419 protein-coding genes, 3 tRNA genes, 1 rRNA gene, 1 other RNA gene and 1 pseudogene (1 of these 425 only partly in view) are annotated in these 461,373 nt (G+C 33.0%); 208 read left to right on the plus strand and 217 right to left on the minus strand.

What is annotated here, in order from left to right; all coding sequences use genetic code 11:
• Nucleotides 1–81 (plus strand): 5S ribosomal RNA (gene rrf, locus LBV24_RS15370); the annotation flags it as partial.
• A gap of 106 nt (nucleotides 82–187) precedes the next feature.
• On the opposite strand, the gene LBV24_RS05845 is transcribed toward rrf, so the two are convergent.
• From LBV24_RS05845 to LBV24_RS05895, 11 genes are all read right to left on the minus strand, one after another.
• Nucleotides 188–427: a DUF6095 family protein gene (locus tag LBV24_RS05845; protein ID WP_224477666.1), complete on the minus strand. Its 240-nt coding sequence runs from the start codon at nucleotides 425–427 to the stop codon at nucleotides 188–190.
• The gene (gene murQ / locus LBV24_RS05850; protein ID WP_224477667.1) at nucleotides 414–1,226 is read right to left on the minus strand and encodes an N-acetylmuramic acid 6-phosphate etherase; all 813 of its coding nucleotides are present in this window, start codon (nucleotides 1,224–1,226) and stop codon (nucleotides 414–416) included. Before murQ ends, LBV24_RS05845 begins: the two co-directional genes overlap by 14 nt.
• Nucleotides 1,227–1,304: 78 nt before the next feature.
• Nucleotides 1,305–2,120 (minus strand): DUF4249 family protein, encoded by an 816-nt coding sequence (locus LBV24_RS05855; RefSeq protein ID WP_224477668.1) that lies wholly within the window; start codon nucleotides 2,118–2,120, stop codon nucleotides 1,305–1,307.
• Nucleotides 2,121–2,123: 3 nt separating this feature from the next.
• Complete coding sequence (locus LBV24_RS05860; RefSeq protein ID WP_224477669.1) at nucleotides 2,124–4,499, minus strand: TonB-dependent receptor; 2,376 nt, start codon at nucleotides 4,497–4,499, stop codon at nucleotides 2,124–2,126.
• A gap of 67 nt (nucleotides 4,500–4,566) precedes the next feature.
• A complete protein-coding gene (locus LBV24_RS05865; RefSeq protein ID WP_224477670.1) occupies nucleotides 4,567–6,786 on the minus strand; it encodes an NADP-dependent isocitrate dehydrogenase in 2,220 nt (739 codons plus the stop codon).
• Between the two features lie 363 nt (nucleotides 6,787–7,149).
• The gene (locus LBV24_RS05870; protein WP_224477671.1) at nucleotides 7,150–7,320 is read right to left on the minus strand and encodes a hypothetical protein; all 171 of its coding nucleotides are present in this window, start codon (nucleotides 7,318–7,320) and stop codon (nucleotides 7,150–7,152) included.
• Between the two features lie 285 nt (nucleotides 7,321–7,605).
• Nucleotides 7,606–7,956: a 50S ribosomal protein L19 gene (rplS, locus tag LBV24_RS05875; protein ID WP_224477672.1), complete on the minus strand. Its 351-nt coding sequence runs from the start codon at nucleotides 7,954–7,956 to the stop codon at nucleotides 7,606–7,608.
• Between the two features lie 140 nt (nucleotides 7,957–8,096).
• Nucleotides 8,097–8,789, minus strand: a complete 693-nt coding sequence (gene trmD / locus LBV24_RS05880) for a tRNA (guanosine(37)-N1)-methyltransferase TrmD (protein ID WP_224477673.1) — start codon at nucleotides 8,787–8,789, stop codon at nucleotides 8,097–8,099.
• 81 nt (nucleotides 8,790–8,870) lie between these two features.
• Nucleotides 8,871–9,500 carry a tRNA (guanine-N1)-methyltransferase gene (locus LBV24_RS05885; RefSeq protein WP_224477674.1) on the minus strand — a complete coding sequence of 210 codons (630 nt, stop codon included), beginning with the start codon at nucleotides 9,498–9,500 and terminating at the stop codon, nucleotides 8,871–8,873.
• Nucleotides 9,501–9,695: 195 nt separating this feature from the next.
• Complete coding sequence (locus LBV24_RS05890) at nucleotides 9,696–11,144, minus strand: glyceraldehyde-3-phosphate dehydrogenase (RefSeq protein ID WP_224477675.1); 1,449 nt, start codon at nucleotides 11,142–11,144, stop codon at nucleotides 9,696–9,698.
• A gap of 135 nt (nucleotides 11,145–11,279) precedes the next feature.
• Nucleotides 11,280–12,689 carry a trypsin-like peptidase domain-containing protein gene (locus LBV24_RS05895; RefSeq protein ID WP_224477676.1) on the minus strand — a complete coding sequence of 470 codons (1,410 nt, stop codon included), beginning with the start codon at nucleotides 12,687–12,689 and terminating at the stop codon, nucleotides 11,280–11,282.
• 149 nt (nucleotides 12,690–12,838) lie between these two features.
• Between LBV24_RS05895 and dapF the strand changes: the two genes are divergently transcribed.
• The 5 genes from dapF to LBV24_RS05920 all read left to right on the plus strand — a co-directional run bounded on the left by dapF (nucleotide 12,839) and on the right by LBV24_RS05920 (nucleotide 16,877).
• Entirely contained in the window at nucleotides 12,839–13,618 is a 780-nt protein-coding gene (dapF, locus tag LBV24_RS05900) for a diaminopimelate epimerase (RefSeq protein WP_224478218.1), read from the plus strand.
• Nucleotides 13,612–14,139, plus strand: a complete 528-nt coding sequence (locus LBV24_RS05905) for a GNAT family N-acetyltransferase (RefSeq protein WP_224477677.1) — start codon at nucleotides 13,612–13,614, stop codon at nucleotides 14,137–14,139. The genes dapF and LBV24_RS05905 overlap by 7 nt, the downstream gene beginning before the upstream one ends.
• Nucleotides 14,140–14,142: 3 nt before the next feature.
• Nucleotides 14,143–15,189 (plus strand): endolytic transglycosylase MltG, encoded by a 1,047-nt coding sequence (gene mltG / locus LBV24_RS05910; RefSeq protein ID WP_224477678.1) that lies wholly within the window; start codon nucleotides 14,143–14,145, stop codon nucleotides 15,187–15,189.
• A gap of 1 nt (nucleotide 15,190) precedes the next feature.
• Nucleotides 15,191–16,099: a DUF2279 domain-containing protein gene (locus LBV24_RS05915; protein ID WP_224477679.1), complete on the plus strand. Its 909-nt coding sequence runs from the start codon at nucleotides 15,191–15,193 to the stop codon at nucleotides 16,097–16,099.
• A 115-nt stretch (nucleotides 16,100–16,214) separates the two neighbouring features.
• Complete coding sequence (locus tag LBV24_RS05920) at nucleotides 16,215–16,877, plus strand: peptidoglycan-binding protein LysM (RefSeq protein ID WP_224477680.1); 663 nt, start codon at nucleotides 16,215–16,217, stop codon at nucleotides 16,875–16,877.
• A 1-nt stretch (nucleotide 16,878) separates the two neighbouring features.
• On the opposite strand, the gene LBV24_RS05925 is transcribed toward LBV24_RS05920, so the two are convergent.
• From LBV24_RS05925 to dnaA, 4 genes are all read right to left on the minus strand, one after another.
• Nucleotides 16,879–17,592, minus strand: coding sequence for an SAM-dependent methyltransferase (locus LBV24_RS05925; protein WP_224477681.1), 714 nt, complete (start codon nucleotides 17,590–17,592; stop codon nucleotides 16,879–16,881).
• A complete protein-coding gene (locus LBV24_RS05930) occupies nucleotides 17,593–18,990 on the minus strand; it encodes a PQQ-dependent sugar dehydrogenase (RefSeq protein WP_224477682.1) in 1,398 nt (465 codons plus the stop codon). It lies immediately after the preceding gene.
• 71 nt (nucleotides 18,991–19,061) lie between these two features.
• Nucleotides 19,062–19,511, minus strand: coding sequence for a low molecular weight protein-tyrosine-phosphatase (locus tag LBV24_RS05935; protein ID WP_224477683.1), 450 nt, complete (start codon nucleotides 19,509–19,511; stop codon nucleotides 19,062–19,064).
• A 12-nt stretch (nucleotides 19,512–19,523) separates the two neighbouring features.
• Nucleotides 19,524–20,951 carry a chromosomal replication initiator protein DnaA gene (gene dnaA, locus LBV24_RS05940; protein ID WP_114301727.1) on the minus strand — a complete coding sequence of 476 codons (1,428 nt, stop codon included), beginning with the start codon at nucleotides 20,949–20,951 and terminating at the stop codon, nucleotides 19,524–19,526.
• A 199-nt stretch (nucleotides 20,952–21,150) separates the two neighbouring features.
• On the opposite strand from dnaA, the gene LBV24_RS05945 reads away from it, so the two are divergent.
• Nucleotides 21,151–21,558, plus strand: coding sequence for an acyl-CoA thioesterase (locus LBV24_RS05945; RefSeq protein ID WP_224477684.1), 408 nt, complete (start codon nucleotides 21,151–21,153; stop codon nucleotides 21,556–21,558).
• Here the strand turns inward: LBV24_RS05945 and LBV24_RS05950 are convergent.
• The 5 genes from LBV24_RS05950 to LBV24_RS05970 are packed head-to-tail and all read right to left on the minus strand — an operon-like array spanning nucleotide 21,553 to nucleotide 25,076.
• Nucleotides 21,553–22,161, minus strand: a complete 609-nt coding sequence (locus LBV24_RS05950) for an IMPACT family protein (RefSeq protein ID WP_224477685.1) — start codon at nucleotides 22,159–22,161, stop codon at nucleotides 21,553–21,555. The genes LBV24_RS05945 and LBV24_RS05950 overlap by 6 nt on opposite strands.
• A complete protein-coding gene (locus tag LBV24_RS05955; protein WP_224477686.1) occupies nucleotides 22,161–23,012 on the minus strand; it encodes an EamA family transporter in 852 nt (283 codons plus the stop codon). The genes LBV24_RS05950 and LBV24_RS05955 overlap by 1 nt, the downstream gene beginning before the upstream one ends.
• Nucleotides 23,009–23,620: an HAD family hydrolase gene (locus LBV24_RS05960; RefSeq protein ID WP_224477687.1), complete on the minus strand. Its 612-nt coding sequence runs from the start codon at nucleotides 23,618–23,620 to the stop codon at nucleotides 23,009–23,011. Before LBV24_RS05960 ends, LBV24_RS05955 begins: the two co-directional genes overlap by 4 nt.
• Nucleotides 23,613–24,617 carry a bifunctional diaminohydroxyphosphoribosylaminopyrimidine deaminase/5-amino-6-(5-phosphoribosylamino)uracil reductase RibD gene (gene ribD, locus LBV24_RS05965; RefSeq protein ID WP_224477688.1) on the minus strand — a complete coding sequence of 335 codons (1,005 nt, stop codon included), beginning with the start codon at nucleotides 24,615–24,617 and terminating at the stop codon, nucleotides 23,613–23,615. The genes LBV24_RS05960 and ribD overlap by 8 nt, the downstream gene beginning before the upstream one ends.
• The gene (locus LBV24_RS05970; protein ID WP_224477689.1) at nucleotides 24,618–25,076 is read right to left on the minus strand and encodes an NDR1/HIN1-like protein; all 459 of its coding nucleotides are present in this window, start codon (nucleotides 25,074–25,076) and stop codon (nucleotides 24,618–24,620) included.
• 62 nt (nucleotides 25,077–25,138) lie between these two features.
• Here LBV24_RS05970 and LBV24_RS05975 point away from each other — a divergent pair, with 62 nt between their 5' ends.
• The 5 genes from LBV24_RS05975 to LBV24_RS05995 all read left to right on the plus strand — a co-directional run bounded on the left by LBV24_RS05975 (nucleotide 25,139) and on the right by LBV24_RS05995 (nucleotide 29,920).
• Nucleotides 25,139–25,630 (plus strand): GNAT family N-acetyltransferase, encoded by a 492-nt coding sequence (locus tag LBV24_RS05975; RefSeq protein WP_224477690.1) that lies wholly within the window; start codon nucleotides 25,139–25,141, stop codon nucleotides 25,628–25,630.
• Nucleotides 25,631–25,632: 2 nt separating this feature from the next.
• Nucleotides 25,633–26,502 (plus strand): peptide chain release factor N(5)-glutamine methyltransferase, encoded by an 870-nt coding sequence (gene prmC / locus LBV24_RS05980; RefSeq protein WP_224477691.1) that lies wholly within the window; start codon nucleotides 25,633–25,635, stop codon nucleotides 26,500–26,502.
• A 1-nt stretch (nucleotide 26,503) separates the two neighbouring features.
• Nucleotides 26,504–27,085: an LOG family protein gene (locus tag LBV24_RS05985; protein ID WP_224477692.1), complete on the plus strand. Its 582-nt coding sequence runs from the start codon at nucleotides 26,504–26,506 to the stop codon at nucleotides 27,083–27,085.
• A 2-nt stretch (nucleotides 27,086–27,087) separates the two neighbouring features.
• Nucleotides 27,088–29,082 (plus strand): NAD-dependent DNA ligase LigA, encoded by a 1,995-nt coding sequence (ligA, locus tag LBV24_RS05990; RefSeq protein ID WP_224477693.1) that lies wholly within the window; start codon nucleotides 27,088–27,090, stop codon nucleotides 29,080–29,082.
• A gap of 103 nt (nucleotides 29,083–29,185) precedes the next feature.
• The gene (locus LBV24_RS05995; protein WP_224477694.1) at nucleotides 29,186–29,920 is read left to right on the plus strand and encodes a hypothetical protein; all 735 of its coding nucleotides are present in this window, start codon (nucleotides 29,186–29,188) and stop codon (nucleotides 29,918–29,920) included.
• Here LBV24_RS05995 and LBV24_RS06000 read toward each other — a convergent pair.
• The 3 genes from LBV24_RS06000 to LBV24_RS06010 are packed head-to-tail and all read right to left on the minus strand — an operon-like array spanning nucleotide 29,917 to nucleotide 32,039.
• A complete protein-coding gene (locus tag LBV24_RS06000; RefSeq protein WP_224477695.1) occupies nucleotides 29,917–30,300 on the minus strand; it encodes a DoxX family membrane protein in 384 nt (127 codons plus the stop codon). The two genes, LBV24_RS05995 and LBV24_RS06000, sit on opposite strands and share 4 nt — an antisense overlap.
• A 59-nt stretch (nucleotides 30,301–30,359) precedes the next feature.
• The gene (locus tag LBV24_RS06005; RefSeq protein ID WP_224477696.1) at nucleotides 30,360–31,274 is read right to left on the minus strand and encodes a bifunctional metallophosphatase/5'-nucleotidase; all 915 of its coding nucleotides are present in this window, start codon (nucleotides 31,272–31,274) and stop codon (nucleotides 30,360–30,362) included.
• Nucleotides 31,275–31,277: 3 nt separating this feature from the next.
• Nucleotides 31,278–32,039 (minus strand): 5'-nucleotidase C-terminal domain-containing protein, encoded by a 762-nt coding sequence (locus tag LBV24_RS06010; RefSeq protein ID WP_224477697.1) that lies wholly within the window; start codon nucleotides 32,037–32,039, stop codon nucleotides 31,278–31,280.
• 70 nt (nucleotides 32,040–32,109) lie between these two features.
• Here LBV24_RS06010 and LBV24_RS06015 point away from each other — a divergent pair, with 70 nt between their 5' ends.
• From LBV24_RS06015 to LBV24_RS06095, 17 genes are all read left to right on the plus strand, one after another.
• Nucleotides 32,110–32,628: a DUF6913 domain-containing protein gene (locus LBV24_RS06015; protein ID WP_224477698.1), complete on the plus strand. Its 519-nt coding sequence runs from the start codon at nucleotides 32,110–32,112 to the stop codon at nucleotides 32,626–32,628.
• Nucleotides 32,628–33,512 carry a 4-hydroxy-tetrahydrodipicolinate synthase gene (gene dapA, locus LBV24_RS06020; protein ID WP_224477699.1) on the plus strand — a complete coding sequence of 295 codons (885 nt, stop codon included), beginning with the start codon at nucleotides 32,628–32,630 and terminating at the stop codon, nucleotides 33,510–33,512. Before LBV24_RS06015 ends, dapA begins: the two co-directional genes overlap by 1 nt.
• Before the next feature lie 108 nt (nucleotides 33,513–33,620).
• Nucleotides 33,621–34,421 carry an outer membrane protein assembly factor BamD gene (locus LBV24_RS06025; RefSeq protein WP_224477700.1) on the plus strand — a complete coding sequence of 267 codons (801 nt, stop codon included), beginning with the start codon at nucleotides 33,621–33,623 and terminating at the stop codon, nucleotides 34,419–34,421.
• Between the two features lie 12 nt (nucleotides 34,422–34,433).
• Complete coding sequence (locus LBV24_RS06030; protein WP_224477701.1) at nucleotides 34,434–34,760, plus strand: DNA-directed RNA polymerase subunit omega; 327 nt, start codon at nucleotides 34,434–34,436, stop codon at nucleotides 34,758–34,760.
• A 6-nt stretch (nucleotides 34,761–34,766) separates the two neighbouring features.
• Nucleotides 34,767–35,978, plus strand: coding sequence for a bifunctional phosphopantothenoylcysteine decarboxylase/phosphopantothenate--cysteine ligase CoaBC (coaBC, locus tag LBV24_RS06035; RefSeq protein ID WP_224477702.1), 1,212 nt, complete (start codon nucleotides 34,767–34,769; stop codon nucleotides 35,976–35,978).
• The gene (porD, locus tag LBV24_RS06040; RefSeq protein ID WP_224477703.1) at nucleotides 35,971–36,858 is read left to right on the plus strand and encodes a type IX secretion system protein PorD; all 888 of its coding nucleotides are present in this window, start codon (nucleotides 35,971–35,973) and stop codon (nucleotides 36,856–36,858) included. Before coaBC ends, porD begins: the two co-directional genes overlap by 8 nt.
• A 113-nt stretch (nucleotides 36,859–36,971) precedes the next feature.
• Nucleotides 36,972–38,624 carry a DNA repair protein RecN gene (recN, locus tag LBV24_RS06045; RefSeq protein ID WP_224477704.1) on the plus strand — a complete coding sequence of 551 codons (1,653 nt, stop codon included), beginning with the start codon at nucleotides 36,972–36,974 and terminating at the stop codon, nucleotides 38,622–38,624.
• A gap of 53 nt (nucleotides 38,625–38,677) precedes the next feature.
• On the plus strand, nucleotides 38,678–39,493 hold the full coding sequence (locus tag LBV24_RS06050) for an enoyl-ACP reductase FabI (protein WP_224477705.1): 816 nt from the start codon (nucleotides 38,678–38,680) through the stop codon (nucleotides 39,491–39,493).
• Nucleotides 39,494–39,683: 190 nt separating this feature from the next.
• A complete protein-coding gene (locus LBV24_RS06055) occupies nucleotides 39,684–41,057 on the plus strand; it encodes a T9SS type A sorting domain-containing protein (RefSeq protein ID WP_224477706.1) in 1,374 nt (457 codons plus the stop codon).
• Nucleotides 41,058–41,142: 85 nt separating this feature from the next.
• Nucleotides 41,143–42,846, plus strand: coding sequence for an FG-GAP-like repeat-containing protein (locus LBV24_RS06060; RefSeq protein ID WP_224477707.1), 1,704 nt, complete (start codon nucleotides 41,143–41,145; stop codon nucleotides 42,844–42,846).
• Nucleotides 42,847–42,900: 54 nt separating this feature from the next.
• Nucleotides 42,901–44,601 carry an FG-GAP-like repeat-containing protein gene (locus tag LBV24_RS06065; RefSeq protein WP_224477708.1) on the plus strand — a complete coding sequence of 567 codons (1,701 nt, stop codon included), beginning with the start codon at nucleotides 42,901–42,903 and terminating at the stop codon, nucleotides 44,599–44,601.
• A gap of 29 nt (nucleotides 44,602–44,630) precedes the next feature.
• Complete coding sequence (locus LBV24_RS06070) at nucleotides 44,631–46,331, plus strand: FG-GAP-like repeat-containing protein (protein ID WP_224477709.1); 1,701 nt, start codon at nucleotides 44,631–44,633, stop codon at nucleotides 46,329–46,331.
• A gap of 29 nt (nucleotides 46,332–46,360) precedes the next feature.
• Nucleotides 46,361–47,371 (plus strand): glycosyltransferase, encoded by a 1,011-nt coding sequence (locus LBV24_RS06075; protein ID WP_224477710.1) that lies wholly within the window; start codon nucleotides 46,361–46,363, stop codon nucleotides 47,369–47,371.
• A 9-nt stretch (nucleotides 47,372–47,380) separates the two neighbouring features.
• Nucleotides 47,381–48,331 (plus strand): CdaR family protein, encoded by a 951-nt coding sequence (locus LBV24_RS06080; RefSeq protein ID WP_224477711.1) that lies wholly within the window; start codon nucleotides 47,381–47,383, stop codon nucleotides 48,329–48,331.
• 1 nt (nucleotide 48,332) lies between these two features.
• Nucleotides 48,333–48,923 (plus strand): dephospho-CoA kinase, encoded by a 591-nt coding sequence (gene coaE, locus LBV24_RS06085; protein ID WP_224477712.1) that lies wholly within the window; start codon nucleotides 48,333–48,335, stop codon nucleotides 48,921–48,923.
• Between the two features lie 70 nt (nucleotides 48,924–48,993).
• Nucleotides 48,994–50,559 carry a sensor histidine kinase gene (locus tag LBV24_RS06090; protein WP_224477713.1) on the plus strand — a complete coding sequence of 522 codons (1,566 nt, stop codon included), beginning with the start codon at nucleotides 48,994–48,996 and terminating at the stop codon, nucleotides 50,557–50,559.
• Nucleotides 50,560–50,568: 9 nt separating this feature from the next.
• Complete coding sequence (locus tag LBV24_RS06095; RefSeq protein WP_114301699.1) at nucleotides 50,569–51,279, plus strand: response regulator transcription factor; 711 nt, start codon at nucleotides 50,569–50,571, stop codon at nucleotides 51,277–51,279.
• A gap of 18 nt (nucleotides 51,280–51,297) precedes the next feature.
• On the opposite strand, the gene miaA is transcribed toward LBV24_RS06095, so the two are convergent.
• Genes miaA through LBV24_RS06130 form a run of 7 tightly spaced genes read right to left on the minus strand, consistent with a single transcriptional unit; the run spans nucleotide 51,298 to nucleotide 58,238 of the window.
• A complete protein-coding gene (gene miaA, locus LBV24_RS06100) occupies nucleotides 51,298–52,212 on the minus strand; it encodes a tRNA (adenosine(37)-N6)-dimethylallyltransferase MiaA (RefSeq protein ID WP_224477714.1) in 915 nt (304 codons plus the stop codon).
• Entirely contained in the window at nucleotides 52,205–53,035 is an 831-nt protein-coding gene (locus LBV24_RS06105; RefSeq protein ID WP_224477715.1) for an ion transporter, read from the minus strand. Before LBV24_RS06105 ends, miaA begins: the two co-directional genes overlap by 8 nt.
• A gap of 23 nt (nucleotides 53,036–53,058) precedes the next feature.
• Nucleotides 53,059–54,426 (minus strand): 3'-5' exonuclease family protein, encoded by a 1,368-nt coding sequence (locus LBV24_RS06110; protein WP_224478219.1) that lies wholly within the window; start codon nucleotides 54,424–54,426, stop codon nucleotides 53,059–53,061.
• Nucleotides 54,427–54,455: 29 nt separating this feature from the next.
• Nucleotides 54,456–55,115, minus strand: a complete 660-nt coding sequence (locus tag LBV24_RS06115; protein WP_224477716.1) for a YggS family pyridoxal phosphate-dependent enzyme — start codon at nucleotides 55,113–55,115, stop codon at nucleotides 54,456–54,458.
• Complete coding sequence (locus LBV24_RS06120) at nucleotides 55,105–56,343, minus strand: DUF1015 domain-containing protein (RefSeq protein WP_224477717.1); 1,239 nt, start codon at nucleotides 56,341–56,343, stop codon at nucleotides 55,105–55,107. Before LBV24_RS06120 ends, LBV24_RS06115 begins: the two co-directional genes overlap by 11 nt.
• A 21-nt stretch (nucleotides 56,344–56,364) precedes the next feature.
• A complete protein-coding gene (locus LBV24_RS06125) occupies nucleotides 56,365–57,252 on the minus strand; it encodes a 3-hydroxybutyryl-CoA dehydrogenase (RefSeq protein WP_224477718.1) in 888 nt (295 codons plus the stop codon).
• Between the two features lie 26 nt (nucleotides 57,253–57,278).
• Nucleotides 57,279–58,238 carry a Gfo/Idh/MocA family protein gene (locus LBV24_RS06130; RefSeq protein ID WP_224478220.1) on the minus strand — a complete coding sequence of 320 codons (960 nt, stop codon included), beginning with the start codon at nucleotides 58,236–58,238 and terminating at the stop codon, nucleotides 57,279–57,281.
• A 151-nt stretch (nucleotides 58,239–58,389) separates the two neighbouring features.
• On the opposite strand from LBV24_RS06130, the gene LBV24_RS06135 reads away from it, so the two are divergent.
• Nucleotides 58,390–59,031: a protein-L-isoaspartate(D-aspartate) O-methyltransferase gene (locus LBV24_RS06135; protein WP_224477719.1), complete on the plus strand. Its 642-nt coding sequence runs from the start codon at nucleotides 58,390–58,392 to the stop codon at nucleotides 59,029–59,031.
• Here LBV24_RS06135 and LBV24_RS06140 read toward each other — a convergent pair.
• The 4 genes from LBV24_RS06140 to smpB form a co-directional block, all read right to left on the minus strand.
• Complete coding sequence (locus LBV24_RS06140) at nucleotides 59,028–60,869, minus strand: Xaa-Pro dipeptidyl-peptidase (RefSeq protein ID WP_224477720.1); 1,842 nt, start codon at nucleotides 60,867–60,869, stop codon at nucleotides 59,028–59,030. The two genes, LBV24_RS06135 and LBV24_RS06140, sit on opposite strands and share 4 nt — an antisense overlap.
• Nucleotides 60,870–60,959: 90 nt before the next feature.
• Entirely contained in the window at nucleotides 60,960–61,484 is a 525-nt protein-coding gene (locus tag LBV24_RS06145) for a hypothetical protein (RefSeq protein WP_224477721.1), read from the minus strand.
• Between the two features lie 9 nt (nucleotides 61,485–61,493).
• Nucleotides 61,494–63,956 (minus strand): DUF5686 and carboxypeptidase regulatory-like domain-containing protein, encoded by a 2,463-nt coding sequence (locus LBV24_RS06150; protein ID WP_224477722.1) that lies wholly within the window; start codon nucleotides 63,954–63,956, stop codon nucleotides 61,494–61,496.
• A 114-nt stretch (nucleotides 63,957–64,070) separates the two neighbouring features.
• A complete protein-coding gene (smpB, locus tag LBV24_RS06155; protein ID WP_224477723.1) occupies nucleotides 64,071–64,529 on the minus strand; it encodes an SsrA-binding protein SmpB in 459 nt (152 codons plus the stop codon).
• A 105-nt stretch (nucleotides 64,530–64,634) separates the two neighbouring features.
• On the opposite strand from smpB, the gene LBV24_RS06160 reads away from it, so the two are divergent.
• The gene (locus tag LBV24_RS06160) at nucleotides 64,635–65,384 is read left to right on the plus strand and encodes a DUF6503 family protein (RefSeq protein ID WP_224477724.1); all 750 of its coding nucleotides are present in this window, start codon (nucleotides 64,635–64,637) and stop codon (nucleotides 65,382–65,384) included.
• Nucleotides 65,385–65,391: 7 nt separating this feature from the next.
• Here LBV24_RS06160 and LBV24_RS06165 read toward each other — a convergent pair whose 3' ends face one another.
• From LBV24_RS06165 to clpB, 10 genes are all read right to left on the minus strand, one after another.
• On the minus strand, nucleotides 65,392–66,165 hold the full coding sequence (locus tag LBV24_RS06165) for an SDR family oxidoreductase (RefSeq protein WP_224477725.1): 774 nt from the start codon (nucleotides 66,163–66,165) through the stop codon (nucleotides 65,392–65,394).
• A gap of 96 nt (nucleotides 66,166–66,261) precedes the next feature.
• Nucleotides 66,262–67,548, minus strand: coding sequence for an ATP-grasp domain-containing protein (locus LBV24_RS06170; protein WP_224477726.1), 1,287 nt, complete (start codon nucleotides 67,546–67,548; stop codon nucleotides 66,262–66,264).
• 12 nt (nucleotides 67,549–67,560) lie between these two features.
• Nucleotides 67,561–68,808: a glycosyltransferase family 2 protein gene (locus LBV24_RS06175; protein WP_224477727.1), complete on the minus strand. Its 1,248-nt coding sequence runs from the start codon at nucleotides 68,806–68,808 to the stop codon at nucleotides 67,561–67,563.
• Complete coding sequence (locus LBV24_RS06180; protein ID WP_224477728.1) at nucleotides 68,805–69,644, minus strand: SMP-30/gluconolactonase/LRE family protein; 840 nt, start codon at nucleotides 69,642–69,644, stop codon at nucleotides 68,805–68,807. Before LBV24_RS06180 ends, LBV24_RS06175 begins: the two co-directional genes overlap by 4 nt.
• Before the next feature lies 1 nt (nucleotide 69,645).
• Nucleotides 69,646–70,392 (minus strand): SDR family NAD(P)-dependent oxidoreductase, encoded by a 747-nt coding sequence (locus LBV24_RS06185; RefSeq protein WP_224477729.1) that lies wholly within the window; start codon nucleotides 70,390–70,392, stop codon nucleotides 69,646–69,648.
• A gap of 154 nt (nucleotides 70,393–70,546) precedes the next feature.
• Nucleotides 70,547–71,431, minus strand: coding sequence for a histidine phosphatase family protein (locus LBV24_RS06190; protein WP_224477730.1), 885 nt, complete (start codon nucleotides 71,429–71,431; stop codon nucleotides 70,547–70,549).
• Nucleotides 71,432–71,508: 77 nt separating this feature from the next.
• The gene (deoD, locus tag LBV24_RS06195; protein WP_224477731.1) at nucleotides 71,509–72,207 is read right to left on the minus strand and encodes a purine-nucleoside phosphorylase; all 699 of its coding nucleotides are present in this window, start codon (nucleotides 72,205–72,207) and stop codon (nucleotides 71,509–71,511) included.
• Between the two features lie 29 nt (nucleotides 72,208–72,236).
• Nucleotides 72,237–72,899 (minus strand): deoxyribose-phosphate aldolase, encoded by a 663-nt coding sequence (gene deoC, locus LBV24_RS06200; protein WP_224477732.1) that lies wholly within the window; start codon nucleotides 72,897–72,899, stop codon nucleotides 72,237–72,239.
• A 293-nt stretch (nucleotides 72,900–73,192) separates the two neighbouring features.
• On the minus strand, nucleotides 73,193–74,062 hold the full coding sequence (locus LBV24_RS06205; protein ID WP_224477733.1) for a TraB/GumN family protein: 870 nt from the start codon (nucleotides 74,060–74,062) through the stop codon (nucleotides 73,193–73,195).
• Between the two features lie 162 nt (nucleotides 74,063–74,224).
• Entirely contained in the window at nucleotides 74,225–76,831 is a 2,607-nt protein-coding gene (clpB, locus tag LBV24_RS06210; RefSeq protein ID WP_224477734.1) for an ATP-dependent chaperone ClpB, read from the minus strand.
• Between the two features lie 179 nt (nucleotides 76,832–77,010).
• On the opposite strand from clpB, the gene ytxJ reads away from it, so the two are divergent.
• The 3 genes from ytxJ to LBV24_RS06225 all read left to right on the plus strand — a co-directional run bounded on the left by ytxJ (nucleotide 77,011) and on the right by LBV24_RS06225 (nucleotide 78,913).
• Nucleotides 77,011–77,379, plus strand: coding sequence for a bacillithiol system redox-active protein YtxJ (ytxJ, locus tag LBV24_RS06215; protein WP_224477735.1), 369 nt, complete (start codon nucleotides 77,011–77,013; stop codon nucleotides 77,377–77,379).
• A 31-nt stretch (nucleotides 77,380–77,410) separates the two neighbouring features.
• Nucleotides 77,411–77,935 (plus strand): hypothetical protein, encoded by a 525-nt coding sequence (locus LBV24_RS06220; protein ID WP_224477736.1) that lies wholly within the window; start codon nucleotides 77,411–77,413, stop codon nucleotides 77,933–77,935.
• 126 nt (nucleotides 77,936–78,061) lie between these two features.
• The gene (locus LBV24_RS06225) at nucleotides 78,062–78,913 is read left to right on the plus strand and encodes a C-GCAxxG-C-C family protein (protein WP_224477737.1); all 852 of its coding nucleotides are present in this window, start codon (nucleotides 78,062–78,064) and stop codon (nucleotides 78,911–78,913) included.
• A 38-nt stretch (nucleotides 78,914–78,951) separates the two neighbouring features.
• Here LBV24_RS06225 and LBV24_RS06230 read toward each other — a convergent pair whose 3' ends face one another.
• Nucleotides 78,952–80,133, minus strand: coding sequence for a hypothetical protein (locus tag LBV24_RS06230; protein WP_224477738.1), 1,182 nt, complete (start codon nucleotides 80,131–80,133; stop codon nucleotides 78,952–78,954).
• 103 nt (nucleotides 80,134–80,236) lie between these two features.
• Between LBV24_RS06230 and LBV24_RS06235 the strand changes: the two genes are divergently transcribed.
• Nucleotides 80,237–81,922 (plus strand): RluA family pseudouridine synthase, encoded by a 1,686-nt coding sequence (locus LBV24_RS06235; RefSeq protein ID WP_224477739.1) that lies wholly within the window; start codon nucleotides 80,237–80,239, stop codon nucleotides 81,920–81,922.
• A gap of 23 nt (nucleotides 81,923–81,945) precedes the next feature.
• Here the strand turns inward: LBV24_RS06235 and fahA are convergent, their stop codons facing one another.
• Complete coding sequence (gene fahA / locus LBV24_RS06240; protein ID WP_224477740.1) at nucleotides 81,946–83,226, minus strand: fumarylacetoacetase; 1,281 nt, start codon at nucleotides 83,224–83,226, stop codon at nucleotides 81,946–81,948.
• A gap of 112 nt (nucleotides 83,227–83,338) precedes the next feature.
• Here fahA and glyA point away from each other — a divergent pair, with 112 nt between their 5' ends.
• Nucleotides 83,339–84,613 (plus strand): serine hydroxymethyltransferase, encoded by a 1,275-nt coding sequence (gene glyA / locus LBV24_RS06245; protein ID WP_224477741.1) that lies wholly within the window; start codon nucleotides 83,339–83,341, stop codon nucleotides 84,611–84,613.
• A gap of 69 nt (nucleotides 84,614–84,682) precedes the next feature.
• On the opposite strand, the gene LBV24_RS06250 is transcribed toward glyA, so the two are convergent.
• The 5 genes from LBV24_RS06250 to LBV24_RS06270 form a co-directional block, all read right to left on the minus strand.
• Nucleotides 84,683–86,257: a hypothetical protein gene (locus LBV24_RS06250; RefSeq protein ID WP_224477742.1), complete on the minus strand. Its 1,575-nt coding sequence runs from the start codon at nucleotides 86,255–86,257 to the stop codon at nucleotides 84,683–84,685.
• Between the two features lie 85 nt (nucleotides 86,258–86,342).
• Nucleotides 86,343–87,110, minus strand: coding sequence for a carboxypeptidase-like regulatory domain-containing protein (locus LBV24_RS06255; RefSeq protein ID WP_224477743.1), 768 nt, complete (start codon nucleotides 87,108–87,110; stop codon nucleotides 86,343–86,345).
• 81 nt (nucleotides 87,111–87,191) lie between these two features.
• Nucleotides 87,192–87,581, minus strand: a complete 390-nt coding sequence (locus LBV24_RS06260; protein ID WP_224477744.1) for an acyl-CoA thioesterase — start codon at nucleotides 87,579–87,581, stop codon at nucleotides 87,192–87,194.
• A 5-nt stretch (nucleotides 87,582–87,586) separates the two neighbouring features.
• On the minus strand, nucleotides 87,587–88,273 hold the full coding sequence (locus tag LBV24_RS06265) for a TylF/MycF/NovP-related O-methyltransferase (RefSeq protein WP_224477745.1): 687 nt from the start codon (nucleotides 88,271–88,273) through the stop codon (nucleotides 87,587–87,589).
• 32 nt (nucleotides 88,274–88,305) lie between these two features.
• Complete coding sequence (locus LBV24_RS06270) at nucleotides 88,306–89,334, minus strand: glutaminyl-peptide cyclotransferase (RefSeq protein WP_224477746.1); 1,029 nt, start codon at nucleotides 89,332–89,334, stop codon at nucleotides 88,306–88,308.
• Between the two features lie 89 nt (nucleotides 89,335–89,423).
• On the opposite strand from LBV24_RS06270, the gene ffs reads away from it, so the two are divergent.
• From ffs to fsa, 4 genes are all read left to right on the plus strand, one after another.
• Nucleotides 89,424–89,522: signal recognition particle sRNA small type (ffs, locus tag LBV24_RS06275), an RNA gene on the plus strand.
• A gap of 59 nt (nucleotides 89,523–89,581) precedes the next feature.
• A complete protein-coding gene (locus LBV24_RS06280) occupies nucleotides 89,582–90,385 on the plus strand; it encodes an SDR family oxidoreductase (protein ID WP_224477747.1) in 804 nt (267 codons plus the stop codon).
• A 47-nt stretch (nucleotides 90,386–90,432) separates the two neighbouring features.
• On the plus strand, nucleotides 90,433–90,837 hold the full coding sequence (locus LBV24_RS06285; RefSeq protein ID WP_224477748.1) for a hypothetical protein: 405 nt from the start codon (nucleotides 90,433–90,435) through the stop codon (nucleotides 90,835–90,837).
• A 117-nt stretch (nucleotides 90,838–90,954) separates the two neighbouring features.
• Nucleotides 90,955–91,608: a fructose-6-phosphate aldolase gene (fsa, locus tag LBV24_RS06290; protein ID WP_114301665.1), complete on the plus strand. Its 654-nt coding sequence runs from the start codon at nucleotides 90,955–90,957 to the stop codon at nucleotides 91,606–91,608.
• Between the two features lie 31 nt (nucleotides 91,609–91,639).
• Here the strand turns inward: fsa and LBV24_RS06295 are convergent, their stop codons facing one another.
• Nucleotides 91,640–93,100: a TlpA family protein disulfide reductase gene (locus LBV24_RS06295; protein WP_224477749.1), complete on the minus strand. Its 1,461-nt coding sequence runs from the start codon at nucleotides 93,098–93,100 to the stop codon at nucleotides 91,640–91,642.
• A gap of 133 nt (nucleotides 93,101–93,233) precedes the next feature.
• On the opposite strand from LBV24_RS06295, the gene LBV24_RS06300 reads away from it, so the two are divergent.
• Nucleotides 93,234–94,859, plus strand: a complete 1,626-nt coding sequence (locus LBV24_RS06300; protein ID WP_224477750.1) for an ABC-F family ATP-binding cassette domain-containing protein — start codon at nucleotides 93,234–93,236, stop codon at nucleotides 94,857–94,859.
• Between the two features lie 18 nt (nucleotides 94,860–94,877).
• Here LBV24_RS06300 and LBV24_RS06305 read toward each other — a convergent pair whose 3' ends face one another.
• Both LBV24_RS06305 and LBV24_RS06310 read right to left on the minus strand, forming a co-directional pair.
• Complete coding sequence (locus tag LBV24_RS06305) at nucleotides 94,878–95,120, minus strand: putative signal transducing protein (protein ID WP_224477751.1); 243 nt, start codon at nucleotides 95,118–95,120, stop codon at nucleotides 94,878–94,880.
• 64 nt (nucleotides 95,121–95,184) lie between these two features.
• Nucleotides 95,185–95,904: a hypothetical protein gene (locus tag LBV24_RS06310; RefSeq protein WP_224477752.1), complete on the minus strand. Its 720-nt coding sequence runs from the start codon at nucleotides 95,902–95,904 to the stop codon at nucleotides 95,185–95,187.
• Nucleotides 95,905–96,170: 266 nt separating this feature from the next.
• Here LBV24_RS06310 and katG point away from each other — a divergent pair, with 266 nt between their 5' ends.
• Together katG and LBV24_RS06320 are read left to right on the plus strand one after the other, a co-directional pair.
• Nucleotides 96,171–98,384: a catalase/peroxidase HPI gene (gene katG, locus LBV24_RS06315; protein ID WP_224477753.1), complete on the plus strand. Its 2,214-nt coding sequence runs from the start codon at nucleotides 96,171–96,173 to the stop codon at nucleotides 98,382–98,384.
• A gap of 78 nt (nucleotides 98,385–98,462) precedes the next feature.
• A complete protein-coding gene (locus LBV24_RS06320) occupies nucleotides 98,463–98,936 on the plus strand; it encodes an ankyrin repeat domain-containing protein (protein WP_224477754.1) in 474 nt (157 codons plus the stop codon).
• 1 nt (nucleotide 98,937) lies between these two features.
• Here LBV24_RS06320 and nhaC read toward each other — a convergent pair whose 3' ends face one another.
• Nucleotides 98,938–100,428 carry a Na+/H+ antiporter NhaC gene (nhaC, locus tag LBV24_RS06325; protein WP_224477755.1) on the minus strand — a complete coding sequence of 497 codons (1,491 nt, stop codon included), beginning with the start codon at nucleotides 100,426–100,428 and terminating at the stop codon, nucleotides 98,938–98,940.
• Nucleotides 100,429–100,587: 159 nt separating this feature from the next.
• Between nhaC and LBV24_RS06330 the strand changes: the two genes are divergently transcribed.
• Nucleotides 100,588–100,983, plus strand: coding sequence for a hypothetical protein (locus tag LBV24_RS06330; protein WP_224477756.1), 396 nt, complete (start codon nucleotides 100,588–100,590; stop codon nucleotides 100,981–100,983).
• An 81-nt stretch (nucleotides 100,984–101,064) separates the two neighbouring features.
• On the opposite strand, the gene LBV24_RS06335 is transcribed toward LBV24_RS06330, so the two are convergent.
• Nucleotides 101,065–102,279, minus strand: coding sequence for an aminotransferase class I/II-fold pyridoxal phosphate-dependent enzyme (locus LBV24_RS06335; RefSeq protein WP_224477757.1), 1,215 nt, complete (start codon nucleotides 102,277–102,279; stop codon nucleotides 101,065–101,067).
• A 161-nt stretch (nucleotides 102,280–102,440) separates the two neighbouring features.
• Here LBV24_RS06335 and LBV24_RS06340 point away from each other — a divergent pair, with 161 nt between their 5' ends.
• From LBV24_RS06340 to LBV24_RS06360, 5 genes are all read left to right on the plus strand, one after another.
• Nucleotides 102,441–102,896 (plus strand): Lrp/AsnC family transcriptional regulator, encoded by a 456-nt coding sequence (locus tag LBV24_RS06340; RefSeq protein ID WP_224477758.1) that lies wholly within the window; start codon nucleotides 102,441–102,443, stop codon nucleotides 102,894–102,896.
• Nucleotides 102,897–102,898: 2 nt separating this feature from the next.
• Nucleotides 102,899–103,528 carry a CPBP family intramembrane glutamic endopeptidase gene (locus LBV24_RS06345; RefSeq protein ID WP_224477759.1) on the plus strand — a complete coding sequence of 210 codons (630 nt, stop codon included), beginning with the start codon at nucleotides 102,899–102,901 and terminating at the stop codon, nucleotides 103,526–103,528.
• A 34-nt stretch (nucleotides 103,529–103,562) separates the two neighbouring features.
• On the plus strand, nucleotides 103,563–104,333 hold the full coding sequence (locus LBV24_RS06350; protein WP_224477760.1) for a LuxR C-terminal-related transcriptional regulator: 771 nt from the start codon (nucleotides 103,563–103,565) through the stop codon (nucleotides 104,331–104,333).
• A gap of 234 nt (nucleotides 104,334–104,567) precedes the next feature.
• Nucleotides 104,568–105,968: a dihydrolipoyl dehydrogenase gene (gene lpdA, locus LBV24_RS06355; protein WP_224477761.1), complete on the plus strand. Its 1,401-nt coding sequence runs from the start codon at nucleotides 104,568–104,570 to the stop codon at nucleotides 105,966–105,968.
• Between the two features lie 65 nt (nucleotides 105,969–106,033).
• Entirely contained in the window at nucleotides 106,034–106,867 is an 834-nt protein-coding gene (locus tag LBV24_RS06360; protein ID WP_224477762.1) for a DUF922 domain-containing protein, read from the plus strand.
• On the opposite strand, the gene LBV24_RS06365 is transcribed toward LBV24_RS06360, so the two are convergent.
• Entirely contained in the window at nucleotides 106,868–107,467 is a 600-nt protein-coding gene (locus LBV24_RS06365; RefSeq protein ID WP_224477763.1) for a hypothetical protein, read from the minus strand.
• A 260-nt stretch (nucleotides 107,468–107,727) separates the two neighbouring features.
• On the opposite strand from LBV24_RS06365, the gene LBV24_RS06370 reads away from it, so the two are divergent.
• The 4 genes from LBV24_RS06370 to LBV24_RS06385 all read left to right on the plus strand — a co-directional run bounded on the left by LBV24_RS06370 (nucleotide 107,728) and on the right by LBV24_RS06385 (nucleotide 109,814).
• Nucleotides 107,728–108,132: a DUF2721 domain-containing protein gene (locus LBV24_RS06370; RefSeq protein ID WP_224477764.1), complete on the plus strand. Its 405-nt coding sequence runs from the start codon at nucleotides 107,728–107,730 to the stop codon at nucleotides 108,130–108,132.
• 75 nt (nucleotides 108,133–108,207) lie between these two features.
• Nucleotides 108,208–108,795: an RNA polymerase sigma factor gene (locus tag LBV24_RS06375; protein ID WP_224477765.1), complete on the plus strand. Its 588-nt coding sequence runs from the start codon at nucleotides 108,208–108,210 to the stop codon at nucleotides 108,793–108,795.
• Complete coding sequence (locus tag LBV24_RS06380; RefSeq protein ID WP_224477766.1) at nucleotides 108,779–108,952, plus strand: hypothetical protein; 174 nt, start codon at nucleotides 108,779–108,781, stop codon at nucleotides 108,950–108,952. The genes LBV24_RS06375 and LBV24_RS06380 overlap by 17 nt, the downstream gene beginning before the upstream one ends.
• Nucleotides 108,953–108,986: 34 nt before the next feature.
• Nucleotides 108,987–109,814, plus strand: a complete 828-nt coding sequence (locus LBV24_RS06385) for a mechanosensitive ion channel family protein (protein ID WP_224477767.1) — start codon at nucleotides 108,987–108,989, stop codon at nucleotides 109,812–109,814.
• 93 nt (nucleotides 109,815–109,907) lie between these two features.
• Here the strand turns inward: LBV24_RS06385 and LBV24_RS06390 are convergent, their stop codons facing one another.
• Nucleotides 109,908–111,263, minus strand: a complete 1,356-nt coding sequence (locus tag LBV24_RS06390) for a DEAD/DEAH box helicase (protein ID WP_224477768.1) — start codon at nucleotides 111,261–111,263, stop codon at nucleotides 109,908–109,910.
• A 127-nt stretch (nucleotides 111,264–111,390) separates the two neighbouring features.
• On the opposite strand from LBV24_RS06390, the gene LBV24_RS06395 reads away from it, so the two are divergent.
• On the plus strand, nucleotides 111,391–112,683 hold the full coding sequence (locus tag LBV24_RS06395; protein WP_224477769.1) for an anthranilate synthase component I family protein: 1,293 nt from the start codon (nucleotides 111,391–111,393) through the stop codon (nucleotides 112,681–112,683).
• A gap of 7 nt (nucleotides 112,684–112,690) precedes the next feature.
• Here the strand turns inward: LBV24_RS06395 and LBV24_RS06400 are convergent, their stop codons facing one another.
• On the minus strand, nucleotides 112,691–113,380 hold the full coding sequence (locus tag LBV24_RS06400) for a hypothetical protein (RefSeq protein ID WP_224477770.1): 690 nt from the start codon (nucleotides 113,378–113,380) through the stop codon (nucleotides 112,691–112,693).
• A gap of 102 nt (nucleotides 113,381–113,482) precedes the next feature.
• On the opposite strand from LBV24_RS06400, the gene tilS reads away from it, so the two are divergent.
• The 5 genes from tilS to LBV24_RS06425 all read left to right on the plus strand — a co-directional run bounded on the left by tilS (nucleotide 113,483) and on the right by LBV24_RS06425 (nucleotide 120,918).
• Nucleotides 113,483–114,814 carry a tRNA lysidine(34) synthetase TilS gene (tilS, locus tag LBV24_RS06405; RefSeq protein WP_317196174.1) on the plus strand — a complete coding sequence of 444 codons (1,332 nt, stop codon included), beginning with the start codon at nucleotides 113,483–113,485 and terminating at the stop codon, nucleotides 114,812–114,814.
• Nucleotides 114,811–116,433, plus strand: a complete 1,623-nt coding sequence (gene ade, locus LBV24_RS06410) for an adenine deaminase (protein WP_224477771.1) — start codon at nucleotides 114,811–114,813, stop codon at nucleotides 116,431–116,433. Before tilS ends, ade begins: the two co-directional genes overlap by 4 nt.
• A gap of 65 nt (nucleotides 116,434–116,498) precedes the next feature.
• A complete protein-coding gene (locus LBV24_RS06415) occupies nucleotides 116,499–118,382 on the plus strand; it encodes a CocE/NonD family hydrolase (RefSeq protein WP_224477772.1) in 1,884 nt (627 codons plus the stop codon).
• Between the two features lie 10 nt (nucleotides 118,383–118,392).
• Nucleotides 118,393–119,352 (plus strand): YheT family hydrolase, encoded by a 960-nt coding sequence (locus LBV24_RS06420; protein WP_224477773.1) that lies wholly within the window; start codon nucleotides 118,393–118,395, stop codon nucleotides 119,350–119,352.
• 27 nt (nucleotides 119,353–119,379) lie between these two features.
• Nucleotides 119,380–120,918 (plus strand): YifB family Mg chelatase-like AAA ATPase, encoded by a 1,539-nt coding sequence (locus tag LBV24_RS06425; RefSeq protein WP_224477774.1) that lies wholly within the window; start codon nucleotides 119,380–119,382, stop codon nucleotides 120,916–120,918.
• Here the strand turns inward: LBV24_RS06425 and LBV24_RS06430 are convergent.
• Nucleotides 120,915–123,089 carry a hypothetical protein gene (locus tag LBV24_RS06430; RefSeq protein WP_224477775.1) on the minus strand — a complete coding sequence of 725 codons (2,175 nt, stop codon included), beginning with the start codon at nucleotides 123,087–123,089 and terminating at the stop codon, nucleotides 120,915–120,917. The genes LBV24_RS06425 and LBV24_RS06430 overlap by 4 nt on opposite strands.
• A 155-nt stretch (nucleotides 123,090–123,244) precedes the next feature.
• On the opposite strand from LBV24_RS06430, the gene LBV24_RS06435 reads away from it, so the two are divergent.
• From LBV24_RS06435 to LBV24_RS06470, 8 genes are all read left to right on the plus strand, one after another.
• Nucleotides 123,245–124,357, plus strand: a complete 1,113-nt coding sequence (locus LBV24_RS06435) for a DUF2891 domain-containing protein (protein WP_224477776.1) — start codon at nucleotides 123,245–123,247, stop codon at nucleotides 124,355–124,357.
• Nucleotides 124,357–125,583, plus strand: a complete 1,227-nt coding sequence (locus tag LBV24_RS06440; protein WP_224477777.1) for an Nramp family divalent metal transporter — start codon at nucleotides 124,357–124,359, stop codon at nucleotides 125,581–125,583. Before LBV24_RS06435 ends, LBV24_RS06440 begins: the two co-directional genes overlap by 1 nt.
• Before the next feature lies 1 nt (nucleotide 125,584).
• Nucleotides 125,585–126,328, plus strand: coding sequence for a 5-oxoprolinase subunit PxpA (gene pxpA, locus LBV24_RS06445; RefSeq protein WP_224477778.1), 744 nt, complete (start codon nucleotides 125,585–125,587; stop codon nucleotides 126,326–126,328).
• A 6-nt stretch (nucleotides 126,329–126,334) separates the two neighbouring features.
• Nucleotides 126,335–127,066 (plus strand): 5-oxoprolinase subunit PxpB, encoded by a 732-nt coding sequence (gene pxpB, locus LBV24_RS06450; protein WP_224477779.1) that lies wholly within the window; start codon nucleotides 126,335–126,337, stop codon nucleotides 127,064–127,066.
• Complete coding sequence (locus tag LBV24_RS06455; RefSeq protein WP_224477780.1) at nucleotides 127,059–127,907, plus strand: 5-oxoprolinase subunit C family protein; 849 nt, start codon at nucleotides 127,059–127,061, stop codon at nucleotides 127,905–127,907. Before pxpB ends, LBV24_RS06455 begins: the two co-directional genes overlap by 8 nt.
• A gap of 86 nt (nucleotides 127,908–127,993) precedes the next feature.
• The gene (locus LBV24_RS06460; RefSeq protein ID WP_224477781.1) at nucleotides 127,994–128,512 is read left to right on the plus strand and encodes a hypothetical protein; all 519 of its coding nucleotides are present in this window, start codon (nucleotides 127,994–127,996) and stop codon (nucleotides 128,510–128,512) included.
• A 19-nt stretch (nucleotides 128,513–128,531) separates the two neighbouring features.
• A complete protein-coding gene (locus LBV24_RS06465) occupies nucleotides 128,532–129,236 on the plus strand; it encodes a hypothetical protein (protein ID WP_224477782.1) in 705 nt (234 codons plus the stop codon).
• Nucleotides 129,176–130,003, plus strand: a complete 828-nt coding sequence (locus LBV24_RS06470; RefSeq protein WP_224477783.1) for a sensor histidine kinase — start codon at nucleotides 129,176–129,178, stop codon at nucleotides 130,001–130,003. Before LBV24_RS06465 ends, LBV24_RS06470 begins: the two co-directional genes overlap by 61 nt.
• Here the strand turns inward: LBV24_RS06470 and LBV24_RS06475 are convergent.
• A complete protein-coding gene (locus LBV24_RS06475) occupies nucleotides 129,996–130,700 on the minus strand; it encodes an RluA family pseudouridine synthase (protein ID WP_224477784.1) in 705 nt (234 codons plus the stop codon). The two genes, LBV24_RS06470 and LBV24_RS06475, sit on opposite strands and share 8 nt — an antisense overlap.
• An 8-nt stretch (nucleotides 130,701–130,708) precedes the next feature.
• Complete coding sequence (panB, locus tag LBV24_RS06480) at nucleotides 130,709–131,527, minus strand: 3-methyl-2-oxobutanoate hydroxymethyltransferase (protein ID WP_224477785.1); 819 nt, start codon at nucleotides 131,525–131,527, stop codon at nucleotides 130,709–130,711.
• Nucleotides 131,528–131,632: 105 nt separating this feature from the next.
• On the opposite strand from panB, the gene LBV24_RS06485 reads away from it, so the two are divergent.
• On the plus strand, nucleotides 131,633–132,088 hold the full coding sequence (locus LBV24_RS06485) for a nuclear transport factor 2 family protein (protein WP_224477786.1): 456 nt from the start codon (nucleotides 131,633–131,635) through the stop codon (nucleotides 132,086–132,088).
• A gap of 58 nt (nucleotides 132,089–132,146) precedes the next feature.
• On the opposite strand, the gene LBV24_RS06490 is transcribed toward LBV24_RS06485, so the two are convergent.
• On the minus strand, nucleotides 132,147–132,650 hold the full coding sequence (locus LBV24_RS06490; RefSeq protein ID WP_224477787.1) for a hypothetical protein: 504 nt from the start codon (nucleotides 132,648–132,650) through the stop codon (nucleotides 132,147–132,149).
• Between the two features lie 173 nt (nucleotides 132,651–132,823).
• Between LBV24_RS06490 and dnaK the strand changes: the two genes are divergently transcribed.
• Both dnaK and LBV24_RS06500 read left to right on the plus strand, forming a co-directional pair.
• Nucleotides 132,824–134,728, plus strand: coding sequence for a molecular chaperone DnaK (dnaK, locus tag LBV24_RS06495; RefSeq protein ID WP_224477788.1), 1,905 nt, complete (start codon nucleotides 132,824–132,826; stop codon nucleotides 134,726–134,728).
• Nucleotides 134,729–134,813: 85 nt separating this feature from the next.
• Nucleotides 134,814–136,043: a class I SAM-dependent rRNA methyltransferase gene (locus tag LBV24_RS06500; protein WP_224477789.1), complete on the plus strand. Its 1,230-nt coding sequence runs from the start codon at nucleotides 134,814–134,816 to the stop codon at nucleotides 136,041–136,043.
• 43 nt (nucleotides 136,044–136,086) lie between these two features.
• Here the strand turns inward: LBV24_RS06500 and LBV24_RS06505 are convergent, their stop codons facing one another.
• The gene (locus tag LBV24_RS06505; RefSeq protein ID WP_224477790.1) at nucleotides 136,087–136,587 is read right to left on the minus strand and encodes a nicotinate-nucleotide adenylyltransferase; all 501 of its coding nucleotides are present in this window, start codon (nucleotides 136,585–136,587) and stop codon (nucleotides 136,087–136,089) included.
• Between the two features lie 174 nt (nucleotides 136,588–136,761).
• On the opposite strand from LBV24_RS06505, the gene LBV24_RS06510 reads away from it, so the two are divergent.
• Nucleotides 136,762–137,712: an NAD(P)H-dependent flavin oxidoreductase gene (locus tag LBV24_RS06510; protein ID WP_224477791.1), complete on the plus strand. Its 951-nt coding sequence runs from the start codon at nucleotides 136,762–136,764 to the stop codon at nucleotides 137,710–137,712.
• On the opposite strand, the gene LBV24_RS06515 is transcribed toward LBV24_RS06510, so the two are convergent.
• Nucleotides 137,698–138,057 (minus strand): hypothetical protein, encoded by a 360-nt coding sequence (locus LBV24_RS06515; RefSeq protein WP_224477792.1) that lies wholly within the window; start codon nucleotides 138,055–138,057, stop codon nucleotides 137,698–137,700. The two genes, LBV24_RS06510 and LBV24_RS06515, sit on opposite strands and share 15 nt — an antisense overlap.
• A gap of 205 nt (nucleotides 138,058–138,262) precedes the next feature.
• Here LBV24_RS06515 and LBV24_RS06520 point away from each other — a divergent pair, with 205 nt between their 5' ends.
• A complete protein-coding gene (locus LBV24_RS06520; protein ID WP_224477793.1) occupies nucleotides 138,263–138,586 on the plus strand; it encodes a YtxH domain-containing protein in 324 nt (107 codons plus the stop codon).
• Here LBV24_RS06520 and LBV24_RS06525 read toward each other — a convergent pair.
• Both LBV24_RS06525 and LBV24_RS06530 read right to left on the minus strand, forming a co-directional pair.
• Nucleotides 138,583–139,155: a GNAT family N-acetyltransferase gene (locus LBV24_RS06525; protein WP_224477794.1), complete on the minus strand. Its 573-nt coding sequence runs from the start codon at nucleotides 139,153–139,155 to the stop codon at nucleotides 138,583–138,585. The genes LBV24_RS06520 and LBV24_RS06525 overlap by 4 nt on opposite strands.
• The gene (locus LBV24_RS06530; protein WP_224477795.1) at nucleotides 139,152–139,790 is read right to left on the minus strand and encodes an alpha/beta hydrolase; all 639 of its coding nucleotides are present in this window, start codon (nucleotides 139,788–139,790) and stop codon (nucleotides 139,152–139,154) included. The genes LBV24_RS06525 and LBV24_RS06530 overlap by 4 nt, the downstream gene beginning before the upstream one ends.
• Nucleotides 139,791–139,835: 45 nt before the next feature.
• Here LBV24_RS06530 and LBV24_RS06535 point away from each other — a divergent pair, with 45 nt between their 5' ends.
• The 8 genes from LBV24_RS06535 to LBV24_RS06570 all read left to right on the plus strand — a co-directional run bounded on the left by LBV24_RS06535 (nucleotide 139,836) and on the right by LBV24_RS06570 (nucleotide 147,105).
• Nucleotides 139,836–140,261, plus strand: coding sequence for a PaaI family thioesterase (locus tag LBV24_RS06535; protein ID WP_224477796.1), 426 nt, complete (start codon nucleotides 139,836–139,838; stop codon nucleotides 140,259–140,261).
• A gap of 104 nt (nucleotides 140,262–140,365) precedes the next feature.
• Complete coding sequence (locus LBV24_RS06540) at nucleotides 140,366–141,388, plus strand: chorismate-binding protein (protein WP_224477797.1); 1,023 nt, start codon at nucleotides 140,366–140,368, stop codon at nucleotides 141,386–141,388.
• A gap of 30 nt (nucleotides 141,389–141,418) precedes the next feature.
• Nucleotides 141,419–143,179, plus strand: a complete 1,761-nt coding sequence (gene menD, locus LBV24_RS06545; protein WP_224477798.1) for a 2-succinyl-5-enolpyruvyl-6-hydroxy-3-cyclohexene-1-carboxylic-acid synthase — start codon at nucleotides 141,419–141,421, stop codon at nucleotides 143,177–143,179.
• Nucleotides 143,180–143,283: 104 nt separating this feature from the next.
• Complete coding sequence (locus LBV24_RS06550; RefSeq protein ID WP_224477799.1) at nucleotides 143,284–143,622, plus strand: DUF2853 family protein; 339 nt, start codon at nucleotides 143,284–143,286, stop codon at nucleotides 143,620–143,622.
• A gap of 80 nt (nucleotides 143,623–143,702) precedes the next feature.
• Nucleotides 143,703–144,539, plus strand: coding sequence for a CvfB family protein (locus LBV24_RS06555; RefSeq protein WP_224477800.1), 837 nt, complete (start codon nucleotides 143,703–143,705; stop codon nucleotides 144,537–144,539).
• A 94-nt stretch (nucleotides 144,540–144,633) separates the two neighbouring features.
• On the plus strand, nucleotides 144,634–145,473 hold the full coding sequence (locus tag LBV24_RS06560) for a 1,4-dihydroxy-2-naphthoyl-CoA synthase (RefSeq protein WP_224477801.1): 840 nt from the start codon (nucleotides 144,634–144,636) through the stop codon (nucleotides 145,471–145,473).
• A gap of 15 nt (nucleotides 145,474–145,488) precedes the next feature.
• Entirely contained in the window at nucleotides 145,489–146,394 is a 906-nt protein-coding gene (gene menA, locus LBV24_RS06565; protein WP_224477802.1) for a 1,4-dihydroxy-2-naphthoate octaprenyltransferase, read from the plus strand.
• 36 nt (nucleotides 146,395–146,430) lie between these two features.
• Nucleotides 146,431–147,105 (plus strand): metal-dependent hydrolase, encoded by a 675-nt coding sequence (locus tag LBV24_RS06570; protein ID WP_224477803.1) that lies wholly within the window; start codon nucleotides 146,431–146,433, stop codon nucleotides 147,103–147,105.
• A gap of 6 nt (nucleotides 147,106–147,111) precedes the next feature.
• On the opposite strand, the gene LBV24_RS06575 is transcribed toward LBV24_RS06570, so the two are convergent.
• Both LBV24_RS06575 and LBV24_RS06580 read right to left on the minus strand, forming a co-directional pair.
• Nucleotides 147,112–147,903 carry an SDR family oxidoreductase gene (locus LBV24_RS06575; protein WP_224477804.1) on the minus strand — a complete coding sequence of 264 codons (792 nt, stop codon included), beginning with the start codon at nucleotides 147,901–147,903 and terminating at the stop codon, nucleotides 147,112–147,114.
• Nucleotides 147,900–148,838: a sterol desaturase family protein gene (locus LBV24_RS06580; protein ID WP_224477805.1), complete on the minus strand. Its 939-nt coding sequence runs from the start codon at nucleotides 148,836–148,838 to the stop codon at nucleotides 147,900–147,902. Before LBV24_RS06580 ends, LBV24_RS06575 begins: the two co-directional genes overlap by 4 nt.
• A gap of 16 nt (nucleotides 148,839–148,854) precedes the next feature.
• Between LBV24_RS06580 and LBV24_RS06585 the strand changes: the two genes are divergently transcribed.
• The 5 genes from LBV24_RS06585 (at nucleotide 148,855) to LBV24_RS06605 (ending at nucleotide 153,340) form a co-directional block, all read left to right on the plus strand.
• Nucleotides 148,855–149,544 (plus strand): DUF2490 domain-containing protein, encoded by a 690-nt coding sequence (locus LBV24_RS06585; protein WP_224477806.1) that lies wholly within the window; start codon nucleotides 148,855–148,857, stop codon nucleotides 149,542–149,544.
• 4 nt (nucleotides 149,545–149,548) lie between these two features.
• Complete coding sequence (locus LBV24_RS06590; RefSeq protein ID WP_224477807.1) at nucleotides 149,549–150,583, plus strand: o-succinylbenzoate synthase; 1,035 nt, start codon at nucleotides 149,549–149,551, stop codon at nucleotides 150,581–150,583.
• Nucleotides 150,584–150,585: 2 nt separating this feature from the next.
• Nucleotides 150,586–151,545 carry a CPBP family intramembrane glutamic endopeptidase gene (locus LBV24_RS06595; protein ID WP_224477808.1) on the plus strand — a complete coding sequence of 320 codons (960 nt, stop codon included), beginning with the start codon at nucleotides 150,586–150,588 and terminating at the stop codon, nucleotides 151,543–151,545.
• 5 nt (nucleotides 151,546–151,550) lie between these two features.
• Nucleotides 151,551–152,636, plus strand: a complete 1,086-nt coding sequence (locus LBV24_RS06600; RefSeq protein ID WP_224477809.1) for an AMP-binding protein — start codon at nucleotides 151,551–151,553, stop codon at nucleotides 152,634–152,636.
• An 86-nt stretch (nucleotides 152,637–152,722) separates the two neighbouring features.
• Entirely contained in the window at nucleotides 152,723–153,340 is a 618-nt protein-coding gene (locus LBV24_RS06605) for a vWA domain-containing protein (protein WP_224477810.1), read from the plus strand.
• A 61-nt stretch (nucleotides 153,341–153,401) separates the two neighbouring features.
• Here LBV24_RS06605 and LBV24_RS06610 read toward each other — a convergent pair whose 3' ends face one another.
• The 3 genes from LBV24_RS06610 to LBV24_RS06620 form a co-directional block, all read right to left on the minus strand.
• Nucleotides 153,402–154,259, minus strand: coding sequence for an OmpA/MotB family protein (locus tag LBV24_RS06610; protein ID WP_224477811.1), 858 nt, complete (start codon nucleotides 154,257–154,259; stop codon nucleotides 153,402–153,404).
• Between the two features lie 104 nt (nucleotides 154,260–154,363).
• Nucleotides 154,364–155,359 carry a glycosyltransferase family 2 protein gene (locus tag LBV24_RS06615; RefSeq protein ID WP_224477812.1) on the minus strand — a complete coding sequence of 332 codons (996 nt, stop codon included), beginning with the start codon at nucleotides 155,357–155,359 and terminating at the stop codon, nucleotides 154,364–154,366.
• Nucleotides 155,359–155,805 (minus strand): type I restriction enzyme HsdR N-terminal domain-containing protein, encoded by a 447-nt coding sequence (locus LBV24_RS06620; protein WP_224477813.1) that lies wholly within the window; start codon nucleotides 155,803–155,805, stop codon nucleotides 155,359–155,361. The genes LBV24_RS06615 and LBV24_RS06620 overlap by 1 nt, the downstream gene beginning before the upstream one ends.
• An 81-nt stretch (nucleotides 155,806–155,886) precedes the next feature.
• Between LBV24_RS06620 and holA the strand changes: the two genes are divergently transcribed.
• Nucleotides 155,887–156,891 (plus strand): DNA polymerase III subunit delta, encoded by a 1,005-nt coding sequence (gene holA / locus LBV24_RS06625; protein WP_224477814.1) that lies wholly within the window; start codon nucleotides 155,887–155,889, stop codon nucleotides 156,889–156,891.
• Here holA and LBV24_RS06630 read toward each other — a convergent pair.
• The 10 genes from LBV24_RS06630 to thrA form a co-directional block, all read right to left on the minus strand.
• Complete coding sequence (locus tag LBV24_RS06630; protein ID WP_224477815.1) at nucleotides 156,888–157,973, minus strand: T9SS type A sorting domain-containing protein; 1,086 nt, start codon at nucleotides 157,971–157,973, stop codon at nucleotides 156,888–156,890. The genes holA and LBV24_RS06630 overlap by 4 nt on opposite strands.
• Before the next feature lie 95 nt (nucleotides 157,974–158,068).
• Complete coding sequence (locus tag LBV24_RS06635) at nucleotides 158,069–158,590, minus strand: GNAT family N-acetyltransferase (protein WP_224477816.1); 522 nt, start codon at nucleotides 158,588–158,590, stop codon at nucleotides 158,069–158,071.
• A gap of 165 nt (nucleotides 158,591–158,755) precedes the next feature.
• A complete protein-coding gene (locus LBV24_RS06640; RefSeq protein WP_224477817.1) occupies nucleotides 158,756–159,325 on the minus strand; it encodes a 2-oxoacid:acceptor oxidoreductase family protein in 570 nt (189 codons plus the stop codon).
• Complete coding sequence (locus LBV24_RS06645; RefSeq protein WP_224477818.1) at nucleotides 159,322–160,104, minus strand: thiamine pyrophosphate-dependent enzyme; 783 nt, start codon at nucleotides 160,102–160,104, stop codon at nucleotides 159,322–159,324. The genes LBV24_RS06640 and LBV24_RS06645 overlap by 4 nt, the downstream gene beginning before the upstream one ends.
• On the minus strand, nucleotides 160,091–161,182 hold the full coding sequence (locus tag LBV24_RS06650) for a 3-methyl-2-oxobutanoate dehydrogenase subunit VorB (protein WP_224477819.1): 1,092 nt from the start codon (nucleotides 161,180–161,182) through the stop codon (nucleotides 160,091–160,093). The genes LBV24_RS06645 and LBV24_RS06650 overlap by 14 nt, the downstream gene beginning before the upstream one ends.
• A 24-nt stretch (nucleotides 161,183–161,206) precedes the next feature.
• Nucleotides 161,207–161,431 (minus strand): 4Fe-4S dicluster domain-containing protein, encoded by a 225-nt coding sequence (locus tag LBV24_RS06655; protein ID WP_224477820.1) that lies wholly within the window; start codon nucleotides 161,429–161,431, stop codon nucleotides 161,207–161,209.
• Nucleotides 161,432–161,616: 185 nt separating this feature from the next.
• Entirely contained in the window at nucleotides 161,617–162,015 is a 399-nt protein-coding gene (locus LBV24_RS06660; RefSeq protein ID WP_224477821.1) for a CBS domain-containing protein, read from the minus strand.
• A 169-nt stretch (nucleotides 162,016–162,184) separates the two neighbouring features.
• Entirely contained in the window at nucleotides 162,185–163,477 is a 1,293-nt protein-coding gene (gene thrC / locus LBV24_RS06665) for a threonine synthase (RefSeq protein ID WP_224477822.1), read from the minus strand.
• Nucleotides 163,474–164,397, minus strand: a complete 924-nt coding sequence (locus LBV24_RS06670; protein ID WP_224477823.1) for a homoserine kinase — start codon at nucleotides 164,395–164,397, stop codon at nucleotides 163,474–163,476. The genes thrC and LBV24_RS06670 overlap by 4 nt, the downstream gene beginning before the upstream one ends.
• 2 nt (nucleotides 164,398–164,399) lie before the next feature.
• Entirely contained in the window at nucleotides 164,400–166,874 is a 2,475-nt protein-coding gene (thrA, locus tag LBV24_RS06675; RefSeq protein ID WP_224477824.1) for a bifunctional aspartate kinase/homoserine dehydrogenase I, read from the minus strand.
• Between the two features lie 336 nt (nucleotides 166,875–167,210).
• Here thrA and LBV24_RS06680 point away from each other — a divergent pair, with 336 nt between their 5' ends.
• Entirely contained in the window at nucleotides 167,211–168,761 is a 1,551-nt protein-coding gene (locus tag LBV24_RS06680) for an NAD(P)H-hydrate dehydratase (protein WP_224477825.1), read from the plus strand.
• Nucleotides 168,762–168,794: 33 nt separating this feature from the next.
• On the opposite strand, the gene LBV24_RS06685 is transcribed toward LBV24_RS06680, so the two are convergent.
• Nucleotides 168,795–169,832, minus strand: coding sequence for a TlpA family protein disulfide reductase (locus LBV24_RS06685; RefSeq protein WP_224477826.1), 1,038 nt, complete (start codon nucleotides 169,830–169,832; stop codon nucleotides 168,795–168,797).
• Nucleotides 169,833–169,958: 126 nt separating this feature from the next.
• Between LBV24_RS06685 and hutH the strand changes: the two genes are divergently transcribed.
• Nucleotides 169,959–171,491, plus strand: a complete 1,533-nt coding sequence (hutH, locus tag LBV24_RS06690; RefSeq protein ID WP_224477827.1) for a histidine ammonia-lyase — start codon at nucleotides 169,959–169,961, stop codon at nucleotides 171,489–171,491.
• 13 nt (nucleotides 171,492–171,504) lie between these two features.
• Here hutH and LBV24_RS06695 read toward each other — a convergent pair whose 3' ends face one another.
• Together LBV24_RS06695 and LBV24_RS06700 are read right to left on the minus strand one after the other, a co-directional pair.
• Nucleotides 171,505–171,873, minus strand: a complete 369-nt coding sequence (locus LBV24_RS06695; protein WP_224477828.1) for a hypothetical protein — start codon at nucleotides 171,871–171,873, stop codon at nucleotides 171,505–171,507.
• A gap of 78 nt (nucleotides 171,874–171,951) precedes the next feature.
• A complete protein-coding gene (locus LBV24_RS06700; protein ID WP_224477829.1) occupies nucleotides 171,952–174,504 on the minus strand; it encodes an ATP-dependent Clp protease ATP-binding subunit in 2,553 nt (850 codons plus the stop codon).
• Between the two features lie 259 nt (nucleotides 174,505–174,763).
• On the opposite strand from LBV24_RS06700, the gene gyrA reads away from it, so the two are divergent.
• On the plus strand, nucleotides 174,764–177,292 hold the full coding sequence (gene gyrA, locus LBV24_RS06705; RefSeq protein WP_224477830.1) for a DNA gyrase subunit A: 2,529 nt from the start codon (nucleotides 174,764–174,766) through the stop codon (nucleotides 177,290–177,292).
• A 29-nt stretch (nucleotides 177,293–177,321) separates the two neighbouring features.
• Nucleotides 177,322–178,611, plus strand: coding sequence for a tetratricopeptide repeat protein (locus LBV24_RS06710; RefSeq protein WP_224477831.1), 1,290 nt, complete (start codon nucleotides 177,322–177,324; stop codon nucleotides 178,609–178,611).
• Between the two features lie 50 nt (nucleotides 178,612–178,661).
• Here the strand turns inward: LBV24_RS06710 and LBV24_RS06715 are convergent, their stop codons facing one another.
• Nucleotides 178,662–179,411 carry a C40 family peptidase gene (locus LBV24_RS06715; RefSeq protein ID WP_224477832.1) on the minus strand — a complete coding sequence of 250 codons (750 nt, stop codon included), beginning with the start codon at nucleotides 179,409–179,411 and terminating at the stop codon, nucleotides 178,662–178,664.
• Between the two features lie 9 nt (nucleotides 179,412–179,420).
• Nucleotides 179,421–180,599 (minus strand): acetyl-CoA C-acyltransferase, encoded by a 1,179-nt coding sequence (locus LBV24_RS06720; protein WP_224477833.1) that lies wholly within the window; start codon nucleotides 180,597–180,599, stop codon nucleotides 179,421–179,423.
• A 114-nt stretch (nucleotides 180,600–180,713) separates the two neighbouring features.
• Between LBV24_RS06720 and LBV24_RS06725 the strand changes: the two genes are divergently transcribed.
• From LBV24_RS06725 to LBV24_RS06740, 4 genes are all read left to right on the plus strand, one after another.
• The gene (locus LBV24_RS06725; protein WP_224477834.1) at nucleotides 180,714–182,768 is read left to right on the plus strand and encodes an HD family phosphohydrolase; all 2,055 of its coding nucleotides are present in this window, start codon (nucleotides 180,714–180,716) and stop codon (nucleotides 182,766–182,768) included.
• A gap of 242 nt (nucleotides 182,769–183,010) precedes the next feature.
• Entirely contained in the window at nucleotides 183,011–183,742 is a 732-nt protein-coding gene (gene ppgK / locus LBV24_RS06730; RefSeq protein WP_224477835.1) for a polyphosphate--glucose phosphotransferase, read from the plus strand.
• 280 nt (nucleotides 183,743–184,022) lie between these two features.
• Nucleotides 184,023–184,697: a hypothetical protein gene (locus tag LBV24_RS06735; protein WP_224477836.1), complete on the plus strand. Its 675-nt coding sequence runs from the start codon at nucleotides 184,023–184,025 to the stop codon at nucleotides 184,695–184,697.
• Nucleotides 184,698–185,128: 431 nt separating this feature from the next.
• On the plus strand, nucleotides 185,129–185,437 hold the full coding sequence (locus tag LBV24_RS06740; RefSeq protein ID WP_224477837.1) for a hypothetical protein: 309 nt from the start codon (nucleotides 185,129–185,131) through the stop codon (nucleotides 185,435–185,437).
• A gap of 201 nt (nucleotides 185,438–185,638) precedes the next feature.
• On the opposite strand, the gene LBV24_RS06745 is transcribed toward LBV24_RS06740, so the two are convergent.
• The 5 genes from LBV24_RS06745 to LBV24_RS06765 are packed head-to-tail and all read right to left on the minus strand — an operon-like array spanning nucleotide 185,639 to nucleotide 193,017.
• Nucleotides 185,639–186,475 carry a hypothetical protein gene (locus LBV24_RS06745; RefSeq protein WP_224477838.1) on the minus strand — a complete coding sequence of 279 codons (837 nt, stop codon included), beginning with the start codon at nucleotides 186,473–186,475 and terminating at the stop codon, nucleotides 185,639–185,641.
• An 18-nt stretch (nucleotides 186,476–186,493) separates the two neighbouring features.
• Nucleotides 186,494–189,940, minus strand: a complete 3,447-nt coding sequence (locus LBV24_RS06750; protein WP_224477839.1) for a DEAD/DEAH box helicase family protein — start codon at nucleotides 189,938–189,940, stop codon at nucleotides 186,494–186,496.
• Nucleotides 189,937–190,323, minus strand: coding sequence for a hypothetical protein (locus tag LBV24_RS06755; protein WP_224477840.1), 387 nt, complete (start codon nucleotides 190,321–190,323; stop codon nucleotides 189,937–189,939). The genes LBV24_RS06750 and LBV24_RS06755 overlap by 4 nt, the downstream gene beginning before the upstream one ends.
• A gap of 1 nt (nucleotide 190,324) precedes the next feature.
• Nucleotides 190,325–191,545, minus strand: a complete 1,221-nt coding sequence (locus LBV24_RS06760; protein ID WP_224477841.1) for a restriction endonuclease subunit S — start codon at nucleotides 191,543–191,545, stop codon at nucleotides 190,325–190,327.
• Nucleotides 191,542–193,017 (minus strand): type I restriction-modification system subunit M, encoded by a 1,476-nt coding sequence (locus LBV24_RS06765; protein ID WP_224477842.1) that lies wholly within the window; start codon nucleotides 193,015–193,017, stop codon nucleotides 191,542–191,544. Before LBV24_RS06765 ends, LBV24_RS06760 begins: the two co-directional genes overlap by 4 nt.
• A gap of 594 nt (nucleotides 193,018–193,611) precedes the next feature.
• Here LBV24_RS06765 and LBV24_RS06770 point away from each other — a divergent pair.
• Nucleotides 193,612–194,160: a hypothetical protein gene (locus tag LBV24_RS06770; RefSeq protein ID WP_224477843.1), complete on the plus strand. Its 549-nt coding sequence runs from the start codon at nucleotides 193,612–193,614 to the stop codon at nucleotides 194,158–194,160.
• Here LBV24_RS06770 and LBV24_RS06775 read toward each other — a convergent pair.
• The 4 genes from LBV24_RS06775 to LBV24_RS06790 form a co-directional block, all read right to left on the minus strand.
• The gene (locus LBV24_RS06775) at nucleotides 194,155–195,372 is read right to left on the minus strand and encodes a site-specific integrase (RefSeq protein ID WP_224477844.1); all 1,218 of its coding nucleotides are present in this window, start codon (nucleotides 195,370–195,372) and stop codon (nucleotides 194,155–194,157) included. The two genes, LBV24_RS06770 and LBV24_RS06775, sit on opposite strands and share 6 nt — an antisense overlap.
• A 140-nt stretch (nucleotides 195,373–195,512) precedes the next feature.
• Nucleotides 195,513–195,586, minus strand: a tRNA-Arg gene (locus LBV24_RS06780).
• A 30-nt stretch (nucleotides 195,587–195,616) separates the two neighbouring features.
• Nucleotides 195,617–195,691 (minus strand) — tRNA-Pro (locus tag LBV24_RS06785).
• Between the two features lie 24 nt (nucleotides 195,692–195,715).
• Nucleotides 195,716–195,799 (minus strand) — tRNA-Ser (locus tag LBV24_RS06790).
• 194 nt (nucleotides 195,800–195,993) lie between these two features.
• On the opposite strand from LBV24_RS06790, the gene LBV24_RS06795 reads away from it, so the two are divergent.
• From LBV24_RS06795 to LBV24_RS06820, 6 genes are all read left to right on the plus strand, one after another.
• Nucleotides 195,994–197,031, plus strand: a complete 1,038-nt coding sequence (locus LBV24_RS06795; RefSeq protein WP_224477845.1) for a ligase-associated DNA damage response exonuclease — start codon at nucleotides 195,994–195,996, stop codon at nucleotides 197,029–197,031.
• On the plus strand, nucleotides 197,028–198,617 hold the full coding sequence (locus LBV24_RS06800; RefSeq protein ID WP_224477846.1) for an ATP-dependent DNA ligase: 1,590 nt from the start codon (nucleotides 197,028–197,030) through the stop codon (nucleotides 198,615–198,617). The genes LBV24_RS06795 and LBV24_RS06800 overlap by 4 nt, the downstream gene beginning before the upstream one ends.
• On the plus strand, nucleotides 198,614–201,067 hold the full coding sequence (locus LBV24_RS06805; protein WP_262902008.1) for a ligase-associated DNA damage response DEXH box helicase: 2,454 nt from the start codon (nucleotides 198,614–198,616) through the stop codon (nucleotides 201,065–201,067). The genes LBV24_RS06800 and LBV24_RS06805 overlap by 4 nt, the downstream gene beginning before the upstream one ends.
• 50 nt (nucleotides 201,068–201,117) lie before the next feature.
• On the plus strand, nucleotides 201,118–201,396 hold the full coding sequence (locus tag LBV24_RS06810) for a GIY-YIG nuclease family protein (protein WP_224477847.1): 279 nt from the start codon (nucleotides 201,118–201,120) through the stop codon (nucleotides 201,394–201,396).
• Between the two features lie 168 nt (nucleotides 201,397–201,564).
• Nucleotides 201,565–202,215, plus strand: a complete 651-nt coding sequence (gene pdeM / locus LBV24_RS06815) for a ligase-associated DNA damage response endonuclease PdeM (RefSeq protein ID WP_224477848.1) — start codon at nucleotides 201,565–201,567, stop codon at nucleotides 202,213–202,215.
• Between the two features lie 113 nt (nucleotides 202,216–202,328).
• The gene (locus LBV24_RS06820; RefSeq protein WP_224477849.1) at nucleotides 202,329–202,748 is read left to right on the plus strand and encodes a hypothetical protein; all 420 of its coding nucleotides are present in this window, start codon (nucleotides 202,329–202,331) and stop codon (nucleotides 202,746–202,748) included.
• On the opposite strand, the gene LBV24_RS06825 is transcribed toward LBV24_RS06820, so the two are convergent.
• The 7 genes from LBV24_RS06825 to tsaD form a co-directional block, all read right to left on the minus strand.
• On the minus strand, nucleotides 202,738–203,916 hold the full coding sequence (locus tag LBV24_RS06825) for a class I SAM-dependent methyltransferase (RefSeq protein ID WP_224477850.1): 1,179 nt from the start codon (nucleotides 203,914–203,916) through the stop codon (nucleotides 202,738–202,740). The genes LBV24_RS06820 and LBV24_RS06825 overlap by 11 nt on opposite strands.
• 7 nt (nucleotides 203,917–203,923) lie before the next feature.
• The gene (locus tag LBV24_RS06830; RefSeq protein WP_224477851.1) at nucleotides 203,924–205,012 is read right to left on the minus strand and encodes an AI-2E family transporter; all 1,089 of its coding nucleotides are present in this window, start codon (nucleotides 205,010–205,012) and stop codon (nucleotides 203,924–203,926) included.
• A 25-nt stretch (nucleotides 205,013–205,037) separates the two neighbouring features.
• Nucleotides 205,038–205,535 (minus strand): TrmH family RNA methyltransferase, encoded by a 498-nt coding sequence (locus LBV24_RS06835; RefSeq protein ID WP_224477852.1) that lies wholly within the window; start codon nucleotides 205,533–205,535, stop codon nucleotides 205,038–205,040.
• Nucleotides 205,536–205,545: 10 nt separating this feature from the next.
• On the minus strand, nucleotides 205,546–206,187 hold the full coding sequence (locus LBV24_RS06840) for a DUF4159 domain-containing protein (RefSeq protein ID WP_224477853.1): 642 nt from the start codon (nucleotides 206,185–206,187) through the stop codon (nucleotides 205,546–205,548).
• Between the two features lie 2 nt (nucleotides 206,188–206,189).
• Complete coding sequence (locus LBV24_RS06845) at nucleotides 206,190–206,894, minus strand: 16S rRNA (uracil(1498)-N(3))-methyltransferase (RefSeq protein WP_224477854.1); 705 nt, start codon at nucleotides 206,892–206,894, stop codon at nucleotides 206,190–206,192.
• Between the two features lie 2 nt (nucleotides 206,895–206,896).
• Nucleotides 206,897–207,520, minus strand: coding sequence for a peptidylprolyl isomerase (locus LBV24_RS06850; RefSeq protein WP_224477855.1), 624 nt, complete (start codon nucleotides 207,518–207,520; stop codon nucleotides 206,897–206,899).
• 94 nt (nucleotides 207,521–207,614) lie between these two features.
• Nucleotides 207,615–208,637 carry a tRNA (adenosine(37)-N6)-threonylcarbamoyltransferase complex transferase subunit TsaD gene (gene tsaD, locus LBV24_RS06855; protein WP_224477856.1) on the minus strand — a complete coding sequence of 341 codons (1,023 nt, stop codon included), beginning with the start codon at nucleotides 208,635–208,637 and terminating at the stop codon, nucleotides 207,615–207,617.
• A gap of 138 nt (nucleotides 208,638–208,775) precedes the next feature.
• On the opposite strand from tsaD, the gene LBV24_RS06860 reads away from it, so the two are divergent.
• The 6 genes from LBV24_RS06860 (at nucleotide 208,776) to LBV24_RS06885 (ending at nucleotide 218,015) form a co-directional block, all read left to right on the plus strand.
• A complete protein-coding gene (locus LBV24_RS06860; protein WP_224477857.1) occupies nucleotides 208,776–213,203 on the plus strand; it encodes a translocation/assembly module TamB domain-containing protein in 4,428 nt (1,475 codons plus the stop codon).
• Between the two features lie 142 nt (nucleotides 213,204–213,345).
• Nucleotides 213,346–214,332 (plus strand): 6-phosphofructokinase, encoded by a 987-nt coding sequence (pfkA, locus tag LBV24_RS06865; protein WP_224477858.1) that lies wholly within the window; start codon nucleotides 213,346–213,348, stop codon nucleotides 214,330–214,332.
• Between the two features lie 32 nt (nucleotides 214,333–214,364).
• Entirely contained in the window at nucleotides 214,365–215,366 is a 1,002-nt protein-coding gene (gene gap / locus LBV24_RS06870; RefSeq protein WP_224477859.1) for a type I glyceraldehyde-3-phosphate dehydrogenase, read from the plus strand.
• Nucleotides 215,367–215,441: 75 nt separating this feature from the next.
• Nucleotides 215,442–216,305: an N-acetylglucosamine kinase gene (locus LBV24_RS06875; RefSeq protein ID WP_224477860.1), complete on the plus strand. Its 864-nt coding sequence runs from the start codon at nucleotides 215,442–215,444 to the stop codon at nucleotides 216,303–216,305.
• A gap of 102 nt (nucleotides 216,306–216,407) precedes the next feature.
• Nucleotides 216,408–216,587 (plus strand): hypothetical protein, encoded by a 180-nt coding sequence (locus LBV24_RS06880; protein WP_224477861.1) that lies wholly within the window; start codon nucleotides 216,408–216,410, stop codon nucleotides 216,585–216,587.
• A 90-nt stretch (nucleotides 216,588–216,677) separates the two neighbouring features.
• On the plus strand, nucleotides 216,678–218,015 hold the full coding sequence (locus LBV24_RS06885; protein ID WP_224477862.1) for a M24 family metallopeptidase: 1,338 nt from the start codon (nucleotides 216,678–216,680) through the stop codon (nucleotides 218,013–218,015).
• On the opposite strand, the gene LBV24_RS06890 is transcribed toward LBV24_RS06885, so the two are convergent.
• On the minus strand, nucleotides 218,012–219,655 hold the full coding sequence (locus tag LBV24_RS06890) for an acyl-CoA carboxylase subunit beta (protein ID WP_224477863.1): 1,644 nt from the start codon (nucleotides 219,653–219,655) through the stop codon (nucleotides 218,012–218,014). The genes LBV24_RS06885 and LBV24_RS06890 overlap by 4 nt on opposite strands.
• Before the next feature lie 154 nt (nucleotides 219,656–219,809).
• Between LBV24_RS06890 and LBV24_RS06895 the strand changes: the two genes are divergently transcribed.
• From LBV24_RS06895 to ettA, 8 genes are all read left to right on the plus strand, one after another.
• Nucleotides 219,810–220,163, plus strand: coding sequence for a DoxX family protein (locus LBV24_RS06895; protein ID WP_224477864.1), 354 nt, complete (start codon nucleotides 219,810–219,812; stop codon nucleotides 220,161–220,163).
• Nucleotides 220,164–220,173: 10 nt separating this feature from the next.
• Nucleotides 220,174–220,704, plus strand: coding sequence for an NADPH-dependent FMN reductase (locus LBV24_RS06900; protein ID WP_224477865.1), 531 nt, complete (start codon nucleotides 220,174–220,176; stop codon nucleotides 220,702–220,704).
• A 2-nt stretch (nucleotides 220,705–220,706) separates the two neighbouring features.
• Nucleotides 220,707–220,988: a GNAT family N-acetyltransferase gene (locus LBV24_RS06905; RefSeq protein ID WP_224477866.1), complete on the plus strand. Its 282-nt coding sequence runs from the start codon at nucleotides 220,707–220,709 to the stop codon at nucleotides 220,986–220,988.
• A 1-nt stretch (nucleotide 220,989) separates the two neighbouring features.
• Nucleotides 220,990–221,427 (plus strand): MarR family winged helix-turn-helix transcriptional regulator, encoded by a 438-nt coding sequence (locus tag LBV24_RS06910; RefSeq protein WP_224477867.1) that lies wholly within the window; start codon nucleotides 220,990–220,992, stop codon nucleotides 221,425–221,427.
• A 26-nt stretch (nucleotides 221,428–221,453) separates the two neighbouring features.
• Nucleotides 221,454–222,356 carry a pirin family protein gene (locus tag LBV24_RS06915; RefSeq protein ID WP_224477868.1) on the plus strand — a complete coding sequence of 301 codons (903 nt, stop codon included), beginning with the start codon at nucleotides 221,454–221,456 and terminating at the stop codon, nucleotides 222,354–222,356.
• Nucleotides 222,357–222,380: 24 nt separating this feature from the next.
• Nucleotides 222,381–223,097 (plus strand): pirin family protein, encoded by a 717-nt coding sequence (locus tag LBV24_RS06920; protein WP_224477869.1) that lies wholly within the window; start codon nucleotides 222,381–222,383, stop codon nucleotides 223,095–223,097.
• Nucleotides 223,098–223,207: 110 nt separating this feature from the next.
• Nucleotides 223,208–223,390: a CAL67264 family membrane protein gene (locus LBV24_RS06925; RefSeq protein ID WP_019387444.1), complete on the plus strand. Its 183-nt coding sequence runs from the start codon at nucleotides 223,208–223,210 to the stop codon at nucleotides 223,388–223,390.
• 1 nt (nucleotide 223,391) lies between these two features.
• The gene (ettA, locus tag LBV24_RS06930; RefSeq protein ID WP_224477870.1) at nucleotides 223,392–225,083 is read left to right on the plus strand and encodes an energy-dependent translational throttle protein EttA; all 1,692 of its coding nucleotides are present in this window, start codon (nucleotides 223,392–223,394) and stop codon (nucleotides 225,081–225,083) included.
• A 54-nt stretch (nucleotides 225,084–225,137) separates the two neighbouring features.
• On the opposite strand, the gene LBV24_RS06935 is transcribed toward ettA, so the two are convergent.
• The gene (locus tag LBV24_RS06935) at nucleotides 225,138–225,362 is read right to left on the minus strand and encodes a hypothetical protein (RefSeq protein WP_224477871.1); all 225 of its coding nucleotides are present in this window, start codon (nucleotides 225,360–225,362) and stop codon (nucleotides 225,138–225,140) included.
• A 200-nt stretch (nucleotides 225,363–225,562) separates the two neighbouring features.
• Nucleotides 225,563–226,339: an MBL fold metallo-hydrolase gene (locus LBV24_RS06940; RefSeq protein WP_224477872.1), complete on the minus strand. Its 777-nt coding sequence runs from the start codon at nucleotides 226,337–226,339 to the stop codon at nucleotides 225,563–225,565.
• A gap of 166 nt (nucleotides 226,340–226,505) precedes the next feature.
• Between LBV24_RS06940 and LBV24_RS06945 the strand changes: the two genes are divergently transcribed.
• From LBV24_RS06945 to LBV24_RS06975, 7 genes are all read left to right on the plus strand, one after another.
• A complete protein-coding gene (locus LBV24_RS06945; RefSeq protein ID WP_224477873.1) occupies nucleotides 226,506–227,846 on the plus strand; it encodes a coiled-coil domain-containing protein in 1,341 nt (446 codons plus the stop codon).
• 64 nt (nucleotides 227,847–227,910) lie between these two features.
• Nucleotides 227,911–228,957 (plus strand): hypothetical protein, encoded by a 1,047-nt coding sequence (locus tag LBV24_RS06950; protein ID WP_224477874.1) that lies wholly within the window; start codon nucleotides 227,911–227,913, stop codon nucleotides 228,955–228,957.
• Between the two features lie 11 nt (nucleotides 228,958–228,968).
• The gene (locus tag LBV24_RS06955) at nucleotides 228,969–230,927 is read left to right on the plus strand and encodes an AAA family ATPase (protein WP_224477875.1); all 1,959 of its coding nucleotides are present in this window, start codon (nucleotides 228,969–228,971) and stop codon (nucleotides 230,925–230,927) included.
• Between the two features lie 7 nt (nucleotides 230,928–230,934).
• Entirely contained in the window at nucleotides 230,935–231,516 is a 582-nt protein-coding gene (locus LBV24_RS06960; protein WP_224477876.1) for an NUDIX domain-containing protein, read from the plus strand.
• A gap of 1 nt (nucleotide 231,517) precedes the next feature.
• On the plus strand, nucleotides 231,518–232,753 hold the full coding sequence (locus LBV24_RS06965) for a DUF6638 family protein (RefSeq protein WP_224477877.1): 1,236 nt from the start codon (nucleotides 231,518–231,520) through the stop codon (nucleotides 232,751–232,753).
• 41 nt (nucleotides 232,754–232,794) lie between these two features.
• Nucleotides 232,795–233,331: a stage II sporulation protein M gene (locus LBV24_RS06970; RefSeq protein WP_224477878.1), complete on the plus strand. Its 537-nt coding sequence runs from the start codon at nucleotides 232,795–232,797 to the stop codon at nucleotides 233,329–233,331.
• Nucleotides 233,332–233,371: 40 nt separating this feature from the next.
• Nucleotides 233,372–235,066: a hypothetical protein gene (locus LBV24_RS06975; protein ID WP_224477879.1), complete on the plus strand. Its 1,695-nt coding sequence runs from the start codon at nucleotides 233,372–233,374 to the stop codon at nucleotides 235,064–235,066.
• Here the strand turns inward: LBV24_RS06975 and LBV24_RS06980 are convergent.
• Both LBV24_RS06980 and LBV24_RS06985 read right to left on the minus strand, forming a co-directional pair.
• A complete protein-coding gene (locus tag LBV24_RS06980; protein WP_224477880.1) occupies nucleotides 235,063–235,530 on the minus strand; it encodes a GNAT family N-acetyltransferase in 468 nt (155 codons plus the stop codon). The genes LBV24_RS06975 and LBV24_RS06980 overlap by 4 nt on opposite strands.
• The gene (locus LBV24_RS06985; protein WP_224477881.1) at nucleotides 235,520–236,539 is read right to left on the minus strand and encodes a formimidoylglutamase; all 1,020 of its coding nucleotides are present in this window, start codon (nucleotides 236,537–236,539) and stop codon (nucleotides 235,520–235,522) included. Before LBV24_RS06985 ends, LBV24_RS06980 begins: the two co-directional genes overlap by 11 nt.
• A gap of 92 nt (nucleotides 236,540–236,631) precedes the next feature.
• Between LBV24_RS06985 and LBV24_RS06990 the strand changes: the two genes are divergently transcribed.
• Nucleotides 236,632–237,519, plus strand: a complete 888-nt coding sequence (locus LBV24_RS06990) for a chromosome partitioning protein ParA (protein ID WP_224477882.1) — start codon at nucleotides 236,632–236,634, stop codon at nucleotides 237,517–237,519.
• Between the two features lie 67 nt (nucleotides 237,520–237,586).
• Here LBV24_RS06990 and hutI read toward each other — a convergent pair whose 3' ends face one another.
• The 4 genes from hutI to LBV24_RS07010 all read right to left on the minus strand — a co-directional run bounded on the left by hutI (nucleotide 237,587) and on the right by LBV24_RS07010 (nucleotide 243,664).
• Nucleotides 237,587–238,822: an imidazolonepropionase gene (gene hutI / locus LBV24_RS06995; protein ID WP_224477883.1), complete on the minus strand. Its 1,236-nt coding sequence runs from the start codon at nucleotides 238,820–238,822 to the stop codon at nucleotides 237,587–237,589.
• A 96-nt stretch (nucleotides 238,823–238,918) separates the two neighbouring features.
• Nucleotides 238,919–240,316 carry a class II fumarate hydratase gene (gene fumC / locus LBV24_RS07000; protein ID WP_224477884.1) on the minus strand — a complete coding sequence of 466 codons (1,398 nt, stop codon included), beginning with the start codon at nucleotides 240,314–240,316 and terminating at the stop codon, nucleotides 238,919–238,921.
• Nucleotides 240,317–240,489: 173 nt separating this feature from the next.
• Nucleotides 240,490–241,164: an ABC transporter ATP-binding protein gene (locus LBV24_RS07005; RefSeq protein ID WP_224477885.1), complete on the minus strand. Its 675-nt coding sequence runs from the start codon at nucleotides 241,162–241,164 to the stop codon at nucleotides 240,490–240,492.
• A gap of 40 nt (nucleotides 241,165–241,204) precedes the next feature.
• Nucleotides 241,205–243,664, minus strand: coding sequence for a DUF5916 domain-containing protein (locus tag LBV24_RS07010; protein WP_224477886.1), 2,460 nt, complete (start codon nucleotides 243,662–243,664; stop codon nucleotides 241,205–241,207).
• 190 nt (nucleotides 243,665–243,854) lie between these two features.
• On the opposite strand from LBV24_RS07010, the gene LBV24_RS07015 reads away from it, so the two are divergent.
• Entirely contained in the window at nucleotides 243,855–244,121 is a 267-nt protein-coding gene (locus tag LBV24_RS07015; RefSeq protein WP_224477887.1) for a hypothetical protein, read from the plus strand.
• 45 nt (nucleotides 244,122–244,166) lie between these two features.
• Here LBV24_RS07015 and LBV24_RS07020 read toward each other — a convergent pair whose 3' ends face one another.
• The 9 genes from LBV24_RS07020 to LBV24_RS07060 all read right to left on the minus strand — a co-directional run bounded on the left by LBV24_RS07020 (nucleotide 244,167) and on the right by LBV24_RS07060 (nucleotide 252,619).
• On the minus strand, nucleotides 244,167–244,724 hold the full coding sequence (locus LBV24_RS07020; RefSeq protein ID WP_224477888.1) for a type 1 periplasmic binding fold superfamily protein: 558 nt from the start codon (nucleotides 244,722–244,724) through the stop codon (nucleotides 244,167–244,169).
• Between the two features lie 23 nt (nucleotides 244,725–244,747).
• Nucleotides 244,748–247,147 carry a TonB-dependent receptor gene (locus LBV24_RS07025; RefSeq protein WP_224477889.1) on the minus strand — a complete coding sequence of 800 codons (2,400 nt, stop codon included), beginning with the start codon at nucleotides 247,145–247,147 and terminating at the stop codon, nucleotides 244,748–244,750.
• A 76-nt stretch (nucleotides 247,148–247,223) separates the two neighbouring features.
• Nucleotides 247,224–247,565, minus strand: coding sequence for a hypothetical protein (locus tag LBV24_RS07030; RefSeq protein ID WP_224477890.1), 342 nt, complete (start codon nucleotides 247,563–247,565; stop codon nucleotides 247,224–247,226).
• Entirely contained in the window at nucleotides 247,562–248,056 is a 495-nt protein-coding gene (locus LBV24_RS07035) for a DUF6787 family protein (RefSeq protein WP_224477891.1), read from the minus strand. The genes LBV24_RS07030 and LBV24_RS07035 overlap by 4 nt, the downstream gene beginning before the upstream one ends.
• Before the next feature lie 27 nt (nucleotides 248,057–248,083).
• On the minus strand, nucleotides 248,084–248,521 hold the full coding sequence (locus LBV24_RS07040; RefSeq protein WP_224477892.1) for a DUF6146 family protein: 438 nt from the start codon (nucleotides 248,519–248,521) through the stop codon (nucleotides 248,084–248,086).
• Nucleotides 248,522–248,710: 189 nt separating this feature from the next.
• Nucleotides 248,711–249,346: a DUF937 domain-containing protein gene (locus tag LBV24_RS07045; RefSeq protein ID WP_224477893.1), complete on the minus strand. Its 636-nt coding sequence runs from the start codon at nucleotides 249,344–249,346 to the stop codon at nucleotides 248,711–248,713.
• 104 nt (nucleotides 249,347–249,450) lie between these two features.
• Complete coding sequence (locus LBV24_RS07050) at nucleotides 249,451–250,401, minus strand: D-2-hydroxyacid dehydrogenase (protein WP_224477894.1); 951 nt, start codon at nucleotides 250,399–250,401, stop codon at nucleotides 249,451–249,453.
• A 25-nt stretch (nucleotides 250,402–250,426) separates the two neighbouring features.
• Nucleotides 250,427–251,488 carry a 3-phosphoserine/phosphohydroxythreonine transaminase gene (gene serC, locus LBV24_RS07055; protein WP_224477895.1) on the minus strand — a complete coding sequence of 354 codons (1,062 nt, stop codon included), beginning with the start codon at nucleotides 251,486–251,488 and terminating at the stop codon, nucleotides 250,427–250,429.
• A 72-nt stretch (nucleotides 251,489–251,560) separates the two neighbouring features.
• On the minus strand, nucleotides 251,561–252,619 hold the full coding sequence (locus LBV24_RS07060) for an acyl-CoA reductase (protein WP_224477896.1): 1,059 nt from the start codon (nucleotides 252,617–252,619) through the stop codon (nucleotides 251,561–251,563).
• Nucleotides 252,620–252,689: 70 nt separating this feature from the next.
• On the opposite strand from LBV24_RS07060, the gene LBV24_RS07065 reads away from it, so the two are divergent.
• Nucleotides 252,690–253,043: a 4Fe-4S dicluster domain-containing protein gene (locus tag LBV24_RS07065; RefSeq protein WP_224477897.1), complete on the plus strand. Its 354-nt coding sequence runs from the start codon at nucleotides 252,690–252,692 to the stop codon at nucleotides 253,041–253,043.
• A 97-nt stretch (nucleotides 253,044–253,140) separates the two neighbouring features.
• The gene (locus tag LBV24_RS07070; protein ID WP_224477898.1) at nucleotides 253,141–253,314 is read left to right on the plus strand and encodes a hypothetical protein; all 174 of its coding nucleotides are present in this window, start codon (nucleotides 253,141–253,143) and stop codon (nucleotides 253,312–253,314) included.
• A 10-nt stretch (nucleotides 253,315–253,324) separates the two neighbouring features.
• Here LBV24_RS07070 and LBV24_RS07075 read toward each other — a convergent pair whose 3' ends face one another.
• Nucleotides 253,325–253,726 (minus strand): hypothetical protein, encoded by a 402-nt coding sequence (locus tag LBV24_RS07075; protein ID WP_224477899.1) that lies wholly within the window; start codon nucleotides 253,724–253,726, stop codon nucleotides 253,325–253,327.
• A 102-nt stretch (nucleotides 253,727–253,828) separates the two neighbouring features.
• Here LBV24_RS07075 and ychF point away from each other — a divergent pair, with 102 nt between their 5' ends.
• The 3 genes from ychF to LBV24_RS07090 all read left to right on the plus strand — a co-directional run bounded on the left by ychF (nucleotide 253,829) and on the right by LBV24_RS07090 (nucleotide 259,650).
• Complete coding sequence (gene ychF / locus LBV24_RS07080; RefSeq protein WP_224477900.1) at nucleotides 253,829–254,923, plus strand: redox-regulated ATPase YchF; 1,095 nt, start codon at nucleotides 253,829–253,831, stop codon at nucleotides 254,921–254,923.
• Nucleotides 254,924–255,070: 147 nt separating this feature from the next.
• A complete protein-coding gene (locus tag LBV24_RS07085) occupies nucleotides 255,071–256,924 on the plus strand; it encodes a DNA topoisomerase IV subunit B (protein WP_224477901.1) in 1,854 nt (617 codons plus the stop codon).
• Nucleotides 256,925–256,956: 32 nt separating this feature from the next.
• On the plus strand, nucleotides 256,957–259,650 hold the full coding sequence (locus LBV24_RS07090; RefSeq protein WP_224477902.1) for a DNA gyrase/topoisomerase IV subunit A: 2,694 nt from the start codon (nucleotides 256,957–256,959) through the stop codon (nucleotides 259,648–259,650).
• A gap of 8 nt (nucleotides 259,651–259,658) precedes the next feature.
• Here the strand turns inward: LBV24_RS07090 and LBV24_RS07095 are convergent, their stop codons facing one another.
• Genes LBV24_RS07095 through LBV24_RS07105 form a run of 3 tightly spaced genes read right to left on the minus strand, consistent with a single transcriptional unit; the run spans nucleotide 259,659 to nucleotide 261,238 of the window.
• Entirely contained in the window at nucleotides 259,659–260,444 is a 786-nt protein-coding gene (locus LBV24_RS07095) for a TerC family protein (protein WP_224477903.1), read from the minus strand.
• Between the two features lie 4 nt (nucleotides 260,445–260,448).
• Nucleotides 260,449–260,835, minus strand: a complete 387-nt coding sequence (locus tag LBV24_RS07100; protein ID WP_224477904.1) for a hypothetical protein — start codon at nucleotides 260,833–260,835, stop codon at nucleotides 260,449–260,451.
• Nucleotides 260,836–260,869: 34 nt separating this feature from the next.
• Entirely contained in the window at nucleotides 260,870–261,238 is a 369-nt protein-coding gene (locus tag LBV24_RS07105; RefSeq protein ID WP_224477905.1) for a helix-turn-helix domain-containing protein, read from the minus strand.
• Between the two features lie 303 nt (nucleotides 261,239–261,541).
• On the opposite strand from LBV24_RS07105, the gene LBV24_RS07110 reads away from it, so the two are divergent.
• From LBV24_RS07110 to LBV24_RS07120, 3 genes are all read left to right on the plus strand, one after another.
• On the plus strand, nucleotides 261,542–262,687 hold the full coding sequence (locus LBV24_RS07110) for a M14 family metallopeptidase (RefSeq protein WP_224477906.1): 1,146 nt from the start codon (nucleotides 261,542–261,544) through the stop codon (nucleotides 262,685–262,687).
• A 74-nt stretch (nucleotides 262,688–262,761) separates the two neighbouring features.
• On the plus strand, nucleotides 262,762–263,241 hold the full coding sequence (locus LBV24_RS07115) for an Lrp/AsnC family transcriptional regulator (protein WP_224477907.1): 480 nt from the start codon (nucleotides 262,762–262,764) through the stop codon (nucleotides 263,239–263,241).
• A gap of 63 nt (nucleotides 263,242–263,304) precedes the next feature.
• On the plus strand, nucleotides 263,305–263,820 hold the full coding sequence (locus LBV24_RS07120) for a DinB family protein (RefSeq protein WP_224477908.1): 516 nt from the start codon (nucleotides 263,305–263,307) through the stop codon (nucleotides 263,818–263,820).
• Here LBV24_RS07120 and aroB read toward each other — a convergent pair.
• A complete protein-coding gene (aroB, locus tag LBV24_RS07125; protein ID WP_224477909.1) occupies nucleotides 263,815–264,888 on the minus strand; it encodes a 3-dehydroquinate synthase in 1,074 nt (357 codons plus the stop codon). The genes LBV24_RS07120 and aroB overlap by 6 nt on opposite strands.
• 97 nt (nucleotides 264,889–264,985) lie before the next feature.
• Between aroB and LBV24_RS07130 the strand changes: the two genes are divergently transcribed.
• Nucleotides 264,986–266,158, plus strand: coding sequence for a proline dehydrogenase family protein (locus LBV24_RS07130; RefSeq protein ID WP_224477910.1), 1,173 nt, complete (start codon nucleotides 264,986–264,988; stop codon nucleotides 266,156–266,158).
• 5 nt (nucleotides 266,159–266,163) lie between these two features.
• Here LBV24_RS07130 and LBV24_RS07135 read toward each other — a convergent pair whose 3' ends face one another.
• The 18 genes from LBV24_RS07135 to LBV24_RS07220 form a co-directional block, all read right to left on the minus strand.
• Nucleotides 266,164–267,294, minus strand: a complete 1,131-nt coding sequence (locus LBV24_RS07135; RefSeq protein WP_224477911.1) for a polysaccharide deacetylase family protein — start codon at nucleotides 267,292–267,294, stop codon at nucleotides 266,164–266,166.
• A 23-nt stretch (nucleotides 267,295–267,317) separates the two neighbouring features.
• Entirely contained in the window at nucleotides 267,318–269,684 is a 2,367-nt protein-coding gene (locus LBV24_RS07140; RefSeq protein ID WP_224477912.1) for a GumC family protein, read from the minus strand.
• Between the two features lie 46 nt (nucleotides 269,685–269,730).
• The gene (locus LBV24_RS07145; protein ID WP_224477913.1) at nucleotides 269,731–270,510 is read right to left on the minus strand and encodes a polysaccharide biosynthesis/export family protein; all 780 of its coding nucleotides are present in this window, start codon (nucleotides 270,508–270,510) and stop codon (nucleotides 269,731–269,733) included.
• Between the two features lie 15 nt (nucleotides 270,511–270,525).
• A complete protein-coding gene (locus LBV24_RS07150) occupies nucleotides 270,526–272,427 on the minus strand; it encodes a polysaccharide biosynthesis protein (RefSeq protein ID WP_224477914.1) in 1,902 nt (633 codons plus the stop codon).
• The gene (locus LBV24_RS07155; RefSeq protein WP_224477915.1) at nucleotides 272,421–273,548 is read right to left on the minus strand and encodes a DegT/DnrJ/EryC1/StrS family aminotransferase; all 1,128 of its coding nucleotides are present in this window, start codon (nucleotides 273,546–273,548) and stop codon (nucleotides 272,421–272,423) included. The genes LBV24_RS07150 and LBV24_RS07155 overlap by 7 nt, the downstream gene beginning before the upstream one ends.
• Nucleotides 273,549–273,729: 181 nt before the next feature.
• Nucleotides 273,730–274,323, minus strand: coding sequence for a sugar transferase (locus LBV24_RS07160; RefSeq protein WP_317196175.1), 594 nt, complete (start codon nucleotides 274,321–274,323; stop codon nucleotides 273,730–273,732).
• Between the two features lie 186 nt (nucleotides 274,324–274,509).
• The gene (locus LBV24_RS07165) at nucleotides 274,510–275,280 is read right to left on the minus strand and encodes a formyl transferase (RefSeq protein ID WP_224477917.1); all 771 of its coding nucleotides are present in this window, start codon (nucleotides 275,278–275,280) and stop codon (nucleotides 274,510–274,512) included.
• Nucleotides 275,277–276,266, minus strand: coding sequence for a polysaccharide deacetylase family protein (locus tag LBV24_RS07170; protein WP_224477918.1), 990 nt, complete (start codon nucleotides 276,264–276,266; stop codon nucleotides 275,277–275,279). The genes LBV24_RS07165 and LBV24_RS07170 overlap by 4 nt, the downstream gene beginning before the upstream one ends.
• A gap of 39 nt (nucleotides 276,267–276,305) precedes the next feature.
• The gene (locus LBV24_RS07175) at nucleotides 276,306–277,463 is read right to left on the minus strand and encodes a glycosyltransferase family 4 protein (RefSeq protein ID WP_224477919.1); all 1,158 of its coding nucleotides are present in this window, start codon (nucleotides 277,461–277,463) and stop codon (nucleotides 276,306–276,308) included.
• Nucleotides 277,464–277,466: 3 nt separating this feature from the next.
• Nucleotides 277,467–279,368 (minus strand): asparagine synthase (glutamine-hydrolyzing), encoded by a 1,902-nt coding sequence (gene asnB, locus LBV24_RS07180; RefSeq protein WP_224477920.1) that lies wholly within the window; start codon nucleotides 279,366–279,368, stop codon nucleotides 277,467–277,469.
• A 14-nt stretch (nucleotides 279,369–279,382) separates the two neighbouring features.
• Nucleotides 279,383–280,531, minus strand: coding sequence for a glycosyltransferase (locus tag LBV24_RS07185; protein WP_224477921.1), 1,149 nt, complete (start codon nucleotides 280,529–280,531; stop codon nucleotides 279,383–279,385).
• A 148-nt stretch (nucleotides 280,532–280,679) separates the two neighbouring features.
• Complete coding sequence (locus tag LBV24_RS07190) at nucleotides 280,680–281,723, minus strand: sugar-transfer associated ATP-grasp domain-containing protein (RefSeq protein ID WP_224477922.1); 1,044 nt, start codon at nucleotides 281,721–281,723, stop codon at nucleotides 280,680–280,682.
• 53 nt (nucleotides 281,724–281,776) lie between these two features.
• Nucleotides 281,777–282,835 (minus strand): glycosyltransferase, encoded by a 1,059-nt coding sequence (locus LBV24_RS07195; RefSeq protein ID WP_224477923.1) that lies wholly within the window; start codon nucleotides 282,833–282,835, stop codon nucleotides 281,777–281,779.
• 10 nt (nucleotides 282,836–282,845) lie between these two features.
• Nucleotides 282,846–283,787: an ATP-grasp fold amidoligase family protein gene (locus LBV24_RS07200; protein ID WP_224477924.1), complete on the minus strand. Its 942-nt coding sequence runs from the start codon at nucleotides 283,785–283,787 to the stop codon at nucleotides 282,846–282,848.
• Complete coding sequence (locus LBV24_RS07205; RefSeq protein ID WP_224477925.1) at nucleotides 283,780–284,361, minus strand: serine O-acetyltransferase; 582 nt, start codon at nucleotides 284,359–284,361, stop codon at nucleotides 283,780–283,782. The genes LBV24_RS07200 and LBV24_RS07205 overlap by 8 nt, the downstream gene beginning before the upstream one ends.
• A gap of 7 nt (nucleotides 284,362–284,368) precedes the next feature.
• Complete coding sequence (locus LBV24_RS07210; RefSeq protein WP_224477926.1) at nucleotides 284,369–285,298, minus strand: hypothetical protein; 930 nt, start codon at nucleotides 285,296–285,298, stop codon at nucleotides 284,369–284,371.
• Nucleotides 285,299–285,300: 2 nt separating this feature from the next.
• Nucleotides 285,301–286,734 (minus strand): MBOAT family O-acyltransferase, encoded by a 1,434-nt coding sequence (locus LBV24_RS07215; RefSeq protein WP_224477927.1) that lies wholly within the window; start codon nucleotides 286,732–286,734, stop codon nucleotides 285,301–285,303.
• A 136-nt stretch (nucleotides 286,735–286,870) separates the two neighbouring features.
• Entirely contained in the window at nucleotides 286,871–288,415 is a 1,545-nt protein-coding gene (locus tag LBV24_RS07220) for a lipopolysaccharide biosynthesis protein (RefSeq protein WP_224477928.1), read from the minus strand.
• Nucleotides 288,416–288,906: 491 nt separating this feature from the next.
• Here LBV24_RS07220 and LBV24_RS07225 point away from each other — a divergent pair, with 491 nt between their 5' ends.
• Nucleotides 288,907–292,599 (plus strand): Ig-like domain-containing protein, encoded by a 3,693-nt coding sequence (locus LBV24_RS07225; RefSeq protein WP_224477929.1) that lies wholly within the window; start codon nucleotides 288,907–288,909, stop codon nucleotides 292,597–292,599.
• A gap of 70 nt (nucleotides 292,600–292,669) precedes the next feature.
• On the opposite strand, the gene LBV24_RS15270 is transcribed toward LBV24_RS07225, so the two are convergent.
• From LBV24_RS15270 to porX, 11 genes are all read right to left on the minus strand, one after another.
• Nucleotides 292,670–293,773: an O-antigen ligase family protein gene (locus LBV24_RS15270; protein ID WP_224477930.1), complete on the minus strand. Its 1,104-nt coding sequence runs from the start codon at nucleotides 293,771–293,773 to the stop codon at nucleotides 292,670–292,672.
• 38 nt (nucleotides 293,774–293,811) lie between these two features.
• Complete coding sequence (locus LBV24_RS07235; RefSeq protein ID WP_224477931.1) at nucleotides 293,812–295,245, minus strand: MBOAT family O-acyltransferase; 1,434 nt, start codon at nucleotides 295,243–295,245, stop codon at nucleotides 293,812–293,814.
• A gap of 12 nt (nucleotides 295,246–295,257) precedes the next feature.
• Complete coding sequence (locus LBV24_RS07240) at nucleotides 295,258–296,229, minus strand: DUF1574 domain-containing protein (protein WP_224477932.1); 972 nt, start codon at nucleotides 296,227–296,229, stop codon at nucleotides 295,258–295,260.
• The gene (locus tag LBV24_RS07245; protein WP_224477933.1) at nucleotides 296,230–297,333 is read right to left on the minus strand and encodes a glycosyltransferase family 4 protein; all 1,104 of its coding nucleotides are present in this window, start codon (nucleotides 297,331–297,333) and stop codon (nucleotides 296,230–296,232) included.
• Between the two features lie 397 nt (nucleotides 297,334–297,730).
• Complete coding sequence (locus tag LBV24_RS07250; RefSeq protein WP_224477934.1) at nucleotides 297,731–299,110, minus strand: nucleotide sugar dehydrogenase; 1,380 nt, start codon at nucleotides 299,108–299,110, stop codon at nucleotides 297,731–297,733.
• 115 nt (nucleotides 299,111–299,225) lie between these two features.
• Complete coding sequence (locus LBV24_RS07255) at nucleotides 299,226–300,245, minus strand: NAD-dependent epimerase (RefSeq protein ID WP_224477935.1); 1,020 nt, start codon at nucleotides 300,243–300,245, stop codon at nucleotides 299,226–299,228.
• Between the two features lie 81 nt (nucleotides 300,246–300,326).
• Nucleotides 300,327–300,704, minus strand: coding sequence for a hypothetical protein (locus LBV24_RS07260; protein WP_224477936.1), 378 nt, complete (start codon nucleotides 300,702–300,704; stop codon nucleotides 300,327–300,329).
• Between the two features lie 12 nt (nucleotides 300,705–300,716).
• On the minus strand, nucleotides 300,717–301,916 hold the full coding sequence (locus LBV24_RS07265) for an alanine dehydrogenase (RefSeq protein WP_224477937.1): 1,200 nt from the start codon (nucleotides 301,914–301,916) through the stop codon (nucleotides 300,717–300,719).
• Nucleotides 301,917–302,021: 105 nt separating this feature from the next.
• Nucleotides 302,022–302,576 carry a hypothetical protein gene (locus tag LBV24_RS07270; protein WP_224477938.1) on the minus strand — a complete coding sequence of 185 codons (555 nt, stop codon included), beginning with the start codon at nucleotides 302,574–302,576 and terminating at the stop codon, nucleotides 302,022–302,024.
• 243 nt (nucleotides 302,577–302,819) lie between these two features.
• Complete coding sequence (gene tsaE, locus LBV24_RS07275) at nucleotides 302,820–303,284, minus strand: tRNA (adenosine(37)-N6)-threonylcarbamoyltransferase complex ATPase subunit type 1 TsaE (RefSeq protein ID WP_262902011.1); 465 nt, start codon at nucleotides 303,282–303,284, stop codon at nucleotides 302,820–302,822.
• A gap of 97 nt (nucleotides 303,285–303,381) precedes the next feature.
• Nucleotides 303,382–304,929, minus strand: coding sequence for a T9SS response regulator signal transducer PorX (gene porX, locus LBV24_RS07280; protein ID WP_224477939.1), 1,548 nt, complete (start codon nucleotides 304,927–304,929; stop codon nucleotides 303,382–303,384).
• A gap of 26 nt (nucleotides 304,930–304,955) precedes the next feature.
• Between porX and LBV24_RS07285 the strand changes: the two genes are divergently transcribed.
• The 18 genes from LBV24_RS07285 (at nucleotide 304,956) to hisIE (ending at nucleotide 323,076) form a co-directional block, all read left to right on the plus strand.
• On the plus strand, nucleotides 304,956–306,200 hold the full coding sequence (locus tag LBV24_RS07285) for an HD domain-containing protein (protein WP_394371117.1): 1,245 nt from the start codon (nucleotides 304,956–304,958) through the stop codon (nucleotides 306,198–306,200).
• 47 nt (nucleotides 306,201–306,247) lie between these two features.
• Entirely contained in the window at nucleotides 306,248–307,276 is a 1,029-nt protein-coding gene (gene lpxD / locus LBV24_RS07290; RefSeq protein WP_224477940.1) for a UDP-3-O-(3-hydroxymyristoyl)glucosamine N-acyltransferase, read from the plus strand.
• Complete coding sequence (locus tag LBV24_RS07295) at nucleotides 307,263–308,669, plus strand: bifunctional UDP-3-O-[3-hydroxymyristoyl] N-acetylglucosamine deacetylase/3-hydroxyacyl-ACP dehydratase (protein ID WP_224477941.1); 1,407 nt, start codon at nucleotides 307,263–307,265, stop codon at nucleotides 308,667–308,669. Before lpxD ends, LBV24_RS07295 begins: the two co-directional genes overlap by 14 nt.
• 1 nt (nucleotide 308,670) lies before the next feature.
• Nucleotides 308,671–309,456 carry an acyl-ACP--UDP-N-acetylglucosamine O-acyltransferase gene (lpxA, locus tag LBV24_RS07300; RefSeq protein ID WP_224477942.1) on the plus strand — a complete coding sequence of 262 codons (786 nt, stop codon included), beginning with the start codon at nucleotides 308,671–308,673 and terminating at the stop codon, nucleotides 309,454–309,456.
• 20 nt (nucleotides 309,457–309,476) lie between these two features.
• Entirely contained in the window at nucleotides 309,477–310,043 is a 567-nt protein-coding gene (gene efp, locus LBV24_RS07305; protein ID WP_224477943.1) for an elongation factor P, read from the plus strand.
• A complete protein-coding gene (locus tag LBV24_RS07310; RefSeq protein ID WP_224477944.1) occupies nucleotides 310,044–310,985 on the plus strand; it encodes a UDP-3-O-(3-hydroxymyristoyl)glucosamine N-acyltransferase in 942 nt (313 codons plus the stop codon).
• 71 nt (nucleotides 310,986–311,056) lie between these two features.
• Nucleotides 311,057–311,926, plus strand: a complete 870-nt coding sequence (sucD, locus tag LBV24_RS07315) for a succinate--CoA ligase subunit alpha (protein ID WP_224477945.1) — start codon at nucleotides 311,057–311,059, stop codon at nucleotides 311,924–311,926.
• Between the two features lie 131 nt (nucleotides 311,927–312,057).
• A complete protein-coding gene (gene fabG / locus LBV24_RS07320) occupies nucleotides 312,058–312,804 on the plus strand; it encodes a 3-oxoacyl-[acyl-carrier-protein] reductase (protein ID WP_224477946.1) in 747 nt (248 codons plus the stop codon).
• A 37-nt stretch (nucleotides 312,805–312,841) separates the two neighbouring features.
• The gene (locus LBV24_RS07325; RefSeq protein WP_224477947.1) at nucleotides 312,842–314,875 is read left to right on the plus strand and encodes a VWA domain-containing protein; all 2,034 of its coding nucleotides are present in this window, start codon (nucleotides 312,842–312,844) and stop codon (nucleotides 314,873–314,875) included.
• Nucleotides 314,876–314,887: 12 nt separating this feature from the next.
• Nucleotides 314,888–315,703 carry a prohibitin family protein gene (locus LBV24_RS07330; protein WP_224477948.1) on the plus strand — a complete coding sequence of 272 codons (816 nt, stop codon included), beginning with the start codon at nucleotides 314,888–314,890 and terminating at the stop codon, nucleotides 315,701–315,703.
• A 225-nt stretch (nucleotides 315,704–315,928) separates the two neighbouring features.
• The gene (gene hisG, locus LBV24_RS07335; protein WP_224477949.1) at nucleotides 315,929–316,786 is read left to right on the plus strand and encodes an ATP phosphoribosyltransferase; all 858 of its coding nucleotides are present in this window, start codon (nucleotides 315,929–315,931) and stop codon (nucleotides 316,784–316,786) included.
• Nucleotide 316,787: 1 nt separating this feature from the next.
• Entirely contained in the window at nucleotides 316,788–318,074 is a 1,287-nt protein-coding gene (gene hisD / locus LBV24_RS07340) for a histidinol dehydrogenase (protein WP_224477950.1), read from the plus strand.
• The gene (gene hisC, locus LBV24_RS07345) at nucleotides 318,071–319,105 is read left to right on the plus strand and encodes a histidinol-phosphate transaminase (protein WP_224477951.1); all 1,035 of its coding nucleotides are present in this window, start codon (nucleotides 318,071–318,073) and stop codon (nucleotides 319,103–319,105) included. The genes hisD and hisC overlap by 4 nt, the downstream gene beginning before the upstream one ends.
• Nucleotides 319,106–319,217: 112 nt before the next feature.
• On the plus strand, nucleotides 319,218–320,354 hold the full coding sequence (gene hisB / locus LBV24_RS07350) for a bifunctional histidinol-phosphatase/imidazoleglycerol-phosphate dehydratase HisB (RefSeq protein ID WP_224477952.1): 1,137 nt from the start codon (nucleotides 319,218–319,220) through the stop codon (nucleotides 320,352–320,354).
• A complete protein-coding gene (gene hisH, locus LBV24_RS07355) occupies nucleotides 320,354–320,935 on the plus strand; it encodes an imidazole glycerol phosphate synthase subunit HisH (RefSeq protein ID WP_224477953.1) in 582 nt (193 codons plus the stop codon). The genes hisB and hisH overlap by 1 nt, the downstream gene beginning before the upstream one ends.
• 61 nt (nucleotides 320,936–320,996) lie before the next feature.
• Nucleotides 320,997–321,722 carry a 1-(5-phosphoribosyl)-5-[(5-phosphoribosylamino)methylideneamino]imidazole-4-carboxamide isomerase gene (hisA, locus tag LBV24_RS07360; RefSeq protein ID WP_224477954.1) on the plus strand — a complete coding sequence of 242 codons (726 nt, stop codon included), beginning with the start codon at nucleotides 320,997–320,999 and terminating at the stop codon, nucleotides 321,720–321,722.
• Nucleotides 321,723–321,724: 2 nt separating this feature from the next.
• A complete protein-coding gene (gene hisF / locus LBV24_RS07365) occupies nucleotides 321,725–322,480 on the plus strand; it encodes an imidazole glycerol phosphate synthase subunit HisF (RefSeq protein ID WP_224477955.1) in 756 nt (251 codons plus the stop codon).
• Complete coding sequence (hisIE, locus tag LBV24_RS07370; protein ID WP_224477956.1) at nucleotides 322,477–323,076, plus strand: bifunctional phosphoribosyl-AMP cyclohydrolase/phosphoribosyl-ATP diphosphatase HisIE; 600 nt, start codon at nucleotides 322,477–322,479, stop codon at nucleotides 323,074–323,076. Before hisF ends, hisIE begins: the two co-directional genes overlap by 4 nt.
• On the opposite strand, the gene LBV24_RS07375 is transcribed toward hisIE, so the two are convergent.
• The 9 genes from LBV24_RS07375 to LBV24_RS07415 all read right to left on the minus strand — a co-directional run bounded on the left by LBV24_RS07375 (nucleotide 323,077) and on the right by LBV24_RS07415 (nucleotide 341,176).
• A complete protein-coding gene (locus LBV24_RS07375) occupies nucleotides 323,077–323,517 on the minus strand; it encodes a toxin-antitoxin system YwqK family antitoxin (RefSeq protein WP_224477957.1) in 441 nt (146 codons plus the stop codon).
• Nucleotides 323,518–323,632: 115 nt separating this feature from the next.
• Nucleotides 323,633–324,832 carry a S41 family peptidase gene (locus LBV24_RS07380; RefSeq protein WP_224477958.1) on the minus strand — a complete coding sequence of 400 codons (1,200 nt, stop codon included), beginning with the start codon at nucleotides 324,830–324,832 and terminating at the stop codon, nucleotides 323,633–323,635.
• A 96-nt stretch (nucleotides 324,833–324,928) separates the two neighbouring features.
• Nucleotides 324,929–325,372 carry a LytTR family DNA-binding domain-containing protein gene (locus tag LBV24_RS07385; protein WP_224477959.1) on the minus strand — a complete coding sequence of 148 codons (444 nt, stop codon included), beginning with the start codon at nucleotides 325,370–325,372 and terminating at the stop codon, nucleotides 324,929–324,931.
• 420 nt (nucleotides 325,373–325,792) lie between these two features.
• Nucleotides 325,793–326,779 (minus strand): PorP/SprF family type IX secretion system membrane protein, encoded by a 987-nt coding sequence (locus LBV24_RS07390; RefSeq protein WP_114301756.1) that lies wholly within the window; start codon nucleotides 326,777–326,779, stop codon nucleotides 325,793–325,795.
• A gap of 27 nt (nucleotides 326,780–326,806) precedes the next feature.
• The gene (locus tag LBV24_RS07395; RefSeq protein WP_224477960.1) at nucleotides 326,807–335,020 is read right to left on the minus strand and encodes a T9SS type B sorting domain-containing protein; all 8,214 of its coding nucleotides are present in this window, start codon (nucleotides 335,018–335,020) and stop codon (nucleotides 326,807–326,809) included.
• Nucleotides 335,021–335,087: 67 nt separating this feature from the next.
• Nucleotides 335,088–337,601, minus strand: coding sequence for a PorP/SprF family type IX secretion system membrane protein (locus LBV24_RS07400; protein ID WP_224477961.1), 2,514 nt, complete (start codon nucleotides 337,599–337,601; stop codon nucleotides 335,088–335,090).
• Between the two features lie 7 nt (nucleotides 337,602–337,608).
• Entirely contained in the window at nucleotides 337,609–339,072 is a 1,464-nt protein-coding gene (locus LBV24_RS07405) for a T9SS type B sorting domain-containing protein (RefSeq protein WP_224477962.1), read from the minus strand.
• Between the two features lie 55 nt (nucleotides 339,073–339,127).
• Complete coding sequence (locus LBV24_RS07410; protein ID WP_224477963.1) at nucleotides 339,128–340,453, minus strand: hypothetical protein; 1,326 nt, start codon at nucleotides 340,451–340,453, stop codon at nucleotides 339,128–339,130.
• Nucleotides 340,454–340,720: 267 nt separating this feature from the next.
• Entirely contained in the window at nucleotides 340,721–341,176 is a 456-nt protein-coding gene (locus LBV24_RS07415; RefSeq protein WP_224477964.1) for a hypothetical protein, read from the minus strand.
• A gap of 404 nt (nucleotides 341,177–341,580) precedes the next feature.
• Between LBV24_RS07415 and LBV24_RS07420 the strand changes: the two genes are divergently transcribed.
• A complete protein-coding gene (locus LBV24_RS07420) occupies nucleotides 341,581–342,177 on the plus strand; it encodes a peptidase associated/transthyretin-like domain-containing protein (protein WP_224477965.1) in 597 nt (198 codons plus the stop codon).
• Between the two features lie 93 nt (nucleotides 342,178–342,270).
• Here LBV24_RS07420 and LBV24_RS07425 read toward each other — a convergent pair whose 3' ends face one another.
• Complete coding sequence (locus LBV24_RS07425; protein WP_224477966.1) at nucleotides 342,271–344,463, minus strand: amino acid permease; 2,193 nt, start codon at nucleotides 344,461–344,463, stop codon at nucleotides 342,271–342,273.
• Nucleotides 344,464–344,655: 192 nt separating this feature from the next.
• Here LBV24_RS07425 and LBV24_RS07430 point away from each other — a divergent pair, with 192 nt between their 5' ends.
• On the plus strand, nucleotides 344,656–345,708 hold the full coding sequence (locus tag LBV24_RS07430) for an NAD(P)-dependent alcohol dehydrogenase (RefSeq protein WP_224477967.1): 1,053 nt from the start codon (nucleotides 344,656–344,658) through the stop codon (nucleotides 345,706–345,708).
• Nucleotides 345,709–345,718: 10 nt separating this feature from the next.
• On the opposite strand, the gene LBV24_RS07435 is transcribed toward LBV24_RS07430, so the two are convergent.
• On the minus strand, nucleotides 345,719–346,462 hold the full coding sequence (locus LBV24_RS07435) for an arylesterase (protein ID WP_224477968.1): 744 nt from the start codon (nucleotides 346,460–346,462) through the stop codon (nucleotides 345,719–345,721).
• A 26-nt stretch (nucleotides 346,463–346,488) separates the two neighbouring features.
• On the opposite strand from LBV24_RS07435, the gene LBV24_RS07440 reads away from it, so the two are divergent.
• The 14 genes from LBV24_RS07440 to LBV24_RS07505 all read left to right on the plus strand — a co-directional run bounded on the left by LBV24_RS07440 (nucleotide 346,489) and on the right by LBV24_RS07505 (nucleotide 361,006).
• Nucleotides 346,489–347,178, plus strand: coding sequence for an ABC transporter ATP-binding protein (locus tag LBV24_RS07440; RefSeq protein WP_224477969.1), 690 nt, complete (start codon nucleotides 346,489–346,491; stop codon nucleotides 347,176–347,178).
• Between the two features lie 26 nt (nucleotides 347,179–347,204).
• Nucleotides 347,205–349,697: an ABC transporter permease gene (locus LBV24_RS07445; protein WP_224478225.1), complete on the plus strand. Its 2,493-nt coding sequence runs from the start codon at nucleotides 347,205–347,207 to the stop codon at nucleotides 349,695–349,697.
• 128 nt (nucleotides 349,698–349,825) lie between these two features.
• On the plus strand, nucleotides 349,826–350,248 hold the full coding sequence (locus LBV24_RS07450) for an ABA4-like family protein (RefSeq protein WP_224477972.1): 423 nt from the start codon (nucleotides 349,826–349,828) through the stop codon (nucleotides 350,246–350,248).
• Entirely contained in the window at nucleotides 350,245–351,045 is an 801-nt protein-coding gene (locus LBV24_RS07455; RefSeq protein WP_224477973.1) for a hypothetical protein, read from the plus strand. Before LBV24_RS07450 ends, LBV24_RS07455 begins: the two co-directional genes overlap by 4 nt.
• A gap of 63 nt (nucleotides 351,046–351,108) precedes the next feature.
• On the plus strand, nucleotides 351,109–351,795 hold the full coding sequence (locus LBV24_RS07460; protein WP_224477974.1) for a protein-L-isoaspartate(D-aspartate) O-methyltransferase: 687 nt from the start codon (nucleotides 351,109–351,111) through the stop codon (nucleotides 351,793–351,795).
• Between the two features lie 102 nt (nucleotides 351,796–351,897).
• A complete protein-coding gene (locus LBV24_RS07465; protein ID WP_224477975.1) occupies nucleotides 351,898–352,653 on the plus strand; it encodes a helix-turn-helix domain-containing protein in 756 nt (251 codons plus the stop codon).
• A gap of 91 nt (nucleotides 352,654–352,744) precedes the next feature.
• Complete coding sequence (locus tag LBV24_RS07470) at nucleotides 352,745–353,344, plus strand: DUF7486 family protein (RefSeq protein ID WP_224477977.1); 600 nt, start codon at nucleotides 352,745–352,747, stop codon at nucleotides 353,342–353,344.
• Nucleotides 353,345–353,438: 94 nt separating this feature from the next.
• On the plus strand, nucleotides 353,439–354,050 hold the full coding sequence (locus LBV24_RS07475; protein ID WP_224477978.1) for a hypothetical protein: 612 nt from the start codon (nucleotides 353,439–353,441) through the stop codon (nucleotides 354,048–354,050).
• A gap of 126 nt (nucleotides 354,051–354,176) precedes the next feature.
• Nucleotides 354,177–355,622, plus strand: a complete 1,446-nt coding sequence (locus LBV24_RS07480; RefSeq protein WP_224477979.1) for an MltF family protein — start codon at nucleotides 354,177–354,179, stop codon at nucleotides 355,620–355,622.
• A gap of 233 nt (nucleotides 355,623–355,855) precedes the next feature.
• Nucleotides 355,856–357,337, plus strand: a complete 1,482-nt coding sequence (locus LBV24_RS07485; protein WP_224477981.1) for a glycoside hydrolase family 30 protein — start codon at nucleotides 355,856–355,858, stop codon at nucleotides 357,335–357,337.
• 33 nt (nucleotides 357,338–357,370) lie between these two features.
• Nucleotides 357,371–358,126 (plus strand): GNAT family N-acetyltransferase, encoded by a 756-nt coding sequence (locus LBV24_RS07490; RefSeq protein WP_224477982.1) that lies wholly within the window; start codon nucleotides 357,371–357,373, stop codon nucleotides 358,124–358,126.
• Between the two features lie 138 nt (nucleotides 358,127–358,264).
• Nucleotides 358,265–359,320, plus strand: coding sequence for a serine hydrolase domain-containing protein (locus LBV24_RS07495; RefSeq protein ID WP_224477983.1), 1,056 nt, complete (start codon nucleotides 358,265–358,267; stop codon nucleotides 359,318–359,320).
• Between the two features lie 65 nt (nucleotides 359,321–359,385).
• Nucleotides 359,386–360,240: a CPBP family intramembrane glutamic endopeptidase gene (locus LBV24_RS07500; RefSeq protein WP_224477984.1), complete on the plus strand. Its 855-nt coding sequence runs from the start codon at nucleotides 359,386–359,388 to the stop codon at nucleotides 360,238–360,240.
• A 34-nt stretch (nucleotides 360,241–360,274) separates the two neighbouring features.
• A complete protein-coding gene (locus LBV24_RS07505; RefSeq protein ID WP_224477985.1) occupies nucleotides 360,275–361,006 on the plus strand; it encodes an NAD(P)-dependent oxidoreductase in 732 nt (243 codons plus the stop codon).
• A 185-nt stretch (nucleotides 361,007–361,191) separates the two neighbouring features.
• Here LBV24_RS07505 and LBV24_RS07510 read toward each other — a convergent pair whose 3' ends face one another.
• Nucleotides 361,192–363,378 (minus strand): amino acid permease, encoded by a 2,187-nt coding sequence (locus tag LBV24_RS07510; RefSeq protein WP_224477986.1) that lies wholly within the window; start codon nucleotides 363,376–363,378, stop codon nucleotides 361,192–361,194.
• A 640-nt stretch (nucleotides 363,379–364,018) separates the two neighbouring features.
• On the opposite strand from LBV24_RS07510, the gene LBV24_RS07515 reads away from it, so the two are divergent.
• Complete coding sequence (locus LBV24_RS07515; protein WP_224477987.1) at nucleotides 364,019–364,639, plus strand: YqaA family protein; 621 nt, start codon at nucleotides 364,019–364,021, stop codon at nucleotides 364,637–364,639.
• 15 nt (nucleotides 364,640–364,654) lie between these two features.
• Here the strand turns inward: LBV24_RS07515 and LBV24_RS07520 are convergent, their stop codons facing one another.
• Entirely contained in the window at nucleotides 364,655–366,322 is a 1,668-nt protein-coding gene (locus tag LBV24_RS07520) for a tetratricopeptide repeat protein (protein ID WP_224477988.1), read from the minus strand.
• A gap of 391 nt (nucleotides 366,323–366,713) precedes the next feature.
• On the opposite strand from LBV24_RS07520, the gene LBV24_RS07525 reads away from it, so the two are divergent.
• Complete coding sequence (locus LBV24_RS07525) at nucleotides 366,714–367,094, plus strand: ester cyclase (protein WP_224477990.1); 381 nt, start codon at nucleotides 366,714–366,716, stop codon at nucleotides 367,092–367,094.
• Nucleotides 367,095–367,205: 111 nt separating this feature from the next.
• On the opposite strand, the gene LBV24_RS07530 is transcribed toward LBV24_RS07525, so the two are convergent.
• The 3 genes from LBV24_RS07530 to LBV24_RS07540 are packed head-to-tail and all read right to left on the minus strand — an operon-like array spanning nucleotide 367,206 to nucleotide 376,578.
• The gene (locus tag LBV24_RS07530; RefSeq protein ID WP_224477991.1) at nucleotides 367,206–370,430 is read right to left on the minus strand and encodes a VPS10 domain-containing protein; all 3,225 of its coding nucleotides are present in this window, start codon (nucleotides 370,428–370,430) and stop codon (nucleotides 367,206–367,208) included.
• 36 nt (nucleotides 370,431–370,466) lie between these two features.
• Nucleotides 370,467–373,274, minus strand: coding sequence for a S9 family peptidase (locus LBV24_RS07535; RefSeq protein WP_224477992.1), 2,808 nt, complete (start codon nucleotides 373,272–373,274; stop codon nucleotides 370,467–370,469).
• 13 nt (nucleotides 373,275–373,287) lie between these two features.
• Complete coding sequence (locus tag LBV24_RS07540; protein WP_224477994.1) at nucleotides 373,288–376,578, minus strand: glycosyl hydrolase; 3,291 nt, start codon at nucleotides 376,576–376,578, stop codon at nucleotides 373,288–373,290.
• Between the two features lie 338 nt (nucleotides 376,579–376,916).
• Here LBV24_RS07540 and LBV24_RS07545 point away from each other — a divergent pair, with 338 nt between their 5' ends.
• Nucleotides 376,917–377,186: a hypothetical protein gene (locus LBV24_RS07545; RefSeq protein ID WP_224477995.1), complete on the plus strand. Its 270-nt coding sequence runs from the start codon at nucleotides 376,917–376,919 to the stop codon at nucleotides 377,184–377,186.
• A 78-nt stretch (nucleotides 377,187–377,264) separates the two neighbouring features.
• On the opposite strand, the gene LBV24_RS07550 is transcribed toward LBV24_RS07545, so the two are convergent.
• The 6 genes from LBV24_RS07550 to LBV24_RS07575 form a co-directional block, all read right to left on the minus strand.
• On the minus strand, nucleotides 377,265–377,771 hold the full coding sequence (locus tag LBV24_RS07550) for a Pycsar system effector family protein (protein WP_224477996.1): 507 nt from the start codon (nucleotides 377,769–377,771) through the stop codon (nucleotides 377,265–377,267).
• Nucleotides 377,772–377,780: 9 nt separating this feature from the next.
• The gene (locus LBV24_RS07555; RefSeq protein WP_224477998.1) at nucleotides 377,781–379,532 is read right to left on the minus strand and encodes an adenylate/guanylate cyclase domain-containing protein; all 1,752 of its coding nucleotides are present in this window, start codon (nucleotides 379,530–379,532) and stop codon (nucleotides 377,781–377,783) included.
• 65 nt (nucleotides 379,533–379,597) lie between these two features.
• Complete coding sequence (locus LBV24_RS07560) at nucleotides 379,598–380,050, minus strand: hypothetical protein (protein WP_224477999.1); 453 nt, start codon at nucleotides 380,048–380,050, stop codon at nucleotides 379,598–379,600.
• Nucleotides 380,051–380,408: 358 nt separating this feature from the next.
• On the minus strand, nucleotides 380,409–381,227 hold the full coding sequence (locus tag LBV24_RS07565; RefSeq protein WP_224478000.1) for a hypothetical protein: 819 nt from the start codon (nucleotides 381,225–381,227) through the stop codon (nucleotides 380,409–380,411).
• On the minus strand, nucleotides 381,224–382,204 hold the full coding sequence (locus LBV24_RS07570; protein WP_224478001.1) for a hypothetical protein: 981 nt from the start codon (nucleotides 382,202–382,204) through the stop codon (nucleotides 381,224–381,226). The genes LBV24_RS07565 and LBV24_RS07570 overlap by 4 nt, the downstream gene beginning before the upstream one ends.
• A 139-nt stretch (nucleotides 382,205–382,343) precedes the next feature.
• Nucleotides 382,344–383,897, minus strand: coding sequence for a DEAD/DEAH box helicase (locus tag LBV24_RS07575; RefSeq protein ID WP_224478002.1), 1,554 nt, complete (start codon nucleotides 383,895–383,897; stop codon nucleotides 382,344–382,346).
• A 121-nt stretch (nucleotides 383,898–384,018) separates the two neighbouring features.
• On the opposite strand from LBV24_RS07575, the gene LBV24_RS07580 reads away from it, so the two are divergent.
• Complete coding sequence (locus LBV24_RS07580) at nucleotides 384,019–384,957, plus strand: peptidoglycan DD-metalloendopeptidase family protein (RefSeq protein WP_224478003.1); 939 nt, start codon at nucleotides 384,019–384,021, stop codon at nucleotides 384,955–384,957.
• Here LBV24_RS07580 and LBV24_RS07585 read toward each other — a convergent pair.
• The 4 genes from LBV24_RS07585 to LBV24_RS07600 form a co-directional block, all read right to left on the minus strand.
• A complete protein-coding gene (locus LBV24_RS07585; protein WP_224478005.1) occupies nucleotides 384,946–385,413 on the minus strand; it encodes a GyrI-like domain-containing protein in 468 nt (155 codons plus the stop codon). The genes LBV24_RS07580 and LBV24_RS07585 overlap by 12 nt on opposite strands.
• A gap of 7 nt (nucleotides 385,414–385,420) precedes the next feature.
• Entirely contained in the window at nucleotides 385,421–385,879 is a 459-nt protein-coding gene (locus LBV24_RS07590) for a cold-shock protein (protein ID WP_224478006.1), read from the minus strand.
• 170 nt (nucleotides 385,880–386,049) lie between these two features.
• Nucleotides 386,050–387,330, minus strand: coding sequence for an NAD(P)/FAD-dependent oxidoreductase (locus LBV24_RS07595; protein ID WP_224478007.1), 1,281 nt, complete (start codon nucleotides 387,328–387,330; stop codon nucleotides 386,050–386,052).
• Between the two features lies 1 nt (nucleotide 387,331).
• Nucleotides 387,332–387,820: a DUF4251 domain-containing protein gene (locus LBV24_RS07600; protein ID WP_224478008.1), complete on the minus strand. Its 489-nt coding sequence runs from the start codon at nucleotides 387,818–387,820 to the stop codon at nucleotides 387,332–387,334.
• Nucleotides 387,821–387,971: 151 nt separating this feature from the next.
• On the opposite strand from LBV24_RS07600, the gene LBV24_RS07605 reads away from it, so the two are divergent.
• From LBV24_RS07605 to LBV24_RS07615, 3 genes are all read left to right on the plus strand, one after another.
• Nucleotides 387,972–388,265: a DUF3817 domain-containing protein gene (locus LBV24_RS07605; RefSeq protein ID WP_224478009.1), complete on the plus strand. Its 294-nt coding sequence runs from the start codon at nucleotides 387,972–387,974 to the stop codon at nucleotides 388,263–388,265.
• A complete protein-coding gene (locus tag LBV24_RS07610; protein WP_224478010.1) occupies nucleotides 388,252–389,496 on the plus strand; it encodes a mechanosensitive ion channel family protein in 1,245 nt (414 codons plus the stop codon). The genes LBV24_RS07605 and LBV24_RS07610 overlap by 14 nt, the downstream gene beginning before the upstream one ends.
• 115 nt (nucleotides 389,497–389,611) lie before the next feature.
• On the plus strand, nucleotides 389,612–390,028 hold the full coding sequence (locus tag LBV24_RS07615; RefSeq protein WP_224478012.1) for a glyoxalase: 417 nt from the start codon (nucleotides 389,612–389,614) through the stop codon (nucleotides 390,026–390,028).
• On the opposite strand, the gene LBV24_RS07620 is transcribed toward LBV24_RS07615, so the two are convergent.
• From LBV24_RS07620 to LBV24_RS07630, 3 genes are all read right to left on the minus strand, one after another.
• Complete coding sequence (locus LBV24_RS07620) at nucleotides 390,025–390,702, minus strand: DUF2461 domain-containing protein (RefSeq protein WP_224478013.1); 678 nt, start codon at nucleotides 390,700–390,702, stop codon at nucleotides 390,025–390,027. The genes LBV24_RS07615 and LBV24_RS07620 overlap by 4 nt on opposite strands.
• Before the next feature lie 135 nt (nucleotides 390,703–390,837).
• On the minus strand, nucleotides 390,838–391,740 hold the full coding sequence (locus tag LBV24_RS07625; protein WP_224478014.1) for a mechanosensitive ion channel family protein: 903 nt from the start codon (nucleotides 391,738–391,740) through the stop codon (nucleotides 390,838–390,840).
• A 47-nt stretch (nucleotides 391,741–391,787) separates the two neighbouring features.
• A complete protein-coding gene (locus LBV24_RS07630; protein WP_224478015.1) occupies nucleotides 391,788–392,285 on the minus strand; it encodes a Dps family protein in 498 nt (165 codons plus the stop codon).
• 257 nt (nucleotides 392,286–392,542) lie between these two features.
• On the opposite strand from LBV24_RS07630, the gene LBV24_RS07635 reads away from it, so the two are divergent.
• From LBV24_RS07635 to LBV24_RS07645, 3 genes are all read left to right on the plus strand, one after another.
• The gene (locus LBV24_RS07635) at nucleotides 392,543–392,764 is read left to right on the plus strand and encodes a hypothetical protein (RefSeq protein ID WP_114301470.1); all 222 of its coding nucleotides are present in this window, start codon (nucleotides 392,543–392,545) and stop codon (nucleotides 392,762–392,764) included.
• Nucleotides 392,765–392,900: 136 nt separating this feature from the next.
• Complete coding sequence (locus LBV24_RS07640) at nucleotides 392,901–393,320, plus strand: hypothetical protein (protein ID WP_224478017.1); 420 nt, start codon at nucleotides 392,901–392,903, stop codon at nucleotides 393,318–393,320.
• A gap of 90 nt (nucleotides 393,321–393,410) precedes the next feature.
• On the plus strand, nucleotides 393,411–395,138 hold the full coding sequence (locus LBV24_RS07645) for a sodium:solute symporter family protein (RefSeq protein ID WP_224478018.1): 1,728 nt from the start codon (nucleotides 393,411–393,413) through the stop codon (nucleotides 395,136–395,138).
• Here LBV24_RS07645 and LBV24_RS07650 read toward each other — a convergent pair.
• Together LBV24_RS07650 and LBV24_RS07655 are read right to left on the minus strand one after the other, a co-directional pair.
• On the minus strand, nucleotides 395,135–395,920 hold the full coding sequence (locus tag LBV24_RS07650; RefSeq protein ID WP_224478019.1) for a tRNA pseudouridine synthase A: 786 nt from the start codon (nucleotides 395,918–395,920) through the stop codon (nucleotides 395,135–395,137). The two genes, LBV24_RS07645 and LBV24_RS07650, sit on opposite strands and share 4 nt — an antisense overlap.
• A 40-nt stretch (nucleotides 395,921–395,960) precedes the next feature.
• Entirely contained in the window at nucleotides 395,961–396,524 is a 564-nt protein-coding gene (locus LBV24_RS07655) for a DUF4251 domain-containing protein (protein ID WP_224478020.1), read from the minus strand.
• 234 nt (nucleotides 396,525–396,758) lie between these two features.
• On the opposite strand from LBV24_RS07655, the gene LBV24_RS07660 reads away from it, so the two are divergent.
• Complete coding sequence (locus LBV24_RS07660; protein ID WP_224478021.1) at nucleotides 396,759–397,598, plus strand: T9SS type A sorting domain-containing protein; 840 nt, start codon at nucleotides 396,759–396,761, stop codon at nucleotides 397,596–397,598.
• A 72-nt stretch (nucleotides 397,599–397,670) separates the two neighbouring features.
• Here LBV24_RS07660 and LBV24_RS07665 read toward each other — a convergent pair whose 3' ends face one another.
• Nucleotides 397,671–398,051: a hypothetical protein gene (locus tag LBV24_RS07665; RefSeq protein WP_224478024.1), complete on the minus strand. Its 381-nt coding sequence runs from the start codon at nucleotides 398,049–398,051 to the stop codon at nucleotides 397,671–397,673.
• 11 nt (nucleotides 398,052–398,062) lie between these two features.
• A complete protein-coding gene (locus LBV24_RS07670) occupies nucleotides 398,063–400,183 on the minus strand; it encodes an elongation factor G (protein WP_224478025.1) in 2,121 nt (706 codons plus the stop codon).
• A 116-nt stretch (nucleotides 400,184–400,299) separates the two neighbouring features.
• On the opposite strand from LBV24_RS07670, the gene LBV24_RS07675 reads away from it, so the two are divergent.
• Together LBV24_RS07675 and LBV24_RS07680 are read left to right on the plus strand one after the other, a co-directional pair.
• Nucleotides 400,300–401,124 carry a DUF1853 family protein gene (locus tag LBV24_RS07675; protein WP_224478026.1) on the plus strand — a complete coding sequence of 275 codons (825 nt, stop codon included), beginning with the start codon at nucleotides 400,300–400,302 and terminating at the stop codon, nucleotides 401,122–401,124.
• Nucleotides 401,125–401,143: 19 nt separating this feature from the next.
• On the plus strand, nucleotides 401,144–401,701 hold the full coding sequence (locus LBV24_RS07680; protein WP_224478027.1) for a pseudouridine synthase: 558 nt from the start codon (nucleotides 401,144–401,146) through the stop codon (nucleotides 401,699–401,701).
• Here the strand turns inward: LBV24_RS07680 and LBV24_RS07685 are convergent.
• Together LBV24_RS07685 and LBV24_RS07690 are read right to left on the minus strand one after the other, a co-directional pair.
• Nucleotides 401,691–402,422: a hypothetical protein gene (locus tag LBV24_RS07685; protein ID WP_224478028.1), complete on the minus strand. Its 732-nt coding sequence runs from the start codon at nucleotides 402,420–402,422 to the stop codon at nucleotides 401,691–401,693. The genes LBV24_RS07680 and LBV24_RS07685 overlap by 11 nt on opposite strands.
• Before the next feature lie 96 nt (nucleotides 402,423–402,518).
• Nucleotides 402,519–404,027: a DEAD/DEAH box helicase gene (locus tag LBV24_RS07690; protein WP_224478030.1), complete on the minus strand. Its 1,509-nt coding sequence runs from the start codon at nucleotides 404,025–404,027 to the stop codon at nucleotides 402,519–402,521.
• 134 nt (nucleotides 404,028–404,161) lie between these two features.
• Here LBV24_RS07690 and LBV24_RS07695 point away from each other — a divergent pair, with 134 nt between their 5' ends.
• Nucleotides 404,162–404,554 carry an ExbD/TolR family protein gene (locus LBV24_RS07695; RefSeq protein WP_224478031.1) on the plus strand — a complete coding sequence of 131 codons (393 nt, stop codon included), beginning with the start codon at nucleotides 404,162–404,164 and terminating at the stop codon, nucleotides 404,552–404,554.
• On the opposite strand, the gene LBV24_RS07700 is transcribed toward LBV24_RS07695, so the two are convergent.
• Nucleotides 404,551–404,697, minus strand: a complete 147-nt coding sequence (locus LBV24_RS07700; protein WP_224478032.1) for a hypothetical protein — start codon at nucleotides 404,695–404,697, stop codon at nucleotides 404,551–404,553. The two genes, LBV24_RS07695 and LBV24_RS07700, sit on opposite strands and share 4 nt — an antisense overlap.
• A gap of 303 nt (nucleotides 404,698–405,000) precedes the next feature.
• Between LBV24_RS07700 and LBV24_RS07705 the strand changes: the two genes are divergently transcribed.
• Nucleotides 405,001–405,138 (plus strand): hypothetical protein, encoded by a 138-nt coding sequence (locus LBV24_RS07705; RefSeq protein WP_224478033.1) that lies wholly within the window; start codon nucleotides 405,001–405,003, stop codon nucleotides 405,136–405,138.
• An 84-nt stretch (nucleotides 405,139–405,222) separates the two neighbouring features.
• Here LBV24_RS07705 and LBV24_RS07710 read toward each other — a convergent pair whose 3' ends face one another.
• Together LBV24_RS07710 and LBV24_RS07715 are read right to left on the minus strand one after the other, a co-directional pair.
• Nucleotides 405,223–407,535 carry a T9SS type A sorting domain-containing protein gene (locus LBV24_RS07710; RefSeq protein ID WP_224478034.1) on the minus strand — a complete coding sequence of 771 codons (2,313 nt, stop codon included), beginning with the start codon at nucleotides 407,533–407,535 and terminating at the stop codon, nucleotides 405,223–405,225.
• Nucleotides 407,536–407,645: 110 nt separating this feature from the next.
• A complete protein-coding gene (locus LBV24_RS07715; protein ID WP_224478035.1) occupies nucleotides 407,646–409,646 on the minus strand; it encodes an alpha-ketoacid dehydrogenase subunit alpha/beta in 2,001 nt (666 codons plus the stop codon).
• 145 nt (nucleotides 409,647–409,791) lie between these two features.
• Between LBV24_RS07715 and LBV24_RS07720 the strand changes: the two genes are divergently transcribed.
• Genes LBV24_RS07720 through LBV24_RS07740 form a run of 5 tightly spaced genes read left to right on the plus strand, consistent with a single transcriptional unit; the run spans nucleotide 409,792 to nucleotide 413,738 of the window.
• Entirely contained in the window at nucleotides 409,792–410,742 is a 951-nt protein-coding gene (locus tag LBV24_RS07720) for an isopenicillin N synthase family dioxygenase (RefSeq protein WP_224478036.1), read from the plus strand.
• Between the two features lies 1 nt (nucleotide 410,743).
• Nucleotides 410,744–411,073 carry a translation initiation factor gene (locus LBV24_RS07725; RefSeq protein ID WP_224478037.1) on the plus strand — a complete coding sequence of 110 codons (330 nt, stop codon included), beginning with the start codon at nucleotides 410,744–410,746 and terminating at the stop codon, nucleotides 411,071–411,073.
• 5 nt (nucleotides 411,074–411,078) lie between these two features.
• Nucleotides 411,079–412,020: a DUF1835 domain-containing protein gene (locus LBV24_RS07730; protein ID WP_224478038.1), complete on the plus strand. Its 942-nt coding sequence runs from the start codon at nucleotides 411,079–411,081 to the stop codon at nucleotides 412,018–412,020.
• A complete protein-coding gene (locus tag LBV24_RS07735) occupies nucleotides 412,010–412,882 on the plus strand; it encodes a nucleoside phosphorylase (RefSeq protein WP_224478039.1) in 873 nt (290 codons plus the stop codon). Before LBV24_RS07730 ends, LBV24_RS07735 begins: the two co-directional genes overlap by 11 nt.
• 1 nt (nucleotide 412,883) lies before the next feature.
• A complete protein-coding gene (locus tag LBV24_RS07740; protein WP_224478040.1) occupies nucleotides 412,884–413,738 on the plus strand; it encodes a substrate-binding domain-containing protein in 855 nt (284 codons plus the stop codon).
• A 335-nt stretch (nucleotides 413,739–414,073) separates the two neighbouring features.
• On the opposite strand, the gene LBV24_RS07745 is transcribed toward LBV24_RS07740, so the two are convergent.
• A complete protein-coding gene (locus LBV24_RS07745) occupies nucleotides 414,074–414,748 on the minus strand; it encodes a uracil-DNA glycosylase (RefSeq protein ID WP_224478041.1) in 675 nt (224 codons plus the stop codon).
• A gap of 100 nt (nucleotides 414,749–414,848) precedes the next feature.
• On the opposite strand from LBV24_RS07745, the gene LBV24_RS07750 reads away from it, so the two are divergent.
• From LBV24_RS07750 to LBV24_RS07760, 3 genes are all read left to right on the plus strand, one after another.
• A complete protein-coding gene (locus LBV24_RS07750; protein ID WP_224478042.1) occupies nucleotides 414,849–417,017 on the plus strand; it encodes an endonuclease MutS2 in 2,169 nt (722 codons plus the stop codon).
• Nucleotides 417,018–417,075: 58 nt separating this feature from the next.
• Entirely contained in the window at nucleotides 417,076–417,498 is a 423-nt protein-coding gene (locus tag LBV24_RS07755; RefSeq protein WP_224478043.1) for a thiol-disulfide oxidoreductase DCC family protein, read from the plus strand.
• A gap of 364 nt (nucleotides 417,499–417,862) precedes the next feature.
• On the plus strand, nucleotides 417,863–419,974 hold the full coding sequence (locus LBV24_RS07760) for a DUF4139 domain-containing protein (RefSeq protein WP_224478044.1): 2,112 nt from the start codon (nucleotides 417,863–417,865) through the stop codon (nucleotides 419,972–419,974).
• 291 nt (nucleotides 419,975–420,265) lie between these two features.
• On the opposite strand, the gene LBV24_RS07765 is transcribed toward LBV24_RS07760, so the two are convergent.
• From LBV24_RS07765 to LBV24_RS07800, 8 genes are all read right to left on the minus strand, one after another.
• Nucleotides 420,266–421,426 (minus strand): flavohemoglobin expression-modulating QEGLA motif protein, encoded by a 1,161-nt coding sequence (locus LBV24_RS07765; protein WP_224478045.1) that lies wholly within the window; start codon nucleotides 421,424–421,426, stop codon nucleotides 420,266–420,268.
• On the minus strand, nucleotides 421,419–422,255 hold the full coding sequence (locus LBV24_RS07770; protein ID WP_224478047.1) for an N-formylglutamate amidohydrolase: 837 nt from the start codon (nucleotides 422,253–422,255) through the stop codon (nucleotides 421,419–421,421). The genes LBV24_RS07765 and LBV24_RS07770 overlap by 8 nt, the downstream gene beginning before the upstream one ends.
• Nucleotides 422,255–422,590 (minus strand): tellurite resistance TerB family protein, encoded by a 336-nt coding sequence (locus LBV24_RS07775; protein WP_224478048.1) that lies wholly within the window; start codon nucleotides 422,588–422,590, stop codon nucleotides 422,255–422,257. Before LBV24_RS07775 ends, LBV24_RS07770 begins: the two co-directional genes overlap by 1 nt.
• A complete protein-coding gene (locus LBV24_RS07780) occupies nucleotides 422,590–423,411 on the minus strand; it encodes a sulfurtransferase (protein ID WP_224478049.1) in 822 nt (273 codons plus the stop codon). The genes LBV24_RS07775 and LBV24_RS07780 overlap by 1 nt, the downstream gene beginning before the upstream one ends.
• Nucleotides 423,412–423,422: 11 nt before the next feature.
• The gene (gene gshB, locus LBV24_RS07785) at nucleotides 423,423–424,460 is read right to left on the minus strand and encodes a glutathione synthase (RefSeq protein ID WP_224478050.1); all 1,038 of its coding nucleotides are present in this window, start codon (nucleotides 424,458–424,460) and stop codon (nucleotides 423,423–423,425) included.
• Nucleotides 424,461–424,525: 65 nt separating this feature from the next.
• On the minus strand, nucleotides 424,526–425,851 hold the full coding sequence (locus LBV24_RS07790; protein ID WP_224478051.1) for a dicarboxylate/amino acid:cation symporter: 1,326 nt from the start codon (nucleotides 425,849–425,851) through the stop codon (nucleotides 424,526–424,528).
• A 49-nt stretch (nucleotides 425,852–425,900) separates the two neighbouring features.
• A complete protein-coding gene (aroC, locus tag LBV24_RS07795) occupies nucleotides 425,901–426,968 on the minus strand; it encodes a chorismate synthase (protein ID WP_224478053.1) in 1,068 nt (355 codons plus the stop codon).
• A 48-nt stretch (nucleotides 426,969–427,016) separates the two neighbouring features.
• Nucleotides 427,017–429,938, minus strand: coding sequence for an FAD-binding and (Fe-S)-binding domain-containing protein (locus LBV24_RS07800; RefSeq protein WP_224478054.1), 2,922 nt, complete (start codon nucleotides 429,936–429,938; stop codon nucleotides 427,017–427,019).
• A 107-nt stretch (nucleotides 429,939–430,045) separates the two neighbouring features.
• Between LBV24_RS07800 and LBV24_RS07805 the strand changes: the two genes are divergently transcribed.
• From LBV24_RS07805 to LBV24_RS07830, 6 genes are all read left to right on the plus strand, one after another.
• Entirely contained in the window at nucleotides 430,046–430,522 is a 477-nt protein-coding gene (locus LBV24_RS07805) for a hypothetical protein (RefSeq protein WP_224478055.1), read from the plus strand.
• Nucleotides 430,523–430,659: 137 nt separating this feature from the next.
• Nucleotides 430,660–431,742: a glycine cleavage system aminomethyltransferase GcvT gene (gene gcvT / locus LBV24_RS07810; RefSeq protein ID WP_224478056.1), complete on the plus strand. Its 1,083-nt coding sequence runs from the start codon at nucleotides 430,660–430,662 to the stop codon at nucleotides 431,740–431,742.
• A 25-nt stretch (nucleotides 431,743–431,767) separates the two neighbouring features.
• Entirely contained in the window at nucleotides 431,768–432,598 is an 831-nt protein-coding gene (locus LBV24_RS07815; protein WP_224478057.1) for a sugar nucleotide-binding protein, read from the plus strand.
• 50 nt (nucleotides 432,599–432,648) lie between these two features.
• On the plus strand, nucleotides 432,649–432,936 hold the full coding sequence (locus LBV24_RS07820) for a 4a-hydroxytetrahydrobiopterin dehydratase (protein ID WP_224478058.1): 288 nt from the start codon (nucleotides 432,649–432,651) through the stop codon (nucleotides 432,934–432,936).
• Between the two features lie 91 nt (nucleotides 432,937–433,027).
• Nucleotides 433,028–433,774 carry a YebC/PmpR family DNA-binding transcriptional regulator gene (locus LBV24_RS07825; protein WP_224478059.1) on the plus strand — a complete coding sequence of 249 codons (747 nt, stop codon included), beginning with the start codon at nucleotides 433,028–433,030 and terminating at the stop codon, nucleotides 433,772–433,774.
• Between the two features lie 178 nt (nucleotides 433,775–433,952).
• The gene (locus LBV24_RS07830) at nucleotides 433,953–436,721 is read left to right on the plus strand and encodes an adenylate/guanylate cyclase domain-containing protein (protein ID WP_224478060.1); all 2,769 of its coding nucleotides are present in this window, start codon (nucleotides 433,953–433,955) and stop codon (nucleotides 436,719–436,721) included.
• Nucleotides 436,722–436,795: 74 nt separating this feature from the next.
• Here the strand turns inward: LBV24_RS07830 and LBV24_RS07835 are convergent, their stop codons facing one another.
• Together LBV24_RS07835 and LBV24_RS07840 are read right to left on the minus strand one after the other, a co-directional pair.
• Nucleotides 436,796–437,272, minus strand: a complete 477-nt coding sequence (locus tag LBV24_RS07835) for an Hsp20/alpha crystallin family protein (protein WP_224478061.1) — start codon at nucleotides 437,270–437,272, stop codon at nucleotides 436,796–436,798.
• Nucleotides 437,273–437,468: 196 nt separating this feature from the next.
• A complete protein-coding gene (locus LBV24_RS07840; RefSeq protein WP_224478062.1) occupies nucleotides 437,469–437,861 on the minus strand; it encodes a hypothetical protein in 393 nt (130 codons plus the stop codon).
• Nucleotides 437,862–438,155: 294 nt separating this feature from the next.
• On the opposite strand from LBV24_RS07840, the gene LBV24_RS07845 reads away from it, so the two are divergent.
• The 8 genes and pseudogenes from LBV24_RS07845 (at nucleotide 438,156) to LBV24_RS07880 (ending at nucleotide 442,902) form a co-directional block, all read left to right on the plus strand.
• Nucleotides 438,156–438,950 (plus strand): DUF6090 family protein, encoded by a 795-nt coding sequence (locus LBV24_RS07845; RefSeq protein WP_224478064.1) that lies wholly within the window; start codon nucleotides 438,156–438,158, stop codon nucleotides 438,948–438,950.
• A gap of 51 nt (nucleotides 438,951–439,001) precedes the next feature.
• Nucleotides 439,002–439,508 carry a VOC family protein gene (locus LBV24_RS07850; protein WP_224478065.1) on the plus strand — a complete coding sequence of 169 codons (507 nt, stop codon included), beginning with the start codon at nucleotides 439,002–439,004 and terminating at the stop codon, nucleotides 439,506–439,508.
• 92 nt (nucleotides 439,509–439,600) lie between these two features.
• Nucleotides 439,601–440,104, plus strand: coding sequence for a hypothetical protein (locus LBV24_RS07855; RefSeq protein WP_224478066.1), 504 nt, complete (start codon nucleotides 439,601–439,603; stop codon nucleotides 440,102–440,104).
• Nucleotides 440,101–440,274 (plus strand): annotated as a pseudogene (locus LBV24_RS07860) (DUF6090 family protein); the annotation flags it as partial. The gene LBV24_RS07855 and the pseudogene LBV24_RS07860, both read left to right, overlap by 4 nt.
• 210 nt (nucleotides 440,275–440,484) lie before the next feature.
• A complete protein-coding gene (locus LBV24_RS07865; protein ID WP_224478067.1) occupies nucleotides 440,485–441,189 on the plus strand; it encodes a DUF6090 family protein in 705 nt (234 codons plus the stop codon).
• An 80-nt stretch (nucleotides 441,190–441,269) separates the two neighbouring features.
• Nucleotides 441,270–441,749 (plus strand): hypothetical protein, encoded by a 480-nt coding sequence (locus LBV24_RS07870; protein WP_224478069.1) that lies wholly within the window; start codon nucleotides 441,270–441,272, stop codon nucleotides 441,747–441,749.
• An 11-nt stretch (nucleotides 441,750–441,760) separates the two neighbouring features.
• Nucleotides 441,761–442,087 (plus strand): cupin domain-containing protein, encoded by a 327-nt coding sequence (locus LBV24_RS07875; protein ID WP_224478071.1) that lies wholly within the window; start codon nucleotides 441,761–441,763, stop codon nucleotides 442,085–442,087.
• Nucleotides 442,088–442,125: 38 nt separating this feature from the next.
• A complete protein-coding gene (locus LBV24_RS07880; RefSeq protein ID WP_224478072.1) occupies nucleotides 442,126–442,902 on the plus strand; it encodes a DUF1295 domain-containing protein in 777 nt (258 codons plus the stop codon).
• A 331-nt stretch (nucleotides 442,903–443,233) separates the two neighbouring features.
• Here the strand turns inward: LBV24_RS07880 and LBV24_RS07885 are convergent, their stop codons facing one another.
• Complete coding sequence (locus tag LBV24_RS07885) at nucleotides 443,234–444,592, minus strand: cyclic 2,3-diphosphoglycerate synthase (RefSeq protein WP_224478073.1); 1,359 nt, start codon at nucleotides 444,590–444,592, stop codon at nucleotides 443,234–443,236.
• Between the two features lie 215 nt (nucleotides 444,593–444,807).
• On the opposite strand from LBV24_RS07885, the gene LBV24_RS07890 reads away from it, so the two are divergent.
• Both LBV24_RS07890 and LBV24_RS07895 read left to right on the plus strand, forming a co-directional pair.
• Nucleotides 444,808–445,518: an SDR family NAD(P)-dependent oxidoreductase gene (locus LBV24_RS07890; RefSeq protein WP_224478074.1), complete on the plus strand. Its 711-nt coding sequence runs from the start codon at nucleotides 444,808–444,810 to the stop codon at nucleotides 445,516–445,518.
• Nucleotides 445,519–445,546: 28 nt separating this feature from the next.
• On the plus strand, nucleotides 445,547–446,275 hold the full coding sequence (locus LBV24_RS07895) for a hypothetical protein (protein WP_224478075.1): 729 nt from the start codon (nucleotides 445,547–445,549) through the stop codon (nucleotides 446,273–446,275).
• Between the two features lie 22 nt (nucleotides 446,276–446,297).
• Here the strand turns inward: LBV24_RS07895 and LBV24_RS07900 are convergent, their stop codons facing one another.
• The 12 genes from LBV24_RS07900 to LBV24_RS07955 all read right to left on the minus strand — a co-directional run bounded on the left by LBV24_RS07900 (nucleotide 446,298) and on the right by LBV24_RS07955 (nucleotide 459,938).
• Nucleotides 446,298–447,299, minus strand: coding sequence for an NAD(P)H-dependent glycerol-3-phosphate dehydrogenase (locus LBV24_RS07900; RefSeq protein WP_224478076.1), 1,002 nt, complete (start codon nucleotides 447,297–447,299; stop codon nucleotides 446,298–446,300).
• Between the two features lie 7 nt (nucleotides 447,300–447,306).
• Entirely contained in the window at nucleotides 447,307–450,537 is a 3,231-nt protein-coding gene (locus LBV24_RS07905) for an HAD-IB family hydrolase (protein WP_224478077.1), read from the minus strand.
• Nucleotides 450,538–450,540: 3 nt separating this feature from the next.
• Entirely contained in the window at nucleotides 450,541–451,725 is a 1,185-nt protein-coding gene (locus LBV24_RS07910; RefSeq protein WP_224478079.1) for an alpha/beta fold hydrolase, read from the minus strand.
• Nucleotides 451,726–451,739: 14 nt separating this feature from the next.
• Entirely contained in the window at nucleotides 451,740–452,669 is a 930-nt protein-coding gene (locus tag LBV24_RS07915; RefSeq protein ID WP_224478080.1) for an alpha/beta hydrolase, read from the minus strand.
• A 3-nt stretch (nucleotides 452,670–452,672) separates the two neighbouring features.
• Complete coding sequence (locus LBV24_RS07920) at nucleotides 452,673–454,520, minus strand: WS/DGAT/MGAT family O-acyltransferase (protein WP_224478082.1); 1,848 nt, start codon at nucleotides 454,518–454,520, stop codon at nucleotides 452,673–452,675.
• A 162-nt stretch (nucleotides 454,521–454,682) separates the two neighbouring features.
• The gene (locus tag LBV24_RS07925) at nucleotides 454,683–455,993 is read right to left on the minus strand and encodes an ABC1 kinase family protein (RefSeq protein ID WP_224478083.1); all 1,311 of its coding nucleotides are present in this window, start codon (nucleotides 455,991–455,993) and stop codon (nucleotides 454,683–454,685) included.
• A gap of 7 nt (nucleotides 455,994–456,000) precedes the next feature.
• A complete protein-coding gene (locus tag LBV24_RS07930) occupies nucleotides 456,001–456,651 on the minus strand; it encodes a TetR family transcriptional regulator C-terminal domain-containing protein (protein ID WP_224478084.1) in 651 nt (216 codons plus the stop codon).
• A 131-nt stretch (nucleotides 456,652–456,782) separates the two neighbouring features.
• Nucleotides 456,783–457,073 (minus strand): hypothetical protein, encoded by a 291-nt coding sequence (locus LBV24_RS07935; RefSeq protein ID WP_224478085.1) that lies wholly within the window; start codon nucleotides 457,071–457,073, stop codon nucleotides 456,783–456,785.
• A 36-nt stretch (nucleotides 457,074–457,109) separates the two neighbouring features.
• On the minus strand, nucleotides 457,110–458,018 hold the full coding sequence (locus LBV24_RS07940) for a hypothetical protein (RefSeq protein ID WP_224478087.1): 909 nt from the start codon (nucleotides 458,016–458,018) through the stop codon (nucleotides 457,110–457,112).
• 96 nt (nucleotides 458,019–458,114) lie between these two features.
• Nucleotides 458,115–458,378, minus strand: a complete 264-nt coding sequence (locus LBV24_RS07945) for a hypothetical protein (RefSeq protein WP_224478088.1) — start codon at nucleotides 458,376–458,378, stop codon at nucleotides 458,115–458,117.
• Between the two features lie 198 nt (nucleotides 458,379–458,576).
• Nucleotides 458,577–459,377, minus strand: a complete 801-nt coding sequence (locus LBV24_RS07950) for an AfsR/SARP family transcriptional regulator (RefSeq protein WP_224478089.1) — start codon at nucleotides 459,375–459,377, stop codon at nucleotides 458,577–458,579.
• 6 nt (nucleotides 459,378–459,383) lie between these two features.
• Nucleotides 459,384–459,938 (minus strand): hypothetical protein, encoded by a 555-nt coding sequence (locus LBV24_RS07955; RefSeq protein ID WP_224478091.1) that lies wholly within the window; start codon nucleotides 459,936–459,938, stop codon nucleotides 459,384–459,386.
• Nucleotides 459,939–460,332: 394 nt separating this feature from the next.
• Between LBV24_RS07955 and LBV24_RS07960 the strand changes: the two genes are divergently transcribed.
• Nucleotides 460,333–461,373 carry the 5' portion of a glycosyltransferase gene (locus LBV24_RS07960; RefSeq protein WP_224478093.1) on the plus strand. 183 nt of this gene lie beyond the right edge of the window, so the window shows 1,041 of its 1,224 coding nt (coding positions 1–1,041); the start codon lies at nucleotides 460,333–460,335; its stop codon lies beyond the right edge, outside the window.

Below are 461,373 nucleotides of genomic sequence, written 5' to 3' on the forward strand. Positions count from 1 at the left end.
TCTTACCATTCCGAACAGAGTAGTTAAGCCCGTTAGCGCCGATGGTACTGCTTTCTGTGGGAGAGTAGGTCGCCGCCTTTCTTGAAGGCCCTTTGATGTTTTGCAAAGGGCCTTTTTTTTATGCCTTTTTTTTAATCGTACGATCCTGCTCTTAAAACCAATTTGGTTTGTTCTTCTGAATTAAATCTTATTTTTTAGATTGAAACATACTATTGATTATGGTGTTAATCCCCGAAAAAAGAAAAAAAATTGCCATAATGCAAATAATTAATGATACTATAAGTAATGGGATGAAAAGTGGTTTATCATCATTGCTAAATGAAATATGTAAAAGTGTTGGGCCTGCAAACATCAGTAATAAACAAATTATTAATCGTTTTATTCCTTTAGTCAATATTTCCTTGTCAGTTCTATTATTTTCTTCCATGATCAATACTTTTTCTAACACTTTTATATTTATTTAATAGAGATTCTGCTTCGTTTTGGGAGATCATTAGTTCCTTCATAATCATTTTGACACCTCTGTCAACTAATTTATCATTGCTAAGTTGCATATCTACCATTTTATTACCTCTTACTTTGCCTAGTCTTATCATTGCTGCCGTAGTTATCATATTTAAAATAAGTTTTTGAGCTGTTCCAGCTTTCATTCTAGAACTTCCAGTAAGAAATTCTGGTCCTACAATAACCTCGATAGGATATTTGGCAACTTTAGAGAGTGGGCTACCAACATTACATGTAATACATCCAGTAGCTATATTATTATTATTACAATCGTTTAGTGCATGTACAACATATGGGGTAGTTCCTGAAGCCGCAATTCCTACTACAATATCATTTGCATTAATATTATAATCATTTAAATCCTTCCATCCTTGTGTTTGAGAATCTTCTGCAAATTCAACAGCCTTTCGAATGGCAGAATCTCCACCTGCTATTAATCCTATTACAAGTCCATGAGGAACTCCAAATGTTGGCGGGCATTCTGAGGCGTCTAAAATTCCTAATCGCCCACTAGTCCCAGCTCCTAAATAGAATAAGCGTCCACCTCTTTCTAACTTATTTATAACTTGTGTTATTAAGATCTCCACAGATGGTAGTACTTTTTCAACTGCAAGTGGAACAGATTTATCCTCGTTATTCATGTTTGTAATAATCTCATTTACAGTCATTTGTTCGAGATTATTGTAATAAGAATCTTGTTCTGTTGTTTTAGTAAAATCCATGTAATAAAGGTAATGAATTTTAGCAATGATGATTTAACTTCCTATTGGGTAACTTTTATAAAAAGTAATAATTATTTTTTATTGAACTGTGTAGACGAACTCATCAACCTCTGATAATCTAAAATAACCAAAAGGGAAATTATCTGGGTTTGATTGGTTTATGCAATTTCCTCGGACTGTGGCCGGTTGAGTCTCAAATGGGCCTCCATTTTCTTCTGTACCTTGCTGCAGTAAAATGAACATATATTCATAAAATCGCTCTGAAATACCATAGTTTCTGATGGTAACAATATCACCTGACTCTAAATCTTCCTCTGTGTAATAACCAAAAATTTGGTTTCCATCTGTGAAACGGTCTTCATAAACTTCTAAATTTGGCACTACTGAAATATCGCTTAAAAATTCAAAGAAATAAAAGTTTTCAATGCTAACTGGATCTGTGTAAAAAGCTTTAAGTTCTATATCTTCTCCTGAAAACCCACCATCATTTGTTTGCTCAACAAATTCAATAGGAACAACAGATTTGAAATTCTCTGTGGCAGTGTAAAGCTCATTATTATATAGCACATTAAGTGTGTAAACAGCATCTAGAACTGGAATAAAATTGTCGTTTCTATAAATGCCAGTATTGCCGTCTTCAATAAAATCAAAAGTATTATTGTTTAAATCGAAAACCTGTACTACGGCACCACTTGCAGGCGGGACATTTTCTTCAAAAAATGGAGCGGATAGAGAAAGTTTTATAGATTGCTCATTACCTTGAGTTCCTTTAAACCAATTAATAGAGGCCTCAATGACTAAGCGTGGTTCCGATTCGTTTAATTCAACATCAATTACATCTTCACAACTAAAAAAAGGACTTATAAATATTAGTAATAAAAAAATCTTTTTCATTATTTAGAAATTAAAATTGTATGATACTGAAGGTACAATTCCAAATAGAGATAGTCTGAGTGCTTCATTAACACCAGTCGTTCTATTTTCTCTGAATTGAATATTAACCGCGTTACGTCTATTATATATATTATAAATACCAAATACCCATTCTCCTTTGAATCTCTTTTGATTATTGGGATTTGGGTTATAATTTATTGAAAAATCCAAGCGATGGTATGCAGGTAATCGGCTTGAATTCCTAGCTTCAAATTTTGGAACAACAATTCCATTATATTCGTACTGCCCATTAGGAAATGTTACAGGTAAACCGGTTTGAAAAACAAAATTAGAATTTAGGCGCCACTTATCATTTAATTCATAGCTCGCTGTTAAGGAAATATCGTGTGTTTTATCATAAGGTGTATTGTACCATTCGCCATTATTAATTCCAGTTTCTATTGGTGTTCTACCAGGTGTTCTTTGTTCGGATTTAGAAAGAGTATAGGATAGCCAGCCCTTTAGTCTCCCTTCGTTTTTTCTTAGAAGTACTTCTAAACCATATGCTCTTGCTTCACCATTTAGAATTACTTGTTCAATAGCATTGTTTGCAATTAAGTTTGCCCCATCCGTATAATCTATTCGATTTTCAATAGTCTTGTAGAACGTTTCAACCTCTAATGAGAATTGATTATCCTTAAAGTTTCTAAAATATCCTATAGCTACCTGGTCTAATAATTGTGGCTTAATATACTTGCCACTAGGTGCCCAAACATCAAGTGGAGTAGGGGAATTAGTATTTGATAAAAGATGTAAATATTGAGACATTCTGTTATAACTTGCTTTAACAGATGAATTTTCGGTTAGTTGATAGGCCATTGCCATTCGCGGTTCAAAATTAGCAAATGACTCTATGACATCATTACGGTTATATGATTCTGTACCAATGGGCTCAGCTTTTTCATAAATCCCAAGTTCTTCATTAAAAATCACGGGATTATCATTTTCATAAATGTTTAATTCGTCTTGTCCAAGTCTGTGAAACGTACTTAAACGCGCTCCATAACTTAGTGAGAGTCTATTACTTAATTTATGTTCTGCATCAAGATAAACTGCATTTTCAAAAGCATATTTATCAATTAGTTTAAATGGATTTATACCTGAATCTGGTGTGTTCGGATTGATTTCACCAGGATTAAACTTGTAATAAATACTATTTAAACCATATTCTAGTTTGAATTTATTGGTTATATAATGCTTTAGGTCGTATTTAACATTGAAATTCCGTATGCCAGATTCCCATTCAAAGCCTACAAAGTTTAGATCTAAACCATAATAATAATCTGAATAGATTAATGATAAATTAGAAAAAAGTTTACTTGAAAATAGATGATTCCACCTAAAATTTAAAACTGAATTTCCATAAGTATTTTTAAAACTGTCTTGAATACTAAATACATCCCGTCCAAAATATCCTGAAAGGAATATACTATTGTTTTCATTTAATTTATAACTCAGTTTAGTGTTTAAATCATAAAAATAAGCTACGTTATCTAAGTCGAATAAGGGTAAAAATAAATGAACATAACTGCTTCTTCCGCCAAATAAAAATGAACCTTTTTCTTTTTTAAGTGGTCCTTCGGCTAATAGTCTACTAGAGACCAATCCGATTCCACCATTCATTTTAAACTGGTTACTATTTCCCTCTTTTTGATATATATCTAATACTGAGGATACTCTTCCTCCGTATTTTGCTGGTATCCCTCCTTTATAAAGTTTTAGATCTTTAATTGCATCTGGATTGAAAACTGAGAAAAAGCCGAATAAATGTGAAGAATTAAAAATAATGGCTTCATCTAACAAAATTAGATTCTGATCCGCCGCACCACCTCTTACATTGAATCCTGAAGATCCTTCACCTGCATTTGTAACACCAGGTAAGAGGGTTATAGATTTTATAACATCAACTTCCCCAAAAACTACAGGCATGTTTTTAATTGTAGAAATCGATAAGGCATTAACACTCATCTGAGGCTTTTTAATGTTTAATTTCTCAACGTTTTCTTTTATTACTATCTCATCTAAACTTTCGGCAGACTCAATTAATCTATAATTCTTGCTAATATTTTGATTTAAGTTTATTGTTTCGCTTATGGTTTCAAATCCTAAGTAACTTATTTGGATTTCATATGTGCCTTTAGGCAAGGTAATTGAATAGAATCCATACTCATTGGTCATTGTACCAGACTGAATTTCTGGAATTAGAATATTGACACCAATTAATGTTTCATTACTTGAAATGTCTGTAATAGTGCCACTTAAAGTATATTTTTCTTGTCCTAATATAGGCTGGCTAAATGACAGTAAAAGTAATATTAGACCAAGTAGTCTATTTCTCATGCAACAATTTTTGGCAAAAATAAAAAAGCTTCATTTTTAATGAAGCTCTTTTAACGTAAGTTTAATCTTATTTGAGTATTGAGTTTAATTTCTCGCTAGGTCGCATCGCCTTATCTGCTAGTGCTTCGTCAGGGTAATAATATCCATCTATATTGACAGGAACACCTTGACAATTTATAAGCTCTTCAACAATGTTAGACTCAAAGTTTAAGAGATCATTGTATAAAGATTTGAATTCAGATTTTAAATTCGCATCAGAATCTTGGTTTGCCAACGCTTCAGCCCAGTATAATGCCAAATAGAAGTGACTACCTCTGTTGTCTAATTCGTTGACTTTTCGAGATGGTCCTTTTTTATTCTCAAGTAATTTTTCTGTCGCATCATCAAGTGCTTCGCCTAAAACTCTTGCTTTTTCATTGTTATTAACATCAGCGAAGTGGTCTAACGAAACCGCTAGTGCTAAAAACTCACCTAGTGAGTCCCATCTCAAATGATTTTCAGTTACAAATTGTTGCACGTGCTTCGGTGCAGATCCTCCAGCTCCCGTTTCAAATAAGCCTCCACCATTCATTAAAGGAACTATTGAAAGCATCTTAGCACTAGTGCCCAATTCTAAAATTGGAAATAAATCAGTTAAGTAATCCCTCAATACATTTCCTGTAACAGATATTGTGTCCTCACCGTTTTTTACTCGTTCTAACGTAAAGTTTGTAGCTTCAATGGGTGATAATATTCTGATATCTAATTCTGAGGTATCATGGTCTGATAAATAATTATTTACCTTTTTAATTAACTCTGTATCATGTGCTCTGTTTTTATCTAACCAAAATACTGCCGGCGTATTGGTAGCTTTAGCTCTTGTTACAGCTAATTTTACCCAATCTTGTACAGGTGCATCTTTTACTTGGCACATTCTCCAAATATCTCCTGACTCAACATTGTGACTTGTTAGTACATTGCCATCCGAATCAACAACTTCGACCTTACCATTAGATTTAATTTCGAATGTTTTATCATGAGAACCATATTCTTCTGCCTTTTGAGCCATTAATCCAACGTTTGGAACGGTGCCCATTGTGGTTGGATCAAAAGCACCATGTTCCTTGCAAAAATCAATGGTTGCAATATATACACCAGAATAACTACTGTCCGGTATTATTGCTTTAGTATCTTGTTGTTGACCTTCAGCATTCCACATTTGACCTGACGTTCTTATCATAGCAGGCATTGACGCATCAATTATGACATCACTTGGTACATGAAGGTTGGTAATACCTTTATCAGAATTTACCATCGCCAAATCAGGTCCGTTGGCTAATGCTAGTTTAATATCGTTTTCAATTTCAATGCGTTTATCTGCAGGTAACTCTTCAACTTTTTCTAATAAATTCCCAAACCCATTATTTACATCAACACCTATACTTTCAAAAGTTGACCCATGCTTTTCGAACAATGTTTTAAAATAAGTTCTTACTGCATGACCAAAAATAATTGGGTCAGATACCTTCATCATAGTCGCTTTCATGTGAAGAGATAAAAGTACGTCCTTGTCTTTTGCATCATTGATTTCTCTTTCTAAGAATTCTAATAATGCTTTTTTATTCATTACAGTGGCATCGATTATTTCACCCTCTAGCAATATAATTGAGTTCTTTAAAATGGTTGTGTTGCCTTGAGTATCTGTATGAACAATATTTACAGCAGTTGACGTATCAATAGTTGCCGACTTTTCATTATGTGCAAAATCTCCATGTGACATAGTTGCAACATGTGTTTTTGAAGCAGAAGACCATTCACCCATACTATGTGGGTTCTTCTTCGCAAAATTCTTGACCGCTTTAGGTGCTCTTCTATCAGAGTTTCCTTCTCTTAATACTGGGTTAACGGCACTACCCTTAATTTTGTCGTAACGTTGTTTGATTTCCTTTTCTTTATCGTTTTCTGGTTCATCAGGATAATCAGGCAGATTATAACCTTTAGCTTGCAATTCTTCGATTGCATCTTTGAGCTGTGGAATAGAAGCACTAATGTTAGGTAGCTTAATAATATTTGCTTCAGGTTTTTTTGCGAGTTCACCTAGTTCAGTCAATGCATCAGATACTTTTTGATTGTCATTTAAATAATTTGGAAATACAGCTAAAATTCTTGACGCTAGTGAAATATCTTTTGTTTCTATTTCAATTCCCGAAGATTTGGTAAAATATTTTACAATTGGTAAAAATGAACGAGTTGCCAGTGCTGGTGCTTCATCCGTTTTTGTGTAAACAATCCTTGCTGATTTTGTCATAAGATTAGGTGAAATTTTTGATTTTATTTTAGCTCATTTTAAAGTTGGGCAAATATACAAAAATACCTCAGTTTTATTGGTGTAGGATTATTAACCAATAACATAAATTTTTGTAGAATTAATAAAAGGAAGGAGAAAAAATAATTATTTGTTATTAGGGATATTCTTAAAAACAAAAAGCCATATCACTACAGTAAACTGATCTGACATGGCTTTTCTTTGAAACAGTACTAACGTGACCTATTTAGCTTTCACTAACTCGGCTGACATGGTTTACACCACCATCCTTTTCAGTTCAAGTGTTTCCGTTTCAACGAAACGTTTCGCATCTTTCAAAATGTATTGACCTGATACTACTGCGTCTCATAAAATCGTTTTCCTTGATGTTTCTTTTTTCAACACCCACTTTCGTGCTTGCCAACGTCTAAAACATTGCTCTTCCTTTTCATGTTCACTTTCGATTCCATTACTTTTTCCAAGCTTTCCACTTAACTCCTGTAAACTGCAGAACATTCTACAACACTTAAGCTTCATGATTTGCTCATCCTTCTTGCCTACACAAGCGACTCACCAATCTCAAAAAACAATCTCATTAAATAAAGAACTTCTTTATCACAATTTAACACTTATTGAAATCACTTTCAAAACACAAACTAGGTTTGTTGTTAATTGTTTAGCTAAAGTATATTTCTATTGTGAAATTCCAAATATTTTAACGGTTTTTATATCAACATCTTATAAACCGAGATTATTAACAAATGTTAATAACGAAAAAAGCCTCCAATTTTGAAGGCTTTTTTATAAATGATTTTTGAAGTTTTATCTTCTAACTTCTTTGATTCTTGCTTTTTTACCAGTAAGACCTCTAAAGTAGAATATTCTCGCTCTTCGTACTTTACCTCGCTTATTCACTTCTATTTTCTGTAACGCTGGTAAATTAACTGGGAAGATACGCTCTACACCAATTGTCCCTGACATTTTACGAATTGTAAATGTCTCTGAAGTACCAGAACCTTTTCGTTGTAAAACAACACCTTTAAAGAACTGAGTACGTGTTTTGTTTCCTTCCTTAATTTCGTAGTATACTGTAATAGTATCACCAGCACTAAATTCTGGTAAATCTTTTTTTGTTACAAACTCGTCTTGTACAAATTTTACTAAAGAATTCATTTTCTTTTTTTTAATAGTTCTTTTAAATCAACATTCACGATTTTCGCCAGAGGTTAATCTAAAATTGGGTGCAAAGATAATTAAAAAGTTAGAAGTGAAAAGTGAAATGTAAAAAGATTTTGTGGCTTAAATAAACAAATCTAATTCTGTTGCTCATTGTCCTTAATAAGATCAGGTCTCCTTTCTTTTGTTCTTTGGAATGCTTGTTCTTCTCGCCATTTTTCTATTTTAGGAAAATTACCACTAAACAATACTTCAGGCACTTTCATACCTTTATATTCTCTAGGTCGCGTATATATTGGTGGTGCCAATAAGTTATCCTGAAAAGAATCAGTGAGGGCAGAGGTTTCATTGCCTAAAACTCCAGGAATAAGTCTTATTATCGCATCGCATAACACAGCGGCTCCAAGTTCTCCGCCGGACAGTACATAGTCACCAATTGAAATTTCTCTAGTGATAAAAGTATCCCTAACTCTTTGATCCACTCCTTTGTAATGACCACAAAGGATTATAATATTCTTTTTTAATGAAATTTGGTTTGCAATACTTTGACTTAGTCTTTCACCATCTGGTGTCATATAGATTATCTCATCATAGCCCCTCTGCTCTTTAAGTGCCGTGATGCATTTGTCTATAGGTTCTATCATCATAACCATACCTGCGCCACCTCCAAATTGATAATCATCAACAGATTTGTAATTATCTGTGGTATAATCCCTCAAATTGTGAAAATGAACCTCAACTAATTTGGCATCAATTGCACGCTTTAGTATTGAAGCTTCAAATGGACTTTTTAATAATTCAGGTAAAACTGTTATAATATCTATGCGCATAGTGCAAAGATGCAACTTATAAGGTTGAAAGAAAAACCCAAAAATTATTAATTTATGGATTAAAGACTTGCTATATAAAAATTAAGCCTTGTTTTTGTTTATTTCGTCTTGAAGTTGACGTCTAACTTTTTGTTCTCTTTCTAAAGCAATTCTTCTATGTTCTTCAAATTCAGCTTCCACTTCTTCAAGCTTTAATTTAGCAGCTCTTGTTAACGAATTACTTCCTTTGAATTTAAGAATGAAAAATATTAATAACGCAAATAGTGCAGCAACTATACTCCACATTAAAACATTATAGTTGGTTTTGCCTAACTGCATACCAAATAATGCCATACTGTTTTTTTCTGCTTCTGTTTCGCCTAATGTTGTTTGAGTATTTTGTAGCTGGCTCTTAAGACTTTCTATTTCCTGTTTTTGATTTTCAACAGTTTCCTCTGAAGTATTCAATTTGGCATAAGTGGTTTTGAGTGAATCTAATACATGTGCCTTAAGAGCAAGTAAAGATGTATACTTAACAGCCTCATACTTTTGACCATTTACACCTTTGAAATTTCCAGATTTTTTAAATATATATTCAAATTGACTGTCAATTGTACCACTGTTTAAAGATAGTTGCTCTTCTTGAGGTTGTGCTGTATTTGTTTGAGCGTAAATATTTTGGAAACTAAATGTAACAATCAGTAAAACAGCGACTTTGGTTAAGAATCTCATCTTAATGTATTTTGGTTTTGTTAGGTTTAATTATGTGCCAATATAGTAATTTTAATAGCATTTAATGAATATATTAAAAACAAAAATTCAACTATATTTTCAACTTTCGTTATATACGATACAATTATAAAATATGGATGTTTTGCAAAAAAAATGGCCTTACAAAGTAAGACCATTTTAAATTTTATCGTTATCCTAGTAATAAGCGTAGCGTCTTACTTTTGAAATATATTTTGCTAATCTAATAACTTGATGACTGTATCCGTATTCATTATCGTACCATACGTAAAGTATAATATTAGTTCCATCTTTTCTAACGATAGAGGCTTTACTATCATATATTGATGGTGCTGAGCTCCCTACAATATCAGTTGATACCAATTCATCGCTCATTTCATATTTAATCTGCTCTACCAAATCACCTTCAAGAGCATATTTTTTCATAATTGTGTTTAAACTTTCCAACGAAGTTTTCTTATCCAACTGTAAATTTAAAATTGCTAGAGAACCGTTTGGTACAGGAACTCTTATGGCATTAGATGTTAATTTGCCATCTAAAGATGGTAACGCTTTACTGACAGCTTGGCCTGCACCAGTCTCCGTAATAACCATGTTTAAACCAGCAGCTCTTCCTCTTCTATATTTTTTATGAAAATTGTCTACCAGATTTTGATCGTTAGTGTAAGCATGAATAGTCTCCAAATGCCCTGACTTAATTCCGAACGAGTCTTCAATTGCTTTTAGAACTGGTGTAATGGCATTGGTAGTACATGAAGCGGCCGAATAGATTTTAACTTTATCAGGATCGTGTTCTTTGTGGTTTACACCATGAACGATATTTGGAATACCTTTACCAGGTGCAGTTAGTAGCACTTTGTCTATACCCTTTGCTTTTAAGTGTCTGCCAAGTGCTTTTTTGTCTCTGAAAGCACCTGTATTATCTATAACAAGCGCATTTTTAATGCCGTATTTTGTATAATCTATTTCTATTGGTGCGTTTGCAGAAATAATATTTACGGTCGTACCATTGATGATTAGAGCATTATTATCAATATCAGTTGTTACTATACCAGAAAAGTCACCGTGTACAGAATCATTTCTTAGTAATGATGCTCTTTTTTCTAAAACAGTTTGAGTTATTTCACCGCGAGTAACAATTGCTCTTAATCGTAATTGACTACCAGATCCGGTTCTTGTCATTAATTCTCTTGCAACTAATCGTCCAATTCTTCCAAAACCATATAGAACAACATCTTTTGGTTCAATTGCATTGTTATTTTTTGATTCCTTGAGTTTTGCAGAAACAAAAGCGGTTGCATTGCCATACTTTTGATCTTCCATGTGATACTCGTATGTAAGTTTACCAATATCTAGTTTTGCTGGAGGAATATTTAATTTACTAATAGCCTGAGCTATCTCAACAGAATCAAAAATAGAAATTGGTTTTTGTACAAATTCACCAGCATATTCATGCAGGTTAAGAATCTCGCTAACATTTTTGTCTATAAGCTGATTTCTGAAAAGAACAATTTCTATGGATTTGTCGTACCATAAATCTGTAATGATTTTAATAAATTCTACCGTTGCTCTGCGACGATCTGCTTGAAAGGCCAACTCTTTTTCGTAAGTGTCGTTAAAACCCATTTTGTTTTGGTTTAGTGATTTAGATTTCGCGGCAAAAATACATATTTCAAACGTTTTCGTAACACATTTTGTCGAAAATAAAAACCCTTTAAAGAATTGCTCTTTAAAGGGTGATTTTAGTAATAAATTATGAATTTATCTGAAATTATATACCGTTTTCTCTCCTTCGTTATTAATAACTTCAATTTGAAGAGGTTCATTATATCCTCTGGTTTTCAATGCATTTTGGACATCATCAACCGAGTATAGTTTTTTACCATTGATTTTTGTCACGATACTACCTTCCTCAACACCATTTTTATTCCAATAATCTTTGTAGTTATCCTCATAAAATTCTGAAATCTTCACACCGTAATCAATATTATAGCGTTTAAGGTCTTCTTCTGATGCATTTTTTACATAACCAATTGTCTGTAATAATGTAATTGAAGGCTTCAATAAAGTAACCGGTAAAATTTCTTCGCCTCCATCTCTTATAAGTGTAACGTTTACTATGTCATTAGGACTTTTAGTTTTAAGATAGCCAGTTAAATCAGAGAACTTATTAATTTCAACATTGTCTACCTTTCTTATTATATCTCCTGATTGAATACCAGCTTTTTCAGCACCTGTTTCCTCTTGTACCTCACTAACATAAAACCCTTCAGTCATATCAACTCCTAATTGTTCTGCTGCTTTACTGTTTAATGCACCGCCAACAACACCTAGAATTCCATTTTGTACGTTTCCGTACTCCATAATATCATTAACAATTTTTCTAGCAATATTACTAGGTACGGCAAATGAATAGCCAATATAAGAGCCTGTTCTTGATGATATAGCGGTATTAATACCAATTAAATCACCATTTGTGTTTACTAATGCTCCTCCAGAATTACCTGGATTTACTGCGGCATCAGTTTGGATAAACGATTGTACGTTTTGTCCTGTTAGATCTCTGGACTTGGCACTAATAATTCCTGCTGTTACAGTTGAGTTAAGGTTAAATGGATTACCAACAGCCAAAACCCATTCTCCTATTTTTGCATTATCAGAATCACCGAATGCAAGGAATGGCAATTCTTCTTCAGTCTCAATCTTTATTAGCGCAATGTCAGTAGCTTCGTCAGAACCTACAAGTTCTGCAGTATATACTTTGTTATTATTTAGCGTAATACTAATGTCGTTAGCATTTTTAATCACATGATAATTTGTAACAATGTATCCTGAAGGTGATATGATTACTCCACTACCAGTTCCTACTTGAGCTCTTTCGCTATTTCTACCTGAGAATAAATCGTACATAGTCATAGGAGCGGAAACAATTGCAGTATTTTTAACATGTACCACTGCATCAAGAGATTTTTCGGCTGCTTCAACAAAACTTGGAGCAACCATACTTGCGACGTTTGTGGTGTTTGTATTTGTTGGTATGTAAATTGGAATTTCAGGTGATTCATTCACCACAACAGGTTTTATGTCATCTTCAATTAAAAGTTTATATCCACCAAGGGTTAATAGGCCACCTAAAACCGAAACACATACTAATGTTGCTATCTTCTTCATAATTTTTCAGATTAAAGTTTAACTATTCAACGATTAAAAATATTGATTTATTGAAATTCAAAATTAATTTTAACTACTATTTAACGTCATTTTTAAAGCTCAATCATCAAGACAGATTACTTCCTTTAATTCTTATATTTGCATGGTATATGACAACTACTTTTTACAAATATCAAGGCACGGGAAATGATTTTATTATCATTGATAACCGGCAAAATAAAGTTGACAAAAATAATACCAAACGGATTAAAGAATTTTGCGACCGACGTTTTGGCATTGGAGCTGATGGGTTTATTTTGTTAGAGAATGACGAAATTTCAGATTTTAAGATGGTATATTTCAATGCAGATGGCAATGAAAGTAGTATGTGTGGAAACGGTGGGAGATGTATAACTGCATTTGCTAAGTTTTTAGGCATTATTGATAATGAGACTGCATTTAATGCAATTGATGGGATACATCATGCCAAAATAAAAGATGATATTGTTCACCTTCAAATGAGGAAAGTTGAAGATGTTGAACTTCATCCAAATCATGTGTTTTTAAATACAGGTTCTCCACATCATGTTGAAGTTGTTAGAAATTTAAAAGACTATGACGTAAAACAAAATGGTGCAAAAATCAGATATGGTGAACCCTACTATACACCTGGCAGTAATGTTAATTTTGTAGAGCAAATAACAAATAATACGTTTTCTGTTAGAACTTATGAGAGAGGTGTTGAAGATGAAACTTTATCGTGTGGTACTGGTGTAACTGCAGTTGCCTTGGCTATGTATTCAAAAAAGCTTGCTAATGAAAATCAGCTTACTTTAAAAACACCAGGTGGTGACCTTAAAGTTAGTTTTCAATCAAATGCAAACGGTTACGATGATATTTGGCTTATAGGTCCGGCCAAGCAAGTATTTAAAGGAGAGTTAGTATGGTAAGTCTTAAAGGAAATAATATTTATTTAAGAGCTTTAGAACCAGAAGATTTGGAATTTGTTTATAGTATAGAAAACAATACAAGTTTCTGGGAATTAAGTGATACTAAGCAACCATATTCCCGTTACATTATAAAAGAATATCTACAAAATGCTAAACAAGATATTTTTGAAGCAAAACAACTTCGGTTGGCAATTTGCGAAAATTCAACCAATGAACTTCTAGGTTTAATTGATTTGTATGATTTTAATCCAATTCATAATAGAGCAGGATTGGGGATATTAATTAAGGACGAGTCTAATAGAGGTAAAGGTGTTGGTAAAGAGTCATTAAATTTGCTTATGAATTATTGTTTTAAAGCGTTGCATTTAAAGCAGGTTTATGCAAATATTTCAGAGAATAATTTGGCTAGTTTAAAATTATTTGAAACTAATGGTTTTGAAATTATTGGATTGAAGAAAGATTGGCGGTTTGATGGGGTGATATACACGAACGAATACATTTTACAACGAATAAATAATTAATTCATGTACATAAAGAAAATTCTTTGGGCAATTGCTTTAATAGGACTTTTTATATTCGGCATTATAGCGTATTATGTTTACGGAGCCATGTTTGAGCCAAATACAGCATTTAATAATGATGTAGCATATATATACATACCAACAGATGCTAACTATAATGACGTAAGATTACAGCTTGAACCTATTCTTAAGGATATAAATAGTTTTGATGCCCTTGCAAAACAAAAAAAATATACTTCAAATATTAAGTCTGGTAAATTTGCTATTAAAAATGGAATGAATAATAATGACATAATCAATTCCATTCGTATTGGTAAGGGTTTAGAAGTTGTCGCCTCATTTAATAATCAAAATAGCCTAGAGGCTTTAGCTGGAAGAATAAGTACTCAAATTGAAGCTGATAGTGCTTCATTACTTATGTCCATGAAAGATGAAACGTTTTTAGAGGTAAATGGATTCACTTTAGAAAATGCATTAGGAATGTATATGCCCAATAGTTATAAATTTTATTGGAATACTTCTGCTGATCAGTTTAGGGATAAAATGCTTTCTGAGTATAAGCGTTTTTGGAATGACTCTAAAATAGCAAAAGCAAAGGCTTTAAATTTATCACCTAATGATGTAATTACCCTTGCATCTATTGTGCATGAAGAATCTAAGAAAAAAGATGAACAACCAAGAGTTGCAGGTGTTTACTTAAATAGATTAAGAATAGGGATGCCCTTGCAAGCTGACCCTACACTAAAATTTGCTGCTTACAAACTGCCTAAATATAAGAATACAGTTATTAGAAGGGTATTAAATGTGCATAAGGAAATAGATTCACCATATAATACGTATAAGAATCGTGGTTTACCTCCTGGATTAATTGCAATGCCAGATTTATCTGCTGTTAATGCTGTGCTTAATGCTGAAAAGCATAGCTATCTTTATTTTGCGGCTGATGCGAAAAAGCTTGGTTATCATAAGTTTGCCAAGACGCTTGCGCAGCATAATAACAATGCCAGAGAATATCAAAGATACTTGTCATCTCAAGGTATTAACAAGTAATATGTTTAAACTCAATGTAATTCTAGTTTATCTTTTAACCTGTTTTACGTTTTGCAGTTATTCTCAGTCAGATAATGCCAATTTCTTAAAGCCTAGTGATTCACTTAATATTTCTAGAAGAAATTCAGTGATAATAACAGAAGCATCATTGGCGTCAATATCATTGATAGGTCTAAACGAATTGTGGTATGCTGATTACCCAAGATCTAATTTCAAAACAGTTAATGACAGTGAAGATTGGTTGCAGATGGATAAACTTGGCCATTTTTATTCTTCATATCAATTGGGTAGGTTGGGTGCAAATACCTTGAATTGGGCAGGAGTTAGTAATAATGATCAGTTAATTTATGGATCAACTCTTGGATTGGGTTTTTTAACTGCTGTTGAAATAATGGACGGTTTCTCTGATGAATGGGGATTTTCATGGTCTGATATGGCAGCAAATGTTGTAGGAACAGGGCTTTATGTAGGTCAGGAATTATTATGGAAGGATCAAAGAATTGTATTGAAATATTCATTCCATACTACCAATTATGCTAATCAAAGACCTGATGTTTTGGGCGATGGTATTTTTGAGGAAGTTTTAAAAGATTATAATGGACAGACCTATTGGTTAAGTGCGAATATCAATTCATTTTTAAAGACTGAAAAAATCCCAAATTGGCTCAATTTAGCATTTGGTTATGGTGCCGATGGTATGCTGACTGGAGATCCAATGGATCCATTATTTTCAAATCAAAATAGAGTTAGGCAGTATTACCTCAGTTTAGATATTGATTTAACTAGAATTAAAACAAATTCTCACCTCCTAAATACCATATTTGACGTTTTAAACATAATTAAGATACCTTTTCCAACAATAGAGCTTAATAGTGAAGGTCGTTTAAAGTTCCATTATATCTACTTTTAATGAACGTTAACAAACCTTAACACGTTGATTTTCAGAAAATAAAAAAAAGTCGTAAATTTGCAGCCGATTTAGTAAAAAGAATTGGGGAATAAATTTTACTAAGAAATTAGCTTATATGGTTAAGAATAAAGTTAAAAGTATTGTTTTACCATTTTCAATCTGTTTTGTAATAGCATTAGCTTTATACCCAGATTCTAAATTAAATCCTGATAAGTACTCTACTAAGGGATTAGAACTAGACTATAATATAAAAGAAGATATAGCTATGAATTCTCATTTTAATGATATTGAGAATGAGCAAACTATCTTTACACCATTTCTAGGAAAATCATTTGAAGGATTTAAAGAAGCCATAGCCTTTAAAGAGTCTAGGGGAGATTACTTCACGGTAAACACACTTGGATACTTAGGTAAATATCAGTTTGGTTCTGAAACTCTTAAGACCATTGGTATTTATAGGCCAAATAGCTTTTTGCACAACCCAGAACTTCAAGAAAAGGCTTTTGTTGCAAATGCAGAACGTAATAAGTGGATTCTAAGAAAAGACATTAAACGTTTTGAAGGTAAGCAAATTGCTGGAGTTGAAATCACAGAATCTGGTATTTTGGCTGCAGCACATTTAGCGGGTCCAGGCAGTGTTAAAAAGTTTTTAAGAAGCTATGGTGGACATAATTTTTCTGATGCCTACGGTTCTACCGTTAAGCATTATATGAAAAAGTTTTCTGGTTACGATACTTCAGTATTGAAACCAAACAAAAAGGCAAAGGCAAGAATTTAATCTAATCCTTTTTAAGTATAAAAATAGCAGGCCTTTTATGAAGGTCTTCTTTTTTGTTTTTCCATTCCTTAGCAGACATTGTTCTAATGTATTCAGTCGGTAATGTGATATCACAAGCAACACAGACCTTGGTGTTTGGTTGCAAAATGGCAATCATATCATCTAACAACTTATTGTTGCGGTAAGGTGTTTCAATGAAAATCTGAGTTTGGTTCTGTTCAGAAGAAATACGCTCAAGGGATTTTAGTTTTGACTTACGTTCTGCTTTATCGATTGGTAAGTATCCATTAAAAGCAAAATTTTGACCATTCATACCGGAAGCCATTAATGCCAAAGTTATGGAAGATGGTCCCACCAAAGGTACAACCCTAATATTCATCTGATGAGCGAGTCTAACTATATCCGCTCCTGGGTCGGCAATTGCAGGACATCCTGCCTCAGAGAGAAGGCCTACCGATATCCCTGTAAGACAGGGGTTTAAAAATGTGTTTCTTTCTTCAATACTTGTGTATTTATTCAACACTTTTATTTTAAGAGAAGGTTGTGATTTACTTGGTGTTACACGTTTTATGAATCTACGAGCTGTTTTTTCATTCTCTACTATGTAATTGTCAATATCTTCAATTGTTTTTTTAATAGAAATAGGTAATACTTCCAATGGTGGATTATCTCCTAATCGAGTGGGTATAAGATATAATTTACCGTAGGTGTCCATTTATTCGAGTATAAGTTTTTGAACAAATTCATTTCCTGTTTCTGTACTACACTTTATTAAATAAAGACCTGCACTTAAAGTTGAAACGTTAAGATCAAATACGGTTTCAGAGGTGCGTAATTCATTTAATATTTTCTTTCCCTGAACATCGAAAATCTCGATGTAAGTGTTTTCATTGCTATTAATTCTTGAGAAATCTATTTGTACTAGATTGGTTGCTGGGTTTGGATAAATAGTCATTTCTGAAAAACTAGATTCATCAACACTCAAGGAGGTATCGATAAGTTTATAGATGTTGCCAGAAGAAATATCAGAGATATAAAGTTCACCATTTATATCCTCGCCAAAAGCTACCCAATTTCCAGGAAAATCAACAAGTGTCATATCCCAGTTTGCTCCATTTTCAACCAAGTAACCAATTTCGCCACTACAATAGTCTGCAAAAAAGTAAAGTCCATTGAAATTTGCATACATATTTCCTCGATATCTATAACCTCCGGTTATAGAGCATTTAAATTGTCCGCTGTTGTGGTTGTAATCTGCAACTGGAAAGGTCAATGTAGATGGAGCAGGGCATCCACTAGTGTTGTATGTTGCGTTAGCTTCATAGCATCGCCAACCATAATTTAGACCAGCCTCAGTTGAGGTCGCTCTATTAATCTCTTCATATGCATTTTGGCCTACATCTGCAATCCAGATATCACCATTTAATTGATCAAACGAAAACTTCCAGGGATTCCTTAAGCCATAAGCCCAAATTTCTTCGCTACTAGTAGCGCTTTCATGAAAAGGATTGTCACTAGGAATTGCATAATTATTTCCGTTTTCAGTATTGTCTATGTCAATTCTGAGAATTTTCCCTAATAAGTTGGTTAGATTTTGAGAGTTGTTTTGTGGGTCACCACCGGAACCGCCATCTCCAGATGAAATATATAAATATCCATCTTGTCCAAATGCCATGTCACCACCATTATGATTAGAAAAAGGTTGAGAATAAGTTAGAATAATTAACTCCGAAGAAGCATCTGCAACTAAAGGATTTGTGCCACTTCTGTTATATCTAGAGATTACTGTATTTCCTGAGTTATTAATGTAATTAAGGTAAAAATAGCCATTACTTGCATAACTAGGGTGAAAAGCTAAACCCAAAAGACCTCTTTCATTCCCGAAGTTTATGACTTTAGAGTCAATATTTAAAAAAGGGGTTGCTTCGACAGAACCGTCGGAATTAACAACTCTAATATAACCATCTTGTTCAACAACATATAATTTGTCATCGCCTGCGTGTTTAATATTTACAGGTCTATCGAAGTTTTGAGCAAAGAGTTGTATATCTAATTCTTGAGCTGTCAGTGAAAAGCTAAAAAGTAGGCAAATTGTAGAGGCTAAAATTTTCATTATAACTAATTAGTGGATTAAGACTAAATTACAAAAAAGTAAATTATTTAAATAAAGGGTTAAAATAGCGATTATATACCTTCTACTATTAAGTCTGCTGTCTCATTGATTAAATCAAAAACATACTCAAAATCACTAATATCTCCGTAATAAGGGTCTGGCACATTTTTATCAAACCTAGATTTATTGGCTGCAAGAAATAATTTTACTTTTTTTGAATCGTTTTCATTACGAGATAGCCTTAAAATATCAGCGTAGTTAGATTCATCCATTGCATAGATGTAATCAAATTCATCAAAATCTTTAACCGTAAATGCCCTAGCACGTTGAGTACTAATGTCAATTCCAGCATTTAAAGCCACTTTTATAGACCTTCTATCTGGCTGACTACCTATATGATATGAAGCAGTACCAGCAGAATCCACATAATATTCTTGGATGTTTAACTTAGATTCTAGTATGCCATGAGCTAATGGTGATCGACAGATATTGCCTAAGCACACCATTAAAATCCTTGTCATTTTATTATGAAATTAAAGTGATAATTTTTTAGCAAGATCCTCAACATACTTTCTAAACTGCTTATCTGTTGAAGATAAATTATCTACTGTTTTACATGCATGCAATACAGTGGCATGATCTCTTTGACCAATCTGAGAACCTATACTTGCCAATGATGCCTTAGTATATTTCTTAGCGAAGAACATAGCAAGTTGACGCGCTTGTACAATATGACGCTTACGAGTTTTAGATTGTAAAGTGTTTACGTCCATCTGGAAATAATCTGAAACAACTTTTTGTATATAATCTATTGAAACCTCACGTTTTGTATTCTTAACAAATTTCTCAACTATATCTTTTGCAAGATTAATTGTGATTTCTTTTTTATTGAATGAAGATTGCGCAATTAAAGAGATAATAGCACCTTCTAATTCTCTTACATTAGACTTAATATGCTTTGCCACATATTCTACAATTTCATCTGGCATCTCCACACCATCTCTATACAACTTGTTTTTTAAGATAGAAACTCTTGTTTCGAAATCTGGAGATTGCAATTCAGCAGAAAGTCCCCATTTAAAGCGAGACAGCAGTCTTTGTTCAATATCCTGCATATCAACAGGTGCCTTGTCACTAGTTAAGACTACTTGCTTTCCATTTTGATGTAAATGGTTGAATATATGGAAGAAAACGTCCTGTGTGCCTGTCTTACCAGATAAGAACTGTACATCGTCAATTATTAAAACATCAATAATTTGATAAAAATGAATAAAATCATTTCTATTGTTCTTTTTAACAGAATCGATATACTGTTGCGTAAATTTTTCAGCAGAAATGTATAGAACTGTTTTTTCTGGGTATTTATCTTTAATGTCAACACCAATAGCATGTGCAAGATGGGTCTTTCCTAATCCAACACCGCCAAAAATCAATAATGGATTAAATGACGTACCACCAGGTTTATTAGCTACAGCAATACCAGCATTTCTGGCTAACCTATTAGAATCCCCTTCTAAAAAATTCTCAAAATTATAACTAGGATTAAGTTGAGACTCAATCTTTACATTTCTAATTCCAGGAATAATAAATGGGTTTTTTAACTCAGGACTTTTATTGTCAAAAGGAACATCTACATCTTGAGACTTAACTGCAGTTCTGTTTGAACTTGGAATTTTTTCCGTAAAAGGTTGCTTGTTACCATAGGTGTTTTCCATTTTGATAACATATACCAGTTTTGCATCTTCACCCAACTCTTTTGTAAGAGCTACTTTTAAGATTTTAACGTAGTGCTCTTCTAGCCACTCATAGAAAAATTTACTTGGTACTTGAATGCTTAATGCATTCCCAGATAGTTTAACCGCTTTAATGGGCTCAAACCAAGTTTTGTAAGCTTGAGGTTGAATATTATCTTTAATAAAATCAAGACAGTTATCCCATACAGATTGAGCGGTTATCTCCATGCTTTGAGTTAAATTATTTCGTTGTTAGTTAGATTAGCAAAAAAAAAGAGAATTAGGTTTCTCTCGTTAATTATATAGCGACAAATATGTGAACAAAATTCTTAAAAAAAAAATGAAATTTAATTGAATTTTAAGATTTTTTTTCTCATGTTTAATTCCACTGGAAAGTACAAATTTTTTATCAAAAAAACGCACGATTATGAATTTTAATGAAACTGAAATAAGAGTGCGATATGGTGAGACAGACCAGATGGGTGTTGTGTACCATGCAAATTACGCTGTATATTTTGAGGTAGGCAGAACGGAATGGCTTAGGCAGTTTGGCCTTAGCTACAGTAGGATGGAGGCTGAAGGCATTATGCTACCGGTAATTTCATTAAATATAAACTACAAAAATTCAGCACGTTATGACGATGTGCTTAAAGTAAAAACTACACTAAAAAAGTTGCCAACAGCATCGATAGAATTCGAATATGAATTAGTCAATCAGAAGGGTGATTTACTGGCTACAGGACAGACAACTTTAGCTTTTATTGACATGGAACGAAACAGGCCAACGCGTTGCCCAAAATATCTTTTAGATAAACTGCAAAAAAAATCGTTATAATTCACGGATTTCTACGCCATAAAAATTTTGAAATAGCTCAAATATTTTCAAACTGTTACTTTTTCTGACAGATATTTCCAACAAACAATTAATTTCTAATATCTGATTTGAAATTTCAACTTGATTTTCTTTTAGTATTCGCAATACTTTACTCAGGTTTTTATATTCAAATTTTAGACTAAAATTGTGGTTAATTGTTTTTTCTATAATAATTGCTTCCTTTAATGCTAATTGAGCGCTAGTTCTGTATGCATTAATCAATCCGCTAACACCTAGTTTCACACCGCCATAATATCTAATAACAATCACCAATATATTTGTGACTTCAAAGGATTGTATTTGACCATATATTGGCATTCCGGCCGAATTGTTTGGTTCGCCATCATCATTGGCTCTATAAATAACTTTGTCCGTACCTAATTGATAGGCATAGCACCAATGCCTAGCTGAATGATGTTCTTTCTTTGCACTTTCAAGACATTTCTTAATATCAGACTCACTGTTTACTGGATAGGCATAACCGTAAAACTTACTGTTTTTGTCTTTAAATAATTCACCGATGGATTTATTTGATATAGTTCTATAAGTGTCTTTTGTCTCCATTATTTCAATGTTACAATTATTATAGAAACTATGGCTATTATTATCCCTGTCCAGTTTTTAAGAGATATCTTTTCTTTAAATAAGATCAGGCCAATTAAGGTTGAAAATGCAACTATGGCAACATTGTTAATTGTAAAAACCGTTGAGGTTTCGTAACCATCTACTCGTAATGCTTTCAAAAGATAATATATTGATGCATAATTTATTGTACCTAAAGCTACTCCAAAAGGGATACTTTTAATCTTAAATCGATTCGTCGTACGTGCTGATTTGTATATGAGAACAAATAGACCAACGCAAAAGGCAATACCAAAAATAGTAGCAGAAAATAAGGGGATTTTATCGTCTGGAGCAAAATAGTTAACTAAGGTGTCAATAGTGCCGGAGCCAATAAAGAGTAAAATTGGCAGGTATATTGATTGCGTCAACACTACATTGTCCCTTTCCTTAATTGAGGTTAGATATACTGCAATTAATGCCAGAATAATTCCGAAAATCTTTATAAACCTTACGCTTTCATTAAATACGATTATGCCAAATATTATTGGGATTATTACGCTCATTTTACTAGCTACAGAAGCTACTGACAATCCGTTTTTCTGAGCGGTTAAAGCCATAACATTAAAAATGGCTATAAATAAAAAACCCAGAAAGATTGCCCCGTAAAACCAAGTTGAATTAGCTATTGCTATTGGGTCAATTTCTGCTTCATATAAATATGACCCAAGAATGCAAGCCGTAAAGTAATTTACCACTATAGCTTGTAGTGTATTTACGTTATATTTCTTAAATGACTTAAAGAGAATGAAGATTCCAGTTGAGGATAATATGCTAAGGAGTAAATAGATCAAAAGAGCTCTTTTTTAACTTCAAATAGATTTACGATATCTTCTGTGTTTTCATCAATATTCCAAATATGAAATCCCATAGCTTCGGCAGTATCAGTGTTTTCTTTAGTGTCATCAATAAACAAGCACTCATTTGGTTTTAAATAGTTCTTTTTCAAAACATACTCAAAAATTTCTCTATCTGGTTTTCTTAATTCAATTTCATGTGAAAGGTAAAACTCATTGAAACAGTCTTTGAAATCATGAAAAAAATCTAAATGTTGTTCAATGTGATTAATATGTAATTCATTGGTGTTGCTTAACAATATTAGGTTGTAATTACTATGAGATGATAGTTTATTTACAAAGTCAAATCTTTGTTTTGGGAAATCGTTTAAAATATAATTCCAGGCATCTATAATATCCTCCTTATTTAAAAACGGAAACTTTGAAAGATAGAAATTGATGAACTGAGGAGTGCTAATTTTACCTGTTTCATAATTAATATTGGTTTGGAGCATATCGTTTTCAAATGATTCAACTTTAAATAAATTCAGTGCATTTTTCATTGCACCTTCTTTATCTAAATTGATAAATACATCACCAAAATCAAATATTAAAGTGTTAATCATTAATGATAATTTTTAAGGTGTCATCTAATATTTTTGATTCTGAAATTTGCTTTCCCTTAATATCCGGAGCATTTATACCGTTACCAAAATTCTTATTACCTATAAACATCCTTGCTTCATCCCATAAATTCTCATTTATAAAAGCTTGTATGGTTTTTGTCCCACCTTCAATAATGACTGAGTTAATCTGTTGTTTATAAAGATTATCACATATTTGACACGCAATCGGTTCTTCAAAATTTATTTCTAAACCAGTTAGATTGATAGTTTTAGCTTCAGAATTGAAAATTGAATATTTATCGCCTAGGCTTTTACTTTTGTCGGTAACTATTCTAATAGGGTTATGACCTGTCCAATCCCTTACTGTTAAGCTTGGATTATCTTCTATTACTGTATTAGTTCCTACCAAAATAGCCTGTTCTTCGGCGCGCCATTTATGAACTAGTTGTCTTGAGTATTTATTGGTAATCCAAATAGGTTTTTTTTCATCCTTTTTTATAGGAGCAACAAATCCATCGGTCGTTTGTGCCCATTTTAAAATAATGTAAGGGCGTTTTTTATTGTGAAAAGTAAAAAATCTTTTATGGTGATTTTTGCATTCCTTTTCAAGTATGCCAACAATTACATTACATCCAGCGGCTTTTAATTTTGATATTCCACTTCCTGATACTTCAGGATTATCATCAACACAACCAATTACAACATTTTGTATTTTATGCTTTATTATCAAATCACTACAAGGAGGAGTTTTGCCATAATGACTGCACGGTTCTAATGTAACATATATAGTGCTTTGCGACAGTTTGTTTTTATCCTCAACTGAGTTAATAGCGTTTACCTCTGCATGTGGGCCGCCAAAAGGGCTTGTATAACCTTCACCTATAATAGCATTATCATGGACAATCACTGCTCCAACCATAGGGTTTGGTCTAGCTGTTCCTAAAGCATTCTTGGCAATTTTTAAACACCGTTTTATATAATGTTCGTGGTTCTTCAACTACAATTTTACTTTAATGGTTTGCACATCATCAATTTCATAAGAAGATGAATAACCAAACACTTTATAATTTATTTCACCTTTGTATCTAACCTTTAATTGCTGAGAAATTAAACTACTGATTAAACCACCTAAACTATTTTTGTCAACTAGGCTATCAGTTGCAACTGAAACAACAAGAGGTATTGTAAAATCATTTTTTGATGGCACATCAAATTCATCTGAAACTATGGTAGCTACTTCTGTTTCGTTTATATAGACTTTTAAGCCATCGGTTTTTAGTTTACCACCAACATCATTTGGGTTTTTAAACATTGCATCGGCACTTAATGTAATTGCTTTTCCATTTGCATCAATAATCTTAATTTTATTAAGTCCAATGAATTGTGGCTTTTCAGTGACCTTACAGTTGAAAAGTAGTGTAAAAAATAATAGAATCAGTAAACTTCTTTTTGTCATAAAATGAGAATTATGGCTATCTTCATACCGAAACAATTTTCAGTTATAAAATTTAAAATTAAGTGCATAAAGATACTATTGTTATTCGAGAAATAGAACCAGATGATGATCCAAAAATAGCAAAGGCAATTAGATCGGTTTTAATAGAAATGGGAGTTCCAAAAGTTGGTACAGCTTATGAAGATAAGGCGTTGGATTGCATGACAGAAACATACAATCAGCCAAGAAAAAAATATTTTGTGGTAGTCAAAGGGGAAAAAATTATTGGAGGTGCCGGAATCTCTCCTTTGGATAACTATGAAGGCAACGTATGCGAATTACAGAAAATGTATTTTATGCCAGAGGCCAGAGGTAAAGGATTAGGTAGTAAAATGATGGAAAAATGTCTAAATTTTGCAAAACAAGCCGGATTTGATCAATGTTATTTAGAAACTATGCCCTATATGGATGATGCGCGCAAATTATATAGGAAAGTTGGATTCCAAAGTATTGATAAACCTATGGGAGATACTGGTCATTATTCCTGTTCTGTTTGGATGCTTAAAGATTTGTAATATTGAAAGCGCTAGATCTTAAAGATGTTTTTCATCAAAAACTGGATGCTATTTATGGAAAGAATGAAGTTGAAAGTTTCTTCTTTTTAAGTTTGGAGCATTACCTCAACATTCCTAGGTTCCAATTAGCTCTAGACCCTGAATTCACATTAACTAAAGATGAAACAAACCTCTTTTTTAAAATTTTAGAAGCTTTAAAGCAACAGCAACCAATTCAATATATATTAGGTGAAACAGAGTTTTTTGGATTGAAATTTATAGTAAATGAACATGTATTGATACCAAGACAAGAGACCGAGGAGTTGGTTGATTGGATCATTAGGGATAATTCAAAAAATAATGAGATTACATTAAATATTTTAGATATAGGCACAGGTAGTGGTTGTATTGCAATTGCTTTGGCCAAGAACCTTCCAAATTCTAATGTGTATGCTTTAGATATTAGCAGTGAAGCGTTAAAGGTGGCAAGAGACAACGCCAAAATCAATGAGGTTGAAATTCAATTTATCCAGGCAGATGTTTTAAGTAATTCTAATGATAATCATAAATTGGAAAATTCAATGTTTGATATTATTGTATCAAATCCGCCTTATGTTAGGATTTCAGAAAAGGGTGAAATGAAACCAAATGTACTGGAAAACGAACCATATTTAGCATTATTTGTAGATGATGATGATCCATTAAAATTTTACAAAGCAATAACAAAATTCGCGAATCAAAAATTAAAAAATGGAGGTCAGTTATATTTTGAAATTAACCAGTATCTTGGTGAAGAAACTAAGCAACTTTTAATTGATGCGAATTATGATAAAATTGAGTTGTTAGAAGATCTAAATTCAAACTTAAGAATGTTAAAAGGATTAAAAAAATAGTATGAAAAGTATATCCGTTTTTTGTGGTAGCAGTGAAGGAAATGATAAAGGAATTATTGATACAGCATATAATTTAGGTGCAACCTTGGCGGTAAATGATATTACTTTAGTTTATGGTGCAGCAAGAATAGGGATAATGGGTAAGGTAGCACAAGGAGCGATTGATAAAAAGGGAAAGACCATAGGCGTTATTCCTAATTTTCTAAGAACCAAGGAGATTGTAAATAATGAGTTAACGGAACTTATTGTAACACAGAATATGCACGATAGAAAAGTTGTTATGTATGAAAAAAGTGATGGTTTTATGATAATTCCTGGTGGTTTTGGTACGATGGATGAGTTTTTTGAAATTACAACATGGGGACAATTGGGATTGCATAATAAGCCAATAGGTATTCTTAATATAAATGGATACTATGATTCTTTAATTGCACAATGTAAAATGATGGTTGAAAGAGGATTTTTGAAACAGGCTAATTTGGAGGCTGTTGTAATTGACCATTCTATTGAAGGGTTATTAGATAAAATGAATAATTACGTTCCACTACCAAAACCAAAATGGTTAAATAAAGAAGGGTTATAGAAATGAGCATAGAATCTACAATTAATCAATTAAGAGAGGAGCTTCGTCAGCATAATTATAATTATTATATACTTGATAATCCAACGATTAGTGATTTTGAGTTTGACATGAAGTTAAAGGAGCTTCAAGATCTTGAAGAAAAGCACCCAGAATTTTTCGATGCCAATTCACCTACCCAACGTGTGGGTGGTACAATAACCAAAAACTTTAATACAGTTGTTCATGATTTTAGAATGTACTCTTTGGACAACTCCTATTCAAAGGAGGATTTACTAGACTGGGAGACACGTATAAAAAAGCTGGTAGATGGCGATGTACAATATACCTGTGAGTTGAAGTATGATGGTGCTTCAATGAATTTAACATACCAAAACGGTAAATTGCTACGAGCAGTTACAAGAGGTGATGGTGTTCAGGGAGATGAGGTAACGGCCAATGTAAAAACAATTAATACCGTTCCGTTGCAATTAAAGGGTAATTTTCCGGATAGATTTGATATAAGAGGAGAAATTGTATTGCCAATTGCTGGGTTTCTAAAAATGAATGAAGAACGCATTTCAAATGATGAAGAACCATATAGAAACCCAAGAAATACTGCGTCGGGAAGTTTAAAATTACAAGATAGCGCTGAGGTTGCAAAACGACCATTGGAATGTCTATTATATAGTATAAAAGGAAACAGCCTAAATATAACTACACAATTTGAAGGATTAGAAAAAGCCCGAGAATGGGGATTTAAAGTGCCCAATGAAGCAAAATTGGTAAATTCAATAGACGAAGTTCTTGAATATGTGGCGTATTGGGATGAACACAGACATAATTTACCTTATGAAATAGATGGTGTAGTGGTAAAAGTAAATAGTTTGTATCAACAAGATGAACTAGGATTTACAGCTAAAGCACCAAGATGGGCAATGGCTTATAAATTTAAGGCAGAACAAGTTTCTACCACATTAAATGAAATAACCTATCAAGTAGGTAGAACTGGAGCTATTACACCTGTTGCTAATTTAAAACCAGTTCAATTGGCAGGTACCATTGTAAAACGCGCGTCTTTGCATAACGCTGACCAGATTGAAAAATTAGACATTAGAGAAGGAGATGAGGTTTATGTAGAAAAAGGAGGTGAAATTATTCCCAAAATAATCGCGGTAGATTTTACAAAACGGCCGTCTAACTCCAAACCAACAAAATATATAACTAGTTGTCCTGAGTGTAAAACAGAACTAGTTAGGTTAGAGGGTGAGGCCAAACACTATTGCCCAAATTACAATGGTTGCCCTCCGCAGGTTATTGGCCGTATACAGCATTTTATCTCAAGAAAAGCAATGGATATTGAAGGGTTAGGCGGTGAGACAGTAGCACTATTGGTTAATGAAGGATTAATTAAAAACTATTCTGACTTGTATGATTTAACAATCGAACAAGTAATACCATTAGAACGAATGGCTGAAAAAAGTGCTGAAAACCTAATTAATGGTATAGAGGCTTCAAAGCAAATACCTTTTGAACGGGTTTTATTTGCCTTGGGTATTAGATATGTTGGTGAAACTGTTGCTAAGAAATTAGCAAAACATTATAAGTCTATCGATGGTTTAATGTTTGCATCATCATTAGATTTAGTTACTGTTGACGAAATAGGTGAGAGGATTGCGGAAAGTGTAGTAGAGTTTTTCTCCTCTGATGAAAATAGAGAAATTATATACAGACTTCGAAATTTTGGAGTTCAATTAGAAATATCTGCAGAAAAATTAGCAAACCAAACTGATAAGTTAAATGGACAATCTTTTGTTGTTTCTGGTGTTTTTGAAACTGTATCGAGGAATGAACTTAAAAAACTTATAGAAGATAATGGAGGAAAGGTGTCTTCTTCTATATCATCTAAAACAAGTTTTGTGGTCGCAGGAGATAAAATGGGTCCAAGTAAACGAACTAAAGCAGAAAATTTAAATGTTCCTATCCTTACCGAGCAAGCATTTCTGGAGCTTTTGAAATAAATTCCTACAGAAAAATACACTTTTTATCGATAAAATACACTTTTTTATCGTTTAATTGTAAATAAATTTTATATTTGCTTCATTAACTAGGGATTAATTAATAATGTTTGCTAAAATTTTAAAAGTATTGTTGCTTTTACTCGGTGGTCTTTTCATCGTGCTACAAGGAATGACCTTTCAGATAGAAGGGGCTGCTGTTAGTGCTCTCATACTAGTACTATTAACAGTACTTTATTGTGGCTGGACAGCAAATAAAAGTAGATATTTTTTCTGGTTTTTAGTATTATATACTACAGGTCATGTTCTTAGTTATTCTGCTTGGTATGGACCAGATTTATACGAAGATGATATAGATTATTTTTATTATATAGCTAACATGCTTTTCATATTGGCATATATTTTCCTGATTCTTAAAATATTAATACAATTAGATTACAGAGCGGTATTTTCTAAGTTGTCAATACCTATATTCATATTAATTGTATTAGATGTTTTTTGTGTTTCTATTGTAACTGAAACCACGGAAGGTGTATTAGGCTTTTATGAGTATACCCTAGAGTACACATATAATGCGATTATAATGGCGTTATTGTCTGTAGCACTAATAAATTATATGTATAGAAATGACATTAAATCTATGATGTTCTTAATGGGCTCAATCTGTATTGTTTTTTCCGAAATAATTCAATTGGCATATTTCTATGTTATGGAAGATAAAATTTTAGGATTTATCTACTCCTTCTTTTTAGTTGTGGCGTTTATCTTTTTCTATAGACAATCCCAACTTGAATTTACAGGCCCGGAACCGGATTACTCTGATAATCAGTTGGAAGCTTAATTCTTATTTATTAAGGGAATATTCCTTTTCTCAGAAAATAATATTACTGCACTTAAAATAAAGGTTACTAAAGCAGTGTAGAATAAAATTCCACCATCACCTTTAACGTCAATCCCTAATTGTGTTAAATGCATAATTATTGCTCCTGCCATAATACCTAAAGCTAATGAGGCACCAAGCCATATTGTTTTTGGAATAAGTAACAAAATACCTGCTATTAACTCTGCTATACCAATACCAATTCTTCCAAAAGGTTCTAAGCCTACAGTTTCGAAAATATAAACACTATCAGGATGTGCTGTAAACTTAAATCTCAGGGTTTGAATTAAAATAATTGCGACTGCAATACGTAAAACCAAAAATATTTTGCTTGACTTCATAATGAATAATATATTGTATGAAGATTTAGACGAATAAGCAAATACATCTTACAATAGAACTAGACAATTATTGTAGTTCCTTCAGCCTTTATGTTTTTGCCCTCTTCAAAAAAGAAATCTACCTGCCCTAAATAAAGGCCATATGCACCAACTTGGTTAACCAGGACATTTTTACCGGCACTATTTTTTTCAATAGTTGGTTTTGGTAAGAATGTATGTGTATGGCCACCAATTATTAAGTCTATATCTTTTGTTGCCTTTGCCAAATTGAGATCTGACACTTTTTCTGGAAACTTTTTATAGAAATATCCAATGTGTGATAAACAGATCACCAAGTCACAATTCTGTTCCGTTTTGAGGATTCTTGACATGTCTTGGGCAATTTCTATAGGGTCATTATATACTGTTTCCTTATACATTCTTTTTTCAACTAATCCATCAAGTTTTATTCCCAGTCCAAAAACTCCAATTTTAATTCCATCCCTTAGAAATGTTTTGTAAGGCTTCACATGGGTATCCATTATTGTATTTGAAAAATCATAGTTTGCAGATACAAATTCAAAATCGGCATGAGGTAATTGCGCATAAAGCCCTTCAATTCCATTATCAAAGTCATGATTTCCAATGGTCGCTAAATCATATTTAAGCATACTCATTAGCTTAAATTCGAGCTCACCTCCATAATAATTGAAATAAGGTGTACCTTGAAAGATATCACCAGCATCAAACAAAAGAGTGTTTGGGTTTTCTTGTCTAATTGATTCGACTAGAGTAGCACGCCTTGCAACACCACCTTTATTTGCATTTCTGCCATCATTAGGACCAAAAGGATCTATGTGACTATGGACATCGTTTGTATGGAGAATGGTAATTTTCTTTTGTTTTTTATTATCGAAAGATGACAGACCTAATCCTCCAAGCCCAACCAATGCAGTAGCTGCAGAAGATTGTTGTATAAATTTCCTTCTATTCATCATTTAGTTATTAAGTTGTATAAAACGATTGTCAATTTTTGGGCTTATTGTATCTCTTTTCTTAAAATAATCTATCAATACATTCCTTATTTTATAGTCAAGTACATATAGGCTATCGTTAGGGTGAAAAAAGGACATTCTATCACCACCATTATATAGATAATCGTTTGTTGCGACGTAAAAGGTTCTATCAGCATCAATTGGTTGATTATTTATACTGGCAGTAGTAACTTGAAAATCTTTATCTAATGTAATTTGCACTTGTTTGGACAATGGATGTGCGCGTTTGGCCAAAGATAAATACTTTAGCATCTCATTAATTTGGGTACCCTTTAGGGCAACTACAACCGTCGAGTTTTCAAATGGCATTACTTTATAGGCAGTTCGTGTTGTAATATTTCCTTTTGGTATGATGGACCTTATACCGCCATGATTTAAAATCACAAAATCTATATTCTCTCCGGTTCGTTTATTAAACACAGGATTTGCTTCTTCAAATACAGCATCAGCCATTAAATTACCAATTGCGGTATTATATTCACCATCTGATTTAGAATAGGTTTCTGGAGCAAAAGAAATCACACTATCTAAATTGTTATTTACATTTTCCCTAAAGGGTTTAACGAATTCTTCAATGGATTCATCTCCATTAATTTCGTCGTTGATTTCAATTCTCTTACCTTCAATTTTAGTCAAATGATAATCTTCAACACATGACAGGACGGCAACAGTAGAAAATAAAAGAATTACATGTTTTATAGACATTTGATTTCTTATAAAGAGTTTATGAAAATATGTGCATGCTTTTGCTAAATTTGCACAAAGTCAAAAATAAATGATTTTAAAGGCATTTAAGACAAAATCAAATCAAAAATATGTTAATTCACTGTTGCAAGCGCGTAAGGCAGCGGTAAATAGCAAAAAGATTAAGACTGTTGCTGTTTTGTTTAATGAAGATGAATTTAATGATTTTGAATCGTTTAGGGCTTATTTTAAAGAACTCAATCTTACATCACCAAAACATAAAATTGTAGCATTTACAGATGATGATAAGTTTGAAGGAAGTCAGTGGGAATCTTATTTCAGTCCGAAAGATTTTGGATGGAAGGGAAAGATAAACAATGTTGATTTACAATCTTTTATTGATGAAGATTACGATGTACTTATTAGTTATTATAAATCGGATAATGTACTGCTCAATCTTATTACCGCCGCTTCAAAAGCAAATTTAAAGGTTGGATTGGCTCGTACAGATGAGCGCCTATATGATTTAATAATTGATGTTAATCCAAAGAATTTTGAAATATTCGCAATAGAGTTTAGAAAATATTTAAACATTTTAAAAAAATTATAATGACCCAATTTGTTGGTACAGGTGTTGCACTCATTACACCTTTTAAAGAAGATTTAAGCATTGATTTTGATGCTTTAGAACGCTTAGTTGAGTACAATATTAAAAATGGTGTAGAGTATTTAGTGATAAGCGGAACCACAGGAGAAAGTGTTACAATTACCTCTGATGAAAAGAAAAAGTTGATTGAATTTATTGCAAGTGTCAATAAGGGTCGTCTGCCTCTTGTATTAGGTATAGGAGGCAACAATACTGCTTCAATTGTTAGTGAGATACAAGGAACAGATCTATCTAATATAGATGCAATTTTATCTGTCTCGCCTTATTACAGTAAGCCTACTCAAGAAGGAATATATCAACACTTTAAGGCAATTTCTCAAGTATCTCCTTTGCCCATTATTTTGTATAATGTTCCTGGAAGAACATCAAAGAATATTGAGCCAGAGACAACTATTAGGCTGGCAAATGATTTTGAGAATATTATAGGTGTAAAAGAGGCGGGCAATAATGTTCACCAGTATTTGGAATTGCTAAGAACAAAGCCTGATGATTTTCTAGTAATATCTGGTGATGATGATTTAGCTCTAGGTGTGGCCTTGGCTGGCGGATCTGGTGTAATTTCGGTTATAGGGCAAGGTTTGCCTAAAGAGTTTTCAGAAATGATTCGATTAGGGATTGCTGGCAAAGCAAAACAGGCCTATGATATTCACTTTAGGCTAATGCCAATAACATCAATGATTTTTGCTGAAAACAATCCTGCAGGTATAAAGGCAGTATTAAATGGCCTCGGAATTTCCAAAATACACGTACGCTTACCACTTGTTGAGGCTACATTATCGTTGCAAAAACTCATTAATGGCGAGTTAAAGAAATTAGGTAAAAGTTAAACTTAATTTAAAATAAATTGCGCGCTCTCTGCATGCGCTATTTTAGCATATAATTTTTGTTTTCAAAATCCGTTATTTATGTGTACTTTTGCGACCTGTTTAAAATTTATGAAAAGAGCAATCTACATACTATTCATAGCTACTTTATTCACCTCTTGTAGTGATTATCAGAAGGTATTAAAGTCTGAAAGCACTGCCGAAAAATTTAAGTTCGCAACTGATCTTTACGAAGAAGGTAAATATGCAAAGGCTTTTAGATTGTTTGAACAAATACTTCCGGCATATAGAGGAAAGCCACAAGCAGAGAAACTTACCTTTATGCATGCTAACAGCTCTTATGAGCTGAAGGATTATTACATCTCAAGTTATCACTTTGATAAATTTGTAGACATTTATCCTAGTAGTGAGAAAGCAGAAGAAGCAGCATTTTTAGCAGCCAAGGGGTATTATCATAACTCTCCTGTTTACACTAAGGAACAAAAAGAAACCGTAGAAGCAATAGAGAAGCTTCAATTGTTTATTAACCTATATCCTAAATCTAGTTATGTAGCTGATGCAAATAAGTTAATTAATGAACTAGATTTCAAATTAGAAAAAAAGGCATACGAAATTGCAAAGCAATATAATCTGATTACGGATTATAAGGCTTCTATCAAGTCATTTAATAATTTTTTACTTGAGTTCCCAGGAACTTCCTTAAGAGAAGATGCTATGTTTTACAGATTTGATTCAGCATATAAGTTAGCGGCATTAAGTATTGATCGATTAAAAGAAGGACGCGTTAGTGACGCAGTCAGTTATTTTAATTCTCTCAATAAGGCTTATCCAGAATCAAAATATTTGGATGAAGCGTCTCGAATGAAAGAAGAATTATTAAGCGGAAATATTACAGAAATCACGAAAAGTTAATCATTTATAAAGATGGATTTAAAAAAGACAGATGCACCAGTAACCACAGTTACTTACAATAGAAACGTAGTAGATGCTCCAACAAACAATATCTACGAAGCTATATCGGTAATTGCAAAACGTGCAGAACAAATTAACACAGATATAAGACGTGAGTTAATTGATAAGTTGGAAGAGTTTGCAACTTATAACGACAGTCTTGAGGAAATTTTTGAAAACAAGGAGCAAATTGAAGTTTCTAAGTTTTACGAAAAGTTACCAAAGCCACATGCGTTAGCAGTAAAGGAGTGGTTAGATGATAAAATATACCACAGAAATACTGAGGATACTCAGCAATAATCTTCAATGTCTATTTTAAAGGACAAAAACATTTTATTAGGTATTACCGCTGGTATTGCCGCATATAAATCGGCTAGTTTAGTCCGATTATTCATAAAAGCAGGTGCTGACGTCAAAGTTGTTATGACACCTGCTTCTAAGGATTTTATCACACCTCTCACACTTTCTACTTTATCGAAAAACCCTGTGTATTCTTCATTTGTAGATGAAGAAGATGATAATCAGGTATGGAATAACCACGTTGATTTAGGCCTCTGGGCAGATTTATTTGTAATTGCTCCTGCAACAGCAAATACACTGGCAAAAATGGCAAATGGTGTTTGTGATAATATTCTATTAGCTACGTATCTTTCTGCAAAATGCCCAGTTTATTTTGCACCAGCAATGGATTTAGATATGTATAAGCATCAGTCCACTAGAAACTCTTTTGAAAAGCTTTCTTCATTTGGTAACAAAATGATTCCAGCAGGAACAGGAGAACTTGCAAGTGGTTTGGTAGGTGAAGGTAGAATGGCTGAGCCAGAAGATATAGTTGGTTTTATAACTAATGATATATTGGATCAGCTACCTTTAAATGGCAAGAGTGTTCTCATTACGGCCGGACCTACTTATGAAGCTTTGGATCCGGTTAGATTTATCGGAAATCACTCCAGTGGTAAAATGGGATTTGAAATAGCAAAGTCTGCAGCTAATCTAGGCGCCAAAGTTACGTTAGTTTCAGGTCCAACGCATCAGAATATTGACCATAATCATGTAACACTTAAGCCAGTGGTTAGTGCACAAGAAATGTATAACGAAGTCCATAAACATTTTAAGGATTCTGATATTGCGATACTTTCTGCTGCTGTTGCCGATTACAGACCAAAAAAAGTTGCCGATAAAAAAATAAAAAAGAAGGATTCTACGTTTACCATAGAGTTGGAAAAAACTAAGGATATTTTAAAATCTCTAGGTGAAGCTAAATCCGATCAGTTTTTGGTAGGCTTCGCGCTTGAAACTAATAATGAATTAGAAAACGCAAAGGGTAAATTAAGGTCTAAAAATCTTGATTTAATAGTTTTAAATTCATTACAAGACAAAGGTGCAGGTTTTGGAGTATCCACAAATAAAGTTACATTTATAACATCAACTGATGAGGTCATTGAACATGAGCTTAAATCTAAGACTGAGGTAGCCCATGATTTAATGCAACAAATACTGAAACAACTACATGCGTAAACTTGCATTCTTATTTACTCTATTATTTTCTTTAGGTGTCTTGGCACAAGAACTAAATTGTACCGTTACGGTTATTGCCCAACAAACTGGTAATGATAATAATGTGGTGTTTAGAAACCTTGAAAAGCAACTAAACGAATTTATTAGTAATACCCAATGGACTGATAAGAATTATAGCCTGCAAGAACGTATAGATTGCAATATGGTCATCAATGTACAGGAATACAATAACGATCTTTTTGCGGCTACGTTACAGGTGTCTTCGTCAAGACCAGTTTATAATTCAACATACAACACGCCAGTATATAATTATAACGACAAGAGTTTCAATTTCCAATATTTAGAATTTCAAAATTTGGTTTACAATCCAATACAATTTGAATCTAATTTAATATCTGTATTGGCTTTTCACGTGTATATGATATTGGGTATGGACGCTGATACATTTGAGTTAAATGGTGGTAGTGAATACTTTAAACAGGCTCAAACAATTGCTAACTATTCTCAACAATTAAACGGTCAAGGATGGAAGTTAGAGGACGGTTTACAATCAAGATTTGCATTGATTGATAACCTAATGTCACCAACATTTAAGGAATTTAGAACAACCATGTATGAGTATCATATCAATGGATTGGACCTAATGCATGAGGATACTAAGAAAGGAAAAACTAAGGTTACTTCTGTTTTAGAAGAATTACAGAAAATTCATAGGAGACGTCCAAATTCATTTTTAATGCGTGTATTCTTTGATGCTAAGTCAGACGAAATAATGGATATTTTATCTGGTGGACCTAGCGTAAACATTACCGACAGTATGGATATCTTAAATAGAATAGCACCTACATATTCTCAAAAATGGCGTAATATAAAATTCTAAATGCTCTTGGCGCTCAGAATAATTTTTCCCCTATAAATACTGCATAACTTTTTTAGCAATCCCCTTAATATAAAAATCGAAACTATTAATTTTGTTATTACAAATAGTAGAGTTTGTTATCATCATTACATATCCGAAATTTTGCGCTTATTGATGAGCTTAATGTAGACTTTAATAATGGCTTTACCATTATTACTGGTGAAACAGGAGCAGGTAAGTCTATATTGTTAGGTGGTTTAAGCCTAGTGCTTGGCAAACGTGCAGATTTAAGCCAGATAAAAAACAAGGATGAAAAGTGTGTAATTGAGGCAATTTTTGATATTGCAAAGTACAATCTGAAAGGCCTTTTTAACACCTTAGATTTAGACTTTGATGTTCAAACAATTATTAGGAGAGAGATTTTGCCTTCAGGTAAATCTAGGGCTTTTATAAATGACACGCCAGTAACATTAGACAGTTTAGTTGCACTTAGTGAGCATCTTATTGATATTCACTCGCAACATCAAACGCAGCAGTTAACAGAGGACTCCTATCAATTTCAAGTTATTGATGCATTGGCAGGAAACAAAAATGTATTGATTGAATATTCTTCAGAATTAAGGACGTATAAATTACTAGATAAGAAATTAGAAGAATTAAGATTGTCAAAATCAGAATTGATTAAAGAGTACGATTATAATTTATTCTTGTTGAAGGAGCTATCTGAAATAGATCTTGATAATTTGGATCTTGAAGATTTAGAATCTCAATTTGAAGTATTAAACAATGTTGAAGACATAAGTGAGAGATTAGGAAATGCACGTTCAATAATCAGTGCTGAAAATTTAGGGCTGACAGACCAATTAAATAGTGTAAAACAAGAGCTTTCAAGAATTTCTAGTTTTGGAAAAAATTATGGTGAACTTTTTGATAGAGTGACGAGCTTGGGTATAGAATTAGAAGACATACTATCTGAATTAGAAAATCTACATGAAAATCTATCCACTGATCCTCAAGAATTAGAGCAAATCAATTCTAAGCTTCAAATTGTTAATAATCTTTTTCAAAAGCACTCGGTATCTGAAATATCAGAATTAATTGAAATTAAAGATCAATTGCAATTAAAAGTTGATAATACCGAAAACTTGGATGACTCAATTGTAGAAAAAGAAGAAGAAATTTCAAGATTAAAAAACAATTTAGATAGCCTTGCTTTAAAAATTAATAAAGAACGTAATACTGCAATACCAGTTTTAGTATCGAAATTAGAAAAGATATTGACGGATTTAGGAATGCCAAATGCGAAATTCAAAGTAGAAGTTTCAACAACAGACAATTACTATGTTAACGGCAAAGATGACTTGCAATTTCTTTTTATGGCAAATAAAGGCTCAAATTTTAATACTCTAAAAAAGTCTGCTTCTGGAGGAGAGATGTCTAGAATAATGTTGGCGATTAAATCAATTCTTTCAGAATATATACAATTGCCATCTATTATGTTCGATGAAATTGACACTGGAGTATCTGGTGAAATTTCAAATAAAATGGGTAGTATTATGAAGCAAATGAGCAAAACTATGCAGGTTTATGCTATAACTCATTTGCCACAAATTGCGGCCAAAGGCGACACACACTTTAAGGTATATAAGAAGGATAAGGAAAATATAACCCATACCAACTTAAAACGTCTAAATGAAGAGGATAGGGTTGTTGAAATAGCACAAATGCTAGGTGGGTTAAATGTTTCTGAGTCGGCCATAGCACATGCAAAACAATTATTGAATTAATACTATATTTACAGCTTTAAATACAGATAACTAACTAATTAAAAAATAACCATATGTATAACTTACTTAAAGGAAAAAAGGGAATCATTTTTGGGGCATTAGATGAAAACTCAATAGCATGGAAAACTGCAGAACGTGTTCATGAAGAAGGCGGTGAATTTGTCTTAACAAACGCACCAGTTGCAATGCGAATGGGTCAGATAAATGCACTTGCTGAAAAGACAGGTTCACAAATAATTCCTGCAGATGCAACTTCAGAAGAAGATTTACAAAATTTGGTTGATAAATCTATGGAAATCTTAGGAGGGAAACTAGATTTTGTCTTGCACTCTATAGGTATGTCTATTAATGTAAGAAAGGGTAGGGCTTATACAGATCAAAAATACGATTGGACACAAAAGGGTACTGATGTTTCTGCAATGTCATTCCATAAGGTTATGCAAACATTATACAAAGCAGATGCCATGAATGAATGGGGAAGTATTGTTGCCTTAACATATATGGCAGCACAGCGAGTATTTCCAGACTATAATGATATGGCAGATAACAAAGCCTATTTAGAGAGTATAGCACGCAGTTTTGGTTATTTCTTTGGTAGAGATAAGAATGTAAGAGTAAATACAATCTCACAATCACCAACACCAACCACTGCTGGTAGTGGTGTAAAAGGATTTGATGGTTTCATTGCATATGCTGAGAAAATGTCTCCATTGGGTAACGCCACAGCTATGGATTGTGCAAATTATACTGTTACTTTATTTAGTGATCTTACAAAACGGGTAACACTTCAAAACTTATATAACGATGGAGGTTTTAGTAATATGGGAGTGAGTGATGCGGTTATGGATGAGTTTATGAATAAAGAATAATCCAAATAGACAAAATTGTATTAAAGCCACTGACTTCAGTGGCTTTTTTGTTAATAACATGTTGATTATAATTTATCTAATTGTTTTTTATCGGTTTTATGAGTTTTTCGTCGATTAGAGTGTCTTCAATAAAAATTCTTGTAGTTTTTAACATATTTTTAAGGTATTACTAACTTAAATACTAAAATATATGAAAAAAATTACTTTATTTTTCTTAATGGCCTTAATGTGTTCATTCACGGCAATGGCTCAATTTACTTTTCCGCTAGACACTGGTATGTACCAGACAACTGGTCCAACTCCAATTGTTGTTGTGGCAGTTAACGATGCAGGTAATGCTGCTGGTGTTCCAGGAGTTGTATATGATACATTTACCGTTACTTACGATTGGTCAGATCCAGGTACTAGTGACCCATGGTCTAGTGAAGAAGCACTTAACTTTACAACTACTGCGGGTACTACTTTAGTAGATCCTCCTACTTCAGGTGGTGCATCTTCAGGTGCTTCAACAACCTTGACTTTTTCAGGTGCTATTCCAGGAGGAGCTTATGATCCTTCCGTTGATGGATTTTTAGAATTAGGATTATTCAGGTCCTATTCTGCACCTGCGGATATTACTAATATATCAGTAACTATTTTTCCAGTACCTACTTGTACTTCACCTGCTGCCACAGCTGTAGCTGTTGACAATTGTGGAAGTGCACAGTTTAGTATCGATGTTGATGTAACATCTTTAGGGGACGCAACATCTGTTACTATTAGTAATAATGCTGGTGTTGCACCAACAACTGTGAGTGCAACCGGTATGGTAACTGTTGGGCCTTTTCCAGCAGGGCCGGGAGGTGTGGTTGATTTAACTTTAGAGCATGATCAAGATAACGTATGTAACGTCGATTTAGGTAGCTTTGATGATTCTTGTACAGGTTTACCACCAATTACCTCAGCAACATTCAATCTTGGTTGTGCACAGTCAGATACTACTACATTAACATTTAATCCTGGTAATATTTTTTGGGTTGAGATAAATTTAAGTGGTGGTTGTGCTGATTTGACAGTGGATACAAATACTAGTACAGGCATTGATTCTGAAGTAGGATTGTATGATGCTACAGGTGCCCTAATTGGTAATGATGATGATGGTGGTGACGGATTATTAAGTTTGTTCTCAGCAGGTGCTTTAGCTGATGGTACATATTACATGGTAGCGAGTGCTTTTAATACCACGTTTGGAGCAACAGATTTTGGGGTTACTACTTCTGATACTAGTACTTCTGGTAATTTGGTAATGACGGCAACTTCGGGTGCTGTTCTTTCCACATCAGATATAGAAGAGCAAGCATCATTTTCATACTATCCAAACCCTGTAAATAATACATTAACATTAAATGCTCAAAATAATATTGAGAATGTTAGAATGTATAATATGCTTGGTCAAGAGGTAATGAATGTTAAACCTCAAACATTAGATAGCGAATTGGATTTGTCTAGACTGGAAACTGGTACATACTTTGTTCAGGTAACTATAGTTAATGTTACTAAGACAGTAAGAGTGGTTAAGCAATAACTATTTACTATATTTTCAAAAAAGCCGTTTGAGAAAACGGCTTTTTATTTTTTAATTCAATTTATTCAAGTAGATTAACTCACAAATGAAAAGATATTTACTTTTATTTTTCATCTCATCTAACCTTATTTGCGCGCAAATTCAATTTAAGGAAGAAGCACAAGAATTGGGTATTAATGTTAATTGTGGTTATACCTATTTAGGTAATGGCATATCTTTTTTTGATTACGATAATGATGGTTGGGATGATATTACAGTAGCTACAGCAGATGGAGACCCAATGCGATTTCTCAAGAATATAAATGGAAATTATGTGAATCATTCAATAAATATTTCATCCAATAATCAGAATATTAGACAAATTAATTGGGTAGATATCGATAACGATGGTGACAATGATCTCTTTGTTACTAGTGATGTTTCTGGTAATCGTTTGTTTGAAAACACAGGAAATATGGTCATGTCTGAGATTACAACAACGTCAGGTATGCTTACAGATATATTTCCTTATTATGGTGCATCATGGGGAGATTACAATAATGATGGTTATTTAGATGCTTTTATATCCATTCGTGATCAAAATATTCCAAATATTCTCTATAAAAATAATGGAAACAAAACATTTACATTAGTAAATATCGAGGCGGGATTATTAACTACAGGATACATGTCCTTCTGTTCAGCTTTTTTGGATTATGATAATGATGGCGATCAAGATATATATGTGGCTAATGACAAGATAATATTTCCCAATTTAATGTATAGAAATAATGGAGATGGAACATTTACCGAAGTCGGTTTAAATACTGGCTCAGGTATTTATATGGATGGAATGTCAGCAACTGTTGAGGATGTTAATAACGACGGTTGGCTAGATATCTATGTGACAAATGATAATGATGATAGTGCTTTATTGATAAATAACACTGATGGTACATTTTCAGACTTAGCAAGTTCATATGGAGTTACTTTTAATAGTATTGGTTGGGGTGCTGTCTTCATGGATGCAGAGAATGATTCTGACTTAGATTTATATGTTAGTGGAGAAACAAATGGTTCTTTTCCGCAGTATTTGTCATCTGCTTTTTATGAAAATTCAGGAAGCGGAAATTTTAGTTTAAATAATGAATCCATTCCTAGTGATTTTGCAGAAAGTTACTCTAATGCAATTGGAGACATTGATAACGACGGCTATGCAGAAATTGTTGTAAATCATATAAATCATAGTAATATCTTTTTATGGAATAATATTACCCCTCAATTAAACAACTGGTTAAAGGTAAAACTTGAAGGAACGACTAGTAACAGAAATGGCGTAGGTTCATTTATAGAAATATCTATTAATGGAAACAAACAATACCGCTATACATGCTTAGGAGAAGGGTACCTATCCCAAAATTCTGCAACCGAGCAATTTGGTTTGGGTTCAGAAACAAATGTTGATTATGTAAAAGTTAAATGGCTTAGTGGTATAGAAGACATACTGTATAATGTAACAGTAAATCAAACATTAAACATTGTTGAAGGATCCTCATTATCTATACATGAGTTTGAAAACCCAATGGCATTTACTTACTATCCAAATCCTGTTAAGAACACATTAACACTAAACGCTCAAAATAATATTGAGAATGTAAGAGTGTTTAATATGCTTGGTCAAGAGATTATAAGTGTTAAGCCTAAAACTATAGATAGTGAATTAGATATGTCTAGATTAGAAACTGGAACTTATTTTATTCAAGTAACTATCGCTAATGTGACTAAAACAGTTAGGGTGGTAAAACAATAAGCTTTTTATCGTTTACTATAAATACATTATCTTGTTAAAAATTACTCTTAGACGATGCGGTATGTAATTTTAGTATTCTTTTCAATTAATTTATTAACTGCTCAAGTGACATTTGAAGAAAGTGCACTAGATTTGGGCATTTCAATAACTTGTGAATATACCTTTTTAGGTAATGGCGTTACTTTTTTTGATTACGATAATGACGGCCTGGATGATATAACGGTTGCCACCGCACTTGGCGATCCCATTTATTTCTATAAAAATATTAATGGCAATTTCGTTTCCCAAACTCTTAATATTTCCGATAACAATGCGAGGAATAAACAGATTAATTGGGTAGATATTGATAATGATGGAGACAATGATTTATTCATAACTAGTGATAATTCGGGTAACAGGTTGTTTGAAAATCTTGGTAGCATGATTATGTCAGAGATTACATCTACCTCTGGTATGCTGAATGATAACTTTCCATATTATGGTGCTTCTTGGGGAGACTATAATAATGATGGTTTTCTTGATGTTTTTATTAGCATTAGAGATCCATTTATCCCAAATATTCTATATAAAAATAATGGAGACAAAACATTTACATTGGCAAATGTTGAAGCAGGTTTGTTAACTGATGGGTATATGTCTTTTTGCTCTGCTTTCATAGACTATGATAATGATGGAGACCAAGACATATATGTAGCCAATGATAAATATGCCAATCCTAATTTAATGTATAGAAATAATGGAGATGGAACATTTACAGAAGTTGGCAATATTACTGGTACAAATGTTAGTATTGACGCAATGAGTGTTACCGTAGAGGACTTTAATTATGATGGTTGGTTAGATATATATATAACAAACGACCCTTCAAACAACGTTCTTTTTGTAAATAATGGTGATGGGACTTTTACAGATATGGCACAATCTTATCAAGTAACATTTAATAGTTCAAGTTGGGGAGCAGTTTTTTTAGATGCGGATAATGACAAGGACTTAGATCTATATGTAAGTGGCGAAGGAAATGGTACGGAATCACCGTTTTTGTCATCTGCATTTTATGAAAATATTAGTCCTTCCAATTTTCAACTGAATAATAGCGCAGTACCTGGGGATTTTGCCTATAATTATGGTAATGCGATAGGCGATACAGATAATGATGGTTACCCTGAAATCGTAGTTAACAATATAGATCACGAAAATATATTTCTTTGGAAAAACAATACCAATACAAGTAATAATTGGTTAAAAGTAAAACTTGAAGGGACAACGAGTAATAGAAATGGTGTAGGTTCATTTATTGAGATTTCTATAAATGGAAACAAACAATATCGCTATACATGCTTGGGAGAAGGCTATCTGTCTCAAAATTCAGCAACAGAACAATTTGGTATAGGCACTGAAACGATAATTGATTATGTTAAGGTAAAATGGTTAAGTGGTATTGAGGATATTTTCTATAATGTATCCTCTAATCAAACACTTAATATTGTTGAAGGATCCTCACTTTCTATTTCTGATTTTTCAGAGCAAATAGGATTATCATTTTATCCAAATCCAGTTGATGATATAATGAATTTAGATGCAAAAAAAGAAATTGAATCTATAAAAGTTTATAATCTGCTGGGTCAATTGGTGATGTCATCTTACCCTAAAGCAATCAATTGTCAAATTGATCTTACGAATATGCAAAAAGGCACCTATATTGTAGAAATTGAATTTATCGATACCTTAAGAAGCATTAGAATGATAAAACAATAGATTATTTTAATTATCAAGTAACCCTAATTGTGAAGTTTTACCAATTGATTTTATACCTTTTATCAATCAACTTAAGCGTTGCACAGATTGCGTTTGACAATGAAGCGGAAGCCTTAGGTGTTGAAATCATTTGTGGTAATACTCTATTTGGTAATGGAGTTTCGTTCTTTGATTATGATAATGATGGCTGGGATGATTTGACTGTGGCGACAGCAGATGGTGATCCAATAAGGTTTTATAAAAATATCAATGGAAACTTTGTAGAGCAAACTTTAAATATTACAAATAACAATTGGCGAAATAAACAAGTGAATTGGGTTGATATTGATAATGATGGCGATAATGATCTATTTGTCACAAGTGACACGAGTATTAATAGGTTATATGAAAACTTAGGTAATATGATACTTCAAGACATTACTACTTCTTCTGGAATGTTAAGCGAAGTGTTAGTCACCTATGGAGCATCTTGGGGAGATTATAATAATGATGGATTCTTAGATGTATTTTTATCTAATAGAGATACAACAATTCCAAATGTTCTTTACAAAAACAATGGAAATAATACGTTTTCACTAGTTAATACAGAAGCCGATCTTATTACAACAGGTACCTTATCTTTTTGCTCGGCGTTTATCGATTATAACAAAGACGGGTTTCAGGATATCTATGTTGCTAATGACAAAGTTGAGTATCCAAATTCCATGTACAAGAATAATGGTGATGGTACATTTACTGAAGTTGGATTTGAGACAGGTACTGACATTGCCATTGATGCAATGTCTGTTACCATAGGTGATTATAATTCAGATAGTTGGTTAGATATTTATGTGACTAATGATGTTGTTGGAAATGTTTTGTTAAAGAATAACGGCAATGGCACCTTTAGTGATGTAACACTGTCGTCAAATACTGTAATGAATAGTGTTGCTTGGGGCTCTGTATTTTTAGATGCCGAAAATGATGGAGATTTAGATATATATGTAAGCGCTGAACATGATGGTACGGTATCGGGATATTTATCATCTGCACTTTTCACAAATAACAATGACGAGTTTATACTGGAAAATGAAGCAATTCCTGATGATTATGCAATTAGCTATTCTAATGCTATTGGTGATATTGACAATGATGGTTACCCAGAAATTTTAGTGAATAACATTAACCATGATAATATTTTCCTTTGGAAGAATAACTCTAATAATACTAACAATTGGTTAAAAGTGAAATTAGAAGGGACAATAAGCAATAGAAATGGTATTGGTTCTATGATTGAAATTTCGGTTAATGGTGAAAAACAATATAGATATACATTAAATGGTGAAGGCTATCTCTCCCAGAATTCTGCCAGTGAGATATTTGGAATTGGAGACGCCACTGTAATTGACTATGTTAAAGTGAATTGGTTGAGTGGTACTGAGGATATTTTTTATAATGTATCTCCAAATCAGAATCTAAAAATAGTTGAGGGATCTTCATTATCAATAGAAGAGTCAAATACCAGTAAAATCAAATTATTTCCAATTCCAACTACTGAAATCCTTAATATTGAATCTTCTCTCCATATTGAAGAAGTTATGGTTTATAACTTACTTGGTGAGGTTAATATTTCAACACATGTGTATAAAAATGAAATTTCATTGGATGTTACTAGCTTAAAACCTGGGATATATTTTTTGAGACTATCTTCAAATTCTTCACAAGAAATAATGAAGTTTATTAAAAAATAAACTTAACGGTTTAATTACCTTTGTAGGGTATGAAGGACTTGTCATTTTCATTTGTCATACCTGTATTTAATAGGCCTCAAGAAGTAAAAGAATTACTAGATAGTTTTTTAAGTCTTAAGGGCAACTTCCAATATGAAATTGTAATTGTAGAAGATGGTTCCACTCAATCATCAGAACATATTGTAGAAGAATTTAAAACTGATTTAAACATTTCGTATTACTTTAAAGAAAATACGGGCCCAGGTAATTCCCGCAATTACGGAATGAATAGAGCCAAAGGAAATTACTTTATAATATTAGATTCAGATATATTGTTACCAAGTAACTACTTAATAGAAGTGACCACTTTTCTTAACAAGACTTATTACGACTGCTTTGGTGGGCCAGATGCTTCCCATACATTATTTTCTAATTTACAGAAGGCCATAAGTTTTGCCATGACATCGGTTATCACAACTGGCGGAATAAGAGGTGGAAAGAAGCAAGTCAATAAGTTTCAACCTCGAAGCTTTAATATGGGACTATCTAAGCGAGCGTTTGTAGATACACACGGATTTGGGAATATTCACCCAGGAGAAGATCCGGATTTGTCCTTGAGATTATTAAAATTAGGATATAAAACAGTTTTAATACCAAATGCTGTAGTTTTCCATAAAAGACGCATTTCATGGTCTAAATTTTATACACAAGTCAAAAAATTTGGTATGGTAAGGCCTATCCTCAATAAGTGGCATCCGGAATCAAGAAGTTTAGTATATTGGTTTCCGACACTTTTCAGCATAGGTTTGTTAACGTCAATATTATTGTTGGTATTTAAAGTTGTAACATGGCCTTTATATCTATATGTTGTTTATTTTACAGTGGCATTAATAATATCATTTATTGCAAATAAAAATATTATTGTAGCTATGCAATCTATATTGGCAATTCTTATACAGTTTTTCGGATATGGATATGGATTTTTAAAATCTAGTTTACTGGTTGGTTTATTAAAAAGGGAGCCAAATAAAGTGTTTCCTCAATTATTTTTTAAAGAATAGATTTTATTAATGAAGAAGAAAATTTCAAATTATTTAAGAAAGAAAGATGTAAAAAGGTTTAGTATATTTTTTGCATTGGCTTTTTTGTTTCTGATATTTTCTAAACTTTCCAATGACTATAAGCAAAATATTGCACTTAAAGTTGAACTGTTTAATTTAGATGAAGAGATTGTTATTGAGTATGACTCTTTAAATAAAATTACCGCTTTTGTAGAGGCAAAAGGATTTACCTTATTACCATATTTATTTCAAGATTCAAAAACAATCATGATTGATGCAAAGAAAGATGTAGTTATAAGAGACAATGAATTTGTTTTTGAGGTACAACGGCAAAAGTATAGAATTGAAGACGAGCTGGGCAGTCCTTATAAATTATTGACCCTGAAACCAGACTCTTTGATTTTGAGATATTCAGAGATGGCTACGAAATATGTAGATGTTGTAATAAATAAGGATTTTAAGTATGCCTTAGGTTTTGATCTACTTGGAGAATTAAACATGGATATTGATAGTGTAAAGTTAGTTGGGCCAATGTCTAGCATTGAAAACATTAATTCAATAAATACTGAATTACTTGCACTTGCTGATATTAAAATGGATATTAATGAGGTGTTAAATTTGGATATTTCACAACTAAAGGATGTACAAGTGGTTCCTGAATCAGTTACGGTTACTGGCGATGTTGAACGTTTTACAGAAGGTGCAATCGAAGTTCCTGTAGTAATTAAAAATGCTCCAAATGATATTAACATTAATTATTTCCCTAAAACCGTTACAGTATCCTATTACATAGATTTGAATCGTTTTAAATCTATAAATGAATCTAACTTTAAAGTTGAGTGCGATTTTAATGAAGTTAATGATGGCCAGCAATTTATGATCCCAAAGATTGTAGTAAAACCAGATTTTGTTAAAAGAGCTGGTATTAAACAAAAACGTGTAGATTTTATTAAATTATAATATGGTAGTAGTTGGTATTACTGGAGGTATAGGTAGTGGCAAAACTACAATAGCAAATTATATAAAATCATTTGGTATTCCTTTATATGTCGCAGATAAGGAAGCCAAAGCACTAATGAATAGATCAAAAGTTATTAAGCGAAAATTAATTCAACTTTTTGGTGATAAGGCTTATGTAGACGGTAAATTAAATAGACCCTTTTTAGCAAAAATGATTTTTAATGATAAGTCATTGCTAAATCAGATGAATGCAATTGTTCATCCAAAAGTAGCTTCACACTTTAAGCGATGGTTAAAAAAACAAGATGCACCATATATTTTAAAGGAAGCAGCAATCATCTTTGAAAATAATTTACAATCTAATTACGATTATATCATTACGGTTGTAGCTGACGAAAATTTGAGGATTGAAAGAATTTTAGATAGAGACGATACTACACAAGAAAAAATCAAAGCTATTATCAATAATCAATGGACTGATTCTCAAAAAAAGGAGCTTTCAGACTTCGTAATTTCAAATAACGATTTAGACCAAGCAAAGAAACAAGCGTTGCAGATTCACACTAAGCTTCTTAAAATCACAGCAGAATAGGTTACTTGCCTTTTGTTAATGTAAGGTTAAACCTAATTTGCGCTAAATGTTAAAATGTTAAATTTGACCGATGGGTAAGAAGCTATTCGTCTTTTTAGTGGTATTAATGAGTCTATCACTTATTGGTATCATTTTTGTGCAATCATTTTTTATAAACAATAGTTTACAGAATGAGGAGAAGAATTTTACACTTAGTGTAAAACGAGCTTTAAGTTTTGTTTCTAGAGACATTGAAGAGATGGAACTTAGAAACTCACTTATAAAACTTCAACCATTCTTAAGTAAAAATGAAAGACCCGATTCAACGGTTATTAAGCGTTTATTTATAACCACTGAAGACGACATTAACGACAAAACCATAGTTCACCGTAATACGGTTTTGGAGGAGCGTTTTAAAGTGCCCTCATTGTTCTTTGAAATTGATGCTGACAGTTTTGCGATTAGCAAACGTTCTAATGAGCGTGTTACTGAGATATATAATAATTCTCAGATTGATGGTAAAAATGTAATTGCACCTAGTGAACGTCTTATTCAATATTCTTCAATGCCTGCATTAGACAGGCAGATGTATGAAGATACATTTAAGGATATGCTTAAGGATATTCCAATTTATAAACGTGTAACAGCTTTACAAGTTGAAACCTTATTGAATAGAGAATTAAAGGATGAAGGCGTAAACCTGGATTTTGAGTTTGCAATCTATGATGATGACCTTGCTACAAAGGTTCAAACTGAGAATTTTGAAAAGGAAAATGCCTATGGTGTTTATATTTTTTTAGATAACAATAACGAAAGCAGTTATAAGCTATGGGTTGATTTCCCAGATAGGCGAAAGTATTTGTTGTCTTCAATAATGTGGATGATTGTTTTATCAGTAATATTTACAAGTGTGATTATACTAGCATATTCTAGTGCTATTTATCAATTAATTAGACAAAGGCAAATATCACAGATAAAGACAGATTTTATCAATAATATGACGCATGAGTTTAAAACTCCTATTGCAACTATTAATTTGGCGCTCGACTCAATAAAAAATCCTAAGATTATTAGTGATGAAGATAAAGTAAAACGTTATCTTAAGATGATTAGGGATGAAAATAAGCGTATGCATGCACAAGTTGAAAATGTATTGCGTATCTCTAAACTTGATAAGAATGAGTTAAATATAAGTAAGGATCGGTTGAAACTTCATGAATTGGTTGAAGATGCCATAACGCATGTTGAGTTAATTGTGGAAGACAGAAAAGGATATGTAAATACGCATTTTAAAGCTGTTAAGTCATCAATATTGGCGAATGAAACACATTTTACAAATGTTATCGTTAATATATTAGATAATGCAATAAAGTATTCAGATGATGCACCAAAAATAGATGTGTATACTGAAAATATTGGTAACAATATTGTACTCAAAATTGCAGATCAAGGTAACGGAATGTCAAAGCAAGTTGCCAAACGTGTTTTCGAAAAATTTTATAGAGAACATACAGGAAATGTGCATAATGTAAAAGGACACGGGTTAGGTTTAGCCTATGTTAAAAAAATAGTAGATGATCATCAAGGTCATATATCAGTTGAAAGCGAAAAAGGAAAAGGTAGTACCTTTATTATAAGACTACCATTAATATCATAAAAAAGAATCATGGAAGAACAAAACAAGAAAATTCTATTAGTAGAAGACGATCCAAATTTTGGAACTGTTTTAAAAGATTATTTAATGATGAACGATTACGACGTTGTCCATGCTAAAAATGGAATGGAAGGTTTTGAGAAGTTCAAAAAAGACGATTACGATCTTTGTATCCTGGACGTAATGATGCCATATAAAGACGGCTTTACGCTTGCTAAGGAAATCAGAGAAAAAAATACAGATGTGCCAATTATCTTCTTAACTGCTAAAGCAATGAAAGAAGATGTATTAAAAGGCTACAAGGTGGGTGCTGATGATTATTTAAATAAACCTTTTGACAGTGAAGTACTGTTAATGAAAATTAAGGCTATCATGCAACGTAAGGCTACAGATACAGTTGCAGATAGTAAGCAATTTGAATTTAAAATTGGAAGGTTTGATTTAAATTCAAAATTACGTTTCCTAAAGTTTGATGGAGGAGAGCCTGCAAAATTATCACCAAAAGAAAATGAATTATTGCGTTTGTTAGCATTGCATGAAAATGATCTAATGCCAAGAGAGCTTGCATTAACTAAGATATGGAGAGATGATAACTACTTTACATCAAGAAGTATGGATGTTTACATCGCAAAGTTGCGTAAATATTTAAAGCCAGATCCTAACGTAGAAATTCTCAATATTCATGGAGAAGGATTTAGACTTGTGATAAACAACAACGATTAGAAAATTAGAAACCAGCTTTTAGCTGGTTTTTTTTATTTCGTTTTCTAAAAAATCAATAATTTCATTTGTATTGGTTGTATAATCAAACCAATTGATTTCCTTATTTTTTCTAAACCACGTGAGTTGGCGTTTTGCGAATCTTCTTGTATTTTTCTTAATTTCTGATATTGCAATATCCAAGCTTATATTACCGTCAAAAAATTCAAATAATTCTTTGTAGCCTACTGTATTTAAAGCATTTAAATCTCTATATTGATATAATCCTTTAGCTTCGTTAATAAGCCCATTATCAATCATTATATCGACTCGTTGATTGATTCTATTATAGATTAGTTCCCTTTCTGCATCAAGGCCGATTATAATAGTCTTAAATTCTCGTACTTTACCTTTATTGGTAAGAAAGGAACTAAAAGGTTTCCCAGTACCAATACAAATTTCTAAAGCTCTTATTACTCGGTGAGGGTTATCTATAGTTATGTTATCATATGATCTTCCATCCAGTTCCTTTAATTGATTTTGTAAAGACTCTAGTCCTTTATTTTTTAACTGTTGATTTAAGTTTTCCCTAATTGAAGCATCAACATTTGGAAAGTCGTCTAATCCCTTTGTCGCTGCATCTATATATAAACCTGATCCACCAACCATAACTACAACCGGATTAGATTTATGGATGCGATTAATAGTTTCAATAGCATCCTTTTCAAAATCACCTACAGAATATTTCTCTTTTATTGATTTATGTTGAATAAAATGATGTGGTGCAGAGTTTAATTCGTCTTCAGAAGGCACGGCCGTTCCAATATTCATCTCTTTATAAAACTGTCTTGAATCGGCAGATATTATTTCAGTATTAAAATGTTTGGCGATTAAAACACTTAATGAAGTTTTGCCAATTGCTGTAGGACCTATAATGGAAATTAAAGTCTTAGTCATGATTTAATTCATGTCCACATTTATGGCAAAAATGCGAACCATCTTGATGACTGCTATCCAAACAATTAGGGCAAGATTGTGTGTTAGTGTGCACATCTTTTTTATTTATTCTAGTCATTTCTGAAGAAACAATACCAGTAGGTACTGCGATTATACCATAACCCATGATCATTATTATGGAGGCAATGAATTGACCTAATGGTGTAATTGGTGCGATGTCTCCATAACCAACAGTAGTCAATGTTACAATTGCCCAGTAAACACTTCTTGGTATACTAGTAAAACCACTTTCTTTGCTTTCTACCAAGTACATTACGGTACCAAGAATAATACATAGTATTAATACAAAAGATAAAAAAACCGCAATTTTAGCTCTGCTTGTTTTAAGGGCTCTAACAAAATTGGTTGATTCACCTATATAGCGTGTAAGCTTTAAAATTCTGAATACTCTCAACAGGCGTAGTGCTCTAAATGCTACTAGAGAGTGAGAACCTACTAATAATAAGGATAGGTATTTTGGAATTGTAGAAAGCAAGTCTATAATACCATAAAAACTTGTTATATACTTTATGGGTTTTTTTACAACAACTATTCTAGCTATATATTCTATTGAGAATAGAATGGTTATTATCCATTCTGAAATATCTAAAAGACCATGATATTTATTGTCAATAGATTCAACACTTTCTAGCATTACTAGGACAATACTGGCCAATATTGCAATTAATAAAATGACATCAAACAATTTACCTACAGGAGTATCTGCCTCATAAATTATCTCATGAAGTTTTGCTCGCCAGCTATGTTTTTTTGTTGGTTCCATTTATCAAATCTACGAAAACCAATTTATTTTGGTAATTCAACAATTTTCAACCTTTTATTTCTTCGCATATAACTCTGAATAATGTGTTGGGTATCACGATTATTTTGCATTGGTGTTATTAAAGAAGATAAAATTTCACGATTATTTATTTGATGATTCAAATTAAAGAATCCGATACCTCTAAATATACCATCTTCTATTAATACAACACTCTTTTCATCTATATATCTGCCACGATCTATTAACAACATGTCTTTATTATCATAACTATTCTGATCAATAACAGCATTAGCTCGTTTATTGTAAGCTTCTATATCTTCTTCATTTATGCATGCTCCAAAGCATTCCTTTATTTCATATCTAAAACAGCTTGTCTCAGATTTCTCTAATCCAGTAAGTTTTTCGCATAACTCAAACTTTTCAATCATCCTGTTCATAAATGATACACCACTTTGTCTATTAGTAAAGGTGGTAATTGGCTTTTCATTTTGCTTAATCTGGCCTATTCTTAAATTTACGTAGCCTTTATCGTCTATAAAACTGTATAATCCTTGAGAGAATTTGTTTCTCTTCAATGCTCTATTTAGAATGGGTTTATTAGTCTTAATTTCTTCACTCTCCTTTAGAAGTGCCACTAATTCGCTCCCTGTTCTCTCATATGAAACTGACGAAACTTGAAGCTGAATCTTTTTTGATTTGGTGTTCTTATTAGTAAAATGTTGAGTTATGCGTTTTTTAATATTGTTGCTTTTACCTATATAAATGATATTTCCTTCAGAATTATGAATATAGTATACACCAGTCTCTGTTGGCAATTCTTCTATAATGTCACGTAAATTGGATGCTAACTTAGACCTCTGTTCAACCTTAATATTGTCTTTAATAATTTTTTTACTTGAGTCTTTATTCAAGAGCATTTTGAACAACTTTAAAGTGGCCTGTGCATCACCACTTGCTCTATGCCTGTCACTCATAGGTATTCCGAGAGCTCTAGCTAATTTGCCAAGGCTATAAGATTCCATATCTGGAATTAACTGCTTAGACAACTCTACTGTACAAAGCGACTTTCGTTTGTATTTAAAACCGAGTCTATTAAATTCTGTTTTTAGAATTCGATAATCAAAATCTGAGTTATGTGCTACTAATACACAATTTTCGGTAATTTCAACAATACGTTTTGCAACTTCATAAAACTTTGGAGCATTTCTAAGCATTTTAGAATTAATGCCTGTGAGATTAACTACGAATGGTTGAATTTCTCTTTCAGGATTAACCAGAGAAATAAATTGGTCTACAATTTCATGACCGTCATATTTATACACAGCGATTTCAGTAATACCTTCTTCGTTGTATTTGCCACCAGTAGTCTCTATGTCTAGGATTGCGTAAATCTGAAAATATTAATGTGAGTTAATTACGTTTAATTGTAATTTCTAGAACCAAATATACTACTTCCAACCCTAATCATATTGCTACCACAGTCTATAGCAAGATTATAATCACCACTCATACCCATAGAAAGGGTATTAAAAATTGGATTAGTAGATTTTAATTCATCGTAACAGCTTTTCAAGTAGTCAAATTCAGATTTAATCTGGTCTTTATTATCTGTAAAAGTTGCCATGCCCATGAGACCAACGATGTTAACATTGGTACATTCTGCGTAAGATTTTGAATTAAGTAAAGATTGCGCATCGCTTTTACTCATTCCAAATTTTGAATCTTCCTTAGCAATTTTTATTTGTAGCAGACAATCTATTACACGATTATGTTTCATTGCTTGTTTATTGATCTCTTCCATTAATCTTATACTGTCCACTGCATGTATCATACTTACAAATGGAGCCATATATTTAACCTTATTTCTCTGAACATGACCTATCATATGCCATTTAATATCCTTAGGCATAACATCATGTTTTTCAACCATTTCCTGGATTTTATTTTCTCCGAAGATTCTCTGGCCAGCATCGTAAGCTTGCATTAATTCACTAACTGGTTTAGTTTTAGAAACTGCAACCAAGGTAACATCTTCAGGAAGCGTTGACTTGATACTTTGTAAGTTATTTTTAATACTCATAAATCGTAATACCGCTTCTTAGTTTTGGTAATATATAAGTACTTTTAGGAGGCATAGTAAGGCCTTCATCTGCAATTTGTTTCATCTGTTTTACTGTAGCAGGACACATTCCAAAACCAACTCTAAATTCTCCACTGTCAACACTAGATTTAATAGTTATCATTTCGTGTCTACCATGTTGATATTCAATTCTATTGTCATTTCTAAGGTCATCAATTCCTAATATGGGTTGAAGAATTGTTTTATATAATAACTGCGCATCCAGTCGATCTAACGCGGTTTTAAAATCGAAATTTGCTTTGCGTAAATAAAGCGAATAAAATTCACCATCTAAATACATGCTGAAATGATGAGGTCTAGAAGGTGCATATGGTATAGCACCTCTATTTTCAATCCTATACATCGCATCAAGTTTAATTAAAAACTCTTCTTTAGTGAGGCCATTTAAATCTTTAACTAGCCTATTAAATTCTTGAATCACCAAATCTGATTCTGGTATCAGGTATGACATAAAGAAGTTATATGATTCATCACCTTTATGTTTTGGATTGTTCTCTTTTTCATCTTTAAAGAGTAAATATGATGATGCTGATCTATGGTGTCCGTCTGCGATATAGATAGTATTAATTTTCTCAAACTCTTTTTTAAGAGTTTCTATTTGCTCTTCGTCATCAATTTTCCAGAGATAATGGGTGTCTCTATACGTCATGGTGAACTCAAATTCTGCATGTTTCTTTTGAGCATCCTTGATAATTTCTGCAATTATTTCATTATCAGGATATGTTAGCAAAACAGGTTCAGCATTAAAGCCAACAGTTTGCAGATAATTTTTAAAAATTTCCTCTCTTTTTGCAATGGTATCCTCGTGCTTTTTAATTACATCATTTTCGTAATCCTCGGCACTAGTAGCTGCTATTATTCCGTTAAATTCTTGCTTATGTCTATTTACAATTCTATAAGCGTAGTAGACAGGTTTTTCGTCCTTATTGAAAATTCCATCTTCCTTAAATTCGAGATACCTGTTTCTAACAAGTTGGTAACGTTCTGTACCAGTAATAACCTGATCGTATTTATAACCTGGATTTACGATATGTAAAAAACTATAAGGATTATAATCCATACGAGATTCACGCTCATTAATAGTATAACTTTGGTAAGGTCGCGAAGCAACTAGCCCAACAATTGCTCTTGTTGGTTTTACAGCTTTAAACGGAATTACTTTTGCCATTTTTTATTTTTGATTCCAGTATTATGCAAATTGACTAGCAACTTTTTCTGCCTTTCTAGTTTGAGAATAGTCATAAAATCCTTCTCCAGATTTCACACCTAATTTACCAGCTCTTACCATATTTACTAATAATGGACATGGTGCATACTTTGGATTTTTAAAACCATCGTACATTACATTTAAAATTGATAGACAAACATCTAATCCTATAAAATCTGCCAATTGCAAAGGACCCATTGGATGAGCCATTCCTAGTTTCATTACTGTGTCAATTTCACTCACACCTGCCACACCATTATACAAGGTCTCAATAGATTCGTTGATCATTGGCATCAATATACGGTTTGCAACAAAGCCTGGATAATCATTTACTTCCGTGGGTATTTTCCCTAAAGTTTTAGATAGTTCCATTATGGTATTGGTAGCCTCATCACTTGTGCTATAGCCTCTTATGATTTCTACCAGTTTCATAATTGGTACTGGGTTCATAAAATGCATACCAATTACCTTATCAGGCCTTGATGTCACAGCCGCTATTTGAGTAATTGAGATAGATGAGGTATTTGTTGCCAATATGGTTTCTTCCTGGCACAAGTCATCCAACTGATTGAAAATTTTAAGTTTAAGATCGACGTTTTCAGTTGCAGCTTCAACAACAAGTCCTACATTTTCGACTCCCTTTGAAATGTCTGTAAATGTTGTAATGTTGCCTAAAGTATCTGATTTATTAGCCTCACTAATTTTTTCCTTAACTACCATTCTATCTAAATTTTTAGAAATGGTTTCCATACCTTTTTTTAACGAGGCCTCATTAATATCTATTAATTGTACTTTAAATCCAGATTGTGCGAATGTATGGGCTATTCCATTACCCATTGTACCTGCACCAATAACTGCTACATTTTTCATTCTTTTCTAATTTTAAATAGTTTACTTTAAAACTGATTGATAATCATGGTTGCAACTCGCAACGCTTCTGTGCCATCATGTAAAGTTACGATTGGCTTGGTATTATTGTTAATAGCATCTGCGAAGGTTTCTAGCTCATCTAAAATGGCATTATTATTTTCAATAGATGGGTTATCAAAATAGATTTGTTTTTTAACACCTTCTGCATTTTGTAGTATCATATCAAAATCACCAGGATTTTCTGGTGCGTCTTTCATTTTAACCACCTCACATTTTTTTTCTAAAAAATCAACTGATATATAAGCATCTTTCTGGAAAAAACGTGACTTACGCATATTTTTTAATGAAATACGACTTGCCGTTAGATTGGCAACACATCCATTTTTAAACTCTATCCTTGCATTTGCAATATCTGGTGTTTCACTGACTACTGAAACACCACTAGCTGAGATATGTTTTACGGGTGAATTCACAACACTTAAAATAATATCTATGTCATGAATCATTAAATCTAAAACAACAGGTACGTCTGTACCACGTGGATTAAATTCAGCTAATCTATGCGTTTCAATAAACATTGGGTTTTGTATTTGATCTCTAACACCAATAAATGCTGGGTTAAAACGCTCTACATGGCCAACCTGTCCTTTAACACCATGTTCTCCTACCAAAGTTCTTATAGCTTCAGCTTCTTCAACTGTGTTTGTAATTGGTTTTTCAATAAAAATATGCTTGCCTTTTTTGATAGCTTGTTTTGCACAATCATAATGTGAAAGAGTAGGTGTAACGATATCTACGACATCAACAGCATCAATTAATGCTTCAATAGTATCAAAATATTTATACCCAAATTCGTCTGTAACTCTTTGCGCATTTTCAGGGTCAGCATCGTAAAAACCAACTAGCTCATATTTCTGAGATTCATTGAGAAGTCTAAGATGAATTTTACCAAGGTGACCAGCACCGAGAACACCAGCTTTTAGCATATTTTTAGTTTTTAACAAAAATAATCGTTTTGGATGAAAAATTTAAAAAAGAAAACCTAAAAAACTGAGATAATAGCAATAAAATAATCTTTTTAAACATGCTTTGAACTTGCTTTAGATTCTAGTAATTTTGGGATAAAATAATTTTGATTTGAAGGACACGTTTAAACATAAAGGAATGCGTCAACAATTAGTTGATACAATTAAAAAGAAAGGCATAAAAGACGAACGAGTTTTAGGTGCCATAGGCAAAATCCCCAGGCACCTATTTATGGATTCTGGATTTATTGACCACGCTTATGTAGACAAGGCATTCCCAATAGCTGCCGATCAAACGATTTCACAACCCTATACTGTGGCTTTTCAAACGGAATTAATGCAAGTTAAACCAGGTGATAAGGTATTGGAAATTGGTACAGGAAGTGGTTACCAATGTGCAGTACTGGTTGAACTTGGAGCTAAAGTTTTTAGTATTGAACGTCAACAAGAATTATTCAAGAAAACCTCTAAGTTTCTACCTAAAATAGGGTATAGAGCCAAAAAGCTGATTTTTGGCGACGGTTATAAAGGACTAGCAGATGAGGCACCATTTGACAGTATTATAGTTACTGCAGGTGCACCCTTTGTACCTAAACCACTTTTAAGTCAGCTTAAAGTAGGAGGTAGGCTGGTCATCCCTGTTGGAGACAGCGTGCAAACCATGACTTTATACTTAAGAAAAGGCGAAAAGGAATTTGAAAAACACGAATTTGGTGAATTCAGGTTTGTGCCACTACTAGAAGATAAAAACTAGTTTGTTGCCTTTATAAATGCATCTTTACCACCAACTATTGGTAAAGACAAAGTAGTTTCATCTAATTTCACTGATAATTCTGTACCAGGTTTTGGATGTAACGTAAATTCTGAATCACTTGAAAATATCATAAGTCCTATTTGTTGCCCTTTTCTTATCACCTGATCATCTGGCTGTAAATCAAAATTTACTGTATAAAATTTACCAGGTTCTAAGGCCTCTTCATTAGTAATGGACTTATAGTTTCTTGGGTCTGCCCAACCTCTTGTAATGATATTATCAGTTATTTTTACATCGTTGCCATTTTCCCAAGGTAAGGATACTAACCAAACCGATAAATTCGCCACAGATTTGTTGCTAGAAAGTGTTATACTAACTTTTGGAACTCCAGAAATATGTAAATCTTCAGTTAATGTTGCAGTTGTGTATAATAATCTATTATTTGATGATTCTGCGGTTGCTAAATCCTTGCCACTAAAATTATAATCGTCTATTATTTTTTCAACATTATTCGAGGGTTGGTCCATGTTTAAATTACCAGTCGTGTTGCCACCAGCAGTTAAATTTAATTTTACAAATTCGGCATCTGGATTTGGATAATCCTTATAAGGTGTTGGCTTTAATCTGTCATCATATTCACGAACTATGTATGCCTTGTAATCTTCTTTATCAACACCATTATCAATACCATGAAGATATTTTGTAAACCATTTATTCATCATTGAAATTGGTGGTGGTCCACCGTGACCAACTTGATGATAATAGATTTGTGATGGCAGGCCTTTTTCTCGTGCAGCCTTGTAGATTCTATAACTATGTTCAGGCATTACGTTCCAGTCATTAAATCCGTGAGACATTAATAAGGCAGCTTTCATTTTATCCATTTGGTTGAGGTAATCTCTACCAGACCAAAAATCATTTAAATCTCCTGTTTCTCGGTCCATTTCATTGCGCATTTCTGTATCCCTTATGGTTTTGTTATTATATGGTCTGCGATTTTCATCACCACTATGGACAAAATCATATAAAACATCAATGTCTTCTCCTAAATATCCGCCAGGAGATCTAACAAGTCCGTTAGAACGGTAATAGTGATAGTAAGATGTGTTTGGTGCAATAGGAATTATTACTTCTAAACCTTCAACTCCAGTAGTCGCAGCTGCTAAAGGTAATGTACCGTTATAAGAAGTTCCAGTCATGCCAACTTTTCCTGTTGACCAATAAGCTTTAACTTCTTCATTTCCATCTCTTTCTGAATATCCTTTTGCTCTTCCACATAACCAATCAATAACGGTTTTGGGAGCAAGTGATTCATTCTTTCCTCCAATTGTTGGTGCTCCATCTGAAAGACCTGTACCTGGAGAACTTGAGTGTACCACAATATAACCTCTTGGAACCCATTTTCTAATATGTGAATTTGAAATTATTGGTCTTTTCCCTCTCCGTTGAACCTCAGGATGGAATCGTTCTTCTCCAATTTCACCAAGTTCATGTTGAACATTCCACATTGTACCAGGAGCATCAGCTGCAACTCCAGCAAAATAAGGACTAGTCACGTAAATAATAGGAAGTTTAAGCCCTTCGGTATCTGTTTGTTCTGGCCTTGTTACCGAAACGTGCATTCTATCTGGGTCTCCATCGCCATCAGTATCAAATTCAGTTTCAACCCAAAGATCATGTCTCACCCAATACTCAGGATTGCTAAATGCCTCTACAATTTGGGCTTCACCATCTTTAAAAATAGGTACTGCCTTAGTTTCGGTTTGTTGTGCACAACTGAATATTGAAAAGGTTAATGCAAGAGTTAAAAATGATTTTGTTTTTATTGAAAGCTTCATTCGATAGAATTTTTTTGTTGGTTAAATATAGTACCCTCTGTTATGAATACATAAATTATAACAGATATTTAAGATGGTAGTAATTATGTATTATTGCTTAGGTAAATAACGCTCAGGAATTGGATTATCCTTAGATTCTTGCATCCAATAGATATTAATAATCCACCAACGTACTCCATCGTTCATTAATTGAATACTGTTGATGCCTCTCATAAATGGTTTTTCGTCATTCTTAGTCTTAAATGATTCATAGGTGCTAAATACGTGAGAAATATTTCCAAATGTTTCAACAATTCTATTTGTTTCAACTTCGTAAAAACCATTTTCAAACAACCATTTCCCAGATGTATTAATGTAATCGTCTGGAGACATAAATCTAGCGATATGCATTCCTTCATTGTTTTTGCCGGATGGAATAAGTTTGGCATTTTCATAAAACAAGTGCTTGAATAAATCCCAATCTCTTTCAACACCAGCATCACCTGAAATGACAGAGTATAAAGTTTCAATTGTATTGTCTAAGGATGAGACTTGTAAAGAATAGTCTTTCTTTTCTGTCTCTTGTGAATTTATTCCAAATGAAATAAATACAAAAAGTAAAAGGAATCGTTTCATGCAGTAAAGTTAAAAGAATTTTAGTCCAAATAAAATGGCATCACCTTTAAACCCACTTTGATAAGAGCGTACATAATCTACTCGCAGAAATCGCCATTTTCCCCAGCCTATATTGTCTATACCAATAGTATATTCTTGATAAGGTTTATTGTCTGGTGTTGCTAGGTTATGTGCACCTAATATTAGATTGAAATTTAGTTTATTGATCAGTGGCAATTTACCGAGTATAAAACCATTAAAGTCATGTTCGGCATGCATTTCTAAATAACTATCGTTGGTACTTAAATCATAATATCCGAGATTATTAAAAACATCTGTATAATTACCACGACTACTAACATTTATTTGATTACCATTAAAATGCTGATAATCCATAAAAGCAATATTCTCTGCATTAAAGAATTTTCCTAGCCTTAGATTATAATTGAACCTTCCTTTATCTGCTATATTGAAGGATTGGTAAAGCCTTGCTTTAATTTGATCAAAATTATAATCACTATTGGATGAGCCTAGTCCTTTTTCATAACTTAAAACTAGGGTTGGGTATTTGTCTGTTGAAACATTGAATTTACTATCAGGATAACTCAAATATTTTTGACCAAAGTTAAATCTTCCAGATATATTTAACTTTATAATATTGTGAACTTCAAATGGAGCAGAAGAATTGATGGGATCTAATGGATTGTTGCTTAAATATTCTTTATCGTCTTGCGGATAAAAGGTTTGATCAGTCGTATTAAACAAAGGGCTTCTATTTTCATAAGAAAGACTTGAAAAAAGCCTAAATCCATTAAATAATTCTTCTGAGTAATTTAATTGAACAAAACCGCGTTCGTACAGTTTCATATAATTTTCTTCAAAAAACAGAGTTGCTACTGAATTCCAGAATGGTCTTATGGGATTAGATCCATTATATTGTACCACCTGCACACCAGTAGTTAAAGTTAAAAAAGCTCTTGAAGTGTCATTAAACTTAAAGGACAAAGCACCTGTTCCTCTTAATTTTCTTTCTGAAAACCCATATTGAAAGCCAACATTTGCCCTGAAATATCGCTTAAAGTCATCGTAATTTTTTGTATAAAATATATTGGCATTAGCTGTATACCCTTGTACTGTATTGAATTGAACACCTCCAAGTGGAACATCAAAACCAAGGCTATAATCTTTAAAAGAATTTTGATAGGTATAGCCAAGTATATCATTAAGTTTAAATCTATTGTTTTCTCTGTCAAGAGAATCTAAATAGGGTCTTGATTCTTTTACTTCTTGAATACTATCTTTTCTGGTGTAATCTGTACTTTCTTCTAATGTTAGTGGTACTGGTCTTATTTGCTTCCAGAAGAGGGAGTCTTTTTTATTGGCCTTATCTTCAAAGGTAACTAATTCTGGACCAAAGTCTTTTGAGGTTAAACCACTATTGAACTTATAATTGCTATAAACTGCCGTGAATCTTCCATCACCTTTAATTCCGAAGAACTTATATTTAAAATCAATACTTTGGGAAATTAGTGCCCAGATATCTTCCTTTTCTGAATAAGAAAAACTTTGTTGAAGGGATATTATATCTACTGCAGGAATTCTTGCCTGTACTCCAGTAATATCCAATTCTAGTGCATAGATGGTCCATTGGTCTTCAACGATGTAAATAGAACCCGAAAAAATAGGATCGTTTTCTCGCTTAGGTATAACATTAATTTTATTTATAAGGTTACCTCTTTCGTCATAGAAAACGCCTTCTAATTTATAGCGATAATAACTGAAGGCATTATTTGCAATAGGAGAGATGATTTCATTGCCAAATTCTACTGTGTTGTTATAGAAATTGAAATCTACATCAATAGCATTGTTAAAGCTAAAACCACTATTATCGCCACTTACTTTAGATGCAGTTATTTTTTCTTTTAGTTTATCAGGTCTTAAAAATTGAATTTTAGATATTGTTTCAGAAAGGTAAATAATTCCGCTTCTCGTAGAATCCAAGCCACCTCCAAGATCACCAACTTCTTGACCTAATATTTTTTCTGGTGCGTCTTTTATTCGTATAAGTCCACGAGAATAAAAGTCTGCTTGATATGAATTGATTTTTTCTAAATTCTCCTTACGCTTAGCAATTGCTCTTCGCATTATTAAATTAGCCGGATTCTCCTGCGAATCAACAACCACCTCTCCAAGTGTTAAAGATCCTTCTTCTAAAATGATATCAATTGTAAATGGAAATGCCTCAATTGCAACTTTCTTTTTTACGGTTTTAAATCCTAAATAAGTAAAAACTATTGTATAGGTTTTAGCTTCCTTTACATTTAGTTCATAATAACCATCATCATTTGTGGTTGTTCCAGTATAGGTATTTTCAATTATTACATTGACGAAGGGTAATGGGTTGTTATTAGAATCTGTAATAGTTCCTTTTATTTGGGCAGACAATAAATAACTAAACAAAGTGAAAATTAGGCAGAGTACTGTTTTATTCATAGAAATTGATTGATTAGCTTTAAATAAGTTGATTTTAAAATAAATTATAAACCATCTATTCTATTTCAAACTTAGACTAATTCTCAACGCGTAAAAGTTATAGCCTTCTTAAAGTTATCGGAAACTTTTCTTAATGCGATCTAAGTTCCTTTTGTTGTCACGGTCTTTTATTGTTTCCCGTTTATCAAAAAGTTTTTTACCCTTGGCTAAAGCAATTTCTAGTTTAGCTAATCCTTTTTCGTTTATGAATAAGCGAAGCGGTATAATCGCCATACCCTTAACGTTAACTTCCTTTTCGAGTTTTTTTAGTTCTCTTTTATTTAACAGCAGTTTACGTTCTGCTTTTGGTTTGTGGTTATAGTAATTTCCAAATGCATACTCTTCAATCGTCATATTGATTACAAAAAGCTCACCTTTATCGTTAAATTCACAAAAGCTCTCAGCAATTGAGGCCTTACTTGCTCTTATAGACTTTATCTCAGTACCGGTTAATACAATTCCAGCAGTATATCTATCAACTATCTCATATTGAAATTTAGCCTTTTTATTCAGTATGTTAACCGTTTTTTGCATGGGTTGCAAAGGTAGTTGTTAATGTTAAAAGTTAAAAGTTTATTAGAACAAAGTCATCTTAGTAAGCATATGATTAGATTTACGACTTCATAACAAATTTTAGTAATGAAAAACCTTATAACATTTTGCCTATTCCTTTTATGCCTAGGCTGTCAGGAAGAGAACAAACAATCATCTTTAAGTGCAGATGAAATAGTTAATAAATCAATAGAAGTGTCTGGTGGTGAACGGTTTGGTAGTTCAGAGATAAAATTTGATTTTAGAGATAAATTCTATTTTGCACAACGAAAACAAGGTAACTTTTTATTAGCTAGAAGCTTTTTCAAGGATAACGATAGTATAACAGATTTTTTAACTAATGACGAATTTAAGCGTTTAGTAGGAGAGGATTTTATTGTGGTTGCTGATTCAATGATTACTAAATATAGAGCATCGGTTAATTCTGTACATTATTTTTCAGTTTTACCATATGGATTAAATGATGCTGCTGTTAATAAATTCTTTCTGGGAGAAGAGGAAATAAAAAACAAAACCTATTATAAAATTAAAGTTACATTCAATAAAGAAGGTGGCGGAGAGGATTTTGAAGATGTTTTTATCTATTGGATTGATAAAGAGACTTTTAAAGTGCAATACCTCGCATATTCATATAATGAAGATGATGGTGTTGGTATGCGTTTTAGAGAGGCCTTTAATGAACGTTTTATAGAAGGGATTAGATTTGTAGACTATAACAATTATAAGTCTTCAGATGGTTTAATGTCACTTATTGATTTAGGTAAGTTATTTGAAAAAAATAAGCTCAATTTACTATCTAAAATTGAGCTTAAGAATATTGTCGTTAATGACTTATAAATTTAGGTTATCTACCTAGATAGCCTCCATCTACAGGTATTATTGTACCAGTGATATAGTCACTTGCAGACGAAGATAAAAATACAGCAAGACCTTTAAGATCATCACCAGTTCCCCATCTTTTCATTGGTACTCTCATAAATACCTCTTCAGTTCTTTTTTTATCATTAATTAATGCAGTATTTAATTGTGTGTCCATATAACCTGGAGCTATTCCATTGACACATATTCCTCTTGAAGCCCAATCATTTGATAAGGCCTTGGTTAATTGACCTACACCGCCTTTTGATGCTGCATAAGCAGGAATTGTGATACCTCCTAGAAAGCTCATTAATGAAGCAATATTTATGATTTTACCACCACCTTGTTTCAACATAGTATTACCAGCAAGTTTGCAATAATGAAAAGTTGCATCTAGATTTATCGCAATAACTTTGGACCATTCATCATCTGGAAAATTTTCACTCGAATATCTCCTTTGAATACCAGCGGAATTAATTAAGATATCAACTCTACCGCCTAATATTTCTAATGCTTTTGCATAAGAGTCATCTATTTGAGATTTAATGCTTACATCGGCTTGTATAGCGTCAACGTCAAGTCCGTTTTTCTTAAATTTATTACTAAATTCAAATGCACGTTTATCATAATCGATAATTACAGTTTGGGCTCCGGCTTCAGAAATTGCTTCAACCATTGCAATGCCAAGATCTCCAGCACCACCAACTACGATGGCTTTTTTTCCTTTTAGGCTAAAAGTTTCTAATATGTTTTTTTTCATTTTAAAAGAATCTAATCATTTACATACCTCTCATTAATGGTATTTGTAAAAATTATTTTTTTGATTGGTTATTATTTATGAGTTTCCTTTAGTTTTTTAGTTGTGATAATCTTCTGGATTCCATAATGGAGTCCATTCTATTATCATATCTTCGCCATCTTCGCCCTTAACATCTAAAATTTCTTTTATGTCAAGAATGGTTTGATTAGTCTCTTCTATGGAATCACTAGCTGTATAAATTCTGTACAATATCTGTCTCTCTGTACCAACCCATTCAGGCATTACGGTATCACCTTGCTTAAATCTCTCTACGACAAAATTGACGTTTTTATGATTCTTAATTTCATCTAATCCTTTAATAGATTCTATTTTGCCGTCTTTTAATAATATCCAAATAGAACATGCACTTTTACCACGAAACATATAATCATTTTGTTCAGCAAAATTGTCTTCGCCAAATTTTCCGGTTAATGCAAAATTCAACAACGTTTTTCTATGGTCAAAACCATTGATATGAGCTAAATGTATGTGAGGTGCCTCACCCTGCAAACGGAACCCAGGATCATAACTATAGAATACTCCATCCTCTACAAAAAACTGAACATTTAATACTCCGTTTTGAACTTCTGTCGCTTTAAATAATTCACTTATTTTTGGATGAACTTCTTCTACAAAAGATTTGGTGTATTTCGAAGGGTAAACTGTTGATAATGCAATTGGGCTAGAATCTCCTTGAATTCTTGTTAAAATTCTGTCGTAGGTTGCTGACAAATATGGTACTCCGTCTTTAAAAGTATAATATACGGCCATATCATCACAATTGGAATCCATGTATTTTTCTACCATGACAATTCCTTTTTTGGAGAATTTTAAAGCATTTGTTACAGTCTGTCTATAATCTTCTTCGTTTCTACATATTTTCATTCCTACGCCACCGCCGCTGTCTACAGGTTTTACCATGAGGGGTAAATCTACGTTAGTTGGTTTTCTTATTTCCTCATCTTTATGAAGGTAAATACCAGGTATGTCTTGTACTCCATGTTCAGCACAATATCGTTTATATCCACTTTTACTGCAAAATGCCTCAATGGTACCATCTGTTGCATAACAAGGTAAATTTAGTTTTTCGCAAATTTCTCTATACGGTTTTACTAAAATATCTGCCACACCAACAAGTACTCCATCAACCTCATTATCTTGTGCTACTTTCACTATTCCGTCAATATCAAACCCATCAATATCATAGGTTTCTTTAGCAAATTTCTTGGCTGGTGCATTTGGGTTGGGATCAATTACAATTGTATGTAAACCCATGTTATTTGCTACTTCAACAAGGACACCTGTTTCCGGATTTCCGCCAAGGATTATTATTTTTTTAGACATATTTGTTTGGTATTAGTTTAGTTGTTCAATATTTTGTTGAAATAGAAAATTTTTATCAAATCCTATATTTTTAATTAGTTGGCTTATTATTTTTTCTTCAGTTTTAAAATGTGCAATATGATCATCATGAATTCCCATAAGCAATAATTCACTTGTAATTAATCGATGTGTAGAAGGATTAATTGTGGCAATAATTAAGTAGTCAAAATCCTCCTCATTCACTGAGCTAATAGGTTGAACTGAAGCATTTCCAATTTTTAGATCATGAAAATCCACATCTACCCATTTTACAATTTTGAAATAGTTGGTTTTAAGATTAGTTGATAATATGTGTTGTCCAAATGAACCTGAACTGTAAACAACAATTTTAGAGCCTATTGATACATCAGTAAATGGGTTAAAATATTCTGGAGTATCATTTATTTGAATCAATCCACCAGATCTCACCAACAGTTGAGAATAGAGATAATAATTTAATTGGGTATTCAATAAATTTTCATCCAGAACATCGGACAATTTAACTTTTAAATGATTCATTAATAATCCCAATCTATAATATTCCATATTTGGGTCTTCTATTGACTTGACAATAGAATCATGTCTTTGTCGATAGTAATAGAGCGGTATTTTGCTAATCACTAGGCTTTTACATAACGCCAAATACGAATAAGTGATTGCTGCATCCTCACCCATTAAAATATCATTGTGGACATCAAATAATACTTGATTAAGTAATTCTTTTTTAAATAATTTATTCCAAACATAAGTGGACATACCGTGCTCACAAAACTCACCATTAAAAATTGCTTCAGGAATAATTGAAGACTTTATTTGATTTTCATTGTAAACTCCTGGATTTGATGGTTTAATAGTTTCAATTTTCCCATTAAATTCTCTAAAATGACCAGTAACAGTTAAATCTGCATTATTTGTGATAGCTAGTTTATATAAAGTGTCTAAGTAATATTTATCCACCCAATCATCACCATCAACATTTGCGATATACGCTCCCTTAGCTACTTCAAGACCAGCTTTACGTGCAGATAAAAGACCGCCATTTTTTTTATGTACAACAACTATTCTTGAATCTAACTTGGCATATTGGTCACAAATAATCGGGCATTTATCTGGACTACCGTCATCTACTAATATTAATTCGAAATCTTTGAAAGATTGATCGAGAATACTTTCAATACATTTGGGTAAGTACTTTTCTATTCCGTAAACAGGAACTATTACACTTATTTTAGTAGGTTTCATTGGTTAGATTTGTTTAGATTAAGATAATATAAGGCACTTCCTCTTAATTCATTGTCAGAAGGGTCATTTGCAGCCGTAATAAACAGATTTTCATTTTCATCAAAACAGCAAGATGTCACATTAGAATGTGGTAGTTTTATTTCGTTAATTTTTTTACCGGTATTTGGGTTCCATTGTGACACACAAGATCCTCCCCACTCAGCAACCCACAGCATTCCATTTTTATCAATAGCCATTCCGTCTGGGCTTCCTTTTTCTGTAAACTCAACTACATTTGAGACAAAGTTAACGCTGCCAGTTTCTATATCATATTTATATTTTGCGATTTGCTTGGTAGGGGTATCAATAAAATACATGAATCTATTATCATGAGAAAAGGCCAAACCATTTGAAATGGTTGTGTGGTCAATAATAATTTTACAATTCCCATTATGGTATGAATATACTTTGCCAAGACCTTTTTCCACATCGGGATATCCCATCGTTCCTATAATTAATCTTCCTATTGGATCTTGAATGCCATCGTTGTATCTTACATTGTCTGCTATATCAATTTGAAATTTAAAGGATGTTTCAAGGCAATTGAAGTTAGCTTCAAAAAAACCATTTTTTGAGGCAATTATTACAACTTTTTTCGACTCAGTGAGATATACATTGCTGGTTGGTGAATCTAATTTTATACTCAAAATTTCATTTGAAATAGGAGAGTAGCAATACACTAATCCATCTAAAATTGAAACAAAATATAATAGTTTGTTTGTAGGATCGAATATTGGTCCTTCAAATAATTCCGCCTCTTTTGAGCTATATATTATGGTTGAAGTCAATGTTTCCATGCTATATATATTCTCCTCCTGTAACTCTAATTAAGGAACCAGTTGTCATTGCAGAATCATCAGATATAAAATGCATTACTGCCGGTACTGGGTCAAATGGACTTAACATTCTTCCCATAGGAATAATATCCTTGGCTTTGTTTTTAAGTTCGTTCTCACTAACACCTTCCTTTGCCCTTAATTGAATCTCTCCTTCTGTATTTGTCCATCCCATTACCAAATAATTAGATCTAACTCCATATTTAGCATAATGATGCGCTATGTGATTTGAAAGCGTATATAAGGTGCTCTTGGTAAGGGCATAAGGAGCTCTATCTTCTTGGCCATAATCCATGTGCGCAGATCCAAAAAATACAATGGAGCCAGATTTATTGGCCATCATAGATTTTAGGACATGTTTAAGTAAAAAATATGGTGCTTTTAGATTTACATTAAAAATCTTATCGTAAACCTCCTCTTCAGTGTCAATTATGGAAGCAACAGGAGTAATACCAGCATATATAATCAATGCATCAATTTTCTTAAATCTTTCGATTGTTTGATTGTAATAATCTTCAATGCCATTAATTGAGTTAAGATCTATTTTATGGAAGTATAAATTGTCTTTACATTCTGAGGACTCAATAATTTGATTGCCTAAATTTTCATCTCTACCGCAAAACGCAACATTATAACCTTTCTTCAAGCAAGATTTCAGAATTTCATTTCCGACACCTTTGGTGCCACCCAGTAACATAATAGTCTTCATAAATGTATAAGCTAGTCTCAGTAAATTTAGAAATCAAATCTAGGTATTTAAATTGAAAAATTAACTTTTTTTCCATAGAAGTACTCTATATTCGATTAAACTATTTTAAAGGACTAAAATTATGATAATTAGGTAGTTTCATCGGGTTTATTTACTAATCAACCTTCAAAAGTGTTGAGGTTTTAGAGTCTTTTGAAATAGTTACAATATAAAGATTGGCATTATTACTCTCATCTATCATTTTATATTTCTTTTCACCGATCAGACCATTTGTAAACATAGGTGTGGTGTTACTATGTCCAACAATTAGTACTGTTTTGCCGTTTGTGTCTTTCCTAAAGTTCTCAATATTCATATTCCGAGGATCGTAAAATTTGAGTTCTAAATTATTAGCATTAGCCGTTGGCATTGCCGTCTCTTTTGTTCTATGGTAATCTGTTGAATAAACGGCGTCAAATTTTACATCCTTTAAAATGTTTGACCAATTTTTAGCACGTTCTATTCCTTTTTCTTTTAGATGTGGATTCCTATTTGATTTATCAGATTGATCTTTTTCTGCATGACGAATTAGGTAGTAAGTTGATATTTTTTGTGTGATTGCTTTTTCATATGGACCCTCCCATATTACCTGTTCAATCATCCATTGACCATTGTCTTTGGATAACTGTACATAATCAATTCCCCAAGCAGCAGTAACTTTTGCAGATGCAACATGGTTGCCAATATCTAAAACCTCTACATTTCTTATTTTATTTTCATCTCTAGTTTTTCCTTCATCTTTCATTTTCTGCACAAACTCCATCGCTTTTTCATAGCTCATATGAGCATAATATTCATAATTACCAGACTCCTTATTTTTCCAATATCCAAACTTGTTTAAACGAGGTTTAATTGCAAGTTTTAGTTTGGTGGTATCACCTTTATAAAATGCATCAATGTAGTTATTTAGTGTAGTTTCAATCTGCGTTTTATCAGAGGTATTTTGAGCATAAATTGAAATGGATAGCATTAATAATAATGCAGTAAGAAAAGATTTCATCTGTTGAGTAATTTAGTTGTTTTACCCAAATATAAATCAGAATAGAAGTGATTATTGAAAAAGTATGTTAAATAATTCTAAGCCAACTCTAAAGCAATTTCGATCATACTTTTAAAAGTGGTTTCCCGCTCTTTGCTTGTTGTACGCTCACCAGTAACTAAAGAATCTGAAATCGTTAAGATGGCCAATGCGTTTACATTATGTTTAGCAGCTACGGTATATAAACCTGCAGCTTCCATTTCAACGCACAATACACCAAATTTAGACCACTTTTTATAGGACTCAATATCATCTTCATAGAATTCATCAGAAGATAAAACATTACCTGCTTTAATTGGAATATCTTTTGATCTAGCTGTTTCTACGGCTTTAATAAACAATCCGAAGTCTGCAGTAGGTGCATAATCCGCTCCACCAAATCGTAATTCATTAACTCCAGAAGTGGAAGACGCTGCCATAGCTAATACAACATCATAAATTTTTACATCTTTTTGATATGAACCTGCACTTCCTACACGTATCAAGTTTTTTACTCCAAATTCAGTAATTAATTCGTTTGCATAAATTGAAATACTTGGAACTCCCATTCCTGTACCCATGGCAGATACTTTTTTGCCCTTATATGTACCTGTATAGCCCAGCATGCCTCTAACTTCATTAAAGCAAACAGGATTTTCAAAAAATGTCTCTGCTATCCATTTAGCTCGTAATGGATCTCCAGGTAATAAAATAGTTTCTGCGATATCGCCTTTTTTGGCGCCAATATGTACACTCATATTGTAAAGGTAATCAAAGTACGGATAAATTAATACTCTAAAACTGAAGTTTGATTTGTCATCATTGCTACACCAGATGATGCACCAATCCTATCTACACCAACCTCAATATATTTTAAAGCAGTTTCTGCGTCTCTAATACCACCTGAAGCTTTAATTTTTAATTGATCTTTTACAGTTTTTCGCATAATTTTTACCGCGGTGAGTGTTGCACCACTAGAAGAAAAACCTGTGGATGTTTTTACAAAATCAGCCTTGGCATCAATACAAATTTCGCATGCTTTGACTATTTCATTTTTTGAAAGTTCACTTATCTCTAATATGACCTTTAATGGAATATGACCAATGGCTCGTTTAACAGCACTAATATCTTTAAGAACTTCAACATAGTTTTTACTTTTCAAACGACCAATATTAATAACCATGTCAATTTCTGAAGCACCATGTTCAATAGCATTTTTAGCTTCAAAAACTTTGGCATCTGTAGACATTGCACCTAAAGGAAATCCGACAACCGTACATACTTTAACATCAGAACTTCCTAATGCCTGTCTGGCAAAGGTTACATAATTACCATTTACACATACTGAATAAAATTTATATTTAAGTGCTTCTTCGCATAGATTTAAAATTTCAGCTTCAGTAGCAGATGCACTCAATAGGGTGTGGTCTATAAATTTGTTTAATTCCATTTAATTTATTTGTAGGGGTTTCATAAAAAATGCCATAGTAATTCTCTCTAAGGTTAGAGGGATTTACCAAACTTAATTAAGGGAGTCTTAAGTATTGTGGAATTAAATAGCTCGATAAAAGTAGTAATTTATCCGTTAAAACGACTGTTAAATCTTACAAAAATTTGTGCATTTCATCGAAAACATGAAATTACGATAAATAAAGTATTGAAAAACAGATAGTTGTGTTTTATGAGTAAATTAATAAAAGAAAGAGTCAAAAAATAGACTCTCAACAATTGAGTTTTTTAATTTTACTCAGAATCTCTAACTGCTGTTACGGTATAACCAGCTTGTCTTAAAAGATTTATTACACCATTTTCTCCTGCTAAATGACCAGCGCCTACTCCAAAAAATGTTGCCTGCTTTTCAGCATGTTCCTTAATTTTTGGAATCCAGTTTATGTTACGATTATCTAATAATTCATCCTGATATTCTGCTACGCTAGAATAGTTGTCATCATTCAAAATATCAAGCATGGCAGTTATGTTTTCATCTTTATAGATTGAAAGTAGTTTAGCAAAATTTGCCTTGTCATAAGCCATATTGTCTTTTGCTGTTCTTATCAAATCTTTTACTTGGTCTTCATATGGTATGACTTCAAACACATTAATTTGATCTTCAATAGATTCTAATCCAAAAATTTCCTCATTTTGTTCTTTAGCAACCTTCATCAATTCGGCCTCAAAAGATTCCATTGGACAATCTATAAACTTCGGATATAGCATGGAGGTTAAGAAAAACGGTTTTACGTTTTCCAACATTTTTACAGACATTCCCATGTTATTAATAAACAGGGAGTCAATTGCTTGGTAATCCTCATCATTAACCATACTCTTCAGAGTTTTTCCATCCTTCATATACATACCCTTCATCATTTTAACTTGCATATCTGGATCATCCATATCAATTTCTAAAACTATTTGTTTTGTTTCATCTAGAGCTTTTACAACATCATTTTCTAATGTTGCATCACAAGTAATGTGAATTGTTCCAAAGAGGTACGAAGCTTTATTTAATCCATTTCCCTCAATCTTCCAGAGCGTCGAATTTTCTAATTTTTGAGCTGATAATGATGTTGTTGCAGTAATTGCTATGACTAAGAGCGATAATAAATATTTCATAGAATTTTTTAGTTTGACGTATAAGTAACAAATATCGCAAGAAAGTTACAAAAAGGTAAGCAACACCTTTTCTATCGATAGCGAATCGACTTGAATTAGGTGTTGCTTTAACCAACCAATCAATATAAAGACTGTTTTAATCCTAGATTGTTACAGGCATTGTTATAATTCTTCAATAACTAAATCACCTTGATTTCTAAATACCAACTTATCATCAAAAGCATCAAGTAGAATAATACTCTCTGTAGTTACTCTTCCCGATAGAATTTCTTTACTGAGTTGATTTAAGACTTCTTTCTGAATAACTCGTTTTACAGGTCTGGCACCATATTCTGGGTTGTAGCCTTTTTCTGCTAGATAGGCTTTTGCCTCTGGAGTTGCATCAAAGGTTATGCCTTGTTCAGCAATCATTTTCGTTACACTTTTAAGTTGAAGCCCAACTATGTCTAGTATATTCTCCTTTGATAATGGTGTAAACATTATGGTATCATCGATTCTATTGAGAAACTCTGGTCTCACAGATTGCTTCAAAAGACCAAGAACATCAACTTTGGCACTTTCAATTGCACTTTGAATGTCTTTTGTTGCATCAAAACGTTCTTGAATAATATGGCTTCCCATATTTGAGGTCATTATAATAATTGTGTTTTTAAAATCTGCAACTCGTCCTTTATTATCGGTTAGTCTTCCTTCATCTAATACCTGTAAGAGAATATTAAAGGTATCTGGATGTGCTTTTTCAATCTCATCCAGCAACACTACAGAATATGGCTTACGTCTAACAGCTTCCGTTAATTGACCGCCTTCGTCATAACCAACATATCCAGGAGGCGCTCCTACAAGTCTACTCACGGCATGACGCTCTTGGTATTCGCTCATATCAATACGTGTCATCGCATTTTCATCATCAAAAAGATATTCAGCTAGCGCTTTTGCCAATTCTGTTTTACCAACACCAGTTGTTCCCAAAAACAAGAATGTACCAATTGGTTTTTGCGGATTTTGTAATCCCGCTCTAGATCGTCTTACAGCGTCACTTACGGCTTCAATTGCTTCCTCTTGACCAACAACACGCTTATGTAACTCATCTTCAAGCTTAAGAAGTTTTTCACGCTCACTTTGTATCATTTTTGTGACTGGAATCCCTGTCCACTTGGCAACAACATCAGCAATATCCTCATAGGTTACCTCTTCTTTAATCAGCGCTGTTTCTTGTTGTTCAGCCAATTGCTTTTGGAATGATTCTAATTTTTCAGTCGCTTCTTTAATTTTTCCATAACGGATTTCAGCCACTTTTCCATAATCACCCTCTCGCTCTGCACGTTCTGCTTCTAGCTTATAGTTTTCTATTTCTAATTTTATATTCTGAACGTTCTCTACAGTTTCCTTTTCACTTTTCCATTTTGCATTGAGTTCATTCCGTTCTTCTTTAAGGTTTGCTAATTCTGATTTTAAAGATTTTAGTTTAACCTCATCTTTTTCACGTTTTATAGCTTCATGCTCAATTTCCAATTGCATTATTTTACGATCGAGAACATCTAGCTCTTCAGGCTTAGAATTGATTTCCATTCGAAGTTTTGAAGCGGCTTCGTCCATTAAGTCAATGGCCTTGTCTGGTAAGAATCGATTGGTAATGTATCTATTTGATAATTCCACAGCCCCAATAATTGCTTCATCCTTTATTCTAACCTTATGATGTGTTTCATACTTCTCTTTTATGCCTCGAAGAATTGAAATAGCACTTTCCGTATCTGGTTCGTCAACATTAACCTTCTGGAAACGACGTTCTAAGGCCTTGTCTTGCTCAAAATACTTTTGGTATTCATCTAAGGTAGTTGCACCAATAGCACGCAATTCACCACGTGCTAATGCTGGTTTTAAGATGTTTGCCGCATCCATGGCACCCTGTCCGCCACCTGCACCCACTAAGGTGTGAATTTCGTCAATAAAAAGAACGATATCACCATCACTTGTGGTTACTTCTTTTATGACTGCTTTAAGACGTTCCTCAAACTCACCTTTAAACTTAGCACCGGCAATTAACGCTCCCATATCTAAGGCGAAAATTTGTTTATCCTTTAAGTTTTCAGGTATATCGCCATCAATTATACGATGTGCCAGACCTTCAGCAATAGCTGTTTTACCAGTACCTGGTTCACCTACTAATATTGGATTGTTTTTGGTTCTACGTGATAGGATCTGTAAAATTCTTCTTATCTCTTCGTCACGACCAATTACTGGATCTAGTTTTCCATCTCTTGCTAGTTGATTTAAATTTTTTGCGTACTTGCTAAGAGAATTATAGGTTTCTTCTTGACTTTGGGATGTTACTCTTTCGCCTTTTCTTAATTCATCAATTGCAGATTGAAGACCTTTTTCGGTAACACCTTGATCTTTTAGCATCTGTGATATCTTGCTTTTAGACTTAAAAATAGCCAAAACCAAATGCTCAATAGAGACAAAATCATCTTTCATTTTCTTAGCTATGATTGAAGCCTCATTTAATGCCTTGCCAGCATCTCTAGATAACATGATGTCTCCACCAGAGACTTTTGAAAAGCTTTGTAACTCTTTATCTAAAACCTGTTGTAACAGACCAACGTTAACGTTAAGCTTTTTTAATATAAATGGTAAAACGTTTTCATCAACATTAAATAGAGCTTTGAAAATATGCTCGTTTTCTATTTGTTGATGACCAAAGCCTTGGGCAAGCTGTTGCGCTTGCTGAATGGCTTCTTGCGATTTAATTGTATAGTTGTTAAAATTCATCTTTTATGTATTAATCAATTTTTTTTTGTTGTGTTTGCCTATATTTATTCAATAATCTTACCAACTCAAATCGGTAGGAAAAAAACGACAAAATGTCGGGTTTTATGTGGTGTAAGATGACGTTTTGTCAAACTTGTAAGCTAATTTTTTGAATTACGACCACACTTTAAAATTTAATTATGTTTAAAAAACTATTCGGTTCTTCAGAGCCTAAAGAAGAAAAAGTTTTACCGTGGATACCCTTAACAAGCTTGGATCAATTACAAGAGATTGCTGAAAAGTCTAAGGGGAAAACTCAGTTAATTTTTAAGCATTCAACACGTTGTGGTATAAGTAGAATGGTTATGAACCAATTCATAGCATCATATGATTTAGAAACAGAAGCAGATCTGTATTATTTAGATTTATTGAGTTACAGGGATGTGTCTAATGAAGTTGGTTATAAATTTCAGGTAATGCACCAGTCACCGCAACTTCTAATTATAAAGAATGGTATTGTTACAACACATGCCTCGCATGGTGCAATTAACGACATGGATTTAAAATAGCTTACTTAAATTCTAATTACTTTATAATTCTATGATTAAAATTAAGAACTACATTCCTTTGTTATTAATAACAACATTATTTTTAGGTTGTCCAGCCGAAGATGACGATGGTGATTGCATGAAAACGATAACAATTCCTCAGTATTATATAGTTAATAATCAAACTTACAGTTATAATATATCTCAAGAAGTGCCATGTGATTTCCCTGAACCAACTGAGCCAGAATTGATAGAGCCTCCAACTCTAGAAAATTTCTCATATGAAGTTTTAAGTTTCACTTTCACGCCAGATACGGGGAACAATACATCAAGATTACAGTTTGAAATTATGTTGAACAATCCAAATGCTTATGCAGTTAATGGAGTTCCGATTTTAACAATTAATACTGATGGATTAGAATCATCAGGAAGCTTTTCAAATAATGCTTCTATGCCTTGTTATCAAATAGGTGAAGATTCAAGTTGTATATTAACATATGATCAGCAGAGTTCATTAGACTTAGGTATAATTGAATCAATTGAATTACTTAACGTTGAGTATTTTCTAACTGAATAGAAAACTCGTCAAGCATGAACTTATTCAATCATGTAATATACTTAGAATAATATCTTATTGATTAATATCAGTTTATAAGTCACTGCTAATTAATACCTTATCAGACTTTGAAGAAATTTAAATCTTATGGAGTCATCTGCAACAAACAATCTAAACGCAAAAGAAACATTTAAAAAATGTGGTGCTTGTTCAAATACATTTGCACATATTCTAAACCGTGAATTTGATAACCCAAATGAGTTAGCTGAAAAAGCTCTTAATCCACTAGCTGGAGGTATTTTAAATAAGGGTCATCAATGTGGAATGATATGGGGAGCTATTTTGGCAACTGGTGCAGAGGCCTATAGGAATCACAAGGATAAAGACAAGGCATTAGCTGTTGCTATTACAGCAGCTCAGCATATAATTGAATCTTTTGAAAAAAGATCGGGTTCAGTCAATTGTAAGGAGATTTTAGGTTACAGTATTAGTAATTTTATCGGAATAGCTAGATTGATGGTCACAAGTCTTATTGTTGGCATGGATAATAATAAGTGCTTTAATCTTGCTGAAGAATGGGCTCCGGAAGCCATAAAATCTGCAAATGAAGGATTGGAACTTAAAACTATTAAAACCGTTGAAAAACCTTATAGCTGTGCATCTGAAGTTGTTAAAAAAATGGGTGGAACTGATGAAGAAGCTCTCATGGTGGCTGGATTTGCAGGTGGGCTTGGTCTAAGCGGAAATGCTTGTGGAGCATTGAGTGCAGCAATTTGGATGAAAACATTACAATGGTGTCGAGAAAACCCACAAAAACTGCCACCTTATTTTAATAATAAGATGGCGAATAGGATTTTAAATTCATTTAATGAAACTACAGATGGAGAATTGAATTGCAAAAAAATAACAGGTAAAGAATTTAAGAATTATAGTGATCATTTTGAATATACTAGACAAGGTGGTTGTAAGACATTAATTGAGACTTTAGGTAAATCTTAGACATATAAAAAACCTCCCAATTTTGGGAGGTTTTAAATTTAACTTTCAATTCTATAGGAGTTTATGACTTGCTTTAGTTTCTGTTTTAAATCTTCACCAGAATCATAAACCATTTGTTCATCTGTTGGGAATCTAACTTGTCTTTGTCTTAGTAAGTTTCTGTCATCTCTATTAAGAGCTCTCTTGTCGCCTCTAAATCTTCCGAATACATTTTCAAAAATAAAACCACTATCTAGGGTAAATGAATCAACAATTTGATTTTGTCTTAAATCTGTATAGACAACATCTGCAATAACTTGAGCGGACTTGGTTTGCAATACTTCAAAAAATCTAGCTCTCGCAGTAATGATTCTATCAACTTTAATATCATTACCCAAACTATCCTTAGCAACATTACCATTTTCATCTAAAAGATATTCCCAACCATCTACAACAGCTCTTTCTCTTAGTAGTTGTCTCTCATTAATTCTTTCTGGCGATACATTTATTCTCTTTAGCTTTAATTGCATCGCATAATCATAATCTAAAGAATCATCTTTAATAGCATGATAGGTAGTCCAAAATTGATTTATACCATAGGTGTTAAAGTCCAAAAGTTCAGCTTCTAATCTTTGTGGAATCATTTGATGTGTTTCATTTGCTATAGAAACATGTACATAATTCATTCCAGTTTGGTGAGCTTCGTTCATAAGTGATCTAACATTCTCAAAATTAGGATTGATGTCATTAACATATTCAAATAACCCATAGGCCTCTCTAGCATTTCGTTTTATTCCTGTATCTAAAAGATCTAAACCTTTGTCCATTAAATGATCAGAAGTTTTATATCTATATTCAACCAAAGCATCACTATAATCGTTAAATTCAAAAGTTATTACCTTACCATTAATGGTTAATGGCATAATTCGCTTTACGGCATTTTGTCTATTTTCTAAATCAACATATGCTTCATAAATTGATTTGTATAACTCAGGGTTGCCATCTTTCTTTAAGTGAGAAATATGTAACAAATCTTCTTCTAGAACTTTATCATAGGCATCTTTTAACATCGTAACATAAGCTTGCTTACGTTTTTTGTCTTTGTTGTTCTCCAGTTTTCTTAAAGCTTCTGAAATTGCATGGTCATAATTACCATGGCTTATCGCTTCTTCAATTTGTTTTTTGGCACTACAAGACACGAGTACCGAAACAAGGACTGTAAATAGTAAAAATCGTTTCATAATCTTGTATTTTAAAGGTTATATAAGTAAAAATCCAATCATCATGCCAAACTTTAAAGTAGATTTATGTTTTCGATGTATGGCAATCCTTTAAATTTGCAAAATGTTTAAAACAGATGGCTCTTATATTCATAGTTTAGAAAAGGTTTCTATACAGGATTTACCTGAAGAATTCACCTATCCTTTTTATTACGAACCACATCCATTATGCATGGTAGCTTCTGAAGAAATACAAGGATATCTTATTGCCCAATCTGATTTTGAACATAACTTTGGACTGGACATTTCTAAAACTGGATTGCAGATTGGTAAAATGTTTGGTGTTATGATAGTTGAAGATTCTAAACGTGACATTGGATATCTAGCTGGATTCTCAGGAAAATTGGCCGAACAAAACTTTATTAAAGGATTTGTGCCACCAATCTATGATACTTTAGATAAAACAGGGTTTTATAAGAACGGTGAGGCCGAGCTAAATGAAATTAATAAACAAATAGAATCATTAGAATCAACTTCGGAATATATAAACGCTAAAGAGTGCCTGGATCAACTTAAGTCACATTATGAAGCTGAATTAAAGGAATTTAAAGCCCTTCAGAAAAATGAAAAAAAGAAACGTGATATTGAAAGGGCAGAGGGAAAGGTTCAACTGAAAGAAAGCGATTTTAGTTATTTGTTAGAAGACCTTAAGAAACAGAGTATATATTATCACTTTAGACTTAGAGACTTAAAATCTGAATGGCAACAAAAGATAGATGAACAAACCAAAGTTGTCGATTATCTAGAGGAAGAAATTAACAGCCTGAAAAAATTGCGTAAAGCAAAGTCTGCAGCTTTACAAAAAGAGATTCATCGACAATATCAGTTTTTAAATTATATCGGTGAGTCTGAAGGCTTGATTTCAATATTCAAATCAACCCAATTGGATCAACCACCAGCAGGTGCTGGTGAATGTGTAGCGCCAAAGCTATTTCAATTTGCATATGAAAATAACTTAAAGCCAATTGCTATGGCCGAGTTTTGGTGGGGAGCTTCTCCGAAGTCAGAGGTAAGGAGGCATAAACAATTTTATCCATCATGTCGTGGAAAGTGCGAACCCATTTTGGGACATATGATGGAAGGTCTAAAGGTGGCACCAAATCCAATGGAGCAACCATCCAATACAGATGCTGAATTGAAAATAGTTTATGAAGATGACTATTTATTATTGGTAGATAAACCGCATGAGTTTTTATCTGTTCCGGGAAAATTAATAAAGGACTCAGTACTTACTAGAATTCAAGAATATATTCCTGATGCCAAAGGTCCATTACTTGTTCATAGACTAGATATGTCAACCTCTGGGTTATTACTTGTTGCTAAAAATGAGAAAACACATAAAAACCTTCAAAAACAATTTATCGATCGTACAATTAGGAAACGTTATGTTGCCTTGCTGAACGGTAAACTTAAGAAAGATAAAGGCATAATAGAATTGCCGTTACGTGTAGATCTTAATAACAGACCAAGACAGCTTGTTTGCGAAACTCATGGTAAACCTTCAAAAACCAAATATGAAGTTTTAAGTGTAGAGGAGGATAAAACAAGAATATATTTTTACCCCATTACAGGAAGAACACATCAATTAAGAGTACATGCTGCTCACCACAATGGTTTAAATATGCCAATAATAGGTGATGACTTATATGGCAACAAATCTGACAGGTTGAAATTGCATGCAGAACAGTTGAGTTTTGAGCATCCAGTAACAAAAAAAAGACTCACATTTAACAGTGAGCCATCTTTTTGATATAATCTTATCTGTAGTGATTCTTATTTCTTAAAAACAGGCAATAGTTGTGTTTTTAATTGTCCAAATCCAATACGTATGTCACCATTTTCACAGTGTCCTCTCATAACAACTGTATCGTAATCGTTAATAAACTTACGCTCACTCCCATTTTTCATTTTTACCGGCTTTGTACCTTTCCAAGTTATTTCTAGCATAGATCCATAAGAGTCTTCTGTTGGGCCAGAAATAGTACCACTACCCATTAAATCTCCTGCATTAACTGGACAGCCATTAATAGTGTGATGTGCCAATTGCTGAGCCATATTCCAATACATATGCTTAAAGTTTGTTTTACAAACCGTAGTTTCTTTTCCGCCTTTTGGAACAATACCAGCCTCTAAATGTATATCAAAGCTATGCTTTCCTTTGGTTTGAAGATATGGTAATGGTTTTGGATCTTGTTTTGGGCTTTCTACTCTAAATGGTTCTAATGCATCAAGCGTTACAATCCATGGAGACATTGAAGACGCAAAATTCTTGCCTAAAAATGGACCTAATGGAACATATTCCCATTTCTGTATATCTCTTGCAGACCAATCATTTAAAAGTACTAATCCAAAAATGTATTCTTCTGCTTCTTCAACAGGAATTGATTCACCTAAATCATTGGCATCAGTTGTTATAAATGCCATTTCAACTTCAAAATCTACCAACTTACTTGGACCAAATACAGGTTTATCAGCGCCTTCGGGTAAGGTCTGCCCTTGAGGTCTATTAATAGGAATATGAGTAGAAATAATTGAAGAACTTCTTCCATGGTAACCTACAGGCATATGAACCCAATTAGGTAATAATGCATTTTCTGGATCCCTAAACATTGATCCTACATTTGTAGCATGTTCTTTACTGGCATAAAAATCTGTATAGTCACCAACATGAATTGGAAGTTGCATCTCAATTTCATCCAATCTAAAGCATATGATCTCTTTGTGCTTAGTATTGTTTTTTAACGTTTCATTATTTGCATCAAATACTTCAGCAACTCTATTCCTAACAGCTCGCCAGGTCTTTCTCCCATCAGCTATAAAATCATTTAACGAGTCTTGCAGAAAGATGTCATCAGTTAATGGAATACCATCAAAATAGCCCAATTGGTGCATGGCACCTAGGTCTATGGCTGTATCTCCAATCCGTGTTCCAATTGTAATAATATCTTCCCTCGTAAGGAAAACACCAAAAGGAATGTTCTGAATCGGAAAATCAGAATATTTATTGACGTACAACCAAGATTTTCTATTTGGGTTATTAGCTGATAATGGCATAATACTATTGTTGATTAAATGTTCATTAATTTCTATTCAAACCTACATAATTTTTAATATTAAAACTAATGTTTTACTATTTTTGATTTTCATTTAAATATAGACAAAATTTATGCAACGCGACGAACAAATTTTTGAACTTATACAAGCAGAAAGAGAACGCCAAACGGATGGAATAGAGCTTATAGCCTCTGAGAATTTTGTTAGCGATCAAGTCATGGAAGCAACGGGTTCAGTTTTAACCAATAAATATGCTGAAGGATATCCTGGTAAACGTTATTATGGTGGTTGTGAGATAGTTGATGAGGTAGAGCAAATTGCGATTGAAAGAGCAAAGACTTTGTTTGGTGCCGCTTATGCAAACGTACAACCACATTCAGGAAGTCAGGCAAACACAGCAGTGTTTCATGCATGTATTAAACCAGGTGATACAATCTTAGGGTTTGATTTGTCCCATGGAGGTCATTTAACACATGGTTCACCAGTTAATTTTTCAGGGAGATTGTATAGACCAACTTTTTATGGTGTAAATAAAGATACAGGTTATATAGATTATGATATGCTGTCTGATGTTGCTGAGAAGGAGCAACCAAAATTAATTATTGCAGGTGCTTCTGCTTATTCTAGAGATATTGATTTTGAAAAATTTAGAGAGGTTGCAGATAATGTAGGTGCTGTTTTATTGGCCGATATATCTCATCCTTCAGGTCTTATTGCAAAAGGTATCTTAAATGATCCCATGCCACATTGCCATGTTGTTACTACAACCACTCATAAGACTTTGCGTGGTCCACGTGGTGGAATGATAATGATGGGTGAGAATATTGATAACCCATTTGGAATTACTTTAAAAAGTGGAAAACTGCGTAAAATGTCGGGCTTATTAGATTCTGGAGTATTCCCTGGAAATCAAGGAGGTCCTTTAGAGCATGTTATTGCAGCAAAAGCAATTGCATTTGGTGAAGCTTTGAGTGATGATTTTTTACATTATATGTTGCAGGTAAAGAAAAATGCTGATGCCATGGCTCGTGCATTTGTAGCTAAAGATTATAATCTTATTTCTGGTGGAACTGATAATCATATGATGCTGATTGACTTGAGAAATAAAAATATAACAGGAAAAGATGCGGAGAATGCCCTGGTAAAAGCAGATATTACTGTCAATAAGAATATGGTACCGTTTGATACAGAATCACCTTTTGTAACTTCAGGTATTAGAGTGGGTACGCCAGCTATCACGACTAGAGGATTAAAAGAGAATGATATGGCCTATGTTGTAGATCTTATTGATGAGGTAATTACTAATTATGATAATGAGACCGTATTAGAAGGTGTGGCAGTTAAAGTAAATGAACTTATGAGTGGAAGACCACTTTTTAATGCGTAAATATTTTATAGACTAAGAAAAAAGCCGTTCAATAAAATGAAAGGCTTTTTTTATTGATACTTAGTTTGTTTAATCTTGGAATGGAATGCTTTCAAAAGCACCTGCGTCTGGTGAGGCACCTCTTACAATACCTAGAATATCATTTGGTACTAGGGCAGAAAATAGGGTAGAACCAAGACCATTTGCTCCTGAATCTTCTCCGATCTGCATTAAATTTTCAAATCCATTTTTAAAATCGGGATCAATATTAAATGAATTCCCTTCATAAAAATTTGCGTCTCCAAACATATAGTTACCAGTATTGGCTAGATTGTCATTATCAAATCTCAATAAACAATTAGTGAATTTAAAGTTAAATACACTCCCACGACTGTCCAAGAAAAATTCAGGGTTATCATTACCGTAAACTATGCAATTATTAAAATTAGCCTCAGTTAGGTCATTGGTAATAGTTGCACCATTTTCATCTTCTATATAATCATTTAAGAGTAGTGCAGGGAATTGTCTAAAACTACTGTTCCAATAGTTGGCGATAGTGCAATGTGTGAAATTATATTTTCCGCCTAAACTCCCAGCGAATGACGACTGACCTGAATTGTTAATGATTACATTTTCTCCAGAAATAGATGTTGCTCTACCTAATATCCCAAAGGCACTAGAATTGTATATCTGTGAGTTTGTAATTGTCAGTTTATCTTCCATTTCATCTTGATTGCCTTCAGATAAAAGTCCAATCGTGGCGTTTTTTATGGTTGCATAATTTATAGTATTATTTACACTACCATTAAATAACCAAATTGTTCCCCATTGACCAGGTACATCTTCAAACAAAGGTTCTAATCGGTCACCTTCTAGTATTACTTCATTTTCGGGATTTTCATGATCAGCGCTTATTGATCCATTTATGTTTAGTGATGCGCCATTAGTTACTATTATTCCTGAATCTGCATGAAAATGAACTCTTGCACCAGCTTCCATGGTTAAAGTTTCACCCTCATCTACGCCAGCATATCCATAAATAACATAAGGTTTTTCATTAGTGAAAGTAAGTTCGTCATCTTCTAAAAACCTGCCTTGTAAAGTTGTTTCATCAGGATTCCCATCACCATCTACATCGAAGGTTAGAGTCTCAATTATTCCCGAAGTTTCATCCCTATTAGGGTAAATAAAGACTGCATCTTTTACAAGTGTTACTAAATCAACATCTTGTTGGTTATTTCCTGAATCAAATAAGATTCTGTCTGTATATAAAAACTGGATATCTGAGGCGGTAAGTGTTTCAATATCTATTGTCGTTTCGATAAAGATGAAAAGACTGTCATTAGCTAGGAGTTCTACATCTTCAAAGAACTTACCTTCTTGTTGCCCTTCTAATCCTGTAGACCCATCTACATTCATTCTATAAAAGGAATTAACACCGTTTTCTAATTGAATTGTTGGTATTACAATATCTTCATCACTGCGATTATAGACCTTTAAATTGTATGTGCTTGAACCGATATTAGTAAATACGGTATCTAGATAAACCGTATCCTTTGCAAACCCAAGGTTCCCTGTACTTGGGGAAAATTCAAAATCGTTTCTACATGAACTCCAAAAGACTATAATGCTAAAAAATAGAAAAAATGAAAGCAATCGCTTCATAAATGAAAATTGATAAAGTTTGGTTAAAAATATAACTTTTGAAGTTATGATTTATTATGATTTTAAAAGAAATCTACACTTGTTATCAGTCTTTCTTTAATTTCTTTTTTTCAAACTCTTCTAAGATTTTTAAAAAGGTCTTACTGTTGGAGATTAATAATTCTAATAATTCCATTTGTTTGTTTTCTTTTAACAGTTCAGAACTAATATCTGTTGCTGTACAGAAATCAAAGAAAAGTTTTGTTTTACCTGGTGGAATTTTCATCTCATTTTTTAGAAGTCTGTCATTAAAAAGTGCACTATTATTAAAAAGCGAATCCATTTGGCGGTAAGTTATTGGTTGATATATTGGAGCTTTGTATCTGTTTTTCCTTTTAAATAATTTGGCCACTAGATTTAATACACCAAGAATATTGGCACCGTAGTAGGCTTCTTCTGGCACGTATAAATGCGGATTACGCTTTATATCTTCTTTAATTAAATCTTGTAATTCTTTATTGTAGGTTTCTAACACAAACACAGGTTGTTCAGGTTCTGATTCAATTTCAACTTCGTCTAATTCATTTATGATTTTTTTTAATTCAAAAACTGTAGTTTTTCCAAAATGATGACTTGAAACTGCTATGGCTTTAGGATGATGAAAAAGAGATTCAAAAACTATACTGTCACCAACTTTTGCTGTTAATGAAAAATTTCCTTCATCATCCGTAGCTGTAATTCTATTTTGAGTTTTATTGTAGACCTTTATACCTTTTACAGTTGTTGTAGCATCGTACACTTTTGCCCGAAGGGTTTGTGCAATTGAAGATTGAATGAAAAAAAGCAAAAGAATAGTAAAAGGAATCCGTTGCATTGTAATTTGATTGATGAGTAAAGAAAAGTTTTTTACTCTAGATGAGATGGAGTCTTAATGAAACTTTAACCTAAATAAATGTTAATCAAATAAGTTGGCTACTTCGGCTAAAATCCTCGTTGGACGATATGTCTTTTTATCCATAAAGCACCATTTTGTTTCAGATTTTACAAGAAGTCTATTTGTAGATGCATTAAAGATTTCTACCATTCTAACTGAAGTTACACCTTCAGAATTGAGTACATAAGTTTTCAGTTTTAGGATATCACCTAAAACAGCTTGATTTTTATAATCAATTGTATGCCTAACCAATACCCAAAAATAATTATCAAGTATTTGTTTTGGGGCTCTTAGCATCCAATGGGCTTCGGCTATATCTTGCACCCATTGCACATAACGAACATTGTTTACGTGATTTAGTTGATCTAAATCTTCTTGGGCGACAGTTATTGTTTTTTCGAATATTTGCAATTGAGTTATCTTGATATTATCTTGACAGCCACTTGTTCATTGTATCTATTATAGGTTAAATAATCATATTTTATATTATTTCTTGAGACAAAGTCATTGAATGCTTGGAATTCACCATGTCTCCACCCAGGATAGTTGAAATATTCATCAAAGACTATAACTGTACCACTACAAATTAATGGATTTAGATTTTCGAAAATTGTAACTGTTGACGAGTATAAATCACAATCAACATGAAGAAAGGCAATATTTGCTTTTTCCTTAATGACAAAATTTGGTAATGTGTCAGTGAACCACCCTTTAATTAAAGTAATATTCTTTCGCACTTTAGGTAACTTTTCATTTTTGCTAAAATGTCCGGGCAGATAGCCATCTCTCCAAGATTCTGGAAGACCTTCAAAAGAGTCAAAACCAAATATTTTACTTTTAGGGTTCTTACTAGCGATTAAATTTATTGTCTTACCAGAGAACACCCCAAATTCTAAAAATTGGCCATCTATCGAAACATGGTCCATTGCTACTTTTAAAACAGCATCTCTTGAAGTTTTTGAATGTACATGTAACATGTTCTTCTCAATATAGGTGCACGTATCATCTGCCGCTCTTAATTGCAATCTAGTTTCTAAACTTTTTGGAGAAAGAACACTAATTAGTTTGTTTAGTTTTTTATTCCTTTTTAAAAATTGAATCATAAATAAGAGTTAAATGAATTATTGTTTCAATGTTATTTTTTCTTTATTCTCACTTCAAAGAGTTTGTCCCAATTTTTACCTGTTACAAAAATTGTATTTCTGTCTGGGTTAAAAGCAATTCCATTTAAGACATCTAGTTCAGAGTGTTGTTTGACCAATTTCCTTAATGGTTTAAAATCAATTACTCCTTCTACGGCACCATTTTCAGGGTTAATAATAACCACACCATTTCGCTGATAGATATTAGCGTAAATCTTACCGTCAATCCACTCGAGTTCATTAAGGCTCGGAATTTTACCTTTTTCTGTATATACTTCAATATGGCCATTTTCTGTTAGATTATCTTTATTTAAAAACCATATCTTTTCTGTACCATCAGATTTATACAATTGAGCACCATCATTGCATAAGCCCCAACCTTCAACACTTTGACCATAATTAAATGTTCCCAATCTGTTAAAAGAATTGACATCGTAAATAAAACCTCTTTTACTTTGCCAGGTGAGTTGATATATGCTATCATTCAAAATGGTAAGTCCTTCACCAAAAAACGCGTCAGCAAGATTTGTATTCATTATAACCTCACCAGTTTCAAAGTTTAATTTTCTCAATTTAGACTTAGTTCGTTGGCCAGTACTTTCATAAAGCTCTCCTTTGTAAAATTCTAATCCTTGCGTATAAGATGTTATTTCGTGAGGATAAGTGTTGACAATTTCATATGTATAGATATCAGGTCGTCTATTATTATTAATTTCTATTTGTTTGGTTAAAGTCTCAGAATTACCATCATAATTCACAATTGCTTCAATTGTGTTTTTTCCTAATGATATAGATTTTAGAGTATGGTTAGGTTTAATATCTATATCATTCAACTTATATGAAACCGACTCTATATTTTTCTTTTTTGGATTGCTTATTGTCAAATTCAATTGGTCCCCTAAAGTAATAGATTTTGTATTTGTGTCTATGGAAAGTCCAGTTTGCTTTGACGCATTCGTTTCTCCGCAATTGACAAGTAATAGACCTAAACAAATGACTGTGATATATTTAAATAAACGCATTATTCTCTGTGATTTTTGGCCAAGTTATTAAATAAAAATTCAGTTTAAAAATCATTGCCAAAGTATTAAAAGGTTGTATCTTTGCCACCGGGCAAGTCCTACACAACCAGCTCCTGCTTAATCCTCCAGGGCGGGAACGCAGCAAAGGTACGCGGTCGTAGCGGTGTGATGTAGGTAGCTTGCCCTTTTTTTGTGCAATAAAGTCTCCTATAAATTTGTATTTTCGAAGCATTATTATTTAACTCATATGTCTAAAGTAGTATTGATAACTGGTGGGTCTTCTGGAATAGGAAAAGCTATTGGAGAATTTCTAATTAAAAAAGGATTTGATGTTTATGGCACAAGTAGAAATCCTTCAAATTATAAAGAAAGTAAATTCCCGTTAGTCGCATTAGATGTTACCCAATCTCAATCAATCATTAATTGTATTGACGAAGTTTTATCACGTACTTCAAAAATTGATGTTTTAATCAACAATGCTGGTGCAGGTATAACTGGTCCCATAGAAGAAATTCCGGAAGATGAAATAAAGCGAAATTTTGAAACAAATCTTTTTGGGCCAATTAATGTTATAAAAGCTGTACTTCCGAGTATGCGCAAAAACAAATCAGGACTAATTATAAATATTACATCTATAGCAGGTTATATGGGTTTACCATATCGAGGTGTTTACAGTGCAAGTAAAGGTGCTCTAGAAATAATTACCGAGAGCTTTAGAATGGAGTTAAAGCCATTTAATATAGAAATGACAAATGTTGCTCCTGGAGATTTTGCTACAAATATTGCGGCAGGCAGATATCATGCTCCAGTAATTGATAATTCCCCTTATAAAGAACAGTATGAAGCGTCATTAAAAATGATGGATGAACATGTTGATGGAGGAAATGACCCAAATGAAATGGCTGAAGCGATTCTAAAAATAATTAATACACCAAAACCCAAGATTCATTATAAAGTTGGGGTTTTTATGCAAAAATTCTCAATTGTGTTGAAAAGAATTCTACCAGATAAGGTATATGAAAAGTTATTAATGAATCACTACAAGCTTTAGTTAAGAATGGTATGCTGTTTGATAACAATATATTCAAATTAGCTATCATGAAAATTCACAAAATTTTATTACTGCTTTTCATTCCAATTATATTTTTTAGTTGTGAAGAGGTATTTGATTGTATAATTCCTAGAGAACCGGAATTGGAAAATAAAACATTCCCTATAGGTACAACAGAATCCTATTATTATGTTGACCTTAAGGCAGAAATAAACAACGAACCTCGAGACCAAGACTACGACTATTATTTTGATGTTAGCGGATTGCCATTAGGCATGGATTATTTTGTAAACTTCAGAACTATTAGTATTGAAGGAACGCCAGCAGAAGTTGGGACATTTGATGTTACTATATTTGTTGATGTTGACGGTCCGTTTAGGGATGATGGTGCAGACGATTTATTATGTAACTATTCGACTTCAAAAACCTATACTTTAATTATTGAAGAATAACTATATATTGCTTTTAGTAAGTTGTTAATATATTTTAATTAATTATCCCATATTAAACTACCTATTAGTTGTAAATTCGCGACAACTTTAAACCACAATAACTCAAATTAATTAAGCATGAAATTTTTTATCGATACTGCGAATCTAGACCAAATTAAAGAGGCTCAAGATATGGGTATACTAGATGGTGTTACTACAAATCCATCGTTAATGGCAAAGGAAGGTATCACTGGTACAAATAATATTTTGAAGCACTATGTAGATATTTGTAATATCGTAGACGGAGATGTTTCAGCTGAGGTAATATCAACAGATTTTGAAGGTATGGTAAGGGAAGGTGAGGCACTTGCTGAATTGCATGATCAGATTGTAATTAAACTTCCTATGATAAAAGATGGGATAAAGGCATGTAAGTATTTTTCAGATAAAGGAATAAAAACAAATGTAACTTTAGTATTCTCACCTGGTCAAGCTCTTTTAGCAGCCAAAGCGGGAGCAACATATGTGTCGCCATTTATTGGAAGATTAGATGATATTTCTACTGATGGTCTCAATTTAATAGCAGAAATCCGCCATATATATGATAATTATGCTTTTGATACAGAAATACTTGCTGCTTCTGTTAGACATACTATGCATGTTATTGATTGTGCTAAATTAGGCGCAGATGTTATGACCGGACCGTTAAGTTCTATCGTCGGGTTGCTAAAACACCCATTAACAGATATTGGCTTAGAGAAATTTTTAGCAGATTATAAAAAAGGAAACTAGAATTTCTTCTAAAAAACATTTACAAGACACCTTATTTAATAAGGTGTTTTTTTTGCAGTAATTCTTCTAACTTTTCTGAGAAGTCAGATTTGAAAATATTGACATTAGGATGAAGTATAATTCCATTTTCATCAACAATGATTGCTTTGTTCAAGTAGTTTACAGCCAATATTTTTTTTGCCTTATTGGAGTCTTTAAACTTGTATTCACTCGTTGTTGAAAAATCGTAATTACTAATTATTTTCTTCCAATACTTATCGTCGTTATCGTTTACATTAATAGAAACAAAATCTACATAATCAAACGCTTTTTTTAACGAGTTCACTTTGTAATGACTGTTTCTATATTGAGCTTTGGAGTTAGAAGACCAAAAATAGATTATTGTTGGTTTTGTAATAATAGAGTTTAATGAGTATTCTTTGTCATCAAAACTTACAATTTCTAGACTTGGTAATGGGTTTCCTTGTCGTAGTAATTTCAAAGATGCCACTAAATCTATCATATCGGATTTATCTTCCTCATTAGTGCTTCTACTTAAATAATAATCTAGCAATTCATTAGCTTCATCTTCAGTGTGATTATGACTAATATAATTCCTCGCTTTATATTTTAGAAGGTTATTTTTTATTGTTTCGTCCTCAATTATACTGTCAATTAGGTCTAATTTAGACTTATTGTATTCCATTGAATGCCTATCAAATTTACTATGGAATTCATTGTGCTCGTAGAAAGAACTAATTGCTAAATTATCAATATGAGAAAACAAAAATCTGTTGTAAGAAAAGAATCTACTTAAGTGATTAGCATTATAATCAATGTTGTTTCTGTGAGCATAAAAATTTTCTGGTAAATCCTTTACATGGATTAATTTGTTATTACCAAAATATGCAAAAGGGTAAATCTCCTTGTCAGCATAATTGTTGTAATTTATATTTGCTTCAAGAATAGATTGAAAAAAATCGGATTGATTATTCTGTGCCAGAAATTTTTGAAGCTGATTTAAATGACGCTGTCTACGCTCTTCAATAAAAGAGTGAAATGCCTCAGGTTCCATTTTAGAATATTCAACTAGCTTATCTGCTTCTCTTTCATTAGAAAGGTAAGTTTTAATTAAATAATTATTCTTTTTAGCTCCCTTTCCTGTAAAAACTAATGACTCGTCAAAGTCATAAGTGTTTAACCTAAACATTACACTATCATTAGGTTCTAACAAAACAAGTTGATATTCTCCACCATGAGTAATTGAATATAAACCTGGGTTTAGATTCTTGAAGTTATGTTTGAATCTATTATTGACATCCAATTTAAATGAATCTACAACTTTACCGTCCGTGTTGTAGAGAATAACATTTTTGTTCTTAGGATTTACAATCTCACCGCCTAAAAAGGCTACATCACCTTCAGAAGCACTCTTAGATTTGCACCCGAATGTAATGGCTAATAGTCCTACAAAAAGACCTAAAGATCGTATTAAAATAAGTGTTTTAGTCATTGTTAGTCAAGCAAAAATATGTGTTGAAACATTCATCTGTTGTTAATAGCTCGTTAAATCTTGTTATAGTGTGTGAATATTTCGTCTAATAGCTTTTATTTTCTACTTTTGTCGCGAATTTAAAAAGCTTAAAATGTTATCAGTTTCTAATTTATCAGTTCAGTTTGGTAAGCGTGTATTATTTGATGAGGTAAATACCACATTTAATAGTGGTAATTGTTACGGAATTATTGGCGCTAATGGTGCTGGTAAGTCCACATTTTTAAAAATTTTGTCAGGTAATATGGATCCTACATCAGGTCATGTTCATTTAGAACCTGGTAAGCGTATGTCTGTACTTGAGCAAAATCATAATAAGCATGATGAGAATACAGTTTTAGAAACAGTTTTAAAAGGAAATAAACCCCTATATGAATTAAAGACGCAAATTGATGCTTTATATGCAGACTACACTGATGAGAATGCAGAAAAGATAGGTGAGTTACAAGTACAATTTGAAGAAATGAATGGGTGGAATGCAGATAGCGATGCGGCTGCATTATTATCTAATTTGGGTATAAAGGAAGAATTACATTATACCTTAATGGGTGATCTAGACGGTAAGCAAAAAGTACGTGTCCTTTTAGCCCAAGCACTTTTTGGCAATCCTGATGTACTTATAATGGATGAGCCGACAAATGACCTGGATTATGAGACTATTACTTGGTTAGAGAACTTTTTAGCCAATTATGATAATTGTGTGATTGTTGTATCTCACGACAGGCACTTTTTAGATGCGGTTTGTACACATATCTCAGATATAGATTTTGGAAAGATTAACCATTATTCTGGTAACTACACATTTTGGTATCAATCGTCTCAGTTAGCAGCTAAACAGCGTGCCCAGCAGAATAAGAAAGCAGAAGAAAAGAAAAAAGAGCTTGAAGAATTTATTCGTCGTTTCTCTGCCAATGTAGCAAAGTCTAAACAGGCTACAAGTAGAAAAAAGATGATTGACAAGCTGAATATTTCAGACATCAAACCATCGAGCCGACGTTATCCTGCAATTATTTTTGAGCGTGAGCGCGAAGCTGGTGATCAAATTTTAAATATCGAAGGATTAACAGCAAGTATTGATGGTGAGCTTTTATTTAAGGGTGTTGATATCAATTTAGCAAAAGGTGATAAAGTGGTTGTATACTCAAAGGATTCTAGAGCTACAACGGCTTTTTACCAAATTATAAATGGTAAAGAAAAAGCAGATTCTGGTAAATATGCTTGGGGAGTCACTACTGCACAATCATATCTGCCGTTAGACAATAGTGAATATTTTACTAATAAGTTAACCTTGGTAGATTGGTTGCGCCAATGGGCGACCACAGAAGAGGAACGAGAGGAAGTTTATATAAGAGGTTTCTTAGGTAAAATGATATTTAGTGGTGAAGAAGCATTGAAAACAGCAGATGTATTATCTGGTGGTGAAAAGGTGCGTTGTATGTTAAGTAGAATGATGATGATTCGTGCTAATGTATTGATGTTAGATGAACCTACCAACCACTTAGATTTAGAGAGTATTACAGCATTCAACAATTCATTGAAGAATTTTAAAGGCACAGTTTTATTGACCACGCATGACCATGAGTTTGCTCAAACCGTTGGAAATAGGATAATTGAGCTTACGCCTAATGGAGTCATTGATAGATACATGACTTTTGACGAATACATGAGTGATAAAAAAATTAAAGAGCAACGAGATAAAATGTATGCTCAAACTGTATAGAAAAAAGATTTTAAAAAATTAAGCCGAAGCTTCCATTTCGGCCTTTACTTTCTCTACAATATAATTAGCTTTTTCTAATTCGTCATTGTGGACAAATACCTCTTGAAATCCTTGATTTAATGAAGCATACCCAGCTAAACGCTGAGATTCGCCTTCATCCTTAATGATAGGTATTATATCTTCCTTTTCTAGTGCGTCTTTGACTCTAGTTACTAAAATAAAATTACCGTAGTATATTTTGGTGTATTCTGATTCGCTCATAATAATTGGAATTAATATTATACCTATAAGTTACGAAATTTTCCAGAATGTTACATGACAATTATCAGGCATTAAAATACTTGCTATTCCAAATAGCTGTATTAAAGTTCTTACCTGCAGCAAAACCATAGTAAATAACAACTGCTGCGATAGATTTAAAAATAAAAAAGAATATCATACCGGCTTGAGCAGAGTTTGGTTTGTTGGAAAAAACACCTTCAGGGAATAAACCTGTTGCAATTAAACTTACAATTAAAGTTGCTATAATTAAATTCCCAAAACTCTTATAAGGCCACATCAATATTTTTCTAAATGGGTTTAAATCATTTCCCCATTTATGGATAAGGTAGTAATAACCATTGCCAATAGGAGCAAATAACAATGGGTCATCAGCATTTTCTAATTTAAAAAGTTTAGAAGGTGCAATTATTTTGAATCCATTTAATTTGGTATTATGCTGCTTCTCCAGTGATTTTATTTTCGAAATTGCTTCGTAAGGAAGCTCGCCTTTAAAATATTTAGAATCTAAAAACCGCAATCTGTAATTAATGCATATCTCTTTTATTTGATCTATATGATAAATGTTTTTTGTTTCCAAGAGATCAAATATGAAGTTATTTTTATCTGAAGAATTTGGAGACGAAAGTGTTTTTTCTATCTCAGTGTCTTTTCTGTTATCATTCTCTAAAATATCAAAAACGGCATCAATAATTAAGGACTCATTATTTTGTTTGTACCTTAAGCGCTGTAATCGCTCTTCAATATTTGTCTTTTTCAATAACATAGCAATTTTTCTTTAAAAATAGTATGCGCAGCAATACGGCGCAAGACTTTAACAATTGTGTTTAATTTTATCTATGCAAAACTCAGTATTTATTCATAAAAATTAAACAAAACAAATTGATTGCTATTGTTTAAAACAATTCTAAATAAAAGGACAATAGATAATCTCTATCAGAAAATAAATAGATAGTATATAATGGCTTTATTCTAGCACCATAATTTCGTAACTTTATTGTGATAAAAAAGAATTAAAATAAATATACAAATATGGACAATAAAGGGAATTATAACATTAACAGCAGTGATGCAAGTCAATGCCCATTTTTAAGTGGTACACAAAAGAAATCCGCTGGTGGCGGAACTCAAAATCGCGATTGGTGGCCAAACGAGTTAAAACTTAATATTTTACGTCAGCATGCAAGTAAAAATAACCCAATGGGTGATGACTTTGATTATGCAGAGGCGTTCAACAGTGTTAACTATGATGAATTAAAACAAGACTTAATTGATTTAATGACCGATTCTCAAGATTGGTGGCCTGCTGATTATGGTCACTATGGAGGATTTATGATTCGTATGGCATGGCATAGTGCTGGTACTTATAGAGTTGGAGATGGACGTGGTGGTGCTGGTACAGGTACACAGCGTTTTGCACCTTTAAACAGTTGGCCAGACAATGGAAATTTAGATAAGGCTCGTCTTTTATTATGGCCAGTTAAGAAAAAATATGGTAATAAAATTTCTTGGGCAGATTTAATGATTCTAGCAGGTAACTGTGCCTTAGAATCTATGGGATTCTCAACATACGGTTTTGCAGGCGGTAGAGAAGATGTTTGGGAGCCAGAACAAGATGTTTATTGGGGAAGTGAAACTGGCTGGTTAGATAATGATGATCGTTATGATACTAGCGATGGTGATTTAGAAGGTCATTTAGGTGCTGTGCATATGGGCTTGATATATGTTAATCCTGAAGGACCAAATGGCGAACCAGACCCATTAAAGTCAGCGCATGATATTAAAATTACTTTTGGCCGTATGGCTATGAACGATGAAGAAACTGTTGCATTAGTGGCAGGTGGACATACATTTGGTAAAGCACACGGTGCTGCAGATCCAGATGAATATGTAGGTGCGGAACCTCATGGTGCATCAATAGAAGAAATGAGTACAGGTTGGAAGAATTCATTTGGAACAGGTGTTTTGGATGATACCATCACAAGTGGTTTAGAAGGTGCATGGACACCAAACCCAACAAAATGGGATGCAGATTACTTTGATGTTTTATTAAACTATGATTGGGAATTAACTAAAAGTCCAGCAGGAGCACATCAATGGACGCCAACGGCAGATTCTAACGCAAGAATGGCGCCTAAAGCAGGAGATCCAAATGGGAAGCAAGCATTAATGATGTCAACTGCTGATATGGCATTGAAAATGGATCCTACATATCGTGAAATTTCAGAACGTTTTCACAAAGATCACAAAGCATTTGAAGATGCATTTGCGAGAGCTTGGTATAAGTTAACACATAGAGATATGGGACCAATTCAGCGCTATTTAGGACCTGAAGTACCAAAAGAGGAATTAATTTGGCAAGATCCAATTCCTTCTGTGGATTATACTCTAAGTGATTCTGATATTTCTTCATTAAAGAAAATGATTTTAGCATCTGGTTTATCAGTATCTGAGTTAGTTAAAACTGCTTGGGCTTCAGCTTCTACTTTTAGAGGCTCAGATATGAGAGGTGGTGCAAATGGTGGCCGTATAAGATTGGAGCCACAAAGAAGTTGGGAAGTAAACAATCCAGCAGAACTGGAGAAGGTGTTAAAGGTTTATGAAGGTATTCAAAATGAGTTTAGTGGATCAGTTTCTATGGCAGATTTAATTGTCTTGGGAGGTGTGGCAGGTATTGAAGAAGCTGCTCGCAATGCGGGTCATAATGTATCTGTACCTTTCTCACAAGGAAGAGGAGATGCTTCACAAGAGCAAACAGATCTTGAATCTTTTGGTTATTTAGAACCATTAGCTGACGGATTTAGAAATTATATGAATTCAAAATTAAATGTTGCTGCTGAAGACCTATTGGTAGATAGAGCTAATCTACTCACATTGTCTATTCCTGAGATGACAGCTTTAGTAGGTGGTTTAAGAGTTTTAGGTACAAATTGGGATGGATCAAAGCTTGGTGTGTTTACTGATAATATTGGTAGTTTAACAAATGATTTTTTCACTAATATTTTAGATTTTACTTATACATGGAGCGCAACTTCTGACGATGATACAATTTTTGAAGGTCGTGATAGAAGAACAGGTGCTGTTAAATTTACTGGAACAAGAGCTGATTTAATTTTTGGCTCAAATACAGAATTAAGAGCAGTATGTGAGGTGTATGGTGCGGATGATGGTGAAGAACGATTTGTAAATGATTTTGTTAAAGCGTGGGCTAAGGTTATGGATTTGGATCGCTTTGATTTAAAATAAAACTTTGATTAATAGTAAATGAAAAAAAGGGGTGCACTGCTTAAGTAGGCATTCCTTTTTTTATTTAAAAGTTAAAAAATGAATATAACGGAACTATTTTTCAGAACAATTCAGTCTGGAAATCTTGAGAATATTGAAGCACAGGCAATGAATAATCCAGATGTTGTCAACTCAACAGATGCAAGAGGATTTACACCACTAATATTTGCAACCTATTTTAATCAAATTGAAATTGCTAAAGCACTTTTAAAACATGGTGCAAATATTAATGCTCAGGATGCATCGGGAAATACCGCCTTGATTGGCGTTAGTTTTAAAGGTAATGTTGAATTAGTTGAACTTTTAATAGAAAAAGGTGCAAATGTTGATGCAATTAATAATAATGGTTCAACAGCACTAATCTTTGCGGTTCAGTATGGTCACCAATCAATAGTGAAAGCATTGTTAACTGCAAAAGCCAATAAGGATGTTAAAGACAACGAAGGCAAGACAGCTATAGACTATGCGATTGATAAAGGTATAACGGATATTATTGATATCCTTAAACAATAAATTATTTATCTGAAAGTTGCTTAATCTTTATTCTAAATGCCGCAAAAAGTAAGGTCATAAATGGACTTATTATGCTAAAAAAAGCGTAAGGTATATAAGCGGTAGCGCCAGCATAACCAAATAAAACTTTAGAATGGTATGCCCCACAAGTATTCCATGGGATTAATACTGATGTAACTGTACCAGAGTCCTCAAGGGTTCTACTTAAATTTTCTGGTGCTAGTCCACGGTCTTCATATGCCTTTTTGAACATTTTTCCTGGTACCACAAGAGCTAAATATTGATCTGAAGCCGATAGGTTTAAGGCCAAACAACTAGCTACAGTACTTGCAAACAATCCAAAAATTGATGTTGCCATTTTCAATAATGCATCTGTAATTCTAGATAACGCACCAATCGCATCCATAACGCCACCAAAAACCATTGCACACACTATGAGCCAAATAGTTCCAAGCATACCTTTCATTCCACCAGCTGTAAATAAATCATTTAATTCAGCACTTGATGTGGTTACTGCTGTATCAACGGTTAGGGCATTCATAACTCCTTTGTAAGCTGATTGGAAGCTTAAGGATTCAGCACCTGCTATAGATACAATTATCTCTGGTTGTGCAATAATTGCAGTTATACCACCCAAAAGTGCTCCAATTAGCAATGCAATAAGTGGAGGAGTCTTTTTGACAATCATGAATATGACGATCACTGGTACAATAAACAACCATGGACTTATATTAAATGCACCATCAATTGCTGTTAGCTTATCAGCAATTTGTGGTGTGCCTGAAGTATCTAAGTTTAAGCCAATAATAACGAATATGATTAAAGTAATTACGATTGTAGGGATCGTTGTGTATGCCATGTATTTTATATGACTAAATAATTCGCCACCAGCCATTGCAGGAGCTAAATTAGTAGTGTCGCTTAAAGGTGACATTTTATCACCAAAATAAGCCCCAGATAATACTGCACCTGCTGTCATTCCCATAGATATACCTAATGTTTCTCCAATACCCACTAAAGCAATACCTACAGTTGCAGATGTTGTCCAGCTACTACCAGTTGCTATTGATATAATAGCACAAATAACAACACATGCCGCTAAAAATATTGTGGGATTCAGTATTTGCAGACCATAATAAATCATTGTAGGTATAATGCCACTTACTAGCCAAGTGCCCGCTAATGCGCCCACCATTAGTAAAATTAAAAGTGCACCAGTTGTAGATTTCACGTTTTCCGCAACCTCTTCTAGCATACGTTTATACTTTACTTTATTTAAAAAACCCACAATTGCTGCTACTGCAGCACCCATTAAAAGAATAAACTGATTACTTCCGCTAAGAGCATCATCACCATAAACATATATATTATAGGCCAACATACCAATCAAGGCAATTACAGGTACTAATGCTTCCCATATGCTTAATTCGGTATTTTGAATCACCTTCTGATCCTTAATCTTTAATTCGGAAATGTTTTTATCGTCTTGCATTTATTATTTCTTTATCAGCGTAATGTTACGATAATCTTAATTTTATAGCAAATAATCGATATTTAATTTAGAAAATCTAAAAATTTTATGCATTTCATCGAAAAATTGTTACAACAGGTAACTCACTATGTGTCTGAAAAGTAATTAAACCCCTGAACTATGGAACTTTTAAATTATTTTTTAGTATTTCTTGGAATACAGATAATACTAGTTGCCTACTTTTTATTTACTAGACAACGCATAAAATCAGAATTTAAAGTAGATAATAAATCTAACAGATCATTTTCTTTGAATAGTGCTAGAAATAGAAAAATGTGTAACAAACCTAATTCATACTGTTCTACAATGAATATGAAAGAAGAACTAAAAAGAAATAGAAGACAACTTAGAAGACATATTATGACCTTGAATTATTTGACTAAGCTCGAATCTAGTAAAACAGACTTAAAGAATATTACACCAGTTGTAGATATGGCCAACATTAAACAAAAGCTGAACAGAGAAGTAATAAGAAATGCAAAACTTGTAAAACATTACGAATCTATGGTTGCTTGATAGACAAACCTACTACACTAGGATTATTAATAGCCCTTAAACCAAAAGAGCAAATTATTAGATTAATTTGCTCTTTTTTATTTATACTATTTCTTCTTGGAGAATTTTCAATCTAACCATACACTCCTTCATTTTATTAAAGGTTCGCTGGATATCTGCATCCAATCCTATAGAAAAACGGATTAGTCCATCACTTAAGCCCATTTCTTCCTGTTCATGTTCAGGTATTTCAGAAGATGTTGATGTGCCAGGAGCACTAAAAAGTGTTTTGTAAAAACCTAGACTAACAGCTAAATATCCTAAATTCTCTTTTTGCATCATTTCCATTAATGCGTTAGCCTTATCTAAAGTGCCTACATCAATTGTTAGCATTCCTCCAAACCCGTATGATTCATTCATCATTGATTTGAATAAATTATGGGAAGGATGAGATTTTAGACCTGGATATACTGTTTTAAGACCAATTTTTTCGAATTCATTTGCAAGAAACATCCCATTTTTACTATGCTGATGCATTCTTATATGTAAGGTTCTTAAGTTCTTAAGTACTGATGCAGATCTTAAACTGTCCATTGTTGAACCTAATAGCATTGCGGCACCATCATTTACATTTCTTAACTGGTCAATAAGTTCTTGCGAGCCACATACAACACCACCAACGGTATCTGATGATCCATTAATAAATTTTGTTAGACTATGAATTATTATATCTGCACCTAATTTTGCTGGAGATATAGAAAGCGGAGAAAAAGTGTTGTCCACAACAAGTTTAAGATTGTGCTTTTTTGCAATTTTTGCCAAACCGGAAATATCTGCTACTTCTAAAAGTGGATTACTCACAGATTCACAGTATAAGACTTTTGTTTTATTTGTAATAGATGCTTCAACAACATCCAACTTTGTGATATCAACAAATGATGTATTTATACCTAAGCGAGGAGCAAAGTTCTTCAAAAAAGCATAAGTACCACCATATATAGTACGGCTACTTACAATGTGGTCTCCAGACTCACAAAGTTGTAATAATACAGGAGTTATTGCTCCCATACCAGAGGCAGTTACGGTTGCTGTTTCCGTACCTTCCATTGCCGCTAATGCTTCACCTAAATACAGATTTGAAGGAGAGGAGTGTCTTGAGTATAAGTAACAACCATCAGCGTTACCTTCAAATGTATCAAACATTGTTTTGGCTGATAAAAAAGTATAAGTAGATGAATCCGAAATTGAAGGGTTAACACCACCAAATTCACCAAAATATTGAAGATCTTGAATATTGTTTGCAGGTTTGAAATCCATAATACTATAATTTTATTATTACAAATTTCGATAAATTATGATATAAAAACAATGATAATTTACATATATAGATATATATTCTAAAATATTGAAATAATATAATAAATATTTCATTATTTTTATAACTAATATAAGTTTTACTGAAAAATTATCCTTTTACAATGTTTGACGAAATAGATAGAAAGCTTTTAGCATTACTTCAAAATGACAGCAAGCAGACCAATAAGGCGCTTTCAATAAAATTAGGGTTATCCGTAACGGCTGTTTACGAACGTATCAAAAAACTTGAGTCGAGCGGTGTAATTACCAATTATGTTGCCTTAGTTAATAAAAAGAAAGTCAATAAAGAATTTATGGCCTTTTGTCACGTAAAACTTGTACAGCATTCGCAAGACTTTGTTGTAAAGTTTGAAAGAGAGGTTGCGAAATTAGAAGAGGTGTTAGAATGTTACCATATAAGTGGAGATTATGATTACCTTTTAAAGGTTTTAGTAAAGGATATGGAAGCGTTTAGAGAATTCATGGTTAAGAAGTTAACAAGAATTGACCATATTGGTAGTACACATAGCATGTTTATGATAAGCGAAGTAAAACATACTACTACAATTACTCTGTAATTATGAATTCTAATAAGTTTAAACTTTTTGAATTATTTCTTCTTTTTATAATTATACCAGTCGTATTTTCAGTTGATGCTATAGGATTAGTGACTAAATTAATAGCTGGTGTTATTGGCTTTCTTTATGTCATTTGGGTCCTATTAAAAGTTGAAAAAAACAAATTTGAAATATCAAAAAACATTAAATGGAAAAGATTTTGGGTTCAAACACTTATCAGGTTGATTGTGATAATTATTATAACCACCTGTTACGTTGCGGTTATGGCCTGGGATCATCTTTTTATTGTTCTTTTAAACAAACCAATTCTTTGGATAGCGATCTTGTTTATTTATTCATTATTTTCGGTTTATCCACAAGAGTTAATCTTTAGAACATTTTTCTTTCAACGTTACGAGGCATTAATTAAGAATAAAACACTCTTTATTTATTTGAATGCCGTTTTATTTTCATTGGCGCATTTATTCTTCAAGAATTCTCTTGTTATTCTTTTGACGTTTATTGGAGGTTTATTATTTGCACATACATATTATAAGACTAAATCAACATTACTTGTATCTTTAGAGCATGCCATTTATGGTTGTTGGTTATTTACCATAGGAATGGGAGCAATGCTTGGATTTCCAACTTAATTTTATTTAAATTTACTGTAAATAGCTATTAATCATGGATTTCAATAATGTAAAGGACTTTTATCAGTCCATATTTAAGTCGTACGACAAACCATCTCTTGAAACTCATATAAAGAAAATCATAGAATTAGATAAGTATTTGCCATACAGTTCTACATTTTTCTGTGTTACAAATACACAAACATTGAGTTTTGAGTATGTAAGTAAAAATTATAATTCGTGCCTAGGCCTTAAATCTGAAGAACTACTCGAGAAAGGTATGCGCTACTTTTGGAGTAGAATTCACCCTGAAGACCTTGATAATTGGTTAAAAGCTTTAAACCAATTAATGGAATTCACTCTAAGGAACATTGAAGAAAAGGATAGGCAAAATGCCAATTATACTTGGAATTACAGATTTAAAAATGCTGATGATGTTTATGTAAATATCGTTCAAAATACAACGCCATTAGCTTTTGATAGCCAAGGAAAACCAATTGTTGGATTGGCTCACTATACAGTTTTAGATCCAGGTATTAAGTTAGAAATTTCTGCATCGGCCAAATTGTTAAATAATAAACAGGAGTATGAAACGATTTATTTTAATACGTATTCTCAAAAATTATTAAATGGAGGAATTAGTAATAGAGAGAGAGATGTAATAAGATTGTTAATTCAAGATTTTAGTAGCAAAGAGATTTCAGAAAAATTAAATATTAGTCCGCATACAGTTGATACGCATAGACGAAATATTCTAAAAAAATTAAATATATCATCTACAGGAGAACTAATAGGAATATTAAAAATGAATCAAAATATTATCTAGTATTAAAATACTCAATTTGAGTATTGTAAGACCGTTTATTTTGTAAGATATTTACAATGCTATTAGTTTATTCTTAGGGGAATTAGAAAAAGTGTCGTTGAATTTATTCATTAGACACTTTTTTGATGGATATATTTGATCCATTCTATCTTAAAAATAGCTCTACTTCTTGCCTTAAATTTTAATCTTAATTGTACTTTTGTAATTCTTTTACAAACAGATAATAAATTTTTTATGAAATCATACGATGTTGCAGTTATAGGTTCAGGTCCTGGAGGATATGTTGCCGCAATCCGTTGCGCACAATTAGGAATGAAAACTGCTCTTATTGAAAAATATTCAACTTTAGGTGGTACATGTTTAAACGTTGGTTGTATTCCAAGTAAGGCTTTATTAAGTTCTTCTCATCATTATGAAGAGGCAACAAAACATTTTGAAGAGCATGGTATTGAAATTCCAGGCGATGTGAAGGTTAATCTAGAGAAGATGATAGCTCGTAAGCAAGCTGTTGTTGATCAGACAACTGGTGGTATTGATTTTTTAATGAAAAAAAATAATATAGAGGTATTTGAGGGTCTTGGTTCATTTATAGATGCAACTCACATTAAAATAGATGGTAAAGATGCTGGAGAGATTGAGGCTAAAAACATAATTATTGCAACTGGCAGTAAGCCAAGTAATTTGCCATTTATAGAATTAGATAAGGAAAGAATAATTACCTCTACAGAAGCGCTTAAACTAAAAGAGATACCTAAACATATGATTGTTATAGGTGGTGGTGTTATTGGTTTAGAATTAGGACAAGTATATTATAGACTTGGTGCTGAAGTAACCGTAATTGAATATATGGACAGAATTTTGCCTACAATGGATGCAGGTTTGTCCAAAGAACTAAATAAGGTCTTTAAAAAGGCTAAATGCAAAATGATGATGTCTCATAAGGTACAATCGGTAGAGAGAAAAGGAGATGAGGTGGTTGTAAAAGCAGAAAATAAAAAAGGTGAAGTTGTAGAGTTTAAGGGTGATTATTGCTTAGTGTCTGTAGGTCGTAGACCATATACTGATGGATTAAATGCTGAAGCTGCAGGTGTCAAGATTAATGAGCGTGGACAAGTAGAGGTTAATGAACATTTACAGACTTCTTCATCAAATATTTATGCTATCGGTGATGTGGTAAGAGGTGCTATGTTAGCCCATAAGGCAGAAGAAGAAGGTGTGTTTGTTGCAGAAACAATAGCAGGTCAGAAACCACACATAGATTATAATCTAATTCCAGGTGTTGTTTATACATGGCCAGAGGTAGCAGCGGTAGGTAAAACAGAAGAAGAATTGAAAGCTGAAAACATTGAATACAAAGTTGGTCAGTTTCCATTTAGAGCCTTAGGAAGAGCTAGAGCGAGTGGAGATATTGATGGTTTTGTAAAAATACTAGCAGATAAGTCTACGGACGAAGTATTAGGCGTACATATGATTGGTGCTCGATGTGCAGATTTAATCGCTGAGGCGGTAACGGCAATGGAGTTTAGAGCTTCAGCTGAAGATATATCTAGATATTCGCATGCTCATCCTACCTTTGCAGAAGCAATTAAAGAGGCTGCTTTGGCGGCTACGGATAACAGAGCATTGCATGTTTAAAGCAAAAGACTAAGAATTAAAATTTACAAAAGCGGACTGGATGTTCGCTTTTTTTCTTAATTACAATGAAAAAAATCAATGTCCTTTTGTTAGTACTTCTGGCATTTTCTTGTTCACCAAAACTTAAAAGTAATGTAATTACCAGTTTTGATGCGCTAGATGAAAATGACTTAGTAGTAGTTCTCAAAATATTTGATGACCAAGCAATAGTGGGAGATTTAGTTGGTTCTGTAAAAGCAACAGATAATGGATTATCAGTTAATTGCACCCTTTACGAAAATATTAATAGTCTTAAAAAATTAGCACGCCAGTCGGGAGCCAACGTAATTAAAATCACTAGGCATAAACTTCCAGATAAGTGGAGCACATGCAATAGGTTGTGGGCAAATATATATAGAGTGAGTGATCCTAAGATTTATGAAACGCAAATAGAATGGCGCGAGTACAGAAAACTTACTTGGGATGATTTTAAAGGTAAACCAGATCGTGAAACTTACCCTAATGCATTAGCGTTGACTAATTCAGGTTTTGGATACGAATCTGGTGCAAACATGTTTAAAGAAGGTAAGGTTTATGTGCAAAGTGTTTTTAATACCAACAGCAGTTGGGTATTACCAGAAGGGAGAACAGATTATGTCTTAAAGCATGAGCAAATCCATTTTGATATTACAGAAATTTACTCACGGAAGCTAAGAAAAGAATTAGCCGATGCAAAGGTTACAAGTAATGATATGCTGCGTGCAAAGACTATATTTGATAGAGTTTTTAACGAAATGCAAAAACGACAGGAGAAATATGACAGAGAAACTGCTAGAGGAGATGAGAAAGAAACTCAAGAAAATTGGGAGGCAATAGTAGAAATTGAACTTGCCAAATATGAATTTTATAAGAGTAATTAATTAATGCTGAACTAATTCTGTGATTAAATCATTAATTCTTAGTCTTTTGCTATAATCATCTTCATTGACGTCCCTCACAAAGCAATAAGCTGATATTTCTTCGTTTCTTACTTTTTTTGAGAGCTCTTCTACTTTAAATGGACCAAATTCTTCAGATTTTTCTATATAATAAAACTCATGGTCATATATAACATTGCTAGCTTTTCTCTTGTATTTTTCTTTTAAAAAGTCCTTAATATCTTCAACCGAATTTAATTCATTGTTATAATCAGTAGTGTTTATATAAACAGAAAATTCTTTTTTATTCTGATGATTAAGTACCAGTATGTCATTATCTTTAAAATAGGCCTTTACCTTGATTAATCCATCTTCGGTTTCTATAGTGAAGATATTATTAACGTTTAAATTCCATGATGTTTTAATCACATCGTTTTTCCTAGATATTTCAAGAGTATTATCCTCTTTAAATGTGTAGATAGATCTTTTCTTAGATATTCCGTTTACTAAAACCCAATTTTGGTTTATAAAATGAGAATCATGATGTTGCTCAAAATTAAAAGGCTTAAGATTGGGTAATATGTTGTGTAAGTAGTCTTCCATATCAAGCGGTTAAATTTTTCTAGTTAGCACTAGTAATATTATTAGATTTTGGAGGAATTTGATGTAATTTAGTAATTATCTCAAATTTTTGAAATTCTTAGCCCTAATCTTCGACAAATGACCTCATCTTTTCTGTTAATTGTAAAATTAGACCTTTAAAAACGAGATATATTAACATTTATAGTTAATAACAATTTTAACATATGTTAATTTAATTGAAGAATGACAAGTATTTTGCAGTGCAAATTGACTAATGATTAATGGAAGAACTAACTCTAACCACACCTGCCTTATTATTTTCTGCAATTTCTTTAATTATGTTGGCTTATACCAACAGATTTTTAGCTTATGCCGCAGTAATAAGAGACTTAAGTGAAAGGTATAGGGAAAAGAGGGAGGATTCTTTAATCAGGCAAATAAAAAATTTAAAGTTACGACTTCAATTAACGCGTTGGATGCAAATTTTTGGGATTGCAAGTTTACTTCTTTGTGTATTAACTATGTTTTTAATTTATATCGATCAGCATATTGTTGCTGTTTGGATATTTGGTGTGGCTTTGATGTTATTAATCTTGTCTTTAGCCTTTCTGATTTGGGAGATACAGATATCGTCTAAAGCCTTAAATCACCACTTAGGAGATATTGAAGAACAATTAAAAAACTAAATTTTAAATTTTTTTGTGACCTATCAAAACTATGCGTGTCTTACTAACAACTAACCATAAGTTAATAGACAAATTTTGACACCAACGGATGTTCATACCCTAACCGATGAAGCACTCGTAGAGGCAATCGTAAAAAACAACAATACGTTGTTGTTTGAGGTGCTATATGATAGATATTCCTCTATGGTGTACAATAAATGTTATGGTTTTGCAAATGGCGTTGATGAAGCCAAAGATCTAACACAAGATGTATTTTTAAGAGTCTTTGTGAAACTGGGAAGTTTCAAAGGAAAATCTAAATTTTCAACATGGTTATATGCATTTACATATAATCATTGTGTAAATTATGTTACCAGAAATACAGCCAAAAAGATCGAGAAAAAATCAGTAAGTTCAGATAGTATTGAAAACATTGGTGAAGATGTAGATTCTACTCGCGAGTTTCAGAATATGCGAGTTGAAAAGTTGAAGAAAGTAATGGAGTTGATTTCACCAGATGAAAAGATGATACTACTACTAAAGTATGAAGACAATTTAACTATTAAAGAATTGTCAGAAGCTTTAGATATTGGAGAAAGCGCAGTTAAAATGCGATTAAAAAGAGCTAAAGAAAAACTAGTACAGAAGTACGATAATTATACGAAGAATGGACAATCCATTTAAGCACATAAATCAACCTTTGAAAAAGGTACCTGCAGAACTTAAAAGTAAAGTTATGCATGATATTGCCATGGCAAAGTTATTTATGGAATTAGCAGAACTGTTTTCGTATAATCTTGGTTATATCATAGACAGTGTAAGCAAAAACAGAAAAGAATAATACTTAATAAACCCTAACAAAAAATCTTATTAGTATGGAAAAAATGACTGAATTTAAAGACGTAATGCTCAAATCATTAACCTCTATGTGGATGGAAATAACTAATGTGTTCCCTAACATAATTGGTGCATTGGTTGTATTTCTTGTTGGATGGATAATTACCAAAATAATAGTAAGAGTTATTAAAAAGGTACTTAAGCTTGCTAAAATTGACAAGTTAGATGATAAGCTCAACGAAATTGAAATTATTGAAGGAAAAGAGCTCAATTTCGATACTGTTAAGATTATTTCAAACTTTGTGAAATGGCTAATGTATATTGTACTGCTGATAACGGCTTCAGATATATTGGGTCTAGAAATAATATCTACTCAAATAAGTGAATTGCTCAGTTATTTACCACAATTATTCGCTGCACTTTTAATATTTATTCTAGGTCTATTATTTGCCAATTTTGTAAAGAATGGCTTAAAGTCCTTATTTGAATCAATGGACTTGTCTGGTGGTAAAATGATAAGCCAGGTTGTTTTCTTTTTGTTGTTAACATTTATCTCAATTACAGCTCTTAATCAAGCTGGTATTGATACAGCTATAATTACAAACAACATTAACATGATTATAGCGGCTTTCCTTTTAGCCTTTGCAATAGCCTTTGGGTTAGGTGCTAAAGAAGTAGTAGGAAAATTGCTTAAGTCGTTCTATGCACGCAAAACTTATGAAGTGGGTCAAAAAATTGAATTCAACAATAAGAAATATAAGGTTGAGGCAATAGAAGGTATTTCAATAAAACTTAAAAATGATGATGGGATATTGATTGTTCCTATCAATGAAATAGTGGAAAATCAAGTGCAACTGCAGGACTAACTATAAGGTTAGGGTTATAGATTTTATATTACATAAAATGCGGTCCTGCAGCACTTGAGATTTAAAAAGCCTCTTCAGTTTTTGAAGGGGTTTTTATTTTCTACGCTTTTTCTTTCTGTTGTAGTTTTTATCGCCTCTAGTTTTTGGCTTTTTATATTTCTTGGACATTTCACGTCTGTACGAACCTCCAAGATTAACCTTTTTGTTCTTTTCCTTTTTCTCATGGAATGCAGGGCCAGGAGCATCTTCATCACGTTGCTTAATTGGGTTGTAATGTTCTTTAATTTGCGGACGTTCTTCTTCGATTAAATCTGTAGAAATTTCAATGGTTTCAGGGAGATTTTCTAATTCTATATCCATCTTCATAAGAGATTGAATAGCTTCACGATGCAAATCCTCTTTTTCAGTGGTCAATAAAATAGAATTACCTTGTTTCTCAGCTCTACCAGTTCTACCAATTCTATGCATGTAGTTCTCTGGGTATTCTGGTGTGTCAAAATTTATGACATGTGTTATGTCATCAATATCTAACCCTCTTGCCATTACATCTGTGGCAATTAGTATACGATGTTCTCCTTCGCTAAATTGCTCAATACTGCGTAATCTGTAGTTTTGTGTTTTGTTAGAGTGGATAACGCAACATTGACCCGGAAATAAATTTTCTAAGGCATCAAATAAGCGATCTGCCATGCGTTTAAAAGCCACAAAGATTAAAACCCTAGAGTATGTTTGGTCATCGTTCAATAAATGCTCGAGTAGGTTGACTTTAGTATAATAATTAGGTACGTTGTAGCTTAATTGCTTTATGTTATCTAGAGGTGTACCAGAAACTGCAATTTGTACTTTTTCAGGATTAATAAAAAAGTTTTTAATCAAATCATCTACATCCTTAGTCATTGTAGCAGAAAACATAATGTTTTGTCTGCGTTCAGGAAGAATATCAAAAATATTCATCAATTGATGTCTAAAGCCAAGGTCCAGCATTACATCAACTTCATCAATTACCAGTTTCTGAATAGATTTTAATTGCAATACTCTGCTGACAGCTAAATCATAAAGTCTTCCAGGTGTAGCAACAATAATATCCAATCCTTCTGCCACAGCTTGTTTCTGGGTGTTGATATTTGTGCCGCCATAAACACCTAATACACGGTTGTTTATATATTTGGAGAGTTTTTCAATTTCATTTACCACCTGAACAACCAGCTCTCGAGTTGGTACTAAAACCAATACCCTTGGATTATCTTGCTTAGAAAATTTAAGATTCCTCAATATTGGTAACATATAGGCAAAAGTTTTACCTGTACCTGTTTGTGCAATACCAACAACATCCTTACCAGATGCTACAACACTGAATGCTTCAGATTGAATTGGAGTAGGATGCTCAAATCCTAAATCATCTAAAGCATTGTATAATGGCGTATTAAGATTTAAATCTCTAAATGTCACACTTGCTATTTTGGCACAAAGCTACTATTAAAATATTTGTTAGTTTAAAGTATAAGTTGCTATTTCTTTAAAAACTGAAGAATTTAAAAAGTATTCTCATTATTTTTACGGTCATTAAATTCTACTATTGAGAACTAAGGTTTTTCATCACGTATCAAATCCTCAACAATTTAAACAAAAACTGCTTTTGTGGAGCCAGCGCTACGACGAAATAGTTTGGTTAGATTCTAATAATTACACAGGTAATTACGACGACTATGATGCGGTTTTAGCTGTTGATGCATTTACAAGTATTAAAACAGATTTTATAAATGCTTTTGGCGATCTAAAAGATTATCAGGCCTCAACAAACGATTGGATATTTGGTTATTTAACTTATGATTTGAAAAATTCTATCGAAGATCTTGAATCTAATAATTTTGATGGATTAGGATTTTCTGACTTGTATTTTTTTCAACCAAAGAAATTGTTTTTGCTTAAAGGTGAAGAGGTGGAAATTCAGTATTTGAAAATGGTTGATGATGAGCTAAAGGAGGATTTAATAAATATTGATGAAATAGAATTCAATGGGCAAACTCATTCGGAGGAACCTATTAAAATAAAACTGAGGATACATAAGGATGAATACTTTGACAAGGTAGGTGAGATGCTGGGTCACATTCAACGAGGCGATATTTATGAAGCAAATTTTTGCCAAGAATTTTATTCTGAGAACTGTAGAATTAACCCTTTAGAAACCTTCAATAAATTAAATAACATTTCAAAGCCACCTTTTGCGACTTTTCTAAAGATTGAAGACAAATATTTAATGTCTGCTACGCCAGAGCGCTATATTAAAAAGGATGGTTGTAAAGTGATATCCCAACCAATTAAAGGTACAGCGAAACGTTCTGAAAACAAAGAAGAAGATCAGCAATTAGCTCTAGAACTTAGCAATGATGAAAAGGAGCGAAGTGAAAATATAATGATTGTTGATTTGGTTCGTAATGATTTGTCTCATACCGCAAAACGAGGAACCGTTAAGGTAGAAGAGCTATGCAAAGTGTATACTTTTATGCAGGTTCATCAAATGATCTCTACTATTTCTTCTGAAGTAGATGAAGATATTTCACCTATTGAAATATTAAAAACAACCTTCCCTATGGGAAGCATGACAGGTGCTCCCAAAATTTCTGCAATGAAAATTATTGAAGAATTAGAAGAAACAAAACGAGGTTTATACTCTGGTTCTGTTGGTTATTTTAAACCAAATGGGGATTTTGACTTCAATGTAATTATAAGAAGCATATTGTATAATGCCACAAGACAATACGTATCATATTCTGTTGGTAGTGCAATTACGGCAAAGAGTAATCCACTAAAAGAGTATGAAGAATGCTTGGTAAAAGCAAAAGCCATGAGGCAAGTGCTAGAGAATTGATCTAAAGCTATTCTAAGTGACTTCTAAAGCTCTTTTTAACCTTATCAAATATTGATTCTACACGATCTGTGGTTATTTGTTTAATTTTCGCAATATCACCAAAATCTAAATTTCCGAAAATGTATAAATCCACGATATTAGAAATATTGATTGGTAACCAACTGTAGAATCTACCAAATACTTTAGGTGATTCGCTAGGTGAGAGATCTTCTAGTTCAAATGCTCTAAGCATAGAGGCTTCTTTATCTTCGTATAGGTATAGGTGATTACTGTGGTCTTGATTATAAGAAATATCACTGAGTTCTGTATTCAAAATTAAATCGAGATCAGCATCAACTGTAAAATCTTCACCTAATCTTGAAAGTTCATCATCAAGTATTGTGTTGGTGCTTATGGTTTTTTTATGATACGCTTCTTTTTTAAACAACTCATTCATATAATTGTCCACTAATTTGAAGAGTTCGAGCTTTACAGCCATACGTTCGGCTTCGATGTTAAATCCATTAGTATAAAGCTCTATAATAGATTCATCTATAATACCATTAGATGAATACATGTTTTTTGGTAAAATGCCTGTAGTTTCAGCAATATAGATTCTGTGCTTAACATAAGGATGTAAATGTGGCACTGCAGACAAGACCTTTTTATCAAAAGTAGTCTGAGCAGATTTTGATGATAATTCTTTAAATGTACTCATGACCTTGATTTTTAATGTTTATTAAAGCTATTACTATTCAATTTTAAATACTATGACAATTGTCATTTTACAGTAGTTTAAAATTGTTAGACCTCCTCAATATTGTATATTTACAACATGCAATTGGCCTTTAATGAATATACGAAAAAGCACTTAGACTTTCTGTTAAAATCTAGGATTATTGTTGCGGTTTCTGGAGGAGTTGATAGTGTGGTATTGGCACATCTTTGTCATCAATTAAACCTTGATATTGCTCTGGCACATTGTAATTTTAACTTAAGGGGTAAAGAAAGTGATGCTGATGAGGATTTCGTAATTGAACTAGCAGACCAATTGAATGTTGAAGTGTTTGTTCAAAATTTTGATACAAATGCCTACGCAGAAAAAAATAAAACCTCCATTCAAATGGCAGCAAGAGAATTGCGTTACGATTGGTTTTATGAGTTGGCAGAGCAATTGAAATTCGATTATATTCTCACCGCACATCATGCTGATGATAACCTAGAGACTTTTCTAATAAATTTTACCAGAGGTACAGGTTTAAAAGGACTAAAGGGTATTCCTGTTGTTAACGGTAATGTTGTAAGACCATTTCTAAGTTTTTCAAGAGATTCAATTGAAGCTTTTGCAAGAGAAAACAAAATCAAATGGAGAGAAGATAGTAGTAATTCATCAAGAAAGTACTTAAGGAATAAATTAAGGCATGAAGTGGTTCCGATTTTAAAGGAAATTAACCCGCAGTTATTAGAAAGTTTTCAAGTTACTCTAGAGAATCTAAATGATACTGCAGATATTGTGGAGGAAAGTTTAAACGCTGTAGCTAAAAGAGCTATTGTAGATATAAATGAAGATTACATAACCTATAAAATTTCTGAGTTTAAGAAAGTAAATAATTCAAAGGCCTATTTATTTGAAATGTTCAAGGATTATGGCTTTACAGAATGGAATGATGTTGTTGGGCTACTAGATGCTGAAACAGGAAAGTACGTATCTTCAAATACCCATAGGTTAACAAAACACAGAGAATTTCTAATTCTTACAGGTGCAGACCAAACCAATAATGATACAAAACTCTTGAGTGTTTCTGAAGTTGATACAACAAGAGAAACACCAATAGGTATTTTGTCATTTGAAGATATCCAATCCAATCAAGATAATACTCAATCAATAATCTGTATTGATAAGTCTAAATTGAGTTTTCCCTTAATTATTAGACCTTGGCGAAAAGGTGATGTTTTTTATCCATTAGGAATGAAGGGAAAGAAAAAGGTGAGTAAATATTTAAAGGATGAAAAATTAACACCATTGCAAAAGCAGAATACTTGGGTGATAGAAACTGAAGATAAAATTGTTTGGGTAATTGGGATGAGGGCAGATGATAGATTCAAAATCACCGATACATCATCCGATTTTTTTAAAATTGAATTACATTGATTCTAAGAGGCAATATAGTAGATATTTTGAATAGGCGAATTTTCAAAGGTGAGATTACTATTGAAAATGGTAAAATATCTAGTGTTGTAGAAAATGATTGCTCAGAAGAGCATTTTATTTTGCCGGGCTTTATCGATGCACATATTCATATAGAGAGTTCTATGCTTATGCCATCTGAGTTTGCCAAGGTGGCCGTAAAACATGGTACCGTTGCTACAGTTTCTGACCCTCACGAAATTGCAAACGTGTTAGGTGTTAAAGGCGTGGAGTTTATGATTGAAAACGGCAAACAAACACCCTTTAAGTTCAATTTTGGAGCACCTTCTTGTGTGCCTGCCACTAGCTTTGAATCTGCAGGTGCAATAATTGATTCTAATGGAATAAAGCAATTATTGGCTAACCCAGATATCAAATATCTGGCAGAAATGATGAACTATCCAGGAGTGTTATTTGGCGATAAAGAAGTTCTTAATAAAATAGAATGGGCAAAACACTTCAATAAGCCAATAGATGGTCATGCACCAGGATTAAGAGGTGAGGACCTAAGCAAGTATATAAGTGTAGGTATAAGTACTGATCACGAATGTTTTACTTATGAAGAAGGCTTAGAGAAACTTCAAAAAGATATGAAAGTTCTCATTAGGCAGGGAAGTGCGGCTAAAAATTTCAATGCACTCGTTAATCTTATAGATGATCATTATGAAAATATGATGTTCTGTAGTGATGACAAACATCCTGATGACTTATTGCTAGGTCATATCAACCAACATTGTGCTAGAGCTGTAGCAAATGGTAAGGATGTATTTAAAGTGCTCCAAATGGCTTGTATTAATCCAATTAAGCATTATAACCTCAATGTTGGTATGTTGAGAGTTGGAGATTATGCTGATTGTGTCATTTTAAAAGACATGCAGGAGTTTAAAACACTTCAAACCTATATTAATGGTGAGTTAGTATACGATAATGGTGTCTCGAATATAAAAGATGTACAATTTGAGAATTTGAATAATTTCAATACTAACGAGAAGAATGTATCAGATTTCAGGATGGAATCAAGTACTGAAAAAATAAGGGTTATTGAATGCCTAGATGGAGAATTGATCACAAATGAAGTTATTGACAGCTCAACAATTATAAATGGCAACTTAGTTTCTAATACCGAAACTGATATTCTAAAAGTTGTTGTAGTAAATCGTTATAAAGATGAAAAACCAGCCATTGGATTTATAAAAAACTTCGGATTAAAAGAAGGAGCTATTGCATCTTCGGTTGGTCATGATTCGCATAATATTATTTGCGTTGGTGTCTCGGACGAATCTATTTGCGAGGCTGTTAATCTCATTATTAAAGAAAAGGGTGGTATATGTGCCATTTCGAATAAGAATAGCAAAGTAATGCCATTACCTGTAGCAGGTATAATTAGCGATAAAGATGCTGGGACTATTGGCAAACAATATCATGAATTAGATATGATGGCCAAGTCAATGGGAAGTAAATTAAATGCACCATACATGAGCTTGTCCTTTATGGCCCTTTTAGTAATACCTTCACTGAAGCTATCTGATAAAGGACTTTTTAATGGTTCTGATTTTACCTTCACATCATTAGAGGTCTCTTAACATTTTCTTGTAATAATTATATATCGTAACAATTATCTTTAGCTATTCAAAAAACCAACCTTGATATGTTTAAAAGAATACTCCCAATTGCTGTACTGGCATTCACTTTAATTAGTTGTAATAAAGTAAAAAAATCAGTTACTGTTGGCAATGTAAAAGTTGAAATAGAAACTAGCTACGCCAGAGAGAACTACACCAAAAAAGAGGTAAAGATACAAATGCGAGATGGCATTAAACTGCACACTACTATCTATGCACCAAAAGACACATCAAAACCTTATCCTATTTTAATGATGAGGACACCATATAGCTGTAGGCCATATGGTGAAGATGTATACAAGACCAATTTAGGACCTAACAAATATCTAATGGAAGAGGGTAACATCATGGTATATCAAGATGTAAGAGGTCGTTGGAATAGTGAGGGTGTTTACGATAATATGAGAGCATATATTCCAAATAAAACAGGAAATCAAACTGATGAAGCTAGCGATACCTATGATACGATTGAATGGCTAATTAATAATGTCGAAAATAATAATGGTAAAGTCGGTACATATGGAATTTCATATCCCGGATTTTATGCGACATACTCCTTATTAGATGCACACCCATCGCTTAAAGCGGTTTCACCACAAGCATGTATTGGAGATTTCTTCTTTGATGATTTTTATCACAATGGCGCATATTTGTTGAGCTATTGGAGAGCAACTTCTGTTTTTGGCTATATGAAAGAAGAACCAACAACTAAATCTTGGTATGAGTTTCCAGATATTGGTACAGAAGACCAGTACCAATTTTTCTTGGACAATATGCCTCTAAGTAAATTAGATAAGTATTACGATGAGGATAATGTATTTATGGAGCAATTAAAGACCCATGTAACTTACGATGAGTTTTGGCAGAGTAGAGGTATCATTCAGCATTTAAAAGACATTAAACCAGCTACAATGATTGTAGGCGGTCAGTTTGATGCCGAAGATTTATACGGACCTTATAATACTTATGTGAGTATTGAAAAAAACAGTGATAATTATAATACTGTGGTTTTCGGACCATGGAGTCATGGCGATTGGGCAAGAACAAAAGAACGTCAGGTCATTGGTAATATTCACTTCGGTGATAATATATCGGATTACTTCCAAAAAAATATCGAAACTAAGTTCTTTAACCATTTCTTAAAAGGTGATGCTAATGGTCAAACAGGTTTAGCTGAGGCGCATATGTTTGATACTGGCAATAAAGAATGGGTGAGTTTTGATTCTTGGCCACCAGCAAATGCCGAAAAGGAAAACTATTTTATGCAACCTGGTGAACGATTAACGCAGCAGGCAACAAGAAATATTAAAACTTCTGACTTTATTAGCGATCCAAAAAAACCAGTACCATATTCTGAAGATGTAAAAGTGGTTTTTACGCCGCGTAAGTTTATGACAGATGATCAACGATTTGCATCAAGACGACCAGACGTGCTAACCTTTGAAACCGAGGTTTTAGAAGCTGATATGACCCTTGCTGGAGATATATTGACAAAACTTAATGTTTCTACTACCGGAACCGCAGCGGATTGGATTGTTAAGGTAATCGATGTTTTCCCTGCTGATACCGAAAACACAGAAGATGTACAAGATCACTTAAAGCTCAGCAACTACCATATGTTGGTGAGAAGCGAAACGTTACGTGGTCGTTTTAGAAACAGTATGACTAATCCAGAACCATTCGTTCCAAATCAAAAGACTGCTGTTAATTTAGAATTGCAAGATGTGTTTCACACCTTTAAAAAAGGTCATAAAATTCAGGTACAGGTTCAAAGCACATTCTTTCCATATATTGATGCTAATCCTCAAACCTATGTAGATAATATTTTTGAAGCGAAGGAAGAAGATTTCAAAGCACAAACACATAAGGTATACAACGATTCTTCAATAGAATTCACAGTATTAAAATAAGAAAAATAGAATGCCTGTTTTAGAGTCAGAATACAAACCACCATTTTGGGCAAAGAAAAGCTTTGTCTCTACTGTTTTTTCAGGTTTGGCGAGACAGGTAAAGGGTTTAGAGCAAAACAGGGAACGCCTAGAGCTTGAAGATGGTGACTTCATTGATTTAGATTGGAGTTATGCAAACAAACCGTCAAATAGGGTAATAATCGTATTGCATGGCCTTGAAGGTAATGCGCAACGACCGTATGTTACAGGTCCAGCAAAACTATTTAATGATAACGGTGTTGATGCTTGTGCTGTAAATTTCCGCGGTTGCAGTGGCGAGACAAATAGATTGTTTAGAAGTTACCATTCTGGTGCGACTGAAGATCTAGAAGCTGTAATTAGTCATATTTTAGAAAAGGATATTTATAAAGAGGTCTATATAAAGGGGATAAGTCTAGGTGCTAATATGGCACTGAAATATGCTGGAGAACGAGATGAAGTTCCAAAAGAATTAAAAGCAATTATAGCGGTTTCTGCGCCTTGTAGTTTAAAAGGGTCTTGTGATGAATTACTTAGTTTAAAGAATAAACATTACGCGATTAGGTTTTTAGATCACTTAAAGAAAAAGCTAAAGCCAAAACTAAGTCAATTCCCTGAAAAATTGACTACTAAAGATTTTAATTCAATTAAAAGTTTAATAGATTTTGATCATATTTACACATCTAAAGCGCATGGTTTTTTAGATGCCTACGATTATTATGATAAAGCAAGTAGCCTTCAATTTTTACCAAATATTAAAGTACCTTCATTAATTATTAATGCACTAAATGACTCTTTTCTTTCGGCTGCCTGTTATCCTGTAAAGGAATCCAAGAATAATCCAAATGTATATTTAGAAATGCCCAAGTATGGAGGCCATGTTGGGTTTATTGATAAGAACAATATTTACTACAACGAGAATAGAGCATTGGAGTTTGTAAATCAACTATAATTTGTAGATTTAGGCAAATTTATCTCTATGCTCAAAAAAATATTTGGAAGCGCCGTATTTGGTGTTGAGGCTACAACAATCACAGTTGAGGTCAATGTTGATAAAGGAATCGGTTATCATCTTGTAGGTCTTCCGGATAATGCCATAAAAGAGAGCAATTATAGAATCGCTGCGGCACTTCAGAACAATGGTTATCGTATTCCTGGTAAAAAGATTACAATTAATATGGCACCAGCAGATCTTCGTAAAGAAGGATCGGCTTATGATTTAACACTGGCTATTGGAATCCTCACAGCCTCTAATCAAATAAAAGCAGAAGATCTTGGTGATTACCTTATCATGGGAGAATTGTCCCTAGACGGTAGTTTACAACCTATTAAGGGGGCTTTGCCTATTGCGGTTAAAGCTAGGGAAGAAGGATTTAAAGGATTTATTCTTCCAAAGCAAAATGCAAAAGAAGCCGCTATTGTAAATGATTTAAAAGTTTATGGTGTTGAGAATATTACTGAAGTTATAAATCATTTTGATAAAGGTGAATTAATTGAAGAGGTAATTGTAGACACTAGAGAGGAGTTTTATAAGAATTTGGATTTTCCTGAATTTGATTTTGCAGATGTTAAGGGACAAGAAAGTATTAAACGCTGTATGGAAATTGCCGCAGCAGGTGGCCATAATATAATATTAATAGGTCCACCAGGTTCTGGTAAAACCATGTTAGCAAAGCGATTACCAAGTATTTTACCACCAATGACGTTGCATGAAGCTTTAGAAACCACCAAAATACATTCAGTTGTAGGTAGAGTTCAGGCACATGCTGGTTTAATGGCTCAACGTCCATTTAGAAGCCCACATCATACCATATCTAATGTTGCACTTGTTGGGGGTGGGAGTTACCCGCAACCAGGAGAGATTTCATTAAGCCATAATGGTGTTCTGTTTTTAGACGAATTACCAGAATTTAAGCGAGAAGTTTTGGAGGTTATGCGTCAACCTTTGGAAGATAGAGAGGTAACGATTAGCAGAGCTAAGTTTACTGTTACATACCCATCATCGTTTATGTTGGTGGCCAGTATGAACCCAAGCCCAGGCGGTTATTTTAATGATCCTGATGCTCCTGTAACCTCTAGTCCTGCTGAAATGCAACGCTATTTAAGTAAGATTTCGGGACCTTTGTTAGATCGTATAGATATACATATTGAAGTTACTCCAGTACCTTTTGAAAAGCTTTCAGATGACAGAAAAGGTGAATCGTCAGTACAAATAAGGGAGCGAGTTACAAAAGCCAGAGATATTCAGACCAATCGTTTTAAAGCCTTAGAAAATGTGCACTACAATGCACAGATGAATACCAAGCAAATACGAGAGTATTGCAAATTAGATGAGGCTTCATTACAATTATTAAAATCTGCTATGGAACGTTTAAATCTCTCAGCTAGGGCTTACGATAGAATCTTAAAAGTGGCTAGAACCATTGCCGATTTAGAAGGGTCTGACAGTGTTACAGGATCTCATATTAGTGAGGCTATACAGTATCGTAGTCTAGATCGTGAAGGTTGGTTGGGTTAGTCACTTCTATTAAAGGTGTTACCTTCGAGTTCAGATTTCCTCCATTCTTCGTCTTCGATACTATATTGGTAAATAAAAGATTTAGTTGGTTTACCATTATATAGCTCAAAGGCAAAGTGATCTCCTATTTTTGTCAAATTCATATAACGGTTTTCACTGATGGGTAACAATTCTATTTTTGGAAATACCCGACCATTTTCCATTTGCTGTCGTTTGTAAAAGAGTTTACCATCTTCCATCCAGAATTTTCTTGGTCCATAAGTACCAACCACTTCATTTAATTGTTTAAATAACGCTGTGGAATCTATACTTTTTACATAATTTATATATGCTAAAGCATCCTTTAAATAATAATGCTTTGGGTTGGTTTCAATGGCCTTTTCATAAGCTACTTTTGCACTGTCCAGCTGGTTGCTTTCTAACAAACGTTCTGATTGTAGAATGGAATCGTCCATTTTCCAAGACCAATCTTTATAATTCCTATCTTTCCTATATTCAAAATGTTCAAAAATGTAGAATTCACCGATTTCATCTGGATAAAACTTTTTTAACACAGTCTTACCTGATGAAGCCGTTCCTCTTACAATGATATTGTCTCCTGCGAGTATATAAGGCATAATGCTTTGATTAGACGTGTAATGTAAAAGTGTATTATTTTCTACCCAGATGGTGTAAGTTTGCTCAGAGTTATTAGATCTATAAAAGCCTTCAAACCTTTGTAATTTTTCATCTGTAGGTTTATTGTTCTTTAAATAAGATAAAGCTATATCATTTACCTTTGTCATTTTTTCCAAATCTGGATGAAGTAATTTGAACTTATCATGAATTTTTTGAGCCTCTTCAATATCGCCTTTTAGTATTAAGGGTCTCAATTTTAAATGAAAGACAGTTTCATCGTTAAGATCTGCTAAACTCACCAAATCTATTTGCTTAAGTATATAATCATAATCTTCACGTATTAAGGCCGCCTCAATTAATAAAGCTCCATTATTTACACTTTTTTTGTTTGCCCAAGCATCATACGCACGTTGTGTATAGGCTTTTAAATTTTTGGTTCTGCCGTAAATATTATATAAAATTCTGTTATAGGTGTCATCGCTGGGGTTCACTTCTAGTTGTAATTTCACCAGTTGTTCAGCATTATTATACTCATCATAGGCCAGATTTTTTAGGATGAGTGCTTCACCCTGTTTTTGCAAGGGTAGTCTCGAACGGTATTTATAGGCATTATCGGCGAGTAGTCTTTCTTCATATTTTCCTTGATTAAAGGTTAAGTTTCGTTTTCCATTTTCTAAATAAGCTAAGGCAAAGGTCTCATCTTCGAATACGGCATTGGTGTAATCCTTTTCTATAAAATACTCTATGGCCTTAAGTGAGGTGCTGGTAAACTCTTTTACATTAATATCTAAATATTTGGGTCTATTAAATTCCTTTGATGTAAAATTATCCGTGACAAATACCGATATATCATCAATAATATTTAACACATCCGTGCCTTTAAAGGTTTGTTGATTAATGATTTTTGCAGTTTTACTTTTTCTAATGAAGGCTGTTAGAATATAAGTACTGTCTTTAATTTCAAATTCGCCATCTACATAATAATCATTAAAATAACCTGCTCCTCTTACTTTGTCTTGCGTGTTATTTGCATTAGCTACTTCGGGACTTAAATTTTTATTTTGTAGTAAATCCTCAACTAACAAATAGTTGATACCAAATTGTAACCATTGTTTGGAGCTGTCAACTTCCTTTGGTTTAAAAGGGAATACATAGAAACCAGTTCTAAATTCTTCTTTTGTGATCAATGCAGATCTTTTTTCGCCACTTTCAGTTTCGTAATCAATAGATTTTGTTGTTGCTCCTAAATCACTATTGCCAAAACCTATATAGGTGACACCCATAATTAGCAAAATGTTTAAGGGGAAAATAATTTTTTCCCTTTTCTTAAGTATTAACTTATTAATACGGTCTTGGTTGTAAAAGTAAATTAGTAATGAAGGGATAATGCCAACAAAAATCCAGAGCAATAGGTCTACCCAATAGGGCGAAATACTGTAACGGTTTAGTGCCCAATCAACAAATTGTAAGAAGGTCCAGGCTGCAACGAGATAGGCAGCTAAAAACTTTAAAGTGGTAAGCCATTTTTTCTGCTTACTTGGTTGGGTTGGCATATTAGGTGTTTAGATTAAATAAATCTATTAATTGTATACTTAGGTAACCACAATAAATATAAGGACTATTTGATTTATTTGTGTCCTGATGCTCTTAAAAGTTACATGGATTTACAATTAATTGTATTTTTACTCTATATGTAAATCATACTTTTATGGGTAAACTTCTTTCATTAATTGTCTTTTCGATATTTGTTATAAGTTGCAATAATTCTGAAGACAAAAAAACATTGCCAAGCAATGTTGACGAAGTCATTATTGCTAAAACTCCAGTATTAAATTTAGAAGAAGCCAACCGTTTGGCCCAGTTGCCCTTACATTGTATGAATACCGAGTATCCCAACAAATTAAACCAAACCATAGGTGATGCTTCCGACTTAAAGACGCCAAAAGAATTGCATCCTGCATTTTACGGTTGTTTCGATTGGCACTCTGCGGTACACGGCCATTGGAGTTTAGTATCGCTATTGAAACAATTTCCGGAAATAAACAACAAGACTGCTATTGAGCAAAAATTACTTCAAAATATATCCAAGGAAAATATTGAGCAAGAAATCCTATACTTCGAAGGGAAGCACAATAAATCTTTTGAGCGTACCTATGGTTGGGCATGGCTTTTAAAATTGGCAGAAGAGTTGCATACTTGGGATAGTGATGTGGCCAGGCAACTACAATCTAATTTGCAACCAATGACAGATATGATTGTTGCTAAATATCTTGAGTTTTTACCTAAGCTTAATTATCCTATTCGTGTTGGTGAACATCCAAATACAGCATTCGGGCTGAGTTTTGCTTATGATTATGCCGTTACCTTAGAACAGGACGAGTTAAAGACAATGATAGAAACGCGTGCTAGAGATTTCTATAGTAGCGATTCAAACTGTCCATTGCAATGGGAACCTAGTGGCTTTGATTTTTTATCCCCTTGTTTAGAGGAAGCGGCTTTAATGAAACGTGTGTTGTCAGCAGATGAATTCAAGACCTGGATTAATGATTTTATGCCTCAGTTAATGGACAAATCATTTCATATTGAAACAGGAAAAGTTTCAGATAGAACCGATGGTAAGTTGGTTCACCTAGATGGCGTTAACTTTTCTAGAGCGTGGAGTTTAAACTATATTGCTAAAGGCTTACCGGATTACAAGCATTTAAGGAACCTCGCTAATGCACATATTAATTATTCATTACCAAGTATAGTAGGAGACAGTTACGAAGGTGGCCATTGGCTTGGTAGTTTTGCAATTTATGCATTGAATTCTATCGAATAATGATAAAGAATTTCTTTAAAAATATTGGTCCTGGACCCTTGGTTGCAGCAGCCTTTATTGGTCCTGGAACCGTGACCTTATGTACTATAGCAGGTGCTAACTTTGGTTATGCTTTATTATGGGCAATGGTATTGTCAATAGTTGCAACTATCGTTTTGCAGGAAATGGCAGCAAGATTAGGTGTGATTTCTCAAAAGGGTTTATCTCAAGTTATTAGGGAGGAAATTAGAAACCCGCTTTTAAGAAATTTTGCAATTATATTGGTGATCAGTGCCATAGTAGTTGGTAACGCTGCCTATGAGGCTGGTAATATTAGTGGTGGCGTGTTAGGCTTGCAAACGCTGTTGGGAAATACTTATGTAGATATATTGGGTTTCCGGTTAGAAATTATGGCGCTTTTAATTGGCTTATGTGCATTTATATTGCTTTATATTGGTAATTATAAAATTTTAGAAAGGGTTTTAGTTGGGCTTGTTATATTTATGAGTTTAGCATTCGTGACTACTGCCATCATCACTAAACCAAATATTGTTGAGGTGTTTAAAGGTGCTTTTATACCGAGTACACCATCTGAAAGCATACTAACGGTAATAGGGTTAATCGGTACAACGGTAGTGCCTTATAATTTGTTTCTACATGCTTCGTTGGCCAAAACAAAATGGAAACAAAAATCTGATTTAAGTTTTGCTAGAAAGGATACTATAATAGCCGTAATATTGGGTGGTTTGGTGTCTATGTGTATTATTATTTCAGCAAGTGCTATTCAAGATCAAAGCATAAATAATGCTACTGATTTGGCTAAAGGGTTGGAACCACTTTTTGGTAGCTATGCTAAGTACTTTTTATCCATAGGTCTTTTTGCGGCAGGTATTACAAGTGCAATAACGGCACCTTTGGCTGCTGCATTTGTTGCTAGTGGATGTTTGGGTTGGGAATACAACTTAAAATCTACAAAGTTTAGAGTGGTTTGGATATTCATTTTAGCTTTAGGAGTAATATTTGCCTCAGTTGGTTTTAAATCTATTGAAGTTATAAAATTTGCTCAGGTTGCCAATGGGCTATTATTACCTGTAATTGCAGGTTTTTTACTCTGGGTTATGAATAAAACTGAAGTTTTAGGTAAGTACAAAAATTCTTTAATCCAGAATATTTTAGGGTTTGTTGTTGTCTTAATTGCAATCTTTTTAGGAGTAAAAGGAATAATGTCTGTATTTAATATGATTTAAAATGACTAAAACATATAGTGTTGACATTAACGCAGATTTAGGTGAGGGCATAGGTAATGAAGAAATGCTCATGCCATTTCTATCCTCTTGCAATATAGCTTGTGGTGGTCATGCTGGTGATAAATCAATAATACAAGAGGTTTTAAAACTCGCCAAGCAACATAATGTAAAAGTTGGTGCACATCCTTCATTTCCAGATCGCGAGAATTTTGGAAGAAAGATTATGGATATTGAGCCTAAAGATTTAAAAGTAAGCTTATTACAACAGATTCATGAATTAAAGAAATTGGCTGATGAATTGGGTCTTGAATTAAATCATATAAAGCCACATGGTGCACTTTACAACTTAATAACCATTGACAAAGAAACTGCCAATATTGTAGTTGAAACTATAAAAGATCTTGATTTTGAAGTGAAGCTTTATGCGCCTTTTAATTCAGTGATTGCCAAACTTGCAATTGCTAATAATATTGAAGTAGTTTATGAAGCTTTTGCCGATAGAAATTACAATGAAGATTTAACCTTGGTATCGCGTAAATTGAATAATGCTATTAAGCATAAAAAAGAAGAGGTTTTAAGTCATGTTTTAGGGATGGTTAAAGACCAAAAAGTAATCACTGTAAATCATCAAGAGAGAATGATAAAAGCATCTACTTTTTGCGTGCATGGTGATACTGAAAACGCGCTCGAAATAGTTAGATATTTAAATTCAGAATTACCAAAAAACGGAGTAGAAGTAGAGTAGTTTTTTATGGCATTCAATCTGAAATATTCAAAGTTTAATAGTAGTTCAATTTTAATTGAATGGCCACAAAGTATTGATCAAAACATACTAAGTGATATCTTAAAATTTAAAAAATCTATTAATTCTCACTATATTAAACTTAAAGTTGAGGTAATTAATACATATGCCTCAATATTAATAATATATGATTTTACTATAGATAACTTCAATGATGAATTTTTAACGCTAAAACAGTTATATTCAAGTCTCAATACTACACAAAATTTTGATACTAAGCTTTGGGAGATTCCGGTTTGTTATGATGATATATTCGGACCAGATTTAATTCAATATTCTGTAACAAAAGAGATATCCAAATCAAAGATTATTGAATGTCATACAAGCAATCTTTATACAGTTTATTTTTTGGGTTTTTTACCAGGTTTTTTATACCTCGGAGGTCTCGATCCAAAACTGAATCTGGCTCGAAAAAAATCACCTTCATTAAATGTAAAAAAAGGATCTGTTGCTATCGGTGGAAATCAAACGGGAATTTACCCTCAAGCGAGTCCTGGAGGTTGGCATGTTATCGGAAATTCTCCAGTGGAATTGTTTAATCCAAAACAAAGTCCTCCATGTAAGATAATGTCTGGAGATAAAATAAGGTTCTATCAAATCAGCAAAACAGAACATGCAAGAATAAGAGAAGAGATAGATTCTAATGCTTTTAATCTAATTTCAACACCTCATAATGCTTAAAGTTGTTAAATCAGGTTTTTACACCACCATTCAAGATTCTGGTAGATTTGGCTATAGAGCCTATGGTGTTCCTGTTTCTGGAGTGATGGATTCTTATTCTAGTCATTATGCTAATTCTATATTAGGTAATGATGCAGATTGTGCCGTTTTAGAAATTACAATGATCGGACCTGAGTTGCACTTTGATGAACCGACTCAAATAGCTATAGCAGGTGCAGACATGGGACCAATGTTAAATGGTAACCTCATATCTAATAATCAAGTAATTGATATAAAACCTAATGATGTTTTAAGTTTTGAAGGTCTTAGAAAGGGATTAAGATGTTATCTGGCCATAAAAGGAGGATTACAATCTGAAGTTTATCTTGGTAGTAGAAGTATGTACAATACAATCACGGAATCAGGCACTCTAAAGGCTGGTGAGAAAATATACTATGAAAAGTCACCTTCAAATTCTATTAAGACGTATTCCAATGTAAAATATGATCATGATCTTCTTTCAACTAACATTCTAGAAGTTGAAAATGGACCTGAATACAATGAATTACCCCAAGAACTCAAAAATAAATTAAGCACACTTCAGTTTAAAGTTTCTAAGTTTAATAACCGCATGGCCTATCAATTGGAGCCACTAATACCTAATACTTTAAAAACCATAATAACCTCACCTGTATTGCCAGGTACAGTTCAACTAACACCAAATGGGAATCTCATTATTTTAGTGCGAGATTGCCAAACAACAGGTGGATATCCAAGAGTACTGCAACTAACTGAAAGGTCACTTAATATTCTGAGTCAGAAGCGACAAGAAGAGCAGGTAAGTTTTAGATTAACGTATTAGAATTGTAAGAAAAATTTGATGCTTTATTTTTTTCTATTGAATAATTTCGATAATTTGCTATTGACTATTAATTAAAATTCTCATTTATGAAAAAATTAGGACCTCTTTTATTAGGGCTTATTATTGGTGCATTGGCCATGTATTTTTATTGCAACCAAGGCGAATCAGAAATGACAACAGCACAAGAAATCACAAAGCCCAAAGGCGTTATTACACCGGCACAAGCAAAAACATTGGACCAAGCTTACAACCTTAAGCACAATATTATCAATGATTCATTATTTAGAAAATCTGCAGACGGAGGTGATAACCGTTCATCCTGGTGGTCTATAGAAGATATCCAAAATTACATTAACTATGCTGAGAATCAAGCCGGTGAATTAGGATATACCATGGATGGACTTAGAGTGTACTTAGGGTCATATCCTGCAGAAAAAGGTGAGATGGCTGGACTAACAACAATGTTCATAGTTCCGACTGGTAAAAAGAACACCTCACAAGGTGCTGTATTTGCAGTACAACCAATGAGTGGTGATATCCCTGGTGGTAATGGTTTAAATATTGGACAAAGTGGAGAGCCACCAGGAGCGAATTACCCTCAGTAATAAAAAGATTATAGGTTAAATGAGAACGTCTGTTTTTCTCTTTCATCTTCTCGAACTTGTAGCTGCAATATCGGCGTCAATTTATTGGCTCAAAACTAAGGATAAGAGTATAAGACCATTTGTTTGGTATTTGTGGGTTATTGTTTGTGTTGAAACCATTGGCTTATATCCATATTTGTATGATATTACAGATAATTCAATTATAAAGGCTATTGCAAATTCTAGAATAAGACGAAATTCCTGGATATATAATATTTACAATCCAATTGCCGTATTATTAATTGGTAAATTTTTAATTGCCAATACTAAAGATTTAATATCACATAAGGTAATAACTTTATTGTCTTGGTCTTATGTCTTTTTCTGCATCGGTTATTTTATAATAACCAACAGTTTTTTTAAACATGGGCTTCCTTATGACTTTATCGTTTCAACTTTTGTAATTTTCACAATGGTAATGTTGTATTTGAGAGAATTAATTAGAAGTGATAAAATTTTAAGATTTTACAAAACTCCAGTTTTTTATGTAACCATAGCCTTGTTATTATGGTATATTTGTTTGACACCATTATTTATTTTTGATTCTCATTTTTTAGAAATAAACCCTGAGTTTAATGCTTTTAGAAGAACTTTTCTTGACACCTCAAATATAATTTTGTATTCATGGTATACCTTTGCGTTTTTATATCCTTTACGTTACAAAAAGAAATCAGCACAGAAATAATATCATTAATAGCATATGTCGCTTTTTTTGTTTTAGCGTTAATTTTTGTCTTTGTTGTTTTTTTCACAGCCTTTCAACGTCGCAAAAATCAACTTTTACTAGATAAGATTAATCAGCAAAAGGCATTTGACGAAGAATTGGTAAAATCACAGCAAGAAATCCAAGAAGCAACTCTAAAACATGTAGGTAGAGAACTACATGATAATGTAGGACAACTATTAGCTTTTACAACCATGCAATTAAAAGCATTTGAAAAAGTAGCTGAGAAGGGTATTTTACCAAAATTAACCAAAGCTCAAGAAGCTGTAGCGTCTTCATTGACTGAGGTAAGAGCATTATCTAGATCATTGAATAATGACGTTATTCTGAATGCAGGATTTAATGCTACCGTTAAGAATGAGATTGAGCGATTAAACAATTCAGGATTAATTGAAGCTTCCTTTAATGTATTTGGAGAGAATGCAAACTTTGAAAATGGTAAAGATGAAATAATTTTATTCAGAATATTACAGGAATTTTTCTCTAATACACTTAAATATGCCAATGCAGATAAATTAGAGGTTAACATTACATATTCTGATAATGACCTTGTTCTAAGTGTGAGTGATGATGGTGATGGTTTTGATTTTGATGACGTTCAAAAAAGTTCTGGACTTATCAATATGGAAAAGCGCTCAGAACTAATAAATGCAGAATTTAATTTAACATCTCAAAAAGGTAAAGGGACACAACTAAAAATTAAATACCCTTATAGAGCTCTTAGCTAGTCTCACATGCTTTCCATAAAGCATCCATAGGAGTAGGGGCAATTATTTCAAGATGTTCATTTTTAACTGGGTGATCAAAATGCAATTGTCTAGAATGTAAGCTTATGCTTGCATCTCTGTTACTCCTGTCATAGCCATATTTTAAATCACCTTTAATCGGACAACCAATTGATGCTAATTGAGTTCTTATTTGGTGATGCCTGCCCGTTTCAAGATCTATTTCTAGCAAGTAGAAGTTTTCTAATGTTTTAATTACTTTGTAATGTAGAATCGCCTTTTTGCTATTGTTAACTTCTTTGTTGAATGCTTGAGATTTATTGTTTTTAGGATTTTTTCGTAACCAATGAATTAAGGTGTCCTCTAATTTTAGTGGTTTGTTTTTTACCAAAGCCCAATAAGTTTTTTTGGCTTTTTTCTCAGCAAATAGTTTATTAAGTCTAGGTAAAGCTTTACTAGTTCTAGCGAAAAGTACTATACCCGTAGTTGGTCTATCTAATCGATGTACAACTCCTAAATAAACATTACCTGGTTTATTATATTTTATCTTCAGGTATTCTTTTACAACTTCAGAAAGTGGTTTGTCGCCAGTTTTATCACCTTGTACAATATCACCAGCTCGTTTATTTATGACAATGATATGGTTATCTTCATAGAGTACTTGAAGATTGGATTTATTTGAAAAAATTTTTGAATTCAATTTCTGATTTAATACTGTTCCTTCTCGTTCGGAAAGTCTTCAGACTTAACGTCATTCACATATTGCCCAATAGCTTTAGTCATGTCTTCATATAAATTCATATATCTTCGAAGAAAACGAGGATTAAACTCGTGTGTCATCCCAATCATGTCGTGCAGAACCAGTACTTGTCCATCAACGCCATCGCCAGCACCAATCCCGATTACTGGTATTGAGATACTTTCAGCCACTTCTTTTGCCAACTTAGCAGGTATTTTTTCCAATACTATGGCGAAGCATCCAGCTTTTTCAAGCATTAAAGCATCTTCCTTCAATTGCTGTGCTTCTTGCTCTTCCTTTGCTCTTACTGTATAAGTACCAAATTTATAGATTGATTGTGGTGTTAGGCCCAAATGTCCCATTACAGGAATCCCTGCATTTAAAATACGTTTAATAGATTCCTTTATTTCTTTACCTCCTTCCATTTTAACAGCATGTCCGCCACTTTCTTTCATTATTCTAATAGCAGATCTCAGAGCTTCTTTTGGATCACTCTGGTACGTTCCGAAAGGTAAATCAACAACAACAAGACAGCGATCAATCGCCCTGATTACAGAAGATGCATGATAAATCATCTGGTCTAATGTTATTGGTAATGTGGTTTCGTGACCAGCCATTACATTACTCGCTGAATCCCCAACGAGAATAACATCAACACCTGCACCATCTACTATCTTAGCCATGGTATAATCGTAGGCAGTTAGCATAGATATTTTTTCACCCTTAGATTTCATATCAACAAGGGTTTTAACTGTAATTCTTTTGTATTCGGATTTGGCTACAGACATATTGTTTAAATTAGTTGCACGTAAAAATAAGAGTTTTGTTAAACTTTTGTTTAATCTAAATTAGAAATAAGATTGAATACTTACATTTTAATAAATACTAAAACTATGCGAATCTTATTAATTATAATTATGATTGGTTTCAACAATGCTGTTTCAGCTCAGAATTCAGAAGAGGAAAATGTAAAGAATACTATAGAAGCGTTCTTTGAGGCTTTTCATAAACAAGATACAACAGCAATGAAATCTATGGCAAAAGGAGATATTTTAATGCAATCTATTTCCGTAAATAAAGAGGGAAAGACTGTATTGAATGCAAATAGTTATGAGGATTTTCTTAGAAACATTGCAAGTATTCCTAAAGACCGATCATTTGAAGAGAAGTTATTGGATTATTCTATACAAATTGATGGTAAAATGGCAAATGCATGGACGCCTTATGAGTTTTGGTATATGGAAAAATTAAGTCATTGCGGCGTAAACTCTTTTCAACTTATTAAAGAGAATGATAAATGGAAAATAATTTATCTTGTAGATACTAGACGTCGAGAAGGCTGTAAATAAAAAACAGTTTTGATAATTTTTATTTATCAAAACTGCTTCTCTAAATTAATTCTAATAATTATCGTCTAGGAAATTCAGTAATTCCAAAAGCATCCTGTACTGCTTCTAGATTTGAAATATCTAAACGTCCTACGTTATCTGCAGGTACTACCACAACTCTAAACACTTGCTCGTCTGTATAAGATGGGTCTAACAAGGAAAAATCAGTGGTACCATCTAGAAAAAAGCGCACATCATTTTGAGTAAAGTCGTAATTATAAACTAGGACACCGTCATCAAAATATTCTGTTTGTGGTAATAGTCTCCAAATGTCCTGTCCATTGTCAACTTCCCAAGAAATATATACCAATGTAACATCTGTAGGTAATACGTTAAAACCATATGGTTCTATAAATTCATAATTATTGCCTGGTGTAAAATCCAGAACAATTTCAAAAGCAGAAGAGGCAATTACTTCGCCATCCAGGCCATCTAGACCGTCAAATCCAGGAGGTCCTTGCGGACCTTCGCATGCTGTGAATAAAAGTGTAAATACTGTAAGTAAGGATAAAATACGTTTCATAATAACTAATGTTTTTTCTTATTATATCAAAGCGCATACCAAAGTGGTTTTGGTTAGAGTTTATTTCAAAATAATCTATATGACATCATGTCATATTTTTTGACATGGCATAATACTTGACTTATTGTTGTCGAGTTTAAATATTAAAAAACAACATAACACACATAAAAATTATGAGTAAGATTATTGGAATAGATTTAGGAACAACCAACTCTTGCGTTTCAGTAATGGAGGGTAATGAGCCTGTTGTAATACCTAATGCAGAAGGTAAGCGCACAACGCCTTCAGTTATCGCTTTCGTAGAAGGCGGTGAAATCAAAGTTGGCGATCCAGCAAAAAGACAAGCAGTGACTAACCCACAAAAAACAGTTTATTCTATTAAACGTTTTATGGGGAATAAATATTCTGAATCAAAGAAAGAAGCGGAACGCGTACCATATAAAGTAGTAAAAGGTGATAATGATACACCAAGAGTAGATATTGATGGTCGTTTATATACACCACAAGAATTATCTGCTATGATTCTTCAAAAAATGAAGAAAACCGCAGAAGATTATTTAGGTACAGATGTTAGTAGAGCAGTAATTACTGTTCCTGCTTATTTTAACGATGCACAACGTCAAGCTACTAAGGAAGCTGGTGAGATTGCTGGTTTAAAAGTAGAAAGAATTATCAACGAGCCTACGGCTGCGGCATTGGCTTATGGTATGGATAAGAAAGGAACTGACCAAAAGATAGTTGTATTTGACTTTGGTGGTGGTACACATGACGTTTCTATCCTAGAATTAGGAGATGGCGTATTTGAGGTATTATCTACTGATGGTGACACACACTTAGGTGGTGATGATGTTGATGAGAGAATTATCGATTGGTTAGCGGAAGAGTTTATGAAGGATGAAGATATGGATCTTCGTAAAGACCCTATGGCTTTACAACGTCTTAAAGAAGCAGCTGAAAAAGCTAAGATTGAATTATCATCATCTACCCAAACAGAGATTAACCTGCCATATGTAACTGCAACGGCGAGTGGACCTAAGCACTTAGTTCGTACATTGTCTCGTAGCAAATTTGAGCAGTTAATTGATGATTTAATTAAGAGAACTATAGAGCCATGTGAATCTGCATTGAAAGCTGCAGGTTTATCAAAGAGCGATATAGATGAAATTATATTAGTGGGAGGATCTACAAGAATTCCGGCGGTTCAAGAGGCAGTTGAGAAATTCTTTGGTAAGGCACCAAGTAAAGGTGTAAATCCAGATGAGGTAGTTTCTCTAGGTGCAGGTATCCAAGGTGGTGTATTAACTGGAGATGTTAAAGATGTTCTTCTTTTGGATGTAACACCATTATCTCTTGGTATAGAAACTATGGGTAATGTAATGACAAAGTTGATTGAAGCAAATACTACGATCCCAACAAAGAAATCTCAAGTATTCTCAACTGCTGCTGATAATCAACCTTCAGTTGAAATTCATGTTTTACAGGGAGAGCGTCCAATGGCTGCAGATAACAAAACAATTGGTCGTTTCCATTTAGATGGAATTCCACCAGCGAGACGCGGTACACCGCAGATTGAAGTTACTTTCGATATTGATGCAAATGGTATAATCAAAGTATCTGCTGAAGATAAAGCTACAGGTAAAAAGCAAGATATTAGAATTGAAGCGTCTTCAGGTTTAACAGAAGAAGAAATTGCAAAAATGAAAGCTGAAGCAGAGGCAAATGCTGAAGCAGACGCTAAAGCAAAAGAAACTGCGGAGAAATTGAATCAGGCAGATGCAATGATCTTCCAAACTGAAAAGCAGTTAGAAGAATTTGGTGATAAATTATCTGATGATAAGAAAAAGCCAATCGAGGATGCTTTAGAAGAGTTAAAGAAAGCTTATGAAACTAAAGATATTGCTGTAATTGAGCCTGCTTTAGAAAAAATCAATGAAGCTTGGAAAGTGGCGAGTGAAGAAATGTATAAAGCTCAAGCTGAAGCGCAACAAGGTGGTGCTCAACCAGGTCCTGATGCAGGTCAAGGAGATGCAGGTGAGACTAATGATGTTGAAGATGTAGATTTTGAAGAGGTGAAGTAATAAATAACACTTCAATATAAAATTAAACCCAGCAGAAATGCTGGGTTTTTTGTTTAATAATGTTACTTTGTAAATCTCCTTCCGTATGAGTACATTAAAAAAAATAATACAGGTACAACTACCAAAACGTACTGCTGTGAAACTCACCTCCAAGGGTGAGCAATTTGTTGTAAAAGGACATCCATGGGTATTTTCCAATAGTATTGTGAAGGCTTCCGGCAACCCTCATACAGGGGATATTGCAATAATTTTTAGTAAGAATAAAAATAAGGTAATAGCAATTGGTTTGTACGATTCTAATTCACCGATAAGAATAAAGATTATTCATAATGGAAAGAACAGAGTTGAAATTAATGCTAAGTTTTTTCATCAAAAAATCCAATTGGCTTATGAAAAGCGTACTGATTTATTAAAGACCAATACAAATAGTTACAGACTTCTATTTGGGGAAAATGATGGTTTTCCAGGGTTGATAGCAGATGTTTATGATAAGGTACTCGTTATAAAACTTTATTCTGAAATTTGGTTGCCTTATTTGGAATCGATAATGGAAAGTCTTCAAGAAACCTCCAAGACAAAAACTGTAGTAGTCCGTTTAAGTCGAAAATTACAAAAAAGTAAAAGTCATGGTTTGAAAGACGGTAATGTAATTATCGGAACGTTGGACCATGAGGTAGTTCAATTTATTGAACATGGTGTGAAATTCTCAGCAAATGTAATTAAAGGCCATAAAACTGGTTATTTTTTAGATCACCGAGAGAACAGAAGAAGAGTAGGTGAATTAAGCAAAGGAAAAACAGTTTTAGATGTTTTTTCATATGCTGGAGGTTTTTCCGTACACGCCTTGGCTAATAGTGCAGACGAAGTTACTAGTGTAGATATTAGTAAGCAAGCACTTGATATAGCCAGGAATAATGCAAAGCTCAATGAGTTTAGAGGAATTCATAAAACCATTTCGGGAGATGCATTTCAAGTTTTAGATGACTTAATTAAACATAATAAGAAATATGATGTTGTAGTTATTGATCCACCTAGTTTTGCAAAACAAGAATCTGAAATTTTACTAGCTAAGAAAAAATACGCACAGCTAGCTGAATTGGGAGAACAACTTACTGCTAAAAAAGGACTATTGGTTTTGGCATCTTGTTCGTCTCGAGTTTCTACTCAATCTTTTTTTGATCTAAACCAACAAGTTTTAAATTCTCAAACTCGATTGTTTGAAACATATTTAAAAACTACACATGATATAGACCATCCTATAAGCTTTCTCGAGGGTGCTTATTTAAAATGTGGATATTATAGATTTTTAGAATAAAAAAAGCCTAGTGGTTTCACTAGGCTTTTTTTGTTTTGAACCCCTACATAAAGACGCCTTTTTCATTAATTTTCACTTTCATTTTTTTATCTCCATTTTCCAATCTGACTTTGTAAAGTTTGTCTGTTACTTTATTCATGTAATGATAATTAACTTTGTAGAAATCACTAACAACTGTCCATCCTGGGAAACGTTTAGTAATTGCCTCACCTACAGTTTTAGGTAATTTAACATCCTTATATTTTTCAATAGTTCTTAGAAGTTTACCGTCTTTATCGTAAGCAGCTAAAATTTTACCTTCAGGAATATAGAAGGAAATATTGTATGTTGCATACTCATCTTTGTAAAATTCTGAACTTTTTAGATCGTACATTGCAACTTTTTCTTGCAACATTTTAACTGACATTGGAGTGTCATCCGATTCAACTGAACTCAAATACTTGTAGTTAACAGCTGAAATTTCAATTTCAGGCAACTCAATTACCTGTGCGTATACTTGGCTACTAAATGCTAGTAGAAGTAGTAAGATAAATAGCTTTTTCATGATTTAGTTTTTTATGATTAATAAGCTAAATGTATTATTAACAATTTGATTCTAAAATGATTAAGGTCAGTAATGAAACAATTATGATTAGTGTCAGTAATGTGATTTTGGATTAAACTGTTTTATTATGCATGCATAATAAAATTTATTATATTTGGCAAATACTATTAAAAAATGAAAACTAAACTCACAGAACTTCTTAATATACAGTATCCAATTATTCAGGCACCAATGTTTTTAGTATCAAATGTAGCTATGGTTACAGAAGCTATGAATGCGGGAATTGCTGGTTGTATACCTGCACTAAATTATAGGACTTTAGAAGAATTGAAAAATGCTATAAGACAGTTAAAACAGAATAAAGTGGAAGGAGGCTCCTTTGGATTTAATCTTATTGTTAATAAATCCAATGTTAAGTATTTAGGCCAGCTAGAAGTTTTATGTGAGGAAGGTTGCGATTTTATAATTACGTCGTTAGGTAGTCCTGAAGAAACAATCAGGCAAGCGCATAAAGCAGGTATAAAGGTATTTTGTGACGTTACTGATTTAAAATTTGCGAAGAAGGTAGAGGGATTAGGGGCAGACGCTATCATTGCGGTAAATAATGAAGCTGGTGGACATAGAGGTAATTTATCTCCGGAAGAATTGATTAAAGAATTAACTGACAATTGTGATATTCCAGTCATATCTGCCGGTGGAGTGGGATGCAAGGCAGATATAGATAAGATGCTTGGTTATGGAGCAGAAGGCGTATCTGTTGGTAGTCCATTTATTGCTTCAATTGAAGCTAATGTTACGGATGAATATAAGCAAGCATGTGTAGATTATGGTGCCGAGGATATCATAATGACCGAACGTATTTCTGGCACACCTTGTACGGTAATTAATACACCTTATGTTCAGAAAATAGGGACTAAAGCCACATGGATTGAAAACCTATTGAATAAGAACCGAAAACTTAAGAAGTGGGTGAAAATGATTCGATTCTCAATTGGCATGAAAGCAACAGAAAAAGCTGCTAAAAAAGCAACTTATAAAACCGTTTGGGTTGCTGGTCCAAGTATCGAACATACTAATGCTATATTACCCACTAAACAGATTATCGAGCGGTTAATCAGAGATTGATTTTAGCTTAGCACGCTGTTTCTTTTCTTTTTTTCCAGTAAAAATATTGAAAGTATAACTCGCTGTAAGACCTCCTAACATGGTCGCAATCATTTCTGATGTATCAAACTTTCCACTTATAATGTTGCCATCATAGAATTCTTTAGAAATACCTGCTAACGATGATAAGCCAAAGCTATACCAAAATGCTTTCTTTTTATTTTTTGTTTTAGAATATACCAAAGCATAAGTTCCACTGGATATTGCTGCTCCAGTTAAAAAATGTAATCCGTCATCTTCTAACGTAATCTGGGCGGAACTGTTGTTAACTAAGGTCAGAGCAAGTATTAAAAATAAAATTCTCATTATGGGTTAAGGTTATATTGTATGAAAAGTATACTTTTTTAAATTAAATAACCCGATTTATTCGTTTGAATATTTATTTCAACGATAAACTGTGGATAGCAATTATATTCAACAATATATGTATTTATCCACTTTTGAAGAGGATATATGTAACAAAAGAGCATAATTAACTACGTATAAGTGAACATTGACTAAAGAGAAAACTATGATTCAGTATAAAGGAGCACTGGTGTTAGGAACAATAATTGGAGCTGGTGTAGCAGTATTATTTGCGCCTGAAAAAGGTAGCATTACAAGGGAAAATTTAAAAAAAGAAGGTTTGAAAGTTAAAGATCAATTGGTTGATGATTTTAATGAAGTTAAGGAAGATTTATCTAAAGCAACTGCCTCAGGCAAAGAAAAACTTAAGGAAGATTTAAAAGACCTTGCCTCAAAAACAAGTTTTCAAACCGAAAAGGCAATAACTTTTTTAGAAAAACAATTGGCAATACTTAAGGAGAAAAATAAAACGTTTCAACAAACGTCTTAGTAACCTTCAAAAATAGTAGATTTAATATCAGGCCATTCGTTTTTTAGAAGGCCATAGCAACAAGTATTTCGTCGAAAGCCATCTTGCATTATTGTGTTTTTCCGTAATACTCCTTCCAGAGTACCACCAATTTTTTCAACAGCTCGTCTTGATTTTAGGTTGCGTTCATCAATTCTAAATTCAACTTTTTCAAAATTCATGTTTTCAAATGCATATTGAAGCATTAAGAATTTCATATTCTTGTTCAATCCAGTGCCTTGAAATCTTTTCCCTATCCAGGTCCAACCAATGTGGAGAACTTTGTTAGTATAGTCAATTAAACCAAATCTGGTTGAGCCTGCAAATTCACCATTCAATTTATCGAAGACTAAAAATGGAATAATTGTGTTTTCATAATAACCCTTAACTGCAACTTTAACATATTCTCTAAGTTTTTCTGGAGTAGAAATATCTGATGGTGAGTAGTAAATGAGTTTATCTTCCTTAGCTATTTCTGTGAGATTCGAATAATTGCTTAAATCCAATAAGCTCAATTTTACTCTGTCATTTTCTAATACTGGTATGTTCATATAATACTTCTAATAAAGTCTACATTAACTACATGCTTGCCTTCAAAAGGTATAATTTTTAATTTATTACCAAACAACTCTTTGGCTAATTTAGTTTCCTCAATAATTCGATTTTCGTTTAAATATTCATCTTGTGTACCATAAACTAGAAACACTTCTGTGTCATTATTCATATACTTAAAATCTTTATTGACGAGTTCCTTCGGTATACCACCTGAGTGAATAATTAATTTATTACACTGAAATTTTCTCTGTGAAATATACCTTAACGCAACACTTACTCCTTGGGAATAGCCTAAGACAATAAAATTTATATTTGTTGGTAACCGTTCATTATCCAAAATTGCATCAAAATATTTAATTAGATTTTCCATGCCAGATTCAGTATTATCACGAGTTAACCAATTCGCACCAACGTGCATTTTTGGTTGCTGGTAGTACTTACTTGGTGCTTGAGGTGCAATTATATAATTCTTGTCAGAATCTAATGACTTAAAGTATTTTAGAAAATATCTACTTAAGTAACCCATACCATGACACACAAACCATACATTTTCTGTATTTTCATTAATATTATTAAGTGTTGAATAAGAGTTACTTGAAATGTAACTTATTTCTTTTTCGGTCGAATTCATTATTCTCAGTATCTTTGCAATCGACTTTAAAAATAACGTTTTTCTATGCAACTTTCTAAAGAAGAATTTCTAATAAAAGCCAATACAATTTGTAAAAATACTCTAATGGAGACATTAGAAATTGAGATGGTAGATTTTGGCGATGATTACCTCATTGCTCGCATGCCTGTAAATGAAAGGGTGCACCAACCAGATGGCGTTTTACATGGAGGTGCAACGGCAGCATTAGCTGAAAGTGTTGGAAGTTTTGCATCTCATTTATTTATAGATACTGAAAAGTTGTTTGTTAGAGGATTAGAAATCACAGCAAATCATTTAAAAAGCGTTAAAGATGGTTTTGTTTATGCAAAAGCAACTTTCTTGCACAAAGGAAGAACAACTCAGCTACTAGATATCAGAATAACTGATGATGCCGATAATTTAATCTCTATTTGTAGGTTATCTACAATTTCTCTTCCCAAATCTCTATAAAATTGAATAGCATTTCATTTTTTTCTACCTTAGAAAATCACTACGATCAAAAATTACCTTTTGTAGTTTATAGCAGACCAATAAATTCTGTGATAAAATGTTGGTTGCAAAAAGATAAAGAATTGCACACAACAGATAATTATAGTGAAAGTGGATTTGTATTTGCACCATTTGATAGTACTGAGAAAAGTATATTATTACCAGAAAAGGACTGCACTCAACATATATTGGAGGTTGATTCTGAATTGAAGTTCAATTTTGTGACTAATTCAAATTTAGAAACACCATTAGTTGTTGATAAGAAAAGCCATATAGATTTATTAAAAAAGGGTGTTTCGCAAATAAAGGATGGGAAATTAGACAAAGTAGTATTGTCTAGAAAAGAGGAGCATGAAGTTGGAGACATGAGTCCATTAGACTTGTTTAAACAATTATATTCAAGATATAAAAATGCAATGGTTTATTGTTGGTACCATCCAATGGTAGGTTTATGGTTAGGTGCGACTCCAGAATTGTTGTTCAAGGTAGAAGGCAGACAATTAACCACTATTTCATTAGCTGGTACACAAACTATAAACAATCTTAACCAAATCAAATGGACCAATAAAGAACTGGAAGAACAGAAAATCGTTACGGATTATATAACTAATCAGATCCAAGATTATACGTCGAATATTAATGTTTCTGAAACTGAAACTGTTAGAGCAGGTGATTTACTTCATTTAAAAACAAGGATTAAAAGCAGCATAAATAAAGACACAAGATTAAACGATATAATCCGTGCACTTCATCCTACACCTGCGGTTTGTGGATTTCCTAAAGAGGCTTCAAAAGCATTTATTACCCAAAATGAAAATTATAAAAGAGCGTATTACACAGGATTTTTAGGAGAACTCAATTTGAAGCAAATCCAAAACAGAAATTCAAATCGAAGAAATGTTGAAAACAATGCTTATTCCAGTATTAAAAATATTTCAAATTTTTATGTCAATTTGCGTTGTATGCAAATTAAACAAGGTAAAGCCTTAATTTATGTTGGTGGAGGAATTACTAAAGATTCAGAACCAGAAAAGGAATGGGATGAGACGGTAAACAAAACCAAAACTATCGTTAACGTTTTAAAGTAAAACAAGGAGAATCCTTATCTTTGTGCGTTGATGAAATATTCTAAAATTCCCTTATCACAAACTGTAGTTGCTTTATGCGAAGCGCAGAATATTCAGCATGTTGTTATTTCTCCTGGTAGTAGAAATGCACCTTTAACAATCGGATTTACAAATAATAAATTTTTTAAATGCTACAGTATTGTAGATGAACGTTGTGCGGCATTTTTTGCTTTAGGTATTGCGCAGCAGTTAAACAATCCTGTTGCACTAGTTTGTACATCGGGAAGTGCCCTTTTAAACTATTACCCAGCAATATCAGAAGCATATTACAGCAATATTCCTTTGGTGGTTTTATCTGCTGACAGACCAAAACATCTTATCGATATTGGTGATGGGCAAACCATTAAACAAAAAAATGTATTTGGAGATCATGTGGTTTATAGCACTAATTTGAAGTTAGACCTTGATGAAGAATCGGTAAATAAGAATGAAGAAGAATTACCAATTTTCAAAAGTATTGAAAACCAATTAGAGCGATTTTTAGGGCTTCAAAAAGACATTCAGTCATATAACGAATTGGAAATAATAAATGCTTTAAATATGGCTAGATTAAATTCTAGGCCTATACATATCAATATCCCTTTTAATGAACCGCTATATGAAACCATTGAGCATCCCAGCATAACTGTTAAAGATTATGAAGTATTAAATAGAAATGAAGATTTTAATGATGACGACATAAAGGCTTGCGAGGATATATGGAATGGTGCTGACAAAAAGATGATTTTAGTTGGTGTTCTTCCTCCTAACTCAATTGAGGAAGATATATTAAATCAAATTGCTGACGATAGGAGTTTAATTGTCTTTACTGAAACCACCTCAAATCTCAATAATCCTGATTTTTTCCCAGGAATTGACAAAATAATTGCTCCCATAGATGATTCTGGTTTTAAAGAGCTTCAACCAGATTTATTAATAACACTTGGAGGTCTGATCATATCAAAAAAAATCAAAGCGTTTCTCAGAAAATACAAACCAAAACACCATTGGTATATTGGGTTAAACAATGCAAATGATACTTTCTTTAGTTTGAGTATGCATTTAAGAATCGCTCCGAATAGATTTTTTGCAGACTTTTTACCAAAAGTTAGCATTGATAAAAAAAGCAATTATAAATCAAAGTGGATTGATGTAAGGCAAAAACGACGCAAATTGCATGATTCTTACTTAAAGGAAATTCAATTTTCAGATTTTGTGGTTTTTGACAAAATACTTTCAACATTACCTCTTAATAGCTTACTACATGTAGGTAACAGTTCTGCGATAAGATACACACAACTATTTCAGTTAAGAAAGGATATAAGCGTATTCTGTAACCGAGGGACTAGTGGTATTGATGGCAGTACGAGTACAGCAATTGGAGCTTCTGTTATATCAGATAAACGCACAACTTTTATAACAGGTGATCTTAGTTTCTTTTATGACAGTAATGCTCTTTGGAACAATTATATTCCAAACAACTTCAGGATTATTGTAATTAATAATGGAGGAGGAGGTATATTTAGAATATTACCTGGACATAAAAACACTGATAATTTTGACACATTTTTTGAAACCAAGCATAACTTAAACGCAAAGCATTTATGTAAAATGTTTGGATTTGAATATCAATCGGCAAATGATTCTGAGAAGTTAGATTCATGCTTAGATACTTTTTATAATCCATCGGCCCAACCTAAACTACTTGAAATTTTTACTCCCTCTAGATTAAATGATGAAATACTTCTCAATTACTTCGATTATATTAAATAATGACGAGAATCATTTACTTCAGAAATGTGACTTATCCATTTTTTAAGTGTCTAAAAATTAGTTATCTTTAATAAGAAAAAAAAATAATCTAAAACATTAAAAAAATGAGTAAAAGAGATGAATTAATCGCAAAATATGCGGCAGATTTAAAAGACAAGTGTGGTGTTAAACCAGATATGGATTTGTTAACCAAAGTAACAATTGGTTTAGGCCCTTCAATTTATAATGCAGATTCATCTACTGTTTCTGGTTCTGATGACAAAGAATTAGCCACGGTAAAGAATAACTTTTTAATTAAAAAATTAGGATTAAAGGCTAGTGCTGATTTAGATGGAGCAATAGACTCAGTAATTGAAAAGTACGGTCGTTCTAATAGAAACAAGTATAGAGCAGTAATCTATTATTTATTAGTTAAACACTTTAAAAAAGAGTCAGTTTACTAAGATCTAATTACAAACAATTTAAAAGCGCTTTGATATATTATCATAGCGCTTTTTGTTATTAATATCAATACCTTTGCAAAATGATGCAATTAGGAGAATACAATACATTAGAGATTTTAAGAGATACAGATCCTGGTTTGTTTTTAGGTGATGAAGAAGGTAATGAGGTTTTATTACCAAACCGATATGTGCCTGAGGAGTTTAATATTGGAGATAAAATTGAGGTTTTTGTTTATTTAGATAACGAAGAAAGACCAGTAGCCACAACTGACAAACCATATATTGCCAAGGGGGATTTTTCACTTTTAAGATGCAATCAGGTAACAAAATATGGTGCTTTTTTAGATTGGGGATTAGTTAAGGAATTATTCTGTCCTTTTAAGGAACAAGCATTTAAGATGAAGGCAGGTGGATGGTATTTAGTGCATTGTTACTTAGATGAAGAAACAGAAAGACTTGTAGCTTCTAGTAAGACCAATAGATTTCTTGATAATAAGGAGTTGACGGTTTCAAAATTTGACGAAGTTGATTTAATTGTATCTCATCCATCCGAAATTGGAATGAATGTAATTGTCAATAAGAAACATCTTGGATTGGTTTTCAAAGATGATATTTTCAAAGACATTAGCGTAGGAGATAGATTGAAGGGTATTGTTAAGAAAGTTAGACAAGACAATAAATTAGATATTCTTTTAAGTCAGATAGGGTATAGAAATATAGAGCCTAATGCAGAAATTATACTTAAGGAATTAAGCGATAATAGTGGATTTATTCCATTACACGATAAGTCCGATCCTGATGATATTAAACATCAGCTTCAAATGAGTAAAAAGAGTTTTAAGAAAGCTATAGGAGCTCTTTATAAAGAGCGTTTAATTACCATTGAATCAAATGGTATAAGACTAGTTCAAAATTAGAAAGCTTTAAAAATTTAATTAGATTCTCAATTATTAATTGATCAGAAATCATTGTTATTAATTCCTTATTTTTGCAGTTAAATTCCTGAAAAGAATGAACCAAATAGATTGGAAAATTGTTAAAACCTATGAAGATATTACATATCAAAAATGTAATGGTGTAGCAAGGATAGCTTTTAATAGACCTAACGTAAGAAATGCATTTCGCCCTAAAACAACATCAGAATTATATGATGCGTTTTACGATGCAAATGAAGATACTAGTATAGGTGTTGTATTATTAAGTGCAGAAGGACCTTCAACAAAAGACGGGATTTGGAGTTTTTGTTCAGGTGGAGATCAAAAAGCAAGAGGTCACCAAGGATATGTTGGTGATGATGGTTATCATCGCTTAAATATTCTTGAAGTGCAACGATTAATTCGTTTTATGCCAAAAGCAGTAATTGCCGTTGTTCCTGGTTGGGCTGTAGGTGGAGGACATAGTCTACACGTGGTTTGTGATTTAACATTGGCTAGTAAGGAGCATGCAATTTTTAAACAAACAGATGCTGATGTTACCAGTTTTGATGGTGGCTATGGTTCAGCATATTTGGCAAAAATGGTTGGGCAGAAAAAGGCTCGTGAAATTTTCTTTTTAGGAAGAAACTATTCAGCACAGGAGGCTTATGAAATGGGTATGGTTAATGCAGTAATTCCTCATGAAGAATTAGAGCCAACAGCGTACCAATGGGCCCAAGAGATTTTAGCTAAATCTCCAACCTCAATTAAAATGTTGAAGTTTGCAATGAACTTAACAGATGATGGTATGGTTGGACAACAAGTGTTTGCTGGTGAAGCAACGCGCTTGGCATATATGACAGATGAAGCAAAAGAAGGCAGAGATGCTTTTTTAGAAAAAAGGAAACCTAACTTTCCTAAAAAATGGATTCCGTAATCTAAAAGCTTTTGAATGAAAAAAATTAAACCGTGGCTATCAGCCATGCGCTTAAGAACATTACCATTATCCGTTTCGGGTATTATTTTAGGAACCTGCTTTGCCTATTTTAATGGGCATTTTAGTTGGTGGGTTTTAGTACTAGCTATTCTAACAACCATGAGTCTTCAGATACTTTCAAATTTGGCTAATGATTACGGTGATGGTGTTAAAGGAACAGATAATGATGAACGGGTTGGGCCAGAAAGAGCAATTCAAAGTGGAGCTATAACTCCAGATCAAATGCTCGATGCTATAAAGTTTAATATTGTTGTGGTAATTATTTTAACATTCGCGCTAATTTGGGCCGCCTTTGGTCCAAATGAGTTCTTATTATTGCTTTTGTTCGTAACTCTCGGAGCAATGTCCGTTTATGCTGCGCTCAATTATACCATGGGAGATTCTCCTTATGGTTATAAAGCGTTAGGTGATGTATTTGTCTTTATTTTTTTTGGATTAATAAGTACTTTAGGAAGTTACTTGTTATACACTAAATCAATTGATAATGTTGCAATTTTACCAGCAATTGCCTTAGGATTTTTGAGTGTTGGTGTATTAAATCTAAACAATATGCGTGATATTCAGTCTGATGCAAATTCAGGTAAAATAACACTTGCGGTAAAACTCGGTTTAAAAAAGGCTAAATCATACCATAATTTATTGATTTTAGGAGCGATGTTGCTATCCATTGTTTTTTCAATACTTTATTATGTTGAGCCCTACAATTTCTTATATCTCCTTTCATTTATACCTTTTGTCATTCACTTAATAAAAATTAATAAAGCAAAGGATCCGAGTGACTTTGACAGTCAATTAAAGGTACTTGCGTTATCAACTTTTCTCTTTTCAATATTATTAGGGATTGGATATATTTTGTATTAAATTTATTCTGGAGATTATTCTATAAAATAATTAATTATGAAAGTAACTTTTTACGGACATGCCTGTTTAGGCATTCAAATTAAGGACATAAATATACTAGTCGATCCTTTTATTTCAGGAAATGAAAAAGCGTCACATATTGATATAGATACATTAAAGGCAGATTACATTTTGGTAACACATGCACACCAAGATCATACATTAGATGTAGAAGCTATTGCGAAGCGTACTGGTGCTGTTATTGTTTCTAATTATGAAATTGTAGTTCATTATCAAAACTTAGGATTAAATGGTCATCCTATGAATCATGGTGGTTCTTGGGAGTTTGATTTTGGTAAAGTAAAGTATGTAAATGCAATACATACTTCTTCATTTCCGGATGGAAAATACGGAGGCCAACCAGGAGGTTTTATTATTGAAGGAGATAAAACAATTTACATAGCTGGAGATACGGCATTGACTTACGATATGCGACTAATAAGAAAACAATTTGATTTAGATTTAGCCGTATTACCTATTGGTGATAATTTTACAATGGGAGTTGACGATGCCATACAAGCTGCTAGATACGTTGATTGTGATAAAATACTAGGTTATCATTACGATACTTTTGGATATATTGAAATTGATAAACCTAGAGCAAAGGCAAAATTCGATTCTAAATTAAAGAAATTGTACTTATTGGAAATCGGTGAAAGTTTAGACGTTTAGAAATAACTACCGTACTTGACTTTTCATTACCATTTTGTGCAGTAACTTTGGGAAAAACCTCTTGAGGTATATTCCCTTGGTTTCACCTTTACCTATATAGGCTTCAAACTTTTCTTTCTTAATTGCTTTAATCATCCGTTTTACAAAAACATTTGGTGAAAGCCCTTGTTCTGTTGCTTCGTCTTGTTGTTTTTGTGTTGATCCGTCTCCAGTTAAAGCATTTCGTGCAATATTGGTGTTCACAAATCCAGGGCATATCATTGTTACTTTAATATTATCCTTTTGATGCTCCATTCTTAAGGCATCAAAAAAACCATGCAAGGCATGTTTAGCACCACAATAAGCAGATCTATATGGTGAGCTAAATTTTCCCATTAAACTCGTCACAGTTACAAAATGACCTGATTCATTTAGTATAAAATGAGGCAATAAGGCTTTTGTTAATGCAACCGTTCCTAAATAATCAATTTCCATTAGTTTTTTATCTACCGAAATGTCAGTGTCTATTATTAGAGAACGTTGACTTATGCCACCATTATTGATTAAAATGTCAATTTTACTGAAGTAATTAATTGCCTCTTTACATATTTCTTGCATGTTCTGATAATCCGCTAAATCAAATGGCAATACTTCTATATTATGGTTATTTGAACATTCCTTCTTAACTTCATTCAATACATCACCACGTCTAGCTGAAAGAATTAATTTGCAATTGTTCTTAGAGAGTTCAAGAGCAAGTGCTTTGCCAATTCCGCTTGATGCACCTGTAATCCATATTACTTTATCTTTAAATGTCATTGTTTAGAATTAGTTTCTAGCCACTCTTCTCTAAGTTCATCGCTTATTTTACCAGTACCATCATGCTTCCATCCAGGTGGTTTGATGAGATATTGCAACCTATCCTTTATGGATTTATTACCACTAAATACATCTTTAAACATGTATACCCATTCAATAAAGGCAATTTTTATTGGGTTGAAGGTATTTATGTTTTTAACCAACCCATAATTTACTCTTTCACTTTCTAATTCTGGTTGAAATGTACCGAACAATTTATCCCAAATTATCAAAATGCCTGCATGATTTCTATCTAGATAAATAGGGTTGCTTCCATGATGAACTCTATGATGAGATGGTGTATTAAATATAGCCTCAAACCATTTTGGCATTTTATTTATTGCCTCTGTGTGAATCCAAAATTGATACAATAAACTTATTGACATTTGAAGCATTATCATGGCAGGATGAAACCCTATTAAGGGTAACCACAACCAAAATATAAAAGTGTAAAATCCACCACTCCAGGTTTGTCTCAGTGCAGTACTTAGATTGTAGTGTTTAGAAGAATGATGTACTACGTGCGATGCCCAGAATAACCTACACTCATGCGAAATTCTGTGAAACCAATAATAGGCAAAATCATCAGCAAAAAACAACAATACAAATGACCACCAAACAATAGGTATTTCTAATAATCTAAAACTATCATAAACCCAGAAGAATACTAAAAGTACAAGTGCTTTACTGCCAAATCCCAAAAACACATTACCCAAACCCATAGCAATAGAAGAAAAAGCGTCTTTTGGTTCATAGGTCTTTATACCCATTTTAATGGTAACATAGAATTCTAGCAACATTGCTAAAATAAAGAATGGTATGGCGTATAGTATTATGTTAGGAAAATCTGGCATTTTTTTATTTAGAAACGTGAGTTGCGTATTTTTGTATTTCAAAAATAACCCATTTTATATGAAGTTAAAATTACTTGTATTCATTTTAATTGCCAATGTATTTGGTCTATCTGCACAAGTTGATGAATCTCAGACTGGTGCATGGTATATGTATTTTTATAGCCATAAATTTAATAATAGTGAATTTGGCATTCAAGGTGACTTTCAATATCGAGATTGGCAAGGTCTTGGGGATAAAGAACAGTTATTGCTCAGATCTGGTTTTACCTACACGCCCAAGAACGTAGGCGTTACTTTTACCTTGGGATATGGAAATATTACAACAGGGCAATATGGTAATAGTGATGAAACTTCAGCTGAAAGTAGAATTTATCAAGAGGCTTTAATTCCACAAAAACTTGGAAATCGCGTTTATCTAACACATCGTTTTAGGTTTGAACAACGATTTGTTGAGGATCAAGATTTTAGGACAAGATATAGGTATAATCTTTTTTTAAATGTCCCTTTAAATAAAAGTGATTTGTCACCAAAGGCATTTTATATCGCGCTTTACAATGAACTCTTCATCAATGGGCAGACTGATATAGGTGATTCTAGAACGGTTGAATTATTTGATAGAAACCGTACCTATCTTGGGATGGGATATGTATTGAATCCAAAAATAAGGTTTCAATTTGGATGGATGAATCAGAAGACTGTGAATTGGGGCAAAGGTCAGATTCAATTAAGTATGCATCATAATTTTTAGGTCAATGCATGCTAACTATTTCAAGTATATTTTAAATTTCAAAAAGCCAAGTGGTACCTCTCGAGGAATCATGAATACTAAAGAAACTTGGTTTATCAAACTTGAAGATAATGGTAAAATTGGAATAGGTGAGTGTGGTATTTTAAGAGGATTATCAATTGACGATAGACCTGATTACGAAGAAAAGCTGAAATGGGCTTGTGAAAATATCCATTTAGGGTTAGAGGTATTGATTACGGAGTTAGAGGAATATCCAAGTATCCAATTTGGTTTAGAAATAGCCTTTATTTCATTGAGTAGTAGCAATGAGTTTATATTATTTCCGTCTGCCTTCACGAAGGGTTTAGATTCCATTCCTATTAATGGACTAGTTTGGATGGGAAGTGAGGATTTTATGCGCAGTCAGATTTCAGAAAAAATAGATTCTGGTTTTAACTGTATTAAGTTGAAAATTGGAGCAATTGACTTTCAAACCGAACTTAATATTCTTAAATCTATTCGTAAGGAATTTTCAGAATCTGATATTGAGCTTCGGGTCGATGCAAACGGAGCTTTCTCAACACGTGAGGCTCTGGAAAAACTGAAAAAACTATCAGACTATAAGATTCATTCAATTGAACAACCTATAAAACCAGGTCAATATGATGAAATGGCTAGTTTATGTGATGTTACACCAATTCCTATTGCCCTTGATGAAGAATTAATTGGTGTTTTCAACCGAGATAGAAAAAAAGTTGTACTTCAAGATATTAAACCTCAATACATCATATTAAAACCTAGTTTAATTGGCGGATTTAAAGGAAGTAGTGAGTGGATAGATTTGGCTAAGGAGAATGACATTAATTGGTGGGTAACAAGTGCATTAGAAAGTAATATTGGATTAAATGCTATCGCTCAGTGGACTTACACTTTAGAGAATAAAATGCCTCAGGGATTAGGTACTGGTGGCCTATTTACAAATAATTTTGTTTCGCCATTAACGGTAAAAAATGGTACTTTGCGTTATAATATTAATCAAGATTGGAATTTTAATTTATGAATATGGACTATATACAACAGGCGTTTAAGGGATTACATGATGGATGGCGATATTTTGTAGGAACTATAATTGTAATAGCATTTGTAATTATTGGTCAAATACCATTTACTGTAGCAGCGATTGTTGAAGCAAGTAACCAAGGCATGTCGTTTTTTGAATTAGACGAAACTACATTAATGACAATTTTAGAGCCAAACCTAAATCTATTCTTAATGCTACTGTCTTTCGCTTTTGGTTTATTAGGACTTCTTTTAGTTAATAAATATCTCCATAAAATGAGTCTTACCCAACTAACCACAGCAAGGGAAAAGATTGATTGGAAGCGTTTTTGGACTATATTTTTTGGATGGGGAATTATATCATCAGGATTTGTTCTAATGGACTATTTTATGGCACCTGACGATTATGTTTTGAATTTTAATCTACCAAAGTTTTTAATTCTTTGCGTAATAGCAATAATTATGGTACCTCTCCAAACAAGCTGTGAGGAATATTTGTTTAGAGGGTATTTAATGCAGGGATTAGGTGTTGTAACAAAGAATAGATGGTTTCCATTATTATTTACTTCATTAGTTTTTGGATTATTACATATAGCTAATCCTGAGGTTGATAAGTTGGGTTACATCATTATGATATACTATATAGGTACAGGTTTATTTTTAGGGATTGTTACCTTAATGGATGAAGGGTTGGAGCTAGCTCTTGGATTTCATGCGGCAAACAACTTGTTTACGGCTTTGCTAGTTACGGCAGATTGGACGGCATTTAAAACATATTCTATTTTTAAAGACATGTCAGATCCTACTGAGGCTACATTTGTAGATATTATTGTGCCTGTATTTGTTATTTTCCCAATACTACTCATTATCTTGTCTAAAATGTATGGATGGAGTAATTGGAGGGAAAGATTATTAGGTAAGGTTACAGAACCGCCAAAAGAAGACTATAAAATCATTGAATAGAATATATGACACCAAAATATAATAAAATACATAACCGATTTAAGCTAAACGGACTTCATTTTAGTTATGAAGACCTAAAAGAAGTTGCTTACAGCTTAATAAAAGAGGGTGAACCATACGAAAAGGTAACCGGAAATTTTTTGATTGATTGGCTAAATCAAGATGATTTTTTATATGTTAATACGTCAGGTTCGACGGGTCAACCAAAGGCCATAAAATTAAAAAAACAGGCAATGGTAAATTCCGCCATTGCAACAGGAGATTATTTTGGTTTAGAGCCTGGAGATACTGCTTTGGATTGTTTGCCGAGTCATTATATTGCTGGTAAAATGATGTTGGTTAGGGCTATGATATTAGGCCTTGAGATTGATTGTGTTGAACCTAGTGCACATCCTATTTTCGACTATGAAAAAAAATACGATTTCTGTGCAATGATTCCATTGCAATTAAAGCACACTATTAATTACACACATAACATTAAGACCATTATAGTTGGTGGTTCCATGATTACCAAACCCTTGTTAGAACAGATAAAGCATAGTAGTTCCAAGTTTTATGAAACTTATGGAATGACAGAAACTGTAACTCATGTTGCCGTTCGTAGATTAGAGTCAACATCTGGAACAGGTGAGGAGTTTTTTAATGCACTACCTAATATTTCATTTAATAAGGACGAGCGGAATTGTCTAGTTATCAATGCTTCAAAATTAGTAGAAGAAGTGTTAGTAACTAATGATATAGTGGATTTAAAGTCAGATACTAGCTTTAAACTATTAGGCAGATTTGACAATGTTATAATTTCAGGTGGTGTTAAACTTTTTCCGGAGCAAATAGAGAAAAAACTTCAGCCAGTAATTGATGAACGATTTATCCTAGCTGGAGAAGACGACGGCACTTTAGGTGAAAAATTAGTACTCATCATTGAAAATCCAAGGGACTCTAAAGATTCTATTGCCAATAGAATTAAGCATCTTAAAGATCTCACAAAGTTTGAAATTCCTAAGGAAATCTATGTAACGGATAAGTTTGTTGAAACGGTTAATGGGAAAATACAGCGTAATAAAACCATAAAAATGGTTTTGGGCAGTTAACTCAATCAGATTCATAGTTTACTCATTCTATCTTTTAATTTCTGGTATTGGCTTATAGTTTTATGTAAACTTTAAATGCCAATCAGATGAAAACATTATTCCATTTTATTATTGTATTAACGATATTTAGTACAAGTTTTGCACAACAACAGAATATTGAAACAAAATCAGTCGTTATTGAAAATCTAATCAGTTTCATGGTTGATGAATATTCAATTAGTTCTGATTCAATACCAAAACGTAATATTACTTTCCTTATTGAAACCTATGCTGATAGATTTAATGCAGAAGATGGCGTAATGATTAAGCAAGCATTTAAGATTATGTCTAATCGATTAACAGAAGAAGATCATGTAAGTATTGTAACGTATTCGAAACTTGGCGGTGTTGTTCTTAATCATTGTAATGCAAAAAACACCAAGAAATTACTTTATGGTGTAGAAAACTACAGTTCAAGTATTAATTATGTTGAAGATGATGGAACCGAAGTAGCCTATAGGATTGCTAAAGAAAATTTCACAGAGGAAACAGAAAATTCTGTAGTTATGGTTAGAATCCCTAATACACCAAAAACAAAATCTTTACAAAATAAAGCAACTAAGGTAACAGATGACAACTCTACCAATAAAAGTAAAAATAACAATGCAGTAGTATTGACTGCAATTGCCTTGTTGCCTGAGATTATTAAGATTATTAAGGACTAATTTCTAAAAACAAAAAACCCGATACTTCTGTATCGGGTTTGCGTTATAATTTAATTTTAGATTAATTTTCAGCAGAAAGATTTTTCATTTCTTGTTCTATCATTTCATAGAACTGATCAATTTTTGGTAATACAACAATTCGTGTACGTCTGTTTTTTGCTCTGTTTTCAGCTGTATCATTTTCTACTAATGGTACATGATAACTGCGACCTGCCGCGATTAGTTGTTGAGGATTAACCTTAAGTTCTTCCAAAACTCTAACAACCGAAGTTGCACGCTTAACACTCAAATCCCAATTATCTAATAATGGAGGCTTGCTGTAAGATTTGTTATCTGTATGTGATTCTACCATTGCTTCAAAATCAGGTTTGCTATTAATAACTTTAGCAACTTTACCTAATACTTCTTTAGCTCTATCCGTTACGTTGTAACTACCGCTTTTGAATAAAAGCTTATCAGCAATAGAAATAAACACAACACCTTTTTCAACATTTACTTCAATATCAGGATCGTTTATTCCTACTTCTTTCTTTAAACTTGATACTATTGCAAGTGTTACACTATCTTTTTTAGTCAAGGCATCTTGTAAACGAGAAATTTTTAAATCTTTTTCTTTTAAACTTTCAAGAGATTTTTCAAGATTTTCCGCACCTTTTTGTGTTAACGTGGTTAAATTTCCTTTGGTATCAATTAAATCTTGATTTGCTTTACGTAAATCAGATAACTGATCTTTCATTGTTTCAACTCTTGCATTTGCTGCCGCTGCATCAGAAAGACATTTATTTAATTTTACCGTTGCAGAATTCAATAAATCTTGTGTTTCCTTCTGTTTCTCCTCAAGTGCTAAGTATTCCTTTTTAGACACACAAGATGCTAATAGCACCATTGAAAAAATACTTAATAACATTAGTTTTTTCATAATCAGTATTATGTTTAAATTGATAATTTTAACTACCCAAAATTATAGAAAAGAAAACAGGGAACTGCACGGATTAACAAATTTTTTAACAGTTTTATAAACAATTAAAAAGTTTTCTTTTTTTCGATAAAATAAGACCATACAATTGAATTTTTCTTAAAATAATCTGGTCGTTTTGATAATATTCTTCTTTCTTTTAAAATCCGACTTAAGCTAAGGTAAAATGCAAAGTGTGCCTTTAATACTGCAATAAAAAATAATGGTTTAAGCTGAAATAGGAATCTAATAGCCGCCAATCCATCAAGAAACATCCTTGTAAATATTCTACCTAATAGTTTGCTGTCTGTGTTTTTTGCTAGTGTGAAAAGGCTGTTTCTAAAATTGAGAAATGTTTTTTTAGGATTGGTGTTTTTTAAGGTTGCACCACCAACATGATAAACACTAGAATCTCCTACATATTTGGCAATATGTCCATTATTAAATGAACGCCAGCACAAATCTATTTCCTCCATATGGGCAAAATAGGATTCGTCAAAACCATTTAAGGATTTAAAAACATCATTCTTAATGAAGAAACACGCACCAGAAGCCCAAAAAATATCACAATTATCATTGTATTGGCCTTTATCTTGTTCAATGGTGTCAAATATTCTGCCACGGCAAAAAGGAAAACCATATTTATCTATAAAACCACCAGCAGCACCAGCGTATTCAAAGTAATCCCTTTTATTGTAGTCTAATATTTTAGGTTGAATTATGGCAATATTATTATCTGAATTAAATTCCTCATTTATCGAAACCAACCAATTCTCAGAAACTTCAATATCACTATTAAGTAGACATAGTATAGGCTCATCAACATATTTTAATGCATCATTATACCCTTTGGCATATCCACCATTTGTTTGATTCTGAATTATTTGAATGCTAGGAAAATGCTCCTTAACAAACTCTACTGAATCATCTGATGAGGCATTATCTGCAACATAGATCTTAGATCCATTTGAATAGTTCACTACCTGAGGAAGGAAACGCTCAAGAAGGTCTTTACCATTCCAGTTAAGTATAATTATCGCTATGTCCTTTAATTCGTATTTCACTATTCTTTGTAACTCGGGATATCTTTTAAAAATGTATATCGTTCTCCAACAAGGTCCATTTGGCAATAATAATGATTTAAACCATTTGTTACCATTAGATAGGACGCATTCAATGCTAAATTGTATCGGGCTATCTGATCAAAAGTAGATTGAGAAATGTCAATAGAAGGCGATTTGCATTCTACTATTAAATGTATGCTACCATCAGAATTAAAAATTACAATGTCGTATCGTTTTTTTAAGCCATTAATGACTAATTCTTTCTCAACATTAATCAAAGATTTCGGGTATTTTTTGGTATTTATCAAATAATGAATACAATGTTGTCTTACCCATTCTTCTGGTTGAAGAATGATGAATTTTTTCCTAATAACATCAAAAATAGAAACTTTATTTTCTTTACTTTTGAGACGGTATTCAAACTTTGGAAAGTTAAGATCTTGCACCTAACAAAATTATAATTTTAAAAATATTTTAAGTTAAATTTCTGTTGAAATTTTAACTAATAAATAATACAGAATCAGCAATTGAACGAGGTTAAACAATTAGTATCTGAGATTAAAAATGGAAATCTTAAACCCATCTATTTTTTAATGGGTGAGGAGCCTTATTATATTGATAAGATTTCAGAATTTATTGAGAACAATATCTTAGATGAAGCTGAGAAAGGTTTTAATCAAATGGTGCTGTATGGAAGGGATGTGACTATTGATGATATTATAAGTAATTCAAAGAGATTTCCGATGATGGCAGATTACCAGGTAGTAATCGTTAAGGAGGCACAAGATTTGAGTAGAACAATTGAAAAATTAGCAAGTTATGCTGAAAACCCTCAACCAACGACTATTCTGGTAATTAACTACAAATACAAAAAATTAGACAAGCGCAAATCACTATATAAAGCCTTAAATAAAACAGGTATTGTTTTTGAAAGCAAAAAACTATACGAAAATCAAGTTTCTGATTGGATTAGAAGAATATTGGCAGGACAGAATTATAATATTTCACCCAAGGCATCACAAATGCTAGTTGAGTTTTTAGGAACAGATTTAAGTAAAATTGACAATGAACTCAATAAACTGAAAATTGTATTGCCTAAGGGAACTCAAATAACACCAGAGCATATTGAAGAAAATATTGGAATCAGTAAAGACTTCAATAATTTTGAGTTGCGCAAAGCTGTTGGAGATAAAGATATAGTGAAGGCGCATCGTATAGCCAAGTATTTTGCGGATAACCCAAAGGATAACCCAATGGTTGTTACCATTTCGTTGTTATTTAGCTTTTTTTCCCAGTTATTGCACTTACATGGAATGAATGATAAATCTCCACGAAGTGTCGCATCAGCCTTGAGAATTAATCCATATTTTGTTAATGAATATCTAACAGCTGCACGTAATTATCCGATGAAAAAAGTGAGCGCGGTTATTGCTTTATTGAGAGATTTTGATGTAAAAGGGAAGGGGGTTGGCGCTAATGCAGTACCTCAAGGCGATTTGCTAAAAGAACTGTTGGTTAGGATTTTAAACTAATCAATTAATAATTGTTTAGTTAAATACCCATTATTTGAATCCTTTATTTTAATTAGATAAACACCTTTAGATAATTCTGAAATATTAATTCTTGACTCCGTTGTTGTTTTTATAAGTTTACCGGTTAGGGTGTAAATTTCTGTTGTGCAATCCTCCTTATTTATAATTAATTCTGTTTTAGCAGGATTAGGGTAAAAACTTATTTGATTTTCATTAAGCTGAGGATCTGATAACGTAGATATATTGAAGCTATATAAACCGTTTAAATCACTTGATGCTTTTTCAGCACTAATGTAGTATTCATCTGTACTATAGAATGTAATTCCTTCAGTTTGCTGGGAGTAATTTGTTGGTATAGCAATAGCTGTTTTTAATAAAATTCCGTTTGAGAAAATTCCACTATTAAAATCGCTTAATTGCAATAAAAATGAACCAAGACCATCATAACCACAGAGCATTACATCTCCGTTGATACTATTATATGAAGACCCTGTAATCAATCCCTGAGAATCTATTGAATCTACTAATGTGGCAGAATGTGCCCCAGGACTTTTTGATAATTCATATACATTGGTTTTTGCATCAATCCAGTTTTTTGTAAAAATATAGAGTTTGTTATTAAAATGGATTAAAGCCTCTGCATCAAAATTAGTTGCAAAAGGGCTTGGTGTGAAGTCTACTTGATCGCTATAACTATAATTAATAATTTCTGCAACAACACTTGTGTTATTAACGTAATCAGAGCGCAATACACGGTAAATTTTTAAATCTGTTCTAGAACCTATATTGTTTCCAATATCAGCAATATAAATATACGAATCATCATAAGCTAGATCTTCCCAATCTACATTTGTAGCATTCGATATTGTAACTGTTCTTGTAATTGAACCATCAGTAGTATTAATGTCAAATAGTTGATTTGAATTACCAGAATCGTTGTGCGTAATTACAGTGTTATTGAGATAAAGTAATCCTGAAGTCTCTTCAAGTGTGGCATCTAAGCCAGTTACCAAAGTATAAGTTTGGGCGGTTAGAATTAAAAAACAAGAAAAGTAGCTAAGTAATGTAAATACAATTTTCATGTGCTTTCAGGATTAGTTGCAGATAAATGTAATTATTCTAATTCATTGAAGAAAGAAGATTTTTGAAGAAGCCAAAACTTTTAAGTTTACCGTCTCTATTTCTCGAATGTTTTGCGGTACATTAATAATTCTTCGTTATTATTTGGAAGATAGCCAGTACCGATAAGTTCTAGCCCTAATCTTTCTAACAATTTCCTAGAAGCAGTATTTTCTTCAAGGGTGTATGCTTGAATGGTATTCAATTTAAGTTGATTTTTGGCAAATTTCATCAATTCGCTAGAAGCTTCATAAGCATAACCCTTGCCTTCATATGGTGGTAAGAAAGCAAAACCTATGTCCACTTCATCAGTCCCTTCACGATGATAAATACCACACGTCCCCATTTTTGTGCCATCTTTTTTTCTAATGACAACGTTGTTGGTATGGCCATGTGTTTTTAATTGGGGAAGAGCTTTTTCTTTAATATAACCTTCCGCTTCTTCAACAGAATGAACATTTCTGTCCCCGATAAATTTTATCCATTTTGGAGTATTCATCAACTCTAAAACAAAGGGAGCATCTTCAATAGTGATAGGTCGTACGATAAGCCTTTGTGTATTGAATCCCAAATTAGTCATTCTTTTAAATCAAAAATATTTTACTTCGCTTTAATTGCTAAATTGTAAACTAATCTAACATAAAAAAAGCAATATAGTTAGCTTAAATGCCTACTATATTGCTCTTCCTCCTTGGATATTTTAAAAATACCAATAAGTGAGTGGAATAAATATCTTATGTATTAATTAATGATCTACTAACTGATCTTCTACTTTATATGAAAAAATGTTATCCATTCCTTTTGTAATGGCTTTTTCATTCAAAGGAATAAGGTGGTGATAACGTTCAGGTAATGACTTTTTTAAACCTTCTATTACATTTTCTAGTTTTACTATAGGTTTTATTTTAAGAAAACCTCCTAAAACAATCATGTTAAATACTTTTTTGTTTCCCATTTCAGTGGCTAGTCGATTTCCGTCTATTTGATAAATGTCAATATCTGTTCTAGTTGGGTGAGCTAAAATGCCATTTGGATCATAAATTAAAACACCACCTGGTTTTACTGTTTTCTCGAACTTATCCATTGATTGTTGGTTCAAGATAATAGCTGTGTCATAAAGCTTCAAATATGGTGAGCTAATTCGTTCATCACTCAAAATAACTGTGACATTGGCAGTACCACCTCGCATTTCTGGTCCATAAGAAGGCATCCAACTAACCTCTTCATCTTGCATTATACCAGAATAGGCTAATATTTTCCCCATTGATAATACACCTTGACCACCGAATCCTGCAATTATAATTTCTTCCGTCATGATTTTTGTTTTAGTTTACCTTTTACTTTTATATCACCTAAAGGGAAGTAAGGGAACATATTCTCTTCCATCCAGTTATTAGATTCATTTGGATTCATTTTCCAGCCTGAATTACAATTGGAAACAATTTCTATAAAGGAAAGTCCTTTCTTCAATCTTGTGTTATTAAAAGCATTCTTTATTGCTTTTTTAGCCTTTCTAACATGTTTGTGAGTATGTACTGATTGTCTTGTTACATAATAAGTACCTGGTAAATTGGCAATCAATTCTGTAATTTTTAATGGTGATCCCATAGTTTCAATTTCCCTACCATGCGGTGAGGTTGATGTACGCATACCTGGTAAGGTTGTTGGTGCCATCTGTCCACCTGTCATTCCATAAATACCGTTATTAACAAATATGATAACGATATTTTCACCTCTGTTACAAGCATGAATAGTTTCTGCAGTACCAATTGCAGCTAAGTCACCATCACCTTGATATGTAAAAATATATTTGTTAGGCCACGTCCTTGAAATAGCAGTAGCTAAAGCAGGAGCACGTCCATGAGCAGCTTGTGTTATATCTACGTTCATAAAATCATACGCTAACACTGAACAACCCACTGGAGCGACACCAATAGTATCCTCAACAATACCCAATTCGTCAATAACCTCCATTACTAAATTATGTGCGGTTCCATGACCACAACCCGGACAGTATGACAACGTTGCATCCGTCATTAAGCAAGTTTTACTGAAAACCTGATTTTCGGGTTTTATAATATCAATTACTTCCATTTTTTATGATTTTTAGTTCTAAGGCTTCAATGATTTCTTCAGGAGTATGAATAATACCACCCGTTCTTCCAAAATGCTCAACTTTTACCTTGTCATTTACGGCCAATCTTACATCTTCTACCATTTGCCCTGCACTTAATTCAACGCTTAAAATCCCTTTTACTTGATCTGCTAATTCAAATAGTTGTTGTTTTGGGAAAGGGAACAAAGTTATTGGGCGTAACAAGCCAACTTTAATTCCTTTTTCACGACCTAGTTGAACTGCCTTCTGGGCAATTCTGGCACTAGATCCATAGGCTACAAAGAGATACTCCGCATCATCACATTGAATTTTTTCATACCGTAAATCTTCTTTTTCCATTTGTTCATACTTTTTTTGAAGTCTATGAACTCTTGCTTCCATTTTTTCAGGTTGTAAGTCAAGTGAAGTTATTATATTTCGTTCTCTATCTTTTTTACCTGTTGTAGCCCAATCTCCATATTTTTCAATAATTTCTTCATCAGGCATTCGCTCTTTTTGGTCTTTTAGAACAACTTTTTCCATCATTTGACCAATTAATCCATCTGATAGGATTAATACTGGCGCACGATACTTAAATGCGATATCAAATGCATCTGATACAAAATCTGCCATTTCCTGAACTGAAGCCGGCGCTAAAACATAAAGTTGGTAATCTCCGTGACCACCTCCTTTAACAGATTGAAAATAATCAGCTTGTGAAGGCTGAATTGTCCCAAGACCTGGTCCTCCACGAGAGACATTGACTATTACTGCTGGAAGTTCTGCTCCAGCTAGATATGAGACACCTTCTAGCTTTAATGAAATTCCTGGGCTTGAGGATGATGTCATTGCACGCTTTCCTGTACTGGCAGCGCCATACACCATATTGATTGCGGCGACTTCACTCTCAGCTTGTAATACAACCATACCAGTTCTGTGCTCTGGACGTTCAGTCATCAAATATTCAATAATTTCAGATTGTGGTGTGATAGGATATCCAAAATAGGCATCAGCACCTGCTCTTATGGTAGCTTCAGCTAATGCTTCATTACCCTTCATTAATCTTAATTCGGACATAGGAATATTTTTATATGAAATACTTTAAATTTTTATACGATATACAGTGATTGCCCTATCAGGACAAACTATTGCACAATTGGTGCAACCTGTACATACATCAGGATTGCTCATATAGGCATAATGGTATCCCTTTCTGTTAACTTCTGTTGACATGCTTATTACTTTTTCTTCACAAACAGGTATACAGACTTCACAGCCCTTACAGGTCTCTGTGTCAACTACTATAGCTCCTTTGACTTTTGCCATATTCTTAATTTTGGATACGAATTTGGCGTATCGATTATATAATTAATAAAATTACGCTTAGTTTATTGATTTAAATATGATATTTATCATAACACCAAAAATTCTAGATATTTGATAATAGAGAAGTATTTCGACTAGTTTTAGCGAAATATTTTGAATAAAATGGAAGAATTATTAGTATAATATTAATCTAATGTATGTTCAGCTACTAATTTCACAAAGTCTAAAGAACTAACCATACCTTTTATTTCACCTTCTTCCATGGCAATAATATGATGCACATTATGCTTCAACATCATTTTTGCGGCAGATTTTGCACTAGTATTTACATGTGCGATGTGAACAAGTGAAGCATTGATCATATCTTTTACAAGAGCGTCGTCGCTTACTTCTTTACATATATCAGTTGCCGTAATAATACCTTTAATGGTAGTTTCTATTTTTAGTTTATCATTTGAATACTGAACAATTGGAATTGCATTAATTCCTTTTTCCTTCATAAGCGTTCTTATTTCTAAAACATTATCATCTAACATTGCAGTTGTAACTGGGGACGACATAAAATCTTTTATTTGTATTCTCATCAGCTGTAAATTTTTGGTTTGGACAACCGTTTAGAAATAAAAACAACAAATAATTATTGTGTTTTTTCGAATAATCATAAAATTAAGGAATCCTTACTGTTTTGAACATGATAAAAATCATGATACAAAAATATAAGCGAGTTTATTTTGAGAGAATTATTTGTATAAATTAGGCAAGTAAAAAACGCTTCAACTCACCGTAATTGCTAATAGATATGGCTTTCTTTTTTTTATCCATTACAGCCTTTATCTGTGGCGGTAAAGGAATTTGTTCTTTTATTACTTCTTCAACCACATCTAAAAACTTGGTAGGGTGAGCAGTTTCTAAAAATACGACATGGTCATTTTCATTAGATTTTAAATATTCCTTTGCGCCTAAATAACCTACAGCACCATGAGGGTCAGCAATGTAACCATGATTATTAAAAATTTCTAGGAGTGCTTCTTTCGTCTCATCATCTGAATAACTATAGGATGATAAATTGGATTTTAAAGCATTAAAATCATTATTGTGTAATTCCTGAATTCTAATAAAATTACTTGGGTTGCCAACATCCATAGCATTGCTTATGGTCTGTACCGATGGTTTTGGATCATAAGTCATGGTTTCCATATAATTGACAACTGTATCATTGGCATTGTTTGATGCTATGAAATGCTTTACTGGTAAACCTAATTTTTGAGCGACCATACCTGCGCAGATATTTCCAAAATTACCACTAGGTACAGAGAAAGCAACTGATTCATATTTAGATTTAAGTTGTTTATATGCAATTAGATAATAAAACAACTGAGGTAGCCAACGTGCTATGTTGATTGAGTTTGCTGAAGTCAATTGCATTTTACTGGTCAACTCTTTATCTATGAAAGCTTGTTTAACCATGTCTTGACAATCATCAAAAACACCATTAACTTCTAAAGCTGTAATATTTTGACCAAGAGTTGTTAATTGTTTTTCTTGAATTTCACTAACCTTACCAGATGGGTAGAGGATTACCACTTTAACACCTTTAACTCCTAAAAAACCATTGGCAACCGCACCACCAGTATCACCAGAAGTAGCAACTAGCACAGTTACTTCATTAGTATTTGATTTGTTAAAGTAGCCCAAGCATCTTGCCATAAAACGTGCACCTACATCCTTGAAAGCCATAGTTGGACCGTGGAATAATTCTAATGTTGATATTTGTTCATTTAATTTTACTACTGGAAAATCAAAATTGAGAGTTTCTTCTACAATTGTTTTTAAAATATCTTCTGGTATCTCAGGTACTATAAATTGCTTTATTGCTTCAAAAGCGATATCTGCATTAGATTTTTCTTCAATCGTATCAAAAAAAGACTTTGGAAGTGGCGTAATTGATTCTGGAAAATATAATCCTTTGTCTGGCGCTAATCCTCTAACAACAGCTTCCTGGAAATTTGTGTCCTGTGCTTTTTTATTTAGTGAGTAATATTTCATTTTACAGTTTTAATACCTTCAATATTAATTTTAGAAACATAGGTTTCAAATGCTATTCCTGATTTTGAATAAACATTATGCATGGCTTTCTCAACTTGTTTGGCAGTTTCCAATCCTTTGCACAAAGCAAATATTGAAGGTCCTGAACCAGAAATTGCACATCCGAGAGCACCAGCTCTCAATGTATTTGCTTTTACATCGTCAAAATGAGGAATCAGTTTTTTTCTATGTGGTTCAATTATTACATCAATTAGTGATTCCCGTATTAATTCATAATTTGAAGTATGGAATGCATGAATTAAACTACCAACATTTGCCCATTGTGTTATGGCATTTTCTAATGGCACCTCTTTTGGCAATACTGCCCTAGAATCTACTGTTTTTACTTCAATTTGGGGATGAATAAGAGTTGCAAACAAATCAGATGGAGTTGGTAAAGACAATATATTCAATGGTTTAGTGGACTTCACTAGTGTAAAACCACCAAAAATACCAGGTGCCAAGTTGTCTGCATGCTCACATTGACTAGCTATTGCTTCACCTTGCATTGCAAAATAGGTTAATTGCGTTTTATCGTATGGTCTGCCAAGTAATTCATTTATACCATAAACACTTCCAGAGGCACTGGCCGCACTACTACCAATTCCGCTTCCCGGCTTAATTTTTTTATGGATTTCTATTTCAAAACCACATTCTGGTCTTAGATCATTATATAAGGCCTGTGCAGAAACTCCAGCAACATTTTTCTCAGTTTCATACGGTAAATCAAACCCTTCAATTTTTGTGATTTTAATGCCTTTTTCTGTAGTTTTTCGAATAACCATGTAATCACCTATAGAATCTAGACAGAATCCTAACACATCGAATCCACATGCTACATTTGCAACGGTTGCCGGTGAGAAAATTTTAATTTCGTTCATCTTTAATTATTAGCTATTCTGATTATATCTGCGAACAATCCAGAGGCTGTAACATCTGCACCAGCACCAGCACCTTTGATAATCATAGGTTGTTCTGGATAACGCTCAGTGAAAAACATAACTATATTGTCCTTTCCTTCTAGATTATAAAATGGATGTCCTTCAGGAATTTCTTCTAATCCAACTTGTGCCTTACCATCCTTAAATTCTGCCACAAACTTTAATTGACAGTTTTTTGCATTAGCAGATTTGTATAGACTTTGATAATGAGACTCATCATCAACTAAAGTACTGAAAAAGTCCTCTACTGAATTGGCCTTAATTGCGTTTTCGGTTAGAAAATTTTTACTCTTAATATCAGACAACTCCATTTTATAACCACTTTCTCTAGCTAATATTAAAATTTTACGAGCTACATCTACACCACTTAAATCAATTCGAGGGTCAGGTTCAGTATATCCTTCAGTCTGTGCCTGTTTTACAATATCATGAAATGTAGAATTTGCATTGAAATTGTTAAAAATAAAATTAAGACTACCCGATAAAACTGCTTTTATATTATTGACTTTGTCACCTGATGTAATTAAATGGTTTAGGGTATCGATTACAGGTAATCCTGCGCCAACATTGGTTTCAAATAAAAATGAAGCATTATACTTTCTAGAAAGGCTCTTAAGTTCACTGTAATAATCAAAGTTATCGGAACATGCAATTTTATTGCATGCTACTACCGATATACTTTCTTTTAAATATTGTGGATAAATATTAGCTACATCTGAATTGGCAGTAATATCTACAAAGACCGAATTCCTTAGATTTAACTTTTTAGCATTATCGAAAAAACCTTTGAGACTTGCTTTTTCTCCATTTGCTAAAGTTGATTTCCAATCTTTAAGGTTTATTCCATCATCATCAACAACCATAGTTCTAGAATTTGATAGTCCTGTAACTCTAAGGTTTATTTTAAAATTTTCTTTTAAATATGATTTTTGCTGTTTTATTTGTTCTATTAATCTTTCACCAACATTCCCAACGCCCGTAATAAAAAGATTGATTTGCTTGGTTCTTAGTTCAAAGAACTGTTCATGTAAACTATTGAGTGCCTTTTTTACGTCATTTTTGTGGATTACTGCTGAAATATTTCGCTCTGACGCACCTTGAGCAATAGCTCTAATGTTTACATTGTTTTTGCCAAGGGTACTAAACATCTTACCACTAATTCCTTGATGACTCTTCATTTTGTCACCAACAACAGCAATAATTGAGAGGTCGGTCTCAACAACAATTGGGTCTAATTTCTGTAATGTAATTTCAAACTCAAATGCTTCGTCAATAGCATTTTTAGCCTTAGATGCATCATTTTGCGAAATCCCAAAGCAGATAGAATGCTCAGATGAAGCTTGTGTAATTAAGATTATATTGATTTTTTCTTGAGCTAAAGTTTCAAATAGACGTTTACTAAATCCAGGTATGCCAACCATACCATTACCCTGTAATGTTAGTAGTGCAATACCATCTATATTGCTTATACCTTTTACAGGAGAGATGCCATTTGGTTTTTTATCTAGAGTAATCGTTGTACCTATAGCTTCTGGTTCCATTGTATTTTTAATTACAATTGGAATTTTTTTCCTTAATACAGGCATGACAGTCGGTGGGTAAAGCACTTTTGCACCAAAATGTGATAATTCTACTGCTTCTTGATACGATAACTCAGTTATTGGTGAGGCCTGTTTAACAAGCTTTGGATTAGTTGTAAACATACCGCTTACATCTGTCCATATTTGTAATTCATTAGCATCAATAGCTGCGGCGATAATTGCCGCGGTATAATCTGAACCACCTCTACCAAGTGTAGTAATTTCATTACTCCCAGATTTAGAGACAAAGCCAGGAAGAATTGTTATTGAAGGTTCGCTATTCTTAAAGTAGTCTTGAATATTTTTATTGGTAATTGTAAAATTTACCTGAGCGTTATTGAAATTTGAATCTGTAACAATTAATTCCTGTGAATTTTTTAATTGAGCATCAATATGTCTTGATCTTAATGTATGGCTTATAATAGTAGAAGAACAGTATTCGCCATAACTCAATAGCTTATCTTTAGTTTTAGGAGATAATTCATTAATAAGATAAATCCCATCAAGTAAACTTCTAAGTTCATATAATTTATCAGAAATAATTTCATGCAATAAATCGTGTTGTTGTTGAATTTCCTTGTCATTTTCTGGATTAATAAATAATCCTTCAATTACCTTGTTGTGAATTGACCAAATATTATTGTATTTGTTGATATAATCAGAATCTTTTTCACAGGCCAATTCAGCGGCTTCGATCAGTTTGTCAGTTATACTACCAACTGCAGAAACAACAACTACAATTTTTGATGATTTACTTTGTTGTTGTAAAATGGATATTACTTTATTTATATTTTCAGCTGAACCTACAGATGTTCCTCCGAATTTTAGAACTTTCATAATTTGTTATTTAAAGGAAAATATAATGTCTAAATAGACTATAATTGGTACGAAGTGCATATTACAAATTACCCCTAAGGGTAATAATAGTAGAAATAAAATAAACAGAAATTGGGGCACAGTTAGACATGACTAGTGCGTTCTTTGATATGTGCATTTTTTTCTTCATTACCCACCAAATGTATTATTTTTACAACAATTAAAAAACAAATTGTAATTTTTTGAGGAATTATGAGAAAAGCTTATTTCTTTTTATGAAAACTGAAAAGAAACAAGCCCAAATTGCATTATAATCAATGAATTGCTAACCTACTTTTATCGATATAGAATACATAGATGAAATTATTTTCAAAAGAACAAATTTACGAAGGGGATAAACTAACTACTGAACGGCAAAATATATCTTCAACGGACCTAATGGAACGTGCTGGCACCCAAATATTTAATTGGATCCATATGCGCATGCAAGGAGCGCAAGTACCAGTTCACGTGTTTTGCGGTATAGGGAATAATGGTGGTGATGGTCTGGTTTTGGCTAGGCATCTAAGTACGCATGGATATAATGTTGTAACCTATATTGTAAATTGTAGTAATAAACGATCTAAAGATTTCTTAATTAACTATGAGAGAATTAAGAATGTAACTAAAGATTGGCCAAAAATGATGACGAGCGCGGCCGACTTTCCTCAAATTCATCAAGACGATATTATTGTAGATGCCGTATTTGGTATTGGATTGAATAGATCTCCAGATGATTGGGTCCAGGAATTGTTTCAAAAATTTAGAGCTTCAAAGGCATTTACGTTATCTATAGATATCCCATCTGGATTGTATACAGACAAGGCAGTTGATAATGAAAATGCCGTAGTACATTCAAATTATACCCTAAGTTTTCAATCTCCTAAATTAGTTTTCTTTTTACCGGAAACAGCCAGATTTACAGTACAGTGGGAAGTTTTAGATATAGGTATTGATAGGGATTACTTGATGCAAACGGAAACAGAATCTGAATTAATTTCCAAGTTTGAGGTTTTACCACTTTATCAGCCTAGAGATAAATTTGCCCATAAAGGAGACTTTGGGCATGCACTTATTATAGGCGGGAGCCATGGTAAAATTGGTGCCGTGAACTTGGCAAGCAGGGCTTGCTTGAGTTCAGGAGCAGGACTGGTGACGGCATATGTGCCTAATTGTGGTTATGATAGTTTACAGTCTTCACTTCCTGAGGTCATGGTAATTACCGATAAGGATGAGAATTATATTACTGATATTTCATTTAATATTGATCCAAACGTTATTGGAATTGGTGTAGGAATGGGTACTGACGATATTACAATTAATGCTTTCGAGGCTTTTCTGAAAAAGAATAAAAAACAGTTAGTTATTGACGCTGATGGAATTAATATTATTTCTAAAAAGAAATCGTTGCTAAAATTATTGCCTACCCAAACAATTATAACACCTCATCCTAAAGAACTTGAAAGGTTAGTAGGTAAGTGGACAGATGACTTTGATAAACTGAGCAAAGTAAGATCTCTGTCAACAAAATATGATATAATTGTTGTTATTAAAGGTGCAAATACAATTACTGTGTATAAAGACAAACAATATGTCAATACAACTGGTAATCCAGGTATGGCAACCGCAGGTACTGGAGATGTATTAACTGGTATTATTACCGGAATGATGGCTCAAGGTTATGAACCAATACCCGCAACTTTATTTGGTGTTTATTTACATGGCAGATCTGCAGACATTTCATTAGAGGATTATGGCTATCAAAGCTTGTTAGCTAGCCATATAATTGATACACTAGGTGAAGCCTATATTGATTTATTTAAAAAACCTGAAGAGCCTGCTGAAGGTGAACAGCAACAGGAGGAATAAAAAAAGCCTTCAAATTTTTGAAGGCTTTTTTATTTAAATTATTAAACTGTTTAGTAATTCTACAAGTTGAGGGTTGGAAGGTCTTGGCGCATCAGCATTAACGATATTGCCATCTGGATCAATTAAAATAAATCTCGGAATACTGTTTATTTTATAATCCTTTATAAAAGTAGAATTAAAACCATTGTCAGCAATAAGCTGAATTCCTCCAAGCTCTTTGTCCTTTACCATTTTTTTCCAGCCTTCATATGCCGCAGCAGCATCACCTTGATATCCTCGTCCTTCATCAACTGAGATACTAACAAATTGAATGTTTCTATCTTCAAATTGCTTTTCAAGTTTTTTCAGAGAAGGAATTTCAACCTTACAAGGGCCACACCATGTCGCCCAAACATCTATATAAACGTATTTACCCTTTAAATCTGTCAAAGAGGTATTGTTGCCTTTAAAATTTTCATAGTCCGTAAAAACAGGAGATGAACTACCTTTTGGGAAATTTGCACGCATCGCCAGCCTAGAACTCATATAACTTGAAATCTGTTTTGCTGTACGCTCAACATTTTCATCTACAATTGCGAAATGGGTTGAATCAACTTTAAAATACTTTTCTTTTAATGCTTTGTATGCATTATTATAATTATTAAGTGCGTTATCTAGATCTTCTTGTGTGCCCATTGAAAATAGGTTGGAGTCAAAGTACTCATTCGAGATCAAAAATGATTTTACTGTAAAATTATTTATATCTGATCCATCGCCTTCATAAACTATTGATTCTGCAAAGGATTCATAATCTGTCGTAAACGAGGATTCGAAGTTATTTTCCAAATAAATTTGACCATATTTATTACCATGTTGAAAATTGTAATCACCCGATACTACTTTCAATGTATCTTTAAAAGATCCATCATCATTTAACTCGATAATTTTGCTATAATTTCTGCCTTGAAATATTCTGATGGATTGGGTCTCATCAAAATTCTCGATTTTACCGGATATGGTTGCGTAATCTTTTGGTTCTTCCTTACAAGCAATTAATGATAAGGCAAGTCCAAGTATTAATAATTGTTTCATAAATGGGGTTTTATTTCGGCCAAATATAAAAATTTAATAAAGGATTAACCAATCTCACTAATTATTAACAATTTGTGGAAGTCTTTAAAATTATTCTCAATTTTGAACATCAATTAACTACTCAACATGAATCAATACCATATAATTTCTTCAAAACCTCTTGATATTGTTACTATTTACAACCTTTTTAAGAATAATAAGAAGCTAAAATTATCAGATGAGTTAAAGCAAAAAATTGTATCGAGTAAGACCTATTTAGATAATAAATTAATGAGCAATAAAAAGCCTATGTATGGCATAAATACTGGTTTTGGTTCATTATATAATGTTAAAATCTCTAACGAAGATTTAACTAAACTGCAGGAAAATCTAGTAATGTCACATGCTTGTGGAACTGGAGAAAGGGTGCCAGAGTCGGTTGTTAAGGTAATGTTGCTTTTAAAAATTCAGTCATTGAGCTATGGCCACAGTGGTGTTCAGTTGGACACAATAGAACGCCTAATAGAATTTTTTAATAACGATATTTTTCCTTTTGTGTATACTCAAGGTTCACTTGGTGCGTCAGGTGATTTGGCTCCGCTCGCACATTTAGCTTTGCCATTAATTGGTAAGGGAAGGGTAGTACATGACAATGAAGAATATGAAGCCACCGAGATTTTACATAAGTTTAATTGGGAACCAATTAAACTTGAAGCAAAAGAAGGATTAGCATTGCTAAACGGCACCCAGTTTATGAGTGCATATGGTGTCTATCTGCTCCTAATGTCGCATAAAACATCCTACCTGGCCGATATAATTGCCAGTATATCATTAGATGCGTTTGATGGTAGATTAGATCCATTTCACGATTTGGTTCATTCTGTAAGACCACATCCTGGACAATGGAAAGTAGCCAGACGTTTTAATGAATTACTTGATGGTAGTGAATTGATTAAAAGAGAAAAAGAACATGTACAAGATCCGTATTCTTTTAGGTGTATACCTCAAGTACATGGTGCCACAAAAGACACCTTAGACTTTGTAGAAAAAGTTATTCTAACAGAAATTAACTCAGTAACCGATAATCCTAATATATTTCCTGAAGAGGATCTAATTATTTCAGGAGGAAATTTTCATGGACAACCACTTGCATTTGCACTTGATTACTTAAAGATTGCAATGGCCGAAATTGGTAACATTTCAGAAAGACGAATTTTTCAATTGGTTTCTGGTTTAAGAGGGTTGCCTGCATTCTTAGTGGATAATCCTGGTTTAAACTCTGGTTTTATGATTCCGCAATATACAGCTGCAAGTATTGTTAGTGCTAACAAACAATTGGCTTCTCCTGCTAGCGTTGACAGTATTGTTTCGAGTAATGGGCAAGAAGATCACGTCAGTATGGGCGCCAATGCGGCGACTCAGGCATATACCTTAATTAGAAATGTTGAGAGGGTCATAGCCATTGAGTTAATGAATGCTTCTCAAGCAATTGAATTTAGAAGACCTTTAAAAACATCACCACTTCTAGAATCTTTTTTAGAACATTATAGAAAAGTTGTTCCGTTTGTTAAAGTTGATGAGGTATTACATGACGATATAGAGGCATCAATTCAATTTTTAAAAGATGTAGATATTGAGGTTGAGGAGTTGTTTTTGAACAATTATGATCTCAAAAGTTAGATACTCAATATACCTATTGATTTACCAATTCATTAGCCCAATCCACGGCTTCATTTAATTCTGAAAAAATACCGAACGGCTTGTTAAAAAACATTTTTTCTACTTCAGCATTACTTTTTGCCTTATAATCATTGGAAACAACTGCAAATCCTTTTAGGTTTTCAATTTTAGCCGTTTCAAAATATATTTGAGGATCTACAGAATATGAATTTATTCTATGTGTTATGTAGACAAAAGCTTGGTTTTTAAAATATTCGTTTGCGACTTCGATTAGTATTTCGTTGTGTTCCGGCAATACATTTATGCCTTCATGCATAACAACAACCAAGTAGTTGTCGTAAATAGACATGTCGCAAAAATTGAGGGTTAGGGATGCTCTCATATCTTTATTAGTTCGGTATGAAGATAAAAAAACTCCTTTATTTAAAAGGAGTTTTTTAGAAATTATTTTAAGATAATTTTAAGATTCTGTTGTTTTACTAGAACTCTTAATTTGAATCTTCAATTCATTCTTCTTTTTGTCTAAATCCATCGTGATGGTATCACCTTCTTGAATCTTTGCGCCAATTATTTCTTCTGCTAATGCATCTTCAACATATTTTTGAATCGCACGGTTTAAAGGTCTTGCGCCATATTGTTTATCAAATCCTTTATCAGCAATATAATCCTTTGCAGATTCAGTTAGTTTTAATGTATATCCTAAATCTTGAATTCTATCAACTAGCTTAACCAATTCAATATCAATAATTTTATTGATATCTTCTTTTTCAAGAGCATTGAATACAATTACATCATCAATTCTATTTAAAAATTCTGGTGCAAATGCTTTCTTCAGAGCGTTTTCAATAACAGCTTTCGCATGGTCAGATTCTTGTGCCTGTTGTGCAGAAGTTCCAAAACCTACTCCAGTACCAAAATCTTTAAGCTTTCTTGCACCAATATTAGATGTCATGATAATTATGGTATTTCTAAAATCTATTTTCCTACCAAGACTATCCGTTAAGTAACCATCATCTAATACTTGTAAAAGCATGTTAAAGACGTCAGGATGAGCTTTTTCAATCTCATCTAGCAATACAACAGCATAAGGCTTGCGTCTAATCTTTTCGGTTAGCTGTCCACCTTCTTCATAACCGACATATCCTGGAGGTGCACCGATTAATCTTGATATAGCGAACTTCTCCATGTATTCACTCATATCTATTCTAACAAGTGCATCATCACTGTCAAACAACTCACGCGCTAATACTTTGGCTAATTGTGTTTTACCAACACCTGTTTGACCAAGGAATATAAACGAACCTATTGGTTTATTAGGGTCCTTTAGGCCGGCTCTATTTCTTTGTATTGCTTTTACAACCTTGGCTACTGCCTGGTCTTGACCTATTACCTTTCCTTTAATAAGTTCAGGTAATTGTGCTAGCTTATTAAGCTCAGTTTGAGCAATCTTGTTAACTGGAATTCCTGTCATCATAGAAATAACGTCAGCAACGTTATCTTCTGTAACAACCTCTCTGTGTTGTTTGGTTTCTTCTTCCCACTTTTCCTGTGCCGAAGCTAAATCTTTTTCAAGACGTTTTTCATCATCTCTTAGTTTAGCAGCTTCTTCATACTTCTGTTTCTTAACAACACTATTCTTAGTTTCTCGTACTTCTTCTAATTTCTTTTCTAATTCTATAATCTGTTTTGGTACGTCAATATTGGTTATATGAACTCTAGAGCCTGCTTCATCTAATGCATCAATTGCTTTGTCTGGTAAGAATCTCTCTGTCATATATCTATTTGTAAGCTTTACACAAGCTTCAATTGCTTCATCGGTATAATCAACATTATGGTGTTCTTCATACTTACCTTTAATGTTGTTCAATATTTCGATAGTTTCTTCTACAGTTGTAGGTTCTACAATTACCTTTTGAAAACGACGCTCTAAAGCACCATCCTTTTCAATATATTGACGATATTCATCTAATGTGGTTGCACCGATACATTGAATTTCGCCTCTGGCTAGCGCAGGTTTAAACATATTAGAAGCATCTAAACTTCCTGTTGCACCACCAGCTCCAACGATGGTATGAATTTCATCTATAAAAAGAATAATGTCATCATTCTTTTCAAGTTCGTTCATAACAGCTTTCATACGCTCTTCAAACTGACCTCTATATTTTGTTCCAGCAACCAAGCTTGCCAAATCTAAAGTCACTACACGCATATTAAATAAAGTTCTTGAAACTTTACGTTTAACAATACGCAAGGCAAGACCTTCAGCAATTGCAGATTTACCAACTCCTGGCTCTCCAATTAATAGCGGGTTATTTTTCTTACGTCTACTTAATATTTGTGAAACACGCTGTATTTCCTTTTCGCGTCCCACAACAGGATCAAGTTTACCTTCTTCAGCTAAAACCGTTAGATCCCTACCAAAATTGTCTAACACAGGTGTTTTAGACTTCTTATTTGTTTTGCCTGATTGTCCTGCTCCAAATGGATTCTGTTTCGCTTCCTCTTCTTCGTTTATTTCGTCGTCAGAGAATGATTCTGCCTTTGGTGTGTCTATGTAATCGTCTTCGCTTGTAATCATTGACTTAAATTCTTCTTTTACGTTATCATAATCTACTTTTAGCTTATTTAAAAGCTTTGTTGTAGGGTCATTTTCATTTCTTAAAATGCACAACAATAAATGTGCAGTATTTATAGAAGTACTCTGAAATAGTTTTGCTTCTAAAAATGTTGTCTTTAAGGCACGTTCTGCCTGCCTAGTTAAATGTAGGTTTTTCTTCTCGTTAGATGTGGTTACAATATTTGGATTTGCTGGGCTTAAAATTTCAACTTTTCTTCTTAAATGATTTAGATCTACATCAAGTGAATTTAAAATATCAATAGCTTTGCCGTTGCCATCTCTTAATAAGCCTAACATCAAATGTTCGGTTCCAATAAAGTCATGACCAAGCCTCAAAGCTTCCTCTTTACTGTATGCAATTACATCCTTAACTCTTGGTGAAAAATTATCATCCATAGTAATTTCCTTTCTGCATTAAAAATAATAAAACATATTAATTATATGGCAAAAACTATACCTTAATTAATAGTTGGAAACGAAGAGACTAAAAAACCATTTTATATCAAAGTAAAATAGGAGATACTTATTAAAAAAAAGATATTAAATATTGTTAATAAAAAGTGCTAAAATTCACTTGCTAGAACTCTTCAAACACTGCTATTTTAGTTATATTAGCACGTTTTGAAAACCTACAAAAAATTAATTATTTAAATATATGGCAGAAGGAGAAAAACTTATTCCAATTAACATTGAGGATGAAATGAAATCAGCCTACATTGATTATTCAATGTCGGTCATTGTGTCACGTGCTTTACCAGATGTAAGAGATGGACTAAAACCAGTTCATAGACGTGTTTTATATGGCATGCACGAACTTGGTGTTAGAGCTAATACTGCACATAAAAAATCAGCAAGGATAGTTGGTGAGGTATTAGGTAAATATCACCCACATGGAGATACGTCGGTTTATGATACAATGGTACGTATGGCTCAAGAATGGAGTTTGCGTTACATGTTAATTGATGGACAAGGGAATTTTGGATCTGTAGATGGAGATAGTCCGGCAGCAATGCGTTATACGGAAGCTCGTATGCGCAAGATTTCAGAGGACATGTTGGCAGATATAGATAAGGAAACTGTTGACCACAAACTAAATTTTGACGATACTTTAGAAGAACCAACCGTTTTACCAACTCGTATACCTGGTTTGTTAGTTAATGGAGCATCTGGTATTGCTGTGGGTATGGCAACTAATATGCCACCTCATAACCTTACTGAGGTTGTAAATGGAACCATTGCATATATAGACAATACTAACATAGAGATTGATGAGCTAATGCAGCATGTTAAAGCTCCAGATTTTCCAACTGGTGGTATAATCTATGGTTATGATGGTGTTAAAGAAGCTTTTCACACTGGTCGAGGTCGTATCGTAATGCGAGGTAAAGCCAATATTGAAGAAGTTAATGGTCGCGAGTGTATTATCGTTAATGAAATCCCTTACCAAGTCAATAAGGCAGATATGATTAAGAAAACTGCTGATTTGGTTAACGATAAAAAGCTTGAAGGTATTTCTACTATTAGGGATGAGTCTGATAGAAATGGAATGCGTATTGTATATGTTTTAAAGCGAGATGCAATTCCAAATATTGTTTTAAACAAACTTTATAAATATACAGCACTTCAATCATCATTTAGTGTAAATAATATTGCCCTTGTAAATGGTAGACCTCAGTTATTAAACTTAAAAGACCTAATTCATTACTTTGTTGAGCACAGACATGAAGTTGTTGTTAGACGTACAAAGTATGAACTTAGAAAAGCAGAAGAACGTGCACATATATTAGAGGGATTAATAATTGCTTCAGACAATATCGATGAGGTAATAGCATTGATCAGAGCATCAGCTAATGCTGACGAAGCAAGAGCTAAATTGATTGAGCGATTTAAACTTACTGAGATACAGGCCAAGGCCATCGTAGAAATGAGACTGCGTCAATTAACTGGTCTCGAGCAAGATAAATTGCGTGCAGAATATGAAGAGTTAATGAAAACCATTGAAGATCTTAAGGATATATTAGATAAAAAAGATCGAAGAATGGACATCATTAAGGAAGAACTTAATGTTGTAAAGGATAAATATGGTGATGAAAGACGTTCTTTAATAGAGTACGCAGGTGGTGATTTAAGTATTGAAGATATGATACCAGACGAGAAAGTGGTAATTACCATTTCTCATGCAGGTTATATTAAGAGAACTTCATTGACTGAATACAAAACTCAAAATAGAGGAGGCGTAGGTCAAAAAGCATCTACTACTAGAAACGAAGACTTCTTAGAACACTTATTTGTTGGTACGAACCATCAATATATGTTGTTCTTTACTCAAAAGGGAAAATGTTTCTGGATGCGTGTTTATGAAATTCCAGAAGGCTCTAAAACCTCAAAGGGTAGAGCAATTCAAAACCTTATTAATATAGAGCAAGATGATAAGGTAATGGCATTTATTTGTACTCAAGATCTAAAGGATGAAGATTACATTAATAGTCATTATGTGATAATGGCTACTAAGAAGGGTCAAGTGAAGAAAACCTCATTAGAACAGTACTCAAGACCAAGAACTAATGGTATTAATGCTATTACAATTAAGGATGGTGATGAGTTATTAGAAGCTAAATTAACCACTGGTGAAAGCCAAGTTATGCTAGCGCTTAAGTCTGGTAAGGCCATCCGATTTGAAGAGGCCAAAACTAGACCGATGGGTAGAAATGCTTCAGGTGTAAGAGGAATTACTTTAGCTAACGACAAAGATGAAGTTATTGGCATGATTGCAGTTGATGATATGGAAAGTAACATTTTGGTTGTGTCAGAGAATGGATATGGTAAACGTTCAAGTTTAGATGACTATAGAATTACCAATAGAGGTGGAAAGGGTGTAAAAACTATTTCTATTACAGAAAAAACTGGTAACTTAGTATCTATTAAGAATGTTACGGATGAAGATGATTTAATGATTATTAATAAGTCTGGTATCGCAATTAGAATGGAAGTTGCAGATTTACGAGTAATGGGTAGAGCTACACAAGGTGTTAAGCTTATTAACTTAAAAGGGAAAGACTCTATTGCGGCAGTAGCTAAGGTGATGAAAGACGATGAAGAAGCTGATGTATTAGAAGAAACAACTGATAATCAAGATATTAGTAATGATGGCACGGCTATTGATACTAATGAAACAGATAACTAAAATTAACAACAAAAATCAATTATTACAAAATGAAAAAATTACTGACATTAGTATTGCTTTTAGCTTTTACTTCTATGTCTTTTGCCCAAAAGAATGAACTGAAAGCAATGGAAAAGGCAATTAAGAATTCTAATTTCGCAAGTGCCAAAAGTGCACTAACTTCTGCGGAAGGATTAATTGGGAATATGGATGATAAAACAAAAGCGAAGTTTTATTTTCTTAAAGCTCAAGCTTTATATGCAAACGGTAAAGGATCTAATGACGATATCGATAGTGCAATTCAAAGTTTAGGTGATTTAAAAGATTTAGAGTCTTCAATGGGTAAATTGAAATATACCGATCAGGCTAATCAAATGAAAACCCAGATGATGAATACTTTTTTAAATAATGCTAATGATGCATTCCAAAGCAAGGATTATGCAAGTGCATCTGTTGGTTTTGAAAAGGTTTACAAAATGTCTCCTGCTGATACACTTTATCTTTATTACGCAGCCTCTGCAGCTGTTACAGGACAAGATTACGATACTGCATTAAAGCATTATATTGAACTAAAGAATATCGGATATACTGGTGTTCAAATGTATTACTACGCAATTAATAAGGAAAATGGTCAAGAAGAGCGTTTTCCTAACAAAGAAACACGTGATTTATCTGTAAAGGTTGCTAAGACCCATACAGATGCTAAAGATGAGGAAAGTTCATCTAAATCGGCAGAGATTGTAAAAAATATTGCACTTATTTATGTAAGTCAAGGTGAGAATGAAAAGGCTTTAGGTGCGATGGCGGATGCGAGATCTGAAAACCCAGATGACGTTGGCCTATTATTATCAGAGGCAAATGTTCACTTGAAAATGGGTAACAGAGACAAGTTCAAATCTTTAATGGAAGAAGCGACTTTAAAGGATCCGGATAATGCTGAATTACAATATAATCTTGGTGTTTTAGCAGCAGAAGGCGGAAACATAGATGCTTCTAAAAAATATTACCAAAAAGCAATTGAAATAGACCCTAATTATGTAGATGCATATAATAACTTAGCTGTTGTTATCCTAGAGGGAGAGGCTTCAATTGTTGAGGAAATGAATAACCTTGGTACAAGTGCTGCTGATAACAGAAAGTATGATGAACTAAAAGAAAAACGTTCACAATTATACCAAGAAGCTATTCCATATTTAGAAAAAGCTTTATCATTGAGAAAATCTAACATAGATGCTGCAAGGACTTTAATGAACATCTATAGTGCTTTAGGTGAAATGGACAAGTTCAAAGAGATGAGAACTATGGTTGAAGAATTAGAAGCTGCCTCTGGTGGAAACTAATTCAAAGAATTACGAATAAATAAAAAAGCAACTTTAACGAGTTGCTTTTTTTATATGATTTTTTTAATGACTCTCAGTTTGTGTGTATGTATATTTTTATCGACATTATATATACCACTATGGTCTAATCGGTCTATTCTTACCTTTCCATGCGCATGAATTATATAATTGTCTTCCATAATAATTCCAACATGGATTATATTTCCTTCAGAATTGTCAAAAAATGCCAAATCTCCTGGTTCACTTTCTTCTATAAAACTTAATGCGTGGCCTAAGGTTGCCTGTTCAGAAGCATCTCTAAGTATTTTATAGCCATTAAGTTTATATACCATTTGAGTAAATCCTGAGCAATCAATACCAAATGGGGTTTTGCCTCCCCAAAGATATGGTGCGTTAAGGTAAAGAAATGCTGTTTGTACTATGTTAGATTTTTCTTTCTTATCATTAGAGTAATTTCCTTCATAATTATGTGCTAGAAGTTCAATACCAGTTAATTCAGATCCTAACGGAATAGGATATAAATTGTTCTTTTCATCAGATACAAATTCTACAAGATCTGTTGAAAGTCTTGCTTTTGAATCTAATAAAGACTTGTATTCAGATTCAGAAATCTCTTTGTATTGTTTATTGTCAATCCAGCCTTCATACTTATCAAATGCCAGTCTTATACGGCTCCATTTTTTACGTTGTTCTAACACTTTAAAATAGTCGCCGTAAAGTGCTTGAGTCACCATTTCACTTGGGTCAGATGGTTCAAGTCTTACAGGAACAATACCTAGATTACATATGCCGTATTGCATAAATTGAAATTAAGGACGTTCAATTACCATTGCAGAAGCACCACCACCACCATTGCAAATTGCCGCAGCACCTGTTTTTGCATCATTCTGATGAAGGACATTGATAAGTGTGATTAATATTCTAGCTCCAGAACATCCCAATGGATGGCCTAACGAAACCGCACCACCATTTACATTAACTTTTTCATCTGAGAGGCCTAAGATTTTCATATTGGTCAAGCCAACTACAGAGAAAGCTTCGTTAAATTCAAAATAATCAACATCACTTAATTCAATATTAGCCTTAGCTAATGCTTTTGGTAAAGCCTTTGCTGGAGCCGTTGTAAACCAATTTGGCTCGTGTGCTGCATCTGCGTAACTTTTTATTTTGGCAATTGGTTTAAGACCGAGTTCGTTTGCTTTTTCTAAACTCATTAATATTACTGCGGCTGCGCCATCATTTATTGTAGAGGCATTTGCAGCTGTGACAGTACCATCTTTTGTAAACGCAGGTCGCAAAGCTGGAATCTTTTCCATTTTTACATTGGTATATTCCTCATCCCTGTTAATTATTATTGGCTCGCCTCTCCTTTGAGGAACTTCAACAGGAACAACTTCGTTATCAAACTTGCCACTATTCCATGCATCAGTTGATCGTTTGTATGATTGAATTGCAAAAGCATCTTGGTCTTCTCTAGAAAAATTATATTCTGTTGCACATGCATCTGCACAAACACCCATTGCATTTTTGTCATATGCATCAACTAAGCCGTCTTTTTGCATACCGTCTTCCATAGTAGCAGGTCCAAATTTTGTGGCACTACGTGCATGGTAGTAATGAGGTATAGCACTCATGTTTTCCATTCCACCAGCAACAACAATTTCTGCGTCGCCCAATTGTATCGCTTGTGCGCCTTGCATGATGGCCTTTAAACCAGAAGAACAAACTTTGTTTACAGTAGTACAAGGAACGGTATCAGGAATCCCAGCATAAATAGCGGCTTGTCTTGCAGGTGCTTGGCCTGTACCTGCTTGTACAACATTTCCCATTAAAACTTCTTCAACTAAATCTGGATTTAGATTTATTTTATCTAAAGCACCTTTGATGGCAACAGCACCTAATCTAGGCGCTGGAACTGAAGATAAACTTCCTAAAAAACTACCAATTGGAGTTCTTGCGGCTGAAACTATAACAACGTCCTTGTTCATTATGTTTGTCTTTATATTAGTTGGTTGCGAAATTAAGGATTTTTTGAGAGATTTTGGAATGTATTGTTGAATATGAACTTCTAAATTTCTAATATTTATTACATTTGAAAGTATATGAATGTACTTCTCAATAAATGGTATAAAAACCATGCACTTATATACAAGATTTTGTTGTTTCTATTAACAACACTTTTTATTGTATATCTATTTCCTAAAACCGGAAAGTTTAGATATTCTTTTGAAAAAGGAAAACCATGGCAGTCTGAAAACCTTTATGCTCCATTCAATTTTGCCATAAAGAAATCCCAAGAAGAAATTGAGAATGAACAAATTGATATAAGAAAAACCAGCCCAGTTTTTTTTGAAGTTGATCCTGCTATAAAGGACGTTGTTTTGAATGACTACCTGACAGCTTTCAACCGAACTTTTGCCGACTCCATATATATAAGTACTCAAAATACCAGCTTGTATAAATCGGGTAGGAGTTTAATAGATAGATTATTTGATAATGGAGTGTTGGATACTGAATATAGCTTTAATAAGGATAGGCCAGTAAATTTAGTATTCGATAATCAGATACAAAAGGAACTGGTTTTTAATGATTTGTTTCAGATAGGTTCATTAAGACCAACTATTGAAATTCATTTTGGTTCAGATATTTCGGTAAACGATAAGAACAGAATGATATCCCTCTTTTTTGATATCATTAAGCCTAACGTAAGTCTTAACAATATACTTACAGATAAAACTTTAGAGGAAGAACTACTTAAAGTCTCTTTAACAAGAGGTAGCATTGAAAAAGATCAATTAATTATTTCAAAAGGTCAGGTTGTAGAAGAAGAGCAATTTGCCGTATTAGATTCACTCAAATCAGAATATGAATCTCAGGTTTGGAATACAGCCAATTATAATTGGGTTCTGGTAGCATACACTTTGCTGGTTGCCTTAGCCTTACTCATGTTGTTGCTGTTTTTAAGAAAGTATAGGTTAGAAGTGTTTTTAAACAATACAAAGGTGACCTTTATCTTCTTCAATATTGTGTTGATGATATTCTTAACCACGCTAGTGATCAATTACAATTCTCAATACATCTACATTGTTCCTTTATGTATTTTACCACTAGTGCTAAAGGCGTTTTTTGATGCTAGATTAGGATTGTTTGCTCACGTATTAACCGTACTTTTATTAGGTTTTATAGTACCTAACAGTTATGAGTATATGTTTCTACAGATTATTGCAGGTATTGTAACGATTTTAACTGTGTCGGAACTGTATAAACGAGCAAATTTATTTATATCAGTAGGTCAAATTACTTTTATATATATCATTGCATATTTTGCTTTTTTTGTAATTCATGAAGGACAAGTCGCCAATTTAAAATGGGAGACTTTTGGTCTTTTTATATTATGTGGTTTAGCAACGCTATTTGTACAACCATTGATATATATCTACGAGAAGATATTTGGGCTTGTATCAGATGTGTCGTTGTTAGAATTATCAGATACTAATACAAAACTATTGAAAGAGCTTTCTAATAGAGCACCTGGTACATTTCACCATTCGTTGAACGTGGCGAATCTTGCTGAAGCATCCGCAAATGAAATTGGTGCCAACGCTATGTTGGTTAGGGTAGGTGCGCTATACCATGACATTGGTAAAATGAATAACCCAACATTTTACACGGAAAATCAAAGTAACGGCATTAATCCACACGAAGAATTATCAAACAAGGAAAGTGCCGGTATTATTATAGACCATGTTATTCAAGGCATTGAAATTGCAAAAAAGAATAACTTACCAGATAGAGTTATTGACTTTATAAGAACACATCATGGCACAAGTTTGGTCTATTATTTCTATATGAAAGAAAAGTCTATAAATGAAGAAGATGTTAATATTGAAGACTTTTCATATCCTGGGCCAAAGCCATTTAGCAAAGAAACTGCTATTTTAATGATGTGTGATAGTGTAGAAGCCGCTTCAAAGAGTCTTAAAGAACCTACAAGTACAAAAATTAATGACTTTGTTGAAAATATAGTAACCAAACAAATGGAAAGTGGACAATTCCTAAATGCAAATATTACGTTTAAGGAAATTCAATCCATAAAAAAGGTACTGAAGCATAAGCTTGCCAATATTTATCATTTAAGGATTGAGTATCCAGAGTAAAATAAAAACTATGCATTTTCATTAAAGCGATGTGATGGAATAAGGATTAGAATCTATTGCCACTCAGCTCCCGACCAAGCCAACCACAAGGCTTCACGACATCTGAATTAAAAATAGTATAAAATATTATAATACATAGTTGTTACAAATCCATTTACTAACATTCATAAAATGAAGTCTCTTTTGACTATATTTAGCCTTTTACTTTTAGTCTCAATTAGACGATATAACATTTTCAACTTATGGAATTATTAGGGATTGATATTGGTGGCTCAGGAATCAAGGGCGCTATAGTAAATATAGAAACAGGTGAACTCGTTTCGGAACGTCATCGTATACCAACTCCTGAGGGTGCAAAACCTTCTGATGTTGCTGATGAGGTCGCAGAGCTAGTTGAACATTTTAATTGGAAAGGTAAAGTAGGATGTGGATTTCCTGCATTAGTGACACATGGTATTGCCCATACCAGTGTAAATATCCATAAAAGTTGGAGAGGTGTTAATGTGGAGGATCTATTTAAGGAAAGAACCGGTCTAGACTTCTCGGTAGCTAATGATGCTGATGCTGCGGGGTTAACTACCATGACTTTTGGATCTGGGAAAGGCAAAAAAGGATTGGTATTTATGATAACCCTTGGAACAGGGATTGGGTCAGGCGCATTTTATAATGGTGAATTAATTCCAAATTTTGAGTTAGGCTCAATGCCATATAAAAAGCATAAACGAATAGAATATTATGCCTCTGACGCTGCGCGTAAGCGTTACAAGTTATCTTACCAGGAATGGGGCGCACGTGTCCATAAATTTTTGCGACTGTTAGAAAAGTTGTTTTCACCAGATTATATTATAATTGGAGGAGGTGCAAGTAAAAAGTTTGATCGTTATAAGGAGCAAATTAAAATTAATACACCGGTTATACCAGCTGCCTATCAAAATAATGCAGGCATTGTAGGGGCAGCTCTTCTAGCAAAATAAATATTCAAAATCAAAATTCTATTAAAAACAAAAAAGCCATTTCTATAATGAAATGGCTTTTTGTGATCGGGACAGGATTCGAACCTGTGACCGTCTGCTTAGAAGGCAGATGCTCTATCCAGCTGAGCTACGATGTTTGTTAGCCTCAGTTATTCCTGAGAAGGTTTGTGCAAATATTGTGCAAAAACTTAACCTTATTATTATTGTGAAAATAGTGATTTTTATCATTGTATGATTAATTAATTATATCAACATTTAATAGTGTTAAAACTAATATGTGATGAAAAGCTTAATGACAATAATAATTCTTTCTGTCTTTACCTTTTTTTCATGTAGTAAAGACTCATCGAATAATGACGAAGGTCGTAATGAAATTTGTTACAAATTCATAGATAAAGAAACTAATATACCCATACAAGGTCTAGGTGTTTTCATGTCTATTGAAAGACCTTTAAGCGGAGTAGGTTATGATATACGACAAATTACTGATCTAAATGGGGAAATTTGTTTTACTCCAAGTTCCTCATTAGGTGATGTATTACATTTTGAAATTCAAGAAAATACAGACCAACTTTATTGGAGTCCATTTTGTATGTTTTTAAATTGGCCACATCCTGATGGAAGTGATTTTAATACTTCGAGAAGTTTTTACTTATCACCAACTGCCTATATTAGGTTTCATATTCAATCATTTACACCTGAGAATAATGATGATAATTTACATATCCTATACAATTTCCTAGAGATACAGACAGGTGACCTCCCATATCATTGTCCAGATGGTATAATTTTAAATGAAATCCAATCTGATACTGTTATTATTAAAAATACACGAGCAGGATCAAATGCAGTTGTTTGGAATAAATACATAAACAATAATAGTATTAATTCTGGCGAGCAGGATATAAATATATCTACTGCAGATACTTTAGACGTTGAAATTAATCATCAATGACTAAACTCAAAATACGACTGTTCTGTCTTTAATACTCATAGCTAAAGGTATTTTAGAATTATAGCATTAAACGCTATTCTGAAGCTAAGCAAAGCAAGCACAGAGTATGTGTAGCGTATTATAATGTTTTACGCAGTAGAGCTTATAATTAAGCTACTCATACAGGCAAACAAATAGCTTTTTACATTTTTAGTATTAAAATGTAAAGTGCTATTAGAGCATAGGCAAGCGGATATTTTGCATAATGCAGTTATAGTACAGAAACTAAATGAATGCTACTATAACTACGCGTTATGTAAACATAGCTTTGGCATTAGTAAAATAAAAGCTAGTGGGGTAATCCGATTGTAGATTACAACATAGGGGTTGTTTGTTAGAACTATACATTTGCTTATCTTTAAAGTAAGATTTTTACAATAAATTACTATCAGATGTATTATGTGCTAACTAATAAATTCAGTTTTGAGATTGCTGAAAATGATCTGCCAGAAAAAATGTTATTGCGAGATGCTATTAATGTTGATTCAGAAATAGGTGACAGATGGCGATTACCAACTAATGAAGAGTTATTATTAATGTTTCGTTTACATCAAAAAGCTATTGGTAAATTTAAACATGAAAATTATTGGTGTTCAACTTGGATTAAGAATACAGTATCCTTTAGAAGTGGTGAGAATTTTACTCATCCAGGTCAACGACCAGATCCTCAGTGCTGGGTAAGATTAGTTAGAAATATTTAAATAAACTTAATAATAGATTAGCTAAAAGCTATATTTAATTCTATGACCGGAATAAATTATTTTCAATAAATAGCTAAAAATACACTTGTTTAGTATACCCCTTTAATTTTTAATATTTAAAAATTTAATTAAAAGTAGCATCCGAGCTAACCATAAAGCTCAGGGATGCGGTAATAAGGATTTATAACTTTATAAGTTATATTATAAATTATCAGAATAACTACACCTAATGCCTTCTGCGTAATTACCTATTAAATCTTCAATAAAATCAGTATTCAAAATAACTAATTCCACATCTACCTTTTTATAACTTCTGTCAATATCCTGCATTATATGCAGTGTTTCACTTGAATTGAATGCAATATCACTAAAATTAGTACGATACTTAAACTTATAGAGTTCTTTATCCTGACTGTTAAGAAACTTTATGTAAATATCATATGAGTAAGCACTTATAGTAAAACGAGAATAATTTTTAACAATTATATCACCTGAAACATACAAAGGAATACCATAACCACCAGCTTTATTTAATGACTGATTTTCAAGTCTAAAACTATCTTCAATTTTATTTTTAATCTTACGTACCAGATAGTTGAAATCATCTTCATTTTCTTTACAAATCCTCCCAATATCTAGATCAGTTTCATTACTACCAATACAACCAATTTTTTTACAGTATTTGTAAAGATCTGAGTTAAAATACGCTGATAAACCTTTAGATCTAACGATTTTATAATTTCCATCAACTTTTTTAAGTGCAAAGAAAAGCTGATTACTACCACCTGCATTTGCAAATATTTCAATAGTTCCATCATCTTTTAACATAGTAGACGTGATATCAACCGAATTATACTTGTAATAGCTTCCTGTCCAGTTTTTAAATGATGGATAGTATTCGTAAATAGATTCGTAGTTATCTACCTGAATGTTTGAAATTAATGCTTGAACTACCTCTTGAGCTTTTTGCTTTTTTTGTTCTTCCGTTTCACATCCGAAGAACACAATTACTATTAAAAAATAAAATAGTTTTTTCATAATTTATAATATTATATGTTATCCTGCTTCTGCGTTATTATTAATCAAATCAATGATTTTAACAATTTTTGTTACGTCTGCATCATTTTCAAAAACACCTATTAAGCCCTGATCATTAAGATCTGTAAACGGTGGCTCAAACAGCATTTGTTTATCTATTGTACCGTTTTTAGTAAGGTAAGACATAACTGTTCTAATAAAAGTGATCTGATCTGCTCTTAAATTACCTGTTTGTAAGAAATCTGCAAAGGCTTCATTTACTGTGTGCTCATTGAGGCCTGTAATACTTCTGATAAAACTCCCTAGAGGCTGTTCACCATACTGCTTAACAAAATCTTCTTTAGTTCCTGCAACACTTTCTGTAAACATCATTTTCTCTAATTCGTTAAGCTCATCTTTAGTAATAGCTATATTATTGCACAGCTTATGTATTGTTAAATGATCTTTATTTTTTCTTATGTAGGTTTCAACTCGGTCTTTGTAAGATTTGAGGGTGATATATGTTTTAACCGGTTCACCAACAACAATATTTTCTAAATCAATTTGATCTGTAAAATGTGTAACAACAACTTTCTGTTTTTTTATGTCCAAATATTTTATGAGCTCTCGAAGTGCAACCCTTAACTCTTCTAGCTTCTTTACATTAATGGTCTCCCAATATTGTTCTGTCTGCACATCTTTAATTAACCCAAGGTTAGCTACAATGTCTGGAATACCAGTTTTTCCCTGTAGAGCTGTGGCAATATTAGAAATCTTAGTGATGTATTTACCTGTATTACCGGATCCAGAGAGCAGTAATAATTGATAAATAAGTACAAGAATATCAAATCGTCGTGCTAATTCATCATCATCTTTGTTCGCAGGCTGTAAATGTGATAGATGTGTATTTATTTCTTGTACATCACCTTTAGAAAGATTGAGCCATTTTGATTTATTGCTGTACTCTGTGACATACCTCAACTGTTTTCTTACAACAAACCTATTGTGATCTAGATTTTTGATACTCGCATGAAGCTCTTCTAAATATTTATCTCTGATTTCTATCTGCTCATCTGTCTTATCTGGAATATCTGAGATTAACTGTGTCACCTTTAGTTTAGCTTCAAAGATTTGTTGCAGTAAAGGCTTAACATTAGAAGCGTTTGCACCATCTGGATGTTCATCAAAAAACTCAAAGTTTTGGCAGTAATCAAAGATTAAAAACTCTTTTTTATCTTCACCTGGGCCAAATAAATCTGGACATAATCGTGTACCTCTACCTATCATCTGCCAGAATTTAGAAGCACTTCTTACTAGTTTAAAAAATACCAAATTCACTACTCTAGGTGCATCTACACCTGTATCCATCATGTCAACAGAGACAGCTATTTGTGGATCTTGTTCCTGATAGGGATCTACAAACTTTTCTAATAGATCCTGTGCTTTTGTTTCGTAGTTATCTATTACCCTTAGAAACTTTCCACCATATTCCGGATAGTTTTTATTAAACCGTTCTTCAATAAAGATAGCATGCTTATGATTTTTAGCAAAGATGATCGTCTTACCTAACTTATCACCACCACTCACCTTAATACCGCTGGTCATTAAATGGTCTAATACCTTATCAACTGTATCTGTATTAAACAGCCATTTATTAAGTGCTCCACTGCTTATGGTATCCGGTGCTTCTTCATTAGTGGGGTCACCAAACTTTTCTTCATACTCTAGCTTTTCAGCTTCTGACAATTCATGATACTTTATACCTTCTCTCTGGAATTTAAGAGGCACACTAATAGATTTTGGTGGTGTTAAGAAGCCATCATTTACAGCTCTGTCTAACTCATAAGCAAATGTTGGATTATCATCCTCAATACCAAATAAGCTGTAGGTGTTGCGATCAATATCTTTTTTAGGTGTTGCTGTTAATCCCAATAGCATAGCATCAAAGTACTCGAATATAGCTCTGTACTTATGATATACTGACCGGTGGGCTTCATCAATAATAATGAGATCGAAATGACCTACTCCATAGAAGCGTTGATCTTCTGTCTTTACTTTATCTATTTTATTGATGATAGTGGGATAGGTTGAAAATACTAACCTAGTGTTATTGTCTTCTTTTTCCTTTGTAAGGTCTATTGCAGACAGCTCTGGCAAATGTTCTCTAAAGGCATTTTTAGCCTGTGAAACTAATGCATTTCTATCTGCTAGAAACAAAATACGTTTAGCCCAATTGCATTTTGTAAGCATATCAACAATAGCTGTTGCAACTCTAGTTTTACCAGATCCTGTTGCCATTACTAGCAAGCTTTCCCTTCGTGCACCTCTTAACTTACCTTTAACTGTATCTACAACTAGGTTTTCAGCAACTCGTTTTATGGATTCTAATTGATAATCTCGTCCTGCAATATTTGTATTAACCTTAAAGGTTCTTGGATCTTTTCTAGTTGTTCTTCTATCAACTAATAATTGTAATTCATTTTGAGTGTAAAAACCTTGTATTTCCCTATCGGTGTAAAAGGTATCATCCCAGATAAAGGTTTCAAACCCATTAGTATAGAATATAATAGGCCTTTGTGCATGCATTTGCTCTAAGCAATCTGCATAGAGTTCTGCCTGATGTCTACCTTTTCTTGCATCAGCCATAGTTTTTTTAGCTTCTACCACAGCTAAAGGTTTGCCATCTTTACCCCAGAGAACGTAATCAACGTATCCTATCCCTGATGGATTAGTACTTATTGGCATACCGGTCACCTCATATTCTAAATCTTTATCCTCTTTTAAATTTTCCCAGCCTGCTTCTTTGAGCAATACATCAATGTAAAGCTTACGTGTTACAGATTCTGGTATTAAAATAGGTATTGCCTTATCAGGATCTTTAGCTTTTTCACGTTTAACCCTACGCTGTTTATTAGCTATTTGTTGAGCTTCAAGTTGTTTTTTTAGAAGCTCAATCTCATTAGCCTGTTCTTCCAGTTTTTTACGTTCTAATTGCTCTTTTTCCCTTCTCTGGTCTAACTGTTGCTCTAAGCTTTGTAGTTCTTTAAGTGTCGCCTTATGTTCATTACCATCTGGTATTAAGCCCATTGTAAATATTGGGATCTCAGCATCTTCCTCACTATAGTACAGACCTAGAAAACTTAAAAACCGGAACAGATTTTTAATACTCGCTATGGATTGATCATGTGAGATTGATTTACCATGAGCACCTGCATTACCATTTAGGCGGATAAGGTTGATCTCCCTGAACATGGAAGGCTTGATAATCTCTCTAAAACATTGTGCATGAATTAAACTAGACAACTTGGTATCATAAGGCCATTCAAGATCTACATCATTATCATAGAGCCAGTGCATTGTTTTTTCCAAAGTACTGCGAGCAATAAGCACGCTTGCTTTAGGCGACGTTAAAGTAAGCTGTTCTGCTTCTTTAGCTTCTTTAAAGATGGCTGGCCACTCGTTATGTAGAAATTGGAAGTTGCTCATTTCGCTTCGATACTGATTAAATAGCGGTTTAGAAAAAGAACACAATTGCACAAATAAACTGCGATTAATAATTCGGAATTCTCACTTGAATAATTACGGGATTCAAGCAATACCGGTGATGAATCATCAATTCTTACACGAACATCAGTTTCATTGAAATAGAATTTGAATAAACAATTTAAATGCTCATGAGGATAATCAACATTACTCTTTAAAATGTCTGGTATTTTATATCCTGGCAGGGTTTTAAAATCAATATTTAGCCGATTAAATTGAACTGTGAATTTATGATCACCAAATACATAAAAATCTTCTTTAGTTTTTAAATCAATTTGAAAATAAACTCCCATTAAATGCCTTACTGTTTCATCAAATTTTGCCATCTTATTTATGTTTTAGCTCCCCTTTAAACGCCTTTTGTAACAGGCTGTTAAACAACTCATCTGCTTTATCTAGTTCTTGCTGTGCTAATGCTTTTTGAGCTTCTATAGCCTTAACACGCTCTGCAAATTGATTTTGAATTTCTTGTGGCGGGTTAATAAAATCCATAACAGCAATCTGTTTACCACTAATAAAAGGGACTGTCGCCGTTTTTACTTTTGACCATATCACCCTTCTTATCCATTCAGAATTTAGTTGATGTACAAAGAACATTCTATTAACATCGTCTTTAAGTTGTATTCTAAAAACATTCCATGCTATACCAAACTTTTTAGTTGTTTCTACTAAACAAGCTGTTCCTAAATTTGCACCTATATTGGCGTAAAGTACATCTCCAAATACTGGTTTGCATGTGTCTTTGATTCTTGACTCATTCTCTTCATCAACAAAAACAACAGAATCAAAATTCAAACTTCCCTTTCCTACCTCACCGGCTCTAACTATTGGAAATGTTCCTTCTTTGGAATATTTAATTTTTTCGGTAGTAGTATTAACACCTTGGTTGTACTTTAAGGTAAAAGCCTCGAATTTTTTAGTTTCCCACCCCTTCGGATTAGTAACAGGGTCCCCAAACATATCCAGAAACAGGGATTGGGTAAGGGCGTCGTATTTATCTATGAGGGCTTTTGTTTTTTGCCGGTAGGCATCTGCGGTATCTAATATGTTGGCTATCTGTTTTTGCTGGTCTAGGGGTGGTAGGGGTACTGGAATATTCCCCATTGTTTTTTTGTTAATGAACTTGACTGTTCCTCCTGTTAAAAATCTGTCATAATATTTTTTATCAGCCAAATAATTAAGGTAATGAGCGAAAAAAGAAGAAAACAAATGCTCTTTTTTAATTTTAATTAAAAATAAATTCCACGCAATTAAAAAAGGATTATCGTCAGAGATTCGTAAACTTTTTCCTATTGTTCCAATATTACAAACTAGTAAATCATCAAGTTTAGGCTGATATTTATCTTTATATTTCAAGTATGCTTCTTTACTTAAAAACTTGGCATCATTAAAATGCAAATAGCCCTTTGTAATATGTTTAGATTGAATAATCGGTATTCCTTCTGGTAGGTATTCAACTTTCTCGGTTACCGTATTTATACCTTGATGCATATCTAACACCAAATTGCTTAATTTTTCAGTATGAACATTTTTACCGACTAAATTCATTGTAACATCTCCTTTAAAGCAGTTAAAGCTTCTTCACGCTGTTTGTCTAACGTTTCAATATCACTGATAATAGTAGCGGGTGGATCATACTCAATTTCTTCGTAAACAATTTCTTTATAGCGGTTAATGGATAGATCCCAATCGTTTTCCTTAATCTCATCAAAAGGTACTAAGAAGCTTTTTTCAGTTCTTGCTCTTGCTTGTTCATTCTCCATGGAATGATATCTAGATAGTATTTCTGGAATATCATTGTCTTTAACTGGTGAACGCTTATCATCTAAACTGTAGCCATCTGCTTCCATATCATAGAACCAAACCTTGTCAGTTCCTCCTGTACCAGTTTTGGTAAAGAACAACACTGCTGTACTTACACCTGCATAAGGTTTAAACACACCACTAGGCATAGAAATAACAGCATCTAGCTTATGATTTTCAATAATCTCCTGTCTTATTTGTTTATGTGCTTTCGAACTTCCAAAGAGCACACCATCTGGCACTATTACAGCACATCTACCACCTGTTTTAAGCATGCGTAGCATGAGTGCTAAAAAGAGTAATTCGGTTCTCTTAGACTTAACCATTTTTAGTACTGAGCCTTCTACAACATCATAGTCTAATGCTCCTTTAAATGGTGGATTGGCTAATATTAACGAGTACTGATCTCTAATATCTGCCATACTCTCACCAAGTGCATTGCCTTTAGTCAGATTTGGGCTATCAATACCATGTAACTGTAAGTTCATAGCACCAATACGCACCATGGTATCATCTATTTCGATACCATTAAACATCTCGTTGTTAAAATGATCCCTAAAGTCTTTATCTAAGAACCAATCGTTATGATTTTCTCTGTAATATTCGCTTGCAGTCACCAAGAACCCAGCTGTTCCAGCAGAAGGATCACAGATGATATCATCTTTTTTAGGCTTTACCATATCTACCATCATACGAATGATATGTCGTGGTGTTCTAAACTGTCCATTGGTGCCAGCCGATGCAATTTTGCTAAGCATGTATTCGTATAAATCACCCTTTGTATCCCTGTCTTTCATATCAATAGCATCAATAAGCTGTACTACCTGATCTAGTAGTTTAGGTGTAGCGATGATAAAGTTGGCGTTCTTCATAAAATCTGCAAAGATGCCTGCTGTATGCCCAACTTGCTTCATATGATCAAAGACTGTCATACCATCTACTGAAGGCTTAGTAAACAGCTCAAACATGCTTTCCGGATCTTTATTTTTAAATGAGCTCCAGCGAAGCTCTTTTTGTGCTGGTGTGAATAGAGCATTTTGAATTGGAATACCTACTGTATTGGCTTTCTTTTCTTCTAAGAGCTGTCTTTCGTCTAATCTTCTGATAAATAGCAGGTATGTAAACTGCTCTATAACTGAAAGTGGGTTAGAAATACCTCCAGACCAGAAAGTCTCCCATATTTTATCTACTTGTGATTTGAGTTCGCCTGTTATCATGTAATCGAATGTAGTTTTATATTGATTTTTAACAAACCTTAAATTTAAGAAAGTGAAACTGCATTACCTACAAATTAGAAGATATTGTAAGAAAACAGTGTAAAATTAATTGATTAAACAGTAAATTTTGAGAGTTGGCCTATCAATAAAAAGGGTGTTTTATTGCGAATAATGCAATGACTTTTTTTGAAATGTTAAAAAAACGGTCAAAAACAGCAAAAATTAGCACCTATTTTTACCCATTTCATAGTAATTAAATTTTATTGAAATATTCGTAAAAGTGTTGTGAACACTAAGTTTTAAGTAGTTTTATCATACTTTATTTGTAACTTTTCAAGTGTGAAAAAGATCATTGAAATAGCTTTCATTTTACTGAATTGTCTAGTACAGTTTTATTAAAAATTACAAGTATTCTAATATTATAAATTTTGACAATATTGCACTTGTTTTCACTGGAGATATGATATACAATATAATATATTAGAAAAAATATTTATGTGTCTGTTTATCAATGTTTTATAAAATTATCGTGAAAATAATATTTCAAATATTTTATAGTAATGAAAGTTATGTTTCAACTATTGAAATGTTATTATGGGTGAAGTAAAAATAAAACATAAAAGAACGAGAGTAAATACTATAAATAAACAATTGTTAGATACTGTTACAGGTGAACTAACTGAATTGAAAAATGAAACACTTTATATCTCAAAAGCAACTAGTCAAGTTACTGTTGATTACAAAAATTACGTTTATTTAGATACAAACAGACTAGGCATATTACTAGAAAATGGTATTAGGCAAGTAGACCTTGGGTTACTTATTACTCTTTCTAGAAAAATACAGAATAGATTCTGTGTTTGTTTAAAAGATGATGAGGTGCCTCATACAACTAAAACTATAGCAGAATTAATTGGTGAAACACCTCAAGGGGTAAAAGCAAAACTGAACAGGTTAGAGAAACAAGGTGTAATTGCTTATACTAAAAGTATTGGTAATTCTGGGTGGGGAAAGGTTTATATCATAAATCCACACATTATAAAAAAAGGTATTAATCTATCGAAGACTGTTTGTGAGCTATTTGATGACATTACAGCACCTGATTTAGTAGCTACAACTAAAGAAGCATTTAGCACTTCATGATTTTTTGCTTATACAAACCTTAATAATGTGTTGATGCATGGCATCTATTTTATTTGTATCAAATGCATCCAAATAAATTGAAGTTGTTCTATTGCCGTAAGAATGGCCTAGTGCTTCAGCAATAAGTTCATTAGAATAGCCAAGTTGTTTAGCAATGTTAGCAAAAGAATACCTACTGCTGTAGGTCGTTAGCGTTACTTCACTATGTAGCTCCAGTGAAAGCCTATTGAGGTATTTATTTGTTGTTTTAATCCACTGTTTAATAATACGCTTGGCATCAAGGCTGTCCTCAATAATATCATTAGGTAGAACAGGCAACAAATAATTTTGATCTGCTTGATGCAAATGGTTTATTATCGATTTTGCCTGTGAAAATAGTTTGACATCATACTGTTTATGAGTTTTACGCCTAGTATAATGTAGCCTATTTTTAATGATATTAGAACGCCTCAAGTAGGCCATATCTGTAAATGACATACCTCTCAAATAAAAACTTAACATAAAGTAATTTAAAGCCTTGTAAGATTGAGTTTTAGGTTCAAAAGGTAAGTTTATTAGATTCTTAATATCTCGTCTAGAAATAGACCTATTTGCTGTTCTCTGGGACTTGATACTAATATCATAGAATGGATAATGTGATCTATCTACAATTTTGTGTTTTATAGCTTTATTATAGATAGCTCTAATGGTTCTAAAGTAGTTAGAAATACTGTTTTGTTTAAGTCCTCTAAGTTGTAAGTGATGTCTAAACTTATCTAGTAGTTTATAATCTATATCGGTAAACATGATATCCTTATCACAGAAGTCTAAAAACCGGTTCATAGCAGTGCGATACACTATGGCATTACCAGTTTTATTTGTAGCTAACATCTGATCTATTAATTCTTGTGCAAAACTTTTAAACGATTTTGATGTATTTGATGCGTTTCCTTTTATGATATTTCTAAGTTTTTCAATCGTAAAATCATCATCTAAAGTGAGAATAACTTTCTCAATTTTATAGTAGTTCTTTAATAATTTTAAGTTGAGTATTTTAGCATTAGGATGCTGTTTTGTTATTACAGAATGCTCGCAATCCCAGTAATGTTCTAAGATTGCAACTCCTGAGTTAATAGTATACACTTTCTTATAATGTGTAATACGATAAATAATGTTGTAAGTACCATCAGCTTTTGGTCGTCTGATGTCTAATGTAGTTTTGACATTTGCCATAATAGTTAGAATTATGGTCAAATTTTGTGCAAACTATGTGCAAAAAAAGCATAGAAAAGTAGCCTCCTAATCTGCTTCCCTGGGATTTTAGAAACCGTTATAAACAAAAATAACCCCCTGATAATCAGAAGGTTATTTTGTGATCGCGACAGGATTCGAACCTGTGACCGTCTGCTTAGAAGGCAGATGCTCTATCCAGCTGAGCTACGCGACCATTCAAGAGTAAAACTCTGAATTTTTAAAGTCGGGGTGGCAGGATTCGAACCTGCGACCTCCGCGTCCCAAACGCGGCGCGATAACCGGGCTACGCTACACCCCGAAATTGGTTATCAATTCTTTTATGCGGAGAGACCGGGATTCGAACCCGGGCAACACTTACGCGTTGACAGATTAGCAATCTGCTCCATTACCACTCTGGCACCTCTCCAATAATTTATAAGAACGTTTCTTAAAATTGCGGATGCAAATGTAACTTATCATATTAAAGAACGCAAAAAAATCACTCAATTTTTTCTGTAGATTTATATTATTTTGAAATATGACTCCTACTTAATTTAAAATCTAAACTTTAACTAAATTTTACTACCAACATTTTAACATTTTCAATAGCTTCGTTATGCTATGTCCAAGGAAAACCAACTCATAAAATTTACTAAAAAAGGCATTTACTGTCCACAAGGAAAATTCTATTTAGATCCTTGGTTTCCTGTCGAATACGCTATTATTTCCCATGGACACGCAGATCATGCGCGTTGGGGAATGAAACGTTATTTGTGTACAGATGATTCTAAGGCTATTTTACAACATCGTTTGGGCACAGACATTAATATTAAAAGTATTTCATATAACAACTCAAAAACTATAAATGGTGTCAAGGTATCTTTTCATCCCGCTGGCCATGTAATTGGCTCTGCTCAGATTAGATTGGAATATAAAGGTTATGTAGTTGTTTTTTCTGGAGATTATAAAACTCAGCCCGATTTTATTACGCAACCATTTGAGCCTGTTAAATGCCATACATTTATTACTGAAAGCACATTTGGGTTGCCAATATATAAATGGAAATCTGAAAAAGCACTGCAAGATGAACTACAATCTTGGGTTAAGACAAATCAGGAAAATAATAGAACATCCGTATTTTTTGGCTATTCATTAGGAAAGGCCCAACGTTTAATGTCATTACTAGACGGCTGTGACGATATTTATGTGCATCGTGCCATTCATAATTTAAACAATACTATTTCTGGTTCAGGGATTCAATTACCTGAGACCAAATTATGGTCAGCAGATTTAGATAAAAAAACAATTCAAAATAAAATCATAATTGCACCACCAGCCTTATTAGGTTCTCGTATGCTGAAACGTGTTCCAAATGTTGCAACGGCCGTCTGTTCAGGTTGGATGCAAATCCGTGGTAATAGACGATGGCAATCCGTTGATGCAGGATTTGTGGTTAGTGATCATGCTGATTGGGACGGTTTAATTTCTGCTGTTAAAGCTACTGGAGCAGAACAGGTTTATGTAACACATGGTTCTCAAGCAGTATTTTCAAAATATCTTAATGAAATCGGGATAAAAGCAGATGAGCTAGTAACTGAATATGGTGATGAGGCTTTAGCTAAAGCTGAGAAGGAAACTGAAAATATTGTTACAGAATGAAGTTGTTTTCAGAATTGATAAGTACCATAGAGATTACAAATAAAACCAATGCCAAGATTGATGCTTTGGTACAGTACTTCAAAACTGCACCAGATAAAGATAAATTGTGGCTAATTGCCTTATTTACTGGCAAACGACCATCACGTCCAGTTAAAACAACTTTAATGAAGGAATGGTGTATGGAATTGACACAACTACCAGAATGGTTGTTTCTTGAAAGTTATAGTACCGTTGGTGATTTGGGTGAAACATTGGCCTTGTTGCTACCAGAACCTACACATCAATTAGATTTAAGTTTGAATGAATGGATGACGGAACTCAAAGCATTGAAACCTAAATCTGATGAAGACAAGAAAGCATTTGTGTTAGAAGCTTGGACTGGACTTGACCAACAAGAAAGACTTATTTTTAATAAATTAATTGGTGGTAGTTTTAGAATTGGTGTTTCAAAAAAAACTTTAGTAAATGCCCTTGCTAAGCTTACCAATATTGACGCTAATCAACTTATGCATAGCATTATTGGTAATTGGGATATCAACTCAATTTCATTTGAAGAATTGATTCATGGAAAACATATCAATTACGATAACTCTAAACCATATCCTTTTTGTTTGGCCTATGCTCTAGAGAAGAAATTAACAGAATTGGGTGAAACCAACGATTGGATTGTTGAACAAAAATGGGATGGTATTCGTGGGCAAATTGTAAAGCGTAATAACGAAATATATATCTGGTCTCGTGGTGAAGAATTGGTGACTAAGCAATTTCCTGAATTGGTTGAAGCATTTAGCAACTTTAAGGATGACTTCGTTATTGATGGTGAAATATTAGCCATGAAAAACAATGATGTTTTGCTGTTCAATGATTTGCAGAAGCGTCTAAATCGTAAGAACGTCACAAAGAAATTGTTAGAAGAGGTTCCTGTTGGCTTTAAAGCCTACGATATTCTTGAGTTTAATGGCGACGATATTAGAGAACAACCTTTTGAAAATAGACGAAAACGATTAGAAACTCTATTTAATTCAGTGGCTCTGCCCGAACATGTCAAGCTATCATTTATAGTAGATTTTAAGAGATGGGAAGACCTTCATGACATACGGAATAATTCTAGAGCCATAAATAGCGAAGGGTTAATGCTAAAACAAAAGAAATCACCTTATCACACAGGTCGAAAAAAAGGTGATTGGTGGAAGTGGAAGGTTGACCCATTAACGATTGACGCTGTAATGATTTACGCTCAAAAGGGTAGTGGTCGTCGAAGCAGTAAATACACGGATTATACCTTTGCCGTTAAGAAAGATGATGCTTTAGTTACTGTGGCTAAAGCCTATTCTGGATTAACAGACAAGGAAATTACAGAAATATCACAATGGGTAAATAAGAATGCCATTGAAAGATTTGGGCCTGTTAGAACCGTAAAACCAGAATTAGTTTTTGAAATTGCTTTTGAAGGTATCGCTCTAAGCAACCGTCATAAATCTGGGGTTGCACTACGTTTCCCTCGAATTGCTAGATGGCGAAGAGATAAGCCCGCTAGCGAGATAGATACTATAGAAACCGTTAAACAACTAATTACTGCACCTTGAGCCAATTTAGAGACAGCGACGGTTTACGCATCATTAATAATTGGATGGCAGAAAAGGGACATGCACCTTTTCCATTTCAATTACAGACTTGGCAACGTTTTTCAAATGGCTATTCTGGAATGGTGGTAGCACCAACTGGATTTGGAAAGACATTTTCTGTTTTTCTAGCTGTAGTGATTGATTATCTCAATCATCCAGAACGCTATCCGAAAGGTTTAAAATTATTGTGGATAAGTCCACTACGCTCGTTGGCAAAGGACTTAGCAAAAGCAATGACTGAAGCGGTTGAAGACATAGGTTTAGATTGGTCGGTGCAAGTTAGAAATGGAGATACACCAACTGCAACAAGACGCAAACAAGAACGCTTAATGCCAGATGTGTTACTCACAACACCAGAAACCATGCATTTGTTGTTCTCTCAGAAAAAAAATTCGAGATGGTTTAAGAGTGTAAGATGTGTTGTAATTGATGAGTGGCATGAACTTATTGGCAATAAACGTGGTGTTCTCACAGAACTAGCAATTTCTCAATTGAGACATTATTCATCTAAGGTTCAAATTTGGGGAATCACGGCGACGATAGGGAATCTTGAGGAAGCAAAGCAAGTGTTATTGCCATATCCAAATCTTAAAGTTACTCAGGTAACGGCAAAACAAAAGAAGAAATTAGATATCATTTCTGTGCTTCCAGATGAAATTGAAGTCTTGCCTTGGGCTGGTCATTTGGGCACTAAAATGGTAGATAAAATACTACCAATCATAGCATCAAATACTACAACCCTGATTTTCACTAACACGAGAGGTCAAGCTGAATTGTGGTACCAAGTACTATTGAATGCACAACCTGACTTGGCTGGATTGTTGGCCATCCATCACGGATCCATAGATAAAAAGTTACGTAACTGGATTGAAGATAATATTGCTTCAGGATATCTAAAGGCTGTAGTATGTACGTCATCTTTGGATTTAGGTGTGGATTTTAAACCGGTTGATTGTGTGATACAGATTGGCTCAGTTAAAGGCATAGCGCGATTTATGCAACGCGCAGGCCGAAGTGGACATTCACCTTTTGAGCGTTCAAAAATTTACTTTGTACCAACGCATTCTTTAGAATTGGTGGAAGTTTCGGCATTAAAGGAAGCTATAAAAGAAAAGCAGATGGAATCTCGTGATCCTATGGTGTTGACTTTCGATGTTTTAGTACAGTTTATGGTGACCTTGGCTGTTGGTGAAGGGTTTGAGGCTGAGGCATTATATAAGCGTGTTAAACAAACTCATGCTTTCCAATACTTAACTAAAGATGATTGGCAATGGTGCTTACATTTTATTACAAAGGGTGGTAAGACGCTACATTCTTATGAAGAATTCCATAAAGTCATTCTCGATGAAGATGAAACATATAAAGTAAAAAGCCGTCGTATTAGCATGCTTCATCGCATGAATATTGGTGCTATAGTGAGCGAAGTAAACTTGAAGGTAAAGTACTTTTCTGGTGGATATATTGGTATGATTGAAGAGTTTTTTGTTTCAAAACTAAAACCAGGCGAAAGTTTCATCTTGGCGGGACGAATTTTGGAATTGGTTCAGATTAAAGATATGACGGTTTTGGTAAGACGCAGTAAAGCAAAAAAAGCAGTATCACCAAGTTGGTTAGGTGGTCGTTTACCTTTGACATCTCATTTGAGTCATTATTTACGATTGAAATTGTCAGATGCTCTACAGCCAGGACGATTAGAAAAAGAATTACGTTTTTTAAATCCATTGGTTAGCCGACAAAATGAACATTCTCACATACCAAAAGCGGATGAGTTTTTGGTTGAACTAATTGAAACTAAAGATGGCCATCACTTATTTATGTATCCATTTGAAGGTCGTTTGGTACATGAAGTGTTTTCAGCATTGATGGCATATCGTATTAGTAAGTTAACTCAAATTACATTTACAATTGCCATGAATGATTATGGCTTCGAATTATTGAGTGATCAACCGATACCAATTTCAGAAGAAAATATTGAAACTTTATTGAGTAAAGACAATCTTATGGATGATGTCATTGCTAGCATAAATGCATCAGAAATGGCATCTCGTAAATTTAGGGATATAGCAGTAATAGCAGGTCTGGTTGTGCAATCCCAACCTGGAACACGGAAGAACAACAAAAGTCTACAGTCTTCTTCTGGACTTATATTTAGGGTTTTGGAAGACTATGAACCTGAGAATTTGTTATTGAGACAAGCTTATACCGAAGTATTTAACCAACAGTTAGAAGAAGCGAGGTTACAACAAGCATTTGACCGTATTTCTAATAGTAAGATCATCGTTAAACATGCCAAGTCATTTACACCATTAAGTTTCCCACTTAAAGTCGATAGCCTTCGTGGCACCATGAGTAATGAGAATTTAGATAAGCGTATTCAGAGAATTAAAGAGCAAGCTTTTAAGGTAGAATAGTCATTACGAGGGAAGAATGACCGAAGTAATCTAATTTGTATTTTCATCATATGAAACCAGGATTCGTTTATATTTTGACCAATAAAAATAATACAACACTTTATGCAGGTGTTACTTCAAATCTTGAAAAGCGCCTTAAACAACACAGGTCAGATTTAAATCCAAAATCTTTTACGTCGAGATATAAACTCTACAAATTAGTATATTTTGAATCTTATCAAATGATAGGCGATGCTATTGCTAGAGAGAAGCAAATTAAGGCTGGGAGTAGAGCAAAGAAAGTTGTATTGATTGAAAAAGAAAATCCACACTGGAATAATTTGGATTGAGATTGCTTCCTGCTTCGTTCCTCGTAGTCGCAATGATATGCATTTTGTCATTACGAGGAGCAAAGTGACGAAGTAATCTTAATGTTATAATGTTTGATTAGATTGCTTCACTTCGTTCGCAATGACGATAGTTTTCACTTTATCTTATTATTTTCGCAAGCACAAAAAGTGAATTTAGTTACCGAACATATTACCATCTTAAACGAGGAGTTAATCCTAACCAATCAACGCGCTATCTATTGGAATAAGGAAAGTGCACTTATTCTATCAGATCTTCATATAGGTAAAACGGCTCATTTTAGACGGCATGGTATTCCAATGCCAGATGACATTCTTCAAAAGGATTTAAGACGTTTAAGGGAACTTATAAATCATTTTAATACCAGGAGATTAATAATTGTTGGAGATTTATTTCATGCTGAAACCAACAGTGACATGGATACATTTAAAACTTGGTTAAAGCAATTTGATGACTTAAGTTTGGTTCTTGTCAAGGGCAATCACGATAGACAATCTCAGCGATTAATGGATGAATTGAACATTCATGTTGAATCCACGCTAATTATTGATCCATTTATATTTGTTCACGATCCAAGTGATAAGACAATGAAGAATTTTACTTTTTCAGGTCATATTCACCCAGGTGTTTTATTAAAGGGGAAGGGAAAGCAGAAATTAAGACTGCCTTGCTATCAAGTAAGTGAAAATCAAATAATTTTACCTGCTTTTAGCCTTTTTACAGGTTTAAACACTCGTAGTACTATAACCGAAGTTGTATCATACGCTTTTACTGATTCTGCAATTTTCAGATTACAATAAATTTCATTTTATCGAATAAATATTGCATTTTATCGATAAATTAAATTTTTTTACTATGTTTGTCTTCCAAATCTTTTGAAGCTTGCAATTAGTTTCGTTGAAATTATTAACCAATGAAGAACCTACTTAAATTCATTCCCTTTTTTGGGTTAGCTTTTATTATGAAAGCTTGTATAGTTGAACCTGTCGATGTAGAATTGAATCAATCTAATTCTGATCTTAATGCCCAATTTGACACCAATTGTACTGGTGATTTACCAAAAACACGATTAATTAATAATGGAACAATTCCCTTTGATCTTCAAGTAATCAATGAGGATGGCGTTGCAGAAATTACAATAACTAGCATCGATCCTGGTATTACTACAGCTTGGAATGAGTTTGCAGTTGGAGAAGTATTATTTTCTGTATCTAACTATGCACCAATGGTAAATGATGATAAGGTCCTCATTGACATGGACACCTGTATGGGTTATGAGATTGTGATTAATGGTGATAATGAAATTGAATCTTACGATCCAATTACATTTTAGAGCAAATTATAATTGTTTTTTCATCATTGATATTTGTTGTGAAAAACAAATAAATATCTCCACCATCTTTTAATTTCATTTTTTTTCTAATGTCACCTACAGATATTGGGAAATTTCGAGTGGTTACGTTTGCGTTGCGTATACTTTCTTTAGCCATTGCTTTTTTATTAAACGGTAGACATTTTATAATTTTGAACCGTCTGCCTGGAAATTCGATTAAATCTGTTGAAGTATACAGATGCGAGTGTTTATGAAGCTTCGGAAGCTTGAGTAAATTACTAACAGTGTTGAAAGCTCCGGCTTTAAGTATAGCTGAATTTGGTTCATATAAATAGGAGAGTGGCTGAGAATAGTCTATTTCTAAATTAAATTCGTCTCCTAAGTTAAATTCTAGAACTTGTTTTTTTGATTTAATGAGGTTTATTGTTTTTATCTTCAAATCAGAGTTAAAATCGCGTTCAAGTACCCAAAGCAATTCCTTTACTTCATTGTTAACCGCAACAATATGCAACTCTTTAGCATTTTTTAAATCTTGATAGGTAGCTTTAATATCTAGTAAGGGTGATGTTTTAATCATCACATTTTTAGCATATTTAAGAAAAAGCCCTTTAAAGGTTTTTACATTTGGCGTACAGTCAGAAAGTAAAAACACCTTCTTTTTAGATTCATCACGTCGCGAAGGATCTACGTAAATCCAGTCAAATGGTTTATCAATACGCTTTAAAGCATCAATGCCGTTTTCACTGAGACATTCAATGTTAGCTACATTTAATGCCCTGAAATTATGTGAAACTATTTCAGATAGTTGTTCATTTATTTCACAATGAATAACAGAATCCACCTGTTTTGAGAAGTAATAGGCATCTATTCCAAATCCACTGGTTAGATCGATTAAAGATTCGCCCGAAACTAATTTGGCTTTGTAATTTGCGGTAACTTCAGATGAGGTTTGCTCAATATTAAGCTTATTGGGATAATAAATGTTTTTAGTATTGAACCACGTCGGGAGTTTTTTTTCTGAACGTTTTTTAGCTTCAATCTGTTCTATTATTTCTTTTGAAGAGACGCCTAAAAAATCAATACCTTTCAATAATAAACTTGAAATATCTGAATTTAAATTTAAATCAATAAATTCTTGAACTACAGTATTTAATAAAAGTTTATTCAACTTATTACTATAAGTCTTTAGTGAGTTTTTTTACGACCTTATTCTCAGATAAGAATTCTTTTAAAATTACTTTAATTGCAGTATAGGTTGGTACAGCCACAATCATACCAACAATGCCAAACAAAATGCCCGCAATTACAATTACCAAGAAAATCTCTAAAGGATGTGATTTTACACTTTTTGAAAATATAAACGGTTGGCTAAAGAAGTTATCTACTAACTGAGCGAAAATAAAACCAATCATTACATAAGTGGTTTTAGGTAAAATTACTTCACTGAAACTTTCACCAAGATTACTAGACATACTTAAAAGAAGCATAAGAAACCCACTTATTAATGGCCCAACATATGGAACAAGATTTAATAGTGCACATAAAAATGCAATTACCACAGCATTATTAATTCCGAATATTAAAAGAACAATAGTATAAATTACGAACAGTATTAAAATCTGGAATATTAATCCAACAAAATACCTTGAGAGTAAGTCTTTAATGGTATTGAAGGAACGTCTTGTTTTGGCTTCATTACCACTTGGGATAAAAGTCATTATACCGTTTTCAAAAAGTTGACTATCCTTTAAAAAGAAAAATGTAATAAACAACACAGAGAATAAACCTATGCTAAAACTACCTAAACCGCTAACAAGATTATTTAGAAACTCTGGTATATAAGCGAAATCTAATTTTGAAAGCAGACCAGAATCCTTGATCGATTGCTCAACATCAATGTTCTTAAACTCAAAATAACTAACAACTTGGTTGTATAGATTTTGAATATTGTTTTGCAATTGATCAATATCTAACAAAGCCAAGTTTTGGCCTTGTTCAGCTACTAGCGGTATAAATAGCCCTATTAATCCAACAAATAGGCCAACTAATAGAACCATTGTCACAACCACAGCAAATGTGTTGTTAAATTTAAGCTTTCGCCTTAAAAAGAGTACAATCGGTCTACCAATAAGCGAAATAACAGCAGCAACTGCTATGTAAACAATTACTGATTGTATCTGATAAAGAAAATACAGAATTAACGCTACAGCCAATATTATCCCTACAGCTCTTAATATACCGTTTGCTACAACTTTTGAATTCATGGTTTAAATATAGCTAAATTCTAACTCAAGAATTAAATTGTTTGGTGATTTCGTATAGCGCAATACTTGTAGCAGTAACCACATTCATACTGCTATTGTTGCCATACATATCTATGTGGAATATATCATCACATTTCTTTAGGACACTTTCTGAAATCCCATAGTTTTCATTGCCAATAATTAAGGCCATTGGTTTGTTTGAAGCTAAACTTAGAGTATGAATTGGTTGGCTATTTTCTGTTATTTCTAATGCAATTAAGTAATGAGAATTAAATTTATCAATAACAGATTCGATTGATTCATAAACTTCAAAATCAACATATTTCTCTGTAGAACGAGAAGTTTTTGTCATTCGTTTGCCTAATGGAATATTGTCCCCACAGAAAATAAGTTTTTCTATACCCATAGCATCAGCAATACGAAATAAACTCCCAATATTGGGTGCGTTGGATACATTCTCGCAGATTAAGGTAATAGGAAACTTAATCGGAACAAATTTGTTGGTATTGTGAGTGAGTTGCAAGGATATTTATTTAATTCTCAAATGCATATTTGATGATATTTGCTCCCATTCTTAGAGCTTTTTCCCTTACATTTTCAGGGTCATTATGAACCTCTTGGTCTTCCCATCCATCACCAAGATCACTTTCAAAAGTAAAAAGTAGAATAAGTCTACCCTCATGAAATAGACCCATTGCTTTTGGTGCCTTACCATCATGCTCATGAATTTTCGGTAACCCATTTGGAAACTCATAAGCTACATTAAAAATTGGATGGTTTGAAGGCATTTCAATTAATTCCTTATTTGGAAATACTTTTTTAAGTTCCTTCGTAATATATGGTTCCATGCCATAATTGTCATCAATGTGAAGAAAACCTCCTGAGAGAAGATATTTCCGAAGATTATCGGCATCGTCTTCACTAAAAAAAACATTGCCATGACCTGTCATATGTAAAAATGGAAATTGATAAATATCTATGCTTCCAACCTCGACAGTTTGAGTTCTTTCATTAATGTTGGTGTCAATATTATCATTGCAAAATTTAACCAAATTGGGTAGGGCAGTTGGGTTACTGTACCAATCGCCACCTCCTTTATATTTTAAAACCGCAACTTCTTGTGCATGCACAAAAAAAACGGAAAATAATATCATTAAAAAAGTATAAGATTTCATAGTTATGAATTCAACAAAGCAACAGTATGGCAAGCCACTATTGCTGCCGTTTCTGTTCTTAATCGTGTATCTCCCAAAGTTACAGGAATATACTCATGTTGCAATGCCATTTGAATTTCTTTAACACTAAAATCTCCTTCTGGTCCTATTAATATCAAGCAATCTTTTCCGGTTTCGACACAATTTTTTAGATCGGTTTTCTTTGTGTCTTCACAATGTGCTATGAACATTTGCTCTGAACTATTATTCTTAATAAAGTCTTGAAACTTAATTGGCGCATTTAAAACTGGTAAATATTGCTGAAGCGATTGCTTCATTGCAGATTGTAATATCTTTTTAAAACGCTCAGTCTTAATTACCTTTCGTTCACTTTGATCACAAATGATAGGTGTTATTGTATCCACACCAATTTCTGTGGCCTTTTCCAAAAACCACTCATAACGGTCATTCATTTTGGTAGGTGCCACTCCTAAATGAACTGAAAAACTCCTTTTTTCTTTAAAGCTTTTAGAAATAATTTCTACTGTACAACTTTTGTTATTGCTTTCTGTTAATTGGGCTTCAAACAACCAGCCTTTTCCATTTGTTATAAACAATGTGTCACCTTCTTTTTTACGTAGCACTTTTACAATGTGCCTGCTCTCATCTTTGTCAAAGTTGAAAAAAGCATCACTTTCGGCAATATTAGAATTATAAAAAAGTTGCATTATTACTTAGTTTCAGAAAATCTTAAAACAGTTATCTCTTCAATTTTTTTTGTGTCGTGAGTTTTTAATATCACATAGTACCAATTCCTGTCATTTATATCTAATGTAAAAATATCCTCAGTGCTATGCGATTTCACTGCATTTTCAAAATCTGGATGCATTTTACCATCTTCAAACCAACCCAAATCACCACCTCTATCAGCATTAAGATCCATGGAGTACATTTTAGCCAAGTCCTTAAATTTATGTCCTTTTTTATACAATGCAACAATTTTGGTACGCTTGCTATTGATTTCAGAAGGAGTCATTTTTTTACCATCAAAGAATATATAACTCACTCTGTTATGAGAAATTTTTTCCTTGTCTAATATTTTATAGTAGGTGTTATTATATTCTGACTTAACAACTTTCTTACCACCCTTTGAAAGTTTAAATAAATCATCTGCCAATTGGGTTTTATGTTTCTCTTTATTGAAAACGATAATTTTACCCTTAACATCTTTATTTGATTTAATAAATGTTTTAGCATCCTCTTTGGATAGAATGGAATCTAATTCTACACCAAAATTTTCTTGACTACCACATATAAGTGGTAAAATAAAAAGGACAATTAAAAGCTGTTTCATTATTGATTTGAGATTGATTTAAGCACAAAGCAACTAAAATTTAACATTAGTTTGAAGGAATCTAGTAAGGCTTATCAACAGATGTTTTAACAATTCAAATTTTCAGTCTTGCAGTCGCCATAACATCAAAATCTGAGAAGTCTTTTTCTAAATATTTTAAATAACCAACAATAGCAATCATAGCTGCATTATCTGTAGTATATTCAAATTTTGGGATATATGTAGTCCAACCAAATTTATGCTCTGCATCCTCTAATGCTTTTCTTATGCCTGAGTTAGCAGAAACGCCACCACCAATAGCTATATGCTTGATGCCAGTTTGTTTTACGGCCAATTTTAATTTATCCATTAGAATTCCAATAATGGTATACTGTATAGAAGCACAGATGTCATTCAGGTTGTCCTTCACAAAATTTGGATTTGCTTTAGTTTCTCGCTGAACGAAATAAAGAATGGCGGTTTTTAAACCTGAAAAACTAAAATTTAAACCATCGACTTTTGGCTTAGTAAATCTAAATGCTTTTGGATTGCCTAATTGCGCAAGTTTGTCAATTTCTGGTCCTGCAGGATAACCCAAACCTAGGACTTTGCCACTTTTGTCATAGGCTTCTCCAACGGCATCATCAATAGTTTCTCCTAAGACTTCCATTTCAAAATAATTAGACACTTTAACTATTTGGGTATGACCTCCTGAAATCGTCATGGCCAGGAATGGAAAAGGTAGTTTTTTGTGGTTTTCTTCACTAATAAAATGAGCAAGAATATGAGCTTGCATGTGGTTAACATCAATCAAAGGAATATTGAGACCAAAAGCAAGAGATTTTGCAAAGGAGGTACCAACGAGTAATGATCCCATTAAACCAGGACCTCTTGTAAATGCTATTGCACTAAGTTGTTTTTTAGAAATACCGGCTTTTTCTATAGCTTGGTGCACAACTGGTACAATATTTTGTTGGTGAGCTCTTGATGCTAATTCGGGTACTACACCACCATATTCCGCATGTATTTTTTGGTCCGCAACAACATTGCTTAAAATCTTATCGTTACATAGTATAGCTGCTGAAGTATCATCGCATGAAGACTCTATACCAAGGATATAAATATTTTCGTTTTTCATAGCGGATATTAGGCACAATAATTGTTAATTTTACCGATATAGTCTAGATCCATACTTTGTAACGTATTGTATAGACAAAGGTAGTGAAGATTTCATTCATAAATAAGCATAAATTCTATCAAAAGGGTATTGAAAATATTGGGAAAAATTGCAGGTATAATTCTGCTGATTTTCCTTATTATATTCTTAATTCTGGCAATTCCTGCAGTACAAACCAAACTAGGTAAATATGCTACTACACGGTTAAATGACGATTTTAATACAGATATAAATATTGGCAAGGTAGGTCTTCAGTTAAACGGCGATGTTGAGCTTAAAGAAATTCTAATTAGGGATTATAAAAAAGATACACTCATAAGCATTGGTGAACTCAATACCTCAATTATAAGTTTTAGAAATCTGTATAACAGCAAATTGAATTTTGGAGATATAGACATTCAGGATTTATTCTTTAACCTAAAAACTTATGAAGGAGAAGAAGATACCAATTTAGATATTTTTGTAGCCAGGTTCGATGATGACAATCCTAGGGTTGGACCAAGTAAATTTCTTTTCTCTTCAAGTGATGTTTCAATTGAGAATGGCATCTTTAAACTTTCAAACGAAAATCTTGATGACCCTGAAGTTTTTGTGTTTAGCGACCTAAATGCTAATACAACCAATTTTTTAATCAATGGACCAGACGTAAGCTCTCGTATCAATAAATTTAGTTTTACCGACAGCAGAGGTATTAAGGTTGAAGATCTCATGGCAAATTTTGAATACACAAGGAGCCATATGATTTTCGATGATTTAAACATTAAGACTGAAGCATCGGAGCTTAAAGGAGATCTCAGATTTGATTACAAAAGAGAAGATTTAAAATACTTTACTGATAAGGTGAACGTATTAGCTAGCTTTAAAGATTCTGAAGTTTCCTTAACCGAATTAAATGTGTTTTTCGATGAATTTGGGGTTAATCAAAAAGCAAATCTTAATGCTGACTTAAAAGGCACACTAAATAATTTAGAAGCTACAAATCTAAATATTAGTACAACTCGAAACACGAAAATTATTGGTGATATTACTTTTCAAAATCTGTTCAATAGTGAACCTAACACATTTGCCTTAAATGGGAAATTTCAAAATTTAGCATCAAACTATAATGATCTTACTGCGTTATTGCCGAGAATATTGGGTAATTCTATACCGACGGTTTTTTCAAGTGTCGGTAATTTTAGAATAAGTGGTAGTTCTTACATAACAGAAACTTCAGTAGACGCAAAAATTAAGATTAATACAGATTTAGGTTTAATTGATTCAGACCTAGAACTTACAAATATTGATGATATTGATGATGCAAGTTATATAGGCAATGTGGTATTTGACGAATTTGATATTGGTGTATTGATTAATGACCCATTATTTAAAAACATTTCGGCCAATTTAGATTTAGACGGTAAAGGATTTAGAATTGACAATCTTAGAACAGATGTAAAAGGAGATGTATACAGTTTAAATTATAATGACTATGATTATAAAAATATAACTGTTGAAGGTGACTTGGGTAATAAGGTATTTAATGGAATACTCAAGGCAAATGACCCAAATCTTCTATTAGATTTTAATGGATTAGCAGATTTTTCTGGAGAAATAAAGAATTTTGATTTTAATGCTAATGTCGGTTATGCCAATTTAAAGACCTTGAATTTTGTAACCAGAGATAACCTTTCAGAATTTAGAGGAAAGGTAAGAATGACTGCGCTTGGCTCTAGTTATGATAATGCCACAGGAGCTATAAATATTAAAAATACAACCTATAAGAATCAAGATGGTAACTATCGCTTTGAAGATTTTGATATAGTTTCCTCTTTTGACGATGATAAAAGAACGTTAACAGTTAACTCACCAGATATTGTCAGTGGTACAATTACTGGCAAGTATAGAATAAGGGATATTCTTAAGTTAGTTGAAAATTCGTTAGGTAGTATATATACCAATTATATACCTAATGAAGTAGAGGCAGGTCAGTATCTCAATTTTAAATTCAATATATACTCAAAAATAGCGGCTGTCTTTTACAAGGATTTATATTTAGGTAAAAACACGTTTATTGAAGGAAAGATTGAATCTGATGAAAAAGGGTTTGACTTAACATTTAATTCACCAGAGATTAAGTTTCAAAAGTATTTTGCAAATGACATTTTGCTTACGGTAGATAATAGTAACCCTATTTACAATACTTACATTGAGATAGATAGTCTAAGTGCAGGAATTTATAATGCTTCTGATTTTACTTTAATTAATGTAACAAAACGCGACACTTTATTGATTAAAACTGAATTTAAAGGAGGTACAAATAACAGAGACAATTTTGACCTCAATTTGTTTTATACAATTGATGATGCGAATAAATCAGTAGTTGGGTTTAGAAAATCTGATATCCTTTTTAAGGATTTTGAATGGGAGGTTAATTCTGATAAGGATACTTTAAACAAAATTAGATTTGATAGAGATTTTAAGAACTTTGATATTTTCCCACTAAGGATTAACCAAGGAAGAGAAGAAATGGTGGTTGCTGGCTCACTAAATGAAGGTGGTAACAAAAAATTAGGAGTGGATTTCAACAATGTTGAACTCGTTAAAATTACACCAAGCATTGATAGTTTAGCACTTCAAGGAGTGGTAAATGGTAAAATTGATATTGAACAAAATAACGGGATCTACTTACCCAAATCAGACCTTGAGGTCAGTAACCTATTTGTTAATGATTATGATTTAGGGAACTTAACTGCAAAAATTCAAGGGAATAACTCAATAACCAATTATGAAGTAGATATCGCCTTAGTTAATGATAATTTAAAATCATTCGGTGCGATTGGTGAAATAGATGTTGCCAAATCTAATCCGAGTATAAATTTAGATGTTGATTTTGATGAATTTTTATTAGATCCTCTAAACCCATTAGGTGAAGGGGTAATCAGTAATATAAGAGGATTAGTGTCTGGCAGTGCCAAAGTTACAGGAAACTTGAACAAACCAAGTATAGATGGTGAATTATTACTTGACAGGGCAGGTTTATCCATACCATATTTAAATGTAGATTATGGTTTTGATTTTGATTCTAAAGTAACGTTACAAGAACAGCAGTTTATTTTTAATAACGTTGCTATGACAGATTCTAAGTTTTTCTCTCAAGGCTATTTAAACGGATTTATTGAGCATAATAACTTCTCGGATTGGGAATTAGGATTAGAACTAAATACCGATAGATTACTTGTTTTAAACACAGTAGAGGAGGAGGAATCCTTATATTATGGTGATGGTTTTGTTACAGGTGAGGCAACTATTAAAGGTCCAACGGACCAACTCGTTATTAAAGTAGTTGGGAGCACAGCAAAAGGAACAGTCTTTAATATACCGCTTAATGATTCCGAAAGTTTTGGAGACAACACTTTCATTCATTTTTTAACACCTGAAGAAAAGCAAGCAAGGATAAATGGTGAAGTAATTGAACAAATTGAAATAAAAGGTTTGGAATTAGATTTTGATTTAGATGTTAATCAAAATGCAACTATTGAAATTGTAATTGACAAAGAGGCTGGAAGTACAATAAAAGGAAGTGGAAAAGGTGGATTACAATTTCTAATAAATACTAATGGCACCTTTAATATGTGGGGTGATTTTTCAGTTTTTGAAGGGGTCTATAATTTTAAATATGGTGGTTTTGTAGAAAAGAAATTTGAAGTTGAACAAGGTGGAAGTATTGCATGGGAAGGTGATCCTATGGGTGCTGAAATAAACTTAAAAGCCATTTATAAAACAACCGCTAATCCATCAGTTCTTCTAGATAATCCGGTAACACAGAGAATACCTGTTGAGGTAGATATTTATCTTACAGGTGATTTAGAACAGCCACAACCAGATTTTGATTTAAGATTTCCTAATGTATCGTCAACAGTAAAATCTGAGCTGGATTATAGGTTGTCGTCAAAAGATGAAAGGAACAATCAAGCCTTAACACTTTTAGGTACAGGTAGTTTTTCTAATGGTATAAGAGGAGTGAACTTCACAGGTACAATATCAGAGAGATTATCTGGGATAGTAAATAATATTATTAGCAGTGATAATGACAATCTCAATGTTGGTATTGATGTAGAGTTGGGAGAAAACACGCCAGAATTACAAACAGACAATAGATTTGGGCTTACCCTTCAAACTCAAATCAGCGATAAAATTTTGGTAAATGGTAAGTTGGGTGTACCGTTTGGTAGTGCGCAACAAACCACAATAACTGGTGATGTGCAAATAGATTGGTTGTTAAATGAAGACGGTACGTTTAGAGCAAAAGTATTTAATAGGGAAAACACCATAAGAAATTTTGGCGAAGAAATTGGTTACACTCAAGGAATTGGTCTTTCATATAATGTAGAGTTTGATACTTTCAAAGAACTCATTCAAATTATTTTTTCTGGTAAAAACAGGAAAGATAAAAAGGTTAAAGCTACGGAGGAAATAAATGAAAAAACGGATGACGATTTCATGCCTGAATATATGTCTATGAAGAAGAAAAAGACGAAATCATAGACTAGAATCCTTTCAATTTTTACATTTTATTAAAATACTTATCAACGAAAACGTTTGAATTGTTTTCGCACTTCTTTTTTTATGATAATAGTCACTTTATTGTATAGATTGTTTAGTAATTTTACTGGAAATAAATTATAAAATGTTACACACCATTAAAAAAATTGGAGTAATGACATCTGGAGGAGACTCTCCAGGAATGAATGCTGCTGTTAGGTCAGTTGTAAGAACATGCGCTTTTCACAACATCGAATGTTTTGGAATTTACAGAGGTTATGAAGGAATGATTGATGGCGATTTTGTAAAAATGGACGCACGTAGTGTGAAAGGAATTATTGATAAAGGAGGAACTATATTAAAGTCCGCTCGTTCAAAAGAATTTAGAACAAAAGAAGGAAGGCAAAAAGCCTATAAAGAACTAACTAAGGCAGGAATCGATGCTTTTGTAGTTATTGGTGGTGATGGTAGTTTTACAGGAGCTATGATATTTAATCAGGAATTTAATTTTCCTGTAATGGGAATACCTGGTACTATTGATAATGATATTTTCGGCACAACCCATACATTAGGTTATGATACAGCTTTAAATACAGTTGTTGATGTAATTGATAAAATTAGAGATACAGCTAGTTCTCATAATAGGTTATTCTTTATTGAAGTTATGGGACGAGATGTTGGGCATATAGCTCTTAACGTAGGTGTAGGAGCAGGTGCAGAAGAGATTCTTATACCAGAGGAAGACTTAGGACTAGACAGATTGTTAGAATCATTGAGAAGAAGTAAGCAATCCGGAAAATCTTCTAGTATAGTTGTTGTTGCTGAAGGAGATAAAATAGGTAAAAATGTTTTTGAGCTAAAAGACTATGTAGATCAAAATCTATCTGAATACGAAGTTAGAGTATCTGTTTTGGGTCACATGCAACGTGGCGGATCACCATCTTGTTTTGATCGTGTATTAGCCAGTAGAATGGGAGTAAAGGCTGTAGAAAGTCTAATAGTTGGTAAAAGTAATTTCATGGTTGGATTAAAAAATGACATTATGGAGTTAACACCTTTTGATCAAGCTGTAAAAGGTCAATCTAAAATAAACATGGAACTCCTTAGAGTTTCAGATATAATGTCAATATAAACTTAGAACACAATAAATTAAATTATAAAAAAATGTCAAACTTAAAGTTAGGAATAAACGGATTTGGTAGAATTGGTAGAATTGTTTTTAGAGCAACAGTAAAAAGAGATGATGTAGATGTTGTTGCGATAAATGATTTATTAGATGTAGAGCATTTAGCATACCTTTTAAAATATGACTCAGTTCATGGTAGATTTGATGGAGATATTCAAGTTAAAGACGGAAACTTAGTTGTTGACGGAAAAACAATTAGAATAACAGCAGAAAAAGACCCTAAAAATTTAAAATGGGATGAAGCAGGAGCTGATGTTGTTGCAGAGTGTACAGGTATTTTTACAACTTTAGAAACGGCACAATATCATATTGATGGTGGTGCAAAAAAAGTAGTGATTTCAGCACCAAGTAAAGATGCACCAATGTTTGTAATGGGTGTAAATGATGATAAATTAACATCAAGTCACACTATAGTGTCTAATGCATCTTGTACTACAAACTGTTTAGCACCTATTGCCAAAGTCATTGAAGATAATTTTGGGATTAAAGAAGGATTAATGACAACAATTCATGCTGCAACTTCTACTCAATATACTGTAGATGCACCTTCACGAAAAAATTACAGATTAGGTCGTTCAGCAATTGTTAATATTATACCATCATCTACTGGTGCTGCAAAAGCAGTAGGGAAAGTTATTCCAGAATTAGATGGTAAATTAACAGGTATGGCTTTTAGAGTGCCAACAGCGGATGTTTCTGTTGTAGATTTAACAGTAAAAACAAATTCAGCAACTTCATTAAAGGAAATAAAAGATGCAATGAAAAAAGCAGCAAATGGATCTATGAATGGTGTTTTAGGTTATACAGATGAAGCTGTTGTATCTCAAGATTTTGTAAGTGAAGAAAGAACAAGTGTTTTTGATGCCGACGCCTCAATTGAACTTAATTCAAATTTCTTTAAATTAATTTCTTGGTACGATAATGAGTTTGGATATTCAAACAAAATGGTTGATTTAGCTCAAAAGGTTAACAACCTATAACAAATTAGTATTAATTCAAAAATTCCGTAGGTCGTTGAATTAAGTTCTCCTGCGGAATTTTTAAGTTTTGGCTTTATGATATTAATTACAGATGGTGGTTCCACAAAATGCGACTGGATTGTTATTGACAACACAGGTAAAAGATTAGCTGAAAAAATAAGAACTAAAGGGTTAAATCCAGCCATTCTAAGTGAGAAGAAAGTAACCAAAATCATTAATAAGAGTGAAGAATTAATGGCTCTTAAGGATGATGTAACGCATGTCTTCTTTTATGGTGCTGGTTGTGGAACTGAAAAGCCTAGACTCATGTTAACGCATGTTTTAAAGTTAATTTTCTTAAAGGCTCATGTTGAGGTAAAAGAAGATACTATGGCAGCAGTAAGGGCGACCATAAGTTCTAATGATGAAAAAGCAGTAGTTTGCATCATGGGAACTGGTTCAAACTGTAGTTATTTTGATGGTGTTAATCTTCATCAAAGAGTATTAAGTTTGGGATATACGTTAATGGATGATGCAAGTGGTAACTATTATGGTAAAGAATTAATTAGAGATTACTACTTTAATAAAATGCCTGAAACCATAAAACTTGCATTTGAACATAAATATGAATTAGAAGCCGATCACATTAAATACAATCTTTATAAACAGCCAAATCCTAATGCATATCTAGCGAATTTTGCGGAATTTATGTTTTTAAATAAAGATTCCGATTATATAAAGGATCTTATTAAAAAAGGGTTTAGAAAATTTAGTGAAAATATGATTCTTCAATTTAGGGAAGAATTAAACAGTGGTGTACCAGTTCATTTTGCAGGATCTATTGCATTTTTTGCTCAAGAAGAAATCCATGAAGTAGCAAAGGAATATGGATTCAAGGTTGGTAATTTTGTTCGTAGGCCAATTGACGGTCTTGTAGATTACCACGTTAGGAACTTTTAATCTTTGATAATATTTTTAATAATCTGTTGATAAAACTCAAAAATGCTATTGTAAAACTTATTAATTGGTTTTATCTTTGCAATAGATAAATGAATCGATATTATGTTTGAATTTGATCAATACTTAGGATTTTTAGCTTTTTTAACCATATTAACAATTGGATTTTGGTTGATGATATTCCTCTTAACGTTTGTTATACCTTATTGGGTATTTGGTTCAGCAATTGAGCGATTCAAGGAAATAAAAGAAGAGAAAAAGGCAAAAAGAGCTGGAACAGCTTAATATTAAATATACAGAATTAAAAAGGATGCAAAATGCATCCTTTTTTTATGGGTTTAATTTTGGTAAATTCGGCACAAAATTAAGTTATTCATGAAAAATATATTTCTACTCATTATTTTATTTACTTCAAGCATTAACGCTCAACAAATATTGCAAGAGAAACAACGTGCTCAAGTTGTGGATGAAATATTGAAGGACAGATTCAATAATTTATTACCAGAATTAATGGATAACGCTGGAATTGATATGTGGGTTTTAATTTCTAGAGAATATAATGAAGACCCTGTTTTAAAAACTATGTTGCCAGCAACATGGTTAAATGCAAGACGAAGAACAATTTTAGTATTCTATAGAAACAAAACACAAAATACCATTGAAAAATTAGCTGTTGCACGTTATAACTTTGGTGAAAATATTATTTCAGCTTGGGACAAAGAGAAAGAACCAAATCAGTGGAAACGCCTAGTAGATATTATAAGTGAACGTAATCCTGAGGTAATTGGTTTAAATTACTCTAATAATTTTAACATATGTGATGGTATTGTTAAAACAGATTATGAAGAATTTATGGCAGTTCTACCAAATAAACTTCAATCTAAAGTAGTTTCAGCCGAAAAACTTGCTATTGGTTGGATAGAAACGAGGACTGAAAAGGAAATGGTTATCTACAATCAATTGGTTGACATAACACATGATATTATTGCAGAGGCCTTTTCTGAAAAAGTTATTACGCCAGGTATAACAACAACAACAGATGTAGAGTGGTGGATGAGAGATAAGGTGACATCTCTAGGGCTTGAGACTTGGTTTCATCCTACTGTTGACGTTCAAAGAACAGCTGAAGAGTTAGGGAACCATCTTTATGCTTTTTCAAATAGACCTGAAAATATGGTCATTGTACCTGGTGATTTGGTGCATTGTGATTTTGGGATTACCTATTTAAGACTTAATACAGATTGCCAAGAATTGGCATATGTTTTAAGGCCAAATGAAAAAGAGCCTCCAAAATATCTACAGAATGCATTGAAAGACGGGAATCGTGTGCAAGATATATTTACTTCGAATTTCAAAACTGGTAAAACAGGCAATGAAGTTTTAAAAGAATCACTTGACCAAGGTAAAGCCGAAGGTTTAAGACCTGCTATATATACTCATCCTTTAGGTACATATGGTCATAGTTCTGGCACAACATTAGGCATGTGGGATTCACAAGGCGGTGTACCAGTTAATGGAGACTATCCTTTACACGAAAATACCGTCTACGCCATTGAACTAAATACAACTGTGACTATACCAGAATGGAAGCGAGATATAAGAATTATGCTCGAAGAAGCAGGTTTCTGGAGCAAAGATGGCTTTAGGTATGTAAATGGTAGGCAAACAAAATTGCTTACTATTCCTAGAGTAAAAGATCATCAAGGTAACTAAACCTGCAACACACCTAAATTAAATGGCTTTTCAATAGGAGCGTGGTTTGCTGCTTCAATACCCATGCTAATCCATGTTCTCGTATCTAATGGATCTATAATAGCATCTGTCCATAGTCTGGCAGCAGCATAATAAGGAGAGACTTGATTGTCGTAACGAGATTTTATCTTGTTAAATAATTCTTCTTCTTTCTCTTTGGTGATTTTTTCACCTCTCTTTTTTAGAGAAGCAGTTTCAATTTGAAGTAATACCTTAGCCGCAGACTTACCACTCATTACGGCAAGTTCAGCGCTGGGCCAAGCAAAAATTAATCTTGGGTCATAGGCTTTTCCACACATAGCGTAATTACCTGCACCATAACTATTACCAATTACAACTGTAAATTTTGGCACTACAGAATTGCTAACCGCATTAACCATTTTGGCACCGTCTTTTATAATGCCTCCATGCTCAGATTTGCTACCAACCATAAATCCTGTGACATCTTGTAGGAATACTAACGGGATTTTCTTTTGGTTACAATTAGCTATAAATCTTGTGGCTTTATCTGCTGAGTCATTGTAAATAACACCACCAAATTGCATTTCGCTCGGCTTGGTTTTAGCACCTTTTGTTTTGACTATTTGCCTTTGATTGGCCACAATACCAACAGCCCAACCGTCTATCCGTGCATAACCAGTTATTATAGTTTGTCCATAACCAGCTTTGTATTCTTCAAATTCAGAGTTATCTACTAATCGCTTGATTATTTCATTCATATCATATTGATCAGCTCTGCTCTTTGGTATTATACCATAAATATCTTCCGGATTTTCAGTTGGTTTCACCGACTTAATTCTATTGTATCCAGCCTTGTCGTAATCACCGATTTTGTCAACTATATTTTTAATAGTATCTAACGCATCCTTATCATCTTTAGCCTTATAATCTGTAACCCCAGAAATTTCACAATGTGTCGTTGCACCACCAAGTGTTTCGTTATCTATTGTTTCTCCTATAGCTGCCTTAACTAAATAACTTCCAGCCAAGAAAATGCTTCCTGTTTTATCTACTATAAGAGCTTCATCACTCATGATAGGCAAATAAGCGCCTCCAGCAACACAACTACCCATAACTGCAGCAATTTGGGTAATTCCCATACTGCTCATTACAGCATTGTTTCTAAATATTCTACCAAAATGTTCTTTATCAGGAAATATCTCATCTTGCATTGGAAGAAATACACCAGCACTGTCAACCAGATATATTATAGGTAACCTGTTTTCAATTGCAATTTCTTGAGCTCTCAAATTCTTTTTACCTGTAATCGGAAACCAAGCTCCGGCTTTTACAGTGGCATCATTGGCAACGACTATACACTGTTTTCCTTTTACATATCCGATCTTCACTACAACACCACCAGATGGACAACCACCATATTCAGGATACATGTCTTCACCAGCAAATGCACCAATTTCGATTGATTTTGATTTTGGATCTAGTAGATAATCAATCCTTTCTCTAGCTGTCATTTTACCCTTGCTATGATGTTTAGCAATGCTTTTATCTCCTCCTCCTAATTTTACTTTGGTAAATTTTCTATTAAGGGTAGAGAGAAGAAGTTTATTGTGATCTTCGTTTTTATTGAACTTGATATCCATTAATGTGTTTTTCTATTGTACGAATTTACGAAACATAAGTATTATAATTTAACACCAATTTCAAAATGAAATGTTAAATATTAGTTACATGGAAATATATTCCTAGGAATATAAAATAAATTTGCATACATTTGTTCAGCTAAAACAAATAAAAATGAAAAGAGATCGAATTATTTATTATGTAGCAACAGCATTATTAACACTAATGATGTTGTTTTCAATAAGCATGTATTTTTTTAAACACGATGATATTGTAGCAGCCTTTACAAGTTTTGGATATCCAACGTATCTAATTTATCCTTATGGCGTTATAAAACTAGTAGGAATCGTTGTTTTATGGTTACCAGGATTAAATAGTCTTAAGGAATGGGCTTATTCAGGTTTCTTTTTTGCGTTTATCCTTGCCTTTTTTGCTCATTATATGATAAATGATGGTGAACATATGGGAGCTTTAATGGCGTTAATACTATTAATGGTATCCTACATATTTTATAGAAGAATTAAATAAAAAATAGATCATGAAAAAAATAATTGCATTAGCTGGTAGTAACAGTAGCACGTCAATAAATAAACAACTCGCAACATATGCTTCAAGTTTAGTTGATAATGTAGAAGTAAAGGTTCTAGATTTGAACGACTTTGAAATGCCAATTTATAGTTCAGATAGAGAAAATGAATCTGGTCACCCAAATGAGGCAATTGCTTTTGTGGATGAAATTAGAGGTGCAGATGGTATCATAATTTCACTTGCGGAATATAATGGAGCATACTCAGGAGCTTTTAAAAACATTTTCGACTGGGCGAGTCGTGTGGAACAAAAAACATTTTTAGGTAAGCCAATGTTGTTAATGGCGTCATCACCTGGCGGAAGGGGTGGAGCATCAGTCTTAGAGATGGCTTCAGACCGTTTTCCAAGACATGATGCCAATGTTGTAGGGAAATTTTCACTACCTTCTTTCTATGATAATTTTAAGGAAGGTAAAATTATAAATGAAGATTTCAACAATGATTTGCTAGAAGAGGTGAATCAATTTCAAGAAAGTCTATAGTCATGAATATTCAACAATATGATGATAATAAAAAAGGCGAATTCTTTCTAGAATCAGAAGGTAAGAAGCTTGCGTCAATGACATATAGCTATGCTGGACCCGATAAGATTATTATAGATCATACAGAAGTTGATGACACATTAAAAGGTCAAGGCGTAGGATATAAGCTTGTGGAGGCCTCTGTGAAATTTGCACGAAATAAGAATATTAAAATTATGCCACTTTGCCCTTTTGCAAATGCAGTATTTAATAAGAAAAGCGATTATAATGATATAAGATTTTAACATGGGAGATTTAGCCAAGGATATCAATTCAACGTTTCCAAATAATAGAGTAAAGGCTCTATTGAACATAATTTATACAGCCAACTGGATTACTAGTTGTCAAAATGAATTTTTTAAGGAGTTTGGTATTTCACCTCAACAGTATAATATTCTTAGGATATTAAGAGGAGCTGGCGAACCGCTAAAAGTTCAGACTATTAAAGACAGGATGTTAGAGCGTTCACCAAATGCAACTCGCTTAATGGATAAATTGTGTGCTAAAAATTACATTGAAAGATTACCGTCAGAGCATGACAGGCGTGTGGTTAAGATCGTTATAACGAAAGAAGGAAAAGAATTATTAGAGTCTATTCCCAAAAACCTAAACAAAGATTTGCTTAAAAATATAAATGAAGATGAAGCTAAACAATTAAGTGATCTATTAGATAAAATGCGCTAATGCATTTTTTTAACTAATTATTTTCCATGGAAAATAACTTAAAAGAAGAAAAACAAATGAAAAATAACAGTATTAAAAGAGTAGGACGAAGTGATTTTGTTAATATGGGTCCAATTCGTCTACGTCAACCTTTACCGACACAGCAAATTGAAATGATTGATCCATTTATTCTTTTGCATCATTATGGTCCTTATGAAATAAACGAAAGAAGCAATCCTTTTGACCTAGGACCACATCCACATCGTGGATTTGAACCAGTTACTTTTTTGGTGCAAGGCGAGCAATTACATCGTGACTCATTAGGTAATGAAAGTATCGTAAAAGCAGGCGATGTACAATGGACTACTTCTGGAAGGGGTATAATACATGCTGAAGGCCCATCAAAAGAGTTCGTAAAACGTGGCGGAACGATTGAAGGTATACAACTTTGGCTCAATTTACCCGCTGAAAAGAAGATGATGCAACCAAATTACCAGCATATTAGAGACAATGATTTTGAGGTTTTAACATCTCAAGATCAAAAAGTCGTAACAAAAGTAATTGCAGGTAAGTTAAATGATACTCAGGGAAAAATAAGATCTCAGACGCCAGTAAATTCTTTTATGATTCATGCAAAAAAAGGAGGTGAAGAATCATTTAATTATTCTAATACTCATGAAGGCTTCATTTATTTGTTAAAGGGAAAAGCTGTTATAAATAATGAAGTGACCTTAGAACTGAATAAAAATCAATTAATAAGGTTCAATCAAGATGGTGATGGGTTTGCAATTAAGGCTGTAGAAGATAGCTTATTGTTATTTCTATCCGGAGAACCAATTAATGAAGAAGTTGCTACGTATGGGCCGTATGTTATGAATACACAAACAGAACTGTTAGAAGCCATGAGAGATTATCAAATGGGCAAAATGGGTTTTCTGACAGTAAGCTAGATATTAATGATAAAATAAAATATTATGAAAACTATAATTCACAAATCAAATACTCGAGGATACGCAGATCATGGTTGGTTAAAATCGTATCATACATTCAGTTTTGCAGGTTATCAAAATCCTGAGCGGATGAACTTTGGTATGTTACGCGTTTTAAACGATGATGTTGTTCAGCCTAAAATGGGATTTGGTACGCATCCGCATCAAAATATGGAAATCATTTCAATTCCATTAAAAGGTGCTTTATCACATAAGGACAGTATGGGTAATAAGCGTGCTATTGAAGTAGGTGAAGTTCAGGTAATGAGTGCAGGAACTGGGTTAACGCATTCTGAGTTTAACGACAGTAAAACTGACGAAGTTAATTTTCTTCAGCTCTGGATTATTCCAGAAGAAATGAGTGTAGAACCTAATTATGAACAACGTCAATTTTCCGATGAAGGTAAGTTGAATAAGCTTCAAACTGTAGTCGCGCCAAAGGATAAGCTCGAAGATGAGACACTACCTATTAGTCAGCAAGCTTATATTTACAGAACAACCCTAGAATCTAATCATTCTATTGAAGTAAAATTGAAGTCTGAAGATAATGGTATCTATATTTTTGTTGCAGATGGAGAAATTAATGTTGGTGGAATAGCTTTGTCTAAAAGAGATGCGATAGGTATAAGTGAAATTAATGCCGTTGATATAGTTTCCGTTGAAAATTCAGAACTTGTAATTATCGAAGTACCAATGCACTAGATAAAAGACATGATTGATAGCAAAAAAAGCATCCTGCCAATAGGATGCTATTTTTAGTTTATTTCACGATATTTGTTTAAAACTAACTAACTAATTCAAACTTTAAGACTATGGCGATGAATAAAAATACAGTATTGGCATGGGCAACAGTGCTTATGATTATAATGGGAGTAGTACTAATTTTAATGGGTGCATATCGATATGATGATGTAGCAGGATGGGGTTTTGCAACTGTTGGTATAGGATTTTTTGCAATTGCATGGGTTTTTAATGCATTAAAAGGACGAGTTTAAAATGAGTGACGACAAAAAAGTGATCTTTTCAATGTCTGGTGTAACCAAGACATTTCAATCTGCCAACACACCAGTACTTAAGAATATATATTTAAGCTTCTTTTATGGAGCTAAAATTGGTATTCTTGGTTTAAATGGATCGGGTAAATCAACATTACTTAAAATTATAGCCGGAGTTGATAAGAATTATCAAGGCGATGTTGTTTTTTCACCTGGCTATTCGGTTGGGTATCTAGAACAAGAACCGCAATTAGATGATGATAAAACAGTAATTGAGGTCGTAAAGGAAGGTGTTGCAGAGACTGTTGCAATTTTAGATGAATATAACAGTATCAATGATCAATTTGGTTTAGAAGAAGTCTATAGTGATCCAGATAAGATGGAGAAACTAATGAATCGTCAAGCAGAATTGCAAGATCAAATTGATGCGTCAAATGCTTGGGAACTAGACACCAAGTTAGAGATTGCAATGGATGCTCTACGTACACCTGAAAGCGACAAAAAAATTGGTGTATTATCAGGAGGGGAAAGACGACGTGTGGCGTTATGCAGATTATTATTAAAAGAACCAGATGTACTTTTACTAGATGAGCCTACAAACCACTTAGATGCAGAATCGGTTCATTGGTTGGAGCATCATTTAGCACAATACAAAGGAACAGTAATAGCAGTAACGCACGATAGATACTTTTTAGATAATGTTGCTGGTTGGATATTAGAACTAGATAGAGGTGAAGGTATCCCGTGGAAAGGGAACTATTCATCTTGGTTAGATCAAAAATCAAAGCGTTTGGCGCAAGAAAGTAAATCCGCATCTAAACGTCAAAAGACACTTGAACGCGAGCTTGATTGGGTGAGACAAGGAGCAAAGGGTCGTCAGACGAAACAAAAAGCGCGTTTGAAGAATTATGACAAGTTAATGAGTCAGGACCAAAAACAGCTTGACGAAAAACTAGAGATTTACATTCCAAATGGACCAAGACTTGGTACAAATGTTATTGAGGCCAATGGTGTTGCAAAGGCATATGGTGATAAATTATTATATGATGATCTAAATTTTAATTTACCTCAAGCAGGAATTGTTGGTATAATTGGACCAAATGGTGCAGGTAAAACCACAATATTCAGAATGATAATGGGTGAAGAAACTCCAGATAAAGGAGAGTTTAAGGTAGGTGATACAGCTAAGATTGCATATGTAGACCAAAGTCACTCAAACATAGATCCAGAAAAAACAATTTGGCAAAACTTTAGCGATGAACAAGAATTAATTATGATGGGAAATCGTCAGGTTAATTCGCGTGCATACTTAAGTCGTTTTAATTTCTCAGGTAGTGAACAAAATAAAAAAGTCAAATTACTATCTGGTGGAGAAAGAAACCGTTTGCATTTAGCAATGACACTCAAAGAGGAAGGTAACGTATTACTTTTAGATGAGCCTACTAACGATCTTGATGTCAATACGTTAAGGGCATTAGAAGAAGGTTTAGAAAACTTTGCAGGTTGTGCTGTTGTAATAAGCCACGATAGATGGTTTTTAGATCGTATTTGTACACATATATTAGCATTCGAAGGTGACTCTCAAGTATATTTCTTCGAAGGTGGATTTAGCGAATATGAAGAAAACAAGAAGAAGCGTTTAGGAGGTGACTTAATGCCTAAACGAATTAAGTATAAGAAACTGGTGAGATAAAAATTAGAATAAAATTGAAATAAAAAAAAGCTCGTTTTTACGAGCTTTTATATTTTAATGATCACTGTAAAGATGTCCTCCTGTAAAGTCTTTATAACTTTCATCAACATCCTTAAATGCATTTGTTTCCATCAGTTTTTTATTCTCAGCTTTTAGCCTATACATTTTTACAATAGCTATAATTATAAATACTAAAAAAATGGTTGCTACGGCTATTAAAATCATAGTAAGTTGAGTGGTGGTCACTATCAAAGCCTTTGTAAGCAGGTTGGTAATCATGATTAATTAACGTTTAGATTTGGATTAAAACTAGGGCTAAGATAGAAAAAAAAGTAGTTCAAATAGCACTAACATGTGTGAAATTCCATTTTTTAATTAACAATTTATCCGATTAACTGTTAATAAAACTCGGCAAAACGCACTAAAAATGGGCGAAATACACCTTTTTTCTACTTATCAACAATTCAAATTTTAACATATTAATTTTTATACCAATTAAGCAATTTCACCTCAATTTCATCATTTTTCGCTTCAATCAAAGATTTAAATTTTGCAATATCACTTAGTCCATTTGTCCCTCTATAATGATAAGGATACACTGTTTTTGGTTTAAACTCCAATACTGCACTTGCAGCACTCTCAACTGTCATTGTATAGGGTAAGTTCATACAAACAAATGCCTTATCTATGTTCTTTAGATTTCTCATTTCTGGGATGTCTTCTGTATCTCCAGAAATATAGATACGTTGATCTTCAATGGATAAGATGTAGCCGTTACCGCGTCCTTTTTCATGAAATTTTAAGGCTTCTTCTCTCAGGTTATACATGGGTATTGCCTCAACTAAAATATTATCACCACTGTAACTTTGGCCATTGTTAAGAGTCATAATGGTTTTAGATATTGTTGTTGGAATTTTATCGGTAACAGCTTTAGGTCCAATAATTATGGAATTGGTTAAATCTAAGCTTTCTAATGTAGAATTGCTCAAGTGGTCACCATGTATATCCGTTATTAGAACATGTGTTGGCTTTTTTTGTCCATTAAAGGCTTTTTTGCCACCAGTTGGATCTACATAAATAGTCAAGTCCCTTGTTTCTATTACTAAAGTACCGTGTTTAATGGGATTTATTAATATAGGATCAGTATTTATGTTTTCAGCAATAGCCTTATTTTCATTTGTGTTTGATTTATCATTTTTACAACCTAGGGTAAAGACTAAAATGACTAATAAGAGTATGGGTTTGATTGGTTTCATTGAATTTGTTTTTTATAAAGATATTAAACTGTAAGTGAGTAATTATTATTTGTAACATTTTAACAACAATTACTACTTATTATTTACAGCATAAAATTTTTATTCTCTTATAAAATTACCGAAATTGCTTATCAATAAAATGTTCAACTAAATAACACTACATAATATGTCTGATGATTTTGATTTATTAGAAACAAATTCCAACGAAAAAACAGAAAAGGTCGATGTAAATTGGGGCAAAGCTATAGACCAAATGAAGTCTAAATTAGCACAGGAAGATGATCCAGAAAGTCGTCAAAAAATATTAAATGCCACCTTAGATTCAGTTGTAGACATGGCTGAGAAGGATAGGTCTACATTACTAGATGCCATTAAAGACCTTACTGATTATCAAGATGAAGTAGGTATTATGTTCGAAGGCTTTTCTGCATTAAATGCGGCAGAACAAAAGGTTATTGATGACGCAATTAAACGTCTTGAGCGTGCTAAAGTTGAGTTAGAAGATGCACAAAGCAAGCCAGATACTTGGTGGAATAATCTTTGGGGTAGAAAAAGTAAAATTAAAAAAGCTGAGGAAGAGCTTAAAAACGCTAAAAAAGTACGCGATGCAGCAGATAATAAAGCAAAAGCTATGTTTCAGCAACGTATTGAAACGGCAGATGTTCAAACATTACTTAATGAACTTTCTTTTAAGAGTACGGCTGCGATAAAGCGCCTAAAGGATAGAGAACTTGAGATTAAGGAGGTTGAAGAAAGCCTAAAGACTGCAATTGTTGAAGCTAGTAATAATCATACAAAAGCCTTAGAGAAAAAGAAAGAAGTAGAGGCGCGCTTAGAAGAGCAATATGCTCTATTAAAGCAAGCAAGACAGGCACTTGAAGAAGTTGCTGATAAGCAATCAACAGAATATTCTGAAGCATTAGAAAAAGTTACACAACTAGAACAAAAGGTTGAGGAATTAGAAGGTTTAAAAAATGCTTACACTACGTTAGCGGCATCTAAGGATAGTTTTGTACATAAACATAACTTAACTATAAAGGTGCTAACATCATTAAGAAGTAATCTTCAAACGCATAGGGCAAAATTAAAAAGTGATACTGACGAAAGATTAAAGTACTACGATGGTTATGTTGTTGCATTAAAGGCACGTACAGATCAAGAATTTGCTGCTATTTTGGAGCACCTTGGAGTTAAGACAGACGAACATATCGGAGAAACACTTGCTGCAATGCATTCTGCCAGTGCTAGAGCTCGTCAAGAAATGATGGATAATATTCCTGTTCATGAAAAAGTGATGCAAGGTGTTTATGGAAGTTATGCTGAAGCTTTACAAGATATTAGAGCTAAGGATGAAGAGATCCAGAAAAACTTTGCTGACCGTTATGGTATAGATATGAAAGAGATTTTTGAGGAATACTACAAAGCAGATCCAAATGCACCTGCTGACGGAGCTGAGCCTGAAGGTGATAAAAAACCAGAAGCAAATGAGGACGACTTATTAGGGTAAAAGCTAAGTTGAGTAATTGTTTTAGCCATTTCTAAAACCTTCAACATCAATAGTATACTTAATTATGATCGTAACCCCATTAGATTCCGCTGTATTAGATTCTAAAGAGCAGTATGTTTTTTATCATAAAATGATAGACTTCTCTCTTAAGGAGCTCATTGTTGCTGTGCAAAGAAAGCAGATAATCAATGAGCAGGAAATACTATTGTTTAAACAATATTGCGACTTGCTCTTGTATTCTATTGAAGCAATGCGTGTAAAGTACATGTATGACGATGAGGATAACATGAAGGTGGATTTGACGGATTCTAGCTTTCCAAACTATTTAGAATTTAGGTATTTATTCAACGATTTAGAACTTAGAGAAGAGTTTTTAGGCAGATTGACCAATGTAGAGAAATTAAAAGATGAGTTTTTAGACACTTTGATGCGTAAAAAAGAACCAATTTCCAAAAGAAAACTTTTCCAAGCGGCATCAATTGTATATTATTCATCGGCTAAAAAAGAATATATCTTTAATCGATTTGTTCAAGGTAAGATTTTAGATACACCAAAGGATTCTTCTGCAGAGCATCTCGTTAGCTGGAGTTTTTATGATGTTACGCATAATAGACCATTTGTATGTTACATGTACTTCAATTATGATGGTAGAAATGTTCAAGATTATAAAAATGAAATTTATACTGTCTTAAAAAATACGTCAGATAGGGAAATGGCCTTAGACACTATGGCATATGCCATTGATAAACGTTTACCAAAGGTAATGCCTAAGATTGTTAAACGCATAGACTTAGGGCCAATACATAATGTATTTGCTAAAGACGAGAATGATCTCACACATGCAATTTTAGGTGGGATTTCTAAAAAGACCATACCGCTAGAATCATACGCTATTTCATTTAAAATTGATGAAATAAGGTCCAAAAGTGAATTTAAAGAAGGTGGATTTTTTAGTAAACAGACCTTTCAGAGGTGGGATAATATATTCAGACAACGCTTTGTTTTTGCGCCACATAGAATTATTCAATTATTGCATAATAAAACTCCTGAAATTATGAATAAACTCGCGCAAGCACCAATTCAAGTTTCGGATTTAACCATAAATAATTAGTTAACCCATATATGGAACATAACTCAACCTTTCCTATAAAACAAAATGAACTCGATATGCTTCGTGATGAAGCAACTTCCTATTTAAAGTCAGTACAGTGGGAGCAGAGTCAACGTGCTAAGAATAAGGATAACAGTGGTAAGGACGAATCAATTTTGTTGTATTTATCAAGAGCAAACAATGGTAGTAATGTCGCCGTTACATCTGTGTCAAAAACTATATTGGGATTAAAGAAAAGATTGTTACCGGAATCTGTTGCAATTCCATTGTTTTTAAACCAAACCTTGTATGGGGTACAAGAGGGATTAACCCTAGGTATTTGGATAAAAGACAGCTACTATGATGCATCAGGGTTATCAAGTTTAAGTGAGAATAAAACTGCTCTAGATCGCTCTGGTAAAAGAGAATATGAAAGCAAAATGCATACTGCAACGGCGTTTATGTTATTCGCATCAGCATACAAGATTTTACATGATTTAAAACCTCATGCATCTGATGATTTATCAGTAATGAAGCAAAAGTTTGCTGGTATTCCTGAGGTATCATTGCTCTCTCCATTAAAAGGAATTTCTTGTCAGTTATTTTATTATGACAAATATTTAGGCCATCCTGAAATTATTAAATCAGATAAGGATGTCATTGATTTTACTGTAGTTTATTTTGAAGCATTGATAGATGAAATTCAATTACGTCGCAGTACTTTAGAATATACAGAAACCATTGTTGATAGAGCATATAAGTTGGAGAATTCTGATTTTGCTATTGATGGATGGAACAATGTATTCCAAGGAACTGCCAAGAGTGTTGAGTTTAATAAAATTCAATTTGAACAAATTGTTGGTAACAGAGATGCAAAACACTTTGCTAGAAGATTAACTGAGCGAATGTTGAGTTATGATTTTGAGGCTCAGAAAAATCCATTTCAGGAATTAGGTGGTTTTATGCCAGTATTTATGGGTTATGGAATACCAGGAACTGGTAAAAGTATGCTCATTGCTGCCATTGCAACACGGTTAAAAGAACATTGTGACAATTTGGACATTCCATTTTTGTTTCATCCTATGCCTGATACGCTAATTAGCACATTTCAAGGTGGTTCTGCGGAAAAAATGGTAGAATGGATGAAACCATTACAAGATCCGACAAGACTAATTTTTGCTCCAATTGATGATGCCGAAAATAATTTACAAGAAAGAACTGCACAAGGTGTGTCTGCTGGTGTAAAAGAGGTAATAGGTGTATTTCTGCGATATACAGAAGGTGCTTACGCAGTTAATTATGGTAATAGTTCTATAGGTTTATTTACAAATCTTCCAGAGATGTTAGATAAAGCTGTGATTTCTAGAGTTCAGGGCCGATTTAAAATTGATGGAGCACGTACAGAGCACGATTTTTTAGATCAAGATTATCTATGGTGGAGAAAACTAAAGGAAACGATGCCTGAATTTGTAAATATGGATGATCCAGAGGTTTATAAATACTTAGCAGACCAAGGGTTAGCAAAGAGTATGGGTGAAATATTAAAAGCAGTAGAAAAACCTACAGAAGAGCGAGTACTAGAAACATTTGAGAGAGTTGAGAATCTGCATGAAGAAGATGATCATATGTTTTATGCCACTCTTTATAAAGAAATCCAAAAGATATTTCCATTCTTCTCTTCGAGAGATGTCCGTAATATTCAATCTGCAATATCCTTGCGTTTAACTGATTTTGATCTTGAAAAAGATTGGTTTGAAAATCCAGATAAATATTTCAAGCAAGATTACGAAACCAAATTCAATATGCTTCAGGAATTAATGAAAGCAAATATGAAAGGATTGAACTTCTCAGATATTAGACGCCAAGAGGTAATAAGATATCTAGATAATGTTGCAACTATTGCAGATACTGACTTTAAGCGAAAAGTTGATGCTCGCGTCAATCAAATGAATATTGAATCTGAAGCAAGAGAAAAATTCGGAAAGTTATAAGGTTTGTATGGATAATCTGAGAAATATAGAACATATCAATTTATCTGATGCATGGGCAAAATTAGATAGAATAGATTATGATTTTCAGTTTAAAAATGGTGAATGGAAACGTCTTTCTAGAGAAACTTATAATAGAGGTGACGGTACTGCTATTTTACTTTACAATCCTGTTAGAGGTACAGTAATATTAACAAGACAATTTAGAATGCCTATTTATGAAAATCATAAGGAGGAAGGTATGTCTATTGAGGCTTGTGCAGGAGCTATTGATAAATCGAAATCGCCAGAAGAGACTATAATCAGTGAGGTTGAGGAAGAAGTTGGATACAAAATTCCTTTTGCAAAACAAGTTTTAACAGCCTATTCATCACCTGGAGCTTTGACTGAAAAAATGTTTCTGTTTGTTGCTGAGTACCATGATGACATGAAGATAAGTGAAGGAGGAGGATTGGAAACTGAAAATGAGGAAATAGAGGTATTAGAATTACCATTCTCGGAAGTTGTAAAAATGGTAAAAAATGAAGAAATCATTGATGCAAAAACAATTATGTTAATTCAATATGCTCAAATAAACAACCTGCTAGATTGAGATGAAGAAACTAAAAGAGGCAAATCTATATAGGAGTGAACTTATACCAGTAAGTGGTAAGTTAGTTGAGCGGTACAATAAATGTTTAAAAACACTTGGGTTTACAGAGACTAAGTTAAAATCCTTCTCAATTGATGGTGTTGGTTGGAGTCCAGAAGTGGCAGAGGAGAAAAAAGACATTCAATATTTAAATCATGGTGATGCAAATCCTCATGGTATAATTATATCACCGTTACAAAAGGGAAAACCTGTTTACTTGCCATTCCATTCTTTTGATAGAGAAATGATGCAACACGTTTTTAGAACTCATGGAGATAAAATAAATGACATTACAAGAGATTCTGCCATCTGCATTGATTTTGACCAGGATATTGACGTGTTTTATGAACCCTTGGATGTTTTAAAATATGACGATGTTAGCATTACATTTCGATTAATAGATAATCTAGAAGTTAAACAAAAGGAACAATTAGCATTAGTAGATAAGTTTAAACATGGTAATAATTTCATAGATGAAGAAATACACCAGGAGCTTTTAGATTCTGCAAAAGCCTATGGTGATTTAAGAGAAAGGGATTTATTATTACATCCTCTACATTTTTCAACCGGATCCTTTTTCACAAGAGCTTTTGATGGCGTTTATCTTTTACGGGATTTTATAAAACCGATAGTTGTTTTTGAAAGTAAAGAAATCTACAAAGAAGCGATTAAAGATACTTTGCATGATGTTTTAATTTACCATATATCGCAACCGCAACTAATAGATAAACTTAAGGATCATATAATTATCGATTGTAACCTTGATGAAATGGTCAAAACATCTAATTACGATCGTATTAAGAAGTTTGAGTTTTATCAATTATTAGACAAAACGGAGCATCCAATAAAGGATATACTAAACGATAAAGTACTATTTAAGAGTTATTTAAATAAGATTGATATTAAAGATCGTAAAAAGGTAATGAGTGTTGAGCTCTACCTAGAGAAGCTAGAAAGAAGTAATGCATTTAAAATTGAAGATGTTGTAGACCAATCCTTATATTTTGCATTGCATCAGCCACATTCTTCCTTGTCAGCCGAACATAGAGATTTAATTCACAAGTTATTGATTAACATCGCTCCAAAAGATATCTTGTTTTTATACTGGTATGATAAGGAGCAATTTTATAAGAGTTATGAAACTTGGGATGACTCATTTAGAGACTGGGTAATAGAGCAGATTAGTAACAATATTTAAGATTTTTAGACTAATTTTATAAGAACCACAAAACAAATGCAATGGGACTAGAACTTGTAATTTTTATAGCGGCTATATTATTTGGTATTTTCATTTATTGGAGAGAGTCCAACGGTAATGGAGCATATAGATTTTTAAATAAGATTGTCAATAGTAAAGAATTACAGATGAGTCCGGATAACCCAAAAGGATTTGTCTTTAAGCAATCATTTTTGCCACGTTTAATTTTTGTTGTCAGTTTGGTTCTTGTAGCAGCACTTGTCGTTGAATTCTTAACACCACTTGCTGTATTTAGTAGTTATAATGGAATTTCAGCTTTTTCTTCATTTGCTGTTGGTACATTGTTGGGTACATATGTAGCAAGCTTTGTAATTAAAACTTCTGAAATCGTAGAAGAGAAAAGTGATTCATTAGGTGATATGGTGGAAGAGGCAGTAGAAAAAGGAAAAGATTTTGTAGAAGATCTAAAAAGTGATACCACTGAAAAGATTGAAGAATCAAAACCAGAGCCTGAGACTAACGATTCAACAGAACAAAAATCAGCTAGAGAACGTCTGAAGGATAAGGGCTTGATGTAGTTATAGTATTTAAAACAAAACGCTAAAAACATATAGTTTCATGATTAAATCATATTGGAGAAAAGGCCCTAAGCAGAAGCGGATTACAATTTTTCTGATGCTTCTATTGCTTATTTTATTGTTCTTTTTTAGGGATGATTATCAGCCTTTATTGCTATTCTTCAGAAGATATTTGTTTATAATTATTGTTTGTCTTTTAGTATTAATCTTAGGTTTAAGAAAATTCAGGAAAACAGTCAGTACTGGCGGTCGATTAGGAATATTGGGTGTTTTAATTATATTTTTTGGAATACTCTATTTCTTAGGTTGGAACCAAGGTTTATATGATTACATGAAAACGTATAATGTATTCAACCACCTTAATAAAGTAGAAATTAATGAGCTTCCATTAACTCAGAACGAACGTATACAACCCTTACGTAATATATTTTCAATGGCGAACGAAAGTGTTGGTGAAACTAAGGATGTTTCATTGCCGCATTTAGTAAGAATTGGTACTGAGAATAAATGGACAATGGCAATTCAGCCTAGTGAAAAGTATATAATGCAACGTATTAGTGATAATACAGAAGAAGTATTTTCGGTTAGTAGTACAACACCATTCCCAAGATTTTCAAATGAAAACCGTATTCCGGTAACTTTTTCAATTGGAGAATCTTTAAAATTTAGTAGAAATACATATAATGCGGTTGTACAGCGATTTAATCCATGGATGCTTTTTAACTATGAGCCTAGTGATACCTTTTACTTGAAAAATGACAATGGTGATTGGGTACAAGTAGTTAGTTTAATAAAGTGGAAGGGGTTCTTCTTCCCTTATCCAACTTTTGGTGGTGTAATGATTATTGAAAATGGTGAGCATGATATTAAAGATTATTTCGAACGTATTTTGATAGGTAAGGGCACATTTGTTAGTCCTGATGACATTAAGGACTATAAATTTTTGAATAAGCAAAATACTTTGGCTGAGAGTGTTTCTCAATTACAAGCAGAGTCTCTCAAGTTTCTGGGAGGTTTTAGTGATCCATTACCTTGGAATATGGAAACTGCTGTAAAAATTCCACTAATGCCAAAAGATCAAAATCAACAGCCTTATGTTACTGATTTTGACTTTGCTGGTTCTAATACTGATGCCTATAGTGGTCTATATCATTGGTTCGGACTAGAGCCAGTAGGCGATGAGCGTACAAGTTTGAGTTATAGTGTTTTTGTCCCAGCAGATGGTACTGACAAACTATATTACTATGACCATGCGAGTAAAAAACAGGGTTATGCTGGTGTTTCTGCAATGCCATTGAAGGTAAAGGAATCTCGTAAGGAGTACGACTGGAATGCGAGTACACCAGTTGAGTTTAGACCATATGTTAAAGAAATTGCGGGAAGAAAACGAATGTTTTTCTTAGGCACAATATCATCTATTAGTGAAAAGAACGCACAACAATTTGATGGTTCTGCTACTCCAGATTTAGTTCTGATTGATAGCGAATACAGAGATGTTATTTGGATTGACGTTAAACATCCGAGCACATGGGATGAAACAGTTTATAATCAATTGAATGAAGCTTGGAGATCAAGTGAAGGCATTGGCTACTACTTTAATGAAAAGCCAAGAGATGAGGATTTAATGGAGCAAGCACTAGATTCTTTAAGAGTTATACCAAAAGTTGAAGATAAATCAGCAGAAATTGAGAAATTACAACGTAAAATAGATTCTTTAAAAGCAATTGGTAATTAATTAAATGTCAAGAGCATCTTTATATCTGACCTCTTATAGGGACTATTTTCCTCTAGACTTAATTCTTTAAAACCATATTTTCTATACAAATAAATGGCATTTTTCAACTTTGTGCTAGAATAGAGCAGAAGGGCTTCAATGCCATTTTCCTTTGAAAAATCAATACAATACTTTAAGATTTTTTGACCAATTTTTTTGCCCCTTTCCTCTGGTGAAACAGCCATTTTTGTTAGTTCTAGAACACCTTTTGTTTCAGTCGGCATAAGTGCAACGGTACCCACAATTTTGTTATCAATTTTTGCAAAAAATATGTGTCCACCCTTATTAATAATATATTTTTCAGGTTTACTTAGAACTTCTTCATCGAAAGGCTCAACATAAAAATAGGTTTTAAGCCACTCGATATTTAAATCGTAAAAATTTTGAGAATGTATTTTATGAAAATCTATAATTTCAACTTCCATTGGCTCTTATAAAATCTGTAATCAAATATGCAATAGCTTTACCAACACTTTGTTGAGTTTTTTTTGTTGGTGATGCCTCACAGATGTGTAAATATTTTACGTTTCTATTTTGGCCAAAGAAATTAATAAATTGTCTTGCTTGTTTCATGGAAAATCCACTTGGTGTCATGGCACTACTTGGCATATTTTCTATGGCATCACAATCTAATTCAATTCCAAAAGATTCTTTTGAAATAAATTCAGAGGCATACATAAGTTGGTCCTGAAAATCCAATTCATTTCGTATTTCAATAGACTCGTAAGTATTAAACTTGATGTTCTTAAGTTTTTTAATTGTCTTAAATATTCTTGATGAGGTATAGTTTTCGTGTAGACCAAAAATAAAATAACGCTTTAAAAAGCCCTCTGCAAAGGCATAACTGAATCCATTGCCACTGTGTCTACCTTCTTCGGCTCTAAAGTCTGTGTGAGCATCGAGATTTATGACATTAATCTTATTGTTCAATGCCAATGAAGTACCTTTTATATTTCCATAGGAATTGTTGTGCCCACCACCAATAATTATTGGAATCTTACCGGCTTTAACGATACAAGCTACCAGATATGTAACATCACTATCAATCTTTTCAACCATTGATCGTATTTGTGTCAATGATTTTCTTTTAGTTTGATCTATCTCATTAAGTGTGTTTTGTTCTTCTTCGTAACTTAAGTGTCCTAGAACTGCAATTCTCTTTGCATTGGTGTACGCATTGCTTTGGGTATTTAGCAGTGCCTTAATTGCAGATTCCCAGGCTTTTCTTGTGCCAGGTTGCCCTAAATTAGCTTGTACGCCAATATCTTCAGTAATGCCAAATATTACATAGTCGACATCTAAATTGGTAATAGCTTCGTATATGTTATTGAGGTTAGAAAATAACCTTATTTGTTCACCAAATTTTGATTCGCCTTTACGAGAGTTCACGATTAGATCTCGATCTTTCTTAGAGAGTAAAACAAGATTTTTCATATGGTGAATAAAATAAAGATTAAATGTACATTTTTATTTTATCTTTAAATCAAATTAAAAGAGGGATTAACAATAACTTAAAAACATAATTTATGGAAAGTTCGCAAAAATCAGGAATAGGTCTTAAGGTAGGATTAGGAATTCTATTGGTTCTATTTTTAGGAACTGCATTTTATGCATCTAAACTTTACAGTGACAAGCAAGAAACCGAAAAGGTTTTAATTAGTGAAAAGCAACAAGTAATGAAAGACCTTAGCAACATGGCTAAGGATTACGATGCCGCAATTGCAGAAGGTGAAAGAACAAATCAAGACCTTATTGATGCTAGGGAACGTATTCAGAATCTAATGGATTCATTAAAGGTGTCTCAAAACAGTGTTAATAGCTTATGGAGATATAGAAAGAAGTATTTAGCACTGCAGGAAGAAATGGAAATTCTGTTGGAAGAAAATGATCGTTTAAAAGTAGAAAACGAATTATTGGCGGTTTCATTAGATAGTACTCAAGTTCAGTTAAAAGAACGTACAATGTTTACAGATTCACTTTTAGTCCAAAATACAGAGCTAGCTAATGTTGTTGAAGATGCGGCAGCATTACAGACTGTAGGCCTTAAAGGATTAGGTGTTATTGAAAGAAGAAGTGGTAAACAAATACCAACAGAACGTGCTAGACGTAGTGATAAAATTAAAATCTGTTTTACAGTAGCTAAAAACGCTTTGACAGAGGCTGGCGATAAAGAACTATATGTTCAGGTCATAGACCCTAAAAACAATGTATTAGGTTCAAATGGACAAGTTCAATTTGATGATCAAGTTTTAAATTATAGTCTCATCAGCCGTTTTAATTATGAAAATCGCAACCTAGATATTTGTGAATATATTAGTGCTTCAGATGAATCAAAATTTGAAGAAGGACGATATAGAGTAAACGTATTTAACGATAAAGAATTGATTTCTGCTTCAGAATTTGTTCTAAAGTAGCCTTCAATTCCTTAATTGGTTGATTAATAGCAAAAATTCCAGAAGTATTTCTTCTGGATTTTTTTATTTATAATAATTGGCCGTTTATAATTATTTGATCAACCGGGTTGTGAGCAAATGAGTAAGGGATTTCCCTGTAATGATTCATAGGTTTTGTAATAATAAAATTTGCCTTTTTACCTCTTGTAACACTTCCGTACATATTACTTATACCCATAGCATAGGCACCATTAATCGTAGCGGCATTTATGGCTTCTTCTGGTGTTAGCTTTAGCTTAGCACATGCAGCACCAACAATAAAGTTCATATTTCCACTAGGAGCTGAACCAGGATTATAGTCAGTGGCAATAGCAAGCGGTAAGCCTGCATCAATTAACTTTCTTGCAGGCGTGTAGGGAATACCTAAGAAGAATGAGCATCCAGGTAAAGCTACAGGCATAGTATTACTATCTTTGAGTGCTTCTATATCTCCGTCATTTAATAATTCTAGATGATCTACAGATAAGGCATTATGCTTTACACCTAATGCAACACCACCAAGAATATTAAATTGATTTACATGAATTTTTGGCCTGAAATTATGGACTTGACCTGCCTTTAAAATGGTTTCTAAATCTTCAATATCAAAATAACCTTCTTCACAAAAGACATCAATAAAATGTGAAATATTAAGATCACCAGCTTTGGGAATTAATTCGTTAGTAATCAACTTAATGTACTCCTCTTTGTTTTTTCTATATTCCTCTGGTATGGCATGAGCGGCAAGTAATGTAGGAGCAATAAACGCCAAAGTATCCTGTTTAATACGTTTAATTACTCTAAGCATTTTTAATTCTGCATCTATCGTAAGCCCATAACCAGTTTTAATTTCAACAGCACCAGTGCCCATTTTAATAATTTCATCTAGTCTCTTTATAGATTGATTATAGAGATCCTCTTCAGATGTATTTTGTAATTTTTTAGCTGAATTTAAAATACCACCACCACGGCTGGCAATATCTGCATAACTCAAACCATTTATCCTATCAACATATTCACCTGTTCTATCACCAGCATATACTATATGTGTATGGGAATCACACCAAGATGGAAGTACAATTCTTCCCGTAGCATCGATAGTAGTTTCTGCTTCAATAGGATGGTATTCATCCATGGTACCATATTCAATTATGGTATCATGTTCTATATACAAATAGGCATTCTCTAAAATTGAAAGTTTCTTCATTTCCTCACCTTTTACAATGGTGACATTATGCTTATGAACCTGAAGAAGTTGTTTAATGTTAGTTATTAGTATTGACATTTTGTTGGATGGTTTAACGTAAAGATTATCATTTTTTTTGAATAAAAAAAACGCCAATCTTCTGAAGAATGGCGTTTAAAATATTTCAGCTTTAATTTATTTTAAGCTTCCGACCATATCTTCTGGTTTTACCCAGTCATCATAATCTTCAGCGGATACATATCCCAGATTGATGGCTTCTTCTTTTAGGGTCGTTCCATTTTTGTGAGCCGTATTAGCAATTTCTGCCGCTTTGTAATAACCTATTTTTGTATTTAAGGCAGTAACTAGCATTAAAGAATTATTTAAAAGTTCTTTAATAACTGCATGATTAGGTTCTATGCCACTGGCACAGTTCTCATCAAAGCTCACGCATGCATCTCCAATTAATTGAGCAGATTGTAAAATATTAGCTGCCATCATAGGTTTAAAAACATTCAACTCGTAATGTCCTTGAGTACCACCAACACTAACAGCGACATCATTACCCATTACCTGAGCACATACCATAGTAAGTGCCTCGCATTGAGTAGGATTTACTTTTCCAGGCATTATTGAACTACCAGGTTCATTAGCTGGAATAATGATTTCACCAATACCAGAACGTGGACCTGAAGCCATCATTCTAATATCATTTGCAATTTTATTTAATGAAACAGCTATTTGTTTTAAAGCGCCATGAGTTTCTACAATTGCATCATGTGAAGCCAATGCTTCAAATTTATTTTCAGCGGTTACAAAAGGTAATCCTGTAAACTCAGCTATATAATTTGCTACAAGTACGTCATAACCTTTTGGTGTGTTTAGTCCAGTTCCAACCGCAGTGCCACCAAGAGCAAGCTCACTTAAATGCAATAATGTATTTTCTATTGCTTTTAAACCATGATCTAATTGAGAAACATAACCAGAAAATTCTTGACCCAAAGTTAGGGGAGTAGCATCCATTAAATGTGTACGTCCAATTTTCACAACATCTTTAAATTCAATCGATTTTTTGTGTAATGTGTTACGTAGCTGAATTATTCCTGGAATTGTTGTTTCTACAACTTTTTTATATGCTGCAATGTGCATACCAGTTGGGAAAGTATCATTAGAGGACTGTGATTTATTGACATCATCATTAGGTTGAATGGTCTTTTCGCCTTCACCAATTTTCTTGCCTGCTATTTGATGAGCTCTGTTAGCAATTACCTCATTGACATTCATGTTACTTTGTGTCCCAGAACCAGTTTGCCATATCACCAACGGAAATTGGTCGTTATGTTGGTTGTCTAATATTTCATCACAAACTTGAGCTATAAGATCTCGCTTATCTTTAGTTAGTACACCAAGCTCACAATTAGCATAAGCCGCAGCTTTTTTAAGATAGGCAAATCCATGTACCACTTCTAGTGGCATAGAAGCTGGTACTCCAATTTTAAAGTTATTTCGAGAGCGTTCTGTTTGGGCTCCCCAAATTTTATCAGCAGGTACTTTTACCTCGCCCATAGTATCTTTTTCTATTCTATAATTCATGATGTAATTAATTTTAAAAAGCTCTGCAAAATTACAGATTTAGAATGTTTTAAATACTGAAGAATATCATTTTATTTACGAACTTTTCATTTTACAGTTTGTAGTAATTGAAGTAAATGTAATTAGTGAATTTTATTCTGAAAATATTGATGTAGAGTTCTAATTCTCGAATCTTAATCAACAATTTTACCATCTACCATAGTTAATTTTCGATCAGCCATGTTGGCTAATTCTTGATTGTGTGTAACAATGACAAATGTCTGTTTAAACTTATCTCTTAATTTAAAGAAGAGCTGGTGAAGTTGTTCTGCAGATTCACTATCTAAATTACCTGATGGTTCGTCTGCAAAAATGATGTTTGGTTGGTTTATTAATGCTCTGGCTACAGCCACTCGCTGTTGTTCGCCACCAGACATGCTATTTGGTTTATGATTGATTCTATCACCAAGACCTAAATATTCTAAAAGTTCTTTGGCGCGTTTTTCCGCTTCAATTTTTGGCGTTTTATTTATAAATGCTGGAATACAAACATTCTCCAAGGCCGTAAATTCCGGTAAAAGTTGATGAAATTGGAAAATAAATCCAATATTTTCATTTCTAAACTTGGCAAGAGTTTTATCACCTAAATCTTTGATTGACTTATCATTAATAATTAATTCAGTTTCGTCAGTGTAATCAGGTTTATCTAGGGTTCCCAAAATTTGAAGAAGTGTAGTCTTACCAGCTCCAGATGCTCCTACTATGGAAATAATTTCGCTTTCATCAATAGTTATATCAACTCCCTTTAATACCTGTAAGTCTTTAAAGGCTTTTTTAATTTGTTTAGCTGAAATAACCGTTTTACCCATACAAGCGTGAAAGTAACATTAAATGTGTAAATGCGCAATATTAAGAGGTGGTTTTGTTCTTTTTAAAGACTGATTTAATACCTTGCCAATCGATAAAATATTGAAGACGAACGGATACCGTATGCTGAACAGGTTGCTCAAAAAGTAGGTCTAAACTTTCGCTAAAATTATCGTCTACATTTTCATCATTGCTAAAAAGTTGATTTCTATACAAAACCGTTAAAAAACTACCTTGGACAAATTGCCATGAGTAGCTTAAGTCAATATTCCAAGTACTAAAGTTAATATTAGGATCGTTACTTAGATTACCTAAGTTGTATCCCGATGCTGTAGTGAGCCTACCATTATCTAGTAAGGTGAATAAATCATAATCGTAGATTACGGTATCCCAATAGTGCCTAAATACTAAACCAAGTGAATGAAAAGGATCAAAATTGTAATTCCCTCTTAGTGAATTGGTAACCCGTTGTCGATTACGTTCTCCAAAAATAGGTTCGTCATTTTCACGTGTTGCATAGCCACGATCACCGTTTCTGTAGTCAAAGTTTAAGCCGTAAACTAATAACAGTTTATCACTAACACGTACCCTAGGTCGAAATTCAATATCATAGCGAAATAAATCTCGACCATCCTCAAAAAGTGCACCCATATTGGCTCTTATATCTACTGCAAATACCCTATTGTAATTTGTAGATATATTTCCGCCTAGACTCACAAAATTCTCAAATATAAAAGGTCTGCCATCTCTAGACTCAAAGAAATCGTACTGTTTACCTGGCTCAACATTTAGTCGAAAACCATAGGAGTCTAATCCTACACGAGTTGTAGCTCTGTAACGACCTCCAAAATTAAATCTAGAAAATGTACTTGGATCAACCAAGCGTCTATAATTTATAAAACCATTAATTCTATAACTATTTAATCGGCCTTGAGGTTCAAAAATCTGATAGGATACATCAGCACCAAAATCATTCCGATTGTTCCTTAAATTGAGCCCCATGTCATTAATATCAAATTTCGTATCTGCGAATCTGTGATCAAAACCATAACGGAAGTTACCACCAACTTTCCTAAATCTGAAGAAACTACTAAAGCCTGTTTCCCAATCTTCATTTTGATCGTTAATATTACTCATTCTCAGTTCGGTATCAATACGATACGTATTGCTTTTGTTTACAAGATTAGCTACCAGTGCTGTTGCATTAGCATCTCTAAACTCTCCAGAGCGAGTGACGTTGGTATTTATAAGACTTACAGCCGAGTTTCCTCCAAATTGCTGATCTACTACTAAAATATTGTAATTTGCTAATGGCTCCACAACCTCTTCCCGTTGTTCTCCTGTGATGGTATTTGTAATACTAGCATAGGTTTTTTCCGTAATTGCATTCAAAAACCCAATTCCTAACCCTTTTTTTGTTCTACCAGATAATTTTACAGCATTGAGGACATTGACCTCATTTGGTTCATTTATGACTTCGTTATCGTTGAGGTCGACATTTCCTGTTGGATCATTTCCTATCCTTCTTGAGAAAAAAAGTCCACCCTTTGAGAATAAATCAACCCCTTCTGTAAAAAACTGTCGTTGTTCTTGAAATGTTTGTTCAAAAGGACCAAGATTTAGTACAATATTATCGAAACCAGCTTGACTAAAATCAGGTATTAGAGTGGCATCGAGAGTGAAATTATCTGTTATCCCATATTTTACATCCATTCCAAAACGTAATTCAGATGTGGTTTCTCCATTAAAATCGTCTAATATTGCAGTTGAGAAAGGGTAAAGATTAAGACGTACAGGTGGTTGGATATCATCTAGCCCTAGAAGTTCACCATGGTATAATCCTTCATTACCTTTTGTTGGGTCTATTGGATTCCAACTATAATTTGAACGTTCTCTTCTGAAGTTACGGCGAAATTGTATACCCCAAACTGGATTTTCTTGTTCAGGAAAACGCAACGTTCTGTAGGGAATCTCAATTTCAACGACCCATCCATTATCAACAATTTGGACAGCACTACGCCATACCGCATTCCAACTTCTGTCTGTCCCAATACTTGGATTCGCTATAGCATCTGCCTGTTGGCCAGAACTAAACACTGTAAATTGGGTATCGTTTTGAGAATCATTGTTGGGGTTTAACACAACCATAAAAAAATCAGATTGTCCAAAATTATCTCTTGCTGTTAGCTGACTCATCATTTTTTCAGGATTGTCATAGAGATATGCACCCACATAAATAGCTCTATCGTCGTAGGATATTTTTACTTCAGTACGTTCGTCTTGGGGACGTGTCTTACCAATACCAGGCTCAAATTCAACAAAGCCAGTAGCGAAATCTGCATTTCGCCAAGTTGCGTCATTAAGATTTCCATCAATTTTTGGTGCTTTTTCCGCACGTGAAATATTAAGTTTCTTTTTATCTTGACTACTAACTGTTCCAAAAAAAAAGATCAAGTAGGAGAGTAAAAGTAATGACCGTATTGGTAGAATGAAGCGTAGCAATGAATGTCGTTTTTAAAAATAAACTGATAAAAATGTTGTTTAAAGTTGCAAAACTACATTTACAAATGTGCAACTGCTCTTAATTAAACGTTAAAAAGGTCTAACGGATGTTAATGTCTTGATGCGGTTTTGTCAGTTTTAAATTATTTGGAATACTTATTGCTTAGTAATTATAAATTAATCTTTATAAATGAATAAATACAAAATTTTAGGATGGAGCATATTATTTGATGCATTAGGTTTTGTATCATTAGTTTTTCCTCCATTTGATTTTATTTGGGCGCCTTTGTCCGCTTACCTAATGACTAAACTTTACAAGGGGAAAGAAGGAAAGATAGCTGCAATAATATCATTTGTTGAAGAGGCATTACCCTTTTTAGATGTAGTACCTACCTTCAGCTTAATGTGGTTATATACCTATGTTTTAAAATCAAGTACAGTTACCAATAAAGCATAAAAAAAGCGCTCATTTGAGCGCTTTTTTTGAATGGAATTAAGATGTTTAATTCACATCATAAGTAAATGTAGCTTCAATATCCGTTTCTCCACCAGCACCAATAGCTGTACCATCATTTGGTTTAGTAGGTTCATGCTTTAAAACTACCGTTAAAGTATTTCCAGTTGCAGCATCACCAGATGCCAAAGTAATATTTACACCAATTGGGTTTCCGTTTCCATCACTGTCGTTATAATTTAGTGATGTACCAGATGCACCAGTAAAGTTGTAAAATACTTGATGTTCATCATCTTCTTCTAATACTTCTAAAGTGATATTCTCAGCAGGTGATTCTAATTCGTTTAAAAATTCAATTTCACCACCATACGTAGTATTTGCCATTAATGAGCCGCTTACAGTAACCACTGGAGCGTTTGGACCATCACCGTCTGCATCACGTGATTGGAACACAATTGGTGTCCCTCCTCCAACAGCTTGAAGGCTTAAAGTCATGGTTGTAATTACCTCTTCTTCATTTACAGGTGCAGGATCATCATCATCACTACAAGCCGTAAAAAGCCCGATACTTAAAAATAAAATTAAAAGGTGTTTTATCGTTTTCATAATATTAATTTATTGAGTTTTTGTTAATAATTTATTTGTAATTGTAATGTAATATTTCTTCCTAAGTCATCAGCAAAATAACGTAGTCTGTTTAAATATGCTCTATAGCTAGTGTTTAGTAAATTGTTCACACTTAGACCAATGTTTAAATTGGTTTTTTTACTTAAATCAAAAGTCACATCACTATAAAAATGTAATAAATGATAGCCTGGTGGTGGAGTGCTAATATCTACCAATACAGTTTCATCTATGGTTGGGATGTAGGTTTCAAAATTAAAGTCTGGATAATTGGTTTGTTCAAAAACCCATTCTGAGGTTAAACTTGCAGAGAAATTGTTCCAATCTTCATTATAATATGCAACGGTATTGATTGTATTAAAAGCAGGAATATCGATAAGATCTATATCTAAACTCAAGTCATTTCCTTTGATATAAGCCGTTTTATTCTGCCATTCAATATTTTGATTAAAACTGTATCCCATAGTTAAATCAATACCGTACAACTCTGCTTGTGTTTGTTGAAATTCCCAAACCGGAAAGGCACCTCTAATAGTTTGCTCTATACCAGATGGTCTCAAATACATAAAATCATTTATTCTATTGTAAAAAGTTTCTACCAACAAATTGAAACCTGAATGTTCAAAATTATAACTCAAAGCTATTCTATTTGATATTTCTTGGTCTAACCTTAAATCGCCCAACTCAATTCTTGCAGCAGAGTGGTGTAAACCATCACTGAATAATTCTGAAGGGTTAGGGGGTCTGCTTGATAAACTATAGTTACCAATTAGGTAACTTGATTCATTTAAATCATATTTAATGCCTGCCGAAGCAGATATATTATGATAATTAAAAACTGGGTTAGTTAATAATTGCGTACCCAAATCATCTATAACAATATCTTCGAAATCTTCATCGTAACCACGTTCTTCCCAACGTGTAGTTTGATAAAACTTCTTAGCATCAATTCTATTAAAATCATATCTAATACCAGCATCTATAGTTGTTTTATCACCTAATATTAATTCCGTCGTTGCATATATACCAAAATCATACTTGTCATAATCAGGAATTAATCTTCGTACTCCAGTATCTGGATTAGCAAAATTGTTCTGATATCTTCCCATCAATCCAAAATTTACCTTTCGGCTTAAATCCGAATCTAAATTTACATCTGCTAAAACCGTATGAGTTTGAAGATTCAAATCTAAAGCAGGTTTGTTTTTGTCATCTCCAACTCGAACATCAAACTCAAAACGTTGATTGTTCTGGTAGTCGTACTGTAAATTTAACTTCCCAAAATTTTTGAAACGTCTATAATACAAAGCCTTAACTAAATGATGCGTTACTTCTTGCTTTGGAGCGTTTATGTCATAGCTAAAGTCATCAATCACTTGTGGTTCGTGTGAATTTATTGCATTTACCAAATCGGCAATATTTCCAATATGAGATGATCTCAATATTCCAATTTCATTAAATAAATAACTATAGAATACTTCAAAACCTGTTTCAAAAGATTTCTTACCACCTTGAACTGTTATACCATTAGATTTTAAACCTGTATTAGTTAACATATAATCAGGTGCTTCAAAATCTCCATTTTGCTTTATAGATCCTTGAATGTTAGCGTACCAACCAGAAGCAAAAGTCTTATTTAGTGAGGTATTAATGTTGAGTCCTCTTCCATTAGTTTGTCCACCAATAATGGTTTTACCATAAATTGAATCCACAATAATATTACGTTGAGGATTTACGACTATCACACCTCCAACTGCATCACCACCATAGGCTAAGGCCCCAGAACCCTTAATTACTGATATTTGACCGGCACTGTTAATATCAATATTTGGAGCATGTTCTATTCCCCATTCTTGATCTTGAAGTCTAACATTGTTATTAAGAATTAGTAGTCTGCTACCATACATTCCATTTACCATTGGTTTAACAATGGTATTACCAGTATTGATAGACGAAACTCCAGGAACTTCCTTTAGTGCATCACCAATACTCAAATTAGAATATTTCTTAAGTATATTAGACTTTATAACAGTCTCTTGTGCTGTTTTTGTCTCTTTTTTTTCAATTGTTGTTTTTACAGAAACTTCATTTAGCTCTTCTATGTGATGTTCTAATTCAATATTCTGAAACATGTCTCCAACAATATTAAAATTCATTGTTTTTGTTTCACAACCAATATGAGAAATAATAAGGGTAAGCTTACCATTACAAAGGTTTTCAATCTTAAATTTTCCATTCACATCAGATGTCGTGTATTTATTTAAATTTTTAATAAATATCGTTGCACCCACAAGTGGTGTATTATCATGAAAATCTTTTAATTCTCCTAAAAATACGGCATCGCATTTTTGGGCAAAACTAAATGTACACAAAGTAAATAGTACTATAAGAATATAGTATTTCATCAAAGAAACAATTGAATTGTTGAGACAAAGCCTAACTAGGCATTGTATTTTAGTCTAGTGATTTAATTTTGATTGATTACACTAAACTAGGTGGACCTCTTAAGTATGAAGTATCTTGCTGATGTGTTCTTAAAAATATATAATAAGACAGATTTGACTTATTGTAAATTAGCTGGTCCGACTCTTGCGAAGGCAAAAAAGACACATATAAATCATTGTTAAGCTTAAACTTGTAAAACTCACAATCTAGGTCAGATTGGTGAAAATGCGTTGAATGATCTACATCATCAGTACAAACAAAATGCTCATGATGATTATATGCATGTGAAAGCTTTACTGCTGACGGCAATAATACAGCACAAACCAACACTATAGCTAGTGTTTTAAAAATTGCCTTTATTAAAGTTTTTTTATTCAATCTATAAAACGTCTTAATCCTAAACGCCTAAGCATTTTCTTTTCAAATTCCCAGAAAAACTTAAACTGACCAAACAACCAACCAAAGGTAACCAAAAGAATCTGATAAAATATGAGTCCAATAATAATAAATAATATCCAGTAGAGGACAGGGTTTAAGTTTTCTTTAGTAATTCCCAATAGCTTTATTATTGGTCTTCCAACTAACATAGAAGATGAACCGGTAACTGCAAAAACTATGAATACACGGATCATTTCCCATTTATAATCAAGTATCCATTTCTTTTCTAATTTTTTAAAGAGAAATAACGTGAGTTTTAATAATAGGTAAGATATTATAATTGTTGCCAAAACCTCTAATATGATATGGTATTCAGCTAAAAAAGCATTCGCTATTTTATATCCCGAATATATTAAACCTATCAAACCAAAAAATGGAAAAATCAACTGCCAATTCTGTTGAATCTCCCATTTTTCTTTAAATTTCTTCATAGCTTAATTTTGCGATGCAAAATTAAGTCAAATTCTGGGAACAAGTGATGTTAGTCGCTGATTATATTTTAACTGAAAGTAGATAAAATAGTTATAAAGTAAATAATTGACCTCATATCCATAATCAGTAAGATTATCATAATCAATTCTCAATTCGTATAGATTAGGATCGAATACTTGAGGTTGAAGATTTCTTTGATTCCATGATTGAACTAATAGCTGATTCCTGGATTCTAAGAATTGCTGAGAATGAAAACCTCGAGGTCTGGCCGTACTCAATAACCAATTATTAAATCCTGGTTCAATAATTATTATTTCATAGTCGGTTTCATCACTACTGATTGAAACCGTATCGGTTTTAACTAGTGAATCTTCCGTATCGTGGTTTATTACCTGACTAGTGTTGTAAGATTTACAACTAGCAATTAATGCAATTACTATAATAATTGGTAGTAACTTTTTCATAGTATTTAAAGATATTAAAATTATATTTTGATTTTATACCGTAAATGAAATAATTCTCTTCATTTTCAGCAACCACCAATTAGTGTATTGTGTCTTTTACTGAGTATATATTTTACTATACAAAGTGTGCAATTGAAAAAACAGCTCAATTTGAGCTGTTTTAAAATTATATAGTGAGTTTGTACGTGTCTATTTTCCAAAAAGACCTCCAAGTAAACCACCTAGTCCACCTTTCTTCTTACTACCTCCTAAAACCATGCCAGCAACATCATCAATTACACTTCCATCACCGTCTGCATCTAAAATACTTTCAAGAAAACTTTGTTCATTTCTAGTTTTATTTCCACCCAGCATGCCACCAATTAATCCTGTTAATTGATTCTCTGAGCTAACATTATTCTGACGTGCTTGTTTACCTAACACACCCATTAATATAGGAGCTGCTACTTTTAAGATATCTCCAACTGATCCAGCATCTATTCCGGCCTTTTGTCCAATAACTTGTTCTACACCTTGTTGTCTTCCGCCAAGTACATGTCCAAGAATTTTAGCACCATCAACCTTTACATCATCATTAACTCCACCACCAAATAATCCATCAAGATTATCTAAAATACTTCCATCGTGCTTGCTATTTAAAGCTCCCATAAGCCCTTGTGCACCTCGAGGAGTAGAAGCATTTCTCTCCATAGCTTTCATTAAAACTGGTAGAGCCATTGTTAAAACGCTACTTGTTTTACTTTGATCATTTCCTGTAGAACCTGAAACACCACTGATGATTGTTTTTCCAAGGTCACTGCTTAATAAGTCTAAAATTCCTGACATTTTTATATTTTTTTACGATTAATAATTTGACTTGAAGGTACAAAAAAAGTCCCAACATATATTAGGACTCATTTGTTATGCGAAAGTCACAAAAATTAAAATTTTTAACCCAAGATATTAATAATTTGGTCTGCTAATTCAACACCAATTCTGTCCTGTGCTTCATTTGTAGCTGCACCAGTATGAGGCGTTAGCGATAATGAAGAATTCATTAATAATTGTACTTCTGGTTGAGGTTCCTTCTCAAACACATCAAGGGCAGCACGTGCCACTTTACCACTTTCAATAGCTTTTACAAGTGCTACTTCATTTACAACTCCACCACGAGCCGCATTTGCTATTATAACACCATCTTTCATTTGATTGAAATCTGCTTCATCAATAACATAATCCTTTTGAGCCGGTACATGTAGAGTTATAAAATCAGCTTGTTTTAAAACATCTTCTTTAGATATAGTTTTTATGTCAAAATTGACTTTTTGTCCATCAAAAAAATCAAGTTCTAAGTTGGCTTCTTCAATAAATGGATCAAATGCAACAACTTTCATTCCAGCCCCTAAACCAATTTTTGCAGTGGCTTGTCCAATGCGTCCAAAGCCTATGACACCTAACGTTTTTCCTTTTAACTCTTTTCCTTTGGCATAGGCCTTTTTCAGACTTTTAAAATTTTTATCCCCTTCAAGAGGCATGTCACGGTTTGAGTTATGAAGATATCTAGCTAATCCGTAAAAATGACCAAATACCAGTTCTGCAACAGAATGTGAGGACGCTGCAGGTGTGTTTATAACGTGAATTCCTTTTTCTCTAGCATATTCTACATCAATATTATCCATTCCAACACCACCACGACCAATAATTTTTAGACCTGGACAATTATCAATGATATCCTTTCTAACCTTAGTTGCACTGCGCACAAGTAGAACTGAAATGTCATTTTCGTTTATATAGTTTTGTAGTTGCTCTTGTGCAACTGTAGTCGTCAATACTTCATAACCAGCAGACTCCAAAGCATTAATACCGCTCTGAGAAACACCATCATTTGCTAATACTTTCATTATAATTTTTATATAGATTATTTAATTAAGCTTTACGCTCTAATTCGCTCATTACCTCAACAAGTGCCTTTACGCTATCTAAAGTTAAGGCATTGTACATTGAAGCTCTATAGCCTCCAACACTTCTATGACCATTCAATCCATTGATTCCAGCTTCTTTCCACATAGCATCAAATGTTTCTTTTAAATTCTCATTTTCTAAAGTGAAGGTTGCATTCATTGTTGACCGGTCTTCCTTAACTGAATACCCTTTAAATAATGGGTTTAAATCAATTTCAGAATATATCAATCGTGCCTTTTTATCATTTTCTTCTTCAATAGCTTTAATACCGCCAAGATCTTTCAGCCATTGCATGGTGAGCATAGACACATATACTGCAAAAACTGGAGGCGTATTAAACATACTTCCTTTACCAATATGTACTTTGTAATCCATCATAGATGGTATTTTTCTTGATACTTTTCCTAAAACATCTTCTTTTACAACAACTAATGTTGTACCAGCTGGACCCATATTTTTCTGTGCACCAGCATATATGATGTCAAATTGAGAGAAATCTAATTGTCGTGAAAAAATATCACTACTCATATCACACACCATGGGAATTGGTGAAGTAGGGAATTTTTTTATTTGAGTTCCAAAGATTGTATTGTTAGATGTACAGTGAAAATAATCATAATCTTCAGGAATATCATATCCTTTAGGAATATAGTTATATCCTGCGCTTTTCGACGTAGCAACCTCATAAATGTCATCATAAATTTTTGCCTCCTTAATTGCTTTGTCTGACCAAGTACCTGTATTTAAATAACCAGCTCTTTTTTCTAGTAAATTTAAAGCAACCATTAAAAATTGAGTACTAGCACCACCTTGAAGAAATAAAGCTTTGTAGCCTTTACCTTCTAATCCTAATAATTCTAGAGCAAGAGATCTTGCTTTTTCCATTACATCAACAAAAGGTTTGCTTCTATGAGATATTTCAATTAGAGATAAACCATCGTCAAAGTTAACAACAGCTTCCGCTGCTTTTTCCATTACAGACTTAGGTAATACGCAAGGACCTGCACTAAAATTATGTTTTTTCATGATATTATTTTTAGACGTACAAAAATGCTAATTAATTGACTAAAAAGCATTATGAAATTGATAATTTTTAGACTATCTTTTTAACAGGAATTCAACAGTATCAATATTGTCCGCATAATCCCATAATTGTGGGTTTTGAGTTTTCCCAAAAGCTATTCTATTCTCAAAATCTCCTCTAGTTACAATACATTGAATATTGTCTCTGTCTGAAAGCAACTTTTCCTTTAATTGCTTCGGGTTTTCATAATATTCATAAAAAACCGTTGCAATTGGTGAAGAATAACTTTTATCTTCCTTTAACATTAAGAATCCATTTTCAAGTATATCAAATTCACTCATTAAATATACTGCCTTGTTGTAATCATAGTTATTAGCATATTTGGTTTCGTGAATAATTGGATGCCATTTGTAAACTCCATTGAAGAAAGCATCGAAATCATAATCTTTTGGCACAAATAATTTTGAAACATTTCGGCAGCCCAAACCGTAATATCTAAAAATATCATCTGAGAGCGCTTCTAATTCTTCCTTGGACTCATCACCAGATAAAACGGCAACAGAGTTTCTGTTTTTTCTTATGATAGATGGTTTATTCTTAAAATAGTATTCAAAATAACGTGCTGTGTTGTTGCTACCAGTAGCAATGACTGCATCAAAATGCGACAATTTATCTTCAGTGAACTTTATTTTACCTTTAAAACCAGGTTCTATAATTTCGAGATATTTTGCTAAAAAGGGTAGAAGGTGTTTATCGTTTGAAGATTGCTTTACCAAAACGCTATGACCCGTAATTAGAACGGAAATAAAGTCATGAAATCCTACCAAAGGGATATTTCCTGCCATGATTATTGCTATGGTTTGCTCGTTAACTTCATTAAAGTTATACTTCTCCAACCATTTATTAATATTACTTATAATCAATGCATTAGACCAAGACTCTAACGAGAATAGAATATTAGTTTTTGAGAACCATCCATTGTTTTCTTCAGCTATTTTTATTTGATGTTTAAAACCGTCAAAAAACAAATCGTTTTCTTTAATATCGTCATTTTTGTCAATACCCTTAGTGGTAAACTGACTTAAAAACAATCCTAATTTTGCGAAAGCGTTAATTCTTTGTTGTAAATCCATCTAGTGTTTGGTAAAAAGTCTTTTTGGCTTTATTTTTGCACCTGCAAAATTAAGGAAAAGAAAAAAGATTATGGCAATTATAATTACTGACGAATGTATTAATTGTGGAGCCTGCGAACCAGAATGCCCAAATACTGCCATTTACGAAGGGGCTGATGATTGGAGATATTCAGATGGTACCAGTTTAAAAGGTAAAGTTGTATTACCAAATGGTAAGACTGTGGATGCGGATGAAACGCAAGAACCAATTAGCGATGAATTGTACTACATAGCACCAGATAAATGTACAGAATGCATGGGCTTCCATGAAGAACCACAATGTGCAGCGGTTTGTCCTGTAGACTGTTGTGTGCCAGATGAAGATGTAGTGGAAACGGAAGAGGAATTATTAGGTAAGCAACGGTTTATGCATCCTGACGACTAATGACAAGAACATAATGATAATTAAAATCCTGAATTATTCCATTCAGGATTTTTTTATTCTTAAAAGATTAATGTGTAACTTTTAAAAAATATACACAATGAATAAGGATAATAGTTTAGCTAAAGGGATTGCTTTCGGGATTGCGATTGGCGTAGCAATAGGTATTGCCACAGATAATTTAGCGATTTGGATAGGTGTAGGAGTTGCATTGGGCGCAGGATTTGGTAATGTTTTGAAAAACAAAAGAAATGATAAGAATGATAAATTCTAAATAAATCTATTTAGAAAGTAAAGGTGAATGACAATCCATTGTATGGTATGTCATAATTAATTCCTACAGCACCTCTTTGAAGATGTACTTTTGCTTTTTTATTATGCTGTGATGCTTTATTGAACAATACAAAACTTGTTATACCCACTCCAACTCCAAAATAAACCAACGGCATTCCATTTTTACAATCACTAAGCAGACATTCGTCAATATTAATAGCCATGCCACCTGCAATCATTCCAACTCCACCAGCTAATGCTATCCACCCTGCAGTTGAATTCGTTTTCTTTTTGGCAATGTGGAATTCATATAGTTCTTGTGGGGTCTGTTTCTGCTCATCGTCTATTACCTGACTATTAGTGTGATTGGTTATTCCTAATGAGAATACCAATAAAATCAAAATCTTTTTCATAGCTAAACATTTAGAACTTCTGTAAATTATCCTTTTAGTAGAATAATAGAAATGATTTATATCAGTAATTAATTACATTTGCACTCGCAAAATAATTAATACATGAAAGCTGGAATTGTAGGATTACCAAACGTTGGAAAATCAACCTTATTTAATTGTTTGTCTAACGCTAAAGCACAAAGTGCAAATTTTCCCTTTTGTACCATAGAGCCAAATATTGGTGTTGTAAATGTACCCGATCCAAGGTTGGCAAAATTAGAAGAGTTGGTTAACCCGGAAAAAGTTGTACCTGCTACAGTAGAAATAGTTGATATTGCCGGTTTAGTGAAAGGTGCTAGTAAAGGAGAGGGATTGGGTAATCAGTTCTTAGCAAACATTAGAGAAACAGATGCAATTCTTCATGTGTTACGTTGTTTTGATAACGATAACATTGTTCATGTTGATGGTTCAATAGATCCAATTAGAGATAAAGAAACCATAGATATGGAATTGCAGTTGAAAGATTTAGAGACTGCAGAAAAAAAGCTTGATAAAGTAAAGCGTGCAGCGAAAACTGGTAATAAAGAAGCTCAAGCGGAGGAGGCTGTACTTTTAAAAATTAAAGAAAATTTAGAATCTGGTATATCCGTTAGAGCTATTGAATTTTCAGATGAAGATTACGCAGAATATGTTAAGCCATTGCAATTTATTACGGATAAACCTGTAATGTATGTATGCAATGTAGATGAAGCTTCAGCAACTACAGGAAATGATTATGTTGATAAAGTTTCTGAGGCAGTAAAAGACGAAAATGCAGAAGTTTTGGTTTTAGCTGTGGGTACTGAAGCAGATATTAATGAATTAGATGATTACGAAGAACGACAAATGTTTTTGGCAGATATTGGTTTGGATGAACCGGGTTCGGCAAAATTAATAAGATCTGCTTATAAGCTATTAAATCAACAAACCTATTTTACTGCAGGTGTTAAAGAAGTTAGAGCTTGGACGGTTACTGTTGGTTCTACTGCACCACAAGCAGCAGGAGTCATTCATACAGATTTTGAGAAAGGATTTATTAGGGCAGAAGTTATCTCTTATGACGATTATGTCAGTTATGGAAGTGAAGCCAAGGTGAAAGAAGCAGGAAAAATGCGAGTAGAAGGAAAGAATTACATTGTGAAAGATGGTGATGTGATGCATTTCTTGTTTAATGTTTAGAATAACAATCAAACTTTTCGAAATAGTGGCCAATGTTCTCAACAACATTGGCCTTTTTATTGTTAATTACTTTAGTAAATCCATATTTCATTTTATAAGGTATAGTCTTATATTAGCGTCCTATCAAAAATTTTCGTCCTAAGATCTATGGCAGCACAGTCTAACTACACTGAAGAGAATATTCGTTCACTCGATTGGAAAGAACATATCAGAATGAGACCTGGTATGTATATCGGTAAATTAGGTGACGGATCTTCACCAGATGACGGTATTTATATTCTTCTCAAAGAGGTGTTAGACAACTCTATTGATGAGTTTGTAATGGGTGCAGGTAAAACCATTGAGATATCTATTCAGGGTGAACGTGTAACTGTTAGAGATTATGGTCGTGGAATACCTCTTGGTAAGGTCGTAGACGTAGTGTCTAAAATGAATACGGGAGGTAAGTACGATACTAAAGCGTTTAAAAAATCAGTTGGTCTAAATGGTGTTGGTACAAAAGCTGTAAATGCCTTATCCACTTATTTTAGGGTAGAATCTACTCGTGATAATAAATCCGCATCAGCAGAATTTGAACAAGGTAACCTTACCAATCAGGAAATGCTAGATGAGACGTCACGAAGAAAAGGAACTAAGGTTTCTTTTGTGCCGGATAGTGGAATTTTTAAAAATTATAAGTATAGAAGTGAATACGTAGTAAAAATGCTTAAAAACTACGTATATCTAAATCCAGGTCTTACAATTGTTTTCAATGGTGAGAAGTATTATTCTGAAAATGGGCTTAAGGATTTATTATCAGAAAATATTGCAGAGTCAGATTTATTGTATCCAATAATTCATCTAAGGGGTGAAGACATAGAAGTAGCAATAACGCATAGTAAAACTCAGTATAGTGAAGAGTACCATTCATTTGTTAATGGACAGAATACAACACAAGGCGGTACGCATCTATTAGCATTTAGAGAAGCAATAGTGAAGACCATTAGGGAATATTATGGTAAGAACTATGATGCTTCAGATATAAGAAAGTCAGTTGTGGCTGCAATCGCTATTAAAGTGATGGAGCCTGTTTTTGAGAGTCAGACCAAAACAAAGTTAGGCTCTACAGATATGGGAGGAGACCTTCCTACTGTAAGAACTTATATCAACGATTTTGTAAAGCGTAATTTAGATAATTACTTACATAAGAATTCAGAAGTAGCAGAGAAAATTCAAAGGAAGATTCTTCAGGCAGAAAAAGAAAGAAAGGAATTATCCGGCATAAGAAAATTAGCTAAGGAACGTGCTAAAAAAGCAAGTTTACATAATAAGAAATTAAGAGATTGTCGTGTACATTTTGGAGATACCAAAAACGAGAGAAACCTAGAAACTACATTGTTTATTACCGAGGGAGATTCCGCTTCGGGTAGTATTACGAAATCTAGAGATGTCAATACACAAGCTGTATTCAGTTTAAAAGGTAAGCCTTTAAACTCTTATGGTTTAAGTAAGAAAATTGTATACGAAAATGAGGAATTCAATTTATTACAAGCTGCATTGAATATTGAAGAATCAATTGAAGATCTACGCTATAATAATATTGTAATAGCAACTGATGCTGATGTTGATGGTATGCATATTAGATTATTATTGATTACTTTCTTTTTGCAATTTTTCCCTGAGGTAATTAAAGAAGGGCACCTGTATATTTTGCAAACACCTCTTTTTAGAGTAAGAAATAAGAAAGAGACTATTTATTGTTATAGTGAGGAAGAGCGCAGGGATGCAATAGAAAAGCTTAGACCTAAACCAGAGATTACAAGATTTAAGGGATTAGGTGAAATTTCGCCAGATGAGTTTAAACATTTTATAGGCGAGGATATTCGCTTAGATCCTGTGATGTTAGATAAGGATATGTCAATTGAAGAGTTGTTGTCATTTTATATGGGAAAAAACACTCCAACTAGACAAGAGTTTATCATTGAAAACCTGAAGGTTGAGTTAGACGTAGTAGAAGATTAAAATTTTCATTATAAAGTTGTGAAGTAAGACTTATGTCAGAAGAAAACGAAGAATTAGAAAACATTAATAGCGAAGAAAACCAAGAGCCTCAAGAGACCATAACTAGAGTTACTGGGATGTATAAGGATTGGTTCTTGGATTATGCCTCTTATGTAATCCTTGAACGTGCTGTGCCAGCAATTGAGGATGGTTTTAAGCCAGTTCAGCGTCGTATAATGCATTCCATGAAAGACCTGGATGATGGTCGTTATAACAAAGTAGCCAATATTGTAGGTCATACGATGCAATACCATCCTCATGGTGATGCCAGTATTGCTGACGCAATGGTTCAAATAGGCCAGAAAGATTTATTGATAGATACGCAAGGAAACTGGGGAAATATTCTTACTGGTGATAGAGCAGCGGCTTCAAGATATATTGAAGCAAGACTTTCTAAATTTGCTTTAGATGTTGTTTACAACCCTAAAATAACAGAATGGCAAGCATCCTACGATGGCAGACGCAAGGAACCTATTAACCTACCGGTTATGTTTCCACTTTTATTGGCCCAAGGAGGAGAAGGTATTGCTGTAGGTCTCTCAACTAAAATATTACCACATAATTTTATTGAATTAATTGATGCTTCAGTTAAGCATTTAAAAGGTAAAAGATTCACAATATTACCTGACTTTCCTACTGCTGGTATTGCGGATTTTTCAAATTACAATGATGGAATGCGCGGTGGTAAGGTTAGGGTTAGAGCTAAAATTTCACAATTAAATAAGAATACCTTAGTTGTTTCTGAAATTCCATTTGGAACCACCACGTCATCGCTAATTGATTCAATATTAAAGGCTAATGATAAGGGTAAAATAAAGATTAAACGTATTGAAGATAATACTGCGGCCGAGGTTGAAATATTGATTCATTTACCTTCAGGATTATCACCAGATAAGACTATTGATGCTTTATATGCTTTTACAAACTGTGAGACCTCAATTTCACCTTTAGGTTGTGTAATTGAAGATAATAAGCCATTTTTCGTAGGTGTAACTGAAATGTTGCGTCGATCAACAGATAATACTGTACAACTCCTTAAACAAGAATTAGAAATAAAGCTTGGTGAGTTTGAAGAGCAATGGCATTTTGCCTCTTTAGAACGTATTTTCATTGAAAACAGAATTTACCGTGATATTGAAGAGGTAGAAACTTGGGAAGGTGTCATAAGTGCAATAGATAAAGGGCTTAAGCCTCATGTTAAGCATTTAAAACGTGCGGTAACAGAAGAGGATATAGTTCGGTTGACCGAAATTAGAATTAAAAGAATATCAAAATTTGATATAGATAAGGCACAGCAAAAAATAGATGCATTAGAAGATCAAATTGCTGAAGTAAAGCATCATCTTGCAAACTTGATTGATTATTCAATAGCCTATTTTGAAAGATTAAAGAAAGAATATGGAGAAGGAAAAGAACGAAAAACTGAAATCAGAGTATTTGCTGATGTAGATGCAACTAAAGTTGTCATACGTAACACCAAACTATATGTTAATAGGGAAGAAGGCTTTGTTGGGACATCATTGCGAAGAGATGAATATGTGTGTGATTGTAGTGATATAGATGACATAATAGTTTTTACCAAGGAAGGTAAAATGATGGTTACAAAAGTAGACTCAAAAACGTTTGTAGGTAAAAATATTATTCATGTTGCTGTATTTAAGAAAAAAGATAAGCGCACTATTTATAATATGATTTACCGTGATGGAAAAGGCGGTCCATCATACGTTAAGCGATTTGCTGTTACCAGTATAACTAGAGATAGAGAATATGATCTAACTAATGGCAATAAAAATTCTGTTGTATGGTATTTCTCAGCAAATCCAAATGGAGAAGCAGAAGTTGTCACGGTAATGTTAAGACAAGTAGGAAGCATTAAAAAATTGAAGTGGGACTTAGACTTTGCGGATATCCTAATAAAGGGTAGAGCTTCTAAAGGTAACCAGGTTACAAAATATTCAATTAAACGTATTGAACTTAAGGAAAAAGGAGTTTCTACTTTAAAGCCTCGTAAGATTTGGTTTGATGATACAGTGCAACGGTTAAATGTTGATGGTAGAGGAGAGCTTATTGGAGAATTTAGAGGTGAAGATCGTTTATTGATTGCTACTCAATCAGGTATTGTAAAAACAATAATTCCAGAACTAACAACTCATTTTGATAATGATATGATAGTATTGGAAAAATGGATACCTAAAAAACCAATATCTGCAATCTATTATGATGGTCAAAAGGAAAGATATTACGTAAAACGCTTTTTAATTGAAAATGAAGGAAAGGAAGAATCTTTTATATCAGAACACCCTAACTCACAATTAGAAATAGTTTCGACAGATTGGAGGCCGATGGCTGAAGTTGAATTCACAAAAGAACGAGGTAAGGATAGAAAGCCAAATTTAGAGGTAAATCTTGAAGAATTTATTGCTGTTAAAGGTATAAATGCGCTTGGTAATCAATTAACTAAGGAAAAGATAAACCAGATAAATTTATTGGATCCTTTACCATATGAAGCACCAGAGGAGGTTCATGCTGACGAATTAGAAGTCGTAGATGAACAAATGGTGGAACCAAAACCATCTGAAAATATAGCAACTTCAGAAGATGCAGCTAATACCACAACAGAACAGAATAACCCTTTAGATGGCTCTGATCCGGAAATTGATGATTCTGGTCAGGCCTCATTGTTTTAATTAGAGTGTTATTTGTTTTTTGTTGTTCTGTAATTCAAGAATTCTACAAACAATGAAAATGCTATTGCAAAATATAGATAACCTTTAGGTATTGCACCAACTGATGTACCGAAGAACTCAGTATGAGAGAGGTGAGCAGATTCTGTAATAAGCATAAAGCCAATTAATATCAAAAATGCTAAGCCCAGAACTTGCATACTTGGGTGTTTGTCAATGAATTTGCGTATTGGATTTGCAAATCCAATCATAACAATTATAGAAATCACTACTGCAATAATCATTAAGACTAATGTATAATTATGATTAGGGTGAAGACCATTAGTCATTCCAACAGCTGTAAGAATTGAATCTACAGAGAATATAAAATCAATAATTAAGATTTGTGTAATAGCTTGAGACAAAGATTTAATTACCTTAGATCTGACTCCTTCTTCATCATGGCTAGGCGTTTCAACCTTTTCTCTTATTTCTGATGTACTTTTATAAATCAAAAATAATCCACCTGCAAACAAAATAAGTGCCTGCCAGCTTATTGCCATCTTCAGCCATTCATTTTCTAAAGTATAAAAAGGCTCACTTAGCCCAATTAAAAATGAAACAAAGAATAGTAAAATAACTCTTTGCAACATGGCTAAAATGAGACCAATATTGGTCGCTTTATTTCTTTGATGTTCTGGTAGTTTATTAGCTGCAATAGAAATAAACACAATATTGTCTATCCCTAAAATAATTTCAAGAAATGTCAATGTTAAAAGGGCCATTATGGCATCTGATGTAAGGAGGAATTCTAACATATGCTTATTCTATTCTTTTTGCGATTCCCTTTTCAACACGCTGTGGTCTATTAGGTTTTTTTACTGCCAATTTATACTCAAATGTATATGAACTGTCTGTTGTTGATAAGATTTTCATATGAATTGCGTCTTTATCAGCATTTGATTTTGGGTTTAATTTTTTTAAAATAAACTCACAATCATTTATCCACCTTACCGTAGAGGTATCAACAACACCATCATAATAATCAATATTATAGTTTAGCGTCCGTACAAATTGACCGGTTTTTTCTAGTCCGTCAATAGTATATTTAAATTCAAATTTACCAGTTTTATAATCACTACAGTTTCTACTTATACTATAGCAACTAATAAATAAGAGACAAATAAAGGTGTAGGATAGTCTTTTCATCTTAATTACAAAAATACTAAATCAGCATTGTAAATTAAGGATTGTAACTTTTGAATGTGCCATCCGTGTAAAAAATAACTATTTTCTCAATTCCTTGATCAAGATTTGTGTCAACTTGTGCAGTTTTTTCATTACTGGTATCATCAGTAACTATTTTAGGAACATCTTTACTATTGTTTTTTGGAAAATTTCCCTTTCCATTTAACAACCAATAAAGCTCAACATCTGGATAGGTGTGTAGTACTTTCATGACAAAGTCTAAACTTGGTTTATTTCTGCCAGAAAGAATATGCGATATGCTCGATCTTTGAACTCCAATTTTCTCAGCAAAACTTGATGCTGTTTCATCATGGAAATCAATGATTTTTTGTAATCTATTTGTAAATTCTCTGTTGTTTATCATTGTAAACAAGGTTTGTCACTACTATAACGTTACAAATGTAAACAATTGTATAGTGTTTCTATAATTAATTATTTACATAATGTAATATCGTTTAAACAAATACTTCACTTTATATATATAATATACTGATATAAAATAAATTATAATAATAAATATAAACACTTTGAATTATTTTCAATACATTATTATTTAAAATCAGAAATGCTCTGTTTTTTTGTATAGAATTGTAAAATGTAGCATAAACACATAGTTTACAAATGTAAAATATTAAAAGATTACATTTGTTATTGCTTAAATAAACAAATGAATATAAAACGAATTTTAAGGGATTATTCCAATATAAAAGAACCTCTTCTTTTTGGTCGATATATAACTAACAAAGACATTGAAAAGTGCTTTAAAAAATTAAGAAAAATTAAGGTTGAGGTAATTGGTAATTCGGTTGAAAACAGACCAATTTATGGAATGAAAGTTGGTCATGGATCAATCAAGATATTAATGTGGTCTCAAATGCATGGTAATGAATCCACAACCACCAAGGCATTATTTGACTGTTTGAATTTATTTGAGTCAAAAAATGAGTTGTCAAAAAACATACTTGAAAATTGTACACTATACATTATTCCTATTTTAAACCCAGATGGTTCTCAGTACTATACAAGATTAAATGCAAATAAGGTAGATTTAAATAGAGATGCCCAAGATTTATCTCAACCTGAAAGTAAAGTGTTAAGAAGCGTATTTAATGATTTTAGGCCTAATTATTGTCTTAATTTACATGGGCAACGCACAATTTATGGAGTTGGTGATACAGGCAAATCAGCTTCAATGTCATTTCTTTCCCCATCTCAGGATGAAAAACGTTCAATTACGGTTAATAGAGAAAAGGCGATGTCTATAATTTCTAGCATAAATGAAGCTCTTCAAGATCTAATACCAGAGTCTATTGCAAGGTATGATGATGGATTTAACCTTAACTGTGTTGGTGATACGTTTCAAAGTTTAGGGATTCCAACTGTCCTTTACGAAGCTGGACATATAAATAATGATTACAATCGTGAGGAAATTCGTGAATCAGTATTTATTTCTTTGTTAATGGGTCTATCAGTTATCGCTAATGGAATCAATACTTCAAACGCTAAAGATTATTTTAAAATTCCAGAAAACACAAAATCATTTTATGATATAATAATTAGAAATGCTAAAATTATTCCTGAAGACGAAATGATAGTTGATATAGCTATTCAATATGAAGAGGTGTTGAATAATGAAAAATTAATATTTAAACCTAAAATTGAAGTCATTTCAAATCTGGATAAATATTTTGGTCATAAGGAATATGATGCCGAAGGGGAAATCATAAAATCTGTTGATAAAATTCCGTTGGAAGTTGCTCGCGAAATCGATTTCGTTCTAATAAATAATGATAAAATAGCACTAAAACCTTAAAATAATTCACTTTAAATGATTATTTGTCAATGAAAATACTTTATTTTTGCATATAGTTTAAAGAATTTACAATTATGGCAAAGTTTAAGTTAGATGAAATAGACCACCAAATCCTCGATATGTTAATCGATAATACTCGTATTCCATTTACGGATATCGCTAAAAAATTATTGATTTCAGCAGGTACTGTTCATGTCAGAGTAAAGAAAATGGAGGAAGCAGGGATTATTAAGGGTTCGTCACTGACTTTAGATTATAAAAAACTTGGTTACTCCTTCATTGCATATGTTGGTGTATTTTTACAGAATACGTCACAAACAAAATTTGTTTTAGAACGTATAGAGAGTATTCCATATGTTACTGTAGCTCATATAACAACAGGAAAGTTTAATATTTTTTGTAAAATAAGAGCAAGGGATACAATGCATGCCAAAGAAATTATTTTTATGCTAGATGATATTGATGGCGTATATAGAACAGAAACAATGATCTCATTAGAAGAAAGTATCAATGATAAAAAACGATTGATGCATACAATTTTTAATGAGTTATAATAAATAAGTTGAACCAAATTAAACCCTTAGTTACTTTTACTGAGGGTTTTTTTATTTAAAGCTATGAATGAAAATTTCTTAAATCCTGAAGAGTATAATCCATATTACAAACAATATATAGATAAAACATCTGACTTGGATATTGTTAATGGACTAAAACAAAACTTGATTTCTGTTACAGAGTTCTTTGAATCTATTCCTCAAGAGAAGCATTTGTATGCATATGCAGAAAATAAGTGGAGTATATTGGATATTTTGCTCCATATCATAGATACGGAACGAATTTTTAGTTATCGAGCATTAAGAATCATTAGAAAGGACAAAACTCCAATGGTAGGATTCGATCAAGATGAATTTGTTATTAGTGGTAATGCCAATAACAGATCTATGGAAAGCTTAATTGAAGAATATAAGTCTGTTCGTAAAAGTACGATTACACTTTATTCAAATTTAAGGTCTGAATCATTGAAGTTAATTGGTGAGGCAAGCGGTTCAAACATTTCTGCTAGAGCAATTGGTTATATAATTACAGGACATGAAAACCACCATATTTCAATTATTAGAGAACGATATTTATAGATTGTTATAATAATCGAATGCTTCAAAAATTAGGTCATTACTCACCTCGCAATCTATTGTTGGTTTGCCAATGGCATTTAGCAATACAAATTTAACTTTGCCATGACTATTCTTTTTGTCGTGCTTTAGCAGCCTAATGATAACTTCCAGATCTTGATGGTTTATTTCAACCTTCTGAAATGATTTTAATATACCATCAGTTATATTAGCTAGTTCTTCTAAAGACATTCCACATACTTTTGTAGATAGGTAAGCTTCAAGTAACATGCCAATAGCAATCGCCTCGCCATGTAGTAATGGAGTCTTATCTGCATTTTGCAAGAAATAACTTTCTATAGCATGGCCTAAGGTATGTCCAAAGTTTAATATTTTCCTCAGTCCTTTTTCTGTAGGATCCTCTGAGACTATATTATTCTTAATAACCACTGAATCGTAAATGAGCTGATCTAGATCTGATATATCTAATTTTTCAAGTTGGGTCAAAGTATCCCAATAGTTCCTATCGGTGATTAATCCATGTTTAATCATCTCTGCATAACCAGAAATCATGTGATTTTGGGGTAGGGTGTCTAGAAATGATGTATCAATTAATACCATACTTCCTTCACTAATAACTCCAATCTGATTTTTAAGAGAACCTAAATCTACACCTGTTTTACCACCAACTGATGCATCAACCATAGCTAATAGGGAAGTTGGTACATTTATATAATCAATGCCTCTCATATAGGTACTCGCAACAAATCCTCCTAAATCAGTAACAACACCACCTCCCAAATTGATCATTAAACTTTTACGGTCAGCATGGTATTCAGAGAGTGCTTCCCACACACCTGTGCAAATATCAATTGTTTTATGGTCTTCTCCTTCGGGCATTTCCATAACTTCTACTACAATATTATTTGACTCTAATTTTGATAGAAATTGCGGTAGACAATAGTCGTGAGTATTGGTGTCAACCAGAATAAAAATACTTGACGGATTAGTATTTTTAATGTGCCTATTTAACTCTATATATACATCAGAATTAAAATAAACAACTGCACTTTTAGTCGGGATAGATTTCATTTTGAAAAGTATCAATTTGAGCTTGTGAAAATACTCAGATTTTAGAAAAAATTAATGCTATTATAAATATATTTGTAATAATATATTCTAGTAACAAATGAAAGATCGTACATTATTTGAAAATACAGAAACTGCATTTGTTTTAAAATCAGATTCTGAATTAGAACGCGCCTATTTTTTGTTTAAAATGATTTCTTCACAACCGCTAGTGAAAATAGGCACTGCGGCAACAAATTTTGCGTTAAAAGCAAATTTACCAGTCGAAGGATTAATAAGATCTACTGTGTTTGATCACTTCTGTGGTGGTGTAAATGAAGAAGATTGTTTGCATGTAATTGATAATTTATATGCAAAGGGTGTAAGTTCAGTTTTGGACTATTCAGTTGAAGGAAAGGAAACTGAAGAACAGTTTGATAATGCCGTAAAAAAAATATTAAAAATTGTACAGTTTTGCGACGAACGTGATGCTATGCCAATAGTAGTGTTTAAACCTACAGGTTTTGGAAGATTTAAGTTATATCAAAAAATAACAGAAGGTAAACAGCTCACTGATGCTGAAAAAGAAGAATGGAATAGAATTGTTGAGAGATTCAAATCAATTTGTGAATTTGCAAAGGAAAAAGATGTTGAAGTATTAATAGACGCAGAAGAAAGTTGGATGCAAGATGCAGCAGATGAGCTTGTTGAAGAAATGATGCGTTTATACAACAAGGATAAAGCGATAGTTTATAATACTTTACAATGTTATCGTTGGGATAGGCTAGACTATTTAAAATCCTTGCATCAGAGAGCTAATTCAGAAGGATTTAAAATTGGAATGAAAATTGTCCGTGGTGCATACATGGAAAAGGAAAGGAATAGGGCAGAGGAGTTAGGTTACAAATCACCAATTTGTGAAAATAAGAATGCAACAGATGAAATTTTTGATAATACCTTGACTTATATTTTAAATAATCTTAGTGATATATCTATTTTTATCGGAACGCATAACGAAGAGAGTAGCTATTTAGCTATGGAATTAATGGAAACATACAGCATTGATAAAAATGATAACAATGTATGGTTTGGGCAGTTATATGGTATGAGTGACCATATAAGTTTTAATCTAGCATCACAAGGTTATAATGTAGCAAAGTATATTCCTTTTGGACCAGTAAAAGATGTCATGCCTTACCTTATTAGAAGGGCAGAGGAAAACACATCTGTTGCTGGGCAAACAAACAGAGAGCTTGAATTATTGAAAACTGAACGAAAAAGGCGTAAGATTTAATTCTCTTAAAATAGTTTGTCAAGAATAATTAGGCTTAGTTTACGGAAACGATAAGCATATTTACTTAAAACATTCCCATTGTGGTATTTAAATAAGGTTACTAAAAATTGGGGATTCTTAATGTAATGATCTTTTTTAGAAGTTTGTATAAAAGAAGTCATTGCTTTTCTCCTTATAATTTTTAGATCATGTATCTTGGTTGTCTTACTTTTTAAAGCAGATCCACCAGTCATAGCCTTGTAGCCGTGATCTTTTGCAGAATTAATACTAAGTTGATTGTTACCGCCTCCTGGCCAACAAATAAAATCGACAGATTTATTTAGTTTTTCTTCAATAATTGTTTTGCTTTGCTTTAATTCATATGAATAACGACTTTCAATTTCCGCATCTGATTCATATCTTCCAGGTAAATCATTAAGTTTTTCATTTAATTTTGTAATAAATTCCTTTTTGTTAATAGTGTTTTTAGAATTAGAATATTCATTAATTGCGTATTCATTTAATTGTCTATCTGGAAAATACCTGCGGGTACGCAACGCTCTGTCATATTCAAATATAGGTGTACCGTGCTTTATAAACTTAGATTGATCTTCATTAATGTAATATGGTTTTCTATTTGGATGACTCAACCAAGCTAACCAACTATATTCTGGTTGTCCAGTGTAAATGTCTACTACTTTATTTGAGTAAAAAAGAAAGTCATGACTCATGCTATGGGATTGGGTATCCATAACCCCCGAATCTTGCATTGTTTTAAGTTCTGCCCAATTTAAAAACCCAAGTGGAGAAAGTTCAGATATATCTATTTTGTTATCCCAGACATCCTCTAGGTTATATCTAATATCTATCTCATTTTGAATAAATTCTGGATTTACAAATATTGTTCCCTTCAATCCATATTTTTTTAATATTGGATATGCATAAACCCAGTTATCTAGATATCCGTCGTCAAAGGTAAGTACGACTTTATTTTTTGCATTTGGATCATCTAGCCATGAGTCAATAAATATAGTTTCAAAATTGTTATTAACTAAATATTTGCAAAAATTCTCAAAATGGTCTAGAGATATAGATAGCCAATTTCTGTACCAGTTTTCATTTTCACAACCAATACTATGAAGCATTAAAGTTATCATAAAATATAATTCTTATTTGAGGCTTATTTTTTTTTAAAAAATCTATACCATTTTTTCTTTTTAGTCGGTGAGCTACCATATCCATAGCCGTAACCATAACCTTTTTTACCTTTTTTAACACCATTTAGAAGGAGTGTAAAATTAGGTAATCTATTATCTTCATATAACGGCTGTGCTACATGAACAAGTTGTCTCTTATCAACATTGTCCGCACTAACCACATATACGAATAGATCTGCAAATTCTGAGATCAACAAGGTGTCACTAACTAATCCAACGGCGGAAGTATCAACAATGACATAGTCATATTGTTTTTCAGCATATTTAATAATCTCCTCAACTCTTTCACTCATTAAAAGTTCAGAAGGATTTGGTGGTATTGTACCTGAAGGTAAAATATCTAAATATTCATTTTCGGGATGATTACATATAACTTCACTTGGTTTTAAGCTAGAATCAACAATGTAGTCCGTCAATCCTATTTCTGGACCATCTGTTATACCTAAATAATTGATAATTTTTGGTACTCTAATATCCATTTCGATTAGTAAAACCTTCTTATTAGAAAATGAAATAGAGCTTGCTAAATTTGTACTTGTGTGTGATTTACCTTCCTGAGCCTTAGTGGAGGTAATAAACAGTTTCCTTCCTCTGTTTTTTACGTCCTTAAGCATGAAATCAATATTTGATCTTACAATTCTAAAGGCTTCAGCCTTAGGCGTGTAATCAACTTTCTTTATAAGTCTTTCTTTTTTAGAAGATTTTGGTATATCACCAATGTAAGGTATGTCTAGATGGTTTGTGACATCATCCTTGGTGTAAACTTTGTTATCTAATAAATCAATAATATAAATAATCCCAATAGGAATAAGCATACCAAAAATTAATGAGACCAAATAAATTATTACGGTATTTGGTGCTACTGGATTAAATGATGAATAAGCTTTATCTACAATTTTGGCATTAGGTGAATACATACCTAGTCGTATAGCAGATTCTTCTCTTTTCTCCAAAAGATAAAGAAAAAGTGATTCTTTGATATCTTTCTGTCTTTGTATGGACCTAAATTTCCTTTCTTTGGTTGGAGCAGAATAAAGTTGTCCACTGATGCGTCTACTCTCATTATTCAGATTTTCAAGGGTGAGTTTAGAGGTTTCTTTCATACTCTCTAACGAATTCTGGAGACTTGTTTTTAAAGTACTAATTTGATTGTTTAATTCAATTACAACAGGGTTTTTTTCTGTGGAATTTCTAAGTAAGCGATCTCGCTGAGCAACTAGTTCGTTATGGCTTTTAATAATCTGAGCTGTATTGGTATCTCCTATTCCAATATTTGCAGGAAGAAGATCACTTATTTTATTGTCATCATTTAATTCCTCCTCTAAATAAGAAATCATCTGAATGCTGTTAGATGTAGTAGATATCTGTTGCTCAAGCTGTGTTCTAGCTTTGAGGTTTAAGTCCGTTTGTGAACCAATTGCAGTCAGATTATTTTGTTGTTGTACCAGCTCTGCATTTGATTCCACCTCACCTAATTCTTGAGACACTTGTTGCAATCTGTTATTAATAAAATCTGAGGTTATCTTAACAACTTCCTCTTTGTCTTTGAGAACATCATTGTTATATACTTTAATAAGTTCGTTCAAATAATCAATTGCTTTTTGCGGAACTGTTTGATTTAAAGCTAGATTAATAACACTTGATCCTTTTTCAACTGATATGGTTAATGATTTCCTATAAGCATTGGCTAATTTATTCACCGGTCGAATAGAAATTCTTAAATTTAAGTCGTTAACCATATATTCAGATTCTAAATTTGGTACAATAACAAACCCTCCATATTTAGAATTTATTTTATCTCCAAAAGTATGAAGCTTTCCATCTGAGTCCTTTTTGTCTGCTAAGGATTTACCATCATCTTCAAACAAAATGAAATTGGTTTTGGATTTTATCCTAATAAGGATCCCTTTTTTTATTGTATAAATGAGTGAGTCACTTTCAAAAAAATTAATCTTTACAGGGGGATTTTTGTAAATTTCATTTTGCTTTATTTTTCCAATCGAAAAATAGCTTATGTTTAAGTTTAAATTTTTTATAATGTTTTCTGCTAAAGTCCTAGATTGTAATATTTTAACTTCATCTTTGATTTTATCAGAACCTTGTGAAAAAAAACCCGAGTTTTTAACATCTTCTAGGCTGGGTAATTTTGTAGATTGATCTTCTTCTCTAAGTTTAATTGTGGCAGTAGCCTTATACTCATAAGTGGCATACCTTAAGTAAGTATAGCCTATTGCTATGGCTATAATTATCGATAACAAAATCCATTTCCAGTATGACAGATATACTTCTAATATCTGAGAGATTTCTTTTCTAACCGATTTAGATTTCATATTATTAGATATTTTTTGCCTTAATTTTTATTTTAATTAATTATTTCTAGTTATTAGCTAAGAATATCGCAACAATAGTAGTAAGTGTTCCAATAGCACCGAGTAATAAATTATTGTTTTGATTGTATGTTGATGCCCTAATTCTCGCTCTGTTAGGTTCGACATAAATTACGTCGTTTTGTTGTAAATAATAGACAGGTGAATTAACTGTTTTTATTGAAGTTAGGTCAACAGTTGCAAATTTCTTTTTACCATCTACCTCCCTTATAATTAAAACATTTTTACGAGCTCCATAAATTGTTAAGTCATTCGCCATTCCTAGTGCTTCTAATAAGGTGATTCTTTCATCTTGAATTGTGAAAGTACCTGGATTTGAAACTTCGCCTATTATGGTAATTGTAAAATTTGCCAATCTTACGTTTACAATAGGATCGTTAGCATAAGTACTAATTCTTTCAGTTAACAATGACGTAAGTTCTGTTCTTGTCAAACCTGCAACCTTTAAAGTTCCAAGAACTGGAAATTGAATATTCCCTTCATAATCAACTAAATAAGATTGAACCTGTAGTTGTGCTTGGGCATTTAGTCCAACATTTGTGTTGTTGGCCACAACTGGCAAATTAAAAGGTCTTACGGTGTCTGGATCTAAAGCAGAAACATTAATAGTTATTATATCATCTGGCTTATATATAAGTTGTTCTGGTTCTGAAACCAATAAACCTGCTTCCACTGGCTCGTCTTGAAAGTAAACCAAGTTTTTTCGAGACGCACAAGATGAAATAAACAATACAGATATAATTGATACTGTTAAAAGGCGATTTTTCATATTTTATTTGATTAATTATTTTATTTTATTCTCGTCTAATACTTCAAACGTTGAATTATTAGAAATGTATTCAGGAATAAGAGATTTTATTGCTGATACAATCTCAAGTGGTTGTATTAAGGTATTAATATTTGATAATTTATTAATTTCTTTTTCAACAAACTCAATATCAACTCTTCTTGACTTCGCAATCATGATTTTTTCATGATATGTTTTTTTGGTGTTTTCCCCATCAGCAAGAAGCTCTTCATATATCTTTTCACCTGGTCTTAACCCCGTTATTTTAATATCAATATCTTCTGGATATCTGAGGCCAGACAATATAATCATATTAGTAGCTAAATTAAATATTTTGATAGGTTCTCCCATATCAAAAACAAATATTTCACCACCATTTCCCATAGCAGCAGCCTCTAATACTAATTGACATGCTTCTGGAATAGTCATAAAATAACGTGTTATTTCTTTATGTGTAACGGTCAATGGGCCACCTTTTTCAATTTGTTTTTTGAATAACGGAATCACTGAACCATTAGAACCTAAAACATTACCAAATCTAGTTGTTATAAACTTAGTGTGGCCTTTACCCTTTAAGCATGTAACATACAATTCAGCTATTCGCTTAGTAGCGCCCATGACGTTTGTAGGGTTAACGGCTTTGTCTGTTGATATTAAAACAAACTTGTCAACACTATGTTTAACGGAAATATCTGCAACATTTTTTGTACCACCAATATTCACACTTACCGCTTCAAAAGGGTTGTTTTCCATTAATGGTACATGTTTGTATGCTGCAGCGTGAAAAACAACTTTTGGTTTATATTGATTGAAAATTTGATCTATTCTTGTTTTGTTTCTGACATCAGCAACTATAGCATCAATTTTAGTTAAACCTTCCTGTCTAAATTCTTGCTGAATATCATAAAGTGCTGATTCCGCATTATCTACTAGTATTAATTTTTTATAGTTATATAAGCTTACTTTTCGACATATTTCACTACCAATTGATCCGGCGGCTCCAGTTATTAGTATAACTTTATTATCATATTGCTCTTCTAAATCAGGATTTTTAATATTTATAGGATCTCGACCTAACAAATCTTCAATTTTCACCTCTTTAATTTGCCCAACGCTTAAATCTCCGTCGATCCAGTTTTGCACTGGTGGTACAATTTTCACCTTAAGTCCTAAATTAAACAGGTTGCCAGTTATTTGAAGTAATCTAGTAGGATCAATATTTTGTATCGATATTATAACATCTTCAACTTTGTTTTTTTCAATAAACTTTTCATCTATTGTTGACAAACTGTAGACCTTAACCAAATCTATTTTCTTTCCTATTTTCCTGTCATCATCATCAATAAATCCTACAACTTGAAGTGTGTTTTTAGTGTCATTTACAATGGCGTCATAAGTTAACATCCCAGAACTACCAGCTCCAAATATTAATACATTAGAAATTGAATCTAAATCTTGCTTAATATAATTGTAAACTGATTTAATAAAAAGTTTAGACCCTATTAAAAATAGAATATTTAATAATAAATGAATGTAAACAATTGATCCTGAAATATTAAACAAACTATCAACAACACTAATTTTTCTACTCAAAAAAGTAAAGAATATTAGAATTGTTGCAAGAATGTTGGCACCAATGACAATATTGACAATGTCTTTGAATCCTGTAAACCTAACAACACCTTTGTATGACCCAACGGAAATGAAACTAATTGTTGCAGCAACTGCTACATAAGGTATTTGTTCAAAAAGTATCTTTAGGCTAAAATCAAACTTAAAGTTAAATCTAATTAAATAAGCTATAAAAAATGCACCAATAACTATACATAAATCAAATAAAAGGACAAACCATTTGGACGCATACTTTTGAGATATTCTATTTAAGATTTTTATTAGCATTTTGCAAAATACGTTTTTATACCTAAAACTACCCTAATTAATTCGTTATCAGTCAGGTTTGAACCACTAGGTAAGCAAAGTCCTTTTTTAAATAAATTTTCAGAAACACCATTAATATAGCTAGGTGCATTCTCAAAAACAGGTTGTAAATGCATTGGTTTCCATAGAGGTCTAGATTCAATATTGTCTTTGAGAAGAAATTCTCTAAGTTCTTCTCTAATCTTGTAAGATGGAAGTTGAATGCAAGTCAACCATCGATTTGAAAACATTTCAGTTGGTTCTTCTAAAAATTTAATTTCTTGAATATCACTAAATTCTTGCTTGTAAAAAGCGTGATTTGAACGTCTTTTATTGACATGATTGTCCAAGACAGTCATCTGCCCTCTGCCTATCCCAGCGACAATATTGGACATTCTATAATTATAACCAATTTCTGAATGTTGATAGTGCGGTGCATTATCTCTTGCTTGTGTAGATAGAAAAACTGCTTTTTCTTTTAATGCGTCTGATTTAGTTACTAACGCACCACCGCCTGAAGTTGTAATTATTTTATTGCCATTAAAGGATAATATGGCTAGGTCACCAAAAGTACCACACTTTTTATTTTTGTAGGTACTCCCTAAAGATTCTGCACTATCCTCTAATATTGGGATTTCATATTTATTAGCAATTATCCTTATTTCATCAACTTTATATGGCATCCCATATAAATGAACTGCTATTATAGCTTTTGGTTTATTACCTTTTGCAATTCTATCTTTAATTGCATTCTCTAATTGTTCAGGACATATATTCCAAGTATCCTTTTCACTATCAACAAATACTGGAGTTGCACCTAAATAAGCAATAGGATTTGCAGAAGCTGAAAATGTTTTGCTCTGACAGATTACTTCATCACCTTTTTCAACGCCCAATAAAATTAGTCCTAAATGTAGCGCTGAAGTACCTGACGCTAGTGCTGCTACGTGGATATCATCTTCTAGATAGCGTTCGAGATCATTTTCAAACCCATTTACATTAGGTCCAAGAGGAGCAACCCAATTTAAATCAAACGCTTCATTTATGTAGAATTGCTCTTTACCACTCATATGTGGTGAAGACAACCATATTTTTGTATTCATAGGTTATTTATTAAGCTATAAACTTTAAAAGTTATAAAATAAAGGTGTTTGGGACCTAATTAATTAATAGCTATTTCGTGCTAATATAAGCGGTAAAGATTAATACAAATATTAATTACGATAAAAGGCTTATTTTAAACGATATAGAAAACCTTCATGCTAAATGCGTAATTATACGTGATTAGGTAGAATTTTCTTCGGTACCCATAAATTCTGGCATAGCACTACCGTCTTCTGTATTTATATCTTTTTTATTAAGTACATTTATTATGGTATGCACAAATATTTTAGCATCTAATGCAAAGGATTGATTTTTTACATAATAAACATCATACTTGAATTTTTCTTCCCAAGAAATAGCATTGCGTCCATTTACTTGTGCCCAACCAGTAATGCCTGGAATTACATCTAGACGTTTTATTTGTTCTTTATTATAACGTGGTACATATTTGGGCAGCAATGGCCGTGGACCTATTAAACTCATGTCACCTTTGAGAATATTAAACAATTGCGGCAATTCATCCAGAGAAAATTTTCTACAAAAATTGCCAACGGGAGTCAGTCTTTTCTCATCAGGAAGTAAATTGCCATCCTTGTCCTTTTTGTCATTCATAGTTTTGAACTTAATAATGGTAAAGATTTGACCTTTTATACCAGTTCTCTCTTGATAAAAGAATGGTTTGCCGTCATTGTAAATTGACAATAGAACTATTAGAATTAAAAGTAAAGGAGAAATGATAATTATTCCAATAAGAGATGTTAAAAAATCAAACATTCTTTTGATAAAGCTACTGTAAAAATTCATCTTTTTAATTTATTTAGGTTCTTATGAATTGAAATTTAAATTGTCTTGGTTTATTGTATTTACTTTAAAACCCTCAACATTGTAGTTTCAACTGATTTTCCATTTCTATAGTTTCTTCATTTCTTTTAAATGTATTCGTTGGTGGTGATGTATATTTTATTTAACTCCATTAATCACTCTTTTATATAAATAGAACCAAATCGTAGGATGATAATATAGCTTACTTTCTAAAGTTTTAGAAGGAACTTCTTTTAATTTATCATTCATAAAATTCGCAACAGCTTGTTTCATCAATAGAATACCTTCACCTGTTTGTAGAAATGGGTAAGTAGAGAAATTATCACTTTCTGTAGTAGTTATTTTCTGTTGAAATAAGACACCACCTGTATCAATACCACTATCTACAAGATGTACGGTGACTCCACAGTTTTTTTTGTCGTTATTGACCAATGCCCAATATCCACCATGAACACCTCTATATTTTGGTGTTATGCCTACATGTGTGTTAATAAAAGTTGCATCTGTTGCATTTAAGACTTTTTTGGAAATTATTCTTGTGCCATTTACAATTATAAGATCAGGCTTTTCTTTTTTGATAAATGCGATACACTCTGGAGAATTTACCGAAATAAATTTTTTAATGACAGAGTTTGGTATGGATTTATTATCAAGTTTGTAATTTCTCTTTATTTCATCTATTCTCTGCTTTGACAATTTCCTTAATAGCCTGGGTATAATTAATTGAAAAACGGCTTGGCCAATAACTTTGAAGTACCCAAGCCTTTTTATTCTTCTTTTCAAGAATTTTTTCATATTCTCATTTTCTTCAATAATAACCGTTGATATATTAAAGTTGTCTTTGAGACTGTTAAATATAAAGTTTGTCGAAATACCTTCTCCAGCAAGCATTATTATTTTTTTGTTCATTTGTGAATCTGTTTTAAGATGTTTGACAATTCGTTCATTGTTAAGCTTTCGAAACCATATTTTTTGTTAAGCATTAAATAATGTTCAAGTATCCTATTCAAAAATTCAAAATTTTCTCTTTGATACACACCAAAATTGTGTGGATGCCACCATAAATGATATACTTCACCGTTTTTAGCAGCATGAGTCATGCTTTTTATTATCCTCTTAAGTCTAATGCTTTCCGCTATTTTTAACTTTGTAGAAAATGGTCTTAAAAACCTACTTGAGGGGACGTTAAAAGGTTCTTCCTTTGATATTTCATCTAATTTGTAACTGTTGTGACCAGAAATATTTAAATAAGAATCCATTAATCTGATAGCTCTTCTTTTCAGATTGTCTTTTTGACCATTTGTTGGATCATAAAACCAAGTCTTTTCATTTCCTCTGTAAGAAGTTATACCTGCATTTTTAATAATCTCTAGATAGTCTCGATTAAATTGATTTCTTGGAAATACTAGACTCTTTATCCTAATTTCATTTTTTTTAGCAATATCAATTGCAGCTATGATGTCGCTTTTGAAATTTTCCTTTGTTTGTCCGTCTTCAAGACAGTAATAATGAGAAAAGGTATGTGTTGCAATTTCTTGATCTGGATATTTCTTTATTAAATTAATTAATTTAGAAGCAAAATGATATTTGTCTTCTTCCTCAGTTTCAGCCACTAGGTCTAAATGTCCATTATAGGGTGAGAGGTTTTTATTTGAGTATTGAGGTTTACATTCTGGAGAAAAAGATTGAATTTCAGTTTTTGATGATGTAAATAAAAAGCCTACAGTTGCCCAAGTTGCTTTTACCTTATATTTATTGAATATCTCAAGCATTTTTGGTACGGCTTCCCAAACTCCTAGTATATTTCTTCCATATGAACTTTTGGTTTGTATGTCCCTAACGCCCCATAACAATTCAAAATCTAATGAGATTATAAATTTACCAGTTGATTTCATTTCTTAATTTTTATTGATTTTCAATCAATGTAATTCTTATTAATAAGCCTGCTCTAATGATTTGTAAAGTTGTAACAATTCATCCCAAATAGCTTGCCTTTGATATTTCTGAATAATGTTCACTCTTGCATTTTTAGCTAAAGTATTGAGTAAGTTAGAGTCCGTGATAAGTAACCTTATTGCTTCGGTTAGTTCTTTTGAGTCTTTTTTAGGGACAATAAGGCCATTGTAATTTTGTCTAATAATCTCATTACTGCCGTTAATGTCACTAACAACACAAGGTTTTCCCATACTGCCAGCTTCTAAAACAACATTAGGAAATCCTTCTCTATAACTTGGGAAAACAAAAACATCGCAAAGACAGTAATATGGTTTGACATTGTTTGATTCTCCCATGCAATAAATTTTTGTATTAGAATTAATAACGGACTCCGTTTTTGCATCAAGTGGATCTAGATGGTCCTCCTTGGGCCCAACTAAGATTAAACTAATATTATTGAAATTCTTAGTTAATTCATTAAATGATTCTACTAACTCCTTAATACCCTTATCTTTTACAATCCTACCAACAAAAAGAAAAATTATATCTCCTTTACTAATACCAATTTTTGCTCTTAAGTCCTCGATATCACTTTTCTTTACTGTTTCTGGGTTGAATTGCTCAGTGTTGATACCATTAGAACTGCCATTACCAATAACTTTTAGTTTTGATTCTTTGCAAAATCCTTCATCTAGAATTATTTGTTTCATACCAAAAGAATTAGGAAGTACTAATGTTGAACAACTATAAGTAAATTTCTCAACCGCATTTAATATTCTTCTTTTAAATCCTGTAGCCTCTACTAATGGTAAACCTGCAATAGTGTGTAATCGATGTTTAACACCTGCTAATCTAGCTGCTAGCATACCTACTGTTCCGGCCTTAGGAGTATGAGTATGTACTATAAGTGGTTTTTCCTTTTTAATAATTTTATATAGTTGGTAAACACTAATCAAATCTTTGATAGGTGTTATTTTTCGTGTCATATTTACGTGTATTGTTTTGACGCCTTCACGTTTTTCATACGGTTTTAAGTGTTGGTCTTCATCACTAGCAATTCCAATCATCTCATAATGAGAATTCATAAACCTGAGTTGTCCCTTTAAAAGGCCTTTCAACGAACTGGAAACCGTTGTTATTCTAATTATTTTATTCATCAATTATATTATTGAATAGGTATTAAGATACCATTTTTGGAAAACATAAAAGCACCAAACTCGCATACTATTGTCTTGTTTGGAATTTATATGATTTAAAACTAAGGATTGAACATATTCATAATTAAATAACCCTTGTGTTTTAATAAAACCTGAATCAATATATGAAAGAAGCTCATTCTTTAAATTGGATTTTAACCAATCACCAACCGGAACACCAAAGCCCATTTTTGATTTATTCAAAAAATCATCAGGGAAATGATCCTTGAATGCTTCTTTCAGTATATACTTTTTGCTCCACTTATTTAATAAATATTTTTCAGGTAAGGAATTAGTTAAGTCCCAAAGTGTTTTATTTAGAAAAGGAGCTCTGCATTCAAGGCTGGTCAACATACTTGCACGATCTACCTTAACTAACATGTCTCCTTCTAAACTGACGTGTTTATCTACGATTCTAAAGTCAGTTAGTGTTTTTGGATATTCTTGGCCAGTTTTTGTCTTGACTTCTTTAAAAGTATCATTGATTAAATAAGTTTCTCTTAATAATTCCTGTTTCTCATCTTCAGTAAATGCAAGAGAAATAATATTCCAGTAATGATCCCCATTATAGTTGAATGCTTTTAATAGACGATTTAGTTTAAATCGCTTACCCCTGTTATCATCTTTTGTTCTTAATAATTTTTTCGCTAAATTAAGAATATGATTATGGGCATATTTAGGTACTAATGAAGTGTATTTGTTATTTAATTTCCCCATATAATACTTATTGTAACCCCCAAAAACTTCATCACCACCATCACCTGTAAGTGCTACTTTCACGTAATCTCTTGCCTTATTTGAGACGAGATATGTTGGTAGGGCAGATGAGTCTGCAAAAGGCTCATCAAAATTTAATAATATTTCATCCAAATTTGTTTTAAAGTCGTCTTCATTTACAACAAATTTATGGTGGTTACTATCAATAAGTTTTGCTACCAATTGAGATTTATCAGATTCATCGTATTGCTTTTTTTCAAAACCAATTGAAAATGTGTTAATTTTTTTATCCGATATTTCAGCCAAACATAAAGAAACTATTGATGAATCAACACCACCAGATAAGAAAGTACCCAGTGATACGTCTGCAATTGATCTAGATTCAACACTTTTCATAACATTATCATAGACTAGGTTTTTTGCATCTTTAAATGAGATATCACGTTTTTCAACAGGTGCTTCAGATTTTAATATTTTAATGTTAAAGCTTTTAGATGCTAAGTCATATTCGATGTAATAATTACTTGGCAATTTTTTAATACCATTATAAATGGTATAGGGCGCAGGAATATAGGTAAGCCTAAAATACTGATTAAGACCCTCTTTACAAATTTCTGGTCTATGAGGAATTTGTTTTATTATAGATTTTAATTCTGAACCAAAGATAAATTCATTTTCTAAATTGATATAATAAAGAGGTTTTTCACCAAAATAATCTCGTGCAATGTAAACTTTGTTTTTATTTTTGTCATGAATACTAAACGCAAACATACCGTCTAATTCTTTAAACCCTTCAGTACCTTTTTGTTCATATAATTTTAATATAACTTCAGTGTCACTTGTGGTTTTAAAGGTGAATCCGTCGTTCAGCAATGATTCTTTTAATTGTCTATAATTATATATTTCCCCATTAAAGACTATACTTATTGAACCGTTATTACTGTATATAGGTTGCTTCCCTGTGCTTAAATCAATAATTGACAATCTTCTCATACCCATTGCGACATTTACCTTATCATTTGCTGAAATATGCGCGCCATCTTCATCTGGTCCTCTATGGAAAATAAGCTGATTCATTGAGTTCAACCTTTTGGATAAATCATTTTCAGAAACTTTATCATAAGTAATTATGCCATTAATTCCGCACATAGTTTAACTAGGTCTTAATTAGTAATAAATTGATTAAATTTTTTATAGACAACCGGTAACGAGTATAATTCGCTCCTTTGGAGCGATAACTTACTGTATTTCTCACGTTCTGAAGGATTATTTCGATAATAGTCTAGCGCCTTTCGTAAACCTACATGATCATTATTATTAATTAAAATGCCAAATTTGCCCAAATAAAAATCTCCTTCATTAATTTTTATTTCTTCATTGTTGTTTAATAACTCAAGTGGACCAGAAAGACAATTTGTAGAGATACAGGGTAACCCAATGGCCATGGCTTCTAACAAAGCATTTGGAAACCCTTCAGTAAATGACGTTAATATAAAGCAATTGCTGGCAATAAAATACTCATTAACATTTTTTACAGTTCCAAGTAACTTCACTCTATCTGATAGCTTATGTTTCTCAATTTCCGAATAAAGGTAACTTTTTAATGGACCATTCCCCAATATGCTCAATTTATCGTTATTAGGGTTTAAACTAACTGCCCTAATCATCATAATTTGATTCTTACGCTTATTTAAGGTCCCAGCAGTGATTATTTGCAATGGATCATGGGTATTTAAAGATTTAGAATCAATTCTTTGCCTAGGAATTGTTATTGGATTGTAGATCACTTCCATTGGAATTTTTATACCAAAGTTTTCCTTTAAATCACTATTGATGTATACAGAATTAGAAAATAATTTATCACATTTATTATAAAAGATTGGATAAAAGAGTTTTGAAATAAAAAGTGATGTTTTGCTCGTAGTGTTATCTGAAGGGAATCCACGTTCACTGATTATGGTATTTACGCCATTATAAAAAATTGATATAATTCCATTAATTAGATTAGGAAAAGCTAAAAAAGAAATTGATATACCAATATTCTCACGTTTAATGATTTTTTGATATTTAATTATAAACCTGATAAAATCTAAAAATCTTAAAAAGTATGGTCTATTCGGTTTCTTTTTTGAGAGTAAAGTTACATCAACTTCATCAGGTATAGGAAAGTGAATATCATCGTAAAATAGGACCAAACTGACATTGTAATCCTCTTTTAATTTCGCTAGAAGTAAGCTTACTACTTTTTCCGCACCTCCACTGTTTAAAGAAATACAAAGTAGGGCAATATTTTTTTTTTGATTTGGGGTCATCTGTTAAATATCTAATTGATATTATGCGTCTTAGTGTCAAACATAAAAACAATTCATTTACTATTCTTATTTTCTCGATAATTGTAGTTTTTTAATGTTTAATGGAAAATTGAAATAGTAATAAAAGGAGATTTAAATTATATTCCTTTTAAGTTTTATGGAGGTTTTCCCATCCTAATCCTGTAAAACACGGCCCTTGGGTCATTTCATGAAATCTAATGCCGTTATGAAAACCATTAAGTTCAATAATTCTTAAATTATTGTTATTATCAATGGTAATATCCCAACCAATGCAACCAATATAAAAGACTCTTTTATGTAATTTTTTAATTTCCGAAATACAATAGTCATAATTTGGTAATTGCATATTGGAAAAATCTACATTTTTGTCTGGTAAAGAATCAATTGAACTCCAATTTGGTAAAAATGCTTTGTGATACAGCCGACCAGTTTTAAAATCATAAGGAATCTTAATTGCCGTAGATGTTTTAACATGTGAATCTGTAGATCTGCCAAATTTAAAAAACCCTCCTCTAATTTCAATTTCACCTTTATTATTACAAACTGATGTTACTCTGATTGTTGCAACTGCAGATTCATTGAATGCATTAAAAAATTCATGTTGAATAATGAACCCTTGAAACACTCCATTTCCTAATTTCCTGATTAATTCTAAATCAAAGGTATTTTTATTAAATATATATATCCCACGTCCTTGAAATGAATCCTCAGTTTTGAATACAATTTTTTGATGTTTTTGAAAAATATATTCAATGAATGGAATAGGTTGATAAATTTTATCGTTAATATCCAAAAAATATCCATTTATGAAATACCCTAAATTAGAATCTTGATTATGATTAATTAATTTATTTACTATTAATGGCCTATAGCATAGTCTGCCATACTCTCCTTTTATAGTTGGTACAACAGTCTCACCATAATAATTATCAGGAATCCAGCCTTCCTTAAATTGATTTTGATAGGAGCAGTATGTCATTAACCATGGAGCGTATTTCTTGTGACCAAAAATATCCAATGCATACTCAATACATAGTTTCCGTTCTTTTTTACTTAATCTACCATTTTGAGTTTCTTGGACCTTCAAAATTTTTAAGGCAGTTGCATTTTGTTCTTTGTGATAAATATAACTTCTAGACTTTTTTATTAATGATTTGGCTAGTTCTTTCATGATTCAAGCAAGTTTTTTAGATGGAATTAACTTTATTAAAAATAGTAAATAGACTATTTACTCAAAATATCAATAAAGAAGTCTTCATACTTTTTTATTATAATTTTGGGACCAAATTTTTTTTCAACACTTTCTTTTACATCGCTATGATTCCAGATTTTCTTCTCATTAAGCCTTTCAATAAACTCATCCTCATTATTCACTAAATATCCGTTTATGCCATCATCAACAATTTCTTTAGTTCCGCCAGGAACGTCAAAAGCAATAACAGGTGTTCCAACGGCGCAACTTTCCAACAATGCGTTCGGAAATCCTTCAGAATAAGATCCCTGTAAAAAGAAGTCATTTTCGATTAAATATTTATCAACATCATTAGTGAACTCTATATACTTAACATAATTTTTAAGATCTAATTTATTAACTTCGTTAAATATTTCACTTTTGTAATTTCCGGAACCAATTATCGTGAAAACAAAAGGGTGATTAATTCTTTTCAAAATATTCAAAAGTCTAATATGACCTTTTAATTTTATTAACCTACCAACTGTTATGTATTTTCTAATTTTGGATGTATTATGATTTTTTTGTGAGTTGTGAATATTGGTAATCGGATTATTAATTATTTTTAATTTATCAACTTTTATATCGTAATGTTTTACAATGCTTTGTTGCATTTCAAATGATTGACAAATGAAGTAATCCAATTTTCTTAGTCCAAATAATCTGAAATTAAAATTTGACTTTTTAATAGAAGAACTTTTATCACTAATTATAAAGGTATGCCTACCTATAAATTTGGTTGATTTAAATATCATTGATATATAGCCCATTACTACATTTAAATCCGAAATACTGCTCAAAACAATTTGTGGTTTGATTTTATAAATTTCCTTAATAATTGCAAAAAGTGCGTTTCTGACTCTATTTTTATCGAGATAAATTGTTTTAACATTTGAAACATCATATTTATTGTCTTTTTCAGAACCAACAATTAAAAGCGTTACGTCGAATTTTTCTTTATTGAGATTTTGAGCGACAAAAGAGACAACCCGTTCTGCACCACCAGCTGTCAATTTTGGTAAAGCTAATATGATTTTTATTTTCGATTCCATGACTTACTAATTACAGGAGATTTGGCAACTTAAGAAGCTGTCCAAATTTTAAATCGCACTTAGGAGTTTTGAATTTCTGTGTCCCTGAATGATGATGAAATGAAATTTCACCAAAATATATACGTCCTTTAACTATGTAAAAATCAATTCTTGCATAAATAAAATCTTTAGCCAAGGTTTCGGCTAATTTTTTCATCTTTTCAAACAACTCTGGTTTCTTTTCAATCTCACCATTTTCATATTGCCAAACACAAGGAATTAAATCCCAGTTGGTATCATATAAATTTCTTCTGCGATCGCCAAATCGATCAATGTCAACGTGAACAAAAACTAATTTACCATTGAAGCAATGACACTTGTAATCATTAGGGATTTCACCATTCTCAGTTGTTAAAAGTTCTTCTACAACTACTCTCGGCACAATATTTTTGTATTGCCACTCTCTGGTTGAATAATAAAAATTCTCTTTCAAATAACGCTTAAATTGTTTTTGCACCTTTGGCCAATCAACAGTAGACTTATCCTTTACAATCATGTAACCACCACTATCATGATTATTCTTTATGATAAAACTTTTATCAGGTAAATTTTCAGGTTTTAATTGCGAAGCATCTCTAGTCTGATATAATAGTGGAATTAAATACTCTTCACCGATTTTTTCTTTTATATGAGACCGCACGGTATATTTATCAGCAACTAGAGTATGAAGATCTGATCTGTCATATAGTTTTAGCCATGTTATTTTTTCATTTAGTGTTTGAGGATTATCTAAATCAATGGAGTAGCCCATATAACGTTTAAAATACCATTTAACAAAAAACTTGTCAGACATTAGCCTGATTCCAAATTCATAAATTTTATAAAATGGATGCAGTAGATAGTATCCAATTGTAGTTTTTCTATATAAATCCGAAATCCTACCTCTTAACGTTCTTTTAGTTAAATTACTCATGTCTAATTAATTTTTTTATATCTATACTGCCCAATACCTTTGCAGGTATACCGGCAATAATTGTATTTTCTTTCTCAAATGATTTGTTTACTACTGCATTGGCACCTATTGCAGTATTATTAGGTATTTTAATATTTCCAAATATCTTTGCACCTGGTGCTATATATACATTATCGCCTAATATAGGGCCTTGTCTTTCACCTCCTGAGGCCCCAATATTAACACAAGCATGTAGCCTGCAGTTGGCACCAATTTTTGATGTAAAGTTGATGATTATTGTTCCATAATGGACTATAGAAAGTCCAGGCCCAAAAATATTTATAGGTATTGAAAATCCAAGCTTAATCGATAGCTTTCGATATCGATATTTTAAATACATAATATAAATTTTATAGAGCCCTTTATTTCTGCAATTCGTATAATATTCTAATTTCCGCATTAACTTCTGAAATTTCCAGCAAGGACTTGGGAAAAAGAAATTTTTTAACCTGCTAGTAATAGTATTATTAGATATTTCTAATGCAATTCTATCCCTCTCTCGATAAAATTTATAGTCTTTTTTGTTAGTTATCATAACTATATTAATTAATGATCATTGAATCTTCTAATAATTTAGTTTTTAATTGTTTAGCAACTTGTTCATGCCCATAACATGTCCAATGTGGATCATGGTCAAAAGACCACTTATCATCTTTAGAATTATCTAATAACATAACATTAAAAGCGTTATCTTTAAACAACATATATATATCCTGATTAGTTTTTGGACTAAAAACAAATAATTTATTTTCTATATCGTAATTTAGTTTCACGTAATCCAATAATAATTTGACCTTGCTCAAATTTTTCTTATACTTATTTTGGGATGGTTTAGAATTATTTTTGCTGTTTTTCTTTATTTTAGGAATGGAAAAACGAAATCTATTATACAAGTAATATATTGCTTTCATAGAATATAAAGCTTTCTTTAAACCTGGTGATTTCATTTTCCCTTTAATTATTGTGTTTTGGTTTATACTATATTGGGTTGCATCGTTAATTTTTTTTATTTCTTCAATACTTTCTATTATATCATTTGGACCGGTAAATATTATTGTTTTAATAGGAGATAAGGTATCTGTCTGCTTACTTATTTCTAAGGATTCAATGAAAGTGACTCCAGATCTAGACGCCTCCATAAAATTATATTTTGGCATTAACTTTTTAAGATAATTGGACTGGTGACATTCAATAGGATTCATAAAATTTTCAATAAATGAATCTCCGATTATCACATTAAGGTTATTAAAATCCTTTGGTAATTCTCCGGGCCACCCCATTGAATTTATTTCCCAATAATGTTCTCCACCTTGCCAATATCCTTTTTGATTGGGTATATATTTTTGAATACCATGACTATCAATAAAACGTCGAGGAATTTCTGACATTACATGGTTGTAACGTGCTACTAGTTCACCAACTACCAAAAGGGGTACTAAAAATATAGCAATATTTATAATGAACTTTTTCATATTTAAAATTGAAAGTATATAAACTCTTGTTGTTCACCAGTAAATGAAAACATCAGAATAATTAATAGTATATAAAAACTCCAACGAATCGGTTTATTCATAAAATCAATTTTCTGAATAGCGAATTCACCAGATCTACCAAACCATTCAATTGCCATAAAAAAAGAAAGTAACCCAAGAATTGTAAATGGCAGTATTTCCGGCTTTGAAAATAATGATAAGGTAAACATATCATTAAGGTACATAAAGGCATTTGTTACATTGTCTGCTCTAAAAAACACCCAAGCAATTAAGGTAATAAAAAATGTAGTCATCATTTGAAAAATTTCCTTAAGGGATGGGAAGTACTTTCCTTCAGCCACCAAGTTTGTATTAACTCTATTTTTGTTTAATAATAATAAAGGTAAGAAGTACAAGGCATTTAATGCACCCCATACAATAAAAGTCCAATTTGCACCGTGCCAAAATCCACTTACAACAAATATTATGAAGGTATTACGAATTTTCATTTTTGTCCCACCCTTGCTACCTCCTAATGGTATGTATAAATAATCCCTAAACCATGTTGATAATGAAATATGCCAACGTCTCCAAAATTCTGCAATATCTCTAGAAAAATATGGAAATGCAAAATTTCGCTTGAGGTTAAATCCAAATAATCGAGAAATTCCGATGGCAATATCTGAATAACCAGAAAAATCACCATAAATCTGAAAAGCAAAGAAAAACGCACCCAACAGCAGTGTGCTCCCTGAGTAATCTTCTGGGTTATTAAAAATCATATTGGCATAAGTTGCACAATTATCAGCTATCACAACTTTTTTAAATAGTCCCCAAAGTACCTGTCGCAGACCATCTACAGATTTTGAATATACAAATTCACGTTGCTTATGAAACTGTGGAAGTAGATTTGTAGCCCTTTCTATTGGCCCAGCAACTAGTTGAGGGAAAAAACTAACAAATGCCATGAAAGCTAAAAAATTCTTGGTTGGCTCCAACTTTTTATTGTAAACATCGATAGTATAACTTAAGGTTTGGAATGTGTAAAAACTAATACCCACAGGTAGAATTATATTGAGTGTGTTAATTTTAAGTTCACTACCAAAAAAGGTGAAAGAATCTATCAAACTATCAACAAAGAAGTTAAAATATTTGAAAAACCCTAGAAAGCCTATATTTACACAGATGCTAACCCAGAGCAATAATTTACGCCTAGCCGGATGTTTTGTAATTTTAAGTTTTTGACCAATAGTGTAATCTACGATTGAACTAAATAAAATTAAAAATAAAAAGCGCCAATCCCACCAACCATAAAATAAATAACTTGAAACAGTAATCAATAAATTTTGCTGTTGTATACGTTTGTTGCCTATAAGCCAATAAAGTGTAAATACAATTGGTAAAAAAATGAAAAATTCCAGGGAATTAAAAAGCATATTAATTGATTTGGGCTATAATTTAATTGGATTTTAAATTCGTTGTAAATATGATTGAACTAAATAGAAAAATCAAAAAAACTCTGTAAAAGGTTTTTTTATACCATGACTTACACTTTGTAATTAATGATATTGTTTAGATTTTTATTTTCTGAACTATTAAATCTATTATCCTAAAAACAAAAGTCTTAAAACTTCTAACAAAGAAAAACAAAGTAATACCATAAACAAATAAAATTAAAATACTCACCTCAGTAGCAAATAAAATCCAATTTGTAAAGCTTAAAGACTGATCTTTAATGAAAAAATAGTTAATTATGAAATTTGTACTCACAGAAGTAAAAATAAAAATTAATATGATTGGAAATAATCCTCTCCAATAACTAAAAACACTTTTTTTAAAGCCATATTTAAACAAATAATATGGTTTCCATAATACTCCAATAATAAAAAGACTACTAACAGTTCCAGCCACAATACCAGATATACCATATAGACTGCCTAAAATTAGCGAAACAGCCAAATTTATAAGTGCTTCAATGATTGCGGCCCAAATATCAGCATATAAACCATAAGCATTTTTGAAGCGGTTTATGGTTGCTGTAATTTGCATCATAAAAAAGTTAGATATAAAAAGAATAAGAATAATCTTAGAAAGCACATACTTTTCACCTAACCATAGTAATATCAGTTGATCCATAGTGTAATATATGGCTAAGCTGAAAAAACCAGCGATAAAAAATTGTATTGACACTAATTCCCAAAATACCTTGTTTACGTTGTCCTTATCATCTTCTGCAATTAGATTGCCTACTGCAGAACCAGTTCCTGCAAATGCCATCATAATTAAACTATTAAGTTTTGAAAAGACTAAAAAATAATTGCCAAATAATGCAACACTCTGAAGATTAATTAGTGCATAAATTAAAATATTGTCTGTGCCACTTTTAACAAATCCACTCATTTTATGAAAAAATACTTGTTTCACTTTTCTTATAATCTCAGGATATTCTTTAATAACTGAGGATTTTTCATCATAATGTATGACTAACCAAGGGTAAATCTGTCTTATTTTTAGTCTAAGTATAATACTATAAAGAATACTAAAAATAAGTTCTAAAATTATATAAAGAAAAAAGTTCTTATAATAAAGGGCCACAATGACCTGAAGCAATACCCTTATGATATTAAAACTTTGAAAGTATTTTTGAATAATATATCCTTTCTGATCCGCACCAAATAAACTTGCATGATAGTTTATAAAATACGCCAATAAAGTAGAGGTTAATAGCGTATAAAAGACAAAGTAAATTAGTAATAATGAAAACTGAGTTTCTGAGAATATTAATGGAAAAAAGAGTGAAATAATTATTCCTATAAATAATATGGCTAAACCAATTTTTTTATAAAGTACTCCTAATAAAGCAATAATTTTATTTATTTCTTCTTTGTTATTGTTATAAAGTGGCTTATATAATGTAAATCCTATTGCAGTCCCAATGCCTAATTCTGCCAAATTTAAAAATCCAAGAATACTTCTTAATGTAGATTCTAATCCAATAAAGTCATCACCAAGTTCATCCAAAAATATCTTTCTTGAAAAAAATTGAATGAAAATTGAGAGTATGAAGAAAAATACACCAACTTTTGCATTCAACAATGATTTTGATACTCTTGACATGTTTTCTGTAAATTAGTTTGAGCTAGGTGGTAATATAATTTAGGGCAATAATAAAAAATGGTCATTGATATAATTAATTTAAATGATTATTTACGTTTATATACGTCAAAATGTATAATAAGAACAAATTAATTATAATATTATTTATTAATTTAAATATATAATTTTCCAGTTTATAAGTTTGTTGTTTATTCTATTTAAAAAGTTTTCTTTTTAACTCTAGTTGCTCTTCTCCAATGATATCATTTTACTCATTAAAGTATTTTTACAATGTAAGAAATTGCCATGGTATGTTAAACTATTCTATATAGGCGTCTAAATATTAGTTTAAGACGTATTTATCAGAGTATTTTGTATTTGAGCGTATATTTTACTCTTAAATAAATAAATACTTACAAAAAATAACGTTTTATCGAATAATAATGTTTTTTGGCTGATATTTATAATAATAATATTTACATTGCCATCCCCAAATCTAATTATACAAGAAAATGAACATTTTTAGAAGCCTACTTATTTGTATTAAATACTATGCAATAGGATTACTTTTTTTATCTCTTTTAACAACAAACTCTCACAGTCAGCAACTTGCATTCCCTTCAGCAAAAGGGGCCGGCGCATATGCAACTGGCGGCCGTGGTGGTATAGTAGTTCATGTTACAAATTTATCAGACCCTGTAAAAAATGTTAATGGTACTTGGGTACCAGATACAGATCATCCAGATTGGGTTGGATGTTATAGATGGGCTATTACAGACCCAAGTTTAAGAACTCAAGACAGAACAATTGTATTTGATGTAAGCGGTGTCATTGAATTAAATTTATCAATGTATTTACAAAATGGAGGAGGTTTTGAAGATACAAATTATCCTTATACAGGTGGTATTACCATTGCAGGGTTTACTGCACCAGAAGGTGGTATAACTATTTTGCGGAATCGTCACAATTTTAAGTGGTTTCCTAGTACGATTATTAGAGGTATAAAATATAGAGGAGGCTATACAAATGGTGATTTAAATGGAAATGATGAAAAAAGAGGTTTTGCGCTTACATCAAGAGAAAGTGCCATTGCAGACCATATCTCTGTAGGTTTGAGTACGAAATCTACTCATACCGTTGAGGGAGGTGTAGCTAGTGATGGATGGGGTTCTACAGCGCAAAATAATCTAATTTATCTGGCAGGTGAAGGGGGTCTTTATGGAGGAACGAACTCAAACTCATCAAATCCACCTTTAGATAGAACTAAATATACCGAAGTTAGTTTTTTAAGAAATGTAACAGTAGATGGCGGATGGCGAAATCCTAATGTACACGGACATACTAGAATTGACATAATAAACAATTTAATATTTAATTGGAGAAAACATGTAGGTAGTTTTGGTATTTCAAGTTACAATTTCCCAGATGTATATAAGGTTAATTTAATTGGAAATGAAAATATAGGTGGTTTTGATGGTAGACAATCGAGCGGTGATAATACGGAAGATGTTGCTTATCAAATTTCAAGTGTTAGTTCTGGAGGTGCTGAATTTCATTTGAGCGATGTAGAATTTAGATCCGCAAGTGGATTAACAGGTTCAAACAGCATAATGAGAGGTAGATTGTTAAACTATGATAAAGATGACCCAGATACCTATTATTGGGCTTTTTCAGGTAGATGTAATTCTTGTACACAAGATTCAGAAATAGACGCTAACCCTCAATGGTTTACAGAATCTCAACACCCGTTATTAGCAAATTTGACAGAATCAGATATACTGCCAAGTAGTCAATTAAAGAATGAGTTATTGCCAAATGTAGGAGCTTGTTATTATACTGATGACAATGGGAATTTACAATTTTACAGAGATGCACTTGATTTAGAAGCTATAAATAGAATTACAAACGAGCCATCTACAGGTAGAGATACAAGCTCAAAGCAAGCTATGGCTGAATCTTTAAAATTAGGTGGAGCAAATGAAGTACCACATCATACTAGACCAGCAAATTTTTATCAATCTAATCCTCATATACCAGAAGCTTGGTTAGTAGCTAGAGGTATTATAGGTAATCCTAATATACATAATGAAGTACAGTCGGATGGTTATACACTTTTAGAACATTATATTAACCAAATAGATAACTTACTTATGGGAAACGTCGAAGCCACAGCTGTAGACGTTACTCCAGAAGTGGCTACTTTAAATGTTTTGGAAACTTTGGATTTGGATGTACAATTTACACCTGTAAATACTACAAATCAGACAGGTGTTTGGACATCAGAAAATGATGGCATAGCTACTGTAGATTCAAATGGCCTTGTAACAGGAGTATCTGAGGGTGTTGTTGAGATTAGATTTGTATCTAATGATGGTGGTTTCGAGGATATATCTCTAATTACAGTTGTTCCTCAACCTGTTATAGCAGATGCAGGCAGTGATCAAGCTATTTGCGAAGGTGATTCAGTTGTTTTATCCGCATCAGGAGGTGCCGAGTATTTATGGAGTACTGGTGAAACTACTCAAAGTATTACTGTAAGTCCTTCAACTACACAATCTTACACAGTTACAGTTTCGGATGGAAACCAAGAAGATTCTGATGAGGTTATGGTATTTGTAGATACATTACCAATTTTGAATATTTCACAAGATGTGACTATTTTTGAGGGTGAAAGTACAGTCTTATCAGTCGAAGGAGCCAGTGATTACCTATGGGATACTGGAGAAACTACTAGTAGTATTACAGTAAGTCCCTCTGTAACTACCACTTATACTGTTACAGGAAGTAATGGGGTTTGTGAAGTTCAAGAACAAGTAACGGTAACAGTTGAAGAAATATTTGAAGCAATGGCAGGAGAAGATCAGACTATATGCGAAGGGGATTCGGTAGTTTTAACTGCCACAGGTGGAAGTGACTATTTATGGAGCACAGGTGAAACTACTCAAAGTATTACTGTAAGTCCTGCAACTACACAAACTTACACAGTGACCGTTTCGGATGGAGTCCAAGAAGATACTGACGATGTTTCAGTTTTCGTAGATATAATGCCAATTTTGAATGTGTCGGAAGATTTGACTATTTTCGAGGGTGAAAGTACAGTCTTAACAGTCGAAGGAGCCAGTGATTACCTTTGGAATACTGGAGAAACTACTAGTAGTATTACAGTAAGTCCTTCTGTAACTACCACTTATACTGTTACAGGAAGTAATGGGGTTTGTGAGGTTCAAGAACAAGTAACAGTAACAGTTGAAGAAATATTTGTGGCGACAGCTGGTGACGATGTTCGTATTTGTGAAGGTAGTGGAGATGAAGTAACTTTAAATGCTGGTGATGGAGATTCCTATTTATGGAATACTGGAGAGACTACCCAAAGCATTATTGTAAGTCCATTATCAACAACAACTTATTCAGTAGTGGTTACAAGTGGTATCCAGGAAGATTCTGATGATGTTACAGTATTTGTAGATCCAAACCCAAATGTAGTTATTGTTAATGGAGATAGTGTTGATATATTAAATGGTGATTTCATTACATTATCCGCAACAGGAGCAAATTCCTATGAATGGAATAACGGAGCTACTCAGCCGAATATTGCTGTTAGTCCTTCAACAACCACAACATATGAAGTCCGTGGTTATATAAATGATTGCTATGACGAAAAGCAAGTAACAGTAAATGTTTATGAACCAGTACAAGCATATGCTGGCGAAGATGTTAGTATTTGTTTAAATGAAGTGGCAACTTTAACAGCAACTGGTGGTGATGAATTTTTGTGGAGTACAGGTGAAACTACCCAATCGATTCAGGTTTCACCATTTATAACTACAGATTATACAGTTACAGTATTTAATGCTCTAGATTTTGACGAAGCTACAGTGAGGGTAACGGTTCAAGGGCAGTGTAATGAAAGTACAGAAAGTCCAAATAATGATCTATCTGATGATGTCTCATTTAATATTTATCCAAATCCAGCATATAGTTATGTTAATGTTAGATTAAATGGTGCTTCGGATGTTTCGGATGTCCTTATTTATGATTTTACCGGTAAAATTGTACAGCAGAATAGAATAGAAAATCAAAATCAACAACAGGAAATTAATTCTAGAATAGAATTAAGAACTTTATCTAATGGCATATATTTTGTTAAACTAGTGGATACCAATGGTAATGAAATAACCAAAAAACTAATAGTTAGAGATTTATAATAAGTAATAGTGCAATTCCAATTGACAAATTAAAATAGTATTAAGACATTCATTCACCAGAATTAATGCCTTAATACTCATTCACAAATTTTTCGTTTACTCTAATCAATTCTATTTGACCTTGAATCCACATGGCTGCGAAAGAGACATAATAAAATGTAAAGAAATTATGATTAGCCATTAAAAACATAGCTAGCGCTATTAACTGCATAATAAGATGGGGTTTTTTGTTGAAGTAGAATAGACTCATAACAAATAAGTAACCGAAATATGCAATAAATAAAAGAAAAGGAAGAATACCTGCTTCACCAATAAGCATTAAATATGAGTTATGTACGCCTTTAACACCAGTCTTACCTGAAAACGTTCCATAGCCATTACCAATTAATGGGGAATCCAAAATTTTATCATAAAATTTTGCCCAAGTTTCTTCTCTTGAATCCTCACTTATTTCCTCTGATGTAACGCCTCCTTCATTACTAACAATACTTTTTAATTGTTCAAATCTGGGGTTGTTCAAACCAACGACCTCATCAATAAAAAAAAGTGTCCCAATAATTAAGAATCCTAAGCCAAAGATTCTAATATTTTTTAAACTGATCTTTAAAGAAATCAAATTCAACAAGAGCCAAATGAGAATAAATGTTCTTGAAAATGTAAGTAGTCCCGCTAAAGTAAAAATAAATTGACCTAACAATTTTCTACTTACATTTTTCAATCCATAAGTAGTAGCATAACCAGTAATGCAAATAAAGCCTGCTTCATTTGGCTTAATATAAAATCCACTATATCTTCCAAATTCACTAGTAAATAAAAGGGCCTCTAATATAACCGTAAGAGCACCAACTAAGATAAAAATATTATATTCAGAAATTGAGATATTTTTGGCCAATTCATAACCTGCGATCAAATAAATAAAAAATTTAATGGCATCGTAGATAAGGTCAGTAGTAAGTCCAGTATACTGTAATCCACCAATTGTATATAAGAAAAGAGAAATAATTATTAGCCACCAATTGGGTGTGGATTTTCTTTCTAGAAAATAATACAGAGTCAAAAATAAAATTGTTGTAAAACTCAATAATGCTCCAATACCACCTCCTAAGCTAAAAAGCCCAACTGAAGGTAAATTGAGAATTACCAGAGCAAATGCAATATATTTAATTATTTTCACCTAGAGATGTAATTTAATTCTCATGAATTCATAGACCGTTAAAATTGAAAGTAAATGAATTCTTGTTGTTCACCAGTAAATAAGAATATCAAAATAATCAAAAACATGTAAAAACTCCAACGAATCGGGTTTTTTACAAAATCAATTTTTTGAATTGCATATTCTCCAGATCGTCCTAGCCATTCTATTAAAATAAAGAATACTATTAAACTTAAAATTGATAAAGGTAATATTTCAGGTCTATTGAATAAAGAAGAAGTAAACATATTACGCACATAAATAAAAGCCTCCATAACATTATCTGCTCTAAAAAATATCCAAGCTATAAGTGTTAAGAAAAATGTTAATGTCATTTGATATAGCTCCTTTAATGTTGGTAAATACTTTCCCTCAGCTACCAAATTAGTGTTAACCCTATTTTTCTTCAATAAGAGTAATGGTAAAAAATATATTGCATTTAATGCACCCCAAACTACAAAAGTCCAGTTTGCTCCGTGCCAAAAACCACTTACAATAAATATTATGAAAGTGTTGCGAATCTTCATTTTAGTGCCTCCTCGACTACCACCTAATGGAATATATAAATAATCTCTAAACCAAGTAGACAATGATATGTGCCATCTTCTCCAAAATTCAGCTATATCTCTTGAGAAATAAGGAAATGCAAAATTGCGTTTAAGATTAAAACCAAATAATCGAGAAATCCCTATAGCAATATCGGAATAGCCTGAAAAATCGCCATAAATTTGAAATGCAAAGAAAAACGCGCCAATCAATAAAGTACTACCCACATAATCGTCTGAATTATTAAAGATCATGTTTGCATACCTTGCACAATTGTCTGCAATAACCACTTTTTTGAACAAGCCCCAGAGTACTTGGCGTAATCCATCTATGGCATCCTTATAAACAAATTCTCTTTTTTTATAAAATTGAGGTAATAAATTAGTAGCTCTTTCAATTGGACCAGCCACCAATTGGGGGAAAAAGCTCACAAATGTCATAAATACTATTAAGTCCTTGGTAGGTTTTATTTTTTTATTGTAAGTATCAATTGTGTAACTCAGGGTTTGAAAAGTATAAAAACTAATACCCACAGGTAATATTATATTAAGTGTGTTTAGATTCAATTTCCCACCAAAAAATGTAAAGGACTCTACCAGACTATCAATAAAGAAGTTATAGTATTTAAAGAAACCCAGAAAACCTAAATTAACCACAATGCTTATCCAGAGTAATAATTTTCTTTTTGAAGGTTTTTCTTCAGAATTAAGCCTTAAGCCGACTGAATAATCTACTACAGAACTAAATAGTATCAAAAATAAAAATCTCCAATCCCACCATCCATAGAATATATAACTGGCAAAAGCAATAAGGATATTTTGTTGCTTTACACGCTTATTGCCAATAAGCCAATAGAATCCAAAAACGATTGGTAGGAAAATGAAAAATTCAAACGAATTAAAAAGCATAATTTGTATTGTCTATTGATGGTTGTTAGAAACAATATCTATAATTTGATTGCTCATTTTGGTGGCTCCTTTATAATTAACATGGTGAAAATCTGAAAAATCAATATCTTCATATTTAAATACATCTTGTTTGTAGTTGTTTAAATCATAGTAGCCCACATCATTATAATTTTTGAAGTAATTTTTGTAATAATTTTCTTCATCTTTGTTGTTATCTAATTTAAGTCGAGTAGGAGGGTATGGACTTCTTATAACAAATAACTGAATATTATTAGATTCTGTGAGTTCATATATTTTAGTTAAGTACTTTTCAAATCTTTTTTCATTAAAGGATTTATTATTAAAATTAGGAATTGGTTTAAATTCATTTATTTTTTTTTCGCTAACAATAACAGTATCTCTATAAAAGCCTTTATACCAAATTTTCTTGGGCGGCTTTTTATTTCTTTCATAAATCAAAGACTTAAGATCTTGTTTAATATAATTATTAAATTTCATTAATGGGAAAAGGAAGTTTCCAATTCCTTTCGTCCCATACCCTTTAGTAATTAGGTTGTATTTATTCTTTGTGGAATTGAAAAATGAAGAGTTTGAAAATATTTGATAGAAATCATGGGTATTATCAGATAGATCCAAGTAGGTTTCAAGCACAACGTATTTTGGGTTTTGATAATCTAAAATCTCTAAAAGAGTATAATAAGACTCGGCAATATCTTGAGCTGAAGTCCCCATATTAAATGAGTTAAGATTTAATCCTTTATCTATGAGTTGTGGATTGAAGCCGGTATAAGACCTGCTAGAACCTAGTACTATCAAATCATATGCATTCTTATTGGAATGTATGCTATTCCATTTTAAATAATTCTTATGAGTCTTATTTTTTATGGCTTTGTATGCAGGATATTCATACTTAAATGCAATTATTAAGTTGATTAAAACAAAGATAATCGAACCATAGGAAATATGTTTAAGGAACTTTTTCATTTAAGCCAAATGTCTTAATATTAAAGTTTTCCAACTTGAGGTGACATAAGTATCTCTGAATTTTTCAGTAGTTTCTTTAGATTTGATCGAAAATGACATCTTTATATCATTATTACGCATCAATTCATTCAATTTTTCAACAAACATGTCCTGGTTGTCTACTGGTACTAAAAAACCATTTATTCCGTTAATTATTAATTCAGATGGTCCGTAATTACAATCTGTGGAGATTGATGGTAATCCAAAATGCATTGCCTCTAATAAAACATTTGGAAAACCTTCCGCTTTTGATGCAAATGCAAAAACAGATGCTTTGTTATAATAATCTTGTACATTCTTCACTTTTGATATCAGTTGAACTTTGTGAGACAAGTTCAGAGTCTCAATTAAATCTCTTAATTTAGATTCATTTGGGCCATCACCAAGTAATAATAATTCCCAATCATCTGATTTAATTTCATTAAAAGCATTAATAATCTTCTCTTGTCTTTTATCGTTGTTAAAAGTCCCAACAGATAAAATTATTTTTTCTCTATTTGCTGTATAGGGCTCTCTTAGTTGGGAAAGTTCGGAAGAAATTGGATTGGGTAAAACGACCATTTCTTTTGTTTTTATCATACTGTCATATACCTGTTTCACTTTTTCTGTCTGTACAATTAAACAATTGGCTTTAGGATAAATAAACTTTCGAAGTAATACCCAAAATTTTGGTATATCGTTCTTTAGAGGATCATTTCTTTCACTTATCAAGCAAGGAATTTTATTCAATTTTGCTGCTATTACTGCCTTTATATTGGCCTGTGTAATAAATCCAATAAGTAAATCAATATTCTCTTGTTTTATGATTGAACTAACTCTTTTGAGTATAGAATAATTAAGTTTTAAAGAGCCAATAAAAGAACTTGGCTTTGATAATTTTTTAAAGCAAGAAACCACTTTGACAGATTCATTTAAGGTATAAAATGGATCAGAATGAACAAAAGTAATTATGGTTATATCAAAATCTTCTGATAAGCTATTGCTTAAATTTGTAATGACACGTTCTGCACCACCAGGTGTTAAACCGCCAATAACAAATGCTATTTTCTTTTTTCTAAGTTCCAATATTCTAGGTCAGTTTTTGTAAATTTAGATATCAAATATTAATAAAAGATTTCATTTTTGATAGTTTTCATGATATACGGATAAAAACTTCGACGACAGTTGTTATTATCCTATAAAATAGCAATTTACCAATTAAATGAGAGGAATTTCCTAGACATTGTATTAGTATTAAACAATTTATTTATTATTACAGAACTGCAAAGCTTTAGTATATAGGTGAGATTTCATTTAACCTAAGGATCAATAAAATCAAATTACGCTGATTATGTATTAAATTCTTTATAATCTATAAAAAATAATAGTGAGTATATATACTCACTATTTTGGAAAATATAATTATATAATGAAATTTAAATTGTCATTACAAAGCAAGAATTAGAATTATTGAAAAATCTATTTATTTTCCAATAGATGAGTACTCAAATCCTATTTGAGACATTTCTTCCTTGTTTAGTATATTTCTACCATCAAAAATGAACGCTGGTTTTTTCATGATGTCAAAAATCTTTGTCCAATCATAGGTCTTGAACTCATCCCATTCGGTCATTATAGCAATTGCATGAGCATCATTAATGGCATCATATGGATTATCAAAAGTTTCAACAAGTGAATTATTTTCTTCTTCAGTTCGGGTTTGTAAGTAGTTTAAATCATCGTACACTTTACTACTCGGTACTTTTGGATCATAAACAGCAATGTTTGCTTGTTCACTAAGTAAATGATCAGTTACATAGATTGCTGCCGATTCTCTCGTATCGTTAGTGTCCTTTTTAAAAGCCCAGCCTAGCAATGCAATTTTTTTACCTGAAACAGTGTTGTACAAAGTGCTGATCAATTTATCAGAAAATCTTCGCTTTTGATGATCATTTAAAACAATAACTTGTTCCCAATAATCAGCTACTTCATTTAAGCCATAACTTCTAGCTATATATACTAAATTTAAAATGTCTTTTTGAAAACAAGAACCTCCAAAACCTATAGATGCGTTAAGGAATTTTGGTCCAATTCTCGAATCCATACCAATTGCCCTAGCTACTTCATTAACATTAGCCTCAGTATGTTCGCAAAGCTCTGATATAGCATTTATGGAAGAAATACGTTGGGCCAAAAATGCATTCGCAGTTAATTTTGACAATTCTGAGGACCAAACATTTGTTCTTAATATTTGTTCTTGTGGCACCCAACTTCCGTAGATGTTTGCTAAGGCTTCAATTGCATCTTTAGACTCTCCTCCAATTAAAACTCTGTCTGGAGCTAAAAGGTCTTTTATTGCTGTTCCTTCAGCTAAAAATTCTGGATTTGATAAAATCGAAAATTTTACATTATTACCCGTATTATGCAAAATACTTTTAATTGCCTCTGCTGTTCTTACAGGTAGGGTAGATTTTTCGACTACAATTTTATCAGTTTTTGCTACATCAGCTATATTTCGAGCACATAATTCAACATACTTTAGATCTGCAGCCATCCCTTTTCCTTTCCCATATGTCTTTGTAGGGGTATTAACAGAAATGAAAATCATTTCAGATTCATCAATGGCTTTATTTATGTCTGTTGAAAAGAACAAATTCTTATTTCTTGTCTCACCAACAATTTCTGCTAATCCAGGTTCATAAATTGGTAATTTTGACAAGTCTTCGGTATTCCATGCATCAATTCTCTCTTGATTAATATCGACGATTGTAACTTGTATATTTGGATTTTTCTTTGCTATTACGGCCATTGTAGGTCCACCTACATAACCAGCACCGATACAACAAATTTTTGTGATTTTCATATTTAAATTTTAATTGACTTGGGTTATTAAATTAACATGGCAAAAGTGTAGTAAAATTATATATTTTCCAAATTTTATGGGTCATACTTAAATATATGTGAAATTATAATTATTATTAATTATAATAATCCTTAAACCAATCTATGAAAGACTTTACCCCTTCCTTAATTGATGTATTTGGACTGTATTCAAAATCTTTGATTAATTGATTTACATCTGCCCATGTTCTTTCAACATCTCCAGGTTGGATTGGTAACATTTCTTTCTTTGCAACTTTATCTAGATTAAATTCTATTTCCTCTATGAAATCCATCAATTTTACTGAGTTATTATTGCCAATATTGTATACCTTGTAAAGTGAATTATTTTTTATACGGGGATTAGTTGATTTTTCACAAATTCGAACCACACCTTCTACAATATCATCAACATAAGTAAAGTCTCTTTCCATTTTACCATGATTAAAAACCTTTATTGGTCTATCATTTATTATTGCGTCAGTAAATAAGAACATCGCCATATCTGGTCTTCCCCATGGTCCATAAACTGTAAAAAATCTAAGCCCTGTTGTTGGGATATTAAACAAATGACTATAAGTATGCGCCATTAACTCATTACTCTTTTTAGTAGCTGCATATAAACTAATTGGGTGATCAACATTATCATCTGTTGAAAAAGGAATTTTCTCATTTAGGCCATAAACACTAGAGCTACTAGCATAAACCAAATGTTTAATATTATTATGCCTACAACATTCCAATACATTTACAAACCCAACCAAATTTGAATCTACATAAGTATTTGGATTTTCTAAACTATATCTTACACCTGCTTGGGCGGCAAGATTGCAAACCACATCAAATTTTTCATTTTCGAATAATTCCGGTAGGGCTTCACGATCTTCCAAGTTCATTCTAACGAAAGAAAAATTAAGTTTATCGCTCGATGATAATTTATTAAATTCCTCTGCATTTTCCCTATTAATTCCTAATTCTTTGAGTCTAGAATATTTTAGGTTAATGTCATAATAGTCATTAATGTTATCTAAGCCAATAACATCATGACCTTTCTCCGCTAAAACTTTTGAAGTAAAAAAGCCGATAAAACCGGCTGCACCAGTAACCAGAATTTTCATTTAATAGGTAGATTTAAGTTTAAAAGCCAAAGATTAAAATTTAATTGATAGTATTAATAATTATACTATGAAAATGTAATTTTATTCGTTAATGTAACTCATATCTAATATTTTAGAAATTGAAAAGCAGTTTTCTACTGACAACTGAATTTGTCTTTCTTTATAAACATTATCGATGTGATATATTTTGCACGAATCAAGTTTGGTATTACTCTTGGTGAAATCAACATCACCATATTTAATTAAGTTTTTAACCACTGTGGTATCTAATCCATAATTATACATGAATAATTGTGCATTTTCAGAATAGATTATAGTTTTTGAGCTAATATTCTTAACCGTACGTGCATTAGGACCATAATCACAAGATGCTTTCTTACCATTTAAAAAAAACATTAGTACTATTATTCCTATAGCAAAACCACTAAGGTAATACCCTAAGCGCTGTACAAACTTCATTAAATAATTAGATTAAAATATGAGAAGATTGGCATCATTATAGTCTAAATCGTACCAATCTGCAACAGATTTATTAGTTAAAATTCCGTGGTAAAGGTACAATCCATTTTTTAATCCTCTATCAAAACGCAGGGCATTTTCTAACCCACCGTGTTCTCCTATTTGTAAAAGGTAAGGCGTGAAGATATTACTAATTGAAACTGAAGCTGTTCTAGAATAACGCGCAGGTATATTAGGAACACAATAATGGATTACACCATTATGTTCAAAGGTTGGATGATCGTGCGTAGTCACCTCACTTGTTTCAAAACATCCGCCCATATCTATACTAACATCGATAATAACAGATCCATTTTTCATATGATCAACCATTGTTTCAGTAACTACAACAGGAGATCTATTACTTCCCCTAACAGCACCAATTGCTACATCGCATCGCTTTAAGGCTTTTAATAAATTCTTAGGTTGCATGGTAGATGTATAAACGTTCCTACCCAAATTGGTCTGAATACATCTAAGTTTAGTTATAGAACTATCGAATATCTTGACATTTGCTCCTAAACCAATAGCAGATCTTGCAGCGAATTCTCCAACAGTTCCAGCTCCAAGAATAACGACTTCGGTTGGAGGCACACCATTTATGTTACCCATCATCAACCCATTACCACCATTCACATTAGACAATAATTCTGAAGCAACTAATATAGAAGCTGTTCCAGCTATCTCACTCAGTGATCGTACTGCAGGATAGGCTCCATCTTCATCTTTAATAAATTCAAATGCGAGAGCTGTAATTCTTTTTTTAGCAAGAGCCTCAAAATATGCCTTTCTCTGAGTTTTTATTTGAAGTGCGGAAATTAAAATAGTTTGAGGGTTAATCAATTCTATTTCATCAAGAGCAGGTGGTTCAACTTTTAATATAATAGGGCAGGAGTAGACTTTGGATTTATCCTTAGTCACTTCTGCACCAGCTTCACTATAGTCTTTATCTTTAAATTTAGCACCTTCACCAGCACCAGACTCTAATAAAACTCTATGACCATTAGCTGTTAAGGCAGATATTGCATCTGGAGTTAAACAAACCCGTTTTTCCTGGAAATGTGTTTCTTTGGGTATACCAATAAACAATTCACCCTTTTGTTTAAGTATTTCTAAAGTCTCTTCTTGTGGTAGTAATTGAGCTTTGGTAAATGGCGTTAAAGATTTACTCATTTAAGTTAGTTAAATTGATATCTCTACTGCAAGATAATGAAACTGACTTAAATGTAGTTAATTTTTAATCCCAATAAATTAGATAAGTCTTATTAAATAATATTACTAAAAGTATTGACTGATTTTCCCCCAGAATGTTTTAGGTTTAAACATAAACTCCTCTTCAAGCTCTTCCATGGTCTTATCATGGTCATTTATTTTATTAAACATTTTTGCTCTAATTAAATAGATGGATGGAAAAACTATTGCCATTATTGGGACAAACCAAATAATATCAGCGACATCCAAATAACGTGCATCAAAATTAAGTGCTACAATACACTGATAACTAAACATTGCAATTGGTACAATAAGTGCGTGATACCACCAATGTTTGCATGTTAAGAACCAAATGAGAGAAAGTAAAAGAGGAACAAACTTCATTGCCAGAACCCACATCGCCACATTGGCACTTTCATATTCTATACTATAATACTTACCGAATATAGTATCCCATTCCTGAGTGTCTGGCACATATTCATATAAGTAAAACAAAAAGGGAGTAGCTGCAACTATTGTTGCAACTATACTCCCAGTTAAAATTTTCCTGTTGTAGGACTTTTTATCCTGCTGGTGGAACTTTAAGTTTTCTTTTGTCAACTTGTGTTGTAACTTGCTCATCTAAGTCAATAATGTTAGTCGCTTGTACAGTGAATAACATTCCTCCAAAGATTGCAATCGCTAAAACTAGTTTTTTAGTCTTCATAATTTCTAGGGATTTAATTAATTAATTACTACAAAATTAAACTAGGACCTTTCGTCCTTAAAATGGAGTAATGTTAAATTCCAAGAAAAATTGCGGATTCAATTACGGTTTTTCCGTAACTAGCTTGCTAATCTAAGAGAAACGTTGTCAAAATTTGATCAAAATTTTGGTACTGTCATGGCGTTATTTTCGGTTAAACTTTCTTTATTTATGGTCAATTTGAGGGATCGTTGACTGTCTTCTAATTCCGTAATGATAATGGTTTGAGCGTTTTCTGGTAATAATTCTGAAATACGCTCTGGCCACTCCATAAATATCCAATGATCTGAAGACAGATAATCTTCTATACCAAAATTGTAGGCTTCTTCAATCGATTCAATTCTGTAAAAATCAAAGTGATAAACCTTATCTTCTGGCAATTGATATTCATTAACAATTGAAAATGTTGGACTGGTAGCTATATCAGTACTTTGCATTGCTTTAAGCAACGCATTAACCAATGTTGTTTTACCAGCACCCATATTTCCGTTAAACAAAACAATTTTAGAATCCAAATGTTCCAAAATCTGTTCTGCAACAGAGTTGATATTTTCTAAATGATATGTAAACTCAATATTGTTCAATGTTATTGGACATTTTACTGAGCACAATTATAGATATAAATATTGAGAAATCCTAGAAAAAAGTGTATTTCATCGGATATTTATGCCTTTTACGGATTTATTTAGGGTCTAAAACAACAAACGGAATAATCATTTCTTCAAGTGAAACGCCACCATGTTGATAAGTATTTCTGTAATAGCTTACATAATGATTAAAATTGTTTGGATACGCTAAAAAGTAATCTCCTTTTGCAAAAATAAACGAACTACTCATAGTTAATGCTGGCAAATGAACACTTTTTGGATCCTTTATCGCTAAGACATCTTTATCTTGATAAGTTAGGCTTCGGCCAGTTTTATAACGAAGATTCAAGCTTGTATCTCTATCTCCAATAACTTTAGAAGGTGCTTTTACATTTATGGTACCATGATCAGTTGTCAAAATCAATTTAAATCCAAGTTGTTGAGAAAGTTGTATCATTTCTAGCAATGGTGAATTTTTAAACCAACTTACAGTGAGTGACCTGTATGCCTTATCATTTGAAGCCAATTCCTTGACTACTTCCATTTCTGTTTTAGAATGCGAAAGCATATCTACAAAATTGTAAACAACAACGGTAAGGTCATTGTCTTTTAATGACCTGAAATTCTCTACTAATTTCTTACCTGATTTTAAATTAGTAATCTTATGGTATTCGTATTTAAGGTGATTTAGACCAAGGCGTTTTATTTGTTCTCTTAAAAAATCATCCTCGTGCATGTTTTTACCACCTTCGTCAGTATCATTTTTCCAATATTGAGGATACAATTTTTCCATATCTGCAGGCATCAGCCCAGAAAATATAGCATTTCGTGCATATTGGGTAGCGGTTGGTAGAATACTAAAGAAAGGTAATTCTGAGGTTTTCTTATAATAATTGTTAACTATAGGTTCAAAAGCCTTCCATTGATCATATCGTAAATTATCAATAACAACCATAAGTGTTGGTTGTTTATCACTTAATTCTGGGACCACTTTATCCTTAAACAGGGTGTGGGACATTATTGGTGCATCTGTATTTGGTTGAAACCAATCTGAATAATTTTTTTCAATGAACTTCCCAAACTGAGAATTTGCTTCATTTTTTTGTGACTCCAAAATATCGGTCATTCCAACATCTTCAATATCTTCGAGTTGTAACTCCCAATAAATTAGTTTTTGGTATAGTTCTATCCACTCTTCATAAGAATTCACCATAGATAAATCCATCGCAATTTTTCTAAACTCTTGCTGATAGTTAGATGTAGTCTTCTCAGAAATTAAACGCGAGTGATCCAAATTCTTCTTTAAACTCAATAAGATTTGATTTGGGTTGACTGGCTTAATTAAGTAATCTGCAATTTTACTACCAATTGCTTCCTCCATTATATATTCTTCCTCACTTTTTGTAATCATTACTATAGGGAGATTGGCACGACGTTCTTTAATCTCGTTTAGTGTTTCCAATCCTGTTAAACCCGGCATATTTTCATCAAGGAAAACGATATCAAAATTAGTATCGTCAATAATTTCGAGTGCTTCTGTACCACTCTGACAAGTAGTTACTTCATATTGTTTCTGTTCTAAAAAAAGTATATGTGGTTTAAGTAAATCTATTTCATCGTCAACCCAAAGAATATTAATCATGTTGGTGTATATTTGTTTCTTAATTAATGAATTTAAACATTTTGCCTATCAAGAATAAGCTCAAAATATTTAACGATCCAATTTACGGATTTATTACTATTCCAAATTCTTTAATTTTTGACTTAATAGAGCATAAATACTTCCAAAGGTTAAGACGAATTACACAAATGGGGTTGTCCTATTTGGTTTACCCTGGAGCACATCACACTCGTTTTCATCATGCGTTGGGTAGCATGCATTTAATGCAACAAGCGATCAATGTACTTCGTTTTAAGGGAGTTAGCATTGCAGAAGATGAAGAGAATGGATTATTAATTGCCATTTTATTACATGATATTGGCCATGGGCCTTTTTCTCATGCTATGGAGCATAGTCTTGTGACAGACATTACTCATGAAGAAATATCACTCTATTTTATGGAGGCGTTAAATGAAGAGTTTAACGGAAGTTTAACTTTAGCCATCTCAATATTTAAAGGAGAGTACCCTCGAAAGTTTATGTGCCAGCTAATTTCTAGCCAACTGGATATGGATAGAGCTGATTACTTGAAAAGAGATAGTTTCTATACAGGTGTGGCCGAAGGAAACATAAATAGCGAACGTTTAATTACGATGCTTAATGTAGTAGATGACCACCTGGTTATTGAAGAAAAAGGTATTTATAGTGTTGAAAAGTTTTTAATAGCCAGACGTTTTATGTATTGGCAAGTGTATTTGCATAAAACTGGTTTGGTAGCAGAACAATTATTAACTAGAATATTGAAACGAGCCAAGGAATTAGTCCTAGATGGAGAAGAATTGTCTTGCAGTGATGCGCTTAACCATTTCTTAAGTGTAGAAATTAATAAATCTAATTTTGAGGATTCTACCTTACAGGTTTTTGCCAAACTAGATGATTATGATATTATCTCCGCAATAAAGGAATGGCAATATCATAATGATTTTGTGCTTAGCAATCTATGTGATATGATCATAAATAGGGATTTATTAAGAATCCAGATAAAAAATAAAAGTATTAAAGTTTCAGAGTTAGTTGAGCATAAGCGTGATTTAATGAATCGATATAAAATCTCTGAATCGGAGGCAGATTATTTTGTGTTTCAGGGTAAGATAACTAACCAAGCATATCAACAAAAAAAGGAGAACATAGATATACTTTATAAGAACGGAAAAATTAAAGATATTGTAAAAGCATCAGACCAGCTTAATCTTAAAGCACTTAGTAAACCCGTTACGAAACATTATATGTGCTATCCTAAGAAGAAAATTTGATACATTTTTTCTATTTTTGCGGGAAACCAGCAAACAAAATCAATTAATTGAAATTCACAGCAGAACAAATAGCAGGTATATTAGAAGGCGAAGTGGTTGGAAACCCAACTGTGGAAGTTTCACAACTTGCAAAGATTGAAGAAGGAAAAGAAGGAACACTTACTTTTTTAGCAAACCCAAAATACAAACCCTTTATATATTCAACAAAGGCTTCAATTACTATTGTTAATGCTGATTTTGAACCAGAAGAAGAACTTTCAACAACTCTAATTAAGGTAGATGATGCTTATGGCGCGTTTACCAAGTTATTAGAGTATTACAACCAGATTAAACTTAATAAGTCTGGAGTAGAACAACCGAGTTATATTTCCGATTCAGCCATGTTGGGTGAGAATTGTTATGTTGGAGCGTTTTCATATATAGGTGATAACGTAAAATTAGGTGATAATGTAAAGATTTATCCTAGTGCCTATGTAGGTGATAATGTCACAATTAATGATAATTCTATTGTCTTTTCTGGTGCTAAAATATATTCTGAGTGTATTATTGGTAAGAATTGTGTTATTAACTCTGGCGCAATAATTGGTGCTGATGGTTTTGGTTTCGCACCAAATGAAAAGGGAGAGTATTCAAAAGTTCCGCAAATCGGTAATGTTATTTTAGAGGATTTCGTTGATATTGGTGCCGGAACAACAATAGACAGAGCTACCTTAGGATCTACAATTATTAGGAGAGGTGTGAAATTAGATAATCAAATTCAAATTGCACACAACGTAGAAATAGGTAAAAACACAGTTATAGCAGCACAAACTGGTGTAGCGGGTTCAACAAAAATTGGAGAAAATTGTCAGATTGGTGGACAAGTTGGTATTGTTGGACACATTACCATTGGTAATAATGTAAAAATTCAAGCACAATCTGGTATTGGAAGACATGTAAAGGATAATGAGGTATTACAAGGGTCACCAGCTTTAACATATGGTGACTATAATAAGTCATATGTTTACTTTAAAAACCTACCAAAGATTGTAAAAAATATAAACGATTTAGAAAAGAAAGTCGATGGCAATAATTAAAACTGAAACCAAACAAAAGACCATAAAAAAGGAAGTAACACTTGAGGGTGTTGGCTTACACACAGGTACTGATGTTAAATTAGTTTTTAAACCAGGTCTAGAGAATTCAGGATTCATTTTTGAACGTGTAGATTTAGAAGGAAGTCCAAAAATAGAAGCAGACGCCAACTATGTTACAAATACCCAAAGAGGAACTTGTCTTGAAAAAAATGGTGTAACTATCCAGACTTGCGAGCATGTATTGGCAGCCTTGGTCGGTTTAGATATTGATAATGCAATTATAGAACTCAACGCTTCAGAACCACCAATTATGGACGGTTCATCAAAGTTTTTTGTGGAAGCTATTGAAAAAGCTGGAATTGTTGAGCAAGCAGCTGTTAGAGAAGAATATGAAGTAAAGCAAGTAGTTTCTTATTCAGACGAAGAATCTGGAAGTGAAATAATTTTAATGCCATCAAAAACTTATCAGGTTACTACTATGGTAGATTTTGGAACTAAAGTATTAGGTACCCAAAATGCAACAATGAATGATGTTTCTGATTTTAAAGCAGATATAGCAAATGCTAGAACTTTTAGCTTTTTGCATGAACTTGAAATGTTGCTAGAACATGGTTTAATAAAAGGTGGTGATCTTAATAATGCTATTGTTTATGTTGACAAAGAGTTGTCAGCTGAAACAATGGAAAAGTTAAAAGTTGCTTTTAAAAAGGATAGCATAGCTGTTAAACCAAATGGTATATTGGATAATCTAACGCTTCATTATCCTAATGAAGCCGCTCGTCATAAATTGCTTGATGTTGTTGGTGATTTGGCTTTAATTGGTACAAAAATTAGAGGTAAGGTTATTGCTAATAAACCTGGTCACTTTGTAAATACGCAATTTGCAAAGAAGATTTCTAAATTAATCAAGAACGAAAGGCGTAATAATGTACCTCAAATTGATTTGAATTCACCTCCACTTATGGATGTAAATCAAATCATGAACATGTTGCCACATAGACAACCTTTTTTATTGCTAGATAAGGTCTATGAGCTAACCGATAATTATGTTATCGGCATGAAGAACGTAACTATGAACGAAGAATACTTTAAAGGTCATTTTCCTGGCGCACCTGTTATGCCAGGAGTATTAATCGTCGAGGCGATGGCACAGACTGGAGGAATATTGGTTTTAAGTACAGTTCCTGATCCTGAGAATTATTTAACGTTCTTCATGAAAATGGATAATGTAAAGTTTAAACAAAAAGTTGTTCCTGGTGACACATTAATTTTTAAGTGTTCCTTGATAACTCCTATAAGAAGAGGCATATGTCATATGCAAGGTTATGCATATGCAAATGGAAAATTATGTGCTGAAGCTGAGTTAATGGCCCAAATTTCTAAAGTAAAATAAAATGAATCAACCACTAGCATACGTACATCCAGGAGCAAAAATTGCTAAAAACGTTGTTATAGAACCTTTTACAACTATACACAATAATGTAAAAATTGGCGAAGGGACTTGGATTGGTAGTAATGTTACTATCATGGAAGGTGCAAGAATCGGGAAGAATTGTAATATTTTTCCAGGAGCTGTCATTTCAGCTGTACCTCAAGATTTAAAATATAATGATGAAGACACTACTGTTGAAATAGGAGACAACGTAACAATTAGAGAATGTGTTACCATTAATCGTGGAACAACGGATAAAATGAAGACTGTAATAGGTAATAATTGTCTAATAATGGCTTATTGTCATATTGCTCATGATTGTGTAGTGGGTAACAATTGTATCTTTTCAAACAATAGTACTTTGGCCGGACATATCACTGTAGGTGATTATGTAGTATTAGCGGGTATGACAGCTGTACATCAATTCTGTTCAATAGGTAACCACGCTTTTGTAACTGGAGGGTCATTGGTAAGAAAAGATGTACCACCTTTTGTTAAGGCGGCAAGAGAACCATTATCATATGTAGGCATCAATTCTGTTGGTTTAAGACGTAGAGGATTTAGTACTGAGAAGATTAGGGAAATTCAGAATATTTTTAGAATACTTTATCAGAAAAACTATAATAATACTCAAGCTTCAGAGATAATCGAAGCAGAAATGGAAGCTACACCTGAGCGCGATGAAATTCTTCAATTTATTAAGAATTCGCACAGAGGTATAATGAAAGGGTATTTTAAATCAAATTAATAAAATAACATCACTATAATATGGCAAGTACATCAGATATCCGAAATGGATTATGCATTAAATACAATCACGATATTTATAAAATCATTGAATTTTTACATGTGAAACCTGGTAAAGGTCCAGCTTTTGTTAGAACTAAGCTTAAAAGCGTTACAACTGGGAAAGTAATAGATAATACATTTTCAGCGGGTCACAAAATTGATGATGTACGTGTTGAAACTCATAAATTTCAGTATTTATATAATGATGGTGAATATTATCATTTTATGAATGAATCGGATTACTCTCAGATTCAATTAACAGAAAACGCTTTAGACAGACCAGATTTAATGAAAGAAGGTGAGATTGTTACTGTTTTAATAAATACGGAAGATGACATGCCACTATCTGTAGATATGCCTGCGAGTGTAATTTTGGAAGTAACGCATACAGAGCCTGGAGTTAAAGGTAATACTGCAACTAATGCAACTAAGCCAGCTACTGTTGAAACTGGTGCAACAGTTAATGTCCCATTATTTATTAATGAAGGTGATAAAATAAAAATTGAAACCGCAAAAGGCACTTATAAAGAGCGTATAAAGGAATAAATGAAATTTCCTGAAGTATATACCTTAAAACAGATTGCAGATTTAATTTCATGCAAATTTGTTGGTGAAGAAAACTTCCCAGTTCATGGTATAAATGAAATTCATGTTGTTGAACCAGGTGACATTGTATTTGTTGATCATCCAAAATACTATGATAAGGCACTAGAATCAGCAGCCACCGTTGTTTTAATTAATAAAGAAGTAGAGTGTCCTAAAGGCAAAGCGCTTTTAATATCTGATGATCCATTTAGGGATTTTAACAAACTCACACTTCATTTCAAACCATTTAAGTCTTCAAACGTTGCCGTTGCTACTGATGCTGATATCGGAAAAAGTACAATTGTTCAGCCAAATTGTTTTATTGGTAATAATGTAAAAATTGGTGAAAATTGTGTCATTCATTCGAATGTAAGTATTTACGATGATACCATAATCGGTGATAATGTTACAATACACGCAGGAACTGTTCTAGGCGCATCAGCATTTTATTATAAAAATAGACCTGAGGGGTACGATCAATTGATTTCTGGTGGTCGCGTTATTATTGAAGATAATGTAGACATTGGGGCATTATGTACCATAGATAGAGGAGTCACAGGAGATACAACTATTGGTGAAGGTTCAAAATTAGATAACCAAATTCAAATTGGTCATGACACAGTAATTGGGAAAAAGTGTTTAATAGCTTCGCAAACTGGTATTGCTGGTTGTGTGGTTGTAGAAGACAATGTTACGATTTGGGGACAAGTAGGTATTAAAAGTGATGTTACAATTTCAAAAGGAACGGTAATATTTGCGCAAGCTGGTATAAATAAAACAACCGTTGAAGGTGTAACATATTTTGGATCACCTGCAAAAGATGCACGTTCATTCTTTAAGGAAATGGCCTATGTTAAAAAGATTCCTGAGATATTAGAATTCATCAAAAAAAATACTAATTGATTCCCTTTACATTTATGTTAAGAAGAATTATTTTTGCACTCTAAATAAATAAACCATAAAAAATTATCTAAATGAGCGTATTAGTCAATAAAGATTCAAAAATTATTGTTCAAGGATTTACTGGAAGCGAAGGTACATTCCATGCTGGTCAAATGATTGAGTATGGTACAAATGTAGTTGGAGGTGTTACACCAGGCAAAGGAGGTCAAACTCATTTAGATAGACCTGTGTTTAATACAGTTTCTGAAGCGGTTGAAAAAGTAGGAGCAGATACAACAATAATTTTCGTACCACCAGCGTTTGCTGCAGATGCTATTATGGAAGCTGCAGATGCAGGTATAAAAGTAATTATAACAATTACAGAGGGAATTCCTGTTGCTGATATGATTAAAGCTGCAGATTATATAAAAGATAAAGGTAGTCGCTTAGTAGGCCCTAATTGTCCTGGAGTAATCACACCAGGAGAAGCTAAGGTTGGTATTATGCCTGGGTTTGTATTTAAAAAAGGTAAAGTGGGTATTGTATCTAAATCTGGTACATTAACATATGAGGCTGCAGACCAGGTTGTAAAGCAAGGATTAGGAATTACCACTGCTATTGGTATAGGAGGGGATCCAATTATTGGAACAACTACTAAAGAAGCTGTAGAGTTATTAATTAACGATCCGGAAACTAAAGCGGTTGTAATGATTGGAGAAATTGGCGGTCAGTTAGAGGCAGATGCTGCTAATTGGTATAAAGAAAGTGGAAGCAAAAAACCAGTTGTAGGTTTCATTGCTGGAGAAACTGCACCTGCAGGAAGAACTATGGGTCATGCTGGTGCCATTGTAGGAGGTAGTGATGATACAGCTCAAGCTAAAAAGAAAATTATGAGAGCCTGTGGCATTCACGTAGTTGATTCGCCTGCTGAAATTGGTAAAAAAGTAGCTGAAGTTCTTTAAAATTCAGTGATTTATAAAAGTTAAAAACCTTACAAAATCTTGTGAGGTTTTTTTATGTCGCCGTAATTTGTAATTATTATATTTGAGAGAAGTAATTAATAGATTATAAACTAACTAATCATAAAACTAATATGAAACTATTAGAAGGAAAAACCGCTATCATAACTGGTGCAAGTAGAGGAATTGGTAAAGGTATTGCTGAAGTATTTGCAGATCATGGTGCAAATGTGGCTTTCACGTATAGCTCATCTGTAGAAGCTGCAAATGCTCTTGAAAAAGATTTAAATGATAGAGGTATCAAAGCCAAAGGTTATCAAAGTAATGCAGCTAGTTTTGATGAAGCACAAAAATTAGCTGAAGATGTGTTGGCTGAATTTGGATCTATTGATATACTGGTAAATAATGCTGGTATTACAAAAGACAATTTATTAATGCGAATGGGTGAGGAGGATTTCGACAAGGTAATTGAGGTAAACCTCAAATCTGTTTTTAATATGACAAAGGCTGTACAACGGACTATGTTAAAGCAGCGAAAAGGATCAATCATAAATATGAGTTCTGTTGTAGGAGTGAAAGGTAATGCTGGTCAGACAAATTATGCAGCTTCTAAGGCTGGTATTATTGGTTTTTCTAAGTCGGTTGCATTAGAGCTTGGTTCTAGGAATATTAGAAGTAATGTTATAGCTCCAGGGTTTATAGAAACTGAAATGACAGCTAAACTCGATGAAGAAACAGTTAAAGGTTGGCGTGCAGCAATACCATTAAAAAGAGGTGGAACACCAGAGGATATTGCAAACGCATGTGTTTATCTAGCCAGTGATCTAAGTTCTTATGTTACAGGTCAAACTTTAAATGTTGATGGCGGTATGCTAACTTAATATAAAGCATGTAGTCTATTTATATGACTACACAATTATGCAGACAGAAACGATTATATATATCATTATTGCTGGTATAGCAGCGCTTTCATTAGCGCTGTTTCAGTATATATATAAATCGAAAATCAAAGGATTCCTAAGATATGTATTGTTTAGTTTAAGAGCATTGGCAATATTTGGAATTTTACTTTTACTGATAAACCCAAAGTTTGAATCTGCTACATATTTTAATGAAAAACCAACATTGGTCATTGCTTTAGATAATTCTGAATCTATTAAATATTTAGAGCAAGATTCTGTGGCTTTAGAAGTCATTGGAAGGATTTTGGAAAACCCAAAAATTCAGCGACGGTTTAATGTAGATCAATATAGCTTTGGAAAAAACATAAAAGTTTTTGATAGCATTTCATTTTCTGAGCGCCAATCTAATGCTTCGGGAGCTTTAAAACAACTACAAGAGGTTTATAAAAATAAAACAGCACCCATTGTATTTATTTCTGATGGCAACCAAACTCTAGGCTCAGATTATAGTTATGTAGCTAATACATTCAATCAGCCTGTTTATCCTTTGATTTTGGGAGACTCAACGGTTTATTCAGATTTAAGAATTAAGCAACTTAACGTAAATAGGTATACATTTTTAAAGAATCGTTTTCCAGTAGAAATTATTTTAAGTTATACAGGTGAGGAATATGTAAATTCCGAACTAAAGATTTGGAGAGGCAATTCAGTTGTATTTAGAAAGCAACTTCAATTTGATAATATTAAGACTTCTGAAATAGTTAATACAACCTTGCTTGCCAATAGTGTAGGGATTAAAACATTTAGAGTTGAAATTGTTCCGTTGAACCAAGAAAAAAACAAGATTAATAATTATAAAAATTTTGCTGTTGAGGTCATTGACCAGAAGACAAATATTGCCATAGTATACGATCAATTGCATCCGGATTTAGGTGTGCTTAAAAAGGCAATAGAAAGTAATGAACAGAGAAGTGTAAGTATTTTAAAACCTAATGAATATTTAAACCAAATTAATGATTTTCAATTAGTTATTTTATATCAGCCAAATAATAACTTTAATATGATTCTTAATCAAATAAAGCGCCAGAATTTAAATACATTTATAATTACTGGATCTGGTACTGATTATGAGTTTATTAATAACACGCATTTAAAAGTATTATGGGAAATATCAAATCAAACTGAAGATTTTCAACCAGAATTAAATAGAAATTTCAACACATTTATAATTGATAATATAACATTTGAGGATTACCCACCATTAAAATCGGAATTTGGTGGATTTAATTTCTTGGTTCCTGCAGATGTGATTTTGTATAAGACAGTAAATGGTATAAATACTGGTGATGCCATGTTGGCCACCTATGCCTTTGATAATATGAAACATGCCGTTTTAGTTGGCGAAGGTATTTGGCGCTGGAGAGCTCAAACATATTTAGACACGGAAAGCTTTACGGATTTTGACAATTTTATTGGTAAACTGATTCAATACTTAAGTTCCAACAAAAAACGTAAAAGGTTAAACGTTGATTATAAATCATTTTATAATGGAAACGATGATGTTATTATTTCAGCTCAGTATTTCAACGAAAATTATGAATTTGATACCAAAGCCTCATTGAATATTCAATTAAAGAACAATGATACTTCTGAAACGAGGGAAATACCACTTTTATTAGATGGATCAAACTACACTGTAGACTTAAGTGCTATTGATGCAGGAGAGTATGATTTTAGAATATCTCATAGTGCTGAAGCAATATCGTTTTCAGGTCAGTTTAGAATATTAGACTATAATGTTGAGCAGCAGTTTCTAAATGCAGATATCAGTAAATTAAATTTACTTGCTGAGAATACAGATGGTAAGGCTTATTACCCTTCAGAATCAGCCTTATTTATAGATGAATTATTAACAGATAATAGATATTCAACTATTCAAAAAAGCACTAAAAATATCGTACCTTTGATAGATTGGAAATATCTGCTTGGTATTATAGCAATATGCTTATTTGTCGAGTGGTTTTTAAGAAAATATAACGGTTTAATTTAAATATAATTTGAAATGGAAAAATTACCAAAAATCGGATTACCGATTTTAATAGGAATAATTATTTTAGTAATTGTTGTAGCTAAATCAGCTGTGACTATTGATTCTGGTGAAGCAGGCGTATTATTTAAAACCTTTGGAGAAGGAGTTGTAGTGGATGAACCACCAATGGGAGAAGGTTTTCATATTGTGGCACCTTGGAATAAAGTATATATTTACGAAGTACGTCAGCAAGAGTTGTTCGAAAAAATGAAAGTATTATCATCAAATGGATTGGAAATTCAAATTGATGCTTCTGCTTGGTATGAACCTGTTTACAACGAGTTAGGGAATTTGCACCAGTCTATTGGACAAGGTTATTTGCAACGCGTTATTCAACCTGCAATTCGTAGTGCAGCTAGGAGTGTTATTGGGCGTTATACACCAGACGATTTGTATTCAACTAAACGTGATGCAATTCAAGTTGAAATTTTTCAAGAAACTAAGAAAATACTTGATAAACAATATGTTCAATTAAATGAAGTGTTAGTAAGGGATGTAACTTTACCTCCAACAATCAAAGAAGCGATTGAACGTAAATTAAAGCAAGAACAAGAATCTTTAGAATATGAATTTAGATTAGTAACTGCAGAAAAAGAAGCTGAAAAACAAATTATTGAAGCAGAAGGAAAAGCTCAAGCAAATAAAATCCTAAGTGCTTCTTTGACTGACAAAATACTCCAGGATAAAGGAATTGAAGCCACGATAAAGCTTTCAGAATCGCCTAATAGTAAAGTGATTGTTATTGGTTCTGGTGATAGCGGAATGCCAATTATACTAGGTAATCAATAAAAATTTTTGTTAAACACTTGGAATTGTAAAATTATTTTCACAAACTTTGTTTCAACAAATTAAGTAATGAATAACAATCAATTACATCATCATTTTCATAGTAACGCTCAAGCGTGGTGAGGATGTATTGATTAATTTCAAAATATATATTAAAACCCGTTTGAGAACATCAAATGGGTTTTTTATTTAAAGCTTATGGTGTTTTCAAACTAACCAAAACTTAAAATGAATAAATTAAAAATTGCGGTACAAAAGTCCGGAAGATTAAACGAAGATTCTTTAAGAATATTAAAACAAATTGGGATTTCCATAGATAATGGCAAGGATCAGTTAAAAGCCTCTGCTCGAAACTTCCCTTTAGAGGTCTTTTACCTTAGAAATGGAGATATTCCTCAATATCTTAAGGATGGCGTCGTAGATGCCGCTATTATCGGAGAGAATGTATTAATAGAAAAAGGAAAGGATATAACAATTGTTGAAAAACTTGGATTTTCAAAGTGTCGAGTATCCATTGCTGTTCCAAAATCTTCTAATGCTAAAAACTTAAAAGATCTAGAAGGAAAAAGAATTGCAACATCCTATCCAAATACGGTTAATCAGATCTTAGAAAAAGATGGTGTCAAAGCAAACTTGCATATCATCAACGGTTCTGTTGAAATCGCCCCAAATATTGGATTGGCGGATGGAATTTGTGACATTGTTTCTAGCGGAAGCACTTTATTTAAAAACGGATTAAAGGAGATTGAGGTCCTTTTAAAATCTGAAGCTGTATTAGCAACCTCTCCGAAAATTTCTGAAGAGAATCAAGCGATAATTGATAAAATACAGTTTCGACTAAAATCGGTTTTAAGAGGAAGAGAAAATAAATACGTCTTATTAAATGCACCAAACGATAAACTTGATAGGATTATAAATATTTTACCTGGTATGAATAGTCCAACGATTTTGCCATTGGCAAAAGAAGGATGGAGTTCTTTGCACTCAGTAATCAATAAGAATGATTTCTGGAATGTAATTGATGAACTTAAAGCAAATGGTGCTGAAGGTATTCTTGTATGTCCAATAGAAAATATGGTATTGTAGTATGAAGCTGATCGAAAATCTAAAGCGAAGTGAATGGTCCCAGGTATTGAGGCGCCCTACAAAATCTGTCGACGATATTGAGAATATAGTTAATGACGTTTTTTCAGCTGTTAAAGCTAATGGTGATAACGCAATTAAGTCTTATACTGCTAAGTTTGACAACGTCGAGCTAGACGATATTGAAGTTACTAAAACTGAAATAGAAGAAGCATCAGAGCGTGTTACCAAAGAATTGAAGAAAGCCATAAAGCTTGCCAAAAAGAATATAAAACAGTTTCACAAAGCACAGCAAACGGATAAGGTGTTTCTCAAAACAATGAGAGGTGTAAAATGCTGGCAAGAGAAAAGACCTATTCAGAAAGTTGGTCTTTACATACCAGGTGGCACTGCACCATTATTTTCAACAGTATTAATGCTGGCTATTCCTGCAAATATTGCTGGTTGTAGCGACATTGTTTTGTGCTCACCACCTAATAGTGAAGGTAAGATAGCCGATGAAATATTATACACCGCTAAACTATGTGGTGTCACTAAAGTTATAAAGGTTGGTGGTATTCAGGCCATTGCAGGTCTTACCTTTGGTACAGAATCTATTCCTCAGGTTTATAAAATATTTGGCCCAGGAAACCAATATGTAACAGTTGCAAAACAAATTGCTACCAAATATGGTGTAGCTATAGATATGCCTGCAGGACCTAGTGAGTTACTAGTAATGGCAGATGAATCAGCTAATCCTGCTTATGTGGCTTCAGACTTGCTAAGTCAGGCGGAACATGGTTCAGACAGTCAGGTGATTTTAGTTACTACTTCAAAAAAGTTTGCCGAAAAGGTTAATTCTGAAGTTGAGTCTCAACTTGAAGTTTTGCCAAGAAAAGAAATGGCTACTGATGCCATAAATAATTCGAAATCAATTGTTGTTAAAGATTTCAAGACAGCATTAGATTTAATAGATGAATATGGGCCAGAGCATTTTATTGTTGCGACAAATGATGATGACTACTTTGTTGAGAACATCGGAAATGCAGGTTCAGTTTTTATTGGTAATTATACACCAGAAAGTGCTGGAGATTATGCTTCTGGGACAAATCATACTTTACCGACAAATGGGTTTTCTAAGGCATATTCAGGAGTAAATCTAGACAGTTTCCAAAAGAGTATGACCTTTCAGAAAATTTCCCAAAAGGGAATTAAAAATATCGGTCCAGCTATAGAGTTAATGGCTGAAGCAGAAGGATTACAGGCACACAAAAATGCTGTGACCTTGCGTTTAAAAGATTTAGAATCATGAAAATAGAAAATCTTTTACGAGAAAATATTAAGACTATTAAAGCCTATTCTTCTGCGAGGGATGAATATAAAAATGCTTCTGCAGATATGGTCTTTATTGATGCCAACGAGAATCCGTTTAAGACCAATGTAAATCGTTATCCAGACCCTCAACAGACGAAAGTGAAGCAACGATTAGCTGAAATCAAAGGCGTTTCCACAACTCAAATCCTTTTAGGTAATGGTAGTGACGAAGTTCTGGATCTTATTTTTAGAGCGTTTTGCGAACCTAATTATGATAATGTTATCACTTTACCACCAACTTATGGAATGTATAAAGTGTTGGCTGATTTAAATGCTGTTGACATCATTTCGGTAGAATTAGATAATGATTTTGAACCAAAAGTTGATGAAATCCTTGCTGTTCAGAATAACAATTCTAAGTTATTATTCTTGTGTTCACCAAACAATCCAACAGCAAATAGCTTTAATTCTAAAAAGGTAGAACAGTTAATAAGAGAATTCAACGGTATTGTAGTTATTGATGAAGCCTATATCGATTTTTCATCCCAAGAGAGTTGGCTTGGTAGACTGAATGAATTTCCAAATCTTATAGTAACCCAGACCTTGTCAAAAGCCTATGGTTTAGCCGGAATCAGGCTAGGAATTTGCTATGCTTCAGGATTTATTATTTCTGTTCTTAATAAGATAAAACCACCTTATAATGTGAATCAGCTAACGCAAGACAAAGCACTTGAACGTTTAAATGAAATTAAGGAAGTAGAGGACCAGATAGCTTCAATTTTAAAGGAACGTGATTTACTCATTTCTGAATTAAACAGTATTTCAATCATAAAGACGATTTATCCATCAGATGCCAATTTTGTGTTAGCAAAAGTAGATGAAGCAGACCTTCGCTATAAACAATTGATTGATAAAGGCATTGTAGTAAGAAATAGAACTACACAACCTTTGTGCAAAAATTGCTTGCGATTTACTGTAGGAACACCAAATGAGAATAAGACGTTAATTAAAATATTAAATGAACTATAAACGTCACATCGAGTGAATCTGAGGGACGAGGATTTGTATCGAGATGCTTAATAGTTCTCGATACAATTCCGATAAAAATCGGAATCACTCGAACTGACGTAAAACATAAATCATGAAACAACCAGTATTATTTATAGATAGAGACGGCACCTTAATAAGAGAACCAGCGGACGAACAAATAGATTCATTTGAGAAACTGGAGTTTTATCCAAAAGTATTTCAATACTTAAGTAAGATTGCGGAGGAATTGAATTTTGAAATTATAATGATTACAAATCAAGATGGTCTTGGTACAGAAGTGTATCCAGAAGATACGTTTTGGCCAGTTCATAATTTTGTTATCAAAACGTTTGAACAAGAAGGAGTAGTATTCAAAGAACAGTTTATTGATAGAACATTTGCTAAGGATAATGCACCGACGCGCAAACCAAATACAGGTTTATTGACCAAATATTTTTCAGATGATTATGATTTGGCCAATTCATATGTTATAGGTGATCGATTAACTGACATAGAATTAGCAAAAAACTTGGGAGCAAGAGGAATTTTTATTAATGATAATACGAATCTAGGGACAGATGAAGTAACGGTTAGTGATAATGAATTGCAACAATACATAGCTATAGAAACTAATGACTGGGAAGCTATTTATAAATTCTTGAAGACCACTGAACGTGTTGGTTCTATTGAGCGTAATACTAATGAGACCAAAATTAAGATTGACCTAAACTTAGACGGAACAGGAAAAAGTAGCATTAACACAGGTATTGCATTTTTCGACCATATGCTAGATCAGATTGCTCGTCATGGTCAAATTGATTTAAATATTAAAGTAGATGGCGATTTAGAAGTTGACGAACACCACACTATAGAAGATACGGCGATTGCTTTAGGAGAAGTATTTGCTTCAACTTTAGGGAATAAACTTGGTATTGAGCGTTATGGATTTTGCTTACCAATGGACGATTGTTTAGCTCAGGTAGCTATTGATTTTGGAGGTAGAAACTGGCTTGTTTGGGATGCGGATTTTAAACGAGAAATGATTGGTAAAATGCCAACAGAAATGTTCTATCACTTTTTTAAATCCTTTACAGATGGAGCTAAATGTAACTTAAACGTTAAAGTTGAAGGCACCAATGAGCACCACAAGATTGAAGCGATTTTCAAAGCTTTTGCTAAAGCTATTAAAATGGCGGTTAAACAAGATGTAAATAAAATGATTTTACCATCAACTAAAGGAATGTTGTAATGGATCTTAGAATAGTAAATTACGGAGCAGGTAACATAAAAAGTATTCAATTTGCATTTCAGCGGTTGGGTTTTAATGCCGTTTTAACATCTGATGCAGACGAAATTTTGAAAGCTGATAAAGTTATATTTCCTGGAGTAGGTGAAGCTAGTTCTGCTATGAAAATGCTTAAAAAATCTGGTTTAGACGGATTAATTCCTGAGTTAAAGCAACCAGTCTTGGGCATATGCTTAGGCATGCAATTAATGTGTAATTATACGGAAGAAGGTGACACTAATGGTCTTGGTATTTTTCACACGGATGTAAAACGTTTTTCAAATAATGTGAAGGTTCCTCAAATGGGCTGGAATACTGTAAAAAATCTAAAATCTGACTTGTTTAAAAATATAGAGGAAGGTGACTACATGTATTTAGTACATAGCTATTATGCTGAAAATTGTAAAGAAAGTATCGCTACATCTGATTACGAAATCGAGTATGCATCGGCATTAGAAAATGATAATTTCTTTGGAGTACAATTTCACCCAGAGAAAAGCGGAAAAACTGGAGAACAACTATTAAAGAATTTTTTAAAACTATAAACGCCTTTAGCTGTTAGCCATTTGCTAATAGCCTAAAGCCAAAAGCTAAGAGCTAAAAAAAATGAGGATAATACCAGCAATAGATATCATTAACGGCCAATGTGTTCGTTTAACTAAGGGCGATTATGATACTAAAAAAGTATATAATGAAGATCCATTGGAAGTGGCTAAATCATTTGAGGACGTAGGAATTGAATTTTTACATGTCGTTGATTTAGATGGCGCTAAAGCGAGTCATATTGTAAACTACAAGGTCCTAGAATCAATAGCTGGCAAAACAAATCTGAAAATAGATTTTGGTGGAGGATTAAAGTCTGATAACGACTTAAGAATTGCTTTTGAATCTGGTGCAAATCAAATAACAGGTGGAAGTATTGCAGTTAAAAACCCAGAAGTATTTGAGACTTGGATTGCTAATTATGGTTCGGATAAAATTATTCTTGGTGCTGATTGTAATAATGAAAAAATAGCCATTTCAGGTTGGCAAGAAGAAAGTGATTTAGAGGTTATTCAATTTATAAAGGATTACCAAACTAAAGGTGTGTCTTACGTTATTTGTACAGATATTTCTAAAGATGGAATGCTTGAAGGGCCTTCCTTTGACTTGTACAAAAGAATTTTAAATGATGTAAAAGGTATTAAACTGATCGCTTCAGGAGGTATTTCAAAATTTAGTGAATTGCCACAATTAGCAGAGATGGGTTGTGAAGGAGTCATTGTTGGTAAAGCCATATATGAGAACAGAATTTCATTGAAAGAATTAGAACAATTTATTTTAAATAATTAAACATGCTTACAAAACGAATTGTTCCTTGTTTGGATATTAAAGATGGACGTACTGTGAAGGGTGTCAACTTTGTAGATTTGCGCGACGCAGGTGATCCTGTGGAATTAGCAAAGCAATATGCTGAATTGGGCGCTGATGAATTGGTGTTTTTAGATATATCTGCTACACAAGAGAGACGTAGAACAATGCACGATATGGTATTAAAAGTGGCAGAACAGGTTAATATCCCATTTACAGTTGGTGGAGGTATATCCTCTGTTGAAGATGTGGATGACTTATTACATTGTGGTGCTGATAAAGTATCTATTAATTCGTCAGCAGTTAAACGTCCAGAACTTATTAATGAGCTTTCTCAGAAGTTTGGAAGTCAATGCGTGGTTGTAGCCATTGATGCCAAGAAAATAGGTGAGGAGTGGATTGTACATTTGGCAGGAGGTACTATTCCGACAGAAATTAAACTGTTCGAGTGGGCTAAGGAAGTAGAAGAGCGTGGTGCAGGTGAAATATTATTTACTTCTATGAATCATGATGGGACTAAAGCGGGATTTGCAAATAGAGCCTTAGCTAAATTATCTGAGCTAGTAAACATACCTATAATAGCATCTGGAGGCGCTGGTGCCATTCAGCACTTTGCAGATACTTTTATAAAGGGCAAGTCTGATGCGGCGTTGGCCGCAAGCGTTTTTCATTTTGGTGAAATACCAATTATAGAATTAAAAAAAGAACTAAGGAAACAAAATATAGAAGTACGGTTATGAACATAGATTTTAATAAAAATGGAGATGGTCTAGTACCAGCAATTATTCAAGATGCTAATACCAAAAATGTCTTGATGCTTGGTTATATGAATAATGAGGCTTTAGAAAAAACTAAATCATCTGGACTAGTAACATTTTTCAGTCGTTCTAAGAATAGAATTTGGACAAAAGGTGAAGAAAGTGGTAATGTGTTAAAATTGGTTGATATCAAACTTGATTGTGACAACGATACTCTTTTAGTTTCTGCTAAACCAGAAGGTCCGACCTGTCATAAAGGTTCTGATACTTGCTGGAATGAGGACAATAGTCAAAACTTTGGATTTATTTCAAAATTAGAAGATGTCATATCATCTAGAATTGAAAATGCCGATTCTCAAAAATCTTATGTAGCGTCTTTATTTGCAAAAGGCATTAATAAAGTTGCTCAGAAAGTAGGAGAGGAAGCTGTGGAAGTTGTTATTGAAGCTAAAGACAATAATGACGAGTTATTCCTTGAGGAAAGCGCAGATCTTCTTTTCCACTATTTAATGTTATTGCAGGCAAAAGGTTTTAAATTAAAAGATGTTGTAAACGTTTTACAAGGACGTCATAAATAATTATCTGGTGTAGACCATTGTTGAGACAACATTACCTTCATAATCATAGTAGGTCCATTTGCCAATAGGTTGTTTCCAATGTAAATATTGGCCTTTTGATTTAACCTTACCATTTTCATAGTAAAATGTTACAGGACCTTCAACTTTATTGTCCTTATACGTACCTTCACATACCTTTCTTCCCATAGGATCGAAATCAATCCATTTTCCATTTCCTATACCATCTACATATTCTTGCATAGTCATGTAATTACCATTATCATATTTACCATATAACACACCAGTAAAAGGCTTATCTAAGCCTACTTCATAATAAATGGAACCTAATTTATAGGCTTTTTGGTAGGTGTCTGTCATTGCAACTAACTTTTGTTCTTCAGATTCCTGAGCACATCCAAAACTGAATAATAAAATTGCTGTAAGTGTGAAAATTGATTTCATAAGGTTTGTTTTTATTCATGTACACACAATTTAAGTATTTGGATGAGTTGATATAAAAACTGCCAGTAAAAATGCTTACTGACAGTTATTTTCAAATGAATTTTAGAAAGTTTAATCATTCATTTGAACCTTGTTCTATAACCTTTAAGGTTTGTTCAATCCAGTCCTTATCAAAATCTAGTTTTATATCTGGTTGAATGCCATATCCTTCGTATTGATAGTATTTATAATGAAAATCCATATCTGTTGGATAAAATGAAAAGTAACCCGATGGCGTTGTAAATAAGTTTCCGTAGTTAGATCCGTATGCTAAAGCACCAAAAGTAGTTTGTCCAAGATGTACAACATTGTTTAATTTCTTCAACTTTGCGGTAAATTGTTCGCCATTACTTATGGTATAGCTATTAGTGAGGACATAAATTTTGGCTTTTGATTTTTTAAGTAATTTTAAAAATGGATCGGAAATCTTATTGGCGCCACCAGAATTGTTTCTTAAATCAACAATGATGTAAGGTGAGTTAAGCTTATTTTTAATTTTGTTATATAATTTTTTTGATGCTTTTTTGTTATCATCTTTTCTGCTAAAATTGCCAAAGTACAAATATTGCACGCGGTTATTGATTTGCTTAAACTCCCAATTGCTTGATTTTTCTGTTATAAACTCTTTATTAAAGAAATTTCCCTCTTTTTTTAAACTCAACAGTCTGCCGTTATCAAACGTAATGTTATTAAGCATCTGTAGTTTCTTGGCTTTTGGCTTGTAATATATTAGGTCATATTTACCAAATTTATTCTTTTTACCAACTAAGAAAACCTCTCCTCTTTGCCATATAGAATCATTATCAGACAATACAACACCCTCGATTTGGTTCTTATTTGTTTGTGTAATTCCAATAGAAATCTCTGTTTTTCCCAAGTTATAAATACCCTCAATAGCGTTTTGCTTTGCTATTCTCAACGAGTCATTTAACATGTTAATTGCTTCTTCAGAATAATTTCCCAATTTGGTCTCACCATTATCGTTATTAAAATATAGATTAAAATGAAAGTCATTTACGGTAGTAATTAACTGCTGTATCTTTTTATAGCACTCAATAATTGAGATAGGATTTGTTGTTTCCCCTATTAAATTATTATAGACGTTCTTAAATTCAGTTAAAGCATTTCCCTTTATTTGCTTTTTGTAGGAAGGCGTTTGCTTTAGTTTTTCAACTATATAATCTAAATCGGCTTTACAGTCACAAGTTTCAATTTGAGCGGTGATTGATTTGATTCCTACTAAAAATACAACAAGTGCTAAGATTATTTTTTTCATGATTCAATGATTTTTTTGATTAAACTTTCTGAAGCAAATCTAATTCTAATAAAATGATCTATATCAATAATAACGTGCGTTTGGGGCGAAATTACCTTAGTTTGTGGTAGAATGAATTGAAGCTTTTATATGATTTAAATATGTTTTTGAGATTGGCACTTCAACATTGTGATTTAGAATTAGAAAATGCTTGCCATTTTCGGTTTTCCATTGTAGAAAATGGAATGGATTTACAAGATGTGAACGGTGTGTTCTTAAAAGTTCTGGGAATTCATCATCAATAACTGATAGTTTATTTCGGATTAAGGTTTTCTTCAAGTCTTTACCAACAATATATAACACTTCAATGTAATTGTCTGATGATTGTATGCTCACAACATCATTTAACTGTAATCTTAGACCTTCATAATTGCCTTCTCCTTTAATTTCTATTTTATGATCCTCTATTTTTTTTTCACGATACTTTCCAAATGCGAAACGGCTTATTATTATAATTGGTAAAATGGTTATTATTGCTGGAAAATAAATGGTTTTTAGCATGTACCCCAAGGTATAAGGGTTGGGCTCATTTGGTACGACAACAAAAAGGTAAAATAGTCTGGCAACTGCCACGGCAACAATACAAAAGCTAATAAGAAATAACAATTCAGATATCAACGTCCATTTTGTATCGTTTTTAGAATAAAGAAAGGACTGAAAAGGCAAAAAAATAAGATAGCACAACCCACCTAAAAAACCATAACCAGGTAAAAATAAGAGCTTTTCGTTGGCGCTAAATTGGTTGACGTCTAACGGCTTCGTAAAATAAAGAAAAACAAATATCCAAATAGCTAATAGTAAGCTAATTAGAATATGATGCTTAAATAGTGGGTCGAAAGGGTAGAGTCGTCTCAAAAATACGATTATTGCTTATGCAAAAATACGATTAGTATTTAAAACCCATAATAATAAAATACAAGCCTACAATCTATAATAACTCTGGCTAGTTCCACGAGTACAAGCACAGTTACTAGCACCTTGGAATAAATCCAATCCAATAGTGACCATATGAGTACCAGAATTAAAACCTGATAAATCATTCATTGTAATCTGGTAACTATATGCAAAATATAATCCATTGTGCATAACACCACCCATTGGACCAATATTTAATGGATCTAAAAATTGATCATTCAAAAACCTGTAAGACGCTCCAACCCAGTAGTAGTTGCGGTCTCTATTAAATTTTCTGTATTTAAAATTAATATCTGTAGCAGACCTATTATCACTATCAAATAATTGAAAGAATACAGATGGCTCAAATTCGATATCCTTGTTTGTTTTGCTTGTTAGTACTAAACCAGAATAAAGTTGAAAATTCAATAATTGATTTGGCTCCACACCTGTAAAGTCATCAATATCTTTTTCAATTAAATTGTTAGCATTTAAACTAACGAAGAAATTTTTCCAACGGTATAAAATACCAGCATCAAAATTGTTATTATTTATTGATCTATCATCCGTTATACTTGGGTCTATTATTGGTATTTCATACGTGGTATTAAAATTCTCAATCTCAATTCTAAAACTATTTATGTTGTAAGAAATACCAAAGGATAAATACTGTTTTGACTTATAATCTAGGGTAAGATGGTGTGCGTATGATATTTTTAAACCCTTTTGCCTTGTGTTACCATTCTTATCATTATATGCTGAAACTCCAACACCAGAGCGATTTGCAAATCTAAAATCTGCATAAATAGATTGGTTGTCTGGTGCGTTTTTAATGCCAACCCATTGTGTCAATCCATTAGCTCTAATTTTCAAATTATCACCTATGCCAGCATAAGTCGGAGATATAACAAAATCATTGTCTGCCAAATATTGTGTCCAAACAGGTAAATTTAATTCTTGTCCATATCCATAAGATAGTATCAAGAAACATATATAAAGTGCTATTTTTTTCATCTTATTTATCATATAATTTTAGAGGGCTTACCTGTATAGTGTAAAATGTCCAACAAACTCTTTATCGACATTAGGATCATTTGTTTTTACAACAAACCAATAATCGCCTGTTGGTAATTCATGTCCGTTATATCTACCATCCCAAACTTCACCTACCTGATAAGTCGCAACCTTTCTACCATATCTATCAAAAATGTCAAAGGTTAGATTTGGATAGTTTTCAGTACAACCTGGTGACCATGTATCATATTCACCATCTCCATTTGGTGTAAACCAATTTGGAATACATATATCTATAAATTCTAATTCAATTTGCGCTTCGGCAATACAACCGCTACTGTCAACTACAGTGATAGTATAAATACCAGACTCCGTAATGATGAAAGATGTTTGATCTCCATAATCTTCATCATTCATGTAATAGGTATATTCTCCAGATCCACCTGTTGCATTGGCAAGAATTTCATTTATTTCGCCTTCAGATAATTGTAGTTCTACTGGTTCATAACCTTCAATATCAAATAATGGTGTAGACTGAATACATCCATTTGTATGCCTTACTTCAATATAATGATCAGGACCAACCGGAACATCTGTAAAAATGTTACTTGCCTGGTAAGGACCTCCGTCAAGTGAATAATCAAACTCAGTTAGATCTGTATTTGAATCATCTATTGAAACAGTAACAGTGTTACCTTGGGAATTATCCTGACATACATATTCTACAGCTACATCAGGATTTATTATTACTGGTTCTGGGAATGTAATATTCCATTCAGATTCACAACCTTCTGCATCACGCACATATACTATGTGATCTCCACCTCCTAAACCAGTAAAGTCAAATTGTGTTTGTGTTGCAAGACCTGTAGTATATGGACCATCATAATTATCTAAACTCACACTATATGGTAAGTTGCCACCTGATATATCTATGCTAAACTCGCCATCCATATCACCATCACACACCTCTGGAAATAAAGAATCTGGTACGATACTTAGGATTACTTGGTCAGGTTCTGAAATAGTGAAATTAAATGTTAAGTAACATCCTAATTCATCTTGAACTATCAAATCATAATCACCAGGTGAAAGATTTTCAAATACATTCGTTTCGAAAAATTGATTCAATTGTGGTGAAATTGCATATTTAACGATTCCTGTTCCTCCAGTTGCAGTGATTTCCACGGCACCATTTTCAGTACCTGTACATGTTACATCTGTTATGGCAATTGTAGCGTCAAGAGCTGTTGTAGGTTCAGTAATTGAAATTGGAGACGATGTAACCGAACAATCTTGACTTTCTACAGATACAACATAATCACCTGCCACTAAACCAGTAAAGTATCCTGGTAAGTCCTGTGTGGCAGTTATATCATTCCCATTTCCATCTTGTAAGGTATATACGTAATCTCCTAAACCACCTTGAGCTGTTGCGGTAATTGATCCATTATTATCTCCAGCACAATTAATTGTAGGATTTGTAGAATCTAAAACAATAGAAAGCTCAGGTAAAGGATCTATAGTGATTTCATTTGAAATTGATGCAATACAATTATTTGCATCTCTAACATAGTAGTCATAAGTTCCAGGAGTTACAGTGAAAGTTGTAGACGTTGTAAAACTACCTAGAATAGTACTAAAGTTAGGATTATCACTATATGTGTAAGAACCTGTTCCACCTGTAGCACTTAGCGTAAGAGTGGTGTCAGTATTACAAGACTGGGTAGTGTTAACTACTAAATTGGCATTTACAGGTGTTGGTTCTGATATAACAATATCAACCGAGGTTAAAGTACAATTGAATCCATCTTCAATGGTAACCGAATATGTACCCGCACCTAAGTCAGTAAACACATTTGATGTTTGAGGACCTGAAGAACTTACTGTTGGTGAAATTGTATTTAATGTATATGTATAATTACTACCTTGTCCACCAGATACATTATCAATTGTAATGGTTCCATTTTGATCTCCAAAACATGACAAACTATTTGTGCTAGGAGTAAAATCTGCAGAAATTGGATTTGGTATATCTAAAACAATATTGGTTGAAGCAATACAATTTTCAGCATCTCTTACATTAATCGTATAGTTACCAGCTGATAACCCTGTAAATGTACCATTACTTGAAAACGGAATAGACGCGTCACCTGTTAACTCATATTCATAATCTCCCCAACCGCCTTCTGCAATTGCAACAATTGTTCCTTGGTTATTATCGCAAGTAACATTTGATGTTTCCGACGCTGTAACCGTTAAATTATCTATTGGTGAAGGAATTATAATATCTGTCGAAGCATTACAAAATGGAACATAAGTCTCAGTTATTACAACTGAATATGTACCTCCAGCTAATCCATTAACATTTATTGGATTAGTAGATGTATTTGCGTTTACAGTTCCAAATACTGATGTATTTGTGCTATCGAAAACTTCATATGTGTACGAACCGTTATAACCATTAACCAGTAAATCAAAACTACCTGAATTATCACCAAAACAAGTTACCAAGTATGGTGTAGTAATTATAGTAGGAGGTGTTGCTTCTGGAACTGCAATTGTTATGTCTTCAGTACATAAAGTCACTGTGTCTGTAACAGTTATTGTGTAAACTCCAGCTGGTAATCCTGAATATGTATTACCTGTCAATACTGTTGTCGCAGGATTTGGACTAATACTATAGGCATAACTCCCTGAACCTTGGGATGCACTAATAGTAATTTCGCCATCATCGTTATTACATGACGGTGTAGCTAAAAGTGAACCGTTAATCTCAATTGGAGCATAAACATCAACACTAACTAAATTGCCACATCCATTTGCATCTTGAATTTCAATAGTGTGCGTACCAGAAAATAAATTTGAAATGGTAAACGGGAACGATTGTGTTTGGAAGGCACCACCATCTATACTGATGCTATATGGCGCTATTCCTGCTGTGTCTAAGTTTACATCTATTTCAAAATTTCCATCAGAAAGCAAACAATTGTCAATTACTGTGGCAGAAATAACTGGTGTGTCATCCTGAGGTAAAATTACAACAGGACTAGAAACAATACATCCGTAGGTGTCTAATACATGAACATAATAATTACCTGCATCTCTGTTAAAAGTGCTCGTCGAAGACCATCCACTATCTGATGCTAAAGGAGCAGTTGCAGTTGTGGTCAATTGATATTCATATGGTGCTGTTCCATTTTCACCAAATGCACTGATTATACCTGAGTTTGCATTACAATTTGCATTTTGATCTATGTTAACTGTCAGTTCTAATGGAAAGGCAGATTCTGTGATATTAAAAGGCGCTGTTACTACACCACAACCTGCATTGGGTCCGGATGTTTCGCTTATCCAAACATAATAGTTTCCAAAATCCAGTGGTCCTAAATCTGTAACAGTTAAGGATCCGTTTGCATTTACTGTTCCACTACCTGATATACCTGTACTAGCTAATGTTAATGAATCAAATATTTCATAGTTTACATCTACGGAAGTTCCGTAAATACTATTTATAGTAAATGATACATTACCATCCGCACTCCCTGTACAAGTAATATTGTTTGATCCTACAGCACTTAGCGTAAGAGTTGAACTGGTTGGGATAGGAGCAGTTGCCGGCTCATAATAACTACAATTTGTTGACTGGTCATAAACAATGAAGGTATAACTTACACCAGGTGTAAGACCTGTAAAAGTTGCTGATTGACTGCCTGGCGCATCCTCAGGTATCCAAGAACCTGGTGGGTTAGGGTAAACCGAAATAGGTCCTTGGTAAATACTGAAAAAGAATGGACCGCTACTAACTAAGGAAGTTCCTATACTTACTACAGCTTCTCCACCAGTTGCGCAGTTAACTGTTGTATTAATATTAATATCTAAATCTGTAGGAGGAGATGCTACAAGTACATCTTGAACAAGAATAGAGCACCCATTAGCATCAACTACATTAATTTCATATAAACCAAAATCAACTACATCAAAACTTACAGAAGTTGATCCTGTAGTATTTAATTCTGAGTTGGCGTAACCGTTAGTTCCAGTAACAAAATAATTGTATGGTGCTGTACCACCTGTTACAGAATCTATAATTACTGAACCTTGAGAGACTCCACCTGGACCACAAGTAATATCAACTGTACTATAGTTAACATTTATTGCGTCTGGTTCGCTTATTACAACAGTTTCTGTATCTGTACAAGAATTAGCGTCTGTTAAAGTAATTGTATATGAACCAGCTGGTAAACTTGATGTCTGGTTTCCGTAATTGGTGGCAGTTGTATCATTATAAATATTTATTGTAAACGGAGGTGTACCAGCTGAGGTATCAATTGTAATATCTAAGGAACCATTTGATTCACCATTACAAAGAATATCTTGACTTTGTGTTATAAAACTAATTTCTGGTGCTGACAACGGATTTATTGTAATGACAGAAGATTCAGCTATACATCCATTTGCATCCGTAATTTCAAATTGATAGGTTCCGTCTGTTGAAGTTGAATAATTGAATGTAGTCCCTGTACTTCCTAATGGAGCATAAGCACCACCATTAATTGAAACAGCATATGTATAAGGTGCAGGACCAGTAATTGTTCCTGATAATATGGCATCAGGACTAATAGTACAGTTAAGATCTTGTGTTAATATTACATTAACAGAAGGAGATGGTATTGGGTCTAATGTATATGACTCAACATATGTACATCCATTTTCATCTCTTACCTGAAATGTATAGGTTCCTGGAACTAATCCACTAAAGCTATTTGATGTTTGATATGCCGTTGTTGCAGCAGCAGGTGCAATAATTTGGTATTCAAGAGTTCCCGTCCCTCCAATAGTATTTGTTATAGAAACTGTGCTCGTATTCGTTGGACAAGTAATAGGAGTATTATCAAACTCCATATCAGTTGGTGGGTCAATAGGATCTATTACAATTGTATTTGCAACATATGTACAAATATTAGCATCACTGATAGTAATAGTGTAAGTTCCTGGAGTTAAATTATTGAATACGTTACTAGATTGAAAATTTGTGCCATCAATACTATAGGTATATGGAGGATTTCCTCCAGTAACACTTGTTACGGTTATAGTTCCATCGCCTGTACAAGAAAACGTACTCGTTAACTCTGCAGTCCCTGAAATGGCTGTGTTTTCAATTATTGAAACGCTCTGAGTATTTGTGTTACATATTGCTGTTCCAGATGTGTATTGTATAATGACATCATAGTCACCTGCAGTCAAACCAGAAAATACATTCGAATTTACAAATGTAGTTCCTCCATCAATACTATATTGAATGCTATTTCCATTTGGGTTTGTAACATTTATTGTTATTGTACCGGTATCACCTGTGCCACCACATAAAATATCTGTGGTTGAAATATTGAACACTGGCTCTGGGATTGGATCAACAGTGATTGTTGTGTCTGCACTACAGTTGTTAGAATCAACAACCGTTATATCGTATGTACCTGCACTACTAACGGTAAATTTAGGTACTGTTTGAAAATCAGTAGTACTATTTATATAATAAAAGTAAGGCGGTGTTCCTCCAACTGGGTAAATGGTAATCTCACCGTCAGTACAAGATAAAGGTATTGTAATTGCAGCCGTAACCGTTAATAATGGTGGATCAGTAATGGTAACATCCTCAGAATAGATACAACCATTTTCAGATTCAACTGTTACCGTATAAGTTCCAGCATTTAAGTTCTCAAAATTATATGTGTTTTCTGTTATGGGCCCAACACTATTAACCAAAGTTCCACCATTAAAAATAGAGTAGGAGTATTGAGGGTCAATATCATTTGCAGCTAAAAGTATACTACCCTGTCCGCCATTACATAAAGGCTGAATAACTGTAGCCTCACCAGAGAAATCCCTATCTCTGATTAGTACTTCAGGTACTGAGAAAATACATGGGTTTGTAGGAATACCTACTTGTCTTATATAAACAGTATAAGTACCAGGTGTACTTACAGAAAATAAATTACTTGATTGGTAGTTTACACCGTCTAAACTGTATTCATATCCATTAGGTACGTCGTTTACAATTATATTACCAGGCGTAGCACAAATAATGTCATTAGATTCTACCGTTGGATTGAGTATATTTTCATAAACATTAAAGTAAAACTGATTAAAACATCCTCCAGGATAGTTTAATGTAAGTCTGAATTGACCTGATGAATCTGCCAGAAAATCTGGTCCTGTAGCCACTTGATTCCAAACACATGAACTATCTTCATTAGCGCAATCTGGATCTACAACAGCAGTACAACTAGATTCGTCTAGTTGTTCCCATATGATTGACGTGGTATTGGCAATATTTGTTTCAATAAATCTCGAATCACCAGCACCACATAAGAAAATATTCGGTAATAATTTACCATCATTAGGACAAGTCACAACTTCATCTGCATATGGAATAACAGGGTTTTCAACATCTCCTCCAAATAATTGAACTTCATATTGTTGCTCAATAGATTGACAAGGTGCAATTGCATTATTAAAGGAATAATAAGTCCCTGAAGCATTAACAGTAATTGTTTGCGTATTTCCAATTACAGGTGTACCAGTTGGACTTGTGGACCATGTGTATGAATCATATCCATTAGCTGCCGTTAGTTCTACAGAATCACCACATAGTATAACTTCCTCTATAAACTGACAGTCTAAATCTGCCAAGAAATTAGTTGCTTGTGGAGTGAATAAACAACCTGTATTGCTGTTTAAACTTGGATCATCTGTGATTTGAAATATCGGGTTAAAAAAGCCATTATATGTTGCATAAGCTTGATTATTGATAATATTAGAACAAGCATCTGCCAATTCACCACACGAATCAACTACTTGTACTTCAATTCTTATTTCATAAACAGGATCATTCTCTTCTACTAAAGAATTATCAATATTGAATATTATTTCTCGAGTTGTTGGATTATAACTGGCAACAGTAACTCCAGGTGGTAAAATTAAGTCTGTTGGATAATTAAAGATGATATTGATTGGGAGTATATCTCTAATTTGAAAATTAGTTGCATTATCATTACCAGTATTCTGAAAACCAATTACGTAATTCAACGGTGCACCTAAATCCACTAACTGACCTCCAATATCATTACCCATATCGTCTTCTACTATTTTTGTAAGAACTATGTTAGGCTCGATGATTTCTACAGCAAAGGCAAAGAAATACGGAAAATAAGTATCACCGCTTGTCTCTAAAGTAATAACTCCAGATGTGGCATCATTAGCAATTACAGAATTACCTGGATTAGGTACCGTAATTGTACCAGTATCAAATCCTAAAGTATTAGCACTATTTGGTACTCTATTTGTTACGGGAGTTGCATCTAAACGTGTAACTGAGCTATTAAAGAAGTTAGTTGCAGGTCTATCAACTGTAGAAAGGTTAGTCCCGTTGAGTAATAATTGATCTCCTAAAATAGGACTGTCTCCTTCAAGTGTTGCAAAAGCAAAATTTGCTCTAACTGGAGCAGGAGCAGGGACCGTTCTAAAACCATCCACTGGGATATCTAATGTCGGATTTCCACCAGGAACACTAATGGCACTGAAACCATCAAAACTCGTAATAGATTTACCAGGTAATGTTGGATCTTCATATACAATAAATAGTGACCAACCAGCTGATTGACCCGTACCGTTAAATGGATTAAATGTTGCAGTTTCTCCAGTTGCAGAAGAGACATTGGCAACAGTATATGTGCCTAAATCGTTTCCAAATCCAGTAACAATGTCTGTAACGTCTGCAAAACACGCATAAGAAAAACTATCTCCACCATCAACAGTCGTACCATTTGCGTCATATATTATTGTTCCTGTAATATCGTTATATCCTCCTTCAGGACCCATGAATTTCACTTCCGTTATTGGTTCACTGCCTGGATTTACAGCACCCCAATACAAACCTGCATAAATAATTCTATAACAGTTTGGGTTAGGAATTTCTAAGTCTGCACTAGACGAACTGAAAGTAGAAGGATCACCATCAATATCGATATATTGCATATCTACATTATGGTTGTATATATTTAAATCATTAAATGGATTATTATCTGGTCCAAGAATATTATTACCAATTAATACAATATCCCCTTTTAAATCTTGATTAAATCTTGGTGTAAATGGCTCATAATTCTGGGCATATGATTGAAGCCCCATTACCAGAATGGTAATTAGAATTATAATTCTTGAAAATGTAGGTCTTTTCATGGCTTTTAAATTTTCACTTTGAAATAGTCATTAGGGCTCAGACTAAATCATAGCATTGCTTAACTATTTAGTTTTCTATTTTCATGAGGGACATATTTATATTATATGGTCTCGTTCCTTTTTTGTTCAGTGCTTCATTTGCTTCTTGAAGACTATTAAATTTATCAGTATAGATATAATATTTGCTTGTACTCACGTCGTAAAAGAAATCCACATCTTGTCTGCCAGAAGCAATAACCTTAGTAACAAAGTCATTTCTTTTAGTAATATTGCTATGTACTGCAAGCACCAAATAGAATCCACTTTCTACGTTATTGATATTCTTAAGTATCTTAATACTATTGCCCTGATTTTCACCAAAATCAAAATCATTTTCAGAGTATGGTGTATCTGATAAGGACGTGATTGATTTAATTGTCTTTAATGTAGCTCTATCTTGCGCATAACGCTCCTCTTCATTATCATAGGCTGCTCTTACGATACGTCTTCTTTTTTCAAATTCTGTTGCTACTCTAATAGTTTCTAATCGCGCTTCCAATTGTTGTTTAGTTTCAAGGGCCTGCAATTGTTCTGCCTCTAAACGCTTTATTTTCTTTCTGTAAAACAATAAAACAGTCTCGTTAGTTAACGTATCTCCAATTTTAGTTTGTTCTTCATAAAGTGATTTCAAGTCTTCAATTTTCTTGTTTTGATCTTCAATTATCCTATCTAAATCAGCTTTTATAGCATTTAGTTTATTATTTTCTACCGTAACACTTTTAAAGGGACGTGGTGCAACTGTTATTCCTTGTTCGCTTAGGTCATTTTCTTCTTTAAGTGCTTTTAAATCTTCATCTTTAATTTCTATTATAGCGTTATAATCACTTAATAGTTTGTCTTGCTCTTTTTTAGTTGCTTCAACAATTGAATCCATTCCTAACATGGTCTTACCAAACTCATCTTTAGGATTTGTAATTAATTCTTTTTCGGCTTTTTGTTCTTCGAGCAACTTGGCTTCAGCTTCGTCCTTAGCTTTTTGTTCCTCTAACAATTTAGCTTGAGCTTCAGCCTCTTCCTTAGCTTTTTGTTCTGCTAAAAGTTTAGCCTGAGTTTCAGCCTCTTCTTTAGCTTTTTGCTCTGCTAATAGTTTAGCTTGTGCTTCAGCCTCTTCTTTAGCTTTTTGCTCTGCTATCAGTATAGATTGTGCCTCAGCTTCTTCCTTTGCTTTTTGTTCTGCTAAAAGTTTAGCCTGAGTTTCAGCCTCTTCTTTAGCCTTTTGTTCTGCTAAAAGTTTGGCCTGAGCTTCAGCCTCTTCTTTAGCTTTTTGCTCTGCTAATAGTTTAGCCTGAGTTTCAGCTTCTTCCTTAGCCTTTTGTTCTGCTAAACGTTTGGCCTGAGCTTCAGCCTCTTCTTTAGCTTTTTGCTCTGCTAAAAGTTTAGCCTGAGTTTCAGCCTCTTCTTTAGCTCTTTGCTCTTCTAATAGTTTGGCATCTTGCTCTCCTTGTACAGAAGTATTTTCCTGATTGATTGTTTCTTCAGAAGATTTTACAATTGCTACTGGTTTTGCAGTAGTGGCTTTCTTTGATGTTGTATTTGTTTTACGTCTTCTTGAAGCAGATGCTGTTCTTGAACGACCTCTTCTAGGCTCAGTTGAAATTAGGCCACTTATTTCGTCATCACCACTATAGTAGTAGTTTTTGTTTTCTTTAAACCTATAAGCTAATGTAATATCATGTGAAGGTCCAAAATTATTAAGATCTCCAACTGTAGTTTCAAAATTATATTCAATTGCAATCTGTGTCGTGATATTTAAACCTAATCCTGCGGAAGGGCCAAATACTGAATTGTAACCAACTTGTGCCCATATACCTTTTGGTACTGTTACCATAGCAATTCCCGAAACTATTGTTTCTTCACTTCTAAATTCTGAACGTACCAAGGCAGAAAACTTTGCATTATCAAAAAATCCACGGCTTTGCATATACCCAGTATACATCGCGTGAGCTTGTATACCTTGCTCAGGATTGTCCTCAATCATTTCCGAAGTCTGCAAATTGTATGAAACCAAATTGTTCACAGAAACTCCAAAATCAAAAAATTCTGTACCATAATTAATACCAGGACTTGTTGTAAGAATAAAATTAGATGGTACATTGTTTAATGATGGATCACTAAAGTTTGTAACCACATTAGATGTATTAATGCCACTACTATAGGCACCAATGTTCAAACCAAATGTTAGGTTGTTCATTCGGCTAACTCTAGCATTATAAGCAAAGTTTAAAATTCCTCCAAAAGTCGTTAATACACCAAAATTTTGCTGAAATACGCTCACACCAGCTCCAATATTTTCTCCAAATCTTCCTGAATAACCTGCCATATAGGTTAAAGGTGCATCTTCAAACTGTACCCATTCTCTCTTGTTATAAAGACTAATGAACTTTGATTGTTCTCTAACAAAACTGAATGTTGGATTAATAATGTACTTGTTAAATGTCAATGAATTTCTAACAGGTAGATTTAAGGCAACAACACCATCTTCTTCTTGTGCAATTGTAAATTGAACAGAAAAAAGAATAATAATCAATATGATTGGTGTCATTCTCATTTTACTTTACTACTGTTATTGAGCCTTTTTTAGTTTCATCATTTTCCGTTGTAATGATGTAGTAGAAAACTTTATTAATGCTAGTTAAATTCAAGTTTGTTTGTGGCCAATTGTTTTGATAATCAGTTGTTTGAAATACCACAACACCACGATTATCCATTATCATTACATCTGTATTTGTACCACTAACATACTTTTGAGGTATTACCCAAGTATCATTAATGCCATCTCCATTAGGGCTAATTACATTAGGTAATTTTTCTACATCTGGAAATGGGTCTAGAGCCTCTTCAATTGTAAATTCATAAGCTTTTGAACTGTTGCATCCTGAAGTTTCTGTAATCACAACTTTATAATCACCAAAACTTGAAGCCTCTATGGTATCTGAAGTTTCACTCGAAATAAGTTGATTCTGAAAGTACCACTGAAATTCTGGTGCCAATGCATCTGTGGTTACTATTACAGTAATAGACTCTCCGTCTTCAATACTGTTAACTTCGTCTACATTAATTTCACTATTAAATAATTCACTGACTAATTCAATAGTTCCAGAAGCAGAACAATCTCCAAGATCTACTTGTACTGAGAATGAGCCAGATTCATTAGTTTGCAATTGCTGTTCAGTTGCATCAGGAATTATTTCACCGTTTTTATACCATTGATAGCTAATACCACCAATTGTACTTAATGTTGTATTTCCTTGTTCAGGACAATATGGATTTCCTAAACTAGAGGCAATCGTAGCATCAGCTTCTCCAGAAGAAGCTTCTGTAATTGTTACTCTGTTGGAAAATGAGTTTGAAGTACATGTTCCATAATTGGTTTCAACGAAATAAGTACCTTCTGTACTAACAGATAGAGTAGGGCCTTCAGCTATAAATTCAGATGTAGTAGGGCTTGTTTCTCTAAACCAATTAAATGTCAATGATGGATAGTTTAATGGAGAATCATTATTACCGTTACCTGGGTTATCTATTGTTAATAAATAACTTCCACCAGTACAATACGCACCAGTAGAAACTAGATTATTAATGGTAAATGGAGAATCTTGTAATTTAAAATATGCCGCGAAATTTGTTGAACCAGAACTATTTGAGGCCGGAGCACTACTTTTTACTCTTAATCTATAATTTTCACCAGCCGTAGTTTCTGGCATTGAAAATTCTAGTGTAGCAGGTGATGTCGTAAACTCACCTAGTTGTGAAGTATATATAATGGTTGAATCTGAAAAATCACCGTCTGGATCTGACATCTCAATACTGAACTGGTTTGATGATTCTAATGCACTTTCTGGTGAAAACACAAAGGACAAACTATAGGTATTAAAAGAATCACTTGCACAAGCTTGAGTAAACCCTAAGTTTGGTGTACCTAAAACGACTTGAGCCTTTGCTTGCTCTTGAAAAGTTGAAATGAGCAAACAAAGACTAAGAATAAATTTATTCAGGTTTGTTGGGGTTAACATAAGTAGGACTGTAATTTTTTCTATAAGCAATAGGTTTGTTTGGGGCAATTACTTTTTAATCATCATCATCATCATCATCATCAAAGTAATCGTTAGATGCAATAATTCTGTTGATTCTTAATCTAAAATCTGGATATTTTTTATGGCTCGCACCGATAAAAGTTTCTGAATCTGGACCTTTTGAATATACGTTGTTAAATGCTCTACTACCGTACCAACTCTCTAAGTCGTCGTTGTTGGTGTATCCTTTTCTAAAGATATTACCGTTACAGTTGTTAAAATAAGTTCTAACAAACTCAATTTTGCTTAGGTTGGTATCATTCATTTTAATTTTATCATCTAGTACTACTGCTGGATTAAATCCAGATATAACGCTTCTGTCACTCACAAACGAAGCATCATTGCCAATATAAATTGCTTCTTGTACTAAACCAACTTCAATATCTGATTCTAAATCGTTAGATACATTTACTAACGTTAAATTCTCTGCGTTTACATTTGTGTATTCTTTTGTTGGATCTGCATCTTCCTTAAAGTCGTATGAAGAAATATATAGTGCTCTAGAACCATCAGGACTTGACACGTAAGGAGATCTTACAGCCAAAGAATTAACCAAGTTGCATTGAGCGCCATAATTGAATTTATAGTCGTTTTGATTAGAACGGAATGAAACCATTTTAACCAATATTAAATTACCACCTAATAGATTAAAGGAATTTCCTTCACAATAACTTACCATTACATTATACAATGTAGTGTCACTACCAACACCTGCAAGTGTTAATCCGCTTAGATTTCCGTGTTGTTTTGTTCTTTTACCGGCAAATTCAATTCTTACATATTTTAATATTCCAGAATTACTCTCGGAATCCTCGCCACCATAAACAATATCCATAAAAGAAGAAGGTTTAAGACCGTAGTTTACTGAAGACTCATTACCATATGCATTTAAGGGAGCATCACCTAAAACAAAAATTCCGCCCCAATCTCCTGGTTTCTTTACACTTCTGTTTGAAGTAAAAATAATTGGATCTGTTTGCTTTCCTTCTGCTAATATTTTTGAACCTTTACTAATTATAAGAGTACCTTTAGTTTTAAAATCACCTAAGATCACTGTGCCTGGTTCTATGCTTAGTGTTGCATTATCAGTTACAAATACATCACCAACTAAAAGATAGGTATTACGTTTTGTTAATTTAGTGTCAATAGTAATCCTACCACTTAATATTTGTGTAGGTTCCTCATATTCAATTTTACTTGGTTGAAACTCTGTCCAAGTATCCAGCCAATTATCGTAGCCAATAATTCCTTTTTCTTGTTGAGCAAAACAATTGCCAATTAATAGAAAAGCGACAAGCGTAGTAAATGTAATTTTTCTCATAGTAGTTCAGTTCAGTTATTAAAATTTGGCGGCTTCTTTAATAATTAACCAAACTTATGAATAAAGCCTACGAAATACAAAAAATATCGATGAAATACACTATATTATATTGTTTTGTTTTCTTTTCTTACATAAAAACAATAAAACCATAAAAATGGTTCAAAATTGAGGAATTTTTACAGCTTTTATAGAACGCAAGAATAAAAAAAACCTCGACAATTTTGCCGAGGTTTAATTACTAACTAAATAAAAATCAAAATAAAAAAACTAATTTGTTTTAAAATCGTCGTATGTATGAAGTGATTTCAAGGTCTCTTCATAGAATAATATTGCTGCAATAAGATCTGATGTGTCAGAATAAGGTAGAATTTTCTTTTGAAATTCTATTGTACTTTCAAAATACTCACCAGAAGCTTCAATATTTTCTTCTAATGCCTTCTTATTTTCTTTCGTTTCTGGAATACCTAATGATTCCATTGTTACGCCAGGTTTTGTAGCAAAGGCTATATTTGGCAAAATATTTACTATTACCTCAATTCTTTCAATATATAATACCAATAATTCACCTTTAGGCATATTATCTAAATCAGCTCGACTATGGTATTTTGAGATACTTGTTTTGCCAGCGATAATACTTTGAGATTTCTTATCTTTTTTCTGAGCAAAACTCATACTTATCATAAGTAAAAAAATAGCACTAAAAAGTGTAATTTTAGTTTTCATGTTCATGGGTTTGATTTGGACTTTCTGAAGCAAATCTATATAAATATTCCATAAAAACAAGAAAATTTAACTATATTTTTTAACACTTTAAATGCATATATCTTAGATAAACTGCACTATTGCTGGATTAAAAGCATATTTAATCGATGAAATACTTTTTGTTTTTGGAGTGATTATTAGTGTCTATTTTTAATATTTTGATGAAAATAATCACTTAAATAATTGAATAAAGGATTTAAATACAACATTGTATTTTGCCTATTTTAAATGCTAGATTTTGTGCTTTTTAACGATAGAAAATGCTACTTTTTACATTTCAACGTAAAAATTTGACATTTATATGATTTTTAGGGAGTTATGAAATTAATCAATGAATTTTGGGCTGAACCCCAAATTCGAAGTAAATGAGAAGATTAACCAGCCTATTGTGTATTTTCTTTTGTCTTTCAGCAATAAAGCCTGCCTATACTCAAGACATTTCAGACTTATCAGATTATCAAGAGCGTCATCCAATTTATGACTATAATGACCTTCAATTAAAAAATACTGATACCATTCCAGACTTTAATTCAAAAGATGATAAACTTAAAGTCACAGGTACCATATACTTAAGTGATGGTGTTACGCCTGCAAAGGATGTGATTCTATTTATTGAACAACCTGATGAAAATGGTAATTTTGATTTACGTGAGGATAATGAAAAGCGATATGTACATCATAGAGCTTGGGTAAAGACAGATGGTGATGGTAAATATACATTCTACACTTTTGTACCAGGTAATGATAGACGCTACAATCAGTTACAACAGATTTTCCCTGTTATAAAGGAGCCATCTAAAACTGAATATGAAATAGATACGTTTTTATTTGAAGATGATCCATTATTGTCTAAAAGATGTAGAAAAAAAATAACAAAAAAATCGCATTTATCTAGAATACTCAACCCTAAGAAGGAAGATGGTATTTTAGTAGCGGAAAGAAATATAATTTTAAACCCTTAATTCTAAGTCTGCATAAATTAGTGCCTAAACCATGTTGTAAAAAAGTCGTAATTATTAAGTGATTGCGACTTTTTTTCTTTATCTATAATACCATTAAGCTAAGATACTTTCATGTCCAGAATCCTTAACAAATAAGCACGAACTACTTGTTTTAGTAGTCATTTCTTTAATGAACTCAAATTTTAAATTTGGTTCCATTCCAAAAATATTAAGGTCTGCCGATGGTGCTACGGTTACAACATCACTGAATTTGCCAATATGGATTTCAGTTAGCGTATTAGGAAGTCTGGCCAGATTAATTAATTTATCGAGAAATTCAGTTGCTTCTGCTTCATCTTCCTTATTTTCTAATACAGTTATTAGTCGTATTTGAGCGGTCCAATTCATCTTAAGTTTGTATGCAATCAATATCGATAAATCTAGATTTCCAATGTCCCAACCTAATTCCCAATTTCCTCTGCGATCACTTACCCACACATTAATCACATTACGTTGTCCTAAAAGGCCGGTTTTATGCAAAGAAAACAGCAATATGCCTATTTCTAATCGGATAGACTCATTCATTACAGGGCGTAATTCATTCTCATAATCATCATGGTCTTGGAGATTTAAGAATAATATATTTGGCCTAAAAAACGCACCTTGTAAGGCTTGGCTTCCATAATTAATCCCATTAGCAAATTCGTTAGTATGAATAACAGTAGAGGAGGAGAAGACTCCTTTTTGCCTAAATGAGGCAGAAATATCATCTAGTTTTAGGGCAAGAGAGCTATGTTCCGTAAATGGTTCTATACCCAAAAGTTTTATTGAACCTTTTGGTTTGGCAATATTTCTCAAAAACTCAAATGTTCCTTTTAAACCGTTTACATCTCTAACGGGAACCATTAAATTGGCTTTCCACGCACGCTGTTGCATCTTTTTCATACCCCAAGTATGCTTTGCAGCCCACTCAGCAAAGGATACAAATAAGCCAGAACGTACATCCTCAAAAGGAGTTTCTAAATTTTGCCTGGACAAATACCAATAAACCGTGAGAACAATCATAATTGAGATTAAGCTTACAGTAGGATTAATAATAAACATGGCAAATATGGAAGAAATTAATCCTAGCCATGGTACCCAGCGCTTAATTTTAAAAATAGGCCTATAGCTAATTAACCCAAGATTTTGTTCAATAATGACAACAATATTTATCATCGCGTAAGTAATGAGAAAGAAAAGAGTTACCAATGGAGCAACAGCATTAAGATTACGTAACAATAATGTTAAGAAAATCAGTATTCCTGTTACCAACATGGCATTTCTTGGCTGACCAGTTTTACTTTGACCTGCTAATAATTTTGAATAGGGTAAAACATTATGCTCGCCCATAGCAAATAAAATTCGCGAAGAACCTACAATAGAAGCTAATGCAGATGAAAATGTAGCACCTAAAATACCTGCTATAATTAATGGCCCGAAATATGCTTTTTCAACCATTATATAGTAATCACTAACCAGCTCTTGTTCTGTGGCACTTCTACTAATCCAAAAGGCCAATAACATATAAATTACAAAGCTTACTGCAATAGCCCAAAGCGTACCGTTAGGGATACTCTTTTTAGGATCTTTCAATTCACCCGACATATTTGCACCAGCCATTATGCCAGTTGCTGCGGGAAAGAATACCGCAAATACCATCCAAAAGGAACTACCACTAAATCCATTTTCCATAGAACCCTTAAAAGAACCCCAACTTAAAGCGTCGCTGACTGGTAAGGTCATTGAGCCTTCATAAGCCGCAACAACAATTGACACCAAGGATAAAATAATTATTCCCATTATTATAAATTGGGTCTTTATTGCAAGATTGGCACTTATATAAGCAATTGTAAAGAGTACGCCAAATACAATTACATCAACTAAAAATGCATTATGATCAGGAAATATACCCAACCAACCCTCTCTAAAACCAAAAATGTACATGGTTACCGCTAAACCTTGAGACACGTATCTAGGTATTCCAAGACTTCCACCTACTTCAAGACCTAATGCTTGTGAAACTATTGCATATGCACCACCCGCACCAATCCGAATATTTGTAGTTATAGCAGACATTGATAAAGCTGTACATAGTGTTATTAAAAATGACATAATAATAATTAGCCATGCACCAAGTAAACCTGCATTACCGACAACCCAACCCAATCGCAGGTACATAATTACGCCAAGAATAGTAAGCAATGTTGGTGTAAATACTCCACCAAATGTTCCGAATTTTTTTAAGGCTTTAGGTTGGTTTGCCATGAAAGATTAAGTTAATAACATCAATGTAATAAATTCTTGTTTAATATAAATTATCACCTTCAGAATTATTTCAATTGTTATTCAATTATTAGATTCAAAAAAGGAATTTAATTATTTAAATATCAAGTATTTCAATATTATTCATCAAACTTTTTGTAAATTTATATAGAACCAAAAAAACCCTCCTATAAAATGAATACTTCGACAGTACAAGCATTTGGAACTGAATCACCAGAAGCAGATTTAAAACAATTACAAATTCAACGAAGAGATGTAACATCAAATGATGTTGCCATAGATATTCTTTATTGTGGTGTTTGTCATTCAGATTTACATTTTGCAAGAAATGACTGGGGAATGACACAATATCCAGTTGTTCCAGGACATGAAATTGTAGGGAGAGTTGTAGAGGTTGGTGATGGTGTTTCAAAATATAAAATTGATGACTTGGTAGCAGTAGGCTGTTTAGTAGATTCTTGTAGAACCTGTGATAATTGTAAAGCTGACTTAGAGCAGTATTGTCCTGAATGGGTTGGTACCTATGGTGGTTTTGATAAACATCTACAAACCAATACACATGGAGGGTATTCTCAAAAAATTGTAGTTGACGAAGAATTTGTACTAAGCGTGCCTGATAATTTAGACCAAGCCGGAATCGCTCCTGTACTTTGTGCTGGTATAACAACATGGTCACCTTTAAGATACTGGAATGTTGATAAAAATAGTAAGGTAGCAGTTGTTGGACTAGGTGGCTTAGGGCACATGGCTATTAAGTTAGCACATGCTCTTGGAGCTCATGTCACTTTGTTTTCTAGATCAACCAATAAAATAGATGATGCTATGGCATTAGGTGCTGATGATGTAGTTATTTCAACAGATGAAACTCAAATGGAGAAGGTGATGGGTAAATTCGATTTAATTTTAGATACAGTCCCTTATGAACATGACTTCAATCCATACATGGCAACTTTAGGCACAAATGGTACTTTGGTGGTGCTTGGATACTTAGGTCCTGTTGAATCTCCATTAGTGACAGTACCAATGATTATGGGACGAAAAAATTTGGCAGGTTCTTTAATTGGAGGAATAGCTGAAACTCAGGAATTATTAGATTTCTGTGGCAAGCATAATATCACTTCTGATGTTGAAGTCATTAACATGCAAGACATTAATACGGCTTATGAAAGAATGCTTAAAAGTGATGTTAAATATCGCTTTGTTATCGATATGAAATCCCTAAGTTGATTTTGTAAATTTAGTTAAGCATTGGTCTTAATGATTCCCAAACCGTATTGGCAACAATTTTATGGCCTTCAACTGTAGGATGTATACCATCTTGCTGATTTAATTCTTTTATACCACCAACATCCTTTAATATAAATGGAATGAAGGTAACATTATTTTCCTTTGCTAAATCGGCAAAAACAGATCTAAATTCCGATGTGTAATCTTGTCCCATATTTGGAGGAAGTTCCATACCAGCTAGGATAATTTCGGCATCACTATATTTCTTCTTTACAGTTTCAATAATAGATTGAAGATTAGATCTTGTTTCTGTCAGAGGAATACCTCTAAGGCCATCATTTGCACCAAGTTCTAATAAAAAGATATCTACATTCTGTCGTAAAACCCAATCAATTCTACTCCTTCCACCAGAAGAAGTTTCACCACTCAAACCAGAATTTATTACTGTATAGTTAAGATTTAAAGAATCAATTTTTTGTTGTAAAATAGCAGGATAAGCATCAGAACTATCATCTAAGCCGTAACCAGCAGTAATGCTATCACCAAAACACAGTATAGTTTTAGTCGTTTCAACCATATTTTCGTTTGAATCTTTTTCAGTTGTCATCTGGCTTTCAGTTGATTTATCATTGCCTTTGTCACCACCACAACCTAATAAAACCATAACCACTATAAAATAACAAAACTTTAAGATTTTAAGTTTTATACTTCCTAGTGAAATCAATTGCAATTGTGTATTTTGGAATGCGAACATAAGACGTTGTAAAAGTTGTTAAGTCTATGACAAAGATATTAAAGATTAACGGTTTGGAGAAGACCTATAAAAGTGGGCAAAAACAGTTAACAGTATTAAAAGATATTTCATTTGATGTTGAAAAAGGCCAAACTTTCTCAATAGTAGGACCTTCGGGAAGTGGCAAAACCACATTATTAGGATTGTGTGCAGGTTTGGACGAACCAAATTCTGGTACTGTTGAACTTTGTGGGCTTGATTTAAAAAATCTCAACGAGGACGAACGGGCTGAACTTCGTAATAAAGAGGTTGGTTTTATTTTTCAGAATTTCCAATTATTACCAACGCTTACAGCACTTGAAAATGTGAGTATACCGTTAGAACTGCAAGGGGCAAAGGATGCCATCCATAAAAGTAAAGAATTATTGGAAAAAGTAGGGCTTGCAGACAGAATGCATCATTATCCATCACAACTTTCTGGTGGAGAACAACAACGTGTTGCTTTAGCCAGAGCCTTTTCCAATACACCAAGTATCTTGTTTGCAGATGAGCCAACAGGTAATTTAGATGAAGAGACAGGAGAAAAGGTTATACAATTGCTTTTTGATTTAAATAAAGAAGCTGGTACAACACTTGTCATTATTTCACATGACCTAGATTTAGCTAATAGAACACAACAAATATTAAGACTTAAAGGAGGTCAAATACTAACCAATCAAAGAACTGAAGTAAATTGAAACCAACACTCTCATGGTTATTTAAAATGGCTTGGCGAGATGCAAAAGCCAGTCGTGTAAGATTGCTTCTGTTTATGTCTTCCATTATTTTAGGTATATCTGCAGTTGTAGCTATTCAGTTATTTTCTGAAAATCTAAGAGATAATATTAAAAGGCAATCTAAGAACTTAATGGGTGCCGATTATATTATAGATACTCGACAAGAACCAACAGAGCGTGCTCAAGAAATTATTGACTCTCTGCAACCTGATGCAATGGAAGTCAATTTTGTTTCAATGATAGCATTCCCTAAAAATGGAGGCACAAAATTGGTGAACGTTAGAGGTATGGAAGGTGATTTCCCATTTTACGGCACCATGAAAACAGAGCCAAATGACGCTTCTAAAAATTATCAGAACAGAAAAGGAGCTCTAGTTGATGCCACCTTGATGCTACAGTATAATGTATTAACAGGTGATTCTATCAAAGTTGGTGAAGTAACATTTCCAATAATTGGTTCATTAAAATCTGTACCGGGAAGTAATGCTGTTTCAACTTCTGTTGCTCCACCAGTGATAATACCATATAGTTCAATTGATGATACAGAATTATTACAATTTGGTAGTCGCAAAGAATATCAATTTTTTTATAAAGCATCAGACACGCTTGATTTAAATACCTTTGAAGATAAAATTGATCCTATGTTGGATTTGGCAAATGCAGATTTAGATACACATACAAGCACGAGTCGTCGTTTAGGTAGACGATATGATAATGTTGGCAAGTTTTTGAATTTAGCAGCATTTATAGCATTACTTCTTGGGTGTATTGGAATTGCTAGCTCAGTACATATTTACATAAAAGAAAAGCTTAAGGCAATTGCCATTTTAAAGTGTTTGGGAGCAAGCAGAAAACAAAGCTTTTTAATTTTTCTAATCCAAATTTCTGGCATCGGTGTATTAGGCGGATTAATAGGATCATTTATTGGCGTGGCCTTACAAGGTCTATTTCCTTATATACTTAAATCATTTTTACCATTTGAAGTAGAAATGTTGGTTACTGCACAACCAATAATCATTGGTATTCTACTCGGATTATTCATGTCAGTATTGTTTGCATTAATACCTTTATTACATACTTGGTATGTATCACCTCTAAAGGTACTACGAGTTAGTGAGGAGCCACAACAACCACGGAAGGTGCGCACCTTAGTATATTGCTCAATTTTGCTTTTCTTGTTCTTGTTTTCATTTTGGTTATTGAAAGATGCATCTTACGCATTAGTATTTGTCATAGGAGCAGTCATAACTTTTATTATTATAGCTATAGTTGCTAATTTCTTCATGAAATTGGTTAGACGCTTTTTTCCTAAAACGTGGAGTTTTACAGCGAGACAAGGCTTACTTAATTTGTATAGACCAAATAATCAAACAGTTGTTCTTGTATTAGCTATAGGATTAGGCACCTTTCTTATAAGTACATTGTATTTTACAAAAGATATTTTACTGTCAAAAACAGAAGTGGGACCTACTGCTGAAAATGCTAATATTATCATTTTAGATGTACAAAGTCATCAGAGAGAAGCAATGGCATCTCAATTGAACGAAAGTGAAGTACCTATTTTGGATAATATTCCATTAGTAACCATGCGTATGCATCAAATAAAGGATAAACTTGTTAATGAGCTAAGGCAAGACACAACAAGACAAGTAAGAGGTTGGATTTTAAATCATGAGTTTAGAACAACTTATCGTGATGAACTCATAGCGTCTGAAGTACTTATTGATGGTGAATGGACGGAAGAATTAGAGCCGAATGAACCTATAGTAATATCTATATCAGATAATTTGGCAGCTGATGCAAACGTTGAAGTCGGAGATAAAATAGTTTTTAATGTCCAAGGTGTTTTAATGGAAACGACTATTGGAAGCATTAGACAGGTAGATTGGGGACGCATGCAACTTAATTTTTCAATTGTTTTCCCAAAAGGAGTTCTAGAAGACGCGCCTCAATTTAGTGTATTCACCACAGCCGCAGAGAATGAACAAGTTTCTGCTAATCTACAGCGCAATTTAGTAGAGAAGTTTCCAAATGTAACTATCATAGACTTAAGACAAGTATTTAATATTGTTGAAGATATTTTAGACAAAGTTGCATGGGTCATAAATTTCATGGCATTCTTTAGCATCATTACTGGTCTGATAGTTCTAATAGGCTCAGTTAGAACAAGTAAATACCAGCGTATTAAGGAAAGTGTTCTTTTACGTACAATAGGTGCCAAAAACCCTCAAATACTAAAAATTTCTGCACTGGAGTATCTGTTTTTAGGAGCATTGGGTAGTTTAGTTGGTATTTTGCTCGCACTTATCAGTGGGTTATGTCTAGCACTATTTATTTTTCAAGAACCCTTTTCACCATCGGCAATTCCATTCGTAGTATTCTTGCCTGGAATTACATTAATTGTTTTGATAATTGGTCTAAGTAATATTAGATCAGTATTGAATAGTTCTCCATTGGAAGTACTTAGACGAGAAGTATAAGTATCAATTTATATACATAGAGCCACTAATTTAGAATTTCCTTCCTCTTTTGTTTTCAAAATATTTGATGTAACTTAAAATGTTTAATTACCAATCTGTAATCAGATTTTAAATAATATTCATTTACTATGTCAACTCCAGAAGTATTTTCAATTGCCAATTTGTTAGCCATGCCCATGTGGTTACTTATGATTGTTTTACCCAAATGGAAAATAACACGCATTTTAATAGATTATAAGATTATTCCATTATTGCTTTCTGTTATTTATGCAATCTACATAGTTACATCAATGTTAACTGGACCTCCAATGGATTTTGGCAGTTTAGAATCTGTGATGTATTTATTTACATTCGAAAATGCTGTATTAGCAGGTTGGGTACATTACCTAGCATTTGATCTGGTTGTTGGTATGTGGATGATTGATGAGAATAGAGCATTAAAAATCCACCCTTTAATTATGGCACCTTGTCTCATAGGCACCTTTATGCTTGGACCAATTGGTTTTGCTCTTTTTATGATTATTAGAGCATTTAAAAAGAAAAATAAATGAAATATATAAGGTCCATATTCAAAACGGTTAAACAAGAAAGTCCAATTTTGTATTATATTGTTTTAATACTTTTTACTGGAGGCTTACTTTGTATACCTGCAATGTTTATTGATAACCGCGAGATAATGGGCATCAATGCATGGGTAAAACCTTTTAAATTTTTTGTTTCAACAGCTATATACACATTGACTGTAGGCTTTTTAATTACCTTTTATCCTTTTTCTAATTTAAAAAAACATATCATAAGGAATTTAGTTTCCTGGACGATGCTTTTGGAAATGGTTATTGTAACATATCAAGCTGGAAGAGGAGTGCAATCACATTTCAATTTTTCTTCAGAATTTAATGGAGCATTGTTTGGCGTAATGGGAATACTTGTAGCAATCAATGTAGTAGTCATGGTATTTTTTGCATTTGAAACCATTAGACTAAAATTAAAACTGGCAAAAGCCATTCAATATGCGATTTTGTTAGGATGGCTTATTACAATTTTTGGTAGCTGGGTTGGAGGGCAAATGATTGCTCAAATGTCACATAATGTGGGTATTCCAGATGGAGGAGAAGGCTTGCCATTATTAAATTGGAGTACAATTGCAGGTGATCTAAGAGTTGCTCATTTTTTTGGCTTACATAGTATTCAAATAGTACCATTGTTTGCATGGATTCTTCATAAAAAGTGGGCAGAAAGGACGAATGTGCATGTTTATATAATTTCCATTTTTGCTTTAGTTTTTGCCTCCTTTATTTTTTACACGTTTTATCAGGCCAGTCAGGGTTTACCATTCATGAGAATGTAGTACTGATATTAATCATTGTATAATTTTAAAAAGTCATTAGTTTTCTGTGGTGAATTAATTTCTATGTTAAGATCAGTATCAATAATATTTTTAATATTTATGTTAACTCAAGCAGGTGCACAAGACGATTACACAAAACTTCGTGAAGAAATGGTTACCACTCAACTTCAGGGCAGAGGTATATATGATCTTGAAACTTTAAAAGCCATGCGAAGTGTAAAACGCCATGAATTTGTACCAAGAAGCGCTAGACATTTGGCATATACTGATGGTCCTTTATCTATTGGACATGCTCAAACAATTTCTCAACCTTACATTGTCGCTTATATGACACAAGAATTAAAACCAAAATCTCATTATAGAGTTTTAGAAATTGGAACAGGTTCTGGATATCAAGCAGCAGTATTAGCGGAAATAGTAGATACGGTTTACACCATAGAAATTGTTGAACCTTTAGGTATTAAAGCTAAAGAGTGCCTTGATCAGTTAGGTTATAAAAACATTGTTACTAGAATTGGAGATGGTTACCAAGGTTGGCCTGACCAAGCACCATTTGATGCCATAATAGTGACAGCAGGAATCAAGAACGTCCCACCAGCTCTTTTAGAGCAATTGGCAGAGGGCGGAAGATTGATTATTCCTGTGGGTACTACTTTTAACATGCGCCTAATGCTTTACACTAAGAAAAATGGGAAAATAAAACATAAAGAACGTTTACCAGTTTCGTTTGTTCCATTTACTAGAGGATAATAATTAAAAGTATTAAAACTCAATATTATAAATGTATTTGTGACTCATAATGCGTTTTGCTTTGTCCTTATAATTCATTAACTTCATGGAAATTGGCAGATTATGATAATAATGGTTATTGAGATCAGTGATTTTATGTCTAGAGTAGAGGCATCTCAGTATACCATATTTACTCAAAAGTTTCACTCTAGCGTATCCAAAACACTTTCAAAATACAATGGTATTATTATTAAAAATGATAATAACAATTATATCTCTACGTTCTCATCTGTCACTGATGCTGTACAATGTGCTTTAACTGTACAGTATAAGTTTAAATACGTTACACCAAAACATAAATCCTTTAGCAGAAAGCTAAAAATCGCTTTGGTATATGCAGATAAGTATAATGAAAGAAAGGTTACAGAATGCATCAGATTATGTGAATTGGTGAAAGATCAAATTGTAATTTCATCTCAAGTCAAAGAGCAATATGAAAGTGCAAATGTGCATGCTGAAATAGATAAAGCACTTATCCGAACATTAAAACCAAATGAGGAAATTTTCCTATCTCGGTTTATGAATTATATAGAAGCTAATTGGCAAAATAATAATCTCAGCATTGATAAAATTACCAAAGCTTTAAAGATAACTTATGCCCAGTTATATTGGCGATTAAATAGATTAACCGGATCTACACCACAACGGTTTATCAAAGATTTTAGGTTACATAAAGGTATGCTCATGCTTCATAATCACCTAGGTAATATAGGTCAGGTTGCAAAACGAGTCGGATTTAAAAGTACCACTCATTTTTCAGATAGCTTTTTAAAAACATATGGTATTCGTCCGTCAAAATATGTGCAACAACACGGTTAAATAATTTCTTTTCAGAACTTCTCAAGGCTGATTTTTGTCATAAAATTCCTTAGTTATTAGCACTACTTTTAATTGACTAATAATTTTTAAGATGACAACAATCGTTAATTACCTCAAACAAGCAGTTTTATGTACTATTCTAATGCTTTTTAGTTTTAGTATTGGTTTGGCACAAGACAATGAAAACAACCACAAACCCGAGACAGATCTTCATCCAGAAATTTTTTGGGACGTAAAGGCTTATAGACCTGAAGCCCAATTATTGAAGGTGAAAGGTATTGATAAAAATGGTAAAATGCATGATGTAAAGGCCATACAATATTCAGAAGATACTAGCTTATTAGATGTAAAATTATTAATGAATGGCCAACGTCTTCCTATTAAACTAATTGATATGAAAGGTGAAGCTTTTCATCCATTGAAAGGAATTGACAAAGATGGAAACCTCATAGACATTAAAGCAGTAACTGATGATGGAGAAATTCTTGATGTTAAGGGTGTGAGTAAAACAGGAAATGTAATCCACATTAGAGCAGTTGCTGATTACGGATTGTTTTATAATATCATTTCCATTGCTCCAAACGGAAAAGTTAATAATGTTAAGGGACTAAAAATGTTAAGTACAAAAATAGAAGGTGTAATAAATGGTGTTCCAATTTTTGCGCATGTAAAGTCAATGCAACAAGATTAAAGATTTATTATCTACTTGATTGATTTTGTGTTTTTTCGTAACTTTATAAAGACCCCTTATGCACTCTAATTAGGTTTAATTTAAATTGTTTCATATGACTAATGAAGTATTAATTACAGTAGTTGCGGGCTTAGTCCTAGTCCTATTCGCGTTTATTTATCAAAAAAACAGAGGCTTGAGAATTATTGTTGGAAGTATTGGTGCCTTGCTATTGATACATGGTGGATATACCTATGGGACTGTCCAACCAATTCCGTACATGGAAACTTTTGATACAGGCAATAAATTGATGGTTCAATATCCAGTTGATCGTGTTCAAGTGATTTCACCTGTAGATAAGGATACGGTTAAATGCAGAATTATTACAATGGGAGTTTATCCAGAAAACCACACTAATGATATCTGGGTGCTATTAAAACCTGCAGATGACAAATATTATCCACAAAGTGATTTTACAAACACGTCTTATAAACTTAATGGTGAATGGCAAGTTGTGACAAGATTTGGAGGTGATGCTGGCGAAAAATATGATTTGATTGTTGTAGAAACAGATTCTATTGCTTCAAAATTCTTTGGTGATACGATATCAAAATGGAAAGAAGCTGATGATTACGTAGGTCTTCAAGTATCTGAAATACCAGAGACTGCTGTAGAATTAGAACGCATATCTGTCACATTACAAGATAATTGTAGAGGAACTCATTAATAAAGAGTTTTATAACTTACGGACCCAACATTAAATAATAGTGTTGGGTTTTTTTTGTATTATTTAATCTTAAATCGAGGATATAGTCATGTTATTCAAATATTCCTATATTTATAGAACTTGATTATGAAACCTAAATCATTTTTAGTTCTAATAATAGCCATAAGTATTTTTTCTTGTGAAATTGGGAAAACCAATTCTAAAGGAGATTATACCGTTATAAACCCTATTGTAGCTAATTCTGTAGATCGTGATTTAGCTGATATTAAAGAAGATGGTGTTCTCAGAGCTTTGGTAGTCTATAGCAGTACTAGCTATTTTTTATACCGAGGGCAAGCAATGGGATTTGAATATGAACTACTTAAGCAACTTGCTGATCATCTAAATTTGAAACTAGAAATAGTTGTTTCAAAAAATTTAGACAATGAATTTGAAGTTCTAAATAGAGGCGATGTAGACTTAATAGCTCATGCTATGACCATCACCAATCAACGAAAATGGGAAGTTGATTTTACGGAATATCTCTACTTAACAAGGCAAGTTCTAGTTCAAAGAAAACCTTCAAATTATCGTCAGTTATCCTATAAATCCTTACAGAAAAAAGTGGTAAATGACCCTATAGAACTCATTGATGATACGGTTTCTGTGAGGAAGAACTCAGCGTACTATGAACGGTTAATTAGTTTATCAAATGAAATGGGTGGTAATATCGTAATTGACACATTAGACAGTTCATTGTCTACAGGTGAAATAATTAAAATGGTTGTAGAAGGGGATATAAAATATACTATTGCCGATGAAAATCTAGCTAAAATCAATGCGTCTTATAGTCCAATTTTAAAAATTGATATTCCAATATCTCTTTCACAACGTATCGCCTGGGTAACACGCAAAAAATCAAAGAATTTTAAAGCAGAAGTTGATAATTGGATACTCTCTCAACGTAACAAAAGAGATTTCAATATTGTTTACAATAAATATTTTAAAAACAAAAGATCATTCAAACGTAGAACCAAAAGTGATTATTATAGTCTTACCAATAATCAAATTAGCCGGTACGATGATCTTATTAAAACCCATGCGCAAAAATTAGATTGGGATTGGCGTTTATTGGCATCACAGATATTTCAAGAATCACGATTTGACCCTAATGCCAGTTCTTGGGCAGGTGCAGAGGGCTTAATGCAAATTATGCCAACAACAGCTGAAGCTCTAAATATTGACAATCCTTCAAATCCGGAACAGAGTTTAAGAGGAGGCACTAATTATCTTAAGCAACTGTATGGTCAATTTGAACACATACCTGATAAATTAAATCGAATAAAATTTACAATGGCGTCTTACAATTGTGGATTAGGTCACGTGCTAGATGCTCAAAGATTAGCTGAAGCTGAAGGCTTAGATCCGATACAATGGGAAGATAGTGTAGAAGATATGCTTTTAGCATTGCGTTATCCTAAAAACTACAATCGAAGTGAAGTGAAATATGGATATGTACGTGGTTCGGAACCTGTAAATTATATTGCCCAAATTTTTGAGCGTTATAACCATTATAAGCAGTTTATTGACTAATCGTTTTTAAGAAAAAACTTGCTAAAAATTATTTTATATTTTTGCAATGTCAAAATTCAGTAGGGTGTTTTTTGACAACCAAGCTAATCTAATAGTGAGGTTATCCCCTTATTAATAACACACTAAGGTACCAGTAATGGTGCTTTTTTTATTCGTATATCATTCTAATAATCAGTATATTTAAAGCTATAGCAATTCAAGCCAATTACGCTCAACAAAAACTAAATGCATTCATGAAAAAATTATTCTACCTCTCAGTAATAACACTACTTTTCGTTTCTTGTAATAATAATAATAACAAGATTGAAAAGGCAACTTTTGAGGAAACTGAAACCAATGTAACTAAGAATTTCATAGGTAATAATGCTACCGTTTACCTAACAGCTCAAAATACAGATAAAAGGTTGACTTTAGACTCAGAGAAGCAATTTACAAAGGCAAATCAACCCTTAGAAACGGAAATAGCTGTTTTTGTAAATCCAGAGAAAAAATTCCAGGAGTTTTTAGGAATAGGAGGTGCTATTACAGATGCCGCAGCCGAGGTTTTTTCAAAATTAACTAAAGATAAACAGGAAGAATTACTTAATGCCTATTTTTCTGATGAGGGAATAAACTACAATATCATCAGAACCAGTATTCATAGTAGTGATTTTGGTTTAGGAAGCCATACCTATATAAAAGAAGGGGATAAGGAGCTTAAAACCTTCTCAATAGAGAAGGATAAGGTAAAACGAATTCCTATGATTAAACGTGCGCAAGCACTTATTAAGGATGATTTGGTGTTTTATGCTAGTCCTTGGAGTCCACCAGCTTTTATGAAAACAAATAACCACATGCTTCAAGGTGGCAAATTGTTACCAGAGTATAATCAAACTTGGGCAGATTATTTTGTGAAGTTTATTCAAGCGTACGAAGCAGAAGGTATACCAGTTTGGGGAGTTACCATTCAAAATGAGCCTATGGCAGTGCAACGATGGGAGTCTTGTATCTATACAGCAGAAGAAGAACGAGATTTTCTAAAAAACTATTTAGGCCCAACCTTCGAATCTAATGGCTTTGGCGATAAGAATATTGTAGTATGGGATCATAACAGAGACTTAATTTCACATAGAGCGAATACTATTTTTGAGGATCCTGAGGCATTTAAATATGCTTGGGGAATAGGGTTTCATTGGTATGAAACATGGACTGGTGGTGATCCAAAATATGATAATCTAAAAAACATTAAAGAATCCTTCCCAACTAAGAATTTACTATTTACCGAAGGTTGCCAGGAAAAGTTCGATCCTACCCAATACCAACGTTGGTCTAATGCGGAGCGATATGGTAATTCTATGATAAACGATTTTAATAGCGGAACAGTAGGTTGGACCGATTGGAATATTCTGTTAAATGAAAACGGTGGGCCAAACCATGTTCAGAATTTTTGCTTTGCACCAATACACGCAGATACTCAGAATAATGAACTTATTTATACACCAACATATTATTACATAGGTCATTTCTCAAAATTTGTTAAACCAGGTGCAAAACGTATTAGTACAACAGCAAGCAGAAGTACTATAGAGAGCTCATCTTTTCAAAATCCAGATGGACAAATAGTTACTGTAGTGATGAATAAAGCAGATGAACCAATAGCCTATAAACTATTAGTTGGTGAAAGTGAAATGGTTTTAGATATACCAGCTCATGCTATGCAAACTATTTTATACTAATGAATTATTTCTGTTGGTCTTAAATATAATATTATGAATTTAGTAGAGGTCACACCAAAAAATGTATTGAGTGAAACGCTATTCTGTATCAAGGATACCAAAAGACAAGGGTTTAAGGATAAAATGGCTTGGTTTAAAAAGCGTTTTAAAGAAGGTTTAAAAATTAAAATTCTTAAGGACGAAGAAGATAAAATGATCGGCTTTATTGAATATGGACCAGCAAGTAAAGCTTGGCGACCAATTGATGCCGATAATTACATGTTCATCCATTGCACATACATATATTCTAAGAAAAACCGTGAAAAGGGTAATGGTACACTTCTAATTGAAGATGCAGAGCAGGAGGCAAGAGCACAAGGCTTGGATGGAGTATGTGTAATGACTAGCTCAGGTGGTTGGCTAGCTAATAAAACTTTATTTGAAAAGAATGGGTTTAAAGAAATTGCTACTAAGGACCGTTTTGAACTTTTAGTTAAAACCTGGAATGAAAATGCAGCACCACCTAAGTTTATTGATTGGACCCTACAACAAAAAAAGTACAAAGGATGGCATTTGCTATATGCAGATCAGTGCCCTTGGAATGAAAAGTCAGTGGCTGCTTTATTAAATGTTGCCATGGATTATGGTATCGATTTAAAAATAACCAAAATAAATACCGTAAAACAGGCTAAGAAGGCACCATCAGGCTTTGGAGTATTTAATCTATTGCATAACGGTAGGCTTTTAGACGATCATTATCTCAGTGCTACACGATTTAAAAATATTTTAAGGGAAGAACTTAAAAATTGAGATTTTAAGAGATATCCCAAGCTTTTACAATAAAATCCAATTCATCCATATTAAATTACAGTTCGGTAATTTGTTATTTCATTACTGTACCTTCTAGAATATATTTGAAACATCAATCAAGAACAACAGTAAAACATAATGAAAAGTACGTCGAAAAAGACCAGTAAAGGGAAACAAATATTCAGAATCATTCTGCTTACCAGTACATTTATTTCCCTATGGTTTGTGCCATGGATTTTAGTAAAGGCCTGGATTCTACCACTACCAGATACGGTACAAGCACAGGTTGATCAGACCTTAAGCCATGGTTTTGATGGCGTTGTTGTTTATGTAGATGAAGCCGGTAAACCACCAGCGTTCTATGCAGCTGGTTATCATAACAAAGAAGAAAACATCCCAGCCAAACCAAACGCTTTCTTCAAAATAGCCAGTATTAGCAAACTTTACGTGGCAGTGGCTATCACCAAATTAGCGCATAAAAATCAATTGTCATTAGATAAACCGCTCACTCAATATTTTCCAGAACTCGCAGGTAGAATTGAAAACGCAGATGAAATCACCTTAAGAATGATGGTACAGCACAGAAGTGGTATTCCTAATTTTACAGACAATCCTGACTTCTGGAAAAACCAACCAAACAGCAATATAGATGTGCTTAAATATGCAATTGATTTACCTGCAGTGTTTCAGCCAAACGAGGATTATGGTTATTCTAACACCAATTATTTACTGCTTTCAAGAATCATTGAGCAAGTAACAGGAGGTAGTCGTCAAGACTATTTTGATAAAGAAATTTTAGAACCACTTGGGTTGAAGAATACTTTTGGATCCATTGACGACGTTAATCTAGATGATGTTATGAGTGGTTATTACGTTGGTATTAACAAGGACTTCAAAAACGAGAATAATGGCATGATGATCACCACTGCAGAAGATGTAGGCATCTTTTTAAGGGCTTTAAACGATGGCTTTTTACTCAATGAAAAGGAAATGGAAATCTATACGTCTATTTATGAATTTAATCATGGTGGATTAGCTCCAGGTTACCAATGTTTGGCTGAATATCATAAGGATATTGATGCTGTTGTGATTCAATTTATGAATACCACTGATTTTGAAGGCTACCATTGGAACTTGTTAGAAATAACACATTCTCGAGTTGTTAAAATCTTACGTAAAGTTAAGGATCTTTAAACCAAAGATTACAGATTGTAACAAGTATGGCGCTATCTCGTCAGTAATGGTATAACCGACCAAACATGACTGAAAACATCACAACTAAAAAACAAACCTGGATAACAATTTTCATATTTCTAGGGTTTGTAATTGCACTTACCTCACCATTTCATTATGCCATAGTAAATTTATATCCATCTAGAATCTATGTTGGAGCCATAATGTGGTGCCCTGCAATAGCGACATTTATGACATTAAAAATAAGAGGACGTAAGATTTCATCTTTACATTGGAATTGGGGAAAATGGAAATATATTCAATGGTGTTACTTAGTTCCTGCCTTATACGGCATAATCACTTATGTATTCATCTGGATTTTTGGATTCGGAAACGTAGCTAATGAAGACCTAATTACAGAATGGGGAAAAGAATTGGGTTTGTTTGGTATTGGAACTTTAAATCCTACTTCGATAACCATTTTAGCTATTATTTTATTAGGTACAGTTGAAGTGATAAGAGCTGCTGCAACCACTTTAGGTGAAGAAATAGGATGGAGGGGATTTTTTATCTATGAATTAAGAAAAGTACTTTCCTTTACTGGTGTATCTATTTTTAGTGGATTTGTTTGGGCAGCTTGGCATTGGCCACTTCTGGTTTACTATAGTAGTAATGTGTTATTAGAATTTATAACCTTCTTTATCGTAATTATTTCTATGTCATTTATTATGACCTACTATACCTTTAAATCTAAGAGTCTGTGGCCAGCAGTAATTTTTCACGCAGTAAGCAATGTGTATATTCAAAAAATAATGCCTCCTCTAATAATAAAAGTAGAAGGAACAGAATACTGGCTAGGTGAAAACGGAATTATGTTTGCCATAGTAACATGTGTTTTTGGACTATACTTTTGGAGAAAGGCCATAAAGGAGAATTTATAGAAAAAAAATAGCATCAATCAATCAATAAAACAGCATGAAAGTATTAGTAGCGGGAGCAAGTGGTGCCACAGGAAGCAAATTAGTAGAACAACTTTTAAAGGATAAGCATACCGTAAAAGCCATTGTAAGATCTCCAGAGAAGTTACCAGAATCGTGGAAAACCGATCATAGTTTGCAGATTATCAAAGCAAGTCTTTTAGATTTAAGTGATGCAGAAATGAGCACTATTGTTAAAGACTGTGATGCTGTTGCCTCATGTCTTGGGCATAATATGACGTTTAAAGGTGTGTATGGTAAACCAAGACGCCTTGTTACAGATGCCACGCGACGACTTTGCGATGCTATAATAGCAAATAATAGCAATACCAAAACAAAGTTTGTTTTAATGAACACTACAGGTAACCGCAATCGTGATTTAAACGAACCCATTTCCTTTGCTCAAAAATGTGTTATTGGGCTGTTGCGTTTATTACTGCCACCACATGTAGATAATGAAAAAGCGGCAGATTATTTGCGTACTCAAATTGGGCAAGACCATAGTTTTGTGGAATGGGTTGCCGTAAGACCAGATGGTTTAATTGATGAAGAGCAAGTAACAGCTTATGAAATCCATCAATCACCAACCAGAAGTGCCATATTTAATGCAGGTAAAGTAAGCCGCATTAATGTTGCTCATTTTATAGCTAGCCTAATCACTGATGAAAGCCAATGGAATAGCTGGAAAGGACAAATGCCAGTGATTTATAGTAAGTCGTATCAAGATTAATTTTTTGATGACAATTTGAACCAATTGTAATTATCAAAGTAAGGCAGAATGTTAGTTGTAATTTATTAAACATCATTTAATTGCAGTTAAATTTACTAACCAGGTTATAGTAAATCCTTTGTTCCTATAAGATAGGATTTTTTAGCACAAAAAATGAGAGACCTTATAATTAAATTATAGAAGTCTTATTTTGTATCTCCTAAATCTAAGTCGAGTTCGTTAAAATTATGTGCGGCTTTAACTAATAGTGTACTTCCTATGGCATCAAATAATTTATTGGTTTTCAGTACAAATTCAGCTTGCTTTTCAATATTATAGTCAGGTATACCTACAATAGTCAGATCTGTAGTTTTTGATTCTTCTTCAATAATTTTATAAAAGGTCTTCTGTTCCACGGCATTATTAATAATTTTTATAGCGACCAGAACCCTTAAATCTTCAACTAGTTTTGAGATTTTTGATTGAATTACAGACACATCAACATTATTATTATTTACAAAAAGTACTCTTACACTAGTATTATTCCATTTTGGAGAGGCGATAATGAAACGTGCAATATTTAGCATCATTTCTGCATTTTTACTATCGGTTTCACGCCACCAAAAATCCACTGTATTATAATTTCCAAATTTTGTTTTTCTGTCAAAATCCAAATACAATAAATTATAATCGAGATGGAGTAGGGTTTGGGTCATATTAGAATACTCTTTAGAATTCTCTAAACCCTTTGGCCAACCCATCATAATGGTATTAGGCTCAACGCCAGAAAATCCGAAGGTTGATGCAATACTTGTAATTCCACTATAAATATTGCTCACCTTTATTTGTCTTGCAAAAATCCCAAGCTCTTTAAACTTTTCATCTCTTACGATTTGATCAATTTTTTTTAAGGGTGGCTTGCTGTTATTCTTGTCTAAAATGAGTTTAAAATTAGTCACAATTCCTGTACGACCCGAAACGGTTTTACAGAGTTCTAAAAGATAGGCTTGATGATCACTTTCACCACTAAATAAGATGATATTGGGATTCCAATTGGTATTTTCTTCAACTTGTGCATCAATTTTTTTCAGTCCCTTATTAACAACATTTTCCCATACACTTTTCCAAACGTCATTAGATTGTAATTTCACTTCTTTACGCTGCAACCCAAAATACATGGCACTAATAACCGCTAAAGCCACCAGCATAGCAATCATATCTAACTTAAACATCACAACAAAACAAGCGATAAAACCAATTAGACCAACCCATCGCTTCACCTTAAACGTAGGTTGAAAATCAGGATTAGCCCAACTTTCTAAAAAGAATGAAATATTTATAAACCCATAAGCCGTTAAATAAAACATGGAAACGACACGCGCAATTATACCAAGCTCACCAATGAGGATACCGCATTCTGCAATAATAAAAGCAAGAAATAGGGCGTTCACAGGTTCATTATTGGCACCTTTTCCTTTACTAAAAAAGGTAGGTGTGACCTTATCAATGGACATGGCCTGTAAAATTCTAGGACCTCCAAGAATACCGCCAATAGCAGAGGAGAGGGTAGCGCCCCAAATACCAGCAACAACAGCAGGTGCAAAGAGTGCGATTTTCATTAAGATATTATAATCGGTTCTTAGGACTTCAGAATTAATGGTAAATGCCATAAAAACGGCAAGAATAATATACACTACAAGACCTACACCAATAGCATAAAGTGTACCGCTTGGAATCGATTGTTTTGGATCCTTAAGGTCACCACTCATGGCTATACCAGCCGTAAAACCTGTCACTGCCGGAAAAAACACAGCAAATACTACCTCTAACGGAACGGCATTGTCTGATGGAATTAAATTTATTGTGGTTGGCGCAAATTCTGTTGAACCAAAAAATATGGAAACTATAGACACCAAAATAGCCGCAAGAATTATAAATTGGGTTTTAAGTGCCACTGAGGTACTTATAAGGGCCAAAACAGTAAGTCCTAAAAGCGCAATAGTCCCTGTTAATCTAAGATCATTAATTTCAGTACCAAACCCTAGGTATGCATTAAAACTTTCGGCAAAACCTATTAAATATAATGCGATTGAGAATGCGGTACCAACGAATAAGGCTATACCAATAGAACCACCAATAGGTATGCCCATACTTCTAGAAAGCACATAATATATGCCACCAGCACCAATTTTTTTATCAGTAGCTACAGATGATACACTTAATCCTGTTGCCACAGATATAACATGCGCAATAACAATTATAACAATAGCACCAATTAAACCAGCATTACCAACAACCCAGCCCAATCGCATGTACATGATAACACCAAGTATAGTTAGAATAGAAGGTGTAAAGACACCAGCAAAGGTTCCGAATTTCTTTTTTTGTGGCATTTAAGCGATCGTCCTAGTTGAAGGACATTTAGTGCACCAATATAATTATTCTTTTTATTCTATCAAGGATTTGATCAAGTACAGATTGTTATTCCTTATGGTATTACTAGATTAATTATGTCGTAAACGTCATCTTTAAAAAAGATTTTTTTTAAAATATTTATAATTATGAGGCAAATTATTACATCTATAATGACCAAATTAAAAAGCATATAGATAGATTCTATATAAGTATATATCTATGATTATGTAGAATACCGCTTACAGCGCTATTAGCTTTACTATGTAAATGTTTTATAATTTATATTATGTAAAATAGTATTTGTAAAGAATAAACCATGAAACGTCCACTCTGTATCTTCATATCATCATCCACTGGATCATAATATTCAGATAGTATGTAAAATAGTATATGTGTAATTCTTGACTGTACTTCCCTATAATATAAGTTGATGATTAAGTAACTATAATATTACTATGTGTCGGTAGTATTCGTAAATAAAGGATTACATTATTAGCATCCCTATATAAAATAGTTTGTATTTCAACGAAAAATTTAAGAATTATGTTAATTATATAAAGCAATAATTATATTTGATTGCCCTCTTTTCCCCTCACAGACTAATAAAACTTAACCTAAATGAAACCTACACGTTCACGATCTAACTCGGATAAAACCCGAATTCAATTACTACATCAATACTATTCTTACACCGGATTTTATGAATTTGTCTGGATTGCAATAAAAAATGCCTTCCCATATATTGTTGGTTTTATTGCTGCAGTAGTTACTGCGAATCAATTTATTGATGTAAATGCAACTTTAGCACGTGTAACAGAACTTTTACCAGTTTATGGTGTATTAGGTTTCTTCTTTGTTTCAGAAACTATACTTGGTCTTGTACCTCCTGAGATATTTATCGCCTGGTCTGGTAATATGCCAAGACCATGGATGTATTTAAGTATTTTGGCGTTATTGTCTTATTCTGGTGGATTAATGGCCTATTGGTTAGGTAAATTTATGACCTCAATGCCTGCTGTTCATAACTATTTAGAGGTGAAAATGGCAAAACAACTGAGAAATTCTAAAAAATGGGGTGGCATACTAATCGTAATAGGTGCTTTATTACCAGTTCCATTCGCAGTATCATGCATGACTGCAGGTATCATTAAATACCCTTTTAAAAGCGTTGTGTATTATGGCTCGTTACGCATGGTGCGTATATTTGCCTATGGTTTTGTTGTTTTCAGTATGCTTTAAATAGATAATTGGTTATTAGCCTTTATTCATTTTATCAAGTGCTCTTTGTGCACTTTTTGCCTCAGGACTATCTGGTGCTAATTCAATGACCTTATTGTAGCATGCTTTGGCTTGCTCATAATTCTTCTCATATCTTAAGGCATCACCAAAATTATTCCAGGATAAAACAGAATTAGGAAATGCTTGTGTGGTTAATGACATGACAAATACAGCACCTGAGTTACGTTCGCCACCAATCATGTTATAAGCCACTCTGTTAAACTGGTCTTCAAAATCCATAAAGGCATAGCGCTCATCTTTTACCATGGCCATAGCATCTTCCTTAACACGTTCCATCTGCCCTGTCATAAATAAATTAGTAAGATGCTCCATAGGATCTAGCACAAAACCATCAGAATTAAAACTCAGTGTTTTCTCCAAAACTGGGTCTTCATTGGCCACATACTCAGCAAAAGTCATTTCTACTGGTACATGTGGTACTGTGGCATCTCCATTTTCCCACTGTGGTTTGTCTTGCCACCACGCAAAAGATAAATACACTGGCGTTTTGCTATTTGGTAAGGTTACCCTTCTATTATCGCCATAAAAGTTTATGTTCTCACCACTTGGCTCACCAATAAAAACCACATTGGTATAGTTGTCCAGCTCATTTATTAGATTTTGACAGGCCGAAAACGTACGTCTACCAACAATTACAAACAAATGACCTGGTTTATTAATCTTTTCAGACTTTATGATACCAGTGACTATAGGTTTGTTTTTGTAATTATTACCGCCTCCATTTAAACGTACATCCAAAATAAGTTTCTCAACATCGTTGTTTTCAATAAAATCAAAAACCTTAGCATAAAACGTTGGTATATCCTCTGAAGGATCATCTTGAATCTGGCTATGTCTTATATAAAGTGCCTTTTGTTCTGGTAAATATTCTTGATAATATATCTTATCTAAAGACTTTAGGTAATTTGGTATAACATCTTGTATTCTAGAGCTTAACCACTCCCCTTCTTGCTTTATATATCCATAATTTGTAGGCATGGCATCTGGTGATACTGAGCTTAAGGTATGGTCGAAGGGTTTACCATCTTTTTCAACCGTAATAGTTACAGTCTGTGTATAACTTTTGGTGATTCCTTGTGCATGTAATATTTCTGGAATTGCTAAATAACCTACACCATAAGCCTTATAAAATTGATCGTTCTCAACTGGGAAAACAGGTTTAACACGTTGCAATGCCTCTTCTGTTGCCACACCTTCTACTGCTATAAGCTTCGCTCCTAGTATATCCTTGTGGTTTTGATGCGTGCCTTCTATATAAACGCCATCTTTAAAGTGGTATAAGTTTATGGGTAGCTTATGATATTTTACGGTTCCACCTCTAAAACCAACTAAAGTATGACCATATTTAAAAAGTGCCACAATTCTGGCTAAGCCTACTAAAACCTCATGGTCTTGCATGTTTGGTATGGCTTCATGGAGTTTTTCAACTTCAGCATTAAACGTCTCTGAAGAAACTTTTTTAAACAAAAAAGGGTATTTCTCGTTAACCGTATTTTGAAGAAATCGCAGATCTTCCTGCCATTCTGTAGCAGTCGTGGCATTTTGCGCATTGATTGGCACAACTAATAAGGAAGCTAAAACTAAAAAGATTACATACAATGGATGATTGATTGGTGGTTTCATAAGATTGATTTTTTGATTGATTGATGTTTTACAAATAGAATATAAGAAATATAGGGCATTTCTTAACCTATTTATTTTAATAAATAGACAAGCTAATCTTCAATTTGTTACAGTTTTAAATAATTTATGATGACATTTTTAAATGTCTTCGATATAATTATAGTTGGCTATTAATCAAAGTTATTAGTTATTTAGTTAGATGGTTAACCCTAGAATTGGACGATATATTTCTAGGGTTTTTCATTTAAGGTTCATAAGTTATTAACAATCATTACTTTATGTTATATAAACTGATCAAAATCATTTCAGATATCACACTTCTTTATTTACTTGGCGCCAACTAATCAGTATGATTAGAAATCAATTATTCATTAACTAATAACATATAAGCATGGTAACAATCATTAATAAAAAATTTGTTGAAGAATATTGGGAAGCCATCAGTGGAAAAGCTAAAACACCGGAGCTGAGCAATATTTACGTAAGTGATCCTGAACTTTTAGGGCATATAGCTTTTTTTGAAGCTGCATTCCCTAAGTACGAGCTTTTTGCAGATGATTACATATGTGAAGATGATAAAGTAGTTGTTAGAGCACGATTTAAAGGTGTTCACAAAGGAGAATTAATGGGTATCCCTCCTACCAATAAAACGGTTGAGTTTCCTTTTACAATTATCTATCAAATCACAGATGAAAAAATCAGCAAGAGTTGGTTATTCGCAGACATGATGGAAATTAAGAATCAAATTAGAATTAATCCTAGCCTTAATTAGTTGGCTTTAGTTTCCTGTAAACTAATTCTGCGAAAATAAAACCCTAGGCGTTAGTATTGAGCCTAGGGTTTTTCTATTGCTGCATCCCTTTATAGAGATGCATTAATTCTACTAGTTTTTAATGAGACCTTGGCCTTCAATCCATGGCGCTCCAGCTTCTTTTAAACGCTTCTCAATATTAGGAAGTGTTGTCTCAGACACAGTTTTTAATTTTGTTTTTACCTCATTAAGTTGCTTTTTAACACGCTCTAATAAGGCTTTGTGTGTTCCTGTTGGACCATATGTATTACCCAAGGCACGTCCAATTCCACCACCATCATTTGCTGTTGGATTAGATTTTTCGCCTATTTGACCTTTAACCGCATCTCCACTCAATGTTTTTTGAATCGCTAGCAATTGTAGTCTAGCATCATTAATATCACGTAACAAGGCATCATTAGGTGCTGTAGTTTTATTCGCAGCGCGTTTCATAGCACCTACTTTTTGCATCTGTTGGTTCATTAGCATATTTGTTGCCGTGAGATCTTGTTGAAATGTGAATACAGAATTTCTAAAATCGTTCATCTCATCGTATGATTTTCTTGGTAACGCTCCATCATACATTGGCACCACATTAAATGTTTGTGGCCCTTGCAAAGTAGTTGTTACACCATCTACACGTTTCACTAATGTTGCAGTATAAGTTCCTGGCGTAACCATAATATTACCAGTACCAATACCATCACCTTTTTGTGATAAACGCTCTCCTCGCTTATTAGGATAATTGAGTTTCCAATTCACACGATTGAACCCTTTTTTATTGGTTCCTTTTATTGTGTTTACTATGTTTCCATTAGAATCCTTAATTATAAAGAGAACCAAAGGACCATCTTGGTTAATTTCTTTTTCTAATGCTTCCCATCCAGGGAAATCCGTATTGGTTTTTTCTCGTTTTTTACGTTCGTCCTTAAGCGATTTAACGGAATCAGCCATATAGTACGTAAATCGTGCTCCAAAAGGTGCATTTGGTGCCTTATACTCTGCATCACCTTGACTACCTACTCTACTCGCTTCTCTATACCAATATGCATCCTTAGTAGGAAACAATGTTGCTTCTTGAGATAACATAGATGGATTAAAATTTCGTAACGGTGTAATATCATCTAGAATAAAGAACCCTCTACCAAATGATGCCGCAACCAAATCATTTTCACGTCTTTGAATGGTAATATCTCTAAAAGAAATAGTAGGTACTCCTCCACTTAATTTCACCCAATTATCACCACCATTATACGTGAAATAAACACCGTACTCAGTTGCTGCAAACATGAGATTCTTATCCACATGATCTTGTACCAATCGCCAAACTAATAATCGTTCTGGTAAATCACCATTTATAATTTTCCAGTTTTTACCCTTATCTGTACTTTTTAAGATGTAAGGTTTGTAATCGCCGTATTTATGATTGTCTACAGCAGCATAAACCACATTAGCATCAAATAAATCAGCACGAACATCATTAACAAACGGAACGTGGCCTAATCCTTTAATTGAACTTAAATTGAATTTTCTCCAAGTAGTTCCGCCATCTTCTGTTGTTTGAATAATACCATCATCAGTACCTGCATAAATAAGCCCTTCTTGTTTTGGTGATTCAGCTAAAGAAGTAATGGTATTATAGTTGGACATTGCACCTACATCCCATGCATTATCCCAACTTTGTTGTTTTCCATAATATGGAATGGTCATACGCTCTTGATTCAAAGTCAGGTCAGTTGAAATTGGAGTCCAATCATCTCCTCTATTATCTGAACGCCAAACACGCTGTGAAGCAAAATATAAACGCGTAGGATCGTGTGGACTCACTAAAATTGGTGCATCCCAATTGAATCTTTCAAAAGGATCTCCTTCCCTAGCCTGAGGCTGAATGAAGACGGTTTCCTTTGTAGTTTGGTCAATTCGCCAAAGTGCGCCTTGTTGAAACTCACCATATGTTATATTTGGATTTCCTGGCTCTATAGCGGATTGATGGCCGTCTGCACCCAATGTTTTCCACCAATCAGAATTGGTAATACCATCAGAATAGGTAGTCTGTGAAGGTCCACCATGCGAGCCATTGTCTTGGGTACCACCATATATTTTATAGAATGGTTCTGAATCATCTACTGCTAATTTAAAATACTGGGTTATTGGTAAATTTCTAATATATTTCCAGCTTTTTGTTAAATCGAAACTCTCATACAAACCACCATCAGTTCCAAACAATACATAGTTAGGATCTGATGCTTTGAATGCCATGGCATGACTATCAACATGCTTATTCTTTTCATTCATTGTGTAGAACGTTTTACCGTGATCATCAGAAATTTGCACGTAGTTGTTCATTAAAAACAATTTACCTTCATGATGTGGAGAGGCATATAATTCTTGATAGTAGTGTGGACCTGTACCACCAGAGACTGCATCAGATTGTTTCTTCCACGATGCACCTCTGTTTGTTGACATAAACACACCACCTTCTCTTCGATTTAACTCAATAGCAGCATAAATAACATCTGGATTAAAAGGTGAAATAGCTAACCCTATTTTACCGAGATTAGAACTAGGTATTCCCTTTGTTAATTTAGTCCATGTATCACCACCATCTGTACTTTTATAAATACCTGATCCTGGTCCTCCGCCTAAGTAACCAGCAACAGTACGATGACGTTGCCAAGTAGCAGAATAAAGCACATCTGGATTGCGTGGATCAATGACCATATCAGTGGCACCAACCCATTTATCATCACCTAAAGTTCTTTTCCAAGATTTACCACCATCAACTGATTTATAGACTCCTCTTTCACCACCTGAAGTCCATAAAGGGCCTTGGGAAACGACCCAAATTACATTTGAGTCTTCTGGGTGAACAACAATCTTTGAGATATGTTCTGAAGCTTTTAAACCCATGTTCTTCCATGAAGCACCATCATCATGACTCACATAAACACCATCTCCAAAAGCCACATGTCGACCACCAACATTTTCACCGGTACCAACCCAAATAGTATGAGGATTGCTTGGGTCAATTGTTATTGCACCAATGGAATAGGACGCTTGTTTGTCAAAAATTGGTTTCCAAGTTGTACCTGAGTTTGTCGTCTTCCAAACACCACCAGATCCTACGGCTATGTACCAAACATTTTCATTATCTGGATGCATAGCAATATCAGCAATCCTACCAGAAGTGAATGCTGGTCCAATATTTCGCATTTTAAGACCACTGAAGGTTTTACTATCAATATCCTGAGCTTGTGCAGGAAAAGTAATTATGAGCAAAAACACCCATAACATACCCCATTTCAAAATTGATTTCATTTGTTTTATGTTTTGTGGTTGATTTTATTTAGTTTTTCAGTCTTTGTCACTTTCTACATAATCATAACCTTGATTAATGCCTTTTTCAAGGGCAGGCACACCACGATCCATCCAAACAGGTTTAGGTTCTCCTTTTAAATAATGATCAAAAAACTGCGCCATTCTTATATTGAAATCCACACGATTTTGCATTTTTAGTGGCCAGTGAGGCTCGTCGTTATAATTCAAGAACCATGAAGGTTTTCCAAGACGTCTTAGACTCACAAAAAACTCAATTCCTTGATACCAAGGCACGTGACCATCAGCATCATTATGCATTATTAATAGTGGTGTATTAATTTTATCGATATTGAAAATCGGAGAATTTTCAATATAGCGTTGCGGATATTCCCAAGGTGTACCTCCTATTCTACTTTGTGTATGTTCGTATTGGAATTGACGGCTTAGACCTGTCCACCAACGAATACCACCATAAGCACTAATCATGTTTGGAACAGGAGCACCAGATTCAGCAGCTTTAAAAATATCTGTTTTGGTAACCAGGTATGCGATTTGATATCCTCCCCAACTATGACCTTGAACTCCAATATTATCCTTGTCTATAAAGCCCTTTTCAATTAACATGGTAACTCCTGGAATAACACAGTTAAAAGCACTTTCTCCAGGGTAACCATCGCGATAATATACATCTGGATTAAAAATTACATAACCTCTACTTGCATAGAACGGATAGTTTATAGTACTACGACCATAGCTTGGTGCACGATGACGATACAATCCATCAGAGCTTTTCTCATAGAAATTAACGATTAATGGGTATTTCTTATTAGGATCGAAATTTTCAGGTTTAATCAACATACCTCTTAAAGATTTACCATCTAAAGAGGTCCACTCTACCATTTCTGAAGTTCCCCAGTTATAATCATCTTGCTGTGGATTGGCATCTGTTACTTGCTTTGGTGATTTAAATGAAAGATCAGTACTCCAAAAATTAGGAAAATCTGTGAAAGACTGTCTAGTGAACACAAGTCGATTCTTTTTATCGTTTTGTGCCATTGTAAATTGACCATAAGAATATGGTCCTTCTACTAATTGTTTCAGTGACTTTCGTTTTGGATTATAACTAGCCGTTCCGCCATATTTATTGCCTTCATTGAATGTGCTTAACATCCAATTTTTACTATCAGAAATTGATTTTTCTTCATTATCTAACTTTACATAACGGTAACGAACCTTAGATGCTCTACCATTAGTTAAATTTTCTGATTTTCCAGTATCAGGATCAAACGACCAAATATCAAAACGATCATAAATCAGGAATTTAGCGTCATTCTCGGTCCACCCTGCATAACCGTAGCTGTATGGGTCATCTGGATAATCGTGTAATTCGTTATAAAATTGACGTCCCTTCGTTAATGCAGTATACTTTAAAGTGTTAAGGTTATAAGTATACCAAGTGCTATCCTTTCGACTATAGCCATAAAGATAGTTTCCTTTTGGACTTATTGAACTTCCTCCATAAACCTTCTTAGCCATATCAGTACGTTCGCCAGTACTTAGATCTATGCGTTGCATATCCATTGGACGTTGAGCTGTCCATTGACTCTGCAATAAATAAGGCGTTTGGTTACCTAAAACTGCATATCTACTATTTCCTTCATCACTGTATCTTGCTAAGTCATATTCTGTATCGGCAACCGGGATCATCTTATTGCTGGTAAAATCGTATAAACTCATATACGCTTTTTTCTTATCGTCTTTTACATCTAATTCTTGAACAGTATATAATCTAGGTTCATCATAAGTCCAAACTTCTACGTTAACGATTTCCTCATCAAGTAAGGTTGTGTCTTGAACAATTGGAGTTGTTCGTAAACCAAAGAATAAGCGGTTTTCATTTTTTGAAAATCTTAATTGTTCATCACTAGAAACCAACATATTTGCGCCATTTCCTTCAGAATCTGCTATTAATTTAGCAGTAGTATCTCCTTGATTCCAAGCATAGAGTTTTGGCATTTTTATTAAGCTTTTAGTTGAATCCGCATCTACCACAAATCCAACGCGTCTACCTGATTCTGATATACCCAACTGAGGATATTTAGTTTTATGGTGACTGGACATTAGCAAGGTCTTAGAGGCTTTATCTACATCATAATGATATACACCACCTCCAAGGCTATCTACTGTACCTGAAGTTGCATAAACCAGATGATGGCCTTCCTTAGCCATAGCATAGCGATGTACGTATTTAAGAGTGTCTTCAACACCTGTTTCTAGGTTTCTTATTACCAGATGAAAACCATTGTCTTTAGAGACCTTTTTTAATTTCTTTTTAACTTTAGTGGTATCTTTCTCTTTTGATTTTGAAGTATCTTTTTTGGCAGGTTTTGGTGCTTCTAACATATAAGCAACTATTCCCGACCATTTTTCTGGCATTTTATAAGATTTAACATTCGGAATCTTCTGCAGTGATTTACTATTTAAATTATAAATCAGTAAAGAATCCTTTGGTAAATCTTTCTTTTTCACCTTTTTCCGCTTCATTTCTCTAATACTATCCTTTAAGGCATTGACTGCAAACACTACATGTTTAGAATCATATGAAAATGCGCCACCTTTACTGCGTTCATAGGTCATTATTTTTCTGCCATCCATATCTTGTACATGAAGTGTTTGGTCTTTTTCCTCTGGTCCAAGATTATAAAGCATATAATCACCTGAATTTGAAACTTCAACATTTCTAATACGGTTCCATAAGGCCTTATCTTCATGTTGCATTACTTTTTTCTGCGCTGTTGTATTTATCGTAAAGAATAACAGCCCTAAAATCATTAAAATTCTCATATAATTTTTCAGTTTAATTTTTGTTTTCGTAACCACGTCCTGGTGTGTAAGGTGCACCAGCATCTATTAGTTTTTGTTCTAAGTTCTTAAGATCTACATTAAATATTCGTTCCATTTTAGACTTTATAACACTCACCTGGTCTTTCGCAATTTCATAACTATTACGGTGGGTTTTAGTTGGAGTTGCTGTTGAATACTTTTGCTCGTAACCAATAGATCCTAGCCTACTTGCTGGAGATGGTGGTTGGTCAATATCTAATCTACGTTTAACAGGATCACCATACATTGAAATCTGAACATCATCTAACTCATCTTCAAGAGCTTTAACACTTGACGCTAAGTTACCAAGAGGTTGTTCAGCACGTTTAATTGCTGCTTTTATGTATCTCAATTTATTTCTAGATTCAGACATTAGATTCTGTGCAATACCAAAATCAGCTTGTAGTTTCGCTAAGGCTTTTTGGAAAGCCACTTTTTCAACTCTGTTTTCTGCTTGCATTTCAACATTGTCAAGCGCTTTTACTTCAAAACTAACTGGGCCAGTTAGTGATGTTAATTCACCACCTTTGAGCATACCCATTTCTACAGTATATGTACCTGGTGCTACTAAAGTACCTTCATCTCTTCCTCCAAATGGATTGTAAAACCTAGGCTTATTGAGATTTATTGGATTTTGAAGCGTGTATCTTAAATTCCAATGAAAACGTTGAATACCTTTCTTAGCGGGTTTGAATTCTTTTTTGACAACCTTGCCTTCAGAATCTTTTATCGTAAATACCAACTCATCCTTTGATTCTTCATTTTCTGCTTTTAAAGCATCATAACTAGGATACGGTGTATCCTTACTGGACTTAATTAATTCCTTATCCTTTTTTTGACGCTCATCCTTCAATGATTTATAATCTGAACCATAGTAATAGGTAATAACAGCTTCAGGACCTAAGTTTTCTGCAGTATAAAAATTATCACCTTGAAATGATTTACCTGGTAATCCCAATGGACTACTTTGCTCCCACATCAATGCTGTTCTAACAGGGTAGATTTTTGCATTATCTGTAGGTTTTGAATTTTCAACTTCACGCAATACTGAATAATCATCCAAAACATAGAATCCACGACCAAATGTTCCTAGAACCAAATCATTTTCACGCTCTTGTATGGCAATATCTCTAACAGCAATAGTTGGTAATCCATTTTTTAGTTGTTTCCAGTTTTTTCCTTGATTTGGAGAAAAGAAAGCACCAAATTCTGTACCTACAAATATTAAATTTTCATCAACATGATCTTCTTCAATTGCATAGGCACTGCCACGTTCTGGTAAGTTAGATTGTATAGCTGTCCAACTTTCACCCTTGTTTGAAGATATAAAAACATAAGGTTTAAAATCACCATATTTATGATGGTTAAAGGCAGCATAAATAACATCTTCATTATGTCTAGACAGATAAACACTATTTACGTAAGATTGATTTGGAGCTCCTGGTATATTAGAAATCTTTTTCCAATTCTGTCCTCCATCCTCCGAAATATGAATAAGTCCATCGTCTGTACCAGCCGCTAATAAATTTTTGTTTAATGGTGACTCTGAAAATGCTACAATACTTCCATAAAGGGAAGTAGAACCATTTTTCATAACAGCATCAATACTTACCACACGATCGTATACTTTGAGGCTATTTCTATTAATTTGTTGTGAAAGATCTTCACTGATTACATTCCAACTATTACCATAGTCATTTGATCTAAATACCTTTTCCGCAGAAAAATATAATCTGCCTGGTACATGCCTACTTACTACTAAAGGTGCATCCCAGTTAAAGCGATAGGCATTCTCGCCTTTTCTTGCTTTTGGCTTAATACCTACAGTTTCACCACTTTTCTTATCAAAACGAACCAAACCACCATATTGCGATTGTGCATAAACTATGTTTGGGTTATTAGGGTCTATTTGTGATTCAAAACCATCACCACCATTGGTAATAAACCATTCCGAATTTCTTATACCATGGTTGGTTAATACTCTAGATGGTCCTCCTAAACTAAAGTTATCTTGAGTACCACCATATATATTGTAAAATGGATAATCGTTATCTACTGCAACCTTATAAAATTGAGTAACAGGTAAATTCTTTTTGAAATCCCAAGTCTTAGCCGCATCAAAGGTTTCATAAATACCACCATCACAACCTACAACCCAATGCTTATTATTGTTAGGATTAATCCACATGCAATGATTATCGACATGCTTTGTGTCCTCACCAACCATATTAAAGGTTTTACCACCATCGTGTGTAACGGACATCCAAGTATCCATAGAATAAACAGTATGTTCATCCACAGGATCAGCAATTATTTCTTGATAGTAATTGCCGCTTGTAACATGTGAACTGCGTTTTTCCCAGCTAGCACCTCTATTAGTTGATGCAAAAAAACCACCTTTACCATTTGCCGCTTCTACAATAGCATATATAATTTCTGGGTTTGCAGGTGAAATAGCTAATCCTATCCGACCCAACTCTTCATTTGGCAGGCCTTTATTAATCTTTGTCCAAGTTTTGCCTCCATCTACACTTTTGTGCATTGCGGAACCTGGCCCACCACCTACATAAGTAAATACATGACGTCGTCTTTGCAAAGTTGAAGCATAAAGAACGTTAGAATCTCTTGGATCCATTACCACATCATTTACACCTGTATGTGCATCTACTTTTATAATTGAATTCCAAGTTACTCCTCCATCTTCAGTCTTGTAAAGGCCTCTTTCTCCTCCTTTACTCCATAATGGACCAATAGCTGCTACATAAACAATATTTGAATTGCCTGGATGTACAATAATTTTACCAATATGTTCTGAGTTTTTAAGTCCCATATGCCTCCAAGATTTCCCGCCATCTATGGATTTATATATACCATCTCCATATGCCACAGAACGTTGGTTATTATTCTCACCAGTACCCACCCAAATAACATTAGAATTATTAGGATCCATAGTAACACAACCAATAGAATATGAACCTTCAGAGTCAAAAATTGGCTCATAGGTTACCCCAGAATTTATAGTTTTCCAAACGCCACCAGAAGATGTTGCTACATAATACTCAAAGGGATTGTTAGGATTAAATGCAAAATCTGAAATTCGACCTGAAGTTAGCGCTGGGCCAACATTACGCCATTTAAGGCCTGAAATGCTTATTTCTTCTAAAGGCGATTTTGTCGTGTTATTCTTTTTTGATTTTTTTTGGGCATCACAAACTGAGCTGAAACTGAGAAGAATACTCAGAACAACTAATGACAATTTTTTCATAATGAGGAAATCTGATGGTTGGTTTATAGTTTTAGTTTCTATTAGATATTACCATAACTATATGGTTATCAATAAGATTACCACTAGAAGTATAATTAAATTATGGCTTAATTCAAGGCAATTAAATATAGTTCTTTTTGAAGTAAATAACTCAAAAGAAAATTATAAATTTTCCTAAGAAATTAATCAAAACCGTACCGTTTGTCGAGAATCGAAAAAATGAAGTGTTTTTAATCGGACTTAAAGGCACTTTTATCAAAAAATTCTAAGCCTAGCTTCTTCTCTATTTAATTTAGTTCTCAGATTGCCCCACAATCTATTTTATAAACTTAATTATTATGGATACAAATTTCTCTTTATTTAACCAGATTAATAGTCTAGGCTACTGGTTACTTTCATTCAGTGATTACAGAACTTCAATAAACCTAGATGCAGACAGCGATATTTACAGTGTGTGCATTAAACACGGTGGAATTGAACTATATGCCAATGAAATAAAAGGTTTTAGTAAAAGAAATCCAAGGTTTTTAGAGCATGAGCTTGATGCTATTGTAGCAGGTTTATTGCACCTAAAACAAAATGTGGATATTAAAAGAAAGTCAGCGTAAAGCAAATTAAGTTAGTTATTAATTCAACTTTTAAAACCGATTGTACAATCGGTTTTTTTATGGTTTATAGCCAATTAACTAAGAAAATATTGCTAAATAAAGTGCGAAAATTAACGCAAATATCACGCTTATTGTAAAGAAAAGAATGGATTTTTGCACATTTTTAAATTTGGCATCAATAATTTTACTTTCTGCATGTATTTGTTCTGCTAGCTTTTGGTATAATTCATCTTTTGATCCACAAACTTTAATAATTTCCTTTGTAAATTCATCTACATTTTCAAAGCGATTAATTACATCCATAAAGAAAAAGACATTACGGTCGTAGTTCATTTCCATAGCAGGCTTAAAACATCTAAAGCAATAAAATACAGATATAGAAACCAAGATTATCCAACAAATAGTGACAATCAACAAAAAAATATCCTCGACTAAAATATCCTTGAATTCATTCAAGCGATCAATAAATAAACCTAAAATAAGACTATGAAACGAAAACACGACTCCTGCTTTAAATTCAGAGTTCTTTATAAGTTTTTCTAAGCGTTCTAATTGTTCCCAATAATTGTTTGGATCTTGAGCCATATTCTAATTTTAAGTATTTACAAAATACATTTTCATTTCACCTCTATTTTTAACTGCTAATTCACCTCTGTACTCGCAGTCAAAGTCATTTTTAATGATTTGATAAGTGTTTTCTGATATGTTAATTCGGCCTGCTTTAGAATTACTCTCCATGCGTGATGCTATATTAACCGTATCTCCCCAAATATCATAAGCAAACTTTCTTGTGCCAACCACACCTGCCACCACAGGTCCTGTATTTATACCAATTCTAATATCAAAAGTTGCAGAAGTAATATTATCGATTTTTGCCTTAGAAACAAAATCATTCATTTCTTTTGCTGCCAATAGCATTTCTTTAGCCTGATTTACCTTATCAAAACTCAATCCACCGACAGCCATATAGGAATCTCCAATGGTTTTGATTTTCTCTAGGCCATACTTATCCATTATCAAATCAAAATTAGAAAAATAGTACTCAATAGTATCAACTAATTCCTCAGGTGAAAGTTTTTCGGCATAACTTGTAAAGCCTTTAAAATCTGAAAACAAAACCGTAACCGAAGGAAATTTCTTGGCTTCCACTCTACCATTATCTTTAAGTTCTTGCGCGGTGTCTTCAGGCAATATATTTAATAACAATTGATCCGAACGTTCTTTTTCTGTCGCTATTATTTTGTTAGTAGATTTTATGTATTTGTTACGATTATATAAACCAATTGCCAATATGCCTATCAAAAATAATACACCAATGGTGGACCAAAGTATAATTTTCTGGTTTTTGCGTTTTTGTTCTGAAATGGTGGTTTTAGCCTGTTCTTGTGCGACTTCAAAATCTGTACGCATGTTCGCCATATTTTCAATTGCCTCTAAATTTTTAATACTGTCCCTGTACAATACATGCTCCTTAAAATGTTGTAGTGAAGCGTCGGTATTACCTAATTTCTCATATAAATTGGATAAACTAAAATTTGAAGCACTTATTTGCTTTTTGAGGCCATATTTTTTGGCCATGTCGAGGCTTTTATGATCATATTCTAGAGCTTTACTAAATTTCTTTTGACTAACATATACATTAGACATTGAAGATAAATACTCAGAAATAGCATAGTAATCTTCAAATTGTTCTAAGGTTTCAATAGCCTCATTAATGCTTTGCATGGCTTCTAAGTCTCGTCCCTGTTCAGCATATACCATACCTATATTACCAATATTATAAGCTATGCCAATAGGATATTCTAACTTATCAAAAATAGCATTAGAAGCTTTATAGTTTGCAAGGGCTTGGTCATATTCTTTCTTGAGGTAATAGTGATAGCCAGAGTTTAAATAAGCACTACCTAAGGTGATATAATCATCAGTTCGACTTAATATTGCAATTGCCTTTTGGTAATATAGTTCTGCATTCGCATTATTTTCAATTTCAGAATAAGTATCTGCAATGGTTAAATAACCTCCACCTAAATATTTCTCATTCTTCAATTTTTCAGCTATTTCACTAGCTTTAATGAATGTATTTAGCGCTTCGGTAATATTTCCCGCGATTCTATAGGTCTGTCCTTTTTGGATATAACCTCTATATACATATAAATAGTTGGAAGATTTTAGTGCTTCATTAATTAGCTCATCGGCATAACCTATGGACTCCTTAAAATTACTGGTTGAATGAAAGGCAAGATTGTTTAGAAGCTCTAGCTTGGCCTCACCATTTCGCTCTCCACTTTCATAAATACGTTTTAAACTATCTGCTTCTTTCTGGTTTTGAGAGTACACATACTGCATGCTCAAAAAAGCGAAACCAAGTAATATAATATATGCTTTATAGGAGAATTGCATAAGTATTAATACTAAGGTTTGATTTTTAACCTTGGATCAATTGGAAGAACAACTGAAGTTTCATCTCCTTTTTGTATATGAAAATTAATTATATATTCTTCTCCCTTATCTATAAAATCTCGGTTGGTTGTAACTTCCCCAACAAAATTGCCGTTCTCTTTAGTGATTTTATTGAAAAAACCAGAATTAGAATTTACGATAGAATCTAATAGCACTGCATAGTCTTCATCCCCTTTTTCTTTACTGATAGATATACTCCAAATCATTTTAGAACCTAATTGAATATCTGTATTCTGGTCTTTATTTTTACCACCATATGGACTACCTAAACCATTATTTGTAGTCAATTCGGTGAATTGATCAATTTTTTCTTGTAGTTTTTCTCCTTTTAAATTTAGTTGAGCATTAAAAAGTTGTTTGGCTTTTACTTTAATCTGTAGTCTACTTGGTTCTTTTGTATTCATAATTTCTAAATTTTTATTTGTGAATAATAGCTAATAGTATAGGAAAAGGGAATTATGAAAATGCTGTTAAATAAAGCTAATTTAACTATTGGAATTCCAAGGATTGAAATATATATCTGTAATGTGTATAATACTGAATCATATGTACATCGTAAATCAAGGAGGAACATCTTTTCGCAAAAGATGTTGAACCAAAAAATCAATTGGTTTCTTAAGACGTGAGTAAATTAGGGATAACTATAATCTAGGCAAGCTCAATAAGATTAGGTTATTTTAAATTTACGTAATATTTTTCTGATATCCTAATTTGCATATGATTTAAAAAACCTTGTTGAAACGCCCAATTTAAGGCACTTGACTAAATACTATTCTTAATTTTATTAGTAATATCATTAATTAAAGTTTGGTAAGCATCATCCAAAGCTTGTGAAATATCATAACTTATAGCTTCTGAATTTGAGCTTAACGGGATAATCTTATTGTTGTTAACATCCACTAGTTTACCACTAAACTTTAAATTCACATTTGTTATCTCACTATCCATTGAGTTTGGGCTTTGCTTTTCTTTAATTTGACCTATTACATAATTATTCAAATAATTCTTCAATTTAATATCCATAAGCCAATTTGGGTTAGCAGAATAAAATGATTTATAGTTTTTTAAAGAATTGTCATTAAAGAATGAAATTGAAGAATTTATATTTTTTTCTTCTAAAGCAAGGGATAAATTTTGATTAAAATCAGAATCTAGTTTATAATTTGAACTAACAATAAATAATGCCAACAAGTTATTACTCAGCAATTTTTCACTTGTATTAAAAAGATTTTCTTTGGCTCTTGTTACTTTATTTTCATTGACTGTTTGAGGCGATTTATTATTGTTTGAATTACTTTTTTTAGTGCCTTCATTATTTATTTTATCAATTAATAATTTTTGTTGTTCAGAATTAGCCAGATTTAACGTGTCAATATTTGAAAAATTGGAAGAATCTCGCGCAATTGAATTTGATTCATTTTTTGTCTTTCCAGAATCTTCATCACCAATAATAAACTCCTTAACCAATGAAAAACCATCTGATACAAGCGCTACAATTACTCCTAAGGCGACTATTATCTTATATCCAGCAACTCTAAGTCCTTTTAATTTAGAAAAAAGAATAAATTTTGGCAATCTCATTTTAATTGTTCAATAATTTCTAGGCAGGCCTTATTTTTAGAATTTAACATGTAAGCTTTTTTAGCATTTGCAAGACTTTCTTCAAATTCTTCATTAAATAATTGCATCATAGCCAAATTGTAAATTGCCGAAGATTTAGTTCTATCTTTTTTATATTCTATTGCAGCCATATCTTTTATCATTTGATAACCAGCCTCAAAATCATCGATTTCTAATAATGTTATCGCCTTTTTCAAGTCTTTATTGAATTTACTACTTGTTTGGAAGTCAATTGTATGTTCTTTAGTATGTAGTACGAACAGCTCTTTAAATTTCTTACCAATTTCAATCCTTGCCTTTTGATAAAGTGAATTTGAATCTAAATCTGCTGGTGTAGAACAATCATAAGTTGGTCCTTTTCCTTTTTCACTAGCAGACAAATTCTGAGATAGTACGATTGATGCAGTTTTCAGGTCAATAATCTTCAAATTAATTTGCAAATCATAGAACCCAACCATTCTCTTTTGAATATTACACCCATTTTTATTTAATAAAGATTTTTCAGTTTCTATACTTTGGCCAAAATTGTCAGTCTGTATTCTCGCAAAAATCAGCAGACCAGAACCATAAAAATCTCCAAGTTTTTTAATCTGTTTTTTATCTACCAAACCACTTTGTTGAAATTTGAATTCCTTTAGTAATGCTTCCGTTTTGCCTCGATCAATTAAGGTAAGTCCATCTATACTGGTTATATTATTTGACATATCGTCATATATATCATACGAATGATTATTTTCTTCATTATTTGGATTTACAACTTCAGAAATTATAATAGTCTTAGTGTCGGCAATATTGAACTTGGGTTCAACTTCAACTTTGTAAGTTATCTTGCTCCATTCAGAATTAAAGAAGTCATCTAATTGAGCATTTGATTTATTGAAAATTAAAAGGAAAAACATAAGAGTATAGACTCTTACACAAGATGCAGAATTTAACATACGAGGGTTAGGAATTTGATTAATAGCTGCTTAAAGATAAAAATTAATTTTAAAAATCAGTATTTTACTACATTTTTTAAACTGAAGAATCTCTATTTAATCAACTCAAATGATAGAATAACCTCTTAAAATATATTTTTTAATCCTCAGGTGGATAACCATGTATTTCCTCAAATTTCTCATCAAAATTAGCTCGCAGATAAGAGTTTAATTTCTTTTTGTAGTCATCTTTTAACCACTTCAAGAAATTGTGGGTGCTTTTACTTATGCATTTGGCATAAATCTCAATTCTTTGATTTATATCATCTTTAAGAAGTTTTGCTAAAGCGATAGCATCATATACATCTTCACTGTTTTCTATACAGATTTTAGCGTGATGTTCTATAGACCGTTCAAGTACCACCTTTGACGATTCACCAGCATCCACAGCATCTTTGTAGCATTGACGAATATCAAAATAGGTGTCTTCTGATTTAGAAAATTCACCTTTAATTTCATCTGCCAATTCATGCTTAAAATTAGCCTCAATTGCTTCATCACTTTTAATACGATCTGCATACCAATTAGGTGATTTAAATATTAATTTCCAGTCTAGGTCAGCTCCCCAAGGTCCAAAACGATACAAGTTATTCCCTAAATCTATTATGGTAAATTTTGATTTATTGTTTAAAATTCTGGATCCTCTTCCTACCATCTGGTAGTACAACGTAAGAGACTTTGTTGCTCTGTTTAAAAGTATAGTGTCAATTGTAGGTTCATCAAAACCAGTAGTAAGGATACTTACCGAGGTTAAGATTGCATCTGGTGTTTCATGAAACCAATCTAAAATTTGTTTTCTCTGTTTTTTTGTTGCGGTATTATCTAAATGCATTATGGGCAAACCAGCTTGCCTAAAAGCGTAATATATGCTTATAGATGTATTGATTCCATTATTGAAAATTAGGGTCTTCTTCCCTAGCGAATGCTTTTTATATGCATCTATGGTTTTTTGAAGCATTGCAGGACTTGTATATAAATCTTCTGATGATTTAACTGTATAATCACCATTAGAACCAACCTCTAAAGATGTTAGTCCCATGTCGTACGCATAGGTTTCTGCTCTCGCCAAGAACTCGTTTTCTATAAGGTTCTCAATAGTTTCACCCGCAATTAACTCATTATAATTGTCCTTCATTGGTAAGTCCTTATTAGAACTTAAAGGGGTTGCCGTAACACCTAATATGAATGATTTTTCAAAGAACTTGAATAATTTGGTAAATGAATTATAGTGTGCCTCATCAATAATTACAAGACCAACATCAGAAATGTCTAGTATATTATCGTTTAACCTGTTATTTAATGTCTCAACCATGGCAACAAAACAAGAATACTCAGCCTGATCGTCTAGATTTGCCTTGCTACTTACAATCTTATTGGTTACACCAAAACTAGTTAGCATTTTAGAAGTCTGATTACAAAGCTCAATACGGTGCGTCATTACCAAAACCTTTTTATCATGGTTTTTCAGGTATTGACGAACCATTTCAGAGAAAATAACCGTCTTCCCTCCTCCGGTTGGTAATTGATACAACAAATGATAATCGTCTGGAGCTGTATCAAATTTTTCGAAAATTTTACTAATAGCACCTTGTTGGTAGTCGTATAATTCTTTGTCAGTCTTCCTTTCTTGGACCGCTTGATTGTCTTGAGACATACTATGGTTGTTAATTATTGAGGCACAAAAATAGTCTATTTTAACAGATGTTAAAGCGATTTGCGTTCAACAATAATTGTGTTATTTTTGCGTTCGTTCAGTTTGAACATTTAAACAAAAAATGAAAAACTCCCTTTTAAGTTTTATATGTCTTGTTTTTGCACTCTGTGTTTATGCACAGGAAAAACCATCTCATAGGAGCTTAAAAATTAAACTTCCTGTGGCTTCATTGAATAAAATAGCGAATCCAAATGAAGTTGAAATTCCTCTTGTTGAAAAGGATTCTATTCTAAAAAAGGAACCAGTGATAGACATAAAATCAGATCACTGGGATACAAGGGTTTACAATCCGTATAAAGACATTGCGCCTGATTATCCGATTAAAATAAACTTTGATGATACTATCTATGCATCACCAATTCTAAAGGAAAAAGTTGTTACTTCTAGATATGGCTGGCGTCGAGGCCGACCTCATAAGGGCATTGATATAGATTTAGTTACTGGAGACAGTGTAGTATCAATGCTAGATGGTATAGTACGTTTTGCAAGATATAGTAGAGGTCATGGTAAAACTGTTGTTGTTAGACATTACAATGGTTTGGAAACAACATATGCTCATCTTTCTCATATTGGAGTAAAGGCAAACGACAGTGTTTCTAAAGGACAATACATTGGAAAAGGTGGTAATACTGGCAACTCTAGAGGTAGTCATTTACATCTTGTAACTAGTTTCAAAGGTGAATATATTCACCCTGAATATCTATTTGAAATTAATAAAGACAATAAAGTACGTTCTAAAGAGCTTTGGGTAACACGTAAGTGGACAAGAACGAGATATCATAACTCTAGACGACTAGCTAAACTTTCGCTGTATGAAACTGAGGAAGAAGCTCGTAAGAGTTTAATTAAACAAACAAAGGTTTATATTGTTAGAAAAGGAGATACATTATCTAGAATCTCCAAGCGTAATAACATAACAATAGCTTCTATTTGTAAAACGAACTCCATTAGAAAAAGCTCTACTTTAAGAATTGGACAAAAGCTAATATTAGAGCTTTAATTTTATAGGTAAATAAACGTCCTCTTCAGACTTATCACTATTATTGATATATTTTTTTCCCATCACTTGAAAATGAGGCCTGCTATCTACTTCATAGCCAGAATTTGGTAACCACTCAGACAATATTTCACGGTATAATGCACCAGCATCCATTCCCTTTAGAACAAAAACTGCATACTCGCCTGCAGGAATAGTTAGGCCACTCAATCCTTCTGGAATATTATTTAAGTCAGACACTTCTGCACATGCCCAAATATCAAAAGCCAATTTAGTATTAGAAAAGTCTTTATAGTCCTGCAGAGCAATAAGTTCTTCATTTAGAGTATTGGTCACCTTGAATTTAATTGGGATAAATTTCTTCCAAAGCGAAATAATATTATCCACTTGGCCATGATGCATACTACCTCGCATTCCTATGAGGTGTTTTTCACCAATTGTCTTAATTGTTGGATTCAATAGTTGACTACGATTTTTTAACTCTCACAGCATTCATTCCCCTTTGTCCTTTCTCAAGTTCAAAAGTAACTTTATCATTTTCAATTATCTCATCGATTATTCCACTAACGTGGGTGAAGTATTTCTCGTTTGTTTCTGTATCTATTATAAAACCAAATCCCTTTGAGCTGTCGTAAAAAGAAACCTTACCTTTTCTAATCGGATCAAACTCTTCCTCATCACCTTCTTCCTTTTTCGGAATACCGATTTCAATATTTTCGGCCTTTACTTTCACTTTCATAGAAGGATCTGGAGGTGTATCAGTTAAGTTGCCATTATAATCTACGTAAGCTATTGGTATTCCCTGAGACCCACCTTCTTCCTTGGCAAGTTTACGCGCTTCCATTTTTTTGCGTTTGTCTTCACGCTTTTTTAATCTCTTTTTTTCTTTTTCACTTTTACTAAATGTCTGTTGTGATCTACCCATGTAATGATTTAAAATTAATATTCACTCGCTTAAGAAAATACTAATAATGATTACTGGATAACTTACGAAACAGAAAATCTTAAAATACCGAAAAAATAACTTGGAATACTTGTTACTTGTGAGGTGTACCTTCAATAAACTTAATGTAAAGGTACAGTTTCTTTTTAAAATTAAATGTACTCTGAAGATAAGTTTTCAACAACAAGGCCATCCTCTAAACTCATGATTAAACCTTGAGCAGCCCGTTCACCTGACAGCATCGCTGCATTTAATGATCCATTTAATAAATGGTCTCCGGCTAAATATATGTTTGGCTTCAATTGTGTTTCAGTTGGTGAAATCTCGTATTGCAAATATTCCAAGTCTGGTAAAGCCTGCTTTATATGGTAGGTTTTGATAAATTTTAAAACTTCAATATTGCAATATTTTTTCAGATCTTGTTCTACCCTCTGAGTTAGTTGTTGCGCATTTAATTGATGCTCTTTCACTACAGTGACAGAAAGCAGTTCATTTTCACCTCTAGAAGATGTCTTGATACTATTATGAAAAAAGATATTATTAATTAGGGCATCATCGTCAGCCACCAAACCGATTAGAGGCTTATCAATGTTACGTTTATCGACTTCAAAATATAAACAATAACAAGATTTCCACTGCTGTTCCTGATCCTTTAAATTTGAAATAAATTGACTTGGTGAAGTGGCAATAATTGTGAAATGTGTATCTAAAACTTCACCACTATCTAATACTATTTTATTGTCTTCTACAGATTTTACCTTAGTGTTAAATCTAAATTGGGTATGTTTAAGTTGGTTTTTAATTTGATTAGGTATTGCTCCGATTCCAGCTTTTGGAAGTGTTGCAGACCCTTCTCCAAACATCTTATAAACAAACTCAAACATAATACTGAGGGTTCTGAGTTCAGGTTCTAAAAATATTCCTGAGAAAAATGGCTTAAAGAAATTATCAATTATCTTGTCTGAAAATCCATAATCCTTTAAATATTCTAGAGTAGATTTTGATTTTTCCTGAAAAATTTGATTTATGGATTTCTTTTTTAATTGCCTGTTTAACTTCAATATTTTTATTTTGTCACTTAGTGTCCCAACTGATGCCATTAACGTTGGTAACAACAAACCTAAATTACGACTTGGATCTCCTATGGTTTGTGACTTAGCATTAGTAAAAATGGTTGCACCTGGTAAAAATTTTTGAAGGTCTAAGTCATTATAATCTAACTGCTCTTGAGCTTTTGGATAAGCATCGAGTAATACTTGAAAACCATGATCTAATTGATATCCATCTACAATGTCCGTTTTAACTCTACCTCCAACATTATCGGAAGATTCAAGAATAATTGGCCTATAACCATTAGCTTCTAAAGTTTTAGCTGCTATTAATCCGCTAATTCCAGCACCAATAATGTGAATTATATATTCCTCTCTTTCCATTTTATTTTCTAACGATTGTACCTATATATTCTATTTCTTCATTCAATGAATAAACCTTCAAAAAAGCCTTACCATTTGGCATTATTCTAATATTGAATTGAAATGACAATTCTCCAGAAGTAGCGTCAAATGACAGTTCTACTGATTGGTTTTCATCATTGGTTTGCACTTTGTAATTCTTAATTCTGTCCTTTTCAAATGAAACAACACTAGATTTAGAACTTTTAATAGGTATTAATGACCCAGATAATTTGTTTTTAATAATGGATACCTTACTATAGTTTTTTTTGCGATGTGAACCATCATAAACCATGAGAGATCTAAACTCATATGAGTTACTTTCTATAATTGTCTTATTTCTCTCATATGTTTTTTCAAGTGTACTATTATCTCCTTTATGGGTTTGAGCTGTCATACCTGAAATTGAAAAAATAAGAATGATAAAAACTAATGAGATTGATTTTAAGGATTCATTAAATAGGTTTTTCATTTGTATACTCAAAGTATTTTAAGATTGGTTCCATTTATATAACATGCTAAAGATAATTAATAGATTTTGAGTATTAATATTTTTTATTAAAAGCTGTTAAAAACACGCTCTAAAATACAATTCTCATGTATTTTTGTACAAATATTTTCTAATGACAAAACTGTTGCCATTATTCAGAATTACTGCTGTTCTCGAAGGGCTTTCATACATTTTATTACTTTTCATTGCAGTGCCTATCAAATATTTACAAGATGACCCACAATTTGTAAAAATGCTAGGTATGCCACATGGTTTATTTTTTATGGCTTATATAGTCCTTGCGGTAATGCTTGGTGCTGAATTAAAATGGCCTAACAGAACATTATTTATTGTCCTTGTTGCCGCAATAATTCCTTTTGGAACTTTCTATATTGATAAAAAATATTTAAGAAATGAAAACGCTTAGCATACGACATTATATATATGACCTCTTGATAGAAAAGGGGTTTTCAGAAACTTCAGCTCAATACATTAACATGATTTGTTTATTGTTAGCTGTATTAGTTATTGCGTTTGTAGTTGATTTTATTACAAAAAGATTGCTGTGGCGTTTCTCCGCTGGTCTTGCAAAACGGACTAAAACGAATTTTGATGATATCCTAATTAGTAATAAACTACCAAGAAACATAGCGCACATAATTCCGCTTATCATTCTTATAGAATTTGTTCCTCAGGTTTTTACAGATTTTGAATATGCCGAAGATATTATTGAAAAAACTTTAAAAGTTATTGCTGTAATATTAACGCTTAGGATAATTAGAAGTTTTTTAAATTCTATTAAAGACTATCTAAAAACATTAGCTAAATATAAAGATAAACCTGTTGATAGTTACATACAGGTATTTATGATATTTGCATGGATCTTAGGAGTCTTTGGAATCTTTTCTATCCTTACAGGTATTACTTTTTTGAAATTTGCATTTACCCTTGGTACTGCATCTGCAGTTATCCTGTTAATTTTTAAAGACACCATTCTAGGGTTTGTAGCTAGTATTCAAGTGTCTATTAATGACATGGTGCGTATTGGAGACTGGATTACTTTTGAGAAATATGGTGCTGATGGTGACGTCATAGAAATAAACCTGGCAACCGTCAAAGTGCAAAATTGGGATAAAACAATAACAACCATACCGACATATGCTTTGATATCTGATTCTTTTAAGAACTGGAGAGGTATGATGTCTTCTGGTGGTAGGAGGATAAAACGATCAGTTATTATAAAAACCTCGACTATAAAATTTTTAACGGATGAAGATATTCAGCGCTTTAAAAAAATTCAATTAATATCTAATTTCATAGAACAAAAATCAAAAGAGATTAAAAAGTTTAATACAGATAATGCTATTGATAAATCTGTGTTAATCAATGGACGCAATTTGACCAATTTTGGAGTTTTTAGAAAATACCTTTTAACCTATGTTGAAAATCACTCAGCTATAAACCATGATATGACTTTAATGGTACGCCAACTAGAACCAACACCTCAAGGTATACCAATGGAGATTTATGCATTTAGTGCAGACATACGCTGGCAAAATTATGAGTTTATTATGGGTGATATTTTTGATCATGTTTTAGCTTCTGTATCTTATTTTGATTTGGAAATTTACGAACTAAGCGTTGCAAATTCTGATTAGCTTTTGGATAACTTGAAACGGCATTGTTAATAACAACGTTAACAAGATATCGATGCTATAAGAATATTCTTAGGGTTAATAATTAAATTTAATTCCAAATTAATCCTACCTAATCATGAACAAGCGATCCGAAAACCTACACACTATTAGACCTATTATAGCCTCTGCTAAGATTTATGAAGCAATGAGTGCTGACGAAAAGTTTCAAAATGAAACCCTAAGACCTATAATTAAAATGCAACATGATTTATTTGTTGCTGTCTTTAAAAATTATATTTCTAAGCGCAAGAATGTATTTTATGAACTGTCATTACAAAAGCAGTTAGATTATATAGAAAATGCTATTCACAAGGACATGAAGTTTAGAAATTCTATTAAGGGTATGATTATTGGCCAATTTACAATTGAAGAGTACGATACTTATATTCAAAATTCGTCTGCATTAAATAAGCGTATGATGAATATTGTAAAGAATCGCCTAATAAATAGTATTCAATTGTTTATAAAGCCAGATGTTCTAAAGGCCGTTTAGAGCAAAGATTCTCCATTTAAATTTGTTGTGAGTACATCACTCATATAATCAAAGAATGGTCTCACGTTGACAAATGAGGTATTTACATCATCTAGGAAACCCTTTGAATTAACCTCTTTATCAGTATATTTTTTAATAAATATAAATTGCTTTTTCCTAATTAAATCAATTGCTGGATGTTCTTTATCAAATCCTTTTGGAGCAGTTTTTAGTTCGTCACCAACAAAACCTCCCCAAGTATTTTTGAATTTTGGCTGATCTAATATTTCACGTATTTCACTATCATCCATTTCAAACTCTTTTCTTATCCTAAACAAATCTTCCTTGTTTGGCTCCCAAAATCCAGTAGCAATAAATGACTCATTGTTTGGTTGTATATGCAAATAGTAGCCTCCTCTCAATTCAGGCTTTTTTCTATGAAAAGAACCACCAAAATGAATTTTATATGGAAGTTTATTTTTAGAAAATCTAACATCTCTGTAAATTCTAAAAACTTTTACCTTATCTATTTGATCATGGTTATTCAATAATTCACCAAGAGAGTTGTAGGCGTCCTTTACTTTGGCTTCAATTGATTTAAATTCTGCCTTATTATCGTTAAACCAATCTCTATTGTTGTTTTTGGATAATTTTTTTAGAAAAGGAAGTGTCTCTTTTGGAATTGTATTGACCATATTTAATCTGTTTCTATAAAAATACAAAAAGCCACATACAAGGTGGCTTTTGAATCTGATTTTAAGATTAAATTAGAACTTGTGTTCTATTTATCTCAACTTCTATAAGAGATGAAGTATTATTTAAAAAGATTATTAATTATTTGAGAATGCATCTTCAAGATCTGGAGCATTCACCTTTAGTTTGTTGTCAAACTGAAGGGTTCTTATTGGGAAAGGAATATTAATACCTGCTTTATCATATGCCTTTTTAATTTCTATAATAGCCTTGGTTTTAGCTCTAAGTTTTTCTAGCATACTTTCAGCATCAATCCAAAATCTACACAGATAGTTTATCGAACTATCTCCAAACCCAGTATAATAAAATTCTACATCTTCCAGTTTTTCTACCTGATCGAAAGTTTTAGCAATAGTCTCTTTTGTTAATAGCTCAACTTTTTCCAAATCTGACTCGTATCCTACACCACATTCTAAAAAAACGCGCATTCTTGTTGTAAGTGAGTAATTTTTAAGTGGGTTTTCTAAAATTGTTTTATTTGGAATTACAACAATGTTGTTGTCAGCTTCCTTTAATGTAAAATCCTTAAGATTAATATCAATAACTTCACCTGAAAATCCGGTAGTCTCAACCCAGTTTCCTATTTGAATTTTTTTTCTAAAGGATAGTATTAATCCTGCAAACGTATTAGCTAAAGTTCCTTGTAATGCTAGGCCTATTGCCAAACCAACCACACCAGCACCTGCCAGTAGAGAGGTTAATGCTTTGCCTAAATTCATTACACCTAGTGCCATAAACAATCCTAAGGACACCACAATTACTGCTGTGACTCTAGAAATTGTATTTCTAATAGATTCTTGCTCTACTTTACGAGCTACTACTTTACCCACTAATTTACTGATATATTTTGCGGCAAAATATGATACTGTCATAACCAGTATCGCAAGGATAAAATTAGGTATGTATTCTATGGTTGTGTTAAACCAGCCTTGGAGCTTAATTATGAGGTTCTCCAATGCGGTATTAAATTGTTCTTTCATGTTTTTGATGTTTTAAATTAAATGGTTCTAGGAATGTTTAATAGTCATTACACTAAACTGTCATTTAATTGAGATGCTGTTTCTTTGGTAAACGCATCTAACATCCAACTACTTTTCTCAAGCTCCCTAATATATGCACCAATTAAGTCTATTGTACCTTCATCATTTGTTTCTTCTGCTTTTTTTACAACTTTAGACATCTGTTTTAAAAGAACTCCATGGTTCTCTAAAATGGCTTTTACCATTTGAACATCTGTTAACTTAGACGATACCTCTTCAATAGATGAAGTCTTTAAATAATCTTTTAAATTACTCATCGGATGATATCTCAATGTTAGTATACGCTCCGCAATTTCATCTATTTTATCTCTAGCTTCTATATATAATTCTTCAAACTTTTCATGTAATTCAAAAAAGTTTTCACCAAGAATATTCCAATGGAAGTTTCTTAGATTTTGATAATAAATATGATAGTCTGCTAGTAAAGTGTTTAATTCTACAACAGTTGGTAATAATTTTTCGTCGTTAATATTTAAGTAATTCATAACTATAGTTCTGTTTTTATTTGTTCTACTTCGTTTTACATTAAATAATATATAGGAATTAGAACTCAAGTCAAGTGACTTAACAGGGTTTAACGAAGACACATCTATATTAACTTAATATTATGTTAAGTATATGTCCAAATGTTAATGTGTCAATATCAAAACCAATCGGTAAAACTCAAATGTTAAAAAATAAACTTGCGTAGTGATATAATTTTCACTATCATGCACTCCTATTTAAAATTCACAATAAATTTATGGGTAGACCAGCAACTAGACCAACCAAATTAAAGGATGGTTTTTACATTGAAATTAGAAACAAAGGTTCAAAATCAGGTGTTAAACTTTACAGTGGTACTAAATTACAAATGCATCGTGCAATAAAAATGTACGAACGTTCTAAAGAGGTCATCATTCTTGGTGAATCTGTTAACGGAAAATTTGTAGATAAAGAGCCAAAATTACATGTTGTAGAATAAGAAAATTAATATTTTAAATTAAAGGGTGTTAGCAAAAACTAGCACCCTTTTTTATTTCTTAATAATCAATGATTTAACAGTTTTAATTGTTTTTTTATAAATTGTGACAATAATTACTAACTAAATCATCAATATTATGACATCAACAACACAGAAACCACCAGTATGGTTTTGGATTATTAGTGTACTTGCTTTAGTCTGGAATGCAATGGGTGTAATGGCCTATTTGGGCCGAGCATTTGCTACAGACGAAATGATTGCAGCACTTCCAGAAGAACAGCAAGCAGAATTTCTAGTGGAATATCCTGCATGGTATACTGCAGCATTTGCCTTGGCAGTATTCTGTGGTGCATTAGGAGCTCTATTCTTATTGATCAGAAAAAAATGGGCAATCTCAATGTTTGTGATATCAGCTCTGTCTGCCATTGTTCAGCATGTTTATTTATTTATGAACGTTGAGGGTATGAGTTTAACAATGCCAATAATGGTAATTGTAATTTGTATTGTACTAGTTTGGTTTGCTAGACATTCATCATCCAAGAACTGGATATCTTAAAAATTAACCAACCAATCAATAAAAAGGTATTAGTATTTACTAATGCCTTTTTTGGTTTTAAAATATTAGATTTGGTAACAAATAAAAAATATGAAGTTAGGTACAATTGATTGGGTAATAATCATTTTCTTTTTAAGCTTATTTGCATTCATTGGCGTATATGTTTCCAAACGCGCTGGTAAAAACACTAATGAGTTTTTTCTATCTGGTAGAAATATGCCTTGGTGGTTATTAGGTGTTAGTATGGTAGCTACAACATTTGCTGCTGATACACCAGGACTTGTAACGGAATTGGTTAGAAATGATGGTGTATCTGGCAATTGGGTTTGGTGGGCATTATTGCTTACAGGTATGCTAACTGTGTTTTTTTATGCCAAACTATGGCGAAGAAGTGGTATTACAACAGATCTTGAATTTTACGAACTTAGATATACTGGTAAAAGTGCCGCATTCTTAAGAGGGTTTAGGGCAATTTATTTAGGTGTAATTTTTAACATCATTACAATGGCTGGTGTATGTTTAGCCGGAGCAAAAATTGCGAATATTTTGCTTGGTTTTTCACAAGAGCAAACCTTGATATATTCTTCAATAATTGTTGTTTTTTATGCATCCTTAGGAGGTTTGAAAGGTGTACTTATAACCGATTTTATTCAATTTATTATTGCTATGGTTGGCAGTATTTGGGCTACGATCTATATTGTTGGTCTACCTGAAATAAATGGGTTGTCAGCACTTTTGACCCATGATAGTGTGAGTTCTAAATTAGATTTTTTTCCTGATTTTAATAATACTGAGGCTTTAATTACCCTATTAATTATTCCTCTTGCTGTTCAATGGTGGAGCACTTGGTATCCTGGTGCCGAACCAGGTGGTGGTGGATATATTGCACAGAGAATGTTAGCCGCTAAAGATGAAAAACACGCAACTTGGGCAACCCTGTTCTTTAATTTTGCGCATTATGCCATGAGACCTTGGCCGTGGATTATTGTAGGTCTTGCTTCATTGGTTATATTCCCAGACCTTAATTCTATTTCAAGTGCATTTCCAGGTCTAACTGCTGAGATGCAAGGAGATGATGTTGCTTATGCCGCTATGATGACATATTTACCTGCAGGACTTATAGGAATTGTTATGACATCTTTAATCGCTGCATTTATGAGTACTATATCTACTCAATTGAATTGGGGAAGTTCTTATGTAGTTAATGATTTTTATAGTAGATTCATTAATAAAGAAGCATCAGAAAAACAAAAAGTACGCGTTGGTAGAATTTCTACTGTTTTATTGATGATTTTAGCAGCTTGGTTTTCTTTTTATTTGCAATCTGCAAAGGATGTATTTAACCTATTATTACAGATAGGTGCAGGTACTGGCTTGCTTTTTATACTTAGATGGTTTTGGCATCGCGTGAATCCATTTAGTGAAATAGCTGCAATGGTGATTTCATTTTCTATTGCATTATTCTTTTTCATTAATGGAAAGTTAAATGTTCCTATCATAGATTTACCGTCACATTGGCAATTAGTCACTGGAGTTGTAATTACCACTTTGGGTTGGGTCTTGGTGACTGTATTTACCAAACCCACAAATCAAAAGACCATAGATGAGTTTGATAGCTTGGTTTTTGCTGGTAAATCTAAATTTAATGGTTTTGGATTAAAAATCGTAGCATTCATTATTGGTACCTTAGGAGTGTACTCAACATTATTCAGTATAGGTAGTTTTATTTATGGTAATACTATTAAGGGAATTATTCTTTTAAGCTTAAGTGCAATAGCCTGCATAATTATAGTAAAAATTATTCAGAAAACTGATTAATCAAAATCCAAGGAATGGAGTATTAAACCTGATGCCGGAGCAATATAATCCATAACTTCCAGGCTGTCATCTTTTAATGTTGAAGCAATATAATCTAGGGTTACTTCTCCTCTTCCTAATTTTATCAAGCAACCAAACATTAATCTAATTTGATTACGCATAAAACCTTTTCCTCTAATTTTATAAACATATGTTGATTCGGGAAAGAAATTAGCGGTGTATATGTTATTATTGGTAATTACAGATTTTCCAATTGTTCTAATATATTCACCTTTATTAGTTGCGCGATAGCAATAAGATTTAAAATTATGAGTGCCCTCAAATAACCTTGCACCTTCTTTCATTAATTCTACATCTAATGAATCTAAAATGGTAGATAAAATTGGTGCACAAAACGGGTGATTCTTAGATCCTTCAGAGAAAACATAATGATATTCCTTTATTTTAGAATCTTGAATTACATTAAATTTTTCGTCTACCTCTTTAATCTTTAATGCTCTAATGTCTTGAGGTAAATTATGGTTGAATAATTGAAGAAAGGCATCAAAATCCTCTATCGGCTTGTCATAAAGAAACAGCTCTAATGCGGCTTCATTGGCAGAAACCATAGCATCCGTTCTTCCTGCACCTAATGTTTTAAATTTTTGATCACCTAAAATGAACTTAAGCGTTCTATCGATCATTAAATGCAATGTTTTTACATCAGGTTGTTTTTGCCAACCATGAAAACGATAACCTAAATACTGAATTTTAATAAGGTAGTAATAGCGTTTATTAAACATAAATACAAGAACGCCATTTTGAGGTAACTACACAAATAAACTATTTGTCTTTGTCTAAAGGTAGAATTTCGCCTGTATATCTTATTGCAGTCCTATTAGAACCATAAACGATCATATTGCTCTTGTAGTTGGTAAATACAACCATTCTTACCCTAAATTGTTCTACGGTACTATTTGCGTCAAATTGAATAATAATTTTATCGCCATTGTTTTTTTCTTCGATTGAAAAATCGGTATATGGACCAGAAAAATTAATACCATTATCTGAAATATCACTGAATCCCACATTACGCATTTCTCCAAAAAATGACAAACTACCTTCTGTATTGTCACCATCTAATATTAAAAAGTCACCATTGCTTGACAAATTTATTTGACCTCCTAAGTTTTGAGTTCCTTTCATTAATGCATTAGTAGCACGTATTACATCATTAGATTGCATAGGATAAGCAAACTTAGCATCAAATTTAAACGTCTTGGCCCGAACCATTTCTCTTAATTCTTCTGTCTTCTTAATACCCTCAGGAGAGAGTTCGTTTTTTGAACTACCACAATCAAAGAATATAGTAGAAATTAAAAACAACAAAACAAACCTCGATTTCATAATATTGAATTCTAAATCACACCTTTAAAGATAATAATTATGTCACTTTTAAATTATGAAATTAATGTTAATATTATTCTGTTTTAATATTTGTAAATACATTAATCGAAGTATAATGTATTAATATTCTGTAATTTACTTATAATCGTTTTTAATGCTGTTTGGTCGAATTGATTAATACCTAACGCAATTTATTGATACCTTTATTTTGCTATTAATCTATATTCAATTAAAATGATTACCCTCAAATCAGTTAGATATTCAATTACAAAGTTTATTTCATTTCTCAATAAATCCTTTGTACAAAACAGCTATTATATTCTATCCCTAGCATTATTTTTAAATCTTCACGCCTACGCTTTAGATGGCTCAAATAGTGCTCACATAGGTTTAGTTAAGCTACAAATTGATAATGACGAAAATAACTTTAGAACAGACATTTATTTCAATGCCAATGCGTCATTAGGTTTAGATCCAGGTTATGATTCTTCGTTATTTGGTGGTGTTGCACCAGATTTTTCAGTGTATTCATTGCTCGTTGAGGATAACACAGGAATACCAATGGGTATTCAAGCATTAGGAGAATATGACATGAATGGCACCATAGTTCCTATAGGTATTCATACTGTTCAAGGCGAACTGATTTCAGTACAGATAACTGAAAACACGATTTCTCCATCCATAAACATATATCTTGAGGATACTGAATTAGGTACATTGACTTTATTAAATTCAAATAATTATCAGTTTTTAGCCCAAGAAAATATCACTGGCACCGGAAGATTCTATTTAAGATTTGGCGCTGATGTTTTAAGTATTAATGATTCTCCATTAGACAGTTTAAAGATTCATTCAAATTTTGAATTAGATCAAATAATTGTTTCTGGTCAATTAAATAGTCCTACAATTTTTGCACTTTATGATATTCAAGGTAAAAAAGTAATTTCTAATAAATTTGACCCGTTGAGCAGTTCAAATACAATTCAAGTTTCTAATCTTTCCTCTGGTATTTATATAATTGAACTAACTGACAATAATGGATATAGGCGATCCAAGAAGTTGCTAATTAAATAAATCAACAATAAATAGAAAGCCACAGACTTTAACAATCTGTGGCTTTTTTAATTTAGTTAGTTAGCAAAACCTCTAAAGAACTTCTAAAAAGTAATTCATCATTTCTTCTTTAAGATCATAGTGCAATTTGATATAAGTACGCATATCTTCTCTTAATGTACGCTGTTCATTTTGTAAACGTCCATCTATGTTTTCGTTAAAGTCTACGTTTATGATATTTGCCATTTTATTACGACATCTATGTAGCAACTTAGATATAGCATCCTTTTCTATCATTATACGGTTTTGAAAAACTTCGAGTTTTACCATTGCCATCGGGTCTGGTTCACGCTGAACTATTTCTTCTAGTTTTTCTTCAAAGGTGTCCATTTCATTAAAATGAAATCTCAGTTCTCGCTTCCAGGTTTCTATATTAAACTTCAAATCGCTTAAATACATTACTTTACTTTGCATATTTCTAGTATTTAGGTGGTTATTAATTCGTGTTGTTTTACTAATTCCTTTTGAACATGAGTAGGTACGGCATTATATCCTAAAAATTTCGTTGAATATGTTCCTCTACCTTGAGTTATTGATCGTAGCTGACTAGAAAAATCAGTTAATTCTGCAGACGGTATAGTACATTTTAATATTTGATAATGTGCTTCTGTCTCAATACCTTGAATAACTGCTCTTCTACTTTGCAATTCTGTCATTACACTACCTACCATTTGTTCAGGAGCTCTTAACTCCATCTGTTCAATTGGTTCGAGTAATTTAGGATTAGCATTTAAAAAGGCATCTTTAAATGCATGAGCTCCGGCAATTTTAAAAGATATATCATTAGAATCTACAGCATGCATCTTACCGTCGTACACCATTACTCTAACATCTCTAATGTAAGATTTTGTTAGTGGTCCAGATTCCATTACCTCTAATATTCCTTTCATTATTGAAGGTAGGTAGCGTTGATCAATAACACCACCAACTATACAATTATAAAATACGAGTTTACCGTCCCAAGGAAGATTAACTTCTTCCTTACCTCTTAATGAAAATCCTTCTGGTTCTGGCATACCTTCATAATATGGTTCTATTTTTAAATGAACTTGACCAAATTGACCAGATCCACCACTCTGCTTTTTGTGGCGGTAATTTGCGGTTGCACTTCTTTGAATGGTTTCTCTATATGAAATTTTCGGTGCTTCAAATCTTGGTTTTACATCGTAAATATTTTCTAGTAACCAATTTAATGTTGATAAATGCAATTCACCCTGAGTACCAACTAAAGTTTGATGAGTTTCATTGTTGTAACTTAAATCAACCGTTAAGTCTTGACTATGAATTCTCTTTAGAGCTTCACTTAACTTTTCTTCTTCGCTTGAGTTTTCAGCAAATACAGCTTTAACTAATCTAGGTTGAGGGAACTTAATTGGCTTTATTGTTCCTGCTTCTGGAGAAGCCGCAAGCGTATCATTAGTTTCAGTATACTTCAACTTAGTAGTAGCTCCTATATCACCCACGGTTAGCTTTTCAACTGAGTGCTTTTGTTTACCATCCATGATATAAAGCTGATTCAAAGTTTCAGATTCACCAGTTCTTGTGTTATATAGCTTGTCATTAGCTTTAACTTCACCTGACATCACCTTAAAGAACGTAATTTGCCCTAAGTTTGGTTGATATATATTTTTGAATATAAACAATGAGGTTTCACCATTTAAATCTGGTTTTATTAATTCGCCCTCAATAGTTTGCTCTGGTTTTAAATCAGCCGCTGCTGGTGCTACATTATCAATGAAGCCCATCAATCTACCTGTACCCATATCTTTAAGTGCAGATACACAGAATACTGGGAAGAAATCATGATTAAGCATACCAAGCTTAATTCCCTTTCTTAATTCTTCTTCATTTAATGTTCCCTTATCAAAATAAAGTTCCATTAACTCCTCATCATTCTCAGCTGCTTTTTCAACCAATTCATTATGAAGCATATTTGCATACTCTAACTGATCCTCTGGAATTGGTAATTTTTCTGGTTTACCTCCTTCAGGTCCAAATTTGTAGCATTTCATTTTTAATACATCTATAATGCATTGTGCACCATCTAATTTTATTGGATATTGAACCAATACAGCATTTTTGCCCACTAATTCTTTCAGGCTATTGAAACTCATTTCAAAATTTGCCTTTTCACTATCTATTTTATTTATTACAAATAGAGTTGGTTTGTGATATTTATCGACATAATTCCAAATTATCTCAGTCCCAATATCAGCGCCATGTTTCGCATTTATTACTGTTACAATTGTATCTGCAACACGTATAGAAGACATTATTTCACCAATAAAATCATCTAAGCCTGGTGTATCAATTATGTTGATTTTGTAATTACGCCATTCTGTGTGCAAAGGGGTAGCAAAAACAGAAGCACCGCGTTGGTGCTCAAATTCATGGTAATCCGAAATTGTATTTTGTTGCTCTACAGTGCCACGTCTGTTGATAAGACCAGCCTCATAGAGCATAGTCTCAGATAAGGTGGTTTTGCCGGCACGATGGGTACCAACAAAGGCCACATTTTTAATGTGCTTATTATCGAATACTTTCATATATAGTGTGATTTTTGAATATTAAAATTCCTTGAAAATTGCATCAATAAAGGTACTTTTACTTTACGTTTAAAAACATGACATAAGTTAGGTTTTGAATATTTTTAAAGAATCAAATGGTGAATTCTCAAGATAAAAAAATATTGCAAGAAATGTTTAATGGCTATCAGGGCACTCCACTACTTTGGCAAGACAAAATGGTATTTGATATGGAGCAATATGTGCCGGATTCGACGTCCAAGGCCTTCTTTAAAGATAAGGAATTTAATTCAATTCGTCTTGGGAATTTAGTAGAAAAGTTTGTGTCATTTCAGATACAAAATCTATCTAATGCAGAAATAATTGCAGAGAACTTACAGATAAATAAAGAAAAGGAAACTATTGGTGAGCTAGATATCTTGTTTCTTCTAGAACAACAACCTATTCATTTAGAAATTATTTATAAATTCTATCTGTTCGATTCTAATGCTGATCCTAATGATTCACTTGGGCATTGGATTGGACCCAACAGAAGAGATAGTTTGATTTACAAGCTCAATAAGTTAAAAAATAGGCAATTACCACTTCTCTTTAAACCTGAAACTATTTTAGCAATTAAAAACTTAGGTATTGATGTTGCTAATATTAAGCAACTTACATGTTTTAAAGCACAGCTTTTTGTACCCTATAAAAGTAATGTAGAAAAGCTTAATCCTTTAAATGACCAGTGTATTACAGGTAATTATTTAAATTATAAATTAATAGAGTGCCTAAAGAATTGTCAATTTTATATACCTACTAAACTAGAATGGCTGTGCAAACCCAGAAGTAATGTAAAATGGTTAAATTCTAATACAGCAAATGCTGAAATCATGAAGTTTATCAATGAAAATAGATCACCTCTTATTTGGGTAAAACAGAAAGATAATAGCTTACAAAAATATTTTATTACATGGTGGTGAATTTTAAATAAGAAAAAACGTGCATTATTTTTACAAAATATATAAACCCTATGGGTTTCTAAGTCAATTTGTTAACAACCAGAAAAAAAGGAAAAGTAAGCATCTTTTAGGTGAGCTTGGTGAATTTCCTAAAGATACTATGGCTGTTGGTAGATTAGACGAAAAATCTGAAGGTTTGTTGTTACTGACAACTGATGGCAAGTTTAGCCAATTGATAACAAGTTCTAAAATTGAAAAAGAATACCACGTTATGGTAGATGGTATCATTGACGAAAAAGCAATTACTGAATTAAGAAATGGTGTGAATATTACTGTTAAAGGTGAATCCTATAAAACACAGTCTTGCAATGTTTCATTATTATCTAATACAAGCCACATTATTGATAGGTTTGTGAGAGAAGAACGTCATGGTCCGACCTCATGGATTTCAATTACATTAAAAGAAGGTAAATATAGACAGGTAAGGAAAATGACTGCCAAGGTAGGATTTCCAACACTACGTTTGGTAAGAGTACGTATTGGAAATTATAAATTAGAATGCATGAAACCTGGAGATATTTCTAAACTTAATTATTAGAAGCTTCGTCATTGTCTTCCTTATCTCCTGCTTTAGGTTTTATTACAGTTTTTTGATTATTGAAGATTATCCTAGCTTTCACACCAGTTAAGAGATTCCACTCTTTTGAAGAAATTACTTTTCCTGCATCATCATAAACTACAAATTCAGCTGTATTTGGGCCAGAATCACCTTGATTAAGCGCTATGATATCTACTATATTTTTACCTTCTGCCAGGTTAACTTCAACTCTTCTGTAACTGTTAGTAAGTAACAGATTATGTTTTACTATATAACCATTTAATACAATCTGCACCCTGTCACCATCAGGAAACTCATGATCTCTGCATACTATATTAACAAACTTTGTATCCACATTGTGCTCGCCAAGAAACTGATCTGACATTGTTTTGATCACACCACCTTTTACAAGTTCTTTCTTCCAACGTTTTTCGTAAATCTCACCTGGACTTTTTAAACCATCATCATAAACCATAGAGAATGGCTTCTCAGATTCTTTCATTTTAAAGTTCTTAGTGTCGTTTTTAGAACCTGAATTTTTATCGTCTTCCTTTTCTAATTTTGGTGCTACCTTTATTCTTAATGGAATGGAGTCTTTTTCCTTATCTGACTTCTCGGCAGGAATTCTTATGGATTTAGTCTTCTTGTCCTTAACTTGAGAATACACCATTGTGGCACATAACATGCTAAAAACAATTAATATAGATTTGAGTGTTTTCACTTTTATTTAGACTAGAATTCTTTTTTAAACTTGTGCTCAAAAACTGTACCTATTTCAAAATAAACGCTAAAAAATATAATTCCTTACAAAAAAACGTTAAAACTTACCGTTAAAACTTATTCTCAATTTCCTGTTATATTCTTCAAAAAGCCAATCTTTATAATTATCTGTACTATTCATAATACAGTAACTATATTGTTTGATACGGTATGCAATATCATCTTGTAGCAACTTAGTTAATGCCCTTGCATCGTATACATCCTCGCTGTTTTCAATACACATTTGAGAATGTTGGGCAATTGATCGTTCAATGACCGTAAAAGACTTTTTACCTGAGTTAATTACATCTTTATAAGTGGCTTTAACATCAAACTCCAAGCTCGGAGAGTTTTTAAATTGTTCCTTTACAGAATCTGGCATAACATAAACAAAGTCGCGTTCTAATAACTCATCATCAATAATATTCTCCAGATATAAATCCGGATATTTAAAAATGTGTTGCCAGTCAACAGGTTGGCTCCAAGGTCCAAATCTTGCAATATTGTTACCAAGATCTATAACTTGAAAAGTGGTTCTGTCTTTAAAAATTCTGCTACCACGACCAATCATCTGAAAATATAGAGTTAATGACCGAGTAGCTCTATTAAGTATGATTGATTCTACAGTTGGTTCATCAAATCCGGTGGTGAGAATACTGACCGAAGTCAACACAGCATCTGGAGTATTTTTAAACCACTTCAAAATATCCTTACGCTCTTGTTTACTAGCAGTATTGTCTAAATGCTGTACGTTATAACCAGCTTTCTTAAATGTATAATATACTTCCTTTGACGTATATATACCATTATTAAAAATCAGTGTTTTTTTCCCTTTTGCTAATTCTTCATAGGCCGTTAGCAACTTAGATTGCATTAATGTATTGGTGTAAAGTGCTTCAGAAGACTTTACTGTATAATCTCCATTAATACCTATTTTTAATGAGGTTAAACCAACATCATAGTGAAATAAATCCGCTGTAGCTAAAAATCCATTCTTAATAAGTGTAGCAATATCATCACCAACTATAAGTTTATCATAGTTATCTTTCATTGGTAACTTAATATTACTACTTAAAGGTGTTGCAGTAACTCCCAATATAAAGCAGTTCTCAAAAAATTTGAACAGCTTTCTAAATGAGTTATAATGAGCCTCGTCAATGATAACAAGTCCAACATTATTCAACTCAAAATCTTTATCTGACAATCTATTATTAAGTGTTTCAACCATTGCTACAAAACACTTGTAATCTTCTTGATCTGGTAAGGTTTTAACCTTACTGTTTATGACTTTATTCTTAACCTTAAATCCTGTAAGAACATTCGAAGTTTGTCTACACAACTCAATACGATGCGTTAAGATTACCACCTTTTTATTGTGTTTTTCAATGTACCGTCTTACTATCTCAGAAAAAATTACAGTCTTCCCTCCTCCTGTTGGTAATTGATACAGCAAATTAAAATTATCATCTTCCTCATCCATTACATCAAAAATGCGGTTGAGATCCTTAATCTGATAATCATAAAGGCGCTTCTCTGTAATATTCTCGTTTAACGTTCCTGTAGACATTGAAAATTGCTAAGTCATTAATTTTGCAAAAATAGCACATTGTAAGTGTTTCTGGTAGCTATTGTTAATAACCTTTAACAAGATTGGTATTGTTCTTGTGCCTTTACAGTACTAACATTTTAAATATTCAAATTATGAAAACTTCACGAAGACAATCTGCGACGGTCAACGCAGGTTCTATGGCAGACATTGCTTTTTTATTACTTATTTTCTTTTTAGTAACCACTACAATATCTGCAGACAAAGGAATTTTACGACAATTATCTGCAGAATGTCCTCCAGGAACAAATTGCAAAGCAGATATCGCGGAAAGGAATTTATTGAGAATTAATATTAATGCTGAAAATGAAATAATGGTAAAGAATGAAATCGTCCCTATTGAGAAATTAAAACAATTCGTAATTGAGTTCGTTGATAATAACGGCTCAGATTCTTGTGGTTATTGTAATGGAAATAAGAATGAACAATCTTCAGATCATCCCAAAAAGGCAGTCATATCTCTGAGCCATGATGCATTAACATCTTAAGAAGCATTTGTAGCTGTACAAGATGAATTAACAAAAGCATACTTCCATTTAAGAGAAAAATATGCTGAACGGTTTTTTAATAAGGCTCCTAACGAGTTATCTAAATATGAACTATTTACAGTTAAAAAGGCGTACCCTTTCATTGTTTCAGAAGTTAAAATAATTCGTAAATAGTTAAAGTCTGTTAAATTACTACTATGCAATGCAAAGTACTGTAACAAATTAATTTTTGTGTCGTCTATATTGTGTAATCAATTAAAAACGAAAATCATGAGAACATTAGACAACAATCAATTAACAGGTACAACAGTAGGGACAAAAAGCCATACTTGGAACAACAAAAGACGTTATAGATAATAACGTAATTCATCAATCATTAAATCAAACAATTATGAGAACATTAGACAACAATCAATTAACAGGTACTACAGTAGGTACAAAAAGTCATGCCTGGAACAGTAAAAGACGTTATAGATAATAACGTAATTCATCAATCACTAAATCAAACAGTTATGAGAGCTTTATCAAAAATTGTCAATACATCTAACAGTTTAGATGATGACTTAGAAACTATCAAGTTATGAGAATTGAACCTAATCAAAGTCAATCAAAGTAAAAAGCCAGTTTATTAAATAAACTGGCTTTTATTTTATTGTAGAATCTTTAGATTATTCCTTAATAATTTTTTGAACAAAACTACTGGTCGCAGTACTTAGTTTAATAAAGTAAATACCGGTACTTAATTCTGATAATGAAATTCTATTTAGTGTATTAACAGGTAACTCACCTAATTTAACACTCTGACCTAGAGCATTTACAACTTCGTAATCCAACACTTCACTAATGTTTTGTGTACGAATATTTAATTCGTCCTTAACTGGGTTTGGATAAATTGAAACATAATCTCCTAGTGAGTTATCATCAATACTAAGTGGATCCAATGCTTTAAATAAAACTGATTCGCTAGCGCCAAAATCACCTCCTGCTATTATTACATTTCCATCTCCATCCTCTAAACTATAAGAACCACTTCCAAATCCACAACAAATACCATCTCCAAATGAATCTAAAATTGTAAATGTATAACATTCATCAAATGCAGGAATTGAAATTGTCTCTTGGTAAGTAGTGGCATTGGCATATGCTGATCCTCCACTACTAATTAACACCCCCAAACTATTTCTTACCTCCCATGTGGTCTCACTTGCATAATTGTCTGTAGTGATATTAAGAATGATGTCATTGGTTGAGTACTCTGGTGAAACTTCAAATGAAAATGCGAAATTGTCATTTGATGTGTTTTCATCTGTTACTCCATTAGGATTAGATACCATAATAGTAAACGTATGGTTTCCTGGTGCTAAACTATTATATACAGGATTTGCTACTATTTCACTCTGACCAGTTGCCAAGTTTCCTGTCCAATTAATTGTTGTGCTCGGTTCAGCATCAAGGTAATAAGATACAGTTGCTGAGGTTAAATTTAAATTACCAGGATTTATCAGAGTAACATCAGGTGTAAATCCTGCATTACATAATAATGCATCATTAGTACCTGCAGATGTTCTAGCATCATTGTCGTATGTTTCTAAACTAGGGTATTGGCCCACTTCAGTCACTCCAGTATCTCCTGGATCTAACCAATCTCTTAATCTTGAAGATGCTGAACTACCAAAATCCCATGCTACACCAAAACGACCATAAAAGTCATATTGACCGTTATTCGCTGTACCACTACAAGCGGCTGCACCACCCGAAAGCACACCAATTAATTCGCCATTTTCGTTAAATAAACCAGAACCAGAAGATCCAGGTTCTGTTACACCAAGTTCCCACTCATCAATATACCACATTTGTGTATTAGAATTGCCGTTAAAATTTACAACTGCTCTGTATGCGCCATCATCCTCTCTACATACCTTTTGGATATCACCACTTGGATGGTGTATTCCAAAATTAACATTTGGTGTTTGCGTTGTTGAATTATTCCAACCTACCCAAACAACATCTGGATTGTTATTAAAGAAACTTGTATCTGTAATTTCTACTAATGCCATATCAGATTGAGAGCTATTTGCTCTTAAAACTGCTCCACTTACGGTTTGATTAAATGAACCATTTGTACTATTTGTAAAGGTTCCACATGATGGGTTTGGACTTCTCCAATTAAATCGAAAAGCCCACCCAGTAGAAAAACCACAATGGTTGGCTGTCATAAAATAGGGTGTTCCATCATTATTAGTATTATTCACTAAAGTACCAGAACAAAATCCAGTATTACCAGTTACGAGCATACCCGCAGCTTTTTTAATATTTTCTTTTACAGTATCTAAACCATATGGATCAGCACCTGTAGGCGTTATATCACAATCTACATCGTGATTACAAGCTCCAGAATCATTAAGAGCCTTTTGGTAAGTTTCAGCAGTTCTGTAACCATGGATCACAGAGCCTACTGTTAATTTTGCTTGTCCAAAAACGTTAGCTGGTTGGTGGTACTCTATCCATGCTTGATCTCCCTCAACTAGCCATGTACCCAACACTTCTTCAGGGTTGTTATTGTGATGTGTAAAAGGTCTAATAATATCTGTTTTTTCATTATTGTAGACATACAATTTGGCACCTTCAGGTATCCAAAAAACATCAAAGAAAAAGTTTAATGACAATGCTCCTTCAGATGTATAAGACATTCTCCATACCTTATCTCCATTAGGTAAAGTCGTCCATTCACCTATTTCATTGAAATTGTGATCAACGTACAATTCGTGTCCAAAACGCCATGGTTTTGACTTGTCTTTGTCATTAATTAAATCTTCATCTTGAATACTCTTCAAGTCGAATGATTGAAGTTTAAATGGTTTTGAACTTGCAGTAAATTCATTGGGCTGTTTCCAGCTTGGTGGCTTAACATCATCCGGTATTATTTGCGCGAATGAAAATGCTGAAACGCAAAGCACCAACAATAGTAGTTTGTTTTTCATTTTAGATAATTTTTTTAGCGTTCCCAATTTACCAATTTAATTGGAAAGCATTAAGATATTTTTAACTTTTGTGGATTGTGACTGTACAAAGCACTAAAAATTCCGATAAACTAATAAGCGACCAACTCTTTTAAAACATCATTAAGCTTAGATTTAGCTAAATATTGATCTTCTAATTGTTGAGCAAACGGAATAGGTGTTTCCATACTTGCCAAGCGTTTAACTGGAGCATCTAAAAACTCAAAGCATTCTTCCATAATTAATGCTGAGATATCGCTCGCAATACCACCAAACAAAGAGTCCTCTTGCAGAATAAGCACTTTGCCTGTTTTCTTAACTGAATGTATTATTGATTCTATGTCTAACGGTTGTAGTGTTCTTAAATCAATAAGATCAGCAGATATTTCAGAATTAGCATCTAGTGATTCAATAGCCCAATGCACACCAGCTCCATATGTAATTATACTTATATCCTCACCTTCTCTAACCTTAGAAGCCTTACCAAATGGCAATGTGTAGTAATCAGTTGGCACGTTTTGACGTATGCTTCTATATAATGCCTTATGCTCAAAGAACATTACCGGATTTGGATCATTAATTGCAGTTGCTAACAACCCTTTAGCATCAAAAGGAAATGCTGGGTATACTACTTTGAGTCCAGGTGTTTTTGTAAACCAGGCTTCATTTGTCTGAGAATGAAAAGGACCTGCTCCTACACCAGCACCGCATGGCATACGTACAACAACATCAGCACATTGTTGCCATCTGTAATGTGATTTTGCTAAATAATTTACAATTGGATTAAACCCAGAGGTTACAAAGTCTGAAAACTGCATTTCTACAACGGCTTTTAAACCTGCAATAGATAATCCCATGCCAGCTTCAACTATAGCAGATTCACAAATAGGCGTATTTCTAACTCGTTCTTTTCCAAATTGTTCAACAAAGCCTTCTGTAATTTTAAAAACACCACCATATTCAGCAATATCCTGTCCCATAATAACAAGATCTTTGTGCTTTTCCATTGATTGTTTTAATCCTTCTGAAATTGCGTCAATCAATCTTAACTCATTTACTTTTTTATTAGGTGCAATATCTTGATATTCAAATGATTTATAAACATCACTTAATTCATCACTTTTATTCGGCGTGATAACTTCTTCAGCATAAGCTGACTCCAATGATCTATCTATATCTGCTTTTATTTCGGAGCTATACTGCTCTTCGATTTCTTGATTTAAAATCTTCTTACTAAACAAGTAACTTCGGAAATTTTCAATAGGATCTTTAGCTTCCCATTCTTTCATTAATTCATTCGGCACATACTTTGTACCACTCGCCTCTTCATGACCTCTTCTTCTAAATGTTTTAAATTCAATAAGGATTGGTCTTGGACGCTTTCTTATACTTTCAGCTAATTTCTTAACCTTAGTATAAGTCTCAATTATATTATTGCCATCTAATATAAAAGACTCCATGCCATAACCTTTACCTCTATCTGCTATATGTTTGCAACGGTATTGTTCATTTGTTGGTGTTGATAATCCATAACCATTGTTTTCAACACAAAAAATTACAGGCAATTGCCAAACAGCAGCAACATTTAAAGCCTCATGAAAATCTCCCTCACTAGTACCTCCTTCACCTGTAAAAACCGCTGTAACTTGTCCGTTTTTTTTAAGAAGGTTAGCTAATGCTATACCATCAGCAACTCCTAATTGCGGACCTAAATGAGAAATCATTCCCACGATATTATAGTCTTGTGTTCCGAAATGAAAAGATCTATCACGACCTTTGGTAAAACCACTCGCTTTTCCTTGCCACTGACAAAACAAACGATGTAATGGGATTTCACGTGTTGTAAAAACCCCTAAATTCCTGTGCATCGGAAGTATATACTCACTCGGTTTTAGGGCCATTGTTACTCCAACAGAAATAGCCTCTTGTCCTATACCAGAAAACCATTTTGAAATTTTGCCTTGCCTAAGAAGAATTAACATCTTTTCTTCAATTAACCTTGGCCTTAGCATATTGTAATAAAGTCTCAGTAAAACTTTATCATTTAAATCCCTTTTATCGTAATTAATATTGCTCTTAGTTATGGTGGGCATAATGCATTTTAAAGATTATCTCAAATGTAAATAAATTTGATGCAACATTTATATAAACACCTTTAAATTGTAAATAAATCGGACCTAATATTTTAGTAGTATTTTCGTTAGATTTGTATATTGAAGAAAAATAAAACACAATCTAATGGATAGAATACCTAGCGTAGATTTAATGGATTTCATTTCTAATGATCCTAAGCGAAAGCAAAAGTTTATAAACGAAATAGGAAAGGCATACGAAGAAATTGGTTTTGTTGCCTTAAAAGGCCATTTTTTGGACGACAATTTGGTAGATAGACTTTACAATGAAGTAAAAAAGTTTTTTAGTTTGCCAGTTGAAACAAAAAGAAGTTATGAAATCCCTGGGATTGGTGGTCAAAGAGGCTATGTCTCTTTTGGGAAAGAAAGTGCCAAGGGAAAGAAAGAAGGCGATTTAAAAGAGTTCTGGCATTTTGGACAATACGTGGAGGATGATGAAGAAAGGAAAAAAGAATATCCTGATAATGTAGATGTTAAAGAAGTACCTGAATTTAATAAAGTTGGTAAAGAGGCATATCAAATGCTGGAGAAGACTGCAAAGTATGTATTGCGCGCTTTAGCATTGCATTTAAATTTGGAAGAAACCTATTTTGACGAGTACATACATAACGGTAATTCTATATTAAGACCTATTCATTATCCACCAATTATTGAAGAACCTGAGAATGCCGTGCGAGCAGCAGCTCATGGTGATATAAATCTCATTACTTTATTAATGGGAGCACAAGGTCGAGGCCTTCAAGTACAAAGACATGATGGTGAGTGGATTGATGCTATTGCAGAACCAGATGAATTAATGATTAATGTTGGCGACATGCTTTCACGACATACAAACAATAGGTTAAAATCTACTATTCATAGAGTTGTAAATCCACCACGTGAACTTTGGGGAACTTCTAGATATTCAATACCTTTTTTTATGCACCCAATTAGTGAAATGAAATTAGATGTATTGGATAGTTGTGTTGACGAAAAGAATCCTAAACAATTCGATGATATTACTGCAGGTGAGTTTTTAAATGAACGACTTGTTGAACTTGGCTTGATAAAGAAATAGAATGGATTTAAAAGATCAATTAAAAAATTTATTTCCCGATCACGTTGAAGTTCCTGATGAAAACCTGAAGGAAAAAGAAAGTGATGTTTGGATGCAAGATGATCCGATAATTTGCAAATACGAAAAAAGAAAAGGTAAACCAGTAACAATTCTTGAAGGTTATACTGGTGCAACTAATGATTTTAAGAAACTAGCAAAAGAGCTTAAATCTAAATTAAGTGTTGGTGGTAGTTTTAAGGATGACAAAATCATTATTCAAGGTGATTACAGAGATAAAATTATGTCCATGTTAAAAGATAAAGGATTTAACGTTAAACGAGTTGGAGGTTAATTATTATGGGTAAAACTTGTTTACATATTACTAATGGTAATGTTCTAACTGATTATTTGAGAGAACTAGGCTATAAAGATGATATATTAACTTGGCAAGAAATACTTTGCGAAGGGCCAACTATACCAAAAATTGACTCAGAAGAGTTTTTCGAAATTAGAGCTGATTTTTTAAAATCTTACTATGATATTGAAGTTGACACAAATGAACTTAAGGAAGAGTTATCAAAACTAGATGATGTTGAAAAGTACGATGAGATAAATCTCTGGTTTGAATATGATTTGTTTTGTCACATTAATTTAATTGGTGTCATTAATCTTTTGCATCAAAAAGAAATAGAAAAACCATTGTATTTAATTTGTAGCGGACGAGTCGAAGGAGAAAAAAGCCTAAAAGGATTAGGAGAACTTAGTCCTGATCAAATAGAACAACACTATAATGACAAGGTATTGTTAACTCAAGATGACAAAGATTTGGCAGTTGCCTTATGGCGAACATACTGTGGTAAAGATCACAATATTTTAAAACCGTATATAGTAACAAATTCTAACTTCAAATATATGAGTAATTGCCTAAAAGCTCATTTGAAACGATTTCCTCACCAAAAGAGTGGTTTAAGTGTTTTAGAAGATAATATCCTTAGATTAATTAGAGACAACCAGATTAACTCAGAACATCATTTAATGGGTTACTGTTTAAATTATCAAGGTTTTTATGGATATGGTGATTTACAGATGAAGAGATTAATCGATAAACTGTCCATATTTTTTGAGGTTTCTGAGGAAGGTATAAATCTAAACAGAAAAGGACACGAGGCATTATTGAGAAGGTATAATTATGCCACGGAAGTCAATAATGATATGAGCTATGGAGGTGTTAAAAGGTTAGAATACCAATTTAGTGTAGATCAAAATAAACTTGTAAAAACGGTATTGCATGTCAATTAAAAATTCCGAATTAATATTAAACCCAGATGGCAGTGTTTATCATCTAAACTTGAAACCAGATGATATTTCTGATACTATCATTTTTGTTGGTGATCAAGATAGAGTTGAGAAAATCACAAAACATTTTGACAGCATTGAGTTTAGTACTCAAAAACGTGAATTTAAAACACAGACTGGGTATTATAAAGACAGAAGGATTTCTGTAATTTCTACAGGTATTGGTCCTGATAATATTGATATCGTACTTAATGAGCTTGATGCATTAGTTAATATAGATTTAAAAACACGTAAACCAAAAACAGAATTAACCAGTCTAAATATTATAAGAATAGGCACCTCAGGGTCTTTACAGGCAGATATTCCTGTTGATTCCTTTGTAATGAGCACACATGGTTTAGATATAAACGGCATGCTTCATTTTTACCAAATTAATGGTATTAGCAATCCAGAAATTGAAGATGCATTTATTAAACATACCAATTGGGATAAGAATAAAGCAAGACCAATTATTATTAATAATAGCAAGTATTTAGAAAAATACTTCAAAAGTGAAAAAGTTTTTATGGGTATGACCGGAACTGCTGGCGGTTTTTATGGCCCACAAGGAAGAGTGCTAAGACTACCCTTGCATGACGACCAACTGAATTCAAAACTAGATAACTTCAGTTATAAGGAATTTAGAATCACCAATTTTGAGATGGAAACCTCAGTTATTTATGGACTTTCCAAACTTTTAGGACATGAAGCCTTATCGCTTAATGCTATTATAGCAAATAGAGCCAATGGTGATTTTAGTAAAAATCCTAAAAAAACAGTTGAGAAATTAATCTTATATGCCTTAGAACGCATCGTTAATATCTGATATGAAAAAAGTGAATATAGGAGGTGTTCCTGAACATTTCAATCTTGCATGGTATTTAACTCTAAAGAATGGTGAATACAAGGATGCCGGAATTAATTTAAGATGGCATGATTATTATGGTGGTACTGGCGCAATGTGCAAAGCTTTACGTTCTGGAGAAATTGACATAGCTGTTATTCTTACTGAGGGTATCATAAAAGATATTATTGCGGGCAACCCTTCTAAAATTATTCAGACTTTCGTGAAAACTCCATTAATTTGGGGAATTCATGTAGCGACTAATTCAAAATTTGAATCTTTGGAAGATATAAGAGGTACTCGCGCTGCAATAAGTAGATATGGTTCAGGCTCCCATCTTATGGCCTATATAAATGCCAAAAATAATAACTGGGATTTAAATAAGGATTTAAAGTTTGAAGTCATTAAAAATCTTGATGGTGCGGTGAAGGGCTTGAATGATGGAGTAGCAGATTATTTTATGTGGGAAAAATTCACCACAAAACCCTTAGTTGATAATGGAACATTTAGACGCATAGGCAATTGCCCTTCCCCTTGGCCATGTTTTGTTATTGCAGTACGTAACGAATTCATCGAAAATCAAAAAGAAGACCTTAAAACAATTTTAGATATCATTAATATTACAACTACTGATTTTAAATCTATACCAAGTATCGATAAAACCATTGCAAATAGGTACGATCAAAAACTGGAAGATGTACAAGAATGGTTATCACTTACAGAATGGTCTCAAGAGGTAATTGATGAAAAAACCATCGAAAATGTTCAAGATGAACTCTTGAAATTGGACATAATTCCAAAAAAAATGGAATACTCAGAATTAATTACAATTATTTAGTAATTTTTTATTAAAACGACGTTAATTTTAAGATATTCTTAATTTTTATCGATTAAACGACTGTTTTATTCGACTAAATACGTATAATTTTGCCCATATTGACCCACTTTTCTTACAAAAAATGCCCGTAAACACCAGATTTTCAATTTTTTAATTATATTTGACGAGCCCTCTAAGTGCTATTAACAACAAAAAACAGATTAATATGCTATTAACAATTACTCTGATTTTAAGTTTTTTAGTGGCGGTAAATTTTTTACTTTTATTATTTAGTTGTAATAAATCAACTAAAAAGGTAAATAACAAAAAGCCACAAATAATAAGAAACGAGAAACCTACTTTAGTGACCACTCAATTGCAGACAGCCCAGCTTGCAGCAACAGGGAGTTAGTTTCACTAAATTGCTTATTTCCAAACCAGTACCCTCTATTTGCACTCAATGGAGATGGATGACCAGCCTCCAATACGAAGTGTTTATTGGTATTGATTAATTTCTTTTTCTTTCTCGCATATCCACCCCAAAGCATAAAGACGATATTTTCTTTTTGTTCACTGAGGATTTGAATAACTTTATCCGTAAAAGTTTCCCAACCTTTATTTTGATGGCTTCCAGCTTGGTTTGCTCTAACGGTTAATGTTGCATTTAATAAAAGAATACCTTGATCTGCCCATTTTTCCAGATTTCCGCTAATAGGATAATCAATATTTAAATCATCTTCTAATTCTTTAAAAATATTTTTTAATGAAGGTGGATGTTGTATACCTTCATTTACTGAAAAGCATAGGCCATTTGCCTGCCCTATTCCATGATATGGGTCTTGCCCAATAATTACAACTTTTACAGCCTCGAAAGAACAATGATTAAAAGCATTAAATATTTGGGGCCCTTTTGGGAAGCAAGTATAATTTTTATACTCCGATTTAATAAATTCTACTAAACTCTTAAAATAAGGTTTATCAAACTCTGCTTGCAAATATTGTTTCCAACTAGGATCTATTGAAACATTCATTTAAGTAGTTTTTTCAAAAATAAGCATATCATGCCAACCTTGCATATTATTCTTATTAGAGTAATTACCGTAAATTTGCGTTTTTAATTCTGAAACAGACATGATAAAAATTCATGAAAAAACCTTAAAAGACCTTGAGTTTTTTGCGGTTTTAGAACAAATCAGTGAATACGCTATCACCTCTTTAGGAAAAGAGGCTGTTTCATCTATTATTCCCTTTGAAGCTGAAACTAAACTTAAGCGTGAGTTAGACTATGTCAATGAGTATTTATCTTCGTTTGATAATGACAATAGAATACCTAACCATGGTTTTGAGCCCATAACAAAGGAGATTCAGTTATTAAAAATTGAAAACACATATTTAGAAGTTCCTAGTTTACAAAAATTGGTAAGTATTTCATTAACAGTAAACAGTATTGTAAAATTCCTAGATAAATTCAAAGAATACTATTCAGAATTATATCAATATAGCCAACATATTGAAGTAATTACAAGCATTATTGAACAGGTTGATGCAGTTGTGGATCGATTTGGTGATATTAAAGACGATGCATCTCCTCAATTATTAGAATTAAGAAAAGAAATAAATAAGTTAAAGGGTAAAATAAATAGTAGTTTTTCATCTGCACTTAACAGATATCATGGCCTAGATTATTTAGATGACATAAGAGAATCTGTAGTTGATAATAGACGGGTTCTCGCAGTTAAGGCCATGTATAGAAGGAAAGTTAAGGGTGCAATAATGGGTGGCAGTAAAACTGGTAGCATTGTTTATATAGAGCCAGAAACTACACTACAACATACAAGAGAACTAAATAATTTAGAATACGAGGAAAAGGAAGAGGTCATTAAAATATTGAAAGAATTGACAAATTATATTCGTTTGTTTCTTCCACTATTGAATGATTACCAATCTTTTTTAACTAAAATAGATGTTATTTCTGCAAAGGCTAAATATGCAAAATCAATTAATGCCATTTTACCAGAAATTACGGATGCTCGAGAATTGAATCTTATCAATGCCTATCACCCTCTCCTCTTTCTTACAAATAAAGAAAAGGGTGAAAAAACATTCCCTCAATCTATAAGTTTAAGGAATGAAAAGAGAATTATAGTTATTTCAGGACCTAATGCTGGTGGTAAAAGTATAACTCTAAAAACTGTTGGACTCTTACAGGCCATGCTTCAAAGCGGTATTTTAATTCCTGTTCATGAGCGTAGTAAGGCTTGTTTATTTGATAGGATTATAAGTGATATTGGAGATAATCAATCCATTGAAAACCATTTAAGCACTTATAGTTATCGCTTAAAACAAATGAATTACTTTTTAAAGAAGTGCAATTCTAAAACACTATTCTTAATTGACGAATTTGGTACTGGTAGTGATCCAGAACTAGGTGGTGCACTCGCTGAAACTTTTTTAGAGGTATTCTATGAACGAAAAGCCTTTGGTATAATCACTACTCACTACTCCAACTTAAAATTATTGGCAAACGAATTACCTCATATGCAAAATGCCAACATGCTTTTTAATGAAAAGAGTTTAGAACCCATGTACAAATTGGTAACAGGTCAAGCAGGTAGTTCATTTACATTTGAGGTTGCTCAAAAGAATGGTATTCCATATAGCCTTATAAATAAATCTAAAAAGAAGATTGAGCGTGGTAAGGTAAGATTTGACGCAACAATTGCGAAACTACAAAAACAAAGAAGCCGATTAGAAAAGACAGAACAGTCTTTAAAGGCAAATGAAAAGAAGAAACTTTCTGAGGCCGAAAAATTAGAACTTACAAATGCCAAAATTCAAAAGAAATTAGAAAGTTTTCAAGAGCTTTACGATAGTAATCAACGCTTAATTTACTTGGGACAAAAAGTGAATGACCTTGCGGAAAAGTTTCAGAACAATAAAAAGAAGCGCGAGTTAATGGCAGAATTATTCCGATTAGTACAGATTGAAAATTCTAAGCGTAAAAAAATGTCGGCTAAACAAAAACGTTCTGAAAAAGCTAAGGAAAATCAGATAAAACAAGAAGCTGAGAAAAAGGTTGAAATAATCCGTAGAAAGAAAAAAGCAGCAAAAAAGAAAGAAGTTGTGATTGATAAACCTAAACCAATATTAAAAGTTGGAGATCGTGTACGTATGCATGATGGTAGAGCCGTCGGGTCAATCGATACAATAGAAAAAAATAAGGCCACAGTAAACTATGGCTTATTTACAACTAATGTAAGTTTAGATTTACTAGAACTGGTTGAGGCTAAGAAGAAATAACTACTAAGTTAGTGTTAACCCATATTGGCATTGCTTATTAATGAATTACCTTTGCATTATGATTAAGGAAGTTCCAAAATCTAAGCAACTTATTCTTTTTGATGGCGTTTGCAATCTTTGCAATAACAGTGTTTTGTATATTATAAAACGTGATGAAAAGGAAAGATTTTTATTCGCTCCATTACAGAGCGAAATTGGTAACAAAATCATAAACTATTTTAAAATAAATACTAAGAAAATAGATTCAATATTATTATATGATCCTATAAAGGATAAAATATATTACAAATCTAGTGCAGCACTTCGCATAGCAAATCAGTTAGACTACCCAACTAAATTATTATCTGTATTCCTTATTATTCCGACTGTTGTTAGAAATTGGGTATACAATTTTATTGCAAAAAACAGATATAAATGGTTTGGAAAAAAAGGTGCTTGCATGATACCCACTCCAGAATTGCAGGCCAAGTTTATAAAATAAAAAAGCCTCTTAGCATCCATTCTAAAAGGCTTTTCTAAATTAACAATTTACTTAAAACTATCGTGTCTAAACAAATTTTAAATTTTTGCTGAATGAGGGAAACAACAAATAATTAATAGCACATTTGTTTTGTTAAATCAAAAATAGAGCATCTAGTTAATCTGATTAAATAAATTCGATGTATCGTCAAATCTTTTGATTAAAAAATAGAAAAGGTTAAAATCTTCTATGAGATGCACTTTGTTATTTCCATTTCACTCATTCCATCATACATTTTACTAAATCTAATTCAATACAAACTCATTTATGGTTTTTATCGTGACTAATCAATAATAGTTTTGACTAAATCAAAACATTAACCATTATGAAAACTATTATTCATTTAATCTTTTTAATACTCCTAACTATTCCAGTTCAAAGTCAAGAACAAAGTAAGATAGCCAAGGTTACTGTGTATCTAGATGGAGCAGAAATAAACAGAACAGCCAAGGTCAATATAGAATCTGGCACAACAGAATTGACTTTTAATAAATTATCGCCTCATATTGATGAAAGTAGTATTCAGATATCAGGTCTTAATGGTGCTTCGATATTATCTATAAACTATGGTATTAACTACCTTTCTAAGCAAAAACAGACGGATTCAATTGTAAAATTAAAAGAAGAGCTTAAAATCATTAATGCCAAAATACAAGAGCAATATGATTTAATTTCTGGTTTCAACGAAGAGATGAGTTTAATACAGAACAATAAGCGCTTAGGCAATGAAACAGAAGTAGTAAATCTAGATCAGCTTAAGGCTTTTGCCAATTACTTTAGAAAAAGAATAACTGAACTAAAGAAAGACATCAATAGTTCTAATTCTAAAATTAGAGACTATGAATTAGAAAAATCTGATGTTGTTAATCAATTGAATGAATTTACTGTAGATGAAAAGATACAAACCGGAGAAATAAAGCTTAAGCTTAATACAAACAAAGCAAAATCACTAAACCTAAAGATTTCATATAATATTAAAGAAGCCGGCTGGTTTCCTATTTATGATCTAAAAGCAAATGAAATCAATAAACCAATAAGATTAGAATATAAAGCCCATGTATACCAAAATACAGGTTGTGAATGGTCTAATGTAAAACTGATTTTGTCCACAGGTGATCCTAATACAAACAATGAGAAACCGATCCTTAATCCAAAATTCCTCAATTTTATTAGTCCATATAGTAATTACAATTCTAAACGATCAACCCGTAGTTACAATTACAAGTATAATCCTTTAGTGAAAACAGTAACTGGTGTTGTAACCTCTTCTTCAGATGGATTACCATTACCAGGTGTGACAGTCATTGAAAAAGGAACTACCAACGGTACACAAACAGATTTTGATGGCAGGTACACATTAAAAACAAGTGGCAACGAGGAGTTGATCTATTCATATGTCGGAATGGATAATGAGGTTTTACCTATTCATTCTAGCATAATGAATGTAAGCTTAAATGAGGGCGACCAATTAGAAGAAGTTGTGGTGACTGGTTATGCTACCTCAACAAACGATTCTTTTAAATACTCACCAACCGTCTATTCTGAAGATATAGTTAATAGTTTGTATGGTAAAGCAGCGGGAATTACACTTAGAGGGTCAAATACGGTTAACGGCAAAAGCAACCTATTGTATATCGTTGATGGAGTGGCAGTAAAAGCTAGTGCTGCAAAAAATATAAATCCTGACACCATTGAATCAATAGAAGTATTAAAAGACTCAAGGGCAACGGCTATATATGGCAATAGAGCATCAAACGGTGTTTTTATTATCAAAACATTAAATAGTTCTAAAAGAAAAATAAATGATTTAGGTGTTGTAGTTGAGACTGGTATAACAAATACTAGGTTTGAAATTGAAGAGAAATATACAATACCATCTGATGGTGATATAACTGTTATTGAAATAAACAATTTTGATGTGCCAACTAAATACGATTATTTTGCTGCTCCTGTTTTAAATGAAAATGTATTTCTTACAGCGAAAATTGGTAATTGGGAAAAGTATAACCTCTTACCAGCTGAAGCTAACATCTATTTTGAAGGTAGCTATTCTGGCAAAACAAATATCAATCCTGGCGCAACTACGGATAGCCTAACAATATCATTGGGAGTTGATCCAAATATTATCGTAAAACGCACTCAAAACAAAGACTTCAAAAAATCAACCTTTATAGGTAATAACAAAGTAGTTTATAAAGCTTTTGATATTGAAGTAAGAAATAACAAGACAACAGATATACAATTGACATTGTTAGATAGGATTCCGTTAACTCAAGACAGATCTATAAAACTAGATGATATTAACACAGGCAATTCGCAATACGATAAAGAGAAAGGACTTTTACAATGGATAATTGATTTAAAATCTGGTGAAAGCCAAAAAGTAAAACATTCGTATTCGGTAAAATACCCCAATGGAAAACGAATAAATTTATAACTCAGTAAAATGCACATTTCACTTACTAAAGAAACCAATACACTCAGTATTGGTTTTTTAAAATAGATAACTCAATTAATTTAGACTTAAGCTTTTTAAGTAAATGGTTTTAAGCTTAGTAATGTAGCGAACCTCAAAGCAAGAAAATGTTGATTCAACCCTAGCTTCAGTTAGTTAGGAATGAGTTGAATTCTAATTGGAGACATGTCTAACCTGCAATTAGTATCATTGATGATGATAGACTGAAAACCTCTAGCTTTGGGGTTTTACATTTTGCTAAATTTCTAGAAGTTACTTTAAACTTTTGAGAATGAAATCTAAATTAGGATCCATATTATCATTATTCACATAGGCATCCGTAAAGTATTTAGGTGGAACAGCCAATCCTAATTCTTGTAGTTTTTCAATTGTTGGTATATACTCTTGACTTACTTTACCAGTTAAAAGTATCCCTAAGTCTTCCCCATTTTTAGCATACTTATATACATTTCTAATACCACGTAAATAAAGGTGGTCCTTTGTAAAACCTCCTCCTCTATGAACCCTTAATGTTATAACAAAAGCTTTATCTCTATTGAGCTTATGTTGGCTGTGTAATAAATGGAATGTGTCTGCAAAACTGTAACCTTTATGTAGGCTATCTACAGCTATAACTCTAAATGCAAGTTCCTTTAATCTTTCAATAGTTAGGCAGCCACTCATGAATTCTGAATATACAGCAAGCCCTTCTTGAGTCTCTACATTATTTGGGAATCCATTTGAGAATACTTTTAAAGGCTGTATTAAACCATTAAATGTAGTAACCATATGCACACCAATCTCATGATTTGTAAGTACCTTTAGTTGATTTAGACTAAACTTGTGGCTCTTTCTTAATACTAGTGTTTGTGTATTATTAAGTACCATTGCGGCCGCAGAGAGATTATTGGATATTTTAATATTGTAATTAAAATCATAACGCTTAGAAAACTCATCGAAATATTCTCTTGCCTCGGCAGAATTGTACATTGGAAGCATTTCTTCATTAAAATTAGAATCATCAAAACGAAGAATGAATTTTGCATTGTCTAAATCTTTCTCAGTTGGCGTACCGAAGCTTTTAAGACTATTAAAATAAAATTTCCTACCATGACCAATGGTCTCTATACATTCTATTAACCCAGAATACTCATAAATAATATCTTCATATAATTGTCTAATATCATTATCTGTAATACGCTCCAAACGTTGAGAAAAGAACAGACGATGTAACTTATATCCATTAAACCTAATCTTAGGATATTTAAACTCTGGTTCATAGTTATACTTAGCAGAAAAAAACTTCTTCTTCTCAGAGGCAATATTTAGTGGGTTGATATAATTTAGGAGTTCAATATTCCTAACCAATCGATTAAGATTTCCATCTATATCAAATAAATCTTGGTATTCGTCTGTAGTCCTTATTTTAGACATTTAGTTTAAATGTGTTGTAGAATGCTTCAGCATGTTTAGGCAAAAGTGTTCTCAATTGTTCTTCAACTGCAACTACTACTTCGGGATAAATTATCCTATCTAATTCATCACAGTAGACTTTTGCAATTTCAGTCGCCAAAACTAATGTATTCTGAAAGTTTTTGGTAATGAATTTTAAAAAATATCCATTACCATAAAATGTATTGTTTTCAGAAGCTGTTTGCTTAATGCCATGTGGCAATTTAATACCAGCCAACATTTGTCTCCATGATTCAACTTGGTCTCCAAACCTTTCATTATCAATATTCGAGGTTCCTAGATTCCATGTAGGCACTTCCCTATCCCAACGTTTCCAGTTGTAGCTATGCATGTCGTAAACTATACATACGCCAAATTTAGATTCAATCTTGGAAATTAAAGCTTCTACCACCTTATAGAAATTGTTGTGTTTTTGAAGACTCTGAGCTTTTTCTTTATCCGATAATGGTTCTTTCCAAAGTTCTTTACCCCAAGCCGTTTCAAAAACTGCTTCCTCTGGTGGACGGTTTAGGTCGTATTCAAATCTAGAATCACAACCTGCTATTAATATAGGATGTGATATTACCATATTTTTAGTCTCTGGATCCTCCTCATACCATCTCTCATATTCAGTATGCAAACATTTGTCCCAAAGTGCTCTTCTAAATTGGTGTCCGTCATGAACAGCACCACAGACATATGGTACATAGTTATCAATCTTTAATGTGAAAGAATAATCATCAGAAACAGCATGGAATATTTCCTCTGCTTCTATTTTACTAATTATAGAATTTATGGAGAGTCGTTGCATTATAAAGTTTTAAAAAGGCGTTCTAGTGATTTTAATAGGTTGCGCTCATTAATATTAAATTCTCCGTCTGCGAAGAATAAAGTTCTAATATCTGCGAGAAGTACCTCAATATCTTCACTTTCATAATTGTGCTGACGCAAGCTTGTCATAATTTTTTGAATCCCTTGATAGTCATTGTCATTATTAAATTCGTCATGTATTTCCTGAAATGTGTACATGTCTACTTTGGAAATAATAATATTGCGTTCTTTATTATCTTCTTTAAAGTCTGAATTGGCCGCAAAAAGTAAAATGTAAGCAACAAGCTCATCACGTGTCCAGTCGAGTGTTTTCATTATTTAATTGTTAGAGTTCCATATTCTGTCCACGAACCATCATAGACAACAAGGTTATTATAATCACAAAGTTTTGCACCTAAAGCTAGTATACAAGCAGTAATACCAGAACCACAACTAAAAACTAACTTAGATTCTTTCTTTACTAATTTATTAAAGATTGTTGAAAGTTCTTCAATGGGCTTTAATTTATTCTTGTTCAATAATTCTGTGTAAGGAATATTGATTGAATTGGGTATGGTCCCTCGTCTTAAGCCCTTCCTGGGTTCATCAACTAAACAACTAAATCGGTCACTAGACCTAGCATCTATAATTACAGCGTAAGGATCATTGATATAAGACTGAAGCCCATTAAAGTCAGTCATGAGACTTGGTTGTAATTTAACTAAGAAATTACCTGTTTCAATATTAGATAGATTAAAATTACTAAGTCGATAATTGTTATACTTCCATTCAGGTAATCCACCATCTAAAACGGCGATATTGTTAAATCCAAAGGTTTTGAATAGCCACCAAGCTCTTGCAGAAGAATAAATACCTCTATCGTCATATACAACAATTACTGAATCATTATTAATCCCTAGGGCCTGAGCTTCACTTTCAAATTGACTTTCATTTGGTAACGTACTTGGAAATTGGGCATTGAGATCACTAAATTTTCCTTTTATATCAAAAAATCTTGCATTTCGTATACATAGTGAGTCGTCATCTATTTTTTTATTGATTGTAGCATCTAGAATAACCAGGTTTTCCAGTTGTAAATTAGAATGTAGCCAACCAACTGAGACTAAATCAGAAGCAAGTTTAAGAGACTTGTTCATCAATTTAAATATTATGCCTCATCAACTGCTTTACGCAATCTAGTTCGTCTATCAAAGGCTTGTAATTTATCAATCACCTTGCTTTCAAGAAAATCAATAACCTTCTCCTCTACTTTGCGCTTGTTTTTATAGACCTTGTTGATATAGGTAATTCCACCTGGTGACATTACATTCACTTCAACTAGTTTACCACCAATTACATCAATACCTACAAAATAAAGACCGTCCTTCACCAATTTTGGTCCTATTTGCTTACAGAGCGCTTTTTCAGCTTTTGTTAATGTGTGTTTTTGTACAGATCCACCTGCAGAGACATTAGAACGGTGATCATCCTTACCTGGAACGCGCTTCATTGCACCTACTGGTTCACCATTTAAAAGCAGAATTCTAACATCACCTTGATCTGCACCTTCTATATAATCTTGAAGAATTACGTAGTTAGACTCACCATCACCAGTTGTTATATAAAAATCCAATAACGAATTAATATTACTCATTGCAGATTTTTCTATCAGAATTACTCCAGAACCACCAAAACCATTTAATGGCTTAAGAATCATCTTATCTGCTTTGGAATCTTTTATTTGTTTGATTAAATAATTCTTATTCTTTGATACATGTGTATTAGGGATAATATTACTATGTGCATCACCAAAAGCAGCAGTATACAGTTTATTATTAGCTTCTCGCATGCCTTGAAGAGAATTTATAATAAACACATCATCTTTTACTGAATCTAGAAAATTCAACATTATTGGGTCCAAAGGAGGGTTGGCTCTAAAGAAAATAGCATCAAATCCTGCAAGTGGCAGCATCTCTTCTCGCAATTCAGCTTTTCTATAAAACGCTTTTAATGTTGAAGGTACCTTATCCATTCGACCAATAACATTACAAAATGCATTGGTAACACTATCTCTAATGGTTAAGTTGGCAGGCGTACACATTGCTACACCATGCTTACGCTTTACACATTCCCTAATAAGTGCTAAACTGGTATCGTTTTCAGCATCTATATTTTCCCAAGGGTACATTATAAAACAGATGTTCATATACTGTAATTTTTAGTTGGTTATGTAGATGTTTAAAGTTAGTGACTTTTAATGAGCCAATAAAATTATTTTACTTCGTCATAATGGTCATCCCACTCTTTTGGTTGCGGCTCACCTAATTTACCTACAGACTTAGCCACTAGCATTGATACTGTAGCATCACCTGTAACATTAATTACGGTTCTACACATATCTAATGGTCTGTCTACTGCAAAAATCAATGCTAAACCAATTGCGAGTTTATCCGCAGGGAATCCTACAGCTTCAAGAACAATAACAAGCATTACCATTCCCGCACCTGGCACAGCTGCACTTCCAATAGAAGCTAATAAAGCTGTGAGTACAATAGTTAATTGGTCTGCAAAGGTTAAATCAAAACCTAAGGCTTGTGCTATAAAAACAGCTGCAACTGCCTGATATAAACTAGTGCCATCCATATTAATAGTGGCTCCGACAGGAAGCACAAAACTTGATACTTCTTTATCAACTCCAATATGCTCTTCAACACGTTCCATTGTAACTGGTAATGTTGCCGCACTACTACTAGTAGAAAATGCTAGCAGCTGAGCAGGACTGATTTTTTGCAAAAACCAAAGTGGATTTTTCCGAGTAATTGTTGCTACTAAGATTAAATAGAATACGACCATTAAGAAAAGTCCAACAACTACAACCAATGAATAATACAACAAGGCATATAATAATTCAGGATCACCGGATGACACAACTACATTAGCCAATAATGCAAACACAGCTATAGGTGCAGTTAGCATTATTAAATCCACCATTTTAAGAACAACATCGTTTAGAGAATCAAATATGTCCTTCAATGGTTTGGCCTTTTCCTCACCGATTAAAAGCATAGAAATACCTAGAAATATGGCGAAAAATATAACTTGAAGCATTAATTTATTATTGCTTAACGCTGTAAAAACATTTTCAGGAACCATATCTACTAAGAACTGCATGGGTCCACTATCTTTTTGCCTTATAGCCTCTGTAATCTTACCTTGTACACTACTATCATTGGCATAAGTTTCAGTTAGTTTTGCAATAGTTTCATCCGAAACGCCATCACCAGGTTGTAAAACATTTACCAATAATAATCCTATTGTAATAGCCACAACTGTTGTACCAATATATATACCTATTGTTCTTAATCCTATATTGGCAAATTTTGAAATATCCTTAAGATCAGAAATACCCTTAATTAAAGATGCCAAGATTAATGGAATTGCGATAAGCTTTAACAGTTTAACAAAGATTGTACCTGCCCAGTTAATCCATTTATTCACAAATTCAGCTCCACCATCTACTTGAAGCATTATAAATCCAAATACTACACCAAGTAGCATTCCTATTAGTATTTTCCAATGTAGAGCAAGTTTTTTCATAAGCTATTTTGCCGCCTTTAATGCGTGTTTAATTGTATTAGTGTCGATTCTAATTATTTGTTTCTTGTCTACGTAATAGCATATAATCTGCAATAACCAATGCTGCCATTGCCTCTACTATAGGAACTGCTCTGGGTACAACGCAAGGATCATGTCTTCCTTTGCCTTGCATTTCTACGGTTTCACCAGAACTATTTATAGTTTCTTGCTTTTGCAGTGTTGTAGCAACAGGTTTAAAAGCTACATTAAAGAAAATATCCATACCATTACTAATACCACCTTGTACACCACCAGACAAGTTAGTCTGTGTACTTCCGTCTTCATTAAACTTATCGTTATGGACACTACCAAGCATTTTAGACCCTTCAAATCCACTACCATATTCAAATCCCTTAACAGCATTAATGGATAACATGGCTTTACCTAATTCAGCATGTAGCTTATCAAATACAGGTTCACCTAGCCCAGCTGGTACGTTTTGAATAACGCATGTTATTACACCACCTATAGTATCACCTTGTTTTTTAATTTCACTAATACGAGAAATCATTTTCTCTGCTATAGTTTCATCTGGGCATCTTATAACATTAGTTTCAATTTTATTAAAATCTAATTCTTGATAAGGTTTATCTAACTGAATATTACCAACTGCAGAAGTGAAAGCATTTATATTAATGGAATTTAAAAACTGCTTTGCAATTGCGCCTGCAACCACGCGACTTGCAGTTTCTCTAGCAGAACTTCTTCCGCCACCTCTATAGTCTCTTACACCATACTTTTTATCATAGGTATAATCTGCATGGCTTGGCCTGTAAACGTCTTTTATATGTGAATAATCCTTGGATTTTTGATTTGTATTTTTAATTACAAATCCAATTGGTGTACCTGTCGTAACACCTTCAAAAATTCCAGAATAGAACTCAACTGTATCAGGTTCTTTGCGTTGTGTCACAATTTTAGATTGACCTGGTCTTCGCCTATCTAATTCATTTTGAATAGCGTCTAAATCTAGTTGAATACCTGCGGGACAACCATCAATTACACCACCAATTGCTACTCCATGAGATTCACCAAACGTGGTGAGTTTAAATAATTTTCCGAAGGAATTTCCTGCCATTAAAAATATTTTTATGCTAAAGTAATTGTATTATGAGAGAAACAAAAATCAAATCAATGCTTCTTTTAGAATTGTAACAGGATGTTTTGCCACAACTCCTGTACCATCCTTAATTTGATGTCTACAACTTGTGCCATTGGCAACAATTATAGTATCTGCAGAAGCTTTTCTTACGGCAGGAAACAAGGTTTGTTCTCCAATTTGCATACTTACATTGAATTTGTCCTTTTCAAAGCCAAAACTCCCTGCCATCCCGCAACAACCACTTGGTATTATTGTAACTGAGTAATTTTCTGGAAGATTTAAAATATCAAAACTTGATTTTTGATTGGCCTGAGCTTTCTGATGGCAATGGCCGTGAAACTTCAAGTCCACTTTATTACTGGTAAATTGTTCTTTGGTTATATTACCCTGTTTAATTTCATTTTGGATAAATTCTTCAATCAAATACGTGTGATTAGCCAATTGCAGAGCATCTCGTTTATCATCTGCTAATCTTAAATATTCATCCTTAAATGTTAGTATAGCTGAAGGCTCTAAACCGATTAAAGGCGTATCTTCTGAAACTAAAGTTTTAAGATAGGAAATATTTTTATTTACTATTGATTTCGCTTCTTCTAAAAAACCTTTAGACACATAAGTTCTTCCACTTTCTATATTATTGATTATGTGTATTTTATAGTTTAATGATTCAAGTAAATATTTAGCATCAAAAGCAATCTCTGATTCTAGGTAATTTATAAACTCATCAACAAATAAATACAGAGTTTTTATGGGCCTAACATCTATTGATTTGGAGTTATTAAAATTGACCTTTATTGGTTTTGAAAAATGTGGAATTGAACGCTCTGGATGAATCCCCAAAGTCAATTTCATGATTTTAGAAACAAATTTGGTATTGATTAAAGCATTAAAAAACCAAGGTGCTTTTGCTCCTATTTTATTATATTTTGTTGCCTTAGCAAAAAATCGGTCTTTAAATTTAAAACCGTTTGCTTTTTGAAAATGGTATTGAAATTCCGCCTTTAAACTTGCTACATCAACACTACTAGGACATTCACTTGCACATGCCTTACAGCTTAAACAAAGACTAAAAACCTCTTTAAGCTCCTCGTGATTAAATCTATTGGGTTTTGTAGAATGTGTTAAGAATTCACGCAAGGCATTGGCTCTTGCTCGTGTTGTATCTTTTTCGTTACGTGTGGCTCTATAACTCGGACACATGGTACCACCAAATTCCGGAAGTTTACGGCAATCACCTGATCCATTGCATTTTTCAGCTTCACGCAATATACCCTGAGCACTTGAAAAATCTAAAACCGTATCAATTTCAGGTTCTGTTCTATCGGACTCATAGCGTAGGTTTTTATCCATAGGATAAGCATCGACTATCTTACCAGGATTAAATATATTATGAGGATCAAAGGCTGATTTAATGCTTTTCAGAATCTCATAGTTCTTTTTACCAATCATTAGCGGAATGAACTCTGCCCTAACAATCCCATCGCCATGTTCACCTGACATTGATCCGTTGTACTGCTTAACCAATTTTGCAACATCTTCAGTGATTTTTCTAAATAACACAACGTCTTCTGACTTCTTTAAATCTAAAATGGGCCTTAGATGAAGTTCACCAGCACCAGCATGGGCATAATACACAGCATTTTGATTGTATTTACTCATCAGTGCAGTAAATTCTGTGATGTAACTATCTAAATCAGGTAAAGCCACAGCAGTATCTTCTATACATGCCACAGCCTTTTTGTCTCCAATGATATTTCCCAATAGGCCTAAACCTGCTTTTCTTAACTCTAAGGCTTTATCAATTTCGTCTTCCGTCAATACAGGATTCGCATAACTAAGATTTAATTGATTTACCGTTTCCAGAAATTCGTTAACTATAGCATTTAATTCAATTTCAGAATTAGCTTTAAGTTCGCACATGAGTATGGCAACCGGATCACCTTCAATAAAACGTCTATGCTCCTGCTGGGTTTTATTGTGCTTGGTTAAATTTAGAATGGAATCGTCCATCATTTCGCAGGTATGCAAGTCGTGATGCATTAGTGACTCAACAGATTTGAGGCATTTTGCAATACTTTCAAAATGAAGTGCAACCATAGCGTTTTTAGATGGTGGTAAAACATCAAGCTGTAAGGTAATCTCAGTGGTAAATGCTAACGTGCCCTCACTACCAGCTAGAAGATGACACAAATTTAATGCTGTATCCTCAGTATTTGAGGACGCGAATACATTTGCCTTTATTAGTTCATCAATAGCATAACCCGTATTTCTTCTATGGATTTGAGGCTTTGGGAATTGTGCTTGTATTTCTTTTTGAACTTCATCTGGTTTCAGCGTATCAAAAATATTACGATAAATATCTCCTTCAAGAGTCGTTAATTCTAGCTTATTGTTGAATTCGTTCTTTGATAAGGCTTTAAATTCAACATCGCTATTATCACTTAAAATCGTTTTTAAGCTAATTACCTTATCTCTTGTAACACCATATTGTATTGAGGTTGTACCTGAGGAGTTATTACCTACCATACCTCCTATCATACATCGATTAGACGTAGACGTGTTAGGACCAAAAAAGAGTCCAAAAGGTTTTAAATAATTATTAAGCTCATCCCTAACCACTCCAGGCTGTACAGTTACTGTCTTGGCTTTTTCATTAATATCAATTATTCGGGTAAAATATTTAGACACATCTACCACAATACCATCGCCTACACATTGGCCAGCTAATGAAGTACCAGCGGTTCTCGGTATTAATGATGTATCGTTTTTTTGTGCAAAATCAATTAGAAGCTTTATATCATACTTGTCTTTTGGTAAGGCCACAGCTAGTGGTAACTTCCGGTAAACTGAAGCATCTGTTGCATAGAGTTTACGCATTAAATCATCAAAATACAATTCTCCCTTAAGGTTTGATTTTAATTGATTTAATACTGGTTTTAGCTTCATTTATATTGAATAAATATGTTTATAAATCTATAAAGAATTATAAATATAAATTTCGTTTTGGCGTTATTTTTGTAAAGATTAATGAAATCAATTAAAAACGAAATATTATGAGAAAATTATTTTTATCTACAGTTACCATCTTTACTGGTCTCTTATTTATGAATGCTCAGGACATATCAGAAAATGCAATAGGTCTAAGACTTGGTGATAGTGATGGATTTGGTGCAGAAATATCGTACCAAAGAGCTCTTGGAGAAGTCAATAGACTTGAGGTAGATTTAGGTTGGCGTAGTGCACGCGACTATGACGGTTTTAAACTTACAGGAATTTACCAATGGGTTTGGGAATTAGATGGTGATTTTAACTGGTATGCAGGTGCAGGTGGTGGACTTGGGTCATATGGATTTGACAACAGTGCTTTAGACGATGAAACCTTTGTGTTTGTTGCAGGCAATGTTGGTATTGAATATATTTTTGATATCCCTCTTTTATTATCCCTAGACTTTAGACCAGAATTGGGCTTTGGTGATTTCAATGACGACTTGGATTTTGACATCGCTCTTGGTATTCGTTATCGATTCTAACAGTGTCTATCATAAAAATATTAACCACCTTTCGAGGTGGTTTTTTTAGTCTAAATTCTAACATAATATTAAAACTTAACGCGTAAAATTGATTAATTTTGCGCATCATTTAAGATAACAACATTAAAGACTAAATAATGAAAAACACTGCATTAACAGATACTCACGTTGCACTAGGTGCTAAAATGGTTCCTTTTGCTGGTTATAATATGCCTGTACAATACGAAGGCGTCAATATTGAGCACGAAACCGTTAGAAATGCAGTGGGTGTTTTTGATGTCTCGCATATGGGAGAATTTTTAATTGAAGGCCCAAATGCGCTAGAATTAATCCAGAAAGTATCGAGTAACGATGCCTCTAAATTAGAAATAGGAAAAGCACAGTATAGCTGTTTACCAAATGACGATGGAGGTATTGTAGACGATTTAATTATCTATAAAATTAAAGACGAAACTTACTTGTTGGTAGTCAATGCCAGTAATATTGAAAAAGATTGGAATTGGATAGCATCTAAAAACGATGCTGGTGCCAATATGCGCGATTTAAGTGAAGACTATTCACTTCTAGCCATCCAAGGACCAAAAGCAGTTGAAGCTATGCAGTCCTTATCGAGTCATGATTTATCAGCTATAAAATTTTACAATTTTGTTGTTGGTGATTTTGCAGGCATTGAACATGTGATCATCTCTGCGACAGGTTATACTGGCAGTGGTGGTTTTGAAATTTATTGCAAGAATTCTGAAGTAAAACAAATTTGGGATAAAGTATTAGAAGCTGGAGAAGAATTCGGCATTAAACCAATAGGCTTAGCTGCAAGAGATACGTTACGATTAGAAATGGGCTACTGTTTATATGGTAATGATATAGATGACACTACTTCACCTATCGAGGCAGGTCTTAGTTGGATTTGCAAATTCAACAAACCATTTACCAATAGCGAAGCGCTTCAAGACGAAAAAGAACGAACTCCAGAACGTAAATTGGTAGCCTTTAAGTTAGATGACAGAGGGATTCCTCGACAGGGTTACGATATTGTAGATAGCAGTGGCAAAACCATTGGCAATGTAACCTCAGGTACTATGAGCCCGAGTTTAGGGGTTGGAATAGGCTTAGGTTATGTACCAACAGTTTTCTCTAAAGTAGATAGCAAAATTAACATTCAGGTGCGTAAAAAGGCCATACCTGCAACAGTTGTAAAACTTCCATTTTACAAAGGCTAATCAATTTTAATGTGTTGGTAGATTAATGAAGAAGGATTTAAACAAACATCGCATACTTATATTAGGTGGCAGTGGCTACATTGGCAATGCACTTTATAAAGAATTGGGTCCCTACTTTAGAACCTATGGCACATACAGAACACCTAAAAAGGAATTTGAAACCAACAAACAATTCTTTCAGTATAATGTAGAGGAAGACGATGTCTATGAAATCTTAGAAGCCTGTAGACCATCGATTATAATTTCTGCCATTCGTGGTGATTTTCATGCGCAGACTATCGCACATCAGCATGTCGCAGAGTATGCTTTAGAACATGGTAGTAAAATCATTTTCCTGTCTTCTGCCAACGCTTTTGATGCCTACAGTAAGTATCCAAGCTATGAGCTTGATAAAACACTGAGCCATAGCAAATACGGTCATTTTAAGATTAAGATTGAAAACATGCTATTACGCCTACCTAAAAAGCAAGTTGCGGTCTTGAGGTTACCAATGGTATTTGGGCCAAATTCACCAAGAATACAAGAGATAAAACAACTTGTTGGTGAAAAGGAACCTGTTGAGATTTTTCCAAATCTTATAATGAATGTTACGTTAGACAAAAAAGTAACACAACAAGTGCATTACATTATAAACCGAAACAAGTACGGTATTTTTCATTTGGGCAGTACGGACTTGGTACACCACGATGAGTTTATAAAAAACATTCTAAAGGCCATAGCTAACGGTAATGTAAAATTTAAGCATGTTTTTACAACCAATAAAGACCGTTACCTTGCTGTATTACCTAAGTTTAATAAGTTACCAAAACATCTACAGATAACAAGCGATGTTGTTTTAGAAGAACTACAGAAATAGGTTTGTTATAGAGCAAGTTATTTAGTAATTTTCAGATAAAGAAAAAGTATATGAAACTAGACGATTCTACCATAGAAAAAAAATTACTACGTTTCCCAGATTGGGAATTTCATAAAAATGCCATTCATGCCGAGTTTGAGTTCGATAATTTTAAGGATTGTTTCAGTGCCATGAGTAGAATAGCTTTTGAATGTGAGGCACAAAACCATCATCCGGATTGGAGCAATGTTTACAATGTTTTAAAAATCTCTCTTTCTACACATGATGCAGGAGGTGTTACCCAAAAAGATTTTAATCTCGCAGCTGCAATTGAAGCTATTGTTGAGGTTGAAGAATAATTCTATTTCATAGGTTTTCAGCGTTCAGAAAAAATAAGAAAACCACTATATTTGAGATTTTAAAATTCACAATTTAAATTAAACACTACCTATGGGAAGAGCTTTTGAGTTTAGAAAAGCAAGAAAAATGAAGCGTTGGGCTGCAATGAGTAAAGCCTTTACACGTATTGGCAAGGACATTGTAATGGCAGTAAAGGAAGGTGGTCCAGACCCAGATAGTAATTCGCGTCTAAGAGCTGTTATACAAAACGCCAAGTCGGTAAACATGCCAAAGGACAATATAGAACGTGCTATAAAACGTGCAAGCGATAAAAGCCAAGGTGATTATAAGGAAGTATTGTTTGAAGGCTACGCACAACACGGTATTGCTATTTTGGTAGAAACGGCAACAGATAACAATACACGTACAGTAGCCAACATTAGAAGTTATTTTAATAAGTATGATGGTAGTTTAGGTACCTCAGGTTCAGTGGTTTTTATGTTTGACCACACCTGTAATTTTAAAATAAAGAATGAAGAATTAGACCTTGAAGAATTAGAGTTAGAATTGATTGACTTTGGTGTAGAGGAAATTTTTGAAGATACTGATGAAGACGAAGACGGAAACGAAATAACAAGTGTTATGATTTATGCGCCGTTTGAAAGTTTTGGCAGTATACAGTCTTACTTAGAAGAACATAATATTGAGATTCTATCCTCTGGATTTGAGCGTATTCCTCATAATACCAAAAAGCTTACGGCAGGGCAAATGCAAGATGTTGAAAAGCTTTTAGACAAAATTGAAGAGGATGATGATGTACAAAATGTATATCATACCATGGAAGAAATTACGGAGTAAAAAATATTTATTTTTAGAATTTAAAGAGGGCTTTTGCCCTCTTTTTGTTTATCTTTTGATAATAATTGAAAATATATGTAACGTTTTACACAACGTTTCTTGCACAAACATCTTAGTGGTGAATAGTGTTTATTGCTGACTCGAATTCCCAGATTGGATAACAAGACCATAGATAAATATGAGTGAAACTCATAAATTAAGTACAATTCTTTTTGCCGACATCACTGGTTATACTTCCTTGATGCAATCCGATGAAAGAAAAGCCATGCAATTCCTTAACTCATTTAAAACGGAATTGGAGAAAACCGTGCCTGTTTTCTACGGCGAAATTGTTCAATACTTTGGCGATGCATGTTTGTTAACATTTGATAGTACAAGTAAGGGCGTTGCATGTGCTAAGACCTTGCAGGAAAATTTTCAAAAGTCTGGACTTCCTATTCGGATTGGGATGCATTTAGGAGAAGTGATATTCACTGAAGACAATGTCTTTGGTGATGGTGTAAACATTGCATCTCGGATTGAATCCATGGGTGTACCAGGTACAGTTTTGGTTTCAAGTACAGTACGAAATCAGATTAAGAACAAGTCAGAATTCCAGTTAAAGTCGTTAGGTCATTTTGAATATAAGAATCTCGAGGATCCAATTGAAGTATATGCATTGACAAATGAGGGATTAATAGTTCCTGACGTAAATGAACTGCATGGCAAATTCAAATACCCTCAAGACCTGGAAAAAATCACGTTTTTGCAAAAAATCTGGTCGAAAAAGGTACCTCAAATATTAGTAGCCTACCTTCTCCTCTCTTGGACTGGACTACAAATTCTAGATTGGGCATTAATCCGTTTTGGCATATCGCCACAATGGGCCAAGATATTTTTTATTATTGTTACAGGTATCATACCCTCTATCTTGGTATATCTAAATAATAAGAAACAAATTCTTCATTGGAATAATAAAATTCCTGAAAAGATTTTCTTCCCTCTTAATTTCGTATTAATTGGATTGGTATTAGTGCTAATGTTTAGAACTGAAGATTTAGGAGCTATCTCAAAAAATATTACCTATATCAATACTGATGGAGAAGTAAAAACACAAGGAATCATTAAATCGGAATTCAAAAAACAGTTTCCTGTTTTTGCTTTTGATCCCATTGACAAAACAGATAGCACTGATTACTGGATAGGATTACAGGCATCTATGAATATATCCTATTTATTGAACCAGGATAAGTATTTAACTGCAGCTGAATATGTGCCAGGTATTAAGAGAGCACAAGAAGGTACCTTCTTTACTACCGTTGAGAAAACAGAATTATCCAAGCCATTTAAAAGCGACTTCTACATTGATGGCCAATATCAATACAAGGATGGGCAATATATTATGATCCCTGCAGTGAAGAATAAGGTCAATGGCAATGTAATAAAAGAAAAAGAGTTTGCATCTGCTGATTTATTTACTGTGACCGATTCGATTGTTGCTTTCCTGCGAGGAGCTGTTGGTCTCACACCATCTCAAATGGACGAATCTTTAGTGCTTGATTTTGATGAGGTGGTGCAATCAAGAAATATTGATGCCATAAAGGAATTTACAATTGGTTATTACACTTATAATTTCGTCCAAATGGATAAGGCCATTCAAATGGATACCACTTGGGTTGCACCGGCTAAATTTCTTGTGGAGTTTATAAATTATTATTCATTAGGTGAAATAGAATCTAAAATTCTAATTAATCGCATTATGCGACATAGTAATAATCTTCCGTTTCAAGAACAAATTGGCATTCGAGTTCAGAAACATTTAATCTACAAAGAATGGAAGAAAGCGGAGCAATTGTTAAATCTTCAATTGGAGATAGAGCCCAATAATGAAGATTATAACTTTAGTTTGTCCAATTTATATTTAATAACTGGCCAAATAGATAAGTATATTGAACAAGCCCTAACTTACTATAATAACAATCCTGATCTAGCAACTTTAAGAAGTGCTGTAGATGCTTTTCTTTTAAAAGGGGAACCTGAATCCGTTATTACTATCGTTGAGCCATTCTTAAAAAAAGACCCAACAAATGTGGTTGCATTAGAACATTTAGCCGAGGCCTATCTTCATTTGAAAGAATATGATCTTGCAGAAGAAACCATAAATAAAATACTTATAATAAATCCTGAATTTGAACCCACCATGTCTCCATCCTTAGAAGCCATAAATTATATGAAATCTAATGGTAAACCAAAAAATGATTTGTCAAAGTTTACGGGACATTTTCGTCTTGATCATTCAGAATTGATTCTCGAGCTAAGTGTATTGGGTGATAATTTGCAAAGTAGAGGTAAATATCAGGAAGGATTATTTCTCTTTCCATCACGAACAAACACTTTTCAGAGGGGTAAGATAGGTAAAGGACATAGATTTCATTTTCTCGTAGATGAGCAAAACAATATTTATGCTCAAAAACGATCGGAATATTTTGTAAGAAATAATAATAGAAGCGGATATGATTGGAAGCAAGATTCTATTATCTGGAAAGCAGAATCACTTCTTAAAAAGGGGCAATACAACGGGGCCTATGAAGCATATAATACTGCAATAACAGCTCATCCAAAGCACTATTATTTAAAAAATCATTTGGAACATCTTCAATACTTAAAAAGGCATACTGAAGAAGCCGTGCAGAGTAAATTGCAACGCTTTGTAGGGAATTATAGAGAAGCTAGAATCTGGATAGAAGACGGGCTTTTGTATTACAAAGAAAATGGAAATGTTAGACAGATATTGAGGCCTATATCTAATAATAGATTTATAACCTTAAGTAGGTACAATTTTATATATGAATTTATTGAAGAAAACAATAAAATAGTAGCTGTGAGATCCTTACTTCATGACTTTGAAAAGGATGAGTGGCAATTAAATCGGGACTGGTATTACAAACGTACTGTGTTTAAGGATTAACACAGTAATTCTCAATTAAATATTAAAACAAAAGAGGGCTTCTGCCCTCTTTTTTGCTATTAACCCTTAACCAACTATGAAACTTTAATTGTTCTTGGAGGTCGTTGTTTAGCCTCTTCCTTCTTAGGAAGATGAATACTCAGAATCCCATCGTTGTATTTGGCTTCAATCTTATTTTCATTAATGGTCTCTGGCAAATTAAAGCTTCGCTTAAATGCAGAGTAACCAAACTCCTTCCTTGTAAAATTCTCATTTTCATGTGTATGCTCTTCACTAGACTCTGTTGAGATAGACAGCAATTGATTGTCTAAATTAATATTAAAGTCAGATTTTTTCATTCCAGGTACTGCCATATCAACAAAGTAAGCATCAGCTGTTTCTCTAATATTTACTTGAGGCATCGTCATACCTGTGCTAAAATTTGAAGTTAAAACAGAAGGAAGTTCTCTGTTAAAAATGTCGTCAATCCAACTGGACCAACTTGGAAAGTTTAAGTTTGAATTTGTGTTGCTTAAACTCCCGTTTTTAGGAACACTAACTAAATTGCTCATAATAACAAAATTTTAAATTAAACATTATTTCAAACCAGAGATCAGGCTATGATCTCTTTAGAAAATTCTTGGCAAAAAAAATGCCAAACTTAATTTCTGTCAGATTGACATTTCTAATAGCTAATAGTGGTTGTCTTTAAAACCAATTATTAATTTCTTTATATAAAGTCGTCAAGAAATTAAACTATAGTGTTGTTTAAAATGCCACAACTACAGGACATAATTGACCTCCTGTTTCAGTAGAACCTCCTATAATTTCGAGATCACCTAATAAATATCCAGGACCACCATACATTGTGTTTGGTGTACCAATATCAAAGTCGCCTCCTGTTGGGTTAGACGAATCAAAAACCATTGCGGCATTACTGTTTGGAAATGCCAATGTAATGCCTTCTAATAGGGCATTTTTAAAAGGTTCAGTAATTACTATCTCAGAAACCATGTCACCTGGATTGAATTCCTCAAAATCAATTAAAAACGACTCTGTAACCAAATAGTCTTGGTTAATATCGTAAATAAATGAAGGCTCAGCATTTAATTGTGTATTAAAATCGGGTTCGGTTTCACAGGCAAAAAGTAAACATAACATTGCCAATGCAAATTAGGGCAACTTTTTCATGATAGATTAAATTTTAAGATCTGGGCTATTAAAATTAAGAAAAAATAGCGCAACAGCTTGCATTTCATCGAATAGTGAAATGGCACAAGCCTACCTTAATATTATGATTATAAACTAATTAGATAAAAAATTAGTCACTATATTACAACGTGCTCACAATTTACTTAAGAAATTCTTCTGGCTTATTAATGTTTGCTAACTTAGTGCAAATACAACTACTCATAGTCGAGACTGTTGTGCTTTATTATGACCAACCAATAAAAAATGATAAAATTCTTCCGGAAAATACGCTATGACCTTATTGAAAAAAATAAAACTGGAAAGTATTTAAATTACGCCATTGGTGAAATCATACTTGTTGTTATTGGTATATTAATTGCCCTTCAGATCAATAATTGGAATGAAGAAAGAAAGTCTAATGAACAAATCCATGCTCTATTAGACAACTTGAAGACGTCTATTGAAGAAGATAAGGAATATCTCAATACAACTGCAGTCCTTCACGAATTTAGGTCTAATTCATTATCACGCTTATATCATTACGCACTCAATAAAAAAGAACCTAATTCACCCGTAAGACCAATTTCTAAACTCGAGAATAACACAATTTGGAAAGGGTCTTATCCAGATTCTGTGAACTTGGACTTTGCCAACCTAACCATAATATATTCAGGTATACATGATGATGTTGTTATCAATAAGAATGTTCTAGATGAGTTGAAGAATACCGGATTATTCTCAGAATTGAAAAATGACGCGCTTAAGGAATCTATTAATACCTACTACAGCTTTGTGAATAGTAATTTTTTGATAGATGATTGGAACAAAGATCTAAGCATTTCCTGGAGGCATTTTTTAAGAGATAAATATGACGTTTTGACTATGGAATTATATAACATTAATAGTCCTTACGACCTGGTTAGAAAGAATGAACCAATTCAAACTAGAATTCACGAAATGATTGGACCAGCAAGATTTCGTTCTAGTAATGCAACAAAGGCAATTAAACTTGCTGAATACTTACTAATTGAAATTGATAAATATCAAAATAAAAAATAACCAAAGCACGACCACGCACATAGTTCGTTGTACTCAATGAAAACAAATTCAATGAAAACAAAAATTATTCTAATTCTGGCTTTTCCCATTTTATTCTTTGCAGGATTAATTACAGGACAACATAACGGTTTTGAAAATAAAGAAGACGGTAAAATCATTGGTCTCAATCATGTAGGAATAAGAGTCTCCAACTTTGATAAAACCTCAAAATTTTATGAAGAAACAATGGGTTTTCCTATGATTTATAGATTTAACAATGATAAGGGTGAACTCATATTTGCATATTTTCAAATAAATAAATCAACATTTATAGAGCTAATGCCAGCAAATGAAGAGCATCCTGAAGGAATAGACCACTTTGGTTTAGAAACTCAAAATAATGAAGGAGTTGTTAGTGAATTTCACAACTTAGGAATTCAATGCACAAAATCAAGTGTAAGTCCCTTTACTCATGTTAATATTGCTCATGCCAAAGATGTAAACGGAGTTTATTTTGAAATTATTGAAGCAATAGAAGGATCTGATTTAAGACGTGTTATGGACAATTGGAAAGAATAAAATATAACAGGGTACAAGAATGTTTATACATCCTAATAACAAACTACTAAACAATGATAAAGTTCTTTCGTAAAATTCGATAAAACTTGCTTATGGAAAATAAAGATTTGGTAATGGAAGAAAAGGAATTAAGCAACAGGCAAGGATTACTTCAACGCGCTATGCATTTTGCCAAAATTCCCATATTAGTAAGTCTATTTATAACACCTGTTCGTTTTTTACTAGAATTAGCTGGTCTACCTGAATATGCAATTTTTATTATTGGACTGCTATGGCTGACCTTAGCCTTTTCTGTTTATTGGGGAATTAAACTATATAAAGAGAAGAAAGCTTACCTCCTACTGCTATTAAGTTTAATAATATTTGCACCTGTTTCGAGGCTCACTGTTGTAGTGGCTTGGTGGGTTGATATAAAATGGGAGCTCGGAACCCATTACGGTCTCTACTTTGATAGCTTCGGAGAAACGCTTTTAAACCAAGGCGTTTATGGAGCCCTGGTTCAAATTATTCCTGGGTTTTTACTTGGTGCCTTAACCATAGTTTTTATGCGATACAGAAAGTCTGTTGCAAAGCAAACTAATAATATTAATCAATGATAAAGTTCTTTCGCCGAATCCGGCAACATCTTCTTATGGAAAACAAAACTGGTAAGTATTTTAAATATGCCATTGGCGAAATCATCCTTGTCGTTATAGGGATTTTGATTGCCTTACAGATCAATAACTGGAATTCGAACAGAAAAGCGTACAACCAAGAACTTGAGCTTTATTCTAATCCTCTCTTGGACAGTAGGACTTAATTTCAAAATGAAAAGCAAAAACGCTAGGCTCAGTGAGATTAATTAATAGAGTTTTTAAGTGCCAATAGAAAATTCTTCTACAATTCACTATCTTTAGGTTACGATGAATTCAAAGCTAGGCCATTGTACTTCATTATAACCAACCAATAAGATTCCTGCTTTCTCGGGAAATAGTATATGATAAAATTCTTTCGGAAAATTAGACAAAATTTGCTTTCAGAAGGTAAAACAGGCAAGTATATAAAGTACGCAATTGGAGAAATACTTTTAGTAGTGATAGGGATTTTAATTGCACTGTCAATAAATAATTGGAATGAGGAAAGAAAAAACAGACTTAAAGAAGCTGTCTATTTAGAAGGTATAAAGACTGATCTTACCAATGATATAAGATATATAGATTTTCTCATCCCATTTAACAATAGAAGATTAAAGAAATATGCCAGGCTAGATTCTCTTGTTCTGTTAAAATCAGATAAAATATTTGAAATTGAGTTTTCTGAGATTTTTAAACTGTCTGAACAAACCGGTACGTTTTATCCGCGCAGCGGAGCCTATTCCTCTTTAATTAGTGAAAACTCAGCAGGATTGATTCAGAATAAAGAATTATTATCAAATATAAAGAATGTGTACGATATCCAATACGTTAGAGCAAGTCTTCTTGGCCAGGAACTCGATGATATTTCTACAAAAATTAAATGGGAAAGACGATTAGATTTTCGCCAAAAATTAGAAGGCTATAATCTTGAAGATTACGACGCTCTATTTGCAGATTTAGGTGAAATGGATCGTAATATTAATAAATTCACTAATCGGATGAATGGGCTTAAGAAACGTATTAATGAGTGCATTGAAAATATTGATATCGAATTAGATAAAAAATAAGGAAAATAAATGTTGTTTTAGCTAATTGTATCTCAATTCCATATCATACCTTAACATATACAAAATTAGAATTATTATCTATGGAATATTTTACCCTAGCAAGAGTAATTCATGTAATAGCAGTCATTCTATGGATTGGCGGTGTATCAATGGTAACAACCGTTTTAATTCCTGCAATTAAAAAAATGAAATCAAAGGAAGAGCAAATCAAAACCTTTGAGGCCATCGAAGGAAAATTTGCAATACAGGCAAAAGTTACTACGGTTCTAACAGGGCTTTCAGGGTTTTATATGCTATATGAGATGAATGCGTGGAATAGATATCTAGATTTTCGGTTTTGGTGGGTACACGCTATGACATTAGTATGGATTATTTTTACGCTGATACTTTTTGTACTTGAACCATTTATACTTCATAAAGTGTTTGAGAAATATGCTAATAAAAATCCTGAAAAAACCTTTAGTATAATGCATAGGCTTCATTGGGTGTTGTTAATATTAAGTTTAATAACTACAGCAGGAGCAGTTGCAGGAAGTCATGGTTGGTTTTGGACAAAATAAAATTATAACAGATGAAACAAAATATTAAATTCGCAGAAGTACACACTTTAAAAACCAGCATAGAATATGCACAAGGTGCAACTGTAAGTAAAATTGTAACTAAGAATAATTGTGGGTCTACAACATTGTTTTCTTTTGATAAAGGGCAAAATCTAAGCGAACATACCGCACCTTTTGATGCCATTGCTATTATTCTAGATGGAAAATGTAAAATCTCAATTGCAGGAAAAAGTAATACGCTAACAGAAGGGCAAATGATAGTTATGCCCGCAAATATACCTCATGCCTTAGAGGCTATAGAAGCCTTTAAAATGATGCTTGTTATGTTAAAAGCATAGTCAAGACCTCTGTATTATATTATAACTAACAATAACAAATGCTAACTCTATTTACAAAAGCTTCATTGATTATTTTAATTCTCGTAACGCTGTTATGGATTTGGAGTATTTTTATAAAAAATGTAAGCATTGTAGATATTTTTTGGGGCCTTGGATTTGTGGTGGTTAATGCGTTCTATGTGTTTATGTCTGGAGAACTCAACCCTAGAAAAATTTTGATTCTAACTTTAGTTAGTATTTGGGGACTTAGGCTTGCAGTCTATCTAGCATATAGAAATATTGGGAAGGGTGAAGATTTTAGATATCAGGAATTCCGAAAAAATTTTGGTCCTAAAAACTATTGGTGGATAAGTTTTTTCCAAACCTTTTTATTACAAGGCGTCTTGATTATGATTATTTCTCTACCCCTTTTGGGTATTAATTTAAGTACAAATCCTGGAACGCTCAATGTACTTGATTACTTAGGACTATTAACATGGCTTATTGGCTTTACCTTTGAAGCTGGTGGTGATTATCAGTTAGCACGTTTTAAGAGTAATCCTGATAATAAAGGAAAGGTCTTAAATACAGGGTTTTGGAAATATACGAGGCATCCAAATTATTTTGGTGACTCGGCCGTCTGGTGGTCATATGCTCTATTTAGCATTGCAGCTGGCAGTTATTGGCACATAATAGGTTCTATTGTAATGACCTTATTGATTATAAAAATATCAGGTGTGAGCTTACTTGAAAAAACTTTGAAAGAAACAAAACCGCAATACAGGGATTACATTCAAAAAACAAATTCCTTTTTTCCATGGTTTCCGAAAAAATAAATGACAATGGAATTTATCACTAAAAATATTTGGTTTTTGCTTTTTGTGGTTTGGGGATTGCCATTGGGTTATTACAGAAGTAAATTCCGAAAAATAGTATATCAAACCGATAGTTGGCTTATAAACATTAAGCCTCTTTTTTGGAAAGAAATCAAAGGTCTTTTTGGAAATATCTATCCCGAGAATCTCAAATACAAAAAGTTCAGAAACTTCTATCTATTTTATCTAACAATTTATTTCTTGCTGTTTATTGCTTATTTAATTTTTGATACGGAATAGTAAACAAAAACAGCACCTAATAGGTGCTGTTTTTTTAAATTAAACCTTTGTGTTATACTAATTCACCCATTTCTTTATTCATTCCTTTTTTAATCAAAAACTCCTCTATAACACCCTCAAAACTTGGTTCTCCAATGGATTGTAAGTCATAGAAAACTCTTGTGCTAGGCTTATTGATATTGATAACACGACTTAGATCTATAGGTGTGCCTATAACTACCGCTTCGCAGTCACATGCATTAATGGTTAATTCTAGATCCCTAAGTTGTTCATCTCCATATCCCATTGCTGGTAAAATGGTTCCGATTTCAGGATATATTTCAAAGGTTTCTTTTAATTTACCTACGAGATAAGGTCGAGGATCTACAATTTCTGAAACACCAAATTTTTGTGCTGCGACACTACCCGCTCCTATCTTCATTCCACCATGGGTTAATGTTGGACCATCTTCAACAACTAATACCTTTTTATTTTTAATCACTTCAGGATCTTCTACCCTTACAGGAGAAGCAGCATCTATTACAGTAGCATTAGGAACGACCTCAGTTAGGATTTTTCTAACCTTATTAATGTTTTTAGGTTTAGCGGTGTCTATTTTATTGATAATAACCGCATCCGACATTCTTAAATTCACTTCACCAGGATAATAAGTCATACCATGACCAGCACGATGTGGATCAGTTATAGTGATATGGAAATCTGATTGGTAAAATGGAAAATCATTGTTTCCACCATCCCAAACGATTACATCACAACCATTAGGATCATTTTCAGCGGCACGCAGTATTGCTTCATAATCAACACCTGCATATATAACATTACCTCTTACCACATGAGGTTCATATTCTTCCATTTCCTCAATTGTACAATCATGTCTTTCCAAGTCTTCTATCGTTGCAAAACGTTGTACTTTTTGTTTTTCAAGATCACCATAAGGCATCGGATGCCTTATAGCTACAACCTTAAGATCGTGTTCCATCAATATTTCTATTAATCGTCTAGAGGTTTGGCTTTTACCACATCCTGTTCTTGTTGCACAAACACTAATTAAAGGTTTGTAACTCTTAATAGACGTATCCTTTGGGCCTAATAACACAAAATTGGCACCAGCTGCGTTCACGATTGCGCTTTTATGCATAATGAACTCATAAGAAACGTCAGAGTATGAAAATGCAACATCATCAATATTTAATTTCTTAATTAATTTTACAAGATCTTTTTCCTCGTAAATAGGTATTCCATCCGGATATAATTTCCCGGCCAATGCAGCAGGATACTTTCTATCTGAAATATCAGGAATTTGAGCGGCAGTAAAAGCTAATACATTGTAGGCTTCATTATCGCGATAAAAGGTGTTGAAATTGTGAAAATCGCGACCCGCTGCTCCCATAATTATAACTCGTTTTTTCATAAGTCCTTAATTATTTAATTTATTATTAAAATCAGTGAAATAAAACAGTTAAAGGTAGATGATATTAGGTAGGATTACTATGATATTTATCACCTTATAAAATCAGGTGAATTTGTTTTGTTTGCATACAAAGGTTACATTTCGATTTACTATCTTTCGTACAAATGCTCCAAACCATACACAAATGAGCAAAAGACATTTAAAATGCATTGAGAATGAAAAAAGCCATAATTATTGGAGCTTCAACTGGAATAGGAAGAGCTTTAGCCAAAGTTTTGTTGGCAAATAATTATAAAGTAGGTATAACTGGTGTTGAAAAAGAAATATTAAAAGAATTAAGTCAATTTGATATTAATCATTTAAAAATAGAATATTTTGATTGTACAGCTAATCAAAGTTCAGCGGTCATTAATGGATTAATAAAGTGGTTAGGTGGTCTTGATTTAATCGTATTTTCTGCAGGAATAGGTCACTTAGACAAAAATCTAGGATTTACTATTGAAAATGAGGCTAATGAATTGAATGTTTTAGCTTTCACTAAAATAGCCGATAAAAGCTTTCGTTATTTTGAGAAAATGGGTCATGGACATTTTGTGGCAATAACTTCAATAGCTGGTTTAAAAGGAAATCGAATCGCTCCTGCGTATCATGCCGCAAAATCTTATCAAATTAACTATTTAGAGGGATTGAGGCATAAGGCAAAACATTCAAATCTACCAATTACTATTACAGATATAAGGCCTGGATTTGTGGATACAGGACTAGTAAATAAAAAGCACTTCTGGATGGCGACAAAAGAAAAGGCTGCAAATCAAATTTTTAGTATTATTAAAAAAAAGAAAGATATTGGTTATGTTACCAAACGATGGTATATAATCGCGTTGATTTTAAAAATAATACCTAACTGGCTCTACCATAAACTTTAAATTACGTTTAGATCAAAATAGTATGTAGATGAATAGGGAACAAGTATTAGAGGCCATAATAGAAGGCTATAGAAATTCAATTCATCAAAGATATCAATACCAAAATATCAAATCTAATTATGAGATTCCAGAATCAATTGATGAGGACACGGTTAATATACTTAGAGAATATTGGTTAAATTATATTTATCCAGATTATACAAAACGCAAAGAACTAAACGAAGCATTTGTCAGTCTAGATGATTATATTAAAAATCCGAAAAACCTCTTAAGACTCTTATTGAATGCCACAAGGCTAATCTTTAATTACGGAAGACATCTACCCACTATACTTTCTAGTGGTCTTAAAGCACTGAAAACATTTAGAGCTGCAGAGCGGTTTGAAAACAATCTTATAAATGAGGCCATAAAAAGCAAAATGAATGCTCCATTTAGCGAATCTAAAATTAATACACTCATTAAGCTTTTGCCACCTGAAGAGATTGAAAATTTTATAGATGTTTCCCAGTCCCTGTTTGAAATTTTGCACGATAGAATTCAAATTGAAAAAATCAAAGAGATTATTCAATATTTAATCCTTGCAATGAAAAAAAATCAGGAATCGTACACCATTAGCCAAATCAAAGGACTTGAAATTGGACTAGAAATGTTAACTGAAGGCGACAAACTTTTTACTCAATTAGCCAAAGAAGATCAGAAAAAATTAGTTTACCTTATTACAGATATAGAAAGGGACATGTTAGGACTTAATAATTAAAATTATTCAATCGACTCTGTTTTTATCCTGGCTCTTTTTCTGAACCGCTTTCAATTTTTAATAAGCCTCTAAAGGCATCATGTACTGAATTACCTTCGTAAAGTACTTTATAAACTTCGTGAGATATTGGCATATCAACATTATAATCATTGGCTAATTCCATTACAACTTTAGCGGTTTTTACACCTTCGGCAATCTCATTCATTTCTTCAATTATCTCCTCTAAACTCTTTCCTTTACCAAGCTGAAAACCTACATGGTGATTTCTACTTTTGGAACTAGAACATGTGGCTACCAAATCTCCCATACCTGCCAATCCAGAAAACGTTCTACTCTTTCCTCCCATTGCCGTACCTAAACGTGTCAACTCAGATAGACCTCTTGTGATTAATGCTGCTCTAGTATTATCTCCGGCATTCGCTCCATCTCCCATTCCAGTAGCTATTGCCATAATATTTTTTAGCGCTCCTCCAAGTTCGCAACCTATAACGTCATCATTGGTGTATACCCTGAACAAACCTGAACTGAATGAATGTTGTAATTGCTTGGCAATAGTATCGTCTACCATGGCAATTACAGCTGCCGCCGCTTGACCTGAATGTATCTCTTTTGCCAAATTTGGTCCTGTTAAAACACCCGCTGGATGACCAGGTAATTCTTCCTCTATAATTTCGGTCATTCTCATTTTGGTATCTAACTCCAAGCCCTTAGCCAGACTTACAATCGGCACCCATGGTCTTATATGTGGTTTTGCTATTTTTAATACCTCCCTAAAATGCTGAGAAGGGATACCTACAACAATTACATCAGCATTTTTAACCGTATCCTTAATTGAATTAGATGCTATTAAATTCTTGTTCAATTGGGCACCTGGTAAATATTTTGAATTAGTATGCTTATCGTTAATTTCGTTAACTGTATTTTTATTTCTAGCCCATAAAATGGTATTGTTTTTCTTCGCTGTTAGTGAGGCTACAGTCGTACCCCAAGAACCACCTCCTAATATCCCAAAATTTAGTTTCATGCATGTACTAGTTTTCTAATTCATTAAGATACAAATTTCGAACATCTTCAATATGCTTATTGAGATTTTTTCGTTTCCAAAGTGATGTATCTACAGGATCAAGAACAACAACTTCTATATGTGTAGGCCTAAACAAACTAGAGCCTTTTGGCATTGCCATGTAGGCATTTTTAATTACAATAGGAATTATTGGAACTCCAGCTTGCATTGCTAAATGAAAAGCACCTTTTTTAAATGGCCCTAAAGTTTTGCTTCCACTACGAGTACCCTCTGGAGCTATAGCTACCGAAATACCATTTTTTAATGCTTCTACAGCAGGTTTCATAGCTTCTATTGCCTTTTCTCTATTTGCCCTATCAACATAAATAGCGCCTAATGCTTTAAAAATTGGCCCTATTGGTGTGCGTTCTAATTCTTTTTTAGCAACTCCCGTGAAATCATGTCTAATTAATTTCATTACTATGAAGAAATCTGCTGCACTTTGATGATTAAAGCAAAAAACCGCAGGTCTTATCTCTTCTAAATTATGCTTGCCCTTAACAGCAATGTCCATTCCAGCCATTTTTGAACCTAAATCCCCAATACTGGCAAAGGTTGTGTTTGCTGCTTCTTGTCTAGACATGGTCATAACTCCTCTAACAATCCCTCTTACAGCAGAAGGATAAATTGTTGCGGCTGCCATTGCTGTTCTAAATCCATTTAGCATAGGCTTTTCAACTGGTTCTTCAAACCTTAAAATTGGCCAATTATTTTCAAACGCTAATTGAGATAATTTCTGATCTGGATTTGTAGCTACAGGATTACCTACTAATTTTAATAGTCTAAGATCGTCTATGCTATCTGTGTAAAAGTAACTCTTTGACAAGTCTGTTTTGTATTTCCTAGCAGATTTGCGTGCTGCTCTAGCTTTACCTTCTCCCCAACACATTTCTGCTACACGGCCTGTAAATCTTCCATTACGCAATTCCATTTCCGTAGCATATATATCTTTAATACCGAGTGCTTTTGCAATTGGATTAATTTGATATGTCGTTGCAGCTGAAATTATTACTACTCTATGCCCTTTTGCAATATGCTTTTCTATTAATTCTCTAGATTCTGGATAAATAGTTTCTTCTAAGTAGTCTTCAAAAACATGCTGTCCTAATTCTACAAAGGCAGATTCTGGTATGCCTTTGACACCTAGAGCCGCGATTTTTGTAAGAATTTCAAAATCTCTATTACCAGTAGCAAAGACTAAAGCTGTTGCAAATTGTGTTAAATATTCCTTGATAGTGGTTTCACCACTAAACAGTCTGGTTGTCATAAATTTCTTGGCAGAAAAATCATTGATCAGAGTTCTATCCATATCAAAAAAAGCTGTGATATGAGGACCTTCCTCCATCTCCTCTAAATGATGTGCATGATCATTAACAGGTTCTGTAACAATAGGTTTGGGAATAGATTTTTCATGCAGTCCTTCTTTATCCTGATGGATTTCAATTTGCTTTAAGAAAAATAAACGTTCTGATAAATCGTCTAAATACTTACTCCAAGTCTCTAAGCCTTTGTAATCTAATTGACGGTCTACAGGCACTAAATTGGCATTTTTAGCAAACCGTAGTGCGTTTAAGAGAAACGGTTTTGATACACTGTCCAATCTTGTAATTTTAGATTGCCAGTGCAGTTCTTTCCCTTTAAACATTGCTAATTCTAAAAATTCATTCTCTATAAAATCGTCGTCAGTATCCCAACTGTTTAAGGTGTGACAAACAACTTTATCAGCTTCTAAATAAGATAAAAGAATGGCTCTAGACACAAATAAATCTTGTCTTTTTAATAAGGCTGAAATATCTCCTTTTGGATCAGCAATAATTGCTCTCCAATTCTTATCGAATCGTAATAATTCTGCTTCTATTTCACTGCTAAACTTTGGTTTATTTGTATAGAAAAATTCAAACTTAAATAAGTTACGAAGCCTCATTATTTCTTCCCAGAAATGCTTTATTCTATATTTGGAATTGTCATCTTTGATTTTCACCAAGGCCATTTCGATAAATGCCTGATGATATAAATGGCCAGAAGCCATATTGGCATAGTAATTTGCCGGCAAATACTCAGTTGGTACCAAACTGTATTGCGCTCGTTGACCTGCTCTACTTTTTTGAATTATATGTGCACCTTGCAATAAGTTTAAGGCTTTTTGGATTATAACACCAATCTTATTACCACGATCTATTAGCACATCCTCTTTTTTCTGACCGATATAGGTCATTAATCGATTTACTTTAAATTCAATCTCTTTCTTAGTTAATGCAAAATCATTTAATAAAACATGGCAAACTAACGAAACAGTGGTCACTGGAGTTATAGCATTTGTTTTATGAATAAGCTCAAAAGCAAAACGAGGTAAGGTATTTTTGTCTGCATAACTATCTTCCTCCATATCTGGAATAATGGCTTGCTGATCTTCTTCAATCTCAACTGGATCACCAAAACGTATGGCTGCACGACCATAATCGTTTCCTAACTTTTTGATGTAGTTGAAAGCTTCCTTTACATTTTCAGACTTTTTTTCTTTCCCTTTCCCCTCTTCTGTCATTTCCTTAACATCAGGAATCAAATCATAGACAATTGAAACCGGTACATATTTTATAGGTCGAGTACTTTGTGCTTCGCCCTCCTTAATGTACTTTAAAATTCCCATTTTGGGGTATATAATCTTGCCTGTCCTAGAACGTGTACCTTCAATATTCCAAGTTAAATGATCACCTTCATCTATAATTGTAGAAATATAATGGCGTAGAGCTGCTTTATAAATTAAATCATCCTTAAAACTGCGGCGAATAAAAATGAGTCCTGCATTATTTCCTAATTGTTTTAAACCAGGAAATGCTAAATTACTACCACCAAAAGAATAAGGAATTGGCATACCGTAACGCGCCAATGTTGTTATTAAAACTAGAGTGTCTAGATAAGTTTTATGAGTCATGATAAAGGCTACAGAATTTCTCTGCATCAGTTTCATGAGCTTCTTTATGCCTTTTGAATCTACATCAATTTTATCATTATAAGCCCTTGAAAGAATATATTCAAAGCTTTTTACAGATACCAATTTAGCAATAGGATGTTGCTCTGCATAAAGTTCTTTTATACATTTCGCACCTTGCTTTTTTACATCTTCAACATCAAGCTTTTGCTCAATAGCAATTTGCTTTAATGTTTCCTGAAATTTATGATGCTCAATAATATGGTCCATAACTTAGTGCTTTGTCACTTGTGCTAATGCTCTCCTTGCATTAAAAACTCTACGTGCCTTTTTCCAAAAATTTGGATATAAATAACGTTCTATATTTGAGCCAACATCTCTTATTTTTTTCCCTTGAATATTGGCCATCAACATATTTGCAGTTACCAATAGTACGCTTACATTGGCACCCATACCTGAGTGGCTACCAAACACTTCGATATTTTTAATATCTTTTCTCAGTGTGGCTGCTTCCATACAATGTTTCCAAGGTATTAATCCATCTGTTTTAGTATAAATACATGTTACAGGTATTTGAGGTATAGGTTCTAACTCCGCTAAAAACCGCTCATTACGCTCTTTTAATGATTTCCCTCTAAAAAATTCTAACACACCATAAACCGGTGTCTTCATATCCATAACTCCCCAAACTGGAGATCCAATGGTTATAATTTGTTCTATTTGATCAGGATGTCTATTTGCCATGATTTTGGCAAATATTCCTCCGCCACTCCAACCTACGATACTCACCTTTTCTTGATGTTGCTCATAAATATCGGCCAATTTCTCCTCTAAGCGTGGGATATAATGAGATTTAACCATATTAAATCCTAATTGCCACTTATATGTAGTAAATCCTAGAGATTTAAGATACTTTCTAACAAAGGAGGTTGAGAAATCATCTCCTAAATATGGAGGTACCAATAATACTGGTCTTCCATTGCCTTTAATTCGTTTTGGAATGAAGGGATACAGTGCATAAATAGACGACCATTCAATTAAAGATCTACTTTCCATCACCATATTGAATAGTGGTGGTAATGGGATCTTCTTATTTATTATATGGATATCCTTTTTAAATCTATCAACTAAAGCATTTGTGTATTTATACTCCTCTGGATCGTGACCTTCAGAAATGGCGCTAGATACATTTTCTATTACTTTCACAAGCGCAACATAATCTCTACTTGCACCTAATTCATCACAGATTAAAATGGTCTCATCAAATAATTCCTCAATATCTTCGTGCTCATCTATATCAATATTATCTATTATAACTCTAATATCATCTTCATAAAGATGACCTTTGAATTGCTTGGCAGCTAAATCTTTTGCTTTTTTCAATGACAAACCATTTAAAACACCTAACGCTGTTACCAATCGTGTGAAAATTCTGTATAAAACTTGGGTATTCTCCATTACTGTTAATAATCTTAAATGCGCTGATTTAACCAACCTATTACTTCTTTCCTTACAGCTTCTGCATTAATTTCGTTGAGCATTTCATGCCTTCCTCCTTGATATAAATTAAAGGTAAAATCTTTAATTCCGAATTTTTCATATTGTTTGGCCACACGTTTAACACCTTTACCCATTTCCCCAACTGGATCTTTATCTCCAGAAAACATTAAAATTGGTAAATCTTTTGGAGTTGCCTTAAAAGCTTCAGGTGAATTAACCATTTTTGAATTTTTGATTATATCCAAAAATACACCAAGTGAGAAATCTTCTGTACGGTATGGATCAGCATCAAATATATCCACTTGCCTTTCATCAGTACTTATCCAATCTAATTTCGTTCTGTTTGGTTTAAACTTTTTATTGAACTCTCCAAAGAAGAAATCTTTTAAAAAGGCGTTACCACGCTCTCTCCCTTTAAATGCTTTTACAGTTGATGCAGTAATTAAACCAATGGTACCTAAAACCTTAATAAAGCTTGCAGTACCAGATAATATCAATGCATCCAATTCTTCCCCATACTTAGTAACATATTTTCTACTAAATAATGAGCCCATACTATGTCCAAATAATATAAACTTTGAATTGGGATTCTCAGATCGCATGAGATTTGATAAAGCATGCATATCGGCAATACAATCGTCAAAATATTCCTTGCCATTGTAATATCCAAAGAGACGGTTCATCTCGGCCGTTTTACCATGTGCACGATGATCATTTGCATAAACGGAATATCCTTCCTCCTGTAACAGATGCGCCATTTCGTTATACCTTCCTGCGTGTTCGCCAAGGCCATGAACAATTTGAACTACACCCTTAAATGGTACGTTAGGATTTGCTTTCCATCGGTAAAAACAAATAGATTCACCATCTGCTGATTTTAATATATCTGTATTATAATACATTAACTATCGTTCTAAAAATGCAGTTATGAAATTTAAAAATTTAGTCTTATTTGTTTCAGATCCTGTTAATTTAATACGGCCTTGTATTTTTAATTCGTCTAAAAGTAATTTGCCTTTGTATAGTGCATAAAGACTTTCATCTTCTATTTCTACCAACAATTTAGGCTTTAAATTTTTCTTTTTCTTGATTACTGCCGTCGCTTTACTTAAATCAATTTCCCATCCTTCAGTTTTATCACCTAAACCAACTTCGATATAATATACGCCTTTATGTGCCTTTACCTGTTTTGGATTTGCCTTTAGATATTTCCTTAATGTTGTAAACATCAAAGTACTTCTGCTCTTGTCCTGCTTTTTAGATGATTTTGTTGAAGAACTTTCTTTCTTTAATTTTTGAACTAATTCTTCTAATTCATTTGCCGATTCTCTAATATATCTAGAAAATAAATCAGCATCAGGCATAGTCCTGGAGTCAGAGGTGGTTGTGATACTCAACTGACCATTGTAACTAAATGCCGCAATAATTAACCCAAAACCATCTACAACAGGCGTTAACCCAAAAATAGATACAACTTTATGGCCATTTAAATATAATACATTACTAGGGCCAGGTACATTAGTTATCGTAACGTTAAATGGTGGCCTATGCAAATCTTTAATGTTGTATTTACTATATAAACCAGCAATTAAATTTGCTACACCAAATGGTACAGCATCTGCCATTTTAGAAAGTGTTTTAGCACCTAAAGTATTATGCCTGGATTTTCCTAACATGGTTTGCTCTTGTATATATTCCAAACGCTCCAATGGATCCTCAATATGCGTCGCAATCTGAATCATCATATTTGCAATCTGATTATTCATTTCCGTACTATTACCTTCTGATCTAATTGAAATTGGAACATTAGCAACTACTGGGTGTACTGGTAACTTTTCCCTCTCTAATAAGTAACGTCGAATTGCACCTGAACATATGGCAAGTACAATATCATTAAAACTTCCTCCTACTGTCTTTCTAAGCGCATTAACCCTATCAAAAGATAAAAGAGCCGTTCCCCACGTTCTTTTAGCCGAAATGTTACCATTAAAAATGGTTATAGGAACAGGGAACTTTGTTGAGCTAAATTCTTTTTGTATGCTCAGTTTTCTTGTGGCTTGACTCTTGATAAAACTGTAAGCTGTTTCTGCAACAGTTTTAGGAATCTTAAAAGGGTTCTTCAAAAAGCCATAACCACTTTTTAATAACAAGCTAAGCTCATCTGGTAATGGCTCTGGATTAAATGGCTTTGGTTTTTTACGCTTTTTCTCTTTACCATCCTTGTCTTTATCATACAAGACACTCATTATACCCACTCCAGAACTGCCATCAATCATCACGTGATGGACTTTTGTAAAAATAGCCACTGATCCTTTTGGAACTTGTGCTATTTCGTCTAAACCTTCAATAAAATGCACTGACCACAAAGGACGTCTTAAATCTAATGGTGCACTAAATAATTTGGAGGTAAGATATCTTAAGGTTCTCCAATTTGCAGGATCTGGAAGCTTCATTCGGTTTAAATGCAAGTCTATATCAAAATTTGGATCGTCTACCCAGTACGGATAATCCAAATTCATAGGCACACTTAAGAGGCGTTGCCTAAACTTAGGTATTAAATGAAGCTTTGAGGCTATAATTTCTTTAAAGTCTTGATATTTTAAAGAGCCTTCTACAATATTCAGGGTTGCAACGTGCATAGGGCTAGTTGCAGATTCTGCATATAAAAATGCTGCATCATATCCTGAAACTTGCTGTATTGAAGCTCCAAATGCATCCTGAACAATTTCCTTTAAATCAATTTTTTTCGCCATTAATTATAGTTGTATTTATACTATGAAAAGAACGATTTTTCAATCTAATAAATTAGTTCTTAAATAGCACTATTTTATTTATTGCAAGTTACGAAATTTTATAAAATTACTATGCATGCATAATATATTATTTCAATAGTTTTTATCCAAATTTTCAAATAATTATAAACTCTTGAAATTATTTATTTTAATGTTTTTAGCTTTTAAATCGAACATAAGATTAAATAAACCAAAAAATGTTCTATTCATATAAATAAAATGTCTAGAACCTCTATTAGCATTCATTTTATTGCTTCGAGTATCTTTAAAGTAACGCTCTCCTATCGCCACAATTTTATCAAAGAAATCCGGGTCTGAAAAATTGAAAGTTTCTTCTCTAAATGGTTGAGTAAAAAAACTTAAAACATCGTGAAACATATTTGTAAAAAACACTATTTCTTCTTCCCTATCGTCCTCTCGTAAGATTTCCAATTCCAACAACTTATTATGGAATAATTCGGAATTCTCTAAAACTTCAATATTAAATAACTCGAAATAGGGTGTGTAGAAATCATCTGGGATAATTTTCATGCAACCAAAATCCAATGCAATAAGTTGTCCATCTTTTGACACCAAGAAGTTTCCAGGATGTGGATCTGCATGTACCTTTTTAAGTTTATGTATCTGAAACAAATAAAAATCCCATAAAGCTTGGCCTAACGTATTTGCTATTTCCTGGTTGCTATTAATTTTAGTAAATTCTGAAAGATGAATACCTTCCATCCAATCCATGGTAATAATTTGTCGTGATGACCAATCTGCATAATATTTAGGAAACTGAATATTTGGTATATGCTCGCATGCTTTTACGACTTCTTGGCTCTGCTCAATTTCAAGTAAATAATTCGTTTCTTCCAAAAGTTTGCCCTCAACCTCTTTAAAATAAACATCAGAATGTTCTCCTTTAATGTTAAACATTTTCATGGCAATAGGTTTAACCATTGCTAGATCTGACAAGATGCTATCCGCTACACCTGGATATTGAATTTTTACCGCGAGCTGTTTTCCATCCTTGGATGCCTTATGAACTTGGCCAATACTTGCCGCATTTATAGCTTCAGAATTAAAGGCATCAAATATCTCATTAGGAAACTTACCAAAGGATTTCTTAAAGGTATTCATTACCAAAGGTGCTGATAATGGTGGTACAGAAAATTGAGACAAAGAGAATTTTTCAACATAAGCTTGTGGTAGTATATTCTTCTCCATACTGAGCATTTGCGCCAATTTTAGTGCGCTCCCTTTTAAATCCTTTAGGCTATCATAAATATCAGTTGCATTAGATTCATCGAGGCGTTCTTTAGCCTCAACTTCTGAGTTTACAATCTTATCTCCATAGTATTTTAGATAATTAACCCCAACTTTTGCTCCGGTTTGCACCAATTTTGATGCGCGCTGAATTTTAGAAACTGGAATTTTTTTTATCGTTTTCATACTACTGTTATTGTATCTTTTCTTTATATAAAAACTTTACTAAATCAATGATATTATAAAGCGACTTAGTATCAAGCAACTCAACACCTGTATTAATTGATTTTTCTATAAGAATATCTGTTTTTTCAAAAGCATCTGATGTATCATCTAACCAAAACTTCATAATAAACAAGAATTGGACCCAAGCTGACTCCTTTATGGCTTTTTGTTGAATAGTTTCAATGCTATCTACATTCAAACTAATTGTTTCTAAATTAAGATCGTCAATAAATGCCGTAAAACTCTTCTTAAGCCTTGAAAATGTCGAAAGCGCTTTGAGCTGGTTCTCTAAACCTTTTAAATTTTGCTTTACAAATTCCTGATTTAATGCTAAGTTTTCAAAAAACGTATAATACAAACTCAACAATTTATCCTTTTTACTAAAATTGTGGTAGTCTGGACTTTGCTTTAATATGGCCAAAGAATTTTCAAAAAGAATATTATAAATAGTCTTTTCTAAATCTTTAAATGAAGTAAAATGTTCATAAAAAATGGCGTCGTCAAACTGATGCGATTCTGCGAAATCCTCTACTGTTTCTGGCTTATGGTGGTGCTTTGCCACATAATCCATATAAAAAGTAATTATTTCTGAAGCTGTGATTTTAGTCTTCTTAGCCATTAGTGCTATTTTCAGTTAAAAATACAAAATGAATTGAGTTAAACTAGGAAGAATAATGTAAAAAAGCCGAGCTACAATTTACTAGTAACTCGGCTTTATTTAATTAGTTAATTTGAATAAACGTTTTTAGCCTATGCCATTAGCTTATCAAATCTTTTCTTACTTAAGATCATATGCTTTTTAACACCTGTAAGGGAATCAAAAAATATGTCTTGGTTCTTCGCTGCTAAAGACAATCCGCCTTTTATTGCTTTATTAGCAACCTTTTGCCACTGCTCTGCCACGAGTATTCCTTCAGACACAACCTCTTCAGTTGTATTAAGTGCATAACCGTTCGCAGATTTTAAAGTGCTCTTTGTTCTGTCTAGTGCTTTAACGACCATTTTCTTTGGTGCATCAAGCATGGTTTTTTTCTTGCTCATTTTAAAATATTTTAATGTAATGGCCTTCTTAAACAATTAAGAGGTTTTATAATTCTCTATCCATTTTGATAAGCCTTCAACACCCTCCTTTACAACAACTTCGGCTTGCTTTTGCCAAAGTTCAACTTGTATAGTAGTAAATCTCACACCTTCTTTCTCAAGAATCTCTACTATTGCAGGTGTATCAAGTTTTGCTAATCCAGCAAAGGTTTTAACTCCGTTTTTATTAAAAACAGTTTCTGTTTTAGGACCAATACCGTTGATCATTTTTAAATCATCAACTTTTACAGTTTTAGTAACCTTTTTTGTTGCTACTTTACCTTTTGTTTTAGTTGCAACCTTAGCTACTTTTTTAGTGGCTTTGGTTTTTCTAGCCTTTGTTTTCTTAGTTGTCTTTTTTCCTTCTTTTCTCAATTCTTCAATAGCGTCCTCAATTTTATCTTCTGCTATATCAACAATTTTTGAAGCCTGTTCTAAAACATCCTCTTTTATTTCTTTGTACTTGGCTATTCCCATATTTTTTAAATCCTCAGTCGCCTTTTCAGCTTTCTGAACCATTGGATTTTCAGATACAGTTTCTGTAATATCTTCTACGATATTAACTACTTTTTTGCTTACAGGATTCTTCATTACTACATCCTTAGCTTTTTCAACTAATTCTGGGTCATAACCTACTAATTCTTTCACTCTTTCAGTACCAGTAATAAACTGACCTTTTACAGCTTCTGCAGTATCAAAAATCATATTGATTTGTTGCTCTCTAATTTTTTCTGATTTCTTAATTAATTTAGAAGCTAGTTTTTGCCATTTCTCACCATTATCAATGGTAGTATTAATAGCTGCCAATGATGCACTGATTAAACTTTCATTTACTTTCTTAGCAACGTTTGGTTTATTAACCTTTTTAGTTGCTTTCTTAGCTGTTTTTCTTGTTTTCGTTGCCATGATTTATTTTTTTAATGTCTTATAAATTCTAATTCTGGTACAAACATAATATCAGTGAGTTACAAATGAGTTGCACTGATGTAATTGCATTTTTAATTATTTAAACTTTGGTAAATATTTTGACGCCTTACCTTTAAAGGTCTCTAAAGTATCAAATACAATATCTTGGTTTTTAGCTGACACCTTCAACCCTTTTTTTACAATTTTTGAAGAAAGTCCAATACCTTTTTCAGTGAGGTCAAATGACTTTTCAAAAACCTTTTCAGTTGCACTTAAAGCCAAATCATTAGCCGTAGTTGCAATTCCTAATACTTTTCTTGCGGTATTATCAATAATTGTCGTTTGCTTTTTAGTTGCCATAATAGTATATGTTTAATGCGTTATTTCAATTTTATGGTACAAACGTACAATGAGGTAGTTACAAATGAGTTGCAAAAAATCGTTCAAACTATATTTCTTGCCAAAAAAAATAAGACTTTATAGACCTGAATTATTCAAGAATGCCATTATCTATGGGTACTTAAAAGGATTTATTAGTGACGAATAAAAAGAGTGGAATTAAATACTTTCTATTTCTTGAAGTACTTTTTTCGTGGCTGGAAGTGGGTCTATTCCATATTCTTCATCTAATACATCCGCACATTTCTGATATGCTTTTATGGCTTGTGGTCTATTTCCTTTAATAAGATATGCTTGCATTTGTAGACGATAGGCATCTTCCCAGGTTTTATCGATTGCAATGGCACATTGAGCTAATCGAATACTTTCTAATGGATTTTCATTAAGCAATATTTCTGCCAAAATAACATAGGCTCCTAATATTAAGATTTGGATTTTCTCACGTTCTTCAGAGGACCAATCTTCGAAAATACGGTTTGGTAAATAAACACCTTGATATAAGGCTATTGCAGATTTATATGCTTCTTTGGAGGTCGATAAATCCTCAGCATAGGCCTCGTTCCCAATAATAATGTATTGTTCTAAAGCTTCAACATCGATCCATATTTTGTCTAAATCTAATTGATAGCTTACACCTTGCCTAATGACAAAACTAGGCTCAGTACGAGATGGCCTATTTGGTTCTAAAACTTTATTGACACCATGTAAGGCAACTTTAAAATCGCGGTCGTCTCCCTCCTCCCAAAGGTGCTCCATAATACTTTCTTTATGAAGTGCATGACGATGTCGGTTTGAAATTAAATATTGTAATAATTGAACGGTTTTATCTCTTCCCCATTGTTTAGAATCAACCTTTTCATTATCGCGCCACAGGTTAAACTGTCCCAAGGTTTGAATACGAATTTTCGCATTCTCCCGAAACTCTTTAAGCTCAAGTAATTTGTTTTGGAGATGGCTCATTTAGGGCTATTTCTTTTTGGCTGTGGTCGTCTTTTTTGTTTTTGACGTACTTCTTGTTTTTGTAGGCTTATTTATTGCATCTACTTTTGTATTTAACTTTTTCACCTCATTTACCAATTCTGAGATAGACTCTTTAATTGTATTAAAATCAGACCTTGAGGCATTTCTCCAATCATCAATAGGTACTTTTTCCATTAAATCCTCTCCTAACTCACTAATCTGATCCTGTAGATTAGCAACTTGCTTTCTCGGATCTTTAATCGTTTCCATGATTACTTTTGGACCTTCTTTTGTAACAGTTTTCCAAAGAGATAGGCTCTTTGTCAATAAGGACTCTTGTTCCTCCTGAGACTCGTGCTTAGTGGCTTCAATCGTTAAATCTGCCAGACGCTCTTGTATAAATTTAACAGCATCGTTGAAGTCTGAAAAACTTTGATCCTTACCGCCTTGAACATGAGACACCTTTCCGCGCCATTGCACTTTAGATTCACCTTCTTCCTCGAATATTATCTGATTAAACCTAATCATAAATGAAGCTGTTTGACCTGCTCTTTTTTCCATGGTAAAATTTTTATATCGCATACAAATTACGATTCTTTTTTTATAAACTAATTAAAAATATAGGCAATGAAAACTTTACATAAAGAACCATATAACAATTATGGTAATGCTTACTTACACCAGTTCACTAAGTTCATACATAAATGAGAATTCCAAACTTTTATAATAGATTTATGATTTTATGCCGACAGGCCATAATGGCATATGAGTTTGGAGAATTTTAAAATTCACCTAGTAATGTGAATTATTTATTACAACTGAATTCCTAATTGGAAATCAATTTGCTATATTTAGTTCATTTATTGAAAAATCTTAGTAGATTTTAATACTACGAGTCCTCCACAAATATGTTGGTGGTAAACACATTAAATTAGGTTTGAATCACAACAGAAAAATGCTACAAGAATTAATTGAAAATTGTCCAAAAAAAGTTGATTTAACGAATAAAAGGCATCTTGGAATAATTACAGAAACAGTAGAAATAATCTTAGAAGACCTTGATATCCAAGAAATCGAAAAAATAGAACAGCAATTAATTAGTAAAAATGATGACTCACTCATTTTCATTTTACTGTCCTTTAAAATTGCCAAGTCTAAGCTACTTACATCAAAAATAACAGAACCCTTAAAGATTTCTGTGGTCTTCGCTGTTTATAAAGAACACAATAGAATTCTGAAAAAAAGTGAACATCCACATGGAGAAGATTTTCTTCTAAGAAAAGTTAATCAGCTCCAATGGTTGTTTAATGACCAGCCTTTAATCACGTGGGAGTTGATAATTGTAGATGATGGTTGTCCTGAAGGAAGTGGAAAAATAGCACAAGATATTATTGACAAGAACAACTTAAATGACCAGGTACGTGTTCTTTTTTTAGCTGACGCCATAGAACAAGGACAAGCAGTGGTAAAATCCTTAACTTCGACAAGAGACAGTCAAAAAGGAGGTTCCATAGTCTATGGGATGTGGAATGCCATTCAACAAAAAACTACAGATAACTCAATTGTAATTTATACAGATGCAGACCTATCTACACATTTAGGTCAACTTATGCTGTTGGTTGATCCATTATTGCATCAAAATAAATTAGTTGCTCTTGGTTCACGTAGAGAATCAAATTCAGTTGTTATAAAAAAAGGTGTAAGGAATAATCGAGGTAAACTCTTTATTTATTTATGGAAAAGACTGATACCTAATTTAGGTGATATTGTAGATACTCAGTGCGGATTTAAAGCATTTAAAGCCGAAATTATTCCTCATATAATTAATGACTTAATAGAATCTAAGTTTGCCTTCGATATAGAATTACTCCTCAAAACAGAACTCTTCAAAAAGGGGTCAATAATTAAAATTCCTATTGCTTGGATAGATAGTGAGGAGGCATCAACAACTACAGATTTACAACCTTATTTATCAATGCTAAAATCTATAGCCATG

The sequence above is a fragment of the Winogradskyella vincentii genome (assembly GCF_020166345.1).
In the GTDB taxonomy this organism is placed as follows: Bacteria; Bacteroidota; Bacteroidia; order Flavobacteriales; family Flavobacteriaceae; genus Winogradskyella; species Winogradskyella vincentii.

Excerpts from the sequence above, each read along its gene's own strand:
- LBV24_RS05845 (WP_224477666.1), bottom strand. The coding sequence starts at position 427 with ATGGAAGAAAATAATAGAACTGACAAGGAAATATTGACTAAAGGAATA.
- murQ (WP_224477667.1), bottom strand. The coding sequence starts at position 1,226 with ATGGATTTTACTAAAACAACAGAACAAGATTCTTATTACAATAATCTC.
- LBV24_RS05855 (WP_224477668.1), bottom strand. The coding sequence starts at position 2,120 with ATGAAAAAGATTTTTTTATTACTAATATTTATAAGTCCTTTTTTTAGT.
- LBV24_RS05860 (WP_224477669.1), bottom strand. The coding sequence starts at position 4,499 with ATGAGAAATAGACTACTTGGTCTAATATTACTTTTACTGTCATTTAGC.
- LBV24_RS05865 (WP_224477670.1), bottom strand. The coding sequence starts at position 6,786 with ATGACAAAATCAGCAAGGATTGTTTACACAAAAACGGATGAAGCACCA.
- LBV24_RS05870 (WP_224477671.1), bottom strand. The coding sequence starts at position 7,320 with ATGAAGCTTAAGTGTTGTAGAATGTTCTGCAGTTTACAGGAGTTAAGT.
- rplS (WP_224477672.1), bottom strand. The coding sequence starts at position 7,956 with ATGAATTCTTTAGTAAAATTTGTACAAGACGAGTTTGTAACAAAAAAA.
- trmD (WP_224477673.1), bottom strand. The coding sequence starts at position 8,789 with ATGCGCATAGATATTATAACAGTTTTACCTGAATTATTAAAAAGTCCA.
- LBV24_RS05885 (WP_224477674.1), bottom strand. The coding sequence starts at position 9,500 with ATGAGATTCTTAACCAAAGTCGCTGTTTTACTGATTGTTACATTTAGT.
- LBV24_RS05890 (WP_224477675.1), bottom strand. The coding sequence starts at position 11,144 with ATGGGTTTTAACGACACTTACGAAAAAGAGTTGGCCTTTCAAGCAGAT.
- LBV24_RS05895 (WP_224477676.1), bottom strand. The coding sequence starts at position 12,689 with ATGAAGAAGATAGCAACATTAGTATGTGTTTCGGTTTTAGGTGGCCTA.
- dapF (WP_224478218.1), top strand. The coding sequence starts at position 12,839 with ATGACAACTACTTTTTACAAATATCAAGGCACGGGAAATGATTTTATT.
- LBV24_RS05905 (WP_224477677.1), top strand. The coding sequence starts at position 13,612 with ATGGTAAGTCTTAAAGGAAATAATATTTATTTAAGAGCTTTAGAACCA.
- mltG (WP_224477678.1), top strand. The coding sequence starts at position 14,143 with ATGTACATAAAGAAAATTCTTTGGGCAATTGCTTTAATAGGACTTTTT.
- LBV24_RS05915 (WP_224477679.1), top strand. The coding sequence starts at position 15,191 with ATGTTTAAACTCAATGTAATTCTAGTTTATCTTTTAACCTGTTTTACG.
- LBV24_RS05920 (WP_224477680.1), top strand. The coding sequence starts at position 16,215 with ATGGTTAAGAATAAAGTTAAAAGTATTGTTTTACCATTTTCAATCTGT.
- LBV24_RS05925 (WP_224477681.1), bottom strand. The coding sequence starts at position 17,592 with ATGGACACCTACGGTAAATTATATCTTATACCCACTCGATTAGGAGAT.
- LBV24_RS05930 (WP_224477682.1), bottom strand. The coding sequence starts at position 18,990 with ATGAAAATTTTAGCCTCTACAATTTGCCTACTTTTTAGCTTTTCACTG.
- LBV24_RS05935 (WP_224477683.1), bottom strand. The coding sequence starts at position 19,511 with ATGACAAGGATTTTAATGGTGTGCTTAGGCAATATCTGTCGATCACCA.
- dnaA (WP_114301727.1), bottom strand. The coding sequence starts at position 20,951 with ATGGAGATAACCGCTCAATCTGTATGGGATAACTGTCTTGATTTTATT.
- LBV24_RS05945 (WP_224477684.1), top strand. The coding sequence starts at position 21,151 with ATGAATTTTAATGAAACTGAAATAAGAGTGCGATATGGTGAGACAGAC.
- LBV24_RS05950 (WP_224477685.1), bottom strand. The coding sequence starts at position 22,161 with ATGGAGACAAAAGACACTTATAGAACTATATCAAATAAATCCATCGGT.
- LBV24_RS05960 (WP_224477687.1), bottom strand. The coding sequence starts at position 23,620 with ATGATTAACACTTTAATATTTGATTTTGGTGATGTATTTATCAATTTA.
- LBV24_RS05970 (WP_224477689.1), bottom strand. The coding sequence starts at position 25,076 with ATGACAAAAAGAAGTTTACTGATTCTATTATTTTTTACACTACTTTTC.
- LBV24_RS05985 (WP_224477692.1), top strand. The coding sequence starts at position 26,504 with ATGAAAAGTATATCCGTTTTTTGTGGTAGCAGTGAAGGAAATGATAAA.
- ligA (WP_224477693.1), top strand. The coding sequence starts at position 27,088 with ATGAGCATAGAATCTACAATTAATCAATTAAGAGAGGAGCTTCGTCAG.
- LBV24_RS05995 (WP_224477694.1), top strand. The coding sequence starts at position 29,186 with ATGTTTGCTAAAATTTTAAAAGTATTGTTGCTTTTACTCGGTGGTCTT.
- LBV24_RS06000 (WP_224477695.1), bottom strand. The coding sequence starts at position 30,300 with ATGAAGTCAAGCAAAATATTTTTGGTTTTACGTATTGCAGTCGCAATT.
- LBV24_RS06005 (WP_224477696.1), bottom strand. The coding sequence starts at position 31,274 with ATGAATAGAAGGAAATTTATACAACAATCTTCTGCAGCTACTGCATTG.
- LBV24_RS06010 (WP_224477697.1), bottom strand. The coding sequence starts at position 32,039 with ATGTCTATAAAACATGTAATTCTTTTATTTTCTACTGTTGCCGTCCTG.
- LBV24_RS06015 (WP_224477698.1), top strand. The coding sequence starts at position 32,110 with ATGATTTTAAAGGCATTTAAGACAAAATCAAATCAAAAATATGTTAAT.
- dapA (WP_224477699.1), top strand. The coding sequence starts at position 32,628 with ATGACCCAATTTGTTGGTACAGGTGTTGCACTCATTACACCTTTTAAA.
- LBV24_RS06025 (WP_224477700.1), top strand. The coding sequence starts at position 33,621 with ATGAAAAGAGCAATCTACATACTATTCATAGCTACTTTATTCACCTCT.
- LBV24_RS06030 (WP_224477701.1), top strand. The coding sequence starts at position 34,434 with ATGGATTTAAAAAAGACAGATGCACCAGTAACCACAGTTACTTACAAT.
- coaBC (WP_224477702.1), top strand. The coding sequence starts at position 34,767 with ATGTCTATTTTAAAGGACAAAAACATTTTATTAGGTATTACCGCTGGT.
- porD (WP_224477703.1), top strand. The coding sequence starts at position 35,971 with ATGCGTAAACTTGCATTCTTATTTACTCTATTATTTTCTTTAGGTGTC.
- LBV24_RS06050 (WP_224477705.1), top strand. The coding sequence starts at position 38,678 with ATGTATAACTTACTTAAAGGAAAAAAGGGAATCATTTTTGGGGCATTA.
- LBV24_RS06055 (WP_224477706.1), top strand. The coding sequence starts at position 39,684 with ATGAAAAAAATTACTTTATTTTTCTTAATGGCCTTAATGTGTTCATTC.
- LBV24_RS06060 (WP_224477707.1), top strand. The coding sequence starts at position 41,143 with ATGAAAAGATATTTACTTTTATTTTTCATCTCATCTAACCTTATTTGC.
- LBV24_RS06065 (WP_224477708.1), top strand. The coding sequence starts at position 42,901 with ATGCGGTATGTAATTTTAGTATTCTTTTCAATTAATTTATTAACTGCT.
- LBV24_RS06075 (WP_224477710.1), top strand. The coding sequence starts at position 46,361 with ATGAAGGACTTGTCATTTTCATTTGTCATACCTGTATTTAATAGGCCT.
- LBV24_RS06080 (WP_224477711.1), top strand. The coding sequence starts at position 47,381 with ATGAAGAAGAAAATTTCAAATTATTTAAGAAAGAAAGATGTAAAAAGG.
- coaE (WP_224477712.1), top strand. The coding sequence starts at position 48,333 with ATGGTAGTAGTTGGTATTACTGGAGGTATAGGTAGTGGCAAAACTACA.
- LBV24_RS06090 (WP_224477713.1), top strand. The coding sequence starts at position 48,994 with ATGGGTAAGAAGCTATTCGTCTTTTTAGTGGTATTAATGAGTCTATCA.
- LBV24_RS06095 (WP_114301699.1), top strand. The coding sequence starts at position 50,569 with ATGGAAGAACAAAACAAGAAAATTCTATTAGTAGAAGACGATCCAAAT.
- miaA (WP_224477714.1), bottom strand. The coding sequence starts at position 52,212 with ATGACTAAGACTTTAATTTCCATTATAGGTCCTACAGCAATTGGCAAA.
- LBV24_RS06105 (WP_224477715.1), bottom strand. The coding sequence starts at position 53,035 with ATGGAACCAACAAAAAAACATAGCTGGCGAGCAAAACTTCATGAGATA.
- LBV24_RS06115 (WP_224477716.1), bottom strand. The coding sequence starts at position 55,115 with ATGAGTATTAAAAATAACTTACAAAGTATCAAGTCAACGCTTCCTGAA.
- LBV24_RS06120 (WP_224477717.1), bottom strand. The coding sequence starts at position 56,343 with ATGGCAAAAGTAATTCCGTTTAAAGCTGTAAAACCAACAAGAGCAATT.
- LBV24_RS06125 (WP_224477718.1), bottom strand. The coding sequence starts at position 57,252 with ATGAAAAATGTAGCAGTTATTGGTGCAGGTACAATGGGTAATGGAATA.
- LBV24_RS06130 (WP_224478220.1), bottom strand. The coding sequence starts at position 58,238 with ATGCTAAAAGCTGGTGTTCTCGGTGCTGGTCACCTTGGTAAAATTCAT.
- LBV24_RS06140 (WP_224477720.1), bottom strand. The coding sequence starts at position 60,869 with ATGAAGCTTTCAATAAAAACAAAATCATTTTTAACTCTTGCATTAACC.
- LBV24_RS06145 (WP_224477721.1), bottom strand. The coding sequence starts at position 61,484 with ATGAAACGATTCCTTTTACTTTTTGTATTTATTTCATTTGGAATAAAT.
- LBV24_RS06150 (WP_224477722.1), bottom strand. The coding sequence starts at position 63,956 with ATGAATAAAACAGTACTCTGCCTAATTTTCACTTTGTTTAGTTATTTA.
- smpB (WP_224477723.1), bottom strand. The coding sequence starts at position 64,529 with ATGCAAAAAACGGTTAACATACTGAATAAAAAGGCTAAATTTCAATAT.
- LBV24_RS06160 (WP_224477724.1), top strand. The coding sequence starts at position 64,635 with ATGAAAAACCTTATAACATTTTGCCTATTCCTTTTATGCCTAGGCTGT.
- LBV24_RS06165 (WP_224477725.1), bottom strand. The coding sequence starts at position 66,165 with ATGAAAAAAAACATATTAGAAACTTTTAGCCTAAAAGGAAAAAAAGCC.
- LBV24_RS06170 (WP_224477726.1), bottom strand. The coding sequence starts at position 67,548 with ATGTCTAAAAAAATAATAATCCTTGGCGGAAATCCGGAAACAGGTGTC.
- LBV24_RS06175 (WP_224477727.1), bottom strand. The coding sequence starts at position 68,808 with ATGAAACCTACTAAAATAAGTGTAATAGTTCCTGTTTACGGAATAGAA.
- LBV24_RS06180 (WP_224477728.1), bottom strand. The coding sequence starts at position 69,644 with ATGGAAACATTGACTTCAACCATAATATATAGCTCAAAAGAGGCGGAA.
- LBV24_RS06185 (WP_224477729.1), bottom strand. The coding sequence starts at position 70,392 with ATGAAGACTATTATGTTACTGGGTGGCACCAAAGGTGTCGGAAATGAA.
- LBV24_RS06190 (WP_224477730.1), bottom strand. The coding sequence starts at position 71,431 with ATGAAATCTTTTCTTACTGCATTATTATTAATGCTATCCATTTCAATT.
- deoD (WP_224477731.1), bottom strand. The coding sequence starts at position 72,207 with ATGAGTGTACATATTGGCGCCAAAAAAGGCGATATCGCAGAAACTATT.
- deoC (WP_224477732.1), bottom strand. The coding sequence starts at position 72,899 with ATGGAATTAAACAAATTTATAGACCACACCCTATTGAGTGCATCTGCT.
- LBV24_RS06205 (WP_224477733.1), bottom strand. The coding sequence starts at position 74,062 with ATGAAATATTTATTATCGCTCTTAGTCATAGCAATTACTGCAACAACA.
- clpB (WP_224477734.1), bottom strand. The coding sequence starts at position 76,831 with ATGAATTTTAACAACTATACAATTAAATCGCAAGAAGCCATTCAGCAA.
- ytxJ (WP_224477735.1), top strand. The coding sequence starts at position 77,011 with ATGTTTAAAAAACTATTCGGTTCTTCAGAGCCTAAAGAAGAAAAAGTT.
- LBV24_RS06220 (WP_224477736.1), top strand. The coding sequence starts at position 77,411 with ATGATTAAAATTAAGAACTACATTCCTTTGTTATTAATAACAACATTA.
- LBV24_RS06225 (WP_224477737.1), top strand. The coding sequence starts at position 78,062 with ATGGAGTCATCTGCAACAAACAATCTAAACGCAAAAGAAACATTTAAA.
- LBV24_RS06230 (WP_224477738.1), bottom strand. The coding sequence starts at position 80,133 with ATGAAACGATTTTTACTATTTACAGTCCTTGTTTCGGTACTCGTGTCT.
- LBV24_RS06235 (WP_224477739.1), top strand. The coding sequence starts at position 80,237 with ATGTTTAAAACAGATGGCTCTTATATTCATAGTTTAGAAAAGGTTTCT.
- fahA (WP_224477740.1), bottom strand. The coding sequence starts at position 83,226 with ATGCCATTATCAGCTAATAACCCAAATAGAAAATCTTGGTTGTACGTC.
- glyA (WP_224477741.1), top strand. The coding sequence starts at position 83,339 with ATGCAACGCGACGAACAAATTTTTGAACTTATACAAGCAGAAAGAGAA.
- LBV24_RS06250 (WP_224477742.1), bottom strand. The coding sequence starts at position 86,257 with ATGAAGCGATTGCTTTCATTTTTTCTATTTTTTAGCATTATAGTCTTT.
- LBV24_RS06255 (WP_224477743.1), bottom strand. The coding sequence starts at position 87,110 with ATGCAACGGATTCCTTTTACTATTCTTTTGCTTTTTTTCATTCAATCT.
- LBV24_RS06265 (WP_224477745.1), bottom strand. The coding sequence starts at position 88,273 with ATGATTCAATTTTTAAAAAGGAATAAAAAACTAAACAAACTAATTAGT.
- LBV24_RS06270 (WP_224477746.1), bottom strand. The coding sequence starts at position 89,334 with ATGCGTTTATTTAAATATATCACAGTCATTTGTTTAGGTCTATTACTT.
- LBV24_RS06280 (WP_224477747.1), top strand. The coding sequence starts at position 89,582 with ATGTCTAAAGTAGTATTGATAACTGGTGGGTCTTCTGGAATAGGAAAA.
- LBV24_RS06285 (WP_224477748.1), top strand. The coding sequence starts at position 90,433 with ATGAAAATTCACAAAATTTTATTACTGCTTTTCATTCCAATTATATTT.
- fsa (WP_114301665.1), top strand. The coding sequence starts at position 90,955 with ATGAAATTTTTTATCGATACTGCGAATCTAGACCAAATTAAAGAGGCT.
- LBV24_RS06295 (WP_224477749.1), bottom strand. The coding sequence starts at position 93,100 with ATGACTAAAACACTTATTTTAATACGATCTTTAGGTCTTTTTGTAGGA.
- LBV24_RS06300 (WP_224477750.1), top strand. The coding sequence starts at position 93,234 with ATGTTATCAGTTTCTAATTTATCAGTTCAGTTTGGTAAGCGTGTATTA.
- LBV24_RS06305 (WP_224477751.1), bottom strand. The coding sequence starts at position 95,120 with ATGAGCGAATCAGAATACACCAAAATATACTACGGTAATTTTATTTTA.
- LBV24_RS06310 (WP_224477752.1), bottom strand. The coding sequence starts at position 95,904 with ATGTTATTGAAAAAGACAAATATTGAAGAGCGATTACAGCGCTTAAGG.
- katG (WP_224477753.1), top strand. The coding sequence starts at position 96,171 with ATGGACAATAAAGGGAATTATAACATTAACAGCAGTGATGCAAGTCAA.
- LBV24_RS06320 (WP_224477754.1), top strand. The coding sequence starts at position 98,463 with ATGAATATAACGGAACTATTTTTCAGAACAATTCAGTCTGGAAATCTT.
- nhaC (WP_224477755.1), bottom strand. The coding sequence starts at position 100,428 with ATGCAAGACGATAAAAACATTTCCGAATTAAAGATTAAGGATCAGAAG.
- LBV24_RS06330 (WP_224477756.1), top strand. The coding sequence starts at position 100,588 with ATGGAACTTTTAAATTATTTTTTAGTATTTCTTGGAATACAGATAATA.
- LBV24_RS06335 (WP_224477757.1), bottom strand. The coding sequence starts at position 102,279 with ATGGATTTCAAACCTGCAAACAATATTCAAGATCTTCAATATTTTGGT.
- LBV24_RS06340 (WP_224477758.1), top strand. The coding sequence starts at position 102,441 with ATGTTTGACGAAATAGATAGAAAGCTTTTAGCATTACTTCAAAATGAC.
- LBV24_RS06345 (WP_224477759.1), top strand. The coding sequence starts at position 102,899 with ATGAATTCTAATAAGTTTAAACTTTTTGAATTATTTCTTCTTTTTATA.
- LBV24_RS06350 (WP_224477760.1), top strand. The coding sequence starts at position 103,563 with ATGGATTTCAATAATGTAAAGGACTTTTATCAGTCCATATTTAAGTCG.
- lpdA (WP_224477761.1), top strand. The coding sequence starts at position 104,568 with ATGAAATCATACGATGTTGCAGTTATAGGTTCAGGTCCTGGAGGATAT.
- LBV24_RS06360 (WP_224477762.1), top strand. The coding sequence starts at position 106,034 with ATGAAAAAAATCAATGTCCTTTTGTTAGTACTTCTGGCATTTTCTTGT.
- LBV24_RS06365 (WP_224477763.1), bottom strand. The coding sequence starts at position 107,467 with ATGGAAGACTACTTACACAACATATTACCCAATCTTAAGCCTTTTAAT.
- LBV24_RS06370 (WP_224477764.1), top strand. The coding sequence starts at position 107,728 with ATGGAAGAACTAACTCTAACCACACCTGCCTTATTATTTTCTGCAATT.
- LBV24_RS06380 (WP_224477766.1), top strand. The coding sequence starts at position 108,779 with ATGGACAATCCATTTAAGCACATAAATCAACCTTTGAAAAAGGTACCT.
- LBV24_RS06385 (WP_224477767.1), top strand. The coding sequence starts at position 108,987 with ATGGAAAAAATGACTGAATTTAAAGACGTAATGCTCAAATCATTAACC.
- LBV24_RS06400 (WP_224477770.1), bottom strand. The coding sequence starts at position 113,380 with ATGAGTACATTTAAAGAATTATCATCAAAATCTGCTCAGACTACTTTT.
- LBV24_RS06415 (WP_224477772.1), top strand. The coding sequence starts at position 116,499 with ATGTTTAAAAGAATACTCCCAATTGCTGTACTGGCATTCACTTTAATT.
- LBV24_RS06420 (WP_224477773.1), top strand. The coding sequence starts at position 118,393 with ATGCCTGTTTTAGAGTCAGAATACAAACCACCATTTTGGGCAAAGAAA.
- LBV24_RS06425 (WP_224477774.1), top strand. The coding sequence starts at position 119,380 with ATGCTCAAAAAAATATTTGGAAGCGCCGTATTTGGTGTTGAGGCTACA.
- LBV24_RS06430 (WP_224477775.1), bottom strand. The coding sequence starts at position 123,089 with ATGCCAACCCAACCAAGTAAGCAGAAAAAATGGCTTACCACTTTAAAG.
- LBV24_RS06435 (WP_224477776.1), top strand. The coding sequence starts at position 123,245 with ATGGGTAAACTTCTTTCATTAATTGTCTTTTCGATATTTGTTATAAGT.
- LBV24_RS06440 (WP_224477777.1), top strand. The coding sequence starts at position 124,357 with ATGATAAAGAATTTCTTTAAAAATATTGGTCCTGGACCCTTGGTTGCA.
- pxpA (WP_224477778.1), top strand. The coding sequence starts at position 125,585 with ATGACTAAAACATATAGTGTTGACATTAACGCAGATTTAGGTGAGGGC.
- pxpB (WP_224477779.1), top strand. The coding sequence starts at position 126,335 with ATGGCATTCAATCTGAAATATTCAAAGTTTAATAGTAGTTCAATTTTA.
- LBV24_RS06455 (WP_224477780.1), top strand. The coding sequence starts at position 127,059 with ATGCTTAAAGTTGTTAAATCAGGTTTTTACACCACCATTCAAGATTCT.
- LBV24_RS06460 (WP_224477781.1), top strand. The coding sequence starts at position 127,994 with ATGAAAAAATTAGGACCTCTTTTATTAGGGCTTATTATTGGTGCATTG.
- LBV24_RS06465 (WP_224477782.1), top strand. The coding sequence starts at position 128,532 with ATGAGAACGTCTGTTTTTCTCTTTCATCTTCTCGAACTTGTAGCTGCA.
- LBV24_RS06470 (WP_224477783.1), top strand. The coding sequence starts at position 129,176 with ATGGTATACCTTTGCGTTTTTATATCCTTTACGTTACAAAAAGAAATC.
- panB (WP_224477785.1), bottom strand. The coding sequence starts at position 131,527 with ATGTCTGTAGCCAAATCCGAATACAAAAGAATTACAGTTAAAACCCTT.
- LBV24_RS06485 (WP_224477786.1), top strand. The coding sequence starts at position 131,633 with ATGCGAATCTTATTAATTATAATTATGATTGGTTTCAACAATGCTGTT.
- LBV24_RS06490 (WP_224477787.1), bottom strand. The coding sequence starts at position 132,650 with ATGAAACGTATTTTATCCTTACTTACAGTATTTACACTTTTATTCACA.
- dnaK (WP_224477788.1), top strand. The coding sequence starts at position 132,824 with ATGAGTAAGATTATTGGAATAGATTTAGGAACAACCAACTCTTGCGTT.
- LBV24_RS06500 (WP_224477789.1), top strand. The coding sequence starts at position 134,814 with ATGAGTACATTAAAAAAAATAATACAGGTACAACTACCAAAACGTACT.
- LBV24_RS06505 (WP_224477790.1), bottom strand. The coding sequence starts at position 136,587 with ATGAAAAAGCTATTTATCTTACTACTTCTACTAGCATTTAGTAGCCAA.
- LBV24_RS06510 (WP_224477791.1), top strand. The coding sequence starts at position 136,762 with ATGAAAACTAAACTCACAGAACTTCTTAATATACAGTATCCAATTATT.
- LBV24_RS06515 (WP_224477792.1), bottom strand. The coding sequence starts at position 138,057 with ATGAGAATTTTATTTTTAATACTTGCTCTGACCTTAGTTAACAACAGT.
- LBV24_RS06520 (WP_224477793.1), top strand. The coding sequence starts at position 138,263 with ATGATTCAGTATAAAGGAGCACTGGTGTTAGGAACAATAATTGGAGCT.
- LBV24_RS06525 (WP_224477794.1), bottom strand. The coding sequence starts at position 139,155 with ATGAACATACCAGTATTAGAAAATGACAGAGTAAAATTGAGCTTATTG.
- LBV24_RS06530 (WP_224477795.1), bottom strand. The coding sequence starts at position 139,790 with ATGAATTCGACCGAAAAAGAAATAAGTTACATTTCAAGTAACTCTTAT.
- LBV24_RS06535 (WP_224477796.1), top strand. The coding sequence starts at position 139,836 with ATGCAACTTTCTAAAGAAGAATTTCTAATAAAAGCCAATACAATTTGT.
- menD (WP_224477798.1), top strand. The coding sequence starts at position 141,419 with ATGAAATATTCTAAAATTCCCTTATCACAAACTGTAGTTGCTTTATGC.
- LBV24_RS06550 (WP_224477799.1), top strand. The coding sequence starts at position 143,284 with ATGAGTAAAAGAGATGAATTAATCGCAAAATATGCGGCAGATTTAAAA.
- LBV24_RS06555 (WP_224477800.1), top strand. The coding sequence starts at position 143,703 with ATGATGCAATTAGGAGAATACAATACATTAGAGATTTTAAGAGATACA.
- LBV24_RS06560 (WP_224477801.1), top strand. The coding sequence starts at position 144,634 with ATGAACCAAATAGATTGGAAAATTGTTAAAACCTATGAAGATATTACA.
- menA (WP_224477802.1), top strand. The coding sequence starts at position 145,489 with ATGAAAAAAATTAAACCGTGGCTATCAGCCATGCGCTTAAGAACATTA.
- LBV24_RS06570 (WP_224477803.1), top strand. The coding sequence starts at position 146,431 with ATGAAAGTAACTTTTTACGGACATGCCTGTTTAGGCATTCAAATTAAG.
- LBV24_RS06575 (WP_224477804.1), bottom strand. The coding sequence starts at position 147,903 with ATGACATTTAAAGATAAAGTAATATGGATTACAGGTGCATCAAGCGGA.
- LBV24_RS06585 (WP_224477806.1), top strand. The coding sequence starts at position 148,855 with ATGAAGTTAAAATTACTTGTATTCATTTTAATTGCCAATGTATTTGGT.
- LBV24_RS06590 (WP_224477807.1), top strand. The coding sequence starts at position 149,549 with ATGCATGCTAACTATTTCAAGTATATTTTAAATTTCAAAAAGCCAAGT.
- LBV24_RS06595 (WP_224477808.1), top strand. The coding sequence starts at position 150,586 with ATGGACTATATACAACAGGCGTTTAAGGGATTACATGATGGATGGCGA.
- LBV24_RS06600 (WP_224477809.1), top strand. The coding sequence starts at position 151,551 with ATGACACCAAAATATAATAAAATACATAACCGATTTAAGCTAAACGGA.
- LBV24_RS06605 (WP_224477810.1), top strand. The coding sequence starts at position 152,723 with ATGAAAACATTATTCCATTTTATTATTGTATTAACGATATTTAGTACA.
- LBV24_RS06610 (WP_224477811.1), bottom strand. The coding sequence starts at position 154,259 with ATGAAAAAACTAATGTTATTAAGTATTTTTTCAATGGTGCTATTAGCA.
- LBV24_RS06630 (WP_224477815.1), bottom strand. The coding sequence starts at position 157,973 with ATGAAAATTGTATTTACATTACTTAGCTACTTTTCTTGTTTTTTAATT.
- LBV24_RS06635 (WP_224477816.1), bottom strand. The coding sequence starts at position 158,590 with ATGACTAATTTGGGATTCAATACACAAAGGCTTATCGTACGACCTATC.
- LBV24_RS06640 (WP_224477817.1), bottom strand. The coding sequence starts at position 159,325 with ATGACGGAAGAAATTATAATTGCAGGATTCGGTGGTCAAGGTGTATTA.
- LBV24_RS06645 (WP_224477818.1), bottom strand. The coding sequence starts at position 160,104 with ATGGAAGTAATTGATATTATAAAACCCGAAAATCAGGTTTTCAGTAAA.
- LBV24_RS06650 (WP_224477819.1), bottom strand. The coding sequence starts at position 161,182 with ATGTCCGAATTAAGATTAATGAAGGGTAATGAAGCATTAGCTGAAGCT.
- LBV24_RS06655 (WP_224477820.1), bottom strand. The coding sequence starts at position 161,431 with ATGGCAAAAGTCAAAGGAGCTATAGTAGTTGACACAGAGACCTGTAAG.
- LBV24_RS06660 (WP_224477821.1), bottom strand. The coding sequence starts at position 162,015 with ATGAGAATACAAATAAAAGATTTTATGTCGTCCCCAGTTACAACTGCA.
- thrC (WP_224477822.1), bottom strand. The coding sequence starts at position 163,477 with ATGAAATATTACTCACTAAATAAAAAAGCACAGGACACAAATTTCCAG.
- LBV24_RS06670 (WP_224477823.1), bottom strand. The coding sequence starts at position 164,397 with ATGAACGAAATTAAAATTTTCTCACCGGCAACCGTTGCAAATGTAGCA.
- thrA (WP_224477824.1), bottom strand. The coding sequence starts at position 166,874 with ATGAAAGTTCTAAAATTCGGAGGAACATCTGTAGGTTCAGCTGAAAAT.
- LBV24_RS06680 (WP_224477825.1), top strand. The coding sequence starts at position 167,211 with ATGAAATTATTTTCAAAAGAACAAATTTACGAAGGGGATAAACTAACT.
- LBV24_RS06685 (WP_224477826.1), bottom strand. The coding sequence starts at position 169,832 with ATGAAACAATTATTAATACTTGGACTTGCCTTATCATTAATTGCTTGT.
- hutH (WP_224477827.1), top strand. The coding sequence starts at position 169,959 with ATGAATCAATACCATATAATTTCTTCAAAACCTCTTGATATTGTTACT.
- LBV24_RS06695 (WP_224477828.1), bottom strand. The coding sequence starts at position 171,873 with ATGAGAGCATCCCTAACCCTCAATTTTTGCGACATGTCTATTTACGAC.
- LBV24_RS06700 (WP_224477829.1), bottom strand. The coding sequence starts at position 174,504 with ATGGATGATAATTTTTCACCAAGAGTTAAGGATGTAATTGCATACAGT.
- gyrA (WP_224477830.1), top strand. The coding sequence starts at position 174,764 with ATGGCAGAAGGAGAAAAACTTATTCCAATTAACATTGAGGATGAAATG.
- LBV24_RS06710 (WP_224477831.1), top strand. The coding sequence starts at position 177,322 with ATGAAAAAATTACTGACATTAGTATTGCTTTTAGCTTTTACTTCTATG.
- LBV24_RS06715 (WP_224477832.1), bottom strand. The coding sequence starts at position 179,411 with ATGCAATACGGCATATGTAATCTAGGTATTGTTCCTGTAAGACTTGAA.
- LBV24_RS06720 (WP_224477833.1), bottom strand. The coding sequence starts at position 180,599 with ATGAACAAGGACGTTGTTATAGTTTCAGCCGCAAGAACTCCAATTGGT.
- LBV24_RS06725 (WP_224477834.1), top strand. The coding sequence starts at position 180,714 with ATGAATGTACTTCTCAATAAATGGTATAAAAACCATGCACTTATATAC.
- ppgK (WP_224477835.1), top strand. The coding sequence starts at position 183,011 with ATGGAATTATTAGGGATTGATATTGGTGGCTCAGGAATCAAGGGCGCT.
- LBV24_RS06735 (WP_224477836.1), top strand. The coding sequence starts at position 184,023 with ATGAAAAGCTTAATGACAATAATAATTCTTTCTGTCTTTACCTTTTTT.
- LBV24_RS06740 (WP_224477837.1), top strand. The coding sequence starts at position 185,129 with ATGTATTATGTGCTAACTAATAAATTCAGTTTTGAGATTGCTGAAAAT.
- LBV24_RS06745 (WP_224477838.1), bottom strand. The coding sequence starts at position 186,475 with ATGAAAAAACTATTTTATTTTTTAATAGTAATTGTGTTCTTCGGATGT.
- LBV24_RS06750 (WP_224477839.1), bottom strand. The coding sequence starts at position 189,940 with ATGAGCAACTTCCAATTTCTACATAACGAGTGGCCAGCCATCTTTAAA.
- LBV24_RS06755 (WP_224477840.1), bottom strand. The coding sequence starts at position 190,323 with ATGGCAAAATTTGATGAAACAGTAAGGCATTTAATGGGAGTTTATTTT.
- LBV24_RS06760 (WP_224477841.1), bottom strand. The coding sequence starts at position 191,545 with ATGAATTTAGTCGGTAAAAATGTTCATACTGAAAAATTAAGCAATTTG.
- LBV24_RS06765 (WP_224477842.1), bottom strand. The coding sequence starts at position 193,017 with ATGATAACAGGCGAACTCAAATCACAAGTAGATAAAATATGGGAGACT.
- LBV24_RS06770 (WP_224477843.1), top strand. The coding sequence starts at position 193,612 with ATGGGTGAAGTAAAAATAAAACATAAAAGAACGAGAGTAAATACTATA.
- LBV24_RS06775 (WP_224477844.1), bottom strand. The coding sequence starts at position 195,372 with ATGGCAAATGTCAAAACTACATTAGACATCAGACGACCAAAAGCTGAT.
- LBV24_RS06795 (WP_224477845.1), top strand. The coding sequence starts at position 195,994 with ATGTCCAAGGAAAACCAACTCATAAAATTTACTAAAAAAGGCATTTAC.
- LBV24_RS06800 (WP_224477846.1), top strand. The coding sequence starts at position 197,028 with ATGAAGTTGTTTTCAGAATTGATAAGTACCATAGAGATTACAAATAAA.
- LBV24_RS06810 (WP_224477847.1), top strand. The coding sequence starts at position 201,118 with ATGAAACCAGGATTCGTTTATATTTTGACCAATAAAAATAATACAACA.
- LBV24_RS06820 (WP_224477849.1), top strand. The coding sequence starts at position 202,329 with ATGAAGAACCTACTTAAATTCATTCCCTTTTTTGGGTTAGCTTTTATT.
- LBV24_RS06830 (WP_224477851.1), bottom strand. The coding sequence starts at position 205,012 with ATGAATTCAAAAGTTGTAGCAAACGGTATATTAAGAGCTGTAGGGATA.
- LBV24_RS06840 (WP_224477853.1), bottom strand. The coding sequence starts at position 206,187 with ATGAAATCTTATACTTTTTTAATGATATTATTTTCCGTTTTTTTTGTG.
- LBV24_RS06845 (WP_224477854.1), bottom strand. The coding sequence starts at position 206,894 with ATGCAACTTTTTTATAATTCTAATATTGCCGAAAGTGATGCTTTTTTC.
- LBV24_RS06850 (WP_224477855.1), bottom strand. The coding sequence starts at position 207,520 with ATGAAACAGCTTTTAATTGTCCTTTTTATTTTACCACTTATATGTGGT.
- tsaD (WP_224477856.1), bottom strand. The coding sequence starts at position 208,637 with ATGAAAAACGAAAATATTTATATCCTTGGTATAGAGTCTTCATGCGAT.
- pfkA (WP_224477858.1), top strand. The coding sequence starts at position 213,346 with ATGTTACACACCATTAAAAAAATTGGAGTAATGACATCTGGAGGAGAC.
- gap (WP_224477859.1), top strand. The coding sequence starts at position 214,365 with ATGTCAAACTTAAAGTTAGGAATAAACGGATTTGGTAGAATTGGTAGA.
- LBV24_RS06875 (WP_224477860.1), top strand. The coding sequence starts at position 215,442 with ATGATATTAATTACAGATGGTGGTTCCACAAAATGCGACTGGATTGTT.
- LBV24_RS06880 (WP_224477861.1), top strand. The coding sequence starts at position 216,408 with ATGTTTGAATTTGATCAATACTTAGGATTTTTAGCTTTTTTAACCATA.
- LBV24_RS06885 (WP_224477862.1), top strand. The coding sequence starts at position 216,678 with ATGAAAAATATATTTCTACTCATTATTTTATTTACTTCAAGCATTAAC.
- LBV24_RS06890 (WP_224477863.1), bottom strand. The coding sequence starts at position 219,655 with ATGGATATCAAGTTCAATAAAAACGAAGATCACAATAAACTTCTTCTC.
- LBV24_RS06895 (WP_224477864.1), top strand. The coding sequence starts at position 219,810 with ATGAAAAGAGATCGAATTATTTATTATGTAGCAACAGCATTATTAACA.
- LBV24_RS06900 (WP_224477865.1), top strand. The coding sequence starts at position 220,174 with ATGAAAAAAATAATTGCATTAGCTGGTAGTAACAGTAGCACGTCAATA.
- LBV24_RS06905 (WP_224477866.1), top strand. The coding sequence starts at position 220,707 with ATGAATATTCAACAATATGATGATAATAAAAAAGGCGAATTCTTTCTA.
- LBV24_RS06910 (WP_224477867.1), top strand. The coding sequence starts at position 220,990 with ATGGGAGATTTAGCCAAGGATATCAATTCAACGTTTCCAAATAATAGA.
- LBV24_RS06915 (WP_224477868.1), top strand. The coding sequence starts at position 221,454 with ATGGAAAATAACTTAAAAGAAGAAAAACAAATGAAAAATAACAGTATT.
- LBV24_RS06920 (WP_224477869.1), top strand. The coding sequence starts at position 222,381 with ATGAAAACTATAATTCACAAATCAAATACTCGAGGATACGCAGATCAT.
- LBV24_RS06925 (WP_019387444.1), top strand. The coding sequence starts at position 223,208 with ATGGCGATGAATAAAAATACAGTATTGGCATGGGCAACAGTGCTTATG.
- ettA (WP_224477870.1), top strand. The coding sequence starts at position 223,392 with ATGAGTGACGACAAAAAAGTGATCTTTTCAATGTCTGGTGTAACCAAG.
- LBV24_RS06935 (WP_224477871.1), bottom strand. The coding sequence starts at position 225,362 with ATGATTACCAACCTGCTTACAAAGGCTTTGATAGTGACCACCACTCAA.
- LBV24_RS06940 (WP_224477872.1), bottom strand. The coding sequence starts at position 226,339 with ATGAAACCAATCAAACCCATACTCTTATTAGTCATTTTAGTCTTTACC.
- LBV24_RS06945 (WP_224477873.1), top strand. The coding sequence starts at position 226,506 with ATGTCTGATGATTTTGATTTATTAGAAACAAATTCCAACGAAAAAACA.
- LBV24_RS06950 (WP_224477874.1), top strand. The coding sequence starts at position 227,911 with ATGATCGTAACCCCATTAGATTCCGCTGTATTAGATTCTAAAGAGCAG.
- LBV24_RS06955 (WP_224477875.1), top strand. The coding sequence starts at position 228,969 with ATGGAACATAACTCAACCTTTCCTATAAAACAAAATGAACTCGATATG.
- LBV24_RS06960 (WP_224477876.1), top strand. The coding sequence starts at position 230,935 with ATGGATAATCTGAGAAATATAGAACATATCAATTTATCTGATGCATGG.
- LBV24_RS06965 (WP_224477877.1), top strand. The coding sequence starts at position 231,518 with ATGAAGAAACTAAAAGAGGCAAATCTATATAGGAGTGAACTTATACCA.
- LBV24_RS06970 (WP_224477878.1), top strand. The coding sequence starts at position 232,795 with ATGGGACTAGAACTTGTAATTTTTATAGCGGCTATATTATTTGGTATT.
- LBV24_RS06975 (WP_224477879.1), top strand. The coding sequence starts at position 233,372 with ATGATTAAATCATATTGGAGAAAAGGCCCTAAGCAGAAGCGGATTACA.
- LBV24_RS06980 (WP_224477880.1), bottom strand. The coding sequence starts at position 235,530 with ATGGAAGTTGAAATTATAGATTTTCATAAAATACATTCTCAAAATTTT.
- LBV24_RS06985 (WP_224477881.1), bottom strand. The coding sequence starts at position 236,539 with ATGAAAAATCTTGTTTTACTCTCTAAGAAAGATCGAGATCTAATCGTG.
- LBV24_RS06990 (WP_224477882.1), top strand. The coding sequence starts at position 236,632 with ATGGAAAGTTCGCAAAAATCAGGAATAGGTCTTAAGGTAGGATTAGGA.
- hutI (WP_224477883.1), bottom strand. The coding sequence starts at position 238,822 with ATGTCAATACTAATAACTAACATTAAACAACTTCTTCAGGTTCATAAG.
- fumC (WP_224477884.1), bottom strand. The coding sequence starts at position 240,316 with ATGAATTATAGAATAGAAAAAGATACTATGGGCGAGGTAAAAGTACCT.
- LBV24_RS07005 (WP_224477885.1), bottom strand. The coding sequence starts at position 241,164 with ATGGGTAAAACGGTTATTTCAGCTAAACAAATTAAAAAAGCCTTTAAA.
- LBV24_RS07015 (WP_224477887.1), top strand. The coding sequence starts at position 243,855 with ATGAATAAATACAAAATTTTAGGATGGAGCATATTATTTGATGCATTA.
- LBV24_RS07020 (WP_224477888.1), bottom strand. The coding sequence starts at position 244,724 with ATGAAAACGATAAAACACCTTTTAATTTTATTTTTAAGTATCGGGCTT.
- LBV24_RS07025 (WP_224477889.1), bottom strand. The coding sequence starts at position 247,147 with ATGAAATACTATATTCTTATAGTACTATTTACTTTGTGTACATTTAGT.
- LBV24_RS07035 (WP_224477891.1), bottom strand. The coding sequence starts at position 248,056 with ATGAAGAAATTTAAAGAAAAATGGGAGATTCAACAGAATTGGCAGTTG.
- LBV24_RS07040 (WP_224477892.1), bottom strand. The coding sequence starts at position 248,521 with ATGAAAAAGTTACTACCAATTATTATAGTAATTGCATTAATTGCTAGT.
- LBV24_RS07045 (WP_224477893.1), bottom strand. The coding sequence starts at position 249,346 with ATGTCAGGAATTTTAGACTTATTAAGCAGTGACCTTGGAAAAACAATC.
- LBV24_RS07050 (WP_224477894.1), bottom strand. The coding sequence starts at position 250,401 with ATGAAAGTATTAGCAAATGATGGTGTTTCTCAGAGCGGTATTAATGCT.
- serC (WP_224477895.1), bottom strand. The coding sequence starts at position 251,488 with ATGAAAAAACATAATTTTAGTGCAGGTCCTTGCGTATTACCTAAGTCT.
- LBV24_RS07060 (WP_224477896.1), bottom strand. The coding sequence starts at position 252,619 with ATGGATTTACAACAAAGAATTAACGCTTTCGCAAAATTAGGATTGTTT.
- LBV24_RS07065 (WP_224477897.1), top strand. The coding sequence starts at position 252,690 with ATGGCAATTATAATTACTGACGAATGTATTAATTGTGGAGCCTGCGAA.
- LBV24_RS07070 (WP_224477898.1), top strand. The coding sequence starts at position 253,141 with ATGAATAAGGATAATAGTTTAGCTAAAGGGATTGCTTTCGGGATTGCG.
- LBV24_RS07075 (WP_224477899.1), bottom strand. The coding sequence starts at position 253,726 with ATGAAAAAGATTTTGATTTTATTGGTATTCTCATTAGGAATAACCAAT.
- ychF (WP_224477900.1), top strand. The coding sequence starts at position 253,829 with ATGAAAGCTGGAATTGTAGGATTACCAAACGTTGGAAAATCAACCTTA.
- LBV24_RS07085 (WP_224477901.1), top strand. The coding sequence starts at position 255,071 with ATGGCAGCACAGTCTAACTACACTGAAGAGAATATTCGTTCACTCGAT.
- LBV24_RS07090 (WP_224477902.1), top strand. The coding sequence starts at position 256,957 with ATGTCAGAAGAAAACGAAGAATTAGAAAACATTAATAGCGAAGAAAAC.
- LBV24_RS07095 (WP_224477903.1), bottom strand. The coding sequence starts at position 260,444 with ATGTTAGAATTCCTCCTTACATCAGATGCCATAATGGCCCTTTTAACA.
- LBV24_RS07100 (WP_224477904.1), bottom strand. The coding sequence starts at position 260,835 with ATGAAAAGACTATCCTACACCTTTATTTGTCTCTTATTTATTAGTTGC.
- LBV24_RS07105 (WP_224477905.1), bottom strand. The coding sequence starts at position 261,238 with ATGATAAACAACAGAGAATTTACAAATAGATTACAAAAAATCATTGAT.
- LBV24_RS07110 (WP_224477906.1), top strand. The coding sequence starts at position 261,542 with ATGAATATAAAACGAATTTTAAGGGATTATTCCAATATAAAAGAACCT.
- LBV24_RS07115 (WP_224477907.1), top strand. The coding sequence starts at position 262,762 with ATGGCAAAGTTTAAGTTAGATGAAATAGACCACCAAATCCTCGATATG.
- LBV24_RS07120 (WP_224477908.1), top strand. The coding sequence starts at position 263,305 with ATGAATGAAAATTTCTTAAATCCTGAAGAGTATAATCCATATTACAAA.
- aroB (WP_224477909.1), bottom strand. The coding sequence starts at position 264,888 with ATGAAATCTATCCCGACTAAAAGTGCAGTTGTTTATTTTAATTCTGAT.
- LBV24_RS07130 (WP_224477910.1), top strand. The coding sequence starts at position 264,986 with ATGAAAGATCGTACATTATTTGAAAATACAGAAACTGCATTTGTTTTA.
- LBV24_RS07135 (WP_224477911.1), bottom strand. The coding sequence starts at position 267,294 with ATGATAACTTTAATGCTTCATAGTATTGGTTGTGAAAATGAAAACTGG.
- LBV24_RS07140 (WP_224477912.1), bottom strand. The coding sequence starts at position 269,684 with ATGAAATCTAAATCGGTTAGAAAAGAAATCTCTCAGATATTAGAAGTA.
- LBV24_RS07145 (WP_224477913.1), bottom strand. The coding sequence starts at position 270,510 with ATGAAAAATCGCCTTTTAACAGTATCAATTATATCTGTATTGTTTATT.
- LBV24_RS07150 (WP_224477914.1), bottom strand. The coding sequence starts at position 272,427 with ATGCTAATAAAAATCTTAAATAGAATATCTCAAAAGTATGCGTCCAAA.
- LBV24_RS07155 (WP_224477915.1), bottom strand. The coding sequence starts at position 273,548 with ATGAATACAAAAATATGGTTGTCTTCACCACATATGAGTGGTAAAGAG.
- LBV24_RS07160 (WP_317196175.1), bottom strand. The coding sequence starts at position 274,323 with ATGTTTGATTTTTTAACATCTCTTATTGGAATAATTATCATTTCTCCT.
- LBV24_RS07165 (WP_224477917.1), bottom strand. The coding sequence starts at position 275,280 with ATGAACAAAAAAATAATAATGCTTGCTGGAGAAGGTATTTCGACAAAC.
- LBV24_RS07170 (WP_224477918.1), bottom strand. The coding sequence starts at position 276,266 with ATGAAATCAACTGGTAAATTTATAATCTCATTAGATTTTGAATTGTTA.
- LBV24_RS07175 (WP_224477919.1), bottom strand. The coding sequence starts at position 277,463 with ATGAATAAAATAATTAGAATAACAACGGTTTCCAGTTCGTTGAAAGGC.
- asnB (WP_224477920.1), bottom strand. The coding sequence starts at position 279,368 with ATGTGCGGAATTAATGGCATAATTACTTATGATAAAGTTTCTGAAAAT.
- LBV24_RS07185 (WP_224477921.1), bottom strand. The coding sequence starts at position 280,531 with ATGACCCCAAATCAAAAAAAAAATATTGCCCTACTTTGTATTTCTTTA.
- LBV24_RS07190 (WP_224477922.1), bottom strand. The coding sequence starts at position 281,723 with ATGAAAGAACTAGCCAAATCATTAATAAAAAAGTCTAGAAGTTATATT.
- LBV24_RS07195 (WP_224477923.1), bottom strand. The coding sequence starts at position 282,835 with ATGGAATCGAAAATAAAAATCATATTAGCTTTACCAAAATTGACAGCT.
- LBV24_RS07200 (WP_224477924.1), bottom strand. The coding sequence starts at position 283,787 with ATGAGTAATTTAACTAAAAGAACGTTAAGAGGTAGGATTTCGGATTTA.
- LBV24_RS07205 (WP_224477925.1), bottom strand. The coding sequence starts at position 284,361 with ATGATAACTAACAAAAAAGACTATAAATTTTATCGAGAGAGGGATAGA.
- LBV24_RS07210 (WP_224477926.1), bottom strand. The coding sequence starts at position 285,298 with ATGAAAAAGTTCATTATAAATATTGCTATATTTTTAGTACCCCTTTTG.
- LBV24_RS07215 (WP_224477927.1), bottom strand. The coding sequence starts at position 286,734 with ATGCTTTTTAATTCCCTGGAATTTTTCATTTTTTTACCAATTGTATTT.
- LBV24_RS07220 (WP_224477928.1), bottom strand. The coding sequence starts at position 288,415 with ATGTCAAGAGTATCAAAATCATTGTTGAATGCAAAAGTTGGTGTATTT.
- LBV24_RS07225 (WP_224477929.1), top strand. The coding sequence starts at position 288,907 with ATGAACATTTTTAGAAGCCTACTTATTTGTATTAAATACTATGCAATA.
- LBV24_RS07235 (WP_224477931.1), bottom strand. The coding sequence starts at position 295,245 with ATGCTTTTTAATTCGTTTGAATTTTTCATTTTCCTACCAATCGTTTTT.
- LBV24_RS07240 (WP_224477932.1), bottom strand. The coding sequence starts at position 296,229 with ATGAAAAAGTTCCTTAAACATATTTCCTATGGTTCGATTATCTTTGTT.
- LBV24_RS07250 (WP_224477934.1), bottom strand. The coding sequence starts at position 299,110 with ATGAAAATCACAAAAATTTGTTGTATCGGTGCTGGTTATGTAGGTGGA.
- LBV24_RS07255 (WP_224477935.1), bottom strand. The coding sequence starts at position 300,245 with ATGAAAATTCTGGTTACTGGTGCAGCCGGTTTTATCGGCTTTTTTACT.
- LBV24_RS07260 (WP_224477936.1), bottom strand. The coding sequence starts at position 300,704 with ATGAAGTTTGTACAGCGCTTAGGGTATTACCTTAGTGGTTTTGCTATA.
- LBV24_RS07265 (WP_224477937.1), bottom strand. The coding sequence starts at position 301,916 with ATGAGTAAATCTTTAACGCCATTTACCAAAGCTCAATTACTACCACAA.
- LBV24_RS07270 (WP_224477938.1), bottom strand. The coding sequence starts at position 302,576 with ATGAGCAAGTTACAACACAAGTTGACAAAAGAAAACTTAAAGTTCCAC.
- porX (WP_224477939.1), bottom strand. The coding sequence starts at position 304,929 with ATGATTAATATTCTTTGGGTTGACGATGAAATAGATTTACTTAAACCA.
- LBV24_RS07285 (WP_394371117.1), top strand. The coding sequence starts at position 304,956 with ATGAATTTAAACATTTTGCCTATCAAGAATAAGCTCAAAATATTTAAC.
- LBV24_RS07295 (WP_224477941.1), top strand. The coding sequence starts at position 307,263 with ATGGCAATAATTAAAACTGAAACCAAACAAAAGACCATAAAAAAGGAA.
- lpxA (WP_224477942.1), top strand. The coding sequence starts at position 308,671 with ATGAATCAACCACTAGCATACGTACATCCAGGAGCAAAAATTGCTAAA.
- efp (WP_224477943.1), top strand. The coding sequence starts at position 309,477 with ATGGCAAGTACATCAGATATCCGAAATGGATTATGCATTAAATACAAT.
- LBV24_RS07310 (WP_224477944.1), top strand. The coding sequence starts at position 310,044 with ATGAAATTTCCTGAAGTATATACCTTAAAACAGATTGCAGATTTAATT.
- sucD (WP_224477945.1), top strand. The coding sequence starts at position 311,057 with ATGAGCGTATTAGTCAATAAAGATTCAAAAATTATTGTTCAAGGATTT.
- fabG (WP_224477946.1), top strand. The coding sequence starts at position 312,058 with ATGAAACTATTAGAAGGAAAAACCGCTATCATAACTGGTGCAAGTAGA.
- LBV24_RS07325 (WP_224477947.1), top strand. The coding sequence starts at position 312,842 with ATGCAGACAGAAACGATTATATATATCATTATTGCTGGTATAGCAGCG.
- LBV24_RS07330 (WP_224477948.1), top strand. The coding sequence starts at position 314,888 with ATGGAAAAATTACCAAAAATCGGATTACCGATTTTAATAGGAATAATT.
- hisG (WP_224477949.1), top strand. The coding sequence starts at position 315,929 with ATGAATAAATTAAAAATTGCGGTACAAAAGTCCGGAAGATTAAACGAA.
- hisD (WP_224477950.1), top strand. The coding sequence starts at position 316,788 with ATGAAGCTGATCGAAAATCTAAAGCGAAGTGAATGGTCCCAGGTATTG.
- hisC (WP_224477951.1), top strand. The coding sequence starts at position 318,071 with ATGAAAATAGAAAATCTTTTACGAGAAAATATTAAGACTATTAAAGCC.
- hisB (WP_224477952.1), top strand. The coding sequence starts at position 319,218 with ATGAAACAACCAGTATTATTTATAGATAGAGACGGCACCTTAATAAGA.
- hisH (WP_224477953.1), top strand. The coding sequence starts at position 320,354 with ATGGATCTTAGAATAGTAAATTACGGAGCAGGTAACATAAAAAGTATT.
- hisA (WP_224477954.1), top strand. The coding sequence starts at position 320,997 with ATGAGGATAATACCAGCAATAGATATCATTAACGGCCAATGTGTTCGT.
- hisF (WP_224477955.1), top strand. The coding sequence starts at position 321,725 with ATGCTTACAAAACGAATTGTTCCTTGTTTGGATATTAAAGATGGACGT.
- hisIE (WP_224477956.1), top strand. The coding sequence starts at position 322,477 with ATGAACATAGATTTTAATAAAAATGGAGATGGTCTAGTACCAGCAATT.
- LBV24_RS07375 (WP_224477957.1), bottom strand. The coding sequence starts at position 323,517 with ATGAAATCAATTTTCACACTTACAGCAATTTTATTATTCAGTTTTGGA.
- LBV24_RS07380 (WP_224477958.1), bottom strand. The coding sequence starts at position 324,832 with ATGAAAAAAATAATCTTAGCACTTGTTGTATTTTTAGTAGGAATCAAA.
- LBV24_RS07385 (WP_224477959.1), bottom strand. The coding sequence starts at position 325,372 with ATGCTAAAAACCATTTATTTTCCAGCAATAATAACCATTTTACCAATT.
- LBV24_RS07390 (WP_114301756.1), bottom strand. The coding sequence starts at position 326,779 with ATGAAAAAAATAGCACTTTATATATGTTTCTTGATACTATCTTATGGA.
- LBV24_RS07395 (WP_224477960.1), bottom strand. The coding sequence starts at position 335,020 with ATGAAAAGACCTACATTTTCAAGAATTATAATTCTAATTACCATTCTG.
- LBV24_RS07400 (WP_224477961.1), bottom strand. The coding sequence starts at position 337,601 with ATGACACCAATCATATTGATTATTATTCTTTTTTCTGTTCAATTTACA.
- LBV24_RS07405 (WP_224477962.1), bottom strand. The coding sequence starts at position 339,072 with ATGTTAACCCCAACAAACCTGAATAAATTTATTCTTAGTCTTTGTTTG.
- LBV24_RS07410 (WP_224477963.1), bottom strand. The coding sequence starts at position 340,453 with ATGAGAAAAATTACATTTACTACGCTTGTCGCTTTTCTATTAATTGGC.
- LBV24_RS07415 (WP_224477964.1), bottom strand. The coding sequence starts at position 341,176 with ATGAAAACTAAAATTACACTTTTTAGTGCTATTTTTTTACTTATGATA.
- LBV24_RS07420 (WP_224477965.1), top strand. The coding sequence starts at position 341,581 with ATGAGAAGATTAACCAGCCTATTGTGTATTTTCTTTTGTCTTTCAGCA.
- LBV24_RS07425 (WP_224477966.1), bottom strand. The coding sequence starts at position 344,463 with ATGGCAAACCAACCTAAAGCCTTAAAAAAATTCGGAACATTTGGTGGA.
- LBV24_RS07430 (WP_224477967.1), top strand. The coding sequence starts at position 344,656 with ATGAATACTTCGACAGTACAAGCATTTGGAACTGAATCACCAGAAGCA.
- LBV24_RS07435 (WP_224477968.1), bottom strand. The coding sequence starts at position 346,462 with ATGTTCGCATTCCAAAATACACAATTGCAATTGATTTCACTAGGAAGT.
- LBV24_RS07440 (WP_224477969.1), top strand. The coding sequence starts at position 346,489 with ATGACAAAGATATTAAAGATTAACGGTTTGGAGAAGACCTATAAAAGT.
- LBV24_RS07445 (WP_224478225.1), top strand. The coding sequence starts at position 347,205 with ATGGCTTGGCGAGATGCAAAAGCCAGTCGTGTAAGATTGCTTCTGTTT.
- LBV24_RS07450 (WP_224477972.1), top strand. The coding sequence starts at position 349,826 with ATGTCAACTCCAGAAGTATTTTCAATTGCCAATTTGTTAGCCATGCCC.
- LBV24_RS07455 (WP_224477973.1), top strand. The coding sequence starts at position 350,245 with ATGAAATATATAAGGTCCATATTCAAAACGGTTAAACAAGAAAGTCCA.
- LBV24_RS07460 (WP_224477974.1), top strand. The coding sequence starts at position 351,109 with ATGTTAAGATCAGTATCAATAATATTTTTAATATTTATGTTAACTCAA.
- LBV24_RS07465 (WP_224477975.1), top strand. The coding sequence starts at position 351,898 with ATGATAATAATGGTTATTGAGATCAGTGATTTTATGTCTAGAGTAGAG.
- LBV24_RS07470 (WP_224477977.1), top strand. The coding sequence starts at position 352,745 with ATGACAACAATCGTTAATTACCTCAAACAAGCAGTTTTATGTACTATT.
- LBV24_RS07475 (WP_224477978.1), top strand. The coding sequence starts at position 353,439 with ATGACTAATGAAGTATTAATTACAGTAGTTGCGGGCTTAGTCCTAGTC.
- LBV24_RS07480 (WP_224477979.1), top strand. The coding sequence starts at position 354,177 with ATGAAACCTAAATCATTTTTAGTTCTAATAATAGCCATAAGTATTTTT.
- LBV24_RS07485 (WP_224477981.1), top strand. The coding sequence starts at position 355,856 with ATGAAAAAATTATTCTACCTCTCAGTAATAACACTACTTTTCGTTTCT.
- LBV24_RS07490 (WP_224477982.1), top strand. The coding sequence starts at position 357,371 with ATGAATTTAGTAGAGGTCACACCAAAAAATGTATTGAGTGAAACGCTA.
- LBV24_RS07495 (WP_224477983.1), top strand. The coding sequence starts at position 358,265 with ATGAAAAGTACGTCGAAAAAGACCAGTAAAGGGAAACAAATATTCAGA.
- LBV24_RS07500 (WP_224477984.1), top strand. The coding sequence starts at position 359,386 with ATGACTGAAAACATCACAACTAAAAAACAAACCTGGATAACAATTTTC.
- LBV24_RS07505 (WP_224477985.1), top strand. The coding sequence starts at position 360,275 with ATGAAAGTATTAGTAGCGGGAGCAAGTGGTGCCACAGGAAGCAAATTA.
- LBV24_RS07510 (WP_224477986.1), bottom strand. The coding sequence starts at position 363,378 with ATGCCACAAAAAAAGAAATTCGGAACCTTTGCTGGTGTCTTTACACCT.
- LBV24_RS07515 (WP_224477987.1), top strand. The coding sequence starts at position 364,019 with ATGAAACCTACACGTTCACGATCTAACTCGGATAAAACCCGAATTCAA.
- LBV24_RS07520 (WP_224477988.1), bottom strand. The coding sequence starts at position 366,322 with ATGAAACCACCAATCAATCATCCATTGTATGTAATCTTTTTAGTTTTA.
- LBV24_RS07525 (WP_224477990.1), top strand. The coding sequence starts at position 366,714 with ATGGTAACAATCATTAATAAAAAATTTGTTGAAGAATATTGGGAAGCC.
- LBV24_RS07530 (WP_224477991.1), bottom strand. The coding sequence starts at position 370,430 with ATGAAATCAATTTTGAAATGGGGTATGTTATGGGTGTTTTTGCTCATA.
- LBV24_RS07535 (WP_224477992.1), bottom strand. The coding sequence starts at position 373,274 with ATGAGAATTTTAATGATTTTAGGGCTGTTATTCTTTACGATAAATACA.
- LBV24_RS07540 (WP_224477994.1), bottom strand. The coding sequence starts at position 376,578 with ATGAAAAAATTGTCATTAGTTGTTCTGAGTATTCTTCTCAGTTTCAGC.
- LBV24_RS07545 (WP_224477995.1), top strand. The coding sequence starts at position 376,917 with ATGGATACAAATTTCTCTTTATTTAACCAGATTAATAGTCTAGGCTAC.
- LBV24_RS07550 (WP_224477996.1), bottom strand. The coding sequence starts at position 377,771 with ATGGCTCAAGATCCAAACAATTATTGGGAACAATTAGAACGCTTAGAA.
- LBV24_RS07555 (WP_224477998.1), bottom strand. The coding sequence starts at position 379,532 with ATGCAGTATGTGTACTCTCAAAACCAGAAAGAAGCAGATAGTTTAAAA.
- LBV24_RS07560 (WP_224477999.1), bottom strand. The coding sequence starts at position 380,050 with ATGAATACAAAAGAACCAAGTAGACTACAGATTAAAGTAAAAGCCAAA.
- LBV24_RS07565 (WP_224478000.1), bottom strand. The coding sequence starts at position 381,227 with ATGAGATTGCCAAAATTTATTCTTTTTTCTAAATTAAAAGGACTTAGA.
- LBV24_RS07570 (WP_224478001.1), bottom strand. The coding sequence starts at position 382,204 with ATGTTAAATTCTGCATCTTGTGTAAGAGTCTATACTCTTATGTTTTTC.
- LBV24_RS07575 (WP_224478002.1), bottom strand. The coding sequence starts at position 383,897 with ATGTCTCAAGACAATCAAGCGGTCCAAGAAAGGAAGACTGACAAAGAA.
- LBV24_RS07580 (WP_224478003.1), top strand. The coding sequence starts at position 384,019 with ATGAAAAACTCCCTTTTAAGTTTTATATGTCTTGTTTTTGCACTCTGT.
- LBV24_RS07590 (WP_224478006.1), bottom strand. The coding sequence starts at position 385,879 with ATGGGTAGATCACAACAGACATTTAGTAAAAGTGAAAAAGAAAAAAAG.
- LBV24_RS07595 (WP_224478007.1), bottom strand. The coding sequence starts at position 387,330 with ATGGAAAGAGAGGAATATATAATTCACATTATTGGTGCTGGAATTAGC.
- LBV24_RS07600 (WP_224478008.1), bottom strand. The coding sequence starts at position 387,820 with ATGAAAAACCTATTTAATGAATCCTTAAAATCAATCTCATTAGTTTTT.
- LBV24_RS07605 (WP_224478009.1), top strand. The coding sequence starts at position 387,972 with ATGACAAAACTGTTGCCATTATTCAGAATTACTGCTGTTCTCGAAGGG.
- LBV24_RS07610 (WP_224478010.1), top strand. The coding sequence starts at position 388,252 with ATGAAAACGCTTAGCATACGACATTATATATATGACCTCTTGATAGAA.
- LBV24_RS07615 (WP_224478012.1), top strand. The coding sequence starts at position 389,612 with ATGAACAAGCGATCCGAAAACCTACACACTATTAGACCTATTATAGCC.
- LBV24_RS07620 (WP_224478013.1), bottom strand. The coding sequence starts at position 390,702 with ATGGTCAATACAATTCCAAAAGAGACACTTCCTTTTCTAAAAAAATTA.
- LBV24_RS07625 (WP_224478014.1), bottom strand. The coding sequence starts at position 391,740 with ATGAAAGAACAATTTAATACCGCATTGGAGAACCTCATAATTAAGCTC.
- LBV24_RS07630 (WP_224478015.1), bottom strand. The coding sequence starts at position 392,285 with ATGAATTACTTAAATATTAACGACGAAAAATTATTACCAACTGTTGTA.
- LBV24_RS07635 (WP_114301470.1), top strand. The coding sequence starts at position 392,543 with ATGGGTAGACCAGCAACTAGACCAACCAAATTAAAGGATGGTTTTTAC.
- LBV24_RS07640 (WP_224478017.1), top strand. The coding sequence starts at position 392,901 with ATGACATCAACAACACAGAAACCACCAGTATGGTTTTGGATTATTAGT.
- LBV24_RS07645 (WP_224478018.1), top strand. The coding sequence starts at position 393,411 with ATGAAGTTAGGTACAATTGATTGGGTAATAATCATTTTCTTTTTAAGC.
- LBV24_RS07650 (WP_224478019.1), bottom strand. The coding sequence starts at position 395,920 with ATGTTTAATAAACGCTATTACTACCTTATTAAAATTCAGTATTTAGGT.
- LBV24_RS07655 (WP_224478020.1), bottom strand. The coding sequence starts at position 396,524 with ATGAAATCGAGGTTTGTTTTGTTGTTTTTAATTTCTACTATATTCTTT.
- LBV24_RS07660 (WP_224478021.1), top strand. The coding sequence starts at position 396,759 with ATGATTACCCTCAAATCAGTTAGATATTCAATTACAAAGTTTATTTCA.
- LBV24_RS07665 (WP_224478024.1), bottom strand. The coding sequence starts at position 398,051 with ATGCAAAGTAAAGTAATGTATTTAAGCGATTTGAAGTTTAATATAGAA.
- LBV24_RS07670 (WP_224478025.1), bottom strand. The coding sequence starts at position 400,183 with ATGAAAGTATTCGATAATAAGCACATTAAAAATGTGGCCTTTGTTGGT.
- LBV24_RS07675 (WP_224478026.1), top strand. The coding sequence starts at position 400,300 with ATGGTGAATTCTCAAGATAAAAAAATATTGCAAGAAATGTTTAATGGC.
- LBV24_RS07690 (WP_224478030.1), bottom strand. The coding sequence starts at position 404,027 with ATGTCTACAGGAACGTTAAACGAGAATATTACAGAGAAGCGCCTTTAT.
- LBV24_RS07695 (WP_224478031.1), top strand. The coding sequence starts at position 404,162 with ATGAAAACTTCACGAAGACAATCTGCGACGGTCAACGCAGGTTCTATG.
- LBV24_RS07700 (WP_224478032.1), bottom strand. The coding sequence starts at position 404,697 with ATGAAAGGGTACGCCTTTTTAACTGTAAATAGTTCATATTTAGATAAC.
- LBV24_RS07705 (WP_224478033.1), top strand. The coding sequence starts at position 405,001 with ATGCCTGGAACAGTAAAAGACGTTATAGATAATAACGTAATTCATCAA.
- LBV24_RS07710 (WP_224478034.1), bottom strand. The coding sequence starts at position 407,535 with ATGAAAAACAAACTACTATTGTTGGTGCTTTGCGTTTCAGCATTTTCA.
- LBV24_RS07715 (WP_224478035.1), bottom strand. The coding sequence starts at position 409,646 with ATGCCCACCATAACTAAGAGCAATATTAATTACGATAAAAGGGATTTA.
- LBV24_RS07720 (WP_224478036.1), top strand. The coding sequence starts at position 409,792 with ATGGATAGAATACCTAGCGTAGATTTAATGGATTTCATTTCTAATGAT.
- LBV24_RS07725 (WP_224478037.1), top strand. The coding sequence starts at position 410,744 with ATGGATTTAAAAGATCAATTAAAAAATTTATTTCCCGATCACGTTGAA.
- LBV24_RS07730 (WP_224478038.1), top strand. The coding sequence starts at position 411,079 with ATGGGTAAAACTTGTTTACATATTACTAATGGTAATGTTCTAACTGAT.
- LBV24_RS07735 (WP_224478039.1), top strand. The coding sequence starts at position 412,010 with ATGTCAATTAAAAATTCCGAATTAATATTAAACCCAGATGGCAGTGTT.
- LBV24_RS07740 (WP_224478040.1), top strand. The coding sequence starts at position 412,884 with ATGAAAAAAGTGAATATAGGAGGTGTTCCTGAACATTTCAATCTTGCA.
- LBV24_RS07745 (WP_224478041.1), bottom strand. The coding sequence starts at position 414,748 with ATGAATGTTTCAATAGATCCTAGTTGGAAACAATATTTGCAAGCAGAG.
- LBV24_RS07750 (WP_224478042.1), top strand. The coding sequence starts at position 414,849 with ATGATAAAAATTCATGAAAAAACCTTAAAAGACCTTGAGTTTTTTGCG.
- LBV24_RS07755 (WP_224478043.1), top strand. The coding sequence starts at position 417,076 with ATGATTAAGGAAGTTCCAAAATCTAAGCAACTTATTCTTTTTGATGGC.
- LBV24_RS07760 (WP_224478044.1), top strand. The coding sequence starts at position 417,863 with ATGAAAACTATTATTCATTTAATCTTTTTAATACTCCTAACTATTCCA.
- LBV24_RS07765 (WP_224478045.1), bottom strand. The coding sequence starts at position 421,426 with ATGTCTAAAATAAGGACTACAGACGAATACCAAGATTTATTTGATATA.
- LBV24_RS07770 (WP_224478047.1), bottom strand. The coding sequence starts at position 422,255 with ATGCAACGACTCTCCATAAATTCTATAATTAGTAAAATAGAAGCAGAG.
- LBV24_RS07775 (WP_224478048.1), bottom strand. The coding sequence starts at position 422,590 with ATGAAAACACTCGACTGGACACGTGATGAGCTTGTTGCTTACATTTTA.
- LBV24_RS07780 (WP_224478049.1), bottom strand. The coding sequence starts at position 423,411 with ATGAACAAGTCTCTTAAACTTGCTTCTGATTTAGTCTCAGTTGGTTGG.
- gshB (WP_224478050.1), bottom strand. The coding sequence starts at position 424,460 with ATGAACATCTGTTTTATAATGTACCCTTGGGAAAATATAGATGCTGAA.
- LBV24_RS07790 (WP_224478051.1), bottom strand. The coding sequence starts at position 425,851 with ATGAAAAAACTTGCTCTACATTGGAAAATACTAATAGGAATGCTACTT.
- aroC (WP_224478053.1), bottom strand. The coding sequence starts at position 426,968 with ATGGCAGGAAATTCCTTCGGAAAATTATTTAAACTCACCACGTTTGGT.
- LBV24_RS07800 (WP_224478054.1), bottom strand. The coding sequence starts at position 429,938 with ATGAAGCTAAAACCAGTATTAAATCAATTAAAATCAAACCTTAAGGGA.
- LBV24_RS07805 (WP_224478055.1), top strand. The coding sequence starts at position 430,046 with ATGAGAAAATTATTTTTATCTACAGTTACCATCTTTACTGGTCTCTTA.
- gcvT (WP_224478056.1), top strand. The coding sequence starts at position 430,660 with ATGAAAAACACTGCATTAACAGATACTCACGTTGCACTAGGTGCTAAA.
- LBV24_RS07815 (WP_224478057.1), top strand. The coding sequence starts at position 431,768 with ATGAAGAAGGATTTAAACAAACATCGCATACTTATATTAGGTGGCAGT.
- LBV24_RS07820 (WP_224478058.1), top strand. The coding sequence starts at position 432,649 with ATGAAACTAGACGATTCTACCATAGAAAAAAAATTACTACGTTTCCCA.
- LBV24_RS07825 (WP_224478059.1), top strand. The coding sequence starts at position 433,028 with ATGGGAAGAGCTTTTGAGTTTAGAAAAGCAAGAAAAATGAAGCGTTGG.
- LBV24_RS07830 (WP_224478060.1), top strand. The coding sequence starts at position 433,953 with ATGAGTGAAACTCATAAATTAAGTACAATTCTTTTTGCCGACATCACT.
- LBV24_RS07835 (WP_224478061.1), bottom strand. The coding sequence starts at position 437,272 with ATGAGCAATTTAGTTAGTGTTCCTAAAAACGGGAGTTTAAGCAACACA.
- LBV24_RS07840 (WP_224478062.1), bottom strand. The coding sequence starts at position 437,861 with ATGTTATGTTTACTTTTTGCCTGTGAAACCGAACCCGATTTTAATACA.
- LBV24_RS07845 (WP_224478064.1), top strand. The coding sequence starts at position 438,156 with ATGATAAAATTCTTCCGGAAAATACGCTATGACCTTATTGAAAAAAAT.
- LBV24_RS07850 (WP_224478065.1), top strand. The coding sequence starts at position 439,002 with ATGAAAACAAAAATTATTCTAATTCTGGCTTTTCCCATTTTATTCTTT.
- LBV24_RS07855 (WP_224478066.1), top strand. The coding sequence starts at position 439,601 with ATGGAAAATAAAGATTTGGTAATGGAAGAAAAGGAATTAAGCAACAGG.
- LBV24_RS07865 (WP_224478067.1), top strand. The coding sequence starts at position 440,485 with ATGATAAAATTCTTTCGGAAAATTAGACAAAATTTGCTTTCAGAAGGT.
- LBV24_RS07870 (WP_224478069.1), top strand. The coding sequence starts at position 441,270 with ATGGAATATTTTACCCTAGCAAGAGTAATTCATGTAATAGCAGTCATT.
- LBV24_RS07875 (WP_224478071.1), top strand. The coding sequence starts at position 441,761 with ATGAAACAAAATATTAAATTCGCAGAAGTACACACTTTAAAAACCAGC.
- LBV24_RS07880 (WP_224478072.1), top strand. The coding sequence starts at position 442,126 with ATGCTAACTCTATTTACAAAAGCTTCATTGATTATTTTAATTCTCGTA.
- LBV24_RS07885 (WP_224478073.1), bottom strand. The coding sequence starts at position 444,592 with ATGAAAAAACGAGTTATAATTATGGGAGCAGCGGGTCGCGATTTTCAC.
- LBV24_RS07890 (WP_224478074.1), top strand. The coding sequence starts at position 444,808 with ATGAAAAAAGCCATAATTATTGGAGCTTCAACTGGAATAGGAAGAGCT.
- LBV24_RS07895 (WP_224478075.1), top strand. The coding sequence starts at position 445,547 with ATGAATAGGGAACAAGTATTAGAGGCCATAATAGAAGGCTATAGAAAT.
- LBV24_RS07900 (WP_224478076.1), bottom strand. The coding sequence starts at position 447,299 with ATGAAACTAAATTTTGGGATATTAGGAGGTGGTTCTTGGGGTACGACT.
- LBV24_RS07905 (WP_224478077.1), bottom strand. The coding sequence starts at position 450,537 with ATGGACCATATTATTGAGCATCATAAATTTCAGGAAACATTAAAGCAA.
- LBV24_RS07910 (WP_224478079.1), bottom strand. The coding sequence starts at position 451,725 with ATGGAGAATACCCAAGTTTTATACAGAATTTTCACACGATTGGTAACA.
- LBV24_RS07915 (WP_224478080.1), bottom strand. The coding sequence starts at position 452,669 with ATGTATTATAATACAGATATATTAAAATCAGCAGATGGTGAATCTATT.
- LBV24_RS07920 (WP_224478082.1), bottom strand. The coding sequence starts at position 454,520 with ATGGCGAAAAAAATTGATTTAAAGGAAATTGTTCAGGATGCATTTGGA.
- LBV24_RS07925 (WP_224478083.1), bottom strand. The coding sequence starts at position 455,993 with ATGAAAACGATAAAAAAAATTCCAGTTTCTAAAATTCAGCGCGCATCA.
- LBV24_RS07930 (WP_224478084.1), bottom strand. The coding sequence starts at position 456,651 with ATGGCTAAGAAGACTAAAATCACAGCTTCAGAAATAATTACTTTTTAT.
- LBV24_RS07935 (WP_224478085.1), bottom strand. The coding sequence starts at position 457,073 with ATGAGCAAGAAAAAAACCATGCTTGATGCACCAAAGAAAATGGTCGTT.
- LBV24_RS07940 (WP_224478087.1), bottom strand. The coding sequence starts at position 458,018 with ATGGCAACGAAAACAAGAAAAACAGCTAAGAAAGCAACTAAAAAGGTT.
- LBV24_RS07945 (WP_224478088.1), bottom strand. The coding sequence starts at position 458,378 with ATGGCAACTAAAAAGCAAACGACAATTATTGATAATACCGCAAGAAAA.
- LBV24_RS07950 (WP_224478089.1), bottom strand. The coding sequence starts at position 459,377 with ATGAGCCATCTCCAAAACAAATTACTTGAGCTTAAAGAGTTTCGGGAG.
- LBV24_RS07955 (WP_224478091.1), bottom strand. The coding sequence starts at position 459,938 with ATGGAAAAAAGAGCAGGTCAAACAGCTTCATTTATGATTAGGTTTAAT.